Below are 451,994 nucleotides of genomic sequence, written 5' to 3'. Positions count from 1 at the left end.
TCCGCCGGGTGCGCGAATGCCCCGCCGGGCGGCGGGAATGCGGACGGGTAGGCACGTGTTGACGATGCCGGACGAGGTGTGCGGCCCGATTACCGGGTCGGCTCAGGCCCATGGCACACTGGTCAATCGGCCACCGGTTCCGGTTCACGCCCGAGCCCGTCGCGTACGGCGCGACGAGCGATGACGGCGACCCGGCGACCACCAACGAGAGGACCGAGGCGATGAAGGCAAACATCCACCCGGAGTACGTGACCACCGAGGTCAGCTGCTCCTGTGGCAACACGTTCACGACCCGCAGCACCGCCAAGGGCGGGGCGATCCACGCCGAGACCTGCAGCGCCTGCCACCCGTTCTACACCGGTAAGCAGCGCGTTCTCGACACCGCCGGCCGGGTCGCGAAGTTCCAGCAGAAGTACGCCAAGGTTCAGGCCAAGAAGGCCAAGTAACTCCTCGTTCGGCGCCCGCGTCCGGTTTTTCACCGGACGCGGGCGCCGTCCGCGTTTTCCTCCAATTCCGCCCGGCCGGTGGCCTTTCGGCCCCGGCCCGGTCGTCGCGCACCGTCGAAGGAGCATCCGCAGCATGAGCAGCGAGCGTCTGGCCGGCCTTCTCGACGAGTACGCGGAACTGGAGAAGCGGCTGGCCGATCCGGCCATCCACGCCGACCAGGCCACCGCGCGCAGGGTCGGTCGCCGGTACGCCGAGCTGGTGCCGCTGCACAAGGCCGCCGACGAGCTGGAACAGGCCCGCGCCGACCTGGTGGCGGCCCGCGAGCTGGCCGCCGAGGACCCGTCCTTCGCGGGCGAGGCGGAGTCGATCGCCGCGACCCTGCCGGCGCTGGAGGAGCGGCTCGCCGAGCTGCTCATTCCCCGCGACCCGCACGACGCCAAGGACGTGATCGTCGAGATCAAGGCCGGTGAGGGTGGCGAGGAGTCGGCGCTGTTCGCCGGTGACCTGCTGCGGATGTACACCCGCTACGCCGAGCGGCACGGCTGGGTGACCGAGGTGATCGACGCACAGGATTCCGACCTTGGCGGGGTCAAGGACGTCTCCCTGGCGATCAAGACCAAGGGTGTGCCGGACGGCGGCAACGGCGTCTGGTCGCGGCTCAAGTGGGAGGGCGGCGTGCACCGGGTGCAGCGTGTCCCGGTGACCGAGTCGCAGGGCCGGATCCACACCAGTGCCGCAGGGGTGCTGGTGCTGCCGGAGGCCGAGGACGTCGACGTCACCATCGACCAGAACGAACTGCGCATCGACGTGTTCCGCTCGTCCGGCCCGGGTGGCCAGTCGGTGAACACCACCGACTCGGCGGTGCGGATCACCCACCTGCCGACCGGCATCGTCGTCTCCTGCCAGAACGAGAAGTCCCAGTTGCAGAACCGGGAGCAGGCGATGCGGATCCTGCGGGCCCGGCTGCTCGCCGCCGCCCAGGAGCAGGCCGACGCCGCAGCCTCGGACGCGCGCAAGGCCCAGGTGCGCACTGTTGACCGCTCGGAGCGGATCCGCACCTACAACTTCCCGCAGAACCGGATCACCGATCACCGGATCGGCTACACCGCGTACAACCTGGATCTGGCGCTCGGCGGCGAGTTGGACGGGGTACTGGACGCCCTCACCGAGGCCGACCGGGCCGCCCGGCTCGCTGGCGACACCGAGCTGACCCGCCGCTGACCACGGCACTCGAGCTGACCCGCAGCGCTTGATCGACGCCCGCGCCAGCGCCCCCTGGCGGGGGTCAGCTCGCGCGGGGGCGGGTCTTGGCGCGGAGCATCTCGCGGTCGGCCTGCTCGAACGCGACGCTGAGCGCGTCGCGCAGCCCGCTGCCACCGGAGACCTCGGCGAAGCCGATGCTCACCCCGACCGGGGTGCCCGGGACCAACGACTCCCAGTCCTCCAGGCGGACCGCGGCCTCGATCCGGCGGGCCACCTCGGCGGCCTCGGTCATGCCGGTGTCCGGCAGCACCACAACGAATTCGTCACCGCCGTAGCGGGCCACGAAGTCGCCCCGGCGCATCACCCGGTTGATCACACCGGCGATGCGTTGCAGCACCAGGTCGCCTGAGTGGTGCCCGTGCCGGGTGTTCACCGCCTTGAAGCCGTCCAGGTCGCAGACGCCGATCACCACTCGATCGCCGCGGGTGACAACGGCAGTGATGTAGCGCTCCAGCCGGCGGCGGTTGGGCAGCCCGGTGAGCGGGTCGGTCAACGCCTCGCCCTCGAAGCGTGCCGCCTCGCGGCGCATCTCCTCGTGGTCGATGCGGGCGGCGATGCCGTCGATGTAGACGTCGCGCAGCCGGTCGTTGCGCTGCGCGGCGAGCCGGAACGCCAGCCGGTCGGCCCGGTGCGCCGCCAGGTGGTCCCCGGCGCGGGTCAACGCGATGCTGCGCAGCCGGGCCGGCTCGGCCGCCCCGAGCGTCTCGTTGGAGACCTGGACGGTATCCAGTCGCGCGACCGCCTCGATCGGCCTACCGTCGGCGACGGCGAGGCACACCTGCCCGAGCTGACGCAGGTCGCGGGCACGGGCGCTGTCCCCGCCGTGGGTGATCAACCGGGCCGGCTCGGGGCCTTCGGGGGCCACCTGGTCGCCGAGCGCGGCCTGTCGGGCCGCCGCGTAGCCGTACGCGGCGAGGCTGCTCGGGCGTAGCTGGCCAGCCCGCCCGGCGCGGACGAAGCGGGTCAGGTCGGCGGCCACGTCCCGGAGCACCCGCAGACAACCGTCGCTGTCGCCGTTGTGGTCGAGGGCCACGGCGTTGCGCAGCCGGATGCCCGGCGCGGCGAACGTCTCCTCCGGGATCCCGGAGGTCAGCCCGAGCTGCCGGGCCCGCTCGATGGCGCCCAGGGCGTACCCGTGGAAGCTGAGGTAGCTGTAGGCCATGGCCAGGTCGTGCCAACCCCAGGCGGTGTCCCGGTCCGGGTCGGCGACGGCGCCCAGCGCCCGGGCCGCCCGGACGAGGTGCATGACGCATCGGTCCAGTGCGCCCTGGTGGTGCGCGGCGAGCGCGGCCAACGCGTTGAGGTGACCGTGCAGATAGGGCTCGGCGAGGTCACGGACCGCCGCCGACGCCTCTTCGATGGCCCGGGTGAACTCCGCGGTCCGACCGAGATTGATCAGCGCGGAGAGGCGCTGCACCATCGCGTCCGCCCGCGCCGCCGGATCGTTGGTGGTGCGGATCACACGCTCCAGCAGGACGTACGCCTCCGCGGAGCGGCTGGCCTCCTGCAACGCCCGGGCGTGCGTCAGGGCGTCAACCTGGTCATCGACCCGGTCGAGCCAGCCCACCCGCCAACCTCCTGTCGTGCGCGCCCGGGCGCACCTGTTCGTCACGTCGCCCGCGACGCTTCATGATTATGTCGTGAGTACTTTGCCGCAACACCCCCCCGAAGGGACAGGCCCCATCCGGCCGTCCGCCGCGGTGGCCCGAGCGGCCCGCGCGCTCGACGCCGCCGGGGTCGGCTCGGCCCGGGTGGAGGCCGAGTTGCTGGCGGCGTACGTGCTCGGCGTTCCCCGGGGTCGGTTGGCTCTAGCCGACGACCTCAGTGACGACCAACTGGTGCGGCTCGACGAGTTGACGCGCCGCCGCGCCGCGCGTGAGCCGTTGCAACACCTGACCGGTCGGGCCGGGTTCCGGCACCTGGAGCTGTCGGTCGGCGCTGGTGTCTTCGTGCCCCGGCCGGAGACCGAGCTGTTGGCCGGCTGGGGTGTCGAGCAGGCCCAGGGCCGGCCCGATCCGGTGGTGGTGGACCTGTGCAGCGGCTCGGGCGCGATCGCGCTGGCGGTGGCTCAGGAGCTGCCGGGAGCGCGGGTGATCGCTGTGGAGCGGTCCCCGGCGGCGCTGGTGTGGCTGCGGCGCAACGCGGCGGAGCGCGCCGCGGCGGGAGACCGCCCGATCGAGGTGGTCGAGGCTGATGTGACAGCGCCGGACCTGCTCGCCGAACTGGTGGGCCGGGTCGACGTGCTGCTCTGCAACCCGCCGTACGTGCCGGACGACGTGGTGGTCCCGCCGGAGGTGGCCGGGCACGACCCGGCGGAGGCGGTGTTCGGCGGCGCGGACGGTCTGGTGGTGATCCGGCCGGTCGTCGCCCGGGCGGCGGTGCTGTTGCGCCCGGGGGGTGTGTTCGGCGTCGAGCACGACGACACCCACGGCGCGGCGGTGCCCGAGCTGCTCGCCCAGGACGGCGGCTTCACCGCTGTCGCGGAGCATCTGGACCTCACCGGGCGTCCCCGCTACGCGACCGCGTCCCGACGGGCGGACGGCCAGCACGCCCCGATCGGGCCGGCGTGGCAGACTGACTCCTCGTGATGCTCTACGACTGCCGGTCGCCCGCCGATCGGGACCGCGGCATCGCTGCGGCCATCGAGGCGGTCAAGAACGGCGAGCTGGTCGTTCTCCCGACGGACACCGTGTATGGGATCGGCGCGGACGCGTTCACCCCGTACGCGGTGAAGGCGCTGCTCGATGCCAAGGGCCGGGGTCGGCAGATGCCGCCGCCGGTGCTGATCGGCTCGCGGCACACCCTGGACGGGTTGGTCTTCTCGCTGCCCACCGCCGCCCGGGACCTCGTGGAGGCGTTCTGGCCGGGTGCCCTGACGATCGTGGTCGAGCACTCGCCGAGCCTGCAGTGGGACCTGGGCGACAAGACCGGCACTGTGGCGGTGCGGATGCCGCTGCACCCGGTGGCGTTGGAGGTGCTGCGCGAGACCGGCCCGATGGCGGTCTCGTCGGCCAACAAGACCGGCCAGCCGGCCGCGGTCACCGCCGACGAGGCACGTGACCAGCTCAGCTACTCGGTGCGGGCCTACCTGGAGGCCGGGCCCTGCCCGGACCCGGTGCCCAGCACGATCGTGGATCTGACCGGTGAGGTGCCGCAGCTGTTGCGGGCCGGGGCGATCCCGCTGGAGAAGCTGCGCGACGTGGTTCCGGATCTCGCCGACGGTCGGGCGGTCTGAGTGCCCCCGTTCACTGTTCTGCACGTCTGCATGGGCAACATCTGCCGCTCGCCGATGGCGGAGCGGCTGCTGGCCCTGGCGGTGCGGGAGCGGCTGACCCGGCGTTCGCAGGACCCGGCCCAGGCCGAGGAGCTGGTGCACAGCCACAGCGCCGGCACTGGCGGCTGGCACGCGGGCGAGGAGATGAACCCGCCGGCGGCACGGCAGGTCACCGGCCGTGGTGGGGACGTGGCGGGGTTCGCCGCGCGCAAGCTGCGCTCGGACCACATCGACGCCGCCGACCTGGTCCTGACCGCCACCGCCGACCAGCAGGAGTACGTGGTGGCGCTTCGTCCGGACGCTGCGGCCCGCACGTTCGTGCTGGGCGAGTTCGGCCGGCTGCTGGCCGCTGTGGACGCCGCCGCGCTGCCGCCGGGTGACGCCACCCCGGAGGCCGTGTACGCCCGGGGGATGGCCCTGGTGGCGGCGGCTCACGACGCGCGGCTGGGCGCCTCGGCCCTGACCACCGATGATCTGGACGACCCGTGGGGTCGTGGCGACCAGTGCTTCAGCCGGGTCGCCGACGAGATCGAGGAGACGGTCCACCCGCTGGCCGGCGCGCTGCTGCCCTGAGCGTGGTGCGAGTTTCCTCCGGGTTTGGGGAAAACCCAGGGCTAAAGGGGCGTTCCGGGTCATTCTGAACGGGTCCTAGCGTGACCGGCTCCTGCGGGGAGAGCTGATGATCCGGGCCCAACTCGACAAACTGCTGACCGTGGTGATCGCCGGAGTGCTGGCCGGGTTGGTGCTGGCCGCCGCCGCCCTACCCGCGGCCCTGGTCTTCGGGATCGGCTTCAGCGCCCTGTCGACGCCGTACTCGGAGCTGCCGAACACACTCCGGACGCCACCCACCGCGCAGCGCTCCAACCTCTACGCCAACGACGGCACGACCCTGATCACCTCCTTCTACCAGGAGGACCGGGTGGACGTGCCGCTGCACGAGGTGGCTCCGGTCATGCGCAGGGCGATCGTGGCCGCCGAGGACGTCCGGTTCTACCAGCACAGCGGTGTCGACCTGCGGGGCGTGGTGCGCGCGTTCACAGTCAACAAGCGCGACGGCCGGACCCGGCAGGGCGCCTCCACGCTGACCATGCAGTACGTCCGCAACGTGCTCAGCAACGACCCCCGGCTGACCGAGGCGCAGCGGGACGCCGCCACCGAACTCACCACCGTCCGCAAGCTCCAGGAGATGCGGTACGCGCTCGCGTTGGAGCGGGAACTCGACAAGGACGAGATCCTGACCCGTTACCTCAACATCGCCTACTTCGGCGCCGGGGCGTACGGCATCGCGGCGGCCAGCAAGCGGTACTTCTCCCGCTCCCCGGCCGAGCTGACCCTGGCCCAGGCGGCACTGCTCGCCGGTCTCGTGCGTTCGCCCGACAGCGACGATCCGATAAACGGCGACGCCGACAGCGCTGTGGCCCGGCGGTCGTACGTGTTGGAACGGCTGGTGGAGTCGGGACAGGTGCCGGCGGACGCGGCGGCCGCCGCGCGGGCCGAACCGCTACAACTGCGCACCAGCGAGACCCCGAACGACTGCACGGGCGTGCCCGACGCGCACAACGACTGGGGCTTCTTCTGCGACTGGTTCACCCGCTGGTGGAGCAGCCAGCCCGCGTTCGGGGCGACAGCCGACGAGCGGCAGCGCGCGCTGCGCCGGGGCGGCTTCTCCATCGTGTCGTCGCTGGACCCGGGCGTGCAGCGGGCCACCACCGAGCAGGTGTTGAGGATCTATCCGACGACCAGGGCCGAGGCGTTGCCCACCGCGGTGGTGCAACCGGGCACCGGGCGGGTGCTGGCGATGTCGGTGAACCGCGCCTACAGCGTCGCGGACAACCCGGTCGGGCAGAAGAACCGCCCGAACACCGTCAACCAGTTGATCGCCGGCGGCGGCGCGATCGAGGGGTACCAGGGCGGCTCGACGTTCAAGCTCTTCACCCTGCTGGCCGCGCTGGAATCCGGTCTACCGCTGTCGACCGACTTCGTGGCGCCGACCCAGTTGCTCACCCGCTTCCCGGTGACCGGGGAGGCGAGCTGCGACGGACGGTGGTGCCCGGCGAACGCCAGCCCGTCGTCGATGGACGGCCCCCGCACCATGTGGAGCGCGTTCGGCCGCTCGGTGAACACGTACTTCGCCTGGCTCACCGAGAAGGTCGGCGCCGACCGGGTGGTGGAGATGGCTGAGCGGCTCGGCATCGTGCTGCGAGCCGAGTCCGACGCCAAGCTGGCCCGCTACGGCGCGAAGGACTGGGGTCCGTTCACACTGGGCGTGGCCGCGACCACCCCGTTGGACCTGGCCAGCGCGTACGCCACTGTGGCGGCCGAGGGAACCTGGTGCGCGCCGCTGCCGGTGGTCTCGATCACCGATTCGGGCGGCAGGCCGGTCGACGCCGCCAAGCCGGACTGCCGGCAGGTGCTCGACGCCGACGTGGCGCGGGCAGCGACCGACGCGGCCCGCTGCCCGGTCGGCGACCAGTCGATGTACGGGCGCTGCGACGGCGCCACCGCTCCCGGGTTGCGGGCGAAGCTCGGCCGTCCGGTGGCGGGCAAGACCGGCAGCTCGGAGCGGTACGAGACGGAGACGGTGGTGGCGTTCACGCCGCAACTCGCGGTCGCCTCGATGGCGGCGAACCCGGACGATCCCCGGGACGCGGTCGGTCAGGCGGTGCAGGCCCAGATCGTGAACGCGGTCGGCGAGGTGCTCGCCTTCGCCCTGCGCGACCAACCGGTCCGCGACTTCGTCCCGCCGAGCGGACGAACCGCCTTCCAAGCCCAACCCCAAGCCGGCAACTAACCCCACCCCGCCCACCCCACCCCACCCCACCCCGCCCCGCCCCACCCACCCATCCCGCCGATCTTGCACTTTCTGTCGTGACAAAAGGTGCCGAGACCCCATAAATCGGTAACACAAAGTGCAAGATCGCGGGGAGCGGGGAGCGGGGAGCGGGGAGCGGGGTGTGGGGAGCGGGGAGCGGGGAGCGGGGAGCGGGGTGTGGGGTGTGGGGTCGGGGTGTGGTTAGGGGGTTTGTTCGGCGTTGCGGGCTATGTTGCGGGCCATTCCGCCGAAGACCACAGCGTGGAACGGGGCCACCGACTTCCAGTAGGCGTGCCCCGGCAGGCCACGCGGCAGGAAGACGGCGCGTTGCTGGTAGCGGCTACGGCCGTCGTCGGCCGGCAGTACCCGCATCTCCAACCAGGCCCGGCCGGGCAGCCGCATCTCGGCGCGCAGTCGCAGTAGCTCGCCCGGGACGATCTCCTCGACCCGCCAGAAGTCCAGCGCCTCGCCGACCTGGAGGCGGTGCGGGTCGCGTCGACCCCGGCGCAGTCCGACCCCGCCGACCAGCCGGTCCAGCCAGCCTCGGATCGACCAGGCGAGGGGGAACGAGTACCAGCCGTGTTCGCCACCGACGCCCTCGACGACCCGCCAGAGCGCCGCTGGTGGGGCGTCCACCGCCCGCTCCCGCACGTCGGTGTAGGCGGTGCCACCGGACCACACCGGGTCGGTGGGCAGTGGCTCAGCGGGCGCGTCCGAGCCGCTCGCTGTGGACCAGCGGGTCTCCACCTGGGCGTCGCGCACCTTGGCCAGCGCCAGCGCCACGGCCTCGTCGAAGCCGGTCAGCCCGCCGGGTGGGTCCGGGATGTAGCGGGCGATGTCGTGTTCGTGGGCTACCGCCTCGTGGATCAGGCTCTCCACCAGCGGGCGGGCGATCTTGTTCGGCACCGGGGTGATCAGCCCGACCCAGTGCGAGGAGAGCGACGGCGTGAGTGGGCGGACCGGCACGATGATCCGCTGGCGCAGCCCGGCCACCCGGGCGTAGCGCTGCATCATTTCGCGGAAGGTCAGCACGTCCGGCCCGCCGACGTCGAAACCCCTGTTGACCTCGGCAGGCAGGTCGGCGCAGCCGGACAGGTAGTGCAGCACGTCGCGGACCGCGATCGGTTGGATCCGGTTGCGGACCCAGCGCGGCGTGATCATGGCGGGCAGCCGCTCGGTCAGGTAACGCAGCATCTCGAACGACGCCGAGCCGGACCCGATGATCACCGCGGCGCGGAGCACCGTCGTGGGCACCCCGCTGCCGAGCAGGATCCGGCCCACCTCGGCGCGGGACCGCAGGTGCGGAGATGGCACCTCCGCGTCGGACGCCGGCTCCGGGCCGCCCAGGTAGACGATCCGCCGTACGCCGGCCGCCTGCGCCGCCGCCGCGAAGTTGGTCGCCGCCGTCCGGTCGGCCGCCTCGAAGTCGGACCGGCCCAAGGAGTGCACCAGGAAGTACGCGACGTCCACGTCGGCGAACGCGGCGGCCAGCGTCTCCGGTCGACTCAGGTCTCCTTCGACGATGTCGGCCGCCGAGGCCCAGGGCACGTCGCGCAGCCGCACCGCCTTGCGGGCGAGGCAGCGCACGGTGTGTCCGTCGGCGAGCAGCAGCGGTGTCAGCCGCCCGCCGATGTAGCCGGTAGCGCCGGTGACGAGGCATCTCACGGGTTCCAGTGTGCGGCCCCCTAGACTCGTTCGCTGTGGAGACCGAGACGAGCACCTTCTGGGGGCCGGATTTCGCGCAGCTCAGGGCCACCGACCCGGAGATCGCCGGGGTGGTCCTCGGCGAGTTGGACCGGTTGCGCGGCGGCCTGCAGCTCATCGCCAGCGAGAACCTGACCTCGCCGGCGGTGCTGGCCGCGCTCGGCTCGACGCTGACCAACAAGTACGCCGAGGGTTACCCGGGTCGGCGCTACTACGGCGGCTGCGCCGAGGTGGACCGGGCAGAGGAGATCGGCATCGCCCGGGCCAAGGAGCTCTTCGGGGCCGAGCACGCCAACCTCCAGCCGCACTCCGGGGCGAGCGCCAACCTCGCCGCGTACGCCGCGCTGGTGCAGCCGGGGGACACGGTGCTGGCGATGGACCTGCCGCACGGCGGGCACCTCACCCACGGCAGCCGGGTGAACTTCTCCGGCAAGTGGTTCCACCCGGTCGGCTACCCGGTGCGGCCGGACACTGAGCAGATCGACTACGACGAGGTACGGGACCTGGCGCGCGCGCACCGACCCAAGCTGATCATCTGCGGCGCCACCGCGTACCCGCGCCTGATCGACTTCGCGCGGTTCCGGGAGATCGCCGACGAGGTCGGCGCGTACCTGATGGTGGACGCGGCGCACTTCATCGGCCTGGTCGCCGGCCGGGCGATCCCGTCCCCGGTGCCGTACGCCGATGTCGTCTGCGCCACCACCCACAAGGTGCTGCGCGGGCCGCGCGGCGGCATGATCCTGTGCCGCGAGTCGCTGGCCCAGCGGATCGACAAGGCGGTCTTCCCGTTCACCCAGGGCGGCCCGCTGATGCACGCGGTAGCGGCGAAGGCGGTCGCGCTGCGCGAGGCCGCCCAGCCGGAGTTCCAGACGTACGCCCGGCAGGTGGTCAGCAACGCCCAGGCGCTCGCCGCCGGGCTGGCCGACGAGGGGATGCGCCCGGTGTCCGGTGGCACCGACACCCACCTCGCCCTGATCGACCTGCGGGAGCTGGGGGTGACCGGCGCCGAGGCCGAGCGCCGCTGCGACGCCGCGTCGATCACCCTGAACAAGAACGCCATCCCGTACGACCCGCAGCCGCCGATGGTGGCCTCCGGCATCCGGGTGGGCACACCGAGCGTCACCACGCAGGGGATGCGCGAGGGGGAGCTGCGCCAGGTGGCGACCCTGATCGCCCGCGCGGTGCGCACCGATCCCGGCGCTCCGGGCGGGGCCGACGAGTTGACCCGCCTCGGTGCCGAGGTGTCCGAGCTGGTCGCGGCGTTCCCGGCGTACCCCCGTGGCTGAGCCCGGGGTGGTCGAGCCGGACACCGACCGGCGGTGGCGGTTGCGGCACCTGCCGGTGCTGTTGGCCGCGTCGGCGGCGCTCGCCGCGGTCGCCGCGGTGGTCGGTGGGGTGACCGGCGGCGTCACGGGCGCGCTCGGCGCGGCGGCCGGCGTGGGCGTCACGGTGCTCAGCTACACCCTCACCACAGTGGTGCTGGCCCGGGCCGACCAGGTCAACCCGCAGTTGCTGCTGCCGCTCGGCCTGGGCCTGTACGTGTTGAAGTTCAGCCTGCTGGGCGTGGTGCTGGTGGCGGTGGCGTCGACCGGTTGGCCCGGATTGATCCCTCTTTGCCTTGGCATCGTCGCCGGGGTGGCAGTGTGGACAGCGGTGCACCTCTGGTGGCTGACCACGGTGCACGCTCGCCGACCGCGCGGCTGACCTGGCGGTCGTCCCAACCAGCGGACGCGCCGGAATGTGTCGGCCTCCGGTCATTTTCCGACGGGCGGAAGGGGAGTAGCGTGCCCACAGACGACGGCGCCCACGAGAAGCCCACACAACGACGGTTGTGCGGGGGGTGAGGCACAGCCTCGTCTTCCCGGCTGATATCGTTCGCCCCGTCATGGCTGGTGACCAAACCCCCCGTCCCGCCGGTGAACCGGACGATTATCCGTCCGGCGCCGGTCAGGGTTGGACCGCGCTCAGCTACCTCATCGGAGGAATGCTCGTGTGGGGTTTCATCGGCTGGCTGGTCGACCAGTGGCTCGATACCGGTGGCGTCGCCACCGGCATCGGCGTCGTGCTCGGCGTGACCGGGGGGATCATCCTCGTCGTCCGTCGGCTCGGCACGCCTACTTAGGAAGGGACACGGTGTTCGGACAGGCGAACGTTCTGGCAGCGGGCCAGGCGGCATTCCCACCCAGTGTGGACGACTTCTACCTGCCCGCGATCGTGCCCTGGGGTGTGGAGAACGCCCCGTGGTTCACCAAGTTCACGCTGATGATCTGGGTCGCGGTCGGCTTTCTGATCATCTTCTTCCTGGCGACCTATCGGAACCCGAAGTTGGTGCCGACCAAGAAGCAGTGGTTCGCCGAGTCGATCTACGGCTTCGTCCGGAACAACATCTCGGTCGACATGATCGGTCACCAGGGCGTCCGGTTCGCTCCCTACTTCACGACGCTGTTCTGCTTCGTGTTGGTGACGAACGCGTTCGCGATCATTCCGCTCTTCCAGATCTCGCCGAACTCGCACATCGCCTTCCCGGCGATCCTCGCGGTGATCAGCTACGTGCTGTTCAACTACATCGGCATCCGGCACCACGGCTTCGGCAAATACTTCAAGCACGCCCTGATCCCGCCGGCACCGTGGTACATCCTGCCGCTGCTGATCCCGATCGAGGCGTTCTCGACCTTCATCATCCGGCCGTTCTCGCTGGCCGTCCGTCTCTTCGCGAACATGTTCGCCGGCCACATGCTCCTGCTGGTCTTCACGCTCGGCGGCTTCGCGATGCTCAACGCCAACGCCTGGCTGGCGCCGATCTCGGTGGTCTCCTGGGTGATGACAGTGGCGCTGACCCTTCTCGAAGCGCTGGTCATCGTCCTGCAGGCCTACGTCTTCACCGTGCTGAGCGCCAGCTACATCCAGGGCGCGCTCGCCGAAGAGCACTGATCCACGCACCAACCGTTGTCGTCCCGCGTGAGAGTCACGCGTGATAACCAGGAGGAACCACACCAATGGACGCTAGCGTTCTCGCCGAGGTTACCGGTAGCACCGCTGCCATCGGCTACGGTCTCGCCGCCATCGGCCCGGGCATCGGCGTTGGCCTGGTCTTCGCCGCCTACATCCAGTCGACCGCCCGGCAGCCCGAGTCGTCGCGCATGACCCTGCCGTACGTCTGGATCGGCTTCGCCGTCATCGAGGCGCTCGCGCTGTTCGGCATCGCCTTCGGCTTCATCTGGGCCGGCTGATTCCGCCCCTTCCGACCGGGAGGTCACCCATGTTGTTCCTCCTCGCCGCCGAGGGTGGTGAGTCAGACCACAACCCGATCATTCCGATCTGGCAAGAGATCGTGGTCGGCACGGTCGCCTTCGCCGTGCTCTGCTTCGTCCTGATGAAGTTCGTCTTCCCGCGCATGGAGCAGACGTTCCAGGCTCGGGTCGACGCCATCGAGGGCGGCATCAAGCGCGCCGAGGCCGCCCAGGCCGAGGCGAACCAGCTGCTCGAGCAGTACCGCGCCCAGCTCGCTGAGGCCCGGACCGACGCCGCCAAGATCCGTGACGACGCGCGGGCCGACGCCGAGGGCATCCGCCAGGACATCCTCGCCAAGGCGCGGGAAGAGTCCGACCGGGTCATCCAGGCGGGCAAGGACGCGCTCGCCGCCGAGCGGGCCACCATCGTGCGCGAGCTGCGCGCGGAGGTCGGCACGATCGCGGTGGACCTGGCCAGCAAGATCGTTGGCGAGTCGCTGGCCGACGAGGCGCGGCGTAAGGGCACCGTCGACCGGTTCCTGAGCGGTCTCGAGAGCACGGGGGCCCGCTGATGCAGGCCGCCAGCCGGGAGTCGTACAAGGTCGCGGCCGAGCGCCTCGACGCGTACGTCCGCGGCGCGGAGCCGTCAGCGGTGGCCTCCACCGCCGACGCCATCCTCTCCGTGGCGACCCTGCTGCGGCGTGAGCCGCGGCTGCGCCGGGCGCTCTCCGAGCCGTCCCGGTCCGGCGAGGATCGCGGCGCTCTGCTCGGCGACATGCTCGGCGGGCGGATCGGCGCGGACGCGCTCGACCTGCTCGTGTCGCTGGTCGCCGGCCGGTGGTCGGCACCCTCGGAGCTGCTCGACGGCACCGAGCGGCTGGGCGTGGAAGCGCTGCTGGCCAGCGCCGACAAGGCCGGCGAGCTGGGCGAGGTCGAGGACGAGCTGTTCCGCTTCGGTCAGGTAGTGGCCGGTCAGTCGGCGCTGAGCAACACGCTCGCCGACCCGGTCGCCCCGGTCGAGCAGCGGGCCACCCTGGCCCGCGAGCTGCTCGCCGACAAGGCCCGTCCGGTCACCGTCCGCCTCGTCGAGGTCGCACTCGGCGGGTACGGGGGGCGCTCCTTCACCGGCGCGCTCACCCGGCTGGTGGAACTCGCCGCCGAGCGACGCGACCGGCAGGTGGCGTACGTGACCGTCGCGGCCCCGTTGAGTGACGAGGACGAGCGCCGGCTGGGTGCGAGCCTCAGCGCGATATACGGTCGAGAGGTCTCCGTCAAGCAGACGGTGGACCCCCACGTCCTGGGTGGCGTGAGCGTGCGGGTCGGCTCCGACCTGTACGACGGCACCATCCTGCGCCGCCTCAACGAGACCCGCAACGCGCTCGCGAAGCGCTGAGCGGCTCCGCCGCCCAGCAATGTGGTGGCTTCGCCGCCCCGGCGCTGAGCGGCTCCGCCGCCCAGCATCGGGGTGACTGGATCGCTCAGTGCCCGGAATGACAGACGCCATTCGGACCGGTCGGTACTAGGTATCCCGGGCCCCTGAATTTTAAGGAAGCAGAGGATGGCCGAGCTGACCATCTCGACGGAGGAGATCCGCGGCGCCCTGGAGCGCTACGTCTCTTCCTACTCGTCCGACGTCTCCCGCGAGGAGGTCGGCACCGTCGCCGACACCGGCGACGGTATCGCCCACGTCGAGGGCCTGCCCTCGACCATGACCAACGAGCTCCTGGAGTTCGAGGACGGCACGCTCGGCGTGGCGTTGAACCTCGACGTCCGGGAGATCGGCGTCGTCGTTCTCGGTGACTCCGCCAAGCTGGAGGAAGGGCAGCGCGTCAAGCGCACCGAGCGGGTTCTCTCCGTTCCGGTCGGCGACGCCTTCCTCGGCCGCGTGGTCAACGCGCTCGGTGAGCCGATCGACGCGCTCGGCGACATCGCCAACGAGGGCTTCCGCGAGCTGGAGCTGCAGGCTCCGAACGTGATGTCCCGGCAGTCCGTCGACGAGCCGCTGCAGACCGGCATCAAGGCCATCGACGCGATGACCCCGATCGGTCGGGGCCAGCGGCAGCTCATCATCGGTGACCGGAAGACCGGTAAGACCACTGTCGCCCTGGACGCCATCCTCAACCAGCGGGACAACTGGCGCACCGGCGACCCGAAGAAGCAGGTTCGCTGCATCTACGTCGCCATCGGCCAGAAGGCCTCCACGATCGCCTCCATCAAGGGGCAGCTCGAGGAGGCGGGCGCGATGGAGTACACCACCATCGTCGCCTCGCCGGCGTCCGACCCGGCTGGCTTCAAGTACCTCGCCCCGTACACCGGCTCGTCCATCGGGCAGCACTGGATGTACGGCGGCAAGCACGTCCTGATCGTCTTCGACGACCTGAGCAAGCAGGCCGAGGCGTACCGCGCCGTGTCGCTGCTGCTGCGTCGCCCGCCGGGCCGTGAGGCGTACCCGGGTGACGTCTTCTACCTGCACTCCCGCCTGCTGGAGCGCTGCGCGAAGCTCTCCGACGAGCTGGGTGGCGGCTCGATGACCGGTCTGCCGATCATCGAGACGAAGGCCAACGACATCTCGGCCTTCATCCCGACCAACGTCATCTCGATCACCGACGGCCAGATCTTCCTGGAGACCGACCTGTTCAACCAGGGCGTCCGTCCGGCGATCAACGTCGGTACCTCGGTCTCCCGGGTCGGTGGCGCCGCGCAGGTGAAGCCGATGAAGAAGGTCGCCGGTTCGCTGCGGCTCAACCTGGCCCAGTACCGCGAGCTGGAGGCGTTCGCCGCCTTCGCCTCCGACCTGGACCGGGCCTCCCGTGCCCAGCTGGACCGCGGTTCGCGCCTGGTCGAGCTGCTCAAGCAGCCGAACTACTCGCCGTTCCCGGTGCAGGAGCAGGTCGTTACGGTCTGGGCCGGCACCGAGGGCAAGCTGGACGACGTCCCGGTGGGCGAGGTCCGCCGCTTCGAGTCGGAGTTCCTCCAGTACCTGCGGCACAAGCACCAGGGTGTGCTGGCCGGCATCGCCGACAACCAGTGGAACGATGACATCATCGGCTCACTGGACAGCGCGATCGCCGAGTTCAAGCAGGTCTTCCTCAACAAGGAGGACGAGCGCAAGGTCAACGACGCGCCGGCCGCGCCGCTTGAGGGCGACGAGAACCGCGAGACGGTGACCCGCTTCCGCGACGGCGCGACCGACCGCCCGGCCGAGAGCTGATCCCGTGGCGGCCCAGGTACGCGTTCTTCGTCAACGGATCCGCTCGGCGAAGTCGATGAAGAAGATCACCAAGGCGATGGAGCTCGTGGCGACGAGCCGGATCGCCAAGGCCCAGGCCCGGGTGCAGGCGTCCCTGCCGTACGCCCAGGCCATCACCGGCGTGCTCACGGCGCTGGCGTCCAACGCGCGGATCGACCACCCGCTGCTCACCCCGCGCGAGCGGGTGCGGCGGGCCGGCGTCCTGTTGGTCACCAGTGACCGTGGCCTGGCCGGCGGTTACAGCTCCAACGCGATCAGGATGGCCGAGTCGCTGATCGCGCGGCTCAGGGCGGACGGCAAGGAGCCGGTGCTCTACGTCATCGGGCGTAAGGGCGTCGGGTTCTACCGGTTCCGCGAGCGGCCGATCGAGGCGAACTGGACCGGCTTCAGCGAGCAGCCGTCGTTCGAGGACGCCCGTACCGTTGGTGAGACGCTGATCAAGGCGTTCACCGCCGGTGCGGACGACGTCGACGGCGGGGCCGGAGCGGACGGGGTGCTCGGCGTCGACGAGTTGCACATCGTCTACACCGAGTTCCACTCGCTCATGACGCAGAACCCGGTCACCAAGGTCATCGGTCCGATGCAGGTGGAGGACCGGCCGCGCTCCGAGGGGTTGCTGCCGGCGTACGAGTTCGAGCCGGAGGCGGAGGCGCTGCTCGACGCGCTCCTGCCGAGGTACATCAACACGCGGATCTACGCGGCGTTGATCGAGTCGGCGGCGAGTGAGTCGGCGGCACGGCGGCGGGCGATGAAGAGCGCCACCGACAACGCCGAAGAGATGATCGAGAAGTACACGCGCGAGATGAACTCGGCTCGCCAGGCCGGGATCACCCAGGAGATCAGCGAGATCGTCGGCGGCGCCAACGCGCTGGCCGCGTCGGGAAGTGAAGTGTGATGACTGCACCAGTAGAGACCAAGACGGCCACGGGTCGCGTGGTCCGGGTCATCGGCCCGGTCGTCGACGCCGAGTTCCCGCGCGACGCGATGCCGCCCCTGTTCAACGCCTTGAACGTGAAGGTGAACCTGTCCGGCGGTGAGAAGACGCTGACCCTGGAGGTTGCCCAGCACCTGGGTGACAACCTGGTCCGTGCCATCTCGATGCAGCCGACCGACGGCCTGGTCCGTGGCGCCGAGGTGCGCGACCGCGGCGAGCCGATCACGGTGCCCGTGGGTGACGCGGTCAAGGGCAAGGTGTTCAACGCGATCGGCGAGGTGCTCAACCTCAAAGAGGGCGAGACGTTCGAGGCCGACGACCGGTGGGGCATCCACCGCAAGGCCCCGGCCTTCGCGGACCTTGAGCCGAAGACCGAGATGCTGGAGACCGGCATCAAGGTCATCGACCTGCTCGCCCCGTACGTCAAGGGCGGCAAGATCGGCCTGTTCGGCGGCGCGGGCGTGGGCAAGACGGTGCTCATCCAGGAGATGATCACCCGGGTTGCCCGCAACTTCGGTGGCACCTCGGTGTTCGCCGGCGTGGGGGAGCGCACCCGTGAGGGCAACGACCTCATCGCCGAGATGACCGAGTCCGGCGTCATCGACAAGACCGCGCTGGTCTACGGCCAGATGGACGAGCCGCCGGGCACCCGGCTGCGGGTGGCGCTCTCCGCGCTGACCATGGCGGAGTACTTCCGGGACGTGAAGAAGCAGGAGGTGCTGCTCTTCATCGACAACATCTTCCGCTTCACGCAGGCCGGTTCGGAGGTGTCCACCCTGCTCGGCCGTATGCCGAGCGCCGTGGGTTACCAGCCGACCCTGGCCGACGAGATGGGCGAACTCCAGGAGCGGATCACCTCCGTCCGGGGCCAGGCCATCACCTCCATGCAGGCGATCTACGTGCCGGCGGACGACTACACCGACCCCGCCCCGGCCACCACGTTCGCCCACCTGGACGCGACCACCAACCTGGAGCGGTCGATCTCCGACAAGGGCATCTACCCGGCCGTGGACCCGCTGGCGTCCTCGTCCCGGATCCTTGCCCCGGAGTTCGTCGGCGCCGAGCACTTCCAGGTTGCCACCGAGGTGAAGCGGATCCTGCAGCGCTACCGCGACCTGCAGGACATCATCGCCATCCTCGGCATCGAGGAGCTCTCCGAGGAAGACAAGATCACCGTGGCTCGCGCCCGGCGGATCGAGCGCTTCCTCTCGCAGAACACCTACGCGGCGGAGCAGTTCACCGGCGTGCCGGGCTCGACGGTCCCGATCAAGGAGACCATCGAGGCGTTCCGCAAGATCAGCGAGGGCGAGTACGACCACTTCCCCGAGCAGGCGTTCTTCATGTGCGGCGGTCTCGAGGACCTGGAGCGCAAGGCTGAGGAGCTGATGAAGAGCTGACCCAGCTCTCATCCGTAGCAAAAAGACTGCCCCGGCAATGCCGGGGCAGTCTTTTGTTCATGTTCGCGTCTTACCATCGTCGCGGTCCGTTACTCGTGGTCGTCACTCCGGAGGGTCCCGAGCTACGGTTCGTTCCGCGCTCACGTGAACGAGCGTTGATCTTTGCAACCTTTCGACGACGTGCGCCCGTCTTCCTCATCGTGGGCGTAACGAACGGAGCTGCTCGTGGGTAAGGCCGGCAACAGTGGCCGCAAGCGGTCCATCTGGCGAGGTGTGCCGCGGTGGGCCAGGATCTGCACGGTGTTCGGCACCGTGCTGACGGTGCTCAGCGGCGCCGTGCTGGTCGGCACCGAGGTGCTCATGGCCCGCTACGAGGGGTCCGTCGGCAAGGCCGACCTCTTCGGCGACCAGGCGGCGGGCGCCCAGGCGAAGAAGAGCGACATCAAGGGTCCGCTGAACATCCTGCTCGTCGGCATCGACCCGCGTACGCCGACGGCCGCGCCGTTGGCCGACTCGATCATGGTGCTGCACGTGCCGGCCTCGATGGACCGGGCCTACCTGTTCTCGCTGCCTCGTGACCTCTACGTGCGGATCCCGGCGTTCAAGAAGGCCGACTTCCCGGGCGAGACCACGAAGATCAACGCCGCGATGTCGTTCGGCAGCAAGGTGCCGGGAGCCAACCCGGACGCGGCACGGGGCTTCGAGTTGCTGGCCACCACAGTGCAGAACCTCACAGGCATCAAGCGCTTCGACGCCGGCGCGATCATCAACTTCACCGGTTTCCAGAAGATCGTCGACGCCATGGGCGGTGTCGACATGTACATCGAGCGCGACGTGAAGTCCGAGCACAAGCAGCCGGACGGCAAGCCGCGGCCGGGCAACACGCGTGGTGAGGGCTACGTCGGCCCGCAGGCGATCTACAAGAAGGGCAACCGGCACCTGAGTGGGTGGCAGGCGCTGGACTACGTCCGGCAGCGCTACCCGAAGAACGGCGTTCCGGATTCCGACTACGGTCGGCAGCGCCACCAGCAGCAGTTCGTCAAGGCCATGGTCGGTCAGGCGTTCAGCGCCGACGTGGTGTCCAACCCGATCAAGCTGGACAAGGTGCTCCGTGCCGCCGGCCAGTCGTTGATCTTCAACGGCCGGGGCAACAGCGTTGTCGACTTCGGGCTCGCCCTGAAGGACATCCGCCCGAACACCATCGAGATGATCAAGCTGCCCGGTGGCGGGGTCTTCGAGGGTAGTAAGTACCTGGGCGAGCAGTTCCAGGACGGTGTTCCGGACTTCTTCACCGCCCTGCACAACGAGCAACTCGACCCGTTCCTGCTGGAGCACCCGGAATTCGTCAACAAGGCCAAGTAGTCAGGTCGGCGTTGTCCCCACCCGCGTTGGGCGCGCCGCGTCGTCAGGCTAGACTTTCGGCAATCCGTAGCCGCAGCAAGGAGACAGCGTGGCACAGCAGCTTCACGTCGAGCTCGTCGCCGTCGAGGAGAAGGTCTGGTCCGGTGACGCCGAGATGGTCGTCGCCCGGACGACCGAAGGCGAGCTCGGTGTCCTGCCGGGGCACGCGCCGCTGCTCGGCCAACTCGCCGAGCCCGGCCAGGTACGCATCAAGCTCGCCGGCGGCGAGCAGGTCGCCTACGAGGTCGCCGGCGGCTTCCTCTCGGTGAGCGCCGACGGTGTCACCGTGCTGGCCGAGAGCGCAACCCCGGTCTCCGCGCAGAGCCGCTGAGCCACACCGGGGATGGAGATCGTCGAAGGATTCGGAATCGGCGTTGTCGTCATCCTCGGCGCGCTTCTGACCCTCTTCGTCCGGCGAGCTCTCGTCACCCGCAGCGGTGGCATCATCCGGCTCAGCGTGCGGGTCTCCACCATGCTCGACGGCCGTGGCTGGTCGCCCGGCTTCGGCCGGTTCGCCGGTGAAGAGCTGCGCTGGTACCGGATGTTCAGCTTCGCGATCCGGCCCAAGCGGGTGCTCTCCCGCAAGGGGCTGGCCGTGGAGCGCCGCCGGTTGCCCGAAGGTCAGGAACGGTTCTCCATGCCGGCCGACTGGGTGATCCTCCGCTGTACGAGTAACCACGCACCGGTGGAGATCGCCATGGCGCGATCGACAGTCACCGGTTTTCTCTCCTGGCTCGAGGCCGCCCCTCCGGGGGCGGTCTCGCCGCGTATGGCCTCCCAGGACTGGCCGGCTGCCTGATCGGCTCTTCTGTGGTTGCTCTTGGCTTCCGTGGTCGCTCTTGTGGTTTCCGGGGGAGCCCGCCCGGCTCCGGGCGGTCAGGCTTGATCCCTGCGCCGGGCGGGCTCCCCCGGAAACCCTTCGTTGCCGCTGTGCGTCGATCCGGCGGGCTTTGATCACCTGCCGTTACCGGGGCGGCTGAGTCCCGCCTCCCTCGGTGTGCGCTGCGCGGCCGGGCTGCGCGGCTTGCGCGTCGGTCGAGGTGCTGGTCGGCTTGGCTCGCCGAGGAGTCGGCCCTGGCTACGCGTGGTGGCGGGCAGAGTGGGAACCCAGACCTCGACGTGGTGCGAAGCGCCCGACGTTCAGCGCTTGCCGCCCGGCACCCATAGCACGTCTCCTGCCGGATTTGCCGTTCTTGACAGGATAAAGAGCAGATCGGAGAGCCGGTTGAGATACTTTGCCGGGAGCGTGCTGGTTCGTTCCGGATCGTGGCTGACCAGCGCCCACGCTGCCCGTTCGGCACGCCGGGCGACGGTCCGCGCCACGTGCAGCAGTGCCGCACCTGCGGTGCCGCCGGGGAGGATGAAGGAGTCGAGCTTGCTCAGGCGTGCGTTGTACTCGTCGCACCAGCCCTCAAGGCGCTCGACGTACGCCTCGGTGACCCGCAGCGGCGGGTACTTCGGCTCCGGCTCGACCGGGGTGGACAGGTCGGCGCCGACGTCGAACAGGTCGTTCTGCACCGACCCCAGCACGCCGCGAAGCTCCTCGTCGAGGTTTCCCAGCGCGAGCGCGACACCGATCGCCGCGTTGCACTCGTCGACATCCGCGTACGCGGCGATCCGTGGATCGGTCTTCGGCACCTGCTCGTTGTTGCTCAGCCTGGTCATGCCGGCGTCGCCGGCCTTGGTGTAGATGCGCGTGAGGTGGACGGCCATGACGCACAGCCTACGGATTCCCGACCTGACGATCCCGGCGCGGCCGGACAGCACCGCCGGCTGGCCGGTGGTGGTGGGTCCCGGCGACGCCGGCGATTCGGCGGTCAACGATGTCGACGTCATCCGGGTACGCGGTGACGCCCGACTGTCCGGCACCGTGCACGTGGTCGGTGCCAAGAACTCGGCGTTGAAGCTGATGGCCGCCGCGCTGCTCGCGCCGGGCCGCAGTGTGATCACCAACGTCCCCCGGATCACCGACATCGCGATCATGGGGGAGGTGCTGCGACGGCTGGGCTGCGACGTCCAGTTCGACGCGGACGACCCGGTCGACCCGATGGTCGTCCGTGGTGGAGTGGCCCGGTCCCGGTCGGTGACGATCGACGTACCCGAGCAGCCGGGCGCGGAGGCCGACTACGACCTGGTCCGACGGCTGCGCGCGTCGATCTGCGTGCTCGGCCCGTTGCTGGCCCGCCGGGGGTACGTGCGGGTGGCCCACCCCGGCGGCGACGCGATCGGGTCGCGGGGGTTGGACATGCACATCTCCGGGCTGACCCGGATGGGCGCGGAGATCTCCGGTGAGCACGGTTTCGTCATCGCCTCCGCCCCGCACGGGCTGCGTGGCGCGGACATCGTGCTGGATTTCCCCAGCGTCGGCGCGACCGAGAACCTGGTGATGGCGGCGGTGCTGGCCCAGGGCACCACGATGATCGACAACGCGGCCCGGGAGCCGGAGATCGTCGACATCTGCACGATGCTCAACCAGATGGGTGCGCGCATCGTCGGCGCGGGCACGTCGACGTTGCGCATCACCGGTGTGCCCGGTCTGCGTCCGGTGCGCCATGCCACGGTGGGGGACCGGATCGTCGCCGGCACCTGGGCGTTCGGCGCGGCGATGACCCGCGGCGACGTGACGGTGACCGGGCTGGACCCGGCCTTCCTGGAGGTCGCCCTGGACAAGGTCGTGGCGGCGGGCGGGCTGGTGGAGACCCGGGGAGACGGCTTCCGCGTACGGATGGACGAGCGGCCCCGGGCGGTGGACGTGGTGACGCTGCCGTACCCCGGCTTCGCCACCGACCTGCTGCCGATGGCGATCGGGCTGGCGGCCGTCAGCGACGGTGCCTCCCTGATCACCGAGAACATCTTCGACGGCCGGTTCATGTTCGCCAACGAGATGATGCGGCTCGGCGCGGACATCAAGACCGACGGGCATCACGCGGTGGTCCGGGGTCGGGAGCGGCTCTCCGGTGCCCCGGTGCGGGCCACCGACATCCGGGCCGGCGCAGGGTTGATCATCGCCGGACTCTGCGCGGAGGGGGTCACCGAGGTCTCCCACGTGCACCACGTCGACCGGGGCTACCCGGACTTCGTGGCCGACCTGCGTGCGCTCGGGGTGGCGGTCGAGCGGGGCACCACGCCGGAGGAGCCGGCACTGGAGATCTGAGGCCCCCACGACCCGGCCCGACCGCCACTTAGCCATCGTTCAGGCTCGCCGACTAGGGTGCAGGCAGGCACTCAATCGCAGCGAGGGAGAAGCAGATGGCGGGTCGACTCGCGGTCGTTGGAGCCGGGTTGATGGGTTCCGGCATCGCCCAGGTGGCGGCGCAGGCGGGCTGGCAGGTGACGCTGCGCGACCTGGACGACGCGGCCACCACCCGGGGTCTGGGCGGCATTCGGAAGTCACTGGAGAAGTTCGCCGAGAAGGGCAAGATCGAGGCGTCCGAGGTCGAGGCGACGCTGGCCCGGATCACCCCGACCACCGACCTGGAGGCGGCGGCGGACGCGGACATCGTGGTCGAGGCGGTCTTCGAGCGCCTGGAGATCAAGCACGAGGTGTTCCGCGCCCTGGACAAGATCTGCAAGTCGGACGCGGTGCTCGCCACCAACACCTCGGCCATCCCGGTCACCCAGATCGCCGCGGTGACCGAGCGGCCCGAGGCGGTGGTCGGCACCCACTTCTTCTCCCCGGTGCCGATGATGCAACTCTGCGAGCTGGTACGCGGTTACAAGACCAGCGACGCCACGCTGGACACCGCGCGGGCCTTCGCCGAGGAGATCGGTAAGACGGTCGTCGTGGTCAACCGGGACATCGCCGGCTTCGTCACCACCCGGTTGATCTCCGCCCTGGTGATGGAGGCGGTCAAGCTGGTGGAGTCCGGGGTGGTGTCCGCGGAGGACCTGGACACCGCCTGCCGGCTGGGCTTCGGGCACGCGATGGGCCCGCTGGCCACCACCGACCTGACCGGCGTGGACGTGCTGCTGCACGCCTCGAAGAACATCTACACCGACACCGCCGACGAGAAGTTCTTCCCGCCGGAGCTGCTCCAGCGGATGGTCACCGCCGGTGACCTGGGCCGCAAGACCGGCAAGGGCTTCTACACCTACTGAGACCGGCAGCCGCGGGGGCCCGTTCGCGGGCCCCCCGGTTCAGCTCAACTCGGGCCGGGCGGCGCGGCCAGCGCTCCCGCGACGAAGTCGAGGGCAGCGGGTATGACCGAGCCCCAGTAGCGGAAGTCGTGCCCGCCGTCGGCGTACTCGGCTCGGGCGGCCGGCTCGGGAAGGGCCCGCTCCAGCGCCTGCACGTCGGCGAGGAGGTCGTCCTGGCGACCGCACCAGAGGCCCAGCGGAGTGCCGCGTAGCCGGTCGACACCGGCGAAGACGGCATCACCTGGCGCGACGGCGGGGGAGAAGGCCGCCACCGCCCGGAGTGACCCCGGCCAGGTGGCGGCGAGCAACAGCGAGCCGAAGCCCCCCATGGACCATCCCCAGGCCGCCAGCCGGGTGGCGTCGAAGCCCCGCTCGGCGCACCAGGCCGGCACCTCCTCACGCACCATCCGCTGCGGGTCGTCCCGGCCGGCGGGGCGCCAGGAGAGGCGGTCGCCGGTCGCTCCGGCGAGCACGAACGGCGGCGCACCCCGACGTACCGCGTCGGTCAGGAAGCGCCCCAGGCCGAGCCCGGGGAAGTCCCGTGCGGTGGTGGACGCGCCGTGCAGCACCAGGCAGACCGGCAACCCCTGACCGTCGCCGTGCCCGTCCGGGACGGCGGTGTAGAAGTCGACCGAGCGGTCACGTGCGGCGGACTGGCGGCTGACCAGTCGCTCGTCGCCGGCTGGCGCGTCCGGGGGAACGGGCCGCGTCGGCGACGGCCGGATCAGGTCGCGGGCCGTCCAGCCGACCCCGACCGCAAGCGCCGTCGCCCCTGCCCCCGCGAGCAGGAGCCCGCGCCGGGTCGGTCGAGCGGCCATCGTCAGAGTCTGGCAGCCCCACGGCGGATCGGGGGCCCCGGAAAGGCGTCAGCCGTCGCGCTTGGTCGTCCAGCGGAAGGTGGTCAGGCAGAGCACCACACCGATCACGCACCACAGGGCCAGCACCACCGCCACCCGGCCCAGCTCGAACGAGCCGCCCGGCTCCTGGGCGCCGAAGCTCTCCGGCAGGAACACCGACCGCAGCCCCTGGCACATCCACTTGAGCGGGAACACCGCCGCCACCTGCTGCATCCAGGTGGGCAGGTCGGTGAAGACGAAGAACACCCCGGAGATGAACTGGAGCACCAGAGCCACCGGGGTGACCACCGCGGAGCCGCTGCGGGCGGTGCGGGCCAGCGACGAGATCGCGATGCCGCACAGGGTGCACGCGGTCACCCCGAGCACGGCGACCCAGCCGAAGGTGAACCACTTCGCGGCGGTGCCCGGCAGGTCGAGGTCGAACAGCGCCACCGCGACGGCCAGCAGCAGGACCGTCTCGGCGATCCCGATCGCCACCACCATGATCACTTTGCCGGCGAACCAGACCCACTTCGGCATCGGCGTGCCCCGGTAGCGCTTGAGCACGCCCCGGTCCCGCTCGATCGGGATCCAGATGCCGAGGTTCTGGAAGCTCACCGTCATCAGGCCGGTCGCGATCATGCCGGTGATGAAGTACTGGGTGAACTTGACCCCGCCGCCGATCGTGCCGTCGAAGATCGACGCGAAGATCAGGATCATGATGATGGGGAAGCCCATCGTGAAGACCACCGACTCCCGGCTGCGCAGGAACTGGGTGATCTCCAGTCGTCCCTGGCGCAGGGCGAGCGCGCCGGCACCCGGCCGTCGGCCGCGAGTCGCGGTGACCGGCGTCGCCGGCTTCGTCGTGGTCGTCATCGCGCGTGTCCGATCATGGTGAGGTAGACGTCCTCCAGGGTCGGCCGGGTCACCGTGAGCCCGGGGACCTCGCCGCCGTAGCGCGCGGCGAGGTCGGCCACGAAGGCCGTCGGCGTCGCGCTCTGCGCGCTTTCCACCGTGCCTTCCGGGGTACGCCAGGAGACCGTCGCGAGGGCCTCCTGCCGATTGCCCAGCCGGTTGGGGGCGGCGACCTCGACCAGCCGGCCGCCGGCGATCACGCCGACCCGGTCGGCGAGGGCCTCGGCCTCGTCGAGGTAGTGGGTGGTGAGCACGATCGTGGTGCCGGCCGCGGCGAGGTCACGGATCAGCTCCCAGAACTCGCGGCGGGCCTCCGGGTCGAAACCGGTGGTCGGCTCGTCGAGGAAGAGCAGCTCGGGACGGCCGATGATGCCCAGGGCCACGTCCAGGCGGCGCTTCTGCCCGCCGGAGAGGGTGTGCGTCCGGGCCTTCGCCTTGTCGGCCAGCCCGACCCGCTCGATCACCTTCTCCGGGTCGTCCGCGTCGGGGTAGAAGCCGGAGAAGTGCCGGATCACCTCGGCCACTGTCAGCTCGTCGAACTCGCCGGTGCCCTGGAGCACGATGCCGACCCGGGAGCGCCAGTCGGCATCCGGTCTGGCCGGATCGGCGCCGAGGACGGTGACCTCGCCGGCGTCCCGGCGGCGGTAACCCTCCAGGATCTCCACCGTCGTGGTCTTGCCGGCGCCGTTCGGGCCGAGCAACGCGAACACCTCGCCGCGGTGGACGTCCAGATCCACGCCCGCCACCGCCACGTTGTCGCCGTACGCCTTGCGCAGCCCCCGGACGGAGATGGCCAGCTCGTCATCCATGCCGTCCAGTGTGCGTCCTGGCCTGGGCCGGGTGGTGCCCGGGGTGTGGCGGTCCACGCCACTGCGGGCGCTTGCCACCCGGACGTCCCCGACATGGACCTGTGTGGTTTTCCACAGCTCCTTTTACTGAACGGTAACTTAGACTCCGGCCATGGATGAGACGGCATTCCCGGGGCGGCTGCCCGAGCGGGACCGCCCGTGGGTGATGCGCACCTACGCCGGCCACTCGTCGGCCGCGGCGACCAACGCCCTCTTCCGCCGCAACCTGGCGAAGGGGCAGACCGGCCTGTCGGTCGCCTTCGACCTGCCCACCCAGACCGGGTACGACCCGGACCACGAACTCGCCGCCGGCGAGGTCGGACGGGTCGGAGTGCCGGTGGCCCACCTCGGTGACATGCGGGCGCTCTTCGACGGTCTCCCGCTCGCCGACACGAACACCTCGATGACCATCAACTCCCCGGCGATGTGGCTGCTCGCCCTGTACGGCACCGTCGGGCTGGAGCAGGGCGCCGACCTGGCCCGCTGCGCCGGCACCACCCAGAACGACATCATCAAGGAGTACCTGTCCCGGGGCACCTACATCTTTCCGCCGGCGGCGTCGCTGCGGCTCACCGCCGACGTGGTGGCGTACACGCTGCGCGAGATGCCCCGGTGGAACCCGGTCAACATCTGCTCGTACCACCTCCAGGAAGCCGGCGCCACGCCCGTGCAGGAGGTCGGCTTCGCGCTGGCCACAGCGGTCGCCGTGCTCGACGCGGTCCGAGACTCCGGCCAGGTCCCGGCCGAGCGGATGGGCGACGTGGTCCAGCGGATCTCGTTCTTCGTCAACGCCGGGGTGCGCTTCGTCGAGGAGATCGCCAAGATGCGCGCGTTCGGTGTGCTCTGGGACGAGATCACCCGGGACCGGTACGGGGTCACCGACGCCAGACAACGGCGGTTCCGCTACGGCGTGCAGGTCAACTCGCTCGGCCTCACCGAGGCGCAGCCGGAGAACAACATCCAGCGCATCGTGCTGGAGATGCTCGGCGTGACGATGTCCCGTGACGCCCGGGCCCGCGCGGTCCAACTGCCCGCGTGGAACGAGGCGCTCGGCCTACCCCGACCGTGGGACCAGCAGTGGTCGCTGCGGATGCAGCAGGTCCTGGCGTACGAGTCGGATCTGCTCGAATATCCCGACCTCTTCGCCGGCTCGCACGTGATGACCGCGCTCGTCGACGAGGTCGTCACCGGGGCGCGGGTCGAGCTGGACAAGGTGCTGGAGCTGGGCGGCGTCGTCGCCGCCGTGGAGACCGGCTACCTCAAGAGCGCGCTTGTCGCGTCGCTGGCCGAGCGCCGTCGGCGGATGGAGTCCGGTGCCGACGTGGTGGTCGGGGTCAACCGGTACACCGAGACCGAACCCTCCCCGCTGACCGCCGCCGGCGCGGACGCCGTCGAGCAGGTCGATCCAGCGGTCGAGGCGGCCGCCGTGGACGGCGTACACCGGTGGCGGGCCGACCGGGACCCGGCCGTCGTCGACGCGGCGCTGGCCCGGTTGCGCGCGGACGCCGCGACCACCACCAACCTGATGCCGGCCACACTGGAGTGTGTGCGGGCCGGGGTGACCACCGGCGAGTGGGCCGGCGCGCTGCGCCAGGTCTTCGGCGAGTACCGGGCACCGACCGGCCTGGCCGGCGCCACCGGCGGCGGTGGGGAGCCGGGCCTCGTGGCGGTCCGCGAGCGGGTCACCGCCACCGCACGGGAGCTGGGCAGCGGCCGGCTGCGGCTGCTGGTCGGCAAGCCGGGCCTGGACGGGCACTCCAACGGCGCGGAGCAGATCGCGGTACGCGCCCGCGACGCCGGCTTCGAGGTCGTCTACCAGGGCATCCGGTTGACCGCGGGGCAGATCGTCGCCGCCGCTGTCGAGGAGGACGTCGACCTGGTCGGGCTCTCCGTGCTCTCCGGGTCGCACCTGGCCGCCGTGCCCGCGGTGCTCGACGGGCTGCGCGCCGCCGGCCGGGCGGACCTGCCGGTGGTGGTGGGCGGCATCATCCCGGCCAGTGACGCGGACACTCTCCGGGCGGCCGGTGTCGCCCGGGTCTTCACCCCGAAGGACTTCGCCCTCACCGGCATCATCGACGACCTGGTGACTGTCATCCGTCGCGCCAACGACCTGCCCTGACCGAGAGCTGCCCCGACAGGTCGCCGACCGGCGTGGGTCAGCGGCCGGCGTAGGTCATGCAGTCGGCCATGTCGTTGTCCGGGCCCACCCTGATCGACGCCGCGTGGCACTCCAACTGCTCGTTGTGCCGGCAGTCGGCGCGCTGGCAGGCGCCCACCTGCGCGATCAGGCTCTCCACGCCACCCCGGACGGGCGACTCGACGAAGGTGTGGCAGTGGGCGTGATCCATGCTGCCGATGGTGATCGCGAACGCGTGGCAGTCACCCGACTGGTTGTACGCGCACGCGGCGACCACGCATTCCTGGACTCGGGGCATCTCCAACGCTGCGGTCATGCCGACCTCCTCTAGGCTCTTGCCCCGATCCTAGGCTTTTGTCGACCAGTGGAACCCCGGTATGGCGGGCCGCCGATCCGCCGCGTCAGACGCGGAAGCCGGCGGCGCGGGCGGCCTCTCGTTCGCGGCGTCGTTCGGATCGACGACGGAAGAACCAGAAGGTGAAGAACGCCAGCCCGACCAGGGCGACGAGCACCAGCACCGGCAGGATGATCGCCACCAGGGAGACCACCACGCTGGTGGCGTCCTCGGCGGTGCTGGCGACCGGGGCGCCGATGCCGGCGGTGGTCGCGTTGATCACGGGGCGGGCCGCGGACTTGAGCAGGTGCACGCCCAACGCCAGCAGTACGCCGGTGACGACCGGCACCCACTGGTGGGACGAGAAGAAGCTCCCCGGGTCGCTGACCGTCACCGTCTCCGACGAGGAGCCGGCGCCGAAGGCAAGGCCACCGGCGGTGGGTCGGACCACTGTCTGCACCACGTCGTTGATGTGGTCGACCACTGGCACCTTGTCCGCCACCATCTCCACGGCGAGCAGCACGGCCATGATGGCGATGACCCAGCCGTTGCCGAGCCAGGTCCAGCCGCTGGGCAGGTCGATCAGGTCGGTGTAACGGCCGAGCAGGCCGAGGATGAGCAGGGGTATGTAGGCGTTCAGCCCCGCCGAGGCGGCGAGACCGGTGCCGGTGAGGACTTCGAACACGATCTCAGCATCGCATCGACGCGCCAGTGCCGCTCGCTGGCGGCCGGTGGGTGCTCGGCTACCCTCGTCGGGTGCGGTTGGTCATTGCGAAGTGCTCGGTGGACTATGTCGGACGGCTCTCGGCTCACCTGCCGCTGGCCACCCGGTTGCTGATGGTGAAGGCGGACGGGTCGGTGTCTATTCACGCCGACGACCGGGCGTACAAGCCGTTGAACTGGATGAGCCCGCCGTGTCGGTTGGAGGAGGCCCCCGGTGTGTGGCGGGTCGTCAACAAGGCTGGCGAGGAGCTGCGGATCACCCTGGAGGAGATCTTCCAGGACACCTCGTACGAGCTGGGTGTGGATCCGGGCCTGCGCAAGGACGGGGTGGAGGCGCACCTCCAGGAGCTGCTGGCCGCCAACCCGGGTGCCCTGGGTGAGGGGTTCACGCTGGTCCGCCGCGAGTACATGACGGCGATCGGCCCGGTCGACCTGCTGTGCCGGGATGCCAACTCGGGCTCGGTCGCCGTCGAGGTCAAGCGGCGTGGCGACATCGACGGGGTGGAGCAGTTGACCCGCTATCTCGAGCTGATGAACCGTGACCCGCTGCTCAGCCCGGTCGTCGGGGTCTTCGCCGCCCAGGAGATCAAGCCGCAGGCCCGGGTGCTCGCCACCGACCGGGGCATCCGGTGTGTGGTAGTGGACTACGACAAGCTGCGCGGCATCGTGAAGGACGAGCTGACCCTCTTCTGACCGGCGCGCTACCCGGTGCGCACCGCGATCAGTGACTTCGGCAGACCGAACACCCGCTCCACCAGCATCGTCGAGTCGGGGAAGTAGTGACGCATCTGCGAGCGGTCCAACAGCTCGGTCCAGAGCACCTGGTGGATGGCGGCGTCGTGGCTGCGGGTCGGCTTGTGCCCCAATGGCCAGCGTTGGGCCAACGCGGTGCGCAGTCGTACCGGCAGGAACTGCATGCCGGGTGCGATCCAGTGTGGCTCGATGGGGAAGTAGCGGTAGGGCGTCTGCACCCAGTGCCGGTCGGCGAGTGAGCGGACGGCGGCGGCGAAGCGAATCCGGCGTTCGTGCCCGCCCACATGCTCCAGCACCGAGTTCGAGAACACCAGGTCGAAGCTGCCCTTGCTGAGGTGCGGGGGCAGGTCGCAGGCGTCGGCCTGCTCGACGTGGGCCCAATCCGGGACGACGGCGGGCGGCTGCTCCAGGTTGACGACTGTCACCCGGGCCGGTCGGACGGTGGCGCGGTGCCAGGTGCCGAGCCGACCGCCGAGGTCGACCACGTGCATGTCGCCGATGTCGGGAAAGGTGCGCGCCAGCCAGTCCGAGCGATGCCGACGCCGTCGGGCGCTCCACGACTGGTCACTGTCGACAAGGCGGTAGCGCAATCGATTGGGGCCCATTTAACGCAATGTACCGCCGTGACCACGGCGTATAAACATGTGGATACACCGATCCTTGTTGATGATCGGTTATCCGACACTTACCTCCCGTACATGACCTTGATGGCCTTGACGAGTCGGGCCACGTCGGCGGGGGTGCGCTCGAAGGTCATCGACGGCAGCAGTGACCGGGCACGACGTCGGGTGATCGCCTTGGACCGACCGAACTCACGCAGGCCGTCCTCCCCGTGGATCCGCCCGAAGCCGGAGTCGCCGACACCGCCGAACGGCAGGGTGGACATGCCGGCGAAGGTCAGCGTGGAGTTGATCGACGCCATCCCGGAGCGCAGCCGCCGGGCGGTGGCCACCGCGCGCCGCCGGCCGAAGACCGAACCCCCGAGGCCGTACGACAGGGCGTTGGCGCGGGTGACGGCCTCGTCGGCGTCGCGGACCCGGCTGATGGTCAGCGTGGGGCCGAAGGTCTCCTCGCGGACGGCGGCCGACTCCTCCGGCACGTCCACCAGCACTGTGGGGTGGACGTACGGCGGTTGCACGGCGCTCGGACCGCCGAGCACGGCGCGCCCGCCGGACGTGATGGCGGCGTCGATGTGCCGGCGGATCACGTCGATCTGCTTGGGCATGGTGATCGGGCCGATGTCGGTGCCCTCCGGCCCGACAGTCAGCCGACCGGCACGGGTCACCACCTTGTCGACGAAGGCGTCGAAGACGGCGTCGACCGCGTACACCCGCTCGATGCCGATGCAGGTCTGGCCGGCGTTGGTCATGCCGCCCCAGACACACGCCTCGGCGGCCGCGTCCAGGTCGGCGTCGCTGTCCACGATCATGGCGTCCTTGCCGCCGCCCTCGATGAGCACCGGGGTCAGCGTCTCGGCGCAGGCGGCCATCACCTTTCGGGCGGTAGCGGTGGAGCCGGTGAAGGCCAGCTTGTTGACGCCGGAGCGGCACAGCGCCGCGCCCACGTCGCCCAGCCCGTGCACGGCGGTGAACACCGGCTGCTCGGGCACCACCTCGGCGAAGCTGTCCACCAGCCACTGGCCGACCGCGGGCGTGTACTCGCTCGGCTTGAGCACCACGGCGTTGCCGGCGGCGAGGGCGTACGCGGCGGAGCCGATCGGCGTGAAGACCGGATAGTTCCACGGCCCGATCACGCCGACCACCCCGTATGGCTGGTATTCGAGGTGCCCGGAGAACTCGGCGAGGATGAGCCGGGACCGCACCCGGCGTGGACCGAGCACGCGGCCGGCGTTGCGGGCGGCCCAGTCGATGTGCTCGATCGCGGTGACGATCTCGACGATGGCGTCGGCGATCGGCTTCCCGCCCTCGACGTGCACCAACTCGGCCAACTGCTCGATGCGCTTGGCGAGTAGGGCACGCCACCGCAGCATCCGCTGGCGGCGGCCGGTGAAGCCGAGACCCGCCCACCACTCGCCGGCGGCGCGGGCGCTGTCGACGGCCTGCCGCACGTCGGCGTCGGTGGCGACCGGGAGGCGACCGGCCTCGGCGCCGGTCGCCGGGCTGGTGGAAACCAACTGGCCCGCGTCGATGACCGGAACGCCCGGGATATGCACTGCCGTCATGGCGGAAGTCTAGACCCGAGGATTACTCGCCGGTAGGGTCCCCGATTCGGGGCCGGGGGAGCGGCGTCGCACCAACCCGGCCGATCGTTGATCAGTGCAGGTCAGGGCGTTGGTGACGGATACGGCCCGCCCGAATCGTCGAACGGCAGATGGCCGGGAGGTGACGAGAGGCTGACCGGCCGGTCGGTATTGACGACTACCGTCTGATGGCAAGCTGACGCGCGGAGTGACGGTGCGGGGTGGAGGGCTGACTGTCCATGGAGGAACATCCGGAACTGATGCCGCTGTTGACGGTCGCAGGTGGACCGATGCGCGGCGCGAGCTTTCGTATGCGAGCCGAGATACAGGTGATCGGCCGAGCGCCGAGCGGTCAGGTGGTCATCAACGACCCACACCTGAGCCGTCGCCACGCCGAGGTGTGGCTGGCGCCGGAGGGCCCGTCCCTGCGGGACCTGGGCTCCACCAACGGCACCTGGCTCAACGACCGGCGGATCAGCGAGGTGGAACGCCTCTCCGACGGCGACGTGATCCGGCTGGGTCGTACCGAACTGCGCCTGTTCGACCCCGGGGTGGCGCTCACCGACCCGGTGGGGCTCAGCTTCGGCCCGTCCCGGCGCGACGTCCGACCGACGCTGCCGCTGCCGCTGGCCGCGCCACCGGGCTCGCGTCGCTGATCGCCTGGCGGCCTGCCACACCGGGTGGCTCCGTTGGGTGGCGGTCCGACACCTGGACCGGCGGGGACACCCGTGGCACCATGCCGCGGATGGAGACCGAGCAGCGCATCGTGACGGCGAACGGCATCACCCAGGCGGTACGGGTGGCCGGCCCGCCGGACGGCACACCGGTGCTGCTGATCCACGGCAACTGCTCGTCCGCGATGTTCTGGGAGCCGCTGGTCCGCCGTCTGCCACCGACGCTGCGGGTGGTCGCCCCCGACCTGCGGGGGTACGGCGACTCCGCGACCGCCCCGGTGGACGCCACCCGGGGCCTGCGGGACTTCGCCGACGACGTGGCCGCACTGCTGGACGACCCGACGCTCTTCGCCGCCGACGCGCGCCCGGTGGTGGTCGGGCACTCCCTCGGCGGCGGGGTGGCGATGCGCCTGCTGGTCGACCATCCGCACCGGGTGGGCGGGTTGCTGCTCGCCGCACCGGTCTCCCCGTACGGCTTCGGCGGCACCCGCGACCTGACCGGCACGCCGACCACGGCCGACTTCGCCGGCACCGGCGCCGGCACGGCGAACCCGGACTTCGTCGCCCGCCTCGCGGCCGGTGACCGAAGCGCTGACGCGCCGGCCAGCCCGCGCGCCGTGCTGCGAGCCACCTACGTGGCCGATCCCGCCTCGCTGGGCACTGACGAGGAACTGTTGCTCGACACCGTGCTGTCCACCGCCACCGGGGACGACAACTACCCGGGCACCGCTGTGCCGTCGGAGAACTGGCCGGGCACCGCGCCGGGGGAGCGCGGGGTGCTCAACGCGCTGTCGCCGACCTGGTTCCGGCTCGCCGACGAGCTGGTGGCCGTCGCCGAGAAACCGCCGGTCACCTGGGTACGCGGAGACGTCGACGTCATCGTCTCGGACACCTCGCTCTTCGACCTGGCGTACCTGGGTTCGCTGGATCTCGTGCCCGGCTGGCCCGGCGCGGACGCCTGTCCACCGCAGCCGATGGTCGGGCAGACCCGGGCGGTGCTCGACCGGTACGCGGCTGCCGGCGGCGCGTACCACGAGGTGGTGCTGCCCGGTTGCGGGCACAGCCCGCACCTGGAGCGCCCCGCGGAGTTCGTCGCGGAGTTGTTGGCCCTGACCAGCGTGGCGGCCGGGTAGCGGGTGCCGCTGAGCCGTGGGTGAAATATGCCACGGCGTCTCGACAACTCACCGTCACGTGGCAGACTCGCGCGCATAACCTTAGCGGCCGTTCAGTGGCCGTGCGGAGTCTCTGGGGAGGCCGGTCGTGGCGCGCGAGTTCAGCACCGTTGGTGTGGTGGGGCTGGGCACCATGGGTGCCGGCATCGTCGAGGTCTTCGCCCGCAACGGCATCGACGTGGTGGCAGTGGAAATCTCCGCGCCGGCGCTGGAGCGCGGCCGGGCCACACTGAAGGGCTCCACCGACCGGGCGGTCGCCAAGGGCAAGCTCGCCGAGGCGGACCGCGACGCCCTGCACGAGCGGGTGCACTTCGCTGTCGGGCTGGACGCGCTGCACTCCGTCGACCTGGTCATCGAGGCGGTGCCCGAGCACCTGGACCTCAAGCAGCGGATCTTCGCCGAGCTGGACCGGGTCTGCCGACCGGAGACGGTCCTCGCCACCAACACCTCGTCGTTGAGCGTCACCGAGATCTCGGTCGCCACCAGCCGACCCAACCAGGTGATCGGCATCCACTTCTTCAACCCGGCCCCGGTGATGAAGCTGGTCGAGGTGGTCCGCACTGTCGTCACCGCACCCGAGGTGGTCGCCGACGTTGAGGCGCTCTGCGCCCGGCTCGGCAAGGTCGACGTCACCATCAACGACCGGGCCGGCTTCATCGCCAACGCGCTGCTCTTCGGCTACCTGAACCACGCGGTCGCCATGTTCGAGTCGCACTACGCGACCCGGGAGGACATCGACGCCGCCATGAAGCTCGGCTGCGGCCTGCCGATGGGCCCGCTGGCGTTGATGGACCTGATCGGTCTGGACACCGCGTACGAGATCCTGGACACCATGTACCGGCGCGGCGGGCGGGACCGCCGGCACGCCCCGGTGCCGCTGCTCAAGCAGATGGTGACGGCGGGGCTGCTCGGCCGGAAGTCGGGCCGGGGCTTCTACACCTACGAGCGGCCCGGCTCCCCGGTTGTCGTACCGGACGAGGCGACGCCGTTGGCCACTGACGCCGCGCTCGCCGACGGCGCGCGCGCCATCGCGAAGGTCGGCGTGGTCGGCTCCGGGACCATGGCCACCGGGATCATCGAGGTCTTCGCGAAGGCCGGCTACGAGGTCGTCTCGGTGACCCGTGGCATGGAGAAGTCCGCGAAGGTCTGCGAGGCGGTCAAGACCTCGCTGAACAAGGGCGTGGTGCGGGGCAAGCTCGCCGAGGCCGACCGGGACGCCGCCCTGGGCCGGATCAGCTGGTCCGCCACGCTCGACCATCTCGCCGACGTCGACCTGGTGGTCGAGGCGGTCGTCGAGGAGTTGAGCGTCAAGAAGGCCCTCTTCGCCAGCCTCGACGAGATCTGCAAGCCGGGTGTGGTGCTGGCCACCACCACCTCGTCGCTGCCGGTGATCGACGTGGCGATGGCCACCCAGCGGCCGGCCGACGTGGTGGGGCTGCACTTCTTCAACCCGGCCCCGGTCATGCCCTTGGTCGAGGTCGTCCGCACCATCCGCACCTCCCCGGAGGCCACCGCCACCGCCCGCGCCGTCTGCGCCGCGCTCGGCAAGACCGGCGTGGTCTGCGGCGACCGGTCCGGTTTCATCGTCAACGCGCTGCTCTTCCCGTACCTGAACGACGCGGTGAAGATGCTGGAGGCCAGCTACTCGACGGCCGACGACATCGACCACGCCATGAAGTTGGGCTGCGGCTACCCGATGGGCCCGTTCGAGCTGCTCGACGTGGTCGGGTTGGACGTCTCCCTGGCCATCCAGCGCGAGCTGTACCTGGAACTGCGCGAGCCGGGCTTCGCGCCAGCGCCATTGCTGGAGCACCTGGTCACCGCCGGCTACCTGGGCCGCAAGACCCGCCGCGGCTTCCGCGACCACTCGCACCGCTGACCGGTCGCCCACGACGCGGAGGTCAGCACGGTTATCGGCGGGGCTCCGGGTCGCCGACGACCGTGGCGAGCCGGCCAGCTGGGAGTGACCGTAACCTTGGTGGCTGTGAGCCCCCGTCGCAACCGCCCTCGCCGGGACGAGAACGCCAACCTGGACGCCGACCGGGTCCGCCAGGGCGTCGCCTCGGTGCAGCAGTGGACCGACGGCGCCTGGCAGGTACGCGGCATCGGCGCTGGCGCGTCGGTCAAGACGTACCGCTGCCCCGGTTGTAACCAGGAGATCCCACCTGGGGTGGCCCACCTGGTGGCCTGGCCGGCGGACGGCCTGGGTGACCTGACCGACCGGCGGCACTGGCACAGCGGCTGCTGGCGGGCCCGGGAGCGGCGCGGCCCGGCGGTGCAGCGTGGCCGGGGCTCCCCGCGCTACTGAGCGACCTGGGTCACCCTGTTCGTGCCTGGGCGGGCGGCGGCGGCGACTTCGCGACAGACTTGGGTGGTGAGCACAGCGATCCGCGCGTCGTCGATCCTGCCCGGCCGCCGGGAGGACATCGAGCTGCACACCGCCGACGGTCTGCGGCTGGTCGGTGAGCTGGCCCTGCCGGCCGACCGGCCGCCGGTGGCCACCCTGGTCTGCCTGCACCCGCTGCCCACCCACGGCGGAATGATGGACAGCCACGTGTTCCGCAAGGCGGCCTGGCGGCTGCCCGCGCTGGCCGACCTGGCGGTGCTGCGGTTCAACACCCGGGGCACCAGCAGCGTGCGCGGCACCAGCGAGGGAGCCTTCGACGGCGCGGTGGGCGAGCGGTACGACGTGGCCGCCGCCATCGAGTACGCGGAGTTCGCCGAGCTGCCCAACATCTGGCTCGTCGGCTGGTCGTTCGGCACCGACCTGGCGCTGAAGTACGGCTGCGACCCGACGATCGCCGGGGCGATCCTGCTCTCCCCGCCGCTGCGCTTCTCCGCCCCCGAGGACCTGGCCACCTGGGCCAACTCGGGTCGGCCGCTGGTGGCGCTGGTGCCGGAGTTCGACGACTACCTGCGTCCCACCGAGGCGCGGGAGCGGTTCGCCGCCGTGCCGCAGGCCGAGGTGGTCGGGGTGCCGGGCGCCAAGCACCTGTGGGTGGGCGACGCGGAGACGGTGCTCGACGAGATCGTCCGGCGGGTCAACCCAGCCGTCGAGGTGCCGCTTCCGACGACCTGGGACGGCCCGATGGAGGCCGGCGACGTCAGCGCGTACGCCGACCGGACGGTGGCCGCCTTCGCCGACACCCCCGTCCCCGGCCCGGCCGCCACCAAGGCGGACTGACCCGCCCGTTCCCGGCCCGGCCGCCGCTCAGCGGCGCTCCTGGCGGGGCAGCACCACCTCGCGCAGGATCAGTTGCAGCGCGGCCACGGTGGGGATGGCGATCAGCGCGCCCACCACACCCAGCAGCGCCACCCCGAGCAGCGCGGCCAGCAAGGCGGCCACCTCGTTGACCTCCACCGAACGCCGCATCACCTTCGGGTAGATGAGGTAGTTCTCCACCTGCTGGTAGATCAGGAAGAAGACCGCGCAGGCGATGCCGGTGGGCAGGTCGGCGGCGAAGCCGACCAGACTCACTATCACCGCGCCCAGGGTTGCGCCGATCTGCGGGATCAGGTCGGTCACCGCGACCACCACTGCCAACGCGAACGGGTACGGCAGGTCGACGATCAGCGCGAAGACGAAGGTGGTCGCGCCGGCCAGCACCGCGATGCTCAGCGCGCCGACCATGTACGAGCCCACCTTGGCCAGGATCTCGTCGCCGATCAGCTGCACCCGCTGCCGCCGCGACCGGGGCACCAACGAGTAGCCCAGCGAACGCAGCTTGTCGAAGTACGCCAGGAAGTAGATGGTCAGCACCAGCACGGTCAGCGTCCGGAACACCGTGCCGAAGATCAGTTGTGCGCCGCCCAGCACCCCGCCGAGCGCCCGTCCGACAGTCTCCGCGTTGGCCGCGCCCTGCACCCGCTCCACCACGTCGTACCGCTCCACCAGGTCATTGACCGTCGGGTTGCGGCGCAACTCGTCGAGCAGGCTCGGGATCTGGTCGATGAACTGCCCCGACTGGGTGACGATCGGCGGGACCAACGCCACCACGCCGCCGCAGAGCAGCAGCACCACCGTCAGGGCGACCCCCGCCACCGCCAGGCCGTGCGGCACACCCCAGCGGCCCAGTCGGACCACCGCCGGGTTGAGGCCGACCGCGAGGAAGAGCGCGATCACCACCAGCACGAGGATGCCGCCGGCATTGCGAATCCCCAGATAGAGGGTGTACGCCAGCAGCACGCCCAGCGCACCGGTGAAGCCGAGCAGGAAGCTGCTGCGGCGCAGTGGCCGCCCCGGTGTGCCGAACTTTCCGGACGGGACCGCCGGCGGCTCCTCCGGGTCGACCCCCGGAACGGGGACCGGCACCGGCGGTGGCGTTGCCGGCGACGATGCCGCCCGCGCCTCCGACGGCTGCGCTTCCGCCGACGGTGGCGTCTCCGCCGACGGTGGCGTCTCCGCCGGCTGTGGGGTTTCGGCTGGCGGGGGACCGGGGGTCACGTTCGGCTCATCGCCGGACGGGTCGTGCTGTGGCACCAGGGACCTCCCGGCTCAGGCCGTCGGACGACGGGCGACGGCCACGAACGCCCGCCACGCGGCGGGCGCGAACACCAGCACCGGGCCAGCCGGGTCCTTACTGTCCCGCACCCCCACGACCCCGGGCAGGTTGTCCGCCACCTCGACACACTCTCCGTTGCCGCTACGGCTGGACGTGCGCCAGAACGCGCCGGTCAGGTCCATGAGGTCACAACTTCCTTCATCAGCTCGATCGACTGGCGGCGAGAAAACGCACCGTTTCTGATCATCTCCCAACGCGCCAGCAGCGTAGCCACCTCCTGGTCGCCATCGACTACGAGACCGTCAATCTGATGCTCCATGTGCCCCACCCAACCACCGTCGGCGCCTCGGGCCAGATTGAACGGCCCGGAAAGCGGGACCCACGGCCCCAGTGGCTCGGGTCGTACCCCGTGGTTGTCCGACCCTGCGGCGCGCGGACGCCGCCCATCCCGCTGCGACCCGCGTGGTGCTGCCGGACCGACGGCCGGCCGTGGCCCTGCGCGGACGCCCGGCTGCTGCGAGGCGGAGTTCGACGCGGACCCCACCCACCCCGGACGACGTCCGGGCCCCGCCGAATCCGTGCAGATCTTGGACAGTTTCCGTCACGGCCTGACTATTCAGTCCCATGACATCTGTCAGTGTTGAAGTCCCGATACATGTGTCACTTGGTGGGGATCTTGGGCGTGCTGGTCCATGGTGCCGGGCATGGCTTCTCGGCGGCATGTCATGAATCTGCTCGATGCGCAGTTGGCTGCTGGAGTGCGGATCAACGCGGCCGAGTTCGCGCGTGAGCATGGGGTGTCGGTCCGTACCGTGTACCGGCATCAGGCGCGGATCCGGGACGTGGGCGAGTGGCATGAGCGGTCCCGGCGGCCGCGGAGCAGTCCGCGGGTGACGCCACCGGAGTTGGACGCCTGGATCTGCAAGCTGCGCGTCGAACTCGGCCTGGACAACGGGGCTGACTTCATCCGCGATGCCCTGATCGAGGTGCATGCCGCTACCGGTGCGGTGTGGCGGGTGCCGTCAAGGTCGACGATCAACCGGGTCCTGGCCCGGCATGACCTGCTGGAGCGGAACCCGGCGAAACGGCCGCGCAGCTCGTTTCGGCGGTTCGTCTACGCCCGGCCCCGGGACTGCTACCAGATCGACGCCACGAACGTTCGGCTCGCCGACGGCAGCCTCGCCGCGGTCTTCGACGTCCTGGACGACTGCACCCGAACCCTCGTCGGCTGTTACACGACGATCGCGGAGACCGCCGAAGGCGCGGTCACCGCGGTCAGGCAGGCGTTCGACGAGTACGGCGCCCCGGCGATCGTGTTGTCCGACAACGGCACCGCGTTCACCAGCCGACTGACCCGGCCCGGATCGATCTCCACATTCGTCCAGTGCCTCCTGGACCACAATGTCCGGCCGATCAATTCCAGCCCCTACCATCCGCAAACCTGCGGCAAGGTCGAACGCCACCACCAAACCCTCAAGAAATGGTTGAGCACCCAACCCACCCCCAGCACCCGCGCGGAGCTGCAGAACCTGCTGGACGTCTACCGCCGCTACTACAACACCCAACGACGCCACAGCGCCCTGCCACAACGCGCCACCCCCGCCCAGGCATGGACAGACGCGCCCAGCCTCGGCGGGCCAGCCAGCCTCCCGATGCAGACCGACGCCACCCTGCACCGCTGCCGGGTCGGCAGCACCGGCGCCATCACCGTCGCCGGACACCGCACCAGCGTCGGCACCACCCACGCCGGCGCCACCGTCACCGCCATCCGCGACCAAAACCGGATCACCATCTACCACCACGACGGCCAACCCCTCGGCCACTTCCACCTCGCCCCCGACCGGACCTACATCAGCCTCACCCGAGCAGCCTGATCAACAACACCTGACACATCTATCGGGACTTCCCCTTGACACATGTCTCGGGACAGCACAGTCACGGCCTGACGGAAACTGTCCAAGATCTGGTGGTGGGGCGGCGCTCAAGGGCGAAAGCTGTCCGGATGCTGCCCGCCGACGACGCCGACGCACTCGACTGGCTCGCCTTCGAGCAGGCGGGCGTGCTGACGACCGCGCAGGTCGCCGGGTTGCTCAGCGAGGGGCGGGTGCGGGGCCGGATTCGCTCCGGTCGGTGGCGGTCGGTCTGCCGCGGGATCCTGCTGGCCGGCAACGGTCGGCTCACCCGCGACCAACAACTCTGGGTGGCGGTGCTGGCGGCCGGGCCGGGGGCGGTGCTCGCCGGGGTGTCCGCCGCTGCCGAAGCCGGGGTACGGGGACTGCGACGCGAGCCGCTGCACGTGCTGGTGCCGGCAGCCCGCCGTGCCGCGCGGACCACCCTGCGTCGACTTCCGATCGACATGCCCGCCGTCCTGGTCCACCGCACGACGGTCCTCCCCGAGGCCCATCTCCAACGTGCCCGCCCACCGCGTACCACGACGGCGCGGGCCCTGGTGGACGCGGCGGGCTGGGCGACCGGCGTGGACGAGGCGCAGTCGGTGCTGGCCGCCGGTTGCCAGCAACGCCGGGTGCTGCCCGCGGAGTTGCAGGCGGTGCTCGACGTCCTCCCTCGGGCCCCCCGTCGGCGGCTGATCGGGCAGACCATCAGCGACATCGCGGGCGGCGCACAGGCGCTCTCGGAGATCGACTTCCTGCGGCTGTGCCGCAGGCACCGGCTGCCCGCTCCGGACCTGCAGGAACACCGGGTCGACGCGGCCGGCCGGAACCGCTGGCTGGACGCGTACTGGCGGGAGTGGCGGGTGCAGGTGGAGATCGACGGCGCACACCACATGGACGCCAAGCAGTGGGCGGCCGACATGCGTCGGCAGAACGACGTGTGGACCGACGGCGACCGGATTCTGCGCTTCCCGGCCTGGCTGGTCCGCGCACGCCCGGACGAGGTCGCCGACACCGTCCGCCGCGCCCTCATCGCTGCGGGCTGGACCCCCACCGCGCCCCTGCGCCACCCGACGCAGAAATGAATCTTGGACACTTTCCGTCAGCCGATGACGGAAAGTGTCCAAGATTTCGAAGCTTCGACGGGCGGGTGCCCGTCACTCCTTCTCGATGGTGACCTTGCTGGGCTTGGCGCTGCGCTCGTCGGTGGTCGGCTTGGTGGGTCGCTTGCCGTTCTCACCGGTGCTAGTGATCTTGGTGGGTTTGGCGCCCCGGCCACCCTCGCCCGGAACGGCGGCCACTGTCGGCTCCCCGTCCACCCCGGCGCTCGCCGTGCCGCCGTCCACTGTGGTCACCGGCTCGGCTACCGGCCGGCTCGTGGACTGGCCGGACTCGTCCGCACCGCCGTTCACCGGCTGCCTGGTGTCGGCGGGCTCCGTCTTCAGCCCGGTGCCCGTACCCGGCCCGGAGGCCGCGCCGGCGGCAACGTTCACGCCGTCGTCCCCACCACCGGGCACGCCCTCGCTCGCGCTGGCGTCGCCGGCCGGCGCGGTCGGGCCGTCGATCGGACCGGCCACACTCTGCAACCGCAGCTCCGACATCTGCCGCTGGAACTCGTCGGACTCCTGCCGGGCCTTCCAGGTCTCCTGCCGAAGATCCGCCAACTGCTGCTGGGCCTGGGCGATCTCCAACATCACCTGGGCCAACTGCTGACGGCCCGCCGCCGACTCCTGCTGGGTCGCCGCCAGGTGCTGCTGAGTGGTGGCCAGGTGCTGCTGCGTGGTAGCCGCGTACTCCTCGAACTGCCGCCGGGACGCCGCGACATGCTCGTCGGCCTTGCGGCGCTTGTCGCTGGCCTCGGCCTCGGCCTGGCTCAGCAGCTCGGCAGCCTCCGCCTCGGACCGCTGGCGCAGCGCCGCCGCGTCCTGCTCGGCCGCCTGCCGGACGCCGGCCGCGCCCTGCTCGATCTCGTTCTTGCGAGCCGTGTACTCGGTCTCCAGCTCGTTCTTGCGACCGGAGTATTCGGTCTCCAGCTCGTCCCGACGGGTGGTGAACCCGCTCTCCAGCTCCTGCTGACGGCTGACGAGCCCGGCCTCCAGCTCCTGCTGGCGCGCCGTGTGCTGCTTGTCCAGCTCGTCGCGACGCTTGGCGAACTCCTGCTCGGCCGCGGACCGTCGCTGCGCCAACTCCCGGTCGGCCGCCTCCCGACGGGAGTTGACCTCCTGCTCCACCCCGGCCCGCCACGCGCCCAGCTCCTGCTGGGTCTGCGCCCGGGTGTGCTGCACGTACGCCTCGGTCTCGGTGCGCATTCGCTGCACGTACGCCTCGGTCTCGGCCCGGCTGCGCTTCGCCGACTCGGTGGCCTGCGTCGTCAGCCGCTCGGCCTCCTGCTGTGCCTTGGCGCGGGTGGCCCGCCCGGCCATCGACGCGTCGTCGATGATCTGCTTGGCCTCCTGCTGCGCCTTGGCGTGGGTGGCCCGCCCGGCTTCGGTCGCCGTGTCGGTGAGCCGCTTGGCCTCCTGGAGAGCCTTGGCATGCACCTCCTTGGCGGCATCGCGCAGATCGCTGGCCTCCTGCCGGGCGTTGGCCAGCGTCTCGCGGGCCGTCTCGCGCAGCTTGGTGGCCTCCTGCTGAGCCCGGGTGTGGATCTCCTTGGCGGAATCCCGCAGCTGGGTGGCCTCCTGCTGGGCCTTCGCCAGAGCGTCCTGCGCGGCCTTGCGCAACTGCGCCGACTCGTCCTTTGCCGACCGCAGGGCCGCGTCCGCCTCGGCCCGCTGCGCGGCGCTGTGCCGCTCCTCCTCCGCGCGTCGGGCGGCGAGGGCGATCTCGAAGTCCTTCAGAGCCCGCGCGGCCTGCTCGCGGGCCTCCTCGACGATGTTCTCGGCCGCGGCACGACGGGCCTCGATCTCCCCGTTCGCGTCGCCGAGGATCTGCTCCGCCTGCTCCTCGGCGAGAGTGAGGATCGACTCGACCCGCGGGCCGAGATGCCGGAACGACGCCCGGTCGACCACGTTCATCTGCTTGCGCACCTGGGTCAGGTCGCGCTGGAGAACCTCGACCTGGCCGGCGAGCTTGTGGATCTGTGTATACGCCTGTTCCCGTTCGGAGGCGAGGGTCGCGATCTCGTGCTCAGCACGTGCGACATAACGGTCGACCTGTTTCTTCTCGTACCCCCGCAGAGCGGACTCGAAGCTGGGCTCCGTCGTCACGTCCCCGCCGAGAGCGAACAGTTCCTCGCCGTGCGACATGCCCCCATCCTCACACGCAACGGGCCCTGCTGGGGCGATACGGACGGGCCTTGTGGGACCTACTTCACTCCGTTGCGGTCAGCGAATACCAGGGGTTAGGAAACGCATACGGCGCGAGGTGGCACCGGTTACCCGGTGTCACCTCGCGCCGTCGATGCCCCGACCTGACGCCTCGCGTCAGCCGGCGGTCTCCGCGGGGACCCGCTCCTGACCGCCATCGGTCTTCTTTGCTGCTTCCGGCTTGGCAGCCGGAGCGGCCTGCGCCGGCATTCCCGGAACGATGCCGGCGAGGCCGGAGAGCATCTGACCCAGCTGCGACGTGACAGCGTCCTTCTGCCGGGTGAGATCCTCGACCTCGCGGCGGGCGGCCTGCGTGGTCAGCTCCGCCTCGGTGCGGGCCTCGGTGAGCAGGCGCTGCGACTCGGCCTTCGCCTCGTTGAGGGTCTTCTCCGAGTGGGCCTTGGCCTTGTCGACCGTCTCGGCGGCGTTGCGCTCCGACTCGACCCGCCGCGCCTCGGCGCGCTGCTCGATCTCCTTGGCCCGCTCCTGCGCGGCCCGGGCACGCTGCTCGGCCTCGCTGACCATCTTCTGGGTCTGGGCGACCTGGGCGGCGTGCCGCTCGGACTCCTCGCGCTCGGCCTTCTCCCGCCGCTCGGCCAACTGGAGCTCCAGGGCCTGCAGGTCCTTGTCGCGCTTGTCCCGCGCGTCGGTGAGCAGCTTGGTCGCCTCGGCGCGCTTCTCCTCAGCCTCGCGGGCGGCCTTCGCCCGCTGCTGGGTGATCTCCCGCTCGGCGGTGGCCCGCAGGGTGGCGACCTCCCGCTCGACTGTCGACTTCAGCTCGGCCACCTCGTGGGCGGTGACCGTACGCAGCTGCTTGGTCTCCCGGTCGGCGTCGGCGCGCAGCGTGTCGGCCTCGCGGCGAGCCTGCACCCGGACCTCGGCGGCCTCGCGCTCGGCGGCCGTACGCAGGTTGCCCGCCTCGCGCTCGGCGCTCGCCTTCATGGCGGCGGCCTCGGCGCGGGCCTTGTCGGTGATCTCGCGGGCCTCGAGGCGGGCGGCGGAGAGGATGCCCTCCGACTCGCGCTTGGCCTCGTTGCGGTGGTCGTTGGCCTGCTCCTCGGCGAGCCGGAGGATCTGCTCGACGCGCGTGCCGAGCCCGGAGAGGGTGGGTCGGCTGTTCTCTTCGAGCTGCTTGTTCGTCTCGGTGAGCTTCTGCTCCAGCGCACTCATGCGCTGCTCGGCCTGGCGGAGCCGACGCTGGGCGTCGTTCATCCGCTGCTCGGCCTCGGCACGGGCCTGCTCGGACTGGGTCAGCGCGGCGGTCATCCGGCCGAGGAAGTCGTCGACCTGATGGGTGTTGTATCCGCGCAGGCCAACGGTGAAATCTGGCTGCGAGTTCGCGTTATCGAAGAACGCGAGAGGGGAGGACTGCTGCTGGGGCATTGGGACATACTGGCAGACGCCCCAGGGTGCTTCGCAAGAGCGGTGCGAAGCTTTCGTGCCCTCTTTACATGGTCAACTCCCGCGATCGGCGAGGTTGGACCAATCGGCGATCTTGGCAGGTCCCGGCGGGTCGGACGCCACGCAGCGTGACGCGGAAAAGGGCCCCGGGGTTACCCCGAGGCCCTTTGTTCGATCCGGGTGGCTTATCCGCTAATGGGGGCGGAAGAACAATGAGCGATCAGCGCAATGGTCATGCGGCGTTCCACCGTCCGGCCGGGACCCGCCTCGGCGCTCCGGACGCCGGTCGGTGACCCCGGGCCGGCGGTGCCGGTCGGTGACCGCGGGCCGGCGGTGCCGGTCAGTGACCCCGGAACCGGTTGATCGCGTCCTCGTGCCGGGCCCGCAACTCCCCGTCGCGTACGCCCAGCCCGTCGGTGGGTGCGAGGCAGCGCACCCCGACCTTGCCCTGGTGGGCGTTGCGGTGCACCTCGTACGCGGCCTGGCCGGTCTGCTCCAGCGGGTAGGTGCGGGACACCGTCGGGTGCACCTTGCCGAGCGCGACCAGCCGGTTGGCCTGCCACGCCTCGTGGTAGTTGGCGAAGTGGCTGCCCACGATCCGCTTGAGGTGCATCCACAGGTAGCGGTTGTCGTACTGGTGCAGGAAGCCGCTCGTGGAGGCGCAGGTGACGATGGTCCCACCGCGCCGGGCCACGTAGACGCTGGCGCCGAACGTCTCCCGGCCCGGGTGCTCGAACACGATGTCCGGGTCCTCGCCGCTGGTCAGCTCGCGAATCCGTTCGCCGAAGCGCCGCCACTCGTCCGGGTCCTGCGTCTCCTCGTCCTTCCAGAAGCGGAAGCCCTCCGCGGCCCGGTCGATGACCAGCTCCGCGCCCATCCGGCGGCACAGCTCGGCCTTCTCCGGCGAGGACACCACGCAGACCGGGATCGCGCCGCCGTTGAGTGCCATCTGGGTGGCGTACCCACCGAGGCCGCCGGAGGCGCCCCAGATCAGCACGACGTCGCCCTGCTTCATGTTGGCGCCGTGGTGCGAGACGAGCTGCCGGTACGCGGTGGAGTTGACCAGCCCGGGACTGGCCGCCTCCTCCCAGCTCAGGTGCCGCGGCTTGGGCATCAGCTGGTTGGCCTTGACCACCGCCAGCTCGGCCAGCCCGCCGAAGTTGGTCTCGAAGCCCCAGATCCGCTGTTGCGGGTCGAGCATCGTGTCGTCGTGCCCGGCCGCGTCCTCCAACTCGACGGAGAGGCAGTGCGCGACCACCTCGTCGCCGGGGGCCCAGCGGGTCACCCCGGGGCCGGTGCGCAGCACCACGCCCGCCGCGTCCGAGCCGACCACGTGGTACGGCAGGTCGTGCCGGCGGGTCAGCTCGGAGACCCGGCCGTAGCGCTCCAGGAACTTGAAGGTGGGTAGCGGCTCGAAGATGCTGGTCCACACCGTGTTGTAGTTGATCGCGCTGGCCATCACCGCGATCAGCGCCTCGCCCGGCGCCAGCTCCGGTGTCGGCACCTCCTGCACGTGCAGGGCCTTGCGGGGGTCCTTGTCCCGGGTGGCCATACCGTCGAACATCCGGGCTTCCTCGGCGCGGACCACTACGCCCCGGTAGGTCTCCGGTACGGGCAGCCCGGCGAGGCCGGCGAGTTCGCGGTCCGGATCGTTCGATTCCTCCGCCGCCATGATCGCTTCGAGGATGTCCTGCACGGTGACCTCCGGTTCATCCGCACCCGCACGGGCCCGGGTGCTGCCATCGTCGGCGCCGGTGGGCACGACCGCCATGTCGGCATTCGACACATCCGGCACCGGTCGCGCTCCTGTGGGGCCGGACGTTACTGAACGGTAGCTAGGCCGGGAAGTCCTCTGTGAAAAACTGCATCCGCCGATGCGTGAAGGTGTCCAGCCACCCCGTCAACCGCGCACTGACGTGCGCGCACCGGGCCCTGCCGGTCGCCACCCCCTGTTGATCAAGAGCTTTCGGTCACTCGAGGGGCCCAGGCTGACGCAAACCTCTTGATCAACCAGGGGGTGGCAGGGCGGGGCAGGGCGGGGCAGGGGGGCAGGGCGGGGCAGGGGTGGGCGGGGCAGGGGTGGGTGGGTCAGTGGGGGGTGGCGGCGGGTTGGACCAGTTCGACGAGGACGCCACCGGCGTCCTTGGGGTGGACGAAGTTGATCCGGCTGTCCGCGGTGCCACGCCTCGGAGCGTCGTAGAGAAGGCGCATGCCGCGCTCGCGGAGCGCCGCGCAGGCCGCGTCGATGTCCACCACCGTGTACGCGACCTGCTGCACGCCCGGCCCGTTGCGGTCCAGGAACTTCGCGATCGTCGACTTCGGGGTGAGCGGGGCGAGCAACTGCACGCAGCCCCCCTCGGTGGTCGGCCCGACGGCAAGCATCGCTTCCCGGACGCCCTGCTCGGTGTTGGTCTCCACGTGTACGCAGCGCATCCCGAACGTCCGCTGGTAGAAGTCGATAGCGGCGTCCAGGTCGGCCACGGCGATCCCGACGTGGTCAATCTTGCGAAGTCCGATGTCTGTGACGTAGTCCGCACCGGGCTCGACGGGGGAGTTCTCTGCCATGGCGCTAGTCTGGCCGAACAATCGTTAAGGCGTACAGCTCGGCACCCCCTTCGGAGGCAGGCATGGCTTCGGTGATCGTCAGCGGCGCGCGGACCCCGATGGGCCGGCTGCTGGGCAACCTCAAGGACCTCCCGGCCACGAAGCTCGGCGGGATCGCCATCAAGGCGGCGCTGGAGCGTGCCGGCGTCAGCCCGGACCAGGTCCAGTACGTGATCATGGGGCAGGTGTTGCAGGCCGGCACCGGTCAGATCCCGGCTCGGCAGGCGGCGGTCGAGGCCGGCGTGCCGATGTCCGTGCCGGCGCTGACCATCAACAAGGTCTGCCTCTCCGGCCTGGACGCGATCGCCCTGGCCGACCAGCTGATCCGCGCCGGCGAGTTCGACATCGTGGTGGCCGGCGGCATGGAGTCGATGACCAACGCCCCGCACCTGCTGATGGGCCAGCGCACCGGCTACAAGTACGGCGACGTGGTGGTCAAGGACCACATGGCGCACGACGGGCTCAGCGACGCCTGGGACTGCTGCTCGATGGGCGAGTCGACCGAGCGGCTCGGTGCCAAGCACGGCATCTCCCGCGAGGAGCAGGACGCCTTCGCCGCCGCCAGCCACCAGCGGGCCGCCGCCGCGCAGAAGAACGGCCACTTCGCCGACGAGATCGCCCCGGTGGTCATCCCGCAGCGCAAGGGTGACCCGCTGGTGATCACCGAGGACGAGGGCATCCGTCCGGACACCACAGTCCAGTCGCTGGCCAAGCTGCGCCCCGCCTTCGCCAAGGACGGCACCATCACCGCCGGCAGTTCGTCGCCGATCTCCGACGGCGCCGCCGCGGTGCTCGTGATGAGCAAGGCCAAGGCGAAGGAACTGGGGCTGACCTGGCTGGCCGAGATCGGTGCGCACGGCAACGTTGCGGGCCCGGACAACTCCCTGCACTCGCAGCCGTCCAACGCGATCAACCACGCCCTGAAGAAGGGTGGCCTGAGCGTCGCTGACCTGGATCTCATCGAGATCAACGAGGCGTTCGCGCAGGTCGGCGTCCAGTCCACCCGGGACCTCGGGATCAGCCCGGAGAAGGTCAACGTCAACGGCGGCGCGATCGCGCTGGGGCACCCGATCGGCATGTCCGGCGCGCGTCTCGTCCTCACCCTCGCCCTGGAGCTGAAGCGGCGCGGCGGTGGCACCGGCGCTGCCGCGCTGTGTGGCGGCGGTGGCCAGGGCGACGCGCTGATCATCCACGTGCCGGGCAAGGCCGAGACCAGCCAGTGAGCGCGAGGAGTGAGCCGGTCCTGCGAGCCCCGCGGTCGCGAACGGGGATGGCGCAGTGAGCGAGGCTGAGCACGTCCCGGCAGCGGGCACCACGTCGGTGCGCCGCAGCCGGGACGTACCGCTGCTGGTCGAGCGGGCCCGCACCGGCGACCCCCGCGCGGTGGCTCGCCTGATCACGTTGGTGGAGAACGGTGACGCGCTGTTGCCGGAGATCGCCGCGGCGCTGGCACCGTACGCCGGGCAGGCCCAGGTGGTCGGGCTGACCGGTTCACCCGGGGTGGGCAAGTCGACCACCACGAACGAGCTGGTCCGCGCGCTGCGGGCGCGTGGGCACCGGGTGGGTGTGCTGGCGGTCGACCCGTCCAGCCCGTTCACCGGCGGAGCGATCCTCGGTGACCGGGTGCGGATGCAGGACCACGCCACCGATCCGGGCGTCTACATCCGGTCGATGTCCAGCCGGGGGCACCTCGGTGGGCTGGCCGCGGCCACGCCGCAGGCGGTTCGGGTGCTGGAGGGCGCGGGCTGCGACGTGGTGCTGGTGGAGACGGTCGGCGTCGGGCAGGCCGAGGTGGAGGTCGCCTCGCTCGCCGACACGACGCTGGTGCTGCTCGCACCCGGGATGGGCGACGCGATCCAGGCGGTCAAGGCCGGCATCCTGGAGATCGCCGACGTGTTCGTGGTCAACAAGGCGGACCGGGACGGCGTCGACGCCACCGTCCGTGACATCCAGGGCATGATCGCGCTCGGTGAGCGCGGGCCGGGGCAGTGGCGGCCCCAGGTGGTCCGGTCGGTCGCCGCCCGGGGCGAGGGCATCGACGACATCGCCGCCGCCATCGACAAGCACCGGGGCTGGCTGGTCGAGCACGGCGAGCTGCGCCGCCGCCAGGAGGCGCGGGCCGCCGCCGAGATCGAGGCGATCGCGCTCGGCACCCTCCGCTCCCGGATCGGCTCGCTGCGCGACGGTACGGAGTTGGCCACGCTCGCCACAAAGGTTGCCGAGGGCGTTACCGACCCGTACACGGCGGCGGACGAGTTGCTCGCCCAGCTCGCGCGCTGACCCCGCGACCCGCCGGCCGGCGCGTCCACCTGGAGGAACCCGATCGGCACCGTCCGGTGCGGACCGACGCCGTCGCCCGTGCGCCGCACGCCCGCAAGCGAAGGTCGCTCCGGTTTTAGTAGGCTCGCCGCGCGTGGCCGCGAGCGGGGCTTCCGCGAAGCGGGCTGACGAGCCGATCGGTCCACAGTGCACCCGGGACCAGGGGAGATGTGATCATGACGGACGCGGTGGAGAACGCCGGCGCAGTGCAGCCCGCGACGGGTGCGGCCCGGGGTGTCACGTCGGTTTCCGACGAGGTCGTGGAGAAGATCGCCGGGGCGGCCGCTCGCGCGGTGCCCGGTGTCGCCGATCTCGGCGGTGACGTGTCGCGCTTCTTCAACAGCGTGCTGGACAAGATCGGCCTGGACGAGGTGGGCGACGCTCGGCGGGGCGTCTCGGCCGACGTGAAGGGCAGCTCGGCCATCATCAACGTGGTCCTGGTGATCGACGCCGGGCACGTCGTGGCCGACGTGACCGAGGCGGTGCGGGCCGCGGTGATCGACGCCGTGGAGAAGTACGGCCTGACTGTCACCCAGGTCAACGTCACTGTGGACGACATCGAGCTGAACCAGCCGGGGGCGGCAGCCGGCGCCTGAGGCGTAGCTGCCCAACAACCTTATGGCTGATTCGGTGGTGTGAGGAGCAGGAGCGACTGTGGACCTGGAAGCAACGCGGGAGCTGACCAGGGCGTCGGTGCCGGCTGGCGGGACGACGCAGGTCGCCGACGAGGTGATCGAGAAGATCGCCGTCGCGGCGGCCCGCGCGGTGCCCGGCGTGGCCGACCTGGGCGGGGACGTCGCCCGATTCTTCAACGCGGTTCTCGACCGGGTCGGGCTGGACCAGGTGGGTGACGCCCGACGGGGTTGCTCTGCCCACGTGACAGGTGACGCCGCAGTGGTCAACCTGGTGTTGGTGATCCAGGCCGGTCGACAGGTGGCAGAGGTCAGCGGTCAGGTGCGCGCTCGAGTGACCGAGGCGGTCGAGACCTTCGGGCTGCGGGTCGATGAGGTCAACATCCGGGTCGACGACCTGGCGATCAGCGAAACCCCCACCACGCCCTCAGCCTGAACGGTGCGCGGCGCGATCTGACCCGATTTTCACGTCGATCATGTAGTCGTGGTGGCCATCCTGTGGCGACGGCGGGGATTTGTGCACCACCACGACTCCAGGGTCGACGCGGGCGCTCGCCGTTACTCGTCGGTACGGGCCTGACTTAGCGATCGTTCAGGTAGGGGCCTTACACTCGACGTGCAGTCGAGGACCCGAGGAGGAGCCCTGCTCATGGACGCCGACGAGATCGACGCCGGACGGGCGCGCTGGCAGGCCCGGTACGACGCCGCACGCAAGCGGGACGCGGACTTCACCACGCTCTCCGGGATGCCGGTGGAGCCGGTGTACGGGCCGCCGGAGGGCGCCACCTATCCGGGCTTCGAACGGATCGGATGGCCGGGTGAGTATCCGTACACCAGGGGTTTGTATCCGACCGGCTATCGCGGGCGGACCTGGACGATCCGGCAGTTCGCCGGCTTCGGCAACGCCCAGCAGACCAACGAGCGCTACAAGATGATCCTCGGCGCCGGCGGCGGCGGGCTCTCGGTGGCGTTCGACATGCCGACGCTGATGGGCCGCGACTCGGACGACCCGCAGGCGCTCGGCGAGGTCGGCCACTGCGGCGTGGCCATCGACACCGCCACCGACATGCAGGCGCTCTTCGACGGCATCGACCTGGCCGGCGTGACCACCTCGATGACCATCTCCGGTCCGGCCGTGCCGGTGTTCTGCATGTACCTGGTCGCCGCCGAGCGGCAGGGCGCCGACCTGTCCAAGCTGGACGGCACCCTGCAGACCGACATCTTCAAGGAGTACATCGCGCAGAAGGAGTGGCTCTTCGACCCGGAGCCGCACCTGCGCCTGATCGGCGACCTGATGGAGTACTGCGCCCGGGAGATCCCGCGCTACAAGCCGCTGTCGGTCTCCGGCTACCACATCCGTGAGGCCGGCTCGACCGCCGCGCAGGAGTTGGCGTACACCCTGGCGGACGGCTTCGGCTACGTCGAGCTGGGTCTCTCGCGTGGGCTCGACGTGAACGTCTTCGCGCCGGGGCTGAGCTTCTTCTTCGACTCGCACCTCGACTTCTTCGAGGAGATCGCCAAGTTCCGTGCCGCCCGCCGGATCTGGGCCCGCTGGCTGCGCGACGTCTATGGCGCGACCAGCGAGAAGGCCCTGTGGCTGCGGTTCCACACGCAGACCGCCGGGGTGTCGCTGACCGCGCAGCAGCCGGTAAACAACGTCGTACGGACCGCCGTCGAGGCTCTCGCGGCGGTGCTCGGCGGCACGAACTCGCTGCACACCAACGCTCTGGACGAGACCCTGGCGCTGCCCACCGACGAGTCGGCCGAGATCGCCCTGCGTACCCAGCAGGTGTTGATGGAGGAGACCGGTGTGGTCAACGTGGCCGACCCGCTCGGCGGCTCCTGGTACGTGGAGGCGTTGACCGACAAGATCGAGGCCGAGGCGGAGGAGATCTTCGCCCGGATCCGGCAGCTCGGCGGGGACGGGCCACACCAGATCGGCCCGATGACCTCGGGCATCCTGCGCGGCATCGAGGACGGCTGGTTCACCGGGCACATCGCCGAGTCGGCCTTCGTCTACCAGCAGGCCCTCGAGAAGGGCGACAAGAAGATCGTCGGGGTCAACTGCCACACCGGCACCGTCGCCAAGGAACTGGAGATCCTGCGCATCTCGCACGAGGTGGAGTTGGAGCAGCGCCGAGTGCTCGCCGAGCGCAAGGGCGCGCGGGACGAGTCGGCGGTCCGCGGCGCGGTGACCCGGATGATCGAGGCGAGCCGTACCGACGAGAACATGGTCCCCGCCATGCTCGACGCGGTCCGCGCTGAGGCGACCCTGGGCGAGATCTGCGACGCCCTGCGCGCCGAGTGGGGCACCTACCGGGAGCCAGCCCGCTTCTAACCCCTGCCCGCAACCCCCACCCCGCCGATCTTGCAGTTTCTGCGCCGACATAAGGCATAAATGTGGCGTACCGGCGACAGGATGTGCAAGATCGCGGGGGTGGGGACGGGGGCGTGAGAGTTGCAACGTCGGGGTTGCGGGTGAGCTGAGATCGGGGGCTCACGTGCGAGACTAGGTAACCATGAGCGACCCACGGATCACCTCGTCGATCTTCACCCGCGGCGCGGTCGACCTCAGCACGCTGCGTGGCCCCGCACCAGCAAGTACCCGCCCCGGCACGCCCCCGCAGGGCGGCCCGACCAACGGCGCCCCCGGCGCGCCCACCGCCGGCGGTGACACCGCCATCGTGGACGTCACCGAGGCGACCATCCAGTCCGACGTGCTCGAACGCTCGATGGCCACGCCCGTCGTCGTGTTCTTCGGTGCGGCCGGCTTCCCGGAGAGCGACGAGTTCGCCCCGGTCCTGGAGCGGCTGAACGCCGAGGGCGGCGGCACCTGGGTGTTGGCCCGGGTCGACGTGCAGGAAAATCCCCGAATCGCCCAGATGTTCCGGGTGCAGGGCGTCCCCATGGTCTACGCGGTCGTCGGCGGCCAGCCGGTTGACGCCTTCTCCGGGGTCGTTCCCGAGGCTCAGCTGCGGCAGTGGATCCAGGCCGTCCTCAAGGCCGGTGGCGTGACCGTCGCCGAGCCGGAGGACCCCCGGCTCGACGAGGCGGACGACGCGCTGATGAGCGGCGATCTGGATGCCGCCGAGCAGGCGTACCGGAAGATCCTCGCCGACGCCCCGGCGGACGCCGCGGCCACGGCGGGGCTGGCCCAGGTCGGGGTCGCCCGCCGGGTGGCCGGCGCCGACCCGTCCACCGCGCTGGCCGCCGCCGAGAGCGCCCCCGACGACGTCGCCGCCCAACTGCTGGCGGCCGACATCGAGGTGCTCAGCGGCCTGGCCGAGCAGGCGTACGCCCGGCTCGTCGGTCTGGTCCGGCGCACCGCCGGTGAGGACCGCGAGACTGTTCGCCAGCACCTGGTTTCGCTCTTCTCCATCGCCGGCCCGGACGATCCGGCGGTCGCCTCGGCGCGTCGGGCCCTGGCCAGCGCCCTGTTCTGAGTTCGTAGCACGCCAGCGCGGGCCGGCGTTCCGGCCGGCCCGCCCGACCACCGAGGACGGGAGCTCACGATGCGCCGGATCGCCGTCCTCGACGCGCCGACAAATCTCGGTCTACGGCCGCCGACACCCACGTCGGTCCCGGGTTGTGCCAAGGCGCCCGGGGCGCTGCGCGACCACGACCTGCTGGCCCGGCTCCGCGCCCGCGACGCCGGCTGCGTGACCCCCGCCCGGTACGACCCGGGCGACTGGCGACCGGGCGACGGGGTGTGCCACGCCCGGGAGATCGCCGACTACTCGTTGGCCCTCGCCGAACGCATCGGCTCGATCATCGACCGGGGCGAGTTCCCGGTGGTGCTCGGCGGCGACTGCTCAGTGCTCCTCGGCTCGGCCCTGGCCATGCACCGCCTCGGCGAGGCCGTCGGCGGGCGGATCGGGCTGGTCTTCGTCGACGGGCACTCCGACTTCCGGCACCCCGGCAACGCCTCCTACGTCGGCGCCGCCGCCGGTGAGGACCTGGCCCTGGTCACCGGGCGAGGGCAGGCCGACCTGGCCGCGCTGGAGGGCCGCCGGCCCTACTTCCGCGACATCGACGTGGTGGTGCTCGGCATCCGCGCCCAGGACGAATACCGGCTCGACCTCCAGGCAGCCGGGATCACCACCCGACCGGTGCCGGCGCTGCGTGCCGAAGGCGCCGCCCGGACCGCCCAGTGGGCGCACGAGCAACTCGCCGACTGCGCGGGCTACTGGGTGCACATCGACGTGGACGTGCTCGACCCGGCGGTGATGCCCGCCGTGGACGCCCCCGACCCGGGTGGGATCGCCTTCGCCGAGCTGGAGATCCTGCTCGCCGGCCTGGTCGACACCCCGCACTGCCTCGGCGTGGAGCTGACCGTCTTCGACCCCGACTACGACCCGGACGGCTCCTACGCGGCCGAGATCGTCAACACGGTGGTCGCCGGGCTGGCACCGGTGACCGCCCCGGAAGCGGTGCCGCCCCGACTGCTGTCGGCCCGGCCCACGCCCTCCCCCCGACGCGGCAACGGCCGGGCCGCGACCGCCACCGAGCGGCTCGACCGTGCCGAGCGTCCCGACCGTGCCGGGCGGCTCGACGGTCTTGCTGGGCTTGACGGGCTCGACCGCGCTGAGCGGGTTGCGCGGCGTGATTTCCCCGCTGGCATCGCCCCTGCTGACATCGACCCCGCCGATGTCGGGCCTGCTGCGCTCGGGTCTGCCGATGGCGGGCCTACCGGCGTCGGTGTTCCGGGCGTCGGTCCGTCGGTGAGCGCGGTGCCATACGACGCCCCGGCCGAGGGGGAGTCACCAGGCACTGGCGGCCGGGCCCACTCCGAGCCATCGGGCGTCGCGACCAGTGTCGCGCCCCTGGTCGAGCGCGAACCGGTCGGCCCGCCGGCGTCGGCCGGCCCGGGTCTGCTCCGACGCACCGGCCCGTCGACGCAGAACCCGCCCGAGAGGCACGAAGCCGACAGCGCCTGACCCGTCCCTCGGCCCCGGCGTCGGGCGTTGGCCCCGGGGGAGTGGCCGGACACCGGGGCCCCGGGTGGGGTCAGGGGGTTGGGAGGGCGCGGAGGAAGCGCTCCGCCATCGGAACGGCCGAGGCGGTGCTGGCCCCGCCCTTCTCCACGAAGACGGCGAACGCCACGTCGCCCCGCCAGCCGACGAACCAGGCGTGGGTGTGCGCCGGGTTGTCGTCGTACTCGGCGGTGCCGGTCTTGCCGTACACCTCGCCCGGCACATCCTTGAGCGCGCTGCCGGTGCCGGCGGTGACCACCTCGCGCATCATCGTGCGCAGCGCCGCGACGGACTCCGGCTTGAGCTGCTCGCCGGCCGGGGCCGGCTTGGCCGGCGCCGGGTCGAGCAGCAGCTTCGGCTGCTCGAAGCGGCCGCGGGCGACGGCGGCGGTGGCGCCGGCCATGGCGAGCGGGCTGACCAGCGTGGTGCCCTGCCCGAACGACGCGGCGGCCTGCTCGGCCAGGCTGCCGCCCGTCGAGACCTTGCCGGTGAAGGCGTCCGTGCCGAGGTCCCACTGACCCTCCAGGCCCAGCGAGCGACCGGCGGCGGCCAGCCCGTCGCCGCCGAGCTTCGGGGCCAGCGCGGCGAACGCCGTGTTGCAGGACTTGGCGAAGTCGGTGCGGAACGGCACCGAGCCGAGCTCGAAGTTGTCCGAGTTCTTGAAGGACCGGCCGTCCACTGTGAAGGTCTTCTTGCAGTCCACCGGCCCGTCCAGCGTGACCGCGCCCCGGTCCAGTAGGCCCAGCGTGCTGACCATCTTGAAGGTGGAGCCCGGAGGAACCTGGGCGTCGAAGGCCAGATTCTGCCCGGCCGGACCGGGGCCGTTCGCGGCGGCGAGCACGGCGCCGTCGCTGATCCGGACCGCCACCAGGGCGGATCGGCGCGACTCGGCGCGCAGTGCCCCGTCGGCCGCGTTCTGCACGGCGACGTCCAGCGTGGTCTTCAGCGCCTGCCCGGGCTGGGGCTCCCGGCGGAACAGTTCGGCGCCGGTGGGTTCGAGTTTGCCGCCCTCCGCCGGGCGCTCGACCACCACTGTCAGCCCGGGGCCGCCGCGCAGTCGTTCGTCGTAGCGGCCCTGTAGCCCGCCGTGCCCGACCAGATCACCGACGACGTACCGGTCGGGGTGTGCGGCGAGGTCGTCGGCCTGCGCCGGGTCGACTGAGCCGAGCAGGGCACGGGCGAACTCGCGGGTGGGCGCCAGGTCGATCTTGTCGGAGACGAACTTGGTGCCGGGCAGGTCGTAGATCCGGGGCTTGATCTGCCGGTACGCCTCCTCGCGGAGCGACACCACCTCGACGAATGCGCCCGGCTCGGCCTTTGCCACCCGGTCGGGCAGGTCGGCCAGGTCGACGCCGGGGACCAGCGCCGGGCGGATGGCCTTGAACGCCGCGTCGAGGTCCTTGACGAGCTTCTTGATGTCGGTGACCCCGTTGGGCTGCACACCCACCCGGACCACCGGGCGCGGGGTCACCAGCGGCTTTCCGGCGTTGTCCAGCACCGCGGCGCGGGCACCGGGGTCGCGCCGCAGCGCCAACCGGTCGCCCTTGGTGAGCTGCTCGTGCACCACAGTCGGCTCCCAGATCACCTGCCACTGGTCGTCGTCGCCGTGGGCGAGCCGCACCTCCCGGTCGTACGCCCAGCGGGTCTGACCGGGCAGGGCCCACTCCACCTGGACTGTCGTGGTGGCGATGTCCTTCGTGATCTTCGGCTCGCCGCGACGCGTCAGCGTGGGCGGGGTGGCCGCCAGCTCACCGGAGAGGTCCTTGATCTCGCGCGCCACGTCGGCCGACGGCAGTTTCGAGCCGAGTGGGTCGATCAGACCGACCGCCTGGAGGTCACCGCTGCGCCAGCCCGCCAGGAAGGCGTCGACGGCGCGCTGCGGCCCGTCGTCACCGGAACAACCGACCAGGACACCCGCAGCGAGCAGCGCCGTGGTGACGGCGGCGGCGAGCCGGCGGGCGGGGTTCGGCCGGTGGGGCCGGGGGTACGACAAGGGCATGAAGCTGGTCCTTCCGATCTCGGACTGCCCTCGCACGGTAGTACGGGAACGCCGTCCCCAACGTCCCCCAGGCGCTCGGCCGCGCTCAAAGACGGGCCGCGCCCGTGTGATGAACATCGCGTGGCGGGGTATCCCGCAGCCGGCCAACCTCGGACCCGCAACGGGTGAAAGGACAAAGTCCCGATCCGGACGTCTGGCCAGTGGTCCGCCGACGAAGGCGCACAACGGCAGGGCCTAGGCTGGGCGGCAGAGTGACCCACAACGCGGTGGGTCGAGGGGAGTGGCACCGATGGACCGGCGTCCGGCGATCAAACCGGAACCCGACCTCCGGCAGGATGACTCCGGCCGGGACGATGACAGCTTCGATTCGGCGACCGACGGGGACGGCTACGGCCGACTCGACACGGGAGTCACCGGGCTGACCGGGTCGAGCATCGACACCATCTACGATCTGGGTCTGCCAGCCGAGGCGCTGGCCGACGACGTGGAGGACGCCGAGCTCGACGAACCAGTCCCCAACGCGGAGCGCCTGGTGGCCCAGGCCGTCGCGCTCGCCGGGGACGACCACGACGCGGCGACACTTGTCGGCCGTTTCTGGAGGTTCGCCCCGGACGAGGAGCTGGTCGGCTTCACGGCGGAAGAGATGCTCGACGCGGCCCGGGCGCACCGGGATCTCGCCCAACAGCGGGTGCCGGGCGAGTTGAAGCTGCGGATCCACGAACCGCACGCCGACCAGCACCACACGGTCGTCGAGATCGTCACCGACGACATGCCGTTCCTGGTCGACTCGGTGACGGCGCTGCTCAACTCGTACCACCTCGACGTGCATCTGCTGGTGCACCCGCTGGTGGTGGTGCGGCGGGAGCCGCTGGGCCGGCTCACCGAGGTCTCCGCGGATGTGGAACCGGATGACGCGATCGCCGGCGACATCATCGAGAGCTGGATGCGGATCGAGATCGACCCGGTCCGGGACGCTGCCGAACGGGACCGGTTGCGTCGAGAGTTGCAGCGGGTGCTCACCGACGTGCGGGAGGCGGTGGAGGACTGGCCGAAGATGCGTCAGCGTGCCCTCGCGCTCGCCGACGAGCTGGCGTCCGCCCGTACCTCCGACAACCGCCCACCGGTGCCGGAAAAGGACATCACCGACTCGGTGGAGCTGCTGCGGTGGCTCGCCCAGGACCACTTCACCTTCCTCGGTTACCGCGAGTACCGGTTGGTGGACGCCGACGGCGGCGACGCCGCCGACCCGGTCGACGGCAAGGCGTTGGAGGCGGTGCTCGGCACCGGTCTGGGCATCCTGCGCTCCGATTCGCCGGATGCGCGGTCGCTGTCCTCGATGACGCCCGAGGCGCACGAGAAGGTGCTGGAGAAGCGCCTTTTGATCATCACCAAGGCCAACTCCCGGGCGACGGTGCACCGCTCGGCGTACCTGGACTACATCGGCTTCAAGATCTTTAACTCCGCCGGTGACGTGATCGGTGAGCGGCGCTTCCTGGGCCTGTTCTCGACGGCCGCCTACCGGACCAGCGTCCGCGAGCTGCCGGTGGTACGCCGCAAGGTGGCCGAGGTGCTGGACCGCTCCGGCCTGAGCCAGCGCAGCCACTCGGGCAAGGATCTGATCCAGATCCTGGAGACCTACCCGCGCGACGAGCTGTTCCAGATCAAGACCGACGACCTGTACCACGCGGTGGTCGGCGTGCTGCGGATGGCCGGCCGGCGGCAGCTCCGGGTGTTCCTGCGCCGGGACGCGTACGGGCGGTTCATCTCCTGCCTGATCTACCTGCCCCGGGACCGGTTCACCACTCAGAACCGGCTGCGCATGCAGGACATCCTGCTGCGTGAGCTGAACGGTGTCGGGGTGGACTACACCACCCGGGTCACCGAGTCGATGCTGGCTCGGGTGCACTTCATCGTTCGTACCGACCCGACGCGGCCACCCGGCGACATCGACGCCGACCTGCTCGCCGAGGAGTTGGCCGACGCGACCCGGCTCTGGGACGACGACTACCGGTTGGTGCTGGAGCGCAAGCTCGGCGACGAGCAGGCCAAGCACCTGTTCACCCGGTACGCCGACGCGTTCCCGGAGGGCTACAAGGACGGGCACACGCCGTACGAGGCGATGAAGGACCTGGCGAAGCTGGAGCTGCTGGAGGAGCCCGGCCAGCTGGAGATGCACCTGTTCCGCAAGCAGTTGGCGCCCCGGCCGGGCACCCGGGTGCCGGGAGCCGACCTGGCCGAGGCGATGGACGTCCGGTTCAAGGTCTACCGGTACGGCGAGCCGATGATGCTCTCCGCAGTGCTGCCGGTGCTGCACTCGCTCGGCGTACGGGTGGTCGACGAGCACCCGTACGAGGTGGACCGCATCGACGGTCGGGTCTACCTGTACGACTTCGGCCTCATGCTGCCCGAGGGGCATCACGAGCTGGCCGAGGTGCGTCCGCACGTGGAGAACGCCTTCGCGGCCGCCTGGCGCGGCGAGGCCGAGGTGGACCGGTTCAACGAGCTGGTGCTGCGCGGCGGGCTGACCTGGCGGCAGGTGGTGGTGCTTCGGGCGTACGCGAAGTACCTGCGGCAGGCCGGCACTGTCTTCTCGCAGGACTACATGGAACAGACCTTCATCGCGTACCCGAAGCTCGCCGCGTTGCTGGTGGAGCTCTTCGAGACCCGGTTCGCGCCGGGCGAGTCGAGCACCGAGCAGCGGCAGCAGCGCAGCGGTGAGCTGGTGGAGACGATCCGGGGCGCGCTGGACGACGTGGCGAGCCTCGACCAGGACCGGATCCTGCGCTCGTACCTGACGCTGATCGAGGCGACCCTGCGGACCAGCTTCTACCAGAAGCGCGCCGACGGGCGGCCGAAGGCGTACGTGGCGTTCAAGCTCGACCCGCAGGCCATTCCGGACCTGCCCGCGCCGCGACCGAAGTTCGAGATCTTCGTCTACTCGCCGCGCTTCGAGGGTGTGCACCTGCGGTTCGGGCCGGTGGCCCGGGGCGGGTTGCGCTGGTCCGACCGCCGGGAGGACTTCCGTACCGAGGTGCTGGGCCTGGTCAAGGCGCAGATGGTGAAGAACACCGTGATCGTGCCGGTCGGTGCCAAGGGCGGCTTCGTGTTGAAGCAGAAGCCGGGTGACCGGGACGAGGCGGTGGCCTGCTACCAGGAGTTCGTCGGCGCGATGCTGGACGTCACCGACAACATCGTCAGCGGGCAGATCGTGCCGCCCGAGGACGTGGTCCGGCACGACGGCGACGACCCGTACCTGGTGGTGGCGGCCGACAAGGGCACCGCGACGTTCTCCGACATCGCCAACGAGATCTCCAAGGCCCACACCTTCTGGATGGGCGACGCGTTCGCGTCCGGCGGATCCGCCGGCTACGACCACAAGAAGATGGGCATCACCGCCCGGGGCGCCTGGGAGTCGGTCAAGCGGCACTTCCGTGAGCTGGGCCTGGACACCCAGACCCAGGACTTCACAGTGGTCGGCGTCGGGGACATGTCCGGCGACGTGTTCGGCAACGGAATGCTGCTCTCCGAGCACATTCGGCTGGTGGCCGCCTTCGACCACCGGCACATCTTCCTCGACCCGGAGCCGGACGCCGCCACCTCGTACACGGAGCGTCGACGGCTGTTCGACCTGCCCCGTTCCTCCTGGGAGGACTACAACCCGGAGCTGATTTCGGCAGGTGGCGGCATCTTCCCGCGTACCGCGAAGTCCATCCCGATCACGCCGCAGGTCCGGGCGGCGATCGGCCTGGACGACGACGTCACGCAGTTGTCGCCGCAGGACCTGATGAAGGCGATCGTCACCGCCCCGGTGGACCTGTTCTGGAACGGCGGCATCGGCACCTACGTCAAGGCCTCCACCCAGACCAACGCCGAGGTGGGCGACAAGTCCAACGACGCGATCCGGGTGGACGGGCGCAGCCTGCGCTGCCGGGTGGCGGGTGAGGGCGGCAACCTGGGCTGGACCCAGCTCGGCCGGATCGAGTACGCGTTGACCGGTGGCCGGATCTACACGGACTTCATTGACAACGCGGCCGGTGTGGACACCTCCGACCACGAGGTGAACATCAAGATCCTGCTCAACACGGCGGTGGCCGACGGTGAGCTGACAATGGCCGAGCGGGACGAGCTGCTGGCCGGGATGACCAACGAGGTCGCGGAGCTGGTGCTGCGGGACAACTACGACCAGGCTCGGGCGATCAACAACGCCCAGGCCCAGGCCGCCTCGCTGCTCCCGGTGCACCGCCGGATGATCAACGAGCTGGAGCGTTCGGGCGGGTTGGACCGCGCGTTGGAGGCGCTGCCGCCGGACGAGGAACTGGCGGTTCGCAGCGAGTCCGGGCTGACCGCGCCGGAGTTCGCCGTGCTGCTCGCGTACGTGAAGATCGTCCTGGAGCGGGAGATCCTCACCGAGGGGTTGGCCGACGAGGAGTGGACGACCGACGTCCTGGTGAACTACTTCCCGACGCCGATGCGCGAGCGGTTCGCCGACCGGATGGGCCGGCACCGGCTGCGCCGGGACATCGTCACCACAGTGCTGGTCAACGAGGCGATCAACCGGGGTGGCATCTCGTTCATCTTCCGGGTGGTCGAGGAGACGGCGGCCAGCGCGGCCGACGTGATCCGGGCGTACGTGGTGGTCAGCGAGGTGTTCGGCCTGCGCGACCTGTGGGACGCGGTCGAGGCGCTGGACAACAAGGTGGCGCCCGAGCTGCAGACCAGCGTCTACCTGGACACTCGTCGGCTGCTCGACCGGGCCGTGCGGTGGCTGGTCTCCAACCGGCGTTCGCCGATCGACGTGCCGGCCGAGATCGCCCGGCTGCGCGACGGGGTCACCCGGTTGCTGCCGGGGCTGGAGGAGCTGTTCTACGGCAACGAGCGTCAGGGCATCGCCGCGCACATGGATTCGATGACCGAGCGTGGGCTGCCCCGCGAGCTGGCGGAGCGGGCAACCCGGCTGATGTACAGCTTCGGTCTGATGGACGTGGTGGAGACCGCGAACGCCAGTGGGCGGGACGTCAGCGAGGTGGCCTCGGTCTACTTCGTGCTGTCGGACCTGTTCCGGGTGGACTCGCTGCTGTCGAAGATCTCCCTGCTGCCGCGGGAGGACCGCTGGCAGACGTTGGCCCGGATGGCGCTGCGGTACGACCTGTACGCAGCGCTGGCCGCGCTCACCGCGGAGGTACTCGACTCCACCCCGGGCGACCTGCCACCGCACGAGCGGGTGCAGCAGTGGGAGCAGTCGAACGCCACCTCCATCCACCGGGCCCGTCGGGCGATGGGTGAGTTCGACGAGTCGCGGGCGGATCTCGCCGCCCTGTCGGTGCTGCTGCGTCAGATCCGCACCCTGGTGCGGACGTCCGCGGCCGCCTGAGTCAGGTACGACGGACGCGGTCCGGCCGGTCGGGGTGACCCGACCGGCCGGACCGCGTTTCGTTCCGTCGCCGGTCAGGCCGCCAGGGTGGCGAAGACGACGATGTTGTCCGGGTAGCTCTTCGCGGCCTGGTCGAACTGACCGCCGCAGGTGACCACCCGCAGGCTGGGCCGGTCACTCGGCCCGTAGACCAACTCGGTGGGGAAGGCCGTCTTCGGGTACGACTTCACCGAGTCGACAGTGAAGGTGGCCGGCACTCCGTCGGCGCGGCGCACGGTGACGGTGTCGCCGGGGAGGAGAGCGCCGAGGTCGAAGAAGACGGCCGGGCCGAGGACCGCCGAGTCCACGTGCCCGACGATGACCGCGTTACCTGTCTCGCCCGGGCTCGCACCGGGCTCGTACCACCCGGCCTGGTCTGCCTTATCAAGCGGAGGGACCTGGACGGTGCCGTCCGGGTTGGTGCCCAACGACATGATCGTCGCGTCGACGCCGATCCGGGGGATCTCGATGCTGGTCGGTGCCGAACGGGCCAACCCGGCCGCGGCCTGACCGACCGGCTGCCCGTCGACCGGCGGGGCATCGTCGGCGGTGCTCGCCGGCGCCGTCGCCTCGGGGCCGGCCTGGGCCAGCGGCTGCGGCGGCCGGGGAGTGGGCGTGGTCTTCAGGGAGGCGCCGATCATGCCGGCGCCGATCATGGCCAGGGTGACGACGACGGCCGTGCCGGCGGCACGCCACGGTTTCCCGTGACGGCCGCCGGCCGGTGTCGCCGTCACGTCAGACGAGCGAACCATCGGTCCGCCGACGACGCATCAGCACGATCCCGCCCAGCGCGGCAGCGCCGAGCAGGCCAGCCCCGCCGGTGGCCAGACCCCGGTCGGTACCGGTGCTGACGCCACCGTCACCACCGTCGACACCGCCGTGCGGCAGCACGACGAGCTCGCCCTCGCCGCAGGAGCCCTTGAGCTCGTAGCGACCCGGCTTGGCGTCCTTGTCGACCTTGGCTTCGCCGTAGTAGACGAACTCGCGCTCCTCGTCCCAGTCACGCTCGTCCGAGCCGCGCTCGTCCTTGCCGTAACCGCCACGCTCGTCCGAGCCGCGCTCGTCCTTGCCGTAACCGCCACGCTCGTCCGAGCCGTGCTCGTCCTTGCCGTAACCGCCACGCTCGTCCGAGCCGTGCTCGTCCTTGCCGTAACCGCCACGCTCGTCCGAGCCGTGCTCGTCCTTGCCGTAACCGCCACGCTCGTCCGAGCCGTGCTCGTCCTTGCCGTAACCGCCACGCTCGTCCGAGCCGTGCTCGTCCTTGCCGTAACCGCCACGCTCGTCCGAGCCGTGCTCGTCCTTGCCGTAACCGCCACGCTCGTCCGACCCGTGCTCGTCCTTGTTCTCCCAGCCCTTGTCGGAGCCGTTGTCCGAGCCGTACTCGGAGCCGTGCTCGTCCTTGGAGTCCCAGCCCTTGTCGGAGCCGTTGTCCGAGCCGTACTCGGAGCCGTGCTCGTCCTTGGACTCCCAGCCCTTGTCCGAGCCGTACTCGGAGCCGTGCTCGTCCTTGGACTCCCAGCCCTTGTCCGAGCCGTAGTCCGAGCCGTGCTCGTCCTTGGACTCCCAGTCCTTCTTGTCTTCGTCCTTGGAGTCCCAGTCCTTCTTGTCACGGCCCTCTTCGGCGTCCTGGCCGTGCTCCTCGCCCTTCCAGTCCTTGCTGCCCTCGTCGCCGTAGGCGTCGGCGGCAGCGCCGCCACCCTGGCCGCCCTTGCCGTTCTCGTCCTTGTGCTCGTCCTTGCCCTTGTCGTCCTTGCCGTGCTCGTCCTTGCCGTTCTCGTCCTTGCCTTCGTGGTCCTTGCCCTTGTCGTCCTTGCCGTTCTCGTCCTTGCCTTCGTGGTCCTTGCCGTTCTCGTCCTTGCCGTGCTCGTCCTTGCCCTTGTCGTGGTCGGAGGAGTTCTCCTCCTCGCGCCACTCGCGGTCCTCACCCCGGTCTTCATGCGCCGGCTTGAGCTTGACCTTGCCGGTGACCTTGGACCACACGTACGCGTGCTCCTGCCGATCCGGGCAGATCTCGAGGAGCTTGACCTCGTCGCCAGCCTTGACGACGTGCGGCTTGGCGTAGACCTTGCCGTCGTCGTGGCCGTCGGCGAACGCGATCCCCGGTGCGAACACCAGGAGCGACGCGCCGCCGAGCGCGGCGCCCGCAACGACCTTCCCGAGCATCTTCTTAGCCATGACCTGCGTCACTCCATCCCTGTTGTCCTGAGCTCGGCGACAACCGAGCTAAGACCGACGTTAGACCGTTTCATGACTTATGAAGTGAAAGATTCGCGTTTTACCTTTGATCCAAGTAAGAGGTGAAGGGGTGGTACGCGGCTTTCGTTGCGCTGAGCGTCGTGTCAGGCGGCTCGGAGCCCTGTGGGTGTGCCATGGCGTTCCGCGCTTCCCGTGCCGGGCCTGCCCGGTCAACCGGTAGCGGCGGGTCCGAGCGGCGCGTGCCGGTCGGGCGCACTCGGAGGTATCGTCCGAAACGGCTCCGGCAACACATCGAGCCATTGCCATGGAAGCGCTCCCATGCAAGAATCGGCGGACGCGGTTCAGAGAGCCATACCGTGCAGGCAGGGGAGTCGAGGGCACCCGGTTTCACCGGGCGACGCACCCCGCCGCCGATCGACCGGCCGACGCATTGGCCGGGCACCACCACCACCATCGCCCGTCCGGGTCGGGCGCCCCCCAAAGAATCCCGTGGTGCCGACGGCCGTCCGTGCAGGACGCCCATCGGGCCGTCCCGCCGGGCCGTACCTGGGCCCGGTCTCGCCCAAGGAGATCAGTGGCATGAATGTGTGGAGAAGGCTAACCGGCCCACGCCGGGCCCTCGCGCTCGCCGGCGCGGGTGCCCTGGTCGCCGGTGGGCTCGTAACGATTCCGGTTACCGCGGCGCAGGCCGCGACGCAGTGCGACATCGCGTACACGAGCAATGACTGGCCCGGCGGTTTCACCGCGAGCGTCACCATCAAGAACGTCGGCGACGCGCTGAACGGCTGGACGCTGGGCTGGACCTTCGCCAACTCCAGCCAGCGGGTGCAGCAGGGCTGGTCGGCCACGTTCACCCAGTCCGGCAGCCAGGTCACCGCCCGGAGCCTGTCCTACAACGGCACCCTGGCCACCGGCGCGTCGACGAGCATCGGCTTCAACGGCGCGTGGAGCGGCAGCAACCCGAAGCCGACCTCGTTCACCCTGAACGGCGTGGTCTGCAACGGCGGCACCACTCCGCCGACCGACCCGCCCACCGACCCGCCGACCGACCCGCCGACGGATCCGCCGACCGACCCGCCCACCAACCCGCCCGGCACCAAGGTCGACAACCCGTACGTCGGGGTGCGCGGCTACGTGAACCCGGAGTGGAAGGCCAAGGCGGACGCCGAGGCCGGCGGAAGCCGCGTCTCCAACAACCCCACCGCCGTCTGGCTGGACCGGATCGCCGCGATCAACGGCACCCCGGACAGCAGCTCCAACGGCGCCTTCGGGGTTCGTCAGCACCTGGACGAGGCGCTGCGCCAGGGCGCCGGTTACATCCAGTTCGTGATCTACAACCTGCCCGGCCGGGACTGCTCCGCGCTCGCCTCCAACGGCGAGCTGGGCCCGGACGAGCTGCCGAAGTACAAGGCCCAGTACATCGACCCGATCGCCGCGATCCAGGGCGAGTCGAAGTACAGCAGCCTGCGGATCATCAACATCATCGAGATCGACTCGCTGCCGAACCTGGTCACCAACACGTCCGACCAGGCCGGCGGCACTGTCATGTGCGACACGGTCAAGGCCAACGGCGCCTACGTCAACGGTGTCGGCTACGCCCTGGCCAAGCTGGGCGCGATCGGCAACGTCTACAACTACATCGACGCAGGCCACCACGGCTGGCTCGGCTGGGACTCCAACTTCGTCCCGACCTCCAACATCCTGAAGACCGCAGCGGTCGCCTCCGGCAGCACTGTCAACAACGTGCACGGGTTCATCACCAACACGGCGAACTACTCGGCGTTGCAGGAGCCGTACTTCAAGGTCACCGACAACGTGAACGGCCAGACGGTGCGGCAGTCCAAGTGGGTCGACTGGAACTTCTACGTCGACGAGCTGTCGTTCGCCCAGGCGTTCCGCAACCAGCTGGTCTCGGTCGGCTTCAACTCCAACATCGGCATGCTTATCGACACGTCCCGTAACGGCTGGGGCGGCTCCGCCCGGCCCACCGGTCCGGGCGCGACGACAAGCGTCGACACGTACGTCAACGGCGGCCGCATCGACCGCCGGGCCCACCTCGGCAACTGGTGCAACCAGGCTGGTGCCGGTCTCGGTGAGCGGCCCCGGGCCACCCCGGCGACGGGCATCGACGCCTACGTCTGGGTGAAGCCGCCGGGTGAGTCGGACGGCTCCAGCAAGGAGATCCCGAACAACGAGGGCAAGGGCTTCGACCGGATGTGCGACCCGACGTACGGCGGTAACGCCCGCAACGGCAACAACCCGTCCGGGGCGCTCGGCGACGCGCCGATCTCCGGTGCGTGGTTCTCCGCCCAGTTCCAGGAGCTCATGCGCAACGCCTACCCGGCGCTCTGATCGGGTAGCTCACGCACCAACCCGCTGCCAGTGGTTGGTGAGGCACTGTTGGCAGCAGGTTCCCCCCGGGTCCCCGGCTCGACCGTCACAGGTCGGGCCGGGGACCCCCCTTAGGGCACTGTGCGTTCGATCGCCGCCCGGCCCTGCTCGGCCAGGTCACGGCGGGCCTTCTCCAGGTTCTCCGGTGTCAGGTCCTGCCCGCGGGCCATCACCAGGTCCTCCGGCTCCCAGGGCTGCTCGCCCCCGGTGCGGATGTTGTCCCCGCCGGCGCCGGTGCCCGTCCCGGTCGCCCCGGTGCCGGCGGCGTACGGGTCGCCGATCAGCTCGTCGGTGTCCGGTGCGAGATCGGCCGGTCGGCTGCGGGGTTCGGCGAAGCCCGGTGTGTCCCGGTCCGGGCCACCTCCGGTCCGCAGTTGCGACACGGTGGCGTCATCGTCCACCGCCGAGGCCACCTCGGGGCTGTCCTCCAGCGGCGGTTGGCGATCGCGATCGGTCATGGTGCTGCCTCCTGTGTCCGACACGGTGCCTGATTTCCCCCACGTACCCCTTCGTGCCGCGCTCATGCCGCACGGCCCGGCGGTCGGGCCGGGCCGTGCTCAATCCGTGCGGTCAGATGCTCAGGCGTCGGGCTGCTGCTCGTTCGGGTCCGGCGCTTCGGCTGGGCGCCACCACTGCCAGAGCAGCATGAGCAGACCGAAGGCGAGCATCGCCAGCCCGGCCCACAGGTTGATCCGTACGCCCTCGGCCTTGTCGATCTCGGCCCGGCTGTCGAAGATGCCGATCAGCGTCACGATGACCCCGTACGCGACGAAGAGGCCACCGATCACCCGGCGGATGTCGAACAGCCGGGCCGCGGCGGAACGCCTCTGCTCCGCCTGCGCCTCGTCGATCAGCGGGTCCTGTGCCGGCTGGCCGTCGTTGCTCATCTGCCGACCCCTTTCCTTAGAAGACCGGGATGTAGAAGAGGGCGGCCAGCGCGACCGCGATCAGACCGAGCAGCACCGGGGAGCGGTACCAGGCGGCGTCCCCCGCGAGCACGTCGCCCTTCAGGTCGACGCCGCCCATGCCGTACACCAACCCGCGCAGTTCCTCGTCCCGCTTGGGTGAGGTGAGCGGGGTGACGATCGCGGCGACCACCACCGCCGTGACGAACGCCAGACCGGCACCCCAGAAGCTCTCCTCCAGGTCGGAGTTGAAATGGATGACCCCGCCCTTGTAGAGCAGGTAGAGGCTCAGCGACACCAGGGTGCCCAACAGCAGCGACCAGAAGCCGGCCAGCGCGCTCATCCGCTTCCAGAACATGCCGATGATGAACGTGGCGAACAGCGGCGCGTTGAAGACGGAGAAGAGCGCCTGGATGTAGTTCATGATGTTGCTGAACCCGGCCGCGATGAACGCGGTGCCGATCCCGATCACCACGGCGGCGACAGTCGCCCACCGGCCGACCCGCAGGTAGTACTCGTCCGACCGGTCACGGCGGATGTACGCCTGCCAGATGTCGTAGGTGAAGACGGTGTTGAAGCCGCTCACGTTGGCCGCCATGCCGGCCATGAACGAGGCGAGCAGGCCGGTGACCGCCACCCCGAGCACGCCGTTGGGGAGCAGGTCGCGCATCAGCAGCGGGATGGCGTTGTTGTACTGCAGGTCGCCGCTCTCCGCGCCGAGGCCCTTCACGGTGACCAGGGCCACCAGGCCGGGGATGACAGTGACCAGGGGGATGAACAGCTTCGGGTACGCGGCGATGATCGGCGTGCGCCGGGCGGCGCTCATGTTCTTGGCCGAGAGGGCCCGCTGCACCTCGGCGAAGTTCGTCGTCCAGTAGCCGAACGACAGCACGAAGCCGAGACCGAAGACGATGCCGATCCAGTGCGCGCCCAGCGGGTTGGCAGTGCTGCCGGTGTCCTGCCACGCGTGCAGGCCCGCCTCGCCGAGTTTGGTGTCGCCGACCGCGTCCATCAGGCCGTTCCACCCGCCGACCTTGACCAGGCCGATCACTGTGACCGGGATGAGGCCGGCCAGGATGACGAAGAACTGGAGCACCTCGTTGTAGATCGCCCCGGACAGGCCGCCGATGGTGATGTACGCCAGCACGATCGCCGCGCCGACCACGATCGCCGTCCAGAGCGGCCAGCCGAGCAGCGCCTGCATGACGAGGGCCAGCGCGTACAGGTTCACGCCGGCGATCAGCACCTGGGCGACGGCGAAGCTGATCGCGTTGAGCAGGTGGGTGGGGCGGTTGAACCGCAGCCGCAGGTACTCCGGCACGCTGCGGACCTTGGAGCCGTAGTAGAAGGGCATCATCACGATGCCCAGGAAGACCATCGCCGGGACCGCGCCGATCCAGTAGTAGTGGACCGTCATCACGCCGTACTGGGCCCCGTTGGCGGCCATTCCGATGATCTCCAACGCGCCCAGGTTCGCCGAGACGAAGGCGAGACCGGTCACCCAGGCGGGCAGGGAGCGGCCGGAGAGGAAGAAGTCGACGCTCGTCCGGATGGCCCGGCGCGCGGCGAAGCCGACCCCGAGGACGGTGACGAAGTACAGCGCCAGGATCAGGTAGTCCAGGCCGTTCATGTTGAGCCGGAGACCGTCGCCGTCCATCCCGTCACCCCTCGTCCCGACGTCCGCGCTGGTTGGTGTGCGCGCGCCCTATTACCCCGTCCGCGCCGTTTCACTCGCGGAGGTCGAGACCGCCGTGTTCGGGCCCTGTCGAGTGGTCTGGCGGGGTTGGCGACTGTCGGCACGCACGAGGGCGCCCCGGCCGGTTTCGGCCGGGGCGCCAGTGGTGGTGCTGTGTACTCAGCGACCGAGTACGCGGTCCAGGAAGTCCCGGTAGTTGCGGACCGCCATCCGCAGTTGCTCGGTGTCGGCCGAGCCGGCGTCCTGCCACCCGCCCAGGGTGCTCTTCTGAGCGGCGAGCGCCGAGGAGAGGGCCTGGATGGCCTCCTCCACCAGTGACTGCGCCTCACCGGCAGCCGCCTGTGGGTCGTCGACGAAACGCAGCTGCACGTCCCGCCAGCGGTCCCGGAAGCCCTGCGCGGTGTCCGTGTCGAGGAGCGTGGCCGGCTCGGCCGCGACCGTCGACCCGGCGGAACGGGACGTTCCGGCGGACTCCAGCGTGGGGCTGGTGTCGTCGCCGGGGACCGGTTCGCCGTCCGCGTCCGGGTCGACCATCTCCGGTGTCGCGCTGCCGTAGCCGGCCGCACCCGCCGCGGCGGCATCGCGGTCGCCGGTCAGATCGACGCGCCGCTCGGGGTCGCCGTCAGTGCTCCCCGGCGGAACGACGGTCCGCGCGGACCTGTCCGCGTCGGTGCGGTCGTCGAGATCGGTGCTGTCGTCGACGTCCGCGCTGTCGTCGACATCAGTGTCGCGGCGATGCAGCTCGGCGGTGGGGTCGGCGCGCAGACCCTCCCGCTCGCCGTCCTCGGCGCCGTCGCCCGGCTGGGCGGTCCGCTCGGCCCTCGGGTCCGGCTGATCCTGCGGGTGCGGGCTGGCCAGCGCGGAGGCGGCCACCGCGTCGGCCACCGTGGTGGCGCCGAACGTGGTCGGCAGCGGCCCCGGCTCGTGGAAACCATCCTCGTCGGTGGACCGGTCGTCGCGCCGGTGGCGCGGGTCGGCGTCGTCGGTCAGCTCGTCGTCGGCCGGGTCGTACGCGGCGTCCCGGTCGGTGTCGTTGGCCCGCTCGTGGGCGGTGGTCTGGTCGTCGAAGGTGCCCCGCTCGTCGAGGGCGTCCTCCGGGACGTCGGAGCGGCCGGCCCGGTCGCCGGCCGGGGGTACCGGCACGGGCGCGGACCGGACGGCCTCCGGGTGGTCGTTGCTCACCTGCTGCTCTTCCTGGCGCATCGGTGGCCTCCTCAGCGGCTCGTGGCGTCGTGGTCCGGGTGGTGGCGCTGTTCGGGAGTGTGGTGGCCGACCGGCTCCTCGCCCAGCAGGTCGGCGAAGAGTGCGCGGTAGTGCACGACCGCCTGCCGCAGCTCCTCGGTGTTGGCCTCGCCCCGGGAGTTGCGCAGGTGGATCTCGTGCGCGTCCCGGTAGTTGGTCAGGGTGCGGGCGTGCTCGACGGAGAGGTGGGCGATCTGGTCGGAGAAGTCACCGGTCGGGTAGCCCTGCTCCTCGATGAGCCGGGTGACCAGTTCATCCGCGTCGCCCACGGTCTCGCCGGGGGAGTCGATGAAGCGGACCTGGAGTTCCTCCCAGGCAGCGGCGTACCGGGCCCGGGACTCCGGGGTGAGTGGGGTGAGCGTGAGCTCGGCATGCCGGCGTTCCCGGTCGCGCAGTTCGCGCTCCGCGGCGGACCGGCTGTCCTGTTCCGCCACCACCCGGTCGTACTCCGGTCCGAACCGGTTGCGCAGGGCCCGGCGGTTGTTGAGCGAGCGGGCGGCCACGGCCAGCACCGCGACGATCACCAGCACGACGAGCACGATGACGACTATCTGCGTGGGCGACATGGGCTCCTCCTTCGTCATCTGCTATTCCCTCCGCGCAGTGATCGCCAATCCCGATCCGAGGCACTTTCCTGACGAGGGGCGCAACTACTCACCGGCCAAAACCTGATTCATCCCAGATGAGGCGCATGGGCGGTGGAGACACGGGCGGTAGTGAAACAGCCTCCGATTACGTATCCTGCCCAAGGCGCCCGCGCCGGTGCCCGGCGACGCGGCCGGGCTCGCAGCCGGCAGGCGCGGTGCTCGGCAGCGCCGGCACCCTCCTGCCACCCTGTACGGGCGAGGTCTGATGAAAACCCGCGACTGGCCGATCCGCTCGAAGCTGACCGCGTTGGTCGTCGCGCCGGTGACCGCGCTCCTGGCACTGTGGATCTTCGCGACCACGCTGACCTTCGGTCCCGCACTGAACCTGCTCTCCGCCCGCACCCTGTTGTACGACCTGGGTCGCCCCGGCGAGACAGTCGTCACCGAGCTGCAACGGGAACGTCGACTCTCGGTGGTGCAGCTCGCCGGTAACTCCGAGCTGCCCGCGCTCGCCGAGCAGCGCGGGCGCACCGATCGGGCGATCGCCGAACTGCGCCGGCGGGTGGACGGAGAGCCGCTGCGCGACGCCGCTGACGACCTGCTGGAAACCCGGGTCGACCAGCTGGTCAATACCCTGGCGGCGCTGCCGGACGGGCGGAAGTTCATCGACCAGCGCAAGGTGGACCGCGCCGGCGCCATCGGCCTGTACAGCGGCATGGTCTCGGCGGCCTTCCAGGCGTTCGCCGGCATGGCGACCCTGACCGACCCGGACATCAACCGGCAGGCCCTGGCGCTCACCGCGCTCGGTCGCTCCCGGGAACTGCTCGGCCAGAGCGACGCGCTGCTGGCCGGCGCGCTCACCGCCGGACGGTTCGCCGAGGGGGAGCACACCCAGCTCGTACAGGCCATCGGCAACCAACGGTGGCTCACCGAGAGCGCCGTGGCAGACCTGCCCGCGAGTAGCCGGGTCGCGTACCAACGGTTGACCGAGAGCGAGGCGTTCACGCGGCTGCGCAGCATGCAGGACGCGCTGGTCGTACCGAACCGGTCCGGCCGGCCGACTGTCGACGCGGCGGCCTGGCAGGCCAGCCAGGACGCGGTGCAGCAGCAGTTGCGGGACTTCGAACTGTCCGAGGCCGACGCTCTCGCCGACCGTTCGGTGCCGATGGCGGTCCGCATCCTGGTGCGGCTGGCCGCCGCCGGCGTACTCGGGCTCGTCGCTGTCGTCGTCTCGGTGCTCGTGGCGCTGCGGGTCGGCCGCACCCTGGTCCGCCGGCTCAGTGGCGTCCGCACCGCCGCGCTGGAGCTGGCCGAGCACCGACTGCCCGACGTGGTGGCCCGGTTGCGCCGTGGCGAGCAGGTCGACGTCGCCCGGGAGGCGCCGCCGCTGGAGTACGGCCACGACGAGATCGGCGAGGTCGGGCGCGCCTTCACCGAGGTGCAGCGCACCGCCGTCCAGGCCGCCGTCGACGAGGTCACACTGCGTCGCGGGCTCAACGAGGTCTTCCTCAACATCGCCCGACGGAGCCAGAGCCTGGTGCACCGTCAGTTGCACCTGCTGGACCGGATGGAGCGGCGTAGCGAGGACCCGGACGAGCTGGCCGAACTGTTCCAGGTCGACCACCTGGCCACCCGGCTGCGCCGACACGCCGAGGATCTGGTCATCCTCGCCGGCTCCGCGCCCGGCCGGGGTTGGCGGAACCCGGTCGCGATGGTCGACCTGATCCGCGGCGCGATCTCCGAGGTCGAGGCGTACGAACGAGTGGACGTCAAGGCCGTGCAGCCGGCCGGCGTGCTGGGGCGGGCGGTCGGCGACATCATCCACCTGCTCGCCGAGCTGGTCGAGAACGCCACCGCCTTCTCCCCGCCGGACACGCGGGTCACCGTCACCGGGGCCCAGGTTGCCAACGGGTACGCCCTGGAGATCACCGATCAGGGGTTGGGCATGTCCGACGCGGCACTGGAGACCGCCAACACCCGACTGGCCAGCTCGCCCGAGTTCGACCCGGCGCAGAGCGCCCGACTCGGCCTGTTCGTGGTGGCCCGGCTGGCGGCCCGGCACGGCGTACGGGTGCGGTTGCGCCCGTCCGGCGAGGGTGGCGTGACCGCCGTGGTGGTGGTCCCCGGCGACCTGGTCACCACCGAGCCGCCGGCCGGCCCCGACCCCGCCACGCTCGGTACCGCTTCGGCCGACCCAAGCCGGCGGTTGGCTCGGACGGCGCGCCGGGGCGCTGTCACCCGTCCCCGTACCCGCCCGCCGACGGCCCCGTCCGCCAGCACGGCCCCGCCCGCCCCACCCACCGGAGCGCCGACCTCGGCCATCCCGCCCGCCAATGGGCGCGACGAGGGATCGGCGACCTCCGACGAGCCGGAGGACGAGCTGGATGGCCTGCCCCGCCGGGTGCGACGTCGTACCCCCGCCGCCCAGCCCCGGTCGACAGTCACCGACACGCCGTCGCCCCGCTCGCCGGAGGAGGTCCGCCAGGTGATGGCGGCGCTCCAGGCCGGCACGGCCCGCGGACGTGCCACCGCCACCACCCCGACGGCGCCAACCGGCCCGACGGCTCAGGCGGCCCCCACCGACCCGCCGACGACCCCCGAACCCCCGACCGTGACTGAGAGGGACGCCTAGTGCGGCATTCGACGAAGCAGAGCGCCGGCCTGGACTGGTTGCTCGACGAACTGGTGCAACGGGTACCGGCCGCCCGCGAGGCGGTGGTGCTCTCCGCCGACGGCCTGCTGCTCGGCTGCTCGGCCGAGCTGGAGCGCTCCGACGCCGAGCACCTCTGCGCGCTGGCCGCCGGCTTCTCCAGCCTCGCCCGAGGCGCCAGCCGCCACGTGGACGGCGGCCCGGTCCGGCAGACAGTGGTGGAGATGGAGGCGGCGTACCTCTTCGTCACCGCCGCCGGGCAGGGTGCCTGCCTGGCCGTGGTGAGCGACGCCGACGCGGACATCGGGCTGGTCGCGTACGAGATGGCGATGCTGGTGATCCGCGTGGGGGAGAGCCTCGCCGCGCCGGCCCGATCGGCAGCGGGTGCCGGAGATGCGGACTGAGCCGCCCGGGCCGCAGCACGAGTGGCTGGACGGTGAAGCCGGCCCGGTGATGCGCCCGTACACGCTCACCGGAGGCCGAGTGCGCTCCGCCGTCGACGATTTCAACCTGGTCGCGTTCGTGTTGGCCGGTTCGGACGTCGACGCGACGAGCCATTCGCATCTGCTGCCGGAGCATCGACGGCTGGTCATGTTGGCCCACCGGCCGGTGTCGGTGGCCGAACTGGCGGCCGAGCTGGACCTCGCGGTCGGCGTGGTCCGGGTACTGCTCGGTGATCTCCTCGCCGAGGGCCTGGTAGCGGTGCACGAGCCGCCGGCCGCCGGCATCCTTCCCGACGACGACATCCTCAAGGCGGTGGTCAGTGGACTCCGTGCGCTATGACCAGGTGGGCACCAGCACCACGATCCCACTGGCACTGAAGATCCTCATCGCGGGAGGCTTCGGGGCTGGCAAGACGACGTTGGTGAGCGCCCTGAGCGAGGTCCGTCCGTTGCAGACCGAGGAGGTGCTGACCGGTGCCGGGATCGGCACCGACGACATCTCCGGCGTGGAGGGCAAGTCCACCACCACTGTGGCGATGGACTTCGGCCGAATCACCATCAACGACGACCTTCAGGTCTACCTGTTCGGCACGCCGGGGCAGGACCGGTTCTGGTTCCTCTGGGACGAGCTGGCCTTCGGCGCGCTCGGCGCGGTGGTGCTCGCCGACACCCGACGGTTGGCCGACTGCTTCCCCTCCATCGACTACTTCGAGCAGCGGGGAATCCCGTTCGTGGTGGGCGTGAACTGTTTCGACGACTCCCGCCGATTCAACCTGGAGACCGTACGCCGAGCGCTGGACCTGGACCCGGAGGTGCCGATGGTGCTCTGCGACGCCCGGGACCGGCAGTCCGGGAAGATGGTGTTGATCTCTCTGGTGGAGCACGTGGCCCGACAGCGCGGCGAGCCGGTGCCGGCGGCCTGAGATCCGGGCCGGAAAGCGGGTTAACGGGCCGGCAACGCGGGCAGCCTCTGGTTGGATCAACGAAGGATGCCGGCGGAGGAGTTGCGCGTGAGCGGTCAGGGTGAGGTCGTCCACATCGGGGGTTACACGGCGCAGAGCGGCGGGCGGGGCAGCGGCATCGTCGCCGCTCGTCGAGACCCGAGGACCGGGGCGCTGACCCCGCTCGGCACTGTGGCGGTCACCCCGTCCCCCTCCTTCCTGGTGCGGCACCCCACCCAGCCGGTGCTCTACGCGGTCAACGAGCTGACGGACGGCGAAATCAGCGCCTGGCGGGTCGGGGCGGACGGCGCTCTGGACCCGATCGGCAGTCGGTCGACCGGCGGCGCCGAGCCCTGCCACCTGGCGGTGTTGCCCGGCGGGGGTCACCTGCTGGCTGCCAACTACGGCAGCGGCAGCATCGCGGTCTTCCCGCTCGACCAGCAGGGCGCGCCCGGCGAGCGCACCGACCTGGTGGTGCACGAGGGGCACGGCCCCGACCCGGAGCGCCAGGACCACGCCCACGCCCACATGGTCTCGCCCGGGTCCGGCCCGGGGCCGATCTTCGGCGTGGATCTCGGCACCGACTCGGTCTACCGGTACGACCTGGACGAGGCGACCGGACGGCTGGTGCCGCGGGCGCCCCGGATGCGTACGAAGCCCGGCACCGGCCCCCGGCACCTGGCCCGGCACCCCGACGGGCGGCGCTGCTACCTCGTCGGTGAGCTGGACGCCTCGGTCACCGCCTACGAGCTGACCCACGACGGCGCGTTGCACCAGCGCGGGCGGGTAGAGGCGAGCGAGCGCGCCGGTCACGTCCAGCCGTCGGAGGTCGCTGTCGCCCCGGACGGCCGGTTCCTCTACGTCGCCAACCGTGGGGTGGGAACCGTGGCGGTGTTCACACTGACCGGGGAGCTGCCCGAGTTGGTGGCCGAAGTGGACACCGGCGGGGAGTGGCCCCGGCACTTCGCCCTCATCGGGGAGCACCTCTACGTCGCCGACGAGCGGGCGGACATGGTGCGGGTGTTCCGGCGCGACGCGGACACCGGTGTCCTGGAGGCGGTTGGCGAGCCGGTGCCGGTGCCGAGCCCGACGTGCGTGCTGCCCTGAACGATGGTTTAGAGACGTGAGGGCGGCACTGGTTTGGCGACGCCGTGAGGCTGCCTCGTCACTCTGTGTTGCGAAAAGGTGGTCAACTGTTTCTCCTCCGTAACTTTAGTCCGAACGGATGTGGCAGAGACGGCACCTAGTACGCAAGATGGTCACCGTGTCAGCAGGCCGCCATCGCATGCGTTCGAAACTCCATCTAGCCGCCGCCGCCGCAACGGCGGGGGTGCTCGTCGTGACGACGGGCGCGTGGTTCGGCTACCAGGAGTTGATCCAGCCCAGCTGCTCGGGAGAGATCCGACTCGCTGTGGCGGTCGCCTCCGAACTCGCGCCAGCGGTGGACGCCGCCGCCTCCCAGTGGGTCAAGGACGGCGCCGCGGTGGGCCCGACCTGCATCCGCGTCGACGTGTCCGCGTCCGACCCGGTCGACGTGGCGGCCGTGGTGGCCGCCAAGCACGGCGCCGTGCTGGCCGGCGTGGGGCAGGCCAGCGGCACCGCGGTCAGCCCCGACGTCTGGGTGCCCGACTCCTCGACGTGGCTGCTGCGGTTGAAGAAGGACGCGACGGCGTTCGCGCCGACCAACGGCCAGTCCATCGCGCGCAGCCCGATCGTCGTCGCGATGCCCGAGCCGATCGCCACCCGGCTGGGCTGGCCGGACAAGAAGTTCACCTGGACCGACCTGCTCAAGCAGGTCACCAACACCGGCGCGCCACTGCGGACCGGGATCGTCGAGCCGACCCGCGACGCGGCGGGCCTGTCCGGTCTGCTCTCGCTGACCGCCGCCGCCAACGGCGCCGGCGGCGACGCCCAGCGCAACACCGTCGGCGCGCTCCGCGCACTGGCCACCGGGCGCTCCTCGCTCCGCAACGACCTGTTGGCCCGCTTCCCGACGGCCAACGACACGACGTCCATCGCCAGTGGTCTCGGCGCGGCGGCGCTGTCCGAAGAAGACGTGATGGCGTACAACAGCAAGAAGCCGCCGGTGCCGCTCGCCGCGCTCTACATGGAGCCGGCGCCGATGCCGCTGGACTACCCGTACGCGGTGCTGCCCGGCATCGAGCCGAGCAAGGCGTCGGCCGCCAAGGTGCTGTTCGAGCTGCTCACCAGCCCGACCTTCCGTGACCGGCTCGCCGCGCAGTCGCTGCGCGCGCCGGACGGCAACTGGGGCGAGGGATTCAAGGCGCCGCAGGGTGCCCCGAGCCCGTCCGGCGGCGCGCCGACCGCACCGGCGAACGGCGGCACCGCGGCGGGTGGCCTCGACCCGGCCGCCATCCAGCGGGTCGTCTCCAGCTGGTCGATCGCCACCCAGTCCGGTCGGATGCTCGCCGTCATCGACGTCTCCGGCTCGATGAAGGACCCGGTGCCCAGCGCCAACAACCGCAGCCGGGAGGAGGTCACCGTCGACGCGGCCCGTCGCGGCCTCGGCCTCTTCGACGACTCCTGGTCGATCGGCCTGTGGACCTTCTCCACCCAACTGGTCGGCAACCGGGATTACCGGGAGCTGGTCCCGATCGGGCCGCTCTCCGGCCAGCGGGCCCAGTTGGAGGGCGCGCTCGCCACCGTCAAGCCCTCCAGCGGCGACACCGGCCTCTACGACACCATGCTGGCCGCGTACCAGGCGGTGCAGGAGAACTGGCAGCCCGGCCGGGTCAACTCGATAGTGCTGTTCACCGACGGCAAGAACGAGGACAACAACGGCCTCAACCAGCAGCAGCTGCTCGCCAAGCTCAAGCAGATCGCCGACCCGGAGCGGCCGGTCCAGGTCATCATGATCGGTATCGGCGAGGGCGTCAGCAAGGCAGAGCTGGAGTCGATCACCAAGGTGACCGGTGGCGACGTCTTCGTCACCAAGGACCCGAGCGAGATCGGCAGCATCTTCCTCAGCGCCATCGCACGGCGTCCCCCAGCGCCACGCTGATCCGACGCTCAGACGTCCGAGGGCCTGCCGTACCGTCGATTCGGTGTGGCAGGCCCCTTTCGGCCACCAGTTTGTTGAAGAAAAGTGACGGCAATACGTCGGAAGCAATCGGCAGTCATAGTTGTCAAGGCAGGATGTCGACTGTTCCGGCTTAGTCGGTCCGCCTCCGGTCCGACCCGTCGGCCGGGGCCATCCTGTACAGAGTGGGAGGGCCGGTGAGCGTGGCGACACTGTTGACCCCCGCCACGTCGGCGGAGCCCGATGGTCGACGCGCCGGGTTTGTGGCGCGTGCCGACGAACGGTCCTACGTCCGGGTCCTGGTGGTGCTGGACACCACCATCCTCATCATCGCGCTGCTGATCGGGTACGTCGCGCGTTTCGGTGACGACGAGCCGACCGGCTCGGAGATCCCGTACGTGCTGGTCGCCCCCGGGTTGGTGCTGGCCTGGCTGATCTCGCTCAAGGCGCTCGGCTGCTACGACGACCGGGTGATCGGCTACGGGGCGGACGAGTACCGGCGGGTCAGCTCCGCCAGCCTGCGCCTGGCCGGGGCGATCGCCATCATCGGTTACATCGCCGACGTCGGCGTCTCCCGGGGCTTCCTGGGAATCTCCTTCGCGGTCGGCACCGTCGGGCTGGAGGTGGCGCGGTTCGCCGCCCGCAAGCGACTGCACCGGGCCCGCTCGCTGGGCGCCGGCTGGTCCCGCAAGGTGCTGGTGGTCGGCGACACCGCCCACGTGTTGGAGTTGGTCCACACGCTGCGCCGTGAGCCGTACGCCGGCTACCAGGTGGTGGGCGCCTGCATCCCGGACGCGCTGCTCGCGCCGGTGGCGCAGCGGCTGGGTGACGTGCCGGTGGTGGGGTCGTTCCGGGGTATCCCGGAGGCCGCCACCGCGATCGGCGCGGACACGGTCGCGGTGACCGCCTCCGGTGAGCTGACGGCGACCCGGCTGCGCCGCCTCGGCTGGCAGTTGGAGGGGACCGGCATCGACCTGGTCGTGGCACCCGCGCTGACCGACGTCGCCGGCCCGCGCATCCACACCCGCCCGGTCGCCGGCCTGCCGCTGATCCACGTCGAGGCGCCCGAGTTCCGCGGCGTCCGCAAGCTGGTGAAGGGTTTCGTCGACCGGTCCGTCTCGTCGCTGGCGCTGGCGGTGCTGCTGCCGCTGATCGCGTTCATCGCGCTCGCCATCAAACTGGACAGCCGGGGCCCGGTGCTGTTCCGACAGGTCCGGGTGGGCCGGGGCGGGCAGGAGTTCGGCGTGTTCAAGTTCCGCACGATGGTGGTGAACGCGGACGCGCTGCTCGCCGAGTTGACAGCGCGCAACGAGACCGACGGCCTCATGTTCAAGATGCGCCACGACCCCCGGGTGACCCGCGTCGGCCGGCTGCTGCGCAAATGGTCACTGGACGAGCTGCCACAGCTGGTCAACGTGCTGCTGGGGCAGATGAGCCTGGTCGGGCCCCGCCCGCCGCTGCCCTCGGAGGTGGCCCGCTACGACGGTGACGTGGCCCGACGGCTGCTGGTCAAGCCCGGCATGACCGGCCTGTGGCAGGTCAGTGGCCGCTCCGACCTGAGCTGGGAGGACGGCATCCGGCTCGACCTGTACTACGTGGAGAACTGGTCCCTCGCCGCCGACCTCACGATCCTCTGGAAGACCTTCGGAGCGGTGCTGAACGGCCGGGGCGCTTACTGACCACCGGTCACGGTTGCGGGCCGGTCCAGTCCAGGCAGACGACCACCGCGTCGTCGACCAGGTCACCGGCCACGAACGCGCGCAGATCACCGATCAGCGACCGGACGGCGTCCAGGGGTGCCATCGGCCCGGTCCGCCGCAGGAACCGGTCCAGTGCCGTCTCGCCGTAGCGCATGTGCTGACCAGTGGCCTCCACCACGCCGTCACTGACCACGAAGACCCGGTCGCCGCGTTGCAACGGGAACTTCTGCTCGTGATAGTCGGTCGCCTCGAACATGCCCAGCGGGAACTGCGCCTCCAGGGGCTGCTCGGTGACGTCCCCGTCGCGAAGCAGGACCAGCCGGGGCGACCCCGCGTCCACCACTGTCATCATCCCGGAGCGCAGGTCCAACTCCATCAGCAAGGCGGAGAGGTGCTGCTCGCCCCGGTACAGGTCGTAGATGGCCTGATCGGCGAGGGCGGCCTGGTCGGCCAGGCTCAGCCCGGCCCGACGCGCGTTGCGCAGCGCGTGGGTGGCCAGCGAGGTGAGCAGGGAGGCGGCCACCCCCTCACCGGTGCCGTTGATGGTGGACAACCAGACCCGTTCCCCGTCGTCGGACCAGTCGAAGCTGTCGCCGCGCACCGCGTACGCCGGCTCCAACTGCCCGGCCAGGCTGAACGAGGGACGGATCCGGCTGCGGCCGGGGAGCAGATCCCACTGCATCTCGGCGGCCAGGGTGAGGCGTTGGGTGCGCCGGGCCGCCAGATAGACGTCGGTGCCGGCGGAGACCGCCGCCACCTCGTGGGCGAGTGCGGTGGCGATCTCGGCCAGCGCGGCGACGACGTCCTGGTCGTCCGCAACGGGTGACAGGCGCAGCACCCCTCGACGCTCGCCACGCATGGTGACCGGGAACCAGGCGGTGCCGTCGGTCAGTATCGGCGACTGGTGGTCGAAGGCGCGCCAGGCCGGGTGCCCGGGGCTGGTGATCGAATCGTCGTCGCCGAGTGGCAGCAGCTCCGCGAGCCGGTAGTCGACCTGGTAGAGCTCGACGTCGGTGATGCCGTACGACTCGGCGAGCACGTCCCCGATACCACCGACAAGCCGGTCAGCTGGTGTCTCGTTCAGGGCACGTCGTGCCCGATTGACCGGTTCGCTCATCGTCAGTCCTTCACTGAAAGCTCGACCACCAGGAGGTTCGGAGTACTCTCGGGCCACCATGGCCGAACAGAACCGTCCGACGGACCCTGAGACGAGTATGGCTGCCGCGCTGGATGCGGCGGCCGCTGCCCTGCTGGGCATCTGGGAGTCTGCCCGGGAGGGGACCGCGAACCGCGTCTCCGGTGCCCAGTTGCGGGCGGTGATGGTGGTGGAACAGTACGACGGGATCAACCTGCGCCGGCTCGCCACCCGACTCGACATGCTGCTCAGCTCCGCCAGCCGTCTCTGCGACCGGCTGGTCGCCGCCGGCATGCTGGAACGCGAGCCGGGCCGCTTCGACCGGCGGGAGATCTCGCTGCATCTCACCCCGGAGGCCCGCCGGCTGGTCGCCGAGCTGCGGGCCGACCGCCAGGGCCAACTCGCCGCCGTGCTGGCCGGGATGAGCCGGGAGGGCCGCGACGCGCTGCTGCGCGGGATGCGGGAGTTCGACGAGACCGCCCGACGCCAGCAGGCGCAGCACGCGCCGGCGTCGGATGAGTCGACGGGCCAGGGGGACTGGCCGGGCGACCCGGACCGGCCCGGTGGGCGGCCGGATGACTGGTCGGGCGATTCGGATCGGCAGATCCAAACGGGGTGGACGGGTTCGTCGGGCGGTCCGGAACGATCGGTCGGCACCACGAGGGAATGGCCGGCCGGCGGCCCGCCGGTGGCGCGTACCGCCTGATCGAGCCGGCCCGGCGGTCGCCCGTCGGTCACGCCGAGGCGCCCACGGCCAGCATCGCGATGTCGTCGTGGGCCTGCCCGCCCAGCCAGTCGTCGACCGCCCGGAGCACCTGGTCGATCAGCGCCGCCGGCGGTTGCCCGGCCGCCGCCACGAGCGCGGCCCGCAGCCGGGCCTCGCCGAACATCGCCGCGTCACGCGGACCGCGCGCCTCGGTCACCCCATCGGTGTACGCGAGCAGCAGATCGCCCGGATCGAGGTGCACCCGGGTCTCGGCGAACCGTGCGGCCGTCAGCGCCCCCACCGGCATGCCACCGACCGGGACCGGGGTGACAGTGCCGTCGGTGGTGACCAGCAGGGGCGCCGGGTGACCCCCGCCGGCGATGCGGAGGTCCAGCCCGGCCGGCCCCCGGTCCAGGGAACCGAGCAGCAGGGTGGTGAACTGGTTTCGCCGTGCCGCGTCCGGCGCGTCGAGCAGTGCCTGGTTGAGCAGGTGGATCAGCTCCAGCGGGCGTTGCTCGACGAGTCGCAGCGTCTGCAACGACTGGCGGACCCGGCCGGTCAGCACCGCCGCGCCCACGCCCTTGCCGCACACGTCGCCGAGCGCGAACAGGGCGCCGCGGGGGTGCGGAAACACCTCGTAGAAGTCGCCGCCGATGCGCAGGGTGTCGCCCGCTGCCCGGTAACCGCCGGCCAGGCTCACACCGGGCACGACGGGCAGCTCGGGCGGGAGCAGACTGGTCTGCAGCACCCGGGCCAGGTGGGCCTGCTCACCGTGCAGGTCGGCGGTGGCCAGCGCGGCACCCGCGCGGGCGGCGAACTCCCGGGCCAGCTCCACGTCGCGCCTGTCGAAGCCGGCCCGCCCGGCCCGACGGATGAGCAGCAGCGCACCGGCCGACCCGCCAGCGCTGAGCAGCGGGCTGACCAGCACCATGCCGGCGGGGTCGAACTCGGGCGGAAGCAGGTCGGCCACGTCGGTGAGCGGGACGTCCGGCCAGGGGCCCGGCTCGGCCCGGTCGCCGGCCAACGCTTCGGCCAGCCCGGGCACGGAGCTGGTCAGCGCGGGGCTGGCCAGCCCGGTGATCGGGGCAGGCTCGCCGTCGGCGTACCGGATCCATCGGGCGTGTGGCTCGGCCGGCGCGGTCGGTCGGGGCAGTGCCACCGCGACGTCGGCCAGGTAGGGAACGGCGAGCGTGGTGGCGGCCAGGAGGACCTGGTCCCGGTGCAGGGCCAGCGCCAGCCGACTGCCGGCCTGGGCGAGGAACGCGGTGCGGGAGCGTTCGGCGAGCAGGGCCTCGGCGCGGGTGTGCTCCTCGGTGACGTCGCGGACGTACCACGCCCATCGGGAGCCGGCGAGTTGCCGTCGGACGCCGCGCAGTCGCCGGCCGTGGTGGTCGGCGTCGAAGCGGTCAGCGCCGCTGGCGACCGCCCGGGCCAGGGCTGCCACCGGGCAACCGGCCAGTTCGGTGCCGGCGTCGATCTCCGGGATCAACTCGGCCGCCATGGCGTTGACCAGGGTGACCCGACCGGTCCCGTCCGTTGTCAGCACGGCCTCGGCGAGCCCGTCGAGCAGCTCCCGGGCCAACCGTTCGTCGGCCGGCAACGGGGTGCCGCCGGGTTGCTTGGTCGTGGTCACCGCCGGACGCCGGCTCGCGTCTGACGACGTGTGCGCATGCTGCTTCTCGACTCCTCACCGGGGATCGTTGCCTGAGAGCAAGGGTACCGATTCTCCCCGACAGCGGCGCACGGCGCGGGGTGGCGATCAGCCGGCGCGGGCCAGCCAGCCGGCGGGCTGGGCGACGATCCGGCGGGCCACCGAGCCGGCGGCGCCCACCGCGGCGGCCTCCGCGCCGAGCGTCGACGGGCGGACCGTGACCGGCGACCAGGCCGCGGTGAGCACCCGGGCGCCGATCTCGGCGAGGACCGGGGGACACAGCCAGGGTGCGAGCGCCGCGTAACCGCCACCGAGCACCACGGTGTCCAGGTCGAGCAGATTGACGACGCTGGCCACCGCGACGCCGAGCGCCGTTCCGGCGTCGTGCAGCGCCCGCAGCGCATCGGCGTCGCCGGCCTGGGCCAACTCGGCCAACCGGGCCGTCGCGGTGTCCGCGGGAAGCTCCGCCCGGGCCAGCCCGGCGGCGGCCACGATCGCCTCCTGGCCGGCGTACTGCTCCAGGCAGCCCTGCCCGCCGCAGCGGCACGGACGGCCCTCGGGGTGCACCGGAAGGTGCCCTATCTCGCCGCTCCACCCGCGTACGCCGCGAAACAGCGCGCCGTCCAGCACGATGCCGGCGCCGATGCCCACCTCTCCGGAGATGTGCAGGAAGCTGGACGGGCCGGGTGGCTGAGAGTGCAACTCGCCGAGCGCCGCGAGGTTGGCCTCGTTGTCCACCACCAGTGCGGGGATGCCGGGCACCTGCTCGATCAGCGGAGGGTGCTCGGCGAGCAGCGCGGGCACCGGCACGTCACGCCAGCCGAGGTTCGGCGCGAGCCGGACCAGCCCGGCGTCGTCCACCAGGCCGGGCACCGCCAGCGCGGCCCCGACCAGGGTGAGGCCGTCCTCGGCAGCGTCCTCGCGGGCTGCTCCGGCCATCTCGACAAGGAGGGCCAGGGCGTCGGCGGGGGCCACCGGGCGCAGGTCGGCCCGGTGGACGGTGCGGTGCCGGACCTGGCCGGTGAGGTCCACGACGCAGACCGCCAGGTAGTCCACGTTGACCTCCAGGCCGAGCCCGGCCGGCCCCTGATCGGCCAGGACCAGTCCGCGCGCCGGGCGGCCGGCGCCCGAGCGGGGCGCGGGGTCGGACTCACTGACCAGCCGGCCGGCGAGCAGGTCCTCGACCACCGCGGACACTGTGGCTCTGGTCAGGCCGGTCGCTGTCGCCAGGTCGGCCCGGGAGGGAGGTCGGTCGGCCGTGGCGATTCGGCCGAGGACCAGGGCGAGGTTGAGCTCGCGCAGGCTGCCCTGACGGACTGCGCCGGCCGGGGCGTGGGTGAGGCTCACCCCTTGACAGTGCCATAGGGTGGGCAAATAATTCAATCGCTGAACAAATAGCGGACAACACCACCCCGGAGGTCGCTCATGGCACCCCGTCCCACCCCCGCCGACAAGTTCTCCTTCGGGCTCTGGACCGTGGGCTGGCAGGCCCGCGACCCGTTCGGTGACGCCACCCGTCCCGAGCTCGACGCGGTCGAGGCGGTGCACCGGCTCGCCGAGCTGGGCGCGTACGGCATCACCTTCCACGACGACGACCTGATCCCGTTCGGCGTCGACGCGGCCACCCGGGACCAGCACATCGCCCGGTTCCGCAAGGCCCTCGACGAGACCGGCCTGGTGGTGCCGATGGTCACCACCAACCTCTTCACCCACCCGATCTTCAAGGACGGCGGCTTCACCAGCAACGACCGCGACGTCCGCCGCTACGCGCTGCGCAAGGTGCTGCGTCAGGTCGACCTGGCCGCCGAGCTGGGTGCCAGCACCTTCGTCATGTGGGGTGGCCGCGAGGGCTCCGAGTACGACCTCGCCAAGGACGTCCGCGCCGCCCTGGACCGCTACCGCGAGGCCGTGGACCTGCTCACCCAGTACTCCATCGACAAGGGCTACAACCTGCGGTTCGCCCTGGAGCCCAAGCCCAACGAGCCGCGCGGCGACATCCTGCTGCCGACCATCGGGCACGCGCTCGGTTTCATCTCCCAGTTGGCCCACCCGGAGCTGGTCGGCCTCAACCCGGAGGTCGGCCACGAGCAGATGGCCGGGCTCAACTACGCCCACGGCATCGCCCAGGCGCTCTGGCAGGGCAAGCTGTTCCACCTGGACCTCAACGGCCAGCGCGGCATCAAGTACGACCAGGACCTGGTCTTCGGCCACGGCGACCTGATGAACGCGTTCGCCCTGGTGGATCTCCTGGAGAACGGCGGCCCCAACGGCGGGCCGGCCTACGACGGCCCCCGGCACTTCGACTACAAGCCGTCCCGCACCGAGGACATGGACGGGGTGTGGGCCTCCGCGGCGGCCAACATGAGCACCTACCTGCTGCTCAAGGAGCGGGCAGCGGCGTTCCGCGCCGACCCCGAGGTGGTCGAGGCGCTCGCCGCCAGCAAGGTCGGCGAGCTGAGCACGCCGACGCTGGGCGACGGCGAGGGCTACGAGGAGCTCCTGGCCGACCGGTCCGCGTTCGAGGACGTCGACGTGGACGCCGTGGCCGCCCGGGGCTTCGCCTTCGTCCGGCTCAACCAGCTCGCCGTCGAGCACCTGCTCGGCGCTCGCTGAGGCCCCGCCATGCCGTTGGTCGCAGGCGTTGACTCGTCCACCCAGTCCTGCAAGGTGGTGATCCGGGACGCGGAGACCGGCGCCCTGCTCCGGCAGGGCCGGGCACCGCACCCGGACGGCACGGAGGTCGACCCGGAAGCCTGGTGGCAGGCGCTGCGTAGCGCCGCCGACCAGGCCGGCGGGTTGGCCGACGTGGCGGCGGTCTCCGTCGCCGGCCAGCAGCACGGCATGGTGTGTCTCGACGAGGACGGCCGGGTGGTCCGCCCGGCGCTGCTGTGGAACGACACCCGATCCGCCGACGCCGCCGCCGACCTCATCGAGGAGGCCGGCGGCGGCTCGGCCGGGAGTCGGTTCTGGGCGGAGGCCACCGGCAGCGTTCCGGTGGCCAGCTTCACCCTCACCAAGCTGCGCTGGCTGGCCACGCACGAGCCGGAGCGGGCAGCCCAGGTGGCGGCCGTCTGCCTGCCACACGACTGGCTGACCTGGCGGCTGGCTGGCGCACCGGGGCTGGACGCGCTGCGTACCGACCGGGGCGACGCCAGCGGCACCAGCTACTGGTCGCCGGCCACCGGTCAATACCGGCTGGACCTGCTGGAGCAGGGCTTCGGCCGGCGGTTGGTGCTGCCCGAGGTGCTCGGTCCGGCGGATTCGGCGGGGAAGCTGTCCGACGTACTGGGTGGGCCGGGCGGCGCGCTGCTGGGCGCGGGCACCGGGGACAACGCCGCCGCCGCGCTCGGTGTCGGCGCCGGGCCCGGTGACGTGATCGTCTCGATCGGCACCTCCGGCACCGTGTTCAGCGTCGCCGACGTGCCCGCCGCTGACGAGAGCGGTGCGGTGGCGGGCTTCGCCGACGCGTCCGGTCGCTTCCTGCCGCTGGTCGCCACGCTCAACGCGGCCCGGGTGCTGGACGCCGCCGCCGCGATGCTCGGGGTCAGCCTCGACGAGCTGGCTGAGCTGGCGCTCTCCGCGCCAGCCGGGGCGGACGGGCTGGTCATGGTGCCCTACCTGGAGGGCGAGCGGACGCCGAACCGACCGCTCGCCACCGGCGCCGTGCACGGCCTGACCCTGCGCACGTCGACCCCCGCGCACCTGGCGCGGGCCGCCGTGGAGGGCATGCTCTGCGCGCTCGCCGACGGCTTGGACGCGCTGACCGCGCAGGGTGCCACCGCCCGCCGGGTCATCCTGGTCGGCGGCGGGGCCCGGTCGGCAGCGGTGCGGCAGATCGCCCCGCAGGTCTTCGGCTGCCCGGTCGTCGTTCCGCCAGCCGGCGAGTACGTCGCCGACGGTGCCGCCCGGCAGGCCGCCTGGGTCGCCCTGGGCGGCGACGCGCCGCCGGTCTGGGCGGTCGAGGGCACCGAGGAGTACGCGGCGACGGCCGTCCCCGCCGTGCGCGACCAGTACGCCGCGGCGCGCGGGTTGGTGCTCGACCGGCGCTGACAGTCGGGATCGACGCGGGTGGGTGCGGGCCGACGGTGACCGACACCCACCCGCGTGACGACCTCCTTCACGTGGTCTGGTTGGCTGCCGGTCATGACGGTGACCAGTGGCGGGCCCGGCCTGCGCCCGCACGGTCGGGGCGGTGGGCCGGCGCACCGGCTGTACAGCGTCGTGGTGTTCGTGCTGCTCGCCTCGCTGGACAACGTGGCGATCGGGCTGGTCCCCCCGCTGTACGGCCCGATCTCCGACGCGTTCGACGTGTCCGGTCGGCTGCTCGGCGTGGTCACAGCGGTCAGCTTCCTGGTCAGCGCGGTCGCGGCGGTCGGCTGGGCGTACGTCGGGGACCACACCAACCGCAAACCACTGCTCATGGTGGGCACGCTGCTCTGGGCGGCGGGCACCGGCGGTAGCGCGCTCGCCGACGGCTACCTGACGTTCCTGGCCGCGCAACTGGTCGCGGCTGTCGGCCTCGGCGCGGTCGGCTCGGTGGGCTTCTCCGTGGTCACCGATCTGATCTCACCGACCCGGCGCGGGCTGGTGATGAGTTTCTGGGGGCTCTCCCAGGGGGTCGGCACCCTCGCGGGCACTCTCGTCGGCGGGCTGCTCGGGGCTGCCGACTGGCGGCGGCCGTTCCTGCTGTTGACCGGCGTCGGACTGGTCGCCACAGTGGCCTACCTCTTCACGTACGACGTCCGGCGTGGCCAGAGCGAGCCGGAACTGGCCGGCAGGTTGGACGCCGGCGCCGAGTACGACTACCGGATCAGCCGCGCCGACCTGCCACGCATCCTGGCCCGGCGGACCAACCGGTGGCTGATCCTGCAGGGCCTGACCGCGCAGGCCGCGTTCGGCTCGTTGGTCTGGCTGCCGGTGCTCTTCGCCGAACGGGCCGAGGCGCAGGGCTACTCCACCTCGACAGCTGTGGTGGTGGGCAGCGTCTTCGCCACCCTGTTCCAGCTCGGTGGGGTGCTGTCCATCGTGGGCGGGCTGATCGGTGACGCCGTGCAACGGCGTACCCCGCGAGGGCGGGCACTCGTCGCCTCGATCGGCATCCTCGCCGCGCTGCCGTTCTACCTGGTGTTGTTCTTCGTACCGGTGACCATCGACGTGCCGGACGGCGCGAGCGGCGGCGCGGTGGTGGGTGCGGTACTGGCCAGTGTGTTCACCGAGCCGTCGGTCGGGCTGAGCCTGCTCACCGCCATCGTGGCGCTCGCGTTGACCTCGGCCAACTCGCCGAACTGGTTCGCCTTGATCGCCGACGTCAACCCACCGGAGCACCGGGGCACTGTCTACAGCCTGGGCAACCTGGTCAACGGGGTTGGTCGCGCGGCCGGCAACGGGCTGGTCGGGGTGGCCTTCCAGGCCCTGCGGGCGGCATTCCCGCCACCGCTGAACTTCGCCGTCGGGCTGGCCGCGTTCCAGCTCTTCTTCATCCCGACCGGTGTCATGTACTGGCTCGCCTCGCGAACCTCACCGGCGGACATCGACAACGTGCACGACCTGCTGCACACCCGAGCCAACCGCCTCTAACCCCCACTCACCCCCACTCACCCCCGCCCCGCGATCTTGCGCTTACTGTCCCGACACAAGCGGCATAGAACCCATACCGACGACCGAATCTGCAAGATCGGCGCGGCGGCGGCGTGGGGGGCACGTTCGGTGTGCGGGTCCGAGGGACTGGGCGTCCCGCGCCACTCGAGATCGCGCTACTTCCTGGTTCTCGTTGCCTTCCGGCGGGCCGAGGCCACCGCATCCTGGAATGAGTGCGATCTCGAGGGTGCGGGGCGCGGGCGCACGGCGGGCGGGCATGAATCGTTTACGACATCAGCTCCATAGCGGGCCGGTCCACGCTGATCGGCCCGCCCGCGAGTACCGCGGAACGGGCCGGTCAGCGTTCGGTCAGCCTCGCAGCCAGACGGTCACGTCAGCCGGGAGCGCGCCGTCGTCGTCCAGGGGCGCGCTGGCGGCGAGCACCTCGGCGCCGGCCGGCACCGGCACCGGGGCGGCACCGAAGTTGGTCAGCACTGTCAGCTCACCGTTGCGGAAGCTCAGCACCTCGTCGCCGGAGGACAACCACTCCAGGGTGCCGCGACCCAGCCCGTGGGCACGGCGCAACCGCAGCGCCGTGCGGTACAGCTCGTACGTCGAGCCGGGCACGTCGCGTTGGCGGTCCAGCGCGTACTCCGCCCAGAGCGCGGGCTGCGGCAACCAACTCGCGTCGGTCGGCCCGAAGCCGTACGACGGGGCGTCGGCCTCCCACGGGATCGGCACCCGGCAGCCGTCCCGGCCGCGCTGGGTGTGCCCGCTGCGTGCCCAGGTCGGGTCCTGCCGGGCCTCGTCGGGCAGAGTGGTGTGCTCGGGCAGCCCCAGCTCCTCACCCTGGTACAGGTACGCCGAGCCGGGCAGCGCCAGCATCAGCAGGGTCGCCGCCCGGGCGCGGCGCAGACCGAGTGCGGCGTCCGGCTGCGGGTCGCCGATGCCGATGCCGTTGGGGCGTACGGTGCCGACCGGCAGGCCGAGCCGGGAGGCGTGCCGCACCACGTCGTGGTTGGACAGCACCCAGGTGGTCGGCGCGCCGACCGAGTCGGTCGCCTCCAACGAACGGGTGATCACCGCGTACTGGGCCGGTGCGCTCCACGCGGCGAGCAGGTACTCGAAGTTGAACGCCTGGTGCATCTCGTCCGGGCGGACGTAGCGGGCCAGCCGCTCGGCCGGTTCCACCCAGGCCTCGGCGACCAGCACCCGCTCGCCGGGGTAGCTGTCCAGCACCTGCCGCCACTGCCGGTAGATCTCGTGCACGCCGTCCTGGTCCCACATCGGCGGGCGGGGCTTGTCGATCTCGTTGCCGGAGAGGATCTCCTGCGGCTCCTGCCAGTCCGCCAGGTCGGCCTGCTTGATGAGGCCGTGCGCCACGTCGACCCGGAAGCCGTCCACGCCGCGGTCCAACCAGAAGCGCAGCACGTCCAGGAACTCCGCGTGCACCTCCGGGTTGTCCCAGTTGAGGTCCGGCTGCCCGGTGTCGAACAGGTGCAGGTACCACTGGCCGGGCTGTCCGTCGGCGTCGACAGTCCGGGTCCAGGCCGGACCACCGAAGACGCTCTGCCAGTCGTTCGGCGGCTGGTCGCCGGCCGGACCTCGGCCGTCCCGGAAGATGTACCGCGACCGTTCGGCGCTGCCGGGCGCGGCCGGCAGCGCGGCCTGGAACCAGCGATGCGCCGAGGACGTGTGGTTCGGAACCAGGTCGACGATCACCCGCAGGTTGCGGGCCCGGGCCTCGGCGATCAGCTTGTCCGCGTCGGCGAGGGTGCCGAACAGCGGGTCGATGTCGCGGTAGTCGGCCACGTCGTAGCCGGCGTCGGCCTGCGGCGAGGGGTAGAAGGGGGAGAGCCACACCGCGTCCACGCCCAGCTCGACCAGGTGGTCGAGGCGGGCGGTGATGCCGGGCAGGTCACCGATTCCGTCCCCGTCCGAGTCGGCGAACGAGCGGGGGTAGATCTGGTAGATGGCGGCCTCGGTCCACCAGCCGGTGGCCGGGTGACCGGAGGGGGTCTGCTGCGTCGGATCGGTGTTCAGGGTCGTCTCCCGTGTTGCGGTGTGTGGATTTCAGTGTGCCCGGGGCGGTGCGGTCGAGTCCCGGACCACCAACCGAGTGGGCAGGACCACCGGAGTGTCGCAATCGGCGCCCCGTTGACTGACGATGGGGCCCGGCGGTCGGGCCCCGAGCGGGTCGAGCAACATCTGGGCGGCCAGCCGGCCCTGCTCGGCAGCGGGCTGGGCGACGGTGCTGAGCCCGAGCACACCGGCCAGGTCGTGGTCGTCGATGCCGATCACGCTGACGTCCTGCGGCACCCGCAGTCCGACGTCGCGCAGGGCGGTCAACGCGCCCATCGCCATCTCGTCGCAGGCGGCGACGATCGCCGTCGGTGGCTCGCCGCGGGCCAGCAACTCGGCGGTGGCCCGGTTGCCGCCGTCGATGGTGAAGGTGGACTCGATGTCCAGGGTGGGGTCGGGTCGCAGGCCGGCGGAGCGCAGCGCCGACTGGTAACCCCGACGTCGGTCGAGGTGGGTGGTGAAGGCCAACTCGTCGTCCGGGTCGCCGGAGATGTGGGCGATCCGGTGATGGCCGAGGTCGATCAAATGCTTGGTCGCGACCCGCGCGGCAGCCACGTCGTCGATCCGTACGCACGGCCAGTTGGGCACCCTGCTGCCCGAGCTGATGGTGACGCCGGGCAGTTCCAGGGTGGCCAGCGCGGTCAGGTCGGCCGGACGCAGGGGCGTGGCGACCAGCATCATGGCGTCCACCCGCTTGTGCAGGTTCGCCGTACGCAGAACCCGCTGGCGGACCTGCTCCCGGCCGCCCAGGTTGTAGAGCAGCAGGTCGTAGCCGGACTGGTGGAGGTATTCCTCGACCGCCTCGACGACGGTGCTGAAGAACCAGCGGGTGATCCGGGGGACCACCACCGCGACAGTGCCGGTCCGGCCGCCGGCGAGCCGGGACGCGCTCGGCGAGACCTCGTAGTCGAGTTGCTCGGCGGCGGCGAGTACCCGGCGTCGGGTGGCGGCCGAGACCGTCGGTAGTCCGCGCAGCGCCCGCGAGACGGTGGCAGTGGACACTCCGGCCAGCCGGGCCACATCATCGATCCTCGTCACGGTTTCCCCCGCTCGGTGCCCGGAGCGTCCGCCGCCGCCCGAGGGGCCGGGCGGCGGCGGACGCGCGGGTCAGCCCTTGACGCTGCCGGCGAGCAGACCTCGCACGAAGAAGCGCTGCAGGGACAGGAACACGATGAGCGGTACGACGATGCTGACGAACGCACCGGCGGTCAGGCGCTGCCACTCGTTGCCGCGGGTGCCGGCCATCTCGGCGAGTCGGACGGTGAGCGGAGCGGTCTCGTCGCCGCCGCCCGCGAAGATCAGCGCGACCAGCAGGTCGTTCCAGACCCAGAGGAACTGGAAGATGCCGAACGCCGCCAGCGCCGGGGTGATCAGCGGCAGCACGATGGTGCGGAAGATCTTCGGGTGGGTGGCCCCGTCGACCCGGGCCGCCTCCATCAGGTCCCCCGGCAGTTGCGAGATGAAGTTGTGCAGCAGGAAGACGGCGAACGGAAGCGCGAAGCAGGTGTGGGCGAACCACACCTGGGCGAACTTCTGCTCGTCGACCAGGTCCCAGGCCGGCATCAGTGTGACGCCGCCGAGGCTGACCCCGGTGGAGAAGAACCTCAGCAGCGGCACCAGGGCCATCTGCAGCGGCACGATCTGCAACGCGAAGATCGCGATGTAGACCCAGTCCCGGCCACGGAAATTGATCCACGCCAGCGCGTACGCGGCGAGGGCCGCGAAGGCGAGCGGGAAGAGCACCGACGGGATGGTGATCGCCAGCGAGTTGATGAAGGAACCGGCGAGCTGCCCGGAGGACGCCGAGCGCCCGAACAGGACCTGCTCGTAGTTCTCGAAGGTGAACTGCGGGTTGGTGAAGGCCGTCCACCAGCCGGTGGTCTTGATCTCGTCCTCCGGGCGGAGGGAGGAGATGAGCAGACCGAAGGTCGGGATGGTCCAGACCACCGCGATGACGATCGAGACGAGCGTCGCGGTGCGACTGTTCAATCGCTTGCGGACCCGGCCGGCCTTGGTGGTCAGGGTGCCGTCGGTCTTCTGGGTGCCGGCGGCGACGGTGGGCGTTGCGGTGCTCATCTCAGCCCTCCCGCTGTTGACGGAGGTTACGGATCTGGTAGATCACGACCGGGATGACCAGGATGAAGAGGAAGACCGCGAGCGCGGAACCCCGCCCGTTCTCGCTGTACCGGAACGCCTGGTTGTACATCTCGTTGGCGATCACGCTGGTGTCGTAGTTGCCGTTCGTCGAGGTCCGGACGATGTCGAAGACCTTGAGCGTGGCGATCGTGAGGGTCACCATCACGACGATCAGCGCCGGTCGGATGCTCGGCATGGTGATCTGCCAGAACATCTGCCACGGGCTGACACCGTCGAGCCGGGCGGCTTCGACGATGTCGCCGGGGATCGCCTTGATCGCGGCGGAGAGCACCACCATGGCGAAGCCGGCCTGGATCCAGACCATGATGACGATCAGCAGCAGCGTGTTCAGCGGCGATTCGAGCAGCCACTGCTTGGGCTCACCGCCCAGGCTGACCACGATCTGGTTGAGCAGACCGATCTGGTCGCCGTCGCCTCGGTAGGCGTAGACGAACTTCCAGATGATGCTGGCGCCGACGAAGGAGATGGCCATCGGCAGGAAGATCAGTGACTTGGCCACTGCCTCGAACCGGGCCTTGTCCACCATTACGGCGTAGATGAGGCCGAATCCGGTCGCCACCAGCGGGACCAGGAGCACCCAGATCAGGGTATTGATCAGGACCCGGACGATCGCGTCGTCGGAGAACATCCAGCCGAAGTTCTCCAACCCGACCCACTCGGTGCTGGTCCTGTTCATCAGGGAGAGCAGCACGGTGCGGATGGCCGGTACGACCAGACCGATGGTGAGCAGCAACAGCGTCGGCAGCAGGAAGAAGAGCGCGAAGATCCCCTCCCGCTGCTTGAGCCGACGGGGAAGTGGAGCACCACTCGCCGAGGCGGCGACGAGCTGCGCCTCCCGTCGCCGGGCGAACCAGGCCGGCACCACGTCGAGCAGCAGTAGGAGACCACCCACCACCAGCACGAAGGCAACCAGCCCGTACATCAGCATGAGGAGCTTCGGCTGCTCATCGGCGAAGTCGAACTCCATCAACCCTCCCTTCCGGGTCCACCTCGGCCGGTGGCCCGGCCCGCGTCAGCGGACCGGGCCACCGTCGGGGATCACTTAGGCCAGCTGCTCTCGATGCCCTGGAGCACCGGGGCGGTCGCCTTGCCGTTCAGCCACTCGACCATGCCCTTCCAGAACGTTCCCGCGCCGACGCCGGCCGGCATCAGGTCGGATCCGTCGAAGCGGAAGGTGCCCGTCTTGTCCTGGAGGATCTGGACGGAGAGCTTGTCGATCGGGCTGGCGACGTTGGCGATGTCCAGCTTGTTGTTCGCCGTGACCCAGTTGCCGAGCTTCGCGCGGCTGTTCACGTACTCCGCCGAGACCAGGTAGGTCTGCACGGCCTGGACCTCGGGACGGTCGGCGTAGCCGACGACGAACTCGCCCGCGCCCAGAACCGGCTTGCCCTTGGACGGGTCGATGGCCGGGAAGTAGAAGGCGAACGCGTCGCCGTCCTCGGCCACCTTGGTGCCCTCGGGGAACTGGTTGGCGTAGAACGACGCCTGTCGGTGCATCGCGCACTTGCCGGTGGTCACCGGCAGGCCCGCCTCCTGGAAGGCGGTGGTGGTGATGCTCTTGACGCCGCCGAAGCCGCCGTTCATGTACTTGTCGTTCTTGAGGATGCTGCCGGCGCGGTCGACCGCGTCGACGATCTTCGGGTCGTTGAACGGGATGGCGTGGGTGGTCCACTGGTCGTAGACCTCGGGACCCTGCGTCCGCAGGACCACGTCCTCGATCCAGTCGGTGGCCGGCCAGCCGGTGGCGTCACCGGACTCGACGCCCGCGCACCACGGCTTCGTGCCGCTGGCGGCGATCTTGTCGCTCAGGGCGATGAGCTGGTCCCAGGTGGTCGGGACCTCCCAGCCCTTCTCCTTGAACGTCTTCGGCGAGTACCAGACAAAGGACTTCACGTTGGCGCCGAGCGGCACGCCGTAGAGCGTCCCGTTCACGGTGCCGTACTTCAGCCAGTCGGCCGGCATGTTCTGCTCGGCGAGGGCCTTGGTGTCGGCGCCGAGGGACTTCAGCTTGCCGGCGTCCGCGAAACGCTTCACCAGGCCCGGCTGCGGCACGAAGGCGATGTCGGGGGCATTGCCACCGTCGACCCGGACGGGGAGCTGCGCCTCGAACTCGCCGCTGCCCTCGTAGTCGATCTCGATGCCGGTGCACTCGGTGAACTGCGACCACGACCGCTCGAGCAGGTCGGCCTCAGCGTCACGGATGGACGCGTAGATGGAGACCTTCTTGCCGTCGTGGCCCTGGTACTTGTCGTATGCGGCGCACTCCGCGGAGCCCGCTTTGCTGCTCTTCTTGTCGTCGCCGGTACCGCAGGCGGTGGCGCTGAGCGCCAGCCCGATTACACCGGCGATCACGAAGGCCTGGCGTGGTCTGGTAAAGACCGCCATGCCGTCCTCCTTCCTAGCCGGCGCGGTCGTGCTGGTGACCCGTCGCCGGTCCGATTGGGCGTGCACACATGTAAGCGCTTGCATCCGGCCCGGTCCACCCCCTGTCAGACACGAGCGAGTAACAATCCGGAAACCTGCGGTCTGCCTGGTGGGCGCGCTCCCGGCGACAAGCTGGGGACTCTTTCGAAGATTGACGATATCTGTCAGGCTGGACACCACGTATCGAAGGTTTTCGACATAGGAGGAGCTGTATGCGAAAGCGGTGGATCAGCCTGCTGGTGACGGGTCTCATCGTCGGGGGAGTCCTGGCGCCAGCCAGCCCGGCGCTGGCCGCGCCGACCTTCAAGGTGCCGTTCCCGTGCGGCCAGTCCTGGTCCGGGCAGACTCGATCGGGTCACAGCCCGGCGAACGCCGTCGACTTCAACCGCACCGACGATCAGGGCGACCCGGTGGTGGCGAGCGCCCCCGGCACCGTCGACCGGGTGACCGACCTCGGTGGCACCAGCTACGGCAAGTACGTCCGGATCAACCACGGCGGCGGTTACAGCACCTACTACGCGCACCTCAACGGCTTCAACGTCTCGGTCGGGCAGACGGTCGGGTACGGCAAGGTGCTCGGCTGGGTCGGCACCACCGGCGGATCGACCGGCCCCCACCTGCACTACGAGCAGCGCCTCAACGGCGCCGACATCCAGGTCCGCTTCAACGGCACTCTCGCGCTGTACTGGGGCACCAAGAGCTACACCAGTAACAACGGGTGCTCCTCGGGCAGCGGCAACGGCACTGTCGACACCAGCGGCACGGCGCTGACCGTCCGCTCCGGCCCCGGCACCGGGTACGCCTCGGTGGGCACCGTCGCCGACGGCGCCCGGGTGACCATCGCCTGCCAGACCAGCGGCACCACTGTCACCGGCACGTACGGCACCAGCTCGATCTGGGACCGGATCGGCTCCGGCCGCTACATCGCCGACGCGTACGTGTACACCGGCTCCGACGGCTACATCCCCGGCGTTCCCCGCTGCTGATCCGGCCACGGTCCCCGGCGGCCACCGCCGCCGGGGACCGGTCGGTCAGTTGTTCAGCTGCCAGATCGACAGGTTCAGCGCGGCGGCGAAGGTGACCCAGGCCCAGTACGGCAGCATCAGCGCCGCCGCCACCCGGGACACCCGGGCGAACAGCACCACTGTGAGCCCGATCGCCAGCCACATCAGCACGATCTCGGCGAACGCCAGCCCGTACTGCCCCGCGCCGAAGAACAGCGGGGTCCAGATCGCGTTGAGCACCAGTTGGGCGGTCCACGCCCAGAGGGCGGGGGAGAAGCCGACCCGCCGCCACACCAGCCAGCCGGCCACCGCGATCAGCGCGTAGAGCAGCGACCAGACCGGGCCGAAGAGCCACGAGGGCGGGGCCCAGCCGGGCTGCCGCAGGTTCGCGTACTCCTCGGTGGTGCCCTGCACGCCCAGCCCGCCAATCGCGGCCGCCACGAAGACCGCCGCCGCGAAACCGGCGAGGGCCCACCACGCTCGCCGCCCGGAGGTAGCCGGTGCCTCCTGAGATGTCTCCATGGTCGAGATATTTCCTCTCGCTGTCGGCTCAAACCGCCGAGCGGGAGGGCGGTTCACGGGGCCTGCCACGCACGAAAAAGCGCCGGGATCGCCACGGCCGGTGCTTCTGTCGGGAGGACGAAGCTCCGGTCGCGGCGACCCCGGCGGGTCCCGGTGTTGAGGCGTATGAGCGCTAATTGAAAATGCTGACACCACCCGGGCCGACCAACAGCCCGACGACGATGAGGACGATGCCCCACAGGATCTGCCGGCGGAACAGCGCGAGGATGCCGGCGACCACGAGTACGACTGCGAGAATCCAGAGAATCAGCTCCATGACCTCTGACTACCCGACTGGCCGATCGGGGAAACCTGGTCGGTGTCGAGTTGATCGCCAACGTGAAAGACGCTGTACGCCTGCTTGATCACCGGGTGCGCGACGTTGCGGACGCGTACCCCGCCGGGGGTCGTGCCGCGCTCGGTCCCGGCGTGCGCGTGCCCATGCACGGCGAGCGCCGTGGGCGCCGAGTCGATCGCCTGCCCCAACTGGTACGACCCCAGGAACGGGTAGATCTCCAACGGCTCGCCGGCCAGCGTGTCCGGCACCGGCGAGTAGTGGGTGAGCGCGACCAGCATGTCGCAGTCCAGCGAGCGCAGCGCCGCACCGAGACGGTCCGCGCTGTCGGTGGTGGTCCGCACGAAGGCCTTCATCTCCGGCTCGCCGAAGTCACTGGCGCACCGACCGGCGAACCCGCCGCCGAAGCCCTTGACGCCGGCGATGCCGAGTCGGCCACCCGCGCAGTCCAGCACGACGCCGTTGCCCTCCAGCACTGTGATGCCCGCGTCCTCCAGCACCTTGACCACCTGTGGCACCTGGTCACACTGGTGGTCGTGGTTGCCCAGCACTGTCACCACGGGTACGGCCAACCCACCGAACTCCTCGGCCACGCAGCGCGCCTCGGCCTCGGTGCCGTGCCGGGTCAGGTCCCCGGCCAGCAGCAGCACGTCGGCGCACTCCGGCAACTCCTCCAGCGCCGGTCGGAACCGGCCGACCACGTCCTCGTCCAGATGCACGTCGCCCACAGCGGCAATCCGGATCACCATGGAACCTCCCTCAGGGCAGTTGCTCGATCTCCGTGGGCGCTTGGGCGCGGATCACCCCGATGTCGCTGGTGACCGGCACGTCCGGAAAGCGCTCGGACACCCGACGCAGGATCTCGTCCCGCCGGTGCGGACTCTCCACCTCGCCGTAGAGCACGAGGGCGCGTTCCCGTCGAACCACTGTGATCCCCTGTTCGGCGACGGCCGGGTCCTCGACGAGCAGCCGTTGGATCTCCGCCTCGACGTACTCGTCCGGTGGCCCGGCGTCGATGTCGCGATGATGGGTCACGATGTCCCCTCTCCTGGCTGGGTGCCGGCGGCCGGCACCACCTCCAGCCGGTCCAGCAGCACCAGGAACGCCTCGGCGTACGGCGAGTGCTGCGTCTCCTTGCGTACCCGTTCCCAGTCGATCTGCTCCCGCAGCGAGCGGGCCAGTGGCAGACCGCGGGCGAAGTCGCAGTAGTGCTGGGAGAAGCTGAGCAGTTTGTGCACCATCAGCTGGGTCGCGGACAGCACCGGCATGCGAATCGCGTCCACCGGTCGGATGACAGTGTCGGCGAACGTCTCCTCGGTGACCGGCGTCTCGATCGGCCGATGGATCAGGTCCACCATCCGGCCGTCGTCGAACACCTTCACCAGCCAGTCCTCCGGGGGATGCTCGGCGACGAAGCCGGCCGCCACCAGGGCCTCCAGTGCCTCGTCCACGTCGGCCTCCCGGATCAGGAAGTCGACGTCGTGATCGCTGGAGTGGCCCCCGTGGGCGTAGACCGCGAAGCTGCCGCCCAGGGCGAACGGAATCTCGGACTGCTTGAGCACGGCGGCGACCTTCTTGAGGGTGTGCACCAGACTCTCGTCTCCGCGCTCAGCCATCTGGTTCCTCCGTCGTCGTGTTGGTGGACCGGCGGTTGGATTTCAAACTCCGGTACCCGGCATTCAGGTCGTCCACACCTGCTGGTGTCTCGGTCGGGCGTCAACAGGGATGAAGCACCACAAACCTCGCGGACCAAGTGCGTGGGTCGGATAACCTGTGGAGAGTGGCCAGATCATCGGGGATGCGACGACGCAAGGCCCGATTGCGCACCGTCGCCCTGATCGGGATCGACGGTTCGGGCAAGACCACGCAGGCACACCGGCTGGCCGACGCGCTGACCGCCGCCGGACGCCCCGCCACCTACCGCCGCAACGCCAGTGGCCGCCGCTGGCTCGGTCGGCTCGCCCAACGCCTCGGCCGGCCGGACGCGCAACGGCTCGTCGGTCGCGACGGCGTGCTGGCCGTGGAGTCGGTGCTGCGCTGGCTGGCCATCGCCATCGCACTGATCAGCTGTCTGCTCACCGGCCGGACGGCGGTGATGGATCGCTACTCGGCGTGCCAGTACGCGAGCATCCGGGCGCACGGCGGGCAGCGCTGGGAGCGGCTCGCCCGGGCCGGCTACCGGTTGTTCCCGACGCCGCAGGTGACCTTCCTGCTCGCCGTCGACCCGGCGGAGGCGTACCGGCGCATCGAGGAACGCGGCACCGACCACGAGACGATGGGGTGGCTGACCGCCGCCGACACCGCCTACCGGGCACTGCCCGAGTACCCCAGCTTCGTGCTGGTGGACGCGGGCCGCCCGGCCGAGGAGGTGACCGAGCAGATCCAGGCGCACCTGGAGACCTGGCTACCGCCGTCCGCCTCAAGCGGAGAGGACGTCGGCCCGGTGGTGGCTCAGGCCCGCCCGTAGACCGGCACCGTGGCACCACTGGTCGGGGCGGAATCGGCCGACGCGAGGAACCGGATCACCGGCGCGATCTCGGCCGGGGTCACCCAGCGGGAATGGTCGGCGTCGGGCTGGGCCGCCCGGTTCGCCGGGGTGTCGATGACGCTGGGCAACACGGTGTTGCAGCGCACGTTCTGCGACCGGTACTCCACGGCGACCGCGTTGGCGAAGGCCAGCACCGCCGCCTTGGCCGTCGAGTAGCCGGCCGCGCCGCGGAACGGGGTGACCGCCGCGCGGGCCGAGACGCAGACCACCGCGCCGCCGCCGGACGACACCAGGTGCGGGAGCGCTGCCTGGGTGACCAGGTAGGTCGGCCGCAGGTTGACGGTGAGCATCCGCTCGAACTCCTCGACCGGGGTCTCGTGCACCAATCCGCCGCTGGCGTACCCCCCGACGAGGTTGACCACCGCGCGCAGCGGTGCCGCCGGTTCGCCGGCCGCGGCCTCGACCGCCCGCGCCGCGCCCGCCGGCTCGCCCAGGTCCGCGAGCACGCGGACCAGTCCGGCCGTCGCCGGCTCCGACCCGGGCCGGGCTTTCCGATCCGGTACGACCACCCGCCAGCCCGCCTCGACGAACGCGGTGACGACCGCCCCGCCAAGCCCCCCGAACCCCCCGGTAACCAGAACGCTGCCCTGTCCCATGAACCCCACGCTAGTGCCCCCACGCCTCCTTCGGGCCCCTCCGTCGATCATGAAGTTGTTGCCGTGACACGCCGATCCGAGTGGTGACAACTTCATGATCGCGGTCTGCCGTGGGCAGATTGGTGGGGTCGTTCGAGCCTTGAGGGCGCAGGATCGGCGGATGCGGATACTCATTCTCGGTGGCACCCAGTTTCTCGGCCGGGCCACGGCACGGCTCGCCCTTGAACAGGGTCACGAGGTGACCTGCGCGGCCCGAGGCGTGTCCGGCGCGGTGCCGGCCGGGGCGCGGTTCGTGGCGGCCGACCGCGATAATCCCGAGTCGCTCGTCCCGCTCGCCGCCGACGGCTTCGACGCAGTGGTCGACGTGACCCGCCAGATCAGCCACGCCCGGCACGCGCTCAGCGCGCTCGCCGACCACGTCGGCCACTGGTCGTTCGTGTCGACGATCTCGGTGTACGCGGACCACACCACCCCGGGTCAGACCGCTGCCGACGCGCCGATCCTGGTACCGGCCCCGCCGGACGTGGACGGTCCGGTCGGCCCGGACCACCGCTGGTACGGCGAGTGCAAGGTGAGCATCGAGGAACTGGTCCGGGAGCGGGTCGGCGTGGACCGTTCGTTCATCTGTCGGGCGGGGCTGATCGTCGGCGCGGAGGATCCGAGCGACCGTTTCCCGTACTGGGTGCGGCGGCTGTCGGCCGGTGGCGAGGTGCTGGCCCCCGGGCAGCCGACTGACCGGGTGCAGTTCGTGGACGTCGCCGATCTGGCGCGTTGGCTGTTGCACGCCGCCGGCACCCGACTCGGCGGCACGTACGACGGCACCGGTCCGGCGATGTCCCGGGCCGATCTGTTGGCCGGGGTGGCCGCCGGGCTTGGCGTCGCCGATCCGGAGTTCACCTGGGTCGACCAGGAGTTCCTGCTGTCCCAGGACGTCCGCGAGTGGTCGGGGGAGCGGGCGCTGCCGCTCTGGGTGCGGCTGCCGGAGACCGCCGGCCTGATGGACCGGGACGTCCGGCCGGCCCTGGAGGCGGGTCTGACGGTCCGTCCGCTGGCCGACACCGTTCGGGCGACAGCGTCCTGGATGGCCGCACACCCGGCGGCCATCCGGCAGGGTGGACTCGACCCGGCGGATGAGGCGGCGATCCTGGGAAGGTGGCAGGCTGTGCGGGACCGGTGATCCCGGCGATCGAAGTTTCCCCCCACCTCGGACAGTCATAGTTGACGCTCACGCCTGCTGAAAGTAAGTTTCATCCGTGGCGAAGAGTCCGAAGATTTCTGCGAGTCACGAGCCCGGTGGGCTGATCGTCCACATCAGCGGGCTGTTGCCATCGCTGTCGCCCGCCGAGCAGCGGGTCGCCCGGCTGGTCGTGTCCGACCCGGCTGCCGCCGCCCGGCGGACAATCACCGACCTCGCCACCGCGGCCGAGACATCCGAGGCGACAGTCATCCGGTTCTGCCGTTCGGTCGGCATGGACGGTTACCCCCAGCTGCGCATCCGCCTCGCCGCCGAGGCCGCCCGCCGCATCGAGCCGCCAGACGCCCGAGTGGTGGGCGGTGACATCCCGCCCGGTGCCGACCTCGCCCAGATCATCGCCACCATCGCGTTCAACGACGCCCGCGCCGTCGAGGAGACCGCCGAGCAACTCGACCCCGCCATCTGCGAGCAGGTGGTCGAGGCGATCAGCGGTGCCGGCCGGATCGACATCTACGGCGCCGGCGCAAGCGGGTTCGTCGCCTCGGACTTCCAGCAGAAGCTGCACCGCATCGGCCGGATCGCCTTCTACTTCCCGGACGTGCACACCGCGCTGACGTCGGCCGCCCTCCTGGGCCGGGGCGACGTGGCGATCGGCATCTCGCACACCGGCACCACCTCCGACGTGATCGAGGTGCTGGAGCAGGCCCGCACCCGCGGTGCCGCGACAGTGGCGCTGACCAACTTCCCGCGCTCGCCGATCACCGACGTGGCGGACTTCGTGTTGACCACGGCGGCACGGGAGACCACCTACCGCTCCGGCGCGACGGCCAGCCGGCTGGCCCAGCTCACAGTGGTCGACTGCCTCTTCGTCGGGGTGGCCGCCCGCAACCGGGCCCGGGCCCGCAAGGCCCTGGAGGCGACCGCCGAGGCGGTCCAGTCGCACCGGGTGGGTGCCAACCGGAGGCGGGCATGACGGCCGGTGCGGAGATGCCCGCACGGCCCGCTCGCCCCACGGTCCGGGTGGGTGCCCCCACCGAACGGCGTAACCCGCTCAGCGTCGACCTCGACCTGATGTCGACCCGGGACGTGCTCACCGTGATCAACGAGGCGGACCGGCGGGTGCCCGCGGCGGTCGCCGCGGTGCTCGACGAGATCGCCACCACCGTCGACCTGGCGGTCGCGGCGCTACGCGGCGGTCACCGGGTGCACTACTTCGGGGCCGGCACCTCCGGCCGACTGGGCGTGCTCGACGCGGCCGAACTGGCCCCCACCTTCAACTCGCCCCGACACTGGTTCTGCGCGCACCTCGCCGGGGGCCCGGACGCGATGTGGCGGGCCGTCGAGGACGCCGAGGACGACGACCGGGGCGGCGCGGTCGAAGCGGCCAGTTGTGTACGGGCCGGGGACCTGGTGGTTGGTCTGGCGGCAAGCGGACGCACCCCGTACGTCCTCGGGGCGCTTGCCGCGGCCCGCGCCAAGGGCGCCTCGACGGTGCTGCTCTGCGCCAATCCGGAGGCGGAGGCCGCCCGGTCGGTCGACGTGTTCATCGGGGTGGACACCGGACCCGAGGTGGTCACCGGGTCGACCCGGATGAAGGCGGGCACAGCGCAGAAACTGGTCCTCAACACGTTCTCGACCGCCGTCATGGTGCGCCTGGGGCGGGTCTACTCGAACCTCATGATCGATATGGTGGCCACCAACGCGAAACTCCGGGGACGAATGATCTCGATCCTGGTCGAGGCCACCGGTTGCTCGGAGGAGCTCTCCCGGCAGGCCCTCACCGAGGCCGACGGGGACCTGAAGACGGCGCTCGTCGCCCTCGTCTCGGGCGCCGAGATCGACGCCGCCCGTGCCGCGCTGGCCCGCTCGGCCGACCAGGTGCGCGGCGCCCTCGCCCTGCTCGCCTCCTAGCGCCACCCGCATCGGGAAGCGAACCGGCCCTCGGATTGTTCATGAGGCCGGGGGGTAATAACACCCCCGTGAATGAACCGACCGGTGCGCCGGTGCGTATCTGGCAGTGACCAGGATCGCATCGCGGTGGTGACCCGGGTCGCTGTGCCCCCACTGCGGGCGGTGTTGCCATGGTGCGGTAACCCGTACGTGGTGCCCAGTGGCGAGCCGCCCGATGGGGTGCTGACAGCAAACATGGACCGTGCTCTCAGCTACTACTCAGGCATTCGTGACACTTTCGACTCACGACGAGGAATCCCCGACACGTCTCATCTGTTGTGTAGGTGTCAGCACCGATGGGCACAGCAGAAGTTACCAGGGGCCGACAGGTGTGGGGAATGGCAAGGAACCGGGCAACCGGCGCGAGCGAGGGGACCGTGGGCAACGTGGACAAGAACATCGGCATGCGAACCGACGAGGTTGCCGAGGAGCGCGACCTGGTCGGCGTCTACCTGCACGAGATCTCCCGGACGCCACTGCTGGACGCCGCCAAGGAGGTCGATCTCTCCAAGGCGATCGAGGCCGGCCTCTACGCCGAGCACCTGCTCGGTGAGGAAGCCGTTCCCGCCGGTGTCGACCGGGCCGACCTGGAGTGGCTGGTCGTCGAGGGCGAGCGGGCGAAGGACCTCTTCATCCGTGCCAACCTCCGACTGGTCGTGTCGATCGCCCGGCGCTACGTGCGCTCGGGGATGCCCATGCTGGACCTGATCCAGGAGGGCAACACCGGCCTCGTCCGGGCGGTCGAGAAGTTCGACTACGAGCGCGGCTACAAGTTCTCCACCTACGCCACCTGGTGGATCCGGCAGGCGATCAGCCGGGCGATCGCCCAGCAGGAGCGCACCGTCCGTCTGCCGGTGCACCTGGTGGAGGACGTCAACCGGATGCGCAACGTGGCCCGGCAGCTGACCCGTGAGTTGGGCAGCGACCCGGAGCCGGAGCAGATCGCCAACGCCCTCGGCGTCACCGTCGAGCGGGTGAACGAGCTGCGCCGCTGGTCGCAGGACACCGTTTCGCTGGACACCCCGGTGGGCGACGACGGCGACACGAACCTCGGTGACCTGGTCGCCGACAGTGACGCGCCGTCGCCGGAGGACATCGTCCTCAGCGGCCTGGAGCGGCAGCGCATCGAAGGGCTGCTCAACCACCTCGACGACCGGTCCGCCGGCATCATGCGGGCCCGCTATGGGCTGGAGGACGGCCGGGAGCACTCGCTCACCGAGGTAGCGTCCCGCTTCTCGCTGTCCCGCGAGCGGATCCGACAGCTGGAGATCCAGGCCCTCGGCCGGCTCCGTGAGCTGGCCCGGGCGGAGGGGCTGCAAGCAGCCTGACCTGGTAGTAATGACGGCGAACGGCCGGCGTCCGATAGGGGGACGCCGGCCGTTCGCCGTTTCCGATGGTGGTTAGCGCACCCGGCCGTAACCCTGGATGGACATCATGTTCATGCCACGCTTGAGCACGTTACGACCGGCGCTGGGCGCGTCGATCACCTGACCGTCGCCCACGTAGAGGGCGACGTGCCCGAGCCCGCTGTAGAAGACCAGGTCGCCGGGGCGCAGTTCGCCCCGCCCGATGTGGGCGACAGCGCTCCACTGCATCCGGGTGTTGTGCGGCAGGGACTTCCCGGCCGCCCGCCAGGCAGCCGAGGTCAGGCCGGAACAGTCGTAACCGTTCGGCCCGTCGGCCGCCCAGACGTACGGCTTGCCGATCGCGCCGAACGCGTAACGCACCGCCGCTCCGGCAGCACCGGACACGGCGGGCACGTTCTTGGCCTCGCTCGTCGCCGCCCTGGGCTCGGGTCGCTCGGTGGCGGCCCCGTACGCCTGCCGGCGCAGCTCGTACAGCTTGGCCAGGTCCTGCTCGATCTGCTTCTTACCCGCGGCGAGCTGACGAGCCTGTGCGGCCTGCCGGGTCAGCGTCGCGCCCAGGCGTGCCTTCTCGTCGAGCAGCCGCTGCTGGTCGGCAGTGAAGCCGGAGATGCGCTCCTGCCGCTGACGGGTCAACTGCTCGATCGTGCCGAGCCGGTCCAGCAGTGCGGCCGAGCCGCCGGGACGGAGCAATGCGTCCGCGGTGCGCAGACCGCCGCTCTTGTACGCGGTGGAGGCGAGTTCCGCCACGTCGGCTCGGCTCTGCTCGACCTGCTGTTCGAGCGGGCCGATGCGGGTCTGTAATCGGGCCACGGCGGCCTCGTTTGTCTTGATCTCCTCACGCAACTTGTTGTAGGACTCGACGACCCGCTCCAACTCGGCCGAGGACGTCTCGATCCGGCGGGTCAGGTCGGCGGGGGACGGCTCGGCCTGGGCCACCGCCGTCGGGGCGATCAGCGCGGCCGACATGCCGACCAGCGCCACGGTGCGCAGCAGATTTCTCAGGGATGACAAGAGCGGAAGGCCCCTCTCCCACGGCCGTCGGGGCTGCTGACGCCCTCGACGACACCGGCCGGGGCCATCCGGGCGGACGGCACTGGGCCGGACCGGCTCGCCCAACCTAACCCGGGACGGATGTCGCTCGCAGTTGAAGCAGGGGCGAAAGTTGGGAGAGTTGCGGGTCGGGCGCCTGCGCTGGGTGGCGCCATCGTGGCTGATGACACCTGCGAGCGAGGGAACATCGCCCTTTTGGCGGCCTACTGACGGATATGCGACTTTCGTCGTTCCGGGCGTATGCCGCCGGATTCCTAGCCGCCATAACCGATAAAAGCTGAAATGGATGCGGTTTCTCGGCGATGTCACCCAGTGGTGGCGAGCTGTCGGGACCCGGTAAATGCCCAGGTCCACTGGCGGCGCCGCAACACAATGAAGTCCGGAGCCGGGAATCCCGTCAACAGGCAGCGATGAATCGCCGACGGGGCCACTCGGCCAACCGTCCCCTTCGGGAGGAACCGTGAATCGTGAAGGCGCAAAGACGCGACCCCCGCGAACGGTGCCGGGCGCTCGGTCGACCCTGCTGTACGCGCGGCCCGGCATCATCGTGACCGTCGACAGGTTCACCGTCGGTCGGAACAGTTACCGGATCGCCGACCTGACCCATCTGCGTACCACCCGGGGTCCGCACGACCGGATCGCCGTCCGGGCCGTGGTCATCACCGCCAGCATGCTCGGCGGTGTGGGGGTGCTCCTCGGCTTCACCGGCGGTCTGCACCGCCTCACCGCCGGGGCGTACCTGATCCTCGGCGCGGTGTTCCTGCTCCCGGCCGCTCTCGCCCTGGTCGGCGATCGCTGGCGCCCACCACCGCACGAACTGTGGGGGTGGTACCAGGGCTCGGAGGTGCTGCTGTTCAGCGCCGACGACGAACGGCAGTTCGGCCAGGTCACCCGGTCGCTGCTGCGGGCCCGGGAGGTCAACCGCTACGGCAGTTGGGTCGACCCGCTCGCCGGAGCGGACCCGTGGCGGCCCAACCGATGACCCGACGGCGGTGGGCCGGAGCCGCATTGGGCCCACCGGCCGTCCAGCAAGCTCAGCGGGCGATCGGCTCCGGAGTCCGTGCCTGCTGCGGCGCGGCCACCCAGGCGCTGACCCGGCGCTCGGCGTAGAACGAGACGAACGGCACCGTGCCGGCCAGCATCACCAGCAGCATCCGCTTCAGCGGCCAGTCGGCTCGGCGGCTCAGGTCGAACGCGGCCACCAGGTAGATCATGTAGAGGAAGCCGTGCGCCGGCCCGATGGTCTCCACGACGACCGGGTTGTCGAACGCGTACTTCAGCGGCATGCCGATCACGACCAGCAGGATCAGCACCACGCCCACGATCCAGGCGATCACGCGGTACCGAGTAAGGGCAGCGCCCACCTTCGTCCGTCCTTCCGAGCCCGGCTCAGCCGGGATAGTCACCGGGCCGGGCGCCCGGATTGGCGTTCAACCATGACAGGTAGTGGTTGTAGGCGGCCAGATCGGTGTCCTCGGCGACATCGCCGGTGGCAGGTACCCGGGACACCCGCACCGGGCGGCGTACCGCCGGTCGGGACCCGGTGGTGACCGTCGGCGCCGGCTCGACGGCCGGATCCGCGGGCGGCGCGTCGGCCTCCGCCGCCTTGCGGCGGGCCAGCTTCACCTCACGCCACCAGACGTACACCACGAAGCCGGCGAAGATCGGCCACTCGACCGCGTACCCCCAGCTCAGGCTGTTGCCGGCGGTGGCCCGGCTGATCTGCCACCAGCCCAGCCCGAGAAAGCCCACGACCAGCACGACCATGGCCACGTGGCGTGCGATCCACGCCGGGGTCCAGAGCCGCCTCATGACATTGAGGGTACCGGGGGCGCTACCGGTCTCCGACACCGTGTCGTAGTCGTCGCCTCGCCGGCTTGGTTTGGCATCACCGCGCCTGGGCAATCGTCTAGACGCCAGCCCAAACGAGATCAAGGGGGGCGATCATGACCGGATCGGTACGTGGGGACGGCTTTGCGTCCAGCGGCAGTGCGGATATGAGCCCGGAGCAGCGGGTGCCCGAGTGGGGCGGCGATCAGCTCGGCGACCCGGCCGGCGCTCCCGGCCTCGACGGCGACCTGCTCGGCATCGACCCGACGGAGCTGACCGACGAGGACCTGATCCGCGAGATGCACAGCCTGCACCGCACCCGTCTGGACACGCTGCGGCACGCGGCGGACTCCGCACTCGCGAACCACCTGCGGCGCACGGCGGAGCTGGAGACCGAGTACCTGGCCCGCCACCCGGGTCGCGAGGTCGATCCCAGCCGCCTGCGGGACGCGTGATGCCGGCGCGCGCCGTGCGCGGCATGTCCGCGCCACCCGAGGTGGTCTTCAGCACGGCCACCGACCCCGACCGTGCCTCGGCCTGGCTGCCGGAGCCGCTGCGCGGAGACGGCAGCCCCGCCGCGGAGATCAGTGGTGAGGAGCTGCGCGCCCGCTGGGGCGACGGCGACGCCGACGACTGGTCCGCCGAAATCCGGGTGGAGCCGGCGGATTCCGGTGGTGCCCGGATCCAACTCGACCTCGCCGACGGGTCCGGCGGGCCCGGTCCGGACCAGTTGGCCGACGAGGCGCTCACCAACCTGGCACGCGAGGTCGCCGACAACCTCCAGGCCGGCTGAGCCGGCCGCGCGGGACGTCGTTCCCGCACCACCACGACAGTTGAGGAGATCGGGTGAGCGACACTGGCCTGCGACAGAAGGCGGCCCGGCTGCGCCGGGCGTACGCGCCGCACGAGCACCGGCCGCTCGGCGGCTACCTGGTGGCGATGGGCGCCTACGCCGGGGTGACCGTGGCTCTCGCCGGTCTGGTCAAGGCGACCGGCCGTCCGGTGCCGGAGCGTCCCGCGCCGTCCGACGTGGTGCTGCTCTCCATCGCCACGCACAAACTGAGCCGGTTGCTGTCGAAGGACGCGGTGACCAGCCCGTTGCGGGCCCCGTTCACCCGCTATGACCGTCCGATCGGCAGCGGCGAGGTGATGGAGCAGGTGCGCGACTCGGGCAGCCCCACCCGGCACGCCATCGGCGAGCTGCTGAGCTGCCCGTTCTGCCTGGCGGTCTGGGTGGCCACCGGGCTGACCGGTGGCCTGGTGCTCGCGCCCCGGCTCACCCGCCTGGTGGCCACCGCGCTGACGGCGGTCGCCGCGTCCGACTTCCTCCAGATGGCGTACGCGACGGCTCAACAGGCCGCCGAGGGTGGGCACCAGGACGACGACTGACCAGCGGGACGGGAAAGGGGGGCCGGCAGACACCGGCCCCCCTTTCGCGTACGCCTCAACGTTGCATGCCGGACCAACCGTGCGGCGACTCCGGCTCCCGTTCGTCCTCGTCCGCCCCGGTGATGATGTCCCGATCCACCGCCGTGCGGTCGTGCTCGTTGGCGAAGTCCGGCTCGGGTGTGGTGTCCCTGCCCTTCGGGGGCTGACCCAGCGCCGGCACCTTCTCGTCGTGGTCCTCGTGGTGCGTCATGTCGATGTCCCTCCTGCGGTCATTCACGCGATGGCGCCGCCCAGGTCGCTCAGCCGATGGAACCGCCTAGCAGGTCGCTGGCCTCGTCCACCGCGTACTCGCCCTCGGGAAGCGCGTCGATGCGGGCGAGCAGGTCCGGTGGAAGCTCGGCGGCCACCGCCCGGCGATAGATCTCCGCCTGGGTGACCCGCTCCTGCGCCCGGAAGATGTCGTCGAGCAGGTCGTCGAGGGCCTGGGTGTCCGGCTCGCCGGCCACAGATGCGTCGTCGGTCACGTCGATCAGCTACCCGGGGCGGAATCGGTCAAACGTCACCCCGGTGGCGGCCTGCGCTCTCGGTCGACAGCTCCGCGAATCCTCCTTTGCTCTGCACCCGCCCAGGCGACAGTCACGCTCGGTAGGTGGTGCGCGGGCGGGTGCAGAGCAAAGGGCGGGGGCAGAGCAAAGGGCGGGGGCAGAGCAAAGGGCGGGGGCAGAGCAAAGGGAGGCAACGACGTAGCGGGGCGAAGGAGGGCGAGGGTGATGTTGCTCGGCCCTCTCGGCCAGGCCGCGTCCGTCCGCTGGTGTTCGCCGAATACAGACAGCGCCGCCCCCGGCCTTGTGGGCCGGGGGCGGCGCTGGTGTCGGTGTGCAGGTCGCCTCTCGGCGAGTGGCACTACGCGGCTCCAGCCGGACGGTATTCCGCGAAGGCTATTTAGGTGAGGCCCGGGGACACTGGACACACCGACACCCCAGTCAACGAGCCGACCCCCGCTCGTGTTCCGCGGGCAGCGGTGTCGGCTGTCACACCGTCGTCGGCAGGGTGGCCCGGCGGGCCCGCACGGCCGAGGCGAGGTGGTCGAGCACCTCGGCGGTGTCGTCCCAGCCCAGGCAGGCGTCGGTGACCGACCGGCCGTACTCCAGCTCCCGGGTCGGGTCGAGTTCCTGCCGGCCGGGCAGCAGGAAGGACTCCAGCATCACGCCGGTGATACCCCGCTGGCCGGCGGCCATCTGGGCGGCCACGTCCGCGGCGACCAGCGGCTGGTTGCGGTGGTCCTTGCCGCTGTTGGCGTGACTGGCGTCGATCACCAGCCGCTCCGGCAGGTCGGCGGCGCGGAGCAGGTCGAGTGCCCCGGCGACTGACCCGGCGTCGTAGTTGGGCCGGCCGCCCCCACCGCGCAACACCAGGTGCCCGTCGGTGTTGCCCCGGGTGTGCAGGATCGCCGGGGTGCCGGAGAAGTCGATGCCGGGGAAGACGTGCGGCACCCCGGCGGCGCGGATCGCGTCCACGGCCGTGCCGATGCTGCCGTCCGGGCGGTTCTTCATGCCGATCGGCATGGACAGGCCGGAGGCGAGCTGGCGGTGCACCTGGCTCTCCACGGTGCGGGCACCGATCGCGCCCCAGGCCACCGTGTCCGCGATGTACTGCGGGGTGATCGGGTCGAGGAACTCGCAACCCACCGGCAGGCCGAGGCGGAGCACGTCGAGCAGCAGCGCACGGGCCAGCCGCAGACCGGTGTTGACGTCCCCACTGCCGTCCAGGCCGGGATCGTTGATCAGGCCCTTCCAACCGACAGTCGAGCGCGGCTTCTCGAAGTAGACCCGCATGACGATCAGCAGGTCGTCGGCGAGCCGGTCGGCAGCCGTCCGAAGGCGCTGCGCGTAGTCCAGGGCGGCGGCCGGGTCATGCACCGAGCAGGGACCGACCACCACCAGCAGGCGGTCGTCCTCGCGGTCCAGCACGCGACCGACCGCGCGGCGGCCGGTCAACACGGCCGACGCGAGCGGGGCGTCCAGGGGTAACTCGTGGTGCAGCAGGGCGGGCGTGGTCAGCGGCACGACACGGTCGATTCGCTGATCGCTGACCCGATCAGTCTCCGGGGTCGTCACGGTGGGCATCCTTCCGCCGACCGTGCCCGGGGCCGGTGCCCGGGACGAGCCGGCTGCTCGTACGCAAAAGGGCAGGAACGACAGCTCCTGCCCGGCCGGCTCGGTCTGTGGTGACGTCAGTTCATAGTGAAGTCACCGGCGTGCGAGCCGGCTGCCTAAACCATCGATAGGAACGCGTCACCGGGCCAGCGTACCCGACCAAACGGGGTCTCCCGTCCTGTCGTCCCAAGATGCGGGGCGAAGATCGCGTGCCGGGGGCGCGGTCGGGGTAACAGGGGTGCCATGACACACGAGCAGAGCGATCAGGACCGGGTGGAGTCCCGCGCGCACCACCTCCTGCCCGAGGAGAGGGCGGTGGGCAGCGACGACCCGGAGGCGCAGGCGGAGGCCATCCTCGCCGACTCGGACATCCGCGAGGCGGACCAGAACGCCGCCCCGGACACGGTGCTGGAGCGTCGTACCTCGGATCAGACAGTGGTGGCGGTCGAACCGCCGGACTGAGCTGTCGCCCCACGGGCCCGGCGCGACCCCCGGTAGGTCTGGTCTCGCAGCCAGGCCAGCGGACCTGCCACCCGCAGTGCGGGTGGCAGGTTGCGCACCGGGTCGAACGCGAGCGCCGCGTCCTCCTCGGCGCTGAGCTGGGCACCGAGGAGGACCTGCCCGACCAGCCGCCACGGCCCCACCGCCGACGCGACCGCGAGCACCAGACGCGGGGTGTCCGTCCGGGTCACGGCGGCCGCCGTGGCCAGGCTGCGACCGAGGTCGGCCGAGTCGGGGTCGGCCAGCGCGGCCAGCCAGAGGCGGCGCCGACCCGCGCGGTAGCACGTGATCGTGCTGTACGTGCCCGTGAAGCGGCGTCGGGGCAGCGGCAGGTTCCGCAGCACCGGGGCCGCGCCGCTGGAGCTGACCAGCAGGTCGAACGGCCGGCCGTCGCCGCGGTGCAGGCGCAGCGCGAGGCCAAGAACGTCCGGCCAACTGCCGGGCGTGGGCGTCCCCTTGGAGAGCCGGATGCTGGTCCGGTACCGGCCGGGGCGGTCCAGCAGAGCGACACCGGTTGGCGGTCCGGGCGTACCCCAGATCACCGTCTCGCCGACGAACGAGCGACCGGCCGGATGCAGCAACCGGCCACGGCGCAGCCGGCCGAGTGCCGTGCTGGCGCGTTCGACGGCGGTGGCGGCCCGGCCGGCGGCCCGGGACGGAGGCGGGGTCACGGTCATTGCTTCCCGGTACCCCGCGCGGCGGCTCCGATGCCGCCCGGGTCGGCTCGCCGACCGACGGCACGTCACCTTTCCGCCTCCGAGATCGGATAGCGTCGGGGGCATGCCCGACAGCGGTTACCCCTGGCCCATTCAGACGTCCCGACTGGACAACGGCCTGCGCGTGGTGGTGAGTGAGGATCGCACCGCGCCCGCCGTGGCCGTCAACCTCTGGTACGACGTCGGCTCCCGGCACGAGCCGGCTGGGCAGACCGGTTTCGCCCACCTCTTCGAGCACCTGATGTTCGAGGGTTCGGTGAACGTGGCGAAGACCGAGCACATGAAGCTGATCCAGGGCTCCGGCGGCTCGCTCAACGCCACCACCAACCCGGACCGGACCAACTATTTCGAGACGGTTCCGGCCGAGCACCTGGAGCTGGCGCTCTGGTTGGAGGCCGACCGGATGGGCGGCCTGGTCCCCGCCCTCACCCAGGAGACGCTGGACAACCAGCGGGACGTGGTGAAGAACGAACGCCGGCAGCGCTACGAGAACGTGCCATACGGCGACGCCTGGCTGCGGTTGCTTCCGCTGCTCTACCCGCCGGGACACCCCTACCACCACGCGACGATCGGTTCGATGGCCGACCTGAATGCCGCCGACCTGGCCACCTTCCAGGCGTTCCACCAGACCTACTACGCGCCGAACAACGCGGTGCTGACAGTGGTCGGCGACGCCACCGCCTCCGACGTGTTCGCGCTCGCCGACAAGTACTTCGGCGCGCTGCCCGCCCGCGACGACATCCCGCCGGCACCGGACGGCCGCGACGTCCCCGTCACCGGGCAGACAGCCGTCGAGTCGGTGAGCGCCGACGTGCCGGCGCCACGGGTCTACATCGCCCACCGCAGCTACCCGTTCGGCAGCCCGGGATACAACGTGATCACCGTGCTCGCCACCATCCTGGGCAGCGGCCGGGGCAGCCGGCTCTACCAGCGCCTCGCCGACGGCGAGCGGATCGCGCAACCGGACCTGGTCGGGGCGTACGGGGTGGACCTCGCACACGCCCCGGCACCGCTGATCGCCACCGCCACCGCCCGCCCCGGGGTGAGCGCCGAGCGGCTGGCCGAAGGGCTGGCCGAGGTCATCGACGAGCTGGCCACAGTGCCGGTCACCGCCGCCGAGCTGGATCGGGCCAAGGCGTTGCTCAGCACCGGGTGGTGGCGTCAGCTGTCCACCGTCGACGGCCGCGCGGACCTGCTCGGCCGGTACACCACGCAGTTCGGTGACCCGGCCCGCATCGCCGAGCAGTTGCCGGCCCTGCTCGCGGTCACCGCCGAGCAGATCGCCGAGGCAGCCGCCGAGGTGCTCGCCACCGACCGGGTGACCCTGACCTACCTGCCCGAGGAGACCTCATGACGCTGATCGCCGACCGTCCCGGCCCGGGTGCCGCCCGCCCGTACCGGTTCCCGCCGGTGGTCCGCCGCGCCGTGGCCGGTGGTCAGGTCGTCGCCGCGCACCTGCCGGGGCAGAACCTCGCCGTGGCCCTGCTGCTGCTCGACGTGGGCGCGGGCCAGGAGCCGGTCGGCAAGGAGGGGCTGTCCGGTGTGCTGGCCAAGGCGCTGGAGGAGGGGACCGCGCAGCGGGACGCCGCCGCGTACGCGCTCGCCGTCGAGGGGCTCGGCACCGCGTTGTCGACCGGTCTGGACTGGGACTCGTTCCAGGCCAGCGTGGTGATCCCGGTGGACCGGCTGAGCGCGGCCGTGGAACTGCTCGCCGAGGCGGTCCGGACGCCCAGGCTCGACCCCGCCGACGTACGTCGGGTCCGCGACGACGAGGCGACCGCGCTCCGGATGGACTGGGCCAACCCCGGGCCGCGCGCCGATGCCGCGCTGCGGGCCGACCTGTTCGGCGCGCAGAACCGCTGGGGGCGGCCGATGCACGGCGACCCGGAGTCGGTCGCCGGGTTGGACGTGGAGGACGTGACCGTCTTCCACTCGGAGTGGTTCCTCCGCCCCGGCACCCTGATCGTCGCCGGTGACCTGGACCGGATCGACCTGGACGCGCTGGCCGCCGCGGCGTTCGCCGGCACCGGTGGTGGCCCCACCGAACGGGGCGGTCCCATCGAGGTGCCGCTGCACGGCGGTCGGCGGATCATCCTGGTGGACCGACCCGGATCGGTGCAGTCCACGCTGCGGCTGGGCCACCCGTCGCCACACCGGGCGCACCCCGACCACGTGCCGATGACGCTCGCCGGCACTGTGCTCGGCGGGGCGTTCACCTCCCGACTCAACCACCTGCTGCGGGAGGTGCACGGCTACACCTACGGCATCCGGGGCGACTTCGCCGCGTCGCGGCGGTTCGGTCGGTTCGCTGTCAGTTCCGGCGTGCAGACGGCGGTCACCGCGCCGGCCCTGGTCGAGGCGGTGGGCGAGATCACCCGTACCCAGGCCACCGGGGTGACCGAGGAGGAGCTGGAGGTGGCCCGCTCCTGGCGGGCCGGGCAGCTCTCGGTCGAATTGCAGAGCCCCCGGGCGATCGCCTCCGCGCTGACCACCCTGGTGGTGCACGACCTGCCGGACGACTACCACGCGCGGTTGCGCGAGTCGCTGCTCTCCGCCGACGTGGACCAGGTCTCGGCGGCGGCAGCCACCCACCTGCACCCGGAAGCTCTGACCCTGGTCATCGAGGGCGACGCCGCGGTGATCCGCGACGACCTGCAAGCCACCGCCCTGGGAGATCTCCTCCCCTGACCCGCACCGGACGAACGCCGTTGATCAAGAGGTTTGCGTCATCCGGAGCACGGTTTCTGACGCGAATCTCTTGATCGACAGATGTAGGGCGGGGTGTGAGGTGGGACCCGGGGGGTGGGAAAGGGGTCCCGGTTTCGGGGGTGGGGTCGGTAGCCTCGCGGGCATGAGGATCGGCATTGTGGGGGCCACCGGCCAGGTCGGTGGCGTGATGCGGCAGGTGCTGGCGGAGCGGGAGTTCCCAGCGGAGCAGGTGCGGTTGTTCGCCTCGGCGCGGTCCGCCGGGCGTACGCTGCCGTGGCGCGACGGCGAGGTGACAGTCGAGGACGCCGCGACCGCCGACTATTCCGAGCTGGACATCGTGCTCTTCTCGGCCGGTAAGGGCACCGCTCGCGAGTTGGCGCCCCGGGTCGCCGAGGCCGGCGCCGTGGTGATCGACAACTCGTCGGCGTTCCGGATGGACCCGCAGGTGCCGCTGGTGGTCGCCGAGGTCAACCCGCACGCCGCCCTGGACCGGCCCAAGGGCATCATCGCCAACCCGAACTGCACCACGATGGCCGCGATGCCGGTGCTGCGTCCGTTGCACGCCGAGGCCGGCCTGGTCGGCCTGGTCGTCTCCACCTACCAGGCGGTCTCCGGCGCCGGGCTGGCCGGCGTCGCCGAGCTGGACGAGCAGGTCCGCAAGGTGGCCGAGCACGCCGCCGGGCTGGCCTTCGACGGGTCGGCAGTCGAGTTCCCCGCGCCCCGCTCGTTCACCCAGCCGATCGCCTTCAACGTCCTCCCGCTCGCCGGTTCGATCGTCGACGACGGCTCCTTCGAGACGGACGAGGAGCAGAAGCTCCGCAACGAGAGCCGCAAGATCCTGGAGATCCCCGACCTGTTGGTCTCCGGCACCTGCGTCCGGGTGCCGGTCTTCACCGGGCACTCGCTCCAGATCAACGCCCGGTTCGCCCGGCCGCTCACCCCGCAGCGCGCCCACGAACTGCTGGCCGACGCGCCCGGGGTGGCACTGACCGACGTCCCGACCCCGTTGCAGGCCGCCGGCCAGGACCCGACCTACGTGGGCCGGATCCGCGCCGACGAGACCGTCGAGTACGGGCTGGCGCTGTTCTGCTCCAACGACAACCTGCGCAAGGGCGCAGCGCTGAACGCTGTGCAACTCGCCGAACTGGTCGCCGCAGAGCGCCGCTGACCGGCACGGTTGCCGAAACACCGAGCCCTCGCCGTCCGTCGGCGAGGGCTCGGTGCCGATGCGGGTGGTCGCCCCGCCGTTCGGGTGGTCGCCCGCGGCGGCCGGCAGGTCGTGCTTGGATGGGTCGGAGACGATCGTCCAACCTGGAGGACACCATGCCGGATGACCGCACCCAGCAGGCGTTGACCGATCTGGTGGCCGGCCGCTCGATGGGCGTGCTCGCCACCATCAAGCGAGACGGGCGTCCGCAGCTGTCCACGGTGCTCTACTCCTTCGACCGGGACGCGGGCCTGATCCGGGTCTCGGTCACCGACGGCCGCGCCAAGACCGCCAACCTGCGCCGCGACCCGCGTGGCAGCTTCCACGTGAGCAGCGAGGACGGTTGGGCGTACGCGGTGGTCGAGGGTCGCGCCGAACTCAGCCGGCCGGCGACCGAACTCGGCGACGAGACTGTCGAGGAGTTGGTGGCGCTCTACCGAGGGCTCAGCGGCGAACACCCCGACTGGGACGAGTACCGCCAGGCAATGGTCGACGAGGGACGGATCGTGTTACGCCTGCACGTCGAGCGGATCTACGGGATGCCGCCCCGAGGCTGACCCGCCCAAGGGAGACCGCCCGCAGCCGATCAGCCCGGCTCGATCACTGTCACGCCGGGCCAGCGCTGCGCCGGGCGGTGCCGGGCCAACCGCTGCCGCGACCGGTCCACATCCACCCGAGCCGGGTTGTGCCGCCACACCCCGACCAGCAGATCCGTCAGGCCGTACGGGGCGCAGACCGTGAGTCGGCCGGCCGGGTCCAGGCGGACGGCCACGGCTGTCGCGTACTCCGGCCAGGTGGCGACCGCCTCGGCCACGCTTCGGTACGGCTCGATCGGGTCGCCGCCGAACTTGGCCGCGTACCAGGTGTGCACCGCCGCCTGGTTGCGCGCCTGCCACGGCGGCTGCGGCCACATTCCCGCCAGTAGCGCGGTGGCCCGGTCGTCGTCGACGCGGGTCAGCCTCGCCGGGTCGAAGAAGACCACGTCCACGTCGCGGACCCGCGCCGGGTCGAACCCGTGGCCGTATCGCTCGCCCCAGACCAGGTCACGCAGGGCGCCCGCGCCGATCCAGGCGTCCGGCAGCCCGGAATCACGCACCACTGTCAGCGCCCGGGTCAGCCATTCGCTGCCGGCGACCAGGTCCCGCAGCTCCTCCTCGCCCGTCATCATCCGCCCACGGTAGGCAGCGGAGTCGACGTGCGCCGCCGTGGGCGGGTGTGCCGCCCGTCGACGGGTATACCGCGCTGATCTGCCGTTGCGGGACGTCGGGGAGGGGATGGGCGATGGGCGCGGGAACGAGCAGCGACGAGACCCGTCCCGGTGGGCCGCCCCTGCGGCGGGAAACCTCCCGGCTGTTGTCGTTCAGCGACGGGGTCTTCGCCATCATCATCACGCTGCTGGTGCTCGACCTCCAGCCTCCCCGGGTCGGCCGCGGTCAGATGCTGCACGCGCTGGTCGAGCAGTGGCCCGCGTACCTCGCCTATGTCACGTCGTACGTGTACGTGGCGGTGGGCTGGCTGAACCACCGAGCCGCCTTCAACCGGGTGATGAACAGCGGAAAGGCCCTCCAGTGGTACAACCTCGCAGTGCTGTTCAGCACCGCGCTGCTGCCGTTCGCCACCTCGGTCGTCTCGCAGGCCATGCGGGACGGCGACCAGGCCGACCAGCGGACCGGCGTGGTCGTCTACGGTCTGGTCGGGGTGCTGGTCTCGGTGAGCTGGTTGGGGCTGTACCACTACCTCGCCCGGCATCACGATCTGCTGGACCAGACGGTGCCGCTTCGGTTCTTCCCGGCCGAACGGGCCCGGGCCGCGGTCGGCCTCCTGGGGTACGCGCTGGCGATCCTGGTCGGATTCGTGACCAGCCCGCTGTTCGCGCTGGTGATCTTCCTGCTGCTGCCGGTGTTCTACAGCCTGACCAGCAGCGGCCTCTACGAACTTCGACGCCTGCGACACCCGCGCGGATAGGCCGGGGCCGTCGGCGTTACCCCCTCCCGGGCGGCGGGTAGACGGGCCGTGCCGAACACCGAGAGGGGAGCACCATGACAACGGTCGGAGAGTTCATGACGACCCGGTTGGTGACGATGGACGGCAACGACACGCTCATCGCCGCCGCGCAGGAGATGCGCGACAGCGCGATAGGTGATGTGGTGGTGACCGACGGCGACAGTGTCGTCGGCATCGTCACGGACCGGGACATCACGGTCCGAGGTGTCGCGGAGAACATGGACCCGGGCTCGACCCGGTTGAGTCAAATCACCACTCGCGACGTGATCACGGTGAGTCAGTACGACGATGCCGTGGCCGCCGCGGACCTGATGCGGACGTACGCCGTACGCCGACTTCCGGTGATCGACGACGGGCGCCTGATCGGCCTGGTGTCGATGGGTGACCTCGCTGTCGAGCGCGAACCGCAGTCGGTCCTGGCCGACATCAGCGCCGACGACCCGAACAACTGACCCGTCCGCCGCGGCGCGCGCCGGCTCTCCCGTCCGGGAGGGCCGGCGCTGTGGCGTCTCCACCCCTTCGGTGATCAAGAGGTTCGCGTCACGACACGCCGGAAGCGATGACGCAAAGCTCTTGATCACCGGCGCAGGGCGGGGTGGGTGATCAAGGTCGGGTCACCCGAATTGGGCGAGGTTGGCCGGGGGAGTGGCGGGGACCCGTGCGGGGACGTGCAACGCCGGCCATCCGTGCGACGCGAGCGCGGTGGGTGGGATCCCCGGCCCGGCAACTGGGAGGAGTGGACCCGATGGTGGACGCGACCACGAGGTTCTTCGAGGACCTGGACCGGCGGGGGTACGAACCCCTGCTGGCCAAGACCTCCGGGACGCTGCGGATCGACCTGCACGAGGGGGCGCAGACCCGGCACTGGCTGCTGAGGATCGACCACGGCCGGCTGAACGTCAGTCAGGAGGACCAGGAGGCCGACACGGTGATCGGCGCGAGCCCGGTCCTCTTCGACGACATCGCCTCGGGGCGTGAGCACGGCCTGGCGGCGCTGTTGCGGGGGGACATGACGGTGTCCGGTGACGCTCGTCTCGTCGTACAGGTGGAGCGGATCTTTCCGGGTTCCCCGGACGCCCGTGGGCCGCGTCGGCGATTCTCCGGGGAGGTGCACTGATGGGGCAGAGCAACACGATCCGGATCCTGGACGGCAACACGTTCGTCGTCTGCGAGGACACCGGTGACATCGAGGCGACGCCGAGCGAGCCCACCGGGCTGTTCTCCATCGACACCCGGTTCCTGTCGACGTGGGTGCTGACGGTCAACGGTGAGCGACTCAACTCGCTCTCCTACGACGACCTGCAGTACTTCGAGTCGCGATTCTTCCTGGTCCCGGGGATGGCCACGCACTACGTGGACGCGAAGCTGTCGATCATCCGGGAGCGCACAGTGGGCGGCAGCTTCTGTGAGCAGTTGACCATCCTCAACCACGACGAGAAGCCCGTCGACCTGGAAGTCCGGATGGACGCGGCGTCGGACTTCGCCGACCTGTTCCAGGTCAAGGACGAGATCCTGAACAAGAAGGGCGAGATCTACACCGAGGTGGAGTCGGACCGGCTGCGGCTCGGGTACCGGCGGGGAAACTTCCAGCGGGAGACGATCATCTCGTCGTCGATGTCGGCCCGCTACGACAGCAAGGGCTTCGCGTACACGGTGCACCTGGAGCCCAACGAGCAGTGGGATGCCTCGATCGACGTGCAGACCCACGCGGTCGGGCCCGGCGGCCGGGACCTGCGGTTCGGGCTGCGCAAACACGGCACCGAGCGGCTCGCCCTCCAGCACGACCTGGAGAAGTGGATCGCCGACGCACCGAAGGTCAACAGTGAGCACGGCCGGGTGGCCAGCACGTACCGGCGCAGTCTGATCGACCTGGCGGCGCTGCGTTTCTCGCCACTGTCGCTGGGCGGCGCCACCCTGCCCGCCGCCGGTCTGCCCTGGTTCATGACCATGTTCGGCCGGGACAGCATCCTCACCTGCCTACAGACGCTGCCGTTCACCCCGCAGTTGTCGAAGACGACGCTGCGCATCCTGGCGTCGTTGCAGGGCAGCCGGTTCGACGACTTCCGGGACGAGGACCCGGGGCGCATCCTGCACGAGATGCGCTACGGCGAGACCGCGGCCTTCGAGGAGCAGCCCCACTCGCCGTACTACGGCTCGGTCGACGCGACGCCGCTGTTCATCGTGCTGCTCGACGAGTACGAGCGGTGGAGCGGGGACGTCGCGCTGGTCAAGGAGCTGGAGCAGGAGTCCCGGGCGGCGCTGAGGTGGATCGACAACTACGCCGACCTGGTCGGCACCGGCTACATCTGGTACGAGCGACGCAACACCGACACCGGCCTGGAGAACCAGTGCTGGAAGGACTCCTGGGACTCGATCTCCTACTCCGACGGCACGCTGCCGCCGTTCCCACGGGCCACCTGCGAGGTGCAGGGGTACGCGTACGACGCGAAGGTCCGCGCGGCCCGGTTGGCGCGCGAGTTCTGGGGTGACCCGGAGTTCGCCGACCAGTTGGAGCGGGAGGCGGCAGAGCTGAAGGAACGGTTCAACAGGGACTGGTGGGTGGACGACGGGGAGTACTTCGCCCTGGCCCTGGACCCGGACGGCCGGCAGTGCGACATCCTCAGCTCCAACATCGGCCACCTGCTGTGGAGCGGGATCGTCGAACCCGAGCGGGCGGAGAAGCTCGCCGCGCACCTGGTCGGGCCGCGGCTCTTCTCCGGCTGGGGGGTGCGCACCCTCGCCGAGGGGGAGGCCCGCTACAACCCCATCGGCTACCACAACGGCACGATCTGGCCGTTCGACAACTCGTTCATCGCCTGGGGTCTGCGCCGCTACGGCTTCGCCGAGGAGGCCGCGACCATCGCCAACGGCATCCTGGACGCGGCCACGTACTTCGACGGCCGGTTGCCGGAGGCGTTCGGCGGCTACCCGCGGGAGTTGACCAAGTTCCCGGTGGAGTACCCGACGGCGTGCAGCCCGCAGGCCTGGTCGACTGGTACGCCGCTGTTGCTGCTGCGCACCATGCTCGGTCTGGAGCCGCACGAGGGTCACCTGGCGGTCGAGCCGCGGCTGCCGGTGGGGATGGGTCGCATCGAGGTGCTGGACATCCCCGGTCGTTGGGGGCGGGTGGACGCGTTCGCCCGGGGTCGACTGGACCTGAACAAACTCTCCGACTGACCGGCTGGACCGCCGGGCCGGCGGTGGCGCGCCATCCGCGTCGCCGCCGGTCCGCCACCCAGCCGATCCCCAGCCGGTCAGGGTAGATTCTGCGAATGCCGGAGCTCGTGTACCCGCCCGTTATCGCCGCCGCCAAGACGCTGTTCCGGGTCCTCGACCTGAAGATCACGATCGAGGGCGCCCACCACGTACCCCGCACGGGCGGGGCGGTGCTGGCCAGCAACCATGTGAGCTACCTCGACTTCATCTTCGCCGGTCTGGGCGCGAACGCGTCGGGTCGGCTGGTCCGCTTCATGGCCAAGGATTCGGTCTTCACGCACAAGATCTCCGGCCCGCTGATGCGCGGGATGCGGCACATTCCGGTGGACCGGCAGGCCGGCGCGGCCTCGTTCCGCGCCGCCGTGGGCGCGCTCAAGCAGGGCGAGGTCGTCGGCGTCTTCCCCGAGGCGACGATCAGCCGGTCGTTCACCGTCAAGGAGCTCAAGAGCGGCACGGTCCGGATGGCCCGCTCGGCCAAGGTGCCTGTGCTGCCTGTCGCGTTGTGGGGCACCCAGCGCCTCTGGACCAAGGGCCGCCCGCGCACCCTGACCCGCCGGCACACGCCGATCACCATCCTGATCGGCGAGCCGATCAACCCGGCGGACTTCCCGGACCCGAACGTGCTGGCCGCCGAGCTGACCTCCCGGCTCAGCGCCCTCGTCGACCGGGCGCAGCGGGATTATCCGGACACCCCGGCAGGCCCGGACGACACCTGGTGGCAGCCCGCGCACCTGGGCGGCAGCGCGCCCACACCGGAGGAGGCCGCCGCTCTGGACGCCGCCGCCGAACACCGCGCCCCCACGCCGTAGTTGGCCGGATCGTTCCGCACCTGGGCACAATGGTGTCTGCCGGCGCGAAGGCCGTCCGACCAGGATCGACGTCATGAGCAGAGCAGCACTCGTCGTGATCGACGTGCAAGAGTCCTTCCGGCAGCGCCCGATCTGGGCGTACGGCTCCAACCCCGACATGATCCGCCAGGTCGACCGGCTGGTGACTGCCGCCCGGCAGCGCGGCGACCTGGTGGTGTGGGTCCTGCACTCGGAGCCCGGAACGGGCGGCTTGTTCGACCCCGTCCTCTCCTACGTCCGGCTGATCGACGGGCTGGTCCCCGCCGAGGGTGAGCCGACGCTGGTCAAGACCGCACACAACGCGTTCACCACGACGAACCTCCAGCAACTGCTCACCCAGGCGGGAATCACCGACATCACCGTCTGCGGCATCCGCACCGAGCAGTGCGTGGAAACCACCACCCGGGTCGGCGCGGACCTGGGCTACCGGATGACCTTCGTCACCGACGCCACGCTCACCTTCCCCATCCCACACCGGGACCTGCCGGAGACCGCCACGGTCGCGGAGATCCTCGCCGACCCGCGCACCCTGACGAACGAGGAAATCGTGACCCGCACCGAGTACGCGCTGGCTGGCCGCTTCGCGACCATCCGCACCGTGGACGAGGTCACCGGCGTGACCCTCGCCGGCAGCCGGGGCTGACGTCGTGACCCGGGTCGTCTTCCTGCTGGTCCCACAGCTGCACCTGCTGGACCTCGCCGGGCCGGCCCAGGTCTTCTCCAGCGCCGCCGACCTCGGGTACGACTACCGACTGCACTACGTCGCGGAGCGCGAGCAGGTGCCCACGGTGCAGGGCGTACCGCTGGTCGCCGACACCCGGTGGCCCGAGCTGGCCCCGGACGACCTGGTGATCGTGCCCGGTTGGCGGCCGGCGGCGCACGGGCCGCAGGGACCGGTGTCGCCCGGCGACCTGCGGCGGCTCGCCGAGCACCACGCGGCCGGTGGCACGGTGGCCAGTGTCTGCGCCGGGGCTTACGCGCTCGGGCGGGCCGGGCTGCTCGACGGCCGCCGCTGCACCACCCACCACGAGGTGCAGGACGACCTGGCCCGCCGGCACCCGGCGGCCCAGGTCGTCCGCGACGTGCTGTACGTGGTGGACGACCGGGTGGTCACCTCGGCGGGCATCGCCAGTGGCATCGACGTGGCGCTGCATCTGGTGGCGACCCGGCACGGCCCGGCGACCGCCGCCAAGATCGCCCGCACGCTGGTCGTCTACGCCCGCCGCAACGGGCACGAGCCGCAGGCCAGCGCGTTGATGCGGCACCGCTCACACCTGTCCGACTCGGTGCACCGGGTGCAGGATCTGATCGACAGCCGGTACGCGGAGCCCCTGCCGCTGGCCGAACTGGCCGCCGCCGGCGGGGTGGCCGAACGAACCCTCACCCGGATCTTCCGGGCGAGCACCGGCCTCACCCCGCTCGGCTACCAGCAGTTGCTCCGGGTGGAACGGGCCGAGCACCTGATCGGGCACGGCACCACAGTGGACGCCGCAGCGCGGGCTGTCGGTTTCACCGATGCCCGGATGCTGCGCCGCCTGCGAGCCCGCCCCACGTCGTCGGATCCGGTCTTGAGCGGTAGTAGTCGTCCCGGGAGTGGAACTCCACGGGCAACGAGCCGGGCAGCGTGATCCGGCTGTCCCCGGCGAGCAGACCGGGGCCGGCCCGCAGCAGCAGCACGTCGCGCTCCTGGGCCGAGAGGTCGACCAGTTGTGGGCGGTTGAGCCGGAACATGGCCACCGCCCGGCGGACCTGCCGGGCCAGCGCCACGACCTCGGCGGTCGCGCCGCTGAGGGCCAACGCCGGCTGCTGAATGGTGCGCAGCGCGTCGCAGACGATCAGCAACTGCGCCGGCGCGTCCGGCGGGCTCGTGGGCAGCTCCAACCGGGACGGCCACTGCCAGCGGATCTGGCCGCTCATCAGGCCGTTCAGTCGAGCCGGCGGTCGGGCCCGGTGCGTGCCGTCGCCGACCAGCGACAGCTGCGAGCCACTGCCCACCCAGCAGATCCGCTGGTCGGTGACTGTCACGGCAACCGGCTCGGGCAACTGCCAACGGCGTCGCACCTCGCTCGGCCCGAGCAGGTAGCCCGCGACCAGCAGCTGGTGTCGCCCGAGCAACCGCTCGCCGGGAATCGGTCGCAGGTTGTAGCGGCGGTCCAGGGTCGGGCCCACGTCGTCGTCGGGGGCGTCGAACCGGTGAGGACCGATGAAGAAGGGGGACGCGTCGGAATGCATCGTCACGACCTTCCGGTCAGCTGGCTGTGTACTGAAGCCTTCCGGACCGGAGCGCCCCTGTCATGACGCCTGTTAGGGGGTCGGCCGGTCGTGTGTCGCCTGTGACCGGTAGATGCCGATCTCCTCCGGGCGGACGAGACCGTCCTCGATCGCACGGGCGAGTAGTGCCGCCTTTGTGGCGGCTGGCCGCCCCGCCCGGGTGTACTTGATCCGCGCCCGGTCGACGTACTGCTTCACTGTGTGCTCGCTGATCTGCATCCGCCGGGCCACCGACGCCTTGGACATCGACTGGAACCAGAGCAGCAGCGCCTCACGCTCCTTGTCGGACAACATCGGCCGGTCCGGCCGTGGGTCGCCGACCATCGCACCCGCCAGCGCCGGCGGCACGTACGGGCGGTCGCTCGCGGCGGCCAGCACCGTTTCCACGCAGTGTTCCCGGCCCTCGTGCTTGGCCAGGAACGCCACCGCCCCGGCGTCCAGCGCGGCGAGCATCGTCTGCGGGTCGGTGTGCTCCGAATAGACCACCACCCGCCGGCCGGCGGCGCTCAGCTCGGCCAACTTGTCCAATGCCATCCGCCCGTGCAGCCGCAGATCGAGCAGGACGACGTCGGCGTCCGGCGCCGCCCGCAGCACCGCGTCCGGGTCGTCGCCGGTGGCGAGCACCGTCAGACGAGGCTCGGTGGCGAGCCAGGCGCGGACCCCCTCGACGACCACGGGATGGTCGTCGACGATCGCCACCCCGACCGGTCGATCGCCGGTCACCGCCGCCACCGGGTCTGCGCCCATCTGATGTTCCCGTCCCGTTCGTAGAGGTGCTGCACCGGCCCGTCGTCGTGCTCCCCTGGGGGTGGGCCGGTCGACTCCGGCCCATCCCGATCCGGGGTGACCAGGCTGACCACCACCTCGTCCGAGCCGGAGACCACTGTCAGCCGCGCCCATCCCCGGGCGTCGGCGAGGGTGCCGGTGAGCGGGTCGGCCAGCCGACGGCGGACCTCCACCGGCAGCGGCGGCGGGGTGCCGATGGTGACCAGGTCGATCGGTAGGCCGTTGCGTTCCGCCAGGTCGGCGGCGGCTCGTAACTCGTGCAACAGCGGGTCGGGCACATCGTCGGACTCGGCGATCAGCCGGCGCAGCCGGGCGGCGGCCAGCATGCACCGGCGCTGCACCTCCGGGTCGTCCGGGTCGGCCTGGCCGGCGGCCAGGTCCCCGAGGACCCGCCCGGCCGCCGAGCTGACCAGAGCGAGCCGGTCCCGGCGCTCCCGAAGGCCCCGCTCGGCGGCATCCCGCTCCGCGGCCATGGCGTGACCGGCGGCCGAGACGGCGGCCCGTTCCCGAGCCAGGCCGACGATGACGGTGCTGCCCACGAAGACCGCCACCGGCAGGGAGAACGTGCCGTAGACGTACATCACGTAACGGGCCACGTCCGCCGGATCGGGGCCGTGCACGAGCACGGCGACCAGGGCGATCAACGCGTGCGTGCCGAGGAGCGCGATCAGCCCCACGACGCGCCGACCCCACACCGCCAGCACGAAGAACCAGCCGAGCGTGCCCCACACCCAGTTGGCGGCGGTGAACAACTGCCGCTCACCGGCCGCGGCGAAGACTGCCGCGTCGACGACCAGCAGCAGCCCGGCCAGCGGCCACGGCGGCAGTGGCGAACCGTGCAGCAGCCGTACCCCGGCCACCGCGCCGGTCACGGCGACCAGGATCCAGGCGCCGAGCACCACCGCCGGCGCGGCGAACTCCGCGCGGGCGGACAGCACCGCCGGCAGCGCGATCGCGACGTGCCAGGCCAACGCGATGGCGACGGCGGCGATCCGGGCACCCCTGTCGGACGCGTGCGCCACGGCGGCCGGTGCGGCGAGCGTCGCGGGGGAGTCCGGCTCACGGGGCGTCGGAACGCTGGTCCGGTCCGGTGCCTCCGGCGCGTCGGTGGGGTGCGCCGGGGCGTTCAGGTCAGCCGACACCGGGCCACTCCAGCCGAATCCGGGTGCCCGCGCCGACGGCCGAGTGCACGTCGGCCCGGCCACCGACGGTCGCCATCCGGCCGCGGATCGACTCGCGCAACCCGTACCGGTGCGGTGGGACGGTGGCCAGGTCGAAGCCGGGGCCGTCGTCGGCGACCTCGATCACGACGCCGATCGCGTCGCGGGTCAGCCGCAGCGTGGCCCCGGCGCCCGGCGCGTGGCGGACCACGTTGGACAACGCCGCGTAGGCGCTCTCGCTGATCGCGTCGGCCACGCCGACCGGGACGGCGCAGGACGCCAGGTCCAGCCGTACCGCGAGCTCGGGCAGCCGGCCGACCACCAACCGCAACCGCCCGTCGAGTGGCACCGGGCCGTCGCCGGCCACCGGGCCGACGTCGGTGAGCGAGACGAGGGTACGCAGGTCGGCCGCGCAACGGTCCCGGAAGACGGCCGAGGGCCCGGCCACCGCGCCCAGCCCCACCATGGTCAGCGTCCCGAGCACTGTGTCGTGCAGGTCGCGGTTCTGTTGGCGTTCGGCCTCGCGGGCGGCGCGCGCGACCAACGCCTCCCGGGTCATCCGCTGGTGTTCGACGAAGGCGCGGTCCGCCCGGCCGATGCGTCGGCGCATGACCGCCGCCATCATCGCCGTGCAGGCGGTCTGCGCCAGTAGCGTGGCCGCGTGTGCCCTGGCTTCGGTGGGGTTGCCGGCGGCCTGCGCCCCTGTCACGTAGGTGGCTATCACGAGCAGCCCGGCCGGGATCGACCAGCGGGCCGAGGTCGTGGCCTGCGTGTTGATCACCGTGGTGCTGGCCAGCACGGCGATCCAACTGCCCTCGCCGGGCAGTACCTCGGGCGCCACCAACACCGGGATGAGCAGGCAGGTCAGCGCGGTGACCGCCACGTCACCGCCGACGAGGCCGGCGCCGATGCCGTGGCGCAACGCGCGGTGCGCGTACCAGAGGGACCAGCCGGTCAGCACTGCCACAGCGGGCAGCAACACCGCCTGCCGCACCGGCGGGGTCTGCACCGACACGGCCACCGCCGCGCCGAACACCCCGCAGCTCAGCCGGAGCAGCGCTGGGAGCGTGGTGAAGATGAGGCCCAGGGCTCCGCCGGCCGGGTTGTCCAGCGTGGGCGGCGGCACGGTTGGGGTGGCAACGGCCGGCATCGGGAAGTGTCCTTCCGACAACGACCCGGTCCGGGTCCACACGGCGTAGATCGACATCGGACAATAGCATGGCGGACCGTGACGGGGTGATCCTATGTGTGCGGAGTGTCGCTAATGTGTCACTCTGTGCTGCGGGGCTGAAGGAGATCCCAGCGGTTGCCGTAGATATCGATGAACACCGCTACCGAACCGTACGCCTCATGCCGCGGTTCCTCCAGAAAGCGCACGCCGGCCGCCACCATCCGAGCGTGGTCCCGGGCGAAATCCTCCGTATGGAGGAACAGCCCGACCCGGCCGCCGGTCTGGTCGCCGATCCGAGCCTGCTGCTCGGCGCTGCTCGGCCGGGCCAGCAGCACTGCCGTCTCCCGGGCCCCCGCCGGGCGGACCACCACCCAGCGTGAGCCGTCGGGTCGCGCGGTGTCCTCCACCAGCTCGAAACCGAGGGCGCCGACGTAGAAGTCGATCGCCTCGTCGTACTCCCTGACCAGCAGCGTGACAAGTCCCAGATGTGCCATTCGGCCATTCTGTCGGCGGACGCCCCGGGCCCGGCCGGCGACGTCCGCGCCGGTCACCCTCGTCACGCCGCGGGCCGGCCGGCCGGCCGGAACCGGACGCGTCTGTCGTCCGTCTCATCCTCGGGTGGAAGGGTGGTGAGCCGGATGCGCTCGTCCCGGACGGTACTGGCGGTGGCACTGCTCGGCATGGCGCTGGGTGGCTGCGGTGGCACGGTGATCGGGCCGAGCGATCCGAGGGAGCCTGGTCCGGCCCAGATCGTCGACGGGTGGACCTCCTGCGCCAAGGCGGCACCCCGGGCCGGCGAGGTGATCACGGTGCCGACCACGGAGACGCCTCCGCCGGCAGTGAAAGAGCCGACGATCGGTCGCATCGACAGCGCATTCACAGCGGTCGCTGCCGTGATCTGCGGGCGGGAGATCCGGCCGGGCCCCAACGGCGGCCAGGAGCAGATCGCCACCGAGCGACGCGCCGAGCAGATCGCACCGCTGCTCACCGCGCTGCGTCTGCCCAGCGAGCAGACCGGCGGTGAGGTCGCCTGCACCCTCGAGATGGTCATCCCGCCGTGGTTGGCCCTGGTGGACGACCGGGGGCGCTGGCTGCGGCCGCACATCCCGACGGACTCCTGCGGCAAGCCTCGCGCCGAGGTGATCGCCGCGTTGGCTGGGCCGCAGTGGACCACAGTGGACACCCGTACCATCCGGCAGATCGAATCCGCGGCGGCCGAGACCGCCGGATGCGCGCAGCAGTGGACGGACATGGTGTGGGTGCGGACCCGCAACGGTAGCCCCGCGCCGCCCGGGCCGGGGCTACCGCCGGCCGCCGGGCGGCTGCGCCTCTGCGTCTACCAGGTGCCCGCGTCGCTCCAGGAAGGCGAGAAACCAGCGGGCGACTTCGTGTACGGCGGTCCGCTGCCAACCGAGCGCCAGGCGGGCGTGCTCCGGGCGCTGTCCAACCGCCGGGCAGTGGTCGACTGTGCCACCCCAGCGACCCGCTTCGCTGTGCTACGCCCGCTCGAAGGTACGGGCCCCGACCGGTACGTGGAACTCGACGGCTGCCGCCGATTCCTGGTCGCGCCAGCGAGCGGCGCTGCGCAGCTCGGCCAGGGCGACGACGCGCTCGTCGCCCTGCTGGGGCCCGTCTGAGCCGGCTCGGCGGGTCCACGACGCCGCCCTGTCGGGGCGGGGAACCACCGGTAGCTACTTCGACAGGGCCCGCTCCAGCTCGCTCTTCGACATCGACGAGCGGCCCTTGATGCCGCGTTGCTTCGCCTCGTTGTACAGCTGCTCCTTGGTGCGACCCTGTGCGCCGCTGTGGGAGCGCTTACCGCCACGGTGCCCGGACGACACGTCGTTGCGGGAGGACCGGCTCGCCGTTCGGGACTCACCCGAGCGGGCCCGTTCCTTGTTGACAGTGCGGGCCGCGATTTCCTTGGCCCGCCCTGAGGAGGCGCCCCGCTGTTGCGCGCTCTCCTTGATGTGCTCGTACTGTCGTTCTCTCTTCGGGCTTGATCCTGCTGGCATCGGTGCCTCCCACCTCCGCTGTCGGGTGCGGTCGAGGCCCGGCTCGTGCGCTTCTGAGCTGACATCGGCACATTCCGAGCCGGGGCGTGGTGTACGCGCTGTCTGAGCACGATGCCCCGCCGGCCGGGGGGTCAAACGAGTGCGCCCGAGCCGATCCGGCTGCTTCGGGGACGTTCCACTCCGCGTCGTATAGTTGTCGCCGCAGCCGACGCGTGGGCGTCGGTCAGTCAGCGTCCAGCAGCGGGCGCCCGGGCTCGGTTGGCGAGTCCGTGCGGCGCCCCGTGCTCGCGGTGCGCTATCACCACGCGCGCTGCCGTCGCCTCCCTGCAACCGGTACGCGCCCCGGGCACGAGGACCTTGAAGTCATGGCACAGCAGCCCATTGACCCCAATGCGGCGATCTCCGAACTCGGCCAGATCAAGCTCGGCGAAACCGACCTGTCTGGAGTGTTGACCCAGGTCTCCGAGTTGGCGCGACGGACGATCCCCGGTGCCGTGGAGGTGTCGGTGACGTTGCTGAAGCAGGAGGGTGCGCACACCGCCGCGTTCAGCGGTGACATGGCGCTGCGACTCGACGAACTGCAGTACGAGCATGGTGAGGGTCCGTGTCTGGAGGCGGCCAGAGACTCCGCCGTCGTGTCCGTCCCCGACATGTCCGACGAGGTCCGCTGGCCGCGGTGGGCGGCCGAAGCCGCGCAGGGCGGAGCTCACAGCTCACTGTCGATCGGGTTCCCGATCCAGGAGTCCGTGCTCGGTGCGCTGAACATCTACGGGGCCGAGGCGGGTGCCTTCGACGACGACGCGGTCGCCCTCGCGGAGACGTTCGCGGGATACGCCGCCATCGCCCTCGCCAACGCCCACCTGTACGACACCACCGCCACCCTTGCCGCACAGATGCAGTCGGCCATGGAGAGCCGGGCCGTCATCGAGCAGGCCAAGGGCATCATCATGGGCGAGCGCCGCTGCACCCCCGACGAGGCGTTCGCCGTCCTCGCGAAGGTTTCCCAGGACTCCAACCGCAAGCTGCGGGAGGTCGCTGCCGCCCTTGTGGAACGGACCACCCGGACGCCGAGTCTCAAGCGTGATCGCGGTGCGTCCGGCAACCTACCGTAGGCGTTCGGCAACAGTCTGCTGTGCGTTCGGGAGTTGACGGTCCGCCAGCGCAGCGCCGACTGAGGTCGGCCAGAGCCGACGCGACCGAGTGGCGGCCGACTACTCAGGCGGTTATCGTCGAGGTTGGTCAAGCCACGCGCCAATCCTGTTACGGATTTCAACAGGAGGCGTGTGCTCCCATGAATGAGCGTTCCTGGTCTTTCCCGAGCGGCTTCGACGGCATCCCGACGGCAGTCAGCCTCGGGCAGGTCACGCCAGCGGCGCTCGCCAGCAGCAAGCGGGATGGCCGCCTCGACCTCGACTCCTCCGGGCCGTCGTTCCAGGTGACCCGCTACACCGAGCCCACGAACCTGTCCGCGACCATCTCGTCCGACCGGATGGTCGTCGCCCCGGTGGGGTACGTCGACATGGACACGGCGCCACGCCTGGCCACGGCGCTGATGAACGCGATCGACAGCCATCCCGAAGTCTGTTGCGACCTGACCGGCGTCGGTTTCCTCAGCGCCGCGGGCGTGCGCGTACTTCTGCTGGCGCGAGACCGGGCGGACCAGGTCGGCTCCCGCTTCTCGATCCGAGGCGCCGGGGGAATCACCCAGCGGGTGCTGCGGATCACCGGGGTGGAGCGTCTGCTCCTCGGCCCCGAACAAGACGGCGGGCCAGCCGCGCGGCTCGGGTGATCCGCAGCTCGTGCACCACACCCTCGCCAGGGGGCGGTGTCACCAGGTGTCCGGGCGGTCGAGATCGCGGGCCGGCTGGTACCCGCCGAGGATCGCCAAGCCCTCCGCCTCGGTGTAGCCGTTCCCCCGACCCTTGCGGAACGCCTCGACGTGGCAGGGCCTGACCACCATCTCCAGCACGTCCCTGCCTTGTCGGCGGACCCGGTAGGGGCCCGCGACAAGGTCTCCGCGGCGGGCGTCGTCGCCGGCCGGGGCGAGTTGCGCCCGAACGGTCAGCCAACGACCGGATGCGTCACCGACCACCAGAGAGCCCTCGACGAAGGAGTCCCGCGCCGACCGGCCGAGCGTGACCGAGCACTCCAGCAGCCGTCCGTCGGGCGGCAGCGACTCCAGGCGGAACGGCACGACACAGCGGTGGGCGCCATCGAACCGGACCCGGCTCGCCGTACCGGCCGCCTCGTCCCGGGTGGTCGCGTAGATCTCCAACTGGGCCCAGAGCCCGTCGGCGGGTTGCCAGCGGACGAACCACAGCTTCCGGTCGCCGGACGGATCGAACCAGGCGACCCCGGGGCGGTCGCCGACCCGCACCTCGGTCCGTCCCTGCGGTTGCCCCTGCGAGGACAACGTCTGCTGGAGCCCGTCCAGCAAATCTTCGGTACGCGCCAACACGAAACGAGCCTGACCGGTCGGGCCGCGAAACTCGACGCTCTCGATGCCGCGCCCGGTGCGCCACGACGCGGAACTGGCATCGCTCACCAGCGTCTCGGTCGAGAAGTGCACAGTCGCGGGATCGGCACCGACCTCCTCGGGGCGTACGGTCCCACCGCTCTGTGCCTCCGGCAGCATCAACGCCGCGGCCGGCATGATCGGGTCATCGGTGGTTCCGCCGCCCGGAAACACCAGCACCACCGAGGTGAGAGCGGCACACGCCGTCGCCACACCGGCGGCGATCAGTCCTCGTCGCCGCAGTCGCAACCGCCGGCCACGATGACGGGCCCGTTGCACGATCGGCGTCGGATCGATGTCGCCGCCCGCCCGACGCTTGAGCGTGGTGGCGAGCTGCTCGTCGAGGTCACTGAACATCAGAGCTCTCCTGCCCATGCGTGGGTAGCTGCAACCTGCCGCTGACGCAACGTCGCCAGGGCCCGCCTCGCGTGTGTGCGTACCGTGCCTGTCGAACAGGCGAGGATCTCGGCGATCGAGGTGTCGTCGAGATCCTCGTAGTAGCGCAGAACGATCACGGTGCGCTGACGCGCCGGCAGATCACAGACCAGCCGCCACAGTGCGTCGCGCTCGGCGACCCCGGCGGCCTCGTCCACGTCGCCCGCCCGATCGAGCACCGCGGCAACCGAGATCTCGCGGCTGCTGAGCCGACGCCACCACGAGTTGTGGGTGTTGACGAGCATGCGCCGGACGTAGGCATCAGGACGGTCCGTCCGTGAGATGCGACCCCACCGGGCGTACGCCCGCGCGAGGACATCCTGAACCAGATCCTCGGCTCGGTGCTCGTCACCGGTCAGCAGCCGGGCGAGCCGCACCAGCGCCGAAGTGCGAGCGAACGCGTACTCCTCGAACGTCACGCCCTATTAACGCCTCAGGCCGGCCGCTCCGTAGACACCCACCGGGCACTTTGTGCGCCGCAGGCCGGGAGTGCGGCGCACGCGGCGGCGGTGTCGTGGGTCCAGAGGATCACCGCGCCCGCTGGCCTTGGCACCGGCAGGACTTACTCCGTCCTCGGAGAAAATCTATGCGCGAAGCGCTAGACATTCGCGCCGTCGCCAACTAACGTTCCTGTGGTCGAGAGCAGAGCAAACAAAGACGCTGACGTTGCCGCCCCGCACGAGGGCGAAGGAGTGGGGCAGGGATCTTGCAAGTCCTGCTCGGTTCGGCGGCAGACATGTGCCGCAGTTAGGCAGTACGCGTGTGACAGCGGGTGGGGCCAACGCTTGTTCAGGGCTTCACCCGAGGTGAGGAGAGTTCGTCGTACGTGTTGGGGCCATGAAGTCGCGTGGGGCTCGGACACCGACGGATAGCACGGAGTACGACAGAGGAAATCAGAGGCAAGGGAGGGCATTACACCGTTGGATCGCCCGCTGCCAGTCGCAATCGTGGGCTGGGCGCGGACACCGCAGTTTCCCTCGAACGAGAGGTGGTCTCCGGTCACGCTTATGCGATCCTCGCACCCGAAGCCGTCCCTGACGGCTGGTGCGGACAAGACAAGCCGACGTTCTGTCGGTAGATGGTGTTCCTGACCCACAACCCTTGGGCCCCGGTGCTTCCGAGCACCGGGGCCCTCGTGATGGAGGTTCCATGGCTCAACCCGACGACATGCTCGACGATGAGGACTACCCCGCCTACACGATGGGCCGTGCCGCCGAGATCCTTGGCTGCTCGCAGGATTTTCTACGCCGGCTCGGCGAGGCGAAACTGATCGACCCGCAGCGCTCCAGTGGGGGGCACCGCCGTTACTCCCGCTACCAACTGCGCCTTGCCGCGAGGGCTCGGGAGATGTGCGACCAGGGCACCGACATGGCCTCGGCCTGCCGGATCATCATTCTTGAGGACCAACTCGAAGAGGCCCTTCGGCGCAATGAGCGTCACCAGCAGGGCTGAGCACACCGTCCGTGCGGGCCTGCCCCCACGATGAAGCCGAGCGCCACGCGGTCCCGCACCCGGAAGGACTCGGTGAAGCCGAGGCCGGCGTAGAACTCGGCGGCGCGGGAGACGTCCTCGCTGAAGAGGATCACCTGAGGAGTGCCGAACATCGACACGGCCCGACGCCATCAGCGCAGTGGCTTCTCGCTACGCGGGCACGTCCCATGAACTCCCGCAAGCGCGCGTTCGCCCAGCACGACTGCCCCCGCCGCATCCGCGACGGCCACGCACGGCGTTGACGCGCCCGGCTCGACGACGCATCGAGCCGGGCGCGTCAGGTGAGCTATGGCACGAAGCGCGAACGGCGTCGGCGGCCGATCAGGTAGCCCGCGCCGCCGAGGAGCAGGAGCACACCGCCAATGCCGGCCACCGTCGCGGTGTCAGCACCGGTCACGGGCAGCCCACCGCCCTCGCCACCCTCGCCGCCGGGCCCGCCCGGGCTGGCGGAGACGGTAGGAGTCGGTGCGACGCTCGTGGCGCTGGGCGAAGCGCTCGGTGTGGGCTGAGACGTCGGCGTCGGCGTGGGCTGAGACGCGCAGTCAAGCTCACGGGCGGCGTACAGACCGTCATTCAGGTAAGCCAGGTAGGCATCGACGGTCGCCTCCCCGAGCACCTTCTGCGCGGCCGCCTCCACGTTGGTGCCGGCGTCCGTCAACGTGCGAACCACAGTGATCCGTAGAGCCACCGACCAGGCATTCTGTACGCCCGTCTTGAGGAATGCGCGGAGCTCATCCTCGGTGCCCTTCAGCGCATCCTGAATGGCGCCGGGCAGAACGGGCAACTCGTCGGCGTTCGCCGCGGACAGGATCCGGGCGGCCAACACCCGTACCTCCTGCTCGGTGGCCGCTGACGTTCGTCGCACCCTTCCCGTACCCGGAGGAGGCGCAACGGAAAGCGGCCAGGGGAGCCACTGCACCGGTTGCGATATCGAACCTGCTGCTGGCCTTGGTCTACATGGGTCCGCTGGGCAGGTGTACTGGGCGCAGCGGCTTCAAGGCTAGGTAGCGGATCTCCGAGCTGCATGAATGGCTGTACGGGTCGAGGTGATCGACGGGACCCTGCGCGGCAAGCCGCTGACCTGCGGTGGTGGGGGTGCGCCCGGCAGGATTCGAACCTGCGGCCTTGGGATTAGAAGTACCTCCGCCTTTAACGCTGTGGCGACCTGCATAAACCCTGGTCGCTGACAAAGGGCGGAAGGCGAATACTCTGCTCTGTGCTACAGCGTTAGTCCTCGGCCACGTAGACGCCACTGCCCGCCCGCCCAACCGTGAGCCCCCGATCGCGCGTCAGCTCCAGGGCGCGCTGGATCGTCGACACGCTCACCGAGTACAGCTCGGCCAGCTCCCGCAGGGTGGGCAGCCGGGAACCCGCCGGGTACTCCCCGGCGCGGATACGGTCGGACACGTCGTCGGCGATCTGCCGCGACGACATGGGTATGGGCATGCTGATGTGACTCTCCCTGGCTGGCACGGGGAGTCGATCACACCGCCACCGTCATGCTCAAGCGCTGCTTGCACATTGCGCACTGTGTGACCTAGCTTGAGCAGCGGGAAGACCGTCCCTGGTTGGCACCGGGTCGTGAAGCCCAGGCCGGGAGGCGGCCCCCGTTCGCCTCCCGGCCTCATCGTGTTTCCAGGCGTATCGTCGGTAGTGGCAGGCCCGTCGGTTGTAGCGGTCGGCGGGCCGCCCCAGACCGCTACCTGGGAGCCCCGATGAAGAAGCCCACCACAGGCGACAACCTCGCCCGCCTTCGCCGTGCCGCGAAGCTGAAGCAAGAGCAGCTTGCCGAACGCGCTGGGCTGAGTGTCGAGACGGTCCGCAAACTGGAGCAGAACCGGCCCGGTTCACCTAGCCTCGGCACTCTCCACGCGTTCGCCCGCGCGCTCGGCGTTCATACCTCCGCGTTGATCGGCGACGCGTCCGAGGCCGCCGCCCGGGACGAGCCGGATCATCGCCCGCTGTCCCTCGCCGAGATTCGCCGCGCGGTCGCCCCCGTGCACGGGCTCACCGGCGCCGCGCTGGCCGCGCCCGCCGGTGACCCACCACCCGTCGACACGCTGCGGGCCCGGCTACGGGCAACCGACCGGGCGTACCAGGCCAACGACTACGCCGCCGCGCTCACCGCCCTGCCGCCGCTGCTGCTCGACGTGCGCGCCGCCGTGGACCTGGCCGACAGCGACGCCGAGCCAGCGGCCTACGCGCTACTCGCCCGTACCCTCCACCTGACCGGGAACCTACTCATCCAGCTGCGGGCCGGAGACCTGGCGCAGACAGCACTCACCGATGCGCTCAGCGCGGCACGTCGCTGCGGCGACCAGGTGGTCGCCGCCACCGTCATCCAAGGGCTCTGCTGGCTGCTCATGCGGCAGGGCCGATTGGCCGAGGCCGCTGAACTCGCGGTGACCACCGCTGATCAGGTGGAACCGCGCTTCTCCCGCGCGACTCCTGGCGAACTCGCCGCGTGGGGCTGGCTGCTCATGGGCGCCGCGGCGGCGCACGCTCGGGACAATCGGCCCGACGACGCGGCCGAGCTGGTCAACGCAGCTGCCGCGGCGGCGGTGCGGATCGGTGAGCGCGATCCAGGCGGCGAGCACCTGTTGATGGTCGGAGGGTTCGACGCGGGTCGAGTGCAGATGGCCCGTGTCGAGGCGGCTGCGGTGGCCGGCGATCCCGGGCAGGTGCTCACGCTGGCTGAGGCGGTGCCGCCGGGGCCTACGCCGGTCGGGTCGAGTTGGCAGCGGCACCGCCTCGATGTGGCATGGGCGCACGCCACTAGCCGTCAGTTCGTGGAGTCGGAAGCGATCCTCACCGAGCTGGGTCGGCTCGCGCCGGCATGGTTGCGGCACCAGCGTTACGCCCGGGACATTGTGCAGACGATCGACGAAGGTCGGCGGCGGGCAATGACGGACGATCTGGCCGCGCTGGCTGACCTGGTTGGATACACGAACTAGTACGGTCCGTGCTACCCGCGTCACTGATCAACCTCGATCGTACGGTCTGTGCCTGGAATGCCGCACGCCTACCCGCGAGCCTCGAAGTGAGGGCCTGGTAACCGGCTGTTTCCCCCGTGACGTCCGGTTCCAGGGGCCCTCACCAGGAAGGGCGGGGGCGGCCGTGCCGAGAGGGGCCGGCCGCCTCAGTCCCTGAGGCGAGAGGGCACCGCGATGTGGCTACCGTTCCGCCGGCGCCGCCGGCCTGCGCAACTCGACCAGACCGTCCAGGCTGCCGGTGGTACACAGCGGGCGGCCGAGACCCCCGCACCGCCGGCGTGGGATGGCCCAACTCTCATGACCACCGTCGCTCCGCTGATGACCCCCGGCCAGGTCACCCGTACCTGCGGGGATATGCGGTGATGGCCGAGACACCGACCACCGTGCACGAGGCCCGGGAAGCGGAGCGCGCCCGAGGACAGCAGGCGGTGGACGCCCTCGATCGGCGGCTCGGCGGCCAGCACACCCCGCTCCGGCCGGAGTGGGACTGCGGCACCTGCGAGCAGGATTGGCCGTGCCCGCCCGCGCAGGTGCGCCTGGCCGAGGCGTACGGCCGGGACCGGGTCGGCCTGGCCATGTACCTCGGCGCGGTGTACGCCGCTGCGGTCAACGAGCTGCCCGTGACCCTGACGGGTGAGACGTGGGTTCGGTTTGTTGGCTGGGTGCGCTGAAGCCCCTGCCGCAAGGTCCGTCCCGCTGCATGGGCTGCGCCTCGTGGAAGTTGAGCCAGCATGACTGCGGCGGCAGCCGGATCCCTCAGGAGGAGCTCGGCTGGTGGTGCGACTGCCCCGAGGGCGAGTGCCGTCAGCGACAACAGGGCATCTGGCCGCCAGGGCCATCAGCGACAGCCCGCCACAGAGGGCGAGCGCGACGTTGATCAGCACGAAGCAGCCCCCGACCATCGTGGTCGGGGGCTGCTTCGCGTTTAGCTGGCGTCGCGGTGCTTCTGCCTCATCCGGTTCCACACTCGGCGGCCGATGCGCCACCGCTTGCCGGTGTTCTTGCACCACCAGCAGCGCCGAGAGTGCTTCGGGTTGCTCTCGGACCGGTGGACGCCCTGACCCTTGCAGCACCAGCAGTCCTTGAGCGGGAACAGGGCGATCCGCACGACGTAGATCACGATGAGGGTCAGGGCGATAGCGCTAGCTGTCAGTGGGCCTCTCACAACGCCTCCACAGGCCGAAATCGGGGTTTGGGCGGTAGCAGGGTCTAGCGTCATTTCCGCTGCTCAGACGGGCTAGCGGAGGGGCTAGCGCTAGACCCCACCGGGGCTATCAGGACTCGACCTCAGCGAGGTCGGTGGAGGCGATCGTCTCGGCCGACTTCTCGGCGATCCTGGCGTCCAGGGCGGCCAGCTTGACGCCCTTGCGGGTGGTCGCCGTGCCCTCGATCCGCCGGCCGATGCTCACGGTCTTCACGCCGGCGCGAGCCATCCACGCGCCGAACACCTCGACGGTCAGGTCGGCGTACGCGTCGGGGTCGAGGGCCTGGAGCCGGGGCACGATCAGCTCCGACCACAACGCGTCTTCGCCCTCGTGCCATACCTGCCGGACGTCGGCGAGCAGGTTTCGCAGGGCGATGCGCGGCACCTCGACGGGCTGCTCACCGCGGCGCATCTCGAGCGCCCGAGCGACGACCTTCTCGGCGGCGGGGTTGTCGACGTACGACGACCGGCACGGGCGGGTCGGGCCGGCGCCGGCCCGGTAGCCCCAACCGGAGTCCTTCGGGCCGGTGGAGTCGCCCGGCTCGAACTCGGTCGGGCGGGCACCTCGGGCGTACGACCCGGTACCCAGCACCAGGTCTGTCTCCGTGTGAGAGGTGACCGCGAGGCAGGTCCGCAGGGCGATGTTCGAGCTGATGCCGCGCGGCACCGACTCCTTGTCGATGCGCTGGGTGGCGAACACGATGTGGATTCCCAGCGCGCGGCCGCGCTTCACGATGGACGTGAGCAGGAACTTCGCCCGCTTGCCGTGGGTCGGGTCGGTCAGCAGCTCTTGCAGCTCGTCGAAGAACGCCACCAGGGGACGGAGCCGGGCGTCGTGCTCGGCCATCCGCCGGTTGACCTTGTTCGCGGTGTTCATGCCCTGCGCCGCGTACTTTCGCACCAGCGGGGCGCGCTCGTCGCACTCGCTGAGCAGCCATTCCAGGGCGTTGAGGCCGTTGGCCTTGGTGACCTCGTCGGCGCCCGAGCCGTACAGCCCGTCTGGGCACAGCGGCTCCAGGCAGTCGATGTCGCCGGAGCCCTTGAAGTCGAACACGACCGGCACGACCAGCGGGTCCAGGATGGCCGCGAGCAGCACCACCCGGGCCGCGAGGGTCTTGCCCGACCCGGGGATGCCCGCGAACAGGCTGTTCTTCTCGGCCAGCGAGTACGTGATGGGGCGCATCCGCTCGTCGTGGCCGTAGACGAACGTGCCGGTGAAGTAGTCGAACTCGCCCGACTCCAGTAGCGGCCACGCCGGGGCCTTCATACTGCTGACCGGCTTGTCGGCCACCCAGATGGACAGCATGCCCGGGTGCTGCCCCGGCACGGTCGCCGGCCACACCTGCGTCTTCGGCAGCCGGAAGCCGGAGGCGAGCCGCTCCCGCTCGTCGATGACGTCGGTGGCCAGCACCCCGGCGGGCAGCAGCACCAGGGCCTCATGTCCGGGCCCCTCACGGCTGATGTCCCGCACGAACTTGATGTCCTTGGCGTCCTTGACGCCCTTCACCGAGCAGGCCAGGATCGCGGCCCGGGTCAGGCCGGCAGTCAGCCGGATGAACCGCTCAGCGTTGAACACCCGGTCCAGGATCGGCGCGTCGATCGGGCGGCCGACGTGCGCCAGGAACGGCACCACGATGGCGGCCGCGAGGGCTTGAGCCCACCAGGGGGCGACGAACACGAGCAGTCCGGCCACGACGGCCAGCAGCAGCACCACCGGCACGGCCAGCCAGGCGCGGGCGCCGACCCGGCGGTCACGCTGCCGCGACAGGGCCAGGTAGTCGCCGACGTCGTTGCGGTTCGCGGCGTTCTGCCGGATGCCGAAACCCTCCAGGTCAAGGCACCAGTGGATGCCCTTGCCGGTGAGCCGGAACAGGCCGAACGGCGCATACCAGGCGGTCTTGGCCGCGTACTTCGGTGACCGGGTGATGTGGATGGCCGCCGAGTACGTCACGAACGACACCGCCTCCACCATGAGGGCGTGCCGGCCAGCCTTGGACCGCAGCGATGCCGGCACGATCGGCTTGCGGTCGCCCTGGTAGCGGCTGGTGATGTCGGCGAATGTGGTCGACGTGGGCGGCGGGTCGACGGGCGGCCCGTCTTCCCGGCCGACCTCGATGGCCAGCTGCTCGCCGCGCGGCTCGAAGTAGTCCGCTTCGCCAGCCCGCGGCGCCGGCACGATCGGCTCCAGGTCATCGCCGTTGCTGTTGGGCTCTGCCATGATGGCCACTCCTCATTCGTGGGGATGCGGGGCCCGGCCGGGCGGTGGAATGCGTTGGCCGGGCCCCGCGCTGGTGGGGGGCGGGTTGGCTCAGTCCTCGAACCGCTGCCAAGCGGTCACGACGATCGGCCCCGGAATCTGCGGGTTGGTGAGCGCGCGGCTCACTGCCTGCACGTCACGGATGCTGCGGATCGGCTGCGGGAGCGTGATCTCCGCGTTGCCGACGATTCCGGCCGCCGAGTAGGCGACGAAGTACCGGTAGATCGTGGACGAGTTGATGTCCATGACGGGGTTCCCTTCGGGGTCAGACAGAGATGATCAGGGCGGACACGAACAGGAAGCCGATGTGCCACGACTGGTCGAGGGCGTACGCCCCGGTGCCCAGCGACGGGTTGTCGTCACGGTCGGCGCGTGGGGTGCCGAGCTTCCAGAACGCCGCCGATCCGGTGGCCAGGGCCAGGCGGAACAGCGGGGTTCGCCGGTCGGCGATGTAGTGGGTGGCCAGGTTGACGGTCATGCCGACCACCATCGGGGCCAGCGTCGGCCGCCAACCGGTGACGGCGGCGAGCAGGGCCAGGGCGAGCAGCTGCGTCGCGCCGTAGGTGGTGACGTGCTTGGCGCAGTTCCACCGCCCCACCCAGCCGGCGCGGCCCTTGTGGTCGGCCTGGTGCTGGGTCTGGATCCAGTGGTCGGCCACCTGGTGGGCGGCGTAGAGGGCGACGAACACCGCCGCGAACGCGCCGGTCATCGCTTGCCGTCCTTCCGATTGGTGGGCTTGAGCCAGGCGATCAGGCAGGTCACCGTGGCGCAGATGCACGCCACCCGGGAGAGGCCGTCGGTCACCACGGCCAGGCCGACCAGCAGGATCGCCATGGCCAGGAAGAGGCCCGGTCCGCGCTTCACCGCTTCGCCGCCGTAGCGATCCGGCCGCCCAGCTCGACGAGGCAGATGGAGGCGACGACCACCAGGCCGTCGACCGACAGCGGGAGCAGGTACTGCGAGCCGTTCGTCTCCCCGTACCGGGACGCGACCGCCGCCATGTGCCAGTAGGACACCCAGGCCGCGATACCGGCGATCATCGCCGTGGCAGCCCACCGGCCCACGGCCAGCCGGCGGGAGTGCACCGGCACCCGGGAGATCAGCTCGATGGTGAGCAGCAACGCCAGCGGGGACCAGGCCGAGATGACCTGACTGATGAACTCGTCACGGGCGTGCAGCACGTTCCCGGCGATGCTCGCGGCCACACCGAGGGCGAGCACCAGGCGCACGCCCCAGCGGATGCGGACCAGCGACTTTCGCTCCTCAGCGCCAGCCCGGGCCGGTGCGAGGGTGATCGGCGTGCCCGGGTGTCCGTCGACCGGGACCTGCGCCGACGCCTTGGCCGTCTTCTGCCGGCGGAACCACCGGCGGCGCGGCTGGTTTAGCTCGTCGGCCTCGGACTGGCCCGGGTGTCCGTCCGTACGCATCTGCGCCGCCGCGACCGCCTCGTGCATCTCCCCGTAGGCGTGCTTCTCGGCGGTGATCGGTCCGATCGGCTCGGCGTAGTCCCACGAGTCCACCGGCTGAACCGGGTTGGTGTCCGCCTCGGCGGGTCGGCCGGTACCGGCGATCAGCCGCTCACGCAGTTCGGTTGCTTTGGGTACGCCGATCTTGAATTCCTTCATCAGCCGGTTCCGGCTGGGCACCTCGCCGAGCTGGTCGGTGAGGGCGAGCGCACCCGGATACAGATCGTCGATGGTGCGCGGGTGCGCGCTGGCGGGGGCGGTCATCGGGCCATCTCCTTGGTGCGCTGGGCGGCCCGGCGGCGGGCCTCGGCGTTGGCCACCTCGAGCCGGCCCCTGGCGGCGTGCACCTGGCCGTACTGCTCCGCGTGACGGTGGACCAGGTGGCGGGCGATCAGCCCGACGGTGGCGGGGACGGCCAGGCCGCCGCCCACGATCAGCAACAGCAGCTCGTACTCGTTCACCGGGCACCCCCGGTCCAGCTCGTCGACACGCACATGCCGCCGGCGCCGGGATCGGGCGGGCAGGGGTTGGCCGTGTGGTTGTGGAACGCGGCGAGGCCGGCGAGAACAGCGCACACGAGGACGGTGCGTTTCACGATCCGGTCGATCATCATGGACATGGGTCGGGCTTCCTCCCGATCAAGGCCCTCGGTCAGCGGCGGAATCGCGGACCGGGGGCCGACTTCGTCTTTCGGGGCAGCTTGCGCGTTTGCGTCTCTAGTGAGACGCTAACCCCCTCATCCAGTGCGTGTCAACTGAGACATGGAGGCTGCTACCGTGACCGACGTGGTCCGCCCAAAAAAGGTCCTCACCGAGGAACAGCTCGCCCTACTCGCCGAGGCCGTCGCAGACGCCAAGCTGGCCGACGCCGCAGTCGAGAAGGCGTGGGCGTCGATCAAGAAAGCCCGGGACGCGGGCGTCGGCGACATGCTGCTCATGGACCCCAGTCAGACGGGCTGGAGTCGGGCCACCCTGAACCGGCGGTACGGCCCCCGCACCGACTAGCCCACCCCGCACGAAAGCGGCTCCGCCAGAGATTGGTGGGGCCGCTTTCATGTCTCACTTGACACGTGATCCCTATCCGAGTAACGTCTCATGTGAGACGCAAACGGGTGAGGGGGGCGAGAATGAACCGGCAGACGAAGGTCACCGCAGAGAAGATCCGCACCGGCCAGGCGCTGATCATGTTCGCCGCGATCGCCAGCACCGGCACCCCCGCCCGGTTCGTCGACGGCCCGGCCGGAGCCCGGCACCACCTGCTCACCGAGCGCGCCGCCACCCGCCGCGACCCGCGCACCGTCCGCACCACCCACGACGGCCGCCGAGTGATCATGCGCCGGACAGGCCGCCTGGCCTGACCCACCCACCAATTGAGAAGAGGACACCGCATGTCGAACGTGAAGCTGCTCGCCATCGTTGGCACCATCAACGCCGCCGTCGCTGTGCTCGCACTGGTGGCCGTCGTGCACCTTGTCCTGCCGGCCCTCGGCTACTGAGTCCCGAACTGACCCCCGACAGCAAGCCGCGCCCCTCGCCACAGAGGCGAGGGGCGCGGTGCGTAGCGGCAGGGCTAGGACGGTCGGTTGATACCCACGCAGACGATGAGCAGCACAATCACGGCGCCGACGATCGCCGTGTGCGCGAGGGTCATCGACCGCTTCACCACCACCCCAGCGGGCGTCGGCGCGATGGAGGCTGCGGTCCACGGGCCGCGTTCCACGACTACCCGGTTGCGGTTGCTGCGCGGTGTCACCCGGAAGCCGGCTGCCGTGGCGGAGGCGACGGCACTGTCCATCGGGATCTGCCACGCGCCGGTGTAGACCCTGCCGCCCGTGAACGGGCCGCTCTCCGGGCGGGTCGGGTCAGCGGGTGTATCGGGGGGTGGCGGTCATTGCGCGCTCCATCGACGGGGGTCGGTAGCCGGTCACTGTAGCGGCCCTGGGCAAGCGAAAACGCCCCCTGCCCAGCCGTGAGGCCGAGCAGGGGGCGCTTTTCCGTTCGCAGCGAAGCCGATGCTACTGCTCGCCTCCGACAAGGCTCGGCGACGCGGGCTCCCCGACGCCGGCCGACACGATCGACGTCAGCAGCGACAGCAGCGCCGCGCCGGCCGCGACCCCGCCCGCGAGCGGGAAGTCGGCGTGCAGCACGTTGAACCCGTCGAGGGCCCACAGACCCAGCAGCGACTGCGCAGCGCTCTTCCCCGCACGCTCGGCGGCGGCCTTCCAGAACTTGCTCGTGAACATCGAGCCTCCTCAGACTCTCGGGGGCCAGGACCACTGGCCCGGCTCGTCGCCGGGGGCGACGTTGAACTCGGCGAACCCGCCCTTCTCGCTGGGCGTGAACACCCACAGGTGGACGTGCTGGTCGCTGTCGAGCGCCGGCACCTCGTCGGCGGCGACACCGCGCGGGTCGAGGGTCTCGACGTCGGCAGTGACGATCGCGGCGCGCATGGCGAGCAGGCCCTGCTTGCCGCGGTAACGGACGATCCGGCCGGTGGACGGCTTCACGGGTACCTCCTTGGGTACGGTCGTCGGATGGTGCATGTGCCTTCTCTGCCGGCCACTGACCGGCTCACGCTGGCCGGGCTGTCCGGGGTCGCCGGCCGGTACGGCACCGGCAGCGACCGAGACGCCCCACGCGACCAGGCGGTCGCCGCGGTGCGTCAGGTGTCCACAGACCCGCGGTTGCTGGGAATCCAGGCCGGGGTGGCGTTGGCCGACCCGAAGGGCATCAGCGGGCCGACGGTCGAGCTGCTCCAGGCGGCGGGCGCCGACATGGAGGTGGCCGCTCAGCACGCGGCGGAGGTGCGGGCCCGGCACGAGCGGGCCGGCATCCGGTACGACCGGACGCTGGACTAGTCGGCGACGCAGGCCGCGATCTGTTGGGCCCCCTCGGTGGTGACCACTGTGATCGTCTTCGCGGTGGTGCCCGCCGGACACTGCGCGCCCGCTGGCCCAGCCTCTCCCTGCGGGCCCTGTTCGCCCTTCGGGCCCTGATCACCAGGAGGCCCCGCCGGGCCCGTTGGGCCGGTCGGTCCCGGAGGTCCCGCCGGGCCGGCGGAGCCGGGAGCGCCATCGGTGCCGTTCTCGCCGGCGACACCCGCACGGCCGGGAGCACCGGGCGGACCGGTCGGCCCGGGCGGGCCAATGCTCCCGTCGGTGCCGTCCCAGCCGCGTGGACCCTGAGGCCCCGGCGGACCGGTGACGGCCTGCGGATCCCGGATGATGTCCTCCGCTGGCGGAGCCACCGGGTCCTGCCCGGCGTCCTGCGCCTGCTGACGCTGCTGATCCAGGGCACTGGCCAACGCGTCGTTCTGCGCGCGTAGCACGCCGATCTGGTACGTCGCCCAGGCGATCATCGAGGCGACCACGACAGCGGCGAGGATCGCCGCCCAGTCCCGCCACCTGCCCCGGCGGCGCGCCCGATGCTCGCCCGCGGTCGTCATCATCATCTTGGCCCCTGAAGGTTGAAGTAGATGGTCACGATCAAGGCGGCGCACGGGAACACGACGGCCGAGATCAGCCACCGGGTAAGAGTCCTTCGCTGCTCTTCGCCGTCCTTCACCCGCGCCTCGAGCACCCCGACACGGGTTTCCATCGCCAGCCGCTCGGCGGCGTACACCTCGCGGAGCACGTACGAATCCATGCGCCGGCTGATCTCGGCGAAGTCGTCGTGGAAGTCGCGGCGCATGGAGTCGAGCCGCCGCGCAAGCTCCGCATTGGTGATGTCATCGCCGGGCACCGGCGGACCTCCCCGTGATGGTGGTCGGTCAGGCGACGAGTCGGCGGGCCAGCTCTTCGGCGACCTGCTTGGCCAGGGTGGGCGGGATGGCGGCGACGATGCGCTCCGGAGTGAGCTGGGCCAGGATCGCCGGCGCCAGCTCGACGGCGACGGCCCGCTCGTCGACCAGGTCCCGGCCGGCCAGCTTCGCGAGGTCGTTGCGCAGTGCCGCCAGCTGCCCGCCGAGGCTGACCAGCGTCGGGTGTGGGGGCGTGTAGGCCTGGCCGGCTTCCTTCAGTTTGTGGTCCTCACCGAGGGCCATCCGGGTGTAGACCTGGCCGATGGAGTTGCGGCCGTCCAGCGCGACTACCGCCTTGTAGACAGCCTCCAGTCGGTCGCTGTCGACGTCTCCGAACATGTCGTCCTCCTGGATCAATCCGATGGAAGCGAGGTAGCGGCGGAACAGGGGCCGCTGGTCGCGGCCCGCCTTGATGGCGTCGCGGAAGAAGCTGAAGTGCGTGTGCCAGCGGTGGGAGCTGTCGCCCGACTTCCGCTTGCCAAGGCGATCCCACCGCCGCACGGTGGTGCCGTCGGGGCTGTAGATGATCTCCCGGATATCCCGGGTGTCGGCCGCGTCGGCCTCGCACTGCCCGACGCACCACACGCTGAAGCTAGGCAGCGTGTGAGTACGGCCAGCGGAGCGGACGTTGAACTGGCCGACGTCCAGCGCCGCGGCGTCGAGGGTCAGCCCGGCCCGGTCGCGGGGCGACTCGACCACCGAGTAGTCGTTCGTGACGACCCGGTCCGATCCGCAGTGATAGCCACCCCGGTGGGCCGTATCGCCGACGATGCCGACCTCGCCCGGGTCCAGGTCGTCTGGGCCGGGGGCGTTGTCGAGGTGCGTCAGCAGCAGGCTGCGGACGGCCAGGAGGTTGGCGGGTGCGCGGGTCACGATGCCTCCTATGTCGTTTCGTAGGTGATCGACCAGCGCAACCTGTCGCCGACCGCCCATGTGAACGGGACGCTCGCCGAGACCACCCCGCCGACGGCGCACACGGTCAAGTTGGTGGCAACGTTGAACTGGGTGCTGCCACCGATCCGGTTCACGCTCGACGCCGCCGACAGCAGCACCGCAGAGCCAACGTGGAGCGTGGCGGACGCGGCAGTCGTCGGCGTCGAGATCAGCCACCCGCCGACCCCGTACGTGGTGGTCGAGCCCATCTCGATCTGCCCGGTGTAGTGCACCGTCGTCCCGATCCGCTTATACCTGCCCGCGATCGTCCCGTTGCTCAGCACCGGGTTCGAGGTAAATGCCGTCCACGTCGGCGTGTACGCCACCCACCCGGTGGCGTCCAGCAGCAGAGCCCAGGTCGACCCGGTGTATACCCGGATCAGGTCGGTGTCGGTCTCGTAGATGACCATGCCCTCGGGGGGCGACGACGGCCTGGTCCCCGACGTGCAGACGATCACCGCCTGATTCATCAAGTACGTGTTGACCTCGGCTGCGGTCAAAACATCGCCGTCGGCGAACGCCTTGTGTGCCACGGTCCCCCCTCAGTCCCAGTAGTGGCGGCCCTCGGCCAGGAACCCGTCGAAACTGATCACGGGGTTGGTGTTGGTGTTGCCGGTCTCGCGGCGGGTCAGCAGGCCAGCGCCCTCCCCGGTGGGGATGACCGTGTCGACGACGCTCGTCCAACCCGGTGTCGGGTCTGACGCCGGGCGCCACGCCCGGCCACGGATAACAGTCCCGAGGGTGCCCATCTGCAGCCGCCACGTGTTCCCAGCCGAATGCGTGCCAGCGGACGTGGAGCCCAGCGACCCCGACAGGGCGTTCGAGACCCGGCGGTAAATCGACAAGGTCACGGCACCTGACGGGGCGAAGCTGAGGTTGACCGTGTAATAGGTGCCCGGGTCCACCGCCCGGCCGACCATCCACACGGTGAGAGCCGCACCAGTCGGCAACACCGGAACCGTCACGTCCACCGAGAGGGACTGGTTGGCCATGCCGACCGTCAGCATCGACGTCCTGAACACCGACGCCGACGTGAGAGTCTGCCGGCCGACCCCGCTAGCGACCGCGTAGTCCGACGCCGACCCGCCGGTCGTCGTCCACACCTCACCGGAGTCCGCCGACCCCCACCCGGACGCCACGGTCCGCCCGAACTGGTCCTCGACGATGATCGGGTCCTGCGTCTGCTCCAGGGTGAACGTGGACTCCCAGTCCATGTCCACGCCCATCTGGTGCTCGACACCCCGCACCCACGCCGGGCGCACGATCGGCGACCCACCACCAGGCGGCCGGCGAGTCACCCGCAGCCGGTCGCCCAGCTCCCGGCCGAACGCCTGCGCGAACACCCGCTCATCGGACCCGCGCGGCTTCAGCCGCAACGCCGCGACCTTCGGTTCGGGCCGGGAGCGGCGGGCCACGATCTGCTCAGCCCACACCCGCGACTCCAGGTCCGTCTGCAACAGCAGGTCGCTGCGGGAGTGCGTGCGGGGCAGGTACCGCGACACCGACGCTGGGTCCTCGCCGAGCTGCTCCGTCCCACCCGCCCGTGCCGCCCTCACCTGGTTGGTGATGGACAACGCCGGGTTGGCGAGGGTCAGATCCTCGTACGGCAGCTCGGGCAGCCGACGCGACGTCGACGACCCGGCCACCCGATCCCACTCGCACCCCGGCTGGTCACCGTCGACATAAGCGGTGGCCGTGGTGCCCTCTTCGACCTGCAGGCCATCGATCCACACCTGCTGACCGGCCGTCGGCGACCCGGACGGCCAGATCCCAAAACCCATGGTCGCGCCGGTCGCGCTGCCCGTCCACACCAGCCGCTCCCACGCATCGAACACGGTCGACGACGACCCGAACGCCGCCCGGCCCGCGACGATCGTGTCGATGCGCGGGCTACCCGTCGGCACCCACACGTACACCGAGATCGTGTACGTCCGCCCAGACGTCAGACCGGCGATGTCGTACGCCACCCCCGGCAACAGGCCGCCGGTGCCCCACGTCGCCAGCAGCGACCACGACCCGAACATCGCGCGGACGCTGCTACGGGTCAGCGTCGGCGGGGTGCCACCCACCGACACCCACCCACCGCCGGCGTACGTCTCCAAGGACGGGTTGGGCGACAGGTTGATGGTCGTGTCGCCGGCCGACGGCTGGTCACCGAAGTGCGCCACCGGCCACCGGGAGCGGGCATCCGCGTACGGAGCCGCCCGGTCCCGGAACGTGACCCGCCCCTGGGCATCCATCCACAGCTCACCCAGCTCGGTGTCCGCGTTCAGCAGCATCTCCGTCAACGCCGGCCCCGCCAGCGTCGTCGCCTGCACCGCCTCCACCCCGGCCGCCAACACCCGGTCGGCGGACGGCCAACCGATGTTGGTCAGGATCCGACCGATCCGCGCACCCGTGGACTCCCCAGCGCCCACCGCGCTGATCGCGCCCCGGTCCTGCGCCGCGAACACCTGCAGAGCGTCAAAGCACGTCACCGTCACCCGCGCCACCTCGGAGCCGTCGTAGGCGACGGACCACTGATCCGTGAAGCCACGCCACACCGGGTACGTCACCCCGGCGTGCTCGACGCGGATCCGGACCGCCCGCATCGGCTCGACCTGCGTCACCCCGGCCGCCACGTACGGGCCAGCCAGGTTCAGTGGGTCGAACCTGCGGTCGGGGTCGTTGAACGTGATCGTCGCGGTGCCCGCTTCGAACCGCGGGTACGGCCCGGATGCGTCAGTCGCGCCCCGCCGGGTCTTCACCGACGTCACGTACTCGGATACGTCGGTGAGCAGGTTGCTCGGGGCGAGCGTGCCCACGCCGAGGATGCCGCGCGTGCTGTCACCCAGATGCAGCGCGGTGCCGGTCAGCGGGGCGGTGAAGCCGATCTCCACGATCAGCCGCGGATCAGCCATCAGCCACGCCATCCCTTCCCGTTGCCGCGCTCGTACGCCTGGATGGCCCGAACCGTGACCCGTCCGACGTCCGCCAGGTCCGCGCCCGGGGCAACCTGCACGGTGATCGAGTAGTGGTTGACGACCGATGCCGGACCGCCGCCGCCACCACCGAAGCCGCCGGCCGCCGCCGTACCGGCCGGTGAGCGACCACCGCGCAGCGCGGCGCGGATCCGCTCCACGCCGGCATGCCCGCCCGCCGCGTCGACTTCCTCGGCGCTGAGAATGTGCTCACCCGGGGCCAGCAAGTACGGCTCGCTATCGACACCCTTCGGGCCCGAACCGATGACCGGGCCACCCGTCGAAGCGCCCTTCAACTGGGTGCCACCAGGAACCTTTAGGTCACCCTTGACGGTGTAGTAAATGCCCCGGTGGATGTCCTTGATCTTCCCGGCTGCGGCGATGACCCGGGCGATCGCGTCCCGGGCCGCCTTGTCCTTGATCGAGATGTCCCGCTTGACGTTGGGGATCCCGAACAGCTTGTTGGCCAACTCGCGGGCCTTACCCGCCTCCATGCCCATCGCGTCAGCAGCCCGCAAGAACGCGGCCCGGCCCCGCTCCGTAACGGCGTTGGCCTGCTCCTGCGACCCGGTCGCCGCCAGCGTGGCCTGCGACTTCCGGATCGCCGCGGCCGCGATCGCGTCCAGGGCGGCCTGGTTCGCCCGCCCCTTCTCCGTACCGTCAGCCAGGGTCTTCCCGTTGCGCTTCACCGCCTCGGACGCCGCGTCGATGGCTTCCTCGAAATCCCGGGAGGCAGCCCGCGCGTCGAGGGTCTTACCGGCGAACTCGTCGACCGCCTCTTGCAGCGACCTGATCTCGGTCGTGGCGGTGCTCGCGCCCGCGGCGGCCTTCATCAACCCGCCGAAGATCCCGTCGCCGGCCTCGGCGCCCGAGTCGCCGCTGGCGTCCAGCGCACCCTTCAGCTCGGCGATCTTCGCCCGGCCACCCTCAACCTGGTCGCCCAGTACCGGGATCCACCCCCACAGGGTGTCCGCCACAGCACCGCCGGCCTCACCGACATCCAGTAGCGTCCGATACAGCGACGCAAAGCCGGTGACCAGCGCGGACGTGGTCCGAATGCCCGATTCCGCGACGATGAACAGGTAGCGGATCGCGGACGCGCCCTCGTCGGCGTTCTCCGAGAAATCCGAGAACATGTCGCTGAGCGCCCGACCCAGCCGGGGCAAGCCCTCACTGATTTCGCGGATGATCGGGCCGGCGGCCGCCGCCGCCTCCGCCACACCGGGGCCGATCTCCCGCACCAACCCGGCCACGCCCTGGGCTAGAGGCTCGACGTAGCGGGCCGCCGACTGGAACACGTCGTCGACGTCGTCGGCCACATCCGACCACGCGTCGCCGATGATGCCGATACCCCGGATCGTCGGGCCCACGAAACGGCCGGCCGAGTCCTCAAGGTCGCCCATGATGGTCTCGCCGAGGTGCTTCCCGGCGGCCTGCACACGGGAGTCCTTCGCGGCCAGCGACACGCCGCCGATGACCCCGCCGATACCAACGCCCCCGACGACCGCACCCGCCACGGCGGCGCTGAGCGTAGGCGCCAGAGTCGCCGCCACGACGGAACCGATTACCGCGCCAGCCGGGCCGACCGGAGCTTTCGCGAGCAGCGGGCCGATCCGGGCGACGAAGCTGGCGCCGAACCCCTCGGCGGCGTTTCCACCAGCCTCAGCGAAGTCGGGTAGCAGGTCCTTCGACTTGACCAGCTTGCGCAGCTCCGCCTGCTGCCGGCGGATGCCCTTGCTGATGTCGATCCGGTCGGCCTCGTCGGACGTGCGGGCGAACGCCACCGCCAGCATCTTGAGGGACCCCTCGACGTCGGCGATCTGCCGGTCGAGGTCCTGGGCGTCCTTCTCGGTGGCGTCGAGCGACTTGCCGAACCGATCCAAACCGCCGCCGGCCCGGTCGGCCATCTTCGACACGGTCTCTTCGCCCAGGAGGCTGACGAGAATCTCGCGCTTGTCCATGAGGTCACCTCCCCTGCAGCGCCGGGTGTTGGGCCATCAGTTCCGCCCGCTCATCCGCCGCCAGGGGCAGCAGGTGGACGTGGATCTCCCGCAGGGTCATCTCGCGCAGCACTGGCGGGCTGATCGCCACGTAATGGCGGGAGAAGCGGGGGCCCACCTCGTCGAGCAGGCCGGCTACGCCTCCGCGCTCGGCGGCGAGGTCGACGAGGTAGAAGCTGGGGGGTCCACATCAGTGGCCGGAGCCGGCTCCCAGTCGGCCAGCCACACCAGCGGCTCGAAACTGGCGAAATCCTCGTCGACGCCGGCCAGCTTCCGTACCACCCACATGCTCGCGAGGTTCGCGAAGGTGAGATTCGTCCTCACACCCAGGCACATGTCCCGCACGCCCATGCCGATCTGCTGTTCGATCTCCACCAGCTGGCGGGCGGGCACCCGCACCAGCGCGGCCTCGTCGTACACCCACCAGTCCGACCCGTACCGCTCGTGGTCGTCCTCGTGAAACCGGAACCGCATCGGAGGCAGAAGCTTCATCTCAGCCCTTCGTGATTTGGTCGGCGATCCAATCGACGACCGCTCTCATCTCCCGAGCCACATCGGGCCCGAGCCCATCCACCGGCCGGTCCACGAACCCGCGCCGCACCCGCTGGTCCACCCACGGATGCCGGCGGCCCGCCGGGATCGGGTGGCGCAACACGCCCCGGTTGATCCGCACGACGTCGCGGTTCTCCCGCTTCCCCGCCCCGGTCACCTTGATCTGCACCGACGCCGAACCGCGGCGCTCCCGCACCGAGGTCCGCAGCCGCACCGACTTCGACAGCAGCGGCCCGTACCCCGACGGCATCAGCTGCACAGCCGCTTTCTGCACGGCCGGCTTCAGCGGTTTGGCCGCCCGCTGCAGGCCCCTCGACATCTGCCGGCTCAGGTCGCCGTCGCCGACCATCCGCAGGTTCCGGCGGACTGCGGTCAGCTCACGGCTGCCCGTCGCCTTGATGCTGAAAGCCATCAGGCGGTGTTGCGGGCCACGCCGTCCGGGTCGGACAGCGGCCACGCCACCGACCGGGTCGCCAGCTCACCCACCGAGTTACCGAACGGGCTGATCTGGTTCACCAGGTACGACCCGACGTACTCCGGGTTCGTCGCCGAGATCGCCGCCGACGTCGGCCGGACCTTGATGACCACAACGGTCTTCCTGGCCGCCCAGATCGTGGCGTCGACCGACGACGCGGCGAAGTCGTCGTTGAAGTTGATGGTGATCGTGCCGTCCTCAAGACCGGCGATCCGTGAGTGGGCGGAGTCGCCCATCGCGGTGTCCTGCAGCGCGGCGAACTCGATCGGCAGCTGCACGCTGGTCACCCAGTCGGACAGGTCCACCGAGTTGACCTCGACGCGGGCGTCAACAAGCGCGAACGTGGTCATGCTCTCCCCCTACTTGATGCCCGCGACGCAGGCGATGCTGAAGGTGCCGGTGATCGCGGTGACCCGCAGCCGGTACCAGGTGTCGGTGATCGCCCCCGGCACCCGGGTTGCCCAGGTGCCGCCAGCGGCGGTGATCGGCCCGAACGTCGCCCGGGTCGTCGCCGACGTGAACCCCGAGTTGTCGTCGGACTCCAGCACCGCGGTGATGGTCGTTCCGACGCCGAAGACGTGCAGGGCCGCGTAGAGGAACTGGTCGGCGGCGACCGCCCCGAGCTGGTTGCCGGTGCCCGTCGCGCCGGTGGCCACCACGTTCGCTTTCGTCTTCAGCACTGCGCCGCGGATCGCGCCCGGCGACCCGTTGCCCTTGCTGGCCTGCGCGGTCAGGTTGAACGGCGTCAGCTGCCCGACATCGCCGAACACCTGGTAGGTGAACGCGCGGGACTGGTAGAAGTACGCCGGGCTGCCCTCAACCCCGTCGTGCGAGTGGGTGATCACCTGCACGGTGCCGCCGAGCGCGTTGAACGCCGCCTCGTCGACCAGGCCCACACCGAACTGCGCGAACCCGGCCACCTGCGAGCTGACGCTCTCCAGGCCGGCGACGCGGGAATGCGCAGTCCGTGTACCGGCCGGACCCATCGTCGTCGAGATCAGCGCCTCGTACTCGATTGGCATCGTCGTCTGGTTGGTGTCAGCGGTCATGTCGTAGCCGCCGAACCAGGTGGTGATGTTGTTCGCCGCGAAGGTGCTCACGGTCAGCCCCGCTTGGCGGCCGGCTTCGACGCCGTCTCGTCGCCCAGGGTCGGGTTCGCCTCGACCGCTGCCGGCGGGTCGGCCTTCGGCAACACCTTGATGTGCCGGGCGTACACAAGCTGAACGATCCGCGTCTCTTCCGGATCCAGTTCGACGACCTGGCCGCGGCCGACGCTCTCACCCGTACGCACGTCCGTCACCCGCACGTCGCCGATCACCTCAGCGCGCACGATCTCGTCGGCGATCGCTTCGAGGTAGTGCGGGCGGCAGAACTCGACGGGGCGGATGCCGGTGCCGACGGCCGGCTCGTAGCAGCCGTCCGCCTGCCGCTTGCAGAACTTGATGTCCATGACTCTCCTACTCGGTGCCCTTGGTGGTCACGACGAGGCGCAACGTGGCGCCGAGATACTGGGTGGAACCGAGGGTGTGGTCTGCGCCGTAGTCGGACATGTAGGCGACGTGGGCGTCGGTGTGGGCCAGCCCGAGGTGCCGGGCGTTCCACACCGCCTCGCGGATCGACTTGCCGCCGGCGCCGGTGACGTAGTCGTCGAGCTGGTCCTGCGCCACGTCGAGGGATCCGTTGGGCACCAGCACCAGGAGATCGAACTGGTAGGTGTCCGAGCCTCGGCCCATCGCCACCACGAAGTTGGCGCCCTGCTCGTCGGACGGCTGCACGACGACGACGTCGCCGGCCGCCGACCCGGGCACCGTGCTGTGCACCTTCAGACCCGGGATGGCCGGTTCGAGGGTGCTCCTGACGGCCGCGCGGACCTGCTTCAGCGACGCCACTTAGCCCACCACCCCGACCGTGATCCGGATGAAGTTGTGCAGCAGGTCGACCACGTCCGGGTCCTTGCGGGTGATCCGGACCTCGCCGAACCCGTTCAGGCCGGCCACCCCGAACACCGCCTCCCGCCGCTTGAAGATGGACGCCGCGCGCAGCAGGCACGCCTCGTTCACCTCGGCGGGAATCTCCGACCAGCCGTGCCGGGCGGTGACCCGGACCGTCGCCCGCCGCGCGTGCACCGGCCACGTCCGGCCGCTGGCCGCTACCAGCCGCGTCCATGCGTACGCGCCACCGTCGACGGCGGCGTTCAGTGGCTCCATCTGCAGATCACTGGCCGACCAGGTCGTCGACCAGTTGCCGTCCGCGTTCGGGTCGGTGGTCACGACCAGGCCCTGATCCGTGGAGATGTCAGCGACGTCCAGCTCGTACCAGTCGTCGGCGACGTACGTGCGGGTCGTCAGGGCGTCGGCCGGATCCCGCCAGAACCGGCGGGCGGTGTGCTTCTCGATCGCCCGGGAGGTGGCGTTGAGCGCCCTCTCCAAGTCGGCCAGGGGCAGCTTCAGCGCGTCCGGGTCGGTGTCGCCGAAGTGGTTCCGCAGCTCTTCGACCGTCGCGTACCCGTTGACGACCGCCATGGGTCACCCGCTACGGTTCGCGCCGCCGCGGTGCTGGCGGTTGGCCGCCGGCGGCTTCTGCCGCTCCCGCTCGGGCTCCGGCTCGGGCTCCGGCTCGGGCTTGACCTCGGCCAGGGCGCCGGGCGAGTCCCGCTCGACCCACCCGGCGTCGGCCGGATCCAGCTCAACGACCTCGTCGGCCACCCACGGGCCGAACCTCTGACCGTCTCGGAACGCGCTGTACGAGTGATTCACCTTGTAACGCATGTCAGGCCCCCAGGATGAACTGCCAGGCGACACCGTCGCACCAGACAATGGCGCCCTTCGCGGCCGGAACCGCGACGACCGTCGCCGCTGCGGCGTCCTGGATCGTGAGGGCGTGGGTCGCGGCCGTGGTGTTGCGGACGTGCAGGTACACGCCAGCGCAGACACCCACCGCCGGCAGTACCAGGTTCCGGCCAGCACCGTTGCAGTCGAACGCGACCGCGTTGTACCGCTCGATCTCGTCGACGGTCAGCGTGCGGTGCGCCGCCAGGACCTCCGTGGACTTCACCGACCACCGGTTCGCCCGGCCGTTCGGCGCAGTCGCGATGTTCTCGCGTGGCATGGCTCCTCCAAGCCGAAGGCCCCGAACTGACGTGCGGTCCGGGGCCTCTACGGGTAGTCGGGTCAGATGTTGTAGAGCGTCGCGGTCGACTCGATGCCGGCGGCCGCGCCCGTCGGGGTGAAGCGGCCCATGCCGAGGCGCATCGAGTAGACGACGCGCCACTGGTCCGAACCGGGCAGACGCTCGGTCTCGACCTGCACCCGCCGACGCCAGCCGACCTTGAAACCGCGCCGGTTGAACGCGGTGACCTGGCCCTTGGTGTTGTTGGCCGGGGTGGTGGACACCTTGCCGTCGGCCTCGGTCTTGCTCATCGCGATCGTCGACACGAACGGGTTACGTCCGATCCGCGCGATCTCCCCGTTCAGCACGGTCGCCTGCGACCCGTACTTGTCGACAGTGATGAGCTCGTCGAGCAGCGCCGCCCGGTCGGCGGTCTCCGGGTCGGCGATGTAGACCAGGTCCTCCGGGTCGATCGGGTGACCCCAGTCGACGAGCCGGGCCGTGTCGATCATCTTCCCGCGCAGGCCGTGAAGCCCCGCGTAGGTGAGCGACGCGGCGGCGTCGACCGCGTTGCCGGTGTTGTCGACCAAGGAGGCGTGCCGGATGCCGTCGAACGCCAGGTAGTGCTTGGTGTCGGCCGGGTCGGCGTCGTCGAGGTTGATGTTGCCGGTCGCGGCGTTCGTGGTGTCGCCGTTGGTGACCAGGCTGTCCGAGTAGTGCGCGACGGACAGCGCGGCCTGACGCCGCAGGAACGGCACGAACGGGATGATCGAGTCTTCCTGCATCTCGCCGGACCACATCTGGTGGATGACGAACTTCTTCGCGTCGACCTGGACCCGCTGGCTGCCGGTCTTCACCGTCGGGTAGTTCGAGCTGTTGTTCAGCGTCGACTCCGACACGAACAGCATCTCCGGGATGTCCACCTCGACCGGAAGGTACGCGGTCGGGTCGGTCATCTCGAACGACTCGATCAGCGGGAACACGCGGCCCAGCTTGCGCGGCGCCTCCCACAGCTCGCCGACGTACTGCGCCCCGATGAGCTGCTGACCGTACCCGCTCTCGGCGGTGTCCATCGCGCGGATCGCCCGCTCGTACGCGCCGGTCAGCTCGAACTTGCCCTGCCGGGCCAGGTCGCGGTCCTTCCCGTGGAACTCCGACAGCGGGATCCGCGGGAACAGGTCATCGATCGCCTTGCGGTCCATGTCCCGGACCTGCTGCATCGGCAGGTAGCGGGCCTCGGTTATCGCCTCGAAGGTGCGGGTGAGCTCGTCGGACGGGCCCGGGTGGATGCCCTTGCTGGTGGGCATTCCGCGCAGGCCCGACTGCAGGTCGTAGAGGAACTCGACGTCGGCGACGCTGAGACCCCAGCGTGCGTACTTCGTGCCGACGAGCTGACGCTCTGCCGGACCCTGCCCGAACCGCAGCTTGCGGACGAACTCGGGGTCCTTGCTCAGGTCGTCGACCAGACCGCGCACCAGCTCGGTGAGCTTCTCGTCGGACGTCCGATCGGCGATCGACTTGTCGACCGCATCCATGCGCTGCCGGACCTCGGTCCCCAGCGCCTCCAGCGTGAGCTTGTCGTCGCTCATGCCTCTCCTTAGAGGTCGAAGGCTGCGAGGAGACCCCGCGCAGCATCTGGTGATACACCCGGCGCCGGCGGCGCCGGGGTGATGATGGGCTCCCCTGCGGGAGCGGGTGGGGCGAGCACGTCGCCCAGGGCGCGCAGCCGGGTCAGCAGCTGGTCGAACTCGGCGGACGACGCCCCGCGCACCGCGGCGATCAGCTCCGGGTCGACCAGGCCGCTACGGCCGGCGGTGACGAGCGCCTTCGCGTCCATCGGCACCGGCACCACGGACAGCTCGGTCAGCTCCCACTTCGTGGCCACGCCGCCGCGCCAGTAGGAGTCGGCCTCGTTCTCCCACTCGGTCACGTCGAAGCCGATCGACACGGCCGACAGGAACCCGCCGCGCATCTTCCGTTCGACCTCGCGGGCGAACTCGTCGCCGGCGTCGAACTCCAGCTCCCCGCCGAGCGTCGTGCCGTCGACGGTGATCGTGTCGGGGTTCGTCCGGCCGATCGGCAGGTTCCCACGGCCCCAGTACGAGTGCCCGTAGCCGAGCACCGGGTTGCCCCGGTAGCGCTCCAGCTGGGCGCCGGACATCCGTAGGTCGATTCCGTCAGCCTGACGGCCCTCGGACGCCATGACGACCCGCAGCGGCGCACCCTCGCGCAGCGCGGTCCGGTCGACGTAGCCGAGGGCGCGATGGATGGTCGTCATAGCCTCGCTCCATTGATCGCGAACTGACCCAGGAACTGCCGGGCCTGCATGTGGTCGAGCAGCTTCTCCCCGGACACCTGCGGCGCCTGGTCCACTGGGTTGACCTCGTCGTCCGGCAGCTGCGCCGGCGGCACGGTTGGCGCGGGCGGCTCCGGCATCTTCCCGTCCGGACCGACCTGCTCTTTGTTGACCGGCAGCCAGGGCTCGTCGCCCCACTTCACCGGCGGCCAACCGCGCGCCTTACGCCACTCGTTGATCGTCATCGCGCCCCGGTCGAGCATCTGCGCCTCACGGCCCCACGCCTCCGACGCCGACTCCTGCAGCGCTGGCACGCCGGAGAAGTCGTACTCGCACCAGTCGGGCCCCGAGCCGCGGAATCGGGGTAGGAACTGCTCCCGGACCTCGGCCGCACGGAAGTCGGCGTCGGGCTTCAGCGCCCGCGTCCACTCGATCCGCTCGAACGCGGTCGCGTTGGCGAGGGTGGCGTTCTCCATGTCGCCGAGCAGCGCCGGCTGCATCCCATACGCCCGGCACACCGCCCGGAACGTCATGCCCAGACCGGCCACGTACTCGGCGTCCTTCGGCGAGATGCCCAGCGGTTTGAACTGCGCCTCGTACCGCAGCACCGCCCACCGGTGGGCCTTCTCCGCACCAGACAGCCGGCGCTCGAGCTTGCGCTCCAGGTCCGCGGCCTGCTCTTCGGAGAACGTCACCTTGTCCGCCGGCGGCACGATCAGCCCAGCGATCTGCAGGCCCTGCTTGAAGAGCTTGCTGTTGCTGGTCATCATCGCGTGGCCGGTGTCAGCGGCCAGTCGCGCGGCGGCCAGCGGCGACAGCGCACTGAACTCGTCGATCGGGTTCGGGTACCGGTGCCACACGATCTCGTGCGGCTCGAACGGGATGATCTCGCCCGACACCGAATGGTACGCGTACCCCTGGATGTAGCCCGTCTCGTGCGGCACCGGACGGACCCGGGACGGCTTCAGCCACCAAATCTCCGTCGGCCGCCCCTTCGGGCCCTCCAGCGCCCAGTACGACTCGCCCCAGACGCCCATGGACATCTCGTCCATGCGGGCGAGGCGCTCTGTCGTCCAGTGCGGATTCACGGCCTGGTACAGCTTCACCGCCGGATGGTCGGTGACCTCGGACTTGTCCGAGCCGCGCCCCTTAAAGAACTGCAGCTGCAGGCCGGACATCAGCCGGGCCCGCTGCGCCACGACCGAGTAGACGTCGTTCGAGGTGGCCAGGTAGTCGCCGTACTCTTCCGGGCTGAACCGGGAGTCGTCGTGACCGAACGCGCCGTCCGGGGCGATCAGCTCGCCCTTGCCGACTGGCCACGCCCGCTCCGGGCTGCGCCCGTGCCGGCGGTCCTGGATGCGCTCCAACAGCCCCATCAGCCGTCACGCTTCGGACCGGCGGCCTCCCAGCCGACCATGCCTGCAGCCCACAACCACGCCAGCACCCAGCCCACCGCCCGCACCACGAACCGGGCGGTCGCGAACAGCACGAACGGCACCACCATCAGCGCCACCAGCAGCACCCGACGCCAGTCCACCTGACCGGCCCGCTCGTTGATCCGGTCCACCGTCGCCGTCAACGTCGCCGTCGTCACCGCGACCCCCTCTCACGCCATCAGCGAGCCCGTCAGCACCTGCGTCTTGTCCGGCAGGGCCAGCCACAACCGGCGCCCATACCGGGCACCCGTGACGCCCACTACAGGGCCGATGTCCACCTCGGATGCCTTACGGCCCCAGGCGATCTGCCCCGCGTCACCGATCGGCCTCGACTTCACGTTCTTCACAGCCTGATTCAGGGGCTCCTGGTCCAGATGCCGCAGCCGCAGCGGATCCGCCCGGAACACGTCAATGAACTGGCCCACGGCAGCGGCCATGCCGACGGCGTCGAGGACCAGGACGTCACCGCGCGCCGGCCGCTCCGGATCCTCGGGCACCGTAATGCCGTGCTCCCGCAGCCCGTCGAGCAGCGCCGCGGCCCCGTTCTTCCCGTCGATGACAATCGCCACCAGGTCGTCGCCCAGGACCTGCTTCCACTCGACGGCCCGGTCAACCATCCAATCGACGCCCGCCCGGTAGTCGACGACCTGGAGGTGTTCCAGGCCGTCAGCGCGCTCTCCGGCGAGGCTGATGGTGCCGTGATCGCGCAGCGGCGTGACGTCCAGCATCAACGCCACCGGGCCGGACCGTCGCGACTCCGTGTCGACCATCGCCGACCACCGGGTGGGATCCAGCACCCCACCGCCCTCCAGGCGGGGCAACCACGCACCGAGCCGTTCGATGGCGAACTTGTCACCCAGGCCGGACGGCTTGCACTCGTCCTCGACCGTCTCCTCAGTGATCCTGATCCCCAACGCAGGGTTGCAGGCGTACCAGAGGTCGCGGTCCCGAGCCCTCTCCCGGTCCGCCGGCCGGGTCGGGTTCAGTGCCGCACCCCAGTCGAAGTGCGCCAGCCGAGGAATGCCCTCCTCACCGTCGCCCCTGAGGCCATACGACCACGCCTCCGGGTCGTCCGGCGGGGTACCGAAAAACCACACCTGCCAGTTCGGCATCGCTGAAACCGTCGGCAGGATCGCCGCCATCTGCTCGCTGCTCAGCTCCTGCGCCTCGTCCAGCACCAACTTTCCGGCCGAGAAGCCACGGATCGCCGTTCGGGAACGGGTCGTGTACTGCAACATCCGACCGTCGCGCAGCTCAATCTGCTGCTCTCCGTTGGCCTGCCGGTACTGATCCACCAGACGGTGCAGGTGCTTCGCGCCCCGGATGATCCGCTCCAGCCGCACGTACGCCCTGGCGGACGTGCGGTGCTGGTGCGACGAGTGCACGATCAGCTCCTCGCCGAACATGAACAGCCACGCCAGCTCAAGGGCTTCGATGATGCCGCCCTTGCCGTTCTGCCGGGGGACCCAGCAGGACACCTTGCTCGCGGTCCAGCGACCGTCGAGGTGCGTACCAAGCCCATGCGTCAGCACGTACCGCTGCCACTCGTCGAGGTGCAGTCCCGCGCTTGCCGCCAGGTCGATAACCTCCGGAGCCGCAGAAGTCGGGTACGGCGGGAAGTTAGCTACCCGCGGCGTTTGCGAGCCTCTTCTCGCGCTGAGCAGCGAGCTGGTCAAGGATGCTGCCCCCCTGTTCCTGGTCGCCCTCCGCCCGGCCGCTCTGGCGAAGCTCAGCGACGAGCTGTTTGAGCACCGTCGCCTGCTGCCTTGCCTCAGCGAGCAGGCGGTCAATGACAAGCTCCTGCCGGTCCGGGTTGCCCTTGGCGTCGACGATGTCCAACCAGTCCTGGGCGTCGCCGTCGAGAAGTCGATGCAGCCCGTCGAGCCGGTCGGCGATGCGGCAGGCTTCCTCGAGCACCACCCGCCGGCCACCGTCGACGGCGGCGCCGCCCATGTCGTCCCAGAGGCGTTGCCCGCGCACACCCAGGCGTGACGCGTTACGCGTGACGCCCGTTACGGGTGACGGGACGGGCAGGACGTCGTCTCGGCAGTCACGATCCGGGTCGCAGAGAGTGTGATCGCCCCGCTTGTGGGCCCGGTATCGCTTCTGACGCTCCGCAGCGGATAGACCCATGACGGGCACCCCTTCAGGTGACCCTCCGCTACGCCGAAAGCTGGCGGGGAGAGATATTCATCGCTTCGCTTGGGGTGGCCGTGTTCCTCATCGTCGTCATCCCGGACCCCCTATCGGTTACACAGTGTGAGGGTCGATGGCGATGACGGCCATGGTGCGGGGTGCACGGTGTGCACGCACCCGCTCGTGCCTACGTGCCGCGCCTTTGCTCGCGTTGCACCCCAGGTGCGCCGACCAGCAGTTGTCGAGGTCGAGCATGGCCCCGCCGTCTTGCAGTTCGGTGGCGTGGTCCACGCTCTTCGACTTCACGTTGACTGCGTCGGTGGTGGGGTCTCGGTAGGGCAGGTGCCAGTCGATCTCGTGTGTGCACACGGGGCACACATAGCCGGGGGTGGCCCGGTCGCGGGCGTAGACCTGGCGGGCCAGGTAGCGGCGCCGGCCACCGAGGGCGCGCCAAGCTTCACTCACGCGCTCATCCCTTCGAGCTGGCGGGGTGGTGCGGGCAGGCCGGCCACCACAGCGGCCTGCCCGCGTTTCCCGCCGTGCGTCCTGTCCCGTGGACGCGCAACAGCCCGGTGGCGCTGAGCGCTCTACCGGGCTGTGGGCACACCTCGCCTGCAAGGTGGATGAACAAATGATCAGACGAGGGCGGGGTGGAAGTCAACCTGACGTGGCCGACCTCGCTTGCTCTTTCTGGTGTTGGCTTCGATTTGGGCGGCTTGGTCGAGGGGGTAGCGGCCGTGGATCTTGGTGAGGCCTTTGCGGTCGTGCCAGCGGCGGACCGTCGCCGGGTTGACGTCGGAGCCGAGCGCCTTAGCGATCTCCACGTCGGTGCCCCAGTAGCGGCCGTTGGCGTACAGCATGGTCATGATTCTCCGTTCGTGCTGGTGATGACGGCAGCCCGGGGCCAGATGTGGGCGACGCCTTCGACGGCACCGGGCATGCCGCAGGGGCAGCCGACGCCGATGCAGAGGCGTCCGGTGGCGCAGACGACGGTCCAGGCGTCGATCGGTCCGGCGGTTTGGACGTGGAGCTGCCGTTCGTCGCAGTGGGGGCAGGCGACGCCGAGCAGCGGTGCTCGGTCGGGGCCGACGCCGACCGCCTTGCGGATCCAGCCATCCTCGTCCTGGAGGTGCTTGGCGACGACGGCAGCGGTGCCGGGCTGGAGGTCGTCGAGGGCGAGCAGGATCCGGCCGAGGGGTAGTTCGAAGCCGGGGGCGACCTGGTTGGCCAGCCACTCCAACCGGCCGTCGAGCCGCTCGCCCATCTCGGCCCACCGGTTGCGCCGGTCGGGTCGGTCGGCGATCCCGACCATGCCGGGTGTGGGGTCGCCGTGTCCGCCGCTGCCGGTGCGGGAGCCGTAGACCGGGGAGCGGAGCACGGATGGAACTTCCATGGCCTCAGCGTTGATCTGGGCGGCTTCGTCGGCGGCGTACTGGGCGAGGTGGCCGCGCGCCGCCTGGAGGGACCAGGCGGCGGCGGCGGCGTGCAGGTGGTGCGGCGTCACGGTGCTCCTCAGGCGGTGGTGCGGGCGGTGGTGGCCTCGGTGATGGTGACGGCGGGGGTGTCGTCCCGGTCGGTGAGCGCGCCCTCGATCCACTCGCGCAGCATGTCGACGCGCTCTTCCTGGCCGTAGTAGTCGCCGTGCCACTCGACCACGACCAGCAGCCGCGTCACACCTTCCTGCGCACCAGGCGACACGGAGTCGAGGGGCGGCTGGTCGCCTCGACCGAGCTTGTCGGTGAGGGCCTGGAGCAGCTCGACGTAGCTGGTGGGTAGGGGGTGGCAGGTGGTGAGCCAGTCGCGGAGCAATGGGGGGTCGGCGGCGAGCATGGCGATCTGGCGGGCGATGTCTCGATGGGCGTCGTGTTCTGCCTGGGCGGCGCGGGCCTCGAAGTCGGCGGCCGTGCGCACTGCTTCGGCGTGGGCACGTCGCCATGCGTCAGCCGAACGCCGGGCATCTCGGAGCTCAGCGTCTTGGCCGTCGTCGTGGCGGTGCTGTTCGGGCGTGTGGCCGCCGCCCGCACGGACGGGTATGCGGTCGGCGTAGGTGTCGGTACGGGCATCGCGCATGCGGTCCTCCTGGGTGGGGACGGGTCGGGGTGTCGGCCTGGTGCTCATCAGGCACCGGCCCGCCGGTCGAAGCGGGGTTCGTCGACGTGCCGGCGGCACGGCACGGTCTCGGCGTTGGCCAGCTCCAGGAGGACGTCGGCGTGGCAGGGTTGGTCGAGCGGGCACCAGCACGCGAGGTCCTTGCCGGCCAGCTCGCGGCGGATGTCGTCGGCCGTGACCTTGAGGAAGTGGCCACCCCGGCTCGGGTAGGCCATGCGCATCCCGAACGTCGGGGCGGTGAGGGTGAGGCGGAACAGCTCGACCAGCTCTTCGCGGGTGCCCCACCGGACGTCGGTCTTCACGATGTCGTCGGCGCTGAACCACATGTCGTGGCTGGCCCCGTGACCGCTGCATCGGCCCTCGTAGTCCCAGGCGCGGCCGAACCGCTCCAGGTGCTCCGGGCCGTAGTGGACGAGCCCTCGGGACTCGTCGCGGTAGACGAACGGGTTGCCCCAGCGGGTGGGGCGGCCGACGTAGACGGCTCCGGTGGGCATGCGTGATCCGGCGGTGCGGCGGCGTTGGATGCGCTTGGGCATGGCGTGCTCCTCAGGCGGTTCGGCGGGGCAGGTGGACGGCGTCACCACTCGCTCATCAGGTGGCGCACCGGCGGGCCATCGAGCACGAGCAGGCCGCCGCCGTCGAGGAGGCGCTCTACGACGGGGTGGCCGTAGCGGGCGGATAGCTCGTCGTAGACGGCGCCGGCCTCACCGGCGGTGTTCGTGGTGACGATGAGCCGGCGTTCGTGCGAGCAGCGGTGGTCGACGATGCGCTGGAGCTGCTCCAGCCACCAGTCGGTGACGCGCTCCCGGCCGAGGTCGTCGATGACGAGCAACGCGCAGGTGGTGGCGTAGTCGTAGGCGAGCGGTTCGGAGCTGTCGGGCTTGAGTGCCGCTGACAGGTCGGCGGCGGTCCACACCATCACCCACTGCTCCTGGTGGTGGACGGCGTTGGCGATGGCGTACGCGGCGGTGGTCTTGCCGGTGCGGGTCGGGCCGGCCAGCACCAGGGTTCGGGGGCCGTTGTCCCACCAGCGGGAGACCTTGCCGGCGGGGTCCTGGTCGAGGCGGAGCCGGTCGTACGCGGCGGTGGCGTAGCGGGAGGGCCGGCGACGGGTGTAGACGACGGCCCTGTTCGCGGCCTGCCGGGACTGGATGGCGGCGAGCTCCTCGCGGTCGGCCTGGATCTGGAGCTCAGCGAGGGTGGGGGTGGTGTCGGTGATGGTGGCGTGGCGGGCGACGCGGTCCTGCCAGTCGGCGAGGGCACCGCGGATCGGGGTGGTGGTCATGAGGCTGCTCCGGCGGTCTGGCTGGCGTAGGTGGCGACGGCTTCGCCTGTGCGGAAAGGGTTCTGGTCGGGGCGCTGGTCGGTGTGCCGGTTCGCGCCAGTGGTGCGGGCGCCCGAGGTGGGGCTGCCGCCGCGCTCGGCGGCGGTGAGCATCCAGTTGCGCCAGGTGGCCGCCCAGTCGAGCTTGGTTGCGGCTTGGCCGGTCTTGGCCGACCAGTAGTTGCGGAACTTCTGGGTCTCCCGCTGACCGTTGACGCCGGGGCAGTTGGTGGCGAACCACGCCTTCATGTCGTCGCTGACGGCGAAGTCGTCGGGGATGCGGGTGCCGCGCTTGCGCGGCATATCCCTGCTCCCTGCTCCCTGTTCCCTGCTCCCTGCTCCCTGCTCAGGGACGAGGTTCTCCGGAAGGCTCGCGAGAGTCTCCGGAGCCTCTCCGGAGGGTGCCGATTCGGTCGTGTCCTCGCTGGTCAGCGGCTCGGCCGGTCGCGGGTAGCGGGGCTTGCTGGGGTGGGAGACGCGTTGGTGCTCGTCCCAGCCGACGATGAACAGGTAGTGCCGTCCGGAGACCTCGTAACGGGCGATCAAACCGGCCGTGGAGAGACTCGTGAGGTCTCCGGAGACTCTCGCGAGAGCCTCGCGAGGGTCATCCTCAAGCGGCCAGAGGGCGGCGGTGATGAGCTTCGGGTTGTCCACCGTGACGCCGTTGTCGTCGACGTGCGTCCACAGCCCGATGAAGGTGAGCCGGGCCGAGATCGGCACCGAGGCGACGATCTCGGAGGTGAAGAACTCCGGCTTGATGGAGCGGATCCGGGCCACGTCGTGCCTTCCTGATCTATGTGGTGGCGCTGAAGATGTGCGGCAGTGGCTGGTCGGGTTCGGTGGTGAGGCCCGGCCAGCCCGGTCAGGCGGGCGCCGGGGTGGGGTACTCGTCCCAGGTGCGGCCGTCCAGCTCGCGACCGTTGGCCTTCGGGGTACGCCCGCCCCACTGCTTGTAGAAGAAGGCGGTACCGGCGGCCTGGCAGCGGTCGCGGAGGTCCCGCACCCAGGCGGGGTGCATCGGCCTGGCGTTCGGGCCGGACTCGCCACCGGCGATGAGCCAGTCGATGCCGGTCAGGTCGAGCGACGGGAGCGGACCGAGCAGCGGCTCGGCGGAGATGAATCGGACGGCGGCCGGGGTGGCGCGGAGGGCGTCGGCCCGGCCCACGTGCTCGTCGGACTCGATGCTGGTGCCGAGCCAGACGTTCGGCAGCGGCCACGTCGGGATGTCCCGGGCCGGACCGCGCAGGTTGAGAGTGCTCTCGTGGAGGTAGACCGACGACCGCCACGAGAGGTCGTTCAGGATCCGCGGCATCCGCTCCGGCCGCTTGGTGAGCACCTGATAGGTGTGCTGCGGGGTGGCGGCCATGACGGCGAACTCTCGTGGCACCTTCGCGTGGAACAGGTCAGACATCGAGTTGACGAACACCCGCCGCCCGGCGCGCCAGTGCAGCGGGACGCCGAGGGCACCGGGGTGCACCGCCAGGCCGAACCCGGGGCCGGAGGTGCGGGGGTCGCCGTCGGTCTGGTACTTCGCCGACCCCATGCCCTTCAGCCGCTTGGCCAGGGTCAGGGCGTAGCAGTTGTCGCAGCCGCCGGAGATGCGGTCGCAGCCGGTGGTGGGGTTCCAGGTCTCTTCGGTCCACTCGATCGCGGTGCTCATGCGACTCGTGTCTCCTCTGTCGTGGCGGAGGGAAGGGCATGCGCGGCGCGGATGGCGCGCTGGGTTTGGGCGAAGCTGAGTTGGAGCCGATACCGGATCTGACCGGGCCGCAGACCGTCGGCGAGCAGGCGTCGGGTGGCCTCGGTCAGGTCGATGTCCGCGAGGCGGTCCGGTCCGAGCCGGCCGGCGAGCGCCTCGGTGACGGCCCACTCGTCGGGCACCGGCACGTCCGGTTGGGTGGTGTCCGGGACGGCCGCCGGGTCGTCGATGTCCGACCAGGCGAGCGGGCCGTTCCAGCCCTTCGCCGCCGCGCGACGGGCGGTGATGGGCGAAGGGCCGGGCCGGTCGCACAGCTCCCGGTAGACGGCCTTCACCCGGTCGACCGTGGCCAGCTCCACCAGGCCGGACGACGCCGTCAGCACCGCGACCGCCGACCCGGTAACTCCCAACCGGTCGCCGATGTCCTGCCACCGCCAGCCGAGGACCGTCAGGGCCTGCAGGCGGCGGCGGATGCCGGTGCCGTCGACCAAGCGGGCGACGGCCCGGCCCTCACGCCAGCGCTTCACCCGGATCCGCTTGTGCTCCCGAGCGTGCGGGCAGCGGCAGCCGTACCGGTAGGCGGAGTCGGTGCCGTGGAACGTGGCAGTGCAGTTCGGGTCGAGGCGGCCCCGGTCGCGGGCTGGGCGGCTCACTGGTGCTCCCCTATCCGGCGGAGGTGTTCGGCGTGCGCGTCGTCGACCTTCGCGACGGCGGCGCTGGCGTGGAGCCGGTTCGGTCGGGCCCGCCCGCAGATGCAGGGCCGCTTGCCGTTGTGGTCGGCGGGGATGGCCTTGTTCTCGACGTAGGGGTGCGCGTCAGCCATGGCCGGCCGTCCGGAGGGCGACGGTGAGGCGGTGGATTTCCTCGCGCAGCAGCGGCACGTCCTCGGCGAGCGCGGCCTCAAGCAGCTGGACGGCGGTGGCGTCCTGGCGGTGGCGGGCGTCGAGGAGGTCCGTCCACCGGTCGGCGACAGCGTCCAGGTCGAGCCGGCGTGCGGGCGGCCCGGCCGGTGCCTGCATGTGGCCGACACCGGGGAACGGGATCACGTTGCTCGGCTCGTACCGCCGGCAACCTGTGCTCGGGCATCCCCCGCGCTGGCCGGGCTTCACGATGGTGTGCAACGGCTCCAGCGCCCCACACACGCACTGGCCGGGTTCGACGCTGACGCGGCCGTTCGCGGCGCCCGGGTCCCGGCGGGTCACCGGGCACTACCCGGCAGCTCCGGGGTTCCGGTGCTGGTGTGGGTGTCGACCGGGCAGCCGGCGGCGGTGAAGATGCCCGCGACGACCTCGGCCGGGTCGCCCAGCTCGGCGCGCATCTCGGCCAGGACCTGCCCCCGGTCGGCGGTCACGGGCTGGGTCCACTCGTTGTTGAGTGGGATCTCGGCGGGGTTGAGCAGCCCGGTGGCCTCGTCGGGGCCGACGGGGATGAACTGCTCGGTGCGGGTGGCGAGCTGCTGCGCGGCGGGGCTGATCCGCCAGCCGTCGCCGACCGGGTTGGTGATGATGCGGCGCCCGACGGCGTCGACCGGCCCGCCCTTGACCCAGCGGTGCCGGCCACCCTGGCGGGGCTTCTCGGTAGCGGGCGTGGTCCAGGCGATGACGGCGCCCGGGTCGAGGTCGATGCTCACCGGCCGGCCGCCTTCCGGACGTAGACCAGCTGCCAGCCGCCGCTGAACGGTGCGGAGTCGCAGGCGTCGCAGCCCTGGTCGTTGATCGGGCCGTGCTCCTGCTCGTTCCACCACTCGGTGTGGCGGCATTCGTGCACGAACACCTGGGAGCCGTCCGGGAAGGCGACCGGCTGGAAGGCGGCGAGCATTGACTCCAGATGGGTGACCCGTTGGCGGCCCTGGAAAGCGACGTGGGAGTTGGGTGCGCACCGCTCGATGCACACGTGCGCTTGACGCTCACGGTCCAGCTCGGCGCGCAGCTGCTGGACCTCGTCGCAGAGAGCGGGCACCTTGGCGGCGAGTAGGCCGGCGGTCCACGCCTTGTCGCCGCCGGGCCCGATGGCCGAGACGTGGCGGTTGACCAGAGTGCGGATCGCCTCGAGGTCGGCGGTCACTGGATCACCGCCGGGCCGTCGATGCGGTCACCGATGAACACCCGGTCCCAGAGGCCGCTGGGCTCCACCTCGTACTGCCCGGCCGGGATCTCGGCGGTGGCGGTGGCCATGGCGGTGTGCATGAGCGCGAACATGGGGCAGTCCCCGGTGCAGGACACCGGGTGCCGCAGCGTCCACGGGCCGCCAGTCTCGGTGACGACGAGGACGTGTCCGCTGTCAGCGTCTCGGTTCGGCTCGGTTTCGGGCTGCTTGGTGTCGAGCTGGGCGAGGGTGCGGCGGAGGTTCCCCTCGGCCGTGGCCGCGTCAGTCTCGATACCGATGCCGTCCGTGTCATCACCGTTGTTGGCGGCCCAGATATGGGTCAGGTCGCGGGCGGCGTTGATGACGGGCTGCTGGGCGGCGAGCTGCTGCTCCAGGCCGGTGACGTAGACCTCCAGCCGGCCGATCTCCTTGTCGCGCCGAGCCAGTGCGTCGCGCACCTGCTCGACTTCGTCGCAGAGGTCGGTCACGTCGGTCCGGGCGTGGGCGATGAAGGTGGCGTCGGGTCCGTTCCGGACGTGCTCGCCCTTGATGCCGGTCAGCGCGATGACGCCGTTCCGGTCGGTGGGGTCGCTGGCGTAGACGTACTCGTGGGCTTCGTGGCAGCGACGCCAGGCACTGTTCGGATCGGTGAGCCAGGGGCCGGGAGTTGCGGCGGCGGCCCGGGCGCGGATCGCTTCGAGGTCGATGGTCACCGGTTGTCCTTCCGGTCGAAGTCGGCGGGGGTGGCGGTGTGGATGTCGCGGAGTACGCGGTGGCCCCAGCGCGGCAGCGTCGGCTCCTGCGGGGCGATCGGTGCCTGTGCGGCGAGCGCGTCAACGGCCTGGCCGAGGAGCTTGTTTTCGGCGGTCTTGTCGGCCAGCTCGTCGCGGTAGTGGCGGATCCGCTCGGCCTGGTGGTGCAACCGGACGGCCCGAGACTTGAGGGCCTGGTCGCAGGTCACGAGGGCCCACGTCAGGCAGATGACGAGCATCAGGAGCACGACGACGGCGACCGCCAGCACGATGGCGGGCATCAGGCGACCCCGTCCAAGAACGCAGCCACGTCCTGCCAGCGGTCGGAGGCAGCCACCAGCAACTCGCGGTGCTCGGCCTCGGTAGCCTCCTGCGCGGCGTACAGGTCGTCGTCGCGAATGCCCTCGACATGCGTCCGGATCAGGTCGGCGAGGGTGGCCGGCTCCAACGCGTCCAACTCCCACGACTGGCTGCCGTACAGCTGCTTGTAGGAGCCGGCCCGCGAGTCGGTCTCTTTCGCCGGGTTCGGCGGCGGGTTGTACCGGCGCACCTGATCGAAGTTGAGCGCGATGCGACGGACTTCGAGAGGCGGGAGGTCATCGTCAGCGTTGGTGTAGTCCAGCTCGACGAGGCGGTGCTGACCCCAGTCCTCACCGATGAACAGCTCGAGGCGCTCCCGGATGTCCCGCGTCATGTCGATGCCCGACGGGTCGTGGTCGCCGAGGTGAAGCACGGTCACCGCCTGGCGGCCGGCGGCCATGTGACGACCGATCCGGCGTCCAGCGCGCCACAGTTCGCTTTGGCTGACGTAGCCACGGCACGAGAAGTAGGGGACGTCCAGCTCTGTAGCGACTTGGCCCACGATGCCGGCCAGCGCCTCCTTCTCGACCCAGATCTCGACGCGCCGGGGCTGGTCGGCCCACTTGTCGATCGCGTACCCCTGGGCGGCGCCGCGCATGATGTCCGCCGGGTTGTCCCAGTGGCTGTTGCGGGCCAGGTTGCGGGTGCGGTCGACGATGTACGACCAGTCGAGCAGTCCGGCCATGCGCGCCTTGTTGATGACGCTGCCGAGCCGCTTGTAGGACTGGACGGTGTTGGGGATCCAGTCGCGGGAGACGAACTGGTAGTAGAGCTGCCGCAGCGTCAGGTCGAAGCCCTGGGCGGCGTACTCCTCGCAGATGGCCTCGGCCCGGCGGATGTCGATCTGGGCGTCGGGGCCCGGGTTCCACGACTCGTAGTAGATCTTCATCAGGCGACGCCCCGCTCCAGGTCGGCGGCGGTGCGGTGCTGCTCGCGCAACGCCCGCAGGTTGAACGCGGGCATCACGATCACCGGGGCCTTACGGATCTGGCGGCGCACCTTCCGGCAGTCGCACCGCTCCTTGACGAGGACGGCACCGCAGCACGCCTTGGTGCGGACGGTGATGCCGCGCCCGGTGACCGCCCAGCCGTCCCGGTTGGCGGGCAGGCCGGTGGTGGTGGGCTGCTCGTCGATGTCGCCGCGGTCGTAGCGCAGGCCGGTCGGGTCGATCTGCGGCCCGTTACCGCCGGTGTTTGGTCCGCTCGGCGGGATGTGCGGGGTCGGCGGGGTGTGGGGGTTCGGCGTCCGCGTCATCGGGTCACACCGCACTCGGTCGGGGTCCGGTGCTCGGGGCACAGGTCCGGGGCGGTTCGGCTGCCCTTGCCCCGGCGGGGGCGCAGCTGCCAGCCGGCGCGGTCGGCGTCGAGGCGAGCGCCGTACTCCGAGTTGTCCCGCACCTCGTCGACACAGCCGTTGGCGTCACAGGTGATTGAGTAGACCGGCGGAACGATTCGCTTGAGCGTCATCGGGTCGCACCACCCTCGGCCAGCCGTGCCTGAAGCAGGGCGTTCTCGGCCCGCAGACGCTTCAGCTCCGACTGCTCCTCCTTCGGCGACTGGATGCCGATGGACAGCTCCGGTCCGTACTTCCCGCCACCCAGCTCGATCCGGGCCGTGACGGAGGGGATGTCGGTGCTGTCCGGAGCGTCGATGGTGGTGCCGAGGTAGGCGGCCCACGGGTCGAGGTCGGCCCGGCTGTCGACGACTCCGAGGCGCAGGGAGGCGAAGCTGCCGATCGGCAACTGCCGCGTGACGATGTCGAGGGCGATCCGGCGCAGCTCGGCGGCGAGTCGACGGCGCGGGTCCGTCTCGATCGGCTTCGACTCCGCGCCGGCCGCCGCGAGCTTGCGCTGCTCGTAGGCCAGCCCACCGGACTTCGCGGCGACCAGGGCGATGTAGCCGCGCGGGTCGTCGATGCAGCGGGACATCAGCTCGCGGATGCTCTCCTGGAGCTCGTCGACGGCGGCGAAGTACGACGGGCCAGGCGTCGGGGTCCGGCCAGTGGCTGGCTGCTCGTCGATGCGGGTGATGGAGCCGTACTCGATCACGTTGCCGTCGGCCAGCACCTTGACCGTGCCGAGCTCATCGCCGATCACCACGACGAACTCATGGCCCTTGTCGATGGCTCCGGCGGCGAGGAATGCCTCGCGGAGCCGCTCCGTGATCTGGTCGTGTGTGGCGTCGGCCGCGAAGGTCTGCGGCTCGATGCCGGCGTTGACGTCGAACGCGACGCGGATCGTGTCGGTCTGCGGTTGCGTCATCGGGCCGCTCCGTCCAGGGCGGAAGCGGTGGCCAGCACCTGCGCGGCGGTGACCTCCGCGTCGGGGGCGGGCACGTGGCACGACACCTCGATCACCCACCCGGGCAGCCGAGCAATGCGATCCCGGCTGACGTACACCTGGTACGGCTCGTCGCCGTCCAAGCGGTGGATGTGCGTGCGGCGGGCCGGCTGCGGCATGCCCAGGTGGGCGGCCCACTGGTCAACGGTGTCGGGGGCCTCGTCGTAGAAGCCGAGGCACAGCGCGTGGAAGTGGTACGCGTGCAGGGACTGGGGGATCGGCAGGCCGAGGGCGACGCCGTCGGTGATCAGGCGGAACGCCTCGGTCCGGTCGGCGGCTTCCTGCTGGTCGGGTAGGGTCTGCGGTTGCATCTGGACTCCTAGCTGATGGGTGGGGTGTCCGGGTGGGAAGCCCTTCGCCGTGGCTGCGGCGGGGGGCTTCGTTCGTTCAGGCCGCCTTGCGGCGCGGCCGGCGGGGGAGTCGCGCGATGCGGCTCATGTGCGCCTTGCGGCGGCTGTCGGCGAGCAACTGCAACGTCGCGTCGTCGAGGTCCGGGAACTCGGCCCGCACCTCGTCCATCCACTTCGAAGCGGCGGCGCGGCGGGCGGGTTCGGTGGCGGCGCTGCGGTCGGGGGTGCGCCCCCACCGGGTGTGGGCGCCGATCCGACCGGCGGCTGAGGGGGTCATGTCGTCGGCCTTTCGGTGAAGAGCCGCTCGTACTTCACTTCCGGGAGCGCTGTGCGTACGGCGGCGATGAAGTCGGAGCTCGGGCTGTTGACGCCGTTGCGGATCTTGCTGAGCGCAGCGGGGCTGACACCCAGAAACGCGGCCCGTGCGGCGTCGGTGACCAGGCCGAGCGCGGTGGTGATCCGGTCGAACTCGTCGACGAGGAGGACGACCCGAGGGCGTCCCGCCCGCTGCGTTTCTTGTGTTTCGAGCACGAAACAGACGTTAGCGCTGTGGCCTCGCGAAAGCAACGCGAGAGGCATCCTCCGTTCGGATGACTTTCGAGCGCGAAACCGATGGATAGAGTTGCGTGCATGAGCGAAACGACGGACAGGCGGGTAGTCGGGGGTCCTCCGTTAGGTGGGGCCGTTGCTCGCTTTCGCGTACGAAATGGCCTAGGGTTCGTGCACGTGAGCACCACGTGGGGACCCGCAGCAGGAGCAGCTCTGCGCGCCTACGTCTTGCAGCACGCGGCCAACGCCAATGCCGGGATCGAGCGGGTAGCCGACCTCTCCCGCGCCACAGGCATCAAGCCCTCGATCTACAGCAAGTGGTTCGCGGGCACAGAGCAGCCCAGCATGATGAGCCTGAAGAAGCTTGCGCCCGTCATCAAGGCGCCACTGAGTGAGCTGCTGGTGCTTGCGTGCCGGGCCGACGCTGAAGACCTCGGCCTGGAGGCCACGCCCGAGCCGCCGACGGTCCTGGGTCACCCGTTGGCGCGGGAGCTGGACGCGCTCCTCGCCGAGGGGTCAGCGTTGCCGCCGGCGGATCGCGACTCGATCGTGACGTTCCTGAACCAGTACCTGGAGCCGTATCGGCGGGCCGCCAGGACGCGCCCGCGTCGGCTCGCGCGCCCATCTGCGTGACCCTGCGTAACTCACCCGATCGGGTGAGTTGTTTGTCGTGCGGATCATCTACGTACGAGGGTCTTTCCCGTGAGAAAGATCATCGTTAAGGTTCCGTTAAAGAAGCTCATTGAGCAGCCTTCATATCTCCCACCCCCTTTCGGAGGGCAGGCATGACGAGCACAACGGGGAAGTCTCGGCAGCGGGACCCCGGCGACCACACGGGTGACATCGACGGTGACACAGGGCAAATTCGGCTCCCCGAGTCGTCAGCCGGCGGCGTCTACTGTGCCCCCGACCCACCTCTATGGACCATGTCCGGGATGCTCGCCAGCGCACTCTGCACCGCGGTGCTCTTCACCGCCAGCGTGATCACCCTCGCGGTCGTCGAGGAGGTCCGCGACGCGCGGCCCGTCAGCATCACCACCATGCACCTGCTGACCGCTGCCACCGCGACCAGCTGGATTGCCCTCATCCTCGTCGCGTGTCGTGACCGTCTCGCCCGCGGCTACCGGGCCCTGCGAGGAAGCACCGAGACAATGCAAGCACGGCAGCTGGAGCTCTACCGCCGCCAAGACCACCTGTACGACCGGTTCCTCGACCTCGCCAACCGGCAGGTGGAGCAGATGCAGATGCTGCGTGGCATCGCCGAGGACATCACCTTGATCCGCAAGGAGATGGCGGACGTCATCGGGGTCGCCGACGCTGACGCCGAGCTGCTCCTGCGCCAGGCCGTGAACGGCCACCGGCCGCAGGCCTCTGGTGGCCTGTACGTGGTGCCGCCGGAGGGATGAATCTAGGTCACAGAGTGAGCTAGTAGCGGTCCGCCTGAGAGATCCGGCGGGCCGCTCTGTGTGCCCGCTCGACCTGCGCCGACCGGCCATACAGCCGCGGCATCTCCGGGCTGGCCCAGCCGAACAGGCTCATGGCGTCGCCGTCGCTGCCGCCCTCGTCGGCGAACGTGTGCGCGGCCAGGTGCCGCAGCTTGTGAGGGTGGATGCGCGGGATCCCCGCCTGGGCGCACCGGCGCTCCAACAGCCGGTAGGCACCCGAGGTGGTCAGCGCCCCGCCGAGCATCCCGAGCCACAGCGAGTCCAGTCGCTTGGCGTCCTTGTGGTGGGCGCGCGCGGTGAGGTAGCGCTGGATGGCCTGCCCGGTCTTGGCGCCGAACGGGATGACGCGGATCTTGTCGCCCTTGCCGTGAAGGGTCACCTTGTCGTGGCGCATGTCCAGGCCGTCGAGGCGGATGCCGACCATCTCGGACACCCGCGGCGAGCCGGCTTCGCACCAGAGACGAATCATGGCGTTGTCGCGCCGCTCGCCGAACTCCCGGCCGCTGCATGCCTTGAGCAACGCGACGATCTGATCTTCGGGCACCACGGGGACGGGCTTGTCGGTCACGGCCGGTTCCGGGATCCGGTGCATCGGGGACTTCTCGATCATCTCCTCGTCCACAGCCCACCGGTAGAACGCCCGCAGGTTCCGGAACTTCTTGTGCACGGTCGCGCTGGCGTTGACCGACGAGGCCGCGATCAGGAACTCCTCGATGTCGACGCGCTCCAGGTCGAGGAGGTCGCGGCCTGGCCGGAAGTCGGTCAGCTGGGTCAACGTGATGTGGTAGCTCTTGACGGTGTCGGGGGAGGTGCGCTTCGTGCGGTGGTACCGCTCGTATGCGGCCCAGTGCAGCTCGTTGGCGTCCATGAGGGGGTGGAACCTCCCGGGGCTACAGCGCTAGCGTGATCCACCGAGGATACTCATGCGCGTAACCGCTGTAGCTCGCCCGACCGGCCGATTCTCGGGGCGTTTACGCTGGTGGTGCGCCCGGCAGGATTCGAACCTGCGGCCTTGGGATTAGAAGTCCCCTGCTCTATCCGCTGAGCTACGGGCGCGTGTGGCGTGGATGTCGCGCCCAGAGGGTACCGCCGTCCCACTGCCCGACGGCGAAAAGGGTGCCCGCGTCCACGTTGCCGAGCAGAGTCTCACGTCCGCCCCGTAGCGGGCATCCGGGTTACCGCGGACCGGCCTGGCCGTGGACCGTACCTTTGGCTGGTGCTGCTGGATTCCGACGCCGAGAGCGACGTCGCCTACGAGCTGTGCCAGGTCGTCGGTCGCGCCATCCTGCCGTATCGGTCGTCGGGCGACGTCGGTACCGCCTTCTTCTTCCGGGGCGGCGACGACCCGGTGGGGGAGTCGCTGCTGACGGCGGCCGACCTGGTGGGCGGTTCGGGTGGTGAGTTGAGCTTGCGGACGAGCGTCACCGAGCCGGCGGGGGTTGCCCCGGCCGTCATTCTCGAGGCCGAGATCGTGCCCGGTTGGGCCCGCTTTCCGGGCGACGGGGTCGCGGTGTTGCCGACCGCGGGCCTGCACCGGCACGCCGGCGACGGCGGCTGGCGGTGGCGCGTCCAGCCGGTGCCGGCGGGGATCGCCGCCGGGCCCGAGGTCGTCGCCCGCCTCGGCGCCGACGCCAGTTCCGCTTTCGTGCTGGCCCATGGGGTACGCGAAGACGGGTCGCGACCGCTGGAGGTCGCGATCGAGCGGGTGGTCCGCGACGGGGACGCCGTGCTGATCACCACCGAGCTGCCGCCGGGGTACGTCGGCGCGCCGGTCTTCATCCTGCAGGCTGGACCCACCGGTGAGGTCTCCCCGTACTGCCTGGGCCTGGTCCTGCCCGGCGTCGGCGCGCACCCGGTGGCGACCTTCGACCGGATCCGTGCCGTCCTCCCGGCGACGCCCGGCGACATCTGACCTTTCGCGCCGTCCGACCTGTCAGCCGCTGGGCGTCGCCGCCCTCGCCGGGTCGACCGTCTGCGCGCCGACCGTCTGCGCGTTGGCCGGCGCTGTGTCGGCGGCGGTAGATGCGCCGTCGGCTGGGGCGGCATCGGTCGGCGCCGCGTCGGCCGGGGCGGTGGGGCCGGCGGCGAGGAACGCCTCGGCCCAGCGGCCCACCTCGTCGAACACCTTCTTCCGTACGACGGGGCCGGAGAGCGTGAGATCGTGCAGCCCTCCGTCGAAACGGGCCAGTGTGACGTGGCGACCGAGGCGGGGCGCGTAGCGGACCATGTGCTCGACGTCCAGCACGGCGTCGGCCAGTGTCGCGTTGTCGTGCCACTTGGTGCCCCGGAAGGACCGGGTCGAGCAGGCCAGCAGCACCGGCACCTGGATGTCCAGCCCGGCGCGGAGCCGACGTTGTCCGGTGCGGATCGCGTTCAGCCAGCCGGCCCGGACCGGGAACCCGGCCAGCGGCTTCCACGCCAGGTCGTAGGTCCACTCGCCGCGGTGGTCGGAGTGGATGCTCTCGCCGTACACAGTGCCGAGCCCGAACGGGAGGATGCGGTGCGGCGCCCTGCGGCCCAGCCGGGACGCGGCGGCCGCGAGGGGGCGACGGACCGCCCAGGGGGCGTTCAGATCGAAGAAGGGGCTGTTGAGCACCAGGCCGTCGATGGTGCCGGTGTCGCGGCGGGCATCCGCCCAGAGCGAGATGATCAGGCCGCCGGTGGAGTGGCCCATCACCAGCAGGGTGTCGTGCCCGTCGTCGGCGCGGATGATCTCGGCGGCGGCGTCCAGCTCGGGGAAGTAGTCGCTGATGTCGCGGCAGAAGTTGGGGGTCTGCGCGGGGAGCAGACTGCGGCCGTATTTGCGCAGGTCGAGCGCGTAGAAATCCCAGCCTCGCTCGGCGAAGAAGTCAGCCAGATGAGTCTGGAAGAAGTAGTCGACGAAGCCGTGCACGTAGAGCACGGCCCGTCCGGTGGGGCGCTCGGCCCGTCGTCGGACCAGTGTCGCGACAACGGGGCCTTCGTCGTCGGTGCCCAGGTCGATCGTCTGCCGCTCGTACGGCGGCCCCAACACGTCCGGTTCCACGAACGCGACGCTACGCCGCCAACCTACCGAGCGGTAGCCCGTCCCCGCCCGCCCCCACTCATCCCGCGATCTTGCACTTTCTGTCCCGACATAAGGGGCAATAGCCGCTGTTCGGGAGCCGAAAGTGCAAGATCGCGGGGTGCGGCGTGGGTCAGGCAGTTTCCGCGTCGGCGCGGAGGGCCGGGTTCTCCGACTCGTCGGGCTCCAACTGCGGCTGGGGGAGGTCGCGCAGGTGCTTGTTGTGCCGGGGCTCCTGGCGGGTCTTGGCATCGTTGAGCCGGCGGCGCAGGTCGTCACGAACGTCATTGAGGGCGGCGTGCAGATCCTCCTCCGCGGAGGTGGTGACGATCTTCTGCCGGCCGGCGATCCAGCACTCCAGTGTGACCTTCTGACCACGCGCCTCCCGGTCCTTCACCGACACCTCCAGCTCGGTGGCGTCAGCGTGGAAGCTGGCGAGCCGGGCGTCGAGGGTGGCGAACTGCTCGGCGATCCAGTTGCGGTCGCCCTGGGAGAACCCGGCGCCCACCCGCAGGCACTCAGACACGGTGGCCGGGTTCGCCACGGCGCTCATCGCTGCGCCTCGGAAGTGTTCGCGGAGTCGATGGTGGTGATCATCATGGCGCTGACCTCTCGTCGACGTGGAGCTGTCGGTGGTGCGTTGATCAAGTCCTTACCCAGTTCGGGTGGCCTGGGAAACCGTGGACGGCGGGTCGGGCGGGTCGGGCGTACCACATCGGGGCGTGATCAGGGCGTTGTCCACAGGTGCGTTCGTCATCCACAGGCCGAGGATGGGCCCTCGCGACGGGTGCTTTCAGTGTCGATGCTCGGTGTCGAGTCGACTCGCGCTGGCAGGCCCCGATCCCCCTGGAGGGACGATGTTCGACACTTACGTGACAATCGTCGGCAATGTGCTGACCACGCCGGAATGGCGACGTACGACCCAGAGCAACACCCTGGTGGCCAACTTCAAGGTCGCCTCGACCGCCCGCCGCCTCGACCGGGACAGCGGCCGGTGGGTCGACGGCAATTCGCTCCGCGTCCGCGTCAACTGCTGGCGCAAGCTCGCCGAGGGGGTGGCGGCCTCCGTCATGGTCGGCGACCCGGTGGTGGTCTGCGGACGGCTCTACACCCGCGACTGGACCGACGACGCCGGCAACCACCGCACGCTCTACGAGCTGGAGGCGGTCGCCGTCGGCCACGACCTGTCCCGAGGTCGGGCCCGGTTCCTGCGCAACCGGCCGAGCATGACGACCAGCACCGTGGAGGACTCGGAGGCCGAGAGCCGGGTGCACGGTGAGCCCACCGAGCCGGTGCCGGCCGGGCAGGCGCCCGTGCTGCCCGACGACCGTCTGCTGGACGACGACTTCGAGCTGCCCGACTACGCGGAGCTGCGAAGCAGCCCGTTCGGCAATGTCCCGGCGGACGACGACAGCTCCCCGAGCGGCGGGGTCTTCGGTGACGGCGGAGCGATCGCGAGCGGCGGGCAGGCAGGGCAGGCAGGGCAGATCGACGCTCCGCCGGCTCTCGACGACGAGTTGGCCCCTCCGCCCGAGGCGGACGACGACGACAACGCCGACGGTGACGTGGACATCGAGTTGGGGCCGGTGCCCGACGAGGGGCAGCCGGAGCCGGCGCAGCCCGGTCGAGGGCGCCGCGGTCGGGGCCGGGTCCCCCAGCCAGCCTGACCGATCACGACGGGGGCGGGGTGGCGGCGCGACAGCGTCGTCACCCCGCGTGACGGGCGTGGGCGCTGGCCTGTCCGTTCACTCCACGGGTTCTCGTTGCCGGTGCGGGACCGTGGGATGGGCTGGTTCACGGAGTGCTCGTCTAGGCTGGCCGGCCGGAGGTGGTGCGGGTGCGACGGACAGCGCCGATGGCGAACGCGGTGGGGCTGCTGGCCGGGTACGCGCTGGACAGGGCGCTCGGCGACCCCCGCCGGTGGCACCCGGTGGCCGGCTTCGGGCAGGCTGCGGGCGCGCTGGAGCGCCGCCTCTACCGCCCGGACCGTACGGCGGGTGCGGCGTTCACCGCGCTGGCCGTCGGCGGGCCGGTGTTGCTCGGGGCGGTCGCCGCGGCGGCAACCCGACACCGGCCGGTGACCCGGGCGGTGCTGGTGGCGGCCGGCACGTGGACAGTGCTGGGCGGCCGCACGCTACGGCACGAGGCGACAGTCATGGGTCTTACGCTGCGTAACGGCGACCTGCCCGCTGCCCGGCGACGCCTCGGTCACCTCTGCGGGCGGGACCCGTCGACGCTGGGCGAGTCGGAGTTGGCCCGTGCGACAGTCGAGTCGGTCGCGGAGAACACCTCGGACGCGGTGGTCGCTCCGCTGCTCTGGGGCGCGGTCGCTGGTCTGCCCGGGCTGCTGGGCTACCGCGCGGCGAACACCCTCGATGCGATGGTCGGGCACCGGTCGACGCGCTACGCGCGGTTCGGCACGCCGGCCGCTCGGCTGGACGACGCGCTCAACCTCGTGCCGTCCCGGCTGACCGGGCTGCTCACCATCGCCGTCGCGCCGGTCGCGCACGGGGACCGGCAGCGCGCCTGGCAGGTGTGGCGGCGGGACCGCAACGACCACCCGAGCCCCAACGCCGGTCAGTGCGAGGCGGCGATGGCCGGTGCGCTCGGGGTCCGCCTCGGTGGTCGCAACATCTACTTCGGGCGCTCCGAGGTGCGGCCGTTCCTCGGCGATGGCCCCCGCCCGGAGGCGCGGCACCTGAAGCGGGCCGCCCGGATCTCCGGCGCGGTGGGGCTGGCCGCCGTCGGGTTGGCCGCCGCGTACCCGGTGACGCTCGGTCGGCTGGTCGGCGCGGTGAGCAGGCGTGCACTGGTCGGCGCGGCGCGTCGGCGAGGGCCGGTTGCTGCGGCTGGAGAGCGCGGGCCGGCTGGCGCGGCCGGGGGCGTCGCGGTGCGACGGGGGAGTGGTCGGTGAGCGGCGGGCTGCTGGTGGCCGGTACGACGTCCGACGCCGGCAAGAGCGTGCTCACCGCCGGCATCTGTCGTTGGCTGCACCGGCAGGGCGTGAAGGTGGCGCCGTACAAGGCGCAGAACATGTCGAACAACTCGGCGGTGGTCGTCGGGCCGGACGGGCGCGGCGGCGAGATCGGGCGCGCCCAGGCCATGCAGGCCGCGGCGTGCGGGCTCGCACCCGACCTGCGGTTCAACCCGGTGCTGCTCAAGCCGGGCAGCGACCTGGCCAGTCAGGTGGTGCTGCTGGGCGAGGCGGTCGATACGATCACCGCGGGCACCTTCCGGCAGTTGCGTCCCCGGCTCGCCGAGACCGCGTACGCCGCACTGGCCGAGCTGCGCGAAACGTACGACGTGGTGATCTGCGAGGGTGCCGGCAGCCCTGCGGAGATCAACCTGCGGGCCGGTGACTACGTCAACATGGGGTTGGCCCGGCACGCCAACCTGCCCACCATCGTCGTCGGCGACATCGACCGGGGCGGTGTCTTCGCCTCGATGTTCGGCACAGTGGCCCTGCTCGACCCGGCCGACCAGGCGCTGATCGCCGGATTCGTGATCAACAAGTTCCGGGGCGACCTCGGTCTGCTCCAGCCGGGCCTGGACATGCTGCGTCAGGTCACCGGCCGCCCCACGTACGGGGTGCTGCCCTGGGCACTGGACCTGTGGCTCGACGCGGAGGACTCACTCGCCTACGGCCGGGTGCTGGGCCGACCCGCCGCCCCGCAGGGCAGCGAATGGCTGGACGTGGCCGTCGTCCGCCTACCCCGGATCAGCAACGCCACCGACGTGGAGGCGCTCGCCACCGAGCCGGGCGTCCGGGTACGCCTCACCATCGAACCGGCCGAACTGGCCGCCGCCGACCTTGTCGTCCTACCCGGCTCCAAGTCCACAGTCGCCGACCTCGGGTGGCTGCGCGAAACCGGTCTCGCCGACGCGGTCGCCACCCATGTGGCGGCCGGCAAGCCCCTGCTCGGCCTCTGCGGGGGCTTCCAGATGCTCGGCCGTGCCATCCACGATCCGGTGGAGAGCCGGCAGGGCAGCGTGCCGGGGCTCGGTCTGCTGCCCATCGACATCACCTTCGACCCGCGCAAGACCGTCCGGCAGTCGGTGGGCACCGGCCCCGGTGGCGTCCCGGTGCGTGGCTACGAGATCCACCACGGGTACGTGTCACAGGCCGACCCCGACCTGACCCCGCTGTTGACCAGCGACGACGGTGTCGGAGAGGGGGCAGTGCTCGGCGTGGTGCACGGCACGCACTGGCACGGGGCGTTCGAGTCCGACGAGTTCCGCCGGTGGTTCCTCACCGAGGCGGCTCGCCTGGCCGGCCGCAGCGGGTTCCGGGTCGCGCCGGCCACCAGCTTCGCCGCCGCCCGGGAGCGCTCACTCGACCTGCTCGGCGACCTGGTCGAGGAACACCTGGACACCGATGCCCTCTGGCGTCTCATCGAAGCCGGCCCACCCGCCGACCTGCCCTTCATCCCACCCGGCGCCCCGTCCTGACCGGCACACCGTCCCTTGGGGAGGGTGAGAACGCGGACCGCGCATGATCGTGCTCGATCCTTGTTGCAGGGGCCTCGTCCACGCAAGGAGGGGCCTGTTTCCTGGATCGGGCACGATCTTGCACAGACCGACCGGAATGGTACGTGAGGGGCAAGGTCGGGGCTCAGGGACGAATGTCGGCCGGACGGTCGGTGGTGGGCAGGCCGGCGGCGAGCCAGGCGTCTACGCCGCCGATCATGTCGGTGGCCCGGCGCAGGCCGAGGGTCTGCAGGCTGGCGGCTGCCAGGCTGGAGCTGTAACCCTGCCGGCACACCAGGATGATCTCCCGGTCGTACCCGGTGGCCTCCGGGATCCGCCAGGCGCTGGCCGGATCGAGGCGCCACTCCAGCACGGTCCGGTCGATGACGACAGCACCCGGCAGGTCACCCTGTTCGCGGCGCTGTAGTTCGGTACGGGTGTCGACCAGCAACGCGCCGCCGCGGACCGCCTCGACGGTCTGCTGCGGAGTCAGTCGGTGCAGCCCGGCGCGGGCCTGTTCGAGTAGGGCGTCTATACCGGGGCTCATCACGTCTCGGAGCACCACCCGATCATGCCGATTCGACGGCACCCCGGGCGGGGAACGGGCCGCCCGTCACCCGTCGCCGCACCAAATCCCCCGGACGTGACGATGGCTGGCCAGGGCGGTCAGCCGGACGTGTCAGGGTGGCCCGAGGCGGCCCCGCACCCAGCACGATCGACACGGGCCGACAGGGATGCCGCGACGTCGATGAAACCGAGTCGATCAGCCTGCTCACCAGCGGTGGCGGCATACTTCGGGCATGCACCACGGGAGGCTGTGCTGAACCCGGGAACTGGCGGGCCGACAGTGGCGGTTGTCGAGGCGTACGCCGAATTGGCTCGTCGGGTGCTCGCGGGCCCGGCACAGCTGGGGCGGACCCGGCTGGTCGCTGTCGACGGGCCGAGCGGCGCGGGTAAGAGCCGGTTCGCCGCGCGGCTCGCGGATGCCCTGGCCGGGCCGCTCGGCGACCGACCGCCGGTGGTGCACACCGACGACCTGCTCGACGGGTGGGACGACCAGGTCACCTTCTGGCCCCGGCTGGACGACGGGGTGCTCGCCCCGCTGCGCGACGGGCAGCCGGGCGCCTACCGGCGGTACAGCTGGGTCCGGCAGTGCTTTCTGCCCCGGCGGGTCCCGGTGCCGGTGGCTCCGGTGCTGGTGGTCGAGGGGGTCAGCGCCGCCCGGGCGGTCGTCCGGCCGGAGCTGACGCTGGCCGTGTTCGTCACCGCGCCCGCGTCGCTGCGGCTGGCTCGGGCTGTCGCCCGGGACGGTCCGGAGATCCTGCCCGAGCTGCGCCGCTGGCATGACGGGGAGCGGACGCACTTCGCCGCCGACGAGACCGCGACCCACGCCGACCTGTTGGTCGACGGGGCACCGACACTGCCGCACGACTGGGACCGGTACTACGTGCGGCTTCGCTGAGCGGGGCATGGACGTGGGCCACCGACTGCGGCACGATGCGAAGAGCTACGGCGAACGGGGAGCCCACAATGACGGCAGCGGACGCGCCAGCGCGGCGTCGGATCACCCTCACCGGCATCAGCTCGCGGGCCTGGGAGCATCCGGCCGACCGAGGTGCCCTGGTCGCGCTGCGGGAGCTGCGTGGTTTCGACGACGTGCTGCGGGCGTTCTTCGGGATGTGGAACGAGCGGGGTTTCCGGCTGTCCGTGCTGGCCTCCGGCATCCGGGTCGACCATCGGCAGTACCCGGCGGTGTGGCAGCGCTACACCGAGGCGGCGGCGGTGCTCGACGTGGCCGAGTTGCCCGAGCTGTACGTGACCCAGTCGCCCTGGTTGGGCGCCGAGGCGGTCGGGTTGGAGCGGCCGTTCATCGTGCTGAACTCCGCCTGTGTGCAGCAACTCGACGAGGACGAGCTGCGCTGCCTGCTCGGCCACGAGTTGGGGCACGTGGGCAGCGGGCACGCGGTCTACAAGACCATGCTCATGATCCTCACCCGGTGGGCGGCCAACCTGAGCTGGCTGCCGGTCGGCGCGATCGCGCTGCGCGCCATCATCGCGGCGATGCTGGAGTGGTGGCGCAAGGCGGAACTCTCCGCCGACAGGGCCGGCCTGCTCGCCGGGCAGGACCCGGCCGCCGCGCTGCGACTGCTGATGAAGCTCGCCGGCGGCGGTGACCTGTCCCAGGTCGACACCACCGCCTTCCTGGAGCAGGCCGCCGAGTACGCCGGCGGCGGCGACCTGCGCGACAGCCTGCACAAGATCCGGATGACCGCGTGGAGTACCCACCCGGTGCCGGTGGCGCGGGCGGCGTCGCTGCGCCAGTGGATCGACTCCGGGGCGTACGGGCAGGTTCTGGCCGGGGACTATCCGCGCCGCGAGGACGACAGCTCGACAAGCGTGTCCGAGGAGATCAAGGCGGCTGCCGAGTCGTACCGCGAGGAGTTCAGCAGGTCCACCGACCCACTGGTCGGGTTGCTGCGTCGGCTCGGCGACGGCGCGAGCGACGTCGGCGAGTGGGTGGGCGGCACCGCCGGTCGGGCCCGTTCCTGGATGGACGCCGCCACCGAGGCGGCCGGCCGCGCACATCGCGCCGGGCGGGCCGCCCCGGGCGCGCGGGCCGGCGCCGGCCCCGCGGACAGCGGTGACGGTACGGGCTCCGCCGACACTCCTCGGTAAGGCCGGCATACGATGCCGGTCATGACCTCACCGATCATGTCCGAGTCCGAGGTGCGGGCCGCCGTCGAGCGAGAGATGCCCGGCGTCCGGGCCGACCTGGAGCGCCTCGTCCGCATCCCCGGCATCGCCTTCGAGGGCTTCGACCACTCGCACGTGGAACGCTCCGCCGAGGCGGTCGCCGAGCTGCTGCGCGGCTGTGGCCTGGACGTCGACATCGTGCGATCCGGCGGCCAGCCGGCGGTGATCGGCCGTCGGGCCGCCCCGCCCGGCGCGCCCACAGTGCTGCTCTACGCCCACCACGACGTCCAGCCGGTCGGCGACCGGTCGCTGTGGGAGTCCGACCCGTTCGAGCCGGTGGAACGGGACGGCCGGCTCTACGCCCGGGGCGCGGCCGACGACAAGGCCGGCGTGATGGCGCACGTGGCGGCGCTGCGCGCGTACGGTGACGCGCTGCCGGTCGGCGTGGTCCTCTTCATCGAGGGCGAGGAGGAGTACGGCTCCGACTCGCTGGAGCAACTGCTGGCCGAGCACCGCGACGAGATCACCTCGGACGTCATCGTGATCGCCGACTCCGGCAACTGGGACATCGGCGTACCGGCGTTGACCACCTCGCTGCGGGGCATCGTCAACTGCTTCGTCGAGGTGCGCACGCTGGACCACGCGGTGCACAGCGGCATGTTCGGCGGCGCAGTGCCGGACGCGCTCACCGCGTTGGTCCGGCTGTTGGCGACGCTGCACGACGACGCCGGTGACGTGGCAGTGGACGGCCTGGTCGGCCGGGAGGGCGCCACCGTCGACTACCCGGAGGACCGGGTCCGGGCCGAGGCGGGGCTCGCCGACGGCGTGCAGTTCATCGGCACCGGCCGGATCACCGACCGGCTCTGGACCAAGCCGGCGCTGGCCATTCTGGGGGTCGACGCGCCGTCCACCGGCGAGGCGCCGAACGCCCTGGTCCCGGCCGCGAAGGCGAAGCTCAGCATTCGCCTCGCCCCGGGCGACGACCCCAAGCGGGCGTACGCGGCGGTGCGCGCGCACCTGGAGCAGCGCGCGCCGTGGGGGGCGCAGGTGACCGTCACCTTCGAACACGACGGCGACCCGTGCGTGATCGACGCGTCCGGGCCGATGTTCGACGCCGCCCGTTCGGCTTTCCGGACCGCCTGGGACGGCACCGACCCGGTGGACATCGGCGTAGGCGGCTCGATTCCGTTCATTGCCACCTTCCAGGAGATGTTCCCGAAGGCGGCGATCCTGGTGACCGGCGTGGAGGACCCGCACGCCCGCGCGCACGGCCCGAACGAGAGTCTGCACCTGGGTGAGTTCGCCCGGGTCTGCCTCGCCGAGGCACTGCTTCTGCGCAACGTGGCGGCCGTGAGCAGTTAGGTGTCAGAACGGCAACTTTGGGCCTGATCTGGGAGTTTACGGCGTGTCGGATGGTCAGCTGTTATAGCCTTTCGTACATGAGTACGAACGAGGTGATGGCCCGGTTGGGGGCCGCTGTCAGCGCGCTGGGAGACGTCGATGTCTCCGCGTGGTCCGAGGACACGCTCAACGAACAGCTCGGTGAGCTCTCCGCCGCACTGGTCGCCCTCGACTCGGTGCTCGCCCGGGTCGCCGGCGAGGTCCGCGCCCGAGGCTTGCGCATCGAGGAGCCCATCTCCGCCTAGGCCCTGATCCGTCGTCCGCGTGTGGGCGGCACCCTGCCGACACCGCCCGGGCACGGCAATGCCCGGGCGGTGTCGGAGGTGACTGGCAGGATGAGCTGCGTGCGGTTCCTCGATCTGGCAGCGACCTCCGCCGCCGTCGGCGCCACCAGCGGCCGACGGGCCAAGGTGGAGTTGCTCGCTGACGCGCTGCGCCGGCTCGATCCCGGCGAGGTTGAGCCCGGCGCCGGCTATCTCGCCGGTGAGCTGCGCCAACGGCAGACCGGGGTCGGCTACGCGAGCCTGCGTGACCTGCCGCCGCCGGCCGCCGAGCCGACGTTGACGGTGGCCGCCGTGGACGCGGCCATCGCGCAGATCGCCGCGGTGCACGGCTCGGGCTCACAGGCTCGGCGTCGGGCGCTGCTCGGTGCCCTCTACGCGGCGGCCACTGCCGACGAGCAGAGGCTGCTCACCGGCCTGTTCAGTGGCGAGCTGCGGCAGGGCGCCCAGGCCGGCCTGCTCGCGGACGCGGTGGCCCGGGCCGCCGAGGTGCCGGTGGCGGCGGTCCGCCGGGCACTGCTGCTCGCCGGTGATCTCCGGGCCGTGGCGGTGGCCGCGCTGGCCGGAGGGGCCGCCGAGTTGGCCGGGTTCGGTCTACAGGTCGGCCGCCCGCTGGCGCCGATGCTCGCGCAGAGCGCCCCCACTGTCGACGAGGCGCTCGCCGCGACCGGCACGCCGGCGGTGGTCGACGTGAAGCTCGACGGCATCCGCATCCAGGTGCACCGCTCCGGCACCGACATCGCCGTGTTCACCCGCAGCCTCGACGAGATCACCACCCGGCTGCCCGAGGTGGTCGCCGCGGTCCGTGCTCTGCCGGGCCGGGAGTTGGTCCTCGACGGCGAGGCGATCGGCCTGGACGAGACCGGCCGCCCACTGCCGTTCCAGCAGACGTCGAGCCGGGCCGCCCGACGCACCACCCCCAGCACCACCGGGCGCACACCTGTCGCTCCGGCGGTGCTCGCGGCGGCCGCCAGCACGGGTGCGACGGTGCTCACCCCGTACTTCTTCGACCTGCTGCACCTCGACGGCCAGGATCTGATCGACCTTCCCGGCCGGGAACGATGGGCCGCCCTCGCCGGTTCGGTGGATTCGTCGCTGCTGGTCGGCCGGATGGAGGTCGACGGCCCGGAGCAGGCCGCCGCCGCGTTCGCCGCCGCGCTCGACGCCGGGCAGGAGGGCGTGGTGGTCAAGGCGCCGGACGCCCCCTACGACGCTGGCCGGCGCGGTGCCGCCTGGGTCAAGGTGAAACCGCGGCACACCCTCGACCTGGTGGTGCTCGCCGTCGAGTGGGGCAGCGGCCGACGCAAAGGTTGGCTGTCCAACCTGCATCTGGGTGCGCGTGACGCGCGCACCGGCGACTTCGTGATGCTCGGCAAGACGTTCAAGGGGCTCACCGACGAGCTGCTGCGGTGGCAGACCGAGCGGTTCCTCGGCCTCGCCGTGGAACGCGGCGACTGGGTGGTCCGGGTTCGGCCCGAACAGGTGGTGGAGATCGCCTTCGACGGGGTGCAGACGAGTTCGCGCTACCCCGGTGGGATGGCGCTGCGGTTCGCCCGGGTGGTGCGCTATCGCGACGACAAGTCCGCCGCGGAGGCGGACACCATCGACGCGGTCCGCGCCATCCACGCCGGCCGCGTGAGCGGCTGACCGGGCGAGGTCAGGCAGAAGCGGTCGGCGTCGGCTCGGCGGCGCGGTCCAGCGGAGCCGGGGTGGCGCCGATGCCGGCGGCCCGGCGGGCCTCCCGACGGGCCACCCAGCCATAGCCGAAGAGGGCCATCACCGCGAACAACCACCACTGCACGACGTAGCCGAAGTTCTGCCAGTTGTTGGCGTGCCCGACCGGCACCGCCTTGAACACCGGATCGGCTGCCGGGGTCTGCTCGTCGAGCAGCAGATAGGCACCGTAGACCGGGTAGGGAAGCTCGCCGGCCAGCCGCGACACCCCGATCCGCCGGATCTCCAGCAGCCCGTCGCGTCGGGCCACCGCGCCGGCGCCGCTCTCCGTCTCGTGCACCCGGCCGACCACAGTCACGTCGCCGGTCGGCGCGGCCGGCACCGACGGCTGGGCGGTCGCCCCACCGGGCGCCGGTGGGATCCAGCCCCTGTCCACCAGCAGCGCCGTGCCGTCGGCGAGCACCAGCGGCGTGAGCACCTCGAAACCGACCCGGCTGTCCACCGTCCGGCCACGGACCAGCACGGTGTTCGTGGGGTCGTACCGGCCGGTGACGGTGACCCGGGTCCAGACCTTGTCCTCGGCGGGGGCCGGACCGGCCGTCCCCGCGCCGCCGGCGGGAGCGCGCAGCGCGTCGGCGAGCGGCACGGGAGCCATCCGCTGGCCCGCGTCGATCCGCTCGTTGACCTCGGTGCGCCCCCGGTAGCGGTCCAGCTGCCAGTTGCCGAGGAACACCATGACGGCGGCCGCGACCAGGGTCAGCGCGAGAGCGCCCAGCCAGCGTGGGCTCAGCAGGAACCGGTACACGGCACCGAGGCTACTCGTATGACCGGCGCCACTGAGCTGGACCGGGCCGGGACCGGGCCGCGGCCGACGCCCGGGGCACTGCCAGGGCCGGGCCGCCCACCCCGGTTGGCGGTGCTCGCGCCTTCAGCCGGGCGGGTATCGTCACGCCGACGGATCGGCCTCGGTCGTCCCGTCGCGTACCCGCCACCGCTCGCGAGGAGTCGATGATGACCGTCGTGCCGCGCCTGGTGCTCAGCGCGCCGTCCTCCGGGCACGGTAAGAACGCGCTGGCGATCGGGCTGCTCGCCGCCCTGGCCGAGCGAGGGGTCGACGTCGCCGGGTTCAAGCTCGGGCCGGACCACGTCGACGCCGCCTACCTCGGCCTCGCCTCCGGTCGGCCGGGCCGGGTGATCGACCCCCGACTGGTAGGTCTCGACCGGCTCGCCCCACTGGTGGCGCACGGTGCCGCCGGTGCCGGGCTGGCCGTGGTGCAGGGCAGCATGGGGCTGTACGACTCGGTCGGTGGCCGTCCCGAGCAGGAGTCCACCGCCGCCGCGGCCGCCGCGCTGCGCAGCCCGGTGGTGCTCGTTGTCGACGTGGCCGCGATGGGTCAGTCGGTGGCGGCCCTGGTGCACGGTTTCCGCTCCTACGACGAGCAGTTGTGGCTCGGCGGGGTGATCCTCAACCGGGTGGCGTCGTCGCGACACGAGGGGATGCTGCGCGAGGCGTTGGATGACGTGGGGGTGCCCGTCTACGGCGCGCTGCGTCGACAGGACCTGCCGCCGGTGCTGCCGTCGCGACGGCACGGGGTGGCGCCGGTGGTCGACGAGTCGGCCGACGCCGTCCGTGCGGTCCGCCGGCTGGGCGAGGCCGTCGCCGCCACTGTCGACCTGGAACGGCTGCTCGGGCTTGCCCGTTCCGCTCCGCCGCTGCCGGGGCCGGCCTGGTCTCCCGAGGAGGCCCTCGGCACGTTCACACCCCCGGCGAACCGCCCACTGGTGGCGGTGGCCGGTGGGCCGGGCGGCAGCTTCAGTCACCCGGAGACCAGCGAGTTGCTCCGGGCCGCCGGCGCCGAGGTCGTCGTCGTCGACCCGCTGCGCGACGAGGCGCTGCCGGTCGGCACCCGCGCGCTGGTCGTCGGCGGCGCGCTACCCGAGGCGTACGCCGAGCAGTTGTCGGCCAACCGGCGGCTCTGCATCGCGGTGGCCGAGTTGGCGCGGACGGGGCGTCCGGTGATCGCCGAGGGCGCCGGGCTGCTCTGGCTGGCCCGGGAACTGGACGGGCTGCCGATGTGCGGTGTCCTGGACGCGGTCGGCGTCAGCCGTGACGGGGTGGTGGCCGGTTACCGGGAGGCGACCGCCCAGACCGACAGCGTGGTCGCCGCCACCGGCACGGTGCTGGTCGGGCACAAGGCACACCGTGCGGTGCTCACCCCCCGCGCTGGTCAGCGCCCGGCCTGGAGTTGGGACGGCGGCGCGCCGGAAGGCTTCGTCTGGCGCAACGTGCACGCCTCGCAGCTCACAGTGCACTGGGCGAGCCATCCGGCGACGGCGGCCCGGTTGGTCGCCGCGGCGGCGGCCGACCCGACGAGCGAGGTGGTACCAGCACAGCCGGGCGAGGTGTCGGTGTGATCGGCCAGGTGGCGGTGCGCCGGTTCCCGACGTTGACCGTCTCCACCCCGCGTACCGAGGTGCGTCAGCTCACGGCGGCCGACGCGGCGGCGGCCGGGGAGATCTTCGCCGACAAGCTGACCCGGCGTTGGCTGCCGCTGCCCGACGACTCCGGCCCGATCGACGGGCTGGCCTGGTGCACCGATCTGGCCCGGCAGCGGCGCGACAGCGGGGAGGGCGACCACTACGCGGTGCTCCGGCGCGAGGACGACCAGGTGGTGGGCTCGCTGTGGACCCGGCGCACCGACTGGGGCGCCCGCCTCACCGAGATCTCCTACGCGATGGCGGCGCACGCGCGGGGCTTCGGCTTCGCCGCCGAGGCGGTCGACGCGGTGGCCATCGCGCTGATCCTGGAGCACGGCTTCCAGCGGGTCGAGCTGCGGGTGGCTCCCGGCAACCTGGCCTCGCGCCGGGTCGCCGAGAAGGGCGGGTTCAGCTACGAGGGCCTGCTGCGCAACGCCGGGTTCGTCAGCGGCGGCCGGGTGGATCTGGAGCTGTGGTCGTTCGTCGCCGCCGACCTGCGCTGAGCGGCGCGCACCGGCCCGTGACCCGTCACCCGACGATGGCGTCCGACGGTGGGGTGAACTGGCGGGTCGGGGTGCCCTTCAGGCCGTCGCGCAGGGTCTCCGAAACCGCCTTGATCGGGATCTGGGACTGCCCGTCACCGACCGCGTTGAACGGGTTGTCCGGGTCGGAGATGAAGCTCGCCGCTGCCAACTCCGGGGTGTAGCCCACGAACCAGGCCGACCGGGTGCTGTCGGTCGTACCGGTCTTGCCGGCCACCGGGCGTCCGACGGTGCCGCGCACGCTGTCGGCGGTGGACCAGCCGCCGCAGCTGCCGCGCGCCGGGGTGTCGCCGGTCGGGCAGCGGGCCGCGTCGGTGGCCGCCCGTGCGGCGTCCGCGCTCACCACCTGCCGGCAGCGCGGCTTGGCCACCTCACGGTGCAGACCGCCCGCTGTGGCGTAGGTGGCGGGTGTGCCGTCCCGGTTCATGATGGCTTGCACGGGGATGGCCTCGCAGTAGCGGCCGTCGGCCGCGATCGCGGCGTACGCGTTCGCCATCTCCAGCGGGGTGGCGTCGGAGACTCCCAGGGTGAACGCGCCCCACTTCTTCGCCTTGTCCGGGGACGCGTGGTCCCGGTCGACGTCGGTGCGCCACCGCAGCCCGAGCTGTTCGGCCAACCGGACCGCCCGGTCCGCGCCGACCTTCTCCTCCAGCCAGACGAAGTACGTGTTCACCGACTTGCCGAAGCCGGACCACATGGTCTGCTGGCCGGACATGGCGCCGCTGGCGTTGGAGGGCGCCCACCCGTCGTAGACCTCGGACCGGTAGCGGTGTGGCGCGTTGAACGAGGTGGAGAGGGGCATCCCCGCGTCGAGCGCGGCCAGCATCGGGAACATCTTGAACGTCGAGCCGGCCTGGTAGCCGGCCAGGTCACCGCCGCCGAGCAGTGGTGCCACAGTGTTCGGGTAGTTGGCCTTCACCTTCGGCCCGGCCTCGGGGTTGGAGCTCTGCGGGTTTTCGGCCAGGTCCAGCGAGTACGTCCGGTTCACCGCCATGGCCTTCACCCGCCCGGTGCCCGGCTCGGAGACCACTATGCCGTTGGCGAACGGGCTGCCGGTGGCTTCCTTGGCGCCGACGTTCTTCTCCGCCGCCTCCTGGATCTTCGGGTCGAGGCTGAGCACGATCCGGTAGCCGCCCCGGCGCAGGTTGTCCATCCGTTCCAGCCGGTTCGCGCCGAACGCGGGCTGCGCGCTCCACCAGTTCTTCAGGTAGTCGCAGGCGAAGCCCCAGCTGTTGTACTTCTCCGCCACCGCGGCGCAGTCGTGCGGTGGGGTGGTCAGCTTGAGCCGGATCGGCTCGGACTTGGCGGCGGCGGCCGAGTCGGGGGAGAGGTAGCCGAGTTGGCTCATCCGGTCCAGCACGTAGTTGCGCCGCCCGGTGGCCTCCTTCTGGTCGGAGTCGGCCGGGTCGTATTCGGAGGGGGACTTGACCAGTCCGGCGAGGGTGGCGGCCTCGACCGGGGTGAGGTCCTTCGGGGTCTTGGAGAAGAAGATCTCGCTGGCCGCGTAGATGCCGTACGCCCGGTGCCCGAAGTACGCCGAGTTCAGGTACCGCTCCATGATCTGTTCCTTGCTCATCTCCTTCTCCAGGTCCAGCGCCATCCGCATTTCCTTGACCTTGCGAATGCTGGTCTGCTGGGTGGCTTCCTGGACCTCCTTGGGCGTGGTCGCGCTGTCCCGCAGGGCCATCCGGACGTACTGCATGGTCAGCGTCGACGCGCCCTGGGAGCCGCCGGAGCGGGCGTTGGAGACGAAGGCCCGGGCCACGCCCTTCGGGTCGACGCCGTGGTGCTGGTAGAAGCGGGAGTCCTCGGCGGCCACGATCGCCTGTTGGATGTTCGGCGACATGTCCGACAGCTTGGTGTACTGCCGGTACTCCTCGTAGAACATGGTCAGCACGGTCTTGCCGTCCGGGCCGTAGACGTACGAGGTCTCGGCGGGCAGGGCGGTCTTCAGCACCCGGGTCTTCTGATCCACGGCGTGCGCGGTGGCCTTCGCGCCGAGCCCGGTGAGGGCGACCAGTGGGTACGCGGCGGCGGCGATCACGATTCCGGCGATCAGTCCGGCGCGGAGGAGAGGGACGAGACGACCAGCGGCAGCAAGGGGTCGGTTGCTCACCTGGTCAAGTTATGACATTTCCGATTCGTACATGAGAAGAACTCTTAAACCGCCGGGTGGTGACGCGGCTTACGCCGACATCGACTGTCCCACCGGCCACCTTCCCGGCAGGATCGCGGACATGTCTGATCAGCCGAGCGCTGTCGCCCCACCCACCGGGGTCGAGCCGGACCTCGCTCACCACGGCGACGCGGAGGCCACCGCCGGTCTGATCGACCTCGCCGTCAACGTTCGGCGGGCGCGGCCTCCCGACTGGCTGGCCCACCCGATCGCGGCCACCCTGACCGACCTGGCCCGCTATCCGGACCCGGCACCGGCCCGGGCGGCGGTCGCCGCCCGACATCGCCGTCACCCGAACGAGGTGCTGCTCACCGCCGGCGCCGCCGAGGGTTTCGTGCTGATCGCCCAGGCGTTGCGCGGCGTGCACCGCCCCGTGGTGGTACACCCCCAGTTCACCGAGCCGGAGGCGGCGCTGCGGGCCGCCGGACACCCGGTCGAGCGGGTGCTGCTCGACGCCGCCGACGACTTCCGGCTCGACCCGTCCCGGGTGCCCGCCGACGCCGACCTCGTGATGATCGGCAACCCGACGAACCCGACCTCGGTGCTGCACCCCGCCCAGACGGTGGCCGCGCTGGCCCGCCCCGGCCGGGTGCTGGTGGTCGACGAGGCGTTCGCCGACACCACCATCGCCGCCGGGCGCCCCGGCGAACCGGAGTCGCTGGCCGAACGCCGCGACCTGCCCGGGTTGCTCGTGGTACGCAGCCTCACCAAGACGTGGGGCCTGGCCGGCCTGCGGATCGGCTACCTGCTCGGCGCCGCGGAGCTGCTGTCCCGGTTGGCAGCCGTCCAGCCGCTCTGGGCCGTCTCCACGCCCGCGCTGGCGGCCGCGTCGGCCTGCGCCAGCGCCGTCGCGGTCGACGCCGAACGCGCGATCGCCGCCGACCTCGCCGCCGACCGCGACCACCTGGTAGCGCGCCTCGCCGAACTGCCCGGTGTACGCGTCGTCGGCCGTCCCGCCAGCGCGTTCGTCCTGCTGCGCCTGCCGGGCGCGACAGCGATCCGGGCCGCCCTGCGCGAGCGCGGCTGGGCGGTGCGCCGAGGCGACACGTTCCCCGGCCTCGGCCCGGACTGGCTGCGGGTGGCCGTACGCGACCGAAACACCACCGACGCGTTCATCGACGTGCTGCGCGAGACCATGGAGGCATGATGCTGGAGACCACGATCGCGGCGATCCGCGCGGCGGACGAGGCGGCCATGGCCGCCGCCCGCGAGTTGCACGGCCGGCTGACCAAGCCGGCGGGCTCGCTGGGTGCGCTGGAGGAGCTCTCGGTACGGCTCGCCGGCCTGGCCGGAGTCTGCCCACCACCGCTGCCCGAACCGGCCGCGGTGGCGATCTTCGCCGGCGACCACGGGGTGCACGCCCAGGGGGTCAGTCCCTGGCCGCAGGAGGTCACCGCGCAGATGATCGGCAACTTCTTGGCCGGCGGAGCGGTGGTCAACGCGTTCGCCCGGCAGGCCGGCGCCTCGGTCACCGTCGTCGACGTCGGCGTGGCCACCCCGCTGCCCACCGACCCGGCGGTGCTCGACCCGACGGCCCTCGACCCGGCGGTGCTCGACCCGGCCGTGCCCCGACTGGTTGTCGCGTCCGTCCGGCGGGGCACCCGCGACCTCACTGTGACTACAGCGCTGACCCGGGACGAGGCGCTGGCGGCGGTGCGGACCGGCATCCGGATCGCCGACGAGCTGATCGACGCCGGCGCCGGCATCCTGCTCACCGGGGACATGGGCATCGGCAACACCACCCCGGCCGCAGTGCTCATCGCCGCGTTCACCGGCGAAGACCCGCTCGACACCACAGGCCGGGGCACCGGGGTCGACGACCCGACGTACGCGCGCAAGGTGGCTGTGGTGCGGGCCGCGCTGGCCCGGCACACCCCCGACCCGACCGACCCGCTCGGGGTGCTGGCCGCCGTCGGTGGGCTGGAGCACGCCGCCCTGACCGGGCTGATCCTGGGGGCCGCAGCGCGCCGCACGCCGGTGCTGCTGGACGGTGTGATCGCGGTCTCGGCCGCGCTCGCCGCCGCCGCGTTCGCCCCGGACGCGGTCTGCGCCATGGTCGCCGGCCACCGCTCTGCCGAGCCCGGTGCCACTGTCGCGCTGCGCCACCTCGGCCTCGACCCGCTGATCGACCTGGGGCTGCGCCTCGGCGAGGGCACCGGCGCGCTGCTGGCGTTGCCAGTGGTCACCGGCGCGGTCCGGGTGCTGCACGAGGTGGCCACCTTCGACTCCGCAGGGGTGGCCGAGAAGTGAGCACCCGCGACGAAGAAGCCGTCCGCCTCGGTGGTGCGGCGTGACCTCCAATCCGTACCCCCTGGGTTTGCGGCTGCACGGGCGGCGGGTGGTAGTGGTGGGTGGCGGCGCTGTCGCCACCCGGCGCGTACCCGCGCTGCTGGACGCCGGTGCGGACGTCCTGCTGGTGGCCCCGGAGCTGACTCCGGCGCTGCGCGCGCGGGTCGACGCGGGTCGGCTGCACTGGGTGCCGCGCCGGTTCGCACCCGAGGACCTGGACGGCGCGTGGCTGGTCCACGTGGCGATCGACGACCCGATCGCGGCGGCTTCGGTGAGCGCCGTCGCCGCCGAGCGGCGGATCTTCTGTGTCCGGGCCGACGACCGGACGGCCGCCACCGCCTGGACCCCGGCGGTGACCCGGCACGGCCCGGTCACCGTGGCGGTGTTCGGAGGCGGCGACCCGCGCCGGGCGATGACCGTCCGCGACGCCATCCGTGACCTCCTGGCGGTCCGCCTGGCTCCGGGCGGGATCGCTGGCCGGCCCGACCCTTCGACGGGGATGACCGGTGGGCCGCAGGCCGGGCGGGTGGCGCTGGTTGGGGCGGGGCCGGGGGACCCGGAGCTGATCACCGTGAAGGGTTGGCGGCTACTCACCGAGGCCGACGTGGTGGTCGCCGACCGGCTGGTGCCCGGGCTGCTCCTCGACGAGTTGCGCCCGGACGTCGAGCTGGTGGACGCCTCGAAGATCCCTTACGGCCCGTCCCGGGCCCAGGAGGAGATCAACCAGATCCTGGTCGACCGGGCCCTGGCCGGCGCCTTCGTGGTGCGGCTCAAGGGCGGTGACCCGTACGTCTTCGGCCGCGGCGGCGAGGAGTTGCTGGCCTGCGCGGCTGCCGGCGTGCCGGTGACAGTGGTGCCCGGGGTGACCAGCTCGATCGCCGCGCCGGCAGCGGCTGGCATCCCGGTCACCCATCGGGGGGTGGCGCACGAGTTCACTGTGGTCTCCGGGCACCTGGCACCCGACGCTCCGGCTTCGCTGGTGCGCTGGGACGCCCTCGCCGGTCTGCACGGCACCCTGGTGATCCTGATGGGGTTGAAGAACCTCGCCGCCATCACGGCCACCCTGATCGCCCATGGCCGGTCGCCGCAGACGCCGGCCGCCGTCGTCCAGGAAGCCACGACGGGCACCCAGCGGGTGCTGCGGTCCACGCTGGGCGAGGTGGCCGCCGACCTGCGTGCGGCCGACCTACGCCCACCTGCCGTCGTCGTGGTGGGCGACGTGGTGGGCGCCCTCGACGGCTGACAGCCGACCGGACGCGGGAGGGTGCTGGCAGGGTAGGACTTGGACAGTTTCCGTTACGCGGCGCTAACGGAAACTGTCCAAGATTGCCAGCTGCGGCGGATGTCGGTGGCTGTCGACACAATGTCGACCATGCTCACCGTGAAGGATCCGCACGAGACGTGGCGAACGGAACTGCTCACACCCGTCGCGCTGGTGTGCGGGAGTCCCGGCCTGACCAGCACCTTCGAGGACCTTCCCTCGCGATGGCGCGATGCTCCGGTCCGGACCCTGAGGTGCGCGGAAGCGGACGGCTCCTGGGCCGTCCTGGTAACTGTGGTCCGTGGCTATCGCCAGCAGGCGGGCGACTCGCTCGTCGGCAACGAGTTCGGCCGTGACCCGCACACCGCCTACGACCTGGGCTCGCCCGGCGACCTGGTGTACGAGCTGCAGGTGACCGAGGACGACGGGTCCGACGAGCCCGAGCTGTTGGCGTTCCGGCTCTTCGGCGACCCGCAGGCGGCCGGGGCGGAGGTGCTGCGGTGGGCCGGGAGGAAGGCGGCGTGCTCGGTCAGCCCGTCGGTCGAGCGGGCCGAGGCACGACAGCGCCGAGACCGTCGACAGTTCGACAATCGCCAGGCCAGCGCGGCATCGCCACCGGTCCGGTTCGGCGCGGTGTCGGACGAGGCCGCCGCCGACCTCGATGCCCTCGACCTGTCCGCGTTGTGCTGGCACTTCCCGCGCGGGAGCACCGGCGCCTACCTGCGGTCGGCGGTGGTCGCACTGGCCGGCTACGGCGAGCAGCGGCCGCACCTGCGGGGCCGGTGGCTCACCGCACGGGTCGAGGGCGAGGAGTTGGTCGTCGGCATCGACGACCTGATCCCGGCCAACCAGCGGCACCGCTGGGACAACGCCCGCTGGTTGTGGGACCGCCGAGCGGCGAACACCCCGGCAGGGCTTCGCTGGCAGGTCGATCGGGTCGAGCAGGCCGCTCCCGCGGTCGCGGCCGTCCGCCGTGGCGCGTTGCCCGAGGCGTTGCTCAACGCCGGGGTGGAGACGGACCCGGAACTCGACGCGTTGCTGACCGGGGTGCCGTACCGGCTCTCCGACGCCGAACTCACACCGACCTGGGTGGCGAACCTGTACCGCGGTCTCGCCGACCTCGCGCCCTGGCGGCTGGACGCGGCGTACCGAGGGTGGCGTGACGCCCGACAGGCACAGGGGCTTCCGGTCCGGGACGCGGTTGTCCTGTTCGGCCTCGGCGGCGTCGGCGCGGCCCGCAAACCGAAGCTCGCGCTCGACCACACCGGCGACGCCCCACTCCTGTGCCTGGTCCACACCGGCAGCAGCGCGGTGCTGCCGTACACGCACTGGACGGTGCCCGCCGACCTCGCCGCCCACCTGCACGGGTGGCAACCGAGCCTGCCGTACCCGCAGTGACCGACGGGGCCGGAGCGCAAGCGCTACGGCCCCGTCACACAGACGGCGAACTACTGCTTGAGCATGTTGTCCAAGAGCAGGGCGCAGCGGATCAGGCCGAGGTGGCTGTACGCCTGCGGGTGGTTGCCCAGGCCGCGCTCGGCGAGCGGGTCGTACTGCTCGGGGAGCAGCCCGGTCGGGCCGGCGGTCAGCACCATCTGCGCGAACAGTTCCTCGGCGTCGGTGCGGCGGCCGGTGCGCAGGTACGCCTCGATCAGCCACGCCGTGCAGATGTGGAAGCCGCCCTCACGGCCGGGCAGGCCGTCGTCCCAGTGGTAGCGGTAGACGACCGGGCCGCTGCGCAGGTCCGCCTCGATCCGCAGGACGGTGGACAGGAAGCGCGGGTCGTCGCCCGGGAGTAGGCCGGAGAGGCCGATCCAGAGCGACGAGGCGTCCATGTCCTCGTCCCCGTACGCGACGCTGTACGCCTCGACGTCGGAGTGCCAGCCGTGCTCCAGCACGTTGGCGCCGATCCGGTCGCGCAGGTCCTTCCACTCGGGCCGGTCCTCGCCGCCGTGCTCGCGCATCACGTGCAGGGCCCGGTCGACTGTCATCCAGCACATCACCTTGGAGAAGACGTGGTGCCGGGGTGGCAGCCGGGCTTCCCAGATGCCGTGGTCGGGCTCGTGCCAGCGGCGGCGGACCGCCTCGACCATGTTCTCCAGGACCCGCCACTCGTCGTCACGGACCGAACCGCGAGCGTCGGCGACGGCCGCGATCAGGTCGGCGATCGGGCCGAAGACGTCCAGCTGCAACTGGTGGTTGGCGAGGTTGCCGACCCGGACCGGCCGGGAGCCGGCGTACCCGGGCAGCGTGTCGATGACCGCCTCGGCGCCCAACTCGTAGCCGTCGATGGTGTAGAGCGGGTGCAGTCGTTCCGGGTGCCCGCCGGTGCGCTCGATGCAGCCGTCCACCCAGCGCAGCAGCGCCTCGGCCTCCTCGACGGAGCCCAGGTCGACAAGTGCGCGGGCGGTCAGCGCGGCGTCGCGCAGCCAGCAGTAGCGGTAGTCCCAGTTGCGGACGCCGCCCAACTCCTCGGGGAGCGAGGTGGTCGCCGCGGCCAGGATCGAGCCGGTGGCTTCGTGGCAGAGCCCGCGCAGGGTGAGGGCGCTGCGCGCGACCAGGTCCCGGGCGGTGGACGGCAGCCGCAGCGAGGCCACCCAGTCCTTCCACGGCTGCTCGGCGGCGGCCTGCCGCTCGTGGATCGGCACCCGGTGGTGCTCCAGGCTGTGCGTGCCGAAGCGCAGCTCCAGCACTACCTGCCCACCGGCGGCGGAGAGGTCGACGATCGCCTTGGCGGTCTCGTACCCCCCGTCGTTGCCGACCTCCCACTCCACACCGGGGGCGTAGAGCGCGACCGGCTCGTTGGAGCCGAGCACCAGCAGACCGTCGCCGATCGGCTGCAACTGCACGGCGACCTGGCCGAACTCCGGCCTCGGCGCGAACTCCACCTTGACCTTGCCGCTGCCGGTCAGCACCCGGACCAGTGTCGAGTCGCCGGTGATGACCGCCGGGCTGTCGTCCGGGGTGGTCTCCCGGGCCGGCTTGTCCAGCCAGTCGGTGACGGTGAGCCCGGACCAGCGAGTCTCCACGGTCATCGTGCCGGAGCGGTAGCGCTGGCCCAGCGGGATGCCGCCACGTTCCGGGGCGATGCTGAAGTGGCCGGCCGGGCTGCCACCGACCAGGTCGGCGAAGATCGCCGCCGAGTCCGGCTTGGGGTGGCAGAGCCAGCTCACCTTGGCCTCGGGGGTGAGCAGAGCGACGGTACGACCGTTGGCCAGCATGGAGTGCCGTTCGATCGGCACCGCCCGCTCACCGAAGAGCCAGTGCCGCCGGGTCTCCAGCAGCAGCGCCAGCGCGCGGGCGGCCTCCAGCGGGTCGGCCACCCGGTAGCTGGCCTGGGTGTCGCCGGGGCCGATCTTGATGCCGAGGTCGGGACCGTGCAGGTGGCCGAAGCCGTTCTCGTCGGTGATGTCGTCGCCGATGAACAGCACAGCGCTGGAGGCGAGCTGGGTCCGCAACTGGTCGAGTGCGGTGCCCTTGTGGGTGGCCACCACGGAGAGTTCGATGACCTCCTTGCCCTGGGTCACCGTGACGCCGTCGAAGGTGGCCGGACCGTTGCGGACCGCCTCGATGGCGGCGGCGGCGATCTGCGGGTCGACCCCACGGGTGTGCATCGCGACGCTCGCCGGTTTGCGTTCCAGCCGGATGCCCGGGTGCTGGGCCGCGATCTCACGCAGCGCGTTGCGGACCTGGGTCCGTACGGCTACCAACTCGGGGGAGAGCCGCTCGACGAAGCCGATGTCGAACTCGGAACCGTGGCTGCCGACGAGGTGCACCTCGCTCGGCAGCCGCGAGAGCGCGGCCAGGTCGCGCAGCGCCCGACCGGAAACCACCGCCACTGTGGTCTGCGGTAGCGCGGCGAGCGCGCGGACCGCGGCGACCGACTCGGGCAGTGGGACGGCTGTGCTCGGGTCTTCCACGATCGGCGCCAGCGTGCCGTCATAGTCGCAGGCGACCAGGAGCTGGGGGACCCGGGCGATCCGGCCTATGGCGGAACGCAGCTCAGGGTCCATGACCCCGGTGGCGTTTGCCGCCCCATCGTTGACGGACGTGTTCACTCGGCCTCCGCCTCGGGAACTCCGAGCTCCGAGAGGAAAGACTTGGCCCAGTGGCCCACGTCGTGGGTACGCAGGTGACGTTGCATTGTCCGCATCCGGCGGCGTGCCTCGGTTTTCTCCACGTGCACTGCCCGGAGGAGGGCGTCCTTGACCGCGTCCGGGTCGTGCGGGTTACACAAAAATGCCTGGCGAAGCTCGGTGGCGGCGCCGGCGAACTCACTGAGTACGAGCGCGCCACCCTGGTCGGCACGTGATGCTACGTATTCCTTCGCCACGAGGTTCATTCCGTCTCGCAGCGGGGTCACCATCATCACGTCGGCAGCAACGTACATCGCCGCCAGCTCAGTGCGACTGTACGACTGATGGAGGTAATGGACCGCCGGCACGCCGACCCTGCCGAACTCGCCGTTGATCCGACCGACCTCGCGCTCCACCTTCACCCGTAGTGCCTGGTAGTGCTCCACGCGCTCACGGCTGGGTGTCGCGACCTGAACCATGACCGCGTCGGGAACTGTCAACTTTCCGTCAGCCAGCAGCTCCCGGAAGGCCTTGAGCCGCAACTCGATGCCCTTTGTGTAATCCAGCCGGTCCACGCCCAGGATTATCGTCTTCGGGTCGCCCAGCTCGGCGCGAATCTGCTTGGCCCGGGCCTGGATCGCCGGGTCGGCGGCCATCCGTTCCATTTCCTGGGTGTCGATCGAGATGGGGAAGGCGCCCGCCTTCACCTGCCGACCGTCGACCTGGATCATCTGACCCTCGTAGCGCAGCCCGAGCAGGTGCCGGGCCAGCCGGACGAAGTTCTGCGCGGCCAGCCGCTGCTGGAAACCGACCAGATCGGCGCCGAGCAGACCGCGCAGGATCTCGGTACGGAACGGCATCTGCATGAACAGCTCGATCGGCGGGAACGGGATGTGCAGGAAGAACCCGATCCGCAGGTCCGGGCGGAGCTCACGGAGCATCGCCGGCACCAACTGGAGCTGGTAGTCCTGCACCCAGACCGTCGCGCCCTCGGCCGCCACGTCGGCTGCGGCCTCCGCGAACCGGGCGTTGACCAGGCGGTACGCCTCCCGCCACCGGCGCTTGTAGGCCGGCGTCTCCACCGCGTCGTGGTAGAGCGGCCAGATCGTCGCGTTGGACTGGCCCTCGTAGTAGCGCTCCAACTCCTCGGCGCTGAGCGGGACCGGGTGCAGCCGGATCCCCTCCAGGTCGAACGGCTCGGGGGCGGCGCCGGTGCCACCGGCCCAGCCGACCCAGGTGCCCTTGTGTTCGGCGAGTACGGGATGCAGGGCGGTGACCAGCCCGCCAGGGCTGCGTCGCCACTGCCGGCCCTCGGGTGTGCTCACCTCGTCGACCGGCAGACGGTTCGCCACTACGACAAAGGAGCTACGGACGGTCACGATCGGCCACCTCCGGGTACTGACGGGTCCACCGCGATGAGCGTACTGAGCGTAGCTGCGGCGTCTTGTGCCCCGTGCCGGAGTCTCCTACCCGCCTCGGTGCGACCGAATCCTAGAGGTGATCTTGTCGACAGCCCGCAGGTCAGAGGTCGATGATCGGCCATTCCTTGGGCAGCACCTCGCCGAGCAGCTCCCGCCGGTCCGTCATGATCGGCACGAGGGGGTGGGCGGCGGCGTCCATCGCCAACTGAGCTAGGTCCGTGTGTCCGGCCATCCGGCGCGACCATCCGCCGAGAAACGAGCACATGTTCGGCTCGACAGGTGTTACCCGGATGTGCGGCAACGCGGCGAGCACTTCGAGCATCTCCCACTGATCGGGAGTGGCCTCCTGGTGCGCACGGACGAGGCAGAGTGCCGGCACCAGCACGTGCACGCCATAGTCGGCGGCTTCCGCGATGCGGTGTCCGACATCCCGTTCGGACGAGGAATATGCCAGCAGGGCGGTCGCATCCAGCGCCAAGCCGTAGCCCGTCACCGGGTGGCTCTCGCGCGTGCCGCCAAGACCTCCGCCTGGAGCTGGGCTGCCTGTTCGCGCAGTTCGGGCGTGATGCTCGCCCGCAACTGCTCCATCTCGGCGTGTACCCGCGCGACGCCCTCGTCGGTGATCTCAAAACCCACCCGCCGGAGGATCTCCCGCGTCTTCTCCCCGGCCACCCTCCGGCGCAGAGACTCAGCGACATAGGCGGAGGCGTTCGGCTCGTCGGCCAGCCTGTCGGCAAGCTCATCGGGCAGGCTGATGGTGATCTTCTTGGTCATACCGAAACCGTAATTTGCCTTACCGGCTCTGGCAAGGAGGCGCGCTCGCGTACCCCTGGGGCGGGGTGATGTGGGCGAAGCGCGCCGTACCTGTCAGGATTGACGATGGCGTGCGCGCGGCCGGCTACCGGCCGGCGGCGGCGGGCGGTCCTCGCAGCCCGCGCCGCGCCGCCGATCAGCGACAGCAACCGACGGAGGTAGCCCGCACCGTGGCCCAGTACATCTACGTCCTGGAAAAGGCGCGCAAGGCGCACGGCGACAAGGTCGTGCTCGACAACGTCACGTTGAGCTTCCTGCCGGGAGCCAAGATCGGTGTGCTCGGTCCGAACGGCGCCGGTAAGTCCAGCCTCCTCAAGATCATGGCAGGGCTGGACAAGCCGAGCAACGGCGAGGCCCGACTCATGCCCGGCTACACGGTCGGCATGCTCGCCCAGGAGCCCCCGCTCAACGAGGCCAAGACCGTGCTCGGCAACGTCGAGGAGGCGGTCGCCGAGACCAAGGCCAAGCTGGAGCGGTTCAACAAGATCGCTGAGCAGATGGCCACCGACTACTCCGACGAGCTGATGGAGGAGATGGGCAAGCTCCAGGAGGAGCTTGATCACCTCGACGCCTGGGACATCGACTCCAAGCTCGAACTGGCCATGGACGCGCTGCGCTGCCCGCCGCCGGACGCCGACGTGACCCAACTCTCCGGTGGTGAGCGTCGCCGGGTCGCGCTCTGCAAGCTGCTGCTGGAGGCGCCCGACCTGCTGCTGCTCGACGAGCCCACCAACCACCTGGACGCGGAGAGCGTCTCCTGGCTGGAGCAGCACCTCGCCAAGTACGCCGGCACCGTCATGGCGATCACCCACGACCGGTACTTCCTCGACAACGTGGCCGGCTGGATCCTGGAGCTGGACCGCGGCCGGGCGATCGGGTACGAGGGCAACTACTCCACCTACCTGGAGAAGAAGGCCGCCCGGCTGGCCGTCGAGGGCCGCCGCGACGCCAAGATGAAGAAGCGCCTCACCGAGGAGCTGGAGTGGGTCCGCTCCAACGCCAAGGCCCGGCAGACCAAGTCCAAGGCCCGCCTGGACCGGTACGACGAGATGGCCAACGAGGCGGAGAAGACCCGCAAGCTCGACTTCGAGGAGATCCAGATCCCGCCGGGCCCGCGCCTGGGCAGCACGGTGATCGAGGCGGTCGACCTCAGCAAGGGCTTCGGTGACCGGCTGCTGATCGACAACCTGTCGTTCTCGCTGCCGCGCAACGGCATCGTCGGCATCATCGGCCCCAACGGCGTCGGCAAGACCACCCTGTTCAAGACCATCGTCGGGCTGGAGGAGCCGACCGGCGGCCAGGTCCGGGTCGGTCCCACCGTCTCGCTGTCGTACGTCGACCAGAACCGTGAGGGCCTCAACGGCGACAAGACCGTCTGGGAGGTCGTCTCCGACGGGCTGGACTACCTGATGGTGGGCAAGGTCGAGATGCCGTCGCGGGCGTACATCGCCGCGTTCGGCTTCAAGGGACCGGACCAGCAGAAGCCGACGAAGGTGCTCTCCGGCGGTGAGCGCAACCGGCTCAACCTGGCGCTGACCCTGAAGATCGGCGGCAACGTCATCCTGCTCGACGAGCCGACGAACGACCTGGACGTGGAGACGCTGTCCAGCCTGGAGAACGCGCTACTGGAGTTCCCCGGCTGCGCCGTGGTCATCTCGCACGACCGGATGTTCCTGGACCGCGTCGCCACGCACATCCTGGCCTGGGAGGGCGACGACCAGGACCCGTCCCGGTGGTTCTGGTTCGAGGGCAACTTCGAGGCGTACGAGAAGAACAAGATCGACCGCCTCGGCGCGGAGGCTGCCCGGCCGCACCGGGTGACCTACCGCAAGCTGACCCGCGACTGACCGGCCGAGAAGGTGTCTGACCGCTTCGTCTACCACTGCACCCTGCGCTGGTCCGACCTGGACGCGTACGGCCACGTCAACAACTCGCGCTTCCTCACGCTGTACGAGGAGGCGCGGGTGGCGTTGATGTTCGCCGGCGGCCGGGCCTGGGGCGTCGGCTCGTTCGCCGACGGGGTGGTGATCCGCCGGCACGAGGTCGACTACCTGCGCCCGGTCGACTACGCGCTCGGCCGGGCCACCGCGGAGGCGGCGCCCACCGTCCGGATCGAGCTCTGGGTGGAGGAGATCCGGGCCTCCCGGTTCACCGTCGCCTACGAGTTGTACGACGGTGAGGTGCTGGCCAGCCGGGCCCGCTCGGTGCTGGTGCCGTTCGACCTGACCCGCCAGGTGCCCCGGCGGATCACCACCGAGGAACGGGACTTCCTGCTCACGTACGCGCCGCGGGGCGGTGTGGTGTGACCCGGCCGGGCACCGCCGAGCCGGGCCGGACGGCGGCGTCCACCCACGGTGTCGCCGGGGTGGCGGACGCGGGCGCCTTCCTGGCCCGGCTGGTCCGGTTGGATCCGGTCGCGCCGGTCCGGTTGCGGCCGGCCGGCGCACCGGGCCGGGTCGCCCTGTGGGCGCGGCTGCCGTGGCAGGTCCTGGTGGTCCGCACGGTTGCCGGTGGGCCGGCCGACGGCGTCGCTGAGGACGTCACCGTGGCGGCCGCGGAGCTGCTCGCCGAGCTGGAGCGGGGCGGCGTGACCCTGCCGACCCGCCGGGACGCCCAGTGGCGGTGGCCGCTGCCGCCGACGCGGAGCCGCCAGGTGGAGGCGTTGCCCGTTGCCGAGGTGCGACGGATCGCCGACGCGGCGGCGGGCACCCTGCGGACGGCGAGCGAGCAGGGTGTGGCCGGCCGTGCCGTGGGCCAGCGGGCCCTGCGTGACGCGTTGCTCGACCACGTGGCGGTGCTGATCACCCCGGACGGGACGCCCGCCGCGCCGGTCGAGGTGCCGCAGCGACTGGTGCAGGGGGTGGTCCGGATGGGCTTCCTGGGCGCCGCCAGCGGCTCGGCGGCTGGCGAGGGTGGGGACGCCGTTCAGGTGCGGGTGGCCGGTCGTTGGGTCGGCCTGGTGGGACCGCACGGAGCGGCTTGGTTGCAGAAGGCCACGGATCTTGCCGTGACACCCCTGAACGCTCGTCCGAACGGATGACCCCGGATCATTCTTCTGGTCAGGGGCGGTCGTTGGGGGGGTGCTTCAACCCGGCTGTCCGGGTACCGTCCATCCTCGGATCCAACGCACCGTAGGCGACTGGATCCGCTGGGGAGTGAGGTGCGCGAGCGATGCCGTGGTGGTCATGGCGCCCCGGTCCCGCCGACGGCGGCGATCCGGAAACCCGAAGCGGGATCACAGTCGACAACGCGGTCCGGATCGGGCCGCCCAGCCCTCGCCAGCCGGGGGACGACTGCCCGTCCAACGAGCGGCCCGTGCTGACCGAGATGCCCGCCACCGTGGAGCCGGTGAGTCTGCGCCGGGTCTGTGACGCGCTCGATCTGCTCGACGTGCGTTATCTGGCCGACGGCGACGGCAACCTGCTGGCGATGTGGGAGCGGCACGCGGTGCTGGTCACCCTCGAAGGGCCGGAGGACGAGATCCTGGTCATGCGGGCACGTCCGCATGCCACGGTCCCGCCGGACTGGGCCGACCGGGCGTACCGGGTGGTCAACGAGTGGAACCACACCCGCCGGTTCTGCAAGGCGTACATCGGTGACCCGACCGAGCGCGGTCAGCTACCGATCTACGCCGAGCTTCAGGTGCCCCTGGGCGCCGGCACCCACGACGCGCTCCTGGTCGAGATGCTCGACTGCGGCGCGGCGGTCGCCACCAGCTTCGTGGACTGGCTGCACGACGAGGGCGCGCTGCTCTGACGACGCTCCGGATGGGGTGGGTCAGCCGCCGTTGGCCGGGTCGTCCTCGACGTTGACCATGAAGTACGCGGCCCGCTCCAGGTAGTCCCAGAGGGTTGCGGCGATCTCCGGCTCAAGGTCGAGCCGGTCCACGGCGCGGCGCATGTTCCGTAGCCAGGCGTCCCGTTCGGCCGCGCCGATCCGGAACGGCGCGTGGCGCATCCGCAGCCGCGGGTGCCCGCGCTGAGCGGAGTACGTGTTTGGCCCGCCCCAGTACTGCATCAGGAACAGGGTCATCCGGTCCGCGGCCGGGCCCAGGTCCTCCTCCGGGTACATGGGTCGCAGCAGGGGGTCGGTGGCGACGCCGGCGTAGAACTCGTCGACCAGCTTGCGGAAGGTGGGTTCGCCGCCGACCGCTTCGAAGAGGGTCATCGACGCACCGGGACGGTCGGATTCACCTGCGGAAGTCACAGTTCCATCCTGCCAGGTGCGCCCGGCGCCGGCCCGACCCGCACGACGTGCGTCGGATCACGCCGGGTCGACAACCCCGAATGTCGGGCACCCGGCGTTTGTGGGTGGAGGTCGCTTCGGCCGTCAGGTGACAGCGTGCCGGCGGTGGCCGTCACCGGCATGCGGGTCGGACGTGCCTCCCACCGGGCGGTCGCTGGCCGGGTCGCCGAGCCCGGAGGGCGGCGGATCGGCGTTGGCCAACGAGGCGGCAGTGATCGCTTCGTCCACCGTCTGCCGGTCCGGCCAACGCAGCGTGGCGACCGCCATCAGCACCACCCCGGCTGCGCTCCAGACCCCCACCACGATCGGAATGGGGAAACGTTCGGCGAGCAACCCGGTGACCAGCACCGCGAGGCCCTGAATGACCTGGATGCCGGTGGCCATCACCCCGAAGGCGCGGGCTCGGAAGCCGTTGGGCAGCGCCTGGACGAACAACCCGTTGGCCATCGGCATCATGCCGGCGACCGCGAACCCGCAGAGCGAGGCGAGCAGCGCGACCACCAGCGGCGGGGGGTCGAGCAGCACCGGCACGAGCATCAACGGGGCGAGCACCGCGAGTGGCCGCATCAGCTTCAGTCGGCGAGCCGGCCCGAACAGGCGACTCACCAGCAACCCACCGACGATGAAGCCGATCGGATTGGCCACCATGATCGCCGCCTGTGCGGTGCCCGCGCTCAGCGCGCCACGGCCCTCTTCGTTGGCCCAGGCTGCGGCGAGACCCTCGGGAACGATCGAGAAGAGCATCGAACTGAACACCAACACCGCGATGGCCCGCAGCACCGGTGTGCGGAACACCATGCCGAACCCCTGCCGAGTCTCCTGCAGCAGATGGCTGCGGTGCTCCGGGTTCATCATCGCCGGGCGGTCGCGCACACCCAGGCGAACCAGCAGCGCCGAGACACCGAACGTGACCGCGTTGAACAGCAGCGCCGCCTCCGGGTCGACCGCGGCGACAGCGGCGCCGAAGACGTACCCCACGACCTGGGCGGCCTGCCCGACGCTGCTGTTCAGTGACAGCCCCAGCACCAGTCGGTCCCCGGTGAGCAACTGCGCGATCAGCGCGGACTTCGCCGCCTGGCTCGGCGGGTTGGCCAGCGTGGCGGCGAAGATGAGCACCAGCACCGCCTGGTACGGCAGGCCCGGAATGGCGATGAGCAGCATCAGCGCCATCCGGATGAGGTCGCATGCCACCATCACCCGTCGGAACGGGTACCGCTCCGCGAGTGCGGCGAGCACGGGACCGCCGAGCAACCAGGGCAGGAAACTGACAGCGAAGGCAGCCGCGGAGAGCGCGACGGACCGGGTCTGCTGATAGACGAGCAGGGTGACGGCGGCCTTCGCGACATAGTCGCCGATCCAGGAGAGAGCGCCGGCCACGAACACAGCCCGGAACTCGTGCTGGCCGAAGACTTCGCGGAATGTGGCGGGGCCTTCCGCAGAAGGTCGCTCCTCAGGCACCGTCGCCTCCATCGGCCCCGGCTCGGCCGCTCGTGGCAGCCCGGCCGGAAGCGCTCGTCAGATCTACGGATCAGCGAGGATGTGATCACGCTTTGGTGGGAACGCGTGCTCCGGATTCTGCCCGATCGTCTGACAACTAGCTAGGTCGAACGGGTCGTTCGTCGCCTCCCCGACTGAACGAACGGACGATACCCGAGGGGCCGGCCGGATCGCGACCCCTGAATTGCCGGACAGTGTCGGCGGTGTCAGGTGGCGCCGCCCTGACCGGTTTCACCTTCCGGCAACGGCCGGGTCGACAGGCCGGGATAGATGCGGGCCGCGGCGATCTGCGCGGTGATCCCCGAATTTTCCAGCGCCTCGGCGAGACGCCGACGCAGTTCCCGGCCCACCGCGAACTGCCCGTCCGCGGTGGTCTTCACCACGGTGCGGATGACCGCGCCGTCCACCGTCACCTGCTCGACACCCAGCACCTCGGGCGCCTCCACGATTTCCGGTGACAGCTCCGGGTCCATCGCGATCGAGGCGGCCGCGGTCCGTAGCACCGCCGTGGCCTCCTCGGTGCTGTTGAAACCGATGGGCAGGTCCACCACCACGAGAGCCCAACCCTGGCTCTTGTTGCCCACCCGGATGATCTCGCCGTTGCGGATGTACCAGAGCACGCCCCGGCCGTCGCGCACCGTGGTGACCCGCAGGCCGACCGACTCGACCACGCCCATCGCCTCGCCCAGGTCGACGTTGTCACCCACGCCGTACTGGTCCTCGATCAGCATGAACAGGCCGGCGATCAGATCCTTCACCAGGCTCTGCGCGCCGAAGCCCAGCGCGACGCCGGCGATCCCCGCGCTGGCCAGCAGCGGCGCCAGGTCGAAGCTGAACTCCCGCAGGATCATCAGTAGCGCGATGCCGAAGACGAAGGCGGTGGTCAGGCTACGCAGCACCGACCCGATCGCCTCGGCCCGCTGCCTCCGTCGCTCCGGCACGAACTCGGCAGGGTCGACAGCGGCGGTGGGTACCCGCTCGCGCAGCGGCCGCAGCATCGTCGGCACCGCACCGTCGGTGGTCGTTCGCACCAACCGGTTGATGGTCCGGTGCAGCGCCCAGCGGGCCACCATCGCCAGCGCCAGGATCAGCAACACCCGAAGCGGTTTGAGCAGGATCCAGTAGCTTCCCTCGGCGAACCAGGCCGACCTGGTGATGTCGTAGATCCACTCGCAGGAGGTGCTGCCCTGGCAGCTCACCGAGACGGCGTCGGACAGGGCTAGGGGCGTCACGCTGGCGGCACTCACTATGTCTTCGTACCGCAAGGAGCCCGAGCGTCCGCCGCCGACCCACCGACCGGCGGACCGGTCGTTGCGAGCATGGCGACTGGAGAGGCGGAGCGCGCGCGTCGACCCGATGGGCGCAAGGGCCTGGACCGGTTGGGGTGGCAGTCGCGCGGAGCAACCAGGCCGAAGCGGTGCGTTCGGCATCGATTCCGTCCCAGCGCGGGTGATCCGCTTACCAGAAGAGAGATTAGTACGTGAAGTCCCCGAAAGGCGGGGGTAGACCGACGCTGAGCTGGGAGAACGCTCCGTAAAGATCATCGGGCACAACCAGGGCACAACTTAGCTTCGATCTTGGATGGCCGATGACCCTGACCGTTGGCCGTTGGCCTGCCGTAGGAGCTGGCCGACTAGGCCGCGCGGCCGGTCACTCTTCGGTATCCAGTGCACGTAGGTTTCCAGCGTGATCCGCAGACTCGCGTGCCGTAGTGCCTTCTGCACGTGCTGGGGTTCGACACCGTTGCTGATCAGCGTGGTGGCGAAGAAGTGCCGCAGTGAGTGGAAGGTGCCCTGCTTGGGCCAGCCCGCAGCGCAGCGCCAGTCCTCCCACAGCTCCGACCAGTAGCGATCCGTAAGCAGCTTGCCTCGGGTTGAGGTGAACAGGAGTGCGGCCGGCCGAGTCACCGGCTTTCCGCTGGTGATGTCCGGAAGCTGGAATTCGACGGGGCCGACCTCCCTGATGTGGGCTGCCAACTCCTCGGCGACGACGGCGTCCAAGTCAACCGTCCCGGCTGACCCACTCTTCGGTGCGGAGAGGTAGAAGCCTCCGAAATGCTCGGGAGAGTGCCGCAACTGCTGGACGACGTGAAGCTCTTGACTGCCAACATCAAGGCGACCCGCGTCGCGGGCCGCTCGCGCCGCCGAACCTGGGCCGGGCCGATGGCCCGCCGCTCGCGCCTTAGGCCTGCGGCCACGGCGCGATCGGTGATAGCCCGCCGGCGGCGCGACATACGACGAAGCCCCGGGCCGCCATGAGTGCTGGCAGTTTCCGGGGCTTCAGTGCTCAGGAGTACAAGGGCGGCCTCCGGCGGGGGCCAGACGACTCCGAGATGGAGTTGCCGCACGGTTGCGGTTGAGGGGTGTGAGGTGGGGTGCCATCCCGCCCGCCACCGACCCAGGCGGAGCCGAGCAGATCAGGGCTAGGGTGCCAAGGTCGTTCGTCCGGTAGGGCGCTCCACCTTGGCGCCCAGGCGGTGTCTTCAAAGGATTTTGGTGTCGGATGATGTAGGGCGTGGGTCGTCGCTATGAGTTGTCTGACGTCGAGTGGGATGCGTTGTCGAGGTATCTGCCGTCGGCGGTGACTGGTGGTCGGCCTCGGGTCGATGACCGGCGGGGTCCTCAACGGGATCGTGTGGAAGATCCGGGCCGGGGCGGCGTGGCGGGATGTGCCCGCCCGCTACGGATCCTGGCAGTCGATCTACACCCGTTTCCGCAGATGGGCCCTGGACGGCACGTTCGAGCGGATGCTCGCCGGGGTCCAGGCCGACGCGGACGCTGCCGGGGACATCGACTGGCTGGTGTCGGTGGATTCCACGATCGTGCGTGCTCATCAGCATGCCGCTGGCGCTAAAGGGGGCATCGAGAAACGGACGAACCACAAGATCACGCCCTCGGTCGAAGTCGAGGTGGACTGACCACCAAGATTCACCTCGCCTGCGACGGCCTGGGTCGGACCCTGGCGTTCGTGCTCAGCGGCGGCAACGTCAACGACTGCAGCCGCTTCACGCACGTCATGGCAGCGATCCGGGTCGAGCGGTCCGGACCCGGCCGACCTCGGGTCCGGCCCGACCATGTCATCGCCGACAAGGGCTACAGCTCGAAGGCCATCCGTGAGCACCTGCGGCGGCGCGGCGTCGGACACACGATCCCTGAGCGCGCCGACCAGCAGGCCAACCGCCACCGACGAGGCAGCCGTGGCGGCCGACCACCGGTGTTCGACAAGCAGCTCTACAAACGGCGCAACGTCGTGGAGCGGTGCTTCAACCGGCTCAAGCAGTGCCGCAGCGTGGCGACCCGTTACGACAAGACCGCGACCTCGTTCCAGGCCACAGTCACTATCGCCGCGCTACTCCAATGGTTGTGAACCCTTGAAGACACGGCCTAGCCCTGATCTGCTCCACGGTGTGTGGGTCGGCGGCAGACGGGATGGCGCAAGCAGGTAGGCGGTGAGCGCTGGTTGCTTGACGACGACGATAGAAGTAGGGCATGAGCGAGCGCGGTTTGCCATACGGCGCAATCAACATCAATTGTCAGTGTTGCGGGTTGCTGCGACGGGTCCGGGACCGTGACGGGAATGTGCCCAAGCTTTGCGACGAGTGCGCCCAGCACCAAGGCCAGTTGCCGGAACGGCGGGCTCAGCGGGCCGAAGAACACGAACGGGAGTTACGCCGCTGGCTTGACGCCTGTCGCGCGAGTGAGGCGAAGTCGAGAAGGGTCGCCGATGCCGCAGGTGACCGTATCGCCTCCGCTTTGGCGAGCCGGGGTGCTCTGGCTAGTCGGTTGTACGAGGCCGGCCAACGGGCGGGCCACTCGTGCCCGACAAGTCAGATAGCCCTCGATCCGAAGGTCATCAGATGGGCTCAGGTGCACCGCGAAATCAGCAGAAGCAGCCGCGGTTACCTCAGCTACGAAGACGATGAGTAGCGCGGGCACAACGGCGACACCCAAGCCAGACCTCAGGCCTTCTCGTCCGTGCAGCATCCGTCGGAGCAACCCGAGGTCTGGCCGTCGGCATCGGTGGCCGGGAGGGGCGCGCAGTCGTCGCAGTGCTCACCGCGCCACGCCTCGATACCTTCCTTAACGGCTACCCCCGCGATAACGAGTGCGGCGATCGGGTCGGCCCATGACCAACCCCAAGCGGCGTTGAGGACCAGGCCCACGAGCAGCACCGCAGACAGGTAGGTGCACAGCATCGTCTGTGTCGAGTCGGCCATGACTGTTGCCGAGCCGAGTTCCCGGCCGGTGCGACGCTTGGCCCGAACGAGCAGCGGCATCACAAGTAGCGACGCCACGGCAAGGCCGATGCCAACTGGGCTAGCCTCAGCGTCTTCCCCGGATAGCAGCGAGCGGCCGGCATCGAAGGTAACCCAGGCAGCCAGGGCGAAGAACGATGCGGCGATAAGCCGTAGCGCCTGTCGTTCCCTGTTTTCCGGCACCCGTGAGCGGAACTGCCAGATCAGCACCGCTGCGCTGGACACCTCGACGAACGAGTCCAGGCCGAAGCCGATCAAAGCAGTGGAGGAAGCCGCCGCGCCAGCGGCAATCGCGACCAAGCCTTCAAGAAGGTTGTAGCCGGCGGTGGCGTAGGCCAACCACAGGCTGCGGCGTGAGAGCGCCGCACGCCGCTCCGGAGTCAGCAAGGACGTGCTCATGCGTTCACTCCCGAAGTGGTGGAGTCGGAGGAAGTCCCGTAGACCGGGCAGAGGGCGACGGCCTCGCCGGTGGCAGCGAGGACCAGTTCCGCCGAGCGCAGTAGATCCAGCAGCTCGGGCCGGGTGAGGGCGTAGAACGACTGGCGACCCTCCACCCGGTAGTCGATCAGGCCACAGTCACGCAGGCACGCCAGGTGTTTCGACACCGTTGACTGCGCCAGCCCCAACTCGCCGGTCAGGTCGACCACCCGAGCCTCACCGGACGCGATCCGTCGCAGAATCGCCAGCCGAGCTGGATCCCCGAGGGACCGGAACAGCGCCACGGCCGGAGCCAGGCCGGGGGTGCAATCAATCGCCATGGCGCGATGATAGCCGGATTCAGCGATGATTGGGAAGGTGTCGGCATGACCCTCGAAGGCGGTGGGGTGAAAGATCATCGGGCACAGATCCGGCACAACTGAGGCCAACAAGGGCTGTCAACCAATGTCAGGCAACGGCAGAGTTCTCCCAGGCCGGGACGGCGATCCGCCCGGATGCGGATGATCCTCATACCCTATGAGGGATTAGTACGTGCAATCCGGGGTCCGATCAGGGACTATTGGCGCAACGGACGTCGGTGATCGGCCCGGCGTCGACCGTGTGGGCCCCTGTGCCCGGCCCCGGTCGGCGGCGGTCCCCAGCAGCCGCTGAACCGGGAGGGTGAGCGCGATGCCTGACATACGACCCACGGTGGGCTCCGGCGCGTTGGTCCTCAACGCCACCTACGAGCCGCTGTGTGTCGTGTCGGTGCGCCGCGCCGCGATCCTCGTCCTCTCCGCCAAGGCGGTCTGCGTCGCCGACGGTGACGGCATCCTGCACAGCGCCCGGGACGCGCTCCCGGTGCCATCAGTGGTCCGGCTGACGCGCTTCGTCCGGGTGCCGTACCGAACGCATGTCGGGCTGTCCCGCCGGGCGATCTTCGCCCGGGACGGGTGGCGGTGCGCCTACTGCCGGGGGCCGGCAGAGACCATCGACCACGTCTTTCCGCGCAGCCGGGGTGGCCGGCACGCCTGGGAGAACGTGGTCGCCGCGTGTGCCCGGTGCAACCACACCAAGGGCGACAAGACTCCGGCCGAGATGGGGTGGCGGTTACACGCGTTGCCAACCGCCCCGAAGGGCACCGCCTGGCGGGTGCTGGGCCACCGCGCCCCCGACCCCCGCTGGGCCGACTGGCTGGACCTGCGGGAGCCCGAGGCCGCGGCCTGACCCCGCAGCGTGGTCAGGCTCCGGATTGCGGGCGGGTTGCCCGGCGCGCTGCGCGTTCGTGGCGGTCGACAGCTCGGCGGTACGCGATCGCGAGTAGCCGGTCGATCTCGGGCAGCAGGTGCGGACCGGGCATGACGATGCTGGCGAAGCCGTACTGCGCGTAGCCCGGGTGCGGCACGAGGGTGTCCAGTCGGGCGAAGTCGAACTCGTGCCGATGCTCCTCGAATGCCTTGGGCGGGAAGCCGAACAGCCGCTCGAACTCGGCCCGGCCCAGGTCCAGGTTGAGGCGGAAGACGCCGGGGCGGTCAAGCTGTGCGGCCTCGTCGAAGCCGGGCACGTCGTGCTCGACGATGGTGGCGAACGGCTGGCGGCGGTCCGGGCCGACGAAGAAGAACCGGTCGCCCCAGGCCGCCTCGGGTGATCCGTTCTCCTCGCTCGCCACGACCTGCTCGACGTCGGGCAGTGCGGCGATCCGATCGGCGAGCACTGCCGTGTCGACACCGGTCGGAACGTGCAGGACCGCGTCGGCGTGTTCGATGGTGGCCTGGTCCAGCGGGAAGTAGCGATAGTCGTGGGTCCGCTGCTCGGCCGCTGCGATGTCGGACGTCGGCAGGTAACGGGGAAGGCTAATCTCCTGCTGGAGTCTGCCCTCGTAGGTGGCGGCGGCGGGCGGCCCGATGCCGAGCGCCGGGCTCGCGCCGAGGCTGCCGGCGATCACCGCGTACCGGTCGCCCAGCAGCGACGCGACGATCGCGCCGGCGCCGGCCCAGGACACCTGCGTCTCGGCCAGCGTCATCGTGCTCTGGTGGCGTTGGAGGTGCGTGTTGTGCGCGAAGACCAGTGTGGGCCCGCGGTGTGCCTCGGCCGATCGGATCGCGAGCAGGTTCTCGGCCATCAGCGCGTCCCGGACCGCGGCCAGGTGGGCGAAGCGTTCCTCCTGGGCCAGTGGTGCGGCGGCCGCGGCGTGGTACCGCAGCAACGCGACAGCGGCCGTGGCGTGCACGAATGCCGCCGGCCAGCCCACTGACTTCCCCGGCGCCCGCAGGTACAGCTCGGTCAGCAGGTCGTCGGCGAGCACCCGCAGTCGCTGGGCGTCGGTCGAGCGCCCGACCGAACGGCCGGGCTCCCAGATCGCGGCCGTGTCACTCCACCGCGCCTCGTCCCCGATCAGGTCGTCGATCTCGGCAGCCCGGTCCAGGTCGAGGAACCGGCAGACCTGGGTGAGGTGCCAGCGCGGGCTCGGAGCACTCTCCAGCTCCACCGGGGCGTCGAAGCCGTGGAACGTCAGGCGCTCGGCGGCCGACCGTCCGGCGTTCCACTCCCGCATCCGCAGGAGGAGGTCGCGGTTCGCCGGGGCTGCCCCGAAACCGTGGCTGAACCCTTCGGCGAGCGCCCGGTCGAGCGTCACGTCGGCGACGCCCTGCACGAACTCGTCGGCGATCAGCCCGGCCGCCCGGTCGCTCTCCACGGCGATCGAGCGGTAGCCGTGCTCGGTCAGCGACAGAAAAGCCTCGTTGCGGAGTTGGAGGAAGGCGGACTCGCCGTGCGTCGGTTCGCCGAGCGCGAGCAGGTCCGGGGTTACCGCCAGCAGGTCGAGAAAAGATGGCATTCCATGAACCGTATCGTTGAACCAGCGGTTGAGACTCACGAGCGGTGGAGCGCGGTGACAGCCCCAAAACCTTCAAACCCACAGGTACGCCGGCCGGTCGACCTCGCGCGCGCCCACGGCCTCTCCGCGCAGGCAGTGCGCAACTACGAACGAGACGGCGTCCTGCCTCCGGCCCAGCGCACCCCGAACGGCTACCGGCGTTTCACCGAGCTGCACGCCAAGGCGCTGCGTGCCTACCTCGCGTTGATCCCGGGCCACGGCTATGCGGCCAGCGGCGAGATCATGCGGGCCGTCAACCGCGGTGAGATCGACACGGCGTTGCGCACCATCGACAAGGGGCATGCCCTGCTCCAGCGCGATCGGGACACCCTGGACGCGGTCGAGGCCGCGGTGGTGACGCTGACCGGAAAGAGACCGCAACCGCAGAGCCAGAAAGCCGTGCCGATCAGCGTGGTGGCTTACCGGCTCGGTCTTCAGCCAGCCACGCTGCGCAAGTGGGAGCGGGCCGGGGTGCTGCGACCGGTACGTGATCCGGTGACCCACTACCGGCTCTACCGTCCCGACGACGTCCGGGACGCCGAACTGGCCCACCTGTTGCGCCGCGGCGGGTACCGGCTCGACCACATCGCCGGCGTGCTGCGTCGGGTGCGAGACGCCGGCGGTGCCGAACCGCTCGCCGCGTCGCTGAGCCAGTGGCGGCAACGGCTCACCGAACGAGGCCGGGCCATGCTCACCGGCGCCGCGCGGCTCGCCGATTACGTCGAGGCCGGTCAGCCGCCTGAACGCGCCTCGACCAGCGAGGCGAACACCACCACGTTGTCCGCGTAGCCGGTCTCGCCGCCGACCCACTGGCCGCCGCAGGTGATCAGTCGGAGGCTCGGGCGGCTGAAGTCGCCGTACACCTCGTCCACCGGCAGTCGGCCCTTGTCGAACTTCTCCACGGAGTTGACCTCGAAGACCGCCACGCGCTGGTCGGTGCGGGTGACCTCGATCTCGTCACCGGAGCGCAGCTCGCGCAGTTTGTGGAAGACCGCCGGTCCGCTGGTGGTGTCGACGTGCCCGACGATCACGGCTGGGCCGTACTGGCCCGGGGTGGGCCCCTGGTCGTACCAGCCGGCCTCCTGGGCGCGGGCCGCGTCCGGCACGGCGATCGTGCCGTCCGGGGCGATGCCCACGTCGTGTACGGGTGCCCGCACGTCGATCTTCTCGATGGCGAGGCTGGTCGGATGGCTGGCCGGCAGCACCGGGAACTTCTTCGGCGGCGGTCGCAGTCCGGCGCTGAGCCGGTCCGGCAGCAGGCTCATGCCGGTGACCTGCTCGACGCCGAGCATCGCCACGATCAGCACCATCAGCGCCGCGATGGCCAGCACCGGGAACCCGGGGCTCGTACCGAACCGGTGTCGGGCCGACGACGGCCCGGCCGGACGCCGTGGCGGCAGCGGGCGGGCGGCCGGATCGGCGGTGGTGACGCTGGCCGACACGGCCTGCCCGGCGACCCGGCGCAGCCGTCCGGAGACGCGGACCACCAGCCGGCCGGACGCGCGCAGCGCTGGCCCGGCCCGGAGGCGGGCGCGGCGATTCGGCCGCGCACGCGCGGATCTGCGGGTCATGGGTGATCCGGCTCAGGAGCCGGCTCCCGGTCGACGTCGGCCGCCGGCCATCCCGAGCACGATCGCGGTGGCCACCAACGCCACGCCACCGAGCACCAGCAGTGAGCCGGCGCCGCGCCCACCGGCCATCCCACCGCCACCGGTCGCCGGGCCCTTGCTGGGTGAGGCCATGTTCAGCACTGTCAGCGTGGTCGACGACGTCTGGCCGTTCTCGCAGCGCAGGTCGACCGGGTAGTCACCGGCCGGCTTGTCCCTCGCGATGGTGACCTGAGCGGTCAGGAAGCCCTTGTCCGGTTTGAGCTGGACGTGCCCGAACGCGTCGGAGTGCACGCTGGACTGGCGGTTGTTGTTGTCGTTGTCGCAGCTCGCCTTGATGCTGACCCGGCTGCCGGCCTGGGCGCTGTTCGGTGTCACCTCGACGAAGACGTTCTCGCCGGCTCGCGCCGGAGCTACCGACAACAGGACGAACGCCCCGACCAGCCCCACCAGTGTCAGTGCGGACGAGAGCGCGCGGTTGATCGTGCGGATTGCCTGCATGATTTCCCCCCAACCGGCGACGACCGCCGGAACCCTCCCCTGGGCACGCGCGCTGCTTTCCCGCTGGCCCAAAGGCAAACCCGCCCCCACCCCACCTCACCCCGCACCCCACCCACTTTCCGCGATCTTGCACTTTCTGCGGCGACGAACCGGCACTTAGCCGGCATTTCACCAACAGAAACTGCAAGATCGCGGGGGAGAGGTGGGGCGCGGTCAGCGCGGGCGGGGGATGGGCCCGGTGGCGGGCAGGGGGGTGACGGGGTGCCAGTTCAGCGGTGAGGAGAGGACCATCGTGCTCGACGGTTGGCCGTACGGGGCGAGACGGTCGATGACCCCCTCGAACGCGCCGATCGAGCCGGCCGCCACCTTCAGCACGCTGCACGCGTCCCCGGTGATCCGGTGGATCTCCAGGATCTCCGGCCAGTCGGCAACCGCCGGGTCGTGCAGGATGCACCGCGCGCCGTAGCAGGACATCCGGATCAGCGCGACCACGGTACGGCCGGCGCGGCTGAGGTCGACGTGGGCGTGGTAGCCGGTGATGATGCCGGCCTCCTCCAGCCGGCGGACCCGCTCCGCGACCGACGGTGGCGAGAGGTGCACCCGCCGGGACAACTCGCTGAAGGACAGCCGCGCGTCGGCCTGCAACTCGCGCAGCAGCGCCCAGTCCATGTCGTCCACGCTCAGACCTTACTTTCGTGAACCGACTTCGCCTAGTTGCCTTTGGTTTGCCAGGAGAAGGCGGCGAGAGCCGTTGATTCGGCATTCCGTAGGCCGATCCGACCGCGAGATCATGACGTCGGCTAGTCCGGGGGAGGGAGACGAGATGGTGGATCAGACGGAGCGGCGGGCGCCGAACCGCCGTGCCATGGTGCAACCGGTGACCCCCGGGCAGCGTGCCGCGCAGGCGGAGCGCACCGGTGGCGAGCCGACCCTGGAGTTCGCCGACCTGGTGCCGTACGACGCGTACGTGCAGGCCAGCGCCCTGCACAAGATGCAGCACCCGCTCAGCAGCGACCCGGGCGAGATGTCCTTCCTGATGGTCAGTCAGATCATGGAGCTGTACTTCGGGCTGACCTGCCACGAGCTGCGGGAGACCCAGCGGCTGATCCGCGCCGACCAGATCTGGGAGTCGTTGGCCCCGCTGGGCCGAGCCAAGCTGCACCTGGAGGGGCTCAACGCCGCCTGGCAGGGCCTGCGCTGGATGAGCCCGGCAGACTTCAACAGGTTCCGCAATCTGCTCGGTGAGGCCTCCGGCTTCCAGTCGGCGATGTACCGGCAGCTGGAGTTCCTGCTCGGGCTGCGCGACCCGACGCTGATCCGCCCGTTCCGCCGGCAGGCCGAGGTGCATGCCGAGCTGAGCGCCGCGCTGACCACCCCGAGCCTCTGGGACGACGTGCTCGCGCTGCTCGCCCGGCACGGCTTCGACCTCCCCGCCGACCTGCTCGACCGGGACGTGGCCGTCGAACACGACCCGCACCCGTTGGTCGAGGCGGCCTGGGTACGGATCTACGACGACGCCAGCCCGGACAATCACCTGCGGCTGCTCGGCGAGGCGCTGAGCGCTGTCGCCGAGGAGTTCGGCGACTGGCGCTGGAACCACGTCAAGGCGGTGCAGCGGACGATGGGCGCCAAGGTCGGCAGCGGAGGCTCCGCCGGCCTGGCGTGGCTGCAGCGCAGCATGGCCCGGGTGGTCTTCCCGGAGCTGTGGTCGGCCCGCACAGCGATGTGACCGGAGAGCGAGACATGCACACCCCAGAACACGAAGCGCATCGCCGTGACGAGGCCGACCCCGGTCACCGGCACCTGTTCCACGTGCCGCCGGCCGACGGTGGCGACCACCCCGAGTCGGCGTACCTGGCCGGCAACTCGCTCGGCCTGCAACCTCGGGCCACCCGCGACGAACTCCTGGCCGACCTGGACGCGTGGGGGCGGCTCGGCGTGGAGGGGCACCTGGAGGCGGAGCGCCCCTGGCTGCCGTACCACGAGTTGTTGACCGGGCCGGCCGCGCGACTGGTCGGCGCCCGGCCCGCGGAGGCCGTGGTGATGAACTCGCTCACCGTCAACCTGCACCTGCTGATGGTGAGTTTCTACCGACCGGCCGGCGCGCGCACCCGCATCGTCATCGAGGACGCCGCGTTCCCCTCGGACAGCTACGCCGTGCGCAGTCAGGCCCGGTTCCACGGCCTGGACCCGGACGACACAGTGGTCCGGTTGCGTCCGCGTGCGGGTGAGGACGCCCTGCGCACCGAGGACGTGACCGACTACCTGGCCGCCGAGGGCGACCGGGTGGCGCTGCTGCTGCTCGGCGGGGTCAATTACCTCACCGGTGAGCTGCTGGACATCCCGGCGATCACGGCTGCCGGCCGGGCCGCCGGCGCGGTGGTCGGTTGGGACCTGGCCCACGCGGTCGGCAACGTGCCGCTGGCCCTGCACGACTGGGACGTCGACTTCGCCGCCTGGTGCTCCTACAAGTACCTGAACTCCGGCCCGGGCGCCCTCGCCGGCGTCTTCGTGCACGAGCGGCACCTCGGCGACGAGAGCCTGCCCCGATTCGAGGGGTGGTGGAGCACCGCGGCGGCCACCCGGTTCGAGATGACGCCGGTGTCCCGGCCGCCGGCCACAGTGGAGGCCTGGCAGATCTCCAACCCGCCGATCTTCGCGATGGGTCCGGTGCGTACCTCGCTGGAGTTGTTCGACGCGGTGGGGATGACCGCGCTGCGCGCGCGCAGCCAGCGCCTCACCGGCTGGCTGGAGTCACTGTTCGACGAGGTGACAGTCGGCCGGCCGCTGCGGGTGGTCACTCCGCGCGACCCGGCCCGTCGAGGCTGCCAGCTCTCCGTGCGCATCGGTTCCGGCAGCGCCAACGAGCTGACCAAACGCCTACGGTACGAGCACGGGGTCATCGCCGACGCCCGCGAACCCGATGTCGTGCGGTTCGCCCCGGTGCCGCTGTACTCCACGTACCTCGACTGCTGGCGGGCCGCCGCGGCGCTCGCCGCGACGGTGGGGGCGACGTCATGACCGCGCGGCGCGACGAGATCGCGATCATCGGTGCCGGGCTGGCCGGCTGTCTCGCGGCCTGCTTCCTGGCCCGGCGCGGCTACCCGGTGGCCCTCTACGAGCGCCGCTCCGACCCGCGCGCCGGCACCGCCGAGCGCGGTCGCTCGATCAACCTGGCGCTCTCCGAGCGCGGCCTTGACGCGTTGCGCCGCATCGGGCTGGCCGAGCAGGTGATGACCGACGCGCTGCCGATGCGCGGCCGGATGATCCACCCGGTCGAGGGCGAGCAGCAGTTCCAGTCCTACAGCGCGGCCGGCGACCGGGCGATCAACTCGATCAGCCGGGGTGCGCTGAACAACGCCCTGCTGGACGAGGCCACCGCGCTGCCCGGCGTGCGGGTCGTGTTCGACCACCGGCTGGTCGGGCTCGACCCGACCGACGGCGCGCTGAGCTTCGAGACCCCGCAGGGCCCGGTCGCGGCGAAGGCGTCGGTCGTGCTGGGCGCCGACGGCGCCGGCTCCGTGGTGCGCGGGCAACTGCTGGCGTACGGGCTGCTGGACGAGAGCGTCGACTTCCTCGACTACGGCTACAAGGAGCTGACGATTCCGCCGCTGGGCGGGGACTTCGCCCTGGAGGAGGACGCGCTGCACATCTGGCCGCGCGGCACCTCGATGATGATCGCGCTGCCGAACCCGGACCGCTCCTTCACCTGCACGCTGTTCTGGCCCAACGACGGTGCCGGCAGCTTCGCCTCGCTGACCAGTCCGGCGGAGATCGAACGGCACTTCACCGAGCACTACCCGGACGTGGTCCCGCTGGCCCCGAACCTCATCGACGACTACCAGCACAACCCGGTGGGCGTGCTCGGCACTGTGCGCTGCACCCCGTGGCAGGTCAACGGGAAGGTCGGCCTGCTCGGCGACGCGGCGCACGCCATCGTGCCGTTCTACGGCCAGGGCGCCAACTGCGCCTTCGAGGACGTGGTGGAGCTGGACCGCTGCCTGGACGAGTGCGCCGACGACTGGTTGGCGGCGCTGCCGCTGTTCCAGCGGCGCCGACAGGAGAACGCCGAGGCCATCGCGACGATGGCGCTGACCAACTTCGTGGAGATGCGGGACAAGGTCGCCTCCCCGGTCTTCCAGGCCCGGCGGCGGGTGGAGCACGCACTGGAACGGGCCCTGCCCGGCCGGTACGTTTCCCAGTACGAGCTGGTGTCGTTCTCCACCACCCCGTACGCGGAGGTTCGCCGTCGGGTGCGCCGACAGCACCGGGTGCTCGGGGCGGTCGTCGGCGGGGCCGCGCTGCTGCTGGTCGGCGCGATCGGTGCGGCACTGAGCCGAGGGAGGCGGGCATGACCGGCAACTGGGATCCGCGGCTGATGGCCGGCCACGCGCCGAGTGGCCCGCAGCGGTTGCGCAACTTCGTCGCCGGCGAGTTCGTCGACGGCGGAAACACGTTCGCCAAGGCCAGCCCGGTCACCGGGGAGCAGGTCTTCGAGGTGGACGAGGCGTCGCGGTCCACGGTGGACGACGCGGTGGCGGCTGCCCGGGCGGCGCTGCGGGGGCCGTGGGGCCGGATGGGGGAGCGCGAGCGCGCCGAGGTGCTGCGCCGCGTCGCCGACGAGCTGGAGCGCCGCTTCGACGACCTGGTGACCGCCGAGGTCGCCGACACCGGCAAGTCCATCGCCCAGGCCCGCACCCTGGACATTCCGCGCGGCGCGGCGAACTTCCGGGCGTTCGCGGAGATCGTCGCGACCGCGCCCACCGAGTCGTTCACGACTGTCACCCCGACCGGCGGCCGGGCACTCAACTACGCGCTGCGCAAGCCGGTCGGCGTGGTAGCGGTCATCGTGCCGTGGAACCTGCCACTGCTGCTGCTCACCTGGAAGGTGGCTCCGGCGCTGGCCTGCGGCAACGCCGTCGTGGTCAAGCCCAGCGAGGAGACTCCCGCCTCGGCGACGGTGCTGGCCGAGGTGATGGCCGCCGCTGGCGTACCGGCCGGGGTGTTCAACCTGGTGCACGGCTTCGGGCCGGACTCGGCGGGCGAGTTCCTCACCCGCCACCCGGGCGTCGACGCGATCACCTTCACCGGCGAGTCGGCCACCGGCGGCGCGATCATGCGGGCCGCCGCCGACGGAGTGAAGGCGGTGAGCTTCGAGCTGGGCGGCAAGAACGCCGGCCTGGTCTTCGCCGACGCCGACCTGGACGCCGCGGTGGCCGGCTCGGTGCGGTCCAGCTTCACCAACGGCGGGCAGGTCTGCCTCTGCACCGAACGCATCTACGTGCAGCGCCCGGTCTTCGAGGAGTTCACCGCCCGGCTGGCGAAGCGGGCCGGCGAACTGGCGTACGGCTGGCCGACAGACGAGGCCACCGCCACCATGCCGCTGATCTCCCACCAGCACCGCGGGAAGGTGCTCGGCGCGTACGAGCTGGCCCGCTCCGAGGGTGCCGAGGTGCTCACCGGTGGCGGCACGCCCACCTTCGGCGACACCCGCGACGGCGGGTCGTACGTGCAGCCGACGGTGCTCACCGGGCTCGGCCCGGACGCCCGCACCAACCGGGAGGAGATCTTCGGTCCGGTGGTGCACGTCGCGCCGTTCGACACCGAGGACGAGGCGTACGCCCTCGCCAACGGCACCGAGTACGGCCTGGCGGCGACCGTGTGGACCCGGGACGTCGGAGTCGCGCACCGGGCCGGCGCCCGGCTCGACGCCGGCATCGTCTGGGTCAACACGTGGTTCCTGCGTGACCTGCGTACCCCGTTCGGCGGGGTGAAGGCGTCCGGGATCGGTCGCGAGGGCGGCGTGCACTCGCTGAACTTCTACTCCGAACTCACGAACGTCTGCGTGGACCTGTCGTGAGCCGTAGCGAGGGAGCGGGCATGGAAGCTGACATCGAGGGCGCCAACCGGGAGCTGGCCGACGCCCGCAGCACCGGCAAGCCGTGCGCGCCGCTTCGGGGCCGGCTGTTGCCGGAGGGCGACGTCGAGGCCGCGTACCGGGTGCAGCAACTCCAGGCGCGGGCCTGGCAGGGCCGCGGCGAACGCCGGGTCGGCGCGAAGATCGGGTTGACCTCGCGGGCCGTGCAGGAGACCTTCGGGGTGTTCCAGCCGGACTTCGGCATGCTGACCGACGCCATGGCCGTCGGCGACGGGGTCGAGGTGCCCATCGACCGGCTGCTCCAGCCCCGCGTGGAGGCGGAGATCGCCTTCGTGCTCGACAAGGATCTCCCCAACCCGCAGCTCACCACCGTCGACCTGATCCGCGCGGTCGACCACGTGCTGCCGGCGATCGAGATCGTCGACTCCCGGATCGCCGCCTGGGACATCTCCATCGTGGACACCGTCGCCGACAACGCCTCCAGCGGGCTCTTCGTGCTCGGCACCACCCCGCGCCGGCTCGCCGACGTGGACCTGCGACTGTGCGGCATGGTGCTGGAGCACGCCGGCGAGCCGGTCTCGGTGGGCGCGGGAGCCGCCTGCCTGGGCAACCCGCTGCACGCCCTGCAGTGGTTGGCGGGCACCCTGGCCCGCGCCGGTGACCCGCTGCGCGCCGGGGACGTGGTGCTCTCCGGGGCGCTCGGCCCGATGGTGCCGGTCACCCCGGGTGCCGCGTACGAGGCCCGGATCTCCGGGCTCGGCTCGGTGCGCACGTCCTTCAGCCTGGGAGGCAACCAGTGACCACTAACGTGGCGGTGCTGGGATCGGGAAACATCGGCACCGACCTGATGATCAAGGTGTTGCGCCTGAGCGACAGCCTGCGCATGGTGGCGATGGCCGGCATCGACCCGGCCTCCGACGGCCTGGCGCGCGCTCGCCGCCTCGGCGTCGCCACCACCGCCGACGGCGTGGACGGGCTCGTCGCGTTGCCCGAGTTCGCCGACGTCGAGTTGGTGTTCGACGCCACCTCGGCCGGCGCGCACCGACGCCACGACGAGGTGCTGCGCGCCCACGGCCGGACCGTGGTCGACCTGACCCCGGCCGCGCTCGGCCCGTACGTGGTGCCGCCGGTCAACCTCGACGAGCACCTGCACCAGCCCAACGTCAACATGGTGACCTGTGGCGGGCAGGCGACAGTGCCCATCGTCGCCGCGGTACGCCGGGTCACCCCGGTGGCGTACGGGGAGATCGTCGCGTCGATCGCGTCGAAGTCCGCCGGGCCGGGCACCCGGGCCAACATCGACGAGTTCACCGAGACCACGGCCCGAGCCATCGAGGTGGTGGGCGGTGCCGAGCGGGGCAAGGCGATCATCGTGCTGAACCCGGCGGACCCGCCGCTGCTGATGCGGGACACCGTCTACTGCCTCTGCCCGGACGCCGACGCCGACACCGACGCCATCGCCGCCTCGGTGGCCGAGATGGTGGCGGCCGTGCAGGAGTACGTGCCCGGCTACCGGCTCAAGCAGGACGTGCAGTTCGACCGGGTGCAGGCGTACCTGCCGACGCTCGGGCGGCGGCTCACCGCTCTTCAGGTGTCGGTGTTCCTGGAGGTCTCCGGCGCCGGGCACTACCTGCCCGCGTACGCCGGGAACCTGGACATCATGACCTCGGCCGCGCTGCGCACCGCGGAGCGGCTGGTCGCCCTGCGTTCTTCGGAGGTGGCCGCGCCATGACCGAGCTGTACATCCAGGACGTGACGCTGCGCGACGGCATGCACGCCATCGCCCACCAGTACACGGTCGACCACGTGCGCACCATCGCCGCCGCGTTGGACGCCGCCGGGGTGGCCGCCATCGAGGTGGCGCACGGTGACGGTCTCGCCGGCTCCAGCGTCAACTACGGCCACGGCGCCGCCAGCGACGCCGAGTGGATCTCGGCGGCCGCCGAGGTGCTGACCACCGCGAAACTGACCACCCTGCTGCTGCCGGGCATCGGCACGATCGCCGACCTGAAGGCCGCGAAGGCGCTCGGGGTGACGAGCGTCCGGATCGCCACCCACTGCACGGAGGCGGACATCTCCGCCCAGCACATCTCCTGGGCCCGGGAGAACGGCATGGACGTGGCCGGGTTCCTGATGATGTCGCACATGAACGATCCGGCCGGGCTCGCCGGGCAGGCCAAGCTCATGGAGTCGTACGGGGCGCACTGCGTCTACGTCACCGACTCCGGCGGCCGGCTGCTGATGGCCGACGTGGCGCAGCGGGTCGACGCGTACCGGCAGGTCCTCGCCCCGGAAACGCAGATCGGCATCCACGCCCACCACAACCTGTCGCTCGGGGTGGCCAACAGCGTGCTCGCCGTCGAGCACGGCCGGGTCACCGGGTCCGCGCCGGTCGGCCCCGACGCGGCGCACGGCCGGACGGTCCGCGTCGACGCCTCCCTCGCGGGCATGGGCGCGGGTGCCGGCAACGCCCCGCTGGAGGTCTTCGTCGCGGTCGCCGAGCTGCACGGCTGGAAGCACGGCTGCGACGTGTTCGCGCTGATGGACGCCGCCGACGACATCGTCCGCCCGCTGCAGGACCGGCCGGTCCAGGTGGACCGGGAAACCCTCTCCCTGGGGTACGCCGGTGTCTACTCCAGCTTCCTGCGGCACGCCGAGCGGGCCTCCACGAAGTACGGCGTGGACGTCCGGTCGATCCTGGTCGAGCTGGGCCGCCGCCGGATGGTCGGCGGCCAGGAGGACATGATCGTGGACGTGGCACTCGACCTGGCCGACAAGGATCAGGCGGTGAGCGCGAGGAGTGAGCCGGGTTTGCGAGCCCCGCAGTCGCGAACGGAAGGTGGCGCAGCATGATCGGCGTGGACATCGTCGGGATCGCCGAGAAGCTGGGCACGGCTGCCGACACGGCCACCGCGATCCCGCAGCTCGCCGCCGAGACCGGCCTCGACGTGGACACCGCGTACGCGGTGCAGGCCGCGCTGCTGCAGCGCCGGCTGAACGCCGGTGAGCGGTTGGTCGGGCTGAAGATGGGGCTGACCAGCAGGGCGAAGATGGCCCAGGTCGGCGTGGACGAGGTGATCTGGGGGCGGCTCACCAACGCGATGCGGGTGCCCGACGGCGGCGCCGTGGATCCCGCCGCGTACATCCATCCCCGGGTCGAGCCGGAGGTGGCGTTCCTGCTGGACCGGCTACCCGAGCCGGGCGAGCCGGTCGGCGACTTCGCCACGGCGGTCCGCGCTGTCGCCCCGGCCATCGAGTTGATCGACTCCCGGTACGCGAACTTCCGTTTCTCGCTGCCGGACGTCGTAGCGGACAACACCTCGGCCGCCGCGTTCGTGATCGGACCGTGGTCGCCGGTGCCGGCGGGGCTGGACAACCTGGGCGTGCTGCTGGAGGTCGACGGGCGGGTGGCGCAGGTCGGCTCGACGGCGGCGATCCTCGGTGATCCGCGCCGGGCCCTCGACGAGGGCATCCGGCTGGCGGGCCGGCACGGGGTGCGGCTGGAGTCCGGCTGGGTCTTCCTGGCCGGTGCCGCCACCGCCGCTGTTCCGCTGCGTCCCGGCGCCCACGTCCGCGCCGTCGTCGAGAAGCTCGGCACCGCCTCGCTGCGGGCGTCGTCATGACCGCCCGGGTGGTGGCCGGGAAGGCCGTTCCACGCGGGGCCTTTCCGCACGTCAAGGTCGCCGGCGGGTTCGTCTTCGTCTCCGGTACGTCGTCGCGGCGTGCGGACAACACCTTCGCCGGTGTCGACGTGGACGGGTTCGGCACCACCAACCTCGACATCCGTCTGCAGACGCGGGCCGTCATCGAGAACGTGCGAGATCTGCTGCGTTCGGTCGGCGCTGACCTCACCGACCTGGTCCAGGTGACGACGTACCTGGTCAACATGAACGACTTCGGTGGTTACAACGAGGTGTGGGCCGAGTTCTTCGACGCCTCCGGACCGACCCGTACGACGGTGGCGGTCCACCAGTTGCCGCACCCGCACCTGCTGATCGAAATCCAGGCCGTGGCCCTTCTTCCCTCGGGAGGTCAGTCGTGAGTGAGATCGCCGAGCCGTTCAGCTTTCCGGGCTGGATCGCCGACAACCAGCACCTGCTGAAGCCCCCGGTGGGCAACAAGGAGATGTTCCCGGGCGGGGACGACTTCATCGTGATGGTGGTGGGCGGGCCCAACCAGCGCACCGACTTCCACGTGGACCCGTACGAGGAGTTCTTCTACCAGGTCAAGGGCAACATGCACATCAACCTGGTCACCCCGGAGGGGCCGCGCACTGTGCACGTGCGCGAGGGGCAGATGTGGATGCTGCCGCGCAACACCCCGCACTCGCCGCAGCGGCCGGAGGCCGGCTCGATCGGTGTGGTCGTCGAGCGGGTCCGCGAGGAGGGCACGCTGGAGACGTTCCAGTGGTACTGCCCGGAGTGCGGCAGCAAGGTGCACGAGGTCGAGTTGCAGGTCCGCGACATCGCCGCCGACCTGCCCCCGGTGTTCCAGGCGTTCTACGCCGACGAGCAGGCACGCACCTGCGCCAACTGCGGCACCCTGCACCCGGGCAAGGGCTGATGCCCGCAGGCGTGGTCGACGTGCACACGCACGTCGTACCGAAGGGTTGGCCGGACCTCGGCGCGGCGTGCGGCGGGTCCGGCTGGCCATGGTTGCGGGTCGACTCCGAGCGCGCCGCCATGATCATGGTGGGGGAGACGGAGTTCCGCCCGGTCGGCGCCGAGTGCTGGGACGCGTCGCGTCGACTGGCCGACATGGACGCCGACGGCGTGGCCGTGCAGGTGGTCTCGCCCACCCCGGTCTTCTTCAGCTACGACCGCCCGGCCGACCAGGCGGTGAAGGTCGCCCGGATCTTCAACGACCTGACACTGGAGGTCACCGCGGCCGGGGCTGACCGACTGGTGCCGTTCTGCCAGGTGCCGCTCCAGGACCCGGACGCCGCCTGTGCCGAACTGGACCGCAGCCTCGCCGCCGGGCACGTGGGCGTGGAGATCGGCAACCACGTCGGCGACCGGGACCTGGACGACGCCGGGGTGGTCACCTTCCTCCAGCACTGTGCCGAGGTGGGCGCACCCGTCTTCGTCCACCCGTGGGACATGCCTGGCGGGCCGCGACTGGACCGCTGGATGGCCCGTTGGCTCACCGGGATGCCCGCCGAGACGCACCTGTCGGTGCTGGCGATGATCCTCGGCGGTGTCTTCGACCGGGTGCCCGAGACGCTGCGGATCTGTTTCGCGCACGGCGGCGGCAGTTTCCCGTTCTGGCTCGGCCGCGCCGACAACGCCTGGCACCGCCGTGGCGACCTGGTCCGGGGCGCGTCCGCCGGCCCGCCCAGCAGCTACCTCGACCGGTTCAGCGTCGACTCGGTGGTCTTCGCGCCGCCCGCCCTGCGGCTGCTTGTCGACACCCTGGGGGAGGACCGGGTGCTGGTCGGCAGCGACTACCCGTACCCGCTGGGCGAACGGCCGGCCGGCGCTGTGGTTCACGCGGCCGACTTCCTCAGCGACGGCCAACGCGACAAACTCCTGTCCGCCAACGCCCTCCGTTTCCTGCACGGCTGAGCGCAGCGCAGCGCAGCGCAGCGCAGCGCCTCGCCCTCGGCGCGAGGAGATCGTGGACAGTTCCGTCCGGCGTTGACGAGAACTGTCCACGATCTGCGACTCGACCGGCCACGCGTGGGGTGGACGCCCGGATGGTCCGTTTCCGGTCGCCAGCGCGTGTCGGCTGCGCGAAGGGCCGACGGCCGGCAGGATGGCGGCATGGCCGAGCCGCACGACCTGACCGCGTTGGAACAGGCCGCCGCGATGACCCGCGGCGAGCTGTCCAGCGTCGACCTGGTCGAGCACTCCCTGCGGCGGGTGGCCGCGCTCGGCGACACCGTGGGCGCGTTCGTCACCGTCACACCGGACCTCGCCCGGCAGGCCGCGCGCGCGGCCGACGCGGCGCCGAACGAGGAGCGCGGCCCGCTGCACGGCGTGCCGACCGCGATCAAGGACCTGACGCTCACCGCCGGAGTCCGCACCACCTTCGGTTCGGCCGCCTTCTTCGACTTCGTCCCGCCGGTCGACGCCGACGTGGTCCGCTTCATCAAGGCCGCCGGTTTGGTCAGCCTGGGCAAGACGACCACCTCCGAGCTGGGCTGTTCGCTCTACTCGGAGGGCCGGGTCGCGCCGCCGGCCCGCAACCCGTGGCAGCTGGCGTACACAGCGGGCGGGTCCAGCGGCGGCGCGGCAGCGGCGGTCGCGGCCGGGCTGGTCCCGGTCGCCCAGGGGTCGGACGGTGGTGGGTCGCTGCGCATCCCGGCGTCGCTCTGCGGCCTGGTCGGCTACAAGCCCAGCCGGGGCCTCGTCTCCGGTGGGCCGATCGGCTCCGGCGCGTTCGGCCTGCCCACCAGCGGCCCGCTCGGGCGGACGGTCACCGACGTCGCCGCGCTGCTCGACGTCATGGCCGTCCCGGTCCCCGGCGAGCCCTACCTGCCGCCGTCCGCGCCGCCCGGCGGCTACCTGGCCGTCGCGCGCCGGGCCGAGCCGGGCCCGCTGCGGATCGGTCGGTTCACCACGCCGATGCTCGCCGACGAGCCGGTGCATCCCGACTGCGTGGCCGCCGTGGACCGGGCCGCCGCGCTGCTCACGGCGGCCGGCCACGAGGTGGTCGAGGTGCCGCCGCCGCTCGGGCCGGCGGCGTGGCCGCTGTTCGAGATCCTCTGGTACGTGCTGGCGCTCACCCCGGTGCCACCCCAGCGGGAGGCGGAGCTGCTGCCGTTGACCCGGCTGCTCCGGGCCCGGGGCGCCGAACTCTCCGCCGGCACCCTGGCCGCCACCCTCGGGGAGTTGCAGGCGCAGGTGCGCCTCGGTGCCCGCCGCACCGCCGGCTGCGACCTGCTCCTCTGTCCCACCCTGGCCACCCCGCAGGCGCCCGTCGGCTGGTTCACCGCCGATGCGGACCCGGCCGCCGATTTCGACAGGCAACGCCGATTCTCGCCCTACTGCGCCATCTTCAACGTCACCGGCGATCCCTCCGTCTCCCTGCCACTGGGTACCACTACCGACGGCCTGCCCGTCGGGGTGCTGCTCACCGGTCGGTACGGCGACGACGCGCGGCTTATCGCTACCGCTGCGCAACTGGAGAACTCAAGTGACGGATGGGATCGGCACCCCGCAATCTGGCGGGCCGTCGACTCCGCTAACGTGAATGGTGACGGAGTCGGGCGGTCGGCAGCGTGATCGTCCATCCGACCCGGTTTTTCACTGTCGTCCTTCTTCCGCCTGGGGGCGTTGGGATTGTCTGTTACCGAGACGTTGCTGGTCTTCGTCGGCATCCCGTTGGCCGCTGTGCTGGTCATCGCCGGCCTGTCGTACGCCGGTAGCCGCGGGGGTGCCACCGGCGGTGGCGGTGGCGCCAAGCGCTACCGTCCGGGCCGGCCCTTCGACTTCACTCCGGTCTGGTTCCTGGGCCGACCGGAGCAGCTGGCCGACTCGGCCGGCACCGCGCTGACGGCGGGGGCGCAGGCGCCCGCGCTGACCAGCCACAAGCTTGAGCAGGCCAGCGTCGAGGCGCCGGCCGGTGGAACCGGAGGCGCAAGTGACCGTTGGTGAGAAGCAGACGGGGTCGGAAAATCCGCCCGAGGTGCTCGACGGGCCGTTCTCGACCCGCCAGCTGCTGCGCATCGACGAGGCCCTGCGCCTGGCCGACAGGGGCACCGGCCTGGTCTTCTCGGTCTTCGTCGGTGGTCTCGACGAGCCGATCCGCGAGCACGCCCAGCGGCTGCACCGTCAGCTCGCCGAGCCCGACAAGTCGGTGCTGATCGCTGTGTCACCCAACCAGCGTCAGCTGGAGATCATCACTGGGCGGTACGCCCGCAAGCGCATCCCCGACACGTACGCCAAGCTGGCCGCGCTCTCCATGGTCGGCGCGTTCAGCGGCGGTGACCTGGCCGGCGGCATCATCAACGGCCTCGACCAGCTCGCCAGCCACGCCGGCAAGGGCTGACCCACACACACGACAAAGCCCGGCCCGCTGCGAGCGGGCCGGGCTTTGGTCTGTCTGGGGCTGTCTCAGTGCGGCCAGGCGCTCGGGTCCAACCTCATCGTCCACGGCTCGTCCACTGTCACGGCGTCGTCCGGACCAATCGTGCCCAGCAGCTCGTAATGGTCGCCCTTGCCGAGCCGATAGCGATAGGTCACCGGGCCGAAGTCGCCCCGCTCCACCCGCCAGTAGTGCGGGATGCCTGCCTCGGCGTAGAGGGCAGGTTTGGTGAAGCGATCGTGGCGACGGCTTCCCGTCGACTCGACTTCCAGGACGAGCGCGATGTTCGCCGGTTCGGCCCACATCCGCCCGCGGGGTGCGCCTGGTCGCAACACCGTCAGATCGGGGATGAGATTACCGTCGGGGACCTGCACCCCAATTTCCCGGATCACGCGCCAACCGGTGGGCGCCGCCTGGCGAATCGCGTCACGATAACGCCCGGGGCCGGCGCGGGCTCACACCCACGCCGGCCCCGGACAAGCTGCTCAGGCGCTCTGGGCGTCCTTCGCGCGGGCCTTCAGCGCCCGCACCACGCCGTCGCGGCCCTCGGCCACCAGTCGACGCAGCGGGGCGGGGTGCCCGTCGCCGGCCAGCCACGCGTCGGTAGCCGCGACCGTGTCGTCCTCCACCAGGTAGGTCGGGTACGCCAGCTGGGCGAACTCCTGCGCCGGCTCGCTGTCCCGGGTGGCCCACACCTGCCCGACCGCCGCGAAGTACCGCTCCCGGTACGGGGCGACCAGCTCCACCTGCGCCGGGTGGGCGAAGCCCTGCAACAGCGCCCGGTGCCGCCAGTTGGGCAGTGCGTCCGGGCCGGTGAGCAGGGCCCACACGGCGGCCTTGTTCTCGGCCGTCGGCATCAGCGCGTGCGCGTACGCGGCTTCCCGCTCGCCGCTGGCCGTGCGGTCGCTGCTCAGCTCCGCCTCGATCTCGGCGGTGCCGGCGGCGCCGTTGGCCACCAGCGCGGCGAGGACCGACCAGCGCAGCTCGGTGTCGACTGTCAGCCCGGCCGGCATCCCGGTGCCGTCCAGCCAACCGCGCAGCGTGGCCAGGTCTTCCTCGGAGCGGACCGCCGACGTGAACGCACGGGCCCAGGCCAACTGGAACCCGCTGCCGGGCTCGGCGGCGGCGAGTGCGTCGCGGGCGGTACGGGCCAGGTCGGCCCAGCCGGTCGGCGCCCAGGCCGGGTCGGCGTACAGGGTGAGCGCCGTGGTCGCCTGCCGCAGGGTGGCGGTGACCAGGTTGATGTCGGTCTCCGCGGGCAGCCCGCTCAGCGTCAGCGCCACGTAGTCGCGGGCGGACAACTCGGCGTCGCGGATCATGTCCCAGGCGGCGGTCCAGCAGAGCGCGCGGGCCAGCGACGAGTCGAAGCCACCGATGTGCTGCACCACTGTCGCCATCGAGCGCTCGTCGAGGCGCAGCTTGGTGTAGCTGAGGTCGTCGTCGTTGAGCAGCAACACGTCGGCCGCCCGGACGCCGCGCAGCGGGGCCAGATCCGTGTGCTCGCCGGTCACGTCCACCTCGTACCGTTCCCTACGGACCAGCCGCCCGTCGGTCAGGTCGTACAGGCCCACGCCGATGCGGTGGGTCCGCAGCGTCGGGTACGCCGCCGGGGCCTCCTGCCGCACCAGCACCTGCTCGTACGTGCCGTCGGCCCCGATGGTCACCTCCGGACGCAGCGTGTTGACCTGCGCGGTCTCCAACCACTGCGCGGCGAACTTGCGCAGCTCCCGCCCGGATGCGGCCTCCAGCTCGGTGAGCAGGTCGTCGAAGGTGGCGTTGCCCCAGGCGTGCTTGCCGAAGTAGGCCCGCAGCCCGGCCACGAACGGCTCCTCACCCACGTACGCGACGAGCTGCTTGAGCACGCTCGCGCCCTTGGCGTAGGTGATGCCGTCGAAGTTGACCTCCACGGCCTCCATGTCCGGCATCTCGGTGTAGACCGGGTGGGTGGAGGAGAGCTGGTCCTGCCGGTAGCCCCAGTTCTTCCGGATGGACAGGAAGGTCGTCCACGCCTCTGCGAACCGGGTCGCGTTGGTGTTGCACCAGTGGCTGGCCCACTCGGCGAACGACTCGTTCAGCCACAGGTCGTTCCACCAGCGCATGGTGACCAGGTCACCGAACCACATGTGGGCCAGTTCGTGCAGGATCGTGTTGGCCCGCTGCTCGTACTCGAAGTCGGTGACCTGCGAGCGGAACAGGTAGTGCGACTCGGCGTGCGTCACGCAGCCGAAGTTCTCCATCGCGCCGGCGTTGAAGTCGGGCACCCAGAGCTGGTCGTACTTCGGCAGCGGGTAGCGCACGTCGAACTTCTCGTGGAAGAAGTCGAAGCCCTGCTTGGTGATCAGGAACAGGTCGTCGGAGTCCAGGTACTGTGCCATCGACGCCCGGCAGAACACCCCCAGGTCGATGCCGTCGTGCGCGTCGCGCACCTCGTGGTACGGCCCGGCGCACATCGCCGTGATGTAGGTGCTCATCCGGGGCGACTCGGTGAAGTGCAGCGTCTTGAGCGCCTCCCCCGCCGGCTCCTCCCGCTGCACGGGCATGTTGGAGACCGCCCGCCAGTGCGCCGGCACTGTGACGTGCCAGGTGTAGACGCTCTTCAGGTCGGGCTGGTCGAAGCAGGCGAACACCCGCTGCGCGTCGGCCGTCTCGAACTGGCTGTAGAGGTACGTCTCGCCGTCCACCGGGTCGACCGTCCGGTGCAGACCCTGACCGCTGTTGGAGTAACCGAAGTCGGCATCGACCACCAGGACGTTGTCGCTGTCCAACCCGGACAGGGTCAGGCCCTTCTCGGCGGACCAGTCGGAGAGGTCGACGGGCGTGCCGTTCAGCGTCGCGGACCGCACCGAGTCGGCGGCCAGCTCGATGAAGGTGCTCGCGCCCGGTTCGGAGCAGCGGAACCGGACCTCGGTCGTCGACCTGAACGTGCGGCCGTCGGCCGCCAGCACGGCGCTGGACAGGTCCAGACTGATGTCATACCCCGTCACGTTGAGCAGGCGTGCCCGCTCGGTCGCCTCGACCTGCGTCAGGTTGCGCACTCCCGGCACTGTTCGTCTCCATCCCACATGTCGCCGTACGCCCGGCGGCGCCCGTTCGCCTACCGCTCGTGACGGCTGGCCCGATTCGAGTCTTCCATGTACGGGCAGCCCGCGGTGGCCGAGGTCACGCTCTCATTCGTGTGCCGGTCGATGCGCTGCGGGGTGAAGATTCTCCTGAGACGCCGACCTGTCGGCGCCACCCGTCGTGAAGGGATCTCACTGTGACCGAACGTGTCACCGCCGACATGTGGTTCGACCCGGCCTGCCCGTGGGCGTGGATAACCTCCCGCTGGCTGCTCGAGGTCGAGCAGATCCGGGATGTGGACATCCGCTTCCACGTGATGAGCCTGGCCGTGCTCAACGACGGTCGGGACGAGCTGCCCGAGGACTACAAGGAGTTCCTGAAGACCGCGTGGGGCCCGGTGCGGGTCTGCATCGCCGCCGAGCAGCTGCACGGCAATGACGTGCTGCGCCCGCTCTACACCGCGCTCGGCACCCGGATCCACCTGCAGAAGCAGGAGCGGGGTCCGGAGCTGTACGTGGCCGCGCTCACCGAGGCCGGCCTCGACCCGGCACTGGCCGCGGCCGCCGACAGCACGGACTACGACGAGGCGCTGCGGGCCAGCCACGAGGCGGGCATGCGCCCGGTCGGGCAGGACGTGGGCACTCCGGTCGTGCACGCGCCCGGCCCGGACGGCACCCCTGTCGCGTTCTTCGGCCCGGTGATCACTCCGGCTCCGAAGGGGGAGGCCGCCGGCCGGCTCTGGGACGGCGTGCTGCTGGTCGCCGGCACTCCGGGCTTCTACGAGCTCAAGCGCACCCGCGAGCAGAGCCCGATCTTCGACTGAGCGACGACCGTCGCGCCCCCGTCCGTGCGTCGTCAGTGGCGCGGACGGGGGCGTTTCTCGTCGGGTGCCGAGGTCGGCGGAGGGTAGTGGCGTCACCGGGAGGCGGGCGGCGTCGTTTCCCTCGGTGTCCGCCGCAGCGGCCCGCAGGGCCGCACGCCGCAGTTCGTGGAGGCAAATCCCGATGGCCAAGCACCGTGCGTCCGGTGACGATCAGTTGACCCGGCAGGGGGTGATCGAGACTCCCGGCGCGGACTACTGGTCCGTTGACGACTCCCGCTGGCCGACGGTCCGCCCGGACCTGCCCGCCCACCTGGTGGATCTACTCGCGCCGCCCATCGTGGTGGGCGTGGCCCGGGTCCCGGTGACCTCCCGGCTCACCCCGCCCAGGGCGGTCGACCCACTGCCGTCGTCCGTCGACGCGGTGCCGGCCAACGCGCCGGCGCTGGTGCCGTCGTTGGCGGCACCGGCCGAACCGGCTCCTCCGCCGCCGGCGCCGGCTCCTCCGCGCCCGGTGCCGACGCCGCCGTTGAGCCCGCGGCCCGTTCCCACGCCTCCTCCCGACCGTCCCGTGCCGGGGCCACCCGCGTCGCCTCGCCGCGCCCTGAACACCGGGCCGATCGGGACCGGTCGGCGTGGCAACGGTGGGCCGGTGAGCGCGGGCAAGCACCGCCGGGGCACCTCCGACCGCGCCGGCTGACCGACAGGGCCTCACCGGGCGCTTTCATCTGGTGGACGCCCCGCGGGTCCCCGTCGGCGGCGACACCGTCGCCGGTAGCGTCAGTGGGCATGACGGTCGTGCATCCGATCACCCGGGCCTGGGTCACCACTGGCGGCACCGGCGCGCAAAACTACGACGAGTTCGCCGACGACGCGGAAATCACCGCGATCATCGAGTCGAACCCGCACAGTGCTCTCGGCATCGAGATGCCGCACCGCGCCCCGCAGAGCCTGGGCAAGTCGTTCCTCGACGCGCTGCCGGACGCGGTGGCCCGCTTCGCCGAGGCCAAGGCCGACGGCAGTTACACCCCCGCCGAGCAGGTGGTGGTGCTCTACCGGATCAGCGCGCCCGGCGAGGAGCCGGCGTACGGGCTGTTCGCGATGGTGGACACCGACCAGATCTCCACCCGGGCAGACGAGCCGGGCCTGGTCATCCGCAACGAGGACGTCTTCATCGCCAAGGTGCGCGAGCGGGTGGCGCTGGCCGACGCGCTGGGCCACCTGCTCTCACCCGTACTCCTGCTCCAGACCGGGCGTGGCGACGACCTTCACGCCGCGCTCGCTGCGGCGACCGACACGGCCGGCGCGCCCGCCGCGACCGATACCGACCAGGCGGGGCGCACGCACGCCATCTGGCTGCTCGGCCCCGGCCCGGAGCAGGCCACGCTGACCGCTCTCGCCGGCGGCGGGGACCTGGTCGTCGCGGACGGCAACCACCGCAGCCTGGCCGCCCAGACCGGAGGGCTGCCGCGCTTCCTGGCCGTGGTCACCACCCCCGCGTCGGTGGCCATCCAGCCGTACAACCGGTTGGTCAGCGAGCTGACCACCACCCCGGCCGAGCTGCTCGACCGGCTGCGGGCCGCGGGCGCCGAGGTCGAGCCGATCGACGGCCCGGTCGAGGTCCCGGCGGCCGGCGGCACCGTGCACCTCCGCCTCGACGGTCAGGGGTACGCGGTGCGCCTGCCCGCCACCGCCTCCGCCCGCCTGGAAAACCTGGACCACGCCCTGGTCGAGCGGCTGGTGCTGCGCGACGCGCTCGGTCTGGACCCGGGCGACAAGCGAATCACCTACGTCGGCGGTGACTACCCGGCGAGCTGGCTCACCGGCGAGGTCGACGCCGGGCGGGCCGAGTTGGCCATCCTGATCGCGCCGGTGACCGTGGCGGATTTCGTCGCCGTCAACCTGGCCAGGGAGAAGATGCCCCGCAAGAGCACCTGGTTCACCCCGAAGGCGCGCGGCGGTCTGGTCGTCGCCGAGCTGCCGCGGTGAGCGTCATCCCCACGACCGTGTGACGAACCCGGCTCGGGGACGCCGCCCCTGTGACGTCCCCGAGCGCGGCCTGACAGACTGCCCGGTATGCGCGTCTACCTGGGATCCGATCACGCCGGTTTCGAGTTGAAGGTGCACCTGGCCAACCACCTGGCCATGCAGGGCTACGACGTGGTCGACGTCGGCCCGCACAGCTACGACCCGGACGACGACTACCCCACGTTCTGCCTGCACACGGGCGATCAGGTGGTGGCCGACGAGACCGGCCTCGGGGTGGTCATCGGTGGTTCCGGCAACGGTGAGCAGATCGCCGCGAACAAGGTCGCCGGCGTTCGCGCCGCGCTGGCCTGGAGCGTCGAGACCGCTCAGTTGGCCCGCCAGCACAACGACGCGAACGTGGTCGCCATCGGTGCCCGCCAGCACACGCTGGACGAGGCGACCGGCATCGTCGAGGCGTTCCTGAACACGCCGTTCTCCGGCAACGAGCGGCACGCTCGTCGGATCGCCCAGGTGGCCGAGTACGAGCGGACCCGGAAGCTGCCCGACCTGCCCTGACGGTGCGGCGCTCAGCGCGGCGAGCGGGGCAGCTCCTCGCGGGGCACCCAGTTTCGCCGGACGACCACCACCCGGGCTTCGGCCTGGGCCAGGTCGTCGTCGGTGGGGCGGGCCGCGTCTCGGGCCCGTAGTGCGGCGCTCAGCCCCACCTGGGACGAGCCGGAACCGACCAACCCGCGCAGCCCTCGCTCGCCGTCGCGCTCGTCGCCGCCCGTGTTCCTGCGTCGCGGCGGCGGCTCGTCACCGTCGTGCACGCCCGGCGTGCTGACCGTCGGGCCGTCCGCACCCGGTCTGGCCGTCTCGGTGTCGCCGTGGTGGCGCAGCCGTCGCCGTCGTCGGTCGGGGTCACCCATCAGCCGACCGTACCCTGGCCGGGTTCGATCCGGCACCGTCGTGGGGCCACGCGTCCCGGCCGGGGTCGGCGACCGATTTGCCGGCTGGCTACCCTCGAATCCAGGCGGTGCTGTTGCCGTCGGTCAGGGGGAGGACGAGATGGCAGACCAGACGCAGCCGTGGGCGGAGCGGACCGTGGAGGTGCCACCGCAGGCCGGCGTCGGGGTGCCGCCGCAGCGTGACGGGTTCCGCCGGGGGGTCGCTCCGGTGGGTGAGCGTCGCACCCCGCGGACGGAGCCGTTCCCGGTGGTCGAGCAGGAGCCGACCGGCACCGGTTGGCCCGGCGAACCGGTGCCCCGCCGCTCGCTCAGCTCGCGGATGGCACAGCTTCGGCTCGGTGGCGAATGGAGCGCGGCGGCGGGCCTCTTCGCGTTCGTGTGTTGGGGGATCTGGGCGCTGTCCGGCCAGGGGAACCTGAGCGGCCCGCTGCTGGTGCTGGTGCTCAGCCTGCTGGTGGCGCTCGGCCTGTTCGCCCTGTTCCGGCTGGTCGGCCGGGTGGTGCTGGAGCGGCAGCTCGGCCGGGTCCGGCGCAGCGCCCGCGGTGCCCACCTGGCGACGGCGGTGTTCCTCGTCGGCCTCGGCGTGGCGTGGCTCCAGCAGACCGAGTGGGTCGTCTCGGCCTGGAACTGGATTTCCTCGAACTGACCGGGCGTGCACGGGCGGGTTGGTCCAGGACCGCCCACCCGTGCACCCGGTCGTCTCCCCACCAGGCAAGGTCGTTGCTTACCCGGCCGGCCGCGGTTCATCCGCGGCCGGCCGCTCCGACCGGTTCCTCCTTCGTGGGCCTGGGTGATTCCGGTGGTGCGGCGGTCAGTGGGTGCCGCCGTGCCCCTCGGCGTCGGCCCGGGGCGACGCGACCCGGGCGGCCGGATCCTCGACGCCGGGCTCGCCGCCGTCCGGGGCGACCGCCCCGTCGTAGTTGTAGAGCGGTCGACCATCGTCGTGCCGCTTGGTGGTCTTGATGTAGCGGTGCATCAGGCCGTCGATCTCCACCTCGACGAGTGCCTCGTTGCCGGTCTCGTGGGTGCTGCCGTCTCGAGGGCCGCCCACCAGGTGGGCAGTGGTGTTCGTGTCCATGCACGGGCCCTACCCACCAGGCATCCGGCGGAAACGGGTGAAATCCGGCCGGGTACCGCGCCCCGACGAGGGGACGCGGCACCACCGAGGGATCAGCCGGCGGATTCGGCGGCGGCGTAGTCGCGGGCCACCCGGACCATTTCCACCAGCCCGCCGGCGTACTCCTGGGATTCGCCGTGCGCCTCGTCGAACGGTGGCTGGAAGCCGACGCCCTCCCACTCGTTGGTCGCCGGGTTCCACCGGTCGTTGCCGACCTCGAAGTCCCAGGCGAAGATGCCCAGCTCGTAGTAGAGCTGGTCGGCCGAGTTGCCGGCGGCCGAGTAGAGCACGTCGGCTACCGGTCCGGTCTGCGACGGCCAGGTGACGGTGCCGCGCTCCTGGGCGATGGCGCCGACGATCCGTCGGGCGCTGTCGAGGAACAGCGTCGACTCGTCGATCGACGGTCGCGGCAGGGTCACCCTGCCGTCGGCCCGGTACGCCCCCGGCGGCCACATGAAGTACCCGCCGTAGGAGTGCACGTTCATCGCGAACTTGATGTTCGGGTGGTCCTGTGCGAGCGCGATCACGTTGCCGCTCTCCGCCTCGGACAGCTCGGCGGTGCCCGCGTAGGTGCCGGACAGGCAGTTGGCGCTGGCCCCCACGTAGCCGTCGAAGTACGACCCGACTGTGTAGTTGCGGTTGATGTCGACGCCCCACGAGGTGCGGTTCTTCGGGTCGCGGGCCGCCCCGGTGCAGTGGTTGACGAGGTTCTTGCGCTGGAAGTTGAAGTCGTTGAACGAGTAGTTCGCGCCATCCGGGTTGACCATCGGGATGACGAAGATGTCGACCTGCTCCAGCAGCTCACGGGTGGCCGAGTCGGTCCGGGCGTTGGCCAGCATCCGCTCGGCGAACTCCAGCGTCACCAGCGGGGTGGCCCACTCCCGGGCGTGTTCCTGGGAGTACGCGAGCACTCCGACCCGGGAGCCGTCCCGGTGTACGCCGAGGCGCAGCGCCTGCACCGTCCACGGCCGCGCCGGCACCTCGGTGCCCTGGAGGCCGTCGTCGAGTCGGGTGGGGCCGGCGACGGGCATCGGCAGCCCGGCCGAGCCGTCCTCGACGGTGGCCCGGAACCGGTCCGGTTGACGGGCGTTGATCGCCGCCGCGACCTCGTCGGTGGTGCTCACCGTCTTGCCCGCGGTGTCGGTGGCCAGTGACACGGTGAGGACGCGGTCGCGGTAGCCGACGGTCAGTGGCCGGTTCGCCCGGCCCGGGTCGACAGTCCGCACCTGTACGCCGTTCATGTTCTGGTCGCCGAAGCGAACCGACTCGACCACCAGGGCGGCCACCGCCGGATCGCCCAGATAGCCGACGGCGTTGCGCCGGTACCCCTGGGTCTTGTTCGGCAGGTCGATCACGTCCACCAGGTCCCGGTACTGGCGGGCCAGTCGCTTGATCCGCGCCTGGATGTCCACCGGCGTCAGGTACGCGTCGATGAAGTCCTTCTGGTAGCCGGCCGGCAGCGGCGGCGGGGAGGCGTTCGGCCAGAGCGTCGGGGTGATCGCCCGACTGACCCCGCCGAGGCTGGAGGTGGCGGTCAGCTGAACCGGTCGGCTCGGCACGGGCTGGGGGAGCGCATAGTGGTACTGGTACTCACCGGAGTCCTCGAACCGGTACAGCGGGAACGAGCCGGTGGCGCCGTCCGCAGTGCGCCAACTGACGGTGATCTCCACGTCCGGGTCGTCGGTGGCGGTGGTGGCCACCTGGGCCTGCAGGAAGGTCTGCCCGGTAGTGGTCCACCAGTACGCCTGCTGCACCTGGAGGGTGTCCACGGCGGCGGCGGACCGCTGGCCTGCGGCCGGCGCCCGCAGGCCGGCGGCGGTACGGGCCCGCGCCGCCCGGACGCTGTCGGCGTAGTGCCGGTTGCCGTCCCCGGCGCGCTGCACGATCTGCACGGCCGTCGCGCCCTGCGCGGTCAGGTCGCCGAGCTGCGCGCCGCTGAGCACCAGGTCGGCGGTGATCCGGCCGTCCCGTGCCCGGGGCCGGTTGGCCAGGTCCGCGCCGGTGGCGACGAGCCGGTCCAACTGGGCCTGATCGCGGAGCTGGACTCGGACCACTGCGGTTTCGGTGGCGCTCAGAGCGATCGGGGCGGCCGGGTCGGCGGATGCGGCCGCCCCGGAAGCCGGATGGGACAACACTGCGCTGAACAGGATCACTGTGGTGGCGGCAGCTGTCCACCGTCGTCGGACGATCATGTGCCCTCCTGTGACGGACGTCGATGTGCTTGGTCCTTACACCAGTGCACGGATCGACACCTGTCAAGGCGTCCTCCGCGCCTTCCCGGCGTTGATCCCGTGACAGGTCCGCGAGATCCGGAGCAACCCCCTGGGGCAGACCCCGCGTGACTAACTCGAAACGGGGATCGGAGGCCTGAATGAGCGATCGCGACGAGGCGTTCGCCGAGTACTTCGCGGCACGGTCCGGTGCCATGCGCGGCACCGCGTACCTGCTGTGCGGCGACTGGCACCGTGCCGAAGACCTGGTCCAGACCACGTTCGTCAAGCTCTACCGGGTCTGGAACCGGATCTCCCGGCACGAGGTGCTCGACAGCTACGTGCGCCGGATCCTGATCCGGACCTTCCTCGACGAGCGCCGCCGCGGCTGGTGGCGGCGCGAACGGGTGGGTGCGGAGGACGCCGAACAGGTGGCCCCGCCCGACTCGCCGGAGAGCCGACTGGTGCTGCTGCAGGCGCTGACCCGGGTGGCACCGCGTCAGCGGGCCGTGCTGGTTCTGCGGTACTGGGAGGACCTGTCGGTCGATGACGTCGCGGCGCTGCTGGAGTGTTCTCCAGGGACGGTGAAGAGCCAGGCGGCACGCGGGCTCGACACCTTGCGCGGCCTCCTGACACCCACCTACAGCGGGATCGAGATCGGGGAGCGATGAACGAGCAGGAGTTGCGCGAGGGGCTGCGCAGCGAGATGGCGGGGACAACCCCACCACCACCATTGAGTACGACGGCCGCGCTCGGCGCGGCACGGCGGACGCACTTCCGGCGACGCGCGCTGTGGGCGTCCCTCGGATCGGCTGCTGTCGTGCTGGCCGTCACCGGCTTCGCGGCCGTCGCCACCCCGGGCGGCCACGTCTACCAACCGGCGGGGCAGGGGCCACTGGCTGCTCCGGACACCAAGGAGCCGTGGCCGACCGGGCCGGACGGGCAACCGCAGGAGGACCGGACCGCGCGGGCCGGGTCCCGGTACGAGCAGGGGGCTCACCTGCTCGGCGAGGCTGTCTCGGTCATACCTTCCGGCTACACCACGCCGGAGGACCCGTCGAGCCAGTCCGCCGAGGAGCGGACGCTGCGGACCCACCAGGCGCAGTTCGAGGACAAGGTGGACGGCGTCGACGTGTGGAGCTACTCGTCCTCGGTGGCCGTGGCGCAGGGCGAGGGCACCGGTCGCGTGATCGTCGAGGTGCACGCCGCCGGCAATCAGCTGCCGACCGAGCCGTGCGACCTGGCCCAGAAATTCTGGGGCATGCGGGGTGGGTGCCAGGTCGAGACCGTCGGAGCCGTGCGGGTCGGCGTGGTGGTCCGACCGAGCGGCGACGATCGGCTCGACCAGTGGTCGGCGTACCGGCACCCGGACGGCGTGGTGGTCTTCGTGGCGCAGGGCGTACGGCTGGACGAGAGCCGGCCGGCGTTGACGAAGCTGCCGTTCTCCGTGCCGCAGTTGGCGGCTCTCGCCGTCGACGAACGGTTTCATCTGAAGTGACACGGCGACTCGGCCTCGCCGAGTGGGTCCAGGTGCCGCCACCGGTGTGCGCCTGGGCCCTGCCGTGTGCGCCGTCGCCGACACTGGAGACGGCCCTGTACGCCAAAGCGCCCTCCGACCTGGGCCGGAGGGCGTTGGAGCGGGCGACGAGAATCGAACTCGCGTAGTCAGTTTGGAAGACTGAAGCTCTACCATTGAGCTACGCCCGCGTGCATCCCGCCGAAACGGGACGCGCCCACAGCGTACCCAATGTCGAGGCCCGACGCGTAACCGCGTCACCGCCCCGCGGTGCGGCGTCGTCCGCGACCCGGCGGCACGCGACCCAAGATCCGCACAACATCCGGGATGGAGGGGCCTCGCCGTCCGAGGAGGCCATTACATCCGCGACGTTGTACGGATCTTGACGTCGCCGTACGGATCTTGGCGGCACGTGGGCGGGGCGGAATGGTAATTTTCGGGTGATGTGCCCGGGTGGGGGATGCCCCGGCACCGACTGAGGCGTGGCGACGGCATAGACTGCACGTCGCCACGGGGTGTGGCGCAGCTTGGTAGCGCACTCGCTTTGGGAGCGAGGGGCCGTGGGTTCAAATCCCGCCACCCCGACTGTCGTCCGCGGGCCGGGCCGCCCCGGGTGCCGCCCAGTGCGGTCCCCGGGCGATGCCGGAGCGTCAGGCCGGCTCGCCTACACTCGATGGGCTGAATCACGCCCAGACTCAACTGAGATCCGTCAAGGAGTACGCCTGTGAAGAGCACCGTCGAGACTCTGAGCCCGACGCGCGTGCGGCTCGCCATCGAGGTGCCGTTCGTCGAGCTCGAGCCGAGCCTCAAGAAGGCGTACCGGGAGATCGGTTCGCAGGTCCAGGTTCCGGGCTTCCGCCGGGGCAAGGTGCCGACCGCGGTGATCGACCAGCGGGTGGGCCGGGGCACCGTCCTCAACGAGGCGGTCCAGGAGGCCATCCCGGAGAACATCCTCGCCGCGGTGCGTGAGCACGACCTGAAGACGCTGGGGCGCCCGGAGGTCGAGATCACCGAGTTCAACGACGGTGATTCGCTGAACTTCACGGCCGAGGTCGACGTCCGCCCGGAGATCACCATCCCGGACGCGAGCACCATCGAGGTGACGGTCGACGAGCTGCAGATCGACGAGAGCGAGATCGACGAGCAGGTGAAGAACCTGCGGGAGCGTTTCGCGACCCTCAAGACCGTCGAGCGGGCCGCCGCCGAGGGCGACTACGTCCAGATCGACCTGAACGCCACCGTCGACGGCGAGGACGTGCCGGGCGGCCAGGCGAGCAACATCTCCCACGAGGTGGGCAGCAAGCAGCTCCTGCCGGGCCTGGACGAGGCAGTGGTCGGCCTCGCCGCCGGTGACGACACCACCTTCACCACCCAGCTGGTCGGCGGCGACTTCGCCGGTCGGGACGCCGACGTGGCGGTGACCGTGCGCACGGTCAAGGAGAAGGAGCTGCCGGAGCTGAACGACGAGTTCGCCCAGATGGCGAGCGAGTTCGACACGATCGAGGAGCTGCGCGGCGACCTGCGGTCCCGGGTCACCCAGGGCAAGCAGGTCGAGCAGATCTACGCCGCTCGGGACAAGGCGCTGGCCCAGCTCGTCGAGGCCGCCGACATTCCGGCCCCGGAGGGTGTCGTCCGCGAGGAGGTCGAGAGCCGCAAGCAGGCGATGGTCGACCAGCTGGAGCGGATCGGCGCCTCGATGGAGGAGTACCTCGCTGCCGAGGACAAGACCGAGGAGCAGATCGACGCCGAGCTGACCGAGGCGGCGACCGAGGGCGTCAAGGTCCAGCTCCTGCTGGACACGCTCGCCGACGCGGAGGACGTGCAGGTCTCCGACGACGAGTTCGGGCACGAGATCGTGCACCGGGCGCAGCGTGCCGGGATGGCCCCGCAGCAGTACTACGACCAGCTGGTGCGCTCCGGCGCGGCCGCCGCGGTCTTCGGCGACGTGCGGCGGGGCAAGGCGCTCGCGGCCGTCATGGAGAAGATCACGATCAAGGACTCGGCCGGCAACGGGATCACCCTCGACGCGCTCCGCGCCGCCAACGAGGCGGAGCACAACCACGACCACTGATCGTCGGGTGCGGCCGCCGTCCGCCGCTGAGCGGCGGACGGCGGCCGTTTCCTTTCCGGGTACGCCCGGGCGGCAAGCACTGCCGGGTACGCCCGGAAGCCCGCGCCGCGGGTACCCGACACAGCTGCGCTGAGAGCGAACACTGCCCCGACCGGGACTCTGCCGCCTCGCACAGCGGTTAGTGTCGGGAAAGACGGTACGGAGAGCGAAGGGCTGCCATGACCGACATGCACATCCCCAAGAAGTCGCTCCGGGCGATTGACGCGCGCGGTGGCGACTCCATTGGCAACCTCGACGACTCGGTCTACAACCGGTTGCTCAAGGAACGCATCATCTTCCTGGGCAGTGAGGTGACCGACCAGGTCGCCAACCGCATCTGCGCGCAGCTGCTGCTGCTCGCCGCGGAGGACCCGGACCGCGACATCAACCTGTGGATCAACTCGCCGGGTGGCTCGGTCTACTCCGGCATGGCGATCTACGACACCATGCAGTTCATCGACAACGACGTGTCGACCGTGGCGATGGGCATGGCTGCCTCGATGGGTCAGCTGCTGCTCTGCGCGGGCACCAAGGGCAAGCGGTACGCCCTGCCCCACGCACGGATCATGATGCACCAGCCGTCCGGTGGTCTGGGCGGCACGGCGTCCGACATCGCCATCCAGGCGGAGCAGATGCTCTACACGAAGCGGATGTTCCAGGAGCGGGTCGCGCACCACACCGGCCAGAGCCAGTCGCAGATCGAGGCCGACTCGGACCGGGACCGTTGGTTCACCGCCCAGGAGGCCATGGACTACGGCTTCATCGACAAGGTGATCATCGGGGCCGCACAGGTTCCGGATGGCGCCGGGACCCTGAGCTGAGGAGCTGACGATGACCGATCTGAGCCTGCCGCCCCAGTTCGCGGCCGTGCACAACCGCTACGTGCTGCCGTCGTTCGTCGAGCGCACGTCGTACGGGGTCAAGGAGTCGAACCCGTACAACAAGCTCTTCGAGGACCGGATCATCTTCCTCGGCGTCCAGGTGGACGACGCGTCGGCCAACGACGTGATGGCCCAGCTGCTGACGCTCGAGGGCACCGACCCGGACCGCGACATCATCATGTACATCAACTCGCCGGGTGGTTCGTTCACCGCCATGACGGCGATCTACGACACCATGCAGTACGTCCGTCCGGACATCTCGACGGTCTGCCTCGGGCAGGCGGCGAGCGCGGCGGCGGTGCTGCTCTCGGCGGGCACTCCGGGTAAGCGGATGGCCCTGCCGAACTCGCGGATCATCATCCACCAGCCGGCCACCGAGGGCGGCTACGGGCAGGGCTCGGACATCGAGATCCAGGCCCGGGAGATCCTGCGGATGCGTACGCAGCTGGAGGACATGCTGTCCCGCCACTGCAACCGCCCGATCGAGCAGGTTCGCAAGGACATCGACCGCGACAAGATCATGACGGCCGAGGAGTCCAAGGAGTACGGGCTGGTCGACACGATCCTGACCAGCCGCAAGAAGGGTCTGCTGGCGGCCAACGCCGCCCGCTGAGCTGTACCGGGTCAGAGGTTGGCCGGGGCTCCGTTCCCGGCCGACCTCTGACACACCCGTTTTGGGGGTCGGAGAATGCCCCGCCAGCGGGTAACGTCGGGTCCGTACCGCTTCGCCGGTTGGGCCGGCGGCGCGAACTAAGCCGGGCGGCGCGCAACGTCCGCAGGTCAGGGCCGGGTCTCCGGCCGATGAGTGCAGGGAGAACGTAGGTGGCACGGATCGGTGACGGCGGCGACCTACTGAAATGCTCCTTCTGCGGCAAGTCGCAGAAGCAGGTCAAGAAGCTCATCGCGGGCCCAGGGGTCTACATCTGCGACGAGTGCATCGATCTCTGCAACGAGATCATCGAAGAGGAGCTGGCCGAGTCCGGCGAGGTGAAGTGGGAAGAGCTTCCCAAGCCGATGGAGATCTGCCAGTTCCTCGACACCTACGTCGTGGGTCAGGATCAGGCAAAGAAGGCGCTCGCCGTAGCGGTCTACAACCACTACAAGCGGATTCAGGCCGAGGCGGCTGGCGCGCCGGGCTCCGGCAGTGACGCCGTCGAGCTGGCCAAGTCCAACATCCTGCTGCTCGGTCCGACGGGGTGCGGCAAGACCCACCTGGCGCAGACCCTCGCCCGGATGTTGAACGTCCCGTTCGCCATCGCCGACGCCACAGCGCTGACCGAGGCGGGCTACGTGGGCGAGGACGTCGAGAACATCCTCCTCAAGCTGATCCAGGCCGCCGACTACGACATCAAGCGCGCCGAGACCGGCATCATCTACATCGACGAGGTCGACAAGATCGCCCGCAAGTCGGAGAACCCGTCGATCACCCGGGACGTCTCCGGTGAGGGTGTGCAGCAGGCCCTGCTCAAGATGCTCGAGGGCACTGTGGCAAACGTGCCGCCGCAGGGTGGCCGTAAGCACCCACATCAGGAGTTCATCCAGATCGACACCACGAACGTGTTGTTCATCTGTGGTGGGGCGTTCGCCGGCCTCGACCAGATCATCGAGTCCCGCACCGGGCAGGGCGGCACCGGCTTCGGCGCCCGACTCCGGTCGGTCTCGGACCGGTCGACCGACGACATCTTCAGCCAGGTCATGCCGGAAGACATGCTCAAGTTCGGGCTGATCCCCGAGTTCGTCGGCCGGCTGCCGGTGATCACCAACGTCCGCAGCCTGGACCGCAGCGCCCTCGTTCGGATCCTCACCGAGCCGCGCAACGCCCTGGTCCGGCAATACCAGCGCCTGTTCGAGCTGGACGGTGTCGAGCTCGAGTTCGACGAGCCGGCGCTGGAAGCGATCGCCGATCAGGCGATGCTGCGGGGCACGGGTGCCCGTGGTCTGCGGGCCATCATCGAGGAGGTCCTGCTCTCCGCGATGTACGAGGTGCCGAGCAACCCCGACGCCGCCCGCGTGCTGATCACCCGCGAGGTTGTCCTGGAGAACGTCAACCCGACGATCGTGCCGCGTGAGTTCACCGGGCGCCGGGCTCGGCGCGACCGCGAAGAGAAGTCCGCCTGATCCTTCCCGTGTCACGCCGGTCGTTCGATCCTGAGCGGCCGGCGTGATCGTGTTCGGCGCCGTTTGCCAGTGACCACCCACCCGTGCCGGTCAGACTGTGACGCTGTCCGTCAGAGCCCTCCAGCCGTACCCTTTGCTCATGCGTGTCGCCGTCTGCCAGCTGAACGCCCGGGACGACCGTAAGGCCAATCTGGCGGCCGCGGAGGCCCTACTGGAGCGCGCCGCCGCCGGCGGCGCGGATCTCGCCGTCCTTCCGGAGTACGTCGACTACCTGGGTCCTGCCGCTGGGCTGCCCGAACCGGAGCCGGTCGACGGTGAGGTGGGCAGCTTCTTCGCCGGCGTCGCGCGGCGGCTCGGGATCTGGCTGGTGGCCGGCTCGTTCCACGAGGCCGGCCCGGACCCGGACCACACCTGGAACACCTCGCTGGTCTTCGACCGTTCCGGCAGCCTGGCCGCGAGCTATCGCAAGATCCACTTGTACGACGTGGAGATCCCCGGTCGGGTCTCCTACCGGGAGTCGGCGAGTGTCGCGCCCGGGGTCCAGCCGGTGGTGGTCGACGTCGAGGGGCTGCGGGTCGGCTTGTCGATCTGCTACGACCTGCGCTTCCCGGAGCTGTACCGGCTGCTCGCCGCCGATGGCGGCGCTCAGCTGTTTGTGGTTCCGGCGGCGTTCATGATGCACACCGGCCGGGATCACTGGGAGATCCTGCTGCGGGCCAGGGCCATCGAGAACCAGTGTTTCGTGGCGGCGGCGGGTCAGACCGGCGACCACGAGCCAGGTCGCACCTGCTTTGGGCGCAGCATGGTGGTCGACCCGTGGGGCACGGTCATCGGCCAGGTGCCGGACGGCCCGGGGCTCTCCGTCGTCGACCTGGACCTGGAGCGGCTCGACACGATCCGCGCCGAGCTGCCCAGCCTGGCCAACCGCCGGCTCTGAACCTCAGCCCTCCAGCAGGACGCCGATGACCGCGAACCCGGCGATGGCCGCCGCGGTGACCAGCAGCGCCGTGGTCATCCGGGACCTGCCCCGTCGGGCCAGTCGTCCCACCGAGAGCACAAGTACGACCAGCACTACCGCGCCGATCACCACCTGCCAGAACGGCCCGATGAGGCCGAGTAGCGCCTCCTCGGCGAACACCCTGGCACCGTGCCCGGACTCATCCATGACTGACACTCTGGCACGTCGAGGCGGCCCGCGTCCTCGGCTGCGCCGGGGAGTCGACGCGCTCGCGTCCTCGGCTGCGCCGGCGACCGGTAGGCGCTGTTCACCCGAACCAGTGATGAACCCTGATTTGCCTTCTCCGGGCCGTCCGCGTAACTTTCTCTCTGCACGGGGGAGTCCGGACAAACCGGCCGAGAACGGGCGCCAGGCTCGTGGCGGGAACGCCGAGCGAGACTGAGGATCGGGCGGTGCGGAACACTCCGGAAACGGGGTTGCGAACGCGAAGCCGACCGGGTAGAGTTTCGGAGCCGGCAGGAGCCGGGCGGAGAGCCGCGAAGCGGTGATCGGCCGGTCTGCGGCTTCCCACGACAGTAACGAACGTCGGTAACGACGTGCGTCATCGTGGACTCGAGCAAGCAAGACTATCCGCGTTATCGGGTTGAAGCATGACGAACCGCGAAATATCGGTTTGACACGGCGGAAACGAGCGGGTAACGTAGTAAAAGTGCCTGGCGCTGAAAGCGCCGGGGATGTAGAGCGGGAAATACCCCGGTTGGGGTTCCACTGAGGTGGGGCTTCTGGTCGGTGTGTGGTTGTTCTTTGAGAACTCAACAGGGTGCTTGTAAAGCCAGTGCCAATTATGATTTATACCCCGGACTGGTCAGTTTTTGCTGGCTGGTTGGGATTCCTTTGGCAACATTTGTTTGTTGTCAGGATGCTGTTCAACTAATTTTTTGTTGGAGAGTTTGATCCTGGCTCAGGACGAACGCTGGCGGCGTGCTTAACACATGCAAGTCGAGCGGAAAGGCCCTTCGGGGTACTCGAGCGGCGAACGGGTGAGTAACACGTGAGCAACCTGCCCCAAGCTTTGGGATAACCCTCGGAAACGGGGGCTAATACCGAATATTACTTCTGGCCGCATGGCTGGTGGTGGAAAGTTTTTCGGCTTGGGATGGGCTCGCGGCCTATCAGCTTGTTGGTGGGGTGATGGCCTACCAAGGCGACGACGGGTAGCCGGCCTGAGAGGGCGACCGGCCACACTGGGACTGAGACACGGCCCAGACTCCTACGGGAGGCAGCAGTGGGGAATATTGCACAATGGGCGGAAGCCTGATGCAGCGACGCCGCGTGAGGGATGACGGCCTTCGGGTTGTAAACCTCTTTCAGCAGGGACGAAGCGAGAGTGACGGTACCTGCAGAAGAAGCACCGGCCAACTACGTGCCAGCAGCCGCGGTAAGACGTAGGGTGCGAGCGTTGTCCGGATTTATTGGGCGTAAAGAGCTCGTAGGCGGCTTGTCGCGTCGACCGTGAAAACTTGGGGCTCAACCCCAAGCCTGCGGTCGATACGGGCAGGCTAGAGTTCGGTAGGGGAGACTGGAATTCCTGGTGTAGCGGTGAAATGCGCAGATATCAGGAGGAACACCGGTGGCGAAGGCGGGTCTCTGGGCCGATACTGACGCTGAGGAGCGAAAGCGTGGGGAGCGAACAGGATTAGATACCCTGGTAGTCCACGCTGTAAACGTTGGGCGCTAGGTGTGGGGGGCCTCTCCGGTTCCCTGTGCCGCAGCTAACGCATTAAGCGCCCCGCCTGGGGAGTACGGCCGCAAGGCTAAAACTCAAAGGAATTGACGGGGGCCCGCACAAGCGGCGGAGCATGCGGATTAATTCGATGCAACGCGAAGAACCTTACCTGGGTTTGACATGGCCGCAAAACTCACAGAGATGTGAGGTCCTTCGGGGGCGGTCACAGGTGGTGCATGGCTGTCGTCAGCTCGTGTCGTGAGATGTTGGGTTAAGTCCCGCAACGAGCGCAACCCTCGTTCGATGTTGCCAGCGCGTTATGGCGGGGACTCATCGAAGACTGCCGGGGTCAACTCGGAGGAAGGTGGGGATGACGTCAAGTCATCATGCCCCTTATGTCCAGGGCTTCACGCATGCTACAATGGCCGGTACAATGGGCTGCGATACCGCGAGGTGGAGCGAATCCCAAAAAGCCGGTCTCAGTTCGGATCGGGGTCTGCAACTCGACCCCGTGAAGTCGGAGTCGCTAGTAATCGCAGATCAGCAACGCTGCGGTGAATACGTTCCCGGGCCTTGTACACACCGCCCGTCACGTCACGAAAGTCGGCAACACCCGAAGCCGGTGGCCCAACCCTTGTGGAGGGAGCCGTCGAAGGTGGGGCTGGCGATTGGGACGAAGTCGTAACAAGGTAGCCGTACCGGAAGGTGCGGCTGGATCACCTCCTTTCTAAGGAGCACCTTCACCCGAAAGGGTGCAAGGAGCCCGCGGCCCACGAATGTTGGGTCGGGGTGCTCAGATGGCGGAGACACTGGCAAGTTTTGCCCTGGCAACGGCCGGCGGCGCCTAGTACAGCTACTTCGGTGGTGGGAACGGTGGCTTCTGGTGCGGCTGGGGGAGAATGTGAGCACCCTGTTGGGTCCTGAAGGAACAACCTCTGGTTGTTGTTTCAGAGACGCGCCGGCCTCCTGTGTGGGGGCTGGAAGTCTGCCAGGCATGGCCTGGCCCCACATACCGTTGGTCCTGAGAGGGGCTGGGTTTGGTGTGGGGCGGATCGGGTTGTGGGTTGGTCGTTTGTTGAGAATTGCACAGTGGACGCGAGCATCTTTGTGGTCAAGTTGTCAAGGGCGAACGGTGAATGCCTTGGCACCAGGAGCCGATGAAGGACGTGGGAGGCCGCGATAGGCCTGGGGGAGCTGTCAACCAAGCTGTGATCCCAGGGTGTCCGAATGGGGAAACCTGGCACCAGTCATGTGGTGTCACCCACACCTGAACACATAGGGTGTGTGGAGGGAACGCGGGGAAGTGAAACATCTCAGTACCCGTAGGAAGAGAAAACAATTTAGTGATTCCGTGAGTAGTGGCGAGCGAAAGCGGATCGAGGCTAAACCGGCTGCGTGTGATACCTGTCAGGGGTTGCGTGGTCGGGGTTGTGGGACCCTGCTGAACAAGCTGACACTTGTTCGAGAAGTTACAAAGTCAGTGGCTAGTCGAACAGTCTGGAATGGCTGACCGTAGACGGTGAGAGTCCGGTAGGTGAAAGTTGCTGACCTTCTGTGGGTGTTCCCGAGTAGCGGCGGACCCCTGAAATCTGCCGTGAATCTGCCAGGACCACCTGGTAAGCCTAAATACTTCCTGGTGACCGATAGCGGACAAGTACCGTGAGGGAATGGTGAAAAGTACCCCGGGAGGGGAGTGAAATAGTACCTGAAACCGTTCGCCTACAATCCGTCGGAGCCTTGCGGGGTGACGGCGTGCCTTTTGAAGAATGAGCCTGCGAGTTAGTGGCATGTGGCGAGGTTAACCCGTGTGGGGGAGCCGTAGCGAAAGCGAGTCTGAATAGGGCGATTCAGTCGCGTGTCCTAGACCCGAAGCGGAGTGATCTAGCCATGGGCAGGCTGAAGCGCGGGTAAGACCGCGTGGAGGGCCGAACCCACCAATGTTGAAAAATTGGGGGATGACCTGTGGTTAGGGGTGAAAGGCCAATCAAACTCCGTGATAGCTGGTTCTCCCCGAAATGCATTTAGGTGCAGCGTCGCGTGTTTCTTGCCGGAGGTAGAGCACTGGATGGTCTAGGGGGCCCACAAGCTTACCGAAATCAGCCAAACTCCGAATGCCGGTAAGTGAGAGCGCGGCAGTGAGACTGCGGGGGATAAGCTTCGTAGTCGAGAGGGAAACAGCCCAGATCACCAGCTAAGGCCCCTAAGCGTGTGCTAAGTGGAAAAGGATGTGGGGTCGCATAGACAACCAGGAGGTTGGCTTAGAAGCAGCCACCCTTTAAAGAGTGCGTAATAGCTCACTGGTCAAGTGGTTCCGCGCCGACAATGTAGCGGGGCTCAAGCACACCGCCGAAGCTGTGGCATTCACATTTTATCCTCGCTTGGACTTGATTCCTTGTGCAGGTGTGTGGATGGGTAGGGGAGCGTCGTGCCGCGAGTGAAGCAGCGGGGTGACCCAGTTGTGGACGCGGCACGAGTGAGAATGCAGGCATGAGTAGCGAAAGAAGGGTGAGAAACCCTTCCGCCGGATGACCAAGGGTTCCAGGGCCAGGCTAATCCGCCCTGGGTGAGTCGGGACCTAAGGCGAGGCCGAGAGGCGTAGTCGATGGACAACGGGTTGATATTCCCGTACCCGCGAAAGAGCGTCCCTGATGAACCTCGTTGTGCTAACCACCCGAACTTGGTGAGGTCTTCGGACTGAGCTGAGGGAGCGTGGGAACCTGATGGGTAGTAGTCAAGCGATGGGGTGACGCAGGAAGGTAGCTGAGCCCGGCCGGTGGTTGTGCCGGGGTAAGCGTGTAGGCCGTGTTGTAGGCAAATCCGCAACACATGAAGGCTGAGACGTGATGCCGAGCCGATTCAGGTGAAGTCAGTGATCCTATGCTGCCGAGAAAAGCCTCTAGCGAGTTCTTAGCGGCCCGTACCCCAAACCGACACAGGTGGTCAGGTAGAGAATACCGAGGCGATCGGGCGAACTGTGGTTAAGGAACTCGGCAAATTGCCCCCGTAACTTAGGGAGAAGGGGGGCCGGAGACGTGAAGCCCCGCGCGGGTGGAGCGTTGTATGGCCGCAGAGAGCAGGGGGAAGCGACTGTTTACTAAAAACACAGGTCCATGCGAAGAAGTAATTCGATGTATATGGACTGACGCCTGCCCGGTGCTGGAACGTTAAGGGGACCTGTTAGCTCTTCGGGGCGAAGCGGAGAACTTAAGCGCCAGTAAACGGCGGTGGTAACTATAACCATCCTAAGGTAGCGAAATTCCTTGTCGGGTAAGTTCCGACCTGCACGAATGGCGTAACGACTTCCCCACTGTCTCAACCACAGGCCCGGCGAAATTGCAGTACGAGTAAAGATGCTCGTTACGCGCGGCAGGACGGAAAGACCCCGGGACCTTTACTATAGCTTGACATTGGTACTCGAATTAGCTTGTGTAGGATAGGTGGGAGCCGGTGAAGTCCATACGCCAGTATGGGTGGAGGCAATCTTGAAATACCACTCTGGTTGATTTGGGTATCTAACTTCGGACCGTTATCCGGTTCAGGGACAGTGTCTGGTGGGTAGTTTAACTGGGGCGGTTGCCTCCTAAAAGGTAACGGAGGCGCCCAAAGGTTCCCTCAGCCTGGTTGGCAATCAGGTGTTGAGTGCAAGTACACAAGGGAGCTTGACTGTGAGACTGACAGGTCGAGCAGGGACGAAAGTCGGGACTAGTGATCCGGCACTTGCGAGTGGAAGCGGTGTCGCTCAACGGATAAAAGGTACCCCGGGGATAACAGGCTGATCTTCCCCAAGAGTCCATATCGACGGGATGGTTTGGCACCTCGATGTCGGCTCGTCGCATCCTGGGGCTGTAGCAGGTCCCAAGGGTTGGGCTGTTCGCCCATTAAAGCGGTACGCGAGCTGGGTTTAGAACGTCGTGAGACAGTTCGGTCCCTATCCGCCGTGCGCGTAGGATACTTGAGAAGGGCTGTCCCTAGTACGAGAGGACCGGGACGGACGAACCTCTGGTGTGCCAGTTGTCCTGCCAAGGGCACGGCTGGTTAGCTACGTTCGGAAGGGATAACCGCTGAAAGCATCTAAGCGGGAAGCCTGCTTCAAGATGAGGTATCCCACCCACTTTGTGGGGTAAGGCCCCCAGCTAGACGACTGGGTTGATAGGCCGGAAATGTAAGCCCGGTAACGGGTTCAGTTGACCGGTACTAATAGGCCGAGGACTTGACTACTAAGCTGCTACGCGTCCACTGTGCAACTCTGAACAAGCGAACACCCGTGAGTGTGTGCCGGGGTTGTTTGATATGTTCATAGAGTTACGGCGGTCATGGCGGAGGGGAAACGCCCGGTTACATTCCGAACCCGGAAGCTAAGCCCTCCAGCGCCGATGGTACTGCACTCGTGAGGGTGTGGGAGAGTAGGACGCCGCCGGACAATCTTCCAGATAAGGCCACCCCTAACGGGGTGGCCTTATCTGCGTTTCCCCTTTCCCGCTTTTTCCCGCGTGGTTGATCGGCCAGGGCTCCCCGAATGACCGGTGAGGCCGGGTCTGGAGTCCGAGCCGCCCCTGAGGCAGGCAAGGTCACGCTCGATCCTGGTTGTCGTGGCCTCTCCTGCGTTGGGACACCACTACATCCAGGATGTTGCACGATCTTTTAGTCTCGGGTCTGCATACCGTCGCGGAGGTTGCGCAGCAGGCCGCCGGCGTCGCTGACCGACCGGCCCGGGAACATCGCCATGACCACGCTGCCGTGGTCGGCCCAGCCGCACACCGCGAAGTCCCCGCCCTCGCCGCTGGTGCTGCCACACTTCAGCACCCCGCCGAGATCACCCGCGGGCCGCTCCCGCAGACCGTTGACCGCGCCGGTCTCGTCCGACATCAGGCGGAAGAGGCTGTCGAGGTCCCGTTCGGGCTGCCAGAGCAGGGTGGTGCCCCCGAAGATGAGCACCGAGCGCTTGTCGTCGGCCGGGTCGCGGTAGACAGTGCCGAAACTGCTGTCCAGTTCGATGTTCGCCGCCAGGCCGCTGCGCAGATAGTCGGCAGTGCTCTTGGCCCGCTCGCTGTCGTCGCGGGTCAGACCCGCCACCCGATCGGGTGAGGCCAGTTGGGTGTCCTTCTCCTGCGCCACCCGCCACCCACCGACACCGAGCACGCCGGCACCGGCGAGACCGACCACCAGTGCGACCGTCCAACCGATCTTGCGGCGGCGTGACCAGCCGCCGGACCGCTCGTCGGGGTCGCCTCCGGTGTCCCGGGTGCTCAGCTGGATCGGCTCTTCGGTCAGCTCGACCGGCTCGCGGCCGCCGTCGCGCGACCGCTCGGTGAGATGTGCGTCGGACATAGCCGACACCGTACGCGAACGGCAGGTGGCGCACGTCAGGTCTGCGGAAGCCCTCCGTAGACTTGTCCGGTGACCGAGAGACTGGATGCCCGACGCCCCGACGCCCCGACCCTTGCCGGCCAGTACCAGCCCGGTGAGGTAGAGCAGCGACGGTACGAGCAGTGGGTAGCCGGCGGGCACTTCCGGGCCTCCGCCGACAGCGACAAGCCCCCCTTCACCATCGTCATCCCGCCGCCGAACGTCACCGGCTCCCTGCACATGGGCCACGCGTTCGAGCACACGCTGATGGACGCGTTGACCCGGCGTAAGCGGATGCAGGGCTTCGAGGCGCTCTGGCTGCCGGGCATGGACCACGCCGGCATCGCCACCCAGAACCTGGTCGAGCGTCAGCTCGCCGCCGAAGGGCTGTCCCGGCACGATCTCGGCCGGGAGAAGTTCGTCGAGCGGGTCTGGCAGTGGAAGGCCGAGTCCGGTGGCGCCATCCTCGGCCAGATGCGCCGCCTCGGCGACTCCGTCGACTGGGACCGCGAGCGCTTCACCATGGACGCGGGGCTGACCCGCGCCGTCCAGACGATCTTCAAGAAGCTCTTCGACGACGGCCTGATCTACCGGGCCAACCGGATCATCAACTGGTGTCCGCGTTGCCTCACGGCGCTCTCCGACATCGAGGTCGAGCACACCGACGACGACGGCGAGCTGATCTCGATCCGCTACAGCGACGAGGTCGTGGTGGCCACCACCCGGGCCGAGACGATGCTCGGCGACACCGCGGTGGCGGTGCACCCCGACGACGAGCGCTACCAGCACCTGATCGGCACCGAGGTCGAGCTGCCGTTGACCGGCCGCCGGATCCCGATCGTCGCCGATGCGCACGTCGACCCGTCCTTCGGCACCGGCATGGTCAAGGTGACGCCGGCCCACGACCCTAACGACTTCGAGATCGGCCAGCGGCACGACCTGCCCGCGCTGACCGTGATGGACGAGCGCGGTGTGATCACCGTGCCCGGCCCGTTCGAGGGGTTGGACCGGTTCGAGGCGCGACCGGCGATCGTGGCAGCGCTGCGGGAGCAGGGCCTGATCGTCGCCGAGAAGCGCCCGTACGTGCACGCGGTCGGGCACTGCTCGCGGTGCAAGACCACAGTCGAGCCGCGGCTGTCGCTGCAGTGGTTCGTCAACACCGCCCCGCTGGCCCAGGCCGCGGGCGACGCGGTGCGCGACGGTCGGGTGCGCATCGAGCCGGCCGAGCTGGCCAAGCGCTACTTCGCCTGGGTCGACAACATGCACGACTGGTGCATCTCCCGCCAGCTGTGGTGGGGGCACCGCATCCCGGTCTGGTACGGCCCGGCGGGCGAGATCGTCTGCGTCGGCCCCGACGAGGCGCCGCCGACCGGCGAGGGTTGGCACCAGGACGAGGACGTCCTGGACACCTGGTTCTCCAGCGGCCTGTGGCCGTTCTCCACACTGGGCTGGCCCGAGCAGACCCCGGATCTGGCGAAGTTCTACCCGACCAGCGTGCTGGTCACCGGGTACGACATCCTGTTCTTCTGGGTCGCCCGGATGATGATGTTCGGCCTCTACGCGATGGACGGCCGGCCGCCCTTCGACGTGGTCGCGCTGCACGGCATGGTCCGTGACCAGTTCGGCAAGAAGATGTCGAAGTCCTTCGGCAACGTGGTCGACCCGCTGGACTGGATCGACCGGTACGGCGCCGACGCCACCCGGTTCACCCTGGCGCGGGGCGCGAACCCCGGCCAGGACGTCCCGGTCAGCGAGGAGTGGTGTCAGGGCTCCCGCAACTTCTGCAACAAGCTCTGGAACGCCACCCGGTTCGCCCTGATGAACGGCGCGCACACCACTGGCGACCTGCCCCCCACCGAGCAGCTCTCCACCGTCGACAGGTGGATCCTGTCCCGGTTGGCGCACGTCACCGCCGAGGTCGACGAGCAGTTCGAGGCGTACGAGTTCGCCAAGGTGTGCGACCTGCTGTACCACTTCGCCTGGGACGACGTCTGTGACTGGTACGTCGAGCTGAGCAAGCCGGTGCTCGCCGAGGGCGGCGAGCGCGCGGAGGCCAGCCGTCGCGTGCTCGGGCACGTGCTCGACCAGCTGCTGCGGCTGCTGCACCCGGTCATCCCGTTCGTCACCGAGGAGCTGTGGCTCGCGCTGACCGGCGGCGAGACGGTGCAGGCCGCCGCCTGGCCGGTGGCCGACCGGTCGCTGGTCGACGACGCCGCCGAGGCCGAGCTGGTCGGCGTGCAGCGGGTGGTCACCGAGATCCGCCGGTTCCGTTCCGACCAGGGGCTGCGCCCCACGCAGCGGGTGGCTGCCCGCCTGGACGGGCTGTCCGGCGCGGGTATCGCTGCCCACGAGCCGCTGATCCGTTCGCTGGTCCGGTTGGATCCGGCCGGTGACGACTTCCAGGCCAGCGCCACGTTGGCCATGCCCGGCGCCGTCGGTGTCGCGTTGGACACCCGGGGGTCGATCGACGTGGGCGCCGAGCGGGCCCGGCTGACGAAGGACCGCGCGGCAGCCGAGAAGGAGGTCGCGCAGGCCCGGGCGAAGCTCGACAACCCTGCCTTCATCGGCAAGGCCCCCGAGCCGGTGGTCGCGAAGATCCGCGACCGGCTCGCCACCGCCGAGGCCGACCTGGTCCGGATCGACGCTGCTCTGGAGACACTGCCCTCGTGACCGACCGTAACGAATTCGCCGCCGTCGAGGCCGAGCTGAACGCCCGTGGCTTCACCCGCATGGTCTTCGAGCTGGACCGGATCGAGTCGCTGCTCGACCTGCTCGGCAGCCCGCAGCGGGCGTACCCGACGATCCACCTGACCGGCACCAACGGCAAGACCTCCACGGCGCGGATGATCGACTCGCTGCTGCGGGCGCACGGGCTGCACACCGGGCGGTACACCAGCCCGCACCTGGAGACCGTCCGGGAGCGGATCAGCCTGGACGGGGAGCCGGTCAGCGAGGAACGGTTCGCGTCGGTGTACCGGGAGATCAAACCGCTGGCCGAGCTGGTCGACGCGCGGTCGGACGAGCCGCTGACGTACTTCGACATGACCACCGCGCTGGCGTTCGCCACCTTCGCCGACGCGCCTGTCGACATCGCGGTGGTGGAGGTGGGCCTCGGCGGGGCCGAGGACGCCACGAACGTCCTCCAGGCCGGGGTCTGCGTGATCACCCCGATCGGGCTGGACCACACCGAGTGGCTCGGTGACACGCTCCAGGACATCGCGCTGGCCAAGGCCGGCATCATCCACCCGGGGGCCACAGTGATCTCGGCGGCCCAGGAGGAGGAGGCCGCCGGTCCCCTCCTCGAACGCTGCGCCGAGGTCGGGGCCACCATCGCCCGGGAGGGCGGCGAGTTCGGCGTGCTGGGTCGGGCGGTCGCCGTCGGCGGTCAGGTGCTCACCCTCCAGGGGCTGGGTGGCGTGTACGACGACGTGTTCATTCCGCTGCACGGTGCCCACCAGGCGCAGAACGCGGCAATGGCGCTCGCCGCCGTGGAGGCGTTCCTGGGTGCGGGGGCTCGACGTCAGCTGGACATCGAGGCGGTCCGGGAGGGCTTCGCGTCGACCAGCTCCCCGGGTCGGCTGGAGCGGGTCCGTAACGCCCCGACCATCCTGCTGGACGGTGCGCACAACCCGCACGGCATGAAGGCCACAGTCACCGCGCTCCAGGAGGAGTTCGCGTTCAGCAAGCTGGTGGCCGTGATCGGCGTACTGGCCGACAAGGACGCGGAAGCGCTGCTGGAGTTGCTGGAGCCGGTGGTCGACCAGGTGGTGGTCACCCGCAACACCTCGCCACGGGCGATGCCGACGGAGGAACTCGCCGCGCTGGCCGCCGAGATCTTCGGCGAGGAGCGGGTGGCCTCGGCCGAGGAGATGCCGGACGCCATCGAGCTGGCGGTGGCGATGGCCGAGGAGGACGTCCCCGGTGAGCTGAGCGGGGTCGGGGTGCTGGTCACGGGGTCCGTGGTGACTGTCGCCGACGCGCGTCGGCTGCTGAAGCGATGACCAGCCCGGAGCGGGACCCGCACCCCACCGAGGACCCGACCGGCGTGCCGGTCGAGCAGCCGGTGGGGGAGGAGGAGCCCACGGCCGGGCAGCCGCGACGCTCCGGGTTGCGCAACCCGGAGCGGGCGGTACGCGGTCTCGGTGCTGGCACGCTCAGCCTGGAGGCGCTGGTGCTGCTGCTGGCGATCCAGCCGATCCGGGTGGTCGGCGGTGACCTCGGCGGCGCCGCGATCGGTGCGGTGGTGGCACTGGCGGTGGCAGCAGTGGTGCTCGCCGGCATGATGCGTCGCCAGTGGGCCTGGAACGCCGGCACCGTGCTCCAGGGCCTGCTGTTGCTGGGTGGACTGCTGCACTGGTCGCTGCTCGGGCTGGGCATCATCTTCGCCCTGGTCTGGGCGTACGCGTTGCACGTTCGCCGCGTCATTCTCGGCTGACGCCGGACCCGGCTGGCGCCGTCCGAAGGCGGGCCGGGTCAGGCGTCGGCGCGTTCGCGCCACTGGGTGAGCGCGACGCCGTGGCCATCCGGGTCGCGGAAGGCCGCCGCCCACCCCTCGAGCTTGGTGCCCCTGTTGACCACCCGGGGCGCGTACGTGAACCGGACGCCCGACCCGCGCAACCGCTCGTACGCCGCCTCGATGTCGCTCACCTCAAGGTTGACGTGCACGAGTCGACGGCTGATGGGCGCCGCCCCGGTCACCTCGCGCAGGACGATCCGGGTCGACCCGGAGGCCAGGACGGCGTTGTGGGCACCCTGGTCGACCTCGCTGAAGCCGAGCACGTCACGGTAGAAACGGAGCGACCGGGGCAGGTCGGTGACCAGCAGGGTGAGACCCACCCCGCTGATCGGCGCGGCCGGGTCCGCGGCCGAGCCGGCGTCGAACCCGAAGATCGCCTGGTCCAGCTCCTCGTCGGTCGCTGTCGTGCGTGCGGCCCCGGCCGGGGAGGGATCGTCCAGCGGAAGATCGAGCGGGTCCAGCGGGTCGGCCGCGCCAGGGCCGGACCGCTGCGCGGGCGGCGGGTCGAAGCGTTGCGCGTCGGGCTGGTCGAAGCGCTGCGCGCCGGGTGGTTCGACGGGGTCCTCGGCCGGCGCGGCGGTCGTGCCACCCGCCTCCGAAGCGTCGAACCGGTCGGCGGCGGGCTCGTCGAAGCGCTCCTCGGCGGGCGGGCGCGGCGCCGGAGTGGTCGCCCGTCGGGGCAGCCCACCGGACTGGGGCTCGACGACGACGCCCTCCAACACCATCGGACCACCCGGGCTCTGGTGAATCACCACGGGCTCGCGCTCCTCGGGCATGACGCCCGGGTCGTCGCGCGGGAGGTCGTCGCGCGAAGGGTCGGTGCGCAGCGGGTCACCGAGCGGGTCGCGGAACGGGTCACCGACCGGGTCCCGGAACGGGTCACCGGCCGGGTCGCGGAAGTCGTCGCGGAAGTCGTCGTCGGGTGCGCGGTCGGCCCACGGCGGCGCGTCCTGCTGGATCAACAGCTCGTCCATCGCCTCCGCGTCGGCGAACTCCGGCGGAAGATCGGCGACGGCAGCGGCGGTCTCGGCATGGGTCGGCACCTCGTCCCAGAGGACCTTGACGTGCCGCTGGTCGTCCAACGCGACCCGGATCGGCAGGGTCTGGCCCAGCGACGGCCACTTGGAGACCGGCACCCTCGGCTCAATGATCTTCTTGGACCGCGGCGGCAGACCAGGGGCGTCAATCACCAGTTGCAGTTCGCAGCGGCCGAACGCGTACTGGGTGGGTGGTTCGGAGGCGCTGTGCACGTGCCCGACGCCGACGACCCACGTGCGCCCGCCGCCGCGTACGGTCGCCAGCGCGATCGCCAGCACCAGCAGGGCGACCCCGAGGGCCACGATGGCCCAACTCGTCATGCCGAGCCCGAACAGGACGACGAACGTGGCCACGGTGCCCAGCACCGCGCCGATCAGCTTGCGTACCGGCGCGATGGGTCGGTTCCCGCCATTCGCCACAGTGGACCTCCCGGGGTCAGGACCAGGCTAGGCCGGATCGGCCACCGGGGGAAAGACCGGCCGCCGCGCCGGTGCCGGGACCGGGTCGCTAGGCTGACCGTACCGATCCCAAGCGTTCAGCGCGTACAGGAGGAACCCAGCGTGTCCAGCAACAGCCCGGATGAGCGCAGCCTCGTTCTGATCAAGCCCGACGCGGTCCGCCGCGGCCTGGTCGGCGAGGTCCTCTCCCGCTTCGAGCGCAAGGGGCTGCGGATCGACGCGATGGCGCACCGGACGATGGATGCCGCGCTCGCCGACGAGCACTACGCCGAGCACGTCGACAAGGCGTTCTACCCGCCGCTGAAGGACTTCATGACCGGCGGCCCGCTGGTCGCCCTGGTGCTCTCCGGCGACCAGGTCATCGACGTGGTCCGCGGGCTGGTCGGCGCCACCGACGGACGCAAGGCCGCCGCCGGCACCATCCGGGGTGACCTGTCGCTGTCCAACCGGGAGAACCTGGTGCACGCCTCCGACTCGACGGACAGCGCCAAGCGCGAGATCGCGCTCTGGTTCCCCGAGCTGGGCTGACGCCCACCGGCCGGGATCGACCGACGACGCCCGGGTTCATTCGATCGCCGGCACCTTCGCCGGGTTGCCGACCACGTAGATCCCGGTGATCTGTCCGTCGGCCGCGGCGATGGTCAGCGTGTACCGACTGCCGTCCGCGCGGGTGATCAACATCGCCGGTTCGCCGTTGAGCTCGACCGGATCCATTCCCACTCGGTGACGCGGACCGTAGACCCCTGCGTAGAACCGGGCGATCCGGTCCGCGCCGGTGACCGGGTTGAGGGCGGCCCGCGCCCGACCGCCGCCGTCGTTCCACGCTGTGGCGTCGGCGGCCACCAGGTCGGTGAGCCTCGCCAGGTCACCGTCGCGGGCGGCGGCGAGGAACGCGTCCAGCAGCCGCTCCCGCTCCGGACGGCTGGCGGTGAACCGACGCTGCTCCTGCCGTACCCGCGCGGTCGCCCGATGGTGCAGCTGCCGGCAGTCGGCGACGGACCGGTCCAGGATCTCGGCGATCTCCGCGTACGGCAGGTCGAAGGCCGTGTGCAGGACGTACACCGCCCGCTCCGGCGGGGTGAGTCGCTCCAGGACGTGCAGCAACGCGGTGGAGAGCGAGTCGCGTAGCTCCACCCGGTCCAGTGGCCCGAACGGCGAGGGCGCGGTCGGCACCGGCTCGGGCAGCCACGTCCCGACGTACGTCTCGCGGGCCGCCTGCCGGGCCCGCAGCCGGTCCAGGGCCAGCCGGGTGACCACCCGGGACAGGTACCGGCGTGGCTCCTCGACCCGGGTCCGGTCCACACCCAGCCAGCGCAGGTACGCCTCCTGGAGCACGTCCTCCGCGTCGTGCCGGCTGCCGAGCAGGCGGTACGCGAGCCCAAGCAGCATGGGCCGGTGCGCCTCAAGCGCACCGGCCGCCTGCGCTGCCGCCTCGGTGGTCACGCCTGGGCCGGAGGCTCCAGCCGCATCGTCACCCCGATCCGATTCCACACGTTGATTGTGGCGATCGCGATGACGAGGTCGGCCAGTTCCTTCTCCGACCAGACCTTCGCGGCGTCATCCCACACCTCGTCCGGCACCCCGTGCTCGCCGAGCCGGGTGACCGCGTCGGTGAGTGCCAGCGCGGCTCGCTCCCGCTCGTCGAAGAAGGGTGCCTCCCGCCAGGTGGCGACAGCGAACAGCCGCCGGCTCGACTCGCCGTCGGCGAGCGCGTCCCGGCTGTGCATGTCCACGCAGTACGCGCACCCGTTGATCATCGACGCCCGCAGCTTCACCAGCTCCAGCACTGTGCGGTCGACGTTCGTCTGGACGTACTTCTCCAACCCCAAGACGGCCTTGTACGCCTGCGGTGCGACCTCGGCCGGGTTCATCCGTTGCACGACTACCTCCTGATCGGTCCGACGCCATGACGACGGGTGGGCCGGGGTGTGTCGTGACAACCGGGGCTGTGATCCCGCTCATGCCGGCGAGGTGGCGAGAGCGGTCGGCGGGGCTGGTCAGGCGGCTCTCCCGCCCCCGGGCGGGTTCGCCGTTAGTCGACGGCATGGCGGTGGGCGCGTCGAGTATCGTTGGACCCCGTAAGGCGATGACCCGGCCATCACCGGTGAGCCTCCGGAAGAACAGCCGGGCAACCGGCCCAGTAGAACCGGACGGGTGCGGCCCGTCACAGCCGACAATGAGCGGGCGGTCGATCCTGACCGCCAAGCGGGGTGGTACCGCGGGCCACCCGGGAGCGCCGTTCCAGGCGTACCCGGAGGTTCGTCCTCGCAGACCCACGTTGAGTGAGCTGCATGAGGAGAGCGACCCCCGATGGCCTATCCGTTGCACGACCCGACCGCCGCCGGTGTCCCGGCGAGCCCGGACCTGCCCGCGGTCGAGCGCCGGGTGCTGGAGCACTGGACGGCCGACAAGACCTTCGAAGCCAGCGTCGAGGCCCGCCCCGCCGGCACGGACGGCAAGAACGAGTACGTCTTCTACGACGGCCCGCCGTTCGCCAACGGCCTGCCGCACTACGGTCACCTCTTCACCGGCTACGTGAAGGACGTGGTGCCGCGCTACCAGACGATGCGCGGGCGGCACGTCGAGCGGCGCTTCGGCTGGGACTGCCACGGCCTGCCCGCCGAGGTGGTGGCCGAGAAGCAGCTCGGCATCACCAGCAAGGCGGAGATCATCGACCTGGGCGTGGACCGGTTCAACGAGGCCTGCCGCGCCTCGGTGCTGGAGTTCACCCAGGACTGGGAGCGGTACATCAACCGGCAGGCCCGCTGGGTCGACTTCACCAACGACTACAAGACCCTCGACCTGGACTACATGGAAAGCGTCATGTGGGCCTTCAAGACCCTGCACGACAAGGGTCTGATCTACGAGGGCTTCCGGGTGCTGGCGTACTGCTGGCGCTGTGAGACGCCGTTGTCGAACACCGAGACCCGGATGGACGACGTCTACCGGGACCGGCACGACCCCACCCTGTCGGTGTGGTTCGAGCTGACCGCCGACGAGTCCGCGCCGGAGCTGGTGCGCGGGCCGGTCAAGCTGGGCGTCTGGACCACCACGCCGTGGACCCTGCCGTCGAACCTGGCGCTCGCCGTCGGGCCCGACATCGAGTACGCGGTGCTCGAACGCGACGGCGACCGTTACCTGGTGGGGGCGGCGCGGCTGGCCGCGTACGCCAAGGAGCTGGAGGGCTACGAGCAGGTCGGCACCGTGTACGGCCGGGACCTGGCCGGACGCCGCTACACGCCGCTGTTCGACTTCCTCGTCGAGCAGGCCGGGGCGAACGCCTACCAGGTGCTCGGCGCGGAGTTCGTCACCACCGAGGACGGCACCGGGATCGTGCACCTGGCCCCGGCCTTCGGTGAGGACGACCAGAACGTCTGCAACGCCGCAGGCATCCCCACCATCGTCACCGTGGACGACCACACCCGGTTCACCGCGCTGGTCCCGCCGTACCAGGGTGAGCAGGTCTTCGACGTCAACAAGCCGGTGATCCGGGAACTGAAGGACCGGGGGGTGGTGCTCAAGCAGGACACCTACACCCACTCGTACCCGCACTGCTGGCGTTGCGACACCCCGCTGGTCTACAAGGCGGTGTCGTCGTGGTTCGTCGCGGTGACGCAGTTCCGGGACCGGATGGTCGAGCTGAACCAGGAGATCAACTGGACGCCCGGCCACATCAAGGACGGCTCGTTCGGCAAGTGGCTGGCCAACGCCCGGGACTGGTCGATCAGCCGGAACCGGTTCTGGGGCTCGCCGATCCCGGCGTGGAAGTCCGACGACCCGAACTACCCGCGCCTGGACGTCTACGGTTCGCTGGCCGACATCGAGCGGGACTTCGGCGTACGACTGACCGACCTGCACCGGCCGGCGGTGGACGACCTGGTCCGCCCCAACCCGGACGACCCGACCGGTCAGTCGATGATGCGCCGGGTGCCGGAGGTGCTGGACTGCTGGTTCGAGTCCGGGTCCATGCCGTTCGCCCAGGTGCACTACCCGTTCGAGAACGCCGACTGGTTCGAGCACCACTACCCGGGTGACTTCATCGTCGAGTACATCGGGCAGACCCGCGGCTGGTTCTACACGATGCACGTGCTGGCCACCGCGCTGTTCGACCGGCCGGCGTTCCGCAACTGCCTGAGCCACGGCATCCTGCTCGGCTCGGACGGGCGCAAGATGTCCAAGAGCCTGCGCAACTACCCGGACGTTTACCACGTCTTCGACGCGTACGGCTCGGACGCCATGCGCTGGATGCTGATGTCCTCGCCGGTGCTGCGCGGTGGGGACATGGCGGTCACCGAGGCGGGCATCCGCGACGCCGTCCGGCAGGTGCTGCTGCCGCTGTGGAACGTGTGGTATTTCTTCACGCTCTACGCCAACGCCGACGGGTACCAGGCGCGGCGGCGTACCGACTCCACCCACCTGCTCGACAGGTACGTGCTGGCGAAGACGAACGAGCTGGTGTCCACTGTCGGCGCGCAGATGGACGCGTACGACATCTCCGGTGCCTGCGCCACCGTCCGGTCCTACCTGGACGCGTTGACCAACTGGTACGTGCGCCGGTCCCGGGACCGGTTCTGGTCCGGTGACGCCAACGCCTTCGACACCCTGTCGACGGTGCTGGAGACCCTCTGCCGGGTGGTGGCGCCGCTCGCGCCGCTGACCGCGGAGGAAATCTGGCGTGGCCTGACCGGGGAGCGTTCGGTGCATCTGACCGACTGGCCGGAGGCGAGCGAGTTCCCGGCCGACCACGACCTGGTCGCCGCGATGGACAACGTGCGGGCGGTCGCCTCGGCGGCGCTGTCGCTGCGCAAGGCCAAGGGGCTGCGGGTGCGACTGCCGCTGTCGAAGCTGACAGTGGCCTCGCCGGCCGCGGAGCAACTGCGGCCGTTCGCCGACCTGGTCGCCGACGAGGTCAACGTGAAGACCGTGGAGTTCAGCGCGGAGCTGTCCGCGTACTGCGAGCAGGTGTTGACTGTGGTCCCCCGGGCGCTCGGCCCACGGGTCGGCAAGCAGGTGCAGCAGGTGATCAAGGCGGTCAAGGCGGGCGAGTGGGAGCTGGTCGACGGTGCCCCGGTGGCCGCCGGCGTCACCCTCGCCGAGGGTGAGTACGAGTTGCGCCTGGTCGCCGCCGACGCCGAGCATTCCGCGCCGCTGCCCGGCGGCGAGGGCGTGGTGGTGCTGGACACCGACGTCACCCCCGAGTTGGCAGCCGAGGGGCTGGCCCGCGACGTGGTGCGGGTGGTGCAGCAGGCCCGCCGGGACGCCGACCTGGACGTCTCGGACCGGATCGTGGTGTTGGTGTCGGCGTCCGACGAGGTACGCGCGGCGGTGTCCGCGTACGTCGACTTCGTCTCCGCGGAGGTGCTGGCCGACTCGGTGGACTTCGCCGAGGGCCCGGGCGGCTCCGCCGTCGAGGGCCGGAACGGCTCCGCCGTCGAGGGTCTGGAGGGCTTCGCTGGCGAGGTCGGCGATGGTGAGCGGGTAACTGTGGTCGTCCGCCGGGTATAACGGACCAGCGCCAGGGTGCGGGCGCCTCACCACCTCCGTCCGGGAGGTGTGGAGGCGTCCGCTACCGTGACACCGCCTGTTCGCACCTGATCTGCCGGAGGACCAGTGCCCCTGCTCTACACCATCGGCAAGCTCACCGTGGCGCCCACGCTGCGGTTGGCGTTCCGCCCGACCGTGGAGGGGCTGGAACACGTGCCGGAGACCGGTGGCGCTGTCTTCGCCGGCAACCACCTCTCGGTGGCCGACGAGTTGTTCCTCGGCACGGTAGTGCCCCGGCACCTGGCGTTCTGGGCCAAGTCGGAATACTTCAAGGGCGCCGGCGTGAAGGGTGCGATCTCCAAGTTCGTCCTCACCGGCCTGGGTGCGATCCCTGTCGAGCGGGCCGGTGGCCGGGCGGCGCTGTCCGCGTTCGACGCGGCGATCCCGGCGCTCAGGGGCGGTGACCTGGTGGTGGTCTACCCGGAGGGCACCCGCTCGCCGGACGGCAAGCTCTACCGGGGGCGGACCGGCGCGGCCCGGCTGGCGATCTCGGCCGGCGTGCCGATCATCCCGGTCGGCATGATCGGCACGGACAAGGCGCAGCCGATCGGTGCCCGGGTGCCCCGGCCGGGCACTGCCAAGATCACGGTTCGATTCGGCAAGCCGCTGGACTTCACCGGCCGACCGGACGACCGCACCTCGCTGCGGCAGATGACCGACGAGCTGATGAGTGAGATCCAGAAGCTCACCGGCCAGGAGTACGTCCCCCGCTACGCCCCGCCGCGCGCCCACCCGGACCCGACCCGCGAGGCCTGACCCCGCCGGGCGCACCCTGCCTGGCCCGTGGCCTCCTGGCCTCCTGGCCTCCTGGCCTTCCGGTCGCGAAGCACCCGGTCTCAAAGGCGGTATACCTCTGAGTCATAAATATGACTCAGAGGTATACCGCCTTCTGCCTCGTGGCCTCGGTGCGCCGTGACGCTACGTCACGACTGCCGCCGGTGCGCGTGCCGCTTGGGCCGAGCGCCCCGGGTGCGAATCACCGCGCCCCGGTCAGCCGGTGTCCGGCTCAGCCCCGCTCGGGCTGGACGATCTGGGCGCGCAGGGTGCCCAGCAGGTCGGCACTGTCGGCGACGGAGAGTCGGGTGAAGACGCCGGTGGCGATGCTGCCGTGGTCCACCGACGTGCAGACCACCACGGCACTGCCGTCGGCGCTACCCACCGCGCACCGTTCGTGCCTGCCCCGCACGCCGGTGTCCACGCTCTCCGGGGCATCCAACGCGTACCGGTCGGTGAGCCGGCTGATCTCGGCCTCCGCGTCCGACTCCGGGCTCAGCCGAAAACCGGTACCGCCGAAGACGGTCACCCGCTTGCCGTTCGTCGTGGCGTAGACGCCGGCGAACGTGTCCTCGGCCAGCCAGTGCTCCTTGCGTACCTCGTTCTCCAACTTCTGGGCGGCCTCGGTGCTGCGGCTGTCCTGCCGCAGGCTGAGGTCGTCCACCTGGACGGGCAGGGCCGCGCGCGCCGGGTACTGGGCCGAGATCGGGAACCCGTAGTAGGCGGGGCAGCCACAGCAGCAGGCCAGGGTGAGCAGCAGCAGCCACGGCCAGCGGCGTCGTCGGCGGGCCGGCGCCGGCCCGTACCCCTTGGGGGCCTGCCAACCGGGCGGCGTCGGCGGTGGCGCTGCGGATCGCCGACCTCGGCGCTGCTTCGGCACCTTCGGCGGCGCGGGTGGTGCGGGTGGCGACATCGGCCGGGCCGGCACCATGGGTCCGACGGCCCGGGGTGCGCTCGGGGCGGCCGGGTGCGGCACCGGGTGCGACCCGGCCGGGGAAGCGGGCGGCCCGGACCACTGCCGGGTGTCCCGCGACGGGGCCGGAGGAGCGGGCGGCCCGGACCACTGCCGGGTGTCCGGCGGCGTCGGATACGACAGCGTGGGCGGTAGCGGGGGCAGTTCGGCGGAGGGCAGGTCCCAGCCGCCGGTGTCCACGCCGGCCCACGGGTCGACAGGGGTCTGGTGCTCCGGCGGCCCGACGGTCACCGGCGGGGGAGGGGTCGGCTCGGCCGACTCGCCCCAGGCGGTTCGGCGGGGCAGCGGCGGTGGCACCGGGGCCGAACCACTCCACCTGGGCGCCGGGACCTCAGCGGTCGCGGCAGGCTCCGGCTGGTCCGAGGGTTCCGGCTGGTCCGGGGCTTCAGGCAGGTCCGGGGGTTCCTGGTGGTCCGGGGGTTCCGGCTGATCCGAGGGTTCCTGGTGGTCCGTGGGTTCCGGTTGATCCGAGGGTTCCGGCTGGTCCGAGGGTACGGGTGGGGAGGTCGGCTCGTCGGCGACCGCCCGGTCCCGCTCCGGCTCCGCGCCCGGGGTGCTCCCGTCGGCCGGCCGTGCTCCCGGCTGGGGCTCCGGCATCGCGGCAATCTCCTCTCGCGCCGAACCGAGGTTAATACCGCGCCGCCACCACCGCCGATCGGGCGTGCGCGCGATCGCCGCCGAACGAACGCGTACCCTTGGGCATCATGAGTGCCCCGTCCACGACGCCGCGCGCGGCCGCGACCAACTCCGTGTGGTCCCAGCTCGAGCCGCTGCTACCCCAGATCTCCAAGCCCATCCAGTACGTCGGGGGCGAGTTGGGTGCGGTGACGAAGGACTGGGACTCGGCCACCGTGCGTTGGGCGCTGATGTATCCCGACGCCTACGAGGTGGGCCTGCCCAACCAGGGCGTGCAGATCCTCTACGAGGTGCTCAACGAGCTGCCCGACACCCTCGCCGAGCGGACGTACGCGGTCTGGCCGGACCTGGAGACGCTGATGCGCACGCACGGCGTGCCGCAGTTCACCGTCGACGCGCACCGGGCGGTGCGCGGGTTCGACGTGTTCGGCATCTCCTTCTCCACCGAGCTGGGTTACACCAACATGCTCACCGCGATCGACCTGGCCGGCATCCCGATGCTGGCCGCCGACCGCACCGACGCCGACCCGGTGATCGTGGCCGGCGGGCACGCCGCGTTCAACCCTGAGCCGATCGCCGACTTCATCGACGCAGCGGTGCTCGGCGACGGCGAGGAAGCGGTCCTGGAGATCACCGCGATCGTCCGGGAGTGGAAGGCCGAGGGCTCCCCGGGCGGCCGCGACGAGCTGCTGCTGCGGCTGGCCCGCACCGAGAGCGTCTACGTGCCGCGCTTCTACGACGTCGACTACCTGCCGGACGGCCGGATCCAGCGGGTCGTACCGAACCGGGCTGACGTGCCGTTCCGGGTGCACAAGCGCACGACGATGGACCTGGACGCCTGGCCGTACCCGAAGAAGCCCCTCGTTCCGCTGGCCGAGACGGTGCACGAGCGGTACGCGGTGGAGATCTTCCGGGGCTGCACCCGGGGTTGCCGGTTCTGCCAGGCCGGGATGATCACCCGCCCGGTGCGGGAACGGTCGATCACCACTGTCGCGCAGATGGTCCGCGAGGGCCTGGAGTTCTCCGGCTTCAACGAGGTCGGCCTGCTGTCGCTCTCCTCGGCGGACCACTCCGAGATCGGCGACATGTGCTCGGGCCTCGCCCAGCAGTACGAGGGCACCAACGTCTCGCTGTCGCTGCCCTCGACCCGGGTGGACGCCTTCAACATCGACCTCGCGCAGGAGCTGTCCCGCAACGGGCGGCGTACCGGCCTGACCTTCGCCCCGGAGGGCGGGTCGGAGCGGATCCGCAAGGTCATCAACAAGATGGTGTCGAAGGAAGACCTGATCCGTACGGTCGTCACCGCGTACACCAACGGGTGGCGGCAGGTGAAGCTCTACTTCATGTGCGGCCTGCCCACCGAGACCGACGAGGACGTCCTCGAGATCGCCGAGATGGCCCACGAGGTGATCAGGGCCGGCCGGGCCGCGACCGGCTCCAAGGACATCCGCTGCACCGTTTCCATCGGCGGGTTCGTGCCGAAGCCGCACACCCCGTTCCAGTGGGCAGCGATGGACCGTCCGGAGGTCATCGACCACCGGCTCAAGATCCTCAAGCAGGCCATCAACGCGGACCGGTCGCTGGGCCGGGCCATCGGCTACCGCTACCACGACGGCGAGCCGTCGCTCATCGAAGGGCTGCTCTCCCGGGGTGACCGCCGGGTCGGCTCGGTCATCCGCAAGGTCTGGGAGAACGGCGGCCGGTTCGACGGGTGGAGCGAGCACTTCTCGTACCAGCGCTGGGTGGAGGCCGCGGCCGAGACGCTGCCCGCGTTCGGGGTGGACCTCGACTGGTACACCACCCGTCAGCGCGACGAGCTGGAGGTCCTGCCCTGGGACCACCTCGACTCGGGTCTGGACAAGGACTGGCTCTGGCAGGACTGGCAGGATTCGTTCAGCGAGTTCGAGCAGGACGACTGCCGGTGGACGCCCTGCTTCGACTGCGGCGTCTGCCCGTCGATGGACACGGAGATCCAGATCGGCCCCACCGGCAAGAAGCTTCTGCCGCTCACCCCGCTGGGTGGCAACGGCATGAAGGTCCCGTCGGGCCACTCGCACTCGCACTCGCACCCCTGACCGGGCTGCCTTCCGGGCAGCGCCGGTCGGCGGTGACCCACCACCCTCCACATCCGACATGTCACGCCAACGGGTCCGCGTCTCGCGGGCCCGTTGGCGTTGTTCGGGCTCGGCCCGCGCGGTGGCCCGCACCGGACCTTCCGCGAGATCGGCAGCCATCTGTACCACGTGCTGGTGGCTGGGGCTGCCTCGACTAGGTCAGACTCGATACGCTGCGTCTGACATGGACCGACCCGGCGGGTCGGGGACGGGGGAGGAAACGCATGGGCAGCATCCCGCCGCCGAGCATCGGCGATCTGCAAGTCAGCGTCGAGGACCTGGACGCCGCCGCCACGTACGTCGAGCGGCTCAGGCAGTACATCGACGACACCATCAAGTACGAGATGGAACGCATCAAGACGCGGATGAAGGGCGACAGCAACAACGCCCAGACCGTCCCGAACGGCACTCCCTTCGGCGCGTACGAGGACGCCGTCATGCAGTGGCGGGCCCTGGAGACCTCCACGGCGAACATGGAAGCGCACCTCACGACGCTCTCCCAGAAGCTCGCCGCGCTGAAGGAGGGCACCGAGGAGATCGCCAAGGCGTTCCGCGACACCGAGGCGCGTAACGGCGCCAACGGCAAGGAGATCGAGCGGCTGCTGGAATCGGCGGCGCCGCCGCCCACTGCCAGCGGCGCACCCACCTACCCGTACACGGCCTGAGGGGGACGTCATGGCTGGAGGAACCTGGGAGCGGTGCGTCCGCGAGGTGACGCTCTCCGCGGACCCGGAAACGGTCGGATCGGTCGGAGCGGGCTGGAGCAACCTCTCGAGCGGCCTGCAACAACTGCGGGACGCGCTCGTCGGTCGATCGTTCGTCGGTCCGATCGCGACGGGCCAGGAGCGCCCGCACGTCGGCGGTCTGCCCGGGATGCTCGCCGGTTGGCAGGGCAGCGGTGGCGATGCGTACCGCGAGCACCTGGGCAAGATCGGCAAGCAGATCGAGGATCTCATCACCGACGCGACGAACGTCAGTGGCGCGTTGACGCGGATCGAGGGCGACATCCGCAAGTCGGTCTCCACGATCCCGATCCCCCTGATGGACGACTTCGGCTTCAACGAGTGGAGCCTGCCCAACGGCACCGAGCTCGACGATGCCCGCGACGGCGAGAGCTCGTCGGGGTTCCTCGCCGCGCTGCGCAAGGACTACCAGAACAACCCCGGCTCGTACGCCGACGGCGCGTTCCGTGACAAGGCCGACGACCTCGAAGCGACGATGAAGGTCGACGGCCAGGCCGGTGACCAGAAGCGGGGCGGCTGGTGGGACACCGGAGCCCACCTGGACAACTGGTACCGGGACAATCAGAACGCGGCGAACACCGCGATGGCGCCGCTGCCCCAGGCCGTCTATACGGAGCGCCCCAAGCTCACCGTCAACAGCCCGGATAAATCGGATATAGAGGACGATATCCGTCGGGACCCCCGGGTCCCGCCCTCGGGGCGACCCGACATCGGTGGTGGCGAATTCGGCGGGAAGCCCGACATCGGTGGTGGCGGCCCCACGATCGGCAGCAGGCCACCGACCATCGGCGACACGGGCGGTCCGACGTCCGCCGTCGACCCGTTCTCCCCGACCAAGCCCGGTGGGCTCGGCGATGGCTCGCCCACCGGCGGCACTGGTCAGTTCACACCCCCGTCGACGGGCTCCGGCTTGCCGGGCTACGCGGACGGTGACGCTGGCTACAGCAGCGGTCTGGCTGGCGCCACGCCGGGCGGGGTCGGCGGCCTGGGCGGCGGCATCGGCGGCGGCGGGGTCGGCAGCGCCGGTCTCGGTGGCGCCGGCGGTGGTTTCGGAGGCGGTGCCGGCGTCGGCTCGGCCGGCGGGATCGGCGGCGGTGCCGGTGGTGGCCTGGGCGGCGGTGCCGGGATCGGCGTGGGCGGCATCCCCGGCATGGTGGGTGGCGGCAACGGAAAGCTGCCGCCGATGACGAGCGCGGCGAACGCGTTGCGCACGGCCCAGGCCGCCGGCGGCGCCGGGATGGCGGGCGGCGCGCGTGGTGCCGGCGTCGGCGGTGCCGGAATGATGGGCGGCGGCATGATGGGCGGCGCGGGTGGCGCCGGGCAGGGTGGCGGCACCGGCTCCGAGCACTCGTCGTGGTTGACTGAGGATGACGATCCGTGGGGCCCTGGTGACGGTGCGTCCCCGGGTGTCCTTCGATGAGGATGGACGGATGAGGGTGAACGTCGGAGGCCTCCGGCCGGTAGTCGCCTGTCTGGTGGCGGGGTTCCTGGTGGTGGGGGCCGCTCAACCGGCGGTCGCCGCCCCCCGTCGGGCCGAGCAGTGGTATCTGGACGAGCTCCGGATCGACCAGGTGCACAAGATCTCGACCGGGCGGGGCGTGGTGGTGGCCGTGGTCGACACCGGCGTCGAGGCCAGCCACCCGGACCTGCGAGGTCAGGTGCTTCCCGGTGGACGCAGCTACGGCGCCTCCGGAGACGGCCGGGCCGATGAGGTCGGGCACGGGACGCACATGGCCGGCATCATCGCGGCGAAACCCAGCCGTGACGGGGTGGACGGCATCGCTCCCGGCGCGAAGATCCTGCCCATCAAGATGCGCAAGGAGGACGGGGTCTACACCGACGCCGGGATTGCCCGGGGCATCCGGATGGCCGTCGACGGTGGGGCCAAAGTGATCAACGTGTCCATTGGTGGCCCCGGCTTCGCCAATCCCGTGCAGAAGAGCGCAATCCAGTACGCGTTGGACCGTGACGTCGTCCTGGTCGCCTCCGCTGGTAACACCGCCCAGGGCCGCACCACAGTGGGCAAGCCCGCCAACACCCCCGGTGTGATCGCGGTGACCGGGACGACCAAGGGCGGCGCGTTCTGGTCCGGCTCCGTCCAGGGGCCGGAGTCGGTGGTCGCCGCTCCCGGCGACAGCGTCTACAACGTCACCAACGAGGGGGGCTACGGCTGGGGTGACGGCACCTCCGACTCCGCTGCGATCGTCTCCGCTCTGGCCGCGTTGATCCGAGCCAAGTACCCGGACCTCAACGCTCCGAGCGTGATCAACCGGATCATCCGGACCGCGCGCGACGCGGGCCCGTCCGGGCGAGATCCGCAGTACGGCTTCGGGGTGATCGACCCGATCAAGGCGCTGACGGCCAACGTGCCACCGGTCACCGTCAACCCGCTGCTCGACCCGGCCGCGGCGGCGACCGACCCCGGTCCGGCCCGTGCCGAGGGCGCGGACGAGGAGTTCGACGTCACCCAGCACGGCGATCGCGGTGGCCCCACCGACCAGCAGGTCATGGTGATCGGCATCGGCATCGCCGTGGTGCTGGTGTTGCTGCTGGGTCTGGTGGTCTTCCTCATCTGGAACCGCCGCCGGTACCGGCGGGAGGCGGCCCGGGCCGCCGACATCCCGGACGAGGTGCTCGACCGGGCGGCCCAGGGCGCGTACCCGTCGCCTGACGCGAGTTACGCCCCACCGCCGGGCTACCCACCCCCGCCCGGTCATGCCCCTCCTGCCGGATATGCCCCGCCTTCCGGTTACGCCCCTCCCTCGGGTTACACCCCTCCCTCGGGCTACGGCCCACCGCCCGGCGGGTCACCGCCCGCGCCGCCGAAGGAGCGGTAACCCGTCCCGATCAGGGTGGCCGGCTGGTGACCTCCGCGTCGCCGGCCGGCCATCGGCTTTCGCGCCGGGTGGTCACGACCCCGGCGACCGGTTGGTGACCGTCTGTCCGGCGACTCGGCCGCCCCGGCTGCGTACCGTCACGAGCCCTGCGCCAGGATGGGCGGACACGCAGGTACACCCGAGGAGCCCACGATCGCCAGAAAGCCTCAACCCGAGGGCGGCCAGGCACCGGTCGTCCAGCGCGTCCGCATCCGGTACGCCAAGCGCGGGCCGCTGCGATTCACCTCGCACCGGGATTTCGCCCGGGCGTTCGAGCGCGCGCTACGCCGGGCCGCCGTGCCGGTCGCCTTCTCCCAGGGTTTTCACCCGCACCCGAAGATCTCTTATGCGAGCGCCGCGCCGACCGGGGTGGCGAGCGAGGCGGAGTACCTGGAAATCGCCCTTCAGGCGACCGTCGACCCGGAGGCGTTGCGCGCCGCGTTGGACGCCGCGCTCTCGCCGGGGCTGGACGTCCTGGACGCCGTGATCGCCGAAGGGGGCAACCTGCCGGACCGGATCGAGGCGTCGCACTGGCACATCGAGTTGCCTGAGGTCGACACCGCGGTGCTGCGCGCCGCGGTGGACGCCTTCGTCGCGGCCGAGGAGGTGCTGGTCGAGCGGATGACCAAGCAGGGCCGACGTACTTTCGACGCCCGAGCCGCCGTGATATCGATCGATGTCCAACTGCCTACGCCGACGCCTTCCGGGGCGCCGGCCGTACCGTGTGCGATACTCGAACTGGTCGTGCGGCAGGTCACCCCGTCCGTACGGCCCGATGACGTCCTTTCCGGCCTCCGCGTGGTGGCCGACCTGGAGCCGCCGGTTTCGCCGAGGGTGACACGGCTGGCTCAGGGCACGTTGACCGCGCAGGGTGCGATCGTGGATCCGTTGGATGCGGACCGCGACGGGGCAGCCATCGTTGGGCACTGACCGACGGTCGGTGTTCTGGCAGGCAGACTTCGGCGGTCGCGCACCACGCGCGCCCGGCGGAAACACTTTTGCGGCGACCCTGCGTGGCAGCGCTCACCCGCGCCCGGGCTAGCCAGAACTGGAGAACGTCCATGCTCGAGAACGAGCCCGAGGGCGGCGAACGGACCGGTTCACAGCCGGCCGGTGACACCGCCGACCAGAGCACCACGGCCGACGGCGCCGCCGTCGAGACCTCCACCACGGCTGTCGGTTCGGCCTCGATGGAACCGGCCGGCGCGGAGAGCGCTCCCGCTGAGGCCGCCGAACCGGCCGCCCCGGTGCGGCGCACCCGGGCGACCCGTCGTCGGGCCGCCCCGCTCAACCAGCCGGAGCAGACCGACGCCCCGATCGAGGCGCCCACCGGTGGCGCCGGCAACGTCGAGTCGCCGCAGGCGGAGGTCTTCGCCCCGGTCTCCGGTGACCTGGACGTCGCACCGAAGACCCCCCGGCGCCGCCGCAAGGCCACCCCCGTCGAGACGACCGCCGAGGAGCCGCTGGTCGCCGCCTCTGCGGAGGCGGCCTCGGCCGAGGTGGTGCCGCCGGTCAAGGTGACCCGTACCCGGCGAAAGAAGGCCACGCCGGCGGCCGTCGAGGAGCCGCCCGCCGTCGAGCAGCCTGCCGCCGCCGAGGAGCCGGCCGCCGCCGACGAGCCGCTTGCGGTCGAGGAGCCGGTCGTCGAGGAGCCGGACATCGCTGAGGAGCCGGCGGAGTCCGACCTGCGCGAGGCCGAGGCCGAGTTGAACGACTCCCCGGCCCTTCCGAGCACGTCCGCCGCCGAGCTGGCCTGGAGTAGCGGTGCGCAGGACCGCTCCGGCGAGGTGCCACCGGGTGTGGCCGTCTCCGGTGTGACGGATGAGCCGAACGAGCCGGCCGAGATCGAGCCGGAACAGCCGCGTACCCGTCGTCGACGCGCCGCGCTCTCCGCGCCCACAGTGCTGTTCATGGCACCCCAGCCGGACGCCGTGCCGGTGACCCGACCGGTGGAGCCCGCCGCGGCGACCGAGGAGCCGGCCGTCGAGGAGGCCGCCGAGCCGTCCCGCCGCCGTCGGCGTGGCCGCCGCGAGGTCGAGCCGGTGGAGCCGATCGAGGCCATCGAGGCCGAAGAGGAGCCGACCGACGAGGCCGACGAGGCCGCCGAGGCGGATGAGGACGACGAGGACAGCGCCGCCGCGCGTCGCCGCCGCCGGCGTGGTCGCCGGGGCCGGGGCCGGGGCAAGGGCGGGGCCGACGACGCCGAGGACGAGGAGTCCGAGGAGGCGGCGCAGGCCGACGAGGAAGAGACCGCCGAGGCAGAGGCCGAGGCCGACGAGGACGAGGAGTCCGAGGGCGGGGACGGTCTGACCCGTCGTCGTCGTCGCCGTCGTCGTCGGGGCGCCGGTGACACCGAGGGCGCGGCGGACGACGGTGTGCCGACCGTGGTGAAGATCCGCGAGCCGCGCCGGACCGTCGACGAGGTGCAGGGTGTGTCCGGCTCGACCCGGCTGGAGGCCAAGCGCCAGCGCCGCCGGGACGGTCGGGAGCAGCGCCGTACCCGCCCGCCGATCCTCAGCGAGTCGGAGTTCCTGGCGCGCCGGGAGGCCGTCGACCGGGTGATGGCGGTCCGCCAGCGCGGTGACCGTACCCAGATCGCCGTCCTGGAGGACGGCGTGCTGGTCGAGCACTACGTCACTCGCAACTCCTCCGGGACGATGGCCGGCAACGTGTACCTCGGCAAGGTGCAGAACGTGCTGCCGAGCATGGAGGCCGCGTTCGTCGACGTCGGTCGGGGCCGCAACGCCGTGCTGTACGCCGGTGAGGTCAACTGGGACACCTCCGGGCTGGAGGGGCGGGCCCGCTCGATCGAGCAGGCGCTGCGCTCCGGCGACTCGGTACTGGTCCAGGTCACCAAGGACCCGATCGGGCACAAGGGCGCACGGCTGACCAGCCACATCGCGCTCTCGGGCCGGCACCTGGTCTACGTACCCAACGGCAACGCCTCGGGGATCAGCCGCAAGCTGCCGGACAACGAGCGCAAGCGGCTGCGGGACGTGCTCAAGAAGCTGGTCCCGGACGGCGCGGGCGTGATCGTCCGGACGGCAGCCGAGGGCGCCACCGAGGACGAGCTGGCCCGCGACGTCAAGCGGCTCCAGGCGCAGTGGGAGGACATCCAGGCCAAGGCCGCCGAGGGTGGCGCTCCGGCGCTGCTCTACGGGGAGCCCGACCTGGTCATCCGGGTTGTCCGGGACCTGTTCAACGAGGACTTCCGCGAGCTGGTGATCGAGGGCGAGCAGTCGTACGACGTCGTCGAGTCGTACCTGTCGCACGTCTCCCCGGACCTTGTCGACCGGGTGCGCCGGCACGTCGGCACGAGTGACGTCTTCGCCGAGTACCGGATCGACGAGCAGATCATCAAGGGCCTGGACCGCAAGGTCTTCCTGCCCTCCGGCGGCTCGCTGGTGATCGACCGCACCGAGGCGATGACTGTCGTCGACGTCAACACCGGCAAGTACACCGGCTCCGGGGGCAACCTGGAGGAGACGGTCACCCGCAACAACCTGGAGGCGGCGGAGGAGATCGTCCGTCAGCTCCGGCTGCGGGACATCGGCGGCATCGTCGTGATCGACTTCATCGACATGGTGCTGGAGTCGAACCGTGAGCTGGTGCTGCGCCGGCTCACCGAGTGCCTGGGCCGGGACCGCACCAAGCACCAGGTCACCGAGATCACGTCGCTCGGCCTGGTGCAGATGACCCGTAAGCGGATCGGCGCGGGCCTGCTGGAGGCGTTCAGCGAGACCTGCGAGTGCTGCAAGGGCCGGGGCGTCATCATCCACACCGAGCCGGTGCCGGAGAAGCCGCGTCCCGCCGGTGCGGGGGAGAAGGTCAAGGCTGTCGCCTCGGCGGTGGCTCCCGCTCCGGCTCCGGTGGCCGAGCAGGGTGCCACCTCGTCCCGCCGCAGGGCACGCAAGAACGCCCCGGCCGCGGCCGAGCGGACTGCTGTCGAGGTCGTCGACACCGACACCACGGCCGAGCCGGGCGCCGACTACCAGGACACCATGGGCTACGACCTGTCCCGCTACGAGTCGGACACCGCCGCCGCACCGGCGATCTCCGACGCTCAGCAGGGCGAGTCGGCCCGGCTGGCCGCGGCGGACGATCCGGACGCGCTCGCTGACGGTGAGGGCGACGAGGAGACCACCGAGGGCGGGGGCGGCCGTCGCCGGTCGCGTCGCGGTGGCGCACGTCGGCGGACCCGCCCCTGAGCGCCTGACCGGCCCCGTGTTTGACGAGGTCCCTCTCCCGGCAAAGTGACGGGGGAGGGACCTCGTCGTTGTGGCCACCCGGTCGTCGATCGGCCGTCCCAGGTCAGGAGAAGAAGATGCGCCGTCTGCTCGCGCTCACCGCGCTGCTCACCATGCTCTCCGTCGCGGCCGGCTGCTCCACCGGTGGGACCGCCGAGGGCGCTGGCTCGGCGGCCGCTGGCACCCCTCCCGGCCCGACCGGCATGCCGGCCAGCGGTGGTGTGGCGGGCGGCAACGCCACCGAGGTCTGCGCCGCCGCGCAGGAGGCCAGCACGACCGCCGTCCGGACGTACGTGGGGGAGTTGGGTCGGATGCTCGCGGCGGTGGGCGCCGGGGACAGCCGTACGGCCGAGGCTGCCCGGGTACGGGCCGAGGCGGCGCTGGCGAAGTGGCGGACCGTACTGCGGGAGCAGTCGGAGCGGACCGACGATCCGCAGCTCAAGACGCTGCTCACCGACCTCGGCACCGAGGTTTCCGCTCTCGGTGCCGAGGTCGAGTCGATCGACGAGACCGAACTCGACCGGCTCCAGCAGCGCCTCGACCAGCTCTGCGCGCGCTGACCAGGGCGGGCCGGTTTGGGGTCCGGGCTCGCGATGGCGTACTCTTGCCTGCGGCCCACCTTTGGTGTGCCGAGTTCCCGTGTGCCCGCGCCGCCGTGCACTGCTACCCGGCGAGCCGCTGCGGGAACGACCGCCAGCAGCCTCAACGACAGGGAGTCCGCCTCCGATGTACGCGATCGTCAAGACCGGCGGCAAGCAGTACAAGGTCGCCGAGGGCGACGTGATCGAGGTCGAGAAGCTCACCGGTGCCCCCGGTGACGCGGTGAAGCTCACCGCGGTGCTCCTCGTCGACGGTGACGACCTGGTGACCGACGCGGCGAAGCTTGCCGAGGTCGCGGTGTCCGGCGAAATCGCCGCGCACACCAAGGGCCCGAAGATCCGGATCCACAAGTTCAAGAACAAGACTGGCTACCACAAGCGCCAGGGTCACCGTCAGCCGTTGACCCAGGTCAAGGTGACCGGCATCTCCAGCGGGAAGTAGGTCGTCCTCCAATGGCTCACAAAAAGGGTGCGTCCAGCTCGCGTAACGGTCGTGACTCCGCGGCCCAGCGACTCGGCGTGAAGCGCTTCGGTGGTCAGGTCGTCAGCGCCGGTGAGATCATCATCCGGCAGCGTGGCACCAAGTTCCACCCCGGTGACCTGGTCGGCCGTGGCGGCGACGACACGCTGTTCGCGCTGTCCGCCGGTGCGGTCCTGTTCGGCACCAAGCGCGGTCGCAAGACCGTCAGCATCGTTCCGCAGCAGTAGTTCTCGGGCTAAGCGGGCCGCGGACCTCCGGGTCCCGGCCCGCTTAGCCTTTTTAGCGAAGTGCGAGGTTGGACCTCGCTGGAAGGATTGACGCCGTGGCAACGTTCGTTGACCGGGTCGTTCTGCATCTGCAGGCCGGCGATGGCGGGCACGGTTGTGCCTCGATCCACCGCGAGAAGTTCAAGCCCTTCGGTGGGCCGGACGGCGGCAACGGTGGGCACGGGGGCAGTGTGTCCCTGGTGGTCGACCCGCAGGTGACCACGCTGCTCGACTTCCACTTCCACCCGCACGTCAAGGCCGACAACGGCAAGGGCGGCGCCGGCTCGAACCGGGACGGGGCCAACGGCCACAACCTGGTGCTGAAGGTGCCCAACGGCACCGTGGTGCAGACCTCCGACGGCACCGTGCTGGCCGACATGGTCGGCGCCGGCACCACCTTCGAGGTCGCCCGCGGCGGGCGCGGCGGGCGGGGCAACGCCTCGCTGGCCAACGCCAAGCGCAAGGCCCCCGGCTTCGCCGAGCTGGGGGAGCCCGGCGACCAACTCGACATCGTGCTGGAGCTGAAGAGCGTCGCCGATGTGGGCCTGGTGGGCTTCCCGTCCGCCGGCAAGTCGTCGCTGATCTCGGTGATCTCCGCCGCGAAGCCGAAGATCGCCGACTACCCGTTCACCACACTGGTGCCCAACCTCGGCGTGGTCCGGATGGACAACCACACCTTCACCGTCGCGGACGTGCCGGGCCTGATCCCTGGCGCTGCCACCGGTAAGGGTCTGGGCCTGGAGTTCCTGCGGCACATCGAGCGCTGCGCCGTGCTGGTGCACGTCATCGACTCGGCGACCCTGGAGCCCGGCCGAGACCCGGTGGCCGACATCGACGCCATCGAGGCCGAGCTGAGCCAGTACGGCGGCCTGACCGACCGTCCACGGCTGGTCGCCATCAACAAGATCGACGTGCCGGACGGCCGTGACCTCGCCGAGATCGTGCGCCCCGACCTGGAGGAGCGCGGTTACCAGGTGTTCGAGGTCTCCGCGGCCACCCGGGAGGGGCTCAAGGAGCTGACCTACGCGATGGCCGATCTGGTCGACGCAGAGCGTAAGGCCGCTCCGCCCGCCGAGCCGACCCGGATCGTCATCCGCCCGATCGCCGTGGACGACGATGGTTTCACCATCACGGCTGAGGCGGACGGCTCGTTCACGGTGCGCGGTGTCCGGCCGGAGCGCTGGGTCAAGCAGACCAACTTCGACAACGACGAGGCGGTCGGCTACCTGGCTGACCGGCTGGCCCGGCTCGGGGTGGAGGACAAGCTGGCCAAGGCCGGCGCGCAGCCCGGTGATCTGGTCCGGATCGGTGTGCGCGAGTTCGACTGGCAGCCGACGCTCTTCGCCGGTGTGGACTTCAAACCCGGCAACCGGGGCACCGACGTCCGCCTGGAGGAGAAGTCGAACCGGGCCTCCGCCGCGGATCGACTCGCCGCCCGGAAGGCTCGCCGGGTGCGCTCGGCCGACGATCTGGGCGCGGACGCGTCCGACGACGACATCGACGACGAGGACGACGCCGAGTAGTTCGTTGCGCTCCGTGGTGGGGTTGATTTCCGGAAACCTCCCAGAAATCCACGCGTCCTAGCGTGGGGTGATGCTGATCGAGTCCCGGCCTGCCACCGATCCGGAGATCGCCGCCCTGGTCATTGCGCAGCAGCGTGAGCTGCGCGAGGCCGATGGCGGGTTGGACGGGCAGGTCTTCGTCCCCCATGACGACGTCCGCTACCTGGCGGCGGTGGTGAACGGTCGGGCGGTCGCCTGCGGGGGCCTCCAGGCGCTCGATGCCGAGACCGGCGAGGTCAAGCGGATGTACGTCCGGCCCGCGTACCGGGGGCGGGGGATCGGTCGTCAGTTGCTCGCCGCGCTGGAGGAGTGCGCGTTCCGGCAGGGGTACTCGGTGGTCTGCCTGGAGACGGGCACCTACCTGCCGGCCGCTATCGCCTTGTACACGGCGTGTGGCTACCAGCAGATCCCCGTCTACGGCGAGTACGTGGGCAACGCGTACAGCGTCTGTTTCGCCAAGCGGTTGCCGGTCGCGGCCTGACGGTCGCCTCGCCGCTGCCGCGTCGCCTTCTCAGGCGCCGGTGCTGGCGTGCTCGACGGTCACCGGCTTCGACTCCGGCGAGGCGTGTTGGCGCAGCACGATGCTCAGCAGGATCAGCGCGCCGACCGCGAGAAACTCGCTCTGCCAGTTCTGCATGGACTGGAACCAGAAGTCGCTGGTGCCGAGGAACTCCCACACCCCGATCGGCGGTGCCCCGCTCTGGAGCGCCTGCTCCTGGTTGTAGGCGGCGGTGCCGCCGAGCAGGTGACCGACGAACGAACCGGCGAAGATCAGCAGCAGCGCGAGGGAGAGGCTGTTCCGGTAGATCACCAGCGGCAGGCCGCCGACGCGTACCGGCCAGGGTGACTGCGGGGTCGCCCGGCGCTCGTCGTCCTCCGGTCGGTCGGTCTGGTCCATCGGCTTCGACTCGGCCGAGCCCCGCTGCACCAGGTACGCGGTGAGCAGCACGTAACCGCCCATCTGGAGGAACTCGGACTCCCAGTTCTCGAAGACCGCCTCGGCGAAGTGCCCAGTGGTCAGGTACGCCGGCCAGCTCAGCGGCGCGGCCCCGAACTCGGTCAGCTCCTCGTTGTGGGTCTGCCAGCCGAAGACGCTCTGCAACACCAGGAAGACCAGGAACGCTCCCAGCATGGCGACGGCCAGGGCGTTGTCACGCAGCCAACGAGGCATGGTCGCACCTCCTTCGCCGGTCGACTTACCCCTGCGGGCGTGACCGCGAAACCACAAAAGTCCAGTTCAGTGCCGGTCGGCGGGGTTGTCCAGGCGTCCGCCGGTGCCGGCCTGGTTCGACAGCAGCAGCCCGAGCGCGAGCATCCCGAAGCCGAGCGCGAGGTGCAGCCAGTTGTCGGCGTCGTTGACCGGCAGGATGTTCGCCCCGCCCTCCGGGTTGACCGCCTCGATCGCCAGGCCGTACAGCCAGAGGGCGAGGTAGATCGCGCCACCGGCGGCCAGGAAGACGCGGGCACCGGCGACGCTGCGGGCCAGCACCAGGCCGACCAGCCCGAAGAGCAGGTGCACCACGTTGTGCAGGATCGACACCTGGAACAGCCCGAGCAGGTGGGCGTCCGAGTGGTGCCCGGCGAACCGCAGCTCGCCGTAGTCGGTGGTGATGCCGGGGATGAAGCCGAGGACGCCGATCAGCAGGAAGACCCCGGCCACGATCAGCGCGGCCAGCTGGACCCGGGGTCGAGGACCGGCCGCTCGGCCGCCCCGTGCGCCTCGTGCCATCGCTGCCCCCTCCGTGGATCTACCGGCCTCGCGAACCTCACTGTCCGCAGCGGCGACGTGACGCAGCCCGACGATCCTCCATTGTGAAGACCAACCGGTGCGCCGCGCAGATAAATGCACGAAGAGGTATGGAAGCCGAAACGCAGGGTAGGTGAATGGTCAGCGGCGGCGGCAACGCGCCGCATCCCCCCAGCACAACCGCTACGACTTTCTGAGCGGAAGGGAAATCATGACTTACGATCTTTCACCTACGTCTTCCACGTACGGGCAGCAGTCGACCAACGGCGGTGGCGTCCGCGACCAGGCGCGCCAGGTCGGGTCGGAGGCCGCGCAGGCTGGTGGCGCTGTCGCCCAGACCGCCAAGGAGCAGGGCACCGAGGTCGGCCGTGAGGCGGCCCGGCAGGCCCGCAACCTGTACGGCGAGGCCCGCAGCCAGCTCGCCAGCCAGACCGGTGAGCAGCAGCGCCGAGCCGCCGGTGGGCTGCGTTCGCTGGCCGACGAGATGCGTTCGATGGCCGAGCAGGGTGGTCAGGCCGGCCCGGTGACCGAGCTGGCCCGCCAGGCCGCCGACCGGGTGCAGGGTGTCGCCGGTTGGCTTGAGCAGCGCGAGCCCGGCGACCTGATCACCGAGGTACGCGACTACGCGCGGCGTAACCCGGGCACCTTCCTGGTCGGCGCGGCGGTGCTCGGTGTGTTGGCCGGCCGGCTGACCCGTGGCATCTCGGCCGGCGGCGACGACTCCGGCAACGGGTCCTCGACCTTCCGGGGCTCCGGGGCGTACGACCCGGAGCAGACCGCCGTGATCCCGACGCAGCCGCCGGCGCCCCGCGCGGTGCCGGACGCCGTCCCGCCGGGTGGCTACCTCGACCCGACCCCCGGTACGCACACCCCGCCGACGTCCGGTGGCTACACCGACCAGACGCCCGGCACCTACGCCGACCCGGCGTCCGGCGGCTCCTCCGAGCCGGGCCGGGGCGACTACCCGGAGCACTCCGGCACCGGCCAGCCGCTGCCGCCGGTGACCCAGACCGACCCGCTGCCGGGCGTGCCGTCCAGCGGCAGCCCCCGCCCGTGAGCCGCGTAGTCATCCGAAGGGAGGCGACGGCATGAGCATGCCGACGCAGGGGTCCGGACTGGACTCCGGTTACCACCCTGACGCGGGTGCCCCGCACACCGCGTCGGAGGTGAAGGGCAGTTCGCTGGGTGACCTGATGCGTCAGGTCACCACCGACCTGTCGACGCTGATGCGTCAGGAGGTCGAGCTGGCCAAGGCCGAGATCCGGCAGGAGGGCAAGAAGGCCGGCAAGGCCGCGGGCCTTTTCGGCGGTGCCGGCTTCGGCGGCTACATGGTGGCCCTCTTCGTGTCCATCGCCATCTGGCAGTTCCTGGACAACGTCATGGACTCCGGTCTGGCCGCGCTGATCGTGGCCGTGATCTGGGCCGTGGTCGCCGCGGTCCTGTACTCGATGGCCAAGAAGAACGCCCAGCACGTACGCGGGCTCAAGCAGACCAACGACAGCGTGCAGCGGATCCCCGACGCGCTCAAGCCGCACCCGGAGGGAGTAACCCGATGAGCACCGATCCCGATCAGATCCGCCGGGAGATCGAAGCCACCCGTAACAGCCTCAGCTCCGATGTGGACGCGCTGGCGTACAAGGTCAGCCCCAGCCGCATCGTCGACGACCGCAAGCAGCGGGCCCGTTCCGCTCTGCAGAATGTGAGGGACAAGGTCATGGGAACCGCGTCTGACCTCGGCCACGGCACCGGCCAGGCCGCCCACTCGGTGGGTGACCGCGCCTCGTCGGCGGCCTCCAGCGTCAGCGACGCCGCGCACTCGGCGGCGACCACCGTCAGCGACGCCGCGCACAGCGCGCCGCGGGTGATCCGGCAGAAGTCCCAGGGCAACCCTCTCGCCGCCGGCCTGATCGCATTCGGGGTCGGCTGGCTGGCCTCGTCGCTGATCCCGGCCTCCCGCCGCGAGCAGCAGGCCGCCACCCAGGTGAAGGCCAAGGTCAGCGAGCACAGCGGGGCCGTGAAGGAGAAGCTGGGCGAGGTGGCCAGCGAGCTGCGCGAGCCGGCCCAGCAGGCCGCCGATTCGGTGAAGTCCACCGCTCAGGACGCCGTGCACGCGGTCAAGGACGACACGAAGTCCGCCGCCCACCAGGTCAAGGACCACGCCACTCCCTGACCCACCCTCCAACCCAGCACGACAGCTCGCGGTCACCCACGGGTGCCCGCGAGCTGTCGCGTTCGGCTCAGCGCCGATCTTGCGATTTCGGCCGGAGTTCTGTGGGGCTACCGGCGGTTTTGTCCCGACCGAAAGTGCAAGATCGCGGGGAGGCGTGGGTTGCGCGGGGCGGGGTTGGCAGCTCGGCGGATGCGGGTGTCGCCGTAGCGGACGCCGCCCAGCAGGAGGCGTTGGGCGACCGCCAGCCAGCCAAACAGCCCGCGTTCCAGCAGCCAGAGTGGGGCGGCCAGCGCCGTGGCCGGCGGGAACACCCGGGTGCCCCCGGCGCGGCGGCGACCAGTCTCGGCCAGGGCGACGACACCGGCCGCCGCGCCGAGCAGCAGCCTGGGGCGGCGCGACGCGACCGCCGCCGCCAGGGCCGGCAGCACCGCGAGCGCGGTCAGCAGGCGCGCCGGCTGAGCCAGATCGTCGTACGCCTGACGGACCCGTTGACCGCGGAAATGCGCGGCGTCCGGAGGCAGCCGGCGAACGTACAGCCAGGCCGGAGCGGCCTCGGTGCCGCCGTACCCGCGCACAGTGCGGATCAGCTCCAGGTTCTCGAAGAGCACGTCCGGGTCGTAGCCGCCCATCGCGAGGAAGGTGCTGCGCCGCACGGCAAGGGTGCCCGGGTAGTCCGCCCCGAGCGCCCGGTTGAGCAGCGTGCGGCCGGTGTCCCACCAGGCGTGCCAGGGCAGCGGGTCGAAGTAGTTCTGCGGTCGCACCAGGTCGGCCCGGCCCAGCAGCCGGTCTACCGCGCTCAGCGCGGACTCGTCGTACCGGACGTCGTCGTCGGCGATCACCACGTGCTCGTGGCCGGCCGCGCGGACGCCGGTGTGAACGCCGAGCACCTTGCCGTTGAGCCCACGCTCGCTCGGAGCCGGTGAAAGGTGCCGGACCAGCCCTCGCCACGCCTCGGCGTGCCGGGCGAAGAGGTGCGGAGGTGAGCCGTCGACCACGAGCACCTCCACCCGGTGACCCAGCCAGCGCAGGTAGTCGGTCAGCTCGGTCAGGCCGGTGTCGGTGTGCCAGCGCAGCGGCAGCACGTACGTCATCGGTAGGCGGACCGGCGACGTGCCGGCGCCCTCGCGCTCGACCTCCCACCGGCGGGTGGCGTCTTCAGTAGGGCTGAACGAGGACATGGCAACTCCGTGGCGGCCAGGGTCGCGGTCGGTGTCCAGCAGCATCTGCCCGCATTTCCGTCGATCAAACAGCGGGTCGTTTCGACTGGCGGACGCCGGGTAGCGCTGCCTAAGAGCTGTCCATGCCCGGTTGTCCGGGTGGAGGAGAGAGACGTGATGACCAACAACGGAACCAGGTGGGCGCTGCTCGGTGTCACCGCGGCGACGGCGGTCGGCGTGGGACGGGCGGTGGCCCGCCGTCGGCATCGGCATCAGCCCGAGCGGCAGGACGGTTGGTACGTGGTGCGTCGCGGGGTGACAGTGGACCGGTCCCGGGACGAGGTGATCGGTTTCTGGACCGACCGCGAACGGCTGGACCGCGCGCTGGCCGGGTGGGCCACGTTGCAGCAGCTCGACGAGCGGCGTTGGCGGTGCGTGGCCCGCGACCGGGCCGGCGGGGACACGCAGTGGCAGGCCGAGGTCACCGTCGAGGGGACGGGCACCCTGCGGTGGCGGGTCGAGGACGGGCCGGTGCCGCAGCTGGGACGGATCGAGCTGACCGAAGCCCCCCAGGGCCGGGGCACGGAGATCCGGGCCGAGTTGCGCTACCGCTCCGGTCCGGTGCGGCGGTTGGCCGGCCTGGTCGGCGGTGACGAGCCGGACCTGGCGTTGCGGGACGCGCTGCGGCGGGTGAAGGCGCTCATCGAGTGTGGCCAGGTGGTGGACACCCGGGACGACCCGTCCGGCCGGAGCCCCGCCCAGGAGAAGGCGACCGACACGGTGCGGGAGAAGTTGATGACGGGAGGACGGGCGTGAGGGCGCTCTGCTGGGAAGGCGTCGGCAAGCTGGCGGTCCGGGACGTGCCGGAGCCCCAGATCCGCGCCGAGGGGGACATCATCGTCCGCGTCCGGGCCAGCAGCGTCTGCGGCTCCGACCTGCACCTGATCAACGGGTACCTGCCGGCGATGCGGGAGGGGGACATCCTCGGCCACGAGTTCATGGGCGAGGTGGTGGAGACCGGGCCCGGCGTACGGCGGCACCGGGTCGGCGACCGGGTGGTGGTGGGGTCGGTGGTCGCCTGCGGTGGCTGCTGGTACTGCCGGACCGAGCAGTACTCGCTCTGCGACAACTCCAATCCGCAACCGGTGTTCACCGAGAAGCTGTGGGGGCACTCGCCGGCCGGCATCCTGGGCTACTCGCATGCCGCCGGCGGTTACGCCGGATCACACGCCGAGTACATCCGGGTGCCGTTCGGCGACATCGGCGCCTTCGCCGTACCCGACGGGGTGCCGGACGATTCGGTGGTGTTCGCCTCCGACGCGATGCCCACCGGGTGGATGGCGGCGGACTTCTGCGGGCTCACCGGCGGCGAGGTGGTTGCCGTCTGGGGTGCCGGTGGAGTCGGTCAGATGGCTGCCCGTTCGGCGCAACTCCTGGGCGCCGAGCGGGTCATCATGATCGACCGATTCCCGGATCGGCTCAAGACCGCCACCGAACGGATCGGGGTCGAGACGATCAACTACGCGGAGACCGACGTGCTGGAGGCGCTGCGTGAGCTGACCGCCGGGCGCGGGCCGGACGCCTGCATCGAGGCCGTCGGGATGGAGTCGCACGACGTCGGACCGGCCTACGCGTACGACCGGGTGAAGCAGGCGGCGCGGTTGCAGACCGACCGCCCGACCTCGGTCCGCCAGGCGATCATGGCGTGCCGCAAGGGCGGCACGGTGAGCATCGTCGGTGTATACGCCGGTCTGGTCGACAAGTTTCCGCTCGGCGCGGCAATGAACAAGGCCCTGGTGCTGCGGATGGGGCAGATGCACGCGCAGCGCTACATCCCGATGTTGCTCGACCGGCTGGCCGCCGGCGAGATCGACCCCGGCTATCTGGCCACCCACCCGCTCTCGTTGGAGCAGGGCGCCCAGGGGTACGAACTGTTCGAGAAGAAGGAGGACGGCTGTCTGCGCAGCGTCCTGCATCCCTGACGGTTGGGCGTACCCGCCCCGCCGGTCGCTGGGATCGACGGGGCGGGGTCAGCCGGCGCGGCGCACGTTGGTGATGGTCAGCCCGACGGGCGGCAGCGCTGGCATCCGGTGCAGATCCAGGGCCAGGTTCTGGACGGGAACGTCGTAGCGCATGGTGGTGACGAGGTTGGTGACCGCCCGCTTCATCAGGTCGATGGTGATCCACTCACCGGCGCAGCGGTGCCCGGCCCAGTGGTCGCCGCCGCCCTGCGGGATCAACTCGAACGGGTCCACCCGGCGGTCGGCGAACCGCTCCGGGCGGAACAGCTCCGGTTGCGGCCAGAGCGTCGGGTGGTGGTTGGTGCCGTACAGGTCGAGCAGCACCCGCCGGCCGCGCGGAAAGTGGTGGCCCTGCCAGTCGAACGACCGCCGGACCCGGGCCGCAGCGATCGGAAAGAACGGGTAGTAGCGGCGAACCTCCTGGACGAAGTGCTCGGTGGCCTCGTCGTCGTCACGGACCCGTTCCCGCCAGGCCGGATGGTCGTGCAGGGCGAGCGCGGCGAAGGTCATGTACTGATCGACGGCGACCACCGGGCGCAGCACGTTGAGCAACTCCACAGCCGCGATCCGCCCGGGGAGGAGGGTGCCGAGCCCGTCCCGGTGTTCGGCGATCACGGCGAGGGCGCTACCGGCCGGTGCCGGAGCGAAACCGACCCGGGTCCGTTCGATGAGGTCGGCGAGCCAGCGTTCGGCGCGGTACCGGGACAGCCGTCCCCGCCAGTGCCGGGGTCCCAGCACGGCCGGCGCCTCGATCATGGCGTGCAGCTCGACGGCGCGGCGCTCGACCTGCGACGCGGGCAGCGGCACCCCGGCCCAGGCGCAGACCACCCGGGTCAGCATTCGGCCCAGCTCGTCATAGAGCGACACCGGGCCGGCGCCCTCCCACGCGGCGACCCGGGTCCGCCACTCGTCGTCGAAGAGCTGACCGAGCCGTTGGATCGCCGCCGGTGTCATGATCGACATGAACATGGCCTTGCGGTCGGAGTGCTCCGGCCCGTCCAGTCCCTGCACCCCGCCCCGCCCGGTCAGGGTTCGCTGCACGCGCAGCGGCATCGCTGTGGCGCGTTGGAAGCGGTCGTTGTCGTAGAACAGTTCCGCCGCCGGCCGGCCGCGCAGGCAGATGGTCGGGGCGAGCAGGATCCGGGTCTTGAAGACGTCGCTGCCGTACCGCTCGCAGCGCTCGCCGATGAACCGGTAACCGGCGCGGAGCAGCGCGAGGGTGCTGTCCGGGCTGCGGTCGGCCGGCATGGTCGCCATCGGGTCTCCTCACGCGCAGGTGCGGCTGGTCGCCGTTTACCGGTGCGCTTACCCCCGTCCACGCCGCTGAACCCCGCCCGGCTGGCCCCTCCCAGGGGCGGCGGAACCTGGTTTGCTGCTGGTGGGACGAGCACGGGGAGGGCGAATGCGCGACAACAGATCGCCGCACTGGCGGCAGCGGCGAGCGGCCGGGGCACTCGGCGCAGGCCGCGACGGGCGGTCACTGATCGGGCCGCCGCGGCGGCCCACCCGGCCGCACCGGTTCTTCACAGTGCACCTGGGCTTCACCGCGCCCGGCCCGGCCGAAGCCCGCGAGTTGGCCGTGGCGTACGCGGAGGCACTGAGCCTGCTCCGCTCGGAGGTGGCACTCGGTGCGGCGGCCCTGTCACCGGCGGACGCCTGGCAGCGGGCCGAGCGGCTGTTCTGCGGCGCTGTCGGCCCGGACGGCGAACTTTGCGTCGACGTGGCCGACCATCCGGGCTTCCACCACGCCCCGGGCCCGGGTGGCCTCGGCTGGGGCGACGGCGACGGCCCCGGCGATGGCTGACCCCCAGCCCCGGATTGCCGATCCGGGGGTGTGCCGGCCGACCCGCCAGCGTGGCCGTGCCGGTGTCCCGACCACGGGCACCGGCACGGCGATCCACCACCGACGGGTCGGCGGGCACTGTCAGTCCAGGTCGAACTCGCCGTCCTGCGCGCCGGCCACGAAGGCATCCCACTCGGCCTGGGTGAAGACCAGCACCGGGCCGTTCGGCTCGGCCGAGTTGCGCATCCCGATCAGGTCGTCGACGAAGGCGACCTCGACGGCGCTGTCGGAGGTGTCCCCCTCGGCCCGCTGCCAGACCGCCCGAGAGAGGTCGAAGTCGCCCTTGGGGTGCTGCGCCATGGTTCTTTCCTCCAGTGCCGAGGGTCGTGTGGTGACCGGGTGCCGATCCCCATCGGGCAGGATAAGCGGATGCCGAGCCTGACCCGTGTAGAGGCGACCGCGCGTGGCGCGGCGATTACTGTCGAGTCCTATCAGGTGGACCTCGACCTGACCGGTGACGGTGACCTGTTCCGCTCCCGCGCCGAGATCCGGTTCCGGGCCACCGCCGGCGCCGCGACCTTCGTCGAGGTCACGCCCGCCAAACTGCGTGGCGTACGCCTCAACGACCGCGACCTGGACCCCGGCCTGCTCACCGACAACCGGCTGCCGCTCGACGACCTGGCCGAGGAGAACACGCTCGTCGTCGAGGCCGAGATGGCGTACTCCAAGACGGGGGAGGGGATGCACCGCTTCGTCGACCCGGCCGACGGCGAGACCTACCTCTACGCCGAGTCCTTCCTCGACAACGCGCCGCGCATCTTCGCCGCCTTCGACCAGCCCGACCTCAAGGCCCCGGTCACCCTCTCGGTCACCGCGCCGCCGCAGTGGGTCGTCGCCGGCAACGCCGAGCTGGCCGCCAACCCGGCCCCCGGGCGCTGGGAGTTCGCCCCGAGCGAGCCCCTGGCCACATACTTCTTCTCGCTGATCGCCGGGCCGTACCACGTTCGGCGGGCCGAGCACGAAGGCATACCGCTGGGCATCTACTGCCGCCGGTCGCTCGCCGATCACCTCGACGCCGACGCCGAGGAGATCTTCACCATCACGCGGCAGTGCCTGGACCGGTTCCACCAGCTCTTCACCGAACGCTACCCGTTCGGCAAGTACGACCAGGCGTTCGTGCCCGAGTTCAACGCCGGCGCGATGGAGAACCCGGGCCTGGTCACCTTCCGCGATGACTACGTGTTCCGTTCGGCGGTCACCGACACCCAGCGCGAGCAGCGGGCGGGCACCATCGCCCACGAGATGGCCCACATGTGGTTCGGTGACCTGGTCACCATGCGCTGGTGGGACGACCTGTGGTTGAACGAGTCCTTCGCCGAGTACCTCGGCACCCGGGTCACCGCCGAGGCGACCCGCTTCGACCAGGCCTGGACCACCTTCGCCATGCGGCGCAAGGCCTGGGGCTACGCCGCCGACCAGCGGCCCTCCACCCACCCGATCGCCCCACAGGAGGTCGTCGACGCCGAGGCGGGCCTGCTCAACTTCGACGGCATCTCGTACGCCAAGGGCGCCAGCGTGCTGCGGCAGCTTGTCGCGTGGCTCGGCGACGAGGCCTTTCTCGCCGGCCTGAACGCGCACTTCGCCGCACACCGCTTCGGCAACGCCACCCTCGCCGACCTGTTGGCCAGCCTCTCCGCCAGCAGCGGGCGGGACCTGTCCGACTGGGCCGAGCTGTGGTTGCGCCGCCCGCAGGTCAACACGCTGCGTGCCGAGGTCGCCGTCGACGCCGACGGTCGCTACACCGAGGTGGCAGTGGTGCAGACCGCGCCCGAGTCTCACCCGGTGCTGCGCCCACACCGGATCGGCGTGGGCCGGTACTCGACTGACGGCATCGGGCGGCGGGACGAGGTGGACATCGACCCGAACGCCGACGGAGGCCGCACCGTGCTCGGTGCGTTGACCGGCGAGCCGGCGGCCCGATTGTTGCTGCTCAACGACGGTGACCTCACCTTCGCGAAGGTACGCCTCGACCCGGCGTCGGTGGACGCCGTCCCGCAGATGCTGCCCGGTCTGACCGACCCGCTGGCGCGAGCGGTGCTCTGGCGCGAGGCACTGGACGCGGCGACCGACGGCGAGCGCCCGGTCACCGGCCTGGTCGACCTGATGGCCGCCGCGCTGCCCGCCGAGACCGAGGTGATCATCGCGGAGGACGTGTTGACACTCAGCCGGTCCTTGGTCGACCGCTACCTCGACCCGCTGACCCGCTCCACGGCGCTGGCCAGGGTCGCCGGGGCATGCCAGCAGTTGCTCGACGGCGCGCCGGCCGGGGAGTCGTTGCAGCTCGCCGCCGCACGGGGTTGGATCGCCGCGACCACCGACGCGGATCTGCTCGTCGGTTGGCTCGCCGGCCGGGACGTGCCGGCCGGTCTGAAGGTCGACGCGGAGTTGCGCTGGGCGGTGCTGCGCCGCCTGGTGGTGCTGGGGGCCGCCGGCGAGGCGGAGATCGCCATCGAGGCCGCCGCCGACAACAGCTCCACGGGCGCGGAACGGGCCGCCCACTGTCGGGCGGCGCTGCCCGACCCGGTGGCGAAGCAGGCGACCTGGGAGATCATCCTGCGGGACACCGCGCTGTCCGGTCGGCTGCTGGAGGCGATCGCCGAGGGGTTCTGGCAACCCGAGCAGGCCGACCTGACCGCCGCGTACGTCGATCGGTACTTCGCGGAGATGCCGGCCGCCGCGCAGCGGCGTACCCCCTGGACGGCTGACCGGGTGGCCGCCCTGGCGTTCCCCCGCTACGCCGTGGCGCAGCCCACCCGGGAGGCCGCCGCGGCGCTGCTGGCCCGCGACGACCTGACCCCCGGCCTGCGCCGGGTGGTGACCGACGCCGACGACGACCTGCGTCGCGCGCTGGTCGCCCGGACGGCGGTGGCCGCCGCCTCGGCCTGACCGCTGCCCGCGCGGTCCGACGCAGGGCGGCCGGCGCGGGTTGGCCCGGCGCGGGCGGCGCGCTGCGGGGTGGCTGGCCGGCCACCCCGCAGCCACGCTCAGCGCAGGGCGGGCTCCGCCGTGACCGGCGCGTCCCAGTCGATGACGTAGCGCTGCTCGTCGGCGACGGTCTTCTCCGGGTCCAGCACCGTGCGCACCATCAGCGGCATCAACAACGGCATCAGCGTCCGCGCGACCGCACCGGGGGCCTTCGCGTGGTTGATCCGGGCCGCGCGGGCCGCGACCTTCTCCACCCGGGTACGACGCAACCGCACGTACGCGGCGAACGCCGCCTGGGTGTCCGGCAGGTCGCGCAGGCAGCGGGCGAGTTGCACAGCGCTCTCGATGGCCAACGACGCGCCCTGTCCCGAACTGTTCGACGGTGCGTGTGCCGCATCGCCGACCAGCACCATCCGGCCCCGATACCAGTGCGGCACGGGCGGCATGATCTGCAACGACCCGACCACCTGGAGGTCGTCGGCGTTGCTGGTCGCGACCAACTCCCGGCCTGGGTCGTCGTCGCCGTAGGTGGCGCGCAGCGTGTCCAGCCACTGCTCCGCCGGTACCGCCCGGGCCTCGACGAGGCTCATCGGTCGCTGCTGCGGCAGGTTGGCCCCCCACCGGGTGCCGCCGCCGGGCTCCGGCCAGTACAGGTAGTAGCCGCGTCGGCCGAACGCGAACGTCATGATGCCCGGCTCGGCGTCCACCTCGTGCCGGGCGACCGCCTCGAAGCCGAGCAGCCCGGTGAACCGGGGACCGGGCGCGGCCGGGTCGATGAGACCCCGGACCGTGGAGCGGATGCCGTCCGCGCCGACGAGGATGTCGGCGGTCGCGGTGCTGCCGTCCTCGAAGCGTGCGGTCACGCCGTCGCCGGTCTGCTCGGCGTCGACCAGCCGCTTGCCGTACGCGAACGGCACGCCCTCGGCGAATGCCTGGTCGTGCAGCACCTGGTACAGCTCGGCCCGGTGCACCACGTGCAGCGGCGGTACCCCGGTCAGCGTGGGCATGTCGATGCGGCGGCGGCCGACGGCCAGAGCGCTGCTGTCGATTGGTGTGGCGATCGCCGTCACCGCCTCGTGCGCGCCGACCGTACGCAGAGCCGCCACGCCGTTGGGCGCGAGGGCGAGGGTGCCGCCGATGCCGCTGGCCGTGGTCGGGTACGCCTCGTAGACGGTTGCGGTGATGCCGGCGCGGCGCAGCGCGAGCGCTGTCACCGGTCCGGCGATACCACCGCCGATGACGATCGCGGTTCGTACCGTGGTCATGCTCTCTCCCTGGGTGTGGTCGGTGGCGCGGGCGCGCGGACCTTGTGTGGTCGGCGCGCGGACGCGCGGACCTGGGAGGGAGCCCGGTTATCCTCGTGATTGCCGCTTCGGGCCGGGTGCCTTCCCAGGCGTCGGTTCGGGGTCAGGGCCCCGGTGAGGTGTTGGCGCACCTCGCCGGGGCCGCTCTTCAGCCGGCGCTGTCGGCGCTGCGGCTGCTTCTGTCGGGGCCTTCGGCGCTGTCGGCGCTGGGCCCCGGGGTGTGGGTGGGTGGGGTGTCGGAGTTGGCGTTCGAGGTGTGCGTTCTTTCGGCCAACTCGGTCAGTTCGGCCGGCATCTCGCCGGTCTCGTGGAAGGCCCGCCAGGTGCTCAACCCGGGGTAGCTCCCCGAGGTCAGCTCCGCGAGCAGTGCCCGCAGCCAGTCGGCCTCCGCGTCCCGCATGGCGAGGTCGTACTCCGACTCCACCAGGAACAGCCGCGGGATCTCTCGCAGGTGCGCGTCGAGGGTCTCGCGGTCCTGGCGGATCGCGGCCTCCACCAGATCGAGTCGTTGCCGCAGCAGGCCGGTGGCCTCGTCCGGGTGCAGCGCGGCGAGCACTGACAACCCGGCCCGGAAGCGGGGATGCTCCGCCATCGGGGTGGAGACCAGCTCGCGGGCCCAGTCGACCAGCTCCGCCCGCCCGGCATCGGTGATCCGGTAGACGGTGCGTTCCGGGCGTCGGCCCTCGCGCACGCTCTCCACCGCCTCGATGAGGTGGTGTTTGTCCAGGTTGCCGATCACCGTGTAGAAGGACCCCCACTTGAACTCCATGTCCTGGTCCTTGCCCCAGGCACGCAGTGCGGTGGCGATCTCGTACGGGTGCATCGGCCGCTGGACCAGCGCGGACAGCACGGCCAACGCCAGCAGGTTGCCGACCTTGCGCCGCTTCGGCACGATGACCCCCTCGCTCGTCGACGGTTACTCGCCGACGAATATACGCCGACGGTCAGAATGCTACGACCCCCTACGCGCGGTGCTCCTCGCTTGATTGACTCGGTTTTCTTGAACTCGCGGTGTCCGGGTCTCCCAGATGGGCCGACTTTCAGGAAGCCGAGTTGATCACGGTGCCGGGCCGGGACGGTCGGCCAGGACGCTCGGCCTACGATCATCGGGTGGAGGAAGATATCCGGCGGATCGGGATCATGGGTGGCACCTTCGACCCGATCCACCACGGGCACCTCGTCGCGGCCAGCGAGGTCGCGGACCGGTTCGGCCTGGACGAGGTGGTCTTCGTGCCCACCGGTCAGCCGTGGCAGAAGGCCGACGAGCCGGTCAGCCCGGCCGAGGACCGGTACCTCATGACCGTCATCGCCACCGCCTCCAACCCCCGCTTCCAGGTCAGCCGGGTGGACATCGACCGTAGTGGGCCGACCTACACGGTCGACACGCTGCGCGACCTTCAGGCTGAATACGGCCCGAAGGTGCAGTTGTTCTTCATCACCGGCGCGGACGCCCTGCAACGCATCCTGTCCTGGAAGGACCTGGACGAGATCTTCGAGTTGGCGCATTTCATCGGCGTGACCCGGCCCGGTTTTCCGCTGAGTGACAAGCACCTCCCGGCGGACACCGTCAGTCTGATCCAGGTGCCCGCGATGTCCATCTCGTCGACCGATTGTCGCGCTCGGGTCGCCCGAGGCGAGCCGGTCTGGTACCTGGTGCCCGACGGTGTGGTGCAGTACATCGCCAAGCGGAGCCTCTATCAGCGCTGAGCGCACCCGTTATGCCCAGGTTCGTGGCGCTAACCGACCAGAACTGGACGATCGGGGTGCCGCCGGGTATGAGACGCTTGGAGGATCGCACGCTTGATCGAAGGAGAACGGTGACGATTTCCGAACGCGCTCACGAGCTGGCTATCGCGGCCGCCCAGGCCGCCGCCGACAAGAAGGCGCAGGACATCACGATCATCGACGTCGGCGACCAGCTCGCCATCACCGACGCGTTCGTGCTCGCCGCTGCCCCCAACGAGCGTCAGGTGCTGGCCATCGTCGACGCCATCGAGGAGAGCCTGCTGGAGCTGCCGGACAAGGCAAAGCCGGTGCGGCGCGAGGGCGAGCGTGGTGGCCGCTGGGTGCTGCTCGACTACGTCGACATCGTGGTGCACGTCCAGCACACCGAGGAGCGCGAGTTCTACGGGCTCGACCGCCTCTGGAAGGACTGCCCCACCATCCCGTTCGTCGATCGCGACCTCGTCGAGGCCGACGCCAGCGGGTCCGCCGCCGCCGAATGACCCGGCTGATCGTCTGGCGGCACGGCAACACCGACTGGAACGCCGCCAACCGCGTTCAGGGGCAGACCGACGTACCCCTCAACGAGCTTGGCCGCGACCAGGCCCGCGCCGCCGCCCCGCTGCTCGCGGGGCTGCGGCCCGACGCCATCGTGGCCAGCGACCTGAGCCGCGCCGCCGACACCGCCGCCGCGCTCGCCGCGCTGACGGGTCTACCGGTACGCACCGACGCCCGGCTGCGCGAGCGGCACTTCGGCCAGTGGCAGGGTCTGCACCTCACCGAGGTCGCCGAGCGCTTCCCCGAGGAGTACGCCCGCTGGCGGGCCGGCGACCCCGACCCGGGCGCGGATCTGGAGCCCCTGCACGACCTCGGGGAGCGGGTCGGCGCCGCGCTAGCGGAGGCGGCCGACGCGGCCCCGGGCGGCACAGTGGTGATCGCCACTCACGGTGGCGGCTCCCGGCAGGGCATCGGTCACCTGCTCGGTTGGGACACTGCCGTGCTGCGCACCGTCGGTTCGCTGGCCAACTGCCACTGGACCGAGCTGCGCCACGACGACGTCCGCGGGTGGCAGTTGCGGGCGCACAACGTCGGCCTGATCACCGCCCCGGTCGCCGTCGACGCGGTCTGAGCACTCGCGCCTCGGCGTTCGGGGCCTCGATCGGCTAGCGTGCCGGGCATGCCCGTCGCGGTTGTCATCGACTCCACCGCCTACCTTCCACCCGAGCTGGTGCAGGCGCACCGGCTGACCGTCGTGCCGTTGACAGTCGTGCTCAACGGCGCGGAAGGGCTGGAGGGGGTGGAGACCCAGCCGGCCGACGCCACACTGGCGCTGAGCGCCCGCCGGGTCAGCGCTACCACCTCCCGCCCGGCGCCCGAGCAGTTCGCCCGGACCTACCGCCGACTGCTTGACGCCGGCGCCGACGGGATCGTCTCGGTGCACATCTCCGCCGCGCTGTCCGGCACGGTGGAGGCCGCCCGGCTCGCCGCCGCCGACCTGGACGGCCGGGTCGAGGTGGTGGACAGCCGCTCGACGGGCATGGGGCTGGGCTTTCCGGCCATCGCCGCCGCCACCGCCGCCGAGGCCGGCGCCGACCTTGCCGCGGTACGCGACGCGGCGCTCGCTGCCACCGCCCGCACCACCGTCTGGTTCTACGTCGACACGTTGGAGTTCCTGCGCCGGGGCGGCAGGATCAACGCGGCCGAGGCGTTGGTCGGCACCGCGCTGTCCGTCAAGCCGATCATGCACATGCCGGACGGGGCGATAGTGCTGCGGGAGAAGGTCCGCACCGCCAGCCGGGGAGTGGCCCGTCTCGTGGACCTGGCCGTCGAGGCGGCCGACGGCGACGACGTGGATCTCGGAGTACACCACCTGGCCGCGCCGCAACGGGCCGAGGCGTTGCGCGCCGCGCTGACTGAGCGGTTCGGTGACCGGCTGCACGACACGTACGTCTCCGAGGCGGGTGCGGTGGTCGCCGCGCACGCCGGGCCGGGCCTGGCCTGCGTGGTCGTCCACCGCCGGCCGGAGGGCTGAGCCGTGCCCACGTCATGCGTGGTGACCGGAGGTGGTCGCGGTGTCGGCCGGGCCGTGGTGGAACGGCTGCTGGCGACGGGCGCCACCATCGTCGTACTGGAACGCGACGCCGACGCTGTCGACTGGTTGGCCGACCATCCGGCCGCCGATCGGCTCGTCGCGGTGGTCGGCGACGCCGCCGACGAGCAGGTGGCCGAGCGCGCCGCCGAGCTGGCCGACCGCGCCGCGCCGCTGACCGGCTGGGTGAACAACGCGGCGGTCTTCCGCGATGCCACGCTGCACACCGCGTCGGCCGACACGGTGTTGGACCTGATCGGGTTGAACCTGCGCCCGGCCGTGGTGGGCGCCGCTGTCGCCGTCCGCCGCTTCCTGGCCCGCGCCGCCGGCGGCGCGATCGTCAACGTCTCGTCGCACCAGGCCCGCCGACCGGTCTCCGGTGCCCTGCCGTACGCGACGGCGAAGGCCGCGGTGGAAGGGCTGACCCGGGCACTGGCCGTCGAGTACGGGCGGCACGGCATCCGCGCCAACGCGGTGGCGCTCGGCTCGATCGCCACCGAGCGGCACGCCGAATTCCTCGCCACCCAGGAGCCCAGCCAGGCCCAGTGGATCGACGCCGAGCTGACCCGGTTGCACCCGGTGGGCCGCATCGGGCGGGCCGAGGAGGTGGCCGAGGCGGTCGCGTACCTGCTGTCGCCCGCGGCGAGCTTTGTCAACGGCGTGACGCTGCCGGTGGACGGCGGACGGGCCGTACTCGGCCTCGACCCAGAGGCCCGCTGACCGCCTAGATCGCTCGCCTTCTAGCTGTCGGCGACGAAGACACCCTGGCCCTGCTGACCGTAGATCAGGTTTCGCTCGTGCAGCTCCTTGACGGCTCGATAGGCCGTGGAGCGTGCCACGTTGTACAGCTCGCCGATCTCGGACACCGACGGCAGTTGTTGGCCAGGCGAGTATTCGCCCGAGCGGATCTTCTGCTCGATGTCATCCGCCACGCGGCGGTAGTGCGGTGGTCTCGTCGGCATGAGCGGATCTCCTGGACTTCAGCGGAGATCATGTTTCCAGCCTGGGCGTGATCGAGACAAGGCGGCAACGCAGCAAGGTGGAGATAGTGAGAACTTGACTACACTGAGACAGTGGATACAGTGAGACAGTGACCGGGTGCTCCTGGACTTCAGCACTCCTGAGGTATCCGGTCTGCCCGCCCTGGCCGGTCCTCTTCGTCGTCCTCGCCGAGTTCTGCATCTCCGGCCTGGCGCGCAATACCTGAGTCGTTGCCTACCGGACCTACGCTGCGCCCATGAGGGCTGCCGGTGTTCGTCGGTGGGTCAACCCGTTGGCCGGGGTGTACCTGGTGGTGTTCACCGTCACCGAGGCGGTCGGGACCGTGGGAGCGACAACCTGGATCCGAGCCGAGGACACCATCATCCCAGCCCTCTTGTTGTGGTGCGTCTCCCTGGCGGTGGCCGTGCGGGTGACCTCGCCCGGGATGCCACCGCACGTGATTCTGCTGGTCCTCGCTTCGCTGGTCAGTGCCTTTCTCATGCTCGTTGTTGCCCAGGGATTCTGGTCGGCTGTGCTCACGCATCGCGGCGAGCGGGTCGTAGCCACTGTCATTTCCCTGCGCGATGACACGGGGAAGGTTCATCGGCTTCACTACACCCTCGCCGATCAGCACAACCAGCGTATTCCCGGGGAATTGGGGCGGTGGCCAGGGAATCCCACTGGGGCTTCGGACAAGCCAGAAGGGGCAGTGGGGCAACGAGTCACTGTGGTGCGTGATCCCCAGGGCCTGGTCGACCCGCGGTTGCCGGAAGAACTCGTCGAAAGCGAGAGCGGGTGGCCCCTCTGGCTGGGCATCTTTGCCATCACCGCTGTGCTCAGCACGCTGGCCGCCGGCCGACGCGCGATCAACGGTGACGGAACGACAGGCTTAAGGCGGCGTCGACCTGCTGGACGCGCTGCTGCCAAGACTGGCACTCGGCCGCGGCGGAAGCGTACGCGGGGAAGGACCGGTCGCCGGATATCCGGTCCGTCGGGCTCGGAGCCTTCGCCACGCCAGGCCCGCCCCCAACCCTGAAACGCAGCTCGGTTCCTCCTCTGGCGTCCGGGGCCGGCCCCGACCAGACCAGACCCAACATGCTGACCCCTTAGCAAATCGATGCTTGATCAGGTAGTTGTCCACAGTGAGGTTGGCCATCCACAGGGCGGTGCCGTCGCACTCCACCGTCTCGGCCGCCGTCATAGCGTCGCGTTGTGTCGCACGACGAGGAGACAGAGGTACGCCAGCGCCTGCGCCGGTTGACGGAGACGGTTGTCGCACCGTTACCCCGGCCCGAGGCGTCGGCGGCGGGCGTACCCCCGTTTGGTGCGCCGCTCGTGGACGCAACCCCGGGTGGCATGTTGCCGTCCCAGCTCGCGGCATCGGTCGCGGAGCCAGCACCGGACGGCCTTGCGGTCCCGCCCGAGTCGCGGTTGCCCGGCCCGTCGGCGTTCGACCCTGGGCGGCGCGGTGTGCGGGCGTTGGCGGTGGTCGCCGTGGTGGTGGTAGTGGGTGCGGCAGGTTGGGCCTGGCAGGCCCGGCCGCAGTCGGAGCCGGTCGCCCCGCTGGCCAGCGACGCCGCGTCGGCCGCACCGGCGGGTGATCCGAGCGTGTCCAGCTCGGCCGAGCTGGTGGTGGCGGTCGCGGGCAAGGTCCGAAAACCCGGTTTGGTACGCCTGCCGGCCGGGTCCCGACTCGCCGACGCGGTGCAGGCGGCCGGCGGCGCGCTCCCGGGGGTCGACGTGGCGCTGCTCAACCCCGCCCGCAAGGTCACCGACGGCGAGCTGATCGTGGTCGGGGTGACGCCACCGCCGGTGCCGGGCGGTGCGGCCGGGCCTGAGGCGGGCGGTGCGGTTCCCGCCGGGCCGCTGAACCTCAACACCGCGACGCTGGCGCAGCTCGACGCGCTGCCCGGGGTCGGGCCGGTGCTCGCCCAACGGATCCTCAGCCATCGAGATCAGCACGGCGGGTTCAAGTCCGTTGGCGACCTCCGCCAGGTCGACGGGATCGGCGATGCCCGTTACGAGCAGCTCAAGGACCTGGTGACGGTGTGAGCGGGTTCTCCGTAACCGCTGACCCACCGGTTGGCGGGGCCCAGCCCGGGCCGCCGGCTGAGTCGGCTCAGGCCGCGCCACCGGTTGGCGGGGCTCAGTCCGGGCCGCCGGATCTGCGACTGGCTGGGCTCGCCGTGGCGGCCTGGCTCACGGCGCTCGCCGGCCTGCACCTTGGCAGCCGCGCCACGCTGCTGGTGGCCGGCACGGGGGCCGGTCTGACGGCAATTGGTGCTGCACATCTGCTCGGCCGCCTCGGCCGTCCCCGAGCCATGGTGCGGCGCTACGGGTGGGTGGCCGTGGCGGTCGGCCTCGGTGTGGTCTGCGGTGGTGCGGCCACCGCCGCCCGACTCGCCGTTCGCGACGCGCCGGCGATCCGTGCCCTCGCCGAGCAACGCGCTCCGATCACCGCCGACCTGGTCGTCCGGGACGACCCGCGCCCGATCCGGAGCGCCGGGCGGCCGGGGTTGCTGCTGGTGTCGACCGAGTTGGTCCGGCTCACCGGCCCGGATGGCCGACGGATCCACGCGTCGGTGCGGCTGCTCGTCCTGGCCACCGACGCGGCGTGGCGGGGTCTGCTGCCCGGCCAGCGCCTCACCGTCGACGGCCGGCTCGGCGTTCCGCGCGGCGGCGACCTCACCGCGGCGGTGCTCAGCACCAACGGCCCACCGGACCGGCACGGCGCGCCGTCCTGGGCGCAGCGCGCCGCCGGGACGCTGCGTACCGGCCTGCAACGGGCCTGCGCGCCGCTGCCCGACGACCCCGGTGGGCTGCTGCCCGGTCTGGTGGTGGGCGACACCAGCCGACTGCCACCCGCCGTCGAGGCGGACTTCCAGGCCACCGGGATGACACACCTCAACGCGGTCTCCGGCTCCAACGTCGCGATCGTGGTGGGTGCGGTGTTGTTGCTGGCCCGGTGGTCGCGGGCCGGCCCGTGGCTCGCCGCCGCGCTGTGTGCGGTGGCGCTGGTGGGGTTCGTCATCCTGGTCCGCCCGTCGCCGAGCGTCGTACGGGCCGCCACGATGGGAGCGATCGGGCTCGCCGCGCTCGCCGCCGGTCGACCTCGGGCGGCGCTGCCCGCGCTGGCCGCCGCCGTGACAGTGCTGGTGCTCGTCGACCCCGAGTTGGCCGGGGATCCCGGGTTCGCCCTCTCCGTGCTGGCCACCGGTGGCCTGCTGCTGCTCGCGCCGCGGTGGCGGGACGGATTGCGTCGGCGAGGCGTCCCGCCTGGGCTGGCCGAGGCGCTGGCCGTGCCGGCGGCTGCCCAACTTGCCTGCGGTCCGGTCGTCGCCGGGATCTCCGGCACTGTGAGTTTGGTGGCGGTGCCGGCGAACCTGCTGGCGGTGCCGGCCATCGCACCAGCGACAGTGCTGGGCGTGCTGGCGGCCATGGTGTCGCCGATCTGGCCGGCCGGCGCCGAGTTCGTCGCGTGGCTGGCGAGTTGGCCGGCCTGGTGGCTGGTGGTCATCGCCCGACAGGGTGCTCGACTGCCAGGTGGCACCCTGCCGTGGCCGGGCGGCGTGCCCGGTGCCCTGCTGCTGACCGGGCTGACCGTCGCGCTGCTGATCGCGGTGCGCCGGCCACTCGTACGCCGGCTGGTGGCGGTGGTGGGGGTCGCCGCCGTGCTGGGTGCCCTGCCGGTTCGGCTGGTGGCCGCCGGCTGGCCGCCCGCCGGGTGGGTGGTGGTGGCCTGCGCGGTGGGGCAGGGCGACGCCCTGGTGCTCCCGGTCGACCCCGGCCGGGCCGTGGTGGTGGACGCCGGGCCGGAACCGGGTGCGGTGGACGGTTGCCTACGTCGACTCGGCGTACGGGAGGTGCCCCTGCTGGTGATCAGTCACTTCCACGCGGACCACGTGGGCGGGGTGGCCGGGGTGTTCCGGGGGCGACGGGTGGGTGCCGTGCTGACGCCGTCGTCCACCGACCCGGAGAGCGGTCGGGACCTGGTTCGGGCGGCGGCCACCGGCGGGCGGGCCGCCCTGCTGACCACGGCGGCCGGCGCTCGCCACCCGGTGGGCGGGGTCGACCTGCTGGTGCTCGGCCCGCCGTACCCGCTGGCCGGGACCAGGTCCGATCCGAACAACAACTCGCTGGTGCTGCGCGCCACGGTGGCCGGGGTGCGGATCCTGTTGGCGGGCGACGCGGAGACCGAGGAGCAGCACGCGATGGTGGCGCGGGCGGCCCCCGGCCAGTTGCGGGCGGACGTGTTGAAGGTCGCGCACCACGGGTCGGCGTACCAGGACCAGGGCTTCCTCGACGCGGTGCGGCCGACGGTGGCGCTCGTGCCGGTGGGCACGGGCAACACCTACGGGCACCCGAGTCCGGCGCTGCTCGCCCAACTGGGCAGGGGCGGGGTGCGGGTGCTGCGCACCGACACGGATGGCGACGTGGCGGCGGTCCGAACGGGCGTCGGTCTGGCGGTAGCCCGGCGAGGTGTGCCAGCGGGCAGACAGCCCTGACCCCAGCCCTGACCCCAGGGCCGCCAGCCCTGACCCCAGGGCCGCCAGCCCTGACCCCAGGGCCGCCAGCCCCCGCCAGCCCTGACCCCGGCCGGCGGCTCTGACTCGCGGGCCGGCAGCCGGGGCGTCGTGGGCCGACGGCCTGGCCCGCGCTGACCGTCCGGTCGCTGATCGACTCGGGATTGCTGACCTCGGGTGTATCAGCGGCGGTCCGACACCACGGTTTCCCTGACCGCGTTTGGATCAAGAACGGATCTCCGGTTAATCGGGCGACTTGCGGATTAAGCGGAGAATTGAGTTGGATGTCTGGATTTGCGCTGTGTGCGGGCTGCGCCGATCAAGCAGCGAATGAGCAGGCACGATCCCGCCGCAGGCCGTGCGAATATGGGCGGCGTGACCCCCGCCAGCCTCGCCCCCATTCTGCTCGTCCTCGGTGACGAGGAACTGCTCGCCACGCGCGCGGTCACCGAAGCTGTCGCGAAGGTTCGTAGTGTCGACCCCGAGGTGGACGTCCGCGAGTACCAGGCCAGCGCGCTCACCGTCGGCGAGATCGCCGAGATGCTCAGCCCTTCGCTGTTCGGCGGGAGACGGCTGCTGATCCTGCGTTCCGGCCAGGACGCCCGCAAGGACCTGGTCGCCGCGCTGTTGGCGTACGCGAAGAATCCCGACCCGGAGGTCCAACTGCTGGTGCTGCACCTGGGCGCCGCCAAGGGCAAGGCGTTCGCCGACGGTCTGCGGGCGGCCGGCGCGACGGTGGTCCCGGCCGCCAAGCTCAAAGGGCACCGCGACCGGGTGGCCTTCGTCCGCGACGAGATCCGGCGGGCCGGCGGAAAGTGCACCGACGACGCCGCCGAGGCGCTCATCGCCGCGGTCGGCAACGACCTGCGCGAGTTGGCCGCCGCCTGCTCCCAACTGGTCGCCGACACCGATGGGCGAATCAGCGCCGAAACGGTCTCCCGTTACTACCGGGGCCGGGTCGAGGTGACCGGCTTCACGGTGGCGGACGCCACAATGGTCGGCGACGTGCCGGCGGCGCTCGAGGCGCTGCGCTGGGCCCTGCACGTCGGGGTCGACCCGGTGCCCATCGCCGATGCCCTGGCCGACGGGGTGCGCACTGTGGCCAGGGTGGCGTCGGCCGGACGGGGTAGCGCGTACCAGCTCGCCAGCAGCCTCGGAATGCCCGCCTGGAAGATCGAGCGGGCGCAGCGGCAGGGGCGGGGCTGGACACCGGAGGGCCTGGTCCGGGCCATGCAGGTCGCCGCCGAGTGCAACGCGGCCGTCAAGGGCGGCTCCGACGACAGGGCGTACGCCCTGGAGCGTGCGGTCTTCTCAGTCGCGGCGGCCCGGCAGGGCAGCGCCAGGTGACGGGGGCGAACCGCCCAGCGTGGGCCACTATTCCCGTGGACGAGGAGCGTTACCGGCCGCTCTACGCCCGGCTCCTCGGCCTGCGGTTCGTCAACCCCGGCGGCGTGCTGTGCTTCCTCTTCTTCGAGGGTGCCATCGCCCTGGCGGTGCTACTCGCCCTCGCCGAGTTGGTCAGTTGGTGGGCGGTGTTGGTGCTGCCGGTCGTGGTGGCCGCCATGGTGAAGCTCAACGACATGGTGGCCGCGATCGTGGTCCGCTCCGCCGCGCTCGTGCCCGAGCAGGAACGGGACCGGTTTCGCCGGCAGATGGAACCGGTGGTCGGCCGAGCCCGGGTGGAGTGGATCTCGCACAGCGTTCCCGGTGTGGTGATCACCGCGGACCCGGTGCCACCGCCCCGGCGGGCCAACCCCTCAGACTGACCGCCGATCCGTCAGAGCCCACGCCCAGGGACGGCCGGCGGGAGAAACGCTGCCCGCATCCCGCACAGAACGACCGGCCCGCACGGAACGACCGGCCCGCACGGAACGGCCGGCCGCACGGAACGGCCGGCCGCACGGAACGGCCGGCCGCACGGAACGACCGGCCTCTGGACACACGGAAACCCCGGGCCTGGGGCCCGGGGTTTTCCGAATCAGTCTGACGGTGAAGTCGTCAGGCGGAGAGCGACACCACGCGCTTCGCGATCGCGGACTTGCGGTTCGCGGCCTGGTTGGAGTGGATCACGCCCTTGCTGACGGCCTTGTCCAGCTTGCGCGAGGCGTCCAGCATGAGCGCGGTCGCCTTCTCGACGTCACCGGCCTCGGCAGCCTCGTGGAACTTCCGGACGGCGGTCTTCAGCGACGACTTGACCGACTTGTTGCGCAGCCGGGCCTTCTCGTTCTGCCGGTTGCGCTTGATCTGGGACTTGATGTTCGCCACGCGACAGCCTCGTCTTGATAGCTCGGGTTGGTCAGCTTATTGCGCGTGATGACGAACGTGCGTCATCGCTGCGCGAAGAGCCAGGTTACCAGGTCGCCCGGGACGAGCCAAAACGGCTCGGCCTTCGCGCGACGGACCCGGCCCGTCGGCGACCAGGTTACGCCCTCGAACACGGCGGCGGCCCACCGCCAGCCCTGGCGGCAGGCCGGTACGCGTGACCGGGAGTCCAGGCCGCTTCAGGCTGGTCAGCGTCACCGCCAGCCCTGGCGGCGGGCCAGCCAGTCGAGTGACTGCTCGCCGCTCCACCGCTGGTGGGCGGGCAGGTGCGGCGAGGCCGTCGGCGGTGCCGCCGCAGCGCCGGTCAGGTAGTAGCCGGCCAACGCGGCCAGCGTCGCGTCCAGCGCGTCCGGGGGCGCGCCGGCGGTGGCCGGGTGCGTGGCGAAGAGCCGGTCCGCGTCGAGCCCGCTGGCGTACGCGGTGAGCAGCAGACCGGCCAGGTCGAACCAGGCCGGCCCGGAGCAGACCCAGGTCCAGTCGCAGAACCAGGCTCGGCCGTCCGGGCCGATCAGCACGTTGTCGACCCGCAGGTCGCCGTGGATCAGGCCGGTCGCGCCGGCGGCGTACCGGGGGAGGAGGGACTCCAGTTCCACCAGCTCGGGCAGCCGGCCCACCAGCGGCGCGGGCAGTGGTGGGGTCGGTTCCCGACCGGCGGCGACCTCCTCCCACCAGAGGATGTCCGACCGGGCCAGGTCGGCCAGGTGCGGCAGGCCGAGCGCGGTCAGCTCGGCCGGCGGGTCGGCCAGGGCGGCGGCGATCCGCGCGTACCCGGCGAGAGTGGCGTCCAACTCGGCGGGCACCCAGGGCAGGTGCGGGGTGTGCCCGTCGACCGCGTCGGTGCAGAGCACGAACCAGCCGGCCGCGGAGAGGGTCCACCGGGGGCGGGGCGCCGGCAGATCGGCCGGCAGCCGGTCGAGGATCGCTGCCTCTCGGGCGTACCAGTCGACCAGATGCGGTTGCTCGGCGGCGGGTGCGGCCTTGACGAAGGCCCGACCACCGTCGGCGGTGTCGAGCACGGCGGCGAACCCGCGGGTGAAGCCCGCGCCCGCGACCCGGGCGGTGACCACCGGCGCGCCGAGCCGCTCGGCTATCGCGGCCCGCAGCGCCGCCGGTAACGCCGGCCACGACGGGCGCAGGGCACTCGCGTGGTACGGCACCGGGGGCAGCAGGGGAGGGGACATCCCACCATGCTGCCCCGGGGTACGTGCGCGACGCACGGCGACACTGCCAGACTGCCAAGCCATGAGGACCGAGGACTTCTGGCAGCTGATCGACGAGGCGCGGGCCGGCGGCGGGGGTGAGCCCGGCCCGGTCGCCGCGCGGGCCGTGGCGTTGCTCGCCGAGCGCGACCCCGAGGACATCATCGGGTACGCGCGGCACCAGACCCGGGTGCTGGCCGCCTCGCACAAGGCGGATCTGTGGGGCGCGGCGTACCTGATCAACGGTGGTGCCTCGGCTGAGGGCTTCGAACACTTCCGGGGCTGGCTGATGACCCAGGGTCGGGCCGTCTTCGCCCGCGCGGTCGCCGAACCGGACTCGCTGGCCGAGTTGCCCCAGGTGCGGGCGGCCTCCCTCAGCGGCGAGGAGTTCTCCGCCGAGCAGATGCTCTCGGTGCCGTGGGACGCGTACCGCAAGGCCACCGCCACCGAGTTGCCGGCGGACCGCGACCCGGTGCGGACGCCGGATCTCAACGACTTCTGGGACTTCGACGACGAGGACGAGGCGCGTCGCCGGCTGCCCCGGCTGGCCGCGCTCTTCGTCGAGCCGCCGATGGAGTGAGGGGTCCTCGGGCCGTTCCATCGCCCGCGCAGTGGGCGCACCCCGGCGGCGTGGGAACATAGAGGGGGTCGGCGGCGCGCCGGCCTGTTCACGTCAGCCGACCAGAACGGACCGCTGTGCCACCGAAGCTCGATCCCGGCGCGAACGCCCCTGGTTCCACCGACCCCGGTCGCATCCGGAACTTCGGCATCATCGCCCACATCGACCACGGGAAGTCGACCCTGGCCGACCGGATGTTGCAGCTCACCGGTGTGGTCGACCCCCGGCAGATGCGCGCCCAGTACCTGGACCGGATGGACATCGAGCGCGAGCGCGGCATCACGATCAAGAGCCAGGCCGTTCGCATGCCGTGGACCATCCGTGAGGGTGAGCGGGCTGGCGAGCACGCGGTGCTCAACATGATCGACACCCCGGGGCACGTGGACTTCACCTACGAGGTGTCCCGGTCGCTGGCTGCCTGCGAGGGTGCCGTGCTGCTGGTCGACGCCGCGCAGGGCATCGAGGCGCAGACCCTGGCCAACCTCTACCTGGCTCTCGAGAACGACCTGCGCATCATCCCGGTGCTCAACAAGATCGACCTGCCGGCCGCGCAGCCGGAGAAGTACGCCGAGGAGCTTGCTCACCTCATCGGCGGTGACCCCGCCGACTGCATCCGGGTCTCCGGCAAGACCGGCGAGGGCGTTCCGTACCTGCTCGACGAGATCGTTCGGCAGTTCATCCCACCGGTCGGTGACGCCGTCGCGCCCGCCCGGGCGATGATCTTCGATTCGGTGTACGACGTGTACCGCGGCGTCGTCACGTACGTCCGGGTCATCGACGGCCGGATCAGCGCCCGCGACCGGATCAAGATGATGTCCACCGGCGCCGTGCACGAGTTGCTGGAGATCGGCGTCATCTCGCCCGAGATGGTCAAGGCCGAGGCGCTCGGCGTCGGCGAGGTCGGTTACCTGATCACCGGTGTGAAGGACGTCCGGCAGTCCCGGGTCGGTGACACGGTCACCATCAACAGCCGGCCGGCGGCCGAGGCGTTGGGTGGTTACAAGGACCCGAAGCCGATGGTCTACTCCGGCCTCTATCCGATCGACGGGTCCGACTACCCCAACCTGCGTGAGGCGTTGGACAAGCTCAAGCTCAACGACGCCGCCCTGGACTACGAGCCGGAGACCTCCGGCGCGCTCGGCTTCGGCTTCCGTTGCGGCTTCCTCGGCCTGCTCCACCTGGAGATCATCCGGGAGCGGCTGGAGCGCGAGTACAACCTCGACCTGATCTCCACCGCGCCGAACGTCGTCTACCGGGCGATCACTGACGACGGCGAGGAGATCGTCGTCACCAACCCGAGCGAGTACCCGACCGGCAAGATCGCCGAGGTGTACGAGCCGGTCGTCCGGGCCACAGTGTTGACGCCAAACGACTACGTGGGCGCCGTGATGGAGCTCTGCCAGGGCCGGCGCGGCACCCTGCTCGGCATGGACTACCTCTCCGCCGACCGGGTGGAGCTGCGCTACACGCTGCCCCTGGCGGAGATCATCTACGACTTCTTCGACCAGTTGAAGAGCCGCACCAAGGGCTACGCCTCACTCGACTACGAGCCCTCCGGCGAGCAGGCGTCCGAGCTGGTGAAGGTGGACATCCTGCTGCACGGCGAGCCGGTGGACGCGTTCAGCGCCATCGTGCACAAGGACAAGGCGTACAACTACGGCGTCACCATCGCCGCCAAGCTGCGCACCCTGATCCCGCGTCAGCAGTTCGAGGTGCCGATCCAGGCTGCCATCGGCAGCCGGGTCATCGCCCGGGAGACCATCCGGGCGATCCGCAAGGACGTGCTCGCCAAGTGCTACGGCGGCGACATCAGCCGTAAGCGCAAGCTGTTGGAGAAGCAGAAGGAAGGCAAGAAGCGGATGAAGATGGTCGGCCGGGTCGAGGTGCCGCAGGAGGCCTTCATCGCCGCCCTCTCCTCCGACTCCGGCGACGGCAAGGCCGCCGGCAAGAAGTAGTTAGCGCCGCCGTACGCGCCCGGGTGCCACCCGCACCCGGGCGCGTCGCGTTTCCGAGAGCATCGCGTGCCTCGCTCGCCCTGGTGCCTCCGGCGCCAGCGTGCCCGAACGTCGTCGCGGAAAACTTTTCTGCCGTTGTGTTGTGGGGCCGACGGGTCGACGAGATGGGCTCCGACCTGTGTGGACGTCCTCGCGCGTCAACCGACGCACCTCCGGAACATCGACGTCTGACGTTGCCGAATGAGGTGAGTCGGTTTGGGCTTTCGGTGGGTCGGGCATTTAGCCGTCACGACAGGAAGCACACAACTCGTGTGTCAGACATTCTTTGAAGGAGGGCGACCGTGGAGTTCACCGTGTGGGGCATCATCACTGCGATCGTTGTTGGTCTCATCGTCGGCGCGCTCGGCCGCCTGGTCGTCCCGGGCCGGCAGAACATGCCGATCTGGCTGCACATGCTGATCGGTATCGGCGCGGCCCTTCTGGGCACCGTCCTGGCGCGGGCCATCGGCATCGCGACCGAGACGAGCGGTATCGACTGGGGCGAGCTGCTGGTGCAGGTAGTGGTGGCCGCGATCGCTGTCGCGCTGGTGGCCGGTGTGGGTGGCCGCCGCCGCGTGACCCGGTAACACCACAGCACCAACTCGTACCACCGCGACACCTCCGATGGGCGCCCGACCGACAGGTCGGGCGCCCATCGGCGTTCTGCCCGCCGCGAGGGCCGTCGCCGGTTCCGCTCGACGTCTCCGGCGGCTGGACCACGGTGATCGGCCCGTGCCCGCGACCGGCGGGTAGGCCCTCGGTGGAACCTGCTCTTGTCGACCAAGTCGTGATCGTTTGGTGAGTGAAGTCGGTTTGGAATTTCGGTGGGTAGGGCAATTAACGGTCACGACAGGAAGCACACGCACCGTGTGTCAGACATTCTTTGAAGGAGGGTGGCCGTGGAGCTCACCGTGTGGGGCATCATCACTGCGATCGTTGTTGGTCTCATCGTCGGCGCGCTCGGCCGCCTGGTCGTCCCGGGCCGGCAGAACATGCCGATCTGGCTGCACCTGCTGATCGGTGTCGGCGCCGCGCTGCTGGGCACCGTCCTGGCGCGGGCCATCGGCATCGCGACCGAGACGAGCGGTATCGACTGGGCCGAGCTGCTGGTCCAGGTCGTGGTGGCCGCGATCGCTGTCGCGCTGGTGGCCGGTGTGGGTCGCCGCCGCAGCGTCACCCGATAACGACCCGGCATCATCTGGCGACACAGCACCACCGCTAGGACAGCACTACCCGAAAGAGCGCCCGGCCGAGAGCCGGGCGCTCTTTCGTGCGGGAAGGCCCGACTTTGGCTGGATGTGGGAGTGCCTGTCGTCGGGCCGCTGCGGTACGGTCGCCACGTTTCGGCCAGTCCCGCCCACTGTCGTAAAGGAATTCTCCGTACTAGGGTGCGGCGGAGAAGGTTAGTTCCAACCGGCGCGAGGGGAGAAGTGGCGTGAACAGGTGGAAGCGGTTGGCCCCGGTCACCGCCATGGTGGCCTCGGCCGCGATGGTGCTGGCCGGCTGTGGAGGCTCCAGCGACGACGCGGCTGACGACAGCAAGCTCACGGTCTGGATGATGGGCGAGGGCGGCGACGCGCAGAACTCCTTCCTCGACGGGGTCGAGGCCGAGTTCCGCCAGAAGCACCCCGACACCGATGTGGTCGTGCAGTACATTCCCTGGCTGGAGGCGCCCAAGAAGTTCCAGGCGGCGCTCGCCGGTGGTGAGGGGCCGGACATCACCGAGCTCGGCAACACCGAGACTCAGGGCTGGGCCGCCCAGGAGGCGCTCGCCGACGTGAGTGGCCGGATGGGCGGCTGGGCCGACGGCAAGGATCTGCTGCCCGACCTGGTGCGCAACGCTCAGCTCGACGGCAAGCAGTACGGCGTGCCCTGGTACGCCGGTGTGCGCGCCATCTACTACCGCACCGACTGGTTCGCCGAGGCCGGCGTACAGCCCCCGAAGAACTGGGACGAGCTGGTCACGGTGGCCAAGGCCGTGCAGGCGAAGAAGAAGGGCACCTACGGCATCGCCCTGCCCGGCAACTCCGAGCTGCCCTTCTACTCCTTCCTCTGGGGCGCCGGCGGCGAGATCGCCAGCAACCAGGGCGGCACCTGGAAGTCCGGCTACACCACCCCCGAGGCGCAGCGGGCCGTCAAGTTCTGGACCGACCTGGTGACCGTGCACAAGGTCGCCCCGCCGGCGGCGGCGGGTTGGAACGAGATCGACGCGCGTACCCAGTTCGCCACCGGCAAGGCCGCGATGGCCTTCGCCGGCAGCTGGCAGCAGGGCGCCATCAAGAAGGACAACCCCGAGATCGAGAAGGTCTGGGGTACGTTCCCGATCCCCGGCCCGGACGGCACGGCGGCACCCGGTTTCGCGGGCGGCTCGGACGTGGCGATCTGGAAGGACAGCCAGCGGCAGGACCTGGCCTGGGACTACCTGACCGTGCTGCTGAACAAGAAGAACGCGCAGAGCTTCGCGAGCAGCCTCGGCTTCTTCCCGGTCTACAAGGACCTGGTCGCCGGTGACGCGTACGCGAACGACAAGGTGATGGCGTCGTTCGCCACCACCATGCAGAACACCAAGCTCACGCCGCTCACCCCGAAGTGGGTGGAGGTCAGCCGGACGAAGACGGTGACCCAGGCGATGAACAGCTCGGTCATGAAGGGTCAGAAGACGGTCGAGAAGGCTACCGCCGACGCGGCCGGTGAGATGGAAGGCATTTTGAACAGCAAGTGATCTCACAGACCACAAGCCCGGAGACGGCCGCCGCGCGGGAGACCCCAGCGCGGCGGCGTCGCCGGGTGGACCGCCTGCCCTACCTGCTGCTCCTGCCCGCCCTGCTGATCATCGGGGTGCTGCTGCTCTGGCCGCTCGGCCAGGTGGTGGTGATGTCCTTCTACCGGCTGAACAGCGTCCGGCAACTGCGCGGCGACCGGGAGTGGCCGTGGGTGGGGCTCGGCAACTACGTCGACATCCTCTCCGACCCGTTCTTCCTGACCGTGCTGCGCAACACCGTTCTGTTCGCCGCGGCCAACGTGCTGCTCACCATGGTGCTCGGCACCCTGGTGGGGCTGCTGCTCAACCGGCTCGGTCGCAAGATGGCCACGTTCGTGGCCAGCTGCGTGATGCTCGCCTGGGCGACCCCGGCGCTGACCGGCACCATCGTCTGGAAGTGGATTTTCGACGACACCAGTGGCCTCGTCACGTGGCTGTTCAACGCGTTGCCGGACGGGCTCTCGAACAGCCTGTTCGGTCGCAGCGACTGGACCGGCTACGGCTGGTTCAACTCGCCGCTGCTCTTCTTCTCCATCCTCACCCTGGTGGTGGTCTGGCACTCGTTCCCGTTCATCGCGGTGAGCGTGCTGGCCGGTCTCAAGAGCGTGCCGAGTGAGCTGCACGAGGCGGCCCGGGTGGACGGCGCCAGCCCGTGGCGGGTCTTCTGGAAGATCACTTTCCCGTTGCTGCGCCCGGTCTTCGGGATCCTGATCGTGCTCTCCACGATCTGGGACTTCAAGGTCTTCACCCAGCAGTTCGTGCTGGCCGGCGGCACCCAGGACCGGCCGACGTTCATGCTCGCCATCTACTCGTACGCCGAAGCCTTCTCCCCGCCGCCCAAGTACGGGCTCGGCGCGGCCATCGCGGTGATCCTCACGCTGATCCTGCTCGTGGTCACCGGCTTCTACGTACGGATGGTGCTCAGGCAGGAGGACGAGTCGTGAAGAAAATCGCCCTCAACGGCGCCGGGCTGCTGGTCGCGCTCTTCGCGGCGTTCCCGGTCTACTGGATGATCTCCACCTCGCTGAAGCCGAGCAACGAGATCTTCTCGGCCACCCCGCAGCCGGTGCCGACTCACCCGACGTTGGCGCACTACCGGGAGATCCTGACCGGCAACCTGATCCCCGGCGTCAGCTTCCTCGACTTCTTCCTCAACAGCGCGCTGGTAGCCGTCTCCACCGTGGTGCTCAGCGGTCTGGTGGCGTTGCTCGCCGCGACCGCTGTGGCCCGGTTCCGCTTCAAGCTGCGGACCAGCTTCCTGATCATGCTGCTGGTGGTGCAGATGATCCCGCTGGAGGCGTTGGTCATCCCGCTGTTCCTGATGATCCAGCGGCTCGGGCTCTACAACACCCTGCCCAGCCTGATCCTCACGTACCTCGGCTTCTCGCTGCCGTTCGCGGTCTGGATGCTGCGCGGCTTCGTCGCCGCGGTGCCCAAGGAATTGGAGGAGGCGGCGGCGATCGACGGGGCCAGCCGGGCCCAGATCTTCCGCCGGGTGCTCTTCCCGCTGGTAGCGCCCGGCCTGGTGGCCACCAGCATCTTCTCCTTCATCACCGCGTGGAACGAGCTGATCTTCGCGTTGACGTTCATCAACGACCAGGGCAGCTACACGCTTCCGGTGGCGATGACCTTCTTCTTCGGTCGGGACGACACCAACTGGGGGCCGGTGATGGCCGCGTCCACCCTGTTCACCCTGCCGGTCATCATCTTCTTCCTGCTGGTGCAACGTCGGATGGTCTCCGGCCTGGTGGCCGGCGCCGTCAAGGGCTGACCCCGCTCCGCGTGGGCCGACGTCGGTGCTGACCGCCACTAGGCTGGCGTTCATGACGGGCAGGGTGGCAGCGGTGAACCTCGGCATCGTGACCGAGGCTGGGTGGGCCAGCGACGCGAGCGGTCGCAGCGGCATCGACAAGCGGCCGGTCGACGTCCCGGTGTCGCTGCTCACCGGCGGCCTGGCGGGCGACTTCATCGCCGAGCGACCCCAGCACGGCGGCCCGGACCAGGCGGTCTACGCGTACGCGGAGGAGGACGCCGCCTGGTGGGTGGCCGAACTGGGCCGCGCCATACCGCCCGGCGGCTTCGGCGAGAACCTGACCACCTACGCGGTCGACGTGACGGGTGCGGTGATCGGCGAGCAGTGGCAGGTCGGCTCCGCCCTGCTGCAGGTCACCAAGCCGCGTACGCCCTGCACCACGTTCGCCGGGTTCTGGGGCGTACCGGATCTGATCAAGCGGTTCACCGTCCGGGCATCGCCCGGGGCCTACCTGCGGGTGCTGCGCGAGGGGGAGGTCGGCGCGGGTGACCCGGTCGAGGTGGTGGACCGCCCGGCGCACGGGGTGACCATCGGCGAGGTGTTCCGGGCGACCAGCCTGGAACCGGAGTTGCTGCCCCGGCTGCTCGACGCCGAGGATCTGCCGGCGTCGATCCGGGAGAAGGCCCGCCGCCGCCTCGCCGCCCGGGGCTGACCGACCCCGACGGCATCCGCCGCGACGCCGCGACGAGCACCGGCGGCGTCGGCCGCGACGAGCACCGGCGGGCCCGGCGAATCCGACCCGGAAGAACCCGATGACCGGTCCAGCGCCGGACTTGCCCGTATTGTCCCCACGGAGGGCGTGCGGCGGGGACCGGGTGGAGCGCGATGTCGATGGCGACGGACGGTGGTGCCGCAGGGGCGTCACCCCCCGATCCGGGCCTGGAGCGTCCGGCGTTCCTGGAGCTGTTCTTCGACCTCGTCTACGTTTTCGCGCTGGTCACCTTGGCGACGGTGCTGGCCGAGAACCTGACCTGGGCGGGCGTCGCAGAGACGCTGGTGCTGCTGCTCGGGTTCACGATGATCTGGGCGCTGACGGTGTGGACGGCGGACAGCGTCGACCTGACCCGCCCGGCTGGGCAGGGGCTGTTCATCTGGGTGGCGGCGGCCAGCCTGCTGTTGGCCGCGCTCGCGGCCGATGCGTACGGCGATCACCGGCTGCTCTTCGCCACCACGTACGTGGTCATCCACCTCAGTACCGCGGCCTACTACATCCTTGTCGTCTCGCTCAGGAGGCCGCCGCGTCGCAGCATCCGGATCCTGATCTGGGAGGCCGTCGCCGGCGTCGGCTGGATCGGCGGGGCGCTCGTCGGCGGTTCGGGGCAGTTGGCGATCTGGGTGCTCGCTGTCATCGTCGAGTACGGCGCAGCGGCGTTGGGCTGGCCGGTGCCCGGGATCGGCCGCTCACGACCGCGCGACTGGCGGCTGGCCGGCGCGCGGGTGGCCGAGCGTTACCGGCAGTTCGTCATCGTCGCGCTCGGTGTCTCGATCTTCGTGACCGGCACGACCTTCAGCATGAGCGAGTACACGATGGAGCGAGCCTGGGCTCTCCTCGTGGTGTTCACCACCATCGTGTTGATGTGGCGGATCTACATCTACCGCGCCGGTGAGCTGCTGACCGACGCGATCGCCCGGTCGTCCTATCCGGCGCTGCTCACCCAGTCCGCCGCGGTCACCCATTTGATCATGGTGGCCGGAATCGTCGGCGCGGCGGTCACCAGCCGGCTCGTGGTGAGCCGCCCGTTGGGCGAGACCCCGCCCTCGTGGGCCGCGGTGATCCTCGGCGGACCCGCGTTGTACCTGGTCGGCCGGGGCGTCCTCGACTTCACAGTGTTCGGGCGGATCTCACGGTCCCGGGTGGCCGGGCTGGTGCTGCTGGCGTGCGTGGCGCCGGCCACGCCCCTGCTGCCGCCGGTGCTGATCGCCCTGCTCGCCATGGCGGTGCTGCTCCTGATCGCCGTGGCGAACCTGGTGAGCACCCGGCGACACGCGCGTACACCGGCACCGCCGATGCTGCGGTGACTCTGTCCGGGTCGCCGGCGGCGCTTCATCGCGATGGCGCGGCGGCCCCGACCAGGCGGCTACGCGCGGCCATCCCCTCGCCGACAAGGGTGACCAGGAGGACCAGGTTGGCCAGCACCAGGGCGGCCAGCGGCGGAAGCAGGAGTGTGGCGGGCGCCATCAGGGCACACAACACCACGATCGCCAGCACTCGGGACCAGAGGGTCCGGCCGGTCACCACCGCGTCGAACAGGACGCTGCCGAGCAGGAACAGAACCGGTCCGCCGAGGGTGGCGACCATCAGCTCGGCCGGGGCGCTACCGAACGGCCGGTCGATGACCAGCGAGGTGCTGGTCGAGACCAACACCACCCCGGCGACCATGACCAGATGGCTGTACGAGGTGGAGGTGCCGGAGCGGACGCGTTCCACAGTCGCGACGCTCGGTGGTGCCAGGATCCGCTGGACCCGCTGGAAGTAGAGCTGGAACAGCAGAACCGCGCTGACGAACGCGACAGCGCCGGTAGCCACCGCGCCGGCAGTGAATCCGCTGCCGGCCAGCCCCGTGCCGGTGCTCAGGATCAACTCGCCGAGCGCGACGATGAAGATCGCCCGGTGCCGCTCGGAGAGGTGCACCCCGGTGAAGATCTGGCTGGTGAGCTCGGTACGCCCCAGTCTCGGCGTCGGCCAACCGATCCGGGCGGAGCCGAGGTCGACAGCCACCGCGAGCGACCAGAGCACCAGTCGGGCGGTCTCGTCCGCGAACACCCCGGCCACCCAGGGCGTCACTGTGACGCCGAACCAGAAGAACACCCGGATGCTCCTGGCCTGGATCGGTCGGTTCACCCGGGTGCCGGGGATCAGGACGGCGTCGCGGACCAGGTGAATGGCGAAGTAGGCCGCTACGAAGAGCCAGCCGTACCGACCGAAGGCGTACGGAGTCGCGATCGCCATCAGCAGGGTGCCGAGCATGACCAGCAGGGTGGTCGCCTGGATGATCGGAAGTCGGGGGTTGAACAGGTCGGTGAGCCACGCGGTCAGCACCCAGACCCACCAGGCGGCCAGCAGCAGGACGGCGGTCTGCGCCGCGCCCCGGATGGTCAGGTCCTCGGCAAGGCTGGCAGCGAGCCGGGAGAACATGAAGATGTAGACGAGGTCGAAGAAGAGTTCCAGGAAGGTCGGGTATTGCGGCTCGCCGCGGCGGCGGAGGATCCGGGGGAGCGGAGCGGATGTCACTGCGCTGCCTCCTGTGCCACCCCACGCCCTGGGCACCACGCCCCGACCTGCGCACCCGCCACGCTACCGACAGGGCGGTTCCCGGTGGCCGGAACGGGCTCGGCCCGAGCGGTCGGTCCGCGGACGTGCAACGGCCCCCTGTCAACGCTGGGCGTCGGCAGGGGGCCGTCCTACGAGCAGTGGATCAGCGGAGCCAGGGGATGTTGCGGTCGAGCAGACCGCGCTCCTTGAGCTCCTTACGCAGCGGGATCTCGTCGTCGACGTACCCGTCCCAGTTGATGCCCCAGTAGTTGGCGGTGTGGGTGCCCTCACCGATCAGCTGGCGCTGAACGGGGGTGCGGTTGCGGTACCACTCGCCGTCCACGTCGGGGTGCAGCTCGTCCAGGGGACGGATCCACCGGTAGGTGTACCCGACGAAGAGCATCTTGCGGGTGATGGTCGACAGGTTCGTCGACCGCGAGTGCCACTGCCGGCGGTCGAAGATGAAGGCGTCGCCCGGGTTGGCGGTGATCTCCACCGTGCCCTCCGGGTCGGGGTTCTGCACGGTGAGGTCCGCCGGCCGGGGCAGCGAGTTCTTCAGGTGGCTGCCCGGGATGACCTTGGTGGCGCCGCGGCCGGTCTCGGAGAGGTCCGACAGGACGTACGCGACCTTCAGCGAGAACATCGGCCGGGGCAGGTTCGGGTCCATCGTCTCCGGGTCGGAGTTCTGCCGGTACCCGTCCTGGTGCCAACCCCAGTACGGCTTCTCCGGCTCGGCGGCCGGCGGGGTGACGTCCAGGTGGTTGTGGTGGGTGTAGATGTTCCAGCCGGCCAGCCCCCACATGTACGGGAAGGCGACCGGGTGGGTCAGCAGCTCACCGAAGAGCTCGTCGCGCTCCAGGAAGCCCAGCAGGTGCAGGGTGCCGTCCTTCTTGGTGGTGCCCTTGGCCTGCTCCTCCGCGTAGACGCGGTCGACCGCCGCCTCCAGCGCCGCCCGGTGGTCCTCCGTCAGGACGTTGCGCAGCAGGAGGAAGCCCTGCTCGTGGAACTCCTTGCGGTCAGTGTCGCTGATCGGTTCGTAACCGGTCCGGTCGCCGTAATCGAACACCGCGTCGTACCCCTCCCCATGAGGTGAAACCTTTTCTGGCACAGGCCGCCGATCGTAACGCGGCGGTCCAGGCCTCGGGGAGGGTGTCGTGCGGGATTGGGCCACGGCGGGACCCCACGCAGCGAGAGAATCGCACAGAGTGAGATCCGAGTGATCAATAGTGCGATTAGGTGCGCTTTGCCCGATTGTGCGGTGACTGCCGGTTAAGAGATCCGGGTCGATCAGCCCTCGTTGAACACCTCGGCCACCACCTGGCCGGCGGGGTTCTGCCGGCCGTCCACCCGGCCCCACGAGCCGTCGCGGGCGGTCCACTCCAGGTCGCCGAAGCGAACCCGCTTCACGCCGTGGTCCTGGGCGTGCGAGACCAGCCAGTGCGCGTACCGCCAGCCGTCGCGCTGGTCGCCCGGAGTCACCGCCAACCCGGTCGGGTCGGTCGGGTCGGTGCCCTTCAGCCCCCAGTCCAGCACCAGGTTGCGGGTCAGTTGCGCGGCCGCCGCCGCCCCGTGCATCGCCGGGGTGCGCCCCACCGAGCAGGCGACAGCGCCGCTGGCGTCGCCGAGCAGGGCCCGGCTGAGGACCTCGGAGTCGTCGGCCCACTTCTGGTACGCCTCGGGGAACGCCGAGCGCTGCACCCGCTGGGCGGCGTCGGTGACCCGCATCTCCTCCCAGCCGCGCACCTTCTTCAGGGCCGCGTAGAACCGGTTGGCCGCGTAACGCGGGTCGCGGATCTGCGCCGGAGTGCCCCAGCCCTGGCTTGGCCGCTGCTGGAACAGGCCGACCGAGTCGCGGTCGCCGGCGGCGAGGTTGCGCAGCCCGGACTCCTGGTACGCGGTGGCGAGCGCGACCACGACGGCCCGCTCGGGCATTCCGCGCTTCGCGCCGATCGCCGCGATGGTCGCCGCGTTGGCCATCTGGTCGGCGTCCAGCGCGACCCGTCCGTCGGCCTGCACCGTGCACTTGCGTGCCATCAGTGGCAACGTCAGATTGTCGCCGACCTGCCGTACGACAAGCCAGATCGCGATCACGGCGATGAGGATGAGCGCCACTCCACCCGCCACGGTTGCCCGAGTTCGCACCCACACCCCCAGATCGACAGTTCGCCAAGCGTACGTCCCCGCCGGCCCTCCGCGGGTCGTCCGAGCGGTTCGGGCCCAGCCTGGCCGACTCCGACCGATTCGGGGCGGCTCCGCTGTCGCGTACCGGTTGGCGACGTTCCCGCTCAGCTCGCGATCTCACCTGCCGCGTCGTTGCGGCATCAGCCCGTGGTGCAGGGGTGTCGCGCGCATCACCGGGTAAGCGATATCGGGAAGCGATTGACCGGTCAAGGACTTGAGTCGGTTGACATGTCAATCCGACCTACCGCCGCATAGCCGGACGTGTTGGTCGCCGAACGAGGAGGATTTCCATGGGAACGCTCGATGGCAAGGTCGTGCTGATCACCGGCACCGGCGGTGGTCTGGGGCGCGTCGCGGCACTGACCTTCGCCCGCGAGGGCGCGAAGGTCGTCGGGGCCGACCTCCAGGTCGCCGGTAACGACGAGACTGTCGAACTCGTCCGCAGCGCCGGCGGCGAGATGACCGGCATCGCGCCGGTCGACCTCACCGACCCCGAGCAGGTACGCAAGCTCGTCGACGACGCCGCAGCCGCCTACGGCGGGCTCGACGTGGTCTACAACAACGCAGCCGCGCTCCGCTTCGGCCCGATGCCCGACTTCTCCGTGGAGGACTGGCGCTACACCATCACCGGGGAACTCGACATTCCGTACTTCGTGTCGAAGTTCGCCTGGCCGCACCTGGTCCGGCGCGGTGGCGGCGTCATCATCAGCGCCGCCTCCATGGCCGGGCTGATCGGCGGCCACGTCCCGCCGATGGTCGGTCACACCGCCGCGAACGCCGGCATCATCGGCATGACGCGACAGCTCGCGCTCGAAGGCGCGCCCCACGGCATCCGCGCGGTGGCGATCAGCCCCGGGCCCACACTCACTCCGGCCAGCGAACGCGACCTCGGTGACAACCAGGAGGCGCGGGACGCCATCACCGCCAAGACGCTCCTCAAGCGCTTCGCGCGCCCCGAGGAGGTCGTCGAGCTGGTGGTCTTCCTCGCGTCCGACCGGGCGTCGTACATCACCGGGGCGAACTACCCGGTCGACGGCGGCGCGACCGCCTGGTGACCCGGCAGGAAACGGGGCGCCGCCGAACGACGGCGGCGCCCCGATCGTCAGTCGTCGAGAGCGGGCACCCAGCGCGCCGGTCGCTTCTCGCGGAACGCCATGACCCCCTCACGCCCCTCGTCCGACAGGAAGTAACCGGTCGAGACGGCGGAGAGCCGGGCCAGATCGGCGCGCAGCTCGGCCGTACCCGGTCGGCGCAGCAGCTCCTTCGCGCCGGCCAGTGCCCCGGGCGCGCCGCGCACCAGCGAGTCGCAGTAGCCCCGTACCGCGTCGTCCAACCCGTCCGCCGGGACCGAGGCCGTCACCAGCCCGATCTCGGCGGCCCGGCGCCCGTCGAAGGTGTCGCCGGTCAGGTACAGCTCGGCGGCGGCGCGGGGGTGCAGCCGGGGCAACACGGTCGCCGAGATGACCGCCGGGATCACCCCGATGCGTACCTCGGTGAACGCGAACGTCGCCTCGTCGGCGCAGACCGCCAGGTCGGCGGCGGCGATCAGGCCCAGCCCACCGGCCCGCGCCGGCCCGCCGACCCGGGCCAGCACCGGCTTCGGGCACTCCCAGAGCGCCGCGAGCACGTCACCCAGCATCCCCGCCGGCACCGTCCCGCTGGCGTACGCCGCGGCGGTCTCCTTCAGGTCCGCGCCGGAGCAGAAGACCGGGCCGGTGTGGTCGAGCACGATCACGCGGACCGCCTCGTCGGCGACAGCATCCGCCAGCCCGGCCAGCAGTTGGGTCATCAGGCCGGTGGAGAGCGCGTTGCGGTTGTGCGGGCTGTCCAGGGTGAGGGTGGTCACCCCACGGGCCGTGGCGACCCGCACGAGGACGTCGGGAGAGGTCATGCCGGGCACACTAGTGGCCATGCCCGGCGTCCTTCCAGATGGTGAGACCGTCCCCGTCGACGGATCGTTGCCCGCCACCGCCACCACGGCGGTCGGCGCGCGCGGCTTCGGCGTGTACGTGCACGTCCCGTTCTGCGCCAGCCGCTGCGGATACTGCGACTTCAACACCTACACGGCGTCCGAGCTGGGCGGCGGCGCGAGCCGCGAGGGGTACGCGGACACGGTCCTGGCCGAGCTGAAGCTCGCCGGCCGGGTGCTCGGCGACACCCCGCCGCCCCGGGTCGACACCGTCTTCGTCGGCGGCGGCACGCCCACCCTGCTCCCCGCCGACGACCTGGCCCGCATTCTCGACGGCATCGACCGCACCTGGGGGCTGGCCGCCGACGCCGAAGTGACCACCGAGGCCAACCCCGAGTCGGTCACCCCGGAATCGTTGAAGCTGCTGCGGGCCGCCGGCTACACCCGGATCTCGCTGGGCATGCAGTCCGCCTCCCCGGGGGTGCTGGCGATCCTGGACCGCAAACACAGCGCCGGCCGGGCCACCGCCGCCGCCCTGGAGGCGCGCGACGCCGGGTTCGAGCACGTCAACCTGGACCTGATCTACGGCACCCCGGGGGAGCGGGCCGAGGACTTCGCCGCCTCGCTGGAGCAGGTGGTCGCCGCCGGGGTGGACCACGTCAGCGCGTACGCCCTGATCGTCGAGGACGGCACCCGGCTCGCCGCCCGGATGCGACGCGGCGAACTGGCGTACCCCAGTGACGACGTGGCCGCCGACCGCTACCTGGCCGCGGAGGCCGCGCTCGACGCGGCCGGGCTCTCCTGGTACGAGGTCTCCAACTGGGCCCGCACCGAGGAGGCCCGCTGCCGACACAACCTGCTCTACTGGACCGGCGCGGACTGGTGGGGGCTGGGGCCGGGGGCGCACAGCCACGTCGGTGGGGTGCGCTGGTGGAACGTGAAGCACCCCTCGGCGTACGCCCAGCGGTTGGCAGCCGGCGCGTCTCCCGGTCTGGCCCGGGAGGTGCTCACCGTCGACGAGGCGCACATGGAGGACGTGATGCTCCGGCTGCGGCTGGCCAGCGGCCTGCCGCTGGCGGTGCTCGACGCCACCGGCCGGGCCGGCGCCGAACGGGCGCTGGCCGGCGGTCTCCTGGCCGCCGACGAGTACGCCGCCGGCCGGGCGGTGCTCACACTGCGCGGGCGGCTGCTCGCCGACGCGGTGGTCCGCGACCTGCTGCCCTGACTCGCCCACCGCCCCCCGGACCGGGACAGCGGTGAACCGGGCCGGCCGGGGGAGCGGCCGGCCTGGTTCACTTGATGAAGTTGGCGGTCATCGGGTAGCGGTACGGGGTGCCCTCGTTGGCCTTGATGCCGGCGATGATCCCGAACAGGATCTGGATCACCACGACGGCGATGCTGGGCAGGAAGAGCAGGCACCAGCTCACGAAGAGCAGCACGAACGCGATGATCGACCAGAGGATCTGGAAGTTCAGGGCGGCGAGGGCGTGCGCCCGAACGGTCGGCGACTGCTGGCCGCGGGCCAGGTAGGCGATCAGCGGGGCGACGAAGCCGAGCGGACCAAAGCTGACCAGCGCGCCGAGCGCGCCGCCGAAGTGCGCGACCAGCGCCCAGGTCTTGTCCTCGTTGGTGGCGTAGCCGCCGCCGGGGCCGCCGTAGGCCCCACCGGCCGGGTAGCCGCCGGGCGGGGGATAGCCCCCCGCCGGGGGGTAGCCGCCTGCCGGAGGGTAGCCGCCTGACGGCGGTTGGTCACCGGTGGGCGGCGGATAGCCACCGGGCGGGGGATAGCCGGCCGGGCCGGGTGCCCCGGACAGTGGTGCGGTGGGCGGCTCGGCCGACGGGAACGGGCCTGGGGAGGTGGGCTCCGGCGGGTAGTTGCCGGGGTCGCCCGACCCGGGAGGGCGAGGAGGTTCAGTCATGGATGTCACGGTAGGTGCCAGTGGCAACGCCGCACCAGAGCGACACCGCCTGGCAGTGTGGGCCGATCGGCCTGACAGGGTGGTGTGGGCCGCACCGAAGGGTGGCCGTTGATCATCGCGTCGGCGGGCCTGCCGACGTAGACTGGCACTCGTTACAGTCGAGTGCCAGGACGGCCCGGCCGGCCCAGAGCGCCGGCGGCCGACGTGCGACAGGAGGTGCGGAGGATGGGTCTCGACGACCGGAAACTCGCAGTGCTCCGCGCCATCGTCGAAGACTACGTCTCCACCCAGGAGCCGGTCGGCAGCAAGGCGCTGGTCGAGCGGCACCAGCTCGGGGTCTCCCCGGCCACGGTCCGCAACGACATGGCCGTGCTGGAGGAGGAGGGCTACATCCGGCAGCCGCACACCAGCGCCGGCCGGGTGCCCACCGACCGTGGCTACCGCCTCTTCGTCGACCGGTTGTCCCGGGTCAAGCCGCTCAGCCCGGCCGAGCGCCGGGCCATCGAGCGCTTCCTGGTCGGCGCTGTCGACCTCGACGACGTGGTGCACCGCACGGTGCGGTTGCTCGCCCAGCTGACCCGGCAGGTCGCCGTCGTGCAGTACCCGAGCCTGGCCCGCTCCTCGGTGCGTCACCTGGAGCTGGTGCCGATCTCCACCACCCGGCTGATGCTCGTCATGATCGCCGACACCGGGCGGGTGGAGCAGCGCCTCGTCGAGCTGCCCGGGCCGGTGCCCGCCGACGACGTCACCGACCTGCGCCGACTGATCAACGAGAAGCTCGCCAACGCCCGGCTGTCCGAGACACCGCCGCTGGTGCAGGCGCTGGTCGAGGAAGCGCCGACCGGCCTGCGTCCGACAATGACCACGCTCGCCACAGTCCTGCTGGAGACGCTCGTCGAGCGGCACGAGGAGCGGATCGCGCTCGCCGGCACCGCGAACCTCACCCGGGGTGGCCTGCTCGACTTCCAGGGCTCCCTGCGGCCGATCCTCGAAGCTCTGGAGGAGGAGGTCGTGCTGCTCAAGCTCATCGGTGAGACCGAGCCGAGCACGACCCGGGTGCTGATCGGCGACGAGAACGAGTTCGACAACCTGCGCGCCGCCTCGGTGGTCAGCACCGGGTACGGCCCGGGCACCACGATCGTGGGCGGCCTGGGGGTGCTGGGGCCCACCCGGATGGACTACCCCGGCAACATCGCCACGGTGCGCGCCGTGGCACGCTACGTGGGCGAGTTGCTGGCCCAGAACTGATTGGTCAGGGCCGATGCGGCCGGCTGCGGCCGCCGACCGGCGCAACGCGAGACGAACATGAGGACACGGAACGCAGTGGCCAGGGACTACTACGGCATTCTCGGTGTGAGCCGGGAAGCCTCCGATGACGAGATCAAGCGCGCCTACCGCAAGTTGGCGCGCCAGTTCCACCCGGACGTCAATCCGGACCCGGAGGCTCAGGAGAAGTTCAAGGACATCAACGCCGCGTACGAGGTCCTCTCGGACGACCGGAAGCGGCAGATCGTCGACCTGGGTGGCGACCCGCTCGCCCCTGGTGGTGGCGGCGCCGGTGGCCCGGGTGGGCCCGGAGGCGCCGGCCCGTTCGTCGGTTTCCAGGACATCATGGACGCGTTCTTCGGCGGTGCCGGAGGTGGCGCGCGTGGCCCACGGCCGCGTACCCGCCCGGGCGCCGACGCGATCCTGCGGCTCGAACTCGACCTGCACGAGACGGCCTTCGGCGTCGAGGCGCCGATCACCGTCGACACCGCTGTGCTCTGCACCACCTGCTCCGGCGCCGGCACTGCCGCCGGCACGCACCTGGCGACCTGCGAGGCGTGCGGCGGTCGGGGCGAGGTGCAGTCGGTGCAGCGCACCTTCCTCGGCCAGGTGGTCTCCGCCCGGCCGTGCACCGTGTGCCAGGGCTACGGCACCACCATCCCGCACCCCTGCCCCACCTGCGCCGGCGACGGCCGGGTGCGGACCCGCCGCTCGCTGACCGTCAAGATCCCGGCCGGCGTCGAGGACGGCATGCGGATCCGGCTGGCCCAGCAGGGCGAGGTGGGCCCCGGCGGCGGCACCGCCGGCGATCTCTACGTGGAGATCCACGAGCGCCCGCACGACGTGTACTCCCGCAAGGGCGACGACCTGCACTGCCGGGTCACGGTGCCGATGACGGCGGCGGCCCTGGGCACCCGGCTGACCATCAAGACGCTGGACAGCGAGGAGACCGTCGACGTCAAGGCCGGCACCCAGCCGGCCAGCACGCTGCGACTGCGCGCCCGGGGCGTGCCGCACCTGCGCGGCACCGGCCGAGGCGACCTCTACGTGCACCTGGACGTGCGGACGCCGACCAAGCTCGACCCGGACCAGGAGAAGATGCTGCGCGACTTCGCCAAGACCCGTGGTGAGGAGGTCGCCGAGCTGTCCAAGCAGGGCGGCTTCTTCTCCCGGATGCGCGACGCGTTCAACGGGCACGCCTGAGGTGTCCGCGCCGCTGTTCCTGGTGGAGGCGCTGCCCACCGGTGACGCGCTGACACTGGACGGCCCGGAGGGGCACCACGCCGCCACAGTGCAGCGACTGCGCGTCGGCGAGGAGCTGCTGCTCGCCGACGGTCGGGGTGGCACGGCCGCCGCCGTGGTCACGGCCGTCGGCCGGGGCAGCCTGGAGGTCAGCATCACCTCCCGGGGGTACGCGGACGCGCCCGTACCTCGTCTGGTGACAGTGCAGGGCATCGCCAAGGGCGACCGGGGCGAGCTGGCCGTGCAGGCGATGACCGAGGTCGGGGTGGACGAGATCGTGCCCTGGGCGGCCTCGCGTTCGGTGACCCAGTGGCGCGGTGACCGGGGCGTACGCGCCCGGGAGAAGTGGGTGGCCACCGCCCGGGAGGCGGCCAAGCAGGCCCGCCGGCCGTGGCTGCCGGTGGTGGCCGGTGCGCCGGACGAGTCCACCGCCACTGTTGCCCGTCGGATCGCCGGCGCCGCCGCCGGGTTCGTGCTGCACGAGGAGGCCGAGGACCGGCTCACCACCGCCGAGCTGCCCTCCACCGGCGAGATCGTGCTGGTGATCGGCCCGGAGGGTGGCATCGCCCCGGCCGAGCTGACCGCCTTCGCCGAGGCCGGCGGGCGACCCGTACGTCTCGGGCCGGCCGTGCTGCGTACCTCCACCGCCGGCGTGGCGGCCCTCAGCGTGCTCGCCACCCGCCTCGGCCGCTGGTGACAGCGGGCCTCGGGCTCGTTCAGGGCCGGGGAAAGACCGGCACCACCTCTTCCTCGGGCCCCAGGTCCAGCCCGGCCGGCCCGATGATCTGCGGGTCCGGTGCGCCGACCACCTCGGGGTCCTTGCCGGTGTAGTCGAAACGGTGCAGCACGTGCCGCATCGCCTCGAGCCGGGCCCGCTTCTTGTCGTTGCTCTTCACCACCGTCCACGGCGCGTCGGCCGTGTCGGTCCAGAAGAACATCGCCTCCTTGGCCTCGGTGTACTCGTCCCACCGGTCGAGTGAGGCGATGTCCATCGGGGACAGCTTCCACTGCCGGACCGGGTCGACCTGGCGGATCGCGAACCGGGTGCGCTGCTCGTTCTGGGAGACGGAGAACCAGAACTTGACCAGCCGGATGCCCGAGCGCACCAGCATTCGTTCCAGCTCCGGGGCCTGCCGCAGGAACTCCAGGTACTCCTTGCGGCTACAGAAGCCCATCACCCGCTCCACACCGGCCCGGTTGTACCAGGAACGGTCGAACAGCACGATCTCACCGGCCGCCGGCAGGTGCGCCAGCCACCGCTGGAAGTACCACTGGGCGGCTTCCCGCTCGTCCGGCTTGGCGAGCGCCACCACCGACGCGCCACGCGGGTTGAGATGCTCCATGAAGCGTTTGATGGTGCCGCCCTTGCCGGCCGCGTCCCGGCCCTCGAAGAGGATCACCAAACGCTCGCCGGACTCCTTGATCCAGTCCTGGAGTTTCAGCAGCTCGATCTGGAGCAGCCGCTTGTCGTGGTCGTACTCCTCGCGGTCCAGTCGCTCGTCGTACGGGTAGTCCTCGCGCCAGGTCTCGACGGGGGTGCCGTCGGGGCGGAGCAGGACAGGGTCGTCGTCGTGGCCGTCGGCCACCCGGTAGTCGGCGGTGAGGTCCAGCAACGCGGAGTCGGCCATGTCGGTGGGACTTACCCTCCCGCGAACCGCGAACCACCTCCCCGGTCGGGTGATCTGCCGAATGCGTCGACCTCAGCTGCGCAGGTAGGAGGCGCCGTTGAGGTCGACGATGGTGCCGGAGGCCCACTCGGACTGCGGCGAGGCCAGCCAGTGCACGGCGGCGGCGATCTCCTCCGGTTGGCCGACCCGGTCGAACGGGCTCTGCGCCCGGATGGCCGCGCCCCGCTCGCCGCGCAGGTGCTCGGTGGTCATGTCGGTCGCCACGAAGCCCGGCGCGACGGTGGCGACAGTGATGCCGTACGGCGCGAGCGCCACGGCGAGCGACTGGCCCAGCGCGTTCAGCCCCGCCTTGCTGGCGCCGTACGCCGGCTGCTCCGGTTCGCCGCGGAACGCGCCACGGGACGAGACGTTGACGATCCTCCCGCCGCGTTCGCGCATGTGCTGGGCGGCGCACCAGGTGACGTTGCCGGCGCCGGTCAGGTTGGTCTCCATGACCTGCCGCCAGCGCTGCTGCCACTCCTCGTACGAGGCGCCGAAGATCGGGTGCGGGTCGTCGCGGTCGCCGTACGTCCCGGCGTTGTTGACGAGCACGTCGAGCCCGCCGAGCAGTTCGGCGGCGCGGTCCACCATGACCCGGACCGCGCCCGGATCGGTGAGGTCGGCGCGGACCACGACGTGCCCGGTGCCCGGCAGTTGCGCGCGCAGTTCCTCGGCCGCGTCGGCGGAGTCGCGGTGGTGGATGGCCACCCGGTCGCCGCCGGCTGCGAACGCCGTCGCCACGGCGCGGCCGATCCCGCGCGAGGCCCCGGTCACGAGTACCGCCCGATCCGTCATGCCGGCCATCCTGCCTCAGCCGTGTCTTCCTCTTCGAACGGGCCGGCGGCGCATGCTGCGCCGGAGCGCCCCGGCCCGTTGGTCCTTACACTGCCCCGATGGGATCCGACTGCCTGTTCTGCCGCATCGTCGCCGGGGAGATCCCGGCCACAGTGGTCCGGGAGACCGAGACCACGCTCGCCTTCCGCGACATCGACCCGAAGGCGCCGGTGCACGTCCTGGTCATTCCGAAGGAGCACTACGCCGACGTCGCCACGCTCGCCCAGGGCGACCCGGCGCTGGCGGCCGACGTGCTGGCGACGTCCGCCGCCGTGGCCGAGGACGAGGGGCTGCTCGGCGACGGTTTCCGGCTGATGTTCAACACCGGCGCGTACGGCGGGCAGGAGGTCTTCCACGTGCACGCGCACCTGCTCGGCGGTGCGCCGCTCGGCCCGATGCTCGCCCGGGACCTCGCGTGACCCCAGGTGCGGCGCCCGGCTCCGGGGTGAACGAGCACCTGGACCGGTTGGTCCGGCGGGTGCAGGCCGACGCCCGGGTGCCGGCGGTGTCCGCGGCACTGCACCGGGCCGACCGACCGCTCTGGAGCTGCACTGTCGGCGAGACCGGCACCGCCGGCCCTCTGGACGCGGGCACCCAGTTCCGGATCGGCTCGATCACCAAGACGTTCACAGCGGTGCTGGTCCTGCAGTGCCGCGACGACGGGCTGCTGGACCTGGACGACCCGGTGGGCCGGCACCTGGACCTTCCGGCGCACGGCGAGCTGACAGTGCGCCGGTTGCTGTCGCACACCGGTGGCCTGCAACGCGAGCCGTTCGGCGATGTGTGGGACAGCCTGCGCGCACCGGACGACCGCCAACTTGTCGCCGAGCTGGACCGGGCCGAGCGGGTGCTGCCGACCGGCCGGCGGTTCCACTACTCGAACCTGGGCGTGGCCGTGCTCGGTCAACTCGTCGCCCGGCTCCGGGGTGGCAGCTGGGCGCAGGCGCTCACCGAGCGGATCCTGACGCCACTGGGGCTGACCGACACCACTGTGACCCCACGGCCGACGGCGGCCACCGGGTTCCTGGTCGACGCGTACTCCGACGAGGCGCACCCGGAACCGCCGACCGACTTCGGCGCGGTCGGCCCGGCCGCCCAGCTCTGGAGCACCGCCACCGACATGGCCCGCTGGGCGGCGTTCCTGGCCGACCCGGCGGCGCTGGACCCGACCGGCGCGGTCCTCGCCCCGGCCACCCTGGACGAGATGCGCTGGCCGCTGACCACCACCGACGAGACGCTCTGGGGCGCGGGCTTCGGGCTCGGGCTGATCCTGATCCCGCAGGGGGAGCGGGTGATGCACGTGGGGCACGACGGGGCGATGCCCGGGTTCCTCGCCGGGGCGTACGGCCGTCGCGGCGGTGACGGCACACCCGGGGCGATGGGCGCCGCGGTGCTCGGCTCGTCCGGCACGGCGAGCGAATTGTTCGATCTGTCGCACCGGCTGCTCGCCGTGGCGGTCGAGCACGACCCGGCCGAGATCGAGCCCTGGCGGCCCGGCGCACCCGCACCGGCGGCCCTGCGGGGTGCTCTCGGCCGCTGGTGGGGAGAGGGCTCCGAGTATGTCTTCTCGTGGCACGACGGCACCCTGCGGGCGCGCGGGGTCGGTGACCCGGCCGGACGTCCGCCGGCGATCTTCACCCCGCTGCCGGACCAGCCGGACGTGTTCCGGGTGGTCTCCGGCCGGGAGGTCGGGGAGCTGCTGCGGCTGACCCGGGACGAGGCCGGCGCTGTGGTCCGGATGCACTGGGCGACGTACCGGTTCACCCGCCACCAGGAGACCTTCGACAGGTACGACTTCCGGGCCGGGAGTTGATCGCGGCCAGCGGAAATGGGCGCGATGCGGCCCGCGTTGAACCGATACGATGGGTGTAACGTCCGCACGCCAGGCCAGGAGGCCGGCGCCGAGATCGAGAGCAGGTGGCGCAGGGCCCTTCGGCCCAACCTATGACCGGCACCCCACCTCCCGGCCCGCCCCGGGTGCAGACCAGGATCACCGTGCCCGACCCGAAGATCATGGTCAATCTGCTCGGCGCAGGCGACGAGATCCTCAGACTCGTCGAACGCTCGGTCACCAGTGACGTGCACGTCCGCGGCAACGAGATCACCATCACCGGTGACCCCGCGGACAACGCCCTCGCCGAGCGGGTCTTCAGCGAGCTCCTCGAACTCATCGAGAAAGGCGAGACCCTGACCAGTGACGCCGTCCGGCGTACCGTCGGCATGCTCGAGCAGGGCAGCGCCGAGCGGCCCGCCGAGGTCCTGACACTCAACATCCTCTCCCGGCGCGGGCGCACCATCCGCCCCAAGACGCTCGGGCAGAAGAAGTACGTCGACGCGATCGACACCCACACCATCGTCTTCGGCATCGGCCCGGCCGGCACCGGAAAGACCTACCTGGCGATGGCGAAGGCCGTCCAGGCGTTGCAGGCCAAGCAGGTCAACCGGATCATCCTCACCCGGCCGGCGGTCGAGGCGGGCGAGCGACTGGGCTTCCTGCCCGGCACGCTCAACGAGAAGATCGACCCGTACCTGCGCCCGCTCTACGACGCGCTGCACGACATGCTCGACCCGGAGACCATCCCGAAGCTGATGGCCGCCGGCACGATCGAGGTCGCCCCCCTCGCCTACATGCGGGGTCGGACGCTCAACGACGCGTTCATCATCCTGGACGAGGCGCAGAACACCACGCCCGAGCAGATGAAGATGTTCCTCACCCGACTCGGCTTCAACTCCAAGATCGTCGTGACCGGTGACATCACCCAGGTGGACCTTCCCGGCGGGACGAGCAGCGGCCTGCGGGTGGTTCGGGAGATCCTGGAAAACGTCGAGGACGTGCACTTCTCCCAGTTGTCCAGCTCTGACGTGGTCCGCCACCAGCTGGTCGGGGAGATCGTCGACGCGTACGCCCGCTGGGACGCCGAGCGGGAGAACCAGCAGGCGCAGGGCGTTCACGCCGTGCCTGGGCGACCCGCCCAGGGCGGCCGGGCCGCCCGCCGCCGCTAAAGCAGAGGAAAGCAGTTGTCCATCGAGATCGCCAACGAGTCCGGTGTCGACGTCGACACCGACGCCGTGCTCGCCGTCGCCCGGCACGCCCTCGACGAGATGGGGGTCAACCCCCTCGCCGAGCTGTCAGTGCTGCTGGTCGACATCGACTACATGACCGAGCTGAACCACCGCTGGATGGGTGGCGACGGCCCGACCGACGTGCTCGCCTTCCCCATGGACGAGGGCAGCGTCGACCACGGCCCGGGTGAGTCGGCGCCGGCCGGCGGCGAGCCCGCACTGCTCGGCGACATCGTGCTCTGCCCGGAGGTGGCGGCCAAGCAGGCCGCGACCGCCGGGCACGCGCCGGCCGACGAGCTGCACCTGCTCACCGTGCACGGTGTGCTGCACCTGCTCGGCTACGACCACGCCGAGCCGGAGGAGGAGCGGGAGATGTTCGCACTCCAGGCTCGGCTGCTGGCGAGCTGGCGGTCGACCCGCACCCAGTGATGTCCACTCCTCCGTTACTCGCGGCCGGCGCCACCGCCGGCCTTCCCGACTTTCAGCTGATCGTCTTCGCGGCCGGTCTGGTGGTGCTGGCCGGCCTGATCGCGATGACCGAGGCGGCCCTCGCCGCTGTGTCACCGGCCCGAGCCGCCGAGCTGGCCCGCGACGGCGTGCGCGGCGCCCGTACCCTCCAGGTCGTGGCCGGCGACGTCGTCCGGCACCTCAACCTGCTCCTGCTGTTGCGGCTGCTTGCCGAGCTGACCGCCACCACGCTGGTGGCGCTCGTGGCGGTGGACAGCTTCGGCGCCGGCTGGCGGGCCGCGCTGGTGACCGCCGGCGCGATGACGGTGGTCAGCTTCGTGGTCGTGGGCGTCGCCCCGCGCACCATCGGCCGGCAGCACGCCTACGCCGTGGGTCGTGCGGTGGCGCCCCTGGTCCGCTGGTTGGGCCGGGCGCTCAACCCGCTCGCGTCGCTGCTGATCCTGATCGGCAACGCGGTCACCCCGGGGCGCGGCTTCCGGGAAGGCCCGTTCGCCACCCAGGTGGAGCTGCGGGAGCTGGTCGACCTGGCCGAGCAGCGCGGCGTGGTCGAGCACGGCGAACGCCAGATGATCCACTCCGTCTTCGCGCTCGGCGACACCATCGCCCGTGAGGTGATGGTGCCGCGTACCGAGATGGTGTGGATCGAGGAGGGCAAGACGCTCGCGCAGGCGCTGGCGCTCTTCCTGCGCTCCGGTTTCTCCCGCATCCCGGTGATCGGCGAGAGCGTGGACGACGTGCTGGGGGTGCTCTACCTCAAGGACCTGATCCGGCGCTCCCGTGGCGGGGACCCGGAGGCCGAGCAACTGCCGGTGGCCGAGCTGATGCGCCCGGCGACCTTCGTACCGGAGTCGAAACCGGTCGACGACCTGCTGTCCGAGATGCAGGCGGCCCGCAACCACCTGGTCATCGTGGTCGACGAGTACGGCGGCACCGGCGGTCTGGTCACCATCGAGGACATCCTCGAGGAGATCGTCGGTGAGATCACCGACGAGTACGATGTCGAGCGCCCGCCCGTCGAACGTCTGGCGGACTCCTCGGTGCGGGTGACTGCTCGCCTGCCGGTGGAGAATCTCGGCGAGATGTTCGAGACCGACCTGCCCACCGACGAGGTGGAGACGGTCGGCGGTCTGCTCGCCCAGTCGCTGGGGCGGGTGCCGATCCCGGGTGCCGAGGCCGAGGTCGCCGGTCTCCGTCTGGTCGCCGAGGGCACCACCGGCCGGCGCAACCGGATCGACACCGTCCTGGTCAGTCGGGTGGAGCCGGGCGACGAGCAGGACACCGCGGGGCGCGGCGCGCACGCCGGCCCGGGGGACGACACTGACAACTATCGAGACGACGAGAGGCAACCCGCCGATGCCTGACACACCCGCCGCGCCTGCCGCCCGGCCCACCCCCACCGCGTCGGGCGCCCTGAGCGCCGAGGACGGCAAGCTCGTCGTCCTGGCCCGGGGAGCCCGCGCGCGGGTCGGTGCCGTGGAGGGCGCCGCGGTTCGCGACCAGGACGGCCGGACGTACGCGGCGGCCAGTGTCGCGCTGCCGTCGTTGACGCTCACCGCGTTGCAGCTGGCGGTCGCTTCGGCCGTGGCGGCCGGGGCGACTCGGTTGGAGGCGGCGGTGGTGGTCACCGAGGCGTCGACGCTGGATGGTGCCGGGCACGCTGCGGTACGCGACCTCGCGGCGGACGCACCGGTCCACGTGGCCGCTCCGGACGGCACTGTCCTCGGCACGGTGACGCAGTGAGCCCGGTGCAGGACCCGGAGGCGCGTCCGTACCGGGCCGGGTTCGGCTGCTTCGTCGGTCGCCCCAACGCCGGCAAGTCGACGCTGACGAACGCCATCGTCGGCACCAAGATCGCCATCACCTCGAACAAGCCGCAGACCACCCGGCACGTCATCCGCGCGGTGCTGCACCGACCGGAGTCGCAGCTGGTCCTCGTCGACACGCCGGGCCTGCACCGCCCCCGTACGCTGCTCGGCGAGCGTCTCAACGACCTGGTCCGGTCCACCTGGACCGAGGTCGACGTGATCGGCCTGTGCATCCCCGCCGACGAGCCGGTCGGGCGCGGTGACCGGTTCATCACCGGCGAGTTGGCCGAGTTGAAGGCGACAGTGCTGGCGGTGGTCACCAAGACCGATCTGGTGGACAAGCGCCGCCTGGCCGAGCAGCTGCTGGCGGTCAGCAAGATGGGGGAGTTCGCCGAGATCGTGCCGGTGAGCGCGGTGTCCGGGCACCAGGTGGACACCCTCGTCGACGTGATGACCAAGTACCTGCCACCGTCGCCGCAGCTCTACCCGGACGACATGCTCACCGACGACCCGGAACAGGTGCTGGTCGCCGAGCTGATCCGGGAGGCCGCCCTGGAGGGGGTCCGCGACGAGCTGCCGCACTCCATCGCCGTGGTGGTGGAGGAGATGATCCCCGAGGGTCAGGTCATGAAGATCTACGCCGACCTGTACGTGGAGCGGCCCAGCCAGAAGGCCATCGTGCTCGGGCACAAGGCGAGTCGGCTCAAGGAGGTCGGCACCAACGCCCGCAAGCAGATCGAGGAGCTGCTCGGCGGTCGGGTCTACCTCGACCTGCACGTGCGGGTCGCGAAGGATTGGCAGCGCGACCCGAGGCAACTGCGCAAGCTGGGCTTCTGACCCACCTCGTCGACCGTGCCCGACCGGCGGCACTATCGCCCTCGGTCGGGCCGCCGGGGATGTTCACGCTCGGTTGAGATGGCTGTCGTTTGGTGCGGGCGCCACGCAGGGTAGGAAAGTTCTACCCCGCGTCCCCGACCGAGATGCAGGCTGATGCGCAACAGGTACCTCGACCTCCTCCGTGCCCTGGCCATCGTTCGAGTGGTGGTCTACCACGTCACCGGATGGGCGACCCTCACCCTCGTCTTCCCCGCCATGTCGGTGATGTTCGCGCTGGCAGGCTCGCTGATGGCCGCGTCGCTGACCCGGGTCGGGCCGGCGGCGGTCGGGCGTCGGCTGCGTCGACTGCTGCCGTCGCTGTGGGTGCTCGCTGTGGTCTTCGTGCCGGCCATGCTGTTCAGCGGGTTGTCGGTGACCCCTCGGGTGCTGCTGTGGCTGTTCCCGATCACCGACCCGCCGGCCAATCACTGGGGCGCGCTGGCGCTGAGCATCATCTGGTACCTGCGTGACTATCTCTGGTTCGTGCTCGCCTCGCCGGTCGCGCTCTGGCTGTTCCGGCGTGCCCCGCTGATGACCCTGCTCGCCCCGTACGTCCTGCTGGTGACGATCGAGGTGGGGATCTACCCGGCGCCGCCGGTGCTGCGCGAGTTCGGGCTCTACTTCGGTGCGTGGCTGCTCGGCTTCGCCCACCAGGCCGGGATGCTGCGCCGACTCTCCGGCCGGGTGTTGTACCCGGTGGCGCTCGCCCTCGCCGTGGGCGGCGGCGCCTGGATCGTCGCGCATCCCGGGCCGCGCGGGTACGACCTGAACGACAACCCCCTGGGCAACGCCCTCTGGTCGGCCGCGTTCATCCTGATCGTGCTGGGCCGGGCGCCGGCCGGGGTGGCCTGGCTGAGCCGGAGCCGACCGGCCGACCGGGCGGTGACAGTGCTCAACCGGCGGGCGCTCACCGTCTACCTCTGGCACATGCCGTTCGTGGTGGCGCTCACTCCGCTGGTCGACGTGGTGGGCTGGTCCCACCAGGACCCGGTGGGCCTGGCCATCCGGGTGCTGCTGGTCTTCGCCCTGGTGGGGCTGGTCACCCTGGCCGTCGGCTGGGTCGAGGACGTCGCGGCCCGCCGCCGTCCGGAGCTGATCCCTGGTGGTCCGGTGGAGTCCGCCGACGCGGCGGCCCGGTCGGGTGCCGACTCCAGGGCCCGACCGGGTGCCGACGCTGCTGACGCTACCGGGGCGACCGTCGGACGAGCTGTGGCGCCGGCGCAGCGCACGGCCGGGGCCAACGTCGAGATCAGCGCTGGCTGATCGTGAGGTTGCCGCTGTTTGCCGAACCGTCGAGCACCAGGGACGCCGCCGGGTTGTCGGTGACGGTGACGGTCTTGTCGCCGGAGTCGGCGCTGGACCGGACCCGGTAGCTGCCCTGCGGCACCACAAGCGTGACGTCACCGCTGGAGGCGTGGACCCGGGCCGAGGCGGGCTTGTCCAGCTCGACGTTGACATTGCCCGAGCTGGCCTCGGCGTCGACAGTGCCGCCCAACCGGCGTGCGCTGATGTCTCCGGACGAGGCGCGCAGCCGTACCGCCGCGGCGGCCTCACTCACCTCGATGTTGCCGGAACGGGCCTCCACCCCGACCGCGCCCGACGCACCGGAGATCCGCACGTCGCCCGAGCGCACCTGCAGCTCCACGGTGCCGACCCGACTCAGCTCGACGTTGCCGGAGCTGGTCTCGCCCTGCACCGCCACACCCTCCGGCACCGTCACCTCGTACGAGACACTGCACCGTGAGCCACAGTCGGTGTCCAGCACCAGCTCGCTGCCCTTGATCTCGTAGCGGGTGTTGTCCGGTTCGCCGCCCTGGTAGCGAACCACTCGCTTGATCCGCACCTCGGACGCCGGGCCGGTGCCGCGGACCACCACGTCGCCCGAGCCCCCGGAGAGCCGGACCGTGGTGATCCGTACCGCCTCGGTGTTGTCGTAGTCGAGCCGACGGAACGACAGGTTGTCGCACCCGGTGAGCACGATGAGCGTGGTGGCGAGCCCTAGCGCGACGGGAGCGGCGACGCGACGACGGCGGGGGGTGGTGGTCAGGTGCAGTGCCATGACCAGCACGCTACGACCGAGCACGAGGTGGCCGCATCGGGGTTCATCCGCGCTTGCACCCCGAACCAACCCTGATTTCACACCCCGAGGGAGAATGGTCCGATGGCCGGGTATCGCCGACAGCTCTACCGCGACGACGCGGTGGTGCTGCGTGTGCAGAAGCTCGGCGAGTCCGACCGGATCATCACCCTGCTCACCCGCCGGCACGGCCGGCTGCGGGCTGTGGCTCGAGGGATCCGCCGCACCACCAGCAAGTTCGGCGCCCGGCTGGAGCCGTTCGGCCACGTCGACCTCCAGCTCGCCGGTGACCCGAAGGGCAACCACGGCAGTTCTCTGCACACGGTGAGCCAGGTCGAGGGCATCGACCTGTACGGGAAGCGGTTCCTGGGCGACTATCCGCGCTACACGGCGGCCAGCGCGATCGCCGAGACCGCCGAGCGGCTGACCCCGGTGGAACGGGAGCCGTCGCTGCGGCTGTTCCAGCTCACCATTGGCGCGCTGAAGGCGCTGTCCCGGGGTGAGCACGCCACCACCCTGGTGCTCGACGCGTACCTGCTGCGCGGGATGTCCCTGGCCGGCTGGGCGCCGGCGCTGGTCGCCTGTGCGGTCTGCGGGACGCCCGGGCGGCACCGGGCGTTCTCGGTGCCGGCCGGCGGCGCGGTCTGTCCGGATTGTCGGCCACCCGGAGCGGCTCATCCCGCCCCGGCCACCATCGATCTGATGTCCGCGTTGACCTCCGGCGACTGGGTGATCGCCGACGCCACCGACGCCGCCGTACGTCGGGAGTGCAGTGGGCTTGTCGCGGCTCACCTGCAGTGGCACCTGGAGCGCGCGCTACGCTCGCTGCCGCTGGTCGACCGGGGTTCCTCGGCGGCCGGCACGGCCCCGCAGCCGGAGGGCACCGGGGCCGTGGTGCTCCGGCCACGCGGCGACGTCGAGGCCGGGGCGGACGGCGCGAACAGGGAGTGACCGAGTGATCCGATCGAAGAAGGCCGGCCGGCGCGAGCCGACGCCGCCGGTGCCACACCCGTCCGGGGCCCGCCCCCCGGCGCTGCCCACCGAGGCGGTGCCGAAGCACGTGGCGGTGGTGATGGACGGCAACGGCCGCTGGGCCAAGGACCGCGGGCTGCCCCGCACCAAGGGGCACGAGGCGGGGGAGCACAGCCTCTTCGACACCATCGAGGGCGCCATCGAGATGGGCATCCCGTACCTGTCGGCGTACGCGTTCTCCACTGAGAACTGGCGGCGCTCGCCCGACGAGGTCCGGTTCCTGATGGGGTTCAACCGGGACGTGATCCGTCGCCGCCGTGACCAGTTGGTCGACCTGGGCGTACGGGTGGTGTGGTCGGGCCGGCCCGGTCGGCTGTGGAAGAGCGTCATCTCCGAGTTGCAGACCGCCGAGGAGATGTCCCGCGACAACTCGACGCTGACCCTCCAGTTCTGCGTCAACTACGGCGGGCACGCCGAGATCGGTGACGCCGCCGCCGCGATCGCGCGGGACGTGGCGGCCGGCCGGCTGGATCCGGCGAAGGTCACCGAGAAGACCGTGGCGAAGTACCTCTACCACCCGGAGATCCCGGAGGTGGACCTGTTCCTGCGCCCCTCCGGGGAGGAGCGGATCTCCAACTTCCTGCTCTGGCAGACCGCGTACGCCGAGTTGGTCTTCCTGGACACGCTCTGGCCCGACTTCGACCGTCGCCACCTCTGGTACGCGTGCGAGTTGTACGCCCAGCGGGACCGACGCTTCGGCGGCGCGCTGCCCAACCCGGTCGCCCCGGTTATCTGAGCCGACGCGCTTACCCGCACGTCACTCTGGGTATCAGAGACGTCAGAAGTCACTGACGGAGGTGAACCCACATGATCCAGAAGCGCATTGCCCAGTGGGCGGTGATGGCGATCGCGGTGCCGCTGGCCGCGGCCGGTGCCCGCCGGCTCAGCCACACCCTGGAGGCCCGGCGTGGTCCCTCCGGGGCGACCCGGTTGCTGACCAAGGGTGCGGACCTGATCCGTCCGCAGAAGGCCAAGCGCCGCCGCTTCTTCTGACCACCCCAACTGTCCCCGGCGCCCTCCGCACCCCTCGTGCGGGGGGCGCCGCCGCATCCCTCCCGCCCCGCTCCGCATCCGCGCTCCGCCCCGCTCCGCTCCGCCCGTCGATCATGGAGTGGTGATGGCCGGATTGGGGGCATTTGTGACTTATGTTCATCACCACAACTCGATGATCGAAGCGACCCGGGGTCGGGCGCGCGGCCGGTGGGCGGGTTGGGGTGAGTGCGCTCGTTTCGGGGTCCTGCGCAAGGGCGGCGGGTAGGGTCCGGAGGTGGTGGGACGACGGCGGTTGGGGGGCAGATGCGCGATCTCCGCTTTAAGATGATCATGGCGTTGAACGCCGCCGACCTGGGCGACCCGATGTGCGAGCAGGTGGCCGAGATCTGTGCCGAGATCGCCGAGCAGCACTGCGCCGAGTTTGGCCACACACCTCAGCTGCGCACCGGTGAGATCGCCGAACTGGCCACCGGTGAGCCGGCCCTGACCTGGGCGCCGTCGACCCCCGACGCCGGGCAGCGTGCGTGGTGACCGCGCCCGCTGTCGACATCCGTCGTGCCGATGATCGCTTCGCCACTCGGATCTCCTGGCTGGACTCCAAGCACTCCTTCTCGTTCTCCCGGCACTACGACCCGGCCAACACCCACCACGGCCTGCTGCTGGTCAACAACGACGACGTGGTCCGACCCGGCGCTGGCTTCGAGACCCACCCGCACCAGGACATGGAGATCGTGACCTGGGTGCTGCGCGGTTCCCTGGTGCACCAGGACTCCACCGGGCACTCCGGAGTGATCTACCCGGGCCTGGCCCAGCGGATGAGCGCCGGCACCGGCATCCTGCACTCGGAGAAGAACGACGCCTGGCGGCTCAACAACCAGGAGCCGCACACCGACCCGGTGCACTTCGTGCAGATGTGGGTGCTCCCCGACGAGCAGGGCGTCGACCCCGGCTACGAGCAGCTCGAGATCGAGGACGAGCTGCTCCGCGGGGGCCTGGTGCCGATCGCCTCCGGAATGGACCGCTACGACGGCGCGTCCGCGATCCGGATCCGCAACCGGTACACGACACTGCACGCCGCCCGTCTCGCCCCCGGCGACGAGGTCACCATCCCGGACGCGCCCTACGTGCACGTCTACGTGCCCGACGGCACTGTGACCCTGGAGGGCAGCGGTCCGCTCGGCAGCGGCGACGCGGCCCGGCTCACCATGACCGGTGGCCGACGGGTGACCGCCGACGAACCGGCCGAGATCCTCGTCTGGGAGATGCACGCCACTGTCGCCTGACCGTCACCCGCGCGGCCTCACCCACGATCTCGCCCGAACGTGGATGTAGTGGCCTCCCCGTCGGGGGAGACCACTACATCAAGGATCGAGCAGGGTCACCGTGGCGCGCAGGGCGCCACCCCGGCTACGCCGGCGACTCGGTGCGGTCGGCGGCCCAGGTGGTGTGGAACGAGCCCTCGCGGTCCACCCGCTGGTAGGTGTGCGCGCCGAAGTTGTCCCGCAGACCCTGGATCAGCGCGGCGGGCAGCCGCTCCGCGCGCAACGCGTCGAAGTACGCCAACGACGACGAGAACGCCGGCGTCGGCACACCGGCCCGGGTCGCGTCGGCCACCACCCGTCGCCAGCTCGGCACGCCAGCGCTGACCGCCTCGGCGAAGTACGGCGCCACCAGCAGCGTCGGCAGGTCGGGCTGCTCGTCGTACGCCTCACGGATCCGGTTGAGGAAGCGGGCCCGGATGATGCAGCCGCCCCGCCAGATCGTCGCGGTGCCGCCAAGGTCGATGTCCCAGTTGTATTCCTGGCTGCCCGCGCGAATGTGGTCGAAGCCCTGCGCGTACGCGACGATCTTGGAGGCGAGCAGCGCCCGGCGGACGTCCTCGACGAACGTGTCCCGGTCGGTGACCTGCCACTTGTCACCCGCGTCGGGGAACGCCCGGCGGGCCGCCTCACGCTGGTCGACGTGCCCGGAGAGCGAACGGGCGAACGTCGCCTCGGCGATCCCGGTGATCGGGATGCCCAGGTCCAGGGCACTCTGCACGGTCCACCGACCGGTGCCCTTCTGCTCGGCCCGGTCCTGCACGATGTCCACGAACGACCGGCCGGTCGCCGCGTCGGTGTGCGCGAGCACGTCAGCGGTGATCTCGATGAGGAACGACTCCAGCTCGCCGTTGTTCCACTCTCGGAAGATCTCCGCGATCTCGGCCGGCGTTGCGTCCAGGCCGGCCCGGAGCAGGTCGTACGCCTCGGCGATGAGCTGCATGTCGGCGTACTCGATGCCGTTGTGCACCATCTTGACGAAGTGCCCGGCGCCGTCCGGCCCGACGTGCGTGCAGCACGGCACGCCGTCCACCTGGGCGGCGATCTTCTCGAACATCGGGCCGAGCTTCGCGTACGACTCGGCGGAGCCGCCCGGCATGATGCTCGGCCCACGCAGCGCGCCCTCCTCGCCACCGGAGACGCCGGTGCCGCTGAAGTGCAGCCCCTGCGCCCGCAGCGCCTCTTCCCGGCGACGAGTGTCGGCGAAGTGGGCGTTGCCACAGTCGACGATGATGTCGCCCTCGTCGAGCAGAGGCACCAACTCGTCGATCACCGCGTCGGTGGGCGCGCCGGCCTTCACCATGACGATGACCGCGCGGGGTCGTTCCAGTGACGCCACGAAATCGGCCATCGTCTCGCCCGGCAGGAACGTCCCCTCGTCGCCGTGCTCGGCGACCAGGCTGCGGGTGCGCTCCGGCGAGCGGTTGTGCACTGCCACCGTGAAGCCGTTGCGGGCCAGGTTGCGGGCCACATTGCGACCCATCACCGCCAGCCCGGTCACACCGATTTGTGCCCTCGCCTGATCAGCCATTCGTGCCGCCACCTCTCGTCACACCACTATCAGCGCTTGGAAACTTACCGTGATGTGAGCCGATACGGACCAGTGATCGACGTCCCGTTACTGCACGTGATGTGGACATCGCCGCTGGCGGCTCGGGCTATCGACACTGGTCGGCGAGCCCCGCACAGGGAAACGTGTCGTCATCCGGCGCCGCGCGCGTCAGCCTTCGGCGAGACGGGCTTCGATTCGGGCGATCTTCCCGGTCAGCGCGTCGGTGACCCCGGGCCGGACGTCGGCCTTGAGCACCACACTCACCCGGGGCGCCCGCGCGGCGACCACGTCGACCGCCTGCTTCACCACCGCCATCACCTCGTCCCACTCGCCCTCGACGGTGGTGAACATGGCATCGGTCCGGTTGGGCAGGCCGGACGCACGGACCACCCGCACCGCCTCGGCGACCAGGTCACCCACGGAGTCGTCGCCGCCGAGCGGGGTGATCGAGAACGCGATCAGCATGTGCCGATCCTGTCAGTAAAAAGGGATGCGCGTCGGTCGGGCGGTGGCTACGGTACGAACATGCGTAACTGACGCCCCACTTCCGAGCCGGCCCGCCGTCCCGCGTCGCGGTCCGCGCGCTCCCGGGCGTCCCGCATTCCCTCCCCGCCGTTCGGCGGCGATGGCCCTGCCTGGCCCCGGTGAGCAGTCCCTTCCCCACTCGACCGTCGCGCAACGGCGGTCACCAGCCGATCCGACCGACCGCCGCAGCGCGGGACCGGCCGTGCCGGTCGGCAATGAAGGAGGCCCGGATGCCTGCCAGGCGTAACCCGAAGAAGACCCGTACCCCGAGAACGACGCCGCTCGGCGTCGACCCGGCGGCCGCCCACGGCCCGCTCCCCACCACCCTCCCGGCCCTCGACCCCGCTGTCGAACCGGCCCTGCCGGCGCTGCGGGCCGAGCCGGCGCTGCCGGCGGTGCTGGTGGAACCGGCCCTGCCGGCCGAGCCGGCCCTGCCGGCGGTGCTGGTGGAGCCGGCATCTGGCCTGGGCGAGGTGGCGCCGCCGGTCGATGTGCCGGCAGCGGTCGACGCGCCGACGGTGGGAGATCTGCCCAAGCCAGCCGCACGACCGAAGGCGCCGACAGCAGGGCCACCGCAGGGTGGCGGCAACCGCTCCGGCGGCCGCAGCCAGCAGGCCGGCCAGGCCCGCCGCTACGCCTTCCGCCGCAGCTGATCGAGCCGCCCACCCCGCCCCGCCCGCCCGAGGCCGCCCGGCCCCGCCGCGCCCCACCCCGCCCCGGATCGCCCGGCCTAACCCACCCCGCCCCGGATCGCCCGGCCTAACCCACCCTGCCCCGGGCCGCCCGGCCCCGCTGCGCCCCGTGATCTTGCACTTCCTGTCCTCGCATAAACGGTATATCGGGATGAACCAACAACAGAATTCGCAAGATCGGCGTAGGCGGGCGAGGGCGGGGGCGCTGGGCGCGGGGTGGTGACAGCAACATCAGGGATGTAGTGGCCTCCATGGCGAGCGAGGCCACTACATCCCTGATGTTGTGTGGATCTTGGCCCAGCGGGGGGTGGGCGGGGTCAGCTGATCAGGGGGCGGAAGGCGCCTAGGAGGATGCTTGTGGTCAGGGCGGCTCCGGCCAGCACGAACGCCCCGGCGATGAGGAGGGCGTCGGCGCGGGTGAAGTGCTGCCGCCGGGCGACGGTACGCGGGGTGCCGGCGTCGAATTCGCGGGCGTCCATCGCCACCGCCAGCCGGGTGCCCCGGCGGATCGCCCCGACCAGCAGGGCGAACGCGGTGGAGGCGAACAGCCGCAGCTTGGCCACCGGATCGCGGCCGGCGTCCACCCCGCGCGCCCGGCGGGCCATGCTGATCATCTGCCATTCCTGACCGAGCAGCGGCACCAGCCGGAACGCCGCCAGCGCCCCGATGGCGAACCGGGCCGGCGCCTTCGCGTTCTGGACCAACGCGTCGGCCAGGTCGGTGGGGTCGGTGGTCGCGAAGACGATCACACCGGGCAGCGCCACCGCGAACACCCGAAGCACCAGGCCGAGCGCGGTGAGCAGCACGCCGGTGCTCACCAACACCGGCCCGGCGTCCAACAGGACCCGGCCGGACCGGTCGGCGGCGAACAGCACCAGGATGCCGGCGGCGCTGAGCAGTAGGCGTAGGCGCACCGGAGAAACCAGTGGGGCCCGGCCGCGGCTGGGGTCCGTTCCCGGATTCGCGGGGCAGCGGGGCGTCGGCCGCCGTGCTAGAAACTCTCCGACGTGGCACGGGCGGGGCGTGCCGCGCGAACGGGGAGCGGTCTGGTGGAACAACAGGAGGCGGCCGGAGATCTCAACTCCGAACTGCTGGCCAGCGACGTGTGGACCGATGAGATGCTGGCCGGCGCCGGCATACCGGTGGTGGATGTCCCGTTCGTGACGGTCGGCGGCGGGATCGGCTCCTTCGTCACTGTGGACTACCTCCGCATCGCCGGAGTGGCTGCCGACCGGATCCGGGTGCTGTCCAACATCGACCATCCCTGGCAGACGTACGAATATCTGACCCGGGTGTCGCAGATTCCGCGCCACGAGCGGATCCGCTCCGACTCGTCCTCCCGGCCCGACAACATCTGGGGCTTCCCGTCGTACGCGGTGGCGGAGGCCTGGCAGGAGCGCAGCCTTCGGCCGCTGCTGCACGTGCTGGGTGAGCCGCTGTTCACCGACTACTGGACGCCCCGGGCCGGGCAGGTGTTCGCCGGCCTGGAGCGGGAGGCGGAGCGGATCGGATACCGGGACATGCTGGTCGACGGCGTGGTGCGGATGGTCCGGCGGCGTGCCGGGGGCGGCTACTTCACCATCCTCACTCCGCCGGCCGGCAGCTCGTCGACCCGGCGGGTTGCCTACCGGTCCCGATTCGTGCACCTCGCGGTCGGCTATCCCGGCCTGCGTTTCCTGCCGGACCTGCAGCAGTTCCGCGAGACCCACCAGGATTTCGAGCACGTGGTCAACGCCTACGAGCCGCACGAACACGTGTACGAGGTGCTCAAGACCCGGCCGGGCACCGTGCTGGTCCGGGGCGGCGGCATCGTCGCGTCCCGGGTGCTGCAGCGCCTGATGGACGACCGGGAACGGCACGGTCTGGGTACCGAGATCGAGCACCTGTTCCGCACCTATGTCAGCGGCGCGCACGGGCCGCACCCGTGGCTGCGCCGCCGGGGCGGCGACGGATGGGCGTACCAGGGGTTCAACTATCCCAAGTCGGTGTGGGGCGGCCAGCTCAAGGCCCGGATGCGCCGCCTCGAGGGCGCGGACCGGGCCGCCGCGTACGCCGCGATGGGCGGCACCAACACGCCGAAGCGCCGCCGCTGGCAGGAACAGATGCGCGCCGGCCGGAAGGGCGGCTGGTACCGCACCTGGCAGGGCACGGTCGACCAGGTGGAACCGACCGCCGACGGCCGGATCGCCAGCCGGGTCACCGGCGACGCCGGCACGAGGACGCTGCTCGCGGACTACGTCATCGACTGCACCGGCTTGGAGGCCGACATCGCCGAGCACCGAGTCATCGCGGACCTGCTCGAACATGGCGGCGCCGGCCGCAACCCGGTCGGCCGCCTCGACGTGGAGCGGCACTTCGAGGTACGCGGGACAGCGAGCGGCGACGGTGCCCTCTACGCCTCGGGCACGGCTACCCTCGGCGGCTACTTCCCCGGCGTGGACACCTTCCTGGGGTTGCAGATCGCAGCCCAGGAGATCGCCGACGACCTGGCGCGCCGAGGCTTCGGCGCCCGCCTCGGGCCGGTGCGCTCCACCGTGGAGTGGGTGCGGTGGATGCGTGGCCGGCCTGCCGGTCAGAAGGGCTGAGACGATGGTGCCCACCCTCGCCGGACGGATCCAGACCCGGCTCGTGCTCCTGGCGGTCGTCGGCTCACTCGTGACCGCGATCGTGACCCCGCTGCTGCCCTCCGGTGTCGGCTACCGGGACACCTTCGGGGTGCTGCTCGCCGTCGCCGTCCTCGGCGTCGGCTGGGAGCTGGTCTACCACCTGCTCATGCAGTTCCGCTGGGAGAAGGACTGGCCGCTGCTGTTCGGTCTGGGCACGGGGGTGCCCGAGGCGGCGCTGATCTGGCTGCTGCTCGACCACCACGCGCTGCCGGGGCTCGCCGGGCCACCTCCGCTCGGTGCGTTCCTGCTGCACTTCTCGGCGGTCTGGCTGGCGGTCTGGCTGGTCGCCAACGGCCCGATGCGGGTGCCGTTCCTGCGCTGGCGCTTCTTCGGCGGGCGGCTCGGGTGAGCGGCCGGGAGCCGGACCCGGCCGTGCCGTTCACCGCGGTGCTGCTCGTCGCCGGCGCCACCGAGGTGGTCGCGACGACGGCCGGTGAGCCGACGGTCGTGCTGCCGGCGATGGTCGAGGGCGTGGACTGCCGGAACGGCCACTTCAACGACCCCGGGCTGCGCTACTGCCAACGCTGCGGCATCGCCATGCATCAGCAGACGCTCGCCACCCGGCTGGCGCCGCGGCCGCCGCTCGGCGTGCTGCTCACCGACGATGGGGTCACCTTCCGGCTGGACACGGACTATGTCGTCGGGCGCCGTCCGGAGCAGCATCCGGACGTCCGGGCCCGGCGGGCGCGGCAGGTCCGGCTCACCGGCGAGATCTCCGGAGTCTCCCGCCTGCAGTTGCGGATCCAGCTGCGCGGCTGGCAGGTGGCGGTGGTGGACCTAGGCTCCGCCAACGGCACCATGCTGCGCGAGGCAGCGGACGCCGACACCCGGCGGGTGCCCGCCGGCGAGCCGGTCGTGATCCGGCCCGGCACCCAGATCGAGTTCGCCGCACGGTGGCTGCGGTACGAATCCCACCGGAACCCCTGAGGAAGCCCGTGCGCGGCATCGCCGACTACACCTTCATCCGCCCGCTCGGCTCAGGTAACCACGGGACCTTCTACCTGGCGAACCGGCCGGCCCGGCTCCCGATCCCGGCCGACCTGGTCGCCGTCAAGGTGCTGCACGCCGAGTCCGAGGAGACGGCGTTCCGGCGGGCGACCCGAGAGCTCGCCGCGTTCGCCGCGGTCAGGTCCCCGTGCCTGGTCGACCTGTACGACGCGGGTCAGCACGACGGCTTCTTCTACTACTCGACCGAATACCTGCCGGACGGCTCGCTAGCCCAGCCCGCCGTACCGGTCGACCGGTCGACCGCGCTGCGGGCGCTCGCCGACGCGGCCCGGGCGCTGTCGGCCCTGCACGCTGCGGGCATCGCGCATCGCGACATCAAGCCGGGGAACGTGCTCCTGCGCGACGGTGGCGGTCGGCTGGCCGACCTCGGCCTCTCGCAGATCTTCACCGAGGGCGCCACCATCACCGGGATGGGGTCGGCCGACTCGGTCGAGTACGTCGACCCGGCGGTGCTCCTCGGCGACCCCGCCGGACCCGACGGTGACGTCTGGTCCCTCGGCGCGACCGTGCACCGGGTGCTCGCCGGCAGCGGCGTCCACGGCGAGTTGCCCCCGGGAAACGCGCTGCTCGCCCTGCGGGCGGTGCTCGCGCGGCCGCCCCGCGTCGACCCCGACCTGCCGGACGCGCTGCGCGGGCTGGTGGCGGACTGCCTGGCGCCCGCGGGCGACCGTCCCACCGCGGCGCAGGTCGCGGCCCGGCTCGACGGGATCGCCGCGGAGAACGAGGCGTGACCGCGCACGCGGTCGGCCAACTCCTGCTCGCCCTGGCCGTCGTGATTGCGCTCGCCCGCCTGCTCGGGGCGGCGGCGAAGCGCCTCGGGCAGCCGCCGGTGGTGGGCGAGATCGTGGCCGGTGTGCTGCTCGGTCCGACCATCTTCGGCGCCGAGCTGAGCGGGCGGCTGTTCCCCACCGAGATCCGGCCCGCCCTGTCCGGGCTCGCGAACGTCGGTCTCGTGCTGTTCATGTTCATCATCGGCTACGAGCTGGACCAGTCCCTGGTGCGGGGCCGGCTGCGGGCGGCGGCCGCGGTCTCGCTGGGATCGATCGTCGTGCCACTTGGCCTCGGCGTCGGTCTGGCCGGGTGGTTGGCGGGGCGGCACGACGTCGACCGGGTGGTGCCGTTCGCGTTGTTCCTCGGCGCCGCGATGGCGGTCACCGCCTTTCCGGTGCTGGCGCGGATCCTCGCCGATCGGGGGATGGTCCGGACGGAGTTGGGCGGGCTGGCGCTTGCGAGCGCCGCCGTCGACGACGTGGTCGCCTGGTGCCTGCTGGCCGGGGTCGTCGCGGTGGGCGGTGCGGAGGCCGGATTCCCGTGGCAGGTGCTGCTCGTGGCACCGTACCTGCTGGTGATGTTCGGCTGGGTGCGGCCGATGCTGCGCCGGTTGACGGTCGTCCGGGCACGTGCCGGCCGACTCACCCCGGACGTGCTCGGTGTCATCCTGGTCGGCCTGCTGCTGTCCTGCTACGCCACGGAGCTGCTCGGCCTGCACGCCATCTTCGGTGCCTTCGTCTTCGGCGCGATCATGCCGCGGGTGGACGGTGCGGCGCTGCGGGAGGAGATCCTGGAGCGCCTGGAGCAGGTCTCCGTGCTGCTTCTGCTCCCGGTCTTCTTCGTGATCGCCGGGCTCCAGGTCGACCTGTCCCGGATCGGTCTCTCCGGTGTGGTGGACCTCGCCCTCATCCTCGTCACGGCGATCGGCGGCAAGTTCGTCGGCGCGTACCTCGGCGCCCGCTCGCAGCGGGTCGCCCGACGGCCGGCGGGGGCGCTCGCGGCCCTGATGAACACCCGTGGCCTCACCGAGATCGTCATCCTCACCGTGGGTCTGCAGCTCGGCATCCTCAACCCTGAGTTGTTCTCGCTGATGGTGGTCATGGCCCTGGTCACCACCGTGATGGCCGGGCCACTGCTCAATGTGATCTATCCCCGTCGCCTGGTGGACCGGGACATCGCCCAGGCACAGCGGGCCGCGCTCGGTGGGCCCGACACCCACCGGGTGCTGGTGGTCGTGCCGGAGGGTGAGCGGGCGGCCGAACTGACCGCGCTCGCGGTCGACCTGGCCGGATCCCGAAGACCCGCCGAGGTGGTGCTGAACCGCCTGCTGCCGTACCCGGTAGCCGCCGTGGAGGTCGGTGCGGGCCTGCACACGGAGCTGGCGGGGATGACCGCCGCGATGGGGGAGCTGGCCCGGTTGGCCGAGTCGGTCCGCAGCGCGGGTCTCGGCGCACCGGTGCTGGTGCGGTATGCGACCGACCCCCGAGGTGAGCTGGCGGGCGAGGTGGCGACGGCGCAGCCGGCCGTGGTGCTGTCCACCCAGCCCGCCGACGTGGACGTGCCCGACGCGGTGTGGGTCACGGCGCACCGGTTGCCGGCCCGCCCATGGCCCGCCGTGGCGGTCGCCGCGGGCGGCGCCGACGGGCCGGCTGCGCTGCGGGTGGCCGCCCAGCTCGCGGCGGGCGCGGGGGTGCCGCTGGTGGTGGAGCCGGTCGGTTCCGGCGGCGGGGCCCGGCGGGCCAACGCGGCGGTTCGCGCGCTGGTCCGGCAGGGGGTGACCGTGGACACTGGCGGGGAGGCGCCGACGGGGGTCCTACGGATTGCCGGCCGCGACGCCGCCTCCGACGGGGCGCACCTCACCGTCCAGGGTGGAAGGTCGGTGGACGCCGCCGCTGGGCAGTGGTTGGTTCCGCCGCGGTCCCGGGATGAGCGGGACGGGTGCGATACTGAGCCGGCTCCCGGCGCGGACCGGGCGTGAGGCACGGAAGTGGGACGGGATGACGGGCGATACCACCGAAGACCTCCAGCCGTTGCGCCCTGGCGATCCCCGGCACCTCGGGACGTGCCGGCTTCTCGGCCGGCTCGGCGAAGGTGGGATGGGCACCGTCTTTCTGGCGGAGCAGCCGGGTGGCCGACGGGTGGCGGTCAAGGTGATCCGCACCGACCGCTCCGACGACGCCGAGTTCCGGCGGCGCTTCCGGGGCGAGGTGAAGCGGGCCCGGCAGGTTCCTCCCTTCTGCACGGCCGAGGTGCTCGACGCGGACCCCGATCATGAGCCGCCCTACCTCGTCGTCGAATACGTCGACGGACCGAGCCTGGCTGCCGTCGTGGCGGAGCGGGGGCCGCTGACCGCTGGCAACCTGCACGGCCTGGCGATCGGCGTGGCGACGGCGCTGACCGCCATCCATGGTGCCGGCGTGATCCACCGCGACCTCAAGCCGAGCAATGTGCTGCTGCCGCCGGGCAGCCCGAAGGTGATCGACTTTGGCATCGCCCGGGCGGTTGAGGGCAGCGCCGTAACCCGGACCGACCAGGTGGTCGGGACGGTCGCGTACATGGCGCCGGAGCGGTTCGATCCGGCCGGCAGTGGGACGCTGACCGCCGCGGCCGACGTGTTTGCCTGGGGCGCGGTCGTCGCGTTCGCCGGTACGGGTCGGACCCCGTTCGCAGCGGACACGCCGCAGGCCACCGCGGTGCGTATCCTCACCCAGGAGCCGGGCCTGGACGGGTTGACCGGCCCGTTGCGCACACTGGTGGAGCAGGCGCTGGCGAAGGATCCGGCGGGCCGGCCCGGTGCGCGGGAGTTGCTGGACCGGTTGCTGACGGTCGCTCCGCGGCCGGAGACCGGCTCCGCCGAAGTGACGGCCGACCGGTCCGCGCTGCTCGCCGCCGTCGAGCAGGCGCAGGCGGCGACCGACCAGCGTCCCCTCCTCGAGACCGAGCTCGCCGGTCGGCGGCACACCACCCACGGGTCCGTGGTCGCGTCCGGTGCCCCTGCCACGCCGCCTGCGGACGACGACGCCACCACCCGGTGGGGTGTCTCGTCCGCCACCCCGACGCCGAGGCCGACCTCCGTCGCGAGGCCGGCGGACGCCCTACCCGCCTCCGCGCCCCCGCCCGTGACCTCCGCGCCCGCGATGAGCCCGCCCGCGCCGACTCCCCGGCGGTGGCCGTTCGTCGCCGCCACGGTGCTCTCCGCCCTGGCGCTGGTCGCCGCGCTGGCCGGCGTCGGCGTGCTGACCGGGGTGCTGCGGGGAGGCCCGGGCGAGCCGCTCGGCCTCGCCGCGACGCCGTCCGTCGGGCCGTCCGTCGGGCCGTCCGTCGGGCCGTCCGTCGGGCCGTCCGGCGCGACGCCGGCACTGCCGTCGGTGGTGATCCGGGATCCGCTCACCGTCACCAACTACTGGCGGACCCGCACCGACGAGAAGAACCGGGTCAGCTGCGCGTTCGACGGGGCGTACGTGGTGACGAAACGGTCCGAGGGTCCGTACCGCTGCCTGGGGCCGCAGCAGTCCTTCGCCGACTTTCAGGTCGAGGTGGACGTGGCGTTGCGGCGGCCCGGCAGTTGCGCCGGCATCTGGTTCCGCTTCACCGACCTGACGGGTGGGCACGCGCTGCGGGTCTGCCCGGACGGATATCACCTCGTGGCGCACGGAGTGGACAGCCCGAACGCGGTCACCCCGGCGGGCACCTTCCCCTACCCGGCTGGGCAGCTGGCACTGGGCCGGACGATCCAGGTGGGCATCGTCGCCAGGGGCGGGCAGCTGCGGTTCCTCCGGGAAGGTGTGGAGATCGGCGCGGCCCGGGACGGCGCCCCGGTGCCGGGCCGGGTGGTGCTCGGCATCTTCCGCGACCCGGGCCGGGACGAGCCCGCAGAGCCGCCGTACGAGGTGGCCTTCCGCGACGTCGAGATCCGGCAGCTCGACTGAACGTCCGGTCAGTGCTGCCCGGCGCAGCAGGGCGGCGGGTCCGGCACCTCGCACGGGGCGATGCCGGCGGCCCGGTACGGCGTGGCCATCAGCATCAGCTCGCCGGCCTGCCACTGCGGCCGGACGAAGTCCCGGGTCTGCACCACGGTCTCCCGTCCGGCCGGCGGCGCGCCCAACACGATCACCCGCTGGATGGCGCTGGCGTCGAGCAGCTCGGCGACGGTCAGCGTCCCGACCAGACGGTCGACCCCGGGATAGCGCACCGCCCGACCCGAACGGCGGGTGGCGTGCTCCATGGCCGCATGGTCGGCGGCCTGTCTCAGCTCGGCGGGGCTCGCCGGCAGCCCGGCCAGCCGGTCGTCGGACAGGTCGCTGCCCAGGCTCAGGGCACGTGTGGATGCGGTGCCCAGGACAGGTGGGTGCAGGCCACCAGGTCGGGCAGGTCGAGCGGGGGTACGTGCTCGGCCAGCCAGTGCTCGGCCTCCCGTACGGTCCGGTGGCCCAGGCTCAGCCCGACGATCACCGGTTCAGCGCCCAGGCGTAGCAGCCCGACCCGTACGCGCGGCAGTGCTCGGCGACCGGGGCGGAGCGGTCCAGCGCCGGGAGTCCGTCGGTGGCGGCCGTCTGGTCGTGGTCATCGCGGGGAGCCGGTCCGTGTCCCATGTGCTGCTCCAGTCGCGTTCGCGGCGCCCTCAGCCGAGCAGCGGGCGGAACGTGCCGAGCAGCACGCTGACCGTCAGCGCCGCCCCGGCCAGCGCCGCTGCACCGGCGACCAGCAGCCCGTCGGCCGCCGTGAAGCGCTGCCGCCGGGCGACGGTACGGGGTGTTCCGGCGTCGAAGCCACGGGCGTCCATCGCCACCGCCAGCCGGGTGCCACGGCGGATCGCCCCGACCAGCAGGGCGAACGCGGTGGAGGCGAAGAGCCGCAGCTTCGCCACCGGGTTGCGTCCCGCGTCGACGCCCCGCGCGCGTCGGGCCATGCTGATCATCTGCCATTCCTGGCCGAGCAGCGGCACCAGCCGGAACGCGGCCAGCGCCCCGATGGCGAACCGGGCCGGCGCCTTCGCGTTCTGGACCAACGCGTCGGCCAGGTCGGTGGGGTCGGTGGTCGCGAAGACGATCACACCGGGCAGCGCCACCGCGAACACCCGCAGCACCAGGCCGAGCGCGGTGAGCAGGACGCCGGTGCTCACCAGCACCGGTCCCGCGTCCAGCAGGACCCGACCGGACCGGTCGGCCGCGAACAGCACCAGGGTGACCAGGATGCCGGCGGCACTGAGCAGCAGCGGCCAGGCCCGTCGGGCCAGCACCCGGTAGCGGATGCCGAACAGCGGCAGGACGGCCAGTTCGAGGGCGATGGCGATCGCCGGGGCCACCGGGTCCAGGGTCGCCAGCAGTGTGAACGAGAAGACCAGCGCGGCGGCTACCTTCGCCACCGGGTTGCGGCGGGCCAAGGGCGCGTTCGGCGCGGCGACCGGCTCGATGCTGATCATCGGTGGTCGTCCGGGGCCCGGTGCAGGGTGACGGTGCGGTCGGCGAGCGCGGCGACGAAGTCCGCGTCGTGGGTGACAGTGACCACGCCGTGACCGGCGTCGCGCAGGTCGGCGAAGAGGTCGACCAGCTCCCGCCAGGTCCGCCGGTCCTGGCCGAAGGTGGGTTCGTCGCAGATCAGCAGGCGTGGCGCGGTGGCCAGGGCGGTCGCCACACTCAGCCGCCGCGCCTCACCACCGGAGAGGGTGTACGGGTTGGCGGCGGCGAGTCGGGCCAGCCGCAGCCGGTCCAGCAGCCCGGCCACCGTCTCGTTGACGGCTGCCTCGGGTTGACCGGTGCGGCGCGGACCCAGCGCCAGTTCGTCGAAGACCGTGCTGGTGACGAACTGGTGCTCGGGATCCTGGAAGACCGACCCGATCCGTCGGGCCAGCGCGGGCGCCCGCCATCGGTGCGGGGGAGTGCGGTGGTCCGCGCCGGCCAACTCGGCGGATGCCGTGACCCGTCCGCTGCCCGGCCGGAGCAGACCGCCGAGCAGCAACGCCAGCGTGGACTTGCCGGCACCGTTCGGTCCGCGTACGGCGAGTGCCTCACCGGCGCGTACCGCCAGGTCGGTGGAGCCCAGCCGGGGCGGCAGGCCGAGCCGGTCGGCGGTGAGCAACAGCTCCCCGGGGCCGGCGGTGGCCGGCCGGGGCGCGATGGGGTGACCGGGCACCCAGACCCCCTCGGCGGCCAGGGCGGCGCCGTGGGCGGCGAAGACCGCCTCTGGTGTGCCGTCCGCGCGGACGCCGCCACCCGGTTCCAGGACGACCACCCGGTCGACGAGCGGCAGTGCCTCGGCGACCCGGTGCTCGACCAGGATCAGCGTGGTGTCGGCGTCCAGTGCGCCGGCCACCGCGTGCCGGACCAGCTCGGCCCCGGCCGGGTCGAGGTTGGCGGTCGGCTCGTCGAGCAGCAGCAGGGCGGGGCGCAGGGCCAGCGCGCCGGCCAGGGCGAGGCGTTGCTGCTCGCCGCCGGAGAGCGCCGCCGTGTGGCGGTCGCGGGAGTACGGGAAGCCGACCCGGTGCAGCGCCTCGTCCACGCGGGGCCAGATCTCGTCGGCCGGCACTCCCCGGTTCTCCAGCCCGAACGCGACGTCGTCGCCGCAGCGCGCCATCACCAGTTGGGTCTCCGGGTCCTGGAAGACGATGCCGACCCGTTCCCGCCCTTTGCGTGGGTCGAGCCCGTCGATCTCGACGGTGCCCTCCTGCTCGCCGGAGTCCTCGGGGAGCAGCCCGGCCAACGCGGCGAGCAGGGTGCTCTTCCCAGCCCCCGAGGGCCCGAGAAGCAAAACCCGCTCCCCAGCCTCAACCCGCAGGTCAACCCCGCGAACGGCCCAGGCGCGCCGCCCAGCGTGCCGCCACCCGAACCCCCGCAGCAGTACCCCGCTCACCGAACCCCCTTCCGGTCCGCGCTCTCGTCCGTTGATCAAGAGGTTTGCGTCAGGAAGTCGCCTTCCGCTGACGCAAACCTCTTGATCAACGCCATTGGGTGGGGGGTTAGATCAGGGCTCGGTTTCGGCCTGCGGGGAAACGGTCCAGGACTCCGGTGTTGGCCAGGGCGTTCGTCAGCAGCCAGCCGCCCAGGCCGGCGATCACTGTGGCGCTGACGATGGTGAGCAGCGCGTACGGGATGCGGTAGTCGGTCAGCGCGTAGTCGACGTTCCAGACGAAGAAGTCGAACAGCGCGGCGCTGAGGCCGGTCAGCGCGCCCGCGAACACAGCGGTCGGCAGCCGGAACGACCGGTACCGGAAGGCGGCGAAGGCCAGCTCGGCGCCGATGCCCTGCACGATGCCCTGCGGGATGACCGTGCCGGCCCACTGGCTGCCCAGCAGCGCGGACAGGACCGCGGCCACCGTCTCGCAGTAGAGCGCGGCGCCGGGCTTGCGGATGACCAGCCCACCGATCACCGCCGGCATCAGCCAGACGCCGTAGAGCAGCGTCTGCGCCGGCGGGAAGAAGGCGAACGCGCCCTCGGTGGCGCTCCAGACCAGGCCCCAGGCCCAGAAGATGACGCCGAAGGCGACAGCGATCACCGAGGCGACCACGATGTCGATGGTGCGCCAACGGTGTGTGTCGGTGGTGGAATTCATGTGTTGCTCCCAGTTCGTGAGTGCGAACCAGGAGAAGACGCACGCCGCGTCCGGTGGCACCGGACTGCGGCGCGGCTGGAGGTCGACCGAACTCCCTGCGCTGGCATTACCCAGATCAGGTTCGAGGGTCTGCGGGCGTGCCCGCACTCTCAGCGCTGTGCGCTCCCCTGTCGGATATGAAGTTGTCTCGCTGACGCTAACACCGACAGGTGTCGCGGGCCCAGCAGGGCATCCGCCTGACCTGCGGGAGCGACCGGCCGACCGCCGGCTGGGTACGCTTCTGATCATGCGGGTTGACGCGCGAGGCTTCACGTTCGAGGTGACCGTCGGCGGTCCGACGGACGGCGTACCCGTCCTGCTGCTGCACGGTTTCCCTCAGCACAGCGGCGAGTGGGACGACGTGGTGCCGGCGCTGCACGCGGGTGGGCTGCGCACCTATGCGCTGGACCAGCGCGGATACTCACCCGGCGCCCGGCCCACGGCGGTGGCCGACTACCGGATCCCCGAACTCGTCACCGACGTGGTGGCGGTGCTCGACGCGCTCGGGCTGGACGCCGTCCACCTGGTCGGCCACGACTGGGGCGCGATAGTGGCCTGGGCCGTCGCCGCCCGGCACCCCGAGCGGGTCCACACGCTGACCGCGGTTTCCGTACCGCATCCGGCGGCCATGGCGCACGCCCTGAGCACCGACTCCCAACAGAAGGCCCGCTCGTCGTACATCGCGCTGTTCCGCAAGCCCGACAAGGCGGAGAAGGTGCTGTTGGCATGGCACGCCACCGCGTTGCGCAAGCTGCTCGGCGGGGTGGGCGACACGGCCCGGGTGAACCGGTACGCCGACCCGATGCGGAAGCCGGGGGCGCTCACGGCCGCGCTGAACTGGTACCGGGCGATGTCCCGCGCCGACCTGGCCGGCGTCGGTCCGGTCGCGGTGCCCACCACGTACGTCTGGAGTGACCGGGACGTCGCCATCGGCCGGACCGCCGCCGAGGCGTGCGCGCAGAACGTCACAGGCGACTACCGCTTCGTGCAACTGCCCGGTGTGAGTCACTGGATCCCGGACGCGGCGCCGGCCCCGCTCGCCGAGGCGATCCTTGCCCGAGCCGCCGGGACGGCCTGAGCCGTGCCGGTCCGCGAGGGAAAGTCATCGTGACGACGGACGCCAGCGGGCCGGGCAGCCGACGCTCGATCGCCGCGCAGCTGCGCGTGCTGGGCGTACGCCCCGGCGCGACGCTGCTGGTGCACGCGTCGCTGCGTCCGCTGGGCTTCGTCAGCGGCGGCCCGCACGCGGTGGTGCTCGCCCTGCGCGACGCGCTCGGCCCGGACGGCACGATCGTCGTGCCCACCCATACGCCCGACAACAGCGACCCCGCGCAGTGGCGCAACCCGCCGGTGCCGGCGGGCTGGTGGCCGCTGATCCGCTCGGAGATGCCGGGCTTCGACCCGGCGGTCACCCCGAGCCGGTACATGGGTGCGCTCGCCGAGACGGTCCGCGGCTGGCCCGGCGCGCTGCGCAGCTCCCATCCGCACGTGTCGTTCGCCGCGCTCGGTCCGGCCGCCGAACAGGTGGTGGCCGGGCACACCCTGGCGGACATGCTCGGCGAGGGCTCCCCGCTGGCCCGCCTCTACGATCTCGACGCCGACGTGTTGCTGCTCGGCGTGGACCACTCGGTGAGCACCTCACTGCACCTGGCCGAGTACCGCAGCCCCGGCTCGCCCCGGGAGCGGATCGGCGCCGCAGTGCGTACCGCCGACGGTGGTCGGGAGTGGGTGTGGTGGCAGGACGTACGACTCGACGCGGACGACTTCGCCGCGTTGGGGGAGGACCTGGAGGCCACCGGGGCGGTCCGCACCGCACCGGTCGGCACCGGGTCCGGCAGGTTGATGCGCCAGCGGGCGGCTGTCGACTTCGCGGTTCGCTGGCTGGCCCGTAATCGAACGACGGAGGACGTATGACGGTGAGCGCCGAGGACTACCTGGCAGTGGTGACCGAGACCATCGGCCGGGTGGCCGCCAGCCAGCGGGAGGCGGTGGGGCGGGCCGCCGACCTGATCGCCGAGGCCGTCCGAGCCGACGGCGTGGTGCACGCGTTCGGCACGGGGCACTCGGAGGCCCTCGCCATGGAGATCGCCGGACGGGCGGGTGGTCTGGTGCCGACCAACCGGATCGCGCTACGCGACCTGGTGCTGCTCGGCGGCGAACCGGCCGACCGGCTGGGCCCACTGCTGGAACGGGACCCGGCCGTCGCGCACCGCCTCTACGAGCTGGCCCCGGTGCGTCCCACCGACGTCTTCGTGCTCGCCTCGAACTCCGGGGTCAACGGCGCGATGGTGGAGTTCGCCACGCTCGTGAAGGAACACGGCCACGGCTTGGTGGCGATCACCTCGGCGCAGCACTCCGGGCGGATGACCTCCCGGCACCCGTCCGGGCGCAAGCTGAGCGACCTCGCCGACGTGGTGCTCGACAACGGCGCGCCGTACGGCGACGCGACGCTGCCCCTGCCCGGCGGCGGCGCGGTCGGCGCGGTCTCCTCGATCACCGCGGCGCTGCTGGCGCAGCAGGTGACAGTGGAGGTGGTGGCGCGGTTGCTGGCGGCGGGGGAGCGGCCCCCGGTCTACCTCTCGGCGAACATCCCGGACGGCGACGCGCACAACAACGAGCTGGAAGCGCGGTACGCGGGCCGGATCCGACGCGGGTCCTGACACGGCGCTGGCGGCTGACGTGTGTCGCCGCGATGAACGGCAGATGTCGTGAACCAGTTTCGCGCTCGGCCGGGTGGGGCATTGGCGTTGCTGCCGGCGGCTGGGACCGCCGGCAGTAGCGTCTCACCGGAGGTAGCGCGTGTCCAAGGAGACCGAGAAGCAGCGCTGGCAGCGCAACTTCGCCGACCTGCTGCAGGAGTTGCGGGTCGCGCAGACCGGCGTGCAGATCCTCTTCGCCTTCCTGCTCACCCTGCCGTTCAGTAACGGGTTCACCGAGACGACGGAGTTCCAGCGCGACGTCTACATCGTGGCGTTGCTCGCGGCGGCCGCCGCCACCGCGATGATCATCTCGCCGGTGGCGTTCCACAGGGCGTTGTTCCGGCAGGGGCGCAAGCCGGAGCTGGTCCGTTTCGCCCACCGGATGGCCACCGGTGGCCTCGCCTTCATGCTGATCGCGATGGTCAGCGCGGTGCTGCTGATCACCGACTTCGTGCTGGACCGGCCGATCGCCTTCGTGCTCAGCGCCCTGACCGGAATCTGGTTCCTCACGTTCTGGGTGGCCCTACCGTTCGCCCGACGCAACTGGGGCGAGGACGACATCGACGACGATGACGACGACCCGGACGACGTCGACGGTCGCTGACCGCGCCGATCTTCACGCAGCGCTACCCCTGGGTAACAACCAGGGGTAGCGTGGCGGTAGTCGCGCACGTCGACGCAGCCGCACCGAGCTTCGAGGGGGCAGCCGTGACCACGACGCAGGATGGCCGACCGGCACCGGAAGGCCCCGACTCCGAAACCACAGCCGGTGCGGCCGCGCCGCTGCCCGCGGAAGCCGGGCAGGTCACCGAGAAGGAGGCCCGGCAGGTCGCCGAGGCCGCCCGGGAGTCCACCTGGGACCGACCCAGCTTCGGCAAGGAGCTGTTCCTCGGCCGGTTCCGGCTCGACCTGATCGACCCGTGGCCCCGATCCGATCCGGACGACGTGGCTCGCGCGGAGGAGTTCCTTGGTCGGTTCCGCGCCTTCCTGGCCTCCGAGGTGGATGGTGAGGCCATCGAGCGGGACGCGTCGATACCCGACTCGGTGTTCCACGGCCTGGCCGACCTCGGCGCGTTCGGCATGAAGATCGACCGGAAGTACGGCGGGCTCGGGCTGAGCAACCTGCACTACTGCCGGGCGCTCATGCTGGCCGGCTCGGTCAGCCCGGCCATCGGCGCGCTGCTCTCGGCGCACCAGTCGATCGGGGTGCCGCAGCCACTGAAGATGTTCGGCACCGCCGAGCAGAAGCAACGCTTCCTGCCCCGGCTCGCCGCCGGCGAGGTGTCCGCCTTCCTGCTCACCGAGCCGGACGTCGGCTCCGACCCGGCCCGGCTGGCCACCATCGCGGAGCCGACCGAGGACGGCACCGGTTACCGGCTCAACGGGGTGAAGCTCTGGGCCACCAACGGCATCGTGGCCACCCTGCTGGTGGTGATGGCCCGGGTGCCGGCCACGGAGGGACGTCGGGGCGGGATCACCGCGTTCGTGGTGGACGGCGACAGCCCCGGCATCACCGTCGAGCGGCGCAACGAGTTCATCGGCCTGCGCGGCCTGGAGAACAGCCTGACCCGGTTCCACGACGTGATCGTCCCCGCCGAGAACGTCATCGGCGGCGAGGGCAAGGGGCTGAAGATCGCCCTGACCACTCTGAACACCGGTCGACTCTCACTGCCGGCCATGTGCGTGGGCGCCGGCAAGTGGGCGTTGAACGTGGCCCGGGGGTGGGCCGCCGACCGGGTCCAGTGGGGACGGCCGGTGGGCGAACACGAGGCTGTCGCGCAGAAGCTCTCCTTCATCGCCGCCACCACGTACGGCATGGAGACCATGCTCGACCTCTGCTGCCTGCTCGCCGACGACGACCGCAACGACATCCGGATCGAGGCGGCACTGGTCAAGCTGTACGCCAGCGAGATGGCCTGGAAGATCGCCGACGAGCTGATCCAGATCCGGGGCGGGCGCGGCTACGAGACGGCCGACTCACTGGCCGCCCGGGGTGAACGCCCGGCCGCCGTCGAGCAGATGCTGCGTGACCTGCGGATCAACCGGATCTTCGAGGGCTCCACCGAGATCATGCACCTGCTGATCGCGCGGGAGGCCGTCGACGCCCACCTGTCGGTGGCCGGCGACATCATCGACCCGGACGCGGGGTTGGGCCGCAAGGCCCGAGCCGGCGCGCGAGCGGGCGCCTTCTACGCGAAGTGGCTGCCCACCCTCGCCGTCGGTCGGGGGCAGAGCCCTTCGGCGTACGCCGAGTTCGGCCCGCTCGCCGCGCACCTGCGTCAGGTGGAGCGTTCGTCGCGCAAGCTGGCCCGGTCGACGTTCTACGCGATGTCCCGCTGGCAGGGAAAAATGGAGCGTAAGCAGGCGTTCCTCGGTCGGGTGGTGGACATCGGCGCCGAGTTGTTCGCGATGTCCGCGGTCTGCGTCCGGGCCAGCGCCGAACGGGACAGCCGCCCGGAGAACGTCGAACTGGCCGACCTGTTCTGCCGGCAGGCGCGGGTGCGGGTGGATGCCCTGTTCGCCGCACTCTGGGACAACACCGACTCGGTCGACACCGCCGCCGCGAAGCGCATCCTCGCCGGCCGCTACGCGGGCCTGGAGGAGGGCGTGCTCACCCCGTCCGAGGAGCTGCCCTGGGTGGCCGGCTGGTCGCCCGGCCCGTCCACCTCCGAGGACGTCCGCCGCCGCATCCCCCCAAAGCCGTGAACCGCGCAGGGCAGCCTGCCGCCGTGCGGGCTGGTCGCCACGAGGGCTGGTCGCCGGCATCGGTCAGCGGTGCGGGCCGGCGGTGCACGGTCAGCGGGAGACCGCCCAGGCCAGCACTCCCGCCAGGATCAGACCGTTGAGCCCGGCCAGGGCCAGGTACGCCGCGGGTGGGATCTTCTTGCCCCGGCGGAGGAAGTAGACCAGGACTGCGGCGTAGCCGAGCAGCAGGACGGCGATGACGACGAGGAAGTAGAACACCCGACGACTTTAACGACACCCTCGTCGAGCTGAGCCTGCGCCCGGCCGGCCTGACCTCTGCCTGCTCCGCGATCTTGCACTTGCTGTCCCGACATAAGGGGCATTCCACCCATGTCGGCAACCGAAACTGCAAGATCGGCGCGACGGGGCGCGACGGGGCGCGACGGGGAGCGTCGGGGCGCGACGGGCGCGACGGGGCGCGACGGGGCGCGACGGGGCGCGACGGGGCGCGACGGGGCGCGACGGGGCGCGACGGGGCGCGACGGGCGCGACCTTAGCGGCCCCGGGCGCGGAGGCCTAGTTGGCGCAGCTCCAAGGCGGCCAGGGCATCGACTGTCGCGTCGTCGCCTCGCCGCCACGCCTCGGCGACGTCCGGACCGATCCGGGTCAGTTTGCCCAGTGGCTGGGTGGCCAGCGCGCGCAGGGCGAGCAGGTCCCGGCCGGCCGGCCCGGCGGCCAGCTTCGTCGCCGATCCGGCCCGGCGCATCCAGCGGACCCGCAGCGGCAGCCAGCCGAACAGCACGATGCCGAGCGGGAAGATCAGGACCGCGATGGCGAGGGCGAGGGCGAGCTGGTCGACCAGGTGCTGCTGGTCGCGGCCGGCGTCGGCGAGCCCCCGGGCCGCGTCGGCGGCCCGCTGGAAGGGTGCGGTCAGCTCGTCGCCGACCAGCGGGACGCGGCGAACCTTGCCGCCCGCGTCGGCGAGGTTGTCGGCGAGCCCGCTGCCGGCGCCCTCCAACTTCTGCCCCGGCACGGCGAGCTTCTGCACCAGGTCGTGCAGCCACAGCGCGCCGCGGATCGCCACGTACACCCAGGCGACGACGAGCAGGTCGGTGAGCAACTGACGGGCGGCGGTCGGGAACCGATCGGCATAGATTTTCACGTCGGCCAGCGTGCCACGAACGGACGCGGCGGGGCACCCGTCGGATCAGCCGCCGGATTCGACGTGAACGATGCGGCTACCTGCAAGGGTGCCGACAGATACCGATAGAAGCGATTCACCGGACACGTTCGGCGAGCCTCAGTTCAGTCAGGTAGCGCTTGACGACTTGGCCCCCGTAGTTGACGTCGATGAGCCGCGCGATGGAGTTCAGCAATGCGCTCTGCTGCACGTCCGGCAAGGCACGGTGGCCGGAGTAGGTCAACAGCAGATCCAGGTAGTCCGCTGTCGAGTACGGCAACTCCCACTCGTATCGGTAGAAGCTCGCAGGCCCGAACCGCTCCGACGAGGTCAGCTCCCGATCGTCCTCCGGAATGTCTTGAGCACCTTCAAGACGCAGGCCCAATGGGGTCGACGGATCGAAGCGTTCGTAAAGCTTCTGAATCTCGACGAAGAACGCCTCGGTCCAGGTGCCACCGGCGATGTGGTGGGTTCCCACGGTGGCCAGCAGACCACCGAGACGCAAGGCGTCAGCAGACTTCGACACCCGCACGGCCGGATCGATCCAGTGGAACGCCGTCGCGGAGAGGACCACGTCGAACGGTTCCGCAGGCAAGGACCACTCCTCGAACGCTGCCGTCACCACCTCCACCGAGTCGGAGCTGGCAAGGTTTCGCCGAGCCACAGCAGCCATGTCTGCGCCCAACTCGACGGCCACGATCCGGTAGCCCCGTTCCGCCAGCGGCACGGTCGCCTGCCCAGTGCCACAGCCGATCTCCAACACCCTTGCACCGGGCGCTACGCCGGCCGCAGCGAGATCATCGAACATCTGTGCCGGGTACCGCGGCCGCGCACGGTCATACCGTTCAGCGTCCTCGTTGAAAGTCTCTCGCAGCCTTACGTAGTCATTGCTCCCGCTCACCCAGCGAGAGTACGAGTGCCGCTCCTACGGCAGGCGCCCAATTCTCAATGCCTGGCTCGCCGGGTCAGCGGACGCAGGTGGGGCAGGTGCCGAAGATCTCCAGGGTGTGGCTGACGTCGGCGTAGCCGTGCTGTGCGGCGACCCGATCGGCCCAGCTCTCCACGGCCGGGCCGGCCACCTCGACCGTACGCCCGCACACCCGGCAGACCAGGTGATGGTGATGCCCCTCGCTGCACCGACGGTAGAGGTGCTCGCCGCCCGGCGGACGCATCACGTCGATCTCACCGGCGTCGGCGAGCCCCTGGAGGGTGCGGTAGACGGTGGTCAAACCGACCCGTTCGCCGCGCTGCCGCAGCATCGCGTGCAGGTCCTGGGCGCTGTGGAAGCCCTCCATCTCGCCCAGCAGCGCGCTCACCGCCGAACGCTGCCGGGTGTTGCGCACCGCGGCGCTACTCTCGCTCATGATCCCTCCCCGGCGTGGCTTACCGCGTCCGCCACGATGTGCGCGACGTGCTCGTCGACCAGGCTGTAGGCGATCTCCCGGCCTCGGCGGGAGCCGCGCACCACGCCCGCTCCGCGCAACACCCGCAGGTGTTGGGAGACCAGTGGTTGCGCCGCGCCGAGCTTCTCCACCAACTCGTGCACACACCGCTCGCCGCCGGCCAGTTCACTGACGATGGCCAGCCGAATGGGAGCGGACAGGGCGCGGAGCAGCTCGCTGGCCCCGTCGAACCCGTCGTAGCCCGTCGCGCCGGTCATCCTGCAACGGTAACCAATACCACCGAGGTCGCGCTGACCAGGCTCAGCTCAGCACGACCTCGTGAGGTTCCGGTGTCGGTGCGGCGGTCGGCGTCGTCCGGCGGCGCACGGCCCGCCAGACAGCACCGGCCACGGCCACCACCAGGAACGACGCGATCGCCACCAGCACCACCGAGGCGCCCGGCGCGGTGTCCGCCGTGGCCGCCACCCAGACACCCGACCCGGCGGCGAAGAGCCCGAGCGCCATCGCGGCGGCCATCGTGCTGCGGAAGCCCCTGGTGACCTGCTGCGCGGTCGCGACCGGCACCACCATCAACGCGCTGATCAGCAGCACGCCCACGGCCCGCATGGCGATGGTCACTGTGACTGCTGTGGCGACAGCGATCAACAGGTTCAGCGTGCGGACCGGCAGGCCGGAGACCCGGGCGTACTCCTCGTCGTGACTGACCGCGAAGAGCGCCGGCCGCAACGCGATCATCGTGACCAGGATCGCCGCGCCGAGCACCCCGATGGTGGTCAGGTCGGCGGGCGAGATGGTGGTCAGCGACCCGAACAGGTAGGCGTTGAGGTTCGCGCTGGTCGCGTCGGAGAGGCCAACCAGGAGTACGCCCCCCGCGATGCCGCCGTAGAAGAGCAGGGCCAGAGCCAGGTCACCGGAGGTACGCCCACGGGCCCGGACGATCTCGATGGCGATCGCGCCGATGGTGGCGGCGATCACCGCGACCAGCACCGGTGAGCGGTTGAGCAGCAACCCCGCCCCGACGCCGGTCAGCGCCACGTGCCCCACACCATCACCGATCAGCGCCAGCCGACGCTGCACCAGGTAGATGCCGAGCGCCGGAGCGGCCAGGCCGATCACCAGCGCGCCGATCAGGGCGCGCTGCATGTAGGGGTACTGGAAGAGTTCCATGGGTCAGTTGCTCCACAGCCCGGCGGGCTCGTCGTAGCAGTGCGGGTGCACGTGGTCGTGGTCGGGCTCCGCGTGGTGGCCGGCCGGGTCCGGCACCGCGCCGTCGTGGGCGATGCGGCCCTCGTGGACGACGACGGCCCGGCTGATCACCGGTCGCAGCGGGCCCAGCTCGTGGGCGACGAGAAGCACCGTTCCGCCGTCGCCGACGAAGTCGCGCAGCGCGCCGGCGAACGCCTCCTGGCTGGCCGCGTCCACCCCGGCGGTGGGCTCGTCGAGAACCAGCAGCTCCGGCTGGCCGGCCAGGGCGCGGGCGATCAGGGTGCGCTGCTGCTGGCCGCCGGAGAGCGTGGACACGGGGTCACCGGCCCGGTCGGCGAGCCCGACAGCGCCCAACGCGGCGTCGACGGCGGACCGGTCGGCTCGACCCGGCGGACGCAGCACCCCCCGACGGGCCAGTCGGCCGGAGGCCACCACCTCGCGGACGGTGGCCGGTACGCCGCCGCCGGCGCCCAGGCGCTGCGGGACGTACCCGATGCGGGCCCACTGCCGGAACCGGCGCAACGGCCGGTCGAAGAGGGTGACCGAGCCGGCGCTGATCGGGACCAGCCCGAGCACGGCGCGGATCAGTGTGGACTTGCCCGAGCCGTTGGCGCCGAGGATCGCGACCACCTCGCCGGCGGTCACGGTGAGCGAGATGTCCCGGAGCACGGGGCGGCCGTCGTAGCCGACCACCCCGTGCTCGACGGTGATGACAGGTGAGGTCACGAGCAGCTCAGGGCCGTCTGCAGGGTCCGCAGGTTGGTGCGCATCACCGAAAGGTAGTCCCCGTCGCTGCCGGCGGCGAGCCCTTCGATCGGGTCGAGCACAGCGGTCTTCGCGCCGACCTGACCGGCGATGGTCTCGGCCACCTTCGGGCTGACCAGTGTCTCGAAGAAGATCGTGGTGGCCTGGTGCTCCTTCGCCTCCTCGATCACGTGCGCGAGGCGCTGCGGCGAGGGCTCGACGTCCGGGCTCAGCCCGGTGATGCCGACCTGGTCGAGCTGGTATCGGTCGGCGAGGTAGCCGAACGCCGCGTGGCTGGTCACGATCTCCCGCCGCTGGCAGGTCGCCAGACCGTGCTTGAACTCGCCGTCCAGGGTCGTCAGGTCGGCGCGCAGGGCGGCCGCCCGGGAGGTGTAGTCGGCGGCGTGGTCCGGGTCGGCCTTGCCGAGCCGCTGGGCGAGCTGGTCGCCGATGCCGGCCAGCCGGGTCGGGTCGAGCCAGACGTGCGGGTCCTTGCCGCCGCTCTCCTCGGCGTGCCCTTCCTCGCCCTCGTGGTCGTGCCCGCCGGCGGACGCGTCCAACAGCGGCTGCACGCTGGTCACGTCGAACGCCCGGTCGCCGCCGTTCTGGGCCACTGCGTCGTCCACCGCCGGCTGGAATCCCTTGAGGTAGACGATCAGCTCCGCGTCGCTGACCTCACCGACCTGGCTCGGGTTGAGTTCCAGGTCGTGCGGCTCGGCGCCGGGCTTGGCCAGGTTGGTCACCCGGACCGCGTCGCCGCCGATCCGTTCGGCCAGGAACTGGAGGGGATAGAACGCGGCCACCACGTCGACTCGCTGGGGGTCGGCGCCGGCGCCGGCGCCGGTGGAGCAGCCGGCCCCGGCGCCCAGGGCGAGGAGGGCGGTCGCGGCGGCCAGGACACGGTACGTGGCGCGGTTGGTCATGTCGTCAACTGTCCGTGGCAACGATAATGATTGTCAAAAACGCATGATTGCATGTCAGAGGAGCTTCGCGAGACCCACAGCCACCAGCAGGGTGAGCATCACCAGTCGGATCAGCCGGGTCTGCGGCGCCTGAATCGCCCAGGTCGTCGCCAACAGGGCGATCAGGACCCCGGCGAGCGCGAGCGTGAGCAGCCCGCCGATCACCCCGGGCGTGAAGAACGCCACCAGCACCACCACCAGGGTGAGCAGGAACACCGACGTCGGGTTCGCCCCGGCCAACCGGGCGAGCAGAGGGCGCTGCGTACGCTGCATCCCACAGACTCTACGAGGAGGAACCCCCGGTGCTGGTGACCAACCGGTTCGTGGTCGACGTCGATGCCGCCGACGGCTTCACCGAACGGGCGCACGCCGCCCTCACCGCGCTGGCCGCCCGGCCCGGTTACCTGCGCGGTCAACTGGTCCGGGCGCTGGACGACCCCCGGCACTGGTCACTGGTCACCGAATGGGAGTCGGTCGGCACGTACCGGCGGGCGCTGGGCGCCTTCGAGGTCAAGGTCAGCGCCGTGCCGCTGCTCGCCGAGTCCGTCGACGAGCCCTCCGCCTACGAGGCGCTGGCCACCGCCGCCCCCGGTGGGGCCGTGGTCGTCGCCGACAGTGATCGGGCTGCGGGTCCTTACCGCTGAGCCGGCGGACACTACGCTGCTCCTATGACCGCACCCGCCCCGCCACCCGGTCCCGGGGTGGCTCCGCCGTTCGCCGCGCCGCCCACCGAGGGCCGCCGGACTCGGCTCTGGATCGGCCTCGGCGTCGGCGCGCTCGCCGTGGTGCTCTGCTGCGGCGGGGGTGGCGCCGCCGTCGTCGGCCTGGCCGTCAGCGGAGTCCAGGCGATCCGGGAACAGGCCCGCACCGTGACCGGCGACTACTACCAGGCGCTGGTCGAGCGAAACTACGGGCGGGCGTACGACCAGCTCTGCGACGACGCGCAGCGGCGTGAGTCCCGACCGGAGTTCGAGCGGCGCGCTGCCGCCGAACCGCAGGTGACAGCGTTTCGGGTGGGTGAGGTGGACACCACCTACCTGACCGTGCCGGTCGACGTGACCCTCGACGGCGGCGACCGGGATCGGCAACAGGTCAGCCTCGGGCAGGACGGGCAGACCGGCGGCGTGGAGGTCTGCGAGGTCAGCTGACCCGTCCCCGGTATTCTGCTGGGCTCGGGGGGACGGTGGTCGTACCGTTGTCCCGAACCGACCGTTCCATCCACATCTCGCCCCCGCCGACCGCCAGCCGGCGTAGGAGGAAACATGCCAGCCGACCGTATCGACGCCGTCGTCAGCCTCGCCAAGCGCCGAGGCTTCGTCTTCCCCTCCAGTGAGATCTACGGGGGCACCCGATCGGCGTGGGACTACGGCCCGCTCGGCGTGGAGCTCAAGGAGAACGTCCGCCGGCAGTGGTGGAAGACAATGGTCCAGCAGCGCGACGACGTCGTCGGCCTGGACTCCGCGGTGATCCTGTCCCGCAAGGTGTGGGAGGCGTCCGGCCACATCGCCGAGTTCGTCGACCCGCTCACCGAGTGCCAGTTCTGTCACAAGCGGTTCCGGGCCGACCACCTGGAAGAGGCGTACGCCGAGAAGCACGGCAAGCCGCTCACCTCGCTGGCCGAGCTGAACTGCCCCAACTGCGGCAACAAGGGCACCTTCACCGAGCCGAAGATGTTCAACGGCCTGATGAAGACCTACCTGGGCCCGGTGGAGAGCGACGAGGGGCTGCACTACCTGCGCCCGGAGACCGCGCAGGGCATCTTCGTCAATTACAAGAACGTCGAGACGGTCGCCCGCAAGAAGCCCCCGTTCGGCATCGCGCAGACCGGTAAGTCGTTCCGCAACGAGATCACCCCGGGCAACTTCATCTTCCGGACCCGCGAGTTCGAGCAGATGGAGATGGAGTTCTTCGTCGAGCCGGGCACCGACGAGCAGTGGCACGAGTACTGGCTCCAGGAGCGCTGGAACTGGTACCTCGACCTCGGCCTCGCGGCGGACAATCTGCGTCTGTTCGAGCACCCCAAGGAGAAGCTGTCGCACTACTCGAAGCGGACTGTGGACATCGAGTACCGCTTCCAGTTCGGTGGCACCGAGTTCGCCGAGCTTGAGGGTGTCGCCAACCGCACCGACTTCGACCTCTCCACGCACAGCAAGCACTCCGGCGTCGACCTGTCGTACTTCGACCAGAGCAAGAGTGAGCGCTGGATGCCGTACGTCATCGAGCCGGCCGCGGGTCTGACCCGCGCGGTGCTCGCCTTCCTGTTGGAGGCGTACGACGAGGACGAGGCGCCGAACACCAAGGGCGGCGTGGACAAGCGCACGGTGATGCGGTTCGACCCGCGGCTCGCCCCGGTCAAGGTGGCGGTGCTGCCGCTGTCCCGCAACGAGGCGCTGTCGCCCAAGGCCAAGGACCTCGCGACGCTGCTGCGCAAGCGCTGGGTGGTGGAGTTCGACGACTCCCAGGCGATCGGGCGTCGCTACCGCCGGCAGGACGAGATCGGCACCCCGTTCTGCGTCACAGTCGACTTCGACACGCTTGACGACAACGCGGTGACCGTGCGCAACCGGGACACCATGGCCCAGGAGCGGGTCTCCCTGGACCAGGTCGAGCGCTACCTGATCGAGCGTCTCCCCGGCTGCTGAGACTCTGCGCACGGGGCCTCGGCCGACGCGATAAGCGCCGGTCGGGGCCCCGTACACTTGTCCGGTGACTGCCTCGACCGTGCCCGCGCTGCGCCCGTTGACTCTCGGCCAGCACCAGGTGTGGCCGCCGGTGGTGCTCGCGCCGATGGCCGGGATCACCAACATCGGGTTCCGTCGGCTCTGCCGCGAGCAGGGTGGCGGCATCTACGTCTGCGAGATGATCACCACGCGCGCGCTGGTCGAGCGCAACCCGAAGACGCTGCGCATGATCGCGTTCGGCGACGACGAGAAGCCCCGCAGTCTCCAGCTCTACGGCACCGATCCGGAGATCACCGCCGCCGCCGTGCGGATCGTCGTCGAGCGCAACCTGGCCGATCACATCGACCTCAACTTCGGCTGCCCGGTCCCCAAGGTCACCCGACGTGGCGGCGGCGCGGCGCTGCCGTGGCGGCGGCGGCTCTTCGCGCGACTCGTGCGGGCCGCGGTGGCCGCCGCGTCACCGGCCGGGGTGCCGGTCACCGTCAAGATGCGCAAGGGCATAGACGACGACCACCTGACGTACGTCGAAGCCGGGCTCGCCGCCCAGGAGGCCGGCGTGGCCGCGGTGGCCCTGCACGGGCGCACGGCGGCGCAGCGCTACTCGGGCACCGCCGACTGGGACGCGATCGCCACCCTGAAGCAGGCCCTCGACGTGCCGGTGCTCGGCAACGGCGACATCTGGGAGGCCGACGACGCACTGCGCATGGTGGCCCACACCGGCGTCGACGGTGTGGTCATCGGGCGCGGCTGCCTGGGCCGACCGTGGCTCTTCGCCGACCTGGAGGCCGCCTTCAACGGTCGAACGGAGCGGCGGCTGCCCACCCTCGGCGAGGTGGCGGTGACCATGCGCCGGCACGCCGAGCTGCTTGTCGACCAGTTCTCAGCCGGCGCCCGCAACCCGGCCCGAGGTGAACGGGACGGCTGCACCGACTTCCGCAAGCACGTCGCCTGGTACCTCAAGGGCTTCCCGGTCGGCGGCGAGCTGCGGCGCTCACTGGCGATGATCGAAAGTCTGGCCCAGCTCGACGACCTGCTCGGCAAGCTCGACCCGGCGGAGCCGTTCCCGATGGCCGCCCTCGGGCAGCCGCGCGGGCGTACCAACTCACCCGGCAAGGTCTTCCTGCCGGAGGGCTGGCTGGCCAGCCGGGACGACGACACGGTCCCCGAGGGCGCCGAGATGGACGACTCCGGCGGCTGAGCCCCTGGCCGGTCGGGTGGAGGCGCCCCGGCGACCGTCCCTCCGGAACGCGGGCTCGAAGCGAAGTCCGTGCCGGCGCTCCGGTCACCCCCGAGCCCTCGGGCCGCGGCGCTCGGTCTTTCCTCGACACTCTGGGCAGAGGCTGGGCACTCAACGCTCCCCGCAGAGGCTGGGCAGATGAGTGTGGCGTCCTATCGAGCTGATGTCGTGAACGAATCACCAGCTCGACTCGCTCGGCCATGCCCCTGATTCGTCTACGACATCAGCTCCAAAGGACCCGTGACGCAGTCCGTGGGGTGGTCCGGTGGGTGGCTTGCCGAGGGCGGGTGGACAACGACCCGGTCATGCCGAAGGGCCGGGCCCCGTGGTGGGGTCCGGCCCTTCGGTGTGTGCGGGTGGTGTGGGTCAGCTGGTGGCGTAGCCGCGGGTGGCGATCCAGTCGGCGAGGTGCTCGACGCTGATCCAGTAGGAGGCGGTGTTCGGGTCGGCGGAGTCGGCGATCTTCACCGTGTCGCCGTTGTCGTGGTAGCCGACGACGCTGATGTAGTGCCCGCCCTCGTAGGAGTGGGTGACACCGTCGGTGTCGGTGCTGGTGCCGGCGATGTTCGCGACCACGGCGCGGCCGTCGTCGACGGTCTTGACGATGTCGGCGCGCAGGGTGTCGGTCTGCGTGGCGTCGGCGTCGGGGGTGCTGATCTCCACCGACCGGTAGGCGTCAGCCTTGCCGGTTTCCTTGTTCAGGACGGGGGTGATGTCGTTGATGGAGTTGGTGCCGGCTTCGGTGGTGCCCATTTCCTTGGCCATGTCGTCGACGTTGATGTTCTTGCCCTGCACACTCAGGGCGTTACGGGTCGCGGCGGGCCCGCAGTAGTAGAAGTTCGGCTGGGCTTCGTAGCGCACGCCGAGTTCCCGCTCGCCGTGGCCCTTGCGGTCGGTCTGGGTCTGCGTGGCCGGCTTGCCGCTGGTGGGTGCGGCGAACGCGGTGGTGACGGGGCCGGCGATGGCGCCGCCGGTGAAGGCGAGGCCGGCGGCGGTGAGGGCGGTCTTACGGATCAGATCGGTACGCATGATGGCGTGCTCCTCTGCATCGGGGGTGTGCCCGCACGGCACTCAACAGGGGGGTGGCGCGACCGTGCGGGAAAGCTTGTGCCCGGCGACCCGCAACGAGGGGGTCGGCGTCGGGACAGGGTGTAACCGTTCGCGGTGGCGGGTCATTCCGCCTGCCCGTCGGCCGGTTGTGGTGCTCGGCCGTCTGCGGGGGGTGTAACCGGGGCGGCCTGGCGGGTGTTCCCGGCGGCTGCCGCGCCTCACGACCCGAGAGTCGCGGTGGTCTGCCAGGTATAACGACCCCGGCCGGCCGCCGATTCCGCGGCCGGGGTGGCCCCGACCACCCGACACCGACCGTCAAACCCGACAATCAGCCCGCCAGGCCGGCCCGCTGAAACGGACACGGCGCCCACGGCGGGGTGATCGACTCGGGTTCCTGAAAGTCGCGGTGTCCCGGAGCCGGGGATGCCCCGACTTCATGAAAGCCGAGTGGATCATGCCCGTCTGCGCCGGCCTGTGCCCCGGACCGGCCTGCGCCCCGGACCGGCCTGTGCCCCGGACCGGCCTGTGCCCCGGACCGGCCTGCGCCCCGGGCTGCGGCCTGCGGCCCGGACCGGCCCGACCCACTCGGCAGAGGTCAGGTGGACCGGTCCAACGCGGGGGTCAGGGCTTGGCGGTGTCGGGTTGGGGTGTGGTGCGTTGTGTCGGGATGGTCGGTGCGGTGGGCCAGGGGATCTCGGGCGCGTGGTGGAAGGTGATCCCGGCCGTCGTCCAGCGCGGGCCCTGGGCCGCCAGCCGGTCGCGGAAGCCGGCCCAGTCGTGGCTTGCCCGGGGTGACCAGCCCAACTCGGCGATGGCCGGGAGGCGGGGCAGGAGCAGGAGTTCGATGTCGGCCAGCGAGGTGACCGATTCGGTCCAGAGCGGGGCCTCCACACCGAGAACCGCCTCGGCGGGTACGCCAGCGACGTGCGTACCCGGATCCCAGTCGTACGCCTTTCGCACGTCGATGAGGCCGGCCCAGTCGTGCCCGATCGGGGTGTCCGGGGCGTACTTCATGTCCAGGTAGGCGTGGTTGCCAGGGGAGACGATCAGGCGGGCGCCCCTGCGTACGGCGTCGACGGTGGTGGGGTCTTCGCCGTTCGTGCCCCACCACTGCAGGACCCGCCCGTCGAGGTGGGCGGCCGGCGCGAGTTGGTGCCAGCCGACGACGGTCTTGCCGAGGTCGGCCACGATGCGCTGGACCCGCTCGACGAAACCGGTGTAGACCTCGCCCTTCACCTTGAACGCCTCGTCGCCGCCGATGTGCAGCCAGGGGCCGGGAGTGAGCGCGGCCACCTCGCCCAGCACGTCGGCGACGAAGTCGTACGTCCGCTCGTCGGCCGGGTCGACGTAGCTGAAGCCGACCTCGGTGCCGGTGTACGGCGGTGGCGCGGTCTTGTCCGGTGCCAGCTCCGGGTACGCGACCAGCGCCGAGTTGGTGTGCCCCGGGAGGTCGATCTCGGGAACGACTGTGATGTGGCGGGCGGCCGCGTAGGAGACGATCCGCGCGTAGTCGGCCTTCGTGTAGTGCCCGCCGGGGCCGCCGCCGACCTCGGTCGTCCCGCCGACGGTGGTCAACTTCGGCCAGGAGTCGACGGCGATCCGCCAGCCCTGGTCGTCGGTGAGGTGCAGGTGCAGGTGGTTGAGCTTGTAGCGGGCCAGGTGGTCGACCACCCGCAGCACGTCCTCGACGGCGAAGAAGTGCCGCGCGACGTCAAGCATCGCCCCCCGGTAGGAGAACCGGGGTGCGTCGGTGATGGTCCCACCCGGCAACGCCCAGCGTGCGGTGACCGGGCTGGGGCTCTCGATCCCCGCTGGCAGCAGTTGGCGCAGCGTCTGTACGCCGTAGAAGAGGCCGGCGGCGGTGGCTGCGGTGACGCGTACCCCGTCGGTGGCGATGTCCAGGCGGTAGCCCTCCGCGCCGAGGTCGGCGCTGTAGCCCTCCGCGCCGAGGTCGGCGCTGCCGTCGAGCACCAGCGCGATGGCACCGGCGGGCTCCGGCCTGGTGGCGTCGGTGACCGGCAGCGGGTAGCCGGTTGCCGGACGCAGGAGCTGGGCGAGCTGCTCGGCGACGGCCAACGCGGCGGGGTCGGCGCTGGCCACGATGACCGCGTCGGCCGGGAGCGCCCAGTCGGCGGTCGGGTCCGGCTGGACGTGCTGGGGGGCGGGCACGACGTCGGCCAGCCGGTGCGGGGCCGCCGGGGCGAGCAACGTGCTCGCGGTCTGCTCGGCCGTGCGGGCCAGCGTGGCCGCGTCCGGTTCCTCCGCCGACAGCGGTGTGGGGACGGCGGTGGGGCCGGGGGAGGGGATGGTCGACACGGCGGCGACTCCGGGGGTGTATTCGCGTCGGTTATGGCAAAAGTGAGGTTCACCGGCTGGCGTGGCGTCAAGCGTACGACGCTCGGCCGGGATGCGTGATGGTGCGCATGGAAGCGTTCCCAAAAACCGGTACGAACACGGATAGTCGTGATGGCTGTGCCAATTGTCACCGAACGGTCCCAGGTCACTCGATGTTCGCTTAACCTTCGCCCACCGATCGACGTTGACCCCGGGATTACCGGCGGTCCGTCCCGGGGAAGAAGAAAACTGAACCTTCGTTAAGTGTCAATCCGGCGCGTGTGTTGTGGAGGCTCTGGTGGCAGCGCAAGAGACCGTCGATCACAAGTACGTCTACGACTTCTCCGAAGGCAACAAGGAACTCAAGGAGCTGCTCGGCGGCAAGGGGGCAAACCTCGCCGAGATGACCAACCTGGGCCTGCCCGTACCGCCCGGCTTCACCATCACCACCGAGGCGTGCCAGGCGTACCTCGCGACGGGACGGGAACCGGACGGGCTCGCCGGTCAGATCGAGGCGCACCTCGAATCGCTGGAGCGCGCGATGGGCAAACGCCTCGGTGACCCGCAGGACCCACTGCTGGTCTCCGTCCGCTCCGGTGCCAAGTTCTCCATGCCCGGCATGATGGAGACCGTTCTCAACGTCGGTCTCAACGACCAGAGCGTGGTCGGGCTCTCCGCCCAGGCGGGACAGAACGACAGGTTCGCCTGGGACTCCTACCGGCGACTCATCCAGATGTTCGGCAAGACCGTCTGTGAGGTGCCGGGCGAGGAGTTCGAGCACGCGCTCGACGAGGCCAAGCACGCCAAGGGCACCCACAACGACCTGGATCTGGACGCCGACGACCTGCGTGGGCTGGTCGACGCGTACAAGAAGATCTTCTTGAAGCACACCGGCCGGGAGTTCCCGCAGCAGCCACGCGAACAGCTCGACCTGGCCATCCGGGCGGTCTTCGAGTCGTGGAACGCCGAGCGCGCGGTGCTCTACCGCCGCCAGGAGCGCATCCCGGCCGACCTGGGCACCGCTGTCAACGTGGTGACAATGGTCTTCGGCAACCTTGGCCCGGATTCCGGCACCGGGGTCGCGTTCACCCGTGACCCGGCCAGCGGCGCGCAGGGCATCTACGGCGACTACCTGGCCAACGCCCAGGGTGAGGACGTGGTCGCCGGCATCCGCAACACGGTGCCGTTGCAGGAGTTGGAGCAGCTCGACAAGACCTCCTACGACGAGCTGCTCGGCATCATGGCCCGGCTGGAGGAGCACTACAAGGACCTGTGCGACATCGAGTTCACCATCGAACGCGGCAAGCTGTGGATGTTGCAGACTCGGGTCGGCAAGCGGACGGCCGCCGCCGCGTTCGTCATCGCCGGGCAACTCGTCGACGAGGGCCTGATCGACCTGGACGAGGCGCTGCACCGGGTCAACGGCGCGCAACTGGCCCAGCTGATGTTCCCGCGCTTCCAGCTCGACCACGAGTTCCAGCCGGTCGCCAAGGGCATCGGCGCATCGCCCGGCGCGGCGTCCGGCACTGTGGTCTTCACCTCCGCCCGAGCCGTCGAGCTGGCCGCCGAGGGCAAGTCGGTGATCCTGGTGCGCCGGGAGACCAACCCGGACGACCTGAACGGCATGATCGCCGCCCAGGGCATCCTCACCTCGCGCGGCGGCAAGACCAGCCACGCGGCTGTGGTGGCCCGGGGCATGGGCAAGACCTGCGTCTCCGGCGCCGACGAGATCGAGGTGAACGTCCCGGCGAAGCGGTTCACAGTGGCCGGGCAAACCGTCACCGAGGGCGACGTCGTGTCCATCGACGGCACCACCGGCAAGGTCTATCTCGGCGAGGTGCCGGTCATGCCCTCCGAGGTCGTGCAGTACTTCGAGGGCAGCCTCGACCCCGAGCACATAGACAACGCGCTGGTCCGGGCCGTACACCGGATCATGACGCACGCCGACGGGAAGCGGCGGCTCGCGGTCCGCACGAACGCCGACACCGGCGCGGACGCCGCCCGGGCCCGGCGCTTCGGCGCCGAGGGCATCGGGCTGTGCCGCACCGAGCACATGTTCCTCGGCGACCGGCGGGAGTTGGTCGAGCGGCTGATCCTGGCCCGGGCCCCGGGTGAGCGGGAGGCGGCGCTGGCGGCGCTGCTGCCGTTGCAGCGGGCCGACTTCGAGGAGATCTTCCGCGAGATGGACGGCCTGCCGGTCACCGTCCGGCTCATCGACCCGCCGTTGCACGAGTTCCTGCCGCCGTTGGAGCAGCTCGCCGTCAACGTGGCGGTCGCCCAGGAACGCGGCGAGGACGTGGCCAAGGAGGAGGCGCTGCTCGCCGCCGTCCGGCGGATGCACGAGGAGAACCCGATGCTCGGGCTGCGGGGCGTACGCCTCGGCCTGGTCATCCCCGGCCTGTTCGCGATGCAGGTCCGGGCCATCGCCGAGGCGGCTGTCAGTTGCGCCCGCAACGGGGGCGTGGCCAAGCCGGAGATCATGGTGCCGCTGGTCGGGGCCGTCCAGGAGCTGGAGACGGTACGCGCCGAGGCCGAGAAGATCATCGCCGAGGTGGTCGGGGACAGCGGCGTCGAGGTGCTGATCGGCACCATGATCGAGGTGCCCCGGGCGGCGCTGACCGCCGGGCAGATCGCCGAGGCCGCCGAGTTCTTCTCCTTCGGCACCAACGACCTGACCCAGATGGGCTGGGGCTTCTCCCGCGACGACGTCGAGGGCGCGTTCTTCTGGCGCTACCTGGAGTTGGGCATCTTCGGCATCTCGCCGTTCGAGTCGATCGATCGCGACGGCGTCGGTCGGCTGGTGCGGATCGCCGCCGAGGAGGGTCGGGCCGCCCGGCCTGGGCTGAAGCTCGGTGTCTGCGGTGAGCACGGCGGCGACCCGGACTCGGTGCACTTCTTCCACGAGGTCGGCCTGGACTACGTGTCCTGTTCTCCGTTCCGGGTGCCGGTGGCCCGGCTGGAGGCCGGCCGGGCGGTGGTGGAGACCGGCGGGTCGGACAGCCGCTGACGCACGTCGGCGGCGGCCTGGTCACCCGGCCGCCGCCGGCGCTCAGATCGGCGGACGACGCCAGGTGGGTCGGGACGAGCGGCGTAACTGCGCCGGCAGGGTCGCCATCGGGGTACGCGTGGCCAGCGGGGCGTGCGCGTCCGGTACGGGGGTCGCGCCGATGCCTCCGCCGCGAACGTCCAGGAACGACCCGGCGCGGCGGGCCACCGCTCGCGCCTCCTCGTGCAGCGCCTCCAGGTCGCCCGCCGCCGACATGGTGACGAGGGTCAGCAGGGCGCTGCGCCCGGCCGGATAGGTGACCACGCAGCCTGCTGTGGTGCACACGACCGACTCCCGGAACTCACCCTGCCGGACGGTGTCGGCCACCCGGTGCCCCAGCCCGAAACTCGCGGCGGCGAGCGCGGCGAGATGGGTGGCGTCGGTGCTGGGCAGGTCACTGGAGATGAGCAGGCCGTCGGTGCCCGCGAGCACCATGCCGGCGATGTCGGGTCGGCGCTGGCGCAGCAGCTGAAGCTCCGTTCCCATCACCGTGTCTGCGTCCACGAGCGTTACCCCTCACCGGTCGGCTCTGCGTGTCAGTCGGCTGGTTACGTTCCGCGCTGGGAACGCTACCGCTGGCGACTTCCGGCCGCGAGCCCGTAACCCTCGGCGATCGGTCGGCAACTGGGGGCCAATCGGTGGTTGTGTGCCCTTCATCGATGCGTCGTGAGCCTGTCGAGCAGTGGTGGCGGGCGTAATCTTGGCTCGCTCGCACACGGCCGATTGGGCGCCGCGTCGAACGGGAAGAGGTGACTGCATGACCAGTGTCTGGGAGAGCCTGACTGTGGACGCCCGCGATCCGGCCCGACTGGCCCGTTGGTGGGCCGAGGCGCTCGGCTATCAGGTCGTCACCGAGACTCCGAGCGGCGTGGAGATCCGCCAGTCCCCGGACCAGGTGCCCGCCCTGTTCTTCGGCCCGGTGAGCGAGGGCAAGGAGCGCAAGAACCGGCTGCACCTCGACCTGCGCCCCGCCAATCAGGAGGCTGAGGTCGAGCGCCTGGTCGACATGGGCGCCCGGCACGTCGACATCGGTCAGGGCGACGTCGAGTGGACGGTGCTGGCCGACCCCGAGGGCAACGAGTTCTGCGTACTGCGTGAGCGCGAGGAGTGAGCCGGTCTTGCGAGCCCCGCAGTCGCGAACAACGGCTGTTGCGTGAGCGCGAGGACTGAGCCGGGGGCGGCGGACGCGCGGTTGGTCGACGAGCCGCCCAAGGACACCGGACATCGCCGGTCGCCGTACGAGCGCGACCGGGCCCGGGTGCTGCACTCGGCGGCGTTTCGCCGGCTGGCCACAAAGACCCAGGTGCACACCGCCGGCACTGACGACTTCCTGCGTACGCGGCTGACCCACTCGTTGGAGGTGGCCCAGATCGCCCGGGAGATGGGTGCCCGGCTGGGCTGCGACCCGGACGTGGTGGACGTCGCGGGGCTCGCGCACGACCTCGGGCACCCGCCGTTCGGGCACAACGGCGAGGCTGCGCTGGACCTGCTCGCCACGCCCTGCGGCGGCTTCGAGGGCAACGCGCAGACCCTGCGGGTGTTGACCCGCCTGGAGGCGAAGGTGCTCGCCCCGGACGGGTCGTCCGCCGGGCTGAACCTGACCCGGGCGTCGCTGGACGCGATCGGCAAGTACCCCTGGGCACGCCGGCCGGGGGAGCGCAAGTTCGGGGTGTACGCCGACGACGCGGCCGTCTTCGACTGGATCCGTGCCGGCGCGCCCGGCGCCCGGCGCTGCCTGGAGGCCCAGGTGATGGACTGGGCCGACGACGTCGCGTACTCGGTGCACGACGTGGAGGACGGCATCCACGGCGGCTATGTCACGTTGCACCCGCTGCTCACCGACGCCGACGAGCGGGCCGCGCTTTGCGCCGACGTGGCCGCCGCCTATTCCGGGGAGTCCGCGACGGACCTGGCCGAGGTGCTCGTCGACCTGCTGGCCGGTCCGCTGCTCGCCCCGTTCACCGGGTACGACGGCAGCCATCGCGCGCAGGTCGCGTTGAAGGCCACCACCAGCGGGGTGACCGGGCTGTTCGTGTCCGCGGCGGTGGCGGCGACGGAGGAGCGCTTCGGGCCGGGCCCGCACCGCCGCTACGCCGCCGACCTGGTGGTGCCCCGACTGGTACGGGCGCAGTGCGCGCTGCTCAAGGGCATCGCGCTGCGGTACGTGATGCGTCGCAGTGGCTTCCGGGGCCGCTACGAGCGGCAGCGGACGATGCTGGCGGAGGTGGTCGCGGCGCTGGTCCGGCGTGCACCGGAAGGGCTCGACCCGATCTTCGCCCCGCTGTGGCGGGCCGCCCCCGACGACAGGGCCAGACTGCGGGTGGTGATCGACCAGGTGGCCTCGCTCACCGACCCGGCGGCGGTGACCTGGCACACCCGCCTGGTCGGCAAGGGGACACCCCCGACCGACCGCGAGCCAGCTTAGGCTAACCTAACTGGCATGACGGAACGCTCCAGGAACGTCACAACGGCCCGGGTGCTGCGCACCGAGCGGCCCACCCCGCACCTGATCCGGCTCGTCCTCGGTGGGGACGAACTGGTCGGCCTGCCGGTGGGCGAGTTCACCGACCACTACATCAAGGTGGTGTTCCCTCAGTCGGGGGTCGCGTACCCGCAGCCGTTGGACCTCGCCGCGATCCGCCGGGACCTGCCCCGGGAGCAGTGGCCCCGGCTGCGCGCGTACACGGTGCGGCGCTGGGATCCGCTGGCCGGCGAGCTGACCGTCGACGTGGTGCACCACGGCGACGAGGGGTTGGCCGGCCCGTGGGCCGCCGCGCTGCGTCCTGGCGATCCGGTGCACTTCGTCGGCCCCGGCGGCGCGTACGCCCCGAGCCCGGACGCGGACTGGCACCTGCTGGTCGGTGACGAGAGCGCCCTGCCGGCGATCGCCGCCGCGCTGGAGCGCCTCCCGCTGGGCGCCCCGGCCCACGTCTTCGTGGAGATCGCCGACCCGGCGGAGGAGCAGAAGCTGCTCAGCCCCGGGGCGGTCGAGCTGACCTGGTTGCATCGCGGCGACCGCCCGGTGGGCGAGGCGCTGGTCGAGGCGGTGCGGGCGTTGGACTTCCCGGCCGGCCAGGTGCACGCGTTCGTGCACGGCGAGGCCGCCTTCGTCCGGGAGCTGCGCCGGCTGCTGCGCGGCGAGCGGGGAATACCTCTCGATCGGCTCTCCATCTCCGGCTACTGGCGGCGCGGCATGGACGACGAGGGTTGGCGCTCCACCAAGGCCGACTGGAACCAGCAGGTGGCGGCCGAGGAGACGGCGATTCCGGAGCCCGCCGCGGCGGCCTGAGCGCCGCTCACCCCTCGGGTGTGTGGTTTGCCTCGCCGGCCTTGGCCAGTCGCCGGCTGACCAGGACGGCGTACCCGACGACCGCCAGGGAGAGCAGCGACAGCATCAGTCTCGGTTGGTGCACCGTCGCGGTGATCAGCGAGACCGAGACCACCCCGTAGACGGCGATCGCCAACCGGGCGCCGCTCGGCCGTGTCCACAGCCAGTACAGGGCAAGACCACATAGCGTCCAGATCACCATCGAGGCGCCCAGCAGCAGCCGCAGCTCCAGCGGCAGGTGGTTCGCGTTGTCGTCGACCAGCCGGACCACCTGCCCGAGCGACCAGCCGAGCAGCAGCAGCGCACCGCCCAGCGGTATGTGCAGGTAGGTGTACGCCTGCCCGCCGCGCAGCCGGCTCTGGAGCAGGCGGGTGGTGACGAAGGTGGTGTAGACCCACCAGACCGCCGCCGGGATCAGGAAGGCCAACGCGGCGGTGAGGATCATGTGGGGCGGGGGGTGGTCCGGCACGGCGAAGAGCAGGCTGGCCAGCGCGCTACCCAGCACGATGATGGTGAACTGGCCGATCCGTTCCGGCAGGTGCCTGTTGTCCACCGGCCAGCGGTTGAGCCAGCGCACCCCGACCCAGGGTGTGGCCAGTTCGATGACCATCGCGACGATCCACAGGACCGGGCGCAGCTCGGTGGGCACTGTCAGCGACACCAGCCAGATCAACCAGCCCGACCCGAAGCCGATCAGGTAGACAGTTGTCACCATCCGGGCCTTCGCGCTGGTCGGCCAGGCACGCAGGTACAGCAGGAGCAGCACACCCCGCACGATCAGGTACCCGACCGGCAGGAGCACGCTCTCCGGGACCTCGTCGACCCCGAGGGTCATCGCGCCCGCGCCGACCAACGCGACAAGCACCAGCACTCGGTGCAACGCGTCGTCCGGATCGAACCTGGTGTCGTAGTACACCTGCCCCATCCAGGCCCACTGGATCACCACGAAGAGCCCGATCACGGCCAGCACCGCCCTCGGCGACGGGGCCGGTTCGTTGCCCAGCCGGGTCACCACCGCCGCCAGCGCGTACACGAAGATGAGGTCGAGGAAGAGTTCCAGCCAGGTGGCGTGCCGGTGGCCGGCCTCGTCCGTCTGCGGGGTCTGCCCGGGTAGCCCCATCCGAGCGGCCAGCCATCTCGGCAGGCGGGGGGCTTCGGTCCGTACCCGGCGCATCTGGTCATGGTCCCCGTGCGGACCCGGCCTGCGGGCCGGAACCGCCCAGCCGGCAGCGGTCGCCGCCACACCGGCGTCCCCCGGCCGGCGTGTCGTCGGTCGGGCAGGGCAGGATGTACGGCGAGGGGGTGGCGCATGGCTGGGCGGATCCGGGACGAGGACATCGCACTGGTCCGGGAACGCACCTCGATCGGGGATGTGATCTCCGAGACGGTCACCCTGAAGTCCGCCGGCGGCGGCAACCTCAAGGGTCTGTGCCCGTTCCACGACGAGAAGAGTCCGTCGTTCAACGTGTCCCCGGCCCGCAACGTCTGGTACTGCTTCGGCTGCGGGGCCGGCGGGGACGCGATCAAGTTCCTGATGGACGCCGACCACCTCAGCTTCGTGGAGTCCGTCGAGCGGCTGGCCGGCCGCGCCGGCATCCAACTGCGCTACATCGAGGACGACAAGGGCACCCCGCGCCCCCGCCCGCAGCAGGGTCAGCGGCAGCGACTGGTCGCCGCGCACGCCGCAGCCGTCGAGTTCTACAGCGCGCAACTGAGCACCGCCGGCGCCCGGCCGGCACGGGAGTTCCTGGCGCGACGGGGCTTCGACAGGGCCGCCGCCGAGCGCTACGGCTGTGGTTTCGCGCCGGAGGGTTGGGACCCGCTCACCAAGCACCTGCGCCAGCAGGGCTTCACCCACCAGGAGTTGGTCACCGCCGGGCTGTCCCGGGAGTCCCGTTCCGGCACCCTGATCGACCGGTTCCGTCGCCGGCTGCTCTGGCCGATCCGCGACCTCGCCGGTGACGTGATCGGCTTCGGTGCGCGCAAGCTCTTCGACGACGACGACGGCCCGAAGTACCTGAACACCCCCGAGACGCCGATCTACAAGAAGTCGCACGTGCTCTACGGCATCGACCAGGCCAAGCGGGAGATCGCCAAGCAGGGTCGGGCGGTGATCGTCGAGGGTTACACCGATGTGATGGCCTGTCACCTGGCCGGGGTGACCACGGCGGTGGCGACCTGCGGCACTGCCTTCGCCGCGGACCACATCTCCGTCCTGCGTCGGCTCCTGTTCGACAGCGACGAGGTGGCCGGCGAGATCATCTTCACCTTCGACGGTGACGCCGCCGGGCAGAAGGCGGCGCTGCGCGCCTTCGAAGACGACCAGCGCTTCGTCGGGCGCACGTTCATCGCGGTCAGCCCGGACAACATGGACCCGTGCGACCTGCGGCTGGCCAAGGGCGACCTGGCGGTGCGTGACCTGGTCGCCCGCCGCGAGCCGCTCGTCGACTTCGCGCTGCGACACGTGATCAGCCGCTTCGACCTGGACACCGTCGACGGCCGGGTCGAGGCGATGCGCCACGCCGCGCCGCTGGTCGCGCGACTGAAGGACCGGGAGAAGCGCCCGGAGTACGTCCGCAAGCTGGCCATGGACCTCGGCATGGAGATCGAGCCGGTGCAGCGGGCGGTGCTCGCCGCCGCCAACACCCCGCCGCCCAGCGCCCGCGACGCCGCCCCCGCCGCCCGGCCAACCTCGGCCCGTCCCGAGCCGGCGGTGGACAGCCCGCAGTCGATGGTCGAGCGGGAGGCGCTCAAACTCGCCCTCCAGCAACCGGTCCTGGCCGGGCCGATGTTCGACGCGGTCGAGGCCACCGAATACCGCCACCCGGTGCACGTCGCGGTCCGTACTGCCATCGCGGCGGCCGGTGGTGCCGCGTCGGCGACCGGCGGCGCGGTCTGGATCGAGTCGGTCCGCGACGCCTGCGACGACCTGGCGGCCGCGGCGCTGGTCGGTGAGTTGGCAGTCGAACCACTGCGGATCGACGGCGAACCGGACCCGCGCTACGTGTCGATCACCATGGCCCGCGTGCAGTTCGGGTCGGTGACCGCCCGGGTCCGGGACCTCAAGTCACGCATCCAGCGGATCAACCCGGTCAACAACAAGGACGAGTACTTCGCCGCCTTCGGTGAGCTGCTGTCCCTGGAGCAGCACGCCCGAGCGTTGCGCGAGCAGGCCGCGGGAGGCCTCTAGATGGGACTGTTCAGCCGCAAGCCGAAGCTGCCGCCGGCCGACCGGCCGCCACTGACCGCCGACGAGCGGGTGTTGGCCTGGGCCGCCGCCGGCAACGGCGAGGGCGACGGGGTGGTGGTCGCCACCAACCTCGGGCTGTGGTTGCCCGGTCGAGGGCACCGGTTCGGGTGGCACACCATCCTCAAGGCGGTCTGGTCCGGCCGGGAGCTGACGGTCACCCCCGCCGAGTCGCTCGTCGGGCGGGACGGCTACACGGTGGTCGCCGACGGTCCGGCCGAGACGTACCTGCTGCTCGACCCGGGGGAGTTGCCGCACCAGGTGCGGGCCCGGGTGACCCGTTCGGTCGCGTACACCGAGCACCAGCCGGTGCCCGGCGGCGCGGCGCGCGTCGCGGCCCGGCGCGTGGCCGGGGTCGACGGTCTGACCTGGACGGTCCGACTCGAGCCCGGCACTCCGGCGGACGACGAGGCGCTGCTCGCCGAGATCGACCGGCTGGTCGGTGTGGCCCGCGCCGCCACCGCGCCAGCCGACGTCTGACCGGCCGGGTCAGTTCGCGCCGAGGTCCTTGAGCGCCTTCTCGGCGCCGCGGTGCAGCGGCACCGGGTCGGTCTTGCGGGCGGTCTCCAGCGAGATCCCCCGGGCCGCCGGGTTCGCCTGGGCCAGCGTGTCCCGCTTGTCGAAGACCGTCCGGGTGATCGCGCAGGCGACGTTGGCGTCCAGGTCCTTGCGGACCAACAACACGTTGGGTACGACGATCGTCGGGGTGTCGGTTGCCGTCCGGTACGCGTCCCGGCCGATCGTCCCGGCCTGGTAGGCGGGGCTCAACGCTGTCATCTTCGGCAGCAACGGCGAGATGTCGACGAACTTCACCGAGTCGCCGGCAGTGGTGAACAGGTCGGTGAGGCCCCCGGTGGGCAGACCACCGGACCAGAAGAAGCCGTCGACGCTGCCGTCCTTGATCCCCTCGACGGTCTTGGTCAGGTCCAGTCGCTGCGCCCGGATGTCAGTTGCCGGGTCGAGGCCGGCGGCCTCCAACAGCCGGTTGGCGATCACCTCGGTGCCGGACTTCGGTGAGCCGGTGGAGATCCGCTTGCCCCGCATGTCGGCCACCGAGGTGATCCCGGAGTCGTTGCGGACCACCACCTGGGTGTAGTTGTCGTAGATGCGGCTCAGCGCCTGCACCGGCTGCGGCGCGGTGAAGCTGCCCTTGCCCTGCACCGCGTTGACCGCCGTGTCGAACAGCGAGAACGCCACGTCGTACTGGCCACCGACCAGTTGCTCGACGTTCTGCACCGAGGCGCCGGTCTCGGCGGCGGTGCCGGTGAGCTTGCCGCCGGTCGCCCCGGACAACTGCCCGGCCAGGGCGTTGCCGACCACGTAGTAGACGCCTGTCGCGTTGCCGGTGGCGATGCCGACGCGGGTCTCCTTCGTCACCTCGCAGGTGACCTCGCTGGCCGTGTCGTCTTTTGCCGCGCCGCCCTGCTGACCTCCGCAACCCGCGGCACCGACCGTGACGAGGGCGAGCACGCTCAGGCCGGCCGCGAGCCGTACGTCGATTCGTCTCACAGTTGTTCCTCCACAGGATTGGCTGGTGATCCGGACGATGACCGGTTGGCGGCGCCGCGTCGGATGAACACGCCCGCCGCCGCGACGACGGCCAGCGCCACGCCGACAGTGACCGGCACGGGTTCGAGCCAGAGCAGAATCACGCCGGCTAGGGCACCCAGGACCCGTTCCGGGGCGCCGGCCGGCCCCACGCCGGGCAGCCAGCCACCGGCGGCGACGGCGAGCACCGCCACGCTGAGCGCTGTGACTGCGGCGGCGAAGGCGATCCGCTGAACGCCGCCGATGCCGAGCAGACCGAGCCCGGCCGGCGTGATGACGAACGCGATCGGGGTCAGGTACGCCGGCAGCGCGTACCGCAGGGTCTGCCACATGGTCGGCACCAGCCGGCCGCCGGTGACCGCGGCGGCGGCCACCGCGGCGAGCGCTGTCGGCGGGGACACCTCGGACAGCACCGCGAAGTAGAAGACGAACATCGCCGCCGCCGGCGCGGTGACACCCAGGTCGAGCAGGGCCGGACCGACGATCACCCAACCGATCACGAACGACGCGGTGACCGGAACGGCCAGGCCCAGCAGGGTGAGCGCGACGGCGGCGAGCAGCGCGGTGAGCACCAGCACCAGCGTCGGGTCCGACGTGGCCGCCTGCGCCCCACCGATCAGCAGCGCCGCCGCCTGCGGCCCGAGACCGGTCTTCGTCGTGGTCGCCGTGATGATGCCGGCGGCGGCGCAGACAGCGGTGACGGCGAGGACGCCTCGTACGCCGGTGACGAGCGCTGTCACCAGCCGGCCCGGGGTGAGTCGGTGCGCGCGGTCCTCGTTCCTGGGGGCCAGGAACGACAACGCGACGGTGAGCACGATGGCGAAGACGACGGCCCTCGTCGCTGACACACCGATCGCGAGGAACACGATGATGGCGATCAGCGAGGCGAAGTGGTAGCCGAATCGGGCCAGCAGCCGCCAGGGCGAGCCGACGTCGATCACCACGGGGCGTACGCCGGAGCGGCGGGCGTCGATCTCCACGGCGAGCAGGATGCCGAGGTAGTAGAGCACAGTCGGTACCGTCGCCCAGCCCAGCACCTGGAGGTACGAGACGCCCAGGTACTCGGCGATGATGAACGCCGCCGCGCCCAGAGTCGGCGGGGAGAGGATGGCGCCCACCCCGGCCGCGGCCAGCATGCCGCCGGCCCGCTCCGGCGGATAGCCGGCGCGGCGCAGCAGCGGCCAGGTGACCGCGCCGATGCTCACCGTCGTCGCCGCGCCGGAGCCGGAGACGGTGCCGAGCAGGAAACCCGAGGCCACCGCCGTCCGGCCGGCGGCGGTGCGCGAACGTCGGAACGCCGCGGCCGACAGCTCGACGAAGAACCGCCCGGCCCCGGACAACTCCAGCACCGCGCCGTAGATGGTGAACAGCACGATGTACGAGGCGGCCACGTCGAGTGGGGTGCCGTAGAAGCCGCTGTCGGAGTTGTAGAACGCGTCGACAAGCTGGCTGAAGTCGAGCCCGGCGTGCGCGACCGGCCAGGACTGCGGCAACAACCCGCCGTAGTAGCCGTAGCCCAGGAACAGCAGGCAGACCGCGGGCAGGATCCAACCGGTGGTCCGTCGACACGCTTCGAGCAGCAGGAGCAGCAGGACGGTGCCCAGCACCAGATCCGTCGGCGCCAGCAGGCCCTGCCGGTCGAGGAACGCGTTGTAGCCGCCGCCACCGCTGCCGATTTGGATCGGCAGGACCGGGTAGAGACAGGCCGCGATGGCCAGGACGACCAGGACCCAGTCGGTCACCGTGGGCCCCGACGACGGCAGTGCCGGGGTACGCCTGTCGCTGCCGGTGGCGTCGGCGCGGTTGGTGCGTCGTCGACGGGCGCGCAGGCGGGCCGGTAGCCGCAGGTCGGCCGGGTAGGCGAGGAAGACCAACGGGAGTACGCCGGCCAGGAAGATGATCAGGTAGTACTTGCTGCCCTGCGACAGAGGGCGGAACACCTGCCACAGGGCGAGAGCACCGACCGCCAGCGCCGCCATGGTGAGGAGCCGACCTGCCGGCCCGGAGAGCACCCGTCCCGGTTTCTCGTCCTCGAACTGGGCGGCCAGGTCCCGAGTCGCCCGCTCGGCGACGCTCGGGTCGGGCGTGCCCGGGTCGGGCGTGCCCGGGTCGGGCTTACTCGCGCCGGGCTCTGTCGGCTCGGCTTCCGGTCGAGGTCGGGGTGGTCCGCCGCCGGGGCTCGTTGCGGACCCATCAACGGGAGAGTTGGCTGGTAGGGCAGGTGAAGGCGAACCATCGGGCGAGCTGATGGGCGACACAAAAGGACGATACACGTCGATTGGCTGACGGGTGGGGCATCGATCGGCGTTTCGCCGCCCGTGGTTGGGGCGACCGGAGGGTCGCGGCCGTGGTCGCCCTGCGCGGTGCGCGTCGCAGGTCCTGGCACGTCCAGCGTATTTGCGTGGAGGGCTGTCGGACCCGGCGGTTAGGGTCGGGCGGTGACTTCGGAGCGACCACTGATTCAGGCTCGCGGGCTGGTGAAGCGGTTCGGCGATTTCACCGCCGTGGACGGCATCGACGTCGAGGTTCGCCAGGGTGAGGCGTTCGGCTTCCTCGGGCCCAACGGCGCGGGCAAGTCGTCGACCATGCGGATGGTCGGCTGCATCTCCCCACCCAGCGGGGGTGAGCTGCGCATCCTCGACATGGATCCGGTGGCTGACGGGCCGGCGATCCGGGCGCGTCTCGGGGTGTGCCCCCAGCTTGACAATCTCGATCCGGAGTTGACCGTCCGGGAGAACCTGACCGTCTACGCCCGCTACTTCGGCATCTCCCGCCGGGCGGCCCGGGAGCGCGCCGCCGAGCTGCTCGACTTCGTCCAGCTCACCGAGCGGGCCGACAGCAAGGTCGAGCCGCTCTCCGGTGGCATGAAGCGTCGGCTGACCATCGCCCGCGCGCTGGTGAACGATCCGGAAATCGTGCTGCTCGACGAGCCGACCACCGGGCTGGACCCGCAGGCCCGGCACCTGGTGTGGGAGCGGCTGTTCCGGCTCAAGCAGCAGGGCGTCACGTTGGTGCTCACCACGCACTACATGGACGAGGCCGAGCAGCTCTGTGACCGTCTGGTGGTGATGGACAGCGGCCGGATCGTCGCGGAGGGCTCGCCCCGGGCGCTGATCGAGCAGCACTCGACCCGTGAGGTGGTCGAGTTGCGCTTCGCCGCCGAGTCGCAGGAACCGTTCGCCGGCAAGCTCGACGGGCTGGGGGAGCGGGTCGAGGTGTTGCCCGACCGGGTCCTGCTCTACGTTCCCGACGGCGACGCGGCGGTTGCCGAGGTCGCCGCGTTGGGGCTCCAGCCGGCGAACGTGCTGGTCCGGCGCAGCGGCCTGGAGGACGTCTTCCTGCACCTGACCGGCCGCACCCTGGTCGACTGACCGGCCCGAATGATCCACTCGGCTTCCGGAAAGTCGGGGTGACACGGCGAAGTGGACAGTCCGACTTCCTGAAACCCGAGTCGATCAAGCACCAGCCAGGACCGTAGGGTGACGGCGGTCTGTCGTAAACCGGGGGAGTTTCATGTCTGATCTGGTGACCGCCAACCGACGTCAGGCCGGGCTCACCGCCCTCTACCTGGGCATCTTCGCGATGGTCTGGTTCAGTGTGCCGGCGGCGGAGCAACCGCTGCGTGGCCTGCTCGTGGTGGGCAGCATCGTCGCGCTGCTCACCGCCGTGCTGGGCGGTGTGCTGTCCTCCCGCCTGCGGGGTGCCGGCAGCCCTCGGGACCGGGCCGCCGACCGCCCGTACCTGCTCATCGTCGTGGCCGAGTTCGCCGCCGCCGGGCTGGGTGCAGCCGTGCTGGTCGCTGCCAACTGGTCCGAGTACGTTCCGGTGCTGGTCTGCCTGGTGGTCGGTCTGCACTTCTTCCCGCTCGCCCCGCTCCTGCGGGATCCGTTGCTTCGCCCGCTCGGTGCCGCGCTCTGCCTGGTGGCGGCGGTGGGCCTCGTCACCGGCCTCGCCTCGGCGGTCTCGGCCGGCCTGGTGGTCGGCATCGGCGCGGGAGTGCTGCTGCTCGCCTACGCCGTGCAGGCGCTGGTCCGCGCGTACCGACCGGCCTGACCGGCTGCCAACGAATCGCCGTTCAACGGGCTCTGGCCCAGGTGAGGAATCGGTCGGTCAGTCGGTCGTGACCGGCCTGGCCGGCGAGGTCCCCGGCCGCCTCGTAGAGCAGCGTGGCGAGGTAGATGAGCAGGCCGATCCGGTCCTCGCGGTACTCGCCGAGCAGCGCCAGGCGGGCCGGCGAGCAGGGCCACGCCGCGCCGCAGACCCGGCAGCGCCAGGATGGGCGTGCCGCTACGTGTGGGCGGTACCGCGGCATCAGAGCCCGCCGCCGTGATGAGCCGACCCTGTCAGTCGCACGAGGGAACCTCCATCGGGTGGGTGGGAGCGCCCCGGATCGGGGGTCACGGGTCGCTCCCGGCCTGGTTCCGCCCGCCGTCTGGATCCCGTGAGCGGTTCCGCTGCGTGACAGTCTGGTGAAGACCCGACTACGGTGGGAGGTTCCGCACGCCGACGACCAGCGCGTACGGCGATCGGCCCGGCACGGTACGGGAATGTACGGAGGGTGTCCGTGGAGAGTTCGTCCATGCTGGAGCACTTCGCCGAGGAGTTGCGACTGGCCCGGGCTGCCAACGGGATGTCGCAGTCGGCGCTGGCCGAGGCGTTGAGCTATTCCGGGGCGCTTGTCGCCAAGGTGGAGACATCCGAGCGCCGGCCGAGTCTGGACTTCGCCCGCCGGTGTGACGCGGTGTTCTCGGCCGACGGTCGGTTCGAACGCATCCAGCGGCGGATCAGCCGGGAGGCAGTGGTGCCGTGGTTCCGCGACTGGGCCGGCATCGAGCAGGAAACCACAGCGCTGCGCTCGTTCGAGCCGCTGTGTGTGCCAGGACTCTTGCAGACCGAGGGGTACGCCCGCGCGCTACTGACCGGTGGCGGCTTGTTCGCGGCGGACGAGGTCGAGCAGCAGGTGGCAACCCGGCTGGACCGTCAGAGACTGCTCACCCGAGACCGGCCTCCGCTGCTCACTGCCGTGATCGACGAGCACGTGCTGCGCCGATCTGTCGGTGGGCCGGAAGTCATGCACGAGCAAGTTCAGCACCTCGTGAAGCTCGGCACGGCGTTCCCGAGGGTCCGAATCCAGGTAGTGCCGACTCCCGCCGGTGCTTACGCTGGGCTCGGAGGGCCGTTCGTGATCGCAAGCTCGTCGCAGGGGGAGGACCTTGTGTACCTCGCTGGACAGCGTCACGGGCAGGTCATCGACCGCGCCGATTACGTCCGTCAGATGGTCGAGGTGTGGGAGTCGATCCGGGGTGAGGCACTATCGCACGGGCAGTCCCTCGATCTCATGGCGGAAGTGGCGGAGACATGGATTTAACCGGTGCCCGGTGGCGCAAGAGCATTCGTAGCGGCCCGGATGGCGGCAACTGCGTGGAGGTTGCCGGCAACCTGCCTGGGCTGGTGGCTGTCCGCGACTCCAAGGACCCGACCGGCCCCGCGCTGGTCTTTCCGCCCGACGCGTGGCGCACGTTCGTCAAGTCCGACGCCGTTGGCCGGTAGATAGCGGCCACGCGTCTAGATCAACTCGGTCTTCAGGGAGTCGGGCCGTTGGGGCGGCTCCGACACCGCGACTTTCAGGAAGCCGAGTCGATCAAGGGCGACGCCGCGACCGGGCGACGCCGCGACCGGGCGACGCCGCGACCGGGCGACGCCGCGACCGGGCGACGCCGCGAAACCAGGGCGGCGCGGGGAAACCGGGGCGACACGTCGGCGGGGTCGTCGTAGGGTGACCGGCGGTCTGTCGTACCCCGGGGGTAGACAGGTCGTGGTGGTCGGCGCGGTGGGCGGGGTGGTCGGGTGAGTGCGGCGGGATCGGCGCGGTTCCCATGGGTGCCGGCGTACGCGGTGTTCGAGCACTACCTGGTGGGTCTGCGGCGCACCTGGCGGGCCGGGGTGTTCTCGTCGTTCCTGCTGCCGGTCCTGACCGTCCTCGGCTTTGGGTTCGGCGTCGGCGCCTACATCGACCAGGGCGTCGGCGGGGTGCGTTACCTCGACTGGCTGGTCCCCGGGCTGATCGCCTCGACAGCGCTCCAGGTGACAGTCGGTGACTCGACCTGGCCGGTGTTCAGCAACTTCCAATGGGTCAAGACCTACTTCGCGCAGGGCGCGTCACCGCTGCGGGTCAGTGACATCGTGGCCGGGCACCTGGCCTTCGTGCTGTTCCGGGTGCTCACCACTATCGTGGCGTTCCTGCTGGTCACCGGGCTGTTCGGGGCGTTGCGGTCGCCGTGGGCGGTGGTCACCCTGCCGGTGGTGGCGTTGCTCGGGCTGGCCGTCGCCGCGCCGACCTTCGCGTACGCCGCGTCGGTGTCGAGCGACAACTGGCTCGCGATGCTGTTCCGGTTCGCGGTCATCCCGATGACGCTCTTCGCCGGGGTGTTCTTCCCGGTCGAGTCGTTGCCCGACGCGCTGCGGTGGCTGGCGTACGTGACGCCGTTGTGGCACGGCGTGGACCTGTGCCGCGCGGCCACGCTCGGCGTCGCCCCACAGTGGTCGATCGTCGGGCACCTGCTCTACCTGGCCGCCTGGGCGGTCGCCGGCTGGTTGCTGGCGGTGCGCGCGTTCCGTCGCAAGCTCGTCGTCTGAGCAGCAGCCCGTCGTCTGAACAGCAACCCGAAGAGCAAGCAGAGAGGGTGCCGTGGTCACGCTGATCCTGCCCCGGCTGGTCGACGTCTCCGCCGCGTCCCGGCGGTCGGCGTCGGTGTTCGAGCGCAACGTCGCGGCGCTGAAGCCGGCCTACTGGCTGCTGCTGCTCTCCGGCTTCGTGGAGCCGCTGCTCTACCTGCTGTCCATCGGGGTGGGCGTCGGCGCGCTGGTCGGCGACCTGCCGTTGCCCGGCGGGCGGCTGGTCTCGTACGCCGAGTTCGTGGCCCCGGCGATGCTCGCCTCCTCGGCGATGACCGGGGCGATCTCGGAGACCACATTCAACTTCTTCGGCAAGATGAAGTACATGAAGCTGTACGACGGGGTGATCGCCACCCCGGTACGGCCGTTCGAGATCGCCGTGGGCGAGTTGGGTTGGGCGATGCTGCGGGGGAGCGCCTACTCGGCGGCGTTCCTCGGTGTGATGGTCGCGCTGGAGTTGACAAGCGTCACCCGCGCGCTGACCGCTCTCCCGGCCGCGGTGCTTGTCGGCTTCGCGTTCGGTGCGCTCGGCATGGCGATCTCCACCTTCATGCGCAGTTGGCAGGATTTCGACCTGATGGCCTCCGCGCAGTTCACGCTCTTCCTCTTCTCCGGCACCTTCGTTCCGGCGCAGGCCTACCCGACAGTTCTGCACTGGCTCGTCGAGATCACCCCGCTGTACCGGTCGGTGCACCTGATCCGCGGGCTCGCGCTGGGCGGTGATGGCTGGCTCTGGCTGCTCGACGTGCTCTACCTGCTGGCGATGATGGCGGTCGGCTTGCTCGTGGCCTCCCGTCGAATGGCGAGGTTGCTCTACAAGTAGGGGTTATCCGCGCCCGTCGACGGGGCATGTCCGGAGGTGACACCGCCGACCAGGAGGAGGGGCGATGACCTCGGACGAGTCTTCCGCCCAGCGTGAGCGTGATCCGGCCACCACGCCGGTCGGGCCCGACGCGGGCCCGGACAGCCCCACCGACCTGCCCGGCAGCGGCTGGAAGGCGGCGATGCGCCGGACGATCACCGAATTCCAGGACGACAGCCTGACCGACTGGGCGGCGGCACTGACCTACTACGGGGTGCTGTCCATCTTCCCCGGCCTGCTGGTGCTGATCTCCCTGCTCGGCCTGCTCGGCGAGAGCGCCACCGAGGGCGTCAAGGACACCGTCAACCAGGCCGTGCCGAACGACAGCATTCAGCAGATCATCGAGGGCGCGATCAATACCGCCCAGCAGAACGGCGGCCTGGCCAGCATCGCGGCGATCATCGGTCTGGTGGCCGCCTTCTGGTCCGCGTCCGGCTACATCGGTGCGTTCATGCGTGCGTCGAACACGATCTACGACGTGCCGGAAGGTCGGCCGATCTGGAAGACGCTGCCGATCCGGGCCGGTGTGACAGCGGTGATCGGCGTGTTGCTGCTGGTCTGCGCGGTGATCGTGGTCTTCACCGGCCGCCTCGCCGAGTCGGTCGGTGACGTGATCGGGCTCGGCTCGACGGCGGTAGCGGTGTGGGACATCGCGAAGTGGCCGGTGCTGCTCATCCTGGTCAGCCTGATGTTCGCGATCCTCTACTGGGCCTCGCCGAACGCGCGGCACGGCGGCTTCCGCTGGGTCAGCCCGGGTGGCGTGCTGGCCGTGGTGATCTGGCTGGTGATCTCCGGCCTGTTCGCCTTCTACGTGAGCAACTTCGGTTCGTACGACAAGACGTACGGGACGCTGGCCGGGGTGATCATCTTCCTGGTGTGGCTCTGGCTGAGCAACATCGCGATCCTGCTGGGCGCGGAGTTCGACGCCGAGCTGGAGCGTGGCCGCGCCATCTCGGCCGGTCACGCGGTGGACGACGAGCCGTACGTCGAGCTGCGCGACGACCGCAAGCTCAAGAAGAAGCGCAACCAGCGCGGTTCGGTCGGTTGAGGCGACGCGTCAGTGGCTGCCGGACCCGTGCCGGCCCGGCAGCCACTGACGCGCCTATTGTGGATCCGACCGTCAGCTACAGGCTGTGGTGAGGCACCAGCCGTTTAGCGTGACCACCTGCAGGTCGTTCACCTTGTGCCAACCGGGGTAATATTTGTTACCCACGCTGTCGTAGTAAATGTAACCGCTGGGCACCTGGAATCCGTCGGTGTCCCGGAATTCGTAGTAGTACCTCGAGTCGGATGCGCTGCCCTGGCCAGCCGGCAGCCACATCGTCTTGCTGTTGGTCGGCCAGTTTCCCGAGAGCTTGATGGATCGGCCGAGCCGGTTCTTCACCTCGCCGCAGAAGATCCCCGCGGTGCAGTTCCCGAGGGTGCCGAAGTCACCCTCAGCAGCGCTGGAAGCGGCCTGCCGGACGGGTGCCGCGGCCACAACGGCGACGTCGGAGCTGGTCGAGGACGGCGCCGCCTGGGCTGCCGATGGGGAGAATAGCGCGACGAACGCTACTGCGGACACGGCCGCGACAAAGCGCGTCGGTCGATTCATTGGGGTCCTTCCCGTCGGGGTGTTCGGGCACGCCAGAACGGAAGGTCATCGCGATTGGAGAATTGCGGTGCGCGACTCGCCCCGTAGCTGGCGATGCCCAGGAACGTTAACGACCATGTAGACGACTGTCAACGTCCTTTGCAATTGCGGAGACGGTGGCACCGACGATTCGGGTGGGCTGTGGACGTCCGTCTCGGTGGCGTAATCGCTGCTTGAGCGCATCGATACCGATTGACACCGATGGTGGGCCGATGGGCGCCGACGCACCTCCGTCGGGAGCGCGTGGAGGTCGGCGTCGCCGCGGTGGGGTCGGGGCGGGCTCACCCGGTCGGTGGGTGCCGGTACGACGACGGTTCACAGCGAAGCCGGCCCATCCCCTCGCAAGCGCGACCGAAACTTCTGTCCGTTTGAGCAAAAGTTAGCGTCGGAACAGCCGAAGCTCTGGACAGGCGATGCGACCGCTCTTACTGTGTCGGACACAACACATCGACATTGCGTCGATGTGAACGCTGCCAAAGTAGAGGGGGACCCGGGTGCGCACCGTCGACCCCCTACACGTGCGCCTGTTGCGGCTGCTCCGCGACGAGGGCGCCGTGTCCCGGGCCGAGCTGGGCGACCGGCTCCAGATGCCGCGTCCGCGCATGCTGGCCGAGCTGGACCGCCTGGTGACGCTGGGTTATGTGGCCGAGGCCGGGCTCGCCGCATCCCGGGGTGGGCGTCGCTCGACTCTCGTCGAGCTGAACCCGAAGCTGCGCTTCGCCGCCGTCGACCTCGGTGCCAGTTCGATGGACGTCGAGGTGGTCAACGGCCGCCTCGAACCGGTGGCCCACTACGCCGAGACTGCCGACATCCGCAACGGCCCGAAGGTGACCCTGCAACGGGTCAACGAACTTCTGCACAAGGCCCGGGTCGACGGCGCGTACGAGCGACTGGACGCGGTCGGCATCGGCGTACCCGGCCCGGTCAGCTTCCGTGACGGCGTTCCGGTGTCACCACCGATCATGCCGGGCTGGGACCGGTTCCCGGTGCGTGAGCTGCTCAGCCGGGAGCACGGCTGCCCGGCGGTGGTCGACAACGACGTCAACATCATGGCGATCGGCGAGCGGCACGGTGGGGTCGCCCACTCGGTGGACGACTTCCTCTTCGTGAAGATCGGCACCGGCATCGGGTGCGGCATCTACCTCACCGGCGAGGTCTACCGGGGCACCGACGGCTGTGCCGGCGACATCGGCCACATCCAGGTCGACTCGCACGGTCCGATGTGCTCCTGCGGCAACGTCGGTTGCCTGGAGGCGCTGTTCAGCGGCGCCGCGCTGGCCAAGGACGCCGCGGCCGCCGCCCGCAGTGGGACGTCGCCGGCGCTGGCCGAACGGCTGGCGCTGCGCGGTGTCGTCACCGCGCTGGACGTCGCCGAGGGCGCTGTCGAGGGCGACGTGACCTGCATCCAGTTGATCCGGGACGGCGGACGGCGCGTCGGCGGAGTGCTCGCCGGCCTGGTCAGCTTCACCAACCCTTCCATGATCGTGATCGGCGGAGGGCTGGCCCAGCTGGGCCACATCCTGCTCGCCGAGATCCGCAGTGTGGTCTACCGCCGGTCACTGCCGCTGGCGACCGGCAACCTTCCCGTCGTCCTGTCCGAGCTGGGCGGCCGCGCCGGTGTCACCGGCGCGGCGGTCCTCGCGAGCGACGTCGCCTTCGGGGAAGCCGCATGAAGCTGTTCGAGATTCCGTCGTGAGCGAGGAGGAGACTGTGGCTCTGCCCGAGGATGACCCCGCCACCGCGTCGGCCGAGGCCGTCGCCGAGGCGCCGCTGGTCGAGGCTCCCGCCGACACCGTCGCGGGCGAGGTGGTCCTGCGCCTCACCGATCTGGTGAAGACCTTCCCCGGCGTACGCGCGCTCGACGGCGTGCAGCTGGAGGTGCGTGCCGGCGAGGTGCACTGCCTGCTCGGGCAGAACGGCGCCGGCAAGTCCACCCTCATCAAGGTGCTCGCCGGGGTGCACCAACCGGATTCCGGGCAGGTGGAGTGGCGCGGTGAGCCGGCCACGTTCGCCAACCCGCAGGCCGCCATGAAGGCGGGCATCGCCACGATCTACCAGGAGCTCGACCTCGTCGAGGATCTGTCGGTGGCGGAGAACGCGTTCCTCGGGCACGAGTACCGCAACTTCGGTTTCGTCCGGCGCGGCCGGATGGCCCGGCACACCCGGCAGATCCTCGGCCGGCTCGGCCACGGTGAGATTCCGCCGGGGCGGATGGTCCGGTCCCTGCCGGCGGCCGGCAAGCAGATCGTCAGCATGGCGCGGGCGCTGTCACACGAGGCCCGACTGATCATCATGGACGAGCCGAGCGCGGTGCTGGCCCACGACGAGGTCGGCAACCTGTTCCGGATCATCCGAGAGCTGACCGCGCAGGGCATCGCCGTCATCTACATCTCCCACCGCTTGGAGGAGATCCGCGAGATCGGCGACCGGGTCACCGTCCTCAAGGACGGCCGGACCACGGCGGCGAACCTGCCGGCGCGCGACACCCCGACCCGCGACCTGGTGAGCCGGATGACCGGCCGCACCATCGAGTACGTCTTCCCGGACCGGCCGACCGACGACACCGCGGGCGCCGACCTGCTCCAGGTGCAGGGGTTGACCCGCACGGGCGAGTTCGCCGACGTGTCGCTGAACGTGCGTGCCGGAGAGATCGTGGGCATCGCGGGGCTGGTCGGCTCCGGTCGCTCCGAGCTGCTGGAGACGATCTACGGTGCCCGCCTCCCGGAGGCCGGCACTGTGCAGATGGACGGGAAGGTCCTCCGGCCCGGCGTCGGCGCGGCGGTTCGCGCCGGCATGGGAATGGCCCCGGAGGAACGCAAGAGCCAGGCGCTGCTGCTCGGCGAGCCGATCTACCGCAACGTCACGCTGGCCACCTTCGGCCGGTACGCGCGGCTCGGCTTCACCAACGCCGCCAAGGAACGCGCCGAGGCGGACCGGATCGCGGAGACCCTGGAGCTGCGGCCCCGGGACGTCGACCGGCCGGTACGCACGCTGTCCGGCGGAAACCAGCAGAAGGTGGTGGTCGGGCGTTGGCTGCTCGGCGGCACCAAGTTGCTGCTTCTCGACGAGCCGACCCGGGGCGTGGACGTGGGCGCCCGGGCCGAGCTCTACCAGGTCATCCGGGCATTGGCCGCTCAGGGCGTGGGGGTGCTGCTGGTCTCCAGCGAGGTGCCCGAGGTGCTGGGTCTGGCCGACCGGGTGCTGGTGATGCGGGAAGGGCGGGTCGTCCGCGAAGCCGCGGCCGGCGAACTCGACGAGAACACTGTGCTTGACCTCGTGATGGCGGGGTCCTTGATGGAAGGCGCACCGGCATGAGCGACGCGACTCCCACTCCCACCGCGACACCGGAGCGCCCGCAGCTTCCGGCGCAGTCGCCGCCGGTGGACCCGGCGGAGACGGCGGTGGCCAATAACAAGGCAGGATCCGGGGGCAAGCTCTCCTGGTGGCGCGGTGACGGTGGCGACGGCGCCAAGCGCAACCTCGGTCTGATCGGGGTGCTGGCCGCGCTCATCGTGGTCGGCGCGGTCACCAAGCCCGACCTGTACGGCGACCCGAACTGGGTCTGGAACAACGTCCTGGCCATTCTCCAGTTGGCCTCGGTCGTCGGCGTGGTCACCGTCGGGATGACCTTCGTGATCATCGGTGGCGGCATCGACCTGTCGGTCGGCGCGATCGTCGCACTGGCCGGGGTCTGGTGCACCACAGTGGCCACCCAGAGCTACGGCGCCGGCGGCATGATCTTCGCCGCCCTCGCTGTCGGCATCTGCGTCGGCCTCGTCAACGGTGTGCTCATCTCGTACGGGCGGCTGGTGCCCTTCATCGCGACGCTCGCGATGCTGGTGGCCGCGCGAGGGCTCGCGGCGTCGATCTCCAACAAGCAGACCCAGGTGTCGAGCAGCACCTTCATCAACGACATCGCCGCGCGCAAGGTGATCGGGATCCCGATCCTGGTCTACATCCTCGGCGCTGTCGTGCTGGCCGGTTGGGTGGTGCTCAACCGCACGACCTTCGGCCGGCGGACCATCGCCGTCGGTGGCAACCCGGAGGCGGCCCGGCTGGCGGGCATCAACGTCCGGCGACACACCATGCTGCTCTACGCGCTCTCCGGTCTCTGCTGCGGTATCGCCGCCATCATGCTCACCTCGCAGGCGACCTCGGCGCAGGCGGCGATGGCCAACCTGTACGAGTTGGACGCGATCGCCGCGGCGATCATCGGCGGGACGCTGCTCAGCGGCGGCCGGGGCACGATCGTCGGCTCGCTGCTCGGCGTCATCATCTTCGCCACCATCACGAACCTCTTCGCCATCAACGGCCTCTCCATCGAGGCGCAGAACATGGTCAAGGGCGGCATCATCGTCGCCGCCGTCCTGGTCCAGCAGTTCCAGTTCAAGTCAGTCACTCGGCTCCTCGCGCGGAACAGGGTCACCACCGCAACCTGACGCACCGCACCGTTGTCCTGGCGACGTCGAGAACGTTCGACGCTGGCCGGGCCTCGCACACCCTCAATAGGTCAAATCCCGCTCCCAGGAGGTCATTCATGACCCAGCACAGTCGCGACCTGTCGCGCCGCCGGTTGCTCTTCGGTGGAGCCGCAGTGGGCGCTGCCACCCTTCTCACTGCCTGCACCAGCAACGAGACCCCGGCCGCCAGCACCCAGACCAAGGCCGCCGGAAACACCGAAGGCAACAACGCCCCGGGCAAGAAGGTCGTCATCGGCTTCTCCGCCCCGGCCGCCGACCACGGCTGGATGGGCGCGATCCACGCCAACGCCAAGGCCCAGGCCGCTGCCTACTCGGACGTGGAGTTCAAGGAGGTCGACGGCGGGTCGAACTCCGAGGCCCAGCGCTCCACGCTCGGCACCCTGATCGCCCAGAAGCCGGACATCATCGTCGTGCTGCCGCACGACGGCAAGGAGGTCAACGCCGTTGCCCTCCAGGCGATGCAGGCGGGCATCCCGATCGTGAACCTCGACCGGGCGTTCCCCGACGCGCTGGCCTCGCGGCTGGTCATCAAGGGCGACAACTACGGCATGGGCGTCTCGGCCGGGCACTACATCGGCAAGATCCTCAAGGACAAGGGCGTCGCCAACCCGGTCATCGGTGAGATCGCCGGCCTGGAGATCCCGCTGACCGTCGAGCGCAGCGAGGGGTTCAAGGCCGCCCTGGCGACCTACGGGTTCACGGTGCGGAACCGCCGTTCGGCCGAGTTCACCTCGGACAGCGGTCAGCGTGAGGCGTCCCAGCTGCTCCAGGCGCTGCCGAAGATCGACGCCATCTGGAACCACGACGACGACCAGGGCATCGGTGTGCTCGCGGCCATCAAGCAGGCCAACCGGTCGGAGTTCTTCATGGTCGGCGGCGCGGGCTCCAAGCTCGCGATCGACGCCATCAAGGCCGACAACACCGTGCTGAAGGCCACTGTCACCTACAACCCGTCGATGGCCTCCTCGGCGGTCTCGCTCGCGCGGCTCATCGCGCAGGGTCGGGGCCTGGGCGACCTGACGGAGCTGCAGGTGCCCAAGGAAGTGACCCTGGCCTCGGAGACGATCACCAAGGAGAACGCGAGCAGCTACGACAAGCTCGGGTTCTGACATACCGGGGGGAGACCCACCTTGTCCACGACAGACAAAGAACTGCGGGTCGGCATGGTCGGCTACGCGTTCATGGGCGCCGCGCACTCACAGGCGTGGCGCACCGTGAACCGCGTCTTCGACCTGCCGGCGCGGGCCCGGATGGCGTTGATCTGCGGCCGAGACACAGCGAAGGTGGCTGACGCCGCCGACACACTCGGCTGGGACGCGTACACCACCGACTGGCGCGACCTGATCAACCGGGACGACATCGACGTTGTCGACATCTGCACCCCGGGCGACAGTCACGCCGAGATCGCTCTCGCCGCGTTGGCCGCAGGCAAGCACGTTCTGTGCGAAAAGCCATTGGCCAATTCGGTGGAGGAGGCACGGGCGATGACCGCTGCGGCGGACGTCGCCCGGGCCTCCGGAGTGCGATCGATGTGCGGGTTCAACTACCGCCGGGTCCCCGCGGTCACGATGATGCGCCAGTTGGTCGCCGACGGACGGCTCGGGGTGATTCGACACGTCCGTGCGACGTACCTGCAGGACTGGATCGTGGACCCGCAGTTCCCGCTGGTCTGGCGGTTGCAGAAGGACAGGGCGGGCTCCGGCGCGCTCGGTGACATCGGCGCGCACATCATCGACCTGACCCAGTTCGTGACGGGTCAGCGGATCAGCGGCGTCAGCGCGGTCACCGAGACCTTCGTCAAGGAGCGGCCGTTGCCGGCCGAGTCGAGCGGTCTGGCGGCCTCGGTGGACGGTCACACGGCGCCCACCGGGACTGTCACCGTCGACGACGCCGCGGTCTTCGTGGCGCGGCTCGACGGTGGCGCCCTGGCCACGTACGAGGCGAGTCGGTTCGCGACCGGCCGTAAGAACGCGCTGCGCGTCGAGATCAACGGCTCGCTGGGCAGCGTGGTCTTCGACCTGGAGCGACTCAACGAGTTGGAGTTCTACGACGCGACCCGCCCGGCCGTGGAGCAGGGCTTCAGCCGCATCCTGGTGACCGAGGGCGAGCACCCGTACATGTCGGCGTGGTGGCCCCCGGGCCACATCATCGGCTACGAGCACTCGTTCACGCACGAGATGCGCGATTTCATCGAGGCGGTCGCCACCGGTGTCGACCCGACTCCCTCCTTCGCCGACGCGTTGCAGGTCCAGCTGGTGCTGGACGCGGTGGCCCGCTCGGCGGAGCTCGGCTCCTCCTGGGCCGAGGTGGAACCGACGCTGACAGCGGCGGCCGTCTGACCATTGACCATCCGCGACGGCGGTGTTCGCACCGCCATCGCCCGACCGGCTTTCCGAAGCCGACCGGCGAGGGACCAGCCACGGATTGCGCCCCGTGGCCGGGACAGAGGTCGGCTTCGGAGAGCGTGCAGCCGGGCCTCACGGCCCGGTGGCGCACGAGCAGGACGGTCGTCCGGTGCGACCGGACCGGGATTCCCCGGCCGCACCGGAGGACCGCCACCACCGGGAAAGTTCCGGAGCACCTGATAGCACCGCCCGTCGCGGCGGCCTGAGACGCCCGGCCGGGGCATGCCCATGCCCCGACCGGCCGGATGCGGGGGAGGCAGGGTCGAGACGCCGACCCGACCCTGCCTACCAGCCCCGTCTGCTCGCACCCGCCGGGATCCGGTCCGGCGTCGTCGCCGCCGACGCCGACGTCGGAAGCCGGTGCTGTTCCGGTGTGGGGCGAGCGGACGGGGCCCATCCACCCGGCCCGAAACTTTCCGAAACTGGGCCGTATCTTTCCGAAACATATTCTGATATTCCTATATTTAGCGGTACCGACGGTTCCTCGTGAATGGGGAAGGAGCACCATGCGAACAGGTGTCTGGCTGGTAGGAGCGCGCGGTTCCGTCGCGACCACCAGCATCGTCGGGGCGCTCGCGCTGCGGGCCGGCCTGGCCGGGCCGACCGGCTGCGTCACCGAGCTTCCCGAGCTACGCGGCCCGGCCCTGCCGGCCTTCGCCGATCTGGTCTTCGGCGGACACGACCTGGCCACCACTCCGCTGTGCAAGCGCGCCGAGGCCCTCGCCGACGCCGGTGTCATCCCCTGGCGACTGGTCGCCGCGCTCCGCGACGAGCTGGGCGTGGTCGAGCAGGAACTGCGCCCCGCGCCGGTCGGTGACACCCAGGCCGACCGGGCCGAGGCCGTGGTCCGCGACCTGACCAGCTTCCGCGAGCGGCACGACCTGGACCGGGTGGTGGTGGTCAACGTCTCCGCCACCGAGCCGGCCCCTGACCCGCACCCCGCGCACGCCGACCCGGCCGCGCTACGCGCCGCCCTCGACGGTCCGGACGAGGTGCTGCCGGTCAGCTCCCTCTACGCGTACGCCGCAGTGCTCGCCGGCTGCCCGTACGTCGACTTCACCCCGTCCACCGGGCTGCGGCTGCCGGCGCTGGCCGCGCTGGCCGAGGAGGCCCGACTGCCGTACGCCGGGCACGACGGCAAGACCGGGGAAACCCTGGTCAAGTCGGTGCTCGCGCCGATGTTCGCGATGCGCAACCTGGCCGTGGGCTCCTGGTCCGGGGTCAACCTGCTCGGCGGTGGCGACGGCGCCACCCTCGCCGACCCGGCCGCGAACGCGGCCAAGGTGCAGAGCAAGCAGCGGGTGCTCGGCGAGACGCTGGGCTACGTCCCGCAGGGCGGCACCCGCATCGAGTACGTCGAGGAGCTGGGCGACTTCAAGACCGCCTGGGATCTGATCACCTTCAGCGGGTTCCTCGGCACCGGCATGCGGATGGAGTTCACCTGGCACGGCTGTGACTCGGCGCTGGCCGCGCCGCTGGTCCTCGACCTGGCCCGACTCACCGCCGCCGCACACGCCGCCGGGCAGGTGGGGCCGCTGGCCGACCTGGGCTTCTTCTTCAAGGACCCGCTGGGCACACCCACCCACTCGCTGGGCGAGCAGTGGGCCCGGCTGACCGCCTTCACCCGGCAACTGAACGACGGCGGAGACGGTGACCATGACAACGTTGGCTGATCTGGCCGAGCTGGTCCGGGCCCCGGCCGCGCTCTCGGTGCCCGGTGACGTGATCGCCGGGGCCGCGGCGGCCGGGGCGTTGAGCCCGCGTACCCCCGCCCTGGCCGGCGCTTCGGTGCTGCTCTACTGGGCCGGCATGGCCGCCAACGACTGGGCTGACCGGCGTCTGGACGCCGAGGAGCGGCCCGAGCGGCCGATTCCGAGCGGGCGGGTCACCCCGGCCGCCGCTGTCGGTCTCGCGGCGGGCCTCACGGCCGCTGGCGTGGGCCTGGCCGCCGCCGCGGGCGGTCGCCGCGCCGTCGCGCTGGCCGTGCCGCTGGCCGCCACCATCTGGGGGTACGACCTGCTGGCCAAGAACACCGCGGCCGGCCCGGCCGTGATGGCCGCCTGCCGAGGGTTGGACGTGCTGCTCGGCGCGTCCGGCGGCCGGATGACCCGGGCGTTGCCGGCGGCGGCCACCGTCGCCGCGCACACCTGGACGGTCACCGCGCTGTCCCGCCGGGAGGTCACCGGCGCCGACGCCACCCTGCCGATGCGGACCCTCGCTGGCACCGCGTTGGTCGCCGTCAGTGCCGCCGTCGCCGTGCCGGGCGCCCGACGCGCGGCCCTCCGCACGACGAACCAGGCCGGGGCCACCGACCGGGCCGACACCGTCGACGAGACCGGTGCGCGCGCGGGTCGCAGCCGGTCGGCCACCATCGCGGCGGTGCTGCCCGCAGTGCTGGCCGGCTGGTACGCCGCCCGGTACGGCGCGGCCCAGGCCGAGGTCGTCCGGGACCCGTCGGCCGGGCGGGTCCGCGCTGCCGTCGGCGCCGGGATCACCGGGTTGCCGGCCCTCCAGGGCGCTCTCACCGCACGGGGTGGAGCGGGTCTGCTCGGGGTGGCCGTCGCGGCGGCCGCGCCGCTGGGTCGACGGCTGGCCCGGAAGGTCTCCCCGACATGAGCGTCCCCGAGCCCCGGCCCGGTGCGTCGGCCGCCGACGCCACCACGCTGCGCCTCGGGTACGGCACGAACGGCTTCGCCAACCACCGCCTCGACGACGCGCTCGCCGTCATCGCCGACCTCGGCTACGACGGGGTGGCGCTCACCCTGGACCACGACCACCTGGACCCGTTCGCGCCCGGGCTCACCCGCCGGGTCGCCGCCGTCGGTCGACGGTTGGAGTCGCTGGGCCTGGCGGTGGTCATCGAGACCGGCGCCCGCTACCTGCTCGACCCGTGGCAGAAGCACGCACCGACGTTGCTGCACGACGACCCGACCCGGCGGATCGAGTTCCTACGCCGGGCCGTGCGGATCGGCGCCGACCTGGGCGCGGAGGCGGTCTCGTTCTGGGCCGGTGTTCGACCCGAGGCGGTGTCACAGCAGTGCGCCTGGGACCGGCTGGTGGCCGGCTGCGCCACGGTGGTCGACGCGGCCGACACCGCTGGCGTCACACTCGGCTTCGAACCGGAGCCGGGCATGCTGGTGCAGGACATCGCCGACTGGCGTCGGCTGTACGCCGCGCTCGACAATCCGGCCCGGTTCGGCATCACCCTCGACATCGGCCACTGCCGGTGCCTGGAGCCCTGGCCGGTGCCGCAGTGCGTCGCCGAGGTGGCCGACCACCTGGTCAACGTGCAGATAGACGACATGCGCCGAGGCGTGCACGAGCACCTGGAGTTCGGCGTCGGCGAGATCGACTTCCCGCCGGTGCTGGCCGCGCTGCGCGACGCCGGCTACCGCGGCCTGGTCGCCGTCGAGTTGCCCCGCGACTCGCACGCCGCACCCGCCGTGGCGGCCCGGTCGATCGAGTTCCTGCGTGCCGCCGCGGCCACCGAATACGACCCTGCCCGCACCCTTTGCTCTGCACCCGCCGAGGCGACACCCGCCGAGGCGACACCCGCCGAAGAGGCCCCGGTGCATATGTAGGTGCAGAGCAAAGGGTGGCGACGGGGCACCGGGGAGCAGCACAAGGGAGGAGACGGGATGACACCGGATTCACTACGGGCCGCGCTGGGAGGCGTACCCGATCCCGAATGGCTGGACACGGCCCTGCGCCGGCTCAGCACCGAGCCCACCGCGATCACCCGGCTCTTTCCCGCCGTCGGCCGACGCTGCGGTCGGGCCGCGCTGCCCGACGCCCCCGGCTGGACCGCCGACGACGCGGCCCGGGTGCTGCTGCTCACCAGCCTGCCCGGCGAGCACGCGACGTACGCCGAGCGCCTCTACCAACACGGTGACGCGGCCGAGCGACGAGCGGTGCTGCGCGCCCTGCCGCTGCTGCCGATCGGCGCCGACGGGGTGGCGTTGCTGCACGACGCGATCCGGACCAACGACACCCGGCTGGTCGCCGCCGCGCTCGGCCCGTACGCCCGGCACCTCGACCAGGCCGCCTGGCGGCAGGCGGTGCTCAAGTGCGTGTTCAGCGGGGTCCCGCTGGTCACCGTGGCCGACCTGGACACCCGGGCCGACGGCGAGCTGACCGCGATGCTGGCCGCGCTGGCCGCCGAACGGCACGCCGCCGGCCGGGAGTTGCCCGCCGATGCCAACGACCTGCTCCACCGGCTCACCGCCGCACTGCCCCGGGAGGCGTGAATGCGCATCTTCGACCCCCACATCCACATGACCTCACGCACCACCGACGACTACGAACGGATGGCCGCCGCTGGGGTGCGCGCCGTGGTCGAACCGGCGTTCTGGCTGGGCCAGCCCCGCACCAGCGCCGCCTCGTTCACCGACTACTTCGACTCGTTGATCGGTTGGGAGCCGTTCCGGGCCGGGCAGTTCGGGGTGCGCCACTTCGCCACCATCGCGCTGAACCCCAAGGAGGCCAACGACCCACGCTGCCGGCCGGTCCTCGACCTGCTGCCCCGCTACCTGGACAAGGACGCGGTGGTGGCGGTCGGCGAGATCGGGTACGACTCGATGACGCCCGAGGAGGACGAGGCGTTCGCGGCACAGCTCGCGCTCGCTGTGGCGTACGACCTGCCGGCGCTGGTGCACACCCCGCACCGGGACAAGGCGCGCGGCTGCGAGCGGACCCTCGCCGTGGTCGCCGAGTCCGGCATCGACGCGGGCCGGGTGGTCGTCGACCACCTCAACGAGGTGACAGTGAAGCTGGTCCGCGACAGCGGCTGCTGGCTGGGTTTCTCCATCTACCCGGACACCAAGATGACCCCGCAGCGGATGGTGGAGTTGCTGCGGGAGTACGGCACGGAACGGATGCTGGTCAACTCGGCAGCCGACTGGGGGCGGTCCGACCCGCTGCTGACCCGAGCCACCGGCGAGGCGATGCTCGCGGCCGGCTTCAGCGACGACGACGTCGACACGGTGCTGTGGCGAAACCCGGTGGAGTTCTACGGGCAGTCGGGGCGACTCGACCTCAGCGACCTGGAGACGGCCGCCGCAGTGGACCCGCAGACCGGCAACTCGATCCTGCGCGGCGGTAGCTGATGCGGCTGCGACATGCCGGCGGTGAGACCGTCCACCTGGGCTACTGCACCAACGTGCACCCGGCCGAGGACCTGGCCGGCATCCTCGGTCAACTGGACACCTACGCGGTGCCGGTCCGCGAGACGCTCGGCAGCGACCTGCTCGGGCTCGGGCTGTGGCTGGCCGCCCCGGTCGCCGCCGAGCTGGCCGCCGACCCGACGCTACGCCGCCGGTTGCGCACCGAGCTGGACGCGCGCGGCCTGGAGGTGGTCACCCTCAACGGCTTCCCGTACGCGGCCTTCCAGGCCCCGGTGGTCAAGCAGGACGTGTACCACCCGGACTGGACCACCGAGCAGCGCCTGACCTACACCCTCAACCTGGCCCGGGTGCTCGCCGACCTGCTGCCCGACGACGCCGCCCGAGGTTCGATCTCCACGCTGCCGCTGGCCTGGCGTCATCCGTGGGACGCCGGCCGGGCCGACACGGCCCGACGCCGGTTGGACCAGCTGGCCGCCGGCCTGGCCGACGTGCAGCGGGACACCGGCCGTGAGGTGCGGATCGCCTTCGAGCCGGAGCCCGGCTGTGTGGTGGAGAGCACCGGTCAGGCGGCTGAGCTGCTGTCCGGGATGGACACCGACCGGCTGGGTGTCTGCCTCGACCTGGCCCACCTGGCCTGCGCCTGGGAGGAGCCGGCCGAAGCGCTGCAACGACTGCGGGCGGCCGGGCTGCCGGTGGTGAAGGTGCAGGTCTCGGCCGCTGTCGAGGCCGCCGACCCGGAGGGCGGGGCCGAGGCGTTGCGCCGCTGGGTGGAGCCGCGCTTCCTGCACCAGACCCGGGGCGCCGGTTGCGCCGGTCTGGCCGACCCGGCCGACCCGACGTGTGCGGCCGACGACCTGGACGAGGCGCTGGAGCGGGCGTTGCCCGGCCCGTGGCGGGTGCACTACCACGTGCCGCTGCACGCCCCACCCGAGGAGCCGCTGGGCTCGACCCTGCCGGTGCTCCGCGCGGCCCTGAGAGCGCTCTTCGACGGCCCGGCCGCCGGCTGCGACCACCTCGACGTCGAGACGTACACCTGGGGGGTGCTGCCGGCCGCACGACGGCCCGGCACCGACGCGGAGCTGGCCGCCGGCATCGCCGCGGAGCTGGCCTTCGCCCGGGACGAACTGGTCGGCCTCGGCCTGACCGCAGAACGATCCGTGAGCATGGGAGTGACGCGATGAGTCGGCGACTGGTGGTCCTCGACGTGGTGGGGTTGACGCCCCGACTACTGGCGCACATGCCTCGACTGCGCGGGGTGGCCGACGGCGGCTTCCGGGCCGAGCTGGGCACAGTGCTGCCCGCCGTCACCTGCTCGGTGCAGTCCACCTTCCTCACCGGCGAGCAGCCCAGCGGGCACGGGATCGTCGGCAACGGGTGGTATTTCCGGGAGCTGGGCGAGGTGCTGCTGTGGCGGCAGCACAACGCGCTGGTCGGCGGGGACAAGCTCTGGCAGGCCGCCCGTCGGGCCGAACCCGGTTACACGGTGGCCAACGTCTGCTGGTGGTACGCCATGGGCGCCGACGTCAACTGGACGGTGACGCCCCGCCCGGTCTACTACGCCGACGGGCGCAAGGAACCGGACTGCTACACCGACCCGCCGGAGCTGCACGACGCGCTCACCGGGCGGCTGGGCACCTTCCCGCTCTTCACCTACTGGGGGCCGACCGCCGGGTTGCCGTCGTCGCGGTGGATCTGCCAGGCGGCCGAGCAGATCCTCGCCGACGTGTCACCGGACCTGACCCTTGTCTACGTTCCGCACCTGGACTACGACCTGCAACGCTTCGGTCCCTCGTCGGCCGAGGCCGCCGCGGCGGCGGCCGAGTTGGACACGGTGCTCGGCCCGCTCCTGGACGCCGCCCGGGCCCGGGACGCCACAGTTGTGGTGTTGTCGGAGTACGGCATCACCGACGTGTCCCGCCCGGTGGACGTCAACCGGTTGCTGCGCGCCGAGGGCCTGTTGCGGGTGCACACCCAGGCGGGCATGGAGTACCTCGACCCGTGGACGTCGAAGGCGTTCGCTGTCGCCGACCACCAGATCGCGCACGTCTACGTCAAGGATCCGGCCGACGTGCCGGCGGTGGCGAAGCTCTGCGCCGGCCTGCCCGGGGTGGCCGAGGTGCTCGACGCCGAGGGCAAGGCGGCACACGGTCTGGATCATCCGCGCGCCGGTGAGCTGGTGCTGGTGGCCGAGCCGGACTCCTGGTTCACCTACTACTACTGGCTGGACGACGCCCAGGCACCGGACTTCGCCAGGCTCGTGGAAATTCACCGGAAGCCGGGCTACGACCCGGCGGAGCTGTTCTTCGACCCGGCCAACCCCGGTGCCGCGAAGGCCCGGGCCGGCGTCGCCCTGGCCCGCAAGAAGCTCGGTATGCGATACCTGATGAGCGCTGTCGGCCTCGATTCCGGCGCGCGGGCGGTGCGGGGCTCGCACGGGCGGCTGCCGGACGACCCGGCGGACGGCCCGGTGCTGCTCTGCTCCGACCCGACCGCGGCCCGGGACAAGATCGCGGCGACCGAGGTCAAGGCGCTGCTGCTGGAGCTGGCCGGGCTGAGCCCCGGCGGTGCCGGCGGGTCGGGGGAGGGCTCATGACGGTCACCGTCGCGCCCACCGACGCCAGCGAGCTGCGGGCGCGCTTCGACGCGGAGCTGGCCGGGTTTCTCAGCCGGCAGGGCCCGGACTGGCCGGACGGGGCCCCGCGCGGCGTGTTCACCGCGCTGCAACGGTTCGTGCTGGCCGGTGGCAAACGGCTACGACCGCTGTTCTGCTACTGGGGTTGGCGCGGCGCGGGGGCGGCCGACGGCACCCCGATCGTGGTGGCGGCGGCGGCCCTGGAGCTGTTCCACGCGTTCGCCCTGATCCACGACGACATCCTGGACGGCAGCGACCGCCGTCGGGGTGAGCCGTCGGTGCACCGGCTCTTCGCCGACCTGCACGCCCGCTCGTCGTGGCGCGGTGACCCCGAGGCGTACGGCCGCAACACCGCCCTGCTCTGCGGGGACCTCTGCGCGGCCTGGTCGGATCAGATGTTCCACGAGTGCGGGCTGAGCACCGAGCAGGTGCACCGGGGGTACGGCGTGTTCGCGCTGATGCGTACCGAGGTGATCGCGGGGGAGTACCTGGATCTGGTCTCGGGTGTGGGTGACGGCTCGGTGGCCAGCGCGCTCACAGTGATCCGGATGAAGGCCGCCCGGTACACGGTCACCCGGCCGTTGCAGATCGGTGCTGCCCTGGCCGGCGCGGGGCCGGAGCTGATCGCCGCGTTGGGCGAGTTCGGTGACCCGCTGGGTGACGCGTTCCAGCTCCGCGACGATGTCCTGGGCGTGTTCGGTGACCCGGCGGTCACCGGTAAGTCGGTCCTGGACGACCTGCGTGAGGGCAAGCCCACTGTCATGATGGCGCTGGCCCGCAGCGCCGCCGACCGGCCGCAGACCATCCGGCTGCGGGAGCTGTTCGGCAACCCGGCGTTGGACGCCGAGGGCGCGGCGGAGCTGCGCGACATCATCGAGGCGACCGGCGCGCGGGAGCGGATCGAGCAGATGATCCGGGTCCGGACCGAGGCCGCGCTGTCCGCCCTACAGAACGCCATGGTGGCCGACGAGGCCCGCGCGGCCCTGGTTGCGCTGGCCGGGCAGACGATCGACCGACGCGCCTGACCGGCGACTTTCGATCAAATCGACAAAAGTTGATGCTGAACCGCCGGAAGGTATGGACACATCGACACGTGCGACTTAGTGTCGTGACCAACACGACAATGTTTCGTCGAGGTGAACCGGCGGCGCGGTAACCCATCGACCCCCCCACCACCGCTACGGCATCCGGCGCGACGGCGCGCGCCCGGCCTGGCAGTCACACGTCAGGAAGGGACAGCACAAATGTCCATGAAGGACGCTCCCAGACAACGGTCCCGACGATGGTTCTCCGCCGGATCCGCGCTGCTGCTGGCGGTCGCCGCCGGCACGGTCACCTTCGCCGCCGGCTCGGCCCCCGCCCAGGCACACACGATCGTCGCCAGCGACTTCCAACAGGTCGAGCTGGCTCGCGGCGTGACCGACATGGGTGAGCCGATGTCGCTGGCGGTGCTCCCGGACCGCTCGGTCCTGCACACCGCCCGCAACGGCACCCTGCGCCGCACCGACGCCAACGGCACCACCTCAGTGATCGGCACCGTGTCGGTCTACCAGCACGACGAGGAGGGGTTGCAGGGCGTCGGGATCGACCCGGGCTTCGCCAGCAACCGCTACATCTACCTCTACTACGCCCCGCCGCTCTCCACCCCCGGCGGCGACGCGCCGGCCACCGGCACCGACTTCTCGGCCTGGAACGGCGTCAACCGGCTCTCCCGGTTCACCCTCAACTCGGACTTCACGCTCAACCAGTCCAGCAAGGTCGACGTGCTCGACGTCCCGGCCAGCCGGGGTGTGTGTTGCCACGTCGGTGGCGACATCGACTTCGACGCCGCCGGCAACCTCTACCTGTCCACCGGCGACGACACCAACCCGTTCGAGTCGTCGGGCTACTCGCCGCTGGACGAGCGGACCAACCGCAACCCCGCGTACGACGCGCAGCGCAGCGCCGGCAACACCAACGACCTGCGCGGCAAGATCCTGCGGATCAAGGTGAACGCCAACGGCACGTACTCCATCCCGTCGGGCAACCTGTTCGCCCCCGGCACGGCCCAGACCCGGCCGGAGATCTACGCGATGGGGTTCCGCAACCCGTTCCGGATCAGCGTGGACAAGGCCACCGGCGTGGTCTACGTCGGTGACTACGGGCCGGACGCCGGCTCCACCAGCTCCACCCGCGGGCCGTCCGGCCAGGTGGAGTTCAACCGGGTCGCGGCACCGGGCAACTATGGCTGGCCGTACTGCACCGGCACCAACACCAGCACCGAGACGTACAACGAGTTCGACTTCGCGACCAGCGCCAGCGGCGCGAAGTACAACTGCACCGGCGGGCCGACAAACAACTCGTTCCGCAACACCGGCCGGACCACCCTGCCGCCGGCCCAGCCGGCCTGGATCCGGTACGCCGGCGACGCCGGCACCCCGACCGAGTTCGGCGGCGGCTCCGAGTCGCCGATGGGCGGCCCGGTCTACCGGTACAACGCCTCGTCGACCTCCACCACCAAGTTCCCGCAGTCGTTCGACGGGCAGTTCTTCGCCACCGAGTTCGGCCGGGGCTGGATCAAGCCGATCCACGTCAACTCCGACGGCTCCCGGGGCACCATCGACACCTTCCCCTGGGTCGGCAAGCAGGTGATGGACTCGGCGTTCGGCCCGGACGGCGCGTACTACGTGCTCGACTACGGCACCGGCTACTTCAACGGTGACGCCAACTCGGCGCTCTACCGCTTCGACTACGTCGGCGGCGGAAACCGGGCGCCCACCGCGAAGGCCAGCGCCAACCGCACCTCCGGCGCGGCTCCGCTCGCTGTGACGTTCTCCTCGGCCGGCTCGACCGACCCCGAGGGCGGCGCGTTGACCTACGCGTGGGCGTTCGGTGACGGGACCACCTCGACCGCCGCCAACCCGACGAAGACCTACAGCGCCAACGGCACCTACACCGCCACGCTGACGGTGCGCGACCCGCAGGGCGCCACCGGCAGCAGCAGCGTGCAGATCAGCGTCGGCAACACCGCGCCCACCGTCACGATCAACAACCCGGGCAACGGTCAGCTGTTCGGCTTCGGTGACACGGTGGCATACAGCATCACCGTGACCGACCCGGAGGACGGCACCATCGACTGCACGAAGGTCAAGATGACCTACGTGCTCGGCCACGACCAGCACGGGCACCAGATCACCTCGAAGACCGGCTGCTCGGGCTCGATCACCATCCCGGTCGACGGTGAGCACGACGACGCGGCGAACATCTTCGCGATCTTCGACGCCGAGTACACCGACGCCGGTGGGCTGACCACGCACACCCAGCACACGCTGCCGCCGCGGCACCGCCAGGCCGAGTTCTACGGCACCTCGTCGGGGGTCAACGTGTTCAGCAAGACCCCGGCCGAGGGTGGCAAGACCGTCGGCGACATCAACAACGGCGACTGGATCGCGTTCCAGCCGTACCGGCTGGGCAACGTGACCTCGTTCAACGCCCGGGTCTCCTCGGCGGGCGCCGGTGGCACCCTCCAGGTCCGGGCCGGCTCGGCCACCGGCACCGTGCTCGGCTCGGCCACGGTCCCGGTGACCGGCGGCTGGGAAACCTTCACCACTGTCACCGGGACGATCAGCAACCCGCCGACCGGCACGACGACGCTCTACCTGACCTTCGCCGGGTCGGGCACCGGGGCGCTCTACGACCTGGACGCCTTCACCTTCGTCACCGGGACGCCCCCGGCCGGTGGGGCCGGGGCGATCAAGGGCCTCGGCGGCAAGTGCCTGGACGTGCGCAACGCCGCCACCGCCGACGGCACGCAGATCCAGATCTACACCTGCAACGGCAGTGCCGCGCAGACCTGGGCGGTCACCCCCAACTCCACGATCAAGTCGTTGGGCAAGTGCCTTGACGTGTCGGGCGGCGCCACCGCCGACGGCACCAAGATCCAGCTCTGGACCTGCAACGGGACCGCCGCGCAGAACTGGGCCGCCCAGGCCGACGGCACGCTTCGCAACACGTCGTCGGGCAAGTGCCTGGACGTCTCCGCCAACAGCTCCGCTGACAGCACGGTGGTCCACCTCTGGACCTGCACCGCCGCCGCCAACCAAAAGTGGACCCTGCCCTGAGCTGGCGGGAGGGGCCCCTCGACAACGCCTAGTGTGAGGCGAGGGGCCCCTCCTAACCGCAATTAGGAGAGCGATATGCGCAGACGCCTGCGACCCGTCCTCGGTGCGGCCATGGCCGCACTCGCCGTCATCGCCTGCACCACCCCGGCCACCCCGGCCAGCGCCGCCGACGCCCCGTACGACGTGCTGGTCTTCTCCAAGACCGCTGGTTTCCGGCACGACGCGATCCCGGTCGGCATCCAGACCATCCGCGACCTGGGCGCGGGGAACAACTTCACAGTCACCGCGACCGAGGACGCCGCCGCGTTCACCACGAGCAACCTCAACCAGTACGAGGCGGTCGTCTTCCTCAACACCACCGGCGACGTGCTCAACGCCAGCCAGCAGACCGCCTTCGAGTCGTACATCGGCTCCGGCCGCGGATACGTGGGTGTGCACGCCGCAGCCGACACCGAGTACGACTGGCCGTTCTACGGCAACCTCGTGGGGGCGTGGTTCGCCTCGCACCCCGCGATCCAGCAGGCCAACATGAAGGTGGAGGACCGGGGCCACGCGGCCACCGCTCACCTGCCGCAGACCTGGACCCGCACCGACGAGTGGTACAACTACCGCACCAACGCCCGGTCGAGCGCCCACGTGCTGGCCACCCTCGACGAGTCGTCGTACTCCGGCGGCGGGATGGGCGCCGACCACCCGCTGAGCTGGTGCAAGAGCTACAGCGGCGGCCGGTCCTTCTACACCGGCGCGGGGCACACCCAGGCGTCGTACGCGGAGGCGGGGTTCCGGAACCACCTGCTCGGCGGCATCCGGTACGCCTCGGGGCGGAGCAAGGCCGACTGCCGGCCCGAGACCGGCTACACCCCGCTGTTCAACGGCTCGACGGCTGGTTGGTCACAGGCCGGTCCGGGCAGCTTCACCAACACCGACGCCACTCTGACCTCGGTCGGCGGCATGGGGCTGTACTGGTACAACGCGAAGCAGTTCACCAACTACTCGCTGAAGATGGACTGGAAGCTGGCCGGTGACGACAACTCCGGCATCTTCATCGGGTTCCCACCGTCGAGTGACCCCTGGTCGGCGGTCGACAACGGGTACGAGATCCAGATCGACGCCACCGACGCGGCCGACCGCACCACCGGCGCGGTCTACACCTACAAGTCCGCCGACATCGCCGCCCGTGACGCGGCGCTGAACGCGGCGGGGGAGTGGAACACGTACGAGCTGCTGGTCGAGGGCGAGCGGCTGCAGATCTTCCTCAACGGGGTGAAGATCAACGACTTCACCAACACCAACCCGGTGCGCTCGCTGGCCGGTCACATCGGTATCCAGAACCACGGCACCGGTGACGACGCCTCCTTCCGCAACATCCGGATCAAGGAGCTGGGCACCACGCCGCCGCCCACCGGCACGATCCAGGCCGAGGCGTTCAGCTCGGCCAACGGTGTCTCCGCGTTCACCAAGGCGGGCGCCAACGGTGGGCAGACCGTCGGCTACATCGACCCGGGTGACTGGGCCGCTTACAACGGGGTCAACCTGGCCGGGGTCACCTCGTTCACGGCCCGGGTCGTCTCCGGCGGCGCGGGTGGCGCCATCCAGGTGCGTACCGGTTCGGCCACCGGCCCGGTGCTCGGCACTGTCGCGGTGCCCAACACCGGCAGTTGGACGACCTACGCCAACGTCTCCACGGCGCTGTCCAACGTCCCGTCCAGTACCCAGAACCTCTATCTCACCTTCACCGGTAGCGGCACGGGGCTCTTCGACCTGGACGACTTCACCCTGGTGAAGGGCGGCGGCGGCACCGGTGTCGGCCCGATCAAGGGTCTCGCCGGCAAGTGCCTGGACGTGCGCAACGCCGCCACCGCCGACGGCACCCAGATCCAGCTCTACACCTGCAACGGCAGCACGGCGCAGACCTGGACCGTGACGCCGAACTCGACGATCAAGGCGCTCGGCAAGTGCCTGGACGTCTCCGGCAGCGGCACCGCCGACGGCACCAAGATCCAGCTCTGGACCTGCAACGGCAGCGGCGCGCAGAACTGGGCTGCGGCGTCCGACGGCACCCTGCGCAACACGTCGTCGGGCAAGTGCCTGGACGTCTCCGGCAACAACTCCGCCGACAGCACCATCGTGCACCTCTGGACCTGCCTCAACGCGGCCAACCAGAAGTGGACCCTGCCCTGACCGACTGACCCGGAGGGGCCGCGGCTCACGTCGTCGGCCCCTCCGGCCCAGCCGGCCTGACCGCCGACGTGCCCGGTCGACGTCCCCCGCCGACCGGTCGCATCGTCGAAGCGCGCCGAGCGGTGTCTCCAACGAGCGTGATGCCTCTGATTCATCTCGATGACTCAGAGGCATCACGCTCGTACCGCTTCGTCCGCCGGGTCGCCATCCCGCCGGACGCCGCGTGCGGGGTTGTCGGGGAGGCCGAGCCTCGGTGTAGGGCTGGGCTCCGCGCCGCCGCCGGGGCACTCGGATGCGGGCACACCGCGTGGACGCCGCCGACCGGCTCACAGCGGCCTGCCGTACCTTGACCTGCATGGGGTTGTTCGCGCAGTGGCGTGGGACGGTGCTGGCGCGAGGCCATCAGCTGCTCGGTGCGCTGGGCCGGGCCGACGAGCCCGACGACCCGTCCGTGCCGGCGCCCAGCCTGAACCGCCTCGACGCGCTGGTGGAGGGCTTCACCGCCGGTCAACCGGTGCGCTGGACCATGGCCGGGCAACCCCGGCCGCTGCCCGGCCCGGTCGACGTGGTGGCGTACCGGATCATCGAGGAAGCGCTGACCAACGCGTGCCGGCACGCGCCGGGCGCGCCGGTCGGGGTCCGCCTGCGCTACGACGCCGCGGGCATCACCATCGAGGTCCGCGACGAGGGCACCGGTCCCGCTCCGTCCGGTGGCGGCACCCAGGGCGCCGGTCGGGGTCTGCTCGGGGTACGCAGGCGCGCCGAGCGGCTCGGCGGCACGTTCTCGGCCGGCCCGCGCGCCGGTGGCGGCTTCACCGTACGGGCCGTCCTGCCCGCGCCCGAGGAAATGATCGGATGATCGGCCGACCGCGGGGCTTCCCCGATGGGGCACTGCGGAAATAGGGTGGGGGTCGGCGACCGTGCTGGTGGCCGGTGACCCGGTGGGAGGCGCAACCCGCCGGGCTCAGGTGTGTTCCGCACCCACCGGTGACCGCTCGGGTGCCGTGCACGTCCGGTCACCCTCGCCCCGGTCCGCACAAGGAATCCCCATCACATCAGGGGAGAAGGACAATGGCGCGACCCATCACGCTCTTCACCGGCCAGTGGGCCGATCTTCCGTTCGAGGAGGTCTGCCGGCTCGCCTCCGAGTGGGGCTACGACGGTCTGGAGATCGCCTGCTGGGGCGACCACTTCGAGGTCGACAAGGCGCTCGCCGACGACTCGTACGTCGAGCGCAAGCGGGAGACCCTCGCGAAGCACAACCTTGAGGTCTTCACGATCTCCAACCACCTCGTTGGTCAGGCGGTCTGCGACCACCCGATCGACGAGCGGCACCAGGACATCCTGCCCGGCCGCATCTGGGGCGACGGGGAGCCCGAGGGCGTTCGTCAGCGGGCCGCCGAGGAGATCAAGGACACCGCGCGGGCGGCGGCGAAGCTCGGGGTGAAGACGGTCGTCGGCTTCACCGGTTCGTCGATCTGGCACACCCTCGCGATGTTCCCGCCGGTGCCGCCGTCGATGATCGAGCGCGGCTACCAGGACTTCGCCGATCGCTGGAACCCCATCCTCGACGTGTTCGACGAGGTGGGAGTGCGGTTCGCGCACGAGGTGCACCCCAGCGAGATCGCGTACGACTACTGGACGACGAAGCGGACGCTGGAGGCGATCGGCAACCGGCCCGCGTTCGGGCTGAACTGGGACCCGTCGCACTTCGTGTGGCAGGAGCTGGACCCGGTGAACTTCATCTTCGACTTCGCCGACCGGATCTACCACGTGGACTGCAAGGACGCGAAGGTGCGTACCGGCGATGGCCGGCGTGGCCGGCTCGCCTCGCACCTGCCCTGGGCCGACCTGCGGCGTGGTTGGGACTTCGTCTCCACCGGCCACGGCGACGTGCCCTGGGAGGACTGCTTCCGCGCGTTGAACGCGATCGGCTACACCGGCCCGATCTCGGTCGAGTGGGAAGACGCCGGAATGGACCGGCTGGTCGGCGCCCCGGAGGCGTTGCAGTTCGTCCGCCGGCTCGCCTTCGACGCACCGAGCGCCGCCTTCGACGCGGCGTTCAGCAGCAAGGACTGACCGCACGTCGGACAGACCACGGGCCGGTCGCCCTGCGGCGACCGGCCCGTCGACGTGCGATTGGTCAGAGCGTGCTGGCGTTCGTGCCCGAGCCGGACGGCTTGGTGCGGGGGTTCGTGGACGACGGCGACCCGGAGGTCGTGCCGACCGTGCTGGTGCCCGCCTTGGCGCCCACTGTGGCGGGCGTGCCGGCGAACGCGTCGTCGGCGGCGGTCAGCTCCTGCTTGCCGGTGCTGCCGTTGGTGGTGCCCAGCTTCTCGCCCAGTTTGGTCTGGCCGAGCTTGTCCTTGCCCTCGCTGTAGAGCTTGTTGGCCTGGGCCTGCGCGACCCCGGCCGCCTCCTGGACGGTCGGGTGGTCGAGCACCTTGCGGCCCTTGACCACGAGCTCTTCGTACTTTTCCCGGCCGGCACGGGCGCCCAGGACGAATCCCGCAGCCAGCCCGCCAAGAAACATGATCTTTCCGCGCATGGCGGCTCCTTCCGTACCTGACGCGCCGTCACCCCGGCGAGTTGCCCCGTCGGAAGGCGACCTGTTCGCGCCTGCGTCCTCTGTCCGCAGCTAACTACCCATCCTGCTCTCCGCTCAAGCATTGTTGTGCCGGGATGGCGATTTACCCCTATTGTCAATGCGACGGCGGGGAGGCAACCCACTGGACCACCACCGGGGGATGTCCTGTACTCTTGTCCCGTCGCAAGGCGTCGGGGAGATCCGAAGTCGGGCGGAGCACGATCCCCTGTAGCTCAATTGGCAGAGCAGCCGGCTGTTAACCGGCAGGTTATTGGTTCGAGTCCAATCGGGGGAGCTTTTCCACGTACGCCCGTCAGCCACCGGCCGACGGGCGTTTTCGTCTGTGTGACCCGGTTTCACCCACCATCGACCTGCTTGCCCGGCAGGATGGTCGATGTCGACTGAGGCTACCGCTGCGTCGATTGATGCGTCGATCCTTGGGGTGAGTGCGGATGTCCGGACGAGGCGGCAAGGCCACGCTGATCGCGGTGGCGGTCGTGCTGGCCTGGTTGGTGATCGGCGGCGTGTCCGGCCCGTACGCGGGACGCCTCAGCGAGGTCGCCACCAACGACAACGCCGCCTTCCTGCCCACCGACGCCGAGGCGACCCGCGCCCAGGACCTCGCCGGCGAATTCGTCGACCGGCAGACCATCCCGGCTCTCGTCGTCTACGAACGGCCCTCCGGGATCACCGACGCGGACCGGCAACGGGTCAGCGCCGACGCCGCCCGGTTCGCCCAGATCCCCGGCGTGGTCACCCCACTGCCCCCGCCCATCCCGAGCGACGACGGCCAGGCACTCCAGGTCGTCGTACCGGTGGACGACGCCGAGGGCGAGGAGATCGGCACAGTCGTCGAGAAACTGCGCGACATCACCGGCGGCGACCGCGACGGCCTCACAGTGGACGTCTCCGGCCCGGCCGGTCTGCTCGCCGACCTGATCGAGGTCTTCTCCGCCATCGACGGACCACTGCTGCTGGTCACCCTGGTCGTGGTGCTGGTCATCCTGCTGATCGTCTACCGCAGCCCGGTCCTCTGGATCTTCCCGCTGCTCGCCGCCGGCATGTCGTACGCCCTCGCCTCCGTCTTCGTCTACCTGCTCGCCGACGCGGACGTGGTCAAGCTCAACGGGCAGGCCCAGGGCATCCTCACCGTGCTGGTCTTCGGCGCCGGCACCGACTACGCGTTGCTGCTGATCGCCCGCTACCGGGAGGAACTGCACCGGCACGACCGCCCGTGGGACGCCATGAAGACCGCCTGGAAGGGCGCCGCGCCGGCCATCATCGCCTCCGGCGGCACCGTCATCGTCAGCCTGCTCTGCCTGCTGCTGTCAAGCCTCAACTCCAACCGGGCGCTCGGCCCGGTCGCCGCCATCGGCATCGCCGCCACCCTGCTGGTGATGCTCACCTTCCTACCCGCGCTGCTGGTGCTCGGCGGACGGTGGGCGTTCTGGCCCCGCCGACCCCGAGCCGACCAGGCCGACCCGCGGGCCGAACACGGCATCTGGAACCGCATCGCCGGCTTCGTGGCCCGGCACGCCCGCCCGATCTGGCTGACCACCGCCGCCGTGCTGGCCCTGCTGACCCTCGGCCTCACCCAGCTCGGCGCCACCACGCTCGGCCAGTCCGACCTGTTCACCCAGCGCACCGACTCGATCGACGGCCAGGAGGTGATCGCCCGGCACTACCCGGCCGGCACCGGCAGCCCGGCCACCATCTTCACCACCGAGCAGACCGCCCGACAGGTCGCCCAGGTGGCGAAGGACGTGCCCGGCGTCGCCGACGTCCGTCCCCTTCCCTCCGGCCCGCAGACCGGTCCACCCGAGGCGAACGCCGCCCCGAAGGTCGTCGACGGGCGGGTGCAACTGGAGGCGACCCTGGCCGACCCACCCGACAGCGACGGCGCCGAGCGGACCATCCGCGAGCTGCGGGTGGCCGTACACCAGGTGCCCGGCGCGGACGCTGTGGTCGGCGGCTTCACCGCGATCAACGTGGACACCTCCGACGCCGCGAAGCGCGACCAGAACGTCATCATCCCGGTGGTGCTCGTGGTCATCGCTGTCATCCTGGCCCTGCTGCTGCGCGCGCTGCTCGCCCCGCTGCTGCTGATCGCTACGGTACTGCTCAGCTTCGCGGCGACCCTCGGCCTGTGCGCGCTGCTGTTCCGCCACGTCTTCGGCTTCCCCGGCGTGGACTCGTCGTTCCCGCTGTTCGCGTTCGTCTTCCTGGTCGCGCTCGGCATCGACTACAACATCTTCCTGATGAGCCGCGTCCGCGAAGAGTCGGTCAAGCGTGGCACCCGCGCCGGAGTGCTCGCCGGCCTCGCCGTCACCGGCGGGGTGATCACCTCCGCCGGCATCGTGCTCGCCGCGACGTTCTCCGCCCTCGCCGTCCTGCCACTGGTGGTGCTCGTCGAGTTGGGTACGGCGGTCGCGATCGGGGTACTGATCGACACCATCATCGTCCGGTCGCTGCTGGTGCCCGCACTCGCGTACGACATCGGGCCGAAGATCTGGTGGCCGGGCCGGTTGTCCCGGGCGAACGGTGAGCGGGAGGCGCGCGGTGCTGGCTGAAACCGATGTGGTCATCGTCGGCGGCGGCCTGGCCGGCCTCGCCGCCGCCCGCCGGCTGCACCGCGCCGGCGTGCCCTGGCGGCTGGTGGAGGCCGAGGGTCGGCTCGGCGGTCGGGTCGCCACCGACGTGGTCGACGGTCACCTCATCGACAGGGGTTTCCAGGTGCTCAACACCGCCTACCCCCGGCTCGGCACACTGCTCGACACCGACCAGCTCGACCTCGGCTACTTCACCTCCGGTGTGCTGGTCCGCAAGGGCGACACACTGCTGCGCCTGGTCAACCCGCTGCGCGAACCGACAGGTGGGCCCGGCACCGCGCTCGCCGACGTCGGCTCCCTGCTCGACCGGCTCCGCTTCGCCGCGCTCGCCACCGGCTGCGCCACACTGCCCGCGTCCCGGCTGCTCGCCGCGCCGGAAACCACCAGCGAGACGGCGCTGCGTCGCGCCGGCCTGTCCGACGCCATCATCGAGGAGCTGCTGCGACCGTTCCTGTCCGGTGTGTTCATCGACCGGGAACTCTCCACCTCCAGTCACGTGCTGGCGATGGTGCTGCGCTCCTTCGCCCGCGGCCGGATCGGCCTGCCCGCCGAAGGGATGGCCGCGCTGCCCCGGGCCATCGCCGCGCCGCTGCCCGCCGACCTGCTCGACCTGGACACCCCGGTCGCGGAGGTCGCCCCCGGCCGGGTCCGCACCCAGGCCGGCGACATCCGCTGCCGCGCCGTCGTGGTCGCCGTCGACCCGCCCGCCGCGGCCGCGCTGCTGCCAGCCCTGGCGACGGTACGCATGCACAGCTACACCACCTACTACCACAGCGCTCCCGAGCCGCCGCTCACCGAACCGATCCTGCTCGTCGACGGCGACCGACGCGAACTCGTCGCCAACACCGTGGTGCTCAGCAACGCCGCCGCGACGTACGCGCCCGCCGGACGGCACCTCATCGCCACCTCGGTGGTCGGCCCGACGGCCCCACCCGAGCCGACCATCCGGGCCGAGTTGACCCGGCTGTACGGCCGCTCCACCGCCGACTGGACCCACCTCACCACGGTGGCCATCCCCGAGGCGCTACCCGCCGCACCGCCGCCGCAGGGACGGCTGCGCAAGCCGGTGGCGCTGGGGGAGGGCCTGTTCGTGGCCGGTGACCACCGGGACAGCCCATCGATCCAGGGTGCCCTCACCAGCGGCTGGCGCGCCGCCGGCGCCGTGCTGGACGAGCTGCGCGCCGGCTGACACCCGCCGCACATGAGGGCACCGCCGTCGTAGTTGATCACCTATGATCGCCGCCATGCCCGCCCCCCTACCGGCCCCCACCTTCGACGCCGGTGCCGCGTACCCCGAGGTCGAGGACCTGCGCGAGGCGCTCGATGCCGCCGACTGGCCCGCCGTCCGCTCGCTGCTCGCCGACCGCGACCACGACGGCCGAACACTGCTCGTCCGGGAAGCCGGTGACCACGTCGACGCTGACGCGTTCCTGCGCCGCGTGTACGACGAGGATCCCACCGATCAGCTCGCGGGCGCCCTGCTCGGCACCCACCTCGTCTGCGCGGGATGGCGGATCCGCAGCGGGGCCCGGGCTCAGTACGTGAGCAGGTCGCAGTTCGGCGGCTTCCACGAGCACCTGCGTCGCGCCGAGCAGGTGCTCATCGACGTCACCGCCCGATACCCCGACGACGCGGCCGCGTGGACCGAACGTATCAACGTCGCCCGGGGCCTGCAGCTGGGCCAGAACGAGGCGCGCCGCCGCTACGACCGGCTCGCCCACCACCATCCCCACCATTTGCCCGCACAGGCGAGCCTGCTTCAGCAGCTGTGCCCGAAGTGGAGCGGTGACTGGGACCGAGCCTTCGCGTTCGCCCGAGAGTGCGCCGAGGCCGCACCTGACGGCGCGCCCAACGCCGTGCTGATCGCCGGGGCGCACCTGGAACGCTGGCTCGACGCCGACAGCGACCAGGAGTGGGCGGACTACCTGCGCAGCACGCCGGTTGCCGACGACGTCCTGCGGGCCGCGCAGCGTTCCGTGCTGCACCCGGACTACGTCGACAGGCCCGGCTGGGTCGGGGTCCGTTCGCTGTTCGCGCTGATGTTCAGCCTCACCGGGCAGTGGTCAGCCGCCGCGAGCCAGTTCACCGTCCTCGGCAACCGTGGCACCACCTACCCCTGGGCCTACGTGGACTACGCCGAAGGATTCACCAAGTACCGCTCGGCGGCGTACGCGAAGGGTGACAAGTCATGATCCAGCACTTGGACGTGGACGGGGTGCCCACGCTGCTCGCCCCCACCGGCGGGCCGATGCACGCCGGTTTGACCTTCCGGGTCGGCACCGCCGACGAGACGCTCGCCCGAGCCGGCATCACCCATCTCATCGAGCACCTCGCGCTCGCACCGCTCGGTCTCACCGATTACCACGTCAACGGCGCGACCGCCCCCGTGTTCACCACGTTCCACACCCAGGGCTCCGAGACGGACATCGCGGCGTTCCTCACCGCCGTCTGCGGGAACCTCTCCGATCTGCCGGTCGCGCGGCTGGCAGTCGAGAAGGAGATCCTGCGCACCGAGTGGAGCAGCCGAGGTGCCGCCGCCGTCGACGAGATCCCGCTGTGGCGCCACGGAGCCCGCGACTTCGGTCTGAGCAGCTACCCCGAGTGGGGGCTGAGCGCGCTTACCGCCGACGACCTGAGCGAATGGGCCGCCCGATGGTTCACCCGGGAGAACGCGGTGCTCTGGATCGCCGGTGACCGCGTGCCCGCCGGGCTGCGGCTAGCCCTGCCCAGCGGGGTCCGGCAGCCGGTGCCTGTGGCATCGTCGGCGCTGCCGCAGACCCCTGCGTACTTCGTCAACGGCGCCTGCGGCGTCGTGCTCGATTCGGTGGTACGTCGCAGCACCGCCGCCAGCACCTTCGCCGGTGTCCTAGAGCGCGAGCTGTACCGGTCGCTCCGTCAGGAAGCCGGCCTGTCCTACACCACTACCACCGCGTACGAGCCGCGCGGCGACGGGTACGCCACCCTGCGGGCGCTCGCCGACGCGCTGGCGGAGAAGCAGGACGCCGTGCTGGGTGGCTTCATCGACGTACTGGCCAAGATGCGGGTCGGGCGGATCGAGCAGGCCGACCTCGATGCGACAGTCGCCAAACGGGAGGACGTCCTCGCCACCGCGGAGGTGGACGCCGCGCGGTTGCCGTCGTACGCCCTCAACCTGCTGACTGGGCAGCCGAACCTCAGCATCGACGAGCACCGGGCCGAACTGAAGGCCGTCAGCCTCACCGACCTGTACGACGTGGCCGGAGAAATGACGGCGTCGGCGCTGCTGTTGGTGCCGGGCGGGCACACCGCCGACTGGGCCGGCTTCGTCGCCGCACCCACCCACTCCGCCGACACCGTGGAGGGCGCGACGTACCGGGCGAAGGAGGGTGCCGGCGGGCTCCGCGTCGGCGCCGACGGGGTGAGCTACCTGCGGTCGGAGGGGCCGCTGACCGTCCGCTACGACGACTGCTCTGTCATGCTCGCCTGGCCCGACGGCGCGCGACAGTTGGTCGGCGCGGACGCCATCGTGCTGCACATCGAGCCGACAATGCTCGATTTGCCCGCACTGACGATCCCGGCCATCGACGCCGGGGTGCCGTCCGACCGGCACGTCGCCATGCCGGCCCGTACCCCCGACCAGATCCCGCAGCCCCGGCCCATCGTCCGAGAAGTCAAGTTCCCCGGACGTTCCTGGTGGGAGGTCCCGGTCATGGTGCTCAGCGGACTCGGCACCCTGCTGATGGGCGGCCTCTGCCTGATGCTGACCATCGGCACCCTCGCCGACGACACCGAGCCGGACGAGGCATTGTGGTGGGGCGTCATCGCTGTCGGGTGGGTGCTCACTGTTATCCTCGCGTTGCCCATCGTGCTGCTGAGACGACGACGGCAGTGATGAGGTGGAGCCTGATCGCCCCTGGCCCGTGATCCACCGGGCAGGATACGATCCGGCGCGGCATCGGGGGCGGTAGCTCAGCCGGTTAGAGCAGGGGACTCATAATCCCTCGGTCGCGGGTTCGAGTCCCGCCCGCCCCACCAGCCGTTCTCCCTGGTCAGCCATGCTGTCGACGACCCGGGCGAACCGCGTCGAGGTCCGGACCAACGCTCTCAGTCCGCACTGAGTCCGCAGCAGCACGACCCGCCGCCCGGTCGAGGCGGTCCGCCACCTGGTCCAGGTCGTCCTCGAACAGGTCCGCGTACACGTCCAGCGTCATCGCCGCCGAGGCGTGCCCGAGCATCCGCTGCACCGCCTTTACGTTGGCGCCCTCGGCCACCGCGAGACTGGCCGCCGTGTGCCTCAGCTCGTGCGGCGTCAGGCCAGCGAGCCCGACCGACTCCGCAGCCCTGTCGAAGACCCGGCGACGAAAGTTGTTGTTCCGCAGCACCTCGCCGGCCGGGGAGGTGAACAGCAGCTCGTCACCGGAACGGCCGGCGATCTGCGCCGCCAGGGGCTCGACCAGGAATCGGGGGAGCGGCACCGACCGGCGTTGGTGCGTTTTTGGCGTGCCGAACACCGCGCGTCCGTTGACCTCGGTCACCGACTCCGCCACCAGCAGCCGACGCTTCACCAGGTCCACCCGCCGCACGCGAAGCGCGGCCAACTCGCCCCAGCGCAGGCCGGTATAGGCCAGCACCCGGATGATCAGCCCGTGCGGCTCTGCCGCTGCCGCCAGCTCGCCCACCTGGCCGTGCGTCAGAAACACCTTCTCGGCGTGCCCGACCCGTGGCAACCGGACACCCGCCGAGACGTTCCGGACGAGCCGACCATCACGAACCGCCAGCGCCAGCAGCAACGAGAACACCCGATGCGCTTGCCGAACGGTAGACGGCGCAAGCCCGGCCTGCGACAACCGGCGCACCCACTCGCCAACGTCGGCGTGCGTCACTGCCGAGAGCGGGACACGTTCCCACACCGGAAGCACCTGCATCCGAAGGAGACTGGCGTACCGCTGGCGAGTCGACGGCTTGAGCTGCACCTGATTGGCGAACCACCGAGCGGCCCAGTCGCCAACCGTGACCCGCGCGAGAGCCGGATCTACCCACTCACCGCGAGCGAGTGCAGTCTTCATCAAGGCGGCCCGCAAGCGGGCCGCGCCGGCCCGCTCGGCCTGCTGGCGGCGCAAGCGCCGGCATCGGCCGGCGCGCCGGCCGATTGCAGGTGCCCAAGGACCGGAACCGATGCCTCCGGCGGGGATCTTCGACAGAGATGGGGCCGCCCACCTCCACCGTGAGTCCGGGCGAAGCCGAACAGACCTGCTCCCCGGTGTCAACACGGTGGATCGTTGTGTTGACACCGGGGAGCAGGCCCGTTCCACGATGTGCGGACTCACGGCGGAGACGGGCTTGAGGCAGAGGAGCGGTACGTGGCAGACGAGGTGTTCCCGAGCGATCTTTCCGGCCACTTCTGGGCAACGCTGGAACACCGGCCTGAACTCGATCGATGGCGCTTCGAGATCATCGACTACCAGAACAACGTCCTGCTCAGTGGCTTGGCCTGTAGCGAGCGGCAGGCCGCAGCCATCGTCAACGCATGGGACCAGGTGATCGCAACGTCACCCGACGAAGAGGACCCCAGCATGGATTGAGTCGATGACCCGGAATGACGGGTGGCCTGCGATCGCTACGGAAGTTGGTCCTCATCACCGAGGTTCAGCATGAAAGGCGATCCGGAGTGATCCGGCTGCCACCCAAGGTTAAGCGCTCGTCGTATGGCGCTGGCGACCGCCGAAGGCAGCACCGGAGACGACGGAGCGTTCACCCAGTTGGCCGGATGAGGCGACGCCATCTGGACGACGAGAGTGGCGCGGCCAGGCGGATCCGTCCGCTCAACAGCAAAGCTCATCGGCGACCAGGTCAAGCCCTGGCTGTACGTCGGCTTCCGGCGGACAATCCAGCGATAGCCCTTGCCATCGACAACGATCGGTCTACTGCCTCGCTTGTTGAGCGCCACCGAGCCTCCCACCACGCCGCAGCAGCACTTCGCGGCCGTACAGCCATTCGTACAGCCAACACTGTCGACCAAGGCCGACGCGATCCGCCAGCGGCAGACGCCTTGAGCAGGGGCAGGTTACCGCGACCAGCTATCCCTGATCTTCTTCTAATCCCGAGGCCGTCGCCTGGTCCTGGCGGTCCGCATTCAGTCCGCAAGAGGTCGACTGGCGGTGGGGGAGTGGTGAGAGATGCCGAGAGGTGTTTCCGCTGGTGGGAGCCCACTCGTGCAGGTCGCTGTCTCGCCCATCTTGATCTCATAATCCCTCGGTCGCGGGTTCGAGTCCCGCCCGCCCCACCAGCCGTTTTCCCTGGTCAGCGGCGCTGTCGACGACCCGGACGCACCGCATCGAGGTCCGGACCGACACCCGCAGTCCGATCGCGTGCGATCTTGGTCGCGCGGCGCTCATCCCGCTGGCGCACTGAGCCCGCAGCCGCACGGCCCGCCGCCCCGCCTCACGGAGCTGGCCGAGGTCGCCGCCTGTCCGCTCGATCGCGTCAGTGGTCACGAGGTCGTCGGGGCGCGGCCCCGACGGGCTGCTCCCGGAAGCACGCCGGGCGGGATGATGCCGAACCAGGCTCCGACGGCGGCCATCGAGGCGACGACGTACGCCGCCCACCACCCGAGCAGCGCCCACGTACCCTGGAAGACGGCGCCGGGCAGGCAGGGCAGGACGGGCAGGAGAAAGAGGTAGACCAGACGGCCGTGCGAGAGGCTGTTCTCCTTCGGCAGCCTCCGGGCCTTGCGGAACGGAATGAGTCTGACTCCGTAGGGACGACGGCGAAGCGTGAAACTCGCCGGCCAGAGCCGCCCGTACCCGGCCACGTCGACTACGCTGACGCCGGACCCGTGCCGGACCGTGGCCTGACGCGGCCTGGTCAGCTCGCGCAACCACGGTTCCCAGACGACGCGTTGGTGCAGGACACGGCCGTCCCGGCCGCTCACCGTCAGCCACACGGCGTATCCCTTGGGACTGGCGTCGATCCCGCCGGCGGCGCTCACGGCGCCCGCCGCAGCGGTGACCCGCCCCGCACTTCCCGGCTGCGGCGACTGCGCCAGATGCGCGGTCACCATGACGCGCTTCGCGGGAGCACGAGCGGCACCCCACCACTGCAAAAGGCGGATGAGCCAGGACAGCACCAGAAGGGCTCCCGAAGCCAGCGCCACGAGGATGACGACCTCTCCGTGCTCGACCCGCGGGTCGGTACCCAGCCGGTACCCCAGCGCGATGAGGGCGGCCAACGCGACGACGCTGCCGATCACGACCATCGGCGCGCGAGCACGCCGATTCGCCAAGGCCGCCGCACTTCCGTTGCTGGCCACCGCGTCGTCCTTCCCGTCCGGCCCTCCGGACGTCGCCCCGACGCTAGCAACGCCGAGCAAGGCTGACATTGCGCGTCCGTTCCAGATTTCACGTCGTACGGCGGTCGCAGGCTGCGGTGCGGTGCGGTGCCGTGCACATCCGCGGTTCCTAGCGAGGGCCATCGAGATCTCGCAAGTCTTGACGGAACCCGCTGTCGTCCAACAAGAGATGCGCGACAGATCTCCGCCAGTTGAAGTGCGACAGGCTCCACCGAACTAGAGCAGCAGGCCCTCGGGCGTGGACGCACGAATCTGTCAATGATCGGATGCCTGGCCACTACAACGAACACTGGCTTGGAACCGTGGCCGGACTACCCTCATTGGCGTGCCCATTGATGATCTTCCGTTGCCTCCCGCGTTCGAGGCGGTCACGGCCTGGGCCGGTCCTGGGCGGGTGGTGCGTGCTACCGAGCTGGACGTGGCGACGTGGCGGCTTCCCGAGCCGCAGAAGGCCGCGCTGGTCTCCTCTGGCGTACCGCTGATCGATGACCTCGTGAGTGCGGTGTCGTTCCACGCAGAGCCGACGATGTACCGGTTGGCGAACGCCGATGACCTGGACTGGGTGTACGGTGCCGCGCCGGGGACCGGTGAGGTGCGGATCTGGTCGCCGGACGGCAGCACCGGGTTCGTCAACTCGACGATCACCCACTGGCTGTGTTCGCTGCACCTGGTCGGTAGCTGGCTGACCGGCTCGACCGTCATCGACCGCTGGGACGAAGACGGACAGGCCGAAGAAGAAGCACTCGCGGAGCTCGCCGACCTGTTGGAGCGGATCAAGGCCCTTGACCCGCCCGCGTTCGGGGACGGCGACCATACGACCCACTTCTGGCCCGGAGTGCTCGACCGGTGGCTCTACTGATCGACGCGGGCAGCGATCAGGGCCGCTTCAGGGGTCTCACCACGTCTCGCCACAGCATGCCCGTCATTGCCTGCCGACCAGCCATGTCACGTGGCATCAATCCGCCGGCGTACAACATCATCGTTCCGGTGAGCCCGAGGACCACGGCGGGAAGCAGGAAGGCTGCCATGAGTGCGGTGAGTGCCATTGTCAAGACCGGAACCTCAACGAGAGTCGATGCCGCTGTCAGTCCGCCCAACACCAGGGCGACCGGATGGCAGCGAAAGGCCCACACAAGGAGCCAGTAGGCCCGGGTGCGACGCAGCGGCACAGCGTTCCTCTGGGGCACGGCTACGACCTACCCTCTGTGCCAGAGCATGACTGCTGCGTTCGCGATTCCAAGGCCCTCGATGTCGGGACGCTGAGGTTTGCACCCGCAGCATGGGACGCGTTCGTCGACACGATCAAGACGAAAGCCGGCCGCCCCTGACCTGGCAGGACGGTGGCATGGTTCCTGGCACCCGCGAACTGGCGCACCGGTGCGCTGAGCGTCAGTGTGTCCGGCTGACGGACGAGACCCTCGGGTCTGCGGAGTAGCGGCGGGCGACGTCGGCGGCGTCGTCAGCGGTGGCGCCGGGATCGAACAGCACCTCCATGCAGGGCGCTTGCGGCCCTTCTGAGCCGAAGCCCGCAACCACGTGGTTCGGGTCGAAGCGGTGGTTCTCGCGCACCAGCTCCTCAGCGGACTGTCCCTCCCGCACGCACACCACCGCCTCGGGCTGACTGCCACCCCAGGCCAGTGCTGGAGCCGACACGCCGATGGTGAGCACCAGTGCCGTCCCCACGCCGATCACCGTCGTCCGGCCGAGCCCTGGCCGGCTGGTCGGCGAGATCACCGCCGCCAGGGCGGACAGCGCGTACACCCAGAGAGCCCGCTTGTCGGCCGAGTCATGGAGAGCCAACGCGACGACGCCGGCTCCGATGGTCTGCGCGATCAGGCTGATCAGCCGGAACCCTGGCCAGTCGACCAACGCCGCAGGTATCGCGGCAAGCGCGCCAAGCAACAGGAGGAGCATGACAAGCCCGTACGCACCCCATTCACGGCGCGCGTCCAGGACGAGCAACACCAGGGCAACCAGTTGTCCGCAGACGATAAGAGGCGGGCGGAGGTGCGCCAGGACCCGTGCGACCATTCGAAGACCCTACGTGATGTGACCGACTTCGATGGGGGTGCAAATCCGGCCCGACAGGCGGCGGTGACGTGATGGAGGGGCAGGACATGGTTCGAGGCACCCGCGACGAGCTGCTCGGGCGCTTGGCTGAGGCGGTTGGCTCCGTCACGGTCGCCCACTCGACGCGGGTCGCCGTCGACGGGCCGCCCGCAGCCGGCAAGACCACTCTCGCCGACCCGCTCTCCGACGTCCTGGCGGCCGGTGAGTGACAGCGCTTACGGGTGGTCCACATACTCGCCGAACGGCTCGATGGACCCATCCCAACCGTTCCAACCCTGTTGGGTGACCTGCCCGTTCGCGTAGGTGTACGACCAGCGGGCGCCGTCCTCGCCCTCGATCTGGACGGTTCCCGAGCGAACGAACGGCGCGATCGCGACGTAGAAGGCCGTTGTCTGGTTCGACCACTTGGGGTCGCCCTCGTCGTCGTACCCGAACTCGATCCAGTCTCCGTCGCGGAAGATCGTGGCCCTGGCCGGATCCCCCAGGTCGACCAGCGTGCCATCCGACGGAAACTCACCCGGCCGGTACCAACCACCTCGTCCTGCCAGGGCGGCCAGGACGGCGGCGACCGCGGCGGCGTCCTCCGACTCCGGGAGGTTCAGACGGCCTGAGGGCATCACCGTGTATCCCACGTCGCGCACACTACAACGGTCGATGTCCACCACGCCCCGGTCAGGATCTGGTTGGACGGCTGTCGCGGAGACGGAACTGGCCAGGGAGGTCGCAGCAGCCTTCGGCGTGGAGGTCGAGGGTGGGGGCGTTGAGGGTGGACGGCGTGAAGTAGGACGGGTCGAGGCGGTAGGTCAGTCTGGTGCCGGTGCCACCTGGCGCGTCGAAATCGTCGACTGGACCGGCGGGGCGTAGGCCGGCGAGGTCCTGATGCCGGGCGTGGCCCGCGTGCCAGGTCTCGATCGTGGTGTGGGTGCTCACGGCGGCGGCTGCGGCGTGGACCATGCGGTAGGAGGTCAGGAGGGATCCGGCGGTGTACTCACTCACGGGTCCACGGTGCCCGAACCGGTCAGGAAAGAGAAGGTCGGGCTATGAGTCGCCCTGACTCTGCGCGCGGGTGCGCTGAATGCTGCCGACCTCGCCTTTGATCGGCAGCCAGTAGAAGGGGATGAACGCGATGACCACTACGAGGCCCACTACCGGATGAAGGGCGCCGAGAGCTGTCCCGACGACGATCCAGAACGGCGCGGGGCGGAAGCGTCTGCTGATCGCCCGGGCGGTGTCGTTGTCGGTGGTGGAGGTCAGCAGGCGACGGCCGTGCCTGGCGTACTCCCAGATCACGTTGAAGAGGATGGCGGCCACCACGTAGGTGGCCCCGTAGAAGATGAGTGCGGTGCGCTTGCCGTGGCCGGACTCGAACGCGTGGGCCAGGAGGGACGAGGCGAACGGCAGGAACGCGATCACCATCAGCAGCAGGGTGTTGAGCAGGAGCAGCATGCGGTCGGCCGAGCGGATGTGGTCGAACATGACGTGGTGGTTCACCCACATCTGCCCGATCAGCAGGAAGGTGATGGCGTACGCCACGTAGGAGGGCCACAGTTCGATGAGGCCGCGGAGCAGGTGCTCGGTGTCCTCCGGCGGCTGGATCTCCAGGACGAGCAGGGTGACGGCGATGGCAATGACCGCGTCGCTGAAGGTGACTGCCCGCTTCGGATCTCGTTCCGCACCGATCGGGTTGCTGGATCTGGTCGCGCCCGTCGTGGAGGCGCCGCGAGCCGCGCGGAACCAGCGCATGAGCCTCCCCCACTGTGAGAGCACCCGGTCACGCACCGCGGGCAGGGCTGCCCACGGTGGTCATCCACGAGCCTTCCGGTGCCGCGGGTTCCCGCCGTCGCGTGAACCAAACCGGCCTGCGGCTGCCGTACCAGCCCCTGCTGCCGTCACCGTTCCCTGATCCGTTGCCGCCACCACGCCTGCGCGTGCCACGGACTCAGCTCGGCAGCTCGGGGGTCGGGCAGCGTCTTCCGGAGAAACTCGTCGTCCAACGGGTCGACGACACGCCGCAACTCGCGGGAGGCGGCCGTTGGCAGTCGGCGCATCGCGTCGCCCAGGACGTCTCGCTGGTACAACACATCGCAACCCGGACAGGAGCAGTCATCCCCTAGATCCAGCCACCGTCCCGAGCGTCGAATGGCACGACGGTAGCCGGCCAGCGCTGTCGCTACCGGAACGAAACCCGGATGGGTGCCTTCGAGCCTGGCGATCGCCGCGTTCGCGCCGTTCGACAGACCATCGATGGGGCGGAGCTTGCCCGCATTCCGCCCGGCAGACTTCAACAGTGCGCGCAGCGCACCAGGTGACCTACGCGCCATGGACCTTTCGGGGCTGAGTCACGACGAGCACCTTGCCACACCACGGCCAGGGCATGCCAACCCATTCGCGCTGTGGTGACGCTGGCTGGGTGAGCCGGCTTCAGCCGATGTTGATCAGCAACACCTGGTCGTCGCGAAGGTCGGAGATGCTGTCGCGTAACACCCTCAGCGTGTCCAGACCGGCCGCGCCGCTCTCCTCGAAGTCAATCCCCATCTCCTCGAAGTGGGCGGCCAACTCCTCCTCGCGGTGCGCGCCGGGGTCGAGCTGATCCGGTAACCCTGGTGCTGGAGTGATGAGCGTGGTCAGGCCGTACGCGCTGTTGATGGCCTCCGACTCGGCATTGAGCTCCGACTGGTCAAGGTCGATGCCGCGCTCCTCCAGATAGGTCAGCACGTACAGCATGCAGTAGCCGGACCAGTCGTACTCCTGCCGCGCCTTGCTCCCGTGCTCGGCCAGGTACGTGTGGAACGACGACGGCGACGTGCGGGCCACGCGGGCCAGCTCGGTGATGCTGTCCCTGGGGACCACTGTCAGTGAGGCGATAGCAGACAACGCATCCTCCGTCGGTTCGGTTCAGGAGAGCACGCGGTAGGTGACGTGCAGGACCGTGCTCGCCGCCCGCGCCGCCAGTTGTTCGAGGTTCAGCGGCGGGACGCCCTCGAACAGCCGCACGCCGGCGCCGAGGGTGATCGGCACGATGTGCAGCCGCAGCTCGTCGACCAGACCGGTGGCGAGGTACTGGTTGATGGTGGTCGCGCCGCCGTGGATCAAGATGTCGCCGCCACCGGCCGCCGTGCGTGCCTGCGTGAGCGCCGACTCGATCCCGTCGGTGACGAAGTGGAAGGTGGTGTCGCCCGCCATCGGCTGCGGCTCGCGGGCGTGATGGGTGAGCACGAACACCGGCTTGTGAAACGGTGGGTCGTCACCCCACCAGCCGTTCCACTGCCGATCCCATGCGCCGCGCACGGGGCCGAACATGTTGCGGCCCATGATGACCGCTGAGGCGGTGTTGCTCAGGTCGAGCTCGGCCTGGTTCTCCTCGGCGTCGTCGAACATCCAGGAGTGCAGCCCACGGCCCCAGCCGTCACCGCCGTCGTCGCCGAACGGGCGTTCCTCGGTCTGGTTGAGCCCGGCCGAGTAACCGTCGGCGGAGATGGTCTGGTCGGCGATCACCTTGCCGTCACGTGTGGTCACTGCGCTCACCTATCGGGGGGACGGGGACGGTTGAACGTTCCAGCCATCGACTGTCGACACCGGCACGACGGGGTCGCCGGCCGTCGGACGGTTGGGCTGCGCTCCAACGAACAGGAAAAGCAGCGCGGCGGCCAGCACCACGGGGGCCAGGGCGCACGCGACACTCACCACCACCACCACCGTGACCCGAGAGCTGCTGTCGGTCTCGGTCTCCCGTTTCGGGAAGGCATACACGCCGACCAGGAGGAGGACGAGCCACAGGGGCACCAGCAGGGGAGCGAGAGCGGGCCAGACGGGCCAGACCGGCTCGACGACGATGCCCGGGCCCAGGACCATCCAGGTGAGGGCGGCACCCGGGAGGAGGCCAACCGTCACCAGGGTGCAGACCAGCAGGGGTACGGGTCGACGTCGCCGTGCCACCCACCCGAACAGCGCCGCGCCGGCCCCGGCGCCGGCGAGGGTGCCAGCGACCGTGCTGGGCAGGAACGTGCCGGGCGCGGCCGGTGCGATGGTCAGCTCTGTCCCGCTCGCAGAGTATTCGAGCGCAACCGTCAGGCCGTCGCGCTCGGCCCGCCAGCCGTCGCACAGGTAGCCAGGGACGCGGTGGAGCCCCTGCCACCCCTGCGTCCGGGCGCTGCGCCGGAACTGCTCGGAGAGCCCACAGTCGTCACCATCGTGGTACCAGAATGAATCCCGGCCCGAGCCCAGGTCGTCGGCAGCGAGATGGACGCCCCACCGGTAGCCGTGCGCGACCCGACCCGAGTGGACCGGCACCGCACCGGGAAGCAACTGCGCAGCCAGGCTCTGCGCCTGGTCGCCGCTGGGCGGCGTGACACCACGACCGCCGTACCAGGCACCGAGGCTCAGGCCGACCGTACCCAGCAACACCGCACCGAGCAGCACCATCGCGACGCGCCGCAGCCGATGGCCCACCGGCGTACCTCCCTGCAGTAGTGCGCTAGACGGTAGCTCCCGGAGTCCGTTCCTGGTGCCCCGTGGATCGTGTCCATTACGCGACGAATAGATCGAGTTTGCTGGGCTGGGGACGTTAGTTTGATTCGGTGATGTCGATGGTTGGTACGGGCGTGCGGGTCAGGCTGCTCGGGCCGGTGGAGGTGGTCGTCGCCGGCAGTCCGCAGGCGGTGAACGGCGTGCGTCGCAAGGCGGTTCTGGCCACGTTGGCGCTGCACGCGGGGCGTGTCGTCAGTGTCGACCGGCTCATCGACGTGGTCTGGGGCGACCAGCTACCGGCCACGGCGGCGAACACGTTGCAGCGCCACGTCTCCTACCTACGCGGGGTGCTCGGCGAGCCCGGGTCGATAGTGGCGCGCCAGCCCGGATATCTGCTCGACACCGGGCCGGACTCCACTGATGTCCAGGCCGCCGAGCGCCTCATCGAGCTGGCCCGGCGCGCTACGGACCGCAACGAGCAGGTGACGCACCTGACGGCCGCCGTCGCACTGTGGCGGGGTCCACCGCTGGCCGACGTGGCCGGGTCGGCCTGGCTTGAGGAGCAGGCCGAACACCTGGCACGCCTACGGTTGGAGGCCGAACGATCGCTCGCCGAGGCCCGGCTGTCCGTCGGTGAGCACGCCGGCCTCGTACCCGGGTTGGAGCGGCTGGTCCGACAGCACCCCTTCGACGAGCACCTGCACGCGCAGCTGATGCTCGCCCTGTACCGCGACGGCCGCCAGGGCGAGGCGGTCGCCACGTACCGGCGGCTGCGCGACAACCTGCGGGAGAACCTCGGCCTCGATCCGGGTCCGCGGCTACGCGACCTGGAGTGCGCCATCCTGCGCCAGGACAGCGCTATCGCCGCACCGGCCGCGGCGGCCTCGACGCGGGTCGCGGCGCAACTGCCTCCCCCCGTACCCACGTTCACCGGTCGCGACGCGGAACTGGCCGCCCTCGACGCGCTGGTCGGCCGGGGCGGCGCCGTCGTGGTGTCCGGGACCGCCGGCGTCGGCAAGACCGCCCTCGCCGTGCACTGGGCGCACCGCGCTGCGGAGCGCTTCCCCGACGGGCAGCTGTACGTCAACCTGCGCGGCTTCGACCCGGCGGCCACACCGACCGAACCGGCGCGTGCGCTGCACGGCTTCCTGGAGGCGCTCGGTGTTCCGGTGGCCCGGATGCCCGGCGACCCGGACGCGATGGCGAGCCTGTACCGCACGACTGTGGCGGGCAAGCGACTGCTGGTGGTGCTGGACAACGCCCGCGACGCGGAACAGGTCCGGCCGCTGCTGCCCGGCTCACCGGACTGCCTCGCCATCGTCACCAGCCGCGACCAGCTCATTCCGCTGGTCGTCACCGAGAGCGCCCACCCCGTGCCCCTCGACCTGTTCAGCCCCGGCGAGGCCCGCGACATGCTGGTCCGCCGGCTCGGGGAGCGTCAGGTCGCCGCCGAACCCGCCGCGGCCGACACCATCGCCGACCGTTGCGCGCGGCTGCCCATCGCCCTGGCCATCGTGGCCGCCAGAGCCGCCACCAACAGGCACTTCTCGTTGGCCGCCGTAGCCGGCGAACTGGGTGACCTGGACGCCTTCCGCGCAGGCGACGAGGCCACCGACGTACGGGCGGTCTTCTCCTGGTCGTGCCGGACGCTGAGCCCACCCGCGGCCCGGCTGTTCCGGCTGCTGAGCCTGCATCCCGGCCCGGACGTCTCCGCCCCGGCCGTGGCCAGCCTGGCCGGCGTCGACGGTCAGGCGACAGGCCCGCTGCTCACCGAGTTGACCCGGGCGAATCTTTTCACCGAGCACACGTACGGGCGCTACGCGTTCCACGACCTGCTGCGCGCGTACGCCGCCAGCCTCGCCGACGAGGCCGAGCCGCCGGCCGAGCGTCGGGCCGCCATCCACCGACTGCTCGACCACTGCCTGCACACCGCCCACGCCGCCGACCTGGCACTGCACCCGCACTTCAGCACGATCAGCCTCCCGCCGCCCGGCGCGGGCGTGACGCCGGAGCGCCCCAGGAGCCGGTCGGCCGCCGCGGCGTGGTTCACCACCGAGGTCCCCGTCCTGCTCGCGGCGGTGCCGCTCGCGGCGCGGTCCGGGTTCGAGGGACACGCCTGGCGGCTCGCCTGGGCCATGGCCGGCTTCCTGCACCGGCAGGGGCACTGGCAGGACTGGCTCGGCACGCAACAGATCGCTCTGGCCGCCGCGTCCCGCATCGGGGACCAGGCGGGGCAGGGCCACGCGCACCGCAGCCTCGGTCTCGCCTGCTCCCGACTCCGACGGTACGACGAGGCCGACGACCACCTGCGGCGCGCACTCGACCTGTTCACCGACGTCGGCGACGACGCCGGACGGGCGCACACCTGCCTGAACCTTGGTCAACTGGCCGAGCGGCAGGGGCAGCACCAGCAGGCGCTGCGCCACTCCCGGCGGGCGCTGACCCTGTTCCGGGGGACCGGAAACCGGGCCGGGCAGGGGTACACCCTCAACGCTGTCGGTTGGCAGGAAGCGCTGCTCGGCAACTACCAGCACGCGCTTGAATCGTGCGGCGAGGCGCTGCGGATGTTGCAGGAGGTGGACGACGTCCAGGGGCAGGCCGACACCTGGGACAGCCTCGGCCACGCCCACCACCAGCTCGGCGACGATCGGCGAGCGATCGCCTGCTACGAGCACGCCCTCGACCTCTTCACGCAGGTGAACGACCGGTACGCCGAAGCCAGCACGTACGTCAATCTTGGCGGCAGCCACCGGGCGCTCGGCGACCTCGCCGCCACCCGTGCCGCGTGGCGCCGGGCCCTGACCATCCTCGACGAGCTCGGCGATGCCGACGCCGACTCGATCCGCGCCGACCTCGACCAGCTCGACGCCACGCGGCTGCACTGACGTACCCCGCTTTCAGCGCCGTTTCCGGGCCGCTTCAGCGCAGCCCGCCACTCTTCGGACACCAGTTTCTTCCGCACCAGGAATGGAGCGTTCGATGAGTCGTTTGGCACACCGCCTCGCGGTGATCGGGGTGGTCAGCGGGACGGTGCTGGCCATGTCCTCCGCCGCCGTGGCCCGGACGGAGAAGCCGCCGCAGAAGGGCGCCGACTGCGTGGTCCAGCACGTCGACGAGCGCGGGAAGATCCTCCGCACCGAGACAGCGCCCGAGGGCCGGGAGCACAGCCCGTTCCGCTGCGTCGCCGGGAAGTGGACGTTCGCCTGGGCGCCCTTCGGAGCGGACGACATGATCACGGCCGACGAGATCCAGATCGAGCCCTCCGGTGCCGTCTCGGTCCGGCGGTTCACCGGCCCCGCCCTCGGCAACGACCTCACGGTCGGCGAGATCGCTGGCATCGCCCAGGCCGTCAGCGGCAGCCGGGAGGTGCTGGTCGACCGCGCGATCGTGGCCGTCGACGACGGCAAGGAGCGGACCCCGGAGCAGGTCGCGGCGCTGCTGGCAGGCAAGGACGACACCGGCGTACGGGTGCTGGACATCATCGAGAAGCCCCATGCCGCCATGTCGACGAAGGACGTCATCGACGAGGCCGGCGGCACACCCGAGACGACAGTCGTCTACTTCAGCATCTGGGGCGCGATCAAAGCGGTGTTCGCCTGGATCGTGGACACGATCGGCGAGATCGGTGAGTGGATCGACGACCACTGCGACGCGGGTTCCCCCAACGACTTCGGCGACGTGATCACGTGTCAGTGGTAGCCCGTCCCACCCCGCCGACACCGATCACCGAGATGAGGACAGGATGACAACTCTGCGGGACATCACCCGGCGCGCCACCATCGTCACGACCGCCCTGATCGTCGGGCTGACCGCTTCGTACGCCCCGTCGCAGGCCGCCGAGGGGGAGGCCCGCACGACGATCACCGACCACCCCGGTGCCCCGGGCACCATGCTCCAACAGTTCGAGGACCTGACCGGCCGACCCGTCGGCGACCTGGACAAGGTGCTGGCCGTCGACACCGGCGGGCGGAACCTCACCGGCGACCAGCTCGAAGCACTCGCCGCCGGTAGGGAGGTCGACGGGGTCACTGTCGTCGGCACGATTCCGGGCAGCCGGGACGTCCTCGGCGCCACCATGGCCGACCTCGCCGACGGGACGTACGACGGCAGCGGCGACAGCGGGACGGCGACGTCCCTGCTCTTCGCCTCGTCCAACCCCGGCGGCCCCGAGTGGTGCCTGACCATGTGCGTCGCGTCGGGCAAGACCATCTGGCAGTGCCTGTTGTCGCGCCGGACGGGCGAGCTGATCCTCACCCTCGACCTCGCCGGCGCCACCACGGTCGGTGGGACGAAGGCTGCCTTCGAGAAGGCCAAGGGCGTCGCCGTCGACGGCCCAGACACGGTGGACACGTTGATCGGTGATCGTGAGCCCTCGGCGGACGAGATCAGGACGCTCCTCGACGGCAAGGACATCGAGTCGATGCGCCGGGTGGCGACAGTGGCCGGGCCGGACCCCGGTTGGGCGCTGGCCGACATCGCCGAGAAGTCCGGCGTCGTGTACTCGAAGAACAGAGGCCACCTCTTCACTTTCACCTTTCCGGTCCTCGGCAAGGTCCTCGTGTGGTGCGACTCGAAGGATGACGGGAAGACCTGGAAGTGCTCGGCCCTTTGATGGGGGTTCTGACGGGTAGACCGTCAGCGGTCCCGCTCCGCATCCTCGCCGGTCGGTGCGGAGCGGGATCCCGCGCTTGAGCGAGCCGGTTCATACTCGGCGAGTGATCAGCAATGGCCCTCGCGTCCCGTGGTCGCCTCGCGCGTCTCACCCGGCCGACAGTTCGACCCTGCCGCTCTACATGGTCCTCTTCTTTGTCCTGGGCCTCGTCGGCTTCGCGGCGCACGGGATGGCCGACGGCAGGGAAGGGCTCATTTTCGCGAGCATCGTCTCGGGAGTGTTCTTCGCCTGCTTCCTGATCCTTTTCGCTATCTACTGGATCGGATACCTGCTCAAAGGCCACGCCATCTGGCAGGCCGAGTCCGATGGGCCGTCCGTGGGTCAACAACCGGAGGACTGAGCCCGGCGCGCCATCCTCCACTCAACCCCGGAGGCCGCAGGTGGCGTCTCACTCTGCGTCCGCAATGAGACGCGAGGTGGACGCGACCTGGAGGTGGCGTGAGTCGGCACGAGGACGACGAAGAGTTTCGGCTGTTCGTCCAACGACAGTGGGGGTCGCTGCTCCGAACGGCCTACCTGCTGACCGGTGACCGGGGGACAGCCGAGGACCTGACGCAGTCGGCGTTGGAGAAGACCCATCGGCGTTGGGGGCGGGTGCTGCGCCGGGACGCGCCCGAGGTCTACGTACGCCGGGCGATGGTGAACACGGCGATCTCCTGGCGGCGTCGGCGGCGGCCGTTGGAGGTGCCGCTGCTGACCTCCGACAGCCAGCCGGCGCATGACGCGTACGTGCAGGTGGAGCAGCGCCAACTACTCCTCGCCGCGTTGCGGCGATTACCGCCCAGGACGCAGGCGGTGCTGGTGCTGCGCTACTTCGAGGATCTCAGCGAGGCGGACACCGCCAAGGTTCTCGGCTGCTCCGTCGGCGCGGTGAAGAGCCAGGCGTCGCGCGGGTTGGCCCGGCTGCGGAGCGACTTCGCCGCCCCACCCGCCGCTCAGTCCCCGGTACGGCTCGAGGAGGAACTGGCATGACCGGCAGCTTCGCCAATTCGACGCTCGGTCCCGCGCTGCGGCAGGCCGCGCACGGCGTCGACGTACCCGAGGATCCCTGGCCCGGGTTCGCCCGCCGGGAGCGACGGCACCAGCGGACGCGGCTGATCCGCACGGCGTTGGCCGCCGCGGTCGGGGTCGCGCTCGTCGGGGTCCAGACCAACGTGGTTCCGCTGCCCGGATGGGCACCCGGCATCGCTGTCGCCGCCACTCCGACGGCGCTGCTCGACGCGCCACCGCGGGGCGCGCTCGCCGGGGACCGGGCCTGGCTGGACACGCTCCGGACGCGGATCAGCGCGGACCCGCCGGTGCGGATCGACGCTCCGGTGGGTGCCTGGAAGATCGGCGACCGCGACCGGATCCGTCTGATCTACGGCAGTGACCAGGCGGGCCATCGGGTCGCGCTGGTAGCGGTGCCGCTGCGGTTCGGCCTGCTGACCAGGGAAGCGCTGGTCTGGTACGTGGGTCCGGCCGGGGCCGGTGCCCAGCAGATGCGGTACGGCGGCCACAGCGAGGGTGACGACGACCCGGTGCTGACGTTGATGCGGGCCTACCCCGACCGGGCTGGGTTCGCGGTCGCGGTCGGTCCGCCCGAATCCACAGTGATGATCAGTGGCGACCCTCGGTACACGCCCAGGGGGACTGTGGAGTACCAGGACATTGCCAGGGCGGACGGAGTCGGAGTCGGTTTCGCGGTGCTGCCGCCCGAACCCCTGCCGCACGAACCCGTTGTCCGGGTCAGCCGCGGCGATCGGGTGTTCTTCCAGGGTGGTCTGGGCGGCGGCCCGTACGCCGCGCTCGACCCGACCGGGCCGGAGATGGACGCCCTGCTCATCGCCGCTCGCCAACCCGCCCGCGGCACGCCGCTCGACGACGTCAACCTCCGCACCTTCGTCCAGACGGCACTTCAGGACAGCCACCTTCCAGCCGTCGGCACGACGGTGCGGGTGCGGTGGTCGGGCCGCGAGCACGGCCAGGCCGCCGCGTTGCTCACCGTGCAGCCGGCCGGCGGTGGGGTGATCGCGTACGCCATGCACGGCGACGATCGGACCGGCTGGTGGACCGACCTGCGGCTGCTGTTGCCGGCCGAGGGCGCCGACAAGCGACCGATCGGCTGGCGGGTCCGGACCGAGGACGGCGCCCGTCCCGCCACGGGCGAGGTGCGGGTGATCGCCCCGCCGGACGCGGCCCGGGTCACTGTGACGGTCGGCGGCGCACCGCCAGCCACTGTCGCCCTCGACGCGTCGAACGCCGGCACCACCCGGGTACCAGCGGACCAGGCGGCCACTCTCACCGCGTACGGCAGGGACGGCGGCGTCCTCGGGACCACCCCGCTGCCGCCGGTGGAGACCGACAGCAGCGCGGGAGGACTGCCCGGCGACAGCCCGGCCACCCGGGTGACCCAGTGATGTAGTGGCAGGCGGGCCGAGTCGTTTCGAGGACGGCTCGGCCCGCGTCGGCCTCTAGGATCGACAGCCTTGATGGCGACGGTCTGCGGGAGCGCATGGTGACAAGCGAGGCGGAACGGCCGCTCGACCGGCTCACCGAGCGGGCCGAGGCCGTCCTCGTCGACTTCGACGGTCCGATCTGCCGCCTGTTCGGCTCCAAGGCCGCGCCGCGCATCGCCGCCGACCTTCGGCAGCTGATCGTCGGCCGGGGCGTCGTCCTGCCCGACGAGCTGCGCGACGGGGACGACCCGTTGGAGCTGTTCCGCGCGACAGGTGTGTTCGCGCCCGAGCTGGTGGGCGTCGTCGGTGCGGCCCTGGCGGCGGCGGAGGTCGAGGCGGCGGCGTCCGCGGAGACCACGATCGGAGCCTTCGACGTGGTCGGGGCGTGCCTGGCGACCGGGCGCCCCCTCGCCATCGTCAGCAACAACTCCGCCGCTGCCATCGACGCCTATCTCGGACGCCGCGACCGGGCCCGCTACTTCGCCGCCGTCATCGGCCGGGGTGAGCACCCCGATCTGCTGAAGCCCAACCCGATGCCCGTTGTGCAGGCCCTGCAAGAGCTGAAGGTCGCACCCGATGCCGCTGTTCTGGTCGGTGACTCGGTCACCGACGTGGAAGCCGCCCGAGCAGCCGGTGTCGCCTGCATCGGGTACGCCAACAAACCCGGCAAGGCCGAACGTCTCGCCGCCGCCGGCTCCGACGCGATCGTCACCGACATGACCGACCTGGCGGGGGTCCTCGCTCGTACGCGCACGCCGGTCAGCCTGCTGCAGTGGGTCGACTCGGGCGGCGGGCCGCTCGTCGCCGTGCCGACGACGGCACTCGGCGAGTGGAAGGGCGCGTCGGACGACGACGATGACTCCTGGGGCGACTACGACCGGGCCTGCCGGGTCGACGGTTACGTGGGGGTGCTTGACGTCGGTGCCGTCCAGGCGCTCGTTCTGGCCGACGAGCCGGCGTCCACCACGTACCTCCCGGACCGGCGGATCTTCGTGCGGTGGCTCTACGCCGCCTCCGAGGCAGATGTCGTCCGCCTCGTTCCCCGGGCGGTCAGGATCGCCCGCTGGGAGGACGCGGGTACGTGGACGACCAGCGGGCCAGCGGAGTTGTTCGACTCCGGCTACACCGGCGACGGGCTGGAGCACACCACCCACCTCACCGTGGACCTGGCTCGTAGCACCTACCTGATCCGCACCGCTTTCGTGCAACCCGACAACAGGACGGCGCTGATGCTGGTCCACCTGGTCGAGCAGACGCAGCCGGTCTGAGTGCCCGAACAGGTCCGAACAGGCCGGTGAGCAGCCCGGACGGGCGCGTGGCTGTTCGGAACAAGCACCGACCGTAGTGGATACCTAACTGGCGGCAATACGCTGACGTCCAATCACCCGGACGCCGGCGAACGACATGGGTGACGAATTCGCCGACATGTGGGGGCCTTCAACGTTCGGTCAGCGCTGTCGCCTGTTCAAGCGGCGACACACACCCCTGGAGAGGGAGACATCATGCGAATCCGTCGTGTTATCTACGCAGCGGCCATCGGGGCCATCGTTGCGGCCACCTGGATGGCCGCGCCGGCTCAGGCCGGTTGGGGTCACGGCTGGTAATCGGCTTCGGGCGAATGCGGGCGGGCCGGCGCCCAGCGGGACTCCGGCCCGCCCGACACCCACACGGCCGGACTTCTGTCGCCTCGCGGCGGGTCCTCGCACCTCGATGAGCCGCTGGAAGGTGGGTGGCCCCAGCTATGAGTCGAGTCGGGGCTCGCACAGGCGCTGGGCGTCCTCCTGCCAGGCGCTTCCGACGAGAGCGACGGGGTAGCGCGCCTCTCTGAGCCGCTTGTCCTCGGTCTCGACGGAGAACCGCACCGACAACGGCTCCAGCTCGAACGCCGTCGCGCACTCCAATTGCAGTTCGACGGGGATCTGGCCGGTGCCACCCGGGCGAACCTGCCGGGCCTGGCCCATACTCCGTACCTGGACGCCCGGCCTTTCTGCCTGGGCCGCGCGGATCGTGATCGGCGCGGGGCCGGTGTTGATCAGTGTCAGCTGCCCGTTCAGCAGGACGGTTCCCCTGCTGTTGAAGCCTCCCGAGAAGCCCGACTCAGGTAGGGCCACGAGCGAGACCACAGTGGACTGCTCGCGCTGTGCCCGAGAGTCGCGCAACTCGCCGACACCGATGCCGCCGAGCACCACACCGATCGCGAAGGCGGCGACGAGTGAAAGGAGTATCTTCCGTTTGTTCGCGATGTTCCCGTGGGTGCTGCCACTCCGTCCGGCCGGCTCAGGACCGTGTTCGTCGAGATCGATCACCACATGTTCCGCCGCCATTGCGACAGCCTAGGGCTGGCACATGTCCGGTCAGGAAGCGGCTGTGCGGACCTCTGACACGATGTGATGCATGGATGGGGAGCAGCGGGAGCGTGCCGTCTTCATCGCTGAAGCCGAGTTGCTCGAGCAGCGGCACGACTCCTGGGCTTCACTTCAACGGAGGCAAGCCGCGTTCTGGCAACGCTGGAGCACCCTGACCACTGTCTCGTCGGCGGTCCTCGCCGGCGCGTCGGGGGCGGCCGGGCTGGCCTCCGCCGAGTTGGGCACGGCGGCCGCGATCGCGGCCCTGGTGGCCGCCGGCCTCGCCTCGGTGGCCAGCAGTTCCGGGGCCGCCCACCGCAGCGAAGTGGCGTTCACCTCCGCTGCGGCCAACCAGGCCCTGGCCGACCAGGCCAGGGCCTTCCGGACCATCTGGGCGCCACACCAACCGCTGACCGATGTGCGAGCCCGGTTTGCCGAACTCTCCCATCAACGCGATCAGGCGGTCACCAGCGCGGCGTTGAAGTTGGGCAGGCGGTCGTTGATGCGGTATCTCCAGAGGACCGCGCCCTCGGTCAACCCGCGAGGACACTGACGCCGCCGCCCGCCTGGGTTGGCTCACTGCCGGAGCACCGGAGCACCGGAGCCGGGCGTCGTGCCTCAGCCACCTGTCAGGACGCTGCCGTACGGATCTCCGAGCGGGTCGGGACGACGCGGTGACGGCGGACCGGGTACAGGACCGGGTGCGCGATGCTCCAAGCGGCGCCCGCGCAGACGAACTCCTTGTAGCGGGCCGCCAGCTTCCCGGTGAGCTGGGCCGGCCTGGCCCGGTCGTCGGCGGTCACGTACTGGATGATGCCGTCGCGGCGGCCGAGGCTGATGCACTGGTTGAAGTAGCGCAGCGGGGCCTTGGGGAACTTCGCCCGACCGGTCAGGCGTGCGGCGATGGCGTCGGCGGCCTGCCAGGCCATCGGGATGCCCGAGGCGCAGGACATCCGCAGTGGCTTGCCGCCCGGTCCTTCGGCGATCGCGGCGTCGCCCACCGCGTACACCTCGGGGTGCGAGACCGACCGCATGCTGGAGTCGACGACGATCTGTCCGGTCGCCGCGACCGTCAGGGTCGTGGCGGCGGCGATGGGGTGCACGGCGAAGCCGGTCGTCCACACCGTCACCTGGGCCGGAATCTCCCGACCGTCGCGGGTGACCGCACCGGCCGCCTCGACCCGCGCGATGTCGGTGTGCTCGTGCACCGTGATGCCGAGCCGGTCGCAGACGCCACGCAGGTGCTGCTGCGCCTTGCCGTTGAGCCAGTCGCCGAGACCCCCGCGCGCGGCGAGCGCGACATCGAGGTCCGGCCGGGTCTCCGCGATCTCGGTGACCGCTTCCAGGCCGGTGAGGCCGCCGCCGACGACGAGCACGGTCCCGCCGGCCGCGAGGTGGGCGAGGCGGTCGCGCAACCGCAGCGCCGAGGGCATGCCGGCGATGTCGTACGCGTGCTCGGCGACCCCGGGGACGCCGTGGTCGGCGGCAACGCTGCCGAGGGCGTAGACGAGCGTGTCGTACGCGATCTCGTCGGTGCCGTTGTCGTCGGCGAGCGCGACGGTCCTGCGGTCGACGTCGACGGCGGTGACCCGCGCCCGTCGAGGGTTGACGCCGGTGCCGGCGTAGACCTTGCTCAGTGGGCGTGGTGTGAGGTTCTGTCCGGTGGCGAGTTGGTGCATGCGGACCCGCTCGACGAAGTCCGCGTCGGCGTTGACGAGGGTGATCTCGGTGTCGTCCCGGTGCAGCCGCTTGGCGAGGCGCCCGGCGGCCATGGCTCCGGCGTAACCCGCTCCGAGGACGACGATGCGGTGCTTCATGGTGGCACTCCTGTCTCGGTGATGGTCGCTTCCTGAACCGGACAGCGACGCGATTCCTGACAGGAGTTGGCTATGAGCTGGATCACCAGACGCGGAGGGTGGGCTCCTCGTGCTCCGAGGCGGACCACTGCCGGGTGGCGCGGACGAGCTTGTCGGGGTTGACCTGGTTGTGGATGGCCGTGACACCCTCGGGCGTCACCTGCACCGACATCACGCCGATGACCCGATTGTCGATCACGACCACCACGGCCGGAGCGCCGTTGGCGGTGGTGACGTACATGGCGGGGCTGCCACCGACCAGGTCCCGTTTGACGTCGGCGGGCTTGAACAGGCCACGCAGGAACTTCGCCACCGCCAGCGCGCCGACGATGGGCGCGGACCGGGCCGGGATCTTGCCGCCGCCGTCGGCGGTGCTCGTCGCGTCGTCGGTCAGCAACTCCACCAGCCGCTGAATCTCGCCGTTGTTGGCCGCCGTGAGGAACTCCGCGACGACCTTCCGGGCGGTGGCCAGGTCGACCTCCGCGCGGGACCGTTCGGCGGCGACGTGCTGCTTGGCGCGCCGGTAGGTCTGCTGGCAGTTCGACTCGGTCATGCCGAGGATCTCGGCGATCTCACCGTGCGAGTAGCCGAAGGCCTCCCGCAGCACGTACACCGCGCGTTCGTTCGGCGACAAGCGCTCCAGCAGGGTGAGCACCGCCATCGAGACCGACTCGCGTTGCTCGGCGGTGTCGAGCGGGCCGAGCATCCGGTCCCCGGCGAGGACCGGCTCGGGCAGCCACGTGCCCACATAGGTCTCCCGCCTGGCCCGCGCCGAGGTCAGCTGGTTGAGGCACACGTTGGTGAGGACCTTCGTCAGCCACGCCTCGGGCGTCTCGACGTGCTCCCGGTTGGCGCCCTGCCAGCGGAGGAAGGTGTCCTGGACGGCGTCCTCCGCGTCGCTGGCCGAGCCCAGCAGGCGATAGGCGATCGCCTCCAGGCGGGCCCTGGAGTGCTCGAACACCTCGACCTCGTCCGGACTGAGCGGCATGACTAGACAGTATCCAGGCGGACGGCGGACGGCGGACGGCGGACGGCGGACGGCGGACGGTTCAGGGTTGGGTCGTGCTGGGGCCGGAGACCCGGCTCGGCTTCCGCCGACCCACGTAGAAGATCCGCCCGGCCAGGATCAGCACGAGGTCGACCGGTCGTGGAACCTGGTTGCCACCACGGCGGTCAGGCAGATCGCCGCGGCTGTCATGAGCGGCGGGCGGGCGCCGAGGTGGACGGCAGCGGAGCCGAGCGGGATCGCCACGACGAGCGGTCCGAACATCGCGGTGTTGGCCGTCGCGGAGACCCGTCCCAGCAGCGCCGACGGCGTGTGGGTCTGCACGGCGGTGACCGCCGCGACCAGGGTCCAGGGCAGCCCGACGCCGGCCACCATCGCCCCGACGACAGTGGCCGGCCACGACGGCAGGCAGCGCGCCAGGCAGCCGATCGCGAACAGTGCCGTTCCGACGACACCGACGGCAACGGGACCTCTTGTCGCGATGAGCCGGCCGACGATCAGGCCACCGAGAATGGAACCGGCGCCCTGCGCGCCGGCCAGCACGCCCAGGAACGTCGTCGGCAGGCGCAGATCGGTCACGACGATCGCGTAGATGCCCGCCGTCGTGAAGCCGGACATGGCGATCGACACCGCGGCGAGCACGACCGGTAGCCCTGTTGCTCGCTTCCCGAACAGGACCACCAACCCGGTACGTGGGCCGTCGCCGCGTTCGGTGGGCCGCTCGGCGGGCGTCCGGCTCAGGCGAAGAAGCGCGTACAGGGTGGCGACCAGGACCGGCGCGGCCGCACTGAGGACGGCGACCGCGTGGCCGCCCCGCCACGCGTAGAGGCCGGCCCCGGCCACTGGAGCGACGAGCTTCATGCCCTCCTGTGCGCTGGAGCGCCATCCGTTGACATCGCCGAGTTCGGTCGGCGCGAGTGCCGACGGCAGCAGCGCCGTCTCACCGGCGTCGATCAGCACGTAGCTGACGCCGTAGGCGCACGAGACGGCGAAGATGAGCCACGTCTGCCCCGGCCCGCGCACCGCGAGCAGTGCCAGCAGGGCGGCGGCCAGCATGAGGTTGACGGCGATGACCAGTGGCCGCCGGGGTGCCCGGTCGAGCAGACCGCCCAGCCACGGGC

At 70.8% G+C, this 451,994-nt stretch carries 453 protein-coding genes, 5 tRNA genes, 3 rRNA genes, 5 pseudogenes and 1 riboswitch (1 of these 467 running past the window's edge); of the genes and pseudogenes, 260 read left to right on the top strand and 206 right to left on the bottom strand.

Annotated elements, in window-relative coordinates; all coding sequences use genetic code 11:
• Positions 1-221 precede the first annotated feature (221 nt).
• Complete coding sequence (gene rpmE / locus OHB44_RS28795) at positions 222-446, top strand: 50S ribosomal protein L31 (RefSeq protein ID WP_030333150.1); 225 nt, start codon at positions 222-224, stop codon at positions 444-446.
• A 133-nt stretch (positions 447-579) separates the two neighbouring features.
• Positions 580-1,668, top strand: coding sequence for a peptide chain release factor 1 (gene prfA / locus OHB44_RS28790; protein WP_330438876.1), 1,089 nt, complete (start codon positions 580-582; stop codon positions 1,666-1,668).
• Between the two features lie 64 nt (positions 1,669-1,732).
• Here the strand turns inward: prfA and OHB44_RS28785 are convergent, their stop codons facing one another.
• Positions 1,733-3,277 carry a GGDEF domain-containing protein gene (locus OHB44_RS28785; protein WP_238687359.1) on the bottom strand — a complete coding sequence of 515 codons (1,545 nt, stop codon included), beginning with the start codon at positions 3,275-3,277 and terminating at the stop codon, positions 1,733-1,735.
• 73 nt (positions 3,278-3,350) lie between these two features.
• Between OHB44_RS28785 and prmC the strand changes: the two genes are divergently transcribed.
• The 4 genes from prmC to OHB44_RS28765 all read left to right on the top strand — a co-directional run bounded on the left by prmC (position 3,351) and on the right by OHB44_RS28765 (position 7,775).
• Positions 3,351-4,298: a peptide chain release factor N(5)-glutamine methyltransferase gene (gene prmC / locus OHB44_RS28780; RefSeq protein ID WP_330438875.1), complete on the top strand. Its 948-nt coding sequence runs from the start codon at positions 3,351-3,353 to the stop codon at positions 4,296-4,298.
• Positions 4,298-4,945: an L-threonylcarbamoyladenylate synthase gene (locus OHB44_RS28775; RefSeq protein ID WP_330441291.1), complete on the top strand. Its 648-nt coding sequence runs from the start codon at positions 4,298-4,300 to the stop codon at positions 4,943-4,945. The genes prmC and OHB44_RS28775 overlap by 1 nt, the downstream gene beginning before the upstream one ends.
• Positions 4,946-5,557, top strand: a complete 612-nt coding sequence (locus OHB44_RS28770) for an arsenate reductase/protein-tyrosine-phosphatase family protein (protein ID WP_238687357.1) — start codon at positions 4,946-4,948, stop codon at positions 5,555-5,557.
• A 106-nt stretch (positions 5,558-5,663) separates the two neighbouring features.
• Positions 5,664-7,775 (top strand): transglycosylase domain-containing protein, encoded by a 2,112-nt coding sequence (locus OHB44_RS28765; RefSeq protein WP_330438874.1) that lies wholly within the window; start codon positions 5,664-5,666, stop codon positions 7,773-7,775.
• 222 nt (positions 7,776-7,997) lie between these two features.
• Here the strand turns inward: OHB44_RS28765 and OHB44_RS28760 are convergent, their stop codons facing one another.
• Positions 7,998-9,461, bottom strand: a complete 1,464-nt coding sequence (locus tag OHB44_RS28760) for an SDR family oxidoreductase (RefSeq protein WP_330438873.1) — start codon at positions 9,459-9,461, stop codon at positions 7,998-8,000.
• Between the two features lie 35 nt (positions 9,462-9,496).
• Between OHB44_RS28760 and glyA the strand changes: the two genes are divergently transcribed.
• The 13 genes from glyA (at position 9,497) to OHB44_RS28695 (ending at position 20,511) form a co-directional block, all read left to right on the top strand.
• Positions 9,497-10,786 carry a serine hydroxymethyltransferase gene (gene glyA / locus OHB44_RS28755; RefSeq protein ID WP_196919496.1) on the top strand — a complete coding sequence of 430 codons (1,290 nt, stop codon included), beginning with the start codon at positions 9,497-9,499 and terminating at the stop codon, positions 10,784-10,786.
• A complete protein-coding gene (locus tag OHB44_RS28750; RefSeq protein ID WP_238687354.1) occupies positions 10,779-11,204 on the top strand; it encodes a hypothetical protein in 426 nt (141 codons plus the stop codon). Before glyA ends, OHB44_RS28750 begins: the two co-directional genes overlap by 8 nt.
• Positions 11,205-11,385: 181 nt before the next feature.
• Positions 11,386-11,622: an AtpZ/AtpI family protein gene (locus OHB44_RS28745; protein ID WP_091405894.1), complete on the top strand. Its 237-nt coding sequence runs from the start codon at positions 11,386-11,388 to the stop codon at positions 11,620-11,622.
• 11 nt (positions 11,623-11,633) lie between these two features.
• The gene (gene atpB, locus OHB44_RS28740) at positions 11,634-12,431 is read left to right on the top strand and encodes a F0F1 ATP synthase subunit A (protein WP_112584020.1); all 798 of its coding nucleotides are present in this window, start codon (positions 11,634-11,636) and stop codon (positions 12,429-12,431) included.
• Between the two features lie 65 nt (positions 12,432-12,496).
• Positions 12,497-12,730, top strand: a complete 234-nt coding sequence (locus tag OHB44_RS28735) for an ATP synthase F0 subunit C (protein ID WP_091405890.1) — start codon at positions 12,497-12,499, stop codon at positions 12,728-12,730.
• Positions 12,731-12,762: 32 nt separating this feature from the next.
• On the top strand, positions 12,763-13,302 hold the full coding sequence (locus tag OHB44_RS28730; protein ID WP_112584053.1) for a F0F1 ATP synthase subunit B: 540 nt from the start codon (positions 12,763-12,765) through the stop codon (positions 13,300-13,302).
• Complete coding sequence (locus OHB44_RS28725) at positions 13,302-14,123, top strand: F0F1 ATP synthase subunit delta (protein ID WP_238687353.1); 822 nt, start codon at positions 13,302-13,304, stop codon at positions 14,121-14,123. Before OHB44_RS28730 ends, OHB44_RS28725 begins: the two co-directional genes overlap by 1 nt.
• A gap of 165 nt (positions 14,124-14,288) precedes the next feature.
• On the top strand, positions 14,289-15,941 hold the full coding sequence (gene atpA / locus OHB44_RS28720) for a F0F1 ATP synthase subunit alpha (RefSeq protein ID WP_238687352.1): 1,653 nt from the start codon (positions 14,289-14,291) through the stop codon (positions 15,939-15,941).
• A 4-nt stretch (positions 15,942-15,945) separates the two neighbouring features.
• Positions 15,946-16,875: a F0F1 ATP synthase subunit gamma gene (locus tag OHB44_RS28715; protein WP_238687351.1), complete on the top strand. Its 930-nt coding sequence runs from the start codon at positions 15,946-15,948 to the stop codon at positions 16,873-16,875.
• On the top strand, positions 16,875-18,311 hold the full coding sequence (gene atpD, locus OHB44_RS28710) for a F0F1 ATP synthase subunit beta (protein WP_210785813.1): 1,437 nt from the start codon (positions 16,875-16,877) through the stop codon (positions 18,309-18,311). Before OHB44_RS28715 ends, atpD begins: the two co-directional genes overlap by 1 nt.
• Before the next feature lie 219 nt (positions 18,312-18,530).
• Positions 18,531-19,673 (top strand): LCP family protein, encoded by a 1,143-nt coding sequence (locus OHB44_RS28705; protein ID WP_238687473.1) that lies wholly within the window; start codon positions 18,531-18,533, stop codon positions 19,671-19,673.
• Between the two features lie 88 nt (positions 19,674-19,761).
• The gene (locus OHB44_RS28700) at positions 19,762-20,043 is read left to right on the top strand and encodes a F0F1 ATP synthase subunit epsilon (RefSeq protein ID WP_030333186.1); all 282 of its coding nucleotides are present in this window, start codon (positions 19,762-19,764) and stop codon (positions 20,041-20,043) included.
• Positions 20,044-20,055: 12 nt separating this feature from the next.
• Positions 20,056-20,511: a DUF2550 domain-containing protein gene (locus tag OHB44_RS28695; protein WP_266304553.1), complete on the top strand. Its 456-nt coding sequence runs from the start codon at positions 20,056-20,058 to the stop codon at positions 20,509-20,511.
• 341 nt (positions 20,512-20,852) lie between these two features.
• Here OHB44_RS28695 and OHB44_RS28690 read toward each other — a convergent pair whose 3' ends face one another.
• On the bottom strand, positions 20,853-21,425 hold the full coding sequence (locus tag OHB44_RS28690; protein WP_238687350.1) for a cob(I)yrinic acid a,c-diamide adenosyltransferase: 573 nt from the start codon (positions 21,423-21,425) through the stop codon (positions 20,853-20,855).
• Here OHB44_RS28690 and murA point away from each other — a divergent pair.
• On the top strand, positions 21,424-22,866 hold the full coding sequence (gene murA / locus OHB44_RS28685; protein ID WP_238687349.1) for a UDP-N-acetylglucosamine 1-carboxyvinyltransferase: 1,443 nt from the start codon (positions 21,424-21,426) through the stop codon (positions 22,864-22,866). The two genes, OHB44_RS28690 and murA, sit on opposite strands and share 2 nt — an antisense overlap.
• 95 nt (positions 22,867-22,961) lie before the next feature.
• A complete protein-coding gene (locus OHB44_RS28680) occupies positions 22,962-23,810 on the top strand; it encodes a 3-hydroxyacyl-CoA dehydrogenase family protein (protein WP_110561611.1) in 849 nt (282 codons plus the stop codon).
• Positions 23,811-23,854: 44 nt separating this feature from the next.
• Here OHB44_RS28680 and OHB44_RS28675 read toward each other — a convergent pair whose 3' ends face one another.
• The 3 genes from OHB44_RS28675 to OHB44_RS28665 are packed head-to-tail and all read right to left on the bottom strand — an operon-like array spanning position 23,855 to position 26,409.
• The gene (locus tag OHB44_RS28675) at positions 23,855-24,667 is read right to left on the bottom strand and encodes an alpha/beta hydrolase (protein ID WP_266304556.1); all 813 of its coding nucleotides are present in this window, start codon (positions 24,665-24,667) and stop codon (positions 23,855-23,857) included.
• Positions 24,668-24,715: 48 nt separating this feature from the next.
• Positions 24,716-25,561, bottom strand: coding sequence for an ABC transporter permease (locus OHB44_RS28670; RefSeq protein ID WP_091405863.1), 846 nt, complete (start codon positions 25,559-25,561; stop codon positions 24,716-24,718).
• Entirely contained in the window at positions 25,558-26,409 is an 852-nt protein-coding gene (locus OHB44_RS28665; RefSeq protein WP_330438872.1) for an ABC transporter ATP-binding protein, read from the bottom strand. Before OHB44_RS28665 ends, OHB44_RS28670 begins: the two co-directional genes overlap by 4 nt.
• A 151-nt stretch (positions 26,410-26,560) precedes the next feature.
• Between OHB44_RS28665 and OHB44_RS28660 the strand changes: the two genes are divergently transcribed.
• The gene (locus OHB44_RS28660; RefSeq protein ID WP_330438871.1) at positions 26,561-28,567 is read left to right on the top strand and encodes a protein meaA; all 2,007 of its coding nucleotides are present in this window, start codon (positions 26,561-26,563) and stop codon (positions 28,565-28,567) included.
• Between the two features lie 37 nt (positions 28,568-28,604).
• On the opposite strand, the gene OHB44_RS28655 is transcribed toward OHB44_RS28660, so the two are convergent.
• On the bottom strand, positions 28,605-28,901 hold the full coding sequence (locus OHB44_RS28655) for a DUF1540 domain-containing protein (RefSeq protein ID WP_203120485.1): 297 nt from the start codon (positions 28,899-28,901) through the stop codon (positions 28,605-28,607).
• A gap of 85 nt (positions 28,902-28,986) precedes the next feature.
• Positions 28,987-29,604, bottom strand: a complete 618-nt coding sequence (locus OHB44_RS28650) for a DUF4126 domain-containing protein (RefSeq protein ID WP_124857624.1) — start codon at positions 29,602-29,604, stop codon at positions 28,987-28,989.
• A gap of 71 nt (positions 29,605-29,675) precedes the next feature.
• Here OHB44_RS28650 and nucS point away from each other — a divergent pair, with 71 nt between their 5' ends.
• Positions 29,676-30,335 carry an endonuclease NucS gene (gene nucS / locus OHB44_RS28645; protein WP_112584054.1) on the top strand — a complete coding sequence of 220 codons (660 nt, stop codon included), beginning with the start codon at positions 29,676-29,678 and terminating at the stop codon, positions 30,333-30,335.
• An 8-nt stretch (positions 30,336-30,343) separates the two neighbouring features.
• Here nucS and OHB44_RS28640 read toward each other — a convergent pair whose 3' ends face one another.
• Together OHB44_RS28640 and OHB44_RS28635 are read right to left on the bottom strand one after the other, a co-directional pair.
• On the bottom strand, positions 30,344-31,000 hold the full coding sequence (locus tag OHB44_RS28640) for a class I SAM-dependent methyltransferase (protein WP_266304557.1): 657 nt from the start codon (positions 30,998-31,000) through the stop codon (positions 30,344-30,346).
• 80 nt (positions 31,001-31,080) lie between these two features.
• The gene (locus OHB44_RS28635) at positions 31,081-32,577 is read right to left on the bottom strand and encodes an aldehyde dehydrogenase family protein (RefSeq protein WP_238687342.1); all 1,497 of its coding nucleotides are present in this window, start codon (positions 32,575-32,577) and stop codon (positions 31,081-31,083) included.
• 257 nt (positions 32,578-32,834) lie between these two features.
• On the opposite strand from OHB44_RS28635, the gene OHB44_RS28630 reads away from it, so the two are divergent.
• From OHB44_RS28630 to OHB44_RS28610, 5 genes are all read left to right on the top strand, one after another.
• Positions 32,835-33,251 carry an FHA domain-containing protein gene (locus OHB44_RS28630; RefSeq protein ID WP_266304558.1) on the top strand — a complete coding sequence of 139 codons (417 nt, stop codon included), beginning with the start codon at positions 32,835-32,837 and terminating at the stop codon, positions 33,249-33,251.
• An 80-nt stretch (positions 33,252-33,331) separates the two neighbouring features.
• Complete coding sequence (locus tag OHB44_RS28625; protein WP_330438870.1) at positions 33,332-34,402, top strand: alpha/beta hydrolase; 1,071 nt, start codon at positions 33,332-33,334, stop codon at positions 34,400-34,402.
• A 127-nt stretch (positions 34,403-34,529) separates the two neighbouring features.
• A complete protein-coding gene (locus OHB44_RS28620; protein ID WP_238687339.1) occupies positions 34,530-36,320 on the top strand; it encodes a 3-hydroxyacyl-CoA dehydrogenase family protein in 1,791 nt (596 codons plus the stop codon).
• A gap of 99 nt (positions 36,321-36,419) precedes the next feature.
• A complete protein-coding gene (locus OHB44_RS28615; RefSeq protein ID WP_330438869.1) occupies positions 36,420-36,749 on the top strand; it encodes a hypothetical protein in 330 nt (109 codons plus the stop codon).
• Between the two features lie 66 nt (positions 36,750-36,815).
• The gene (locus OHB44_RS28610) at positions 36,816-37,625 is read left to right on the top strand and encodes an alpha/beta hydrolase (protein ID WP_330438868.1); all 810 of its coding nucleotides are present in this window, start codon (positions 36,816-36,818) and stop codon (positions 37,623-37,625) included.
• Positions 37,626-37,652: 27 nt separating this feature from the next.
• Here the strand turns inward: OHB44_RS28610 and OHB44_RS28605 are convergent, their stop codons facing one another.
• The 3 genes from OHB44_RS28605 to OHB44_RS33540 all read right to left on the bottom strand — a co-directional run bounded on the left by OHB44_RS28605 (position 37,653) and on the right by OHB44_RS33540 (position 39,487).
• On the bottom strand, positions 37,653-38,753 hold the full coding sequence (locus tag OHB44_RS28605; RefSeq protein WP_238687472.1) for an AI-2E family transporter: 1,101 nt from the start codon (positions 38,751-38,753) through the stop codon (positions 37,653-37,655).
• Between the two features lie 183 nt (positions 38,754-38,936).
• Entirely contained in the window at positions 38,937-39,125 is a 189-nt protein-coding gene (locus OHB44_RS28600; RefSeq protein ID WP_266304561.1) for a DUF397 domain-containing protein, read from the bottom strand.
• Complete coding sequence (locus OHB44_RS33540; protein ID WP_442932631.1) at positions 39,116-39,487, bottom strand: Scr1 family TA system antitoxin-like transcriptional regulator; 372 nt, start codon at positions 39,485-39,487, stop codon at positions 39,116-39,118. Before OHB44_RS33540 ends, OHB44_RS28600 begins: the two co-directional genes overlap by 10 nt.
• Before the next feature lie 160 nt (positions 39,488-39,647).
• On the opposite strand from OHB44_RS33540, the gene OHB44_RS28590 reads away from it, so the two are divergent.
• Both OHB44_RS28590 and OHB44_RS28585 read left to right on the top strand, forming a co-directional pair.
• Positions 39,648-40,817, top strand: a complete 1,170-nt coding sequence (locus OHB44_RS28590) for a DDE-type integrase/transposase/recombinase (RefSeq protein WP_330437513.1) — start codon at positions 39,648-39,650, stop codon at positions 40,815-40,817.
• A 128-nt stretch (positions 40,818-40,945) separates the two neighbouring features.
• Entirely contained in the window at positions 40,946-41,920 is a 975-nt protein-coding gene (locus tag OHB44_RS28585; protein WP_266304562.1) for an endonuclease domain-containing protein, read from the top strand.
• Positions 41,921-41,992: 72 nt separating this feature from the next.
• Here OHB44_RS28585 and OHB44_RS28580 read toward each other — a convergent pair whose 3' ends face one another.
• The 4 genes from OHB44_RS28580 to mce form a co-directional block, all read right to left on the bottom strand.
• On the bottom strand, positions 41,993-44,083 hold the full coding sequence (locus OHB44_RS28580; protein WP_330438867.1) for a hypothetical protein: 2,091 nt from the start codon (positions 44,081-44,083) through the stop codon (positions 41,993-41,995).
• A 177-nt stretch (positions 44,084-44,260) separates the two neighbouring features.
• On the bottom strand, positions 44,261-45,526 hold the full coding sequence (locus OHB44_RS28575; RefSeq protein WP_238687334.1) for a DivIVA domain-containing protein: 1,266 nt from the start codon (positions 45,524-45,526) through the stop codon (positions 44,261-44,263).
• Positions 45,527-45,884: 358 nt separating this feature from the next.
• Positions 45,885-47,240: a crotonyl-CoA carboxylase/reductase gene (ccrA, locus tag OHB44_RS28570; RefSeq protein WP_330441290.1), complete on the bottom strand. Its 1,356-nt coding sequence runs from the start codon at positions 47,238-47,240 to the stop codon at positions 45,885-45,887.
• Positions 47,241-47,632: 392 nt separating this feature from the next.
• A complete protein-coding gene (mce, locus tag OHB44_RS28565) occupies positions 47,633-48,109 on the bottom strand; it encodes a methylmalonyl-CoA epimerase (RefSeq protein WP_238687333.1) in 477 nt (158 codons plus the stop codon).
• Positions 48,110-48,171: 62 nt separating this feature from the next.
• Here mce and OHB44_RS28560 point away from each other — a divergent pair, with 62 nt between their 5' ends.
• The 7 genes and pseudogenes from OHB44_RS28560 to OHB44_RS28530 all read left to right on the top strand — a co-directional run.
• Positions 48,172-49,371, top strand: coding sequence for an acetyl-CoA C-acetyltransferase (locus OHB44_RS28560; protein ID WP_238687332.1), 1,200 nt, complete (start codon positions 48,172-48,174; stop codon positions 49,369-49,371).
• A 55-nt stretch (positions 49,372-49,426) separates the two neighbouring features.
• A complete protein-coding gene (gene meaB, locus OHB44_RS28555; RefSeq protein ID WP_330438866.1) occupies positions 49,427-50,428 on the top strand; it encodes a methylmalonyl Co-A mutase-associated GTPase MeaB in 1,002 nt (333 codons plus the stop codon).
• Positions 50,429-50,643: 215 nt separating this feature from the next.
• Positions 50,644-51,063 (top strand): Asp23/Gls24 family envelope stress response protein, encoded by a 420-nt coding sequence (locus OHB44_RS28550; protein ID WP_238687330.1) that lies wholly within the window; start codon positions 50,644-50,646, stop codon positions 51,061-51,063.
• Positions 51,064-51,121: 58 nt separating this feature from the next.
• A complete protein-coding gene (locus OHB44_RS28545) occupies positions 51,122-51,535 on the top strand; it encodes an Asp23/Gls24 family envelope stress response protein (RefSeq protein WP_330438865.1) in 414 nt (137 codons plus the stop codon).
• A gap of 213 nt (positions 51,536-51,748) precedes the next feature.
• The gene (locus tag OHB44_RS28540) at positions 51,749-53,437 is read left to right on the top strand and encodes an acyl-CoA mutase large subunit family protein (RefSeq protein ID WP_266304566.1); all 1,689 of its coding nucleotides are present in this window, start codon (positions 51,749-51,751) and stop codon (positions 53,435-53,437) included.
• 181 nt (positions 53,438-53,618) lie between these two features.
• Positions 53,619-54,542, top strand: a complete 924-nt coding sequence (locus OHB44_RS28535; protein WP_238687327.1) for a tetratricopeptide repeat protein — start codon at positions 53,619-53,621, stop codon at positions 54,540-54,542.
• A gap of 69 nt (positions 54,543-54,611) precedes the next feature.
• A pseudogene (locus OHB44_RS28530) lies at positions 54,612-55,573 on the top strand (arginase family protein); the annotation flags it as partial.
• A 533-nt stretch (positions 55,574-56,106) separates the two neighbouring features.
• Here OHB44_RS28530 and OHB44_RS28525 read toward each other — a convergent pair.
• Positions 56,107-58,071: a penicillin-binding transpeptidase domain-containing protein gene (locus tag OHB44_RS28525; protein ID WP_330438864.1), complete on the bottom strand. Its 1,965-nt coding sequence runs from the start codon at positions 58,069-58,071 to the stop codon at positions 56,107-56,109.
• A gap of 289 nt (positions 58,072-58,360) precedes the next feature.
• Here OHB44_RS28525 and OHB44_RS28520 point away from each other — a divergent pair, with 289 nt between their 5' ends.
• The gene (locus tag OHB44_RS28520) at positions 58,361-63,442 is read left to right on the top strand and encodes an NAD-glutamate dehydrogenase (RefSeq protein ID WP_266304568.1); all 5,082 of its coding nucleotides are present in this window, start codon (positions 58,361-58,363) and stop codon (positions 63,440-63,442) included.
• Between the two features lie 74 nt (positions 63,443-63,516).
• Here OHB44_RS28520 and OHB44_RS28515 read toward each other — a convergent pair whose 3' ends face one another.
• Positions 63,517-64,215, bottom strand: coding sequence for a class F sortase (locus OHB44_RS28515; protein WP_266305280.1), 699 nt, complete (start codon positions 64,213-64,215; stop codon positions 63,517-63,519).
• 1 nt (position 64,216) lies between these two features.
• Positions 64,217-65,656: a hypothetical protein gene (locus OHB44_RS28510; RefSeq protein WP_330438863.1), complete on the bottom strand. Its 1,440-nt coding sequence runs from the start codon at positions 65,654-65,656 to the stop codon at positions 64,217-64,219.
• Positions 65,657-66,256: 600 nt separating this feature from the next.
• On the opposite strand from OHB44_RS28510, the gene OHB44_RS28505 reads away from it, so the two are divergent.
• Positions 66,257-68,029 (top strand): glycoside hydrolase family 6 protein, encoded by a 1,773-nt coding sequence (locus OHB44_RS28505; RefSeq protein WP_330438862.1) that lies wholly within the window; start codon positions 66,257-66,259, stop codon positions 68,027-68,029.
• 110 nt (positions 68,030-68,139) lie between these two features.
• Here the strand turns inward: OHB44_RS28505 and OHB44_RS28500 are convergent, their stop codons facing one another.
• From OHB44_RS28500 to OHB44_RS28480, 5 genes are all read right to left on the bottom strand, one after another.
• The gene (locus tag OHB44_RS28500) at positions 68,140-68,526 is read right to left on the bottom strand and encodes a hypothetical protein (protein ID WP_330438861.1); all 387 of its coding nucleotides are present in this window, start codon (positions 68,524-68,526) and stop codon (positions 68,140-68,142) included.
• Between the two features lie 120 nt (positions 68,527-68,646).
• Positions 68,647-68,955 (bottom strand): hypothetical protein, encoded by a 309-nt coding sequence (locus OHB44_RS28495; RefSeq protein WP_238684482.1) that lies wholly within the window; start codon positions 68,953-68,955, stop codon positions 68,647-68,649.
• A gap of 16 nt (positions 68,956-68,971) precedes the next feature.
• Positions 68,972-70,630 (bottom strand): sodium:solute symporter family protein, encoded by a 1,659-nt coding sequence (locus tag OHB44_RS28490; protein ID WP_238684483.1) that lies wholly within the window; start codon positions 70,628-70,630, stop codon positions 68,972-68,974.
• A 198-nt stretch (positions 70,631-70,828) separates the two neighbouring features.
• The gene (locus OHB44_RS28485; RefSeq protein ID WP_330438860.1) at positions 70,829-71,872 is read right to left on the bottom strand and encodes a hypothetical protein; all 1,044 of its coding nucleotides are present in this window, start codon (positions 71,870-71,872) and stop codon (positions 70,829-70,831) included.
• A gap of 11 nt (positions 71,873-71,883) precedes the next feature.
• Complete coding sequence (locus OHB44_RS28480; RefSeq protein WP_238670584.1) at positions 71,884-72,477, bottom strand: hypothetical protein; 594 nt, start codon at positions 72,475-72,477, stop codon at positions 71,884-71,886.
• 286 nt (positions 72,478-72,763) lie between these two features.
• Between OHB44_RS28480 and OHB44_RS28475 the strand changes: the two genes are divergently transcribed.
• From OHB44_RS28475 to OHB44_RS28445, 7 genes are all read left to right on the top strand, one after another.
• The gene (locus OHB44_RS28475) at positions 72,764-75,130 is read left to right on the top strand and encodes a sensor histidine kinase (RefSeq protein ID WP_266304572.1); all 2,367 of its coding nucleotides are present in this window, start codon (positions 72,764-72,766) and stop codon (positions 75,128-75,130) included.
• Positions 75,130-75,552 (top strand): roadblock/LC7 domain-containing protein, encoded by a 423-nt coding sequence (locus OHB44_RS28470; RefSeq protein WP_112584065.1) that lies wholly within the window; start codon positions 75,130-75,132, stop codon positions 75,550-75,552. The genes OHB44_RS28475 and OHB44_RS28470 overlap by 1 nt, the downstream gene beginning before the upstream one ends.
• Positions 75,542-75,931 (top strand): DUF742 domain-containing protein, encoded by a 390-nt coding sequence (locus tag OHB44_RS28465; RefSeq protein WP_330438859.1) that lies wholly within the window; start codon positions 75,542-75,544, stop codon positions 75,929-75,931. Before OHB44_RS28470 ends, OHB44_RS28465 begins: the two co-directional genes overlap by 11 nt.
• The gene (locus tag OHB44_RS28460; protein WP_238684487.1) at positions 75,912-76,514 is read left to right on the top strand and encodes a GTP-binding protein; all 603 of its coding nucleotides are present in this window, start codon (positions 75,912-75,914) and stop codon (positions 76,512-76,514) included. Before OHB44_RS28465 ends, OHB44_RS28460 begins: the two co-directional genes overlap by 20 nt.
• Before the next feature lie 87 nt (positions 76,515-76,601).
• Entirely contained in the window at positions 76,602-77,639 is a 1,038-nt protein-coding gene (locus OHB44_RS28455; RefSeq protein ID WP_266304573.1) for a lactonase family protein, read from the top strand.
• 157 nt (positions 77,640-77,796) lie between these two features.
• The gene (locus OHB44_RS28450; RefSeq protein ID WP_238684489.1) at positions 77,797-79,554 is read left to right on the top strand and encodes a substrate-binding domain-containing protein; all 1,758 of its coding nucleotides are present in this window, start codon (positions 77,797-77,799) and stop codon (positions 79,552-79,554) included.
• Positions 79,555-79,769: 215 nt separating this feature from the next.
• Positions 79,770-81,251: a sugar transferase gene (locus OHB44_RS28445; protein ID WP_442932630.1), complete on the top strand. Its 1,482-nt coding sequence runs from the start codon at positions 79,770-79,772 to the stop codon at positions 81,249-81,251.
• Positions 81,252-81,258: 7 nt separating this feature from the next.
• Here OHB44_RS28445 and OHB44_RS28440 read toward each other — a convergent pair whose 3' ends face one another.
• On the bottom strand, positions 81,259-82,389 hold the full coding sequence (locus OHB44_RS28440; RefSeq protein WP_238684490.1) for a PP2C family protein-serine/threonine phosphatase: 1,131 nt from the start codon (positions 82,387-82,389) through the stop codon (positions 81,259-81,261).
• A 58-nt stretch (positions 82,390-82,447) separates the two neighbouring features.
• Here OHB44_RS28440 and OHB44_RS28435 point away from each other — a divergent pair, with 58 nt between their 5' ends.
• Positions 82,448-83,113 (top strand): MarR family winged helix-turn-helix transcriptional regulator, encoded by a 666-nt coding sequence (locus tag OHB44_RS28435; RefSeq protein WP_266304574.1) that lies wholly within the window; start codon positions 82,448-82,450, stop codon positions 83,111-83,113.
• 28 nt (positions 83,114-83,141) lie between these two features.
• On the opposite strand, the gene OHB44_RS28430 is transcribed toward OHB44_RS28435, so the two are convergent.
• Positions 83,142-84,746 (bottom strand): PP2C family protein-serine/threonine phosphatase, encoded by a 1,605-nt coding sequence (locus tag OHB44_RS28430; RefSeq protein WP_266304575.1) that lies wholly within the window; start codon positions 84,744-84,746, stop codon positions 83,142-83,144.
• Positions 84,747-84,872: 126 nt separating this feature from the next.
• Positions 84,873-86,111, bottom strand: coding sequence for an ROK family transcriptional regulator (locus OHB44_RS28425; RefSeq protein WP_330438858.1), 1,239 nt, complete (start codon positions 86,109-86,111; stop codon positions 84,873-84,875).
• Positions 86,112-86,189: 78 nt separating this feature from the next.
• Between OHB44_RS28425 and xylA the strand changes: the two genes are divergently transcribed.
• The 3 genes from xylA (at position 86,190) to OHB44_RS28410 (ending at position 90,341) form a co-directional block, all read left to right on the top strand.
• Positions 86,190-87,377: a xylose isomerase gene (gene xylA / locus OHB44_RS28420; protein WP_210784534.1), complete on the top strand. Its 1,188-nt coding sequence runs from the start codon at positions 86,190-86,192 to the stop codon at positions 87,375-87,377.
• Between the two features lie 9 nt (positions 87,378-87,386).
• A complete protein-coding gene (gene xylB / locus OHB44_RS28415) occupies positions 87,387-88,814 on the top strand; it encodes a xylulokinase (protein WP_330438857.1) in 1,428 nt (475 codons plus the stop codon).
• A 93-nt stretch (positions 88,815-88,907) separates the two neighbouring features.
• Positions 88,908-90,341 (top strand): MFS transporter, encoded by a 1,434-nt coding sequence (locus OHB44_RS28410; RefSeq protein ID WP_238684495.1) that lies wholly within the window; start codon positions 88,908-88,910, stop codon positions 90,339-90,341.
• 369 nt (positions 90,342-90,710) lie between these two features.
• Here OHB44_RS28410 and OHB44_RS28405 read toward each other — a convergent pair whose 3' ends face one another.
• The 5 genes from OHB44_RS28405 to OHB44_RS28385 form a co-directional block, all read right to left on the bottom strand.
• The gene (locus OHB44_RS28405) at positions 90,711-92,384 is read right to left on the bottom strand and encodes a glycoside hydrolase family 13 protein (RefSeq protein WP_238684515.1); all 1,674 of its coding nucleotides are present in this window, start codon (positions 92,382-92,384) and stop codon (positions 90,711-90,713) included.
• A gap of 30 nt (positions 92,385-92,414) precedes the next feature.
• Entirely contained in the window at positions 92,415-93,461 is a 1,047-nt protein-coding gene (locus OHB44_RS28400; protein ID WP_238684496.1) for a LacI family DNA-binding transcriptional regulator, read from the bottom strand.
• Positions 93,462-93,530: 69 nt separating this feature from the next.
• Entirely contained in the window at positions 93,531-94,499 is a 969-nt protein-coding gene (locus OHB44_RS28395) for a carbohydrate ABC transporter permease (protein ID WP_330438856.1), read from the bottom strand.
• Position 94,500: 1 nt separating this feature from the next.
• The gene (locus OHB44_RS28390; RefSeq protein ID WP_238684498.1) at positions 94,501-95,547 is read right to left on the bottom strand and encodes a carbohydrate ABC transporter permease; all 1,047 of its coding nucleotides are present in this window, start codon (positions 95,545-95,547) and stop codon (positions 94,501-94,503) included.
• A 71-nt stretch (positions 95,548-95,618) separates the two neighbouring features.
• Positions 95,619-96,965: an ABC transporter substrate-binding protein gene (locus OHB44_RS28385; RefSeq protein ID WP_238684499.1), complete on the bottom strand. Its 1,347-nt coding sequence runs from the start codon at positions 96,963-96,965 to the stop codon at positions 95,619-95,621.
• Between the two features lie 251 nt (positions 96,966-97,216).
• Between OHB44_RS28385 and OHB44_RS28380 the strand changes: the two genes are divergently transcribed.
• Positions 97,217-97,990, top strand: coding sequence for a M23 family metallopeptidase (locus OHB44_RS28380; RefSeq protein WP_238684500.1), 774 nt, complete (start codon positions 97,217-97,219; stop codon positions 97,988-97,990).
• Between the two features lie 45 nt (positions 97,991-98,035).
• Here OHB44_RS28380 and OHB44_RS28375 read toward each other — a convergent pair whose 3' ends face one another.
• From OHB44_RS28375 to OHB44_RS28355, 5 genes are all read right to left on the bottom strand, one after another.
• Entirely contained in the window at positions 98,036-98,530 is a 495-nt protein-coding gene (locus OHB44_RS28375; protein WP_266304577.1) for a TspO/MBR family protein, read from the bottom strand.
• Positions 98,531-98,702: 172 nt separating this feature from the next.
• Positions 98,703-98,846 carry a GPGG-motif small membrane protein gene (locus tag OHB44_RS28370; protein ID WP_007464364.1) on the bottom strand — a complete coding sequence of 48 codons (144 nt, stop codon included), beginning with the start codon at positions 98,844-98,846 and terminating at the stop codon, positions 98,703-98,705.
• Entirely contained in the window at positions 98,837-99,613 is a 777-nt protein-coding gene (locus OHB44_RS28365; protein WP_091405690.1) for a metallophosphoesterase family protein, read from the bottom strand. The genes OHB44_RS28370 and OHB44_RS28365 overlap by 10 nt, the downstream gene beginning before the upstream one ends.
• Positions 99,614-99,623: 10 nt before the next feature.
• On the bottom strand, positions 99,624-99,899 hold the full coding sequence (locus OHB44_RS28360) for a hypothetical protein (RefSeq protein ID WP_238684502.1): 276 nt from the start codon (positions 99,897-99,899) through the stop codon (positions 99,624-99,626).
• Positions 99,896-100,480, bottom strand: a complete 585-nt coding sequence (locus OHB44_RS28355; RefSeq protein WP_238684503.1) for a nucleotidyltransferase — start codon at positions 100,478-100,480, stop codon at positions 99,896-99,898. The genes OHB44_RS28360 and OHB44_RS28355 overlap by 4 nt, the downstream gene beginning before the upstream one ends.
• A gap of 182 nt (positions 100,481-100,662) precedes the next feature.
• Here OHB44_RS28355 and OHB44_RS28350 point away from each other — a divergent pair, with 182 nt between their 5' ends.
• The gene (locus OHB44_RS28350) at positions 100,663-101,331 is read left to right on the top strand and encodes a dTMP kinase (RefSeq protein WP_238684504.1); all 669 of its coding nucleotides are present in this window, start codon (positions 100,663-100,665) and stop codon (positions 101,329-101,331) included.
• Here OHB44_RS28350 and OHB44_RS28345 read toward each other — a convergent pair.
• The gene (locus OHB44_RS28345; RefSeq protein ID WP_238684505.1) at positions 101,316-102,008 is read right to left on the bottom strand and encodes an SDR family NAD(P)-dependent oxidoreductase; all 693 of its coding nucleotides are present in this window, start codon (positions 102,006-102,008) and stop codon (positions 101,316-101,318) included. The genes OHB44_RS28350 and OHB44_RS28345 overlap by 16 nt on opposite strands.
• Before the next feature lie 160 nt (positions 102,009-102,168).
• Here OHB44_RS28345 and OHB44_RS28340 point away from each other — a divergent pair, with 160 nt between their 5' ends.
• From OHB44_RS28340 to OHB44_RS28325, 4 genes are all read left to right on the top strand, one after another.
• Positions 102,169-103,185 carry an NAD-dependent epimerase/dehydratase family protein gene (locus OHB44_RS28340; RefSeq protein ID WP_330438855.1) on the top strand — a complete coding sequence of 339 codons (1,017 nt, stop codon included), beginning with the start codon at positions 102,169-102,171 and terminating at the stop codon, positions 103,183-103,185.
• A gap of 76 nt (positions 103,186-103,261) precedes the next feature.
• Positions 103,262-104,176: a MurR/RpiR family transcriptional regulator gene (locus OHB44_RS28335; RefSeq protein ID WP_238684507.1), complete on the top strand. Its 915-nt coding sequence runs from the start codon at positions 103,262-103,264 to the stop codon at positions 104,174-104,176.
• Positions 104,173-105,114, top strand: coding sequence for an N-acetylmuramic acid 6-phosphate etherase (gene murQ, locus OHB44_RS28330; RefSeq protein WP_210784546.1), 942 nt, complete (start codon positions 104,173-104,175; stop codon positions 105,112-105,114). Before OHB44_RS28335 ends, murQ begins: the two co-directional genes overlap by 4 nt.
• A gap of 377 nt (positions 105,115-105,491) precedes the next feature.
• Entirely contained in the window at positions 105,492-106,481 is a 990-nt protein-coding gene (locus tag OHB44_RS28325; protein WP_091405669.1) for a sigma-70 family RNA polymerase sigma factor, read from the top strand.
• A 72-nt stretch (positions 106,482-106,553) separates the two neighbouring features.
• On the opposite strand, the gene OHB44_RS28320 is transcribed toward OHB44_RS28325, so the two are convergent.
• Positions 106,554-107,531: a C40 family peptidase gene (locus OHB44_RS28320; RefSeq protein WP_330438854.1), complete on the bottom strand. Its 978-nt coding sequence runs from the start codon at positions 107,529-107,531 to the stop codon at positions 106,554-106,556.
• A 499-nt stretch (positions 107,532-108,030) separates the two neighbouring features.
• Here OHB44_RS28320 and OHB44_RS28315 point away from each other — a divergent pair, with 499 nt between their 5' ends.
• Positions 108,031-108,552, top strand: a complete 522-nt coding sequence (locus OHB44_RS28315) for a DUF6232 family protein (RefSeq protein ID WP_238684509.1) — start codon at positions 108,031-108,033, stop codon at positions 108,550-108,552.
• Positions 108,553-108,604: 52 nt separating this feature from the next.
• Here the strand turns inward: OHB44_RS28315 and OHB44_RS28310 are convergent, their stop codons facing one another.
• Both OHB44_RS28310 and OHB44_RS28305 read right to left on the bottom strand, forming a co-directional pair.
• The gene (locus OHB44_RS28310; RefSeq protein WP_238684510.1) at positions 108,605-108,934 is read right to left on the bottom strand and encodes a DUF3817 domain-containing protein; all 330 of its coding nucleotides are present in this window, start codon (positions 108,932-108,934) and stop codon (positions 108,605-108,607) included.
• A gap of 25 nt (positions 108,935-108,959) precedes the next feature.
• Positions 108,960-109,382 carry a hypothetical protein gene (locus OHB44_RS28305; RefSeq protein ID WP_330438853.1) on the bottom strand — a complete coding sequence of 141 codons (423 nt, stop codon included), beginning with the start codon at positions 109,380-109,382 and terminating at the stop codon, positions 108,960-108,962.
• Positions 109,383-109,513: 131 nt separating this feature from the next.
• On the opposite strand from OHB44_RS28305, the gene OHB44_RS28300 reads away from it, so the two are divergent.
• The 3 genes from OHB44_RS28300 to OHB44_RS28290 are packed head-to-tail and all read left to right on the top strand — an operon-like array spanning position 109,514 to position 110,789.
• Positions 109,514-109,855, top strand: coding sequence for a DUF6158 family protein (locus OHB44_RS28300; protein ID WP_372488318.1), 342 nt, complete (start codon positions 109,514-109,516; stop codon positions 109,853-109,855).
• A complete protein-coding gene (locus tag OHB44_RS28295) occupies positions 109,855-110,193 on the top strand; it encodes an SRPBCC family protein (RefSeq protein ID WP_238678168.1) in 339 nt (112 codons plus the stop codon). The genes OHB44_RS28300 and OHB44_RS28295 overlap by 1 nt, the downstream gene beginning before the upstream one ends.
• Positions 110,194-110,246: 53 nt before the next feature.
• Complete coding sequence (locus OHB44_RS28290) at positions 110,247-110,789, top strand: DUF1360 domain-containing protein (RefSeq protein WP_330438852.1); 543 nt, start codon at positions 110,247-110,249, stop codon at positions 110,787-110,789.
• A 55-nt stretch (positions 110,790-110,844) separates the two neighbouring features.
• Here OHB44_RS28290 and OHB44_RS28285 read toward each other — a convergent pair whose 3' ends face one another.
• From OHB44_RS28285 to OHB44_RS28275, 3 genes are all read right to left on the bottom strand, one after another.
• On the bottom strand, positions 110,845-111,039 hold the full coding sequence (locus OHB44_RS28285) for a hypothetical protein (protein ID WP_091405645.1): 195 nt from the start codon (positions 111,037-111,039) through the stop codon (positions 110,845-110,847).
• Between the two features lie 49 nt (positions 111,040-111,088).
• Positions 111,089-111,322, bottom strand: a complete 234-nt coding sequence (locus OHB44_RS28280) for a hypothetical protein (protein WP_274531013.1) — start codon at positions 111,320-111,322, stop codon at positions 111,089-111,091.
• 498 nt (positions 111,323-111,820) lie between these two features.
• Positions 111,821-112,915 carry a 3-deoxy-7-phosphoheptulonate synthase gene (locus OHB44_RS28275; protein WP_238685500.1) on the bottom strand — a complete coding sequence of 365 codons (1,095 nt, stop codon included), beginning with the start codon at positions 112,913-112,915 and terminating at the stop codon, positions 111,821-111,823.
• A gap of 273 nt (positions 112,916-113,188) precedes the next feature.
• On the opposite strand from OHB44_RS28275, the gene OHB44_RS28270 reads away from it, so the two are divergent.
• Positions 113,189-113,407, top strand: a complete 219-nt coding sequence (locus OHB44_RS28270) for a hypothetical protein (protein WP_238685499.1) — start codon at positions 113,189-113,191, stop codon at positions 113,405-113,407.
• On the opposite strand, the gene OHB44_RS28265 is transcribed toward OHB44_RS28270, so the two are convergent.
• Entirely contained in the window at positions 113,374-114,123 is a 750-nt protein-coding gene (locus OHB44_RS28265) for a phosphodiesterase (RefSeq protein ID WP_330438851.1), read from the bottom strand. The genes OHB44_RS28270 and OHB44_RS28265 overlap by 34 nt on opposite strands.
• 103 nt (positions 114,124-114,226) lie before the next feature.
• Here OHB44_RS28265 and OHB44_RS28260 point away from each other — a divergent pair, with 103 nt between their 5' ends.
• The 4 genes from OHB44_RS28260 to OHB44_RS28245 all read left to right on the top strand — a co-directional run bounded on the left by OHB44_RS28260 (position 114,227) and on the right by OHB44_RS28245 (position 118,635).
• A complete protein-coding gene (locus OHB44_RS28260; RefSeq protein WP_238685497.1) occupies positions 114,227-115,516 on the top strand; it encodes a M16 family metallopeptidase in 1,290 nt (429 codons plus the stop codon).
• Positions 115,513-116,850, top strand: coding sequence for a M16 family metallopeptidase (locus OHB44_RS28255; RefSeq protein ID WP_238685496.1), 1,338 nt, complete (start codon positions 115,513-115,515; stop codon positions 116,848-116,850). The genes OHB44_RS28260 and OHB44_RS28255 overlap by 4 nt, the downstream gene beginning before the upstream one ends.
• 163 nt (positions 116,851-117,013) lie before the next feature.
• Positions 117,014-118,039 (top strand): aspartate-semialdehyde dehydrogenase, encoded by a 1,026-nt coding sequence (locus tag OHB44_RS28250; protein WP_196919411.1) that lies wholly within the window; start codon positions 117,014-117,016, stop codon positions 118,037-118,039.
• Positions 118,040-118,194: 155 nt separating this feature from the next.
• On the top strand, positions 118,195-118,635 hold the full coding sequence (locus OHB44_RS28245) for a PPOX class F420-dependent oxidoreductase (RefSeq protein ID WP_330441289.1): 441 nt from the start codon (positions 118,195-118,197) through the stop codon (positions 118,633-118,635).
• Positions 118,636-118,664: 29 nt separating this feature from the next.
• Here the strand turns inward: OHB44_RS28245 and OHB44_RS28240 are convergent, their stop codons facing one another.
• Complete coding sequence (locus OHB44_RS28240; RefSeq protein ID WP_330438850.1) at positions 118,665-119,246, bottom strand: nucleotidyltransferase family protein; 582 nt, start codon at positions 119,244-119,246, stop codon at positions 118,665-118,667.
• A gap of 113 nt (positions 119,247-119,359) precedes the next feature.
• Between OHB44_RS28240 and OHB44_RS28235 the strand changes: the two genes are divergently transcribed.
• From OHB44_RS28235 to OHB44_RS28205, 7 genes are all read left to right on the top strand, one after another.
• Positions 119,360-120,043: a TMEM175 family protein gene (locus tag OHB44_RS28235; protein WP_238685494.1), complete on the top strand. Its 684-nt coding sequence runs from the start codon at positions 119,360-119,362 to the stop codon at positions 120,041-120,043.
• A 74-nt stretch (positions 120,044-120,117) separates the two neighbouring features.
• A complete protein-coding gene (locus OHB44_RS28230) occupies positions 120,118-120,534 on the top strand; it encodes a CBS domain-containing protein (protein ID WP_091405600.1) in 417 nt (138 codons plus the stop codon).
• A gap of 293 nt (positions 120,535-120,827) precedes the next feature.
• A complete protein-coding gene (locus OHB44_RS28225; protein ID WP_238685493.1) occupies positions 120,828-121,199 on the top strand; it encodes an SCP2 sterol-binding domain-containing protein in 372 nt (123 codons plus the stop codon).
• Positions 121,199-123,259 carry an amylo-alpha-1,6-glucosidase gene (locus tag OHB44_RS28220; protein WP_238685492.1) on the top strand — a complete coding sequence of 687 codons (2,061 nt, stop codon included), beginning with the start codon at positions 121,199-121,201 and terminating at the stop codon, positions 123,257-123,259. The genes OHB44_RS28225 and OHB44_RS28220 overlap by 1 nt, the downstream gene beginning before the upstream one ends.
• 95 nt (positions 123,260-123,354) lie before the next feature.
• Positions 123,355-124,107 carry a lysophospholipid acyltransferase family protein gene (locus OHB44_RS28215; RefSeq protein WP_330438849.1) on the top strand — a complete coding sequence of 251 codons (753 nt, stop codon included), beginning with the start codon at positions 123,355-123,357 and terminating at the stop codon, positions 124,105-124,107.
• A gap of 73 nt (positions 124,108-124,180) precedes the next feature.
• Entirely contained in the window at positions 124,181-124,789 is a 609-nt protein-coding gene (locus tag OHB44_RS28210; RefSeq protein WP_238685490.1) for an isochorismatase family protein, read from the top strand.
• A 4-nt stretch (positions 124,790-124,793) separates the two neighbouring features.
• On the top strand, positions 124,794-125,774 hold the full coding sequence (locus tag OHB44_RS28205) for a GlxA family transcriptional regulator (RefSeq protein WP_330438848.1): 981 nt from the start codon (positions 124,794-124,796) through the stop codon (positions 125,772-125,774).
• Here the strand turns inward: OHB44_RS28205 and OHB44_RS28200 are convergent.
• From OHB44_RS28200 to OHB44_RS28180, 5 genes are all read right to left on the bottom strand, one after another.
• A complete protein-coding gene (locus OHB44_RS28200; RefSeq protein WP_238685488.1) occupies positions 125,656-126,378 on the bottom strand; it encodes a hypothetical protein in 723 nt (240 codons plus the stop codon). The two genes, OHB44_RS28205 and OHB44_RS28200, sit on opposite strands and share 119 nt — an antisense overlap.
• Before the next feature lie 72 nt (positions 126,379-126,450).
• Positions 126,451-127,164, bottom strand: coding sequence for a response regulator transcription factor (locus OHB44_RS28195; protein ID WP_238678153.1), 714 nt, complete (start codon positions 127,162-127,164; stop codon positions 126,451-126,453).
• Positions 127,137-128,345, bottom strand: a complete 1,209-nt coding sequence (locus tag OHB44_RS28190) for a hypothetical protein (RefSeq protein ID WP_238685487.1) — start codon at positions 128,343-128,345, stop codon at positions 127,137-127,139. Before OHB44_RS28190 ends, OHB44_RS28195 begins: the two co-directional genes overlap by 28 nt.
• Positions 128,335-129,513 (bottom strand): sensor histidine kinase, encoded by a 1,179-nt coding sequence (locus tag OHB44_RS28185; RefSeq protein WP_238685486.1) that lies wholly within the window; start codon positions 129,511-129,513, stop codon positions 128,335-128,337. The genes OHB44_RS28190 and OHB44_RS28185 overlap by 11 nt, the downstream gene beginning before the upstream one ends.
• A gap of 119 nt (positions 129,514-129,632) precedes the next feature.
• Entirely contained in the window at positions 129,633-130,028 is a 396-nt protein-coding gene (locus tag OHB44_RS28180) for a VOC family protein (protein WP_238685485.1), read from the bottom strand.
• A 144-nt stretch (positions 130,029-130,172) separates the two neighbouring features.
• Between OHB44_RS28180 and OHB44_RS28175 the strand changes: the two genes are divergently transcribed.
• Complete coding sequence (locus tag OHB44_RS28175; RefSeq protein WP_238685484.1) at positions 130,173-131,171, top strand: hypothetical protein; 999 nt, start codon at positions 130,173-130,175, stop codon at positions 131,169-131,171.
• 54 nt (positions 131,172-131,225) lie between these two features.
• Here the strand turns inward: OHB44_RS28175 and OHB44_RS28170 are convergent, their stop codons facing one another.
• A complete protein-coding gene (locus OHB44_RS28170; protein ID WP_091405580.1) occupies positions 131,226-131,549 on the bottom strand; it encodes a plasmid stabilization protein in 324 nt (107 codons plus the stop codon).
• Positions 131,550-131,914: 365 nt separating this feature from the next.
• On the opposite strand from OHB44_RS28170, the gene OHB44_RS28165 reads away from it, so the two are divergent.
• Entirely contained in the window at positions 131,915-132,661 is a 747-nt protein-coding gene (locus OHB44_RS28165; protein ID WP_238685482.1) for a GAF and ANTAR domain-containing protein, read from the top strand.
• A gap of 179 nt (positions 132,662-132,840) precedes the next feature.
• The gene (locus OHB44_RS28160) at positions 132,841-133,338 is read left to right on the top strand and encodes an STAS domain-containing protein (protein ID WP_330438847.1); all 498 of its coding nucleotides are present in this window, start codon (positions 132,841-132,843) and stop codon (positions 133,336-133,338) included.
• A gap of 39 nt (positions 133,339-133,377) precedes the next feature.
• On the opposite strand, the gene OHB44_RS28155 is transcribed toward OHB44_RS28160, so the two are convergent.
• Positions 133,378-134,421 carry a hypothetical protein gene (locus tag OHB44_RS28155; RefSeq protein ID WP_238685480.1) on the bottom strand — a complete coding sequence of 348 codons (1,044 nt, stop codon included), beginning with the start codon at positions 134,419-134,421 and terminating at the stop codon, positions 133,378-133,380.
• A complete protein-coding gene (locus OHB44_RS28150; protein WP_238685479.1) occupies positions 134,421-134,918 on the bottom strand; it encodes a SigE family RNA polymerase sigma factor in 498 nt (165 codons plus the stop codon). The genes OHB44_RS28155 and OHB44_RS28150 overlap by 1 nt, the downstream gene beginning before the upstream one ends.
• A 730-nt stretch (positions 134,919-135,648) precedes the next feature.
• Here OHB44_RS28150 and OHB44_RS28145 point away from each other — a divergent pair.
• Positions 135,649-135,951: a MerR family transcriptional regulator gene (locus tag OHB44_RS28145; RefSeq protein ID WP_238678144.1), complete on the top strand. Its 303-nt coding sequence runs from the start codon at positions 135,649-135,651 to the stop codon at positions 135,949-135,951.
• On the opposite strand, the gene OHB44_RS28140 is transcribed toward OHB44_RS28145, so the two are convergent.
• From OHB44_RS28140 to OHB44_RS28130, 3 genes are all read right to left on the bottom strand, one after another.
• Positions 135,936-136,109 carry a hypothetical protein gene (locus OHB44_RS28140; protein WP_266304590.1) on the bottom strand — a complete coding sequence of 58 codons (174 nt, stop codon included), beginning with the start codon at positions 136,107-136,109 and terminating at the stop codon, positions 135,936-135,938. The genes OHB44_RS28145 and OHB44_RS28140 overlap by 16 nt on opposite strands.
• Positions 136,110-136,276: 167 nt before the next feature.
• On the bottom strand, positions 136,277-136,855 hold the full coding sequence (locus OHB44_RS28135; protein ID WP_330438846.1) for an LPXTG cell wall anchor domain-containing protein: 579 nt from the start codon (positions 136,853-136,855) through the stop codon (positions 136,277-136,279).
• A 362-nt stretch (positions 136,856-137,217) separates the two neighbouring features.
• On the bottom strand, positions 137,218-137,436 hold the full coding sequence (locus OHB44_RS28130; protein WP_330438845.1) for a winged helix-turn-helix domain-containing protein: 219 nt from the start codon (positions 137,434-137,436) through the stop codon (positions 137,218-137,220).
• Positions 137,437-137,705: 269 nt separating this feature from the next.
• Between OHB44_RS28130 and OHB44_RS28125 the strand changes: the two genes are divergently transcribed.
• Both OHB44_RS28125 and OHB44_RS28120 read left to right on the top strand, forming a co-directional pair.
• Complete coding sequence (locus OHB44_RS28125; RefSeq protein ID WP_330438844.1) at positions 137,706-138,944, top strand: helix-turn-helix domain-containing protein; 1,239 nt, start codon at positions 137,706-137,708, stop codon at positions 138,942-138,944.
• A gap of 401 nt (positions 138,945-139,345) precedes the next feature.
• Positions 139,346-139,654 (top strand): hypothetical protein, encoded by a 309-nt coding sequence (locus OHB44_RS28120; protein ID WP_330438843.1) that lies wholly within the window; start codon positions 139,346-139,348, stop codon positions 139,652-139,654.
• 254 nt (positions 139,655-139,908) lie between these two features.
• On the opposite strand, the gene OHB44_RS28115 is transcribed toward OHB44_RS28120, so the two are convergent.
• From OHB44_RS28115 to OHB44_RS28080, 8 genes are all read right to left on the bottom strand, one after another.
• Positions 139,909-140,103 (bottom strand): hypothetical protein, encoded by a 195-nt coding sequence (locus OHB44_RS28115; protein ID WP_330438842.1) that lies wholly within the window; start codon positions 140,101-140,103, stop codon positions 139,909-139,911.
• Between the two features lie 154 nt (positions 140,104-140,257).
• Positions 140,258-142,405, bottom strand: a complete 2,148-nt coding sequence (locus OHB44_RS28110; protein ID WP_330438841.1) for an FtsK/SpoIIIE domain-containing protein — start codon at positions 142,403-142,405, stop codon at positions 140,258-140,260.
• Between the two features lie 90 nt (positions 142,406-142,495).
• A complete protein-coding gene (locus tag OHB44_RS28105; RefSeq protein WP_330438840.1) occupies positions 142,496-142,690 on the bottom strand; it encodes a hypothetical protein in 195 nt (64 codons plus the stop codon).
• Between the two features lie 19 nt (positions 142,691-142,709).
• Positions 142,710-143,153 (bottom strand): DUF3307 domain-containing protein, encoded by a 444-nt coding sequence (locus tag OHB44_RS28100; protein WP_330438839.1) that lies wholly within the window; start codon positions 143,151-143,153, stop codon positions 142,710-142,712.
• Complete coding sequence (locus OHB44_RS28095; protein ID WP_330438838.1) at positions 143,150-143,308, bottom strand: hypothetical protein; 159 nt, start codon at positions 143,306-143,308, stop codon at positions 143,150-143,152. Before OHB44_RS28095 ends, OHB44_RS28100 begins: the two co-directional genes overlap by 4 nt.
• Positions 143,305-144,174 (bottom strand): DUF2637 domain-containing protein, encoded by an 870-nt coding sequence (locus tag OHB44_RS28090; RefSeq protein ID WP_330438837.1) that lies wholly within the window; start codon positions 144,172-144,174, stop codon positions 143,305-143,307. The genes OHB44_RS28095 and OHB44_RS28090 overlap by 4 nt, the downstream gene beginning before the upstream one ends.
• Positions 144,171-144,371 (bottom strand): hypothetical protein, encoded by a 201-nt coding sequence (locus OHB44_RS28085; protein ID WP_330438836.1) that lies wholly within the window; start codon positions 144,369-144,371, stop codon positions 144,171-144,173. Before OHB44_RS28085 ends, OHB44_RS28090 begins: the two co-directional genes overlap by 4 nt.
• Positions 144,368-144,529, bottom strand: a complete 162-nt coding sequence (locus tag OHB44_RS28080) for a hypothetical protein (RefSeq protein WP_330438835.1) — start codon at positions 144,527-144,529, stop codon at positions 144,368-144,370. Before OHB44_RS28080 ends, OHB44_RS28085 begins: the two co-directional genes overlap by 4 nt.
• 157 nt (positions 144,530-144,686) lie before the next feature.
• Here OHB44_RS28080 and OHB44_RS28075 point away from each other — a divergent pair, with 157 nt between their 5' ends.
• Positions 144,687-144,914 carry a hypothetical protein gene (locus OHB44_RS28075; RefSeq protein WP_330438834.1) on the top strand — a complete coding sequence of 76 codons (228 nt, stop codon included), beginning with the start codon at positions 144,687-144,689 and terminating at the stop codon, positions 144,912-144,914.
• A gap of 122 nt (positions 144,915-145,036) precedes the next feature.
• Positions 145,037-145,267 (top strand): hypothetical protein, encoded by a 231-nt coding sequence (locus OHB44_RS28070; protein ID WP_330438833.1) that lies wholly within the window; start codon positions 145,037-145,039, stop codon positions 145,265-145,267.
• A 212-nt stretch (positions 145,268-145,479) separates the two neighbouring features.
• Here OHB44_RS28070 and OHB44_RS28065 read toward each other — a convergent pair whose 3' ends face one another.
• From OHB44_RS28065 to OHB44_RS28055, 3 genes are all read right to left on the bottom strand, one after another.
• Positions 145,480-145,704, bottom strand: a complete 225-nt coding sequence (locus OHB44_RS28065; protein ID WP_330438832.1) for a hypothetical protein — start codon at positions 145,702-145,704, stop codon at positions 145,480-145,482.
• Between the two features lie 220 nt (positions 145,705-145,924).
• A complete protein-coding gene (locus tag OHB44_RS28060) occupies positions 145,925-146,152 on the bottom strand; it encodes a holin (protein WP_330438831.1) in 228 nt (75 codons plus the stop codon).
• Between the two features lie 9 nt (positions 146,153-146,161).
• On the bottom strand, positions 146,162-146,416 hold the full coding sequence (locus OHB44_RS28055; protein ID WP_330438830.1) for a hypothetical protein: 255 nt from the start codon (positions 146,414-146,416) through the stop codon (positions 146,162-146,164).
• A 27-nt stretch (positions 146,417-146,443) separates the two neighbouring features.
• Here OHB44_RS28055 and OHB44_RS28050 point away from each other — a divergent pair, with 27 nt between their 5' ends.
• Positions 146,444-146,767 (top strand): hypothetical protein, encoded by a 324-nt coding sequence (locus tag OHB44_RS28050; protein ID WP_330438829.1) that lies wholly within the window; start codon positions 146,444-146,446, stop codon positions 146,765-146,767.
• Here OHB44_RS28050 and OHB44_RS28045 read toward each other — a convergent pair.
• From OHB44_RS28045 to OHB44_RS27830, 44 genes are all read right to left on the bottom strand, one after another.
• Positions 146,764-147,360: a hypothetical protein gene (locus tag OHB44_RS28045; RefSeq protein WP_330438828.1), complete on the bottom strand. Its 597-nt coding sequence runs from the start codon at positions 147,358-147,360 to the stop codon at positions 146,764-146,766. The two genes, OHB44_RS28050 and OHB44_RS28045, sit on opposite strands and share 4 nt — an antisense overlap.
• On the bottom strand, positions 147,357-147,650 hold the full coding sequence (locus OHB44_RS28040; protein ID WP_330438827.1) for a hypothetical protein: 294 nt from the start codon (positions 147,648-147,650) through the stop codon (positions 147,357-147,359). The genes OHB44_RS28045 and OHB44_RS28040 overlap by 4 nt, the downstream gene beginning before the upstream one ends.
• A 28-nt stretch (positions 147,651-147,678) precedes the next feature.
• Positions 147,679-148,581: a hypothetical protein gene (locus tag OHB44_RS28035; RefSeq protein WP_330438826.1), complete on the bottom strand. Its 903-nt coding sequence runs from the start codon at positions 148,579-148,581 to the stop codon at positions 147,679-147,681.
• A gap of 8 nt (positions 148,582-148,589) precedes the next feature.
• Positions 148,590-149,174, bottom strand: a complete 585-nt coding sequence (locus OHB44_RS28030) for a hypothetical protein (protein ID WP_330438825.1) — start codon at positions 149,172-149,174, stop codon at positions 148,590-148,592.
• Between the two features lie 9 nt (positions 149,175-149,183).
• Positions 149,184-151,541, bottom strand: coding sequence for a hypothetical protein (locus OHB44_RS28025; protein WP_330438824.1), 2,358 nt, complete (start codon positions 151,539-151,541; stop codon positions 149,184-149,186).
• Positions 151,541-153,562 (bottom strand): hypothetical protein, encoded by a 2,022-nt coding sequence (locus OHB44_RS28020; protein ID WP_330438823.1) that lies wholly within the window; start codon positions 153,560-153,562, stop codon positions 151,541-151,543. Before OHB44_RS28020 ends, OHB44_RS28025 begins: the two co-directional genes overlap by 1 nt.
• A gap of 4 nt (positions 153,563-153,566) precedes the next feature.
• Positions 153,567-153,692: a hypothetical protein gene (locus tag OHB44_RS28015; RefSeq protein WP_330438822.1), complete on the bottom strand. Its 126-nt coding sequence runs from the start codon at positions 153,690-153,692 to the stop codon at positions 153,567-153,569.
• Positions 153,693-153,736: 44 nt separating this feature from the next.
• Positions 153,737-154,093 carry a hypothetical protein gene (locus OHB44_RS28010; RefSeq protein WP_330438821.1) on the bottom strand — a complete coding sequence of 119 codons (357 nt, stop codon included), beginning with the start codon at positions 154,091-154,093 and terminating at the stop codon, positions 153,737-153,739.
• Position 154,094: 1 nt separating this feature from the next.
• Positions 154,095-154,565, bottom strand: coding sequence for a hypothetical protein (locus tag OHB44_RS28005; protein WP_330438820.1), 471 nt, complete (start codon positions 154,563-154,565; stop codon positions 154,095-154,097).
• A complete protein-coding gene (locus OHB44_RS28000) occupies positions 154,565-154,978 on the bottom strand; it encodes a radical SAM protein (RefSeq protein ID WP_330438819.1) in 414 nt (137 codons plus the stop codon). Before OHB44_RS28000 ends, OHB44_RS28005 begins: the two co-directional genes overlap by 1 nt.
• Before the next feature lie 9 nt (positions 154,979-154,987).
• The gene (locus OHB44_RS27995) at positions 154,988-155,728 is read right to left on the bottom strand and encodes a hypothetical protein (RefSeq protein ID WP_330438818.1); all 741 of its coding nucleotides are present in this window, start codon (positions 155,726-155,728) and stop codon (positions 154,988-154,990) included.
• A 2-nt stretch (positions 155,729-155,730) separates the two neighbouring features.
• The gene (locus tag OHB44_RS27990; protein WP_330438817.1) at positions 155,731-156,078 is read right to left on the bottom strand and encodes a hypothetical protein; all 348 of its coding nucleotides are present in this window, start codon (positions 156,076-156,078) and stop codon (positions 155,731-155,733) included.
• 7 nt (positions 156,079-156,085) lie between these two features.
• On the bottom strand, positions 156,086-156,517 hold the full coding sequence (locus OHB44_RS27985; protein WP_330438816.1) for a hypothetical protein: 432 nt from the start codon (positions 156,515-156,517) through the stop codon (positions 156,086-156,088).
• On the bottom strand, positions 156,518-157,150 hold the full coding sequence (locus OHB44_RS27980) for a hypothetical protein (RefSeq protein ID WP_330438815.1): 633 nt from the start codon (positions 157,148-157,150) through the stop codon (positions 156,518-156,520).
• 3 nt (positions 157,151-157,153) lie between these two features.
• Positions 157,154-157,396 carry a hypothetical protein gene (locus OHB44_RS27975; RefSeq protein ID WP_330438814.1) on the bottom strand — a complete coding sequence of 81 codons (243 nt, stop codon included), beginning with the start codon at positions 157,394-157,396 and terminating at the stop codon, positions 157,154-157,156.
• A 1-nt stretch (position 157,397) separates the two neighbouring features.
• On the bottom strand, positions 157,398-157,736 hold the full coding sequence (locus tag OHB44_RS27970; RefSeq protein WP_330438813.1) for a hypothetical protein: 339 nt from the start codon (positions 157,734-157,736) through the stop codon (positions 157,398-157,400).
• 62 nt (positions 157,737-157,798) lie between these two features.
• Complete coding sequence (locus OHB44_RS27965; protein WP_330438812.1) at positions 157,799-159,325, bottom strand: hypothetical protein; 1,527 nt, start codon at positions 159,323-159,325, stop codon at positions 157,799-157,801.
• An 8-nt stretch (positions 159,326-159,333) separates the two neighbouring features.
• The gene (locus tag OHB44_RS27960) at positions 159,334-160,014 is read right to left on the bottom strand and encodes an HK97 family phage prohead protease (protein WP_330438811.1); all 681 of its coding nucleotides are present in this window, start codon (positions 160,012-160,014) and stop codon (positions 159,334-159,336) included.
• Positions 160,011-161,408 carry a phage portal protein gene (locus OHB44_RS27955; protein ID WP_330438810.1) on the bottom strand — a complete coding sequence of 466 codons (1,398 nt, stop codon included), beginning with the start codon at positions 161,406-161,408 and terminating at the stop codon, positions 160,011-160,013. Before OHB44_RS27955 ends, OHB44_RS27960 begins: the two co-directional genes overlap by 4 nt.
• Positions 161,408-161,626, bottom strand: coding sequence for a hypothetical protein (locus OHB44_RS27950; protein WP_330438809.1), 219 nt, complete (start codon positions 161,624-161,626; stop codon positions 161,408-161,410). The genes OHB44_RS27955 and OHB44_RS27950 overlap by 1 nt, the downstream gene beginning before the upstream one ends.
• A 12-nt stretch (positions 161,627-161,638) precedes the next feature.
• Positions 161,639-163,000, bottom strand: a complete 1,362-nt coding sequence (locus OHB44_RS27945) for a hypothetical protein (RefSeq protein WP_330438808.1) — start codon at positions 162,998-163,000, stop codon at positions 161,639-161,641.
• An 88-nt stretch (positions 163,001-163,088) separates the two neighbouring features.
• A complete protein-coding gene (locus tag OHB44_RS27940) occupies positions 163,089-163,601 on the bottom strand; it encodes a hypothetical protein (protein WP_330438807.1) in 513 nt (170 codons plus the stop codon).
• 117 nt (positions 163,602-163,718) lie between these two features.
• A complete protein-coding gene (locus OHB44_RS27935; protein ID WP_330438806.1) occupies positions 163,719-164,069 on the bottom strand; it encodes a hypothetical protein in 351 nt (116 codons plus the stop codon).
• 170 nt (positions 164,070-164,239) lie between these two features.
• Positions 164,240-164,470: a hypothetical protein gene (locus OHB44_RS27930; protein WP_330438805.1), complete on the bottom strand. Its 231-nt coding sequence runs from the start codon at positions 164,468-164,470 to the stop codon at positions 164,240-164,242.
• Positions 164,467-165,108 (bottom strand): hypothetical protein, encoded by a 642-nt coding sequence (locus tag OHB44_RS27925; protein ID WP_330438804.1) that lies wholly within the window; start codon positions 165,106-165,108, stop codon positions 164,467-164,469. The genes OHB44_RS27930 and OHB44_RS27925 overlap by 4 nt, the downstream gene beginning before the upstream one ends.
• Positions 165,109-165,116: 8 nt before the next feature.
• Positions 165,117-165,515 (bottom strand): hypothetical protein, encoded by a 399-nt coding sequence (locus tag OHB44_RS27920; protein ID WP_330438803.1) that lies wholly within the window; start codon positions 165,513-165,515, stop codon positions 165,117-165,119.
• 206 nt (positions 165,516-165,721) lie between these two features.
• Complete coding sequence (locus tag OHB44_RS27915) at positions 165,722-166,249, bottom strand: DUF4326 domain-containing protein (RefSeq protein ID WP_330438802.1); 528 nt, start codon at positions 166,247-166,249, stop codon at positions 165,722-165,724.
• A 41-nt stretch (positions 166,250-166,290) separates the two neighbouring features.
• Positions 166,291-166,998, bottom strand: a complete 708-nt coding sequence (locus tag OHB44_RS27910) for an ATP-binding protein (protein ID WP_330438801.1) — start codon at positions 166,996-166,998, stop codon at positions 166,291-166,293.
• Entirely contained in the window at positions 166,995-167,813 is an 819-nt protein-coding gene (locus tag OHB44_RS27905) for a hypothetical protein (protein ID WP_330438800.1), read from the bottom strand. The genes OHB44_RS27910 and OHB44_RS27905 overlap by 4 nt, the downstream gene beginning before the upstream one ends.
• An 85-nt stretch (positions 167,814-167,898) precedes the next feature.
• Entirely contained in the window at positions 167,899-168,696 is a 798-nt protein-coding gene (locus OHB44_RS27900) for a DUF5131 family protein (RefSeq protein WP_330438799.1), read from the bottom strand.
• Positions 168,693-169,388, bottom strand: a complete 696-nt coding sequence (locus OHB44_RS27895) for a hypothetical protein (protein ID WP_330438798.1) — start codon at positions 169,386-169,388, stop codon at positions 168,693-168,695. The genes OHB44_RS27900 and OHB44_RS27895 overlap by 4 nt, the downstream gene beginning before the upstream one ends.
• The gene (locus OHB44_RS27890; RefSeq protein ID WP_330438797.1) at positions 169,385-169,558 is read right to left on the bottom strand and encodes a hypothetical protein; all 174 of its coding nucleotides are present in this window, start codon (positions 169,556-169,558) and stop codon (positions 169,385-169,387) included. The genes OHB44_RS27895 and OHB44_RS27890 overlap by 4 nt, the downstream gene beginning before the upstream one ends.
• On the bottom strand, positions 169,551-169,937 hold the full coding sequence (locus OHB44_RS27885; RefSeq protein ID WP_330438796.1) for a hypothetical protein: 387 nt from the start codon (positions 169,935-169,937) through the stop codon (positions 169,551-169,553). The genes OHB44_RS27890 and OHB44_RS27885 overlap by 8 nt, the downstream gene beginning before the upstream one ends.
• Positions 169,934-170,365 (bottom strand): hypothetical protein, encoded by a 432-nt coding sequence (locus OHB44_RS27880; protein ID WP_330438795.1) that lies wholly within the window; start codon positions 170,363-170,365, stop codon positions 169,934-169,936. Before OHB44_RS27880 ends, OHB44_RS27885 begins: the two co-directional genes overlap by 4 nt.
• The gene (locus tag OHB44_RS27875) at positions 170,362-170,799 is read right to left on the bottom strand and encodes a hypothetical protein (protein ID WP_330438794.1); all 438 of its coding nucleotides are present in this window, start codon (positions 170,797-170,799) and stop codon (positions 170,362-170,364) included. The genes OHB44_RS27880 and OHB44_RS27875 overlap by 4 nt, the downstream gene beginning before the upstream one ends.
• The gene (locus OHB44_RS27870) at positions 170,796-171,533 is read right to left on the bottom strand and encodes a hypothetical protein (protein ID WP_330438793.1); all 738 of its coding nucleotides are present in this window, start codon (positions 171,531-171,533) and stop codon (positions 170,796-170,798) included. The genes OHB44_RS27875 and OHB44_RS27870 overlap by 4 nt, the downstream gene beginning before the upstream one ends.
• Entirely contained in the window at positions 171,530-171,853 is a 324-nt protein-coding gene (locus tag OHB44_RS27865; protein ID WP_330438792.1) for a hypothetical protein, read from the bottom strand. The genes OHB44_RS27870 and OHB44_RS27865 overlap by 4 nt, the downstream gene beginning before the upstream one ends.
• A complete protein-coding gene (locus OHB44_RS27860; protein ID WP_330438791.1) occupies positions 171,853-172,821 on the bottom strand; it encodes a hypothetical protein in 969 nt (322 codons plus the stop codon). Before OHB44_RS27860 ends, OHB44_RS27865 begins: the two co-directional genes overlap by 1 nt.
• A complete protein-coding gene (locus OHB44_RS27855) occupies positions 172,821-173,186 on the bottom strand; it encodes a hypothetical protein (protein ID WP_330438790.1) in 366 nt (121 codons plus the stop codon). The genes OHB44_RS27860 and OHB44_RS27855 overlap by 1 nt, the downstream gene beginning before the upstream one ends.
• Complete coding sequence (locus OHB44_RS27850; RefSeq protein WP_330438789.1) at positions 173,183-173,398, bottom strand: hypothetical protein; 216 nt, start codon at positions 173,396-173,398, stop codon at positions 173,183-173,185. Before OHB44_RS27850 ends, OHB44_RS27855 begins: the two co-directional genes overlap by 4 nt.
• Positions 173,395-174,192, bottom strand: coding sequence for a hypothetical protein (locus OHB44_RS27845; protein ID WP_330438788.1), 798 nt, complete (start codon positions 174,190-174,192; stop codon positions 173,395-173,397). The genes OHB44_RS27850 and OHB44_RS27845 overlap by 4 nt, the downstream gene beginning before the upstream one ends.
• Positions 174,189-174,581, bottom strand: coding sequence for a hypothetical protein (locus OHB44_RS27840; RefSeq protein WP_330438787.1), 393 nt, complete (start codon positions 174,579-174,581; stop codon positions 174,189-174,191). The genes OHB44_RS27845 and OHB44_RS27840 overlap by 4 nt, the downstream gene beginning before the upstream one ends.
• Before the next feature lie 76 nt (positions 174,582-174,657).
• Positions 174,658-174,897 (bottom strand): hypothetical protein, encoded by a 240-nt coding sequence (locus OHB44_RS27835; RefSeq protein WP_330438786.1) that lies wholly within the window; start codon positions 174,895-174,897, stop codon positions 174,658-174,660.
• Complete coding sequence (locus OHB44_RS27830; RefSeq protein WP_330438785.1) at positions 174,894-175,151, bottom strand: hypothetical protein; 258 nt, start codon at positions 175,149-175,151, stop codon at positions 174,894-174,896. The genes OHB44_RS27835 and OHB44_RS27830 overlap by 4 nt, the downstream gene beginning before the upstream one ends.
• A 195-nt stretch (positions 175,152-175,346) precedes the next feature.
• On the opposite strand from OHB44_RS27830, the gene OHB44_RS27825 reads away from it, so the two are divergent.
• Together OHB44_RS27825 and OHB44_RS27820 are read left to right on the top strand one after the other, a co-directional pair.
• Complete coding sequence (locus tag OHB44_RS27825) at positions 175,347-175,802, top strand: helix-turn-helix domain-containing protein (protein ID WP_330438784.1); 456 nt, start codon at positions 175,347-175,349, stop codon at positions 175,800-175,802.
• Between the two features lie 302 nt (positions 175,803-176,104).
• Positions 176,105-176,575 (top strand): hypothetical protein, encoded by a 471-nt coding sequence (locus OHB44_RS27820; protein ID WP_330438783.1) that lies wholly within the window; start codon positions 176,105-176,107, stop codon positions 176,573-176,575.
• A 19-nt stretch (positions 176,576-176,594) separates the two neighbouring features.
• Here OHB44_RS27820 and OHB44_RS27815 read toward each other — a convergent pair whose 3' ends face one another.
• Together OHB44_RS27815 and OHB44_RS27810 are read right to left on the bottom strand one after the other, a co-directional pair.
• Positions 176,595-177,482, bottom strand: a complete 888-nt coding sequence (locus OHB44_RS27815; RefSeq protein ID WP_330438782.1) for a tyrosine-type recombinase/integrase — start codon at positions 177,480-177,482, stop codon at positions 176,595-176,597.
• A 112-nt stretch (positions 177,483-177,594) separates the two neighbouring features.
• Positions 177,595-177,670, bottom strand: a tRNA-Arg gene (locus OHB44_RS27810).
• Between the two features lie 160 nt (positions 177,671-177,830).
• On the opposite strand from OHB44_RS27810, the gene OHB44_RS27805 reads away from it, so the two are divergent.
• Complete coding sequence (locus OHB44_RS27805; RefSeq protein WP_330438781.1) at positions 177,831-178,526, top strand: hypothetical protein; 696 nt, start codon at positions 177,831-177,833, stop codon at positions 178,524-178,526.
• 102 nt (positions 178,527-178,628) lie between these two features.
• On the opposite strand, the pseudogene OHB44_RS27800 reads toward OHB44_RS27805, so the two are convergent.
• Both OHB44_RS27800 and OHB44_RS27795 read right to left on the bottom strand, forming a co-directional pair.
• Positions 178,629-179,639 (bottom strand): annotated as a pseudogene (locus OHB44_RS27800) (alpha/beta hydrolase); the annotation flags it as partial.
• A 151-nt stretch (positions 179,640-179,790) separates the two neighbouring features.
• A complete protein-coding gene (locus OHB44_RS27795; RefSeq protein WP_330438779.1) occupies positions 179,791-180,210 on the bottom strand; it encodes an HPF/RaiA family ribosome-associated protein in 420 nt (139 codons plus the stop codon).
• 304 nt (positions 180,211-180,514) lie between these two features.
• On the opposite strand from OHB44_RS27795, the gene OHB44_RS27790 reads away from it, so the two are divergent.
• The 3 genes from OHB44_RS27790 to OHB44_RS27780 all read left to right on the top strand — a co-directional run bounded on the left by OHB44_RS27790 (position 180,515) and on the right by OHB44_RS27780 (position 184,106).
• A complete protein-coding gene (locus OHB44_RS27790) occupies positions 180,515-181,324 on the top strand; it encodes a single-stranded DNA-binding protein (protein ID WP_330438778.1) in 810 nt (269 codons plus the stop codon).
• Positions 181,325-181,512: 188 nt separating this feature from the next.
• Positions 181,513-182,571 (top strand): cobalamin biosynthesis protein, encoded by a 1,059-nt coding sequence (locus OHB44_RS27785; RefSeq protein WP_330441288.1) that lies wholly within the window; start codon positions 181,513-181,515, stop codon positions 182,569-182,571.
• The gene (locus tag OHB44_RS27780; RefSeq protein ID WP_330438777.1) at positions 182,568-184,106 is read left to right on the top strand and encodes a cobyric acid synthase; all 1,539 of its coding nucleotides are present in this window, start codon (positions 182,568-182,570) and stop codon (positions 184,104-184,106) included. The genes OHB44_RS27785 and OHB44_RS27780 overlap by 4 nt, the downstream gene beginning before the upstream one ends.
• Positions 184,107-184,269: 163 nt before the next feature.
• Here the strand turns inward: OHB44_RS27780 and OHB44_RS27775 are convergent, their stop codons facing one another.
• Positions 184,270-184,671, bottom strand: a complete 402-nt coding sequence (locus OHB44_RS27775; protein ID WP_112584171.1) for a rhodanese-like domain-containing protein — start codon at positions 184,669-184,671, stop codon at positions 184,270-184,272.
• 201 nt (positions 184,672-184,872) lie between these two features.
• Between OHB44_RS27775 and OHB44_RS27770 the strand changes: the two genes are divergently transcribed.
• The 5 genes from OHB44_RS27770 to OHB44_RS27750 all read left to right on the top strand — a co-directional run bounded on the left by OHB44_RS27770 (position 184,873) and on the right by OHB44_RS27750 (position 190,147).
• Complete coding sequence (locus OHB44_RS27770; RefSeq protein WP_442932629.1) at positions 184,873-185,586, top strand: uridine kinase family protein; 714 nt, start codon at positions 184,873-184,875, stop codon at positions 185,584-185,586.
• Positions 185,587-185,654: 68 nt separating this feature from the next.
• The gene (locus tag OHB44_RS27765) at positions 185,655-186,800 is read left to right on the top strand and encodes a M48 family metallopeptidase (RefSeq protein ID WP_238685470.1); all 1,146 of its coding nucleotides are present in this window, start codon (positions 185,655-185,657) and stop codon (positions 186,798-186,800) included.
• Positions 186,801-186,836: 36 nt separating this feature from the next.
• Positions 186,837-188,180 carry a dipeptidase gene (locus tag OHB44_RS27760; protein ID WP_330441287.1) on the top strand — a complete coding sequence of 448 codons (1,344 nt, stop codon included), beginning with the start codon at positions 186,837-186,839 and terminating at the stop codon, positions 188,178-188,180.
• 77 nt (positions 188,181-188,257) lie between these two features.
• Positions 188,258-188,464, top strand: coding sequence for a hypothetical protein (locus OHB44_RS27755; RefSeq protein ID WP_266304596.1), 207 nt, complete (start codon positions 188,258-188,260; stop codon positions 188,462-188,464).
• A 90-nt stretch (positions 188,465-188,554) separates the two neighbouring features.
• Positions 188,555-190,147 (top strand): ATP-dependent DNA ligase, encoded by a 1,593-nt coding sequence (locus tag OHB44_RS27750; RefSeq protein ID WP_330438775.1) that lies wholly within the window; start codon positions 188,555-188,557, stop codon positions 190,145-190,147.
• Between the two features lie 10 nt (positions 190,148-190,157).
• On the opposite strand, the gene OHB44_RS27745 is transcribed toward OHB44_RS27750, so the two are convergent.
• Entirely contained in the window at positions 190,158-190,979 is an 822-nt protein-coding gene (locus OHB44_RS27745) for an SURF1 family cytochrome oxidase biogenesis protein (protein ID WP_330438774.1), read from the bottom strand.
• Between the two features lie 206 nt (positions 190,980-191,185).
• On the opposite strand from OHB44_RS27745, the gene OHB44_RS27740 reads away from it, so the two are divergent.
• Positions 191,186-192,589, top strand: coding sequence for a cobyrinate a,c-diamide synthase (locus OHB44_RS27740; protein WP_238685466.1), 1,404 nt, complete (start codon positions 191,186-191,188; stop codon positions 192,587-192,589).
• Positions 192,586-193,155 (top strand): GNAT family N-acetyltransferase, encoded by a 570-nt coding sequence (locus OHB44_RS27735; protein WP_238685465.1) that lies wholly within the window; start codon positions 192,586-192,588, stop codon positions 193,153-193,155. The genes OHB44_RS27740 and OHB44_RS27735 overlap by 4 nt, the downstream gene beginning before the upstream one ends.
• Before the next feature lie 25 nt (positions 193,156-193,180).
• On the opposite strand, the gene OHB44_RS27730 is transcribed toward OHB44_RS27735, so the two are convergent.
• Positions 193,181-195,310 (bottom strand): transglycosylase domain-containing protein, encoded by a 2,130-nt coding sequence (locus tag OHB44_RS27730; RefSeq protein WP_238685464.1) that lies wholly within the window; start codon positions 195,308-195,310, stop codon positions 193,181-193,183.
• A 121-nt stretch (positions 195,311-195,431) separates the two neighbouring features.
• Between OHB44_RS27730 and cobC the strand changes: the two genes are divergently transcribed.
• The 4 genes from cobC (at position 195,432) to OHB44_RS27710 (ending at position 200,318) form a co-directional block, all read left to right on the top strand.
• Entirely contained in the window at positions 195,432-196,517 is a 1,086-nt protein-coding gene (cobC, locus tag OHB44_RS27725) for an Rv2231c family pyridoxal phosphate-dependent protein CobC (protein ID WP_238685463.1), read from the top strand.
• A complete protein-coding gene (gene cobT, locus OHB44_RS27720; RefSeq protein ID WP_238685506.1) occupies positions 196,517-197,620 on the top strand; it encodes a nicotinate-nucleotide--dimethylbenzimidazole phosphoribosyltransferase in 1,104 nt (367 codons plus the stop codon). Before cobC ends, cobT begins: the two co-directional genes overlap by 1 nt.
• A gap of 40 nt (positions 197,621-197,660) precedes the next feature.
• Positions 197,661-198,902, top strand: a complete 1,242-nt coding sequence (gene cobA, locus OHB44_RS27715; protein WP_266304601.1) for a uroporphyrinogen-III C-methyltransferase — start codon at positions 197,661-197,663, stop codon at positions 198,900-198,902.
• Between the two features lie 129 nt (positions 198,903-199,031).
• Positions 199,032-200,318 (top strand): hypothetical protein, encoded by a 1,287-nt coding sequence (locus OHB44_RS27710; RefSeq protein WP_330438773.1) that lies wholly within the window; start codon positions 199,032-199,034, stop codon positions 200,316-200,318.
• A 50-nt stretch (positions 200,319-200,368) separates the two neighbouring features.
• Here the strand turns inward: OHB44_RS27710 and otsB are convergent, their stop codons facing one another.
• The 4 genes from otsB to OHB44_RS27690 form a co-directional block, all read right to left on the bottom strand.
• Positions 200,369-202,933, bottom strand: coding sequence for a trehalose-phosphatase (gene otsB / locus OHB44_RS27705; RefSeq protein WP_238685505.1), 2,565 nt, complete (start codon positions 202,931-202,933; stop codon positions 200,369-200,371).
• 41 nt (positions 202,934-202,974) lie between these two features.
• Positions 202,975-204,375 (bottom strand): alpha,alpha-trehalose-phosphate synthase (UDP-forming), encoded by a 1,401-nt coding sequence (locus tag OHB44_RS27700; RefSeq protein ID WP_124817234.1) that lies wholly within the window; start codon positions 204,373-204,375, stop codon positions 202,975-202,977.
• A 142-nt stretch (positions 204,376-204,517) separates the two neighbouring features.
• Entirely contained in the window at positions 204,518-204,910 is a 393-nt protein-coding gene (locus tag OHB44_RS27695) for a hypothetical protein (RefSeq protein WP_330438772.1), read from the bottom strand.
• Entirely contained in the window at positions 204,907-205,191 is a 285-nt protein-coding gene (locus tag OHB44_RS27690; RefSeq protein WP_238685459.1) for a hypothetical protein, read from the bottom strand. The genes OHB44_RS27695 and OHB44_RS27690 overlap by 4 nt, the downstream gene beginning before the upstream one ends.
• 209 nt (positions 205,192-205,400) lie before the next feature.
• On the opposite strand from OHB44_RS27690, the gene ettA reads away from it, so the two are divergent.
• The 4 genes from ettA (at position 205,401) to OHB44_RS27670 (ending at position 208,986) form a co-directional block, all read left to right on the top strand.
• Positions 205,401-207,077, top strand: a complete 1,677-nt coding sequence (ettA, locus tag OHB44_RS27685) for an energy-dependent translational throttle protein EttA (protein ID WP_238685504.1) — start codon at positions 205,401-205,403, stop codon at positions 207,075-207,077.
• A 12-nt stretch (positions 207,078-207,089) separates the two neighbouring features.
• Positions 207,090-207,536, top strand: coding sequence for an acyl-CoA thioesterase (locus OHB44_RS27680; protein ID WP_238685458.1), 447 nt, complete (start codon positions 207,090-207,092; stop codon positions 207,534-207,536).
• Entirely contained in the window at positions 207,533-208,270 is a 738-nt protein-coding gene (locus tag OHB44_RS27675; protein WP_238685457.1) for a hypothetical protein, read from the top strand. Before OHB44_RS27680 ends, OHB44_RS27675 begins: the two co-directional genes overlap by 4 nt.
• Positions 208,271-208,401: 131 nt before the next feature.
• On the top strand, positions 208,402-208,986 hold the full coding sequence (locus tag OHB44_RS27670) for a YbjN domain-containing protein (RefSeq protein WP_112676053.1): 585 nt from the start codon (positions 208,402-208,404) through the stop codon (positions 208,984-208,986).
• Between the two features lie 21 nt (positions 208,987-209,007).
• Here the strand turns inward: OHB44_RS27670 and OHB44_RS27665 are convergent, their stop codons facing one another.
• The 4 genes from OHB44_RS27665 to OHB44_RS27650 all read right to left on the bottom strand — a co-directional run bounded on the left by OHB44_RS27665 (position 209,008) and on the right by OHB44_RS27650 (position 212,972).
• On the bottom strand, positions 209,008-209,436 hold the full coding sequence (locus tag OHB44_RS27665; RefSeq protein ID WP_307850661.1) for a globin: 429 nt from the start codon (positions 209,434-209,436) through the stop codon (positions 209,008-209,010).
• A 123-nt stretch (positions 209,437-209,559) separates the two neighbouring features.
• Positions 209,560-210,945 (bottom strand): MFS transporter, encoded by a 1,386-nt coding sequence (locus OHB44_RS27660; protein ID WP_238685456.1) that lies wholly within the window; start codon positions 210,943-210,945, stop codon positions 209,560-209,562.
• A gap of 233 nt (positions 210,946-211,178) precedes the next feature.
• Positions 211,179-212,237: a mechanosensitive ion channel family protein gene (locus OHB44_RS27655; protein ID WP_266304605.1), complete on the bottom strand. Its 1,059-nt coding sequence runs from the start codon at positions 212,235-212,237 to the stop codon at positions 211,179-211,181.
• A gap of 300 nt (positions 212,238-212,537) precedes the next feature.
• The gene (locus OHB44_RS27650) at positions 212,538-212,972 is read right to left on the bottom strand and encodes a tyrosine-type recombinase/integrase (RefSeq protein ID WP_238685455.1); all 435 of its coding nucleotides are present in this window, start codon (positions 212,970-212,972) and stop codon (positions 212,538-212,540) included.
• A 514-nt stretch (positions 212,973-213,486) separates the two neighbouring features.
• On the opposite strand from OHB44_RS27650, the pseudogene OHB44_RS27645 reads away from it, so the two are divergent.
• Positions 213,487-214,338 (top strand): annotated as a pseudogene (locus tag OHB44_RS27645) (IS5 family transposase).
• 592 nt (positions 214,339-214,930) lie between these two features.
• Here the strand turns inward: OHB44_RS27645 and OHB44_RS27640 are convergent.
• Both OHB44_RS27640 and OHB44_RS27635 read right to left on the bottom strand, forming a co-directional pair.
• Positions 214,931-215,626, bottom strand: coding sequence for a cation diffusion facilitator family transporter (locus OHB44_RS27640; RefSeq protein WP_238685454.1), 696 nt, complete (start codon positions 215,624-215,626; stop codon positions 214,931-214,933).
• Positions 215,623-215,985: an ArsR/SmtB family transcription factor gene (locus tag OHB44_RS27635; protein ID WP_238685453.1), complete on the bottom strand. Its 363-nt coding sequence runs from the start codon at positions 215,983-215,985 to the stop codon at positions 215,623-215,625. The genes OHB44_RS27640 and OHB44_RS27635 overlap by 4 nt, the downstream gene beginning before the upstream one ends.
• Positions 215,986-216,334: 349 nt before the next feature.
• On the opposite strand from OHB44_RS27635, the gene OHB44_RS27630 reads away from it, so the two are divergent.
• The gene (locus OHB44_RS27630) at positions 216,335-216,871 is read left to right on the top strand and encodes an HNH endonuclease (RefSeq protein WP_238685452.1); all 537 of its coding nucleotides are present in this window, start codon (positions 216,335-216,337) and stop codon (positions 216,869-216,871) included.
• 13 nt (positions 216,872-216,884) lie between these two features.
• Here OHB44_RS27630 and OHB44_RS27625 read toward each other — a convergent pair whose 3' ends face one another.
• Positions 216,885-218,480: a DUF6194 family protein gene (locus OHB44_RS27625; protein ID WP_330438771.1), complete on the bottom strand. Its 1,596-nt coding sequence runs from the start codon at positions 218,478-218,480 to the stop codon at positions 216,885-216,887.
• Positions 218,481-218,483: 3 nt separating this feature from the next.
• Between OHB44_RS27625 and OHB44_RS27620 the strand changes: the two genes are divergently transcribed.
• The gene (locus OHB44_RS27620; protein WP_330438770.1) at positions 218,484-219,308 is read left to right on the top strand and encodes a MerR family transcriptional regulator; all 825 of its coding nucleotides are present in this window, start codon (positions 218,484-218,486) and stop codon (positions 219,306-219,308) included.
• On the opposite strand, the gene OHB44_RS27615 is transcribed toward OHB44_RS27620, so the two are convergent.
• The 3 genes from OHB44_RS27615 to OHB44_RS27605 all read right to left on the bottom strand — a co-directional run bounded on the left by OHB44_RS27615 (position 219,251) and on the right by OHB44_RS27605 (position 221,305).
• On the bottom strand, positions 219,251-220,090 hold the full coding sequence (locus tag OHB44_RS27615; protein ID WP_330438769.1) for a class F sortase: 840 nt from the start codon (positions 220,088-220,090) through the stop codon (positions 219,251-219,253). The genes OHB44_RS27620 and OHB44_RS27615 overlap by 58 nt on opposite strands.
• 12 nt (positions 220,091-220,102) lie before the next feature.
• A complete protein-coding gene (locus OHB44_RS27610) occupies positions 220,103-220,627 on the bottom strand; it encodes a hypothetical protein (protein ID WP_238685448.1) in 525 nt (174 codons plus the stop codon).
• 213 nt (positions 220,628-220,840) lie between these two features.
• A complete protein-coding gene (locus OHB44_RS27605) occupies positions 220,841-221,305 on the bottom strand; it encodes an Lrp/AsnC family transcriptional regulator (protein WP_091405454.1) in 465 nt (154 codons plus the stop codon).
• A 148-nt stretch (positions 221,306-221,453) separates the two neighbouring features.
• On the opposite strand from OHB44_RS27605, the gene OHB44_RS27600 reads away from it, so the two are divergent.
• The 14 genes from OHB44_RS27600 (at position 221,454) to OHB44_RS27535 (ending at position 234,497) form a co-directional block, all read left to right on the top strand.
• On the top strand, positions 221,454-222,356 hold the full coding sequence (locus OHB44_RS27600) for a tryptophan 2,3-dioxygenase (protein WP_330441286.1): 903 nt from the start codon (positions 221,454-221,456) through the stop codon (positions 222,354-222,356).
• A 14-nt stretch (positions 222,357-222,370) separates the two neighbouring features.
• The gene (gene kynU, locus OHB44_RS27595) at positions 222,371-223,648 is read left to right on the top strand and encodes a kynureninase (RefSeq protein ID WP_330438768.1); all 1,278 of its coding nucleotides are present in this window, start codon (positions 222,371-222,373) and stop codon (positions 223,646-223,648) included.
• Positions 223,645-224,982: an FAD-dependent oxidoreductase gene (locus OHB44_RS27590; protein ID WP_266304609.1), complete on the top strand. Its 1,338-nt coding sequence runs from the start codon at positions 223,645-223,647 to the stop codon at positions 224,980-224,982. The genes kynU and OHB44_RS27590 overlap by 4 nt, the downstream gene beginning before the upstream one ends.
• Positions 224,983-225,005: 23 nt before the next feature.
• Entirely contained in the window at positions 225,006-226,487 is a 1,482-nt protein-coding gene (locus OHB44_RS27585; protein ID WP_330441285.1) for a 2-hydroxymuconic semialdehyde dehydrogenase, read from the top strand.
• Positions 226,488-226,507: 20 nt separating this feature from the next.
• On the top strand, positions 226,508-227,305 hold the full coding sequence (locus OHB44_RS27580; RefSeq protein ID WP_238685445.1) for a 2-keto-4-pentenoate hydratase: 798 nt from the start codon (positions 226,508-226,510) through the stop codon (positions 227,303-227,305).
• Positions 227,302-228,237: an acetaldehyde dehydrogenase (acetylating) gene (locus OHB44_RS27575; protein ID WP_330438767.1), complete on the top strand. Its 936-nt coding sequence runs from the start codon at positions 227,302-227,304 to the stop codon at positions 228,235-228,237. Before OHB44_RS27580 ends, OHB44_RS27575 begins: the two co-directional genes overlap by 4 nt.
• Positions 228,234-229,358: a 4-hydroxy-2-oxovalerate aldolase gene (gene dmpG / locus OHB44_RS27570; RefSeq protein WP_330438766.1), complete on the top strand. Its 1,125-nt coding sequence runs from the start codon at positions 228,234-228,236 to the stop codon at positions 229,356-229,358. Before OHB44_RS27575 ends, dmpG begins: the two co-directional genes overlap by 4 nt.
• Positions 229,355-230,128 carry a 2-keto-4-pentenoate hydratase gene (locus OHB44_RS27565; RefSeq protein WP_330438765.1) on the top strand — a complete coding sequence of 258 codons (774 nt, stop codon included), beginning with the start codon at positions 229,355-229,357 and terminating at the stop codon, positions 230,126-230,128. Before dmpG ends, OHB44_RS27565 begins: the two co-directional genes overlap by 4 nt.
• Positions 230,125-230,547, top strand: coding sequence for a RidA family protein (locus tag OHB44_RS27560; protein WP_330438764.1), 423 nt, complete (start codon positions 230,125-230,127; stop codon positions 230,545-230,547). The genes OHB44_RS27565 and OHB44_RS27560 overlap by 4 nt, the downstream gene beginning before the upstream one ends.
• Positions 230,544-231,068 (top strand): 3-hydroxyanthranilate 3,4-dioxygenase, encoded by a 525-nt coding sequence (locus tag OHB44_RS27555; RefSeq protein WP_112669228.1) that lies wholly within the window; start codon positions 230,544-230,546, stop codon positions 231,066-231,068. Before OHB44_RS27560 ends, OHB44_RS27555 begins: the two co-directional genes overlap by 4 nt.
• On the top strand, positions 231,068-232,069 hold the full coding sequence (locus OHB44_RS27550; RefSeq protein WP_330438763.1) for an amidohydrolase family protein: 1,002 nt from the start codon (positions 231,068-231,070) through the stop codon (positions 232,067-232,069). The genes OHB44_RS27555 and OHB44_RS27550 overlap by 1 nt, the downstream gene beginning before the upstream one ends.
• A gap of 198 nt (positions 232,070-232,267) precedes the next feature.
• Complete coding sequence (locus OHB44_RS27545) at positions 232,268-233,731, top strand: amidase (protein WP_330438762.1); 1,464 nt, start codon at positions 232,268-232,270, stop codon at positions 233,729-233,731.
• Positions 233,732-233,782: 51 nt separating this feature from the next.
• The gene (gene ctaJ, locus OHB44_RS27540) at positions 233,783-234,103 is read left to right on the top strand and encodes an aa3-type cytochrome oxidase subunit CtaJ (protein ID WP_433312043.1); all 321 of its coding nucleotides are present in this window, start codon (positions 233,783-233,785) and stop codon (positions 234,101-234,103) included.
• On the top strand, positions 234,090-234,497 hold the full coding sequence (locus OHB44_RS27535; RefSeq protein WP_238685437.1) for a DUF5130 family protein: 408 nt from the start codon (positions 234,090-234,092) through the stop codon (positions 234,495-234,497). The genes ctaJ and OHB44_RS27535 overlap by 14 nt, the downstream gene beginning before the upstream one ends.
• Positions 234,498-234,562: 65 nt before the next feature.
• On the opposite strand, the gene OHB44_RS27530 is transcribed toward OHB44_RS27535, so the two are convergent.
• Entirely contained in the window at positions 234,563-234,955 is a 393-nt protein-coding gene (locus OHB44_RS27530) for a Uma2 family endonuclease (protein ID WP_330441284.1), read from the bottom strand.
• A gap of 63 nt (positions 234,956-235,018) precedes the next feature.
• Positions 235,019-237,568 (bottom strand): aminopeptidase N, encoded by a 2,550-nt coding sequence (gene pepN, locus OHB44_RS27525; RefSeq protein ID WP_266304615.1) that lies wholly within the window; start codon positions 237,566-237,568, stop codon positions 235,019-235,021.
• Positions 237,569-237,789: 221 nt separating this feature from the next.
• On the opposite strand from pepN (OHB44_RS27525), the gene OHB44_RS27520 reads away from it, so the two are divergent.
• The 4 genes from OHB44_RS27520 to OHB44_RS27505 all read left to right on the top strand — a co-directional run bounded on the left by OHB44_RS27520 (position 237,790) and on the right by OHB44_RS27505 (position 240,957).
• Positions 237,790-238,416 carry a mycothiol-dependent nitroreductase Rv2466c family protein gene (locus tag OHB44_RS27520; RefSeq protein WP_210786053.1) on the top strand — a complete coding sequence of 209 codons (627 nt, stop codon included), beginning with the start codon at positions 237,790-237,792 and terminating at the stop codon, positions 238,414-238,416.
• A 181-nt stretch (positions 238,417-238,597) separates the two neighbouring features.
• Entirely contained in the window at positions 238,598-239,113 is a 516-nt protein-coding gene (locus tag OHB44_RS27515) for a hypothetical protein (protein ID WP_238685435.1), read from the top strand.
• A gap of 89 nt (positions 239,114-239,202) precedes the next feature.
• Positions 239,203-240,402, top strand: coding sequence for a DUF1015 family protein (locus tag OHB44_RS27510; RefSeq protein WP_330438761.1), 1,200 nt, complete (start codon positions 239,203-239,205; stop codon positions 240,400-240,402).
• An 87-nt stretch (positions 240,403-240,489) separates the two neighbouring features.
• Positions 240,490-240,957 (top strand): ribose-5-phosphate isomerase, encoded by a 468-nt coding sequence (locus OHB44_RS27505; protein WP_112584153.1) that lies wholly within the window; start codon positions 240,490-240,492, stop codon positions 240,955-240,957.
• 11 nt (positions 240,958-240,968) lie between these two features.
• Here the strand turns inward: OHB44_RS27505 and OHB44_RS27500 are convergent, their stop codons facing one another.
• Complete coding sequence (locus tag OHB44_RS27500) at positions 240,969-241,310, bottom strand: hypothetical protein (protein WP_238685433.1); 342 nt, start codon at positions 241,308-241,310, stop codon at positions 240,969-240,971.
• 139 nt (positions 241,311-241,449) lie between these two features.
• Between OHB44_RS27500 and OHB44_RS27495 the strand changes: the two genes are divergently transcribed.
• The gene (locus OHB44_RS27495; protein WP_238685432.1) at positions 241,450-241,995 is read left to right on the top strand and encodes a hypothetical protein; all 546 of its coding nucleotides are present in this window, start codon (positions 241,450-241,452) and stop codon (positions 241,993-241,995) included.
• 165 nt (positions 241,996-242,160) lie between these two features.
• On the opposite strand, the gene OHB44_RS27490 is transcribed toward OHB44_RS27495, so the two are convergent.
• Complete coding sequence (locus tag OHB44_RS27490; RefSeq protein ID WP_238685431.1) at positions 242,161-242,427, bottom strand: hypothetical protein; 267 nt, start codon at positions 242,425-242,427, stop codon at positions 242,161-242,163.
• Between the two features lie 92 nt (positions 242,428-242,519).
• A complete protein-coding gene (locus OHB44_RS27485) occupies positions 242,520-244,658 on the bottom strand; it encodes a M14 family zinc carboxypeptidase (RefSeq protein ID WP_330438760.1) in 2,139 nt (712 codons plus the stop codon).
• Between the two features lie 179 nt (positions 244,659-244,837).
• On the opposite strand from OHB44_RS27485, the gene OHB44_RS27480 reads away from it, so the two are divergent.
• Together OHB44_RS27480 and OHB44_RS27475 are read left to right on the top strand one after the other, a co-directional pair.
• Positions 244,838-245,347 (top strand): SigE family RNA polymerase sigma factor, encoded by a 510-nt coding sequence (locus OHB44_RS27480; RefSeq protein ID WP_330438759.1) that lies wholly within the window; start codon positions 244,838-244,840, stop codon positions 245,345-245,347.
• On the top strand, positions 245,344-246,174 hold the full coding sequence (locus OHB44_RS27475) for a hypothetical protein (RefSeq protein ID WP_330438758.1): 831 nt from the start codon (positions 245,344-245,346) through the stop codon (positions 246,172-246,174). Before OHB44_RS27480 ends, OHB44_RS27475 begins: the two co-directional genes overlap by 4 nt.
• A gap of 135 nt (positions 246,175-246,309) precedes the next feature.
• Here the strand turns inward: OHB44_RS27475 and OHB44_RS27470 are convergent.
• Positions 246,310-246,383, bottom strand: a tRNA-Gly gene (locus OHB44_RS27470).
• A 320-nt stretch (positions 246,384-246,703) separates the two neighbouring features.
• Between OHB44_RS27470 and OHB44_RS27465 the strand changes: the two genes are divergently transcribed.
• The 6 genes from OHB44_RS27465 (at position 246,704) to OHB44_RS27440 (ending at position 252,238) form a co-directional block, all read left to right on the top strand.
• Positions 246,704-246,777, top strand: a tRNA-Pro gene (locus OHB44_RS27465).
• 139 nt (positions 246,778-246,916) lie between these two features.
• Positions 246,917-248,263, top strand: a complete 1,347-nt coding sequence (gene tig, locus OHB44_RS27460) for a trigger factor (RefSeq protein WP_145789660.1) — start codon at positions 246,917-246,919, stop codon at positions 248,261-248,263.
• Positions 248,264-248,481: 218 nt separating this feature from the next.
• Positions 248,482-249,123, top strand: coding sequence for an ATP-dependent Clp protease proteolytic subunit (locus OHB44_RS27455; protein ID WP_007464111.1), 642 nt, complete (start codon positions 248,482-248,484; stop codon positions 249,121-249,123).
• Positions 249,124-249,133: 10 nt separating this feature from the next.
• Positions 249,134-249,796 (top strand): ATP-dependent Clp protease proteolytic subunit, encoded by a 663-nt coding sequence (locus OHB44_RS27450; RefSeq protein WP_030333536.1) that lies wholly within the window; start codon positions 249,134-249,136, stop codon positions 249,794-249,796.
• 209 nt (positions 249,797-250,005) lie between these two features.
• Entirely contained in the window at positions 250,006-251,301 is a 1,296-nt protein-coding gene (gene clpX / locus OHB44_RS27445; RefSeq protein ID WP_112676080.1) for an ATP-dependent Clp protease ATP-binding subunit ClpX, read from the top strand.
• Between the two features lie 139 nt (positions 251,302-251,440).
• Positions 251,441-252,238, top strand: a complete 798-nt coding sequence (locus OHB44_RS27440) for a carbon-nitrogen hydrolase family protein (protein WP_330438745.1) — start codon at positions 251,441-251,443, stop codon at positions 252,236-252,238.
• 3 nt (positions 252,239-252,241) lie between these two features.
• On the opposite strand, the gene OHB44_RS27435 is transcribed toward OHB44_RS27440, so the two are convergent.
• Complete coding sequence (locus OHB44_RS27435; RefSeq protein ID WP_112584164.1) at positions 252,242-252,466, bottom strand: hypothetical protein; 225 nt, start codon at positions 252,464-252,466, stop codon at positions 252,242-252,244.
• Between the two features lie 731 nt (positions 252,467-253,197).
• Between OHB44_RS27435 and OHB44_RS27430 the strand changes: the two genes are divergently transcribed.
• The 3 genes from OHB44_RS27430 (at position 253,198) to rrf (ending at position 258,405) form a co-directional block, all read left to right on the top strand.
• Positions 253,198-254,712, top strand: a 16S ribosomal RNA gene (locus OHB44_RS27430).
• Positions 254,713-255,094: 382 nt separating this feature from the next.
• Positions 255,095-258,203, top strand: a 23S ribosomal RNA gene (locus tag OHB44_RS27425).
• Positions 258,204-258,288: 85 nt separating this feature from the next.
• Positions 258,289-258,405 (top strand): 5S ribosomal RNA (gene rrf / locus OHB44_RS27420).
• The 16S, 23S and 5S rRNA genes sit together here, the layout of an rRNA operon.
• 221 nt (positions 258,406-258,626) lie before the next feature.
• Here the strand turns inward: rrf and OHB44_RS27415 are convergent.
• Complete coding sequence (locus tag OHB44_RS27415; RefSeq protein WP_330438734.1) at positions 258,627-259,313, bottom strand: hypothetical protein; 687 nt, start codon at positions 259,311-259,313, stop codon at positions 258,627-258,629.
• A 69-nt stretch (positions 259,314-259,382) separates the two neighbouring features.
• On the opposite strand from OHB44_RS27415, the gene OHB44_RS27410 reads away from it, so the two are divergent.
• From OHB44_RS27410 to OHB44_RS27400, 3 genes are read left to right on the top strand one after another with little or no spacing between them, the layout of a single operon-like run.
• Positions 259,383-262,001, top strand: coding sequence for a valine--tRNA ligase (locus OHB44_RS27410; RefSeq protein ID WP_330438732.1), 2,619 nt, complete (start codon positions 259,383-259,385; stop codon positions 261,999-262,001).
• The gene (locus OHB44_RS27405; RefSeq protein WP_238685132.1) at positions 261,998-263,332 is read left to right on the top strand and encodes a bifunctional folylpolyglutamate synthase/dihydrofolate synthase; all 1,335 of its coding nucleotides are present in this window, start codon (positions 261,998-262,000) and stop codon (positions 263,330-263,332) included. The genes OHB44_RS27410 and OHB44_RS27405 overlap by 4 nt, the downstream gene beginning before the upstream one ends.
• The gene (locus OHB44_RS27400; RefSeq protein ID WP_330438728.1) at positions 263,329-263,766 is read left to right on the top strand and encodes a DUF4233 domain-containing protein; all 438 of its coding nucleotides are present in this window, start codon (positions 263,329-263,331) and stop codon (positions 263,764-263,766) included. The genes OHB44_RS27405 and OHB44_RS27400 overlap by 4 nt, the downstream gene beginning before the upstream one ends.
• Positions 263,767-263,804: 38 nt before the next feature.
• On the opposite strand, the gene OHB44_RS27395 is transcribed toward OHB44_RS27400, so the two are convergent.
• Positions 263,805-265,304, bottom strand: a complete 1,500-nt coding sequence (locus tag OHB44_RS27395) for a VOC family protein (RefSeq protein WP_330438727.1) — start codon at positions 265,302-265,304, stop codon at positions 263,805-263,807.
• A gap of 141 nt (positions 265,305-265,445) precedes the next feature.
• Here OHB44_RS27395 and ndk point away from each other — a divergent pair, with 141 nt between their 5' ends.
• Positions 265,446-265,871: a nucleoside-diphosphate kinase gene (ndk, locus tag OHB44_RS27390; protein ID WP_088949743.1), complete on the top strand. Its 426-nt coding sequence runs from the start codon at positions 265,446-265,448 to the stop codon at positions 265,869-265,871.
• Between the two features lie 36 nt (positions 265,872-265,907).
• Here ndk and sigJ read toward each other — a convergent pair whose 3' ends face one another.
• Both sigJ and OHB44_RS27380 read right to left on the bottom strand, forming a co-directional pair.
• On the bottom strand, positions 265,908-266,786 hold the full coding sequence (sigJ, locus tag OHB44_RS27385) for an RNA polymerase sigma factor SigJ (protein WP_330438718.1): 879 nt from the start codon (positions 266,784-266,786) through the stop codon (positions 265,908-265,910).
• Complete coding sequence (locus OHB44_RS27380) at positions 266,783-267,214, bottom strand: carboxymuconolactone decarboxylase family protein (RefSeq protein ID WP_274531189.1); 432 nt, start codon at positions 267,212-267,214, stop codon at positions 266,783-266,785. The genes sigJ and OHB44_RS27380 overlap by 4 nt, the downstream gene beginning before the upstream one ends.
• Before the next feature lie 439 nt (positions 267,215-267,653).
• Between OHB44_RS27380 and ileS the strand changes: the two genes are divergently transcribed.
• Both ileS and OHB44_RS27370 read left to right on the top strand, forming a co-directional pair.
• A complete protein-coding gene (gene ileS / locus OHB44_RS27375; protein WP_330438715.1) occupies positions 267,654-270,848 on the top strand; it encodes an isoleucine--tRNA ligase in 3,195 nt (1,064 codons plus the stop codon).
• A 105-nt stretch (positions 270,849-270,953) separates the two neighbouring features.
• A complete protein-coding gene (locus OHB44_RS27370; RefSeq protein ID WP_238685126.1) occupies positions 270,954-271,643 on the top strand; it encodes a lysophospholipid acyltransferase family protein in 690 nt (229 codons plus the stop codon).
• A gap of 250 nt (positions 271,644-271,893) precedes the next feature.
• On the opposite strand, the gene OHB44_RS27365 is transcribed toward OHB44_RS27370, so the two are convergent.
• A complete protein-coding gene (locus OHB44_RS27365) occupies positions 271,894-272,931 on the bottom strand; it encodes a hypothetical protein (protein ID WP_330438713.1) in 1,038 nt (345 codons plus the stop codon).
• 407 nt (positions 272,932-273,338) lie between these two features.
• On the opposite strand from OHB44_RS27365, the gene OHB44_RS27360 reads away from it, so the two are divergent.
• The 11 genes from OHB44_RS27360 to OHB44_RS27310 all read left to right on the top strand — a co-directional run bounded on the left by OHB44_RS27360 (position 273,339) and on the right by OHB44_RS27310 (position 286,639).
• The gene (locus OHB44_RS27360; RefSeq protein ID WP_238685124.1) at positions 273,339-275,345 is read left to right on the top strand and encodes a TIGR03960 family B12-binding radical SAM protein; all 2,007 of its coding nucleotides are present in this window, start codon (positions 273,339-273,341) and stop codon (positions 275,343-275,345) included.
• A gap of 263 nt (positions 275,346-275,608) precedes the next feature.
• Positions 275,609-276,049, top strand: a complete 441-nt coding sequence (locus tag OHB44_RS27355) for a hypothetical protein (RefSeq protein WP_196919316.1) — start codon at positions 275,609-275,611, stop codon at positions 276,047-276,049.
• Positions 276,050-276,059: 10 nt separating this feature from the next.
• On the top strand, positions 276,060-277,547 hold the full coding sequence (locus OHB44_RS27350; protein WP_238685122.1) for a WXG100 family type VII secretion target: 1,488 nt from the start codon (positions 276,060-276,062) through the stop codon (positions 277,545-277,547).
• A 10-nt stretch (positions 277,548-277,557) separates the two neighbouring features.
• Positions 277,558-278,964, top strand: a complete 1,407-nt coding sequence (gene mycP, locus OHB44_RS27345; RefSeq protein WP_330438706.1) for a type VII secretion-associated serine protease mycosin — start codon at positions 277,558-277,560, stop codon at positions 278,962-278,964.
• Positions 278,965-279,120: 156 nt separating this feature from the next.
• A complete protein-coding gene (locus tag OHB44_RS27340; RefSeq protein WP_266304630.1) occupies positions 279,121-279,933 on the top strand; it encodes a TIGR03936 family radical SAM-associated protein in 813 nt (270 codons plus the stop codon).
• Between the two features lie 131 nt (positions 279,934-280,064).
• On the top strand, positions 280,065-283,211 hold the full coding sequence (locus tag OHB44_RS27335) for an Rne/Rng family ribonuclease (RefSeq protein WP_330438703.1): 3,147 nt from the start codon (positions 280,065-280,067) through the stop codon (positions 283,209-283,211).
• Between the two features lie 116 nt (positions 283,212-283,327).
• Complete coding sequence (locus tag OHB44_RS27330; RefSeq protein WP_330438702.1) at positions 283,328-283,810, top strand: hypothetical protein; 483 nt, start codon at positions 283,328-283,330, stop codon at positions 283,808-283,810.
• A 166-nt stretch (positions 283,811-283,976) separates the two neighbouring features.
• Positions 283,977-284,291, top strand: coding sequence for a 50S ribosomal protein L21 (gene rplU / locus OHB44_RS27325; RefSeq protein ID WP_007464063.1), 315 nt, complete (start codon positions 283,977-283,979; stop codon positions 284,289-284,291).
• An 11-nt stretch (positions 284,292-284,302) separates the two neighbouring features.
• Positions 284,303-284,557, top strand: a complete 255-nt coding sequence (rpmA, locus tag OHB44_RS27320; RefSeq protein ID WP_007464062.1) for a 50S ribosomal protein L27 — start codon at positions 284,303-284,305, stop codon at positions 284,555-284,557.
• 95 nt (positions 284,558-284,652) lie between these two features.
• Entirely contained in the window at positions 284,653-286,119 is a 1,467-nt protein-coding gene (gene obgE / locus OHB44_RS27315) for a GTPase ObgE (RefSeq protein WP_238685118.1), read from the top strand.
• 70 nt (positions 286,120-286,189) lie between these two features.
• The gene (locus OHB44_RS27310) at positions 286,190-286,639 is read left to right on the top strand and encodes a GNAT family N-acetyltransferase (RefSeq protein ID WP_330438679.1); all 450 of its coding nucleotides are present in this window, start codon (positions 286,190-286,192) and stop codon (positions 286,637-286,639) included.
• A gap of 30 nt (positions 286,640-286,669) precedes the next feature.
• Here OHB44_RS27310 and OHB44_RS27305 read toward each other — a convergent pair whose 3' ends face one another.
• Both OHB44_RS27305 and OHB44_RS27300 read right to left on the bottom strand, forming a co-directional pair.
• On the bottom strand, positions 286,670-287,329 hold the full coding sequence (locus tag OHB44_RS27305; protein WP_266304633.1) for a DUF6766 family protein: 660 nt from the start codon (positions 287,327-287,329) through the stop codon (positions 286,670-286,672).
• A 66-nt stretch (positions 287,330-287,395) separates the two neighbouring features.
• Positions 287,396-287,887, bottom strand: coding sequence for a DUF4383 domain-containing protein (locus OHB44_RS27300; RefSeq protein WP_330438676.1), 492 nt, complete (start codon positions 287,885-287,887; stop codon positions 287,396-287,398).
• 229 nt (positions 287,888-288,116) lie between these two features.
• Here OHB44_RS27300 and OHB44_RS27295 point away from each other — a divergent pair, with 229 nt between their 5' ends.
• Genes OHB44_RS27295 through OHB44_RS27285 form a run of 3 tightly spaced genes read left to right on the top strand, consistent with a single transcriptional unit; the run spans position 288,117 to position 290,075 of the window.
• A complete protein-coding gene (locus OHB44_RS27295) occupies positions 288,117-288,962 on the top strand; it encodes a hypothetical protein (RefSeq protein WP_266304635.1) in 846 nt (281 codons plus the stop codon).
• A 31-nt stretch (positions 288,963-288,993) separates the two neighbouring features.
• On the top strand, positions 288,994-289,461 hold the full coding sequence (locus OHB44_RS27290) for a phage holin family protein (RefSeq protein WP_238678469.1): 468 nt from the start codon (positions 288,994-288,996) through the stop codon (positions 289,459-289,461).
• Entirely contained in the window at positions 289,458-290,075 is a 618-nt protein-coding gene (locus OHB44_RS27285; RefSeq protein WP_238685113.1) for a DUF3618 domain-containing protein, read from the top strand. The genes OHB44_RS27290 and OHB44_RS27285 overlap by 4 nt, the downstream gene beginning before the upstream one ends.
• A gap of 107 nt (positions 290,076-290,182) precedes the next feature.
• Here OHB44_RS27285 and OHB44_RS27280 read toward each other — a convergent pair whose 3' ends face one another.
• Positions 290,183-291,253 carry a glycosyltransferase gene (locus tag OHB44_RS27280; protein ID WP_330438669.1) on the bottom strand — a complete coding sequence of 357 codons (1,071 nt, stop codon included), beginning with the start codon at positions 291,251-291,253 and terminating at the stop codon, positions 290,183-290,185.
• Positions 291,254-291,409: 156 nt separating this feature from the next.
• Between OHB44_RS27280 and OHB44_RS27275 the strand changes: the two genes are divergently transcribed.
• Positions 291,410-292,048: an SRPBCC family protein gene (locus tag OHB44_RS27275; RefSeq protein WP_330438668.1), complete on the top strand. Its 639-nt coding sequence runs from the start codon at positions 291,410-291,412 to the stop codon at positions 292,046-292,048.
• Positions 292,045-293,214, top strand: coding sequence for a zinc-dependent alcohol dehydrogenase (locus tag OHB44_RS27270; RefSeq protein WP_266304639.1), 1,170 nt, complete (start codon positions 292,045-292,047; stop codon positions 293,212-293,214). The genes OHB44_RS27275 and OHB44_RS27270 overlap by 4 nt, the downstream gene beginning before the upstream one ends.
• Before the next feature lie 48 nt (positions 293,215-293,262).
• Here the strand turns inward: OHB44_RS27270 and OHB44_RS27265 are convergent, their stop codons facing one another.
• The gene (locus tag OHB44_RS27265) at positions 293,263-294,510 is read right to left on the bottom strand and encodes a cytochrome P450 (protein WP_266304640.1); all 1,248 of its coding nucleotides are present in this window, start codon (positions 294,508-294,510) and stop codon (positions 293,263-293,265) included.
• Between the two features lie 145 nt (positions 294,511-294,655).
• On the opposite strand from OHB44_RS27265, the gene OHB44_RS27260 reads away from it, so the two are divergent.
• Complete coding sequence (locus tag OHB44_RS27260; protein ID WP_238685108.1) at positions 294,656-295,057, top strand: hypothetical protein; 402 nt, start codon at positions 294,656-294,658, stop codon at positions 295,055-295,057.
• 120 nt (positions 295,058-295,177) lie between these two features.
• On the opposite strand, the gene OHB44_RS27255 is transcribed toward OHB44_RS27260, so the two are convergent.
• A complete protein-coding gene (locus tag OHB44_RS27255) occupies positions 295,178-295,396 on the bottom strand; it encodes a DUF397 domain-containing protein (protein WP_124817462.1) in 219 nt (72 codons plus the stop codon).
• A 69-nt stretch (positions 295,397-295,465) separates the two neighbouring features.
• Here OHB44_RS27255 and pepN (OHB44_RS27250) point away from each other — a divergent pair, with 69 nt between their 5' ends.
• Positions 295,466-297,982, top strand: a complete 2,517-nt coding sequence (gene pepN / locus OHB44_RS27250; RefSeq protein WP_330438662.1) for an aminopeptidase N — start codon at positions 295,466-295,468, stop codon at positions 297,980-297,982.
• A gap of 98 nt (positions 297,983-298,080) precedes the next feature.
• On the opposite strand, the gene OHB44_RS27245 is transcribed toward pepN (OHB44_RS27250), so the two are convergent.
• Both OHB44_RS27245 and OHB44_RS27240 read right to left on the bottom strand, forming a co-directional pair.
• Positions 298,081-299,286: an NAD(P)/FAD-dependent oxidoreductase gene (locus OHB44_RS27245; protein ID WP_330438660.1), complete on the bottom strand. Its 1,206-nt coding sequence runs from the start codon at positions 299,284-299,286 to the stop codon at positions 298,081-298,083.
• Between the two features lie 187 nt (positions 299,287-299,473).
• Positions 299,474-300,217, bottom strand: coding sequence for a PadR family transcriptional regulator (locus tag OHB44_RS27240; protein WP_330438659.1), 744 nt, complete (start codon positions 300,215-300,217; stop codon positions 299,474-299,476).
• A 218-nt stretch (positions 300,218-300,435) separates the two neighbouring features.
• On the opposite strand from OHB44_RS27240, the gene nadD reads away from it, so the two are divergent.
• The 5 genes from nadD (at position 300,436) to OHB44_RS27215 (ending at position 303,856) form a co-directional block, all read left to right on the top strand.
• Positions 300,436-301,032, top strand: coding sequence for a nicotinate-nucleotide adenylyltransferase (nadD, locus tag OHB44_RS27235; RefSeq protein ID WP_030336528.1), 597 nt, complete (start codon positions 300,436-300,438; stop codon positions 301,030-301,032).
• A 110-nt stretch (positions 301,033-301,142) separates the two neighbouring features.
• Positions 301,143-301,550, top strand: coding sequence for a ribosome silencing factor (rsfS, locus tag OHB44_RS27230; RefSeq protein ID WP_210785344.1), 408 nt, complete (start codon positions 301,143-301,145; stop codon positions 301,548-301,550).
• Positions 301,547-302,176 carry a histidine phosphatase family protein gene (locus OHB44_RS27225; protein ID WP_266304644.1) on the top strand — a complete coding sequence of 210 codons (630 nt, stop codon included), beginning with the start codon at positions 301,547-301,549 and terminating at the stop codon, positions 302,174-302,176. Before rsfS ends, OHB44_RS27225 begins: the two co-directional genes overlap by 4 nt.
• Positions 302,177-302,224: 48 nt before the next feature.
• The gene (locus OHB44_RS27220; protein WP_266304645.1) at positions 302,225-303,079 is read left to right on the top strand and encodes a DegV family protein; all 855 of its coding nucleotides are present in this window, start codon (positions 302,225-302,227) and stop codon (positions 303,077-303,079) included.
• A gap of 3 nt (positions 303,080-303,082) precedes the next feature.
• Positions 303,083-303,856, top strand: a complete 774-nt coding sequence (locus OHB44_RS27215) for an SDR family NAD(P)-dependent oxidoreductase (RefSeq protein WP_330438651.1) — start codon at positions 303,083-303,085, stop codon at positions 303,854-303,856.
• 20 nt (positions 303,857-303,876) lie between these two features.
• On the opposite strand, the gene OHB44_RS27210 is transcribed toward OHB44_RS27215, so the two are convergent.
• Positions 303,877-304,098: a GntR family transcriptional regulator gene (locus tag OHB44_RS27210; RefSeq protein ID WP_091409860.1), complete on the bottom strand. Its 222-nt coding sequence runs from the start codon at positions 304,096-304,098 to the stop codon at positions 303,877-303,879.
• Positions 304,099-304,373: 275 nt separating this feature from the next.
• Here OHB44_RS27210 and OHB44_RS27205 point away from each other — a divergent pair, with 275 nt between their 5' ends.
• From OHB44_RS27205 to OHB44_RS27185, 5 genes are all read left to right on the top strand, one after another.
• Positions 304,374-305,153, top strand: coding sequence for a hypothetical protein (locus tag OHB44_RS27205; RefSeq protein ID WP_330438649.1), 780 nt, complete (start codon positions 304,374-304,376; stop codon positions 305,151-305,153).
• Between the two features lie 176 nt (positions 305,154-305,329).
• Positions 305,330-306,169 (top strand): ComEA family DNA-binding protein, encoded by an 840-nt coding sequence (locus OHB44_RS27200; RefSeq protein WP_330438647.1) that lies wholly within the window; start codon positions 305,330-305,332, stop codon positions 306,167-306,169.
• Complete coding sequence (locus tag OHB44_RS27195; protein WP_330438645.1) at positions 306,166-308,622, top strand: ComEC/Rec2 family competence protein; 2,457 nt, start codon at positions 306,166-306,168, stop codon at positions 308,620-308,622. The genes OHB44_RS27200 and OHB44_RS27195 overlap by 4 nt, the downstream gene beginning before the upstream one ends.
• Before the next feature lie 384 nt (positions 308,623-309,006).
• Entirely contained in the window at positions 309,007-309,987 is a 981-nt protein-coding gene (gene holA, locus OHB44_RS27190; protein ID WP_266304649.1) for a DNA polymerase III subunit delta, read from the top strand.
• Entirely contained in the window at positions 309,984-310,406 is a 423-nt protein-coding gene (locus OHB44_RS27185) for a hypothetical protein (protein ID WP_124856751.1), read from the top strand. Before holA ends, OHB44_RS27185 begins: the two co-directional genes overlap by 4 nt.
• Positions 310,407-310,638: 232 nt before the next feature.
• Here OHB44_RS27185 and rpsT read toward each other — a convergent pair whose 3' ends face one another.
• Together rpsT and OHB44_RS27175 are read right to left on the bottom strand one after the other, a co-directional pair.
• Positions 310,639-310,905 (bottom strand): 30S ribosomal protein S20, encoded by a 267-nt coding sequence (gene rpsT / locus OHB44_RS27180; protein ID WP_030491765.1) that lies wholly within the window; start codon positions 310,903-310,905, stop codon positions 310,639-310,641.
• Between the two features lie 251 nt (positions 310,906-311,156).
• Positions 311,157-312,143 carry a phosphotransferase family protein gene (locus tag OHB44_RS27175; protein WP_330438637.1) on the bottom strand — a complete coding sequence of 329 codons (987 nt, stop codon included), beginning with the start codon at positions 312,141-312,143 and terminating at the stop codon, positions 311,157-311,159.
• Between the two features lie 61 nt (positions 312,144-312,204).
• Here OHB44_RS27175 and OHB44_RS27170 point away from each other — a divergent pair, with 61 nt between their 5' ends.
• The 9 genes from OHB44_RS27170 to OHB44_RS27130 all read left to right on the top strand — a co-directional run bounded on the left by OHB44_RS27170 (position 312,205) and on the right by OHB44_RS27130 (position 321,367).
• Positions 312,205-312,741, top strand: a complete 537-nt coding sequence (locus tag OHB44_RS27170) for a DUF4240 domain-containing protein (RefSeq protein ID WP_266304651.1) — start codon at positions 312,205-312,207, stop codon at positions 312,739-312,741.
• Positions 312,742-312,857: 116 nt separating this feature from the next.
• Positions 312,858-314,735, top strand: a complete 1,878-nt coding sequence (gene lepA, locus OHB44_RS27165; protein WP_266304652.1) for a translation elongation factor 4 — start codon at positions 312,858-312,860, stop codon at positions 314,733-314,735.
• Positions 314,736-315,076: 341 nt separating this feature from the next.
• On the top strand, positions 315,077-315,361 hold the full coding sequence (locus OHB44_RS27160) for a GlsB/YeaQ/YmgE family stress response membrane protein (RefSeq protein WP_091409827.1): 285 nt from the start codon (positions 315,077-315,079) through the stop codon (positions 315,359-315,361).
• A 312-nt stretch (positions 315,362-315,673) separates the two neighbouring features.
• Positions 315,674-315,958 carry a GlsB/YeaQ/YmgE family stress response membrane protein gene (locus OHB44_RS27155; RefSeq protein WP_091410004.1) on the top strand — a complete coding sequence of 95 codons (285 nt, stop codon included), beginning with the start codon at positions 315,674-315,676 and terminating at the stop codon, positions 315,956-315,958.
• Between the two features lie 251 nt (positions 315,959-316,209).
• Positions 316,210-317,496 carry a sugar ABC transporter substrate-binding protein gene (locus OHB44_RS27150; protein WP_330438627.1) on the top strand — a complete coding sequence of 429 codons (1,287 nt, stop codon included), beginning with the start codon at positions 316,210-316,212 and terminating at the stop codon, positions 317,494-317,496.
• Positions 317,493-318,479 (top strand): carbohydrate ABC transporter permease, encoded by a 987-nt coding sequence (locus OHB44_RS27145; RefSeq protein ID WP_266304654.1) that lies wholly within the window; start codon positions 317,493-317,495, stop codon positions 318,477-318,479. Before OHB44_RS27150 ends, OHB44_RS27145 begins: the two co-directional genes overlap by 4 nt.
• Complete coding sequence (locus OHB44_RS27140) at positions 318,476-319,306, top strand: carbohydrate ABC transporter permease (protein WP_238678492.1); 831 nt, start codon at positions 318,476-318,478, stop codon at positions 319,304-319,306. Before OHB44_RS27145 ends, OHB44_RS27140 begins: the two co-directional genes overlap by 4 nt.
• 52 nt (positions 319,307-319,358) lie before the next feature.
• Complete coding sequence (locus OHB44_RS27135) at positions 319,359-320,000, top strand: MOSC domain-containing protein (protein ID WP_330438622.1); 642 nt, start codon at positions 319,359-319,361, stop codon at positions 319,998-320,000.
• Positions 320,001-320,173: 173 nt separating this feature from the next.
• Positions 320,174-321,367 (top strand): low temperature requirement protein A, encoded by a 1,194-nt coding sequence (locus OHB44_RS27130; protein WP_330438621.1) that lies wholly within the window; start codon positions 320,174-320,176, stop codon positions 321,365-321,367.
• Between the two features lie 25 nt (positions 321,368-321,392).
• On the opposite strand, the gene OHB44_RS27125 is transcribed toward OHB44_RS27130, so the two are convergent.
• The 3 genes from OHB44_RS27125 to OHB44_RS27115 all read right to left on the bottom strand — a co-directional run bounded on the left by OHB44_RS27125 (position 321,393) and on the right by OHB44_RS27115 (position 324,689).
• Positions 321,393-322,580, bottom strand: a complete 1,188-nt coding sequence (locus tag OHB44_RS27125) for a low temperature requirement protein A (RefSeq protein WP_330438619.1) — start codon at positions 322,578-322,580, stop codon at positions 321,393-321,395.
• 184 nt (positions 322,581-322,764) lie between these two features.
• Complete coding sequence (locus OHB44_RS27120; protein WP_266304658.1) at positions 322,765-323,667, bottom strand: phytanoyl-CoA dioxygenase family protein; 903 nt, start codon at positions 323,665-323,667, stop codon at positions 322,765-322,767.
• A gap of 221 nt (positions 323,668-323,888) precedes the next feature.
• Positions 323,889-324,689 carry a hypothetical protein gene (locus OHB44_RS27115; RefSeq protein ID WP_442932715.1) on the bottom strand — a complete coding sequence of 267 codons (801 nt, stop codon included), beginning with the start codon at positions 324,687-324,689 and terminating at the stop codon, positions 323,889-323,891.
• Positions 324,690-325,072: 383 nt separating this feature from the next.
• On the opposite strand from OHB44_RS27115, the gene OHB44_RS27110 reads away from it, so the two are divergent.
• A complete protein-coding gene (locus OHB44_RS27110) occupies positions 325,073-325,837 on the top strand; it encodes an SDR family NAD(P)-dependent oxidoreductase (RefSeq protein WP_266304660.1) in 765 nt (254 codons plus the stop codon).
• Between the two features lie 47 nt (positions 325,838-325,884).
• On the opposite strand, the gene OHB44_RS27105 is transcribed toward OHB44_RS27110, so the two are convergent.
• A complete protein-coding gene (locus OHB44_RS27105; RefSeq protein ID WP_091410000.1) occupies positions 325,885-326,673 on the bottom strand; it encodes an enoyl-CoA hydratase-related protein in 789 nt (262 codons plus the stop codon).
• A 19-nt stretch (positions 326,674-326,692) separates the two neighbouring features.
• Here OHB44_RS27105 and hemW point away from each other — a divergent pair, with 19 nt between their 5' ends.
• Positions 326,693-327,916, top strand: a complete 1,224-nt coding sequence (hemW, locus tag OHB44_RS27100) for a radical SAM family heme chaperone HemW (RefSeq protein WP_266305286.1) — start codon at positions 326,693-326,695, stop codon at positions 327,914-327,916.
• Between the two features lie 67 nt (positions 327,917-327,983).
• Here the strand turns inward: hemW and OHB44_RS27095 are convergent, their stop codons facing one another.
• Positions 327,984-328,610: a DUF4870 domain-containing protein gene (locus OHB44_RS27095; RefSeq protein WP_266304662.1), complete on the bottom strand. Its 627-nt coding sequence runs from the start codon at positions 328,608-328,610 to the stop codon at positions 327,984-327,986.
• 225 nt (positions 328,611-328,835) lie between these two features.
• On the opposite strand from OHB44_RS27095, the gene hrcA reads away from it, so the two are divergent.
• The 3 genes from hrcA to OHB44_RS27080 all read left to right on the top strand — a co-directional run bounded on the left by hrcA (position 328,836) and on the right by OHB44_RS27080 (position 331,815).
• Entirely contained in the window at positions 328,836-329,858 is a 1,023-nt protein-coding gene (gene hrcA, locus OHB44_RS27090) for a heat-inducible transcriptional repressor HrcA (RefSeq protein ID WP_091409786.1), read from the top strand.
• Positions 329,859-329,933: 75 nt separating this feature from the next.
• Complete coding sequence (gene dnaJ, locus OHB44_RS27085; RefSeq protein WP_181518639.1) at positions 329,934-331,079, top strand: molecular chaperone DnaJ; 1,146 nt, start codon at positions 329,934-329,936, stop codon at positions 331,077-331,079.
• 1 nt (position 331,080) lies between these two features.
• A complete protein-coding gene (locus OHB44_RS27080; RefSeq protein ID WP_330438604.1) occupies positions 331,081-331,815 on the top strand; it encodes a 16S rRNA (uracil(1498)-N(3))-methyltransferase in 735 nt (244 codons plus the stop codon).
• Positions 331,816-331,834: 19 nt separating this feature from the next.
• Here OHB44_RS27080 and ppk2 read toward each other — a convergent pair whose 3' ends face one another.
• Together ppk2 and OHB44_RS27070 are read right to left on the bottom strand one after the other, a co-directional pair.
• A complete protein-coding gene (gene ppk2, locus OHB44_RS27075; RefSeq protein WP_330438603.1) occupies positions 331,835-332,746 on the bottom strand; it encodes a polyphosphate kinase 2 in 912 nt (303 codons plus the stop codon).
• Positions 332,747-332,818: 72 nt separating this feature from the next.
• On the bottom strand, positions 332,819-333,580 hold the full coding sequence (locus OHB44_RS27070) for an SDR family NAD(P)-dependent oxidoreductase (protein WP_330438602.1): 762 nt from the start codon (positions 333,578-333,580) through the stop codon (positions 332,819-332,821).
• Positions 333,581-333,678: 98 nt separating this feature from the next.
• Here OHB44_RS27070 and OHB44_RS27065 point away from each other — a divergent pair, with 98 nt between their 5' ends.
• From OHB44_RS27065 to OHB44_RS27030, 8 genes are all read left to right on the top strand, one after another.
• On the top strand, positions 333,679-334,038 hold the full coding sequence (locus OHB44_RS27065) for a histidine triad nucleotide-binding protein (protein WP_266304666.1): 360 nt from the start codon (positions 333,679-333,681) through the stop codon (positions 334,036-334,038).
• Positions 334,035-335,432 (top strand): serine hydrolase domain-containing protein, encoded by a 1,398-nt coding sequence (locus OHB44_RS27060; protein WP_330438601.1) that lies wholly within the window; start codon positions 334,035-334,037, stop codon positions 335,430-335,432. Before OHB44_RS27065 ends, OHB44_RS27060 begins: the two co-directional genes overlap by 4 nt.
• A 131-nt stretch (positions 335,433-335,563) precedes the next feature.
• Entirely contained in the window at positions 335,564-336,622 is a 1,059-nt protein-coding gene (locus OHB44_RS27055; RefSeq protein WP_266304668.1) for a PhoH family protein, read from the top strand.
• 15 nt (positions 336,623-336,637) lie between these two features.
• A complete protein-coding gene (gene ybeY / locus OHB44_RS27050) occupies positions 336,638-337,111 on the top strand; it encodes an rRNA maturation RNase YbeY (RefSeq protein WP_030491788.1) in 474 nt (157 codons plus the stop codon).
• The gene (locus OHB44_RS27045) at positions 337,087-338,511 is read left to right on the top strand and encodes a hemolysin family protein (protein WP_266305287.1); all 1,425 of its coding nucleotides are present in this window, start codon (positions 337,087-337,089) and stop codon (positions 338,509-338,511) included. The genes ybeY and OHB44_RS27045 overlap by 25 nt, the downstream gene beginning before the upstream one ends.
• On the top strand, positions 338,504-338,890 hold the full coding sequence (locus tag OHB44_RS27040; RefSeq protein WP_266304669.1) for a cytidine deaminase: 387 nt from the start codon (positions 338,504-338,506) through the stop codon (positions 338,888-338,890). The genes OHB44_RS27045 and OHB44_RS27040 overlap by 8 nt, the downstream gene beginning before the upstream one ends.
• Before the next feature lie 5 nt (positions 338,891-338,895).
• Positions 338,896-339,792, top strand: coding sequence for a GTPase Era (gene era / locus OHB44_RS27035; RefSeq protein WP_091409997.1), 897 nt, complete (start codon positions 338,896-338,898; stop codon positions 339,790-339,792).
• Positions 339,793-339,945: 153 nt separating this feature from the next.
• Entirely contained in the window at positions 339,946-341,094 is a 1,149-nt protein-coding gene (locus OHB44_RS27030; RefSeq protein ID WP_266304670.1) for an acyltransferase family protein, read from the top strand.
• Here the strand turns inward: OHB44_RS27030 and OHB44_RS27025 are convergent.
• Positions 341,081-341,890, bottom strand: coding sequence for a DUF4097 family beta strand repeat-containing protein (locus OHB44_RS27025; protein ID WP_266304671.1), 810 nt, complete (start codon positions 341,888-341,890; stop codon positions 341,081-341,083). The genes OHB44_RS27030 and OHB44_RS27025 overlap by 14 nt on opposite strands.
• A gap of 102 nt (positions 341,891-341,992) precedes the next feature.
• Here OHB44_RS27025 and recO point away from each other — a divergent pair, with 102 nt between their 5' ends.
• The 5 genes from recO to OHB44_RS27000 all read left to right on the top strand — a co-directional run bounded on the left by recO (position 341,993) and on the right by OHB44_RS27000 (position 345,216).
• Positions 341,993-342,859, top strand: a complete 867-nt coding sequence (gene recO / locus OHB44_RS27020; RefSeq protein ID WP_266304672.1) for a DNA repair protein RecO — start codon at positions 341,993-341,995, stop codon at positions 342,857-342,859.
• Between the two features lie 4 nt (positions 342,860-342,863).
• Entirely contained in the window at positions 342,864-343,676 is an 813-nt protein-coding gene (locus OHB44_RS27015) for an isoprenyl transferase (RefSeq protein ID WP_266304673.1), read from the top strand.
• 71 nt (positions 343,677-343,747) lie between these two features.
• Positions 343,748-343,933, top strand: a complete 186-nt coding sequence (locus tag OHB44_RS27010) for a hypothetical protein (protein WP_030336441.1) — start codon at positions 343,748-343,750, stop codon at positions 343,931-343,933.
• A gap of 330 nt (positions 343,934-344,263) precedes the next feature.
• The gene (locus OHB44_RS27005) at positions 344,264-344,464 is read left to right on the top strand and encodes a thioredoxin reductase (RefSeq protein ID WP_238670381.1); all 201 of its coding nucleotides are present in this window, start codon (positions 344,264-344,266) and stop codon (positions 344,462-344,464) included.
• Positions 344,458-345,216: a pirin family protein gene (locus OHB44_RS27000; RefSeq protein ID WP_330438596.1), complete on the top strand. Its 759-nt coding sequence runs from the start codon at positions 344,458-344,460 to the stop codon at positions 345,214-345,216. Before OHB44_RS27005 ends, OHB44_RS27000 begins: the two co-directional genes overlap by 7 nt.
• A 124-nt stretch (positions 345,217-345,340) precedes the next feature.
• Here the strand turns inward: OHB44_RS27000 and gndA are convergent, their stop codons facing one another.
• Together gndA and OHB44_RS26990 are read right to left on the bottom strand one after the other, a co-directional pair.
• Positions 345,341-346,783: an NADP-dependent phosphogluconate dehydrogenase gene (gene gndA, locus OHB44_RS26995; RefSeq protein ID WP_330438595.1), complete on the bottom strand. Its 1,443-nt coding sequence runs from the start codon at positions 346,781-346,783 to the stop codon at positions 345,341-345,343.
• A 189-nt stretch (positions 346,784-346,972) separates the two neighbouring features.
• Positions 346,973-347,269: a thiamine-binding protein gene (locus OHB44_RS26990; RefSeq protein ID WP_196919265.1), complete on the bottom strand. Its 297-nt coding sequence runs from the start codon at positions 347,267-347,269 to the stop codon at positions 346,973-346,975.
• Between the two features lie 290 nt (positions 347,270-347,559).
• Between OHB44_RS26990 and OHB44_RS26985 the strand changes: the two genes are divergently transcribed.
• On the top strand, positions 347,560-347,982 hold the full coding sequence (locus OHB44_RS26985) for a hypothetical protein (RefSeq protein ID WP_330438594.1): 423 nt from the start codon (positions 347,560-347,562) through the stop codon (positions 347,980-347,982).
• A 356-nt stretch (positions 347,983-348,338) separates the two neighbouring features.
• Here the strand turns inward: OHB44_RS26985 and OHB44_RS26980 are convergent.
• Positions 348,339-348,956 (bottom strand): annotated as a pseudogene (locus tag OHB44_RS26980) (energy-coupling factor transporter transmembrane component T); the annotation flags it as partial.
• Between the two features lie 114 nt (positions 348,957-349,070).
• Here OHB44_RS26980 and OHB44_RS26975 point away from each other — a divergent pair.
• The 6 genes from OHB44_RS26975 to OHB44_RS26950 all read left to right on the top strand — a co-directional run bounded on the left by OHB44_RS26975 (position 349,071) and on the right by OHB44_RS26950 (position 356,395).
• Positions 349,071-350,606, top strand: a complete 1,536-nt coding sequence (locus tag OHB44_RS26975; protein ID WP_330438593.1) for a hypothetical protein — start codon at positions 349,071-349,073, stop codon at positions 350,604-350,606.
• 4 nt (positions 350,607-350,610) lie between these two features.
• On the top strand, positions 350,611-351,036 hold the full coding sequence (locus tag OHB44_RS26970) for a hypothetical protein (protein WP_266304678.1): 426 nt from the start codon (positions 350,611-350,613) through the stop codon (positions 351,034-351,036).
• Positions 351,033-351,614: an FHA domain-containing protein gene (locus tag OHB44_RS26965; protein WP_330438592.1), complete on the top strand. Its 582-nt coding sequence runs from the start codon at positions 351,033-351,035 to the stop codon at positions 351,612-351,614. The genes OHB44_RS26970 and OHB44_RS26965 overlap by 4 nt, the downstream gene beginning before the upstream one ends.
• Positions 351,615-351,622: 8 nt before the next feature.
• Entirely contained in the window at positions 351,623-352,426 is an 804-nt protein-coding gene (locus tag OHB44_RS26960; protein ID WP_330438591.1) for a protein kinase domain-containing protein, read from the top strand.
• Positions 352,423-354,444, top strand: a complete 2,022-nt coding sequence (locus OHB44_RS26955) for a cation:proton antiporter domain-containing protein (protein WP_266304681.1) — start codon at positions 352,423-352,425, stop codon at positions 354,442-354,444. The genes OHB44_RS26960 and OHB44_RS26955 overlap by 4 nt, the downstream gene beginning before the upstream one ends.
• A gap of 118 nt (positions 354,445-354,562) precedes the next feature.
• Positions 354,563-356,395 (top strand): serine/threonine-protein kinase, encoded by a 1,833-nt coding sequence (locus tag OHB44_RS26950; RefSeq protein WP_330438590.1) that lies wholly within the window; start codon positions 354,563-354,565, stop codon positions 356,393-356,395.
• Positions 356,396-356,403: 8 nt separating this feature from the next.
• On the opposite strand, the gene OHB44_RS26945 is transcribed toward OHB44_RS26950, so the two are convergent.
• From OHB44_RS26945 to OHB44_RS26920, 6 genes are all read right to left on the bottom strand, one after another.
• The gene (locus OHB44_RS26945; RefSeq protein ID WP_266304683.1) at positions 356,404-356,691 is read right to left on the bottom strand and encodes a hypothetical protein; all 288 of its coding nucleotides are present in this window, start codon (positions 356,689-356,691) and stop codon (positions 356,404-356,406) included.
• A gap of 86 nt (positions 356,692-356,777) precedes the next feature.
• Positions 356,778-356,918 carry a hypothetical protein gene (locus OHB44_RS26940; protein WP_266304684.1) on the bottom strand — a complete coding sequence of 47 codons (141 nt, stop codon included), beginning with the start codon at positions 356,916-356,918 and terminating at the stop codon, positions 356,778-356,780.
• Entirely contained in the window at positions 356,915-357,058 is a 144-nt protein-coding gene (locus OHB44_RS26935) for a hypothetical protein (RefSeq protein ID WP_266304685.1), read from the bottom strand. The genes OHB44_RS26940 and OHB44_RS26935 overlap by 4 nt, the downstream gene beginning before the upstream one ends.
• 29 nt (positions 357,059-357,087) lie before the next feature.
• On the bottom strand, positions 357,088-357,888 hold the full coding sequence (locus OHB44_RS26930; protein ID WP_330438589.1) for an energy-coupling factor transporter transmembrane component T family protein: 801 nt from the start codon (positions 357,886-357,888) through the stop codon (positions 357,088-357,090).
• Positions 357,885-359,315, bottom strand: coding sequence for an ABC transporter ATP-binding protein (locus OHB44_RS26925; RefSeq protein ID WP_330438588.1), 1,431 nt, complete (start codon positions 359,313-359,315; stop codon positions 357,885-357,887). Before OHB44_RS26925 ends, OHB44_RS26930 begins: the two co-directional genes overlap by 4 nt.
• Positions 359,316-359,421: 106 nt before the next feature.
• Positions 359,422-360,015 (bottom strand): ECF transporter S component, encoded by a 594-nt coding sequence (locus OHB44_RS26920; RefSeq protein WP_266304688.1) that lies wholly within the window; start codon positions 360,013-360,015, stop codon positions 359,422-359,424.
• Positions 360,016-360,089: 74 nt separating this feature from the next.
• A riboswitch (TPP riboswitch) is annotated at positions 360,090-360,194 on the bottom strand.
• 107 nt (positions 360,195-360,301) lie between these two features.
• Between OHB44_RS26920 and OHB44_RS26915 the strand changes: the two genes are divergently transcribed.
• From OHB44_RS26915 to OHB44_RS26895, 5 genes are all read left to right on the top strand, one after another.
• Positions 360,302-361,132: an alpha/beta fold hydrolase gene (locus OHB44_RS26915; RefSeq protein ID WP_330438587.1), complete on the top strand. Its 831-nt coding sequence runs from the start codon at positions 360,302-360,304 to the stop codon at positions 361,130-361,132.
• A 29-nt stretch (positions 361,133-361,161) separates the two neighbouring features.
• Positions 361,162-361,968 carry an aminoglycoside N(3)-acetyltransferase gene (locus OHB44_RS26910; protein ID WP_330438586.1) on the top strand — a complete coding sequence of 269 codons (807 nt, stop codon included), beginning with the start codon at positions 361,162-361,164 and terminating at the stop codon, positions 361,966-361,968.
• Positions 361,965-362,714 carry a sugar isomerase domain-containing protein gene (locus OHB44_RS26905; RefSeq protein WP_112584644.1) on the top strand — a complete coding sequence of 250 codons (750 nt, stop codon included), beginning with the start codon at positions 361,965-361,967 and terminating at the stop codon, positions 362,712-362,714. Before OHB44_RS26910 ends, OHB44_RS26905 begins: the two co-directional genes overlap by 4 nt.
• Positions 362,715-362,853: 139 nt before the next feature.
• The gene (locus tag OHB44_RS26900; protein WP_266304692.1) at positions 362,854-363,357 is read left to right on the top strand and encodes a DUF6328 family protein; all 504 of its coding nucleotides are present in this window, start codon (positions 362,854-362,856) and stop codon (positions 363,355-363,357) included.
• 104 nt (positions 363,358-363,461) lie between these two features.
• The gene (locus tag OHB44_RS26895; protein WP_330438585.1) at positions 363,462-365,459 is read left to right on the top strand and encodes an acyl-CoA dehydrogenase family protein; all 1,998 of its coding nucleotides are present in this window, start codon (positions 363,462-363,464) and stop codon (positions 365,457-365,459) included.
• 90 nt (positions 365,460-365,549) lie between these two features.
• Here OHB44_RS26895 and OHB44_RS26890 read toward each other — a convergent pair whose 3' ends face one another.
• The 9 genes from OHB44_RS26890 to OHB44_RS26850 all read right to left on the bottom strand — a co-directional run bounded on the left by OHB44_RS26890 (position 365,550) and on the right by OHB44_RS26850 (position 371,206).
• Complete coding sequence (locus OHB44_RS26890) at positions 365,550-365,717, bottom strand: hypothetical protein (RefSeq protein ID WP_266304694.1); 168 nt, start codon at positions 365,715-365,717, stop codon at positions 365,550-365,552.
• 274 nt (positions 365,718-365,991) lie between these two features.
• Positions 365,992-366,600, bottom strand: coding sequence for a hypothetical protein (locus OHB44_RS26885; RefSeq protein ID WP_266304695.1), 609 nt, complete (start codon positions 366,598-366,600; stop codon positions 365,992-365,994).
• 115 nt (positions 366,601-366,715) lie between these two features.
• Positions 366,716-367,519 carry a class I SAM-dependent methyltransferase gene (locus OHB44_RS26880; RefSeq protein ID WP_330438584.1) on the bottom strand — a complete coding sequence of 268 codons (804 nt, stop codon included), beginning with the start codon at positions 367,517-367,519 and terminating at the stop codon, positions 366,716-366,718.
• 64 nt (positions 367,520-367,583) lie between these two features.
• Positions 367,584-367,982, bottom strand: a complete 399-nt coding sequence (locus tag OHB44_RS26875; protein ID WP_145792480.1) for a Fur family transcriptional regulator — start codon at positions 367,980-367,982, stop codon at positions 367,584-367,586.
• The gene (locus OHB44_RS26870; protein ID WP_330438583.1) at positions 367,979-368,278 is read right to left on the bottom strand and encodes an ArsR/SmtB family transcription factor; all 300 of its coding nucleotides are present in this window, start codon (positions 368,276-368,278) and stop codon (positions 367,979-367,981) included. The genes OHB44_RS26875 and OHB44_RS26870 overlap by 4 nt, the downstream gene beginning before the upstream one ends.
• Positions 368,279-368,321: 43 nt before the next feature.
• A complete protein-coding gene (locus OHB44_RS26865) occupies positions 368,322-369,188 on the bottom strand; it encodes a metal ABC transporter permease (protein WP_330438582.1) in 867 nt (288 codons plus the stop codon).
• Positions 369,189-369,191: 3 nt separating this feature from the next.
• Complete coding sequence (locus OHB44_RS26860; RefSeq protein ID WP_091409689.1) at positions 369,192-369,953, bottom strand: metal ABC transporter ATP-binding protein; 762 nt, start codon at positions 369,951-369,953, stop codon at positions 369,192-369,194.
• The gene (locus OHB44_RS26855; protein ID WP_266304698.1) at positions 369,950-370,894 is read right to left on the bottom strand and encodes a metal ABC transporter substrate-binding protein; all 945 of its coding nucleotides are present in this window, start codon (positions 370,892-370,894) and stop codon (positions 369,950-369,952) included. Before OHB44_RS26855 ends, OHB44_RS26860 begins: the two co-directional genes overlap by 4 nt.
• A 54-nt stretch (positions 370,895-370,948) precedes the next feature.
• Positions 370,949-371,206, bottom strand: a complete 258-nt coding sequence (locus tag OHB44_RS26850; protein ID WP_266304699.1) for a hypothetical protein — start codon at positions 371,204-371,206, stop codon at positions 370,949-370,951.
• A 29-nt stretch (positions 371,207-371,235) separates the two neighbouring features.
• On the opposite strand from OHB44_RS26850, the gene OHB44_RS26845 reads away from it, so the two are divergent.
• The 4 genes from OHB44_RS26845 (at position 371,236) to dusB (ending at position 374,812) form a co-directional block, all read left to right on the top strand.
• On the top strand, positions 371,236-371,577 hold the full coding sequence (locus OHB44_RS26845) for an antibiotic biosynthesis monooxygenase family protein (RefSeq protein WP_112642190.1): 342 nt from the start codon (positions 371,236-371,238) through the stop codon (positions 371,575-371,577).
• Positions 371,578-371,601: 24 nt separating this feature from the next.
• Entirely contained in the window at positions 371,602-372,081 is a 480-nt protein-coding gene (locus OHB44_RS26840; protein WP_266304700.1) for a hypothetical protein, read from the top strand.
• Positions 372,082-372,195: 114 nt separating this feature from the next.
• On the top strand, positions 372,196-373,575 hold the full coding sequence (locus OHB44_RS26835) for a glycine--tRNA ligase (protein ID WP_238687313.1): 1,380 nt from the start codon (positions 372,196-372,198) through the stop codon (positions 373,573-373,575).
• Positions 373,576-373,639: 64 nt separating this feature from the next.
• A complete protein-coding gene (gene dusB / locus OHB44_RS26830; protein WP_330438581.1) occupies positions 373,640-374,812 on the top strand; it encodes a tRNA dihydrouridine synthase DusB in 1,173 nt (390 codons plus the stop codon).
• A 405-nt stretch (positions 374,813-375,217) separates the two neighbouring features.
• Here the strand turns inward: dusB and OHB44_RS26825 are convergent, their stop codons facing one another.
• Positions 375,218-375,880, bottom strand: a complete 663-nt coding sequence (locus OHB44_RS26825; protein ID WP_330438580.1) for a C39 family peptidase — start codon at positions 375,878-375,880, stop codon at positions 375,218-375,220.
• A 642-nt stretch (positions 375,881-376,522) separates the two neighbouring features.
• Complete coding sequence (locus tag OHB44_RS26820) at positions 376,523-378,310, bottom strand: beta-N-acetylhexosaminidase (protein WP_442932714.1); 1,788 nt, start codon at positions 378,308-378,310, stop codon at positions 376,523-376,525.
• Positions 378,311-378,533: 223 nt separating this feature from the next.
• Between OHB44_RS26820 and ppdK the strand changes: the two genes are divergently transcribed.
• Positions 378,534-381,242, top strand: a complete 2,709-nt coding sequence (gene ppdK / locus OHB44_RS26815; protein ID WP_238687110.1) for a pyruvate, phosphate dikinase — start codon at positions 378,534-378,536, stop codon at positions 381,240-381,242.
• Positions 381,243-381,284: 42 nt separating this feature from the next.
• Here the strand turns inward: ppdK and OHB44_RS26810 are convergent, their stop codons facing one another.
• The gene (locus OHB44_RS26810) at positions 381,285-381,785 is read right to left on the bottom strand and encodes a roadblock/LC7 domain-containing protein (protein ID WP_330438579.1); all 501 of its coding nucleotides are present in this window, start codon (positions 381,783-381,785) and stop codon (positions 381,285-381,287) included.
• A 253-nt stretch (positions 381,786-382,038) separates the two neighbouring features.
• Here OHB44_RS26810 and OHB44_RS26805 point away from each other — a divergent pair, with 253 nt between their 5' ends.
• From OHB44_RS26805 to OHB44_RS26795, 3 genes are read left to right on the top strand one after another with little or no spacing between them, the layout of a single operon-like run.
• The gene (locus tag OHB44_RS26805; RefSeq protein WP_238687112.1) at positions 382,039-382,392 is read left to right on the top strand and encodes a VOC family protein; all 354 of its coding nucleotides are present in this window, start codon (positions 382,039-382,041) and stop codon (positions 382,390-382,392) included.
• A gap of 42 nt (positions 382,393-382,434) precedes the next feature.
• Positions 382,435-383,706, top strand: coding sequence for a deoxyguanosinetriphosphate triphosphohydrolase (locus OHB44_RS26800; protein ID WP_330438578.1), 1,272 nt, complete (start codon positions 382,435-382,437; stop codon positions 383,704-383,706).
• Positions 383,707-383,721: 15 nt separating this feature from the next.
• The gene (locus OHB44_RS26795) at positions 383,722-384,570 is read left to right on the top strand and encodes a siderophore-interacting protein (protein WP_330438577.1); all 849 of its coding nucleotides are present in this window, start codon (positions 383,722-383,724) and stop codon (positions 384,568-384,570) included.
• Between the two features lie 7 nt (positions 384,571-384,577).
• On the opposite strand, the gene OHB44_RS26790 is transcribed toward OHB44_RS26795, so the two are convergent.
• Complete coding sequence (locus OHB44_RS26790) at positions 384,578-385,783, bottom strand: low temperature requirement protein A (RefSeq protein WP_238687115.1); 1,206 nt, start codon at positions 385,781-385,783, stop codon at positions 384,578-384,580.
• Positions 385,784-385,918: 135 nt separating this feature from the next.
• On the opposite strand from OHB44_RS26790, the gene dnaG reads away from it, so the two are divergent.
• On the top strand, positions 385,919-387,799 hold the full coding sequence (gene dnaG, locus OHB44_RS26785; RefSeq protein WP_372488415.1) for a DNA primase: 1,881 nt from the start codon (positions 385,919-385,921) through the stop codon (positions 387,797-387,799).
• The gene (locus tag OHB44_RS26780; protein WP_330438576.1) at positions 387,800-388,336 is read left to right on the top strand and encodes a hypothetical protein; all 537 of its coding nucleotides are present in this window, start codon (positions 387,800-387,802) and stop codon (positions 388,334-388,336) included. It begins immediately after the preceding gene.
• Between the two features lie 9 nt (positions 388,337-388,345).
• Here the strand turns inward: OHB44_RS26780 and OHB44_RS26775 are convergent, their stop codons facing one another.
• Both OHB44_RS26775 and OHB44_RS26770 read right to left on the bottom strand, forming a co-directional pair.
• Positions 388,346-389,365, bottom strand: a complete 1,020-nt coding sequence (locus OHB44_RS26775; RefSeq protein WP_238687117.1) for a TAXI family TRAP transporter solute-binding subunit — start codon at positions 389,363-389,365, stop codon at positions 388,346-388,348.
• The gene (locus OHB44_RS26770; protein ID WP_330438575.1) at positions 389,362-391,383 is read right to left on the bottom strand and encodes a TRAP transporter permease; all 2,022 of its coding nucleotides are present in this window, start codon (positions 391,381-391,383) and stop codon (positions 389,362-389,364) included. Before OHB44_RS26770 ends, OHB44_RS26775 begins: the two co-directional genes overlap by 4 nt.
• Before the next feature lie 459 nt (positions 391,384-391,842).
• Here OHB44_RS26770 and OHB44_RS26765 point away from each other — a divergent pair, with 459 nt between their 5' ends.
• Both OHB44_RS26765 and OHB44_RS26760 read left to right on the top strand, forming a co-directional pair.
• A complete protein-coding gene (locus OHB44_RS26765; protein ID WP_330438574.1) occupies positions 391,843-392,775 on the top strand; it encodes an ABC transporter ATP-binding protein in 933 nt (310 codons plus the stop codon).
• Between the two features lie 142 nt (positions 392,776-392,917).
• Positions 392,918-393,457 (top strand): hypothetical protein, encoded by a 540-nt coding sequence (locus OHB44_RS26760; protein ID WP_330438573.1) that lies wholly within the window; start codon positions 392,918-392,920, stop codon positions 393,455-393,457.
• A gap of 22 nt (positions 393,458-393,479) precedes the next feature.
• Here OHB44_RS26760 and OHB44_RS26755 read toward each other — a convergent pair whose 3' ends face one another.
• Positions 393,480-393,716 carry a flavin reductase gene (locus tag OHB44_RS26755; RefSeq protein ID WP_330438572.1) on the bottom strand — a complete coding sequence of 79 codons (237 nt, stop codon included), beginning with the start codon at positions 393,714-393,716 and terminating at the stop codon, positions 393,480-393,482.
• Positions 393,717-393,968: 252 nt separating this feature from the next.
• On the opposite strand from OHB44_RS26755, the gene OHB44_RS26750 reads away from it, so the two are divergent.
• The 5 genes from OHB44_RS26750 to OHB44_RS26730 all read left to right on the top strand — a co-directional run bounded on the left by OHB44_RS26750 (position 393,969) and on the right by OHB44_RS26730 (position 397,989).
• The gene (locus OHB44_RS26750) at positions 393,969-394,772 is read left to right on the top strand and encodes a helix-turn-helix domain-containing protein (RefSeq protein WP_330438571.1); all 804 of its coding nucleotides are present in this window, start codon (positions 393,969-393,971) and stop codon (positions 394,770-394,772) included.
• Positions 394,763-394,954, top strand: coding sequence for a DUF397 domain-containing protein (locus OHB44_RS26745; protein WP_330438570.1), 192 nt, complete (start codon positions 394,763-394,765; stop codon positions 394,952-394,954). Before OHB44_RS26750 ends, OHB44_RS26745 begins: the two co-directional genes overlap by 10 nt.
• 297 nt (positions 394,955-395,251) lie before the next feature.
• Positions 395,252-396,040 (top strand): ABC transporter permease, encoded by a 789-nt coding sequence (locus OHB44_RS26740; RefSeq protein ID WP_330438569.1) that lies wholly within the window; start codon positions 395,252-395,254, stop codon positions 396,038-396,040.
• A 52-nt stretch (positions 396,041-396,092) separates the two neighbouring features.
• The gene (locus OHB44_RS26735) at positions 396,093-396,902 is read left to right on the top strand and encodes an ABC transporter permease (RefSeq protein ID WP_330438568.1); all 810 of its coding nucleotides are present in this window, start codon (positions 396,093-396,095) and stop codon (positions 396,900-396,902) included.
• A 64-nt stretch (positions 396,903-396,966) separates the two neighbouring features.
• Entirely contained in the window at positions 396,967-397,989 is a 1,023-nt protein-coding gene (locus OHB44_RS26730; protein ID WP_238686896.1) for a YihY/virulence factor BrkB family protein, read from the top strand.
• A 72-nt stretch (positions 397,990-398,061) separates the two neighbouring features.
• Here OHB44_RS26730 and OHB44_RS26725 read toward each other — a convergent pair whose 3' ends face one another.
• Entirely contained in the window at positions 398,062-398,535 is a 474-nt protein-coding gene (locus OHB44_RS26725) for a hypothetical protein (protein WP_238686897.1), read from the bottom strand.
• A gap of 533 nt (positions 398,536-399,068) precedes the next feature.
• On the opposite strand from OHB44_RS26725, the gene OHB44_RS26720 reads away from it, so the two are divergent.
• The 17 genes from OHB44_RS26720 to OHB44_RS26640 all read left to right on the top strand — a co-directional run bounded on the left by OHB44_RS26720 (position 399,069) and on the right by OHB44_RS26640 (position 421,575).
• The gene (locus tag OHB44_RS26720) at positions 399,069-400,247 is read left to right on the top strand and encodes an ROK family protein (protein ID WP_238686898.1); all 1,179 of its coding nucleotides are present in this window, start codon (positions 399,069-399,071) and stop codon (positions 400,245-400,247) included.
• A 133-nt stretch (positions 400,248-400,380) separates the two neighbouring features.
• The gene (locus tag OHB44_RS26715) at positions 400,381-401,889 is read left to right on the top strand and encodes a sugar ABC transporter ATP-binding protein (RefSeq protein WP_238686947.1); all 1,509 of its coding nucleotides are present in this window, start codon (positions 400,381-400,383) and stop codon (positions 401,887-401,889) included.
• The gene (locus tag OHB44_RS26710) at positions 401,886-403,013 is read left to right on the top strand and encodes an ABC transporter permease (protein ID WP_091408995.1); all 1,128 of its coding nucleotides are present in this window, start codon (positions 401,886-401,888) and stop codon (positions 403,011-403,013) included. Before OHB44_RS26715 ends, OHB44_RS26710 begins: the two co-directional genes overlap by 4 nt.
• Before the next feature lie 98 nt (positions 403,014-403,111).
• Positions 403,112-404,164, top strand: coding sequence for a substrate-binding domain-containing protein (locus OHB44_RS26705; protein ID WP_238686900.1), 1,053 nt, complete (start codon positions 403,112-403,114; stop codon positions 404,162-404,164).
• A 54-nt stretch (positions 404,165-404,218) separates the two neighbouring features.
• Positions 404,219-405,394: a Gfo/Idh/MocA family protein gene (locus OHB44_RS26700; protein WP_372488403.1), complete on the top strand. Its 1,176-nt coding sequence runs from the start codon at positions 404,219-404,221 to the stop codon at positions 405,392-405,394.
• Positions 405,395-405,966: 572 nt separating this feature from the next.
• Positions 405,967-407,133: an inositol-3-phosphate synthase gene (locus OHB44_RS26695; protein ID WP_238686902.1), complete on the top strand. Its 1,167-nt coding sequence runs from the start codon at positions 405,967-405,969 to the stop codon at positions 407,131-407,133.
• Positions 407,117-408,076 (top strand): SCO3242 family prenyltransferase, encoded by a 960-nt coding sequence (locus OHB44_RS26690; protein WP_238686903.1) that lies wholly within the window; start codon positions 407,117-407,119, stop codon positions 408,074-408,076. The genes OHB44_RS26695 and OHB44_RS26690 overlap by 17 nt, the downstream gene beginning before the upstream one ends.
• Positions 408,073-409,041, top strand: a complete 969-nt coding sequence (locus OHB44_RS26685; protein WP_266304718.1) for a sugar phosphate isomerase/epimerase family protein — start codon at positions 408,073-408,075, stop codon at positions 409,039-409,041. The genes OHB44_RS26690 and OHB44_RS26685 overlap by 4 nt, the downstream gene beginning before the upstream one ends.
• A gap of 57 nt (positions 409,042-409,098) precedes the next feature.
• Entirely contained in the window at positions 409,099-409,707 is a 609-nt protein-coding gene (locus tag OHB44_RS26680) for an EboA domain-containing protein (protein WP_330438567.1), read from the top strand.
• On the top strand, positions 409,708-410,565 hold the full coding sequence (locus OHB44_RS26675; protein WP_238686906.1) for a TatD family hydrolase: 858 nt from the start codon (positions 409,708-409,710) through the stop codon (positions 410,563-410,565). It begins immediately after the preceding gene.
• Positions 410,565-411,764: a metabolite traffic protein EboE gene (eboE, locus tag OHB44_RS26670; RefSeq protein WP_330438566.1), complete on the top strand. Its 1,200-nt coding sequence runs from the start codon at positions 410,565-410,567 to the stop codon at positions 411,762-411,764. The genes OHB44_RS26675 and eboE overlap by 1 nt, the downstream gene beginning before the upstream one ends.
• Entirely contained in the window at positions 411,761-413,176 is a 1,416-nt protein-coding gene (locus tag OHB44_RS26665) for an alkaline phosphatase family protein (protein WP_330438565.1), read from the top strand. Before eboE ends, OHB44_RS26665 begins: the two co-directional genes overlap by 4 nt.
• Positions 413,173-414,240, top strand: coding sequence for a polyprenyl synthetase family protein (locus OHB44_RS26660; RefSeq protein WP_330438564.1), 1,068 nt, complete (start codon positions 413,173-413,175; stop codon positions 414,238-414,240). The genes OHB44_RS26665 and OHB44_RS26660 overlap by 4 nt, the downstream gene beginning before the upstream one ends.
• A 219-nt stretch (positions 414,241-414,459) precedes the next feature.
• Complete coding sequence (locus tag OHB44_RS26655) at positions 414,460-417,315, top strand: PQQ-dependent sugar dehydrogenase (RefSeq protein WP_238686910.1); 2,856 nt, start codon at positions 414,460-414,462, stop codon at positions 417,313-417,315.
• 75 nt (positions 417,316-417,390) lie between these two features.
• Positions 417,391-419,496: a ThuA domain-containing protein gene (locus OHB44_RS26650; RefSeq protein ID WP_238686911.1), complete on the top strand. Its 2,106-nt coding sequence runs from the start codon at positions 417,391-417,393 to the stop codon at positions 419,494-419,496.
• A gap of 355 nt (positions 419,497-419,851) precedes the next feature.
• Entirely contained in the window at positions 419,852-420,355 is a 504-nt protein-coding gene (locus OHB44_RS26645) for a sensor histidine kinase (RefSeq protein WP_266304725.1), read from the top strand.
• Positions 420,356-420,567: 212 nt separating this feature from the next.
• Positions 420,568-421,575: a sugar phosphate isomerase/epimerase family protein gene (locus OHB44_RS26640; protein WP_030488695.1), complete on the top strand. Its 1,008-nt coding sequence runs from the start codon at positions 420,568-420,570 to the stop codon at positions 421,573-421,575.
• Positions 421,576-421,639: 64 nt separating this feature from the next.
• Here OHB44_RS26640 and OHB44_RS26635 read toward each other — a convergent pair whose 3' ends face one another.
• Entirely contained in the window at positions 421,640-422,044 is a 405-nt protein-coding gene (locus tag OHB44_RS26635) for a hypothetical protein (protein WP_091409037.1), read from the bottom strand.
• Between the two features lie 261 nt (positions 422,045-422,305).
• Between OHB44_RS26635 and OHB44_RS26630 the strand changes: the two genes are divergently transcribed.
• From OHB44_RS26630 to OHB44_RS26605, 6 genes are all read left to right on the top strand, one after another.
• Positions 422,306-422,378, top strand: a tRNA-Asn gene (locus tag OHB44_RS26630).
• Positions 422,379-422,535: 157 nt separating this feature from the next.
• On the top strand, positions 422,536-424,653 hold the full coding sequence (locus OHB44_RS26625; RefSeq protein ID WP_266304726.1) for an MMPL family transporter: 2,118 nt from the start codon (positions 422,536-422,538) through the stop codon (positions 424,651-424,653).
• Positions 424,643-425,881, top strand: coding sequence for an FAD-dependent oxidoreductase (locus OHB44_RS26620; RefSeq protein ID WP_330438563.1), 1,239 nt, complete (start codon positions 424,643-424,645; stop codon positions 425,879-425,881). The genes OHB44_RS26625 and OHB44_RS26620 overlap by 11 nt, the downstream gene beginning before the upstream one ends.
• Before the next feature lie 55 nt (positions 425,882-425,936).
• Positions 425,937-426,884, top strand: coding sequence for a hypothetical protein (locus tag OHB44_RS26615; RefSeq protein WP_330438562.1), 948 nt, complete (start codon positions 425,937-425,939; stop codon positions 426,882-426,884).
• Positions 426,881-428,563 carry an insulinase family protein gene (locus OHB44_RS26610; protein ID WP_330438561.1) on the top strand — a complete coding sequence of 561 codons (1,683 nt, stop codon included), beginning with the start codon at positions 426,881-426,883 and terminating at the stop codon, positions 428,561-428,563. Before OHB44_RS26615 ends, OHB44_RS26610 begins: the two co-directional genes overlap by 4 nt.
• A 66-nt stretch (positions 428,564-428,629) precedes the next feature.
• Positions 428,630-428,706 (top strand) — tRNA-Ile (locus OHB44_RS26605).
• A 14-nt stretch (positions 428,707-428,720) separates the two neighbouring features.
• Here OHB44_RS26605 and OHB44_RS26600 read toward each other — a convergent pair.
• Positions 428,721-429,737, bottom strand: a complete 1,017-nt coding sequence (locus OHB44_RS26600; protein ID WP_330438560.1) for a tyrosine-type recombinase/integrase — start codon at positions 429,735-429,737, stop codon at positions 428,721-428,723.
• Positions 429,738-430,031: 294 nt separating this feature from the next.
• On the opposite strand from OHB44_RS26600, the gene OHB44_RS26595 reads away from it, so the two are divergent.
• Positions 430,032-430,253, top strand: a complete 222-nt coding sequence (locus tag OHB44_RS26595; RefSeq protein WP_196919383.1) for a hypothetical protein — start codon at positions 430,032-430,034, stop codon at positions 430,251-430,253.
• 35 nt (positions 430,254-430,288) lie between these two features.
• Here the strand turns inward: OHB44_RS26595 and OHB44_RS26590 are convergent, their stop codons facing one another.
• A complete protein-coding gene (locus OHB44_RS26590) occupies positions 430,289-430,618 on the bottom strand; it encodes a hypothetical protein (RefSeq protein WP_330438558.1) in 330 nt (109 codons plus the stop codon).
• A gap of 543 nt (positions 430,619-431,161) precedes the next feature.
• Positions 431,162-431,980 (bottom strand): hypothetical protein, encoded by an 819-nt coding sequence (locus OHB44_RS26585; RefSeq protein ID WP_266304728.1) that lies wholly within the window; start codon positions 431,978-431,980, stop codon positions 431,162-431,164.
• Between the two features lie 364 nt (positions 431,981-432,344).
• On the opposite strand from OHB44_RS26585, the gene OHB44_RS26580 reads away from it, so the two are divergent.
• Positions 432,345-432,878 carry an SUKH-4 family immunity protein gene (locus OHB44_RS26580; RefSeq protein ID WP_330438557.1) on the top strand — a complete coding sequence of 178 codons (534 nt, stop codon included), beginning with the start codon at positions 432,345-432,347 and terminating at the stop codon, positions 432,876-432,878.
• A 253-nt stretch (positions 432,879-433,131) separates the two neighbouring features.
• Positions 433,132-433,347, top strand: coding sequence for a DUF397 domain-containing protein (locus OHB44_RS33535; protein ID WP_353962157.1), 216 nt, complete (start codon positions 433,132-433,134; stop codon positions 433,345-433,347).
• Between the two features lie 61 nt (positions 433,348-433,408).
• Here OHB44_RS33535 and OHB44_RS26575 read toward each other — a convergent pair whose 3' ends face one another.
• On the bottom strand, positions 433,409-434,050 hold the full coding sequence (locus OHB44_RS26575) for a hypothetical protein (RefSeq protein WP_330438556.1): 642 nt from the start codon (positions 434,048-434,050) through the stop codon (positions 433,409-433,411).
• Positions 434,051-434,136: 86 nt separating this feature from the next.
• Here OHB44_RS26575 and OHB44_RS26570 point away from each other — a divergent pair.
• Positions 434,137-434,283, top strand: a pseudogene (locus OHB44_RS26570) (uridylate kinase); the annotation flags it as partial.
• A gap of 21 nt (positions 434,284-434,304) precedes the next feature.
• Here the strand turns inward: OHB44_RS26570 and OHB44_RS26565 are convergent.
• From OHB44_RS26565 to OHB44_RS26535, 7 genes are all read right to left on the bottom strand, one after another.
• The gene (locus OHB44_RS26565; protein WP_330438555.1) at positions 434,305-434,721 is read right to left on the bottom strand and encodes a hypothetical protein; all 417 of its coding nucleotides are present in this window, start codon (positions 434,719-434,721) and stop codon (positions 434,305-434,307) included.
• A gap of 40 nt (positions 434,722-434,761) precedes the next feature.
• The gene (locus tag OHB44_RS26560) at positions 434,762-435,085 is read right to left on the bottom strand and encodes a hypothetical protein (protein ID WP_330438554.1); all 324 of its coding nucleotides are present in this window, start codon (positions 435,083-435,085) and stop codon (positions 434,762-434,764) included.
• 42 nt (positions 435,086-435,127) lie between these two features.
• A complete protein-coding gene (locus OHB44_RS26555) occupies positions 435,128-435,832 on the bottom strand; it encodes a TMEM175 family protein (protein ID WP_238686920.1) in 705 nt (234 codons plus the stop codon).
• A 146-nt stretch (positions 435,833-435,978) separates the two neighbouring features.
• Entirely contained in the window at positions 435,979-436,170 is a 192-nt protein-coding gene (locus tag OHB44_RS26550; protein ID WP_238686921.1) for a hypothetical protein, read from the bottom strand.
• Between the two features lie 340 nt (positions 436,171-436,510).
• Positions 436,511-436,963: a hypothetical protein gene (locus tag OHB44_RS26545; RefSeq protein ID WP_330438553.1), complete on the bottom strand. Its 453-nt coding sequence runs from the start codon at positions 436,961-436,963 to the stop codon at positions 436,511-436,513.
• 21 nt (positions 436,964-436,984) lie between these two features.
• Positions 436,985-437,605: a dihydrofolate reductase family protein gene (locus OHB44_RS26540; protein WP_330438552.1), complete on the bottom strand. Its 621-nt coding sequence runs from the start codon at positions 437,603-437,605 to the stop codon at positions 436,985-436,987.
• 9 nt (positions 437,606-437,614) lie between these two features.
• Entirely contained in the window at positions 437,615-438,538 is a 924-nt protein-coding gene (locus OHB44_RS26535) for a hypothetical protein (protein WP_330438551.1), read from the bottom strand.
• A gap of 131 nt (positions 438,539-438,669) precedes the next feature.
• Here OHB44_RS26535 and OHB44_RS26530 point away from each other — a divergent pair, with 131 nt between their 5' ends.
• From OHB44_RS26530 to OHB44_RS26500, 7 genes are all read left to right on the top strand, one after another.
• Positions 438,670-441,441: an AfsR/SARP family transcriptional regulator gene (locus tag OHB44_RS26530; protein ID WP_330438550.1), complete on the top strand. Its 2,772-nt coding sequence runs from the start codon at positions 438,670-438,672 to the stop codon at positions 441,439-441,441.
• Positions 441,442-441,535: 94 nt separating this feature from the next.
• The gene (locus OHB44_RS26525; protein WP_330438549.1) at positions 441,536-442,255 is read left to right on the top strand and encodes a hypothetical protein; all 720 of its coding nucleotides are present in this window, start codon (positions 441,536-441,538) and stop codon (positions 442,253-442,255) included.
• A 43-nt stretch (positions 442,256-442,298) separates the two neighbouring features.
• A complete protein-coding gene (locus OHB44_RS26520) occupies positions 442,299-443,168 on the top strand; it encodes a hypothetical protein (protein WP_330438548.1) in 870 nt (289 codons plus the stop codon).
• A gap of 103 nt (positions 443,169-443,271) precedes the next feature.
• Positions 443,272-443,568, top strand: a complete 297-nt coding sequence (locus OHB44_RS26515; protein ID WP_330438547.1) for a hypothetical protein — start codon at positions 443,272-443,274, stop codon at positions 443,566-443,568.
• 98 nt (positions 443,569-443,666) lie between these two features.
• Positions 443,667-444,200, top strand: a complete 534-nt coding sequence (locus tag OHB44_RS26510; protein ID WP_330438546.1) for a SigE family RNA polymerase sigma factor — start codon at positions 443,667-443,669, stop codon at positions 444,198-444,200.
• On the top strand, positions 444,197-445,627 hold the full coding sequence (locus tag OHB44_RS26505) for a hypothetical protein (RefSeq protein WP_330438545.1): 1,431 nt from the start codon (positions 444,197-444,199) through the stop codon (positions 445,625-445,627). Before OHB44_RS26510 ends, OHB44_RS26505 begins: the two co-directional genes overlap by 4 nt.
• 98 nt (positions 445,628-445,725) lie before the next feature.
• Complete coding sequence (locus OHB44_RS26500; protein ID WP_330438544.1) at positions 445,726-446,934, top strand: Imm21 family immunity protein; 1,209 nt, start codon at positions 445,726-445,728, stop codon at positions 446,932-446,934.
• 471 nt (positions 446,935-447,405) lie between these two features.
• On the opposite strand, the gene OHB44_RS26495 is transcribed toward OHB44_RS26500, so the two are convergent.
• Positions 447,406-447,990: a hypothetical protein gene (locus OHB44_RS26495; protein WP_330438543.1), complete on the bottom strand. Its 585-nt coding sequence runs from the start codon at positions 447,988-447,990 to the stop codon at positions 447,406-447,408.
• A gap of 70 nt (positions 447,991-448,060) precedes the next feature.
• Between OHB44_RS26495 and OHB44_RS26490 the strand changes: the two genes are divergently transcribed.
• Entirely contained in the window at positions 448,061-448,564 is a 504-nt protein-coding gene (locus OHB44_RS26490; RefSeq protein WP_238686931.1) for a hypothetical protein, read from the top strand.
• Between the two features lie 76 nt (positions 448,565-448,640).
• Here the strand turns inward: OHB44_RS26490 and OHB44_RS26485 are convergent, their stop codons facing one another.
• From OHB44_RS26485 to OHB44_RS26475, 3 genes are all read right to left on the bottom strand, one after another.
• A complete protein-coding gene (locus OHB44_RS26485) occupies positions 448,641-449,828 on the bottom strand; it encodes an NAD(P)/FAD-dependent oxidoreductase (protein WP_330438542.1) in 1,188 nt (395 codons plus the stop codon).
• Between the two features lie 82 nt (positions 449,829-449,910).
• Complete coding sequence (locus OHB44_RS26480; protein WP_330438541.1) at positions 449,911-450,855, bottom strand: RNA polymerase sigma-70 factor; 945 nt, start codon at positions 450,853-450,855, stop codon at positions 449,911-449,913.
• Between the two features lie 138 nt (positions 450,856-450,993).
• Positions 450,994-451,994: the 3' portion of an MFS transporter gene (locus tag OHB44_RS26475; protein ID WP_330438540.1), read on the bottom strand. It continues 160 nt past the right edge of the window; the window shows 1,001 of its 1,161 coding nt (coding positions 161-1,161); its start codon lies beyond the right edge, outside the window; its stop codon occupies positions 450,994-450,996.

The organism is Micromonospora sp. NBC_00821, assembly GCF_036347035.1.
Taxonomy (GTDB): domain Bacteria; phylum Actinomycetota; class Actinomycetes; order Mycobacteriales; family Micromonosporaceae; genus Micromonospora; species Micromonospora hortensis.
This window is presented reverse-complemented; position numbering and strand designations above follow the sequence as displayed.

Excerpts from the sequence above, each read along its gene's own strand:
- rpmE (WP_030333150.1), top strand. The coding sequence starts at position 222 with ATGAAGGCAAACATCCACCCGGAGTACGTGACCACCGAGGTCAGCTGC.
- prfA (WP_330438876.1), top strand. The coding sequence starts at position 580 with ATGAGCAGCGAGCGTCTGGCCGGCCTTCTCGACGAGTACGCGGAACTG.
- OHB44_RS28775 (WP_330441291.1), top strand. The coding sequence starts at position 4,298 with ATGCTCTACGACTGCCGGTCGCCCGCCGATCGGGACCGCGGCATCGCT.
- OHB44_RS28765 (WP_330438874.1), top strand. The coding sequence starts at position 5,664 with ATGATCCGGGCCCAACTCGACAAACTGCTGACCGTGGTGATCGCCGGA.
- OHB44_RS28745 (WP_091405894.1), top strand. The coding sequence starts at position 11,386 with ATGGCTGGTGACCAAACCCCCCGTCCCGCCGGTGAACCGGACGATTAT.
- OHB44_RS28735 (WP_091405890.1), top strand. The coding sequence starts at position 12,497 with ATGGACGCTAGCGTTCTCGCCGAGGTTACCGGTAGCACCGCTGCCATC.
- OHB44_RS28725 (WP_238687353.1), top strand. The coding sequence starts at position 13,302 with ATGCAGGCCGCCAGCCGGGAGTCGTACAAGGTCGCGGCCGAGCGCCTC.
- atpA (WP_238687352.1), top strand. The coding sequence starts at position 14,289 with ATGGCCGAGCTGACCATCTCGACGGAGGAGATCCGCGGCGCCCTGGAG.
- atpD (WP_210785813.1), top strand. The coding sequence starts at position 16,875 with ATGACTGCACCAGTAGAGACCAAGACGGCCACGGGTCGCGTGGTCCGG.
- OHB44_RS28695 (WP_266304553.1), top strand. The coding sequence starts at position 20,056 with ATGGAGATCGTCGAAGGATTCGGAATCGGCGTTGTCGTCATCCTCGGC.
- murA (WP_238687349.1), top strand. The coding sequence starts at position 21,424 with ATGACGCACAGCCTACGGATTCCCGACCTGACGATCCCGGCGCGGCCG.
- OHB44_RS28690 (WP_238687350.1), bottom strand. The coding sequence starts at position 21,425 with ATGGCCGTCCACCTCACGCGCATCTACACCAAGGCCGGCGACGCCGGC.
- OHB44_RS28680 (WP_110561611.1), top strand. The coding sequence starts at position 22,962 with ATGGCGGGTCGACTCGCGGTCGTTGGAGCCGGGTTGATGGGTTCCGGC.
- OHB44_RS28675 (WP_266304556.1), bottom strand. The coding sequence starts at position 24,667 with ATGGCCGCTCGACCGACCCGGCGCGGGCTCCTGCTCGCGGGGGCAGGG.
- OHB44_RS28670 (WP_091405863.1), bottom strand. The coding sequence starts at position 25,561 with ATGACGACCACGACGAAGCCGGCGACGCCGGTCACCGCGACTCGCGGC.
- OHB44_RS28665 (WP_330438872.1), bottom strand. The coding sequence starts at position 26,409 with ATGGATGACGAGCTGGCCATCTCCGTCCGGGGGCTGCGCAAGGCGTAC.
- OHB44_RS28660 (WP_330438871.1), top strand. The coding sequence starts at position 26,561 with ATGGATGAGACGGCATTCCCGGGGCGGCTGCCCGAGCGGGACCGCCCG.
- OHB44_RS28655 (WP_203120485.1), bottom strand. The coding sequence starts at position 28,901 with ATGACCGCAGCGTTGGAGATGCCCCGAGTCCAGGAATGCGTGGTCGCC.
- OHB44_RS28640 (WP_266304557.1), bottom strand. The coding sequence starts at position 31,000 with ATGGGCCCCAATCGATTGCGCTACCGCCTTGTCGACAGTGACCAGTCG.
- OHB44_RS28635 (WP_238687342.1), bottom strand. The coding sequence starts at position 32,577 with ATGACGGCAGTGCATATCCCGGGCGTTCCGGTCATCGACGCGGGCCAG.
- OHB44_RS28630 (WP_266304558.1), top strand. The coding sequence starts at position 32,835 with ATGGAGGAACATCCGGAACTGATGCCGCTGTTGACGGTCGCAGGTGGA.
- OHB44_RS28625 (WP_330438870.1), top strand. The coding sequence starts at position 33,332 with ATGCCGCGGATGGAGACCGAGCAGCGCATCGTGACGGCGAACGGCATC.
- OHB44_RS28600 (WP_266304561.1), bottom strand. The coding sequence starts at position 39,125 with ATGGACCTGACCGGCGCGTTCTGGCGCACGTCCAGCCGTAGCGGCAAC.
- OHB44_RS28590 (WP_330437513.1), top strand. The coding sequence starts at position 39,648 with ATGGCTTCTCGGCGGCATGTCATGAATCTGCTCGATGCGCAGTTGGCT.
- OHB44_RS28585 (WP_266304562.1), top strand. The coding sequence starts at position 40,946 with ATGCTGCCCGCCGACGACGCCGACGCACTCGACTGGCTCGCCTTCGAG.
- OHB44_RS28580 (WP_330438867.1), bottom strand. The coding sequence starts at position 44,083 with ATGTCGCACGGCGAGGAACTGTTCGCTCTCGGCGGGGACGTGACGACG.
- OHB44_RS28575 (WP_238687334.1), bottom strand. The coding sequence starts at position 45,526 with ATGCCCCAGCAGCAGTCCTCCCCTCTCGCGTTCTTCGATAACGCGAAC.
- mce (WP_238687333.1), bottom strand. The coding sequence starts at position 48,109 with ATGGCAGAGAACTCCCCCGTCGAGCCCGGTGCGGACTACGTCACAGAC.
- OHB44_RS28560 (WP_238687332.1), top strand. The coding sequence starts at position 48,172 with ATGGCTTCGGTGATCGTCAGCGGCGCGCGGACCCCGATGGGCCGGCTG.
- OHB44_RS28550 (WP_238687330.1), top strand. The coding sequence starts at position 50,644 with ATGACGGACGCGGTGGAGAACGCCGGCGCAGTGCAGCCCGCGACGGGT.
- OHB44_RS28540 (WP_266304566.1), top strand. The coding sequence starts at position 51,749 with ATGGACGCCGACGAGATCGACGCCGGACGGGCGCGCTGGCAGGCCCGG.
- OHB44_RS28535 (WP_238687327.1), top strand. The coding sequence starts at position 53,619 with ATGAGCGACCCACGGATCACCTCGTCGATCTTCACCCGCGGCGCGGTC.
- OHB44_RS28525 (WP_330438864.1), bottom strand. The coding sequence starts at position 58,071 with ATGCCCTTGTCGTACCCCCGGCCCCACCGGCCGAACCCCGCCCGCCGG.
- OHB44_RS28520 (WP_266304568.1), top strand. The coding sequence starts at position 58,361 with ATGGACCGGCGTCCGGCGATCAAACCGGAACCCGACCTCCGGCAGGAT.
- OHB44_RS28510 (WP_330438863.1), bottom strand. The coding sequence starts at position 65,656 with ATGGCTAAGAAGATGCTCGGGAAGGTCGTTGCGGGCGCCGCGCTCGGC.
- OHB44_RS28505 (WP_330438862.1), top strand. The coding sequence starts at position 66,257 with ATGAATGTGTGGAGAAGGCTAACCGGCCCACGCCGGGCCCTCGCGCTC.
- OHB44_RS28500 (WP_330438861.1), bottom strand. The coding sequence starts at position 68,526 with ATGACCGATCGCGATCGCCAACCGCCGCTGGAGGACAGCCCCGAGGTG.
- OHB44_RS28495 (WP_238684482.1), bottom strand. The coding sequence starts at position 68,955 with ATGAGCAACGACGGCCAGCCGGCACAGGACCCGCTGATCGACGAGGCG.
- OHB44_RS28490 (WP_238684483.1), bottom strand. The coding sequence starts at position 70,630 with ATGGACGGCGACGGTCTCCGGCTCAACATGAACGGCCTGGACTACCTG.
- OHB44_RS28485 (WP_330438860.1), bottom strand. The coding sequence starts at position 71,872 with ATGCGCCAGGAAGAGCAGCAGGTGAGCAACGACCACCCGGAGGCCGTC.
- OHB44_RS28480 (WP_238670584.1), bottom strand. The coding sequence starts at position 72,477 with ATGTCGCCCACGCAGATAGTCGTCATCGTGCTCGTCGTGCTGGTGATC.
- OHB44_RS28475 (WP_266304572.1), top strand. The coding sequence starts at position 72,764 with ATGAAAACCCGCGACTGGCCGATCCGCTCGAAGCTGACCGCGTTGGTC.
- OHB44_RS28465 (WP_330438859.1), top strand. The coding sequence starts at position 75,542 with ATGCGGACTGAGCCGCCCGGGCCGCAGCACGAGTGGCTGGACGGTGAA.
- OHB44_RS28440 (WP_238684490.1), bottom strand. The coding sequence starts at position 82,389 with ATGAGCGAACCGGTCAATCGGGCACGACGTGCCCTGAACGAGACACCA.
- OHB44_RS28435 (WP_266304574.1), top strand. The coding sequence starts at position 82,448 with ATGGCCGAACAGAACCGTCCGACGGACCCTGAGACGAGTATGGCTGCC.
- xylA (WP_210784534.1), top strand. The coding sequence starts at position 86,190 with ATGGCACCCCGTCCCACCCCCGCCGACAAGTTCTCCTTCGGGCTCTGG.
- xylB (WP_330438857.1), top strand. The coding sequence starts at position 87,387 with ATGCCGTTGGTCGCAGGCGTTGACTCGTCCACCCAGTCCTGCAAGGTG.
- OHB44_RS28410 (WP_238684495.1), top strand. The coding sequence starts at position 88,908 with ATGACGGTGACCAGTGGCGGGCCCGGCCTGCGCCCGCACGGTCGGGGC.
- OHB44_RS28395 (WP_330438856.1), bottom strand. The coding sequence starts at position 94,499 with ATGAGCACCGCAACGCCCACCGTCGCCGCCGGCACCCAGAAGACCGAC.
- OHB44_RS28390 (WP_238684498.1), bottom strand. The coding sequence starts at position 95,547 with ATGGAGTTCGACTTCGCCGATGAGCAGCCGAAGCTCCTCATGCTGATG.
- OHB44_RS28385 (WP_238684499.1), bottom strand. The coding sequence starts at position 96,965 with ATGGCGGTCTTTACCAGACCACGCCAGGCCTTCGTGATCGCCGGTGTA.
- OHB44_RS28380 (WP_238684500.1), top strand. The coding sequence starts at position 97,217 with ATGCGAAAGCGGTGGATCAGCCTGCTGGTGACGGGTCTCATCGTCGGG.
- OHB44_RS28375 (WP_266304577.1), bottom strand. The coding sequence starts at position 98,530 with ATGGAGACATCTCAGGAGGCACCGGCTACCTCCGGGCGGCGAGCGTGG.
- OHB44_RS28370 (WP_007464364.1), bottom strand. The coding sequence starts at position 98,846 with ATGGAGCTGATTCTCTGGATTCTCGCAGTCGTACTCGTGGTCGCCGGC.
- OHB44_RS28365 (WP_091405690.1), bottom strand. The coding sequence starts at position 99,613 with ATGGTGATCCGGATTGCCGCTGTGGGCGACGTGCATCTGGACGAGGAC.
- OHB44_RS28355 (WP_238684503.1), bottom strand. The coding sequence starts at position 100,480 with ATGGCTGAGCGCGGAGACGAGAGTCTGGTGCACACCCTCAAGAAGGTC.
- OHB44_RS28350 (WP_238684504.1), top strand. The coding sequence starts at position 100,663 with ATGCGACGACGCAAGGCCCGATTGCGCACCGTCGCCCTGATCGGGATC.
- OHB44_RS28345 (WP_238684505.1), bottom strand. The coding sequence starts at position 102,008 with ATGGGACAGGGCAGCGTTCTGGTTACCGGGGGGTTCGGGGGGCTTGGC.
- OHB44_RS28340 (WP_330438855.1), top strand. The coding sequence starts at position 102,169 with ATGCGGATACTCATTCTCGGTGGCACCCAGTTTCTCGGCCGGGCCACG.
- murQ (WP_210784546.1), top strand. The coding sequence starts at position 104,173 with ATGACGGCCGGTGCGGAGATGCCCGCACGGCCCGCTCGCCCCACGGTC.
- OHB44_RS28325 (WP_091405669.1), top strand. The coding sequence starts at position 105,492 with ATGGCAAGGAACCGGGCAACCGGCGCGAGCGAGGGGACCGTGGGCAAC.
- OHB44_RS28305 (WP_330438853.1), bottom strand. The coding sequence starts at position 109,382 with ATGAGGCGGCTCTGGACCCCGGCGTGGATCGCACGCCACGTGGCCATG.
- OHB44_RS28295 (WP_238678168.1), top strand. The coding sequence starts at position 109,855 with ATGCCGGCGCGCGCCGTGCGCGGCATGTCCGCGCCACCCGAGGTGGTC.
- OHB44_RS28285 (WP_091405645.1), bottom strand. The coding sequence starts at position 111,039 with ATGACGCACCACGAGGACCACGACGAGAAGGTGCCGGCGCTGGGTCAG.
- OHB44_RS28275 (WP_238685500.1), bottom strand. The coding sequence starts at position 112,915 with ATGCCCACCGTGACGACCCCGGAGACTGATCGGGTCAGCGATCAGCGA.
- OHB44_RS28270 (WP_238685499.1), top strand. The coding sequence starts at position 113,189 with ATGACACACGAGCAGAGCGATCAGGACCGGGTGGAGTCCCGCGCGCAC.
- OHB44_RS28265 (WP_330438851.1), bottom strand. The coding sequence starts at position 114,123 with ATGACCGTGACCCCGCCTCCGTCCCGGGCCGCCGGCCGGGCCGCCACC.
- OHB44_RS28260 (WP_238685497.1), top strand. The coding sequence starts at position 114,227 with ATGCCCGACAGCGGTTACCCCTGGCCCATTCAGACGTCCCGACTGGAC.
- OHB44_RS28255 (WP_238685496.1), top strand. The coding sequence starts at position 115,513 with ATGACGCTGATCGCCGACCGTCCCGGCCCGGGTGCCGCCCGCCCGTAC.
- OHB44_RS28250 (WP_196919411.1), top strand. The coding sequence starts at position 117,014 with ATGAGGATCGGCATTGTGGGGGCCACCGGCCAGGTCGGTGGCGTGATG.
- OHB44_RS28245 (WP_330441289.1), top strand. The coding sequence starts at position 118,195 with ATGCCGGATGACCGCACCCAGCAGGCGTTGACCGATCTGGTGGCCGGC.
- OHB44_RS28240 (WP_330438850.1), bottom strand. The coding sequence starts at position 119,246 with ATGATGACGGGCGAGGAGGAGCTGCGGGACCTGGTCGCCGGCAGCGAA.
- OHB44_RS28235 (WP_238685494.1), top strand. The coding sequence starts at position 119,360 with ATGGGCGCGGGAACGAGCAGCGACGAGACCCGTCCCGGTGGGCCGCCC.
- OHB44_RS28230 (WP_091405600.1), top strand. The coding sequence starts at position 120,118 with ATGACAACGGTCGGAGAGTTCATGACGACCCGGTTGGTGACGATGGAC.
- OHB44_RS28225 (WP_238685493.1), top strand. The coding sequence starts at position 120,828 with ATGGTGGACGCGACCACGAGGTTCTTCGAGGACCTGGACCGGCGGGGG.
- OHB44_RS28220 (WP_238685492.1), top strand. The coding sequence starts at position 121,199 with ATGGGGCAGAGCAACACGATCCGGATCCTGGACGGCAACACGTTCGTC.
- OHB44_RS28215 (WP_330438849.1), top strand. The coding sequence starts at position 123,355 with ATGCCGGAGCTCGTGTACCCGCCCGTTATCGCCGCCGCCAAGACGCTG.
- OHB44_RS28210 (WP_238685490.1), top strand. The coding sequence starts at position 124,181 with ATGAGCAGAGCAGCACTCGTCGTGATCGACGTGCAAGAGTCCTTCCGG.
- OHB44_RS28200 (WP_238685488.1), bottom strand. The coding sequence starts at position 126,378 with ATGCATTCCGACGCGTCCCCCTTCTTCATCGGTCCTCACCGGTTCGAC.
- OHB44_RS28195 (WP_238678153.1), bottom strand. The coding sequence starts at position 127,164 with ATGGGCGCAGACCCGGTGGCGGCGGTGACCGGCGATCGACCGGTCGGG.
- OHB44_RS28185 (WP_238685486.1), bottom strand. The coding sequence starts at position 129,513 with ATGCCGGCCGTTGCCACCCCAACCGTGCCGCCGCCCACGCTGGACAAC.
- OHB44_RS28180 (WP_238685485.1), bottom strand. The coding sequence starts at position 130,028 with ATGGCACATCTGGGACTTGTCACGCTGCTGGTCAGGGAGTACGACGAG.
- OHB44_RS28175 (WP_238685484.1), top strand. The coding sequence starts at position 130,173 with ATGCGCTCGTCCCGGACGGTACTGGCGGTGGCACTGCTCGGCATGGCG.
- OHB44_RS28170 (WP_091405580.1), bottom strand. The coding sequence starts at position 131,549 with ATGCCAGCAGGATCAAGCCCGAAGAGAGAACGACAGTACGAGCACATC.
- OHB44_RS28165 (WP_238685482.1), top strand. The coding sequence starts at position 131,915 with ATGGCACAGCAGCCCATTGACCCCAATGCGGCGATCTCCGAACTCGGC.
- OHB44_RS28160 (WP_330438847.1), top strand. The coding sequence starts at position 132,841 with ATGAATGAGCGTTCCTGGTCTTTCCCGAGCGGCTTCGACGGCATCCCG.
- OHB44_RS28155 (WP_238685480.1), bottom strand. The coding sequence starts at position 134,421 with ATGTTCAGTGACCTCGACGAGCAGCTCGCCACCACGCTCAAGCGTCGG.
- OHB44_RS28145 (WP_238678144.1), top strand. The coding sequence starts at position 135,649 with ATGGCTCAACCCGACGACATGCTCGACGATGAGGACTACCCCGCCTAC.
- OHB44_RS28130 (WP_330438845.1), bottom strand. The coding sequence starts at position 137,436 with ATGCCCATACCCATGTCGTCGCGGCAGATCGCCGACGACGTGTCCGAC.
- OHB44_RS28125 (WP_330438844.1), top strand. The coding sequence starts at position 137,706 with ATGAAGAAGCCCACCACAGGCGACAACCTCGCCCGCCTTCGCCGTGCC.
- OHB44_RS28120 (WP_330438843.1), top strand. The coding sequence starts at position 139,346 with ATGGCCGAGACACCGACCACCGTGCACGAGGCCCGGGAAGCGGAGCGC.
- OHB44_RS28110 (WP_330438841.1), bottom strand. The coding sequence starts at position 142,405 with ATGGCAGAGCCCAACAGCAACGGCGATGACCTGGAGCCGATCGTGCCG.
- OHB44_RS28105 (WP_330438840.1), bottom strand. The coding sequence starts at position 142,690 with ATGGACATCAACTCGTCCACGATCTACCGGTACTTCGTCGCCTACTCG.
- OHB44_RS28100 (WP_330438839.1), bottom strand. The coding sequence starts at position 143,153 with ATGACCGGCGCGTTCGCGGCGGTGTTCGTCGCCCTCTACGCCGCCCAC.
- OHB44_RS28090 (WP_330438837.1), bottom strand. The coding sequence starts at position 144,174 with ATGACCGCCCCCGCCAGCGCGCACCCGCGCACCATCGACGATCTGTAT.
- OHB44_RS28080 (WP_330438835.1), bottom strand. The coding sequence starts at position 144,529 with ATGTCCATGATGATCGACCGGATCGTGAAACGCACCGTCCTCGTGTGC.
- OHB44_RS28070 (WP_330438833.1), top strand. The coding sequence starts at position 145,037 with ATGAACCGGCAGACGAAGGTCACCGCAGAGAAGATCCGCACCGGCCAG.
- OHB44_RS28065 (WP_330438832.1), bottom strand. The coding sequence starts at position 145,704 with ATGGACAGTGCCGTCGCCTCCGCCACGGCAGCCGGCTTCCGGGTGACA.
- OHB44_RS28060 (WP_330438831.1), bottom strand. The coding sequence starts at position 146,152 with ATGTTCACGAGCAAGTTCTGGAAGGCCGCCGCCGAGCGTGCGGGGAAG.
- OHB44_RS28050 (WP_330438829.1), top strand. The coding sequence starts at position 146,444 with ATGGTGCATGTGCCTTCTCTGCCGGCCACTGACCGGCTCACGCTGGCC.
- OHB44_RS28045 (WP_330438828.1), bottom strand. The coding sequence starts at position 147,360 with ATGATGATGACGACCGCGGGCGAGCATCGGGCGCGCCGCCGGGGCAGG.
- OHB44_RS28025 (WP_330438824.1), bottom strand. The coding sequence starts at position 151,541 with ATGGCTGATCCGCGGCTGATCGTGGAGATCGGCTTCACCGCCCCGCTG.
- OHB44_RS28020 (WP_330438823.1), bottom strand. The coding sequence starts at position 153,562 with ATGGACAAGCGCGAGATTCTCGTCAGCCTCCTGGGCGAAGAGACCGTG.
- OHB44_RS28010 (WP_330438821.1), bottom strand. The coding sequence starts at position 154,093 with ATGAAGCTTCTGCCTCCGATGCGGTTCCGGTTTCACGAGGACGACCAC.
- OHB44_RS28005 (WP_330438820.1), bottom strand. The coding sequence starts at position 154,565 with ATGGCTTTCAGCATCAAGGCGACGGGCAGCCGTGAGCTGACCGCAGTC.
- OHB44_RS28000 (WP_330438819.1), bottom strand. The coding sequence starts at position 154,978 with ATGACCACGTTCGCGCTTGTTGACGCCCGCGTCGAGGTCAACTCGGTG.
- OHB44_RS27990 (WP_330438817.1), bottom strand. The coding sequence starts at position 156,078 with ATGGACATCAAGTTCTGCAAGCGGCAGGCGGACGGCTGCTACGAGCCG.
- OHB44_RS27980 (WP_330438815.1), bottom strand. The coding sequence starts at position 157,150 with ATGGCGGTCGTCAACGGGTACGCGACGGTCGAAGAGCTGCGGAACCAC.
- OHB44_RS27975 (WP_330438814.1), bottom strand. The coding sequence starts at position 157,396 with ATGCGTTACAAGGTGAATCACTCGTACAGCGCGTTCCGAGACGGTCAG.
- OHB44_RS27970 (WP_330438813.1), bottom strand. The coding sequence starts at position 157,736 with ATGCCACGCGAGAACATCGCGACTGCGCCGAACGGCCGGGCGAACCGG.
- OHB44_RS27965 (WP_330438812.1), bottom strand. The coding sequence starts at position 159,325 with ATGAGCGACGACAAGCTCACGCTGGAGGCGCTGGGGACCGAGGTCCGG.
- OHB44_RS27960 (WP_330438811.1), bottom strand. The coding sequence starts at position 160,014 with ATGACGACCATCCATCGCGCCCTCGGCTACGTCGACCGGACCGCGCTG.
- OHB44_RS27955 (WP_330438810.1), bottom strand. The coding sequence starts at position 161,408 with ATGGGGCTGTTGGAGCGCATCCAGGACCGCCGGCACGGGCGCAGCCCG.
- OHB44_RS27940 (WP_330438807.1), bottom strand. The coding sequence starts at position 163,601 with ATGGGTCTATCCGCTGCGGAGCGTCAGAAGCGATACCGGGCCCACAAG.
- OHB44_RS27930 (WP_330438805.1), bottom strand. The coding sequence starts at position 164,470 with ATGACCATGCTGTACGCCAACGGCCGCTACTGGGGCACCGACGTGGAG.
- OHB44_RS27915 (WP_330438802.1), bottom strand. The coding sequence starts at position 166,249 with ATGCCCAAGCGCATCCAACGCCGCCGCACCGCCGGATCACGCATGCCC.
- OHB44_RS27910 (WP_330438801.1), bottom strand. The coding sequence starts at position 166,998 with ATGACCACCACCCCGATCCGCGGTGCCCTCGCCGACTGGCAGGACCGC.
- OHB44_RS27900 (WP_330438799.1), bottom strand. The coding sequence starts at position 168,696 with ATGAGCACCGCGATCGAGTGGACCGAAGAGACCTGGAACCCCACCACC.
- OHB44_RS27890 (WP_330438797.1), bottom strand. The coding sequence starts at position 169,558 with ATGGCTGACGCGCACCCCTACGTCGAGAACAAGGCCATCCCCGCCGAC.
- OHB44_RS27865 (WP_330438792.1), bottom strand. The coding sequence starts at position 171,853 with ATGCCCGCCATCGTGCTGGCGGTCGCCGTCGTCGTGCTCCTGATGCTC.
- OHB44_RS27860 (WP_330438791.1), bottom strand. The coding sequence starts at position 172,821 with ATGAAGATCTACTACGAGTCGTGGAACCCGGGCCCCGACGCCCAGATC.
- OHB44_RS27855 (WP_330438790.1), bottom strand. The coding sequence starts at position 173,186 with ATGACGCGGACGCCGAACCCCCACACCCCGCCGACCCCGCACATCCCG.
- OHB44_RS27850 (WP_330438789.1), bottom strand. The coding sequence starts at position 173,398 with ATGACGCTCAAGCGAATCGTTCCGCCGGTCTACTCAATCACCTGTGAC.
- OHB44_RS27845 (WP_330438788.1), bottom strand. The coding sequence starts at position 174,192 with ATGACGCAACCGCAGACCGACACGATCCGCGTCGCGTTCGACGTCAAC.
- OHB44_RS27840 (WP_330438787.1), bottom strand. The coding sequence starts at position 174,581 with ATGCAACCGCAGACCCTACCCGACCAGCAGGAAGCCGCCGACCGGACC.
- OHB44_RS27835 (WP_330438786.1), bottom strand. The coding sequence starts at position 174,897 with ATGACCCCCTCAGCCGCCGGTCGGATCGGCGCCCACACCCGGTGGGGG.
- OHB44_RS27820 (WP_330438783.1), top strand. The coding sequence starts at position 176,105 with ATGCTCGCCAGCGCACTCTGCACCGCGGTGCTCTTCACCGCCAGCGTG.
- OHB44_RS27815 (WP_330438782.1), bottom strand. The coding sequence starts at position 177,482 with ATGGACGCCAACGAGCTGCACTGGGCCGCATACGAGCGGTACCACCGC.
- OHB44_RS27795 (WP_330438779.1), bottom strand. The coding sequence starts at position 180,210 with ATGAGCGCCGTGGCGAACCCGGCCACCGTGTCTGAGTGCCTGCGGGTG.
- OHB44_RS27790 (WP_330438778.1), top strand. The coding sequence starts at position 180,515 with ATGTTCGACACTTACGTGACAATCGTCGGCAATGTGCTGACCACGCCG.
- OHB44_RS27785 (WP_330441288.1), top strand. The coding sequence starts at position 181,513 with ATGGCGAACGCGGTGGGGCTGCTGGCCGGGTACGCGCTGGACAGGGCG.
- OHB44_RS27775 (WP_112584171.1), bottom strand. The coding sequence starts at position 184,671 with ATGAGCCCCGGTATAGACGCCCTACTCGAACAGGCCCGCGCCGGGCTG.
- OHB44_RS27770 (WP_442932629.1), top strand. The coding sequence starts at position 184,873 with ATGAAACCGAGTCGATCAGCCTGCTCACCAGCGGTGGCGGCATACTTC.
- OHB44_RS27765 (WP_238685470.1), top strand. The coding sequence starts at position 185,655 with ATGACGGCAGCGGACGCGCCAGCGCGGCGTCGGATCACCCTCACCGGC.
- OHB44_RS27760 (WP_330441287.1), top strand. The coding sequence starts at position 186,837 with ATGTCCGAGTCCGAGGTGCGGGCCGCCGTCGAGCGAGAGATGCCCGGC.
- OHB44_RS27755 (WP_266304596.1), top strand. The coding sequence starts at position 188,258 with ATGAGTACGAACGAGGTGATGGCCCGGTTGGGGGCCGCTGTCAGCGCG.
- OHB44_RS27750 (WP_330438775.1), top strand. The coding sequence starts at position 188,555 with ATGAGCTGCGTGCGGTTCCTCGATCTGGCAGCGACCTCCGCCGCCGTC.
- OHB44_RS27740 (WP_238685466.1), top strand. The coding sequence starts at position 191,186 with ATGACCGTCGTGCCGCGCCTGGTGCTCAGCGCGCCGTCCTCCGGGCAC.
- cobC (WP_238685463.1), top strand. The coding sequence starts at position 195,432 with ATGTCTGATCAGCCGAGCGCTGTCGCCCCACCCACCGGGGTCGAGCCG.
- cobT (WP_238685506.1), top strand. The coding sequence starts at position 196,517 with ATGCTGGAGACCACGATCGCGGCGATCCGCGCGGCGGACGAGGCGGCC.
- OHB44_RS27710 (WP_330438773.1), top strand. The coding sequence starts at position 199,032 with ATGCTCACCGTGAAGGATCCGCACGAGACGTGGCGAACGGAACTGCTC.
- otsB (WP_238685505.1), bottom strand. The coding sequence starts at position 202,933 with ATGGACCCTGAGCTGCGTTCCGCCATAGGCCGGATCGCCCGGGTCCCC.
- OHB44_RS27690 (WP_238685459.1), bottom strand. The coding sequence starts at position 205,191 with ATGACCAAGAAGATCACCATCAGCCTGCCCGATGAGCTTGCCGACAGG.
- OHB44_RS27670 (WP_112676053.1), top strand. The coding sequence starts at position 208,402 with ATGCCGTGGTGGTCATGGCGCCCCGGTCCCGCCGACGGCGGCGATCCG.
- OHB44_RS27660 (WP_238685456.1), bottom strand. The coding sequence starts at position 210,945 with ATGGAGGCGACGGTGCCTGAGGAGCGACCTTCTGCGGAAGGCCCCGCC.
- OHB44_RS27640 (WP_238685454.1), bottom strand. The coding sequence starts at position 215,626 with ATGAGCACGTCCTTGCTGACTCCGGAGCGGCGTGCGGCGCTCTCACGC.
- OHB44_RS27635 (WP_238685453.1), bottom strand. The coding sequence starts at position 215,985 with ATGGCGATTGATTGCACCCCCGGCCTGGCTCCGGCCGTGGCGCTGTTC.
- OHB44_RS27630 (WP_238685452.1), top strand. The coding sequence starts at position 216,335 with ATGCCTGACATACGACCCACGGTGGGCTCCGGCGCGTTGGTCCTCAAC.
- OHB44_RS27625 (WP_330438771.1), bottom strand. The coding sequence starts at position 218,480 with ATGCCATCTTTTCTCGACCTGCTGGCGGTAACCCCGGACCTGCTCGCG.
- OHB44_RS27620 (WP_330438770.1), top strand. The coding sequence starts at position 218,484 with ATGAACCGTATCGTTGAACCAGCGGTTGAGACTCACGAGCGGTGGAGC.
- OHB44_RS27615 (WP_330438769.1), bottom strand. The coding sequence starts at position 220,090 with ATGACCCGCAGATCCGCGCGTGCGCGGCCGAATCGCCGCGCCCGCCTC.
- OHB44_RS27610 (WP_238685448.1), bottom strand. The coding sequence starts at position 220,627 with ATGCAGGCAATCCGCACGATCAACCGCGCGCTCTCGTCCGCACTGACA.
- kynU (WP_330438768.1), top strand. The coding sequence starts at position 222,371 with ATGCACACCCCAGAACACGAAGCGCATCGCCGTGACGAGGCCGACCCC.
- OHB44_RS27590 (WP_266304609.1), top strand. The coding sequence starts at position 223,645 with ATGACCGCGCGGCGCGACGAGATCGCGATCATCGGTGCCGGGCTGGCC.
- OHB44_RS27585 (WP_330441285.1), top strand. The coding sequence starts at position 225,006 with ATGGCCGGCCACGCGCCGAGTGGCCCGCAGCGGTTGCGCAACTTCGTC.
- OHB44_RS27580 (WP_238685445.1), top strand. The coding sequence starts at position 226,508 with ATGGAAGCTGACATCGAGGGCGCCAACCGGGAGCTGGCCGACGCCCGC.
- dmpG (WP_330438766.1), top strand. The coding sequence starts at position 228,234 with ATGACCGAGCTGTACATCCAGGACGTGACGCTGCGCGACGGCATGCAC.
- OHB44_RS27565 (WP_330438765.1), top strand. The coding sequence starts at position 229,355 with ATGATCGGCGTGGACATCGTCGGGATCGCCGAGAAGCTGGGCACGGCT.
- OHB44_RS27560 (WP_330438764.1), top strand. The coding sequence starts at position 230,125 with ATGACCGCCCGGGTGGTGGCCGGGAAGGCCGTTCCACGCGGGGCCTTT.
- OHB44_RS27550 (WP_330438763.1), top strand. The coding sequence starts at position 231,068 with ATGCCCGCAGGCGTGGTCGACGTGCACACGCACGTCGTACCGAAGGGT.
- OHB44_RS27545 (WP_330438762.1), top strand. The coding sequence starts at position 232,268 with ATGGCCGAGCCGCACGACCTGACCGCGTTGGAACAGGCCGCCGCGATG.
- OHB44_RS27515 (WP_238685435.1), top strand. The coding sequence starts at position 238,598 with ATGGCCAAGCACCGTGCGTCCGGTGACGATCAGTTGACCCGGCAGGGG.
- OHB44_RS27510 (WP_330438761.1), top strand. The coding sequence starts at position 239,203 with ATGACGGTCGTGCATCCGATCACCCGGGCCTGGGTCACCACTGGCGGC.
- OHB44_RS27505 (WP_112584153.1), top strand. The coding sequence starts at position 240,490 with ATGCGCGTCTACCTGGGATCCGATCACGCCGGTTTCGAGTTGAAGGTG.
- OHB44_RS27500 (WP_238685433.1), bottom strand. The coding sequence starts at position 241,310 with ATGGGTGACCCCGACCGACGACGGCGACGGCTGCGCCACCACGGCGAC.
- OHB44_RS27495 (WP_238685432.1), top strand. The coding sequence starts at position 241,450 with ATGGCAGACCAGACGCAGCCGTGGGCGGAGCGGACCGTGGAGGTGCCA.
- OHB44_RS27490 (WP_238685431.1), bottom strand. The coding sequence starts at position 242,427 with ATGGACACGAACACCACTGCCCACCTGGTGGGCGGCCCTCGAGACGGC.
- OHB44_RS27485 (WP_330438760.1), bottom strand. The coding sequence starts at position 244,658 with ATGATCGTCCGACGACGGTGGACAGCTGCCGCCACCACAGTGATCCTG.
- OHB44_RS27480 (WP_330438759.1), top strand. The coding sequence starts at position 244,838 with ATGAGCGATCGCGACGAGGCGTTCGCCGAGTACTTCGCGGCACGGTCC.
- OHB44_RS27475 (WP_330438758.1), top strand. The coding sequence starts at position 245,344 with ATGAACGAGCAGGAGTTGCGCGAGGGGCTGCGCAGCGAGATGGCGGGG.
- OHB44_RS27455 (WP_007464111.1), top strand. The coding sequence starts at position 248,482 with ATGACCGACATGCACATCCCCAAGAAGTCGCTCCGGGCGATTGACGCG.
- OHB44_RS27450 (WP_030333536.1), top strand. The coding sequence starts at position 249,134 with ATGACCGATCTGAGCCTGCCGCCCCAGTTCGCGGCCGTGCACAACCGC.
- OHB44_RS27440 (WP_330438745.1), top strand. The coding sequence starts at position 251,441 with ATGCGTGTCGCCGTCTGCCAGCTGAACGCCCGGGACGACCGTAAGGCC.
- OHB44_RS27435 (WP_112584164.1), bottom strand. The coding sequence starts at position 252,466 with ATGGATGAGTCCGGGCACGGTGCCAGGGTGTTCGCCGAGGAGGCGCTA.
- OHB44_RS27415 (WP_330438734.1), bottom strand. The coding sequence starts at position 259,313 with ATGTCCGACGCACATCTCACCGAGCGGTCGCGCGACGGCGGCCGCGAG.
- OHB44_RS27400 (WP_330438728.1), top strand. The coding sequence starts at position 263,329 with ATGACCAGCCCGGAGCGGGACCCGCACCCCACCGAGGACCCGACCGGC.
- OHB44_RS27380 (WP_274531189.1), bottom strand. The coding sequence starts at position 267,214 with ATGAACCCGGCCGAGGTCGCACCGCAGGCGTACAAGGCCGTCTTGGGG.
- ileS (WP_330438715.1), top strand. The coding sequence starts at position 267,654 with ATGGCCTATCCGTTGCACGACCCGACCGCCGCCGGTGTCCCGGCGAGC.
- OHB44_RS27360 (WP_238685124.1), top strand. The coding sequence starts at position 273,339 with ATGAGTGCCCCGTCCACGACGCCGCGCGCGGCCGCGACCAACTCCGTG.
- OHB44_RS27355 (WP_196919316.1), top strand. The coding sequence starts at position 275,609 with ATGGGCAGCATCCCGCCGCCGAGCATCGGCGATCTGCAAGTCAGCGTC.
- OHB44_RS27350 (WP_238685122.1), top strand. The coding sequence starts at position 276,060 with ATGGCTGGAGGAACCTGGGAGCGGTGCGTCCGCGAGGTGACGCTCTCC.
- mycP (WP_330438706.1), top strand. The coding sequence starts at position 277,558 with ATGAGGGTGAACGTCGGAGGCCTCCGGCCGGTAGTCGCCTGTCTGGTG.
- OHB44_RS27340 (WP_266304630.1), top strand. The coding sequence starts at position 279,121 with ATGGGCGGACACGCAGGTACACCCGAGGAGCCCACGATCGCCAGAAAG.
- OHB44_RS27335 (WP_330438703.1), top strand. The coding sequence starts at position 280,065 with ATGCTCGAGAACGAGCCCGAGGGCGGCGAACGGACCGGTTCACAGCCG.
- OHB44_RS27330 (WP_330438702.1), top strand. The coding sequence starts at position 283,328 with ATGCGCCGTCTGCTCGCGCTCACCGCGCTGCTCACCATGCTCTCCGTC.
- rplU (WP_007464063.1), top strand. The coding sequence starts at position 283,977 with ATGTACGCGATCGTCAAGACCGGCGGCAAGCAGTACAAGGTCGCCGAG.
- rpmA (WP_007464062.1), top strand. The coding sequence starts at position 284,303 with ATGGCTCACAAAAAGGGTGCGTCCAGCTCGCGTAACGGTCGTGACTCC.
- OHB44_RS27310 (WP_330438679.1), top strand. The coding sequence starts at position 286,190 with ATGCTGATCGAGTCCCGGCCTGCCACCGATCCGGAGATCGCCGCCCTG.
- OHB44_RS27305 (WP_266304633.1), bottom strand. The coding sequence starts at position 287,329 with ATGCCTCGTTGGCTGCGTGACAACGCCCTGGCCGTCGCCATGCTGGGA.
- OHB44_RS27300 (WP_330438676.1), bottom strand. The coding sequence starts at position 287,887 with ATGGCACGAGGCGCACGGGGCGGCCGAGCGGCCGGTCCTCGACCCCGG.
- OHB44_RS27295 (WP_266304635.1), top strand. The coding sequence starts at position 288,117 with ATGACTTACGATCTTTCACCTACGTCTTCCACGTACGGGCAGCAGTCG.
- OHB44_RS27290 (WP_238678469.1), top strand. The coding sequence starts at position 288,994 with ATGAGCATGCCGACGCAGGGGTCCGGACTGGACTCCGGTTACCACCCT.
- OHB44_RS27285 (WP_238685113.1), top strand. The coding sequence starts at position 289,458 with ATGAGCACCGATCCCGATCAGATCCGCCGGGAGATCGAAGCCACCCGT.
- OHB44_RS27280 (WP_330438669.1), bottom strand. The coding sequence starts at position 291,253 with ATGTCCTCGTTCAGCCCTACTGAAGACGCCACCCGCCGGTGGGAGGTC.
- OHB44_RS27275 (WP_330438668.1), top strand. The coding sequence starts at position 291,410 with ATGACCAACAACGGAACCAGGTGGGCGCTGCTCGGTGTCACCGCGGCG.
- OHB44_RS27265 (WP_266304640.1), bottom strand. The coding sequence starts at position 294,510 with ATGGCGACCATGCCGGCCGACCGCAGCCCGGACAGCACCCTCGCGCTG.
- OHB44_RS27260 (WP_238685108.1), top strand. The coding sequence starts at position 294,656 with ATGCGCGACAACAGATCGCCGCACTGGCGGCAGCGGCGAGCGGCCGGG.
- OHB44_RS27255 (WP_124817462.1), bottom strand. The coding sequence starts at position 295,396 with ATGGCGCAGCACCCCAAGGGCGACTTCGACCTCTCTCGGGCGGTCTGG.
- pepN (WP_330438662.1), top strand. The coding sequence starts at position 295,466 with ATGCCGAGCCTGACCCGTGTAGAGGCGACCGCGCGTGGCGCGGCGATT.
- OHB44_RS27245 (WP_330438660.1), bottom strand. The coding sequence starts at position 299,286 with ATGACCACGGTACGAACCGCGATCGTCATCGGCGGTGGTATCGCCGGA.
- OHB44_RS27225 (WP_266304644.1), top strand. The coding sequence starts at position 301,547 with ATGACCCGGCTGATCGTCTGGCGGCACGGCAACACCGACTGGAACGCC.
- OHB44_RS27220 (WP_266304645.1), top strand. The coding sequence starts at position 302,225 with ATGCCCGTCGCGGTTGTCATCGACTCCACCGCCTACCTTCCACCCGAG.
- OHB44_RS27210 (WP_091409860.1), bottom strand. The coding sequence starts at position 304,098 with ATGCCGACGAGACCACCGCACTACCGCCGCGTGGCGGATGACATCGAG.
- OHB44_RS27205 (WP_330438649.1), top strand. The coding sequence starts at position 304,374 with ATGAGGGCTGCCGGTGTTCGTCGGTGGGTCAACCCGTTGGCCGGGGTG.
- holA (WP_266304649.1), top strand. The coding sequence starts at position 309,007 with ATGGGCGGCGTGACCCCCGCCAGCCTCGCCCCCATTCTGCTCGTCCTC.
- OHB44_RS27175 (WP_330438637.1), bottom strand. The coding sequence starts at position 312,143 with ATGTCCCCTCCCCTGCTGCCCCCGGTGCCGTACCACGCGAGTGCCCTG.
- OHB44_RS27170 (WP_266304651.1), top strand. The coding sequence starts at position 312,205 with ATGAGGACCGAGGACTTCTGGCAGCTGATCGACGAGGCGCGGGCCGGC.
- OHB44_RS27135 (WP_330438622.1), top strand. The coding sequence starts at position 319,359 with ATGACGGGCAGGGTGGCAGCGGTGAACCTCGGCATCGTGACCGAGGCT.
- OHB44_RS27130 (WP_330438621.1), top strand. The coding sequence starts at position 320,174 with ATGTCGATGGCGACGGACGGTGGTGCCGCAGGGGCGTCACCCCCCGAT.
- OHB44_RS27110 (WP_266304660.1), top strand. The coding sequence starts at position 325,073 with ATGGGAACGCTCGATGGCAAGGTCGTGCTGATCACCGGCACCGGCGGT.
- OHB44_RS27105 (WP_091410000.1), bottom strand. The coding sequence starts at position 326,673 with ATGACCTCTCCCGACGTCCTCGTGCGGGTCGCCACGGCCCGTGGGGTG.
- hemW (WP_266305286.1), top strand. The coding sequence starts at position 326,693 with ATGCCCGGCGTCCTTCCAGATGGTGAGACCGTCCCCGTCGACGGATCG.
- OHB44_RS27095 (WP_266304662.1), bottom strand. The coding sequence starts at position 328,610 with ATGACTGAACCTCCTCGCCCTCCCGGGTCGGGCGACCCCGGCAACTAC.
- hrcA (WP_091409786.1), top strand. The coding sequence starts at position 328,836 with ATGGGTCTCGACGACCGGAAACTCGCAGTGCTCCGCGCCATCGTCGAA.
- ppk2 (WP_330438603.1), bottom strand. The coding sequence starts at position 332,746 with ATGGCCGACTCCGCGTTGCTGGACCTCACCGCCGACTACCGGGTGGCC.
- OHB44_RS27070 (WP_330438602.1), bottom strand. The coding sequence starts at position 333,580 with ATGACGGATCGGGCGGTACTCGTGACCGGGGCCTCGCGCGGGATCGGC.
- OHB44_RS27065 (WP_266304666.1), top strand. The coding sequence starts at position 333,679 with ATGGGATCCGACTGCCTGTTCTGCCGCATCGTCGCCGGGGAGATCCCG.
- OHB44_RS27055 (WP_266304668.1), top strand. The coding sequence starts at position 335,564 with ATGACCGGCACCCCACCTCCCGGCCCGCCCCGGGTGCAGACCAGGATC.
- OHB44_RS27040 (WP_266304669.1), top strand. The coding sequence starts at position 338,504 with ATGCCTGACACACCCGCCGCGCCTGCCGCCCGGCCCACCCCCACCGCG.
- OHB44_RS27030 (WP_266304670.1), top strand. The coding sequence starts at position 339,946 with ATGCGCAACAGGTACCTCGACCTCCTCCGTGCCCTGGCCATCGTTCGA.
- OHB44_RS27025 (WP_266304671.1), bottom strand. The coding sequence starts at position 341,890 with ATGGCACTGCACCTGACCACCACCCCCCGCCGTCGTCGCGTCGCCGCT.
- recO (WP_266304672.1), top strand. The coding sequence starts at position 341,993 with ATGGCCGGGTATCGCCGACAGCTCTACCGCGACGACGCGGTGGTGCTG.
- OHB44_RS27010 (WP_030336441.1), top strand. The coding sequence starts at position 343,748 with ATGATCCAGAAGCGCATTGCCCAGTGGGCGGTGATGGCGATCGCGGTG.
- OHB44_RS27005 (WP_238670381.1), top strand. The coding sequence starts at position 344,264 with ATGGCGTTGAACGCCGCCGACCTGGGCGACCCGATGTGCGAGCAGGTG.
- gndA (WP_330438595.1), bottom strand. The coding sequence starts at position 346,783 with ATGGCTGATCAGGCGAGGGCACAAATCGGTGTGACCGGGCTGGCGGTG.
- OHB44_RS26990 (WP_196919265.1), bottom strand. The coding sequence starts at position 347,269 with ATGCTGATCGCGTTCTCGATCACCCCGCTCGGCGGCGACGACTCCGTG.
- OHB44_RS26985 (WP_330438594.1), top strand. The coding sequence starts at position 347,560 with ATGCCTGCCAGGCGTAACCCGAAGAAGACCCGTACCCCGAGAACGACG.
- OHB44_RS26970 (WP_266304678.1), top strand. The coding sequence starts at position 350,611 with ATGGTGCCCACCCTCGCCGGACGGATCCAGACCCGGCTCGTGCTCCTG.
- OHB44_RS26950 (WP_330438590.1), top strand. The coding sequence starts at position 354,563 with ATGGGCACCGTCTTTCTGGCGGAGCAGCCGGGTGGCCGACGGGTGGCG.
- OHB44_RS26945 (WP_266304683.1), bottom strand. The coding sequence starts at position 356,691 with ATGGAGCACGCCACCCGCCGTTCGGGTCGGGCGGTGCGCTATCCCGGG.
- OHB44_RS26935 (WP_266304685.1), bottom strand. The coding sequence starts at position 357,058 with ATGGGACACGGACCGGCTCCCCGCGATGACCACGACCAGACGGCCGCC.
- OHB44_RS26930 (WP_330438589.1), bottom strand. The coding sequence starts at position 357,888 with ATGATCAGCATCGAGCCGGTCGCCGCGCCGAACGCGCCCTTGGCCCGC.
- OHB44_RS26920 (WP_266304688.1), bottom strand. The coding sequence starts at position 360,015 with ATGAATTCCACCACCGACACACACCGTTGGCGCACCATCGACATCGTG.
- OHB44_RS26915 (WP_330438587.1), top strand. The coding sequence starts at position 360,302 with ATGCGGGTTGACGCGCGAGGCTTCACGTTCGAGGTGACCGTCGGCGGT.
- OHB44_RS26905 (WP_112584644.1), top strand. The coding sequence starts at position 361,965 with ATGACGGTGAGCGCCGAGGACTACCTGGCAGTGGTGACCGAGACCATC.
- OHB44_RS26875 (WP_145792480.1), bottom strand. The coding sequence starts at position 367,982 with ATGAGCGAGAGTAGCGCCGCGGTGCGCAACACCCGGCAGCGTTCGGCG.
- OHB44_RS26870 (WP_330438583.1), bottom strand. The coding sequence starts at position 368,278 with ATGACCGGCGCGACGGGCTACGACGGGTTCGACGGGGCCAGCGAGCTG.
- OHB44_RS26865 (WP_330438582.1), bottom strand. The coding sequence starts at position 369,188 with ATGGAACTCTTCCAGTACCCCTACATGCAGCGCGCCCTGATCGGCGCG.
- OHB44_RS26855 (WP_266304698.1), bottom strand. The coding sequence starts at position 370,894 with ATGACCAACCGCGCCACGTACCGTGTCCTGGCCGCCGCGACCGCCCTC.
- OHB44_RS26850 (WP_266304699.1), bottom strand. The coding sequence starts at position 371,206 with ATGCAGCGTACGCAGCGCCCTCTGCTCGCCCGGTTGGCCGGGGCGAAC.
- OHB44_RS26840 (WP_266304700.1), top strand. The coding sequence starts at position 371,602 with ATGACCGCACCCGCCCCGCCACCCGGTCCCGGGGTGGCTCCGCCGTTC.
- OHB44_RS26835 (WP_238687313.1), top strand. The coding sequence starts at position 372,196 with ATGCCAGCCGACCGTATCGACGCCGTCGTCAGCCTCGCCAAGCGCCGA.
- OHB44_RS26825 (WP_330438580.1), bottom strand. The coding sequence starts at position 375,880 with ATGCGTACCGATCTGATCCGTAAGACCGCCCTCACCGCCGCCGGCCTC.
- OHB44_RS26805 (WP_238687112.1), top strand. The coding sequence starts at position 382,039 with ATGACCAGTGTCTGGGAGAGCCTGACTGTGGACGCCCGCGATCCGGCC.
- OHB44_RS26795 (WP_330438577.1), top strand. The coding sequence starts at position 383,722 with ATGACGGAACGCTCCAGGAACGTCACAACGGCCCGGGTGCTGCGCACC.
- OHB44_RS26790 (WP_238687115.1), bottom strand. The coding sequence starts at position 385,783 with ATGCGCCGGGTACGGACCGAAGCCCCCCGCCTGCCGAGATGGCTGGCC.
- dnaG (WP_372488415.1), top strand. The coding sequence starts at position 385,919 with ATGGCTGGGCGGATCCGGGACGAGGACATCGCACTGGTCCGGGAACGC.
- OHB44_RS26780 (WP_330438576.1), top strand. The coding sequence starts at position 387,800 with ATGGGACTGTTCAGCCGCAAGCCGAAGCTGCCGCCGGCCGACCGGCCG.
- OHB44_RS26770 (WP_330438575.1), bottom strand. The coding sequence starts at position 391,383 with ATGGCGGCGCTGGCGGTCGGTGCTCTCGCCCTGTGGCAGGTGTTCCGC.
- OHB44_RS26760 (WP_330438573.1), top strand. The coding sequence starts at position 392,918 with ATGTCTGATCTGGTGACCGCCAACCGACGTCAGGCCGGGCTCACCGCC.
- OHB44_RS26755 (WP_330438572.1), bottom strand. The coding sequence starts at position 393,716 with ATGCCGCGGTACCGCCCACACGTAGCGGCACGCCCATCCTGGCGCTGC.
- OHB44_RS26745 (WP_330438570.1), top strand. The coding sequence starts at position 394,763 with ATGGATTTAACCGGTGCCCGGTGGCGCAAGAGCATTCGTAGCGGCCCG.
- OHB44_RS26730 (WP_238686896.1), top strand. The coding sequence starts at position 396,967 with ATGACCTCGGACGAGTCTTCCGCCCAGCGTGAGCGTGATCCGGCCACC.
- OHB44_RS26725 (WP_238686897.1), bottom strand. The coding sequence starts at position 398,535 with ATGAATCGACCGACGCGCTTTGTCGCGGCCGTGTCCGCAGTAGCGTTC.
- OHB44_RS26710 (WP_091408995.1), top strand. The coding sequence starts at position 401,886 with ATGAGCGACGCGACTCCCACTCCCACCGCGACACCGGAGCGCCCGCAG.
- OHB44_RS26705 (WP_238686900.1), top strand. The coding sequence starts at position 403,112 with ATGACCCAGCACAGTCGCGACCTGTCGCGCCGCCGGTTGCTCTTCGGT.
- OHB44_RS26700 (WP_372488403.1), top strand. The coding sequence starts at position 404,219 with ATGGTCGGCTACGCGTTCATGGGCGCCGCGCACTCACAGGCGTGGCGC.
- OHB44_RS26695 (WP_238686902.1), top strand. The coding sequence starts at position 405,967 with ATGCGAACAGGTGTCTGGCTGGTAGGAGCGCGCGGTTCCGTCGCGACC.
- OHB44_RS26690 (WP_238686903.1), top strand. The coding sequence starts at position 407,117 with ATGACAACGTTGGCTGATCTGGCCGAGCTGGTCCGGGCCCCGGCCGCG.
- OHB44_RS26685 (WP_266304718.1), top strand. The coding sequence starts at position 408,073 with ATGAGCGTCCCCGAGCCCCGGCCCGGTGCGTCGGCCGCCGACGCCACC.
- OHB44_RS26680 (WP_330438567.1), top strand. The coding sequence starts at position 409,099 with ATGACACCGGATTCACTACGGGCCGCGCTGGGAGGCGTACCCGATCCC.
- OHB44_RS26675 (WP_238686906.1), top strand. The coding sequence starts at position 409,708 with ATGCGCATCTTCGACCCCCACATCCACATGACCTCACGCACCACCGAC.
- eboE (WP_330438566.1), top strand. The coding sequence starts at position 410,565 with ATGCGGCTGCGACATGCCGGCGGTGAGACCGTCCACCTGGGCTACTGC.
- OHB44_RS26665 (WP_330438565.1), top strand. The coding sequence starts at position 411,761 with ATGAGTCGGCGACTGGTGGTCCTCGACGTGGTGGGGTTGACGCCCCGA.
- OHB44_RS26660 (WP_330438564.1), top strand. The coding sequence starts at position 413,173 with ATGACGGTCACCGTCGCGCCCACCGACGCCAGCGAGCTGCGGGCGCGC.
- OHB44_RS26655 (WP_238686910.1), top strand. The coding sequence starts at position 414,460 with ATGTCCATGAAGGACGCTCCCAGACAACGGTCCCGACGATGGTTCTCC.
- OHB44_RS26650 (WP_238686911.1), top strand. The coding sequence starts at position 417,391 with ATGCGCAGACGCCTGCGACCCGTCCTCGGTGCGGCCATGGCCGCACTC.
- OHB44_RS26645 (WP_266304725.1), top strand. The coding sequence starts at position 419,852 with ATGGGGTTGTTCGCGCAGTGGCGTGGGACGGTGCTGGCGCGAGGCCAT.
- OHB44_RS26640 (WP_030488695.1), top strand. The coding sequence starts at position 420,568 with ATGGCGCGACCCATCACGCTCTTCACCGGCCAGTGGGCCGATCTTCCG.
- OHB44_RS26635 (WP_091409037.1), bottom strand. The coding sequence starts at position 422,044 with ATGCGCGGAAAGATCATGTTTCTTGGCGGGCTGGCTGCGGGATTCGTC.
- OHB44_RS26625 (WP_266304726.1), top strand. The coding sequence starts at position 422,536 with ATGTCCGGACGAGGCGGCAAGGCCACGCTGATCGCGGTGGCGGTCGTG.
- OHB44_RS26615 (WP_330438562.1), top strand. The coding sequence starts at position 425,937 with ATGCCCGCCCCCCTACCGGCCCCCACCTTCGACGCCGGTGCCGCGTAC.
- OHB44_RS26610 (WP_330438561.1), top strand. The coding sequence starts at position 426,881 with ATGATCCAGCACTTGGACGTGGACGGGGTGCCCACGCTGCTCGCCCCC.
- OHB44_RS26600 (WP_330438560.1), bottom strand. The coding sequence starts at position 429,737 with ATGAAGACTGCACTCGCTCGCGGTGAGTGGGTAGATCCGGCTCTCGCG.
- OHB44_RS33535 (WP_353962157.1), top strand. The coding sequence starts at position 433,132 with ATGGCAGCGAAAGGCCCACACAAGGAGCCAGTAGGCCCGGGTGCGACG.
- OHB44_RS26575 (WP_330438556.1), bottom strand. The coding sequence starts at position 434,050 with ATGGTCGCACGGGTCCTGGCGCACCTCCGCCCGCCTCTTATCGTCTGC.
- OHB44_RS26555 (WP_238686920.1), bottom strand. The coding sequence starts at position 435,832 with ATGCGCTGGTTCCGCGCGGCTCGCGGCGCCTCCACGACGGGCGCGACC.
- OHB44_RS26530 (WP_330438550.1), top strand. The coding sequence starts at position 438,670 with ATGTCGATGGTTGGTACGGGCGTGCGGGTCAGGCTGCTCGGGCCGGTG.
- OHB44_RS26525 (WP_330438549.1), top strand. The coding sequence starts at position 441,536 with ATGAGTCGTTTGGCACACCGCCTCGCGGTGATCGGGGTGGTCAGCGGG.
- OHB44_RS26520 (WP_330438548.1), top strand. The coding sequence starts at position 442,299 with ATGACAACTCTGCGGGACATCACCCGGCGCGCCACCATCGTCACGACC.
- OHB44_RS26505 (WP_330438545.1), top strand. The coding sequence starts at position 444,197 with ATGACCGGCAGCTTCGCCAATTCGACGCTCGGTCCCGCGCTGCGGCAG.
- OHB44_RS26495 (WP_330438543.1), bottom strand. The coding sequence starts at position 447,990 with ATGGCGGCGGAACATGTGGTGATCGATCTCGACGAACACGGTCCTGAG.
- OHB44_RS26490 (WP_238686931.1), top strand. The coding sequence starts at position 448,061 with ATGGATGGGGAGCAGCGGGAGCGTGCCGTCTTCATCGCTGAAGCCGAG.
- OHB44_RS26485 (WP_330438542.1), bottom strand. The coding sequence starts at position 449,828 with ATGAAGCACCGCATCGTCGTCCTCGGAGCGGGTTACGCCGGAGCCATG.
- OHB44_RS26480 (WP_330438541.1), bottom strand. The coding sequence starts at position 450,855 with ATGCCGCTCAGTCCGGACGAGGTCGAGGTGTTCGAGCACTCCAGGGCC.